The sequence below is a fragment of the Enterobacter sp. Taxon_8 genome, from assembly GCF_058354585.1.
Genome location: NZ_CM177989.1, coordinates 680,091 through 1,141,463 on the forward strand (window position 1 = coordinate 680,091; position 461,373 = coordinate 1,141,463).

Annotated in this window: 419 protein-coding genes, 11 tRNA genes, 3 rRNA genes, 2 other RNA genes, 1 pseudogene and 1 other annotated feature (1 of these 437 cut by a window edge); of the genes and pseudogenes, 264 read left to right on the plus strand and 172 right to left on the minus strand. The window is 56.7% G+C overall.

Annotated features, from left to right (window positions below):
- Positions 1-811: the 3' portion of an iron-siderophore ABC transporter substrate-binding protein gene (locus tag AC4IBF_RS03285; RefSeq protein ID WP_136195214.1), read on the plus strand. 140 nt of this gene lie to the left of the window's left edge; only the last 811 of its 951 coding nucleotides appear in the window; the start codon falls outside the window, past its left edge; its stop codon occupies positions 809-811.
- Positions 808-1,695 (plus strand): MurR/RpiR family transcriptional regulator, encoded by an 888-nt coding sequence (locus AC4IBF_RS03290; protein ID WP_039025548.1) that lies wholly within the window; start codon positions 808-810, stop codon positions 1,693-1,695. The genes AC4IBF_RS03285 and AC4IBF_RS03290 overlap by 4 nt, the downstream gene beginning before the upstream one ends.
- A gap of 88 nt (positions 1,696-1,783) precedes the next feature.
- Here the strand turns inward: AC4IBF_RS03290 and AC4IBF_RS03295 are convergent, their stop codons facing one another.
- From AC4IBF_RS03295 to qseB, 4 genes are all read right to left on the minus strand, one after another.
- Positions 1,784-2,098 (minus strand): putative quinol monooxygenase, encoded by a 315-nt coding sequence (locus tag AC4IBF_RS03295; protein WP_032664433.1) that lies wholly within the window; start codon positions 2,096-2,098, stop codon positions 1,784-1,786.
- A gap of 31 nt (positions 2,099-2,129) precedes the next feature.
- Positions 2,130-2,711 (minus strand): NAD(P)H-dependent oxidoreductase, encoded by a 582-nt coding sequence (locus tag AC4IBF_RS03300; protein ID WP_111963279.1) that lies wholly within the window; start codon positions 2,709-2,711, stop codon positions 2,130-2,132.
- 104 nt (positions 2,712-2,815) lie between these two features.
- On the minus strand, positions 2,816-4,165 hold the full coding sequence (gene qseC / locus AC4IBF_RS03305) for a quorum sensing histidine kinase QseC (protein ID WP_491463148.1): 1,350 nt from the start codon (positions 4,163-4,165) through the stop codon (positions 2,816-2,818).
- Positions 4,162-4,821, minus strand: coding sequence for a quorum sensing response regulator transcription factor QseB (qseB, locus tag AC4IBF_RS03310; RefSeq protein ID WP_491463149.1), 660 nt, complete (start codon positions 4,819-4,821; stop codon positions 4,162-4,164). Before qseB ends, qseC begins: the two co-directional genes overlap by 4 nt.
- 137 nt (positions 4,822-4,958) lie before the next feature.
- Here qseB and AC4IBF_RS03315 point away from each other — a divergent pair, with 137 nt between their 5' ends.
- The 4 genes from AC4IBF_RS03315 to ftsP all read left to right on the plus strand — a co-directional run bounded on the left by AC4IBF_RS03315 (position 4,959) and on the right by ftsP (position 10,104).
- Positions 4,959-5,354 carry a YgiW/YdeI family stress tolerance OB fold protein gene (locus tag AC4IBF_RS03315; protein ID WP_252093443.1) on the plus strand — a complete coding sequence of 132 codons (396 nt, stop codon included), beginning with the start codon at positions 4,959-4,961 and terminating at the stop codon, positions 5,352-5,354.
- 118 nt (positions 5,355-5,472) lie between these two features.
- Entirely contained in the window at positions 5,473-7,731 is a 2,259-nt protein-coding gene (gene parC / locus AC4IBF_RS03320; protein WP_045415164.1) for a DNA topoisomerase IV subunit A, read from the plus strand.
- A 164-nt stretch (positions 7,732-7,895) separates the two neighbouring features.
- A complete protein-coding gene (gene plsC, locus AC4IBF_RS03325; protein WP_045404006.1) occupies positions 7,896-8,633 on the plus strand; it encodes a 1-acylglycerol-3-phosphate O-acyltransferase in 738 nt (245 codons plus the stop codon).
- A gap of 58 nt (positions 8,634-8,691) precedes the next feature.
- A complete protein-coding gene (ftsP, locus tag AC4IBF_RS03330) occupies positions 8,692-10,104 on the plus strand; it encodes a cell division protein FtsP (protein WP_023309186.1) in 1,413 nt (470 codons plus the stop codon).
- A gap of 30 nt (positions 10,105-10,134) precedes the next feature.
- Here ftsP and AC4IBF_RS03335 read toward each other — a convergent pair whose 3' ends face one another.
- Positions 10,135-11,610, minus strand: a complete 1,476-nt coding sequence (locus AC4IBF_RS03335) for a TrkH family potassium uptake protein (RefSeq protein WP_111963275.1) — start codon at positions 11,608-11,610, stop codon at positions 10,135-10,137.
- Positions 11,611-11,809: 199 nt separating this feature from the next.
- On the opposite strand from AC4IBF_RS03335, the gene AC4IBF_RS03340 reads away from it, so the two are divergent.
- On the plus strand, positions 11,810-13,981 hold the full coding sequence (locus tag AC4IBF_RS03340) for a YgiQ family radical SAM protein (RefSeq protein ID WP_491463150.1): 2,172 nt from the start codon (positions 11,810-11,812) through the stop codon (positions 13,979-13,981).
- A gap of 83 nt (positions 13,982-14,064) precedes the next feature.
- Here AC4IBF_RS03340 and dkgA read toward each other — a convergent pair whose 3' ends face one another.
- Together dkgA and yqhD are read right to left on the minus strand one after the other, a co-directional pair.
- Positions 14,065-14,892 (minus strand): 2,5-didehydrogluconate reductase DkgA, encoded by an 828-nt coding sequence (gene dkgA / locus AC4IBF_RS03345; protein ID WP_149367626.1) that lies wholly within the window; start codon positions 14,890-14,892, stop codon positions 14,065-14,067.
- A 105-nt stretch (positions 14,893-14,997) separates the two neighbouring features.
- Positions 14,998-16,161, minus strand: coding sequence for an alcohol dehydrogenase (gene yqhD, locus AC4IBF_RS03350; RefSeq protein WP_115876280.1), 1,164 nt, complete (start codon positions 16,159-16,161; stop codon positions 14,998-15,000).
- 194 nt (positions 16,162-16,355) lie between these two features.
- On the opposite strand from yqhD, the gene AC4IBF_RS03355 reads away from it, so the two are divergent.
- Positions 16,356-17,255 carry an AraC family transcriptional regulator gene (locus tag AC4IBF_RS03355; RefSeq protein ID WP_248175044.1) on the plus strand — a complete coding sequence of 300 codons (900 nt, stop codon included), beginning with the start codon at positions 16,356-16,358 and terminating at the stop codon, positions 17,253-17,255.
- Between the two features lie 48 nt (positions 17,256-17,303).
- Here the strand turns inward: AC4IBF_RS03355 and yghB are convergent, their stop codons facing one another.
- Both yghB and metC read right to left on the minus strand, forming a co-directional pair.
- Entirely contained in the window at positions 17,304-17,963 is a 660-nt protein-coding gene (yghB, locus tag AC4IBF_RS03360; protein ID WP_143345549.1) for a DedA family general envelope maintenance protein YghB, read from the minus strand.
- A 143-nt stretch (positions 17,964-18,106) separates the two neighbouring features.
- On the minus strand, positions 18,107-19,294 hold the full coding sequence (gene metC, locus AC4IBF_RS03365; RefSeq protein WP_491463151.1) for a cystathionine beta-lyase: 1,188 nt from the start codon (positions 19,292-19,294) through the stop codon (positions 18,107-18,109).
- A gap of 251 nt (positions 19,295-19,545) precedes the next feature.
- Between metC and exbB the strand changes: the two genes are divergently transcribed.
- A complete protein-coding gene (gene exbB, locus AC4IBF_RS03370) occupies positions 19,546-20,277 on the plus strand; it encodes a tol-pal system-associated acyl-CoA thioesterase (protein ID WP_348943138.1) in 732 nt (243 codons plus the stop codon).
- A gap of 4 nt (positions 20,278-20,281) precedes the next feature.
- Entirely contained in the window at positions 20,282-20,707 is a 426-nt protein-coding gene (gene exbD, locus AC4IBF_RS03375) for a TonB system transport protein ExbD (RefSeq protein ID WP_023309173.1), read from the plus strand.
- 42 nt (positions 20,708-20,749) lie between these two features.
- On the opposite strand, the gene AC4IBF_RS03380 is transcribed toward exbD, so the two are convergent.
- Both AC4IBF_RS03380 and AC4IBF_RS03385 read right to left on the minus strand, forming a co-directional pair.
- Entirely contained in the window at positions 20,750-21,199 is a 450-nt protein-coding gene (locus AC4IBF_RS03380) for a cytoplasmic protein (RefSeq protein ID WP_115876276.1), read from the minus strand.
- A 1-nt stretch (position 21,200) separates the two neighbouring features.
- The gene (locus AC4IBF_RS03385) at positions 21,201-21,605 is read right to left on the minus strand and encodes a hypothetical protein (protein ID WP_032659974.1); all 405 of its coding nucleotides are present in this window, start codon (positions 21,603-21,605) and stop codon (positions 21,201-21,203) included.
- Positions 21,606-21,708: 103 nt separating this feature from the next.
- Here AC4IBF_RS03385 and AC4IBF_RS03390 point away from each other — a divergent pair, with 103 nt between their 5' ends.
- Both AC4IBF_RS03390 and AC4IBF_RS03395 read left to right on the plus strand, forming a co-directional pair.
- On the plus strand, positions 21,709-22,212 hold the full coding sequence (locus tag AC4IBF_RS03390) for an ESA_00282 family adhesion-associated protein (protein WP_111963268.1): 504 nt from the start codon (positions 21,709-21,711) through the stop codon (positions 22,210-22,212).
- Between the two features lie 81 nt (positions 22,213-22,293).
- A complete protein-coding gene (locus AC4IBF_RS03395) occupies positions 22,294-22,782 on the plus strand; it encodes a TIGR00645 family protein (RefSeq protein WP_008499805.1) in 489 nt (162 codons plus the stop codon).
- Positions 22,783-22,846: 64 nt separating this feature from the next.
- Here AC4IBF_RS03395 and AC4IBF_RS03400 read toward each other — a convergent pair whose 3' ends face one another.
- Positions 22,847-23,887 (minus strand): aldo/keto reductase, encoded by a 1,041-nt coding sequence (locus AC4IBF_RS03400; protein WP_133295141.1) that lies wholly within the window; start codon positions 23,885-23,887, stop codon positions 22,847-22,849.
- A 231-nt stretch (positions 23,888-24,118) separates the two neighbouring features.
- On the opposite strand from AC4IBF_RS03400, the gene AC4IBF_RS03405 reads away from it, so the two are divergent.
- Together AC4IBF_RS03405 and AC4IBF_RS03410 are read left to right on the plus strand one after the other, a co-directional pair.
- Positions 24,119-25,666, plus strand: coding sequence for a methyl-accepting chemotaxis protein (locus AC4IBF_RS03405; RefSeq protein WP_348943137.1), 1,548 nt, complete (start codon positions 24,119-24,121; stop codon positions 25,664-25,666).
- A 128-nt stretch (positions 25,667-25,794) separates the two neighbouring features.
- The gene (locus AC4IBF_RS03410; RefSeq protein ID WP_133295140.1) at positions 25,795-26,049 is read left to right on the plus strand and encodes a hypothetical protein; all 255 of its coding nucleotides are present in this window, start codon (positions 25,795-25,797) and stop codon (positions 26,047-26,049) included.
- A 105-nt stretch (positions 26,050-26,154) separates the two neighbouring features.
- Here AC4IBF_RS03410 and AC4IBF_RS03415 read toward each other — a convergent pair whose 3' ends face one another.
- Entirely contained in the window at positions 26,155-26,487 is a 333-nt protein-coding gene (locus tag AC4IBF_RS03415; protein ID WP_029740720.1) for a hypothetical protein, read from the minus strand.
- 160 nt (positions 26,488-26,647) lie between these two features.
- Positions 26,648-27,514 carry a glutathione-dependent disulfide-bond oxidoreductase gene (gene yghU, locus AC4IBF_RS03420; RefSeq protein ID WP_115876270.1) on the minus strand — a complete coding sequence of 289 codons (867 nt, stop codon included), beginning with the start codon at positions 27,512-27,514 and terminating at the stop codon, positions 26,648-26,650.
- A gap of 245 nt (positions 27,515-27,759) precedes the next feature.
- Between yghU and AC4IBF_RS03425 the strand changes: the two genes are divergently transcribed.
- The 6 genes from AC4IBF_RS03425 to gss all read left to right on the plus strand — a co-directional run bounded on the left by AC4IBF_RS03425 (position 27,760) and on the right by gss (position 35,116).
- Positions 27,760-29,349 (plus strand): ABC transporter substrate-binding protein, encoded by a 1,590-nt coding sequence (locus AC4IBF_RS03425; RefSeq protein ID WP_491463152.1) that lies wholly within the window; start codon positions 27,760-27,762, stop codon positions 29,347-29,349.
- Between the two features lie 45 nt (positions 29,350-29,394).
- The gene (locus tag AC4IBF_RS03430; protein WP_133295136.1) at positions 29,395-30,348 is read left to right on the plus strand and encodes an ABC transporter permease; all 954 of its coding nucleotides are present in this window, start codon (positions 29,395-29,397) and stop codon (positions 30,346-30,348) included.
- A 5-nt stretch (positions 30,349-30,353) separates the two neighbouring features.
- The gene (locus AC4IBF_RS03435; protein ID WP_115876267.1) at positions 30,354-31,199 is read left to right on the plus strand and encodes an ABC transporter permease; all 846 of its coding nucleotides are present in this window, start codon (positions 30,354-30,356) and stop codon (positions 31,197-31,199) included.
- The gene (locus AC4IBF_RS03440) at positions 31,192-32,169 is read left to right on the plus strand and encodes an ABC transporter ATP-binding protein (RefSeq protein ID WP_115876266.1); all 978 of its coding nucleotides are present in this window, start codon (positions 31,192-31,194) and stop codon (positions 32,167-32,169) included. The genes AC4IBF_RS03435 and AC4IBF_RS03440 overlap by 8 nt, the downstream gene beginning before the upstream one ends.
- Entirely contained in the window at positions 32,166-33,143 is a 978-nt protein-coding gene (locus AC4IBF_RS03445) for an ABC transporter ATP-binding protein (protein ID WP_115876265.1), read from the plus strand. The genes AC4IBF_RS03440 and AC4IBF_RS03445 overlap by 4 nt, the downstream gene beginning before the upstream one ends.
- Positions 33,144-33,253: 110 nt before the next feature.
- Complete coding sequence (gss, locus tag AC4IBF_RS03450; RefSeq protein WP_491463153.1) at positions 33,254-35,116, plus strand: bifunctional glutathionylspermidine amidase/synthase; 1,863 nt, start codon at positions 33,254-33,256, stop codon at positions 35,114-35,116.
- A gap of 52 nt (positions 35,117-35,168) precedes the next feature.
- On the opposite strand, the gene pgaD is transcribed toward gss, so the two are convergent.
- The 5 genes from pgaD to AC4IBF_RS03475 form a co-directional block, all read right to left on the minus strand.
- Positions 35,169-35,600, minus strand: a complete 432-nt coding sequence (gene pgaD / locus AC4IBF_RS03455; protein ID WP_133295134.1) for a poly-beta-1,6-N-acetyl-D-glucosamine biosynthesis protein PgaD — start codon at positions 35,598-35,600, stop codon at positions 35,169-35,171.
- Positions 35,597-36,928 carry a poly-beta-1,6-N-acetyl-D-glucosamine synthase gene (pgaC, locus tag AC4IBF_RS03460; RefSeq protein ID WP_133295133.1) on the minus strand — a complete coding sequence of 444 codons (1,332 nt, stop codon included), beginning with the start codon at positions 36,926-36,928 and terminating at the stop codon, positions 35,597-35,599. The genes pgaD and pgaC overlap by 4 nt, the downstream gene beginning before the upstream one ends.
- Complete coding sequence (pgaB, locus tag AC4IBF_RS03465; protein ID WP_133295132.1) at positions 36,921-38,858, minus strand: poly-beta-1,6-N-acetyl-D-glucosamine N-deacetylase PgaB; 1,938 nt, start codon at positions 38,856-38,858, stop codon at positions 36,921-36,923. Before pgaB ends, pgaC begins: the two co-directional genes overlap by 8 nt.
- Positions 38,859-38,866: 8 nt before the next feature.
- Positions 38,867-41,305 (minus strand): poly-beta-1,6 N-acetyl-D-glucosamine export porin PgaA, encoded by a 2,439-nt coding sequence (gene pgaA / locus AC4IBF_RS03470; RefSeq protein ID WP_491463154.1) that lies wholly within the window; start codon positions 41,303-41,305, stop codon positions 38,867-38,869.
- A 145-nt stretch (positions 41,306-41,450) separates the two neighbouring features.
- Positions 41,451-41,699, minus strand: a complete 249-nt coding sequence (locus tag AC4IBF_RS03475; protein WP_127732290.1) for a hypothetical protein — start codon at positions 41,697-41,699, stop codon at positions 41,451-41,453.
- Between the two features lie 278 nt (positions 41,700-41,977).
- Between AC4IBF_RS03475 and AC4IBF_RS03480 the strand changes: the two genes are divergently transcribed.
- Both AC4IBF_RS03480 and AC4IBF_RS03485 read left to right on the plus strand, forming a co-directional pair.
- The gene (locus tag AC4IBF_RS03480) at positions 41,978-42,505 is read left to right on the plus strand and encodes a helix-turn-helix domain-containing protein (protein WP_172621941.1); all 528 of its coding nucleotides are present in this window, start codon (positions 41,978-41,980) and stop codon (positions 42,503-42,505) included.
- Positions 42,506-42,767: 262 nt separating this feature from the next.
- A complete protein-coding gene (locus AC4IBF_RS03485) occupies positions 42,768-43,190 on the plus strand; it encodes a hypothetical protein (RefSeq protein WP_491463155.1) in 423 nt (140 codons plus the stop codon).
- Positions 43,191-43,330: 140 nt separating this feature from the next.
- On the opposite strand, the gene AC4IBF_RS03490 is transcribed toward AC4IBF_RS03485, so the two are convergent.
- Positions 43,331-43,406 (minus strand) — tRNA-Phe (locus AC4IBF_RS03490).
- A gap of 95 nt (positions 43,407-43,501) precedes the next feature.
- Entirely contained in the window at positions 43,502-44,215 is a 714-nt protein-coding gene (locus AC4IBF_RS03495) for a DUF554 domain-containing protein (RefSeq protein ID WP_047173584.1), read from the minus strand.
- Positions 44,216-44,396: 181 nt separating this feature from the next.
- Here AC4IBF_RS03495 and AC4IBF_RS03500 point away from each other — a divergent pair, with 181 nt between their 5' ends.
- Positions 44,397-46,532, plus strand: a complete 2,136-nt coding sequence (locus tag AC4IBF_RS03500) for an ornithine decarboxylase (RefSeq protein WP_367896918.1) — start codon at positions 44,397-44,399, stop codon at positions 46,530-46,532.
- Positions 46,533-46,586: 54 nt separating this feature from the next.
- Here AC4IBF_RS03500 and AC4IBF_RS03505 read toward each other — a convergent pair whose 3' ends face one another.
- The gene (locus tag AC4IBF_RS03505) at positions 46,587-47,279 is read right to left on the minus strand and encodes a response regulator (protein WP_115876257.1); all 693 of its coding nucleotides are present in this window, start codon (positions 47,277-47,279) and stop codon (positions 46,587-46,589) included.
- The gene (locus AC4IBF_RS03510; RefSeq protein ID WP_164850639.1) at positions 47,269-48,894 is read right to left on the minus strand and encodes an ATP-binding protein; all 1,626 of its coding nucleotides are present in this window, start codon (positions 48,892-48,894) and stop codon (positions 47,269-47,271) included. Before AC4IBF_RS03510 ends, AC4IBF_RS03505 begins: the two co-directional genes overlap by 11 nt.
- Before the next feature lie 345 nt (positions 48,895-49,239).
- Here AC4IBF_RS03510 and AC4IBF_RS03515 point away from each other — a divergent pair, with 345 nt between their 5' ends.
- The 8 genes from AC4IBF_RS03515 to citG are packed head-to-tail and all read left to right on the plus strand — an operon-like array spanning position 49,240 to position 56,551.
- Positions 49,240-50,601, plus strand: coding sequence for a 2-hydroxycarboxylate transporter family protein (locus AC4IBF_RS03515; RefSeq protein WP_047173580.1), 1,362 nt, complete (start codon positions 49,240-49,242; stop codon positions 50,599-50,601).
- Between the two features lie 17 nt (positions 50,602-50,618).
- The gene (locus tag AC4IBF_RS03520) at positions 50,619-51,482 is read left to right on the plus strand and encodes a fumarylacetoacetate hydrolase family protein (protein WP_047173579.1); all 864 of its coding nucleotides are present in this window, start codon (positions 50,619-50,621) and stop codon (positions 51,480-51,482) included.
- A gap of 13 nt (positions 51,483-51,495) precedes the next feature.
- Entirely contained in the window at positions 51,496-52,518 is a 1,023-nt protein-coding gene (citC, locus tag AC4IBF_RS03525; protein ID WP_136195087.1) for a [citrate (pro-3S)-lyase] ligase, read from the plus strand.
- A gap of 16 nt (positions 52,519-52,534) precedes the next feature.
- Positions 52,535-52,828, plus strand: a complete 294-nt coding sequence (gene citD / locus AC4IBF_RS03530; protein ID WP_003862439.1) for a citrate lyase acyl carrier protein — start codon at positions 52,535-52,537, stop codon at positions 52,826-52,828.
- Positions 52,825-53,700: a citrate (pro-3S)-lyase subunit beta gene (citE, locus tag AC4IBF_RS03535; protein ID WP_023344877.1), complete on the plus strand. Its 876-nt coding sequence runs from the start codon at positions 52,825-52,827 to the stop codon at positions 53,698-53,700. The genes citD and citE overlap by 4 nt, the downstream gene beginning before the upstream one ends.
- Before the next feature lie 10 nt (positions 53,701-53,710).
- On the plus strand, positions 53,711-55,228 hold the full coding sequence (gene citF / locus AC4IBF_RS03540; RefSeq protein WP_249576569.1) for a citrate lyase subunit alpha: 1,518 nt from the start codon (positions 53,711-53,713) through the stop codon (positions 55,226-55,228).
- Positions 55,229-55,230: 2 nt separating this feature from the next.
- Entirely contained in the window at positions 55,231-55,770 is a 540-nt protein-coding gene (citX, locus tag AC4IBF_RS03545) for a citrate lyase holo-[acyl-carrier protein] synthase (RefSeq protein ID WP_136195089.1), read from the plus strand.
- Positions 55,748-56,551 (plus strand): triphosphoribosyl-dephospho-CoA synthase CitG, encoded by an 804-nt coding sequence (gene citG / locus AC4IBF_RS03550; protein WP_133295124.1) that lies wholly within the window; start codon positions 55,748-55,750, stop codon positions 56,549-56,551. Before citX ends, citG begins: the two co-directional genes overlap by 23 nt.
- A gap of 79 nt (positions 56,552-56,630) precedes the next feature.
- Here citG and AC4IBF_RS03555 read toward each other — a convergent pair whose 3' ends face one another.
- From AC4IBF_RS03555 to mutY, 4 genes are all read right to left on the minus strand, one after another.
- Entirely contained in the window at positions 56,631-57,887 is a 1,257-nt protein-coding gene (locus AC4IBF_RS03555; RefSeq protein ID WP_115876247.1) for a nucleoside permease, read from the minus strand.
- A gap of 237 nt (positions 57,888-58,124) precedes the next feature.
- Complete coding sequence (gene mltC, locus AC4IBF_RS03560; RefSeq protein ID WP_111963230.1) at positions 58,125-59,201, minus strand: membrane-bound lytic murein transglycosylase MltC; 1,077 nt, start codon at positions 59,199-59,201, stop codon at positions 58,125-58,127.
- A gap of 56 nt (positions 59,202-59,257) precedes the next feature.
- Positions 59,258-59,530, minus strand: coding sequence for an oxidative damage protection protein (locus tag AC4IBF_RS03565; protein WP_023309138.1), 273 nt, complete (start codon positions 59,528-59,530; stop codon positions 59,258-59,260).
- Between the two features lie 26 nt (positions 59,531-59,556).
- Entirely contained in the window at positions 59,557-60,609 is a 1,053-nt protein-coding gene (gene mutY / locus AC4IBF_RS03570; RefSeq protein ID WP_168708010.1) for an A/G-specific adenine glycosylase, read from the minus strand.
- 144 nt (positions 60,610-60,753) lie between these two features.
- On the opposite strand from mutY, the gene trmB reads away from it, so the two are divergent.
- The 3 genes from trmB to AC4IBF_RS03585 are packed head-to-tail and all read left to right on the plus strand — an operon-like array spanning position 60,754 to position 62,572.
- On the plus strand, positions 60,754-61,473 hold the full coding sequence (gene trmB, locus AC4IBF_RS03575) for a tRNA (guanosine(46)-N7)-methyltransferase TrmB (RefSeq protein ID WP_491463156.1): 720 nt from the start codon (positions 60,754-60,756) through the stop codon (positions 61,471-61,473).
- Complete coding sequence (locus tag AC4IBF_RS03580) at positions 61,473-61,799, plus strand: YggL family protein (RefSeq protein ID WP_003862421.1); 327 nt, start codon at positions 61,473-61,475, stop codon at positions 61,797-61,799. Before trmB ends, AC4IBF_RS03580 begins: the two co-directional genes overlap by 1 nt.
- A gap of 56 nt (positions 61,800-61,855) precedes the next feature.
- A complete protein-coding gene (locus tag AC4IBF_RS03585) occupies positions 61,856-62,572 on the plus strand; it encodes a YggN family protein (protein WP_008499762.1) in 717 nt (238 codons plus the stop codon).
- A gap of 173 nt (positions 62,573-62,745) precedes the next feature.
- Here AC4IBF_RS03585 and hemW read toward each other — a convergent pair whose 3' ends face one another.
- The 5 genes from hemW to AC4IBF_RS03610 are packed head-to-tail and all read right to left on the minus strand — an operon-like array spanning position 62,746 to position 66,060.
- Positions 62,746-63,888 carry a radical SAM family heme chaperone HemW gene (hemW, locus tag AC4IBF_RS03590; protein WP_491463157.1) on the minus strand — a complete coding sequence of 381 codons (1,143 nt, stop codon included), beginning with the start codon at positions 63,886-63,888 and terminating at the stop codon, positions 62,746-62,748.
- Positions 63,881-64,474, minus strand: a complete 594-nt coding sequence (locus tag AC4IBF_RS03595; RefSeq protein WP_136195092.1) for an XTP/dITP diphosphatase — start codon at positions 64,472-64,474, stop codon at positions 63,881-63,883. The genes hemW and AC4IBF_RS03595 overlap by 8 nt, the downstream gene beginning before the upstream one ends.
- A 3-nt stretch (positions 64,475-64,477) precedes the next feature.
- The gene (gene yggU / locus AC4IBF_RS03600; protein WP_023309131.1) at positions 64,478-64,774 is read right to left on the minus strand and encodes a DUF167 family protein YggU; all 297 of its coding nucleotides are present in this window, start codon (positions 64,772-64,774) and stop codon (positions 64,478-64,480) included.
- Positions 64,771-65,337 (minus strand): YggT family protein, encoded by a 567-nt coding sequence (locus AC4IBF_RS03605; protein ID WP_111963226.1) that lies wholly within the window; start codon positions 65,335-65,337, stop codon positions 64,771-64,773. Before AC4IBF_RS03605 ends, yggU begins: the two co-directional genes overlap by 4 nt.
- Before the next feature lie 21 nt (positions 65,338-65,358).
- Entirely contained in the window at positions 65,359-66,060 is a 702-nt protein-coding gene (locus tag AC4IBF_RS03610) for a YggS family pyridoxal phosphate-dependent enzyme (protein ID WP_115876245.1), read from the minus strand.
- Between the two features lie 17 nt (positions 66,061-66,077).
- Here AC4IBF_RS03610 and AC4IBF_RS03615 point away from each other — a divergent pair, with 17 nt between their 5' ends.
- Positions 66,078-67,058: a type IV pilus twitching motility protein PilT gene (locus tag AC4IBF_RS03615; RefSeq protein WP_111963224.1), complete on the plus strand. Its 981-nt coding sequence runs from the start codon at positions 66,078-66,080 to the stop codon at positions 67,056-67,058.
- A gap of 9 nt (positions 67,059-67,067) precedes the next feature.
- Here AC4IBF_RS03615 and ruvX read toward each other — a convergent pair whose 3' ends face one another.
- The 8 genes from ruvX to metK all read right to left on the minus strand — a co-directional run bounded on the left by ruvX (position 67,068) and on the right by metK (position 74,138).
- Positions 67,068-67,484, minus strand: a complete 417-nt coding sequence (ruvX, locus tag AC4IBF_RS03620; RefSeq protein WP_021242076.1) for a Holliday junction resolvase RuvX — start codon at positions 67,482-67,484, stop codon at positions 67,068-67,070.
- Positions 67,484-68,044, minus strand: coding sequence for a YqgE/AlgH family protein (locus AC4IBF_RS03625; RefSeq protein WP_020883695.1), 561 nt, complete (start codon positions 68,042-68,044; stop codon positions 67,484-67,486). Before AC4IBF_RS03625 ends, ruvX begins: the two co-directional genes overlap by 1 nt.
- A gap of 87 nt (positions 68,045-68,131) precedes the next feature.
- Positions 68,132-69,079 carry a glutathione synthase gene (gshB, locus tag AC4IBF_RS03630; protein ID WP_047173570.1) on the minus strand — a complete coding sequence of 316 codons (948 nt, stop codon included), beginning with the start codon at positions 69,077-69,079 and terminating at the stop codon, positions 68,132-68,134.
- A gap of 19 nt (positions 69,080-69,098) precedes the next feature.
- Entirely contained in the window at positions 69,099-69,830 is a 732-nt protein-coding gene (gene rsmE / locus AC4IBF_RS03635) for a 16S rRNA (uracil(1498)-N(3))-methyltransferase (protein ID WP_136195093.1), read from the minus strand.
- 51 nt (positions 69,831-69,881) lie between these two features.
- Positions 69,882-70,589 (minus strand): deoxyribonuclease I, encoded by a 708-nt coding sequence (gene endA / locus AC4IBF_RS03640; RefSeq protein WP_111963221.1) that lies wholly within the window; start codon positions 70,587-70,589, stop codon positions 69,882-69,884.
- A gap of 94 nt (positions 70,590-70,683) precedes the next feature.
- On the minus strand, positions 70,684-71,181 hold the full coding sequence (locus AC4IBF_RS03645) for a SprT family zinc-dependent metalloprotease (protein ID WP_021242073.1): 498 nt from the start codon (positions 71,179-71,181) through the stop codon (positions 70,684-70,686).
- 58 nt (positions 71,182-71,239) lie between these two features.
- Positions 71,240-72,637: a galactose/proton symporter gene (galP, locus tag AC4IBF_RS03650; RefSeq protein ID WP_111963220.1), complete on the minus strand. Its 1,398-nt coding sequence runs from the start codon at positions 72,635-72,637 to the stop codon at positions 71,240-71,242.
- Between the two features lie 346 nt (positions 72,638-72,983).
- The gene (gene metK, locus AC4IBF_RS03655) at positions 72,984-74,138 is read right to left on the minus strand and encodes a methionine adenosyltransferase (RefSeq protein ID WP_014885184.1); all 1,155 of its coding nucleotides are present in this window, start codon (positions 74,136-74,138) and stop codon (positions 72,984-72,986) included.
- 425 nt (positions 74,139-74,563) lie between these two features.
- On the opposite strand from metK, the gene AC4IBF_RS03660 reads away from it, so the two are divergent.
- The 4 genes from AC4IBF_RS03660 to speB all read left to right on the plus strand — a co-directional run bounded on the left by AC4IBF_RS03660 (position 74,564) and on the right by speB (position 78,069).
- On the plus strand, positions 74,564-74,707 hold the full coding sequence (locus AC4IBF_RS03660) for a hypothetical protein (protein ID WP_420314984.1): 144 nt from the start codon (positions 74,564-74,566) through the stop codon (positions 74,705-74,707).
- 94 nt (positions 74,708-74,801) lie between these two features.
- Positions 74,802-74,933: an acid stress response protein YqgB gene (yqgB, locus tag AC4IBF_RS03665; RefSeq protein ID WP_127312443.1), complete on the plus strand. Its 132-nt coding sequence runs from the start codon at positions 74,802-74,804 to the stop codon at positions 74,931-74,933.
- Positions 74,934-74,941: 8 nt separating this feature from the next.
- The gene (speA, locus tag AC4IBF_RS03670) at positions 74,942-76,918 is read left to right on the plus strand and encodes a biosynthetic arginine decarboxylase (RefSeq protein WP_008499744.1); all 1,977 of its coding nucleotides are present in this window, start codon (positions 74,942-74,944) and stop codon (positions 76,916-76,918) included.
- A 230-nt stretch (positions 76,919-77,148) separates the two neighbouring features.
- Complete coding sequence (gene speB, locus AC4IBF_RS03675; RefSeq protein ID WP_008499737.1) at positions 77,149-78,069, plus strand: agmatinase; 921 nt, start codon at positions 77,149-77,151, stop codon at positions 78,067-78,069.
- Positions 78,070-78,121: 52 nt separating this feature from the next.
- On the opposite strand, the gene AC4IBF_RS03680 is transcribed toward speB, so the two are convergent.
- Together AC4IBF_RS03680 and loiP are read right to left on the minus strand one after the other, a co-directional pair.
- A complete protein-coding gene (locus AC4IBF_RS03680) occupies positions 78,122-79,390 on the minus strand; it encodes an OprD family outer membrane porin (RefSeq protein WP_143345515.1) in 1,269 nt (422 codons plus the stop codon).
- A gap of 210 nt (positions 79,391-79,600) precedes the next feature.
- Positions 79,601-80,359, minus strand: coding sequence for a metalloprotease LoiP (gene loiP, locus AC4IBF_RS03685; protein ID WP_021242066.1), 759 nt, complete (start codon positions 80,357-80,359; stop codon positions 79,601-79,603).
- Between the two features lie 272 nt (positions 80,360-80,631).
- On the opposite strand from loiP, the gene tkt reads away from it, so the two are divergent.
- From tkt to AC4IBF_RS03720, 7 genes are all read left to right on the plus strand, one after another.
- A complete protein-coding gene (gene tkt / locus AC4IBF_RS03690; protein WP_111963218.1) occupies positions 80,632-82,623 on the plus strand; it encodes a transketolase in 1,992 nt (663 codons plus the stop codon).
- A gap of 325 nt (positions 82,624-82,948) precedes the next feature.
- Entirely contained in the window at positions 82,949-83,968 is a 1,020-nt protein-coding gene (gene epd / locus AC4IBF_RS03695) for an erythrose-4-phosphate dehydrogenase (RefSeq protein WP_115876238.1), read from the plus strand.
- A gap of 49 nt (positions 83,969-84,017) precedes the next feature.
- Positions 84,018-85,181, plus strand: coding sequence for a phosphoglycerate kinase (gene pgk / locus AC4IBF_RS03700; RefSeq protein ID WP_023309116.1), 1,164 nt, complete (start codon positions 84,018-84,020; stop codon positions 85,179-85,181).
- Positions 85,182-85,273: 92 nt separating this feature from the next.
- Positions 85,274-86,353, plus strand: a complete 1,080-nt coding sequence (gene fbaA, locus AC4IBF_RS03705) for a class II fructose-bisphosphate aldolase (RefSeq protein ID WP_008499731.1) — start codon at positions 85,274-85,276, stop codon at positions 86,351-86,353.
- Between the two features lie 186 nt (positions 86,354-86,539).
- Positions 86,540-87,394 (plus strand): small-conductance mechanosensitive channel MscS, encoded by an 855-nt coding sequence (locus AC4IBF_RS03710; protein WP_111963216.1) that lies wholly within the window; start codon positions 86,540-86,542, stop codon positions 87,392-87,394.
- Positions 87,395-87,539: 145 nt separating this feature from the next.
- The gene (gene argO / locus AC4IBF_RS03715; protein ID WP_133295118.1) at positions 87,540-88,175 is read left to right on the plus strand and encodes an arginine exporter ArgO; all 636 of its coding nucleotides are present in this window, start codon (positions 87,540-87,542) and stop codon (positions 88,173-88,175) included.
- A 91-nt stretch (positions 88,176-88,266) separates the two neighbouring features.
- On the plus strand, positions 88,267-88,998 hold the full coding sequence (locus AC4IBF_RS03720) for an oxidative stress defense protein (RefSeq protein WP_008499728.1): 732 nt from the start codon (positions 88,267-88,269) through the stop codon (positions 88,996-88,998).
- Between the two features lie 43 nt (positions 88,999-89,041).
- Here the strand turns inward: AC4IBF_RS03720 and argP are convergent, their stop codons facing one another.
- Positions 89,042-89,935: a DNA-binding transcriptional regulator ArgP gene (gene argP, locus AC4IBF_RS03725; protein ID WP_008499727.1), complete on the minus strand. Its 894-nt coding sequence runs from the start codon at positions 89,933-89,935 to the stop codon at positions 89,042-89,044.
- A gap of 127 nt (positions 89,936-90,062) precedes the next feature.
- On the opposite strand from argP, the gene rpiA reads away from it, so the two are divergent.
- Both rpiA and serA read left to right on the plus strand, forming a co-directional pair.
- Entirely contained in the window at positions 90,063-90,722 is a 660-nt protein-coding gene (rpiA, locus tag AC4IBF_RS03730) for a ribose-5-phosphate isomerase RpiA (RefSeq protein ID WP_491463158.1), read from the plus strand.
- Between the two features lie 266 nt (positions 90,723-90,988).
- Entirely contained in the window at positions 90,989-92,221 is a 1,233-nt protein-coding gene (serA, locus tag AC4IBF_RS03735; RefSeq protein ID WP_127732258.1) for a phosphoglycerate dehydrogenase, read from the plus strand.
- 96 nt (positions 92,222-92,317) lie between these two features.
- Here the strand turns inward: serA and AC4IBF_RS03740 are convergent, their stop codons facing one another.
- The 3 genes from AC4IBF_RS03740 to zapA form a co-directional block, all read right to left on the minus strand.
- Positions 92,318-92,914, minus strand: a complete 597-nt coding sequence (locus tag AC4IBF_RS03740) for a 5-formyltetrahydrofolate cyclo-ligase (protein WP_111963212.1) — start codon at positions 92,912-92,914, stop codon at positions 92,318-92,320.
- Positions 92,915-92,938: 24 nt separating this feature from the next.
- A non-coding RNA gene (gene ssrS / locus AC4IBF_RS03745) (6S RNA) lies at positions 92,939-93,122 on the minus strand.
- 41 nt (positions 93,123-93,163) lie between these two features.
- Positions 93,164-93,493, minus strand: a complete 330-nt coding sequence (gene zapA / locus AC4IBF_RS03750) for a cell division protein ZapA (RefSeq protein WP_006811891.1) — start codon at positions 93,491-93,493, stop codon at positions 93,164-93,166.
- A 168-nt stretch (positions 93,494-93,661) separates the two neighbouring features.
- Here zapA and AC4IBF_RS03755 point away from each other — a divergent pair, with 168 nt between their 5' ends.
- From AC4IBF_RS03755 to AC4IBF_RS03790, 8 genes are all read left to right on the plus strand, one after another.
- The gene (locus tag AC4IBF_RS03755) at positions 93,662-94,240 is read left to right on the plus strand and encodes a YecA/YgfB family protein (protein WP_029739212.1); all 579 of its coding nucleotides are present in this window, start codon (positions 93,662-93,664) and stop codon (positions 94,238-94,240) included.
- Positions 94,241-94,271: 31 nt separating this feature from the next.
- Positions 94,272-95,585 carry a Xaa-Pro aminopeptidase gene (pepP, locus tag AC4IBF_RS03760; RefSeq protein ID WP_149367686.1) on the plus strand — a complete coding sequence of 438 codons (1,314 nt, stop codon included), beginning with the start codon at positions 94,272-94,274 and terminating at the stop codon, positions 95,583-95,585.
- A complete protein-coding gene (ubiH, locus tag AC4IBF_RS03765) occupies positions 95,582-96,760 on the plus strand; it encodes a 2-octaprenyl-6-methoxyphenyl hydroxylase (RefSeq protein ID WP_491463159.1) in 1,179 nt (392 codons plus the stop codon). The genes pepP and ubiH overlap by 4 nt, the downstream gene beginning before the upstream one ends.
- Before the next feature lie 12 nt (positions 96,761-96,772).
- Positions 96,773-97,975 carry an FAD-dependent 2-octaprenylphenol hydroxylase gene (gene ubiI, locus AC4IBF_RS03770; protein ID WP_136195101.1) on the plus strand — a complete coding sequence of 401 codons (1,203 nt, stop codon included), beginning with the start codon at positions 96,773-96,775 and terminating at the stop codon, positions 97,973-97,975.
- A 397-nt stretch (positions 97,976-98,372) separates the two neighbouring features.
- Positions 98,373-99,467: a glycine cleavage system aminomethyltransferase GcvT gene (gcvT, locus tag AC4IBF_RS03775; protein ID WP_133295114.1), complete on the plus strand. Its 1,095-nt coding sequence runs from the start codon at positions 98,373-98,375 to the stop codon at positions 99,465-99,467.
- A gap of 23 nt (positions 99,468-99,490) precedes the next feature.
- Entirely contained in the window at positions 99,491-99,880 is a 390-nt protein-coding gene (gcvH, locus tag AC4IBF_RS03780; RefSeq protein ID WP_008499718.1) for a glycine cleavage system protein GcvH, read from the plus strand.
- A gap of 126 nt (positions 99,881-100,006) precedes the next feature.
- Complete coding sequence (gene gcvP / locus AC4IBF_RS03785; protein ID WP_491463160.1) at positions 100,007-102,880, plus strand: aminomethyl-transferring glycine dehydrogenase; 2,874 nt, start codon at positions 100,007-100,009, stop codon at positions 102,878-102,880.
- A 70-nt stretch (positions 102,881-102,950) separates the two neighbouring features.
- Positions 102,951-103,694 (plus strand): SDR family oxidoreductase, encoded by a 744-nt coding sequence (locus AC4IBF_RS03790; protein WP_115876234.1) that lies wholly within the window; start codon positions 102,951-102,953, stop codon positions 103,692-103,694.
- A gap of 60 nt (positions 103,695-103,754) precedes the next feature.
- Here the strand turns inward: AC4IBF_RS03790 and bglA are convergent, their stop codons facing one another.
- Together bglA and AC4IBF_RS03800 are read right to left on the minus strand one after the other, a co-directional pair.
- Positions 103,755-105,188: a 6-phospho-beta-glucosidase BglA gene (gene bglA / locus AC4IBF_RS03795; protein ID WP_115876233.1), complete on the minus strand. Its 1,434-nt coding sequence runs from the start codon at positions 105,186-105,188 to the stop codon at positions 103,755-103,757.
- A 116-nt stretch (positions 105,189-105,304) separates the two neighbouring features.
- On the minus strand, positions 105,305-106,036 hold the full coding sequence (locus tag AC4IBF_RS03800) for a MurR/RpiR family transcriptional regulator (protein WP_032660101.1): 732 nt from the start codon (positions 106,034-106,036) through the stop codon (positions 105,305-105,307).
- Between the two features lie 51 nt (positions 106,037-106,087).
- On the opposite strand from AC4IBF_RS03800, the gene yqfB reads away from it, so the two are divergent.
- Together yqfB and trhA are read left to right on the plus strand one after the other, a co-directional pair.
- The gene (gene yqfB / locus AC4IBF_RS03805; RefSeq protein WP_133295111.1) at positions 106,088-106,399 is read left to right on the plus strand and encodes a N(4)-acetylcytidine aminohydrolase; all 312 of its coding nucleotides are present in this window, start codon (positions 106,088-106,090) and stop codon (positions 106,397-106,399) included.
- A gap of 165 nt (positions 106,400-106,564) precedes the next feature.
- A complete protein-coding gene (gene trhA / locus AC4IBF_RS03810) occupies positions 106,565-107,224 on the plus strand; it encodes a PAQR family membrane homeostasis protein TrhA (RefSeq protein WP_127732244.1) in 660 nt (219 codons plus the stop codon).
- A gap of 110 nt (positions 107,225-107,334) precedes the next feature.
- On the opposite strand, the gene ygfZ is transcribed toward trhA, so the two are convergent.
- Complete coding sequence (ygfZ, locus tag AC4IBF_RS03815) at positions 107,335-108,315, minus strand: tRNA-modifying protein YgfZ (RefSeq protein WP_133295110.1); 981 nt, start codon at positions 108,313-108,315, stop codon at positions 107,335-107,337.
- A 294-nt stretch (positions 108,316-108,609) separates the two neighbouring features.
- Between ygfZ and sdhE the strand changes: the two genes are divergently transcribed.
- Positions 108,610-108,876: an FAD assembly factor SdhE gene (gene sdhE / locus AC4IBF_RS03820; protein WP_006178375.1), complete on the plus strand. Its 267-nt coding sequence runs from the start codon at positions 108,610-108,612 to the stop codon at positions 108,874-108,876.
- Positions 108,857-109,267, plus strand: coding sequence for a protein YgfX (locus tag AC4IBF_RS03825; RefSeq protein WP_021242050.1), 411 nt, complete (start codon positions 108,857-108,859; stop codon positions 109,265-109,267). The genes sdhE and AC4IBF_RS03825 overlap by 20 nt, the downstream gene beginning before the upstream one ends.
- A 6-nt stretch (positions 109,268-109,273) precedes the next feature.
- Here the strand turns inward: AC4IBF_RS03825 and fldB are convergent, their stop codons facing one another.
- A complete protein-coding gene (fldB, locus tag AC4IBF_RS03830; protein ID WP_008499710.1) occupies positions 109,274-109,795 on the minus strand; it encodes a flavodoxin FldB in 522 nt (173 codons plus the stop codon).
- A 101-nt stretch (positions 109,796-109,896) separates the two neighbouring features.
- On the opposite strand from fldB, the gene xerD reads away from it, so the two are divergent.
- From xerD to lysS, 5 genes are all read left to right on the plus strand, one after another.
- Positions 109,897-110,793, plus strand: a complete 897-nt coding sequence (gene xerD, locus AC4IBF_RS03835; protein ID WP_133295109.1) for a site-specific tyrosine recombinase XerD — start codon at positions 109,897-109,899, stop codon at positions 110,791-110,793.
- Between the two features lie 28 nt (positions 110,794-110,821).
- Positions 110,822-111,535, plus strand: a complete 714-nt coding sequence (dsbC, locus tag AC4IBF_RS03840; RefSeq protein WP_029740340.1) for a bifunctional protein-disulfide isomerase/oxidoreductase DsbC — start codon at positions 110,822-110,824, stop codon at positions 111,533-111,535.
- A 5-nt stretch (positions 111,536-111,540) separates the two neighbouring features.
- A complete protein-coding gene (gene recJ, locus AC4IBF_RS03845; protein ID WP_491463161.1) occupies positions 111,541-113,274 on the plus strand; it encodes a single-stranded-DNA-specific exonuclease RecJ in 1,734 nt (577 codons plus the stop codon).
- A 90-nt stretch (positions 113,275-113,364) separates the two neighbouring features.
- Positions 113,365-114,463, plus strand: a protein-coding gene (prfB, locus tag AC4IBF_RS03850) for a peptide chain release factor 2 (protein ID WP_096151315.1) whose coding sequence is annotated in 2 segments (ribosomal slippage) — positions 113,365-113,439 and positions 113,441-114,463 — 1,098 coding nt in all. Because the reading frame shifts where the segments join, the coding sequence is not laid out codon by codon here.
- Between the two features lie 9 nt (positions 114,464-114,472).
- The gene (lysS, locus tag AC4IBF_RS03855) at positions 114,473-115,990 is read left to right on the plus strand and encodes a lysine--tRNA ligase (RefSeq protein ID WP_021242046.1); all 1,518 of its coding nucleotides are present in this window, start codon (positions 114,473-114,475) and stop codon (positions 115,988-115,990) included.
- A 38-nt stretch (positions 115,991-116,028) separates the two neighbouring features.
- Here lysS and idi read toward each other — a convergent pair whose 3' ends face one another.
- A complete protein-coding gene (idi, locus tag AC4IBF_RS03860; protein ID WP_133295107.1) occupies positions 116,029-116,571 on the minus strand; it encodes an isopentenyl-diphosphate Delta-isomerase in 543 nt (180 codons plus the stop codon).
- Between the two features lie 163 nt (positions 116,572-116,734).
- On the opposite strand from idi, the gene actS reads away from it, so the two are divergent.
- A complete protein-coding gene (gene actS, locus AC4IBF_RS03865) occupies positions 116,735-117,478 on the plus strand; it encodes an amidase activator ActS (RefSeq protein WP_252093428.1) in 744 nt (247 codons plus the stop codon).
- A gap of 80 nt (positions 117,479-117,558) precedes the next feature.
- Positions 117,559-117,632, plus strand: a tRNA-Gly gene (locus AC4IBF_RS03870).
- Between the two features lie 557 nt (positions 117,633-118,189).
- Here the strand turns inward: AC4IBF_RS03870 and AC4IBF_RS03875 are convergent.
- The gene (locus AC4IBF_RS03875; RefSeq protein WP_046092646.1) at positions 118,190-119,104 is read right to left on the minus strand and encodes a hypothetical protein; all 915 of its coding nucleotides are present in this window, start codon (positions 119,102-119,104) and stop codon (positions 118,190-118,192) included.
- 1,425 nt (positions 119,105-120,529) lie between these two features.
- Between AC4IBF_RS03875 and AC4IBF_RS03880 the strand changes: the two genes are divergently transcribed.
- From AC4IBF_RS03880 to AC4IBF_RS03895, 4 genes are all read left to right on the plus strand, one after another.
- Positions 120,530-122,614, plus strand: coding sequence for an EndoU domain-containing protein (locus tag AC4IBF_RS03880; protein WP_338128013.1), 2,085 nt, complete (start codon positions 120,530-120,532; stop codon positions 122,612-122,614).
- Between the two features lie 10 nt (positions 122,615-122,624).
- Entirely contained in the window at positions 122,625-122,876 is a 252-nt protein-coding gene (locus tag AC4IBF_RS03885; RefSeq protein ID WP_133295100.1) for a MafI family immunity protein, read from the plus strand.
- Positions 122,877-123,005: 129 nt separating this feature from the next.
- Entirely contained in the window at positions 123,006-125,504 is a 2,499-nt protein-coding gene (locus AC4IBF_RS03890) for a hemagglutinin repeat-containing protein (protein WP_491463312.1), read from the plus strand.
- Positions 125,504-125,956 carry a hypothetical protein gene (locus tag AC4IBF_RS03895; protein ID WP_136195108.1) on the plus strand — a complete coding sequence of 151 codons (453 nt, stop codon included), beginning with the start codon at positions 125,504-125,506 and terminating at the stop codon, positions 125,954-125,956. The genes AC4IBF_RS03890 and AC4IBF_RS03895 overlap by 1 nt, the downstream gene beginning before the upstream one ends.
- A gap of 210 nt (positions 125,957-126,166) precedes the next feature.
- On the opposite strand, the gene AC4IBF_RS03900 is transcribed toward AC4IBF_RS03895, so the two are convergent.
- From AC4IBF_RS03900 to AC4IBF_RS03920, 5 genes are all read right to left on the minus strand, one after another.
- The gene (locus tag AC4IBF_RS03900; protein ID WP_023326018.1) at positions 126,167-127,237 is read right to left on the minus strand and encodes an ABC transporter ATP-binding protein; all 1,071 of its coding nucleotides are present in this window, start codon (positions 127,235-127,237) and stop codon (positions 126,167-126,169) included.
- Positions 127,230-128,999 carry an ABC transporter permease gene (locus tag AC4IBF_RS03905; RefSeq protein ID WP_023333293.1) on the minus strand — a complete coding sequence of 590 codons (1,770 nt, stop codon included), beginning with the start codon at positions 128,997-128,999 and terminating at the stop codon, positions 127,230-127,232. The genes AC4IBF_RS03900 and AC4IBF_RS03905 overlap by 8 nt, the downstream gene beginning before the upstream one ends.
- Before the next feature lie 80 nt (positions 129,000-129,079).
- Complete coding sequence (locus tag AC4IBF_RS03910; protein ID WP_045909906.1) at positions 129,080-130,168, minus strand: ABC transporter substrate-binding protein; 1,089 nt, start codon at positions 130,166-130,168, stop codon at positions 129,080-129,082.
- A gap of 168 nt (positions 130,169-130,336) precedes the next feature.
- Positions 130,337-131,032 (minus strand): response regulator, encoded by a 696-nt coding sequence (locus AC4IBF_RS03915; protein WP_032638033.1) that lies wholly within the window; start codon positions 131,030-131,032, stop codon positions 130,337-130,339.
- A complete protein-coding gene (locus AC4IBF_RS03920; RefSeq protein WP_133295097.1) occupies positions 131,016-132,656 on the minus strand; it encodes an ATP-binding protein in 1,641 nt (546 codons plus the stop codon). Before AC4IBF_RS03920 ends, AC4IBF_RS03915 begins: the two co-directional genes overlap by 17 nt.
- A gap of 176 nt (positions 132,657-132,832) precedes the next feature.
- Between AC4IBF_RS03920 and yjdI the strand changes: the two genes are divergently transcribed.
- Together yjdI and AC4IBF_RS03930 are read left to right on the plus strand one after the other, a co-directional pair.
- A complete protein-coding gene (yjdI, locus tag AC4IBF_RS03925; RefSeq protein ID WP_008499689.1) occupies positions 132,833-133,063 on the plus strand; it encodes a 4Fe-4S mono-cluster protein YjdI in 231 nt (76 codons plus the stop codon).
- 10 nt (positions 133,064-133,073) lie between these two features.
- A complete protein-coding gene (locus AC4IBF_RS03930; protein ID WP_008499687.1) occupies positions 133,074-133,346 on the plus strand; it encodes a GNAT family N-acetyltransferase in 273 nt (90 codons plus the stop codon).
- A gap of 27 nt (positions 133,347-133,373) precedes the next feature.
- On the opposite strand, the gene AC4IBF_RS03935 is transcribed toward AC4IBF_RS03930, so the two are convergent.
- Entirely contained in the window at positions 133,374-133,985 is a 612-nt protein-coding gene (locus tag AC4IBF_RS03935) for a LysE family translocator (protein ID WP_133295096.1), read from the minus strand.
- A 115-nt stretch (positions 133,986-134,100) separates the two neighbouring features.
- Between AC4IBF_RS03935 and AC4IBF_RS03940 the strand changes: the two genes are divergently transcribed.
- Complete coding sequence (locus tag AC4IBF_RS03940; protein ID WP_491463162.1) at positions 134,101-134,571, plus strand: Lrp/AsnC family transcriptional regulator; 471 nt, start codon at positions 134,101-134,103, stop codon at positions 134,569-134,571.
- A 38-nt stretch (positions 134,572-134,609) separates the two neighbouring features.
- Here AC4IBF_RS03940 and AC4IBF_RS03945 read toward each other — a convergent pair whose 3' ends face one another.
- A complete protein-coding gene (locus AC4IBF_RS03945; RefSeq protein WP_133295094.1) occupies positions 134,610-135,839 on the minus strand; it encodes an amino acid permease in 1,230 nt (409 codons plus the stop codon).
- A 119-nt stretch (positions 135,840-135,958) separates the two neighbouring features.
- Positions 135,959-136,420 (minus strand): multidrug/biocide efflux PACE transporter, encoded by a 462-nt coding sequence (locus AC4IBF_RS03950; RefSeq protein WP_115876214.1) that lies wholly within the window; start codon positions 136,418-136,420, stop codon positions 135,959-135,961.
- 105 nt (positions 136,421-136,525) lie between these two features.
- Here AC4IBF_RS03950 and AC4IBF_RS03955 point away from each other — a divergent pair, with 105 nt between their 5' ends.
- From AC4IBF_RS03955 to AC4IBF_RS03980, 6 genes are all read left to right on the plus strand, one after another.
- On the plus strand, positions 136,526-137,392 hold the full coding sequence (locus AC4IBF_RS03955) for a LysR family transcriptional regulator (protein ID WP_111966097.1): 867 nt from the start codon (positions 136,526-136,528) through the stop codon (positions 137,390-137,392).
- A 93-nt stretch (positions 137,393-137,485) separates the two neighbouring features.
- Positions 137,486-138,664, plus strand: coding sequence for an acetyl-CoA C-acetyltransferase (locus tag AC4IBF_RS03960; RefSeq protein ID WP_111966096.1), 1,179 nt, complete (start codon positions 137,486-137,488; stop codon positions 138,662-138,664).
- A gap of 233 nt (positions 138,665-138,897) precedes the next feature.
- Entirely contained in the window at positions 138,898-139,734 is an 837-nt protein-coding gene (gene kduI, locus AC4IBF_RS03965) for a 5-dehydro-4-deoxy-D-glucuronate isomerase (RefSeq protein WP_115876212.1), read from the plus strand.
- A gap of 63 nt (positions 139,735-139,797) precedes the next feature.
- Positions 139,798-140,559, plus strand: coding sequence for a 2-dehydro-3-deoxy-D-gluconate 5-dehydrogenase KduD (gene kduD / locus AC4IBF_RS03970; protein WP_136195110.1), 762 nt, complete (start codon positions 139,798-139,800; stop codon positions 140,557-140,559).
- A 312-nt stretch (positions 140,560-140,871) separates the two neighbouring features.
- On the plus strand, positions 140,872-142,287 hold the full coding sequence (gene araE, locus AC4IBF_RS03975; RefSeq protein ID WP_136195111.1) for an arabinose-proton symporter AraE: 1,416 nt from the start codon (positions 140,872-140,874) through the stop codon (positions 142,285-142,287).
- 132 nt (positions 142,288-142,419) lie between these two features.
- Positions 142,420-143,112 (plus strand): aspartate/glutamate racemase, encoded by a 693-nt coding sequence (locus AC4IBF_RS03980; protein WP_115876209.1) that lies wholly within the window; start codon positions 142,420-142,422, stop codon positions 143,110-143,112.
- 14 nt (positions 143,113-143,126) lie between these two features.
- Here the strand turns inward: AC4IBF_RS03980 and AC4IBF_RS03985 are convergent, their stop codons facing one another.
- Positions 143,127-143,519, minus strand: a complete 393-nt coding sequence (locus tag AC4IBF_RS03985; protein WP_111966092.1) for a winged helix-turn-helix transcriptional regulator — start codon at positions 143,517-143,519, stop codon at positions 143,127-143,129.
- Between the two features lie 190 nt (positions 143,520-143,709).
- Between AC4IBF_RS03985 and AC4IBF_RS03990 the strand changes: the two genes are divergently transcribed.
- A complete protein-coding gene (locus tag AC4IBF_RS03990) occupies positions 143,710-144,258 on the plus strand; it encodes a flavodoxin family protein (RefSeq protein ID WP_045909897.1) in 549 nt (182 codons plus the stop codon).
- 19 nt (positions 144,259-144,277) lie between these two features.
- On the opposite strand, the gene AC4IBF_RS03995 is transcribed toward AC4IBF_RS03990, so the two are convergent.
- A complete protein-coding gene (locus tag AC4IBF_RS03995; protein WP_136195112.1) occupies positions 144,278-145,210 on the minus strand; it encodes a LysR family transcriptional regulator in 933 nt (310 codons plus the stop codon).
- Between the two features lie 121 nt (positions 145,211-145,331).
- Between AC4IBF_RS03995 and lysA the strand changes: the two genes are divergently transcribed.
- Positions 145,332-146,594, plus strand: coding sequence for a diaminopimelate decarboxylase (gene lysA, locus AC4IBF_RS04000; RefSeq protein ID WP_115876207.1), 1,263 nt, complete (start codon positions 145,332-145,334; stop codon positions 146,592-146,594).
- On the opposite strand, the gene AC4IBF_RS04005 is transcribed toward lysA, so the two are convergent.
- The gene (locus AC4IBF_RS04005) at positions 146,564-147,601 is read right to left on the minus strand and encodes a LacI family DNA-binding transcriptional regulator (RefSeq protein ID WP_111966089.1); all 1,038 of its coding nucleotides are present in this window, start codon (positions 147,599-147,601) and stop codon (positions 146,564-146,566) included. The two genes, lysA and AC4IBF_RS04005, sit on opposite strands and share 31 nt — an antisense overlap.
- Positions 147,602-147,830: 229 nt before the next feature.
- Here AC4IBF_RS04005 and AC4IBF_RS04010 point away from each other — a divergent pair, with 229 nt between their 5' ends.
- Complete coding sequence (locus tag AC4IBF_RS04010) at positions 147,831-148,307, plus strand: GNAT family N-acetyltransferase (protein WP_133295459.1); 477 nt, start codon at positions 147,831-147,833, stop codon at positions 148,305-148,307.
- On the opposite strand, the gene galR is transcribed toward AC4IBF_RS04010, so the two are convergent.
- Positions 148,268-149,284, minus strand: a complete 1,017-nt coding sequence (gene galR / locus AC4IBF_RS04015; protein ID WP_127732218.1) for an HTH-type transcriptional regulator GalR — start codon at positions 149,282-149,284, stop codon at positions 148,268-148,270. The two genes, AC4IBF_RS04010 and galR, sit on opposite strands and share 40 nt — an antisense overlap.
- A gap of 425 nt (positions 149,285-149,709) precedes the next feature.
- On the opposite strand from galR, the gene aas reads away from it, so the two are divergent.
- Both aas and lplT read left to right on the plus strand, forming a co-directional pair.
- Positions 149,710-151,869, plus strand: a complete 2,160-nt coding sequence (aas, locus tag AC4IBF_RS04020; RefSeq protein ID WP_133295087.1) for a bifunctional acyl-ACP--phospholipid O-acyltransferase/long-chain-fatty-acid--ACP ligase — start codon at positions 149,710-149,712, stop codon at positions 151,867-151,869.
- On the plus strand, positions 151,862-153,055 hold the full coding sequence (gene lplT / locus AC4IBF_RS04025; protein WP_111966085.1) for a lysophospholipid transporter LplT: 1,194 nt from the start codon (positions 151,862-151,864) through the stop codon (positions 153,053-153,055). Before aas ends, lplT begins: the two co-directional genes overlap by 8 nt.
- A 92-nt stretch (positions 153,056-153,147) precedes the next feature.
- Here lplT and AC4IBF_RS04030 read toward each other — a convergent pair whose 3' ends face one another.
- The 3 genes from AC4IBF_RS04030 to mutH form a co-directional block, all read right to left on the minus strand.
- On the minus strand, positions 153,148-154,188 hold the full coding sequence (locus AC4IBF_RS04030; protein ID WP_115876203.1) for an NADP(H)-dependent aldo-keto reductase: 1,041 nt from the start codon (positions 154,186-154,188) through the stop codon (positions 153,148-153,150).
- A gap of 131 nt (positions 154,189-154,319) precedes the next feature.
- The gene (locus AC4IBF_RS04035; RefSeq protein WP_008499668.1) at positions 154,320-154,538 is read right to left on the minus strand and encodes a YgdI/YgdR family lipoprotein; all 219 of its coding nucleotides are present in this window, start codon (positions 154,536-154,538) and stop codon (positions 154,320-154,322) included.
- A 128-nt stretch (positions 154,539-154,666) separates the two neighbouring features.
- Entirely contained in the window at positions 154,667-155,359 is a 693-nt protein-coding gene (mutH, locus tag AC4IBF_RS04040) for a DNA mismatch repair endonuclease MutH (RefSeq protein ID WP_133295084.1), read from the minus strand.
- 683 nt (positions 155,360-156,042) lie between these two features.
- Here mutH and rppH point away from each other — a divergent pair.
- The 12 genes from rppH to recD all read left to right on the plus strand — a co-directional run bounded on the left by rppH (position 156,043) and on the right by recD (position 174,374).
- Positions 156,043-156,573 carry an RNA pyrophosphohydrolase gene (gene rppH, locus AC4IBF_RS04045; RefSeq protein WP_013098553.1) on the plus strand — a complete coding sequence of 177 codons (531 nt, stop codon included), beginning with the start codon at positions 156,043-156,045 and terminating at the stop codon, positions 156,571-156,573.
- 12 nt (positions 156,574-156,585) lie between these two features.
- Entirely contained in the window at positions 156,586-158,832 is a 2,247-nt protein-coding gene (ptsP, locus tag AC4IBF_RS04050) for a phosphoenolpyruvate--protein phosphotransferase (protein WP_249576998.1), read from the plus strand.
- A 193-nt stretch (positions 158,833-159,025) separates the two neighbouring features.
- Entirely contained in the window at positions 159,026-159,901 is an 876-nt protein-coding gene (gene lgt / locus AC4IBF_RS04055; RefSeq protein WP_127732210.1) for a prolipoprotein diacylglyceryl transferase, read from the plus strand.
- Between the two features lie 6 nt (positions 159,902-159,907).
- Complete coding sequence (gene thyA, locus AC4IBF_RS04060) at positions 159,908-160,702, plus strand: thymidylate synthase (protein ID WP_111966081.1); 795 nt, start codon at positions 159,908-159,910, stop codon at positions 160,700-160,702.
- Positions 160,703-160,887: 185 nt separating this feature from the next.
- The gene (locus tag AC4IBF_RS04065; protein WP_111966104.1) at positions 160,888-161,352 is read left to right on the plus strand and encodes a prepilin peptidase-dependent protein; all 465 of its coding nucleotides are present in this window, start codon (positions 160,888-160,890) and stop codon (positions 161,350-161,352) included.
- The gene (locus AC4IBF_RS04070; RefSeq protein ID WP_143345478.1) at positions 161,343-161,903 is read left to right on the plus strand and encodes a prepilin peptidase-dependent protein; all 561 of its coding nucleotides are present in this window, start codon (positions 161,343-161,345) and stop codon (positions 161,901-161,903) included. The genes AC4IBF_RS04065 and AC4IBF_RS04070 overlap by 10 nt, the downstream gene beginning before the upstream one ends.
- Complete coding sequence (locus tag AC4IBF_RS04075) at positions 161,900-162,301, plus strand: DUF2509 family protein (protein WP_127732206.1); 402 nt, start codon at positions 161,900-161,902, stop codon at positions 162,299-162,301. Before AC4IBF_RS04070 ends, AC4IBF_RS04075 begins: the two co-directional genes overlap by 4 nt.
- Positions 162,286-162,609 (plus strand): prepilin-type N-terminal cleavage/methylation domain-containing protein, encoded by a 324-nt coding sequence (locus tag AC4IBF_RS04080; RefSeq protein ID WP_133295081.1) that lies wholly within the window; start codon positions 162,286-162,288, stop codon positions 162,607-162,609. Before AC4IBF_RS04075 ends, AC4IBF_RS04080 begins: the two co-directional genes overlap by 16 nt.
- 12 nt (positions 162,610-162,621) lie before the next feature.
- Complete coding sequence (gene recC / locus AC4IBF_RS04085) at positions 162,622-165,996, plus strand: exodeoxyribonuclease V subunit gamma (protein WP_143345477.1); 3,375 nt, start codon at positions 162,622-162,624, stop codon at positions 165,994-165,996.
- A 139-nt stretch (positions 165,997-166,135) separates the two neighbouring features.
- Positions 166,136-169,018, plus strand: coding sequence for a pitrilysin (gene ptrA, locus AC4IBF_RS04090; RefSeq protein WP_491463163.1), 2,883 nt, complete (start codon positions 166,136-166,138; stop codon positions 169,016-169,018).
- Positions 169,015-172,557, plus strand: a complete 3,543-nt coding sequence (recB, locus tag AC4IBF_RS04095) for an exodeoxyribonuclease V subunit beta (RefSeq protein ID WP_491463164.1) — start codon at positions 169,015-169,017, stop codon at positions 172,555-172,557. The genes ptrA and recB overlap by 4 nt, the downstream gene beginning before the upstream one ends.
- Complete coding sequence (gene recD / locus AC4IBF_RS04100) at positions 172,554-174,374, plus strand: exodeoxyribonuclease V subunit alpha (RefSeq protein WP_491463165.1); 1,821 nt, start codon at positions 172,554-172,556, stop codon at positions 174,372-174,374. The genes recB and recD overlap by 4 nt, the downstream gene beginning before the upstream one ends.
- A 34-nt stretch (positions 174,375-174,408) precedes the next feature.
- Here recD and argA read toward each other — a convergent pair whose 3' ends face one another.
- The gene (argA, locus tag AC4IBF_RS04105) at positions 174,409-175,740 is read right to left on the minus strand and encodes an amino-acid N-acetyltransferase (RefSeq protein WP_023294467.1); all 1,332 of its coding nucleotides are present in this window, start codon (positions 175,738-175,740) and stop codon (positions 174,409-174,411) included.
- 227 nt (positions 175,741-175,967) lie between these two features.
- On the opposite strand from argA, the gene amiC reads away from it, so the two are divergent.
- Positions 175,968-177,221: an N-acetylmuramoyl-L-alanine amidase AmiC gene (amiC, locus tag AC4IBF_RS04110; RefSeq protein ID WP_133295076.1), complete on the plus strand. Its 1,254-nt coding sequence runs from the start codon at positions 175,968-175,970 to the stop codon at positions 177,219-177,221.
- Positions 177,222-177,308: 87 nt separating this feature from the next.
- Here amiC and AC4IBF_RS04115 read toward each other — a convergent pair.
- From AC4IBF_RS04115 to AC4IBF_RS04125, 3 genes are all read right to left on the minus strand, one after another.
- A tRNA-Met gene (locus AC4IBF_RS04115) sits at positions 177,309-177,385 on the minus strand.
- 44 nt (positions 177,386-177,429) lie between these two features.
- Positions 177,430-177,506 (minus strand) — tRNA-Met (locus AC4IBF_RS04120).
- A 45-nt stretch (positions 177,507-177,551) separates the two neighbouring features.
- A tRNA-Met gene (locus AC4IBF_RS04125) sits at positions 177,552-177,628 on the minus strand.
- 208 nt (positions 177,629-177,836) lie between these two features.
- Between AC4IBF_RS04125 and mltA the strand changes: the two genes are divergently transcribed.
- On the plus strand, positions 177,837-178,934 hold the full coding sequence (mltA, locus tag AC4IBF_RS04130) for a murein transglycosylase A (protein ID WP_111965423.1): 1,098 nt from the start codon (positions 177,837-177,839) through the stop codon (positions 178,932-178,934).
- A gap of 75 nt (positions 178,935-179,009) precedes the next feature.
- Positions 179,010-179,816, plus strand: coding sequence for a tRNA cyclic N6-threonylcarbamoyladenosine(37) synthase TcdA (gene tcdA, locus AC4IBF_RS04135; RefSeq protein ID WP_003862764.1), 807 nt, complete (start codon positions 179,010-179,012; stop codon positions 179,814-179,816).
- On the opposite strand, the gene csdE is transcribed toward tcdA, so the two are convergent.
- Together csdE and csdA are read right to left on the minus strand one after the other, a co-directional pair.
- Entirely contained in the window at positions 179,807-180,253 is a 447-nt protein-coding gene (gene csdE, locus AC4IBF_RS04140) for a cysteine desulfurase sulfur acceptor subunit CsdE (RefSeq protein ID WP_133295075.1), read from the minus strand. The genes tcdA and csdE overlap by 10 nt on opposite strands.
- Complete coding sequence (gene csdA, locus AC4IBF_RS04145) at positions 180,253-181,458, minus strand: cysteine desulfurase CsdA (RefSeq protein ID WP_348943118.1); 1,206 nt, start codon at positions 181,456-181,458, stop codon at positions 180,253-180,255. The genes csdE and csdA overlap by 1 nt, the downstream gene beginning before the upstream one ends.
- Before the next feature lie 192 nt (positions 181,459-181,650).
- Between csdA and AC4IBF_RS04150 the strand changes: the two genes are divergently transcribed.
- The 4 genes from AC4IBF_RS04150 (at position 181,651) to rlmM (ending at position 184,673) form a co-directional block, all read left to right on the plus strand.
- Positions 181,651-181,878, plus strand: coding sequence for a YgdI/YgdR family lipoprotein (locus AC4IBF_RS04150; protein WP_008499648.1), 228 nt, complete (start codon positions 181,651-181,653; stop codon positions 181,876-181,878).
- A gap of 349 nt (positions 181,879-182,227) precedes the next feature.
- Positions 182,228-183,145: a glycine cleavage system transcriptional regulator GcvA gene (gcvA, locus tag AC4IBF_RS04155; protein ID WP_032643156.1), complete on the plus strand. Its 918-nt coding sequence runs from the start codon at positions 182,228-182,230 to the stop codon at positions 183,143-183,145.
- Positions 183,146-183,184: 39 nt separating this feature from the next.
- Entirely contained in the window at positions 183,185-183,580 is a 396-nt protein-coding gene (locus AC4IBF_RS04160) for a DUF423 domain-containing protein (protein WP_023309031.1), read from the plus strand.
- The gene (gene rlmM, locus AC4IBF_RS04165; RefSeq protein ID WP_143345470.1) at positions 183,573-184,673 is read left to right on the plus strand and encodes a 23S rRNA (cytidine(2498)-2'-O)-methyltransferase RlmM; all 1,101 of its coding nucleotides are present in this window, start codon (positions 183,573-183,575) and stop codon (positions 184,671-184,673) included. The genes AC4IBF_RS04160 and rlmM overlap by 8 nt, the downstream gene beginning before the upstream one ends.
- 60 nt (positions 184,674-184,733) lie before the next feature.
- On the opposite strand, the gene xni is transcribed toward rlmM, so the two are convergent.
- The 5 genes from xni to queF form a co-directional block, all read right to left on the minus strand.
- A complete protein-coding gene (gene xni, locus AC4IBF_RS04170; protein ID WP_115876191.1) occupies positions 184,734-185,489 on the minus strand; it encodes a flap endonuclease Xni in 756 nt (251 codons plus the stop codon).
- A 112-nt stretch (positions 185,490-185,601) separates the two neighbouring features.
- Positions 185,602-186,969, minus strand: a complete 1,368-nt coding sequence (locus tag AC4IBF_RS04175) for an L-serine ammonia-lyase (RefSeq protein WP_111965429.1) — start codon at positions 186,967-186,969, stop codon at positions 185,602-185,604.
- Positions 186,970-187,034: 65 nt separating this feature from the next.
- Entirely contained in the window at positions 187,035-188,330 is a 1,296-nt protein-coding gene (locus AC4IBF_RS04180; RefSeq protein ID WP_111965430.1) for an HAAAP family serine/threonine permease, read from the minus strand.
- A 515-nt stretch (positions 188,331-188,845) separates the two neighbouring features.
- Entirely contained in the window at positions 188,846-190,210 is a 1,365-nt protein-coding gene (gene ppnN, locus AC4IBF_RS04185; protein WP_023309027.1) for a nucleotide 5'-monophosphate nucleosidase PpnN, read from the minus strand.
- 116 nt (positions 190,211-190,326) lie between these two features.
- Positions 190,327-191,169 (minus strand): NADPH-dependent 7-cyano-7-deazaguanine reductase QueF, encoded by an 843-nt coding sequence (gene queF, locus AC4IBF_RS04190; protein WP_021241894.1) that lies wholly within the window; start codon positions 191,167-191,169, stop codon positions 190,327-190,329.
- 69 nt (positions 191,170-191,238) lie between these two features.
- Between queF and syd the strand changes: the two genes are divergently transcribed.
- From syd to AC4IBF_RS04230, 8 genes are all read left to right on the plus strand, one after another.
- Positions 191,239-191,784, plus strand: coding sequence for a SecY-interacting protein (gene syd, locus AC4IBF_RS04195; protein WP_149366626.1), 546 nt, complete (start codon positions 191,239-191,241; stop codon positions 191,782-191,784).
- 632 nt (positions 191,785-192,416) lie between these two features.
- Positions 192,417-192,746 (plus strand): YqcC family protein, encoded by a 330-nt coding sequence (locus AC4IBF_RS04200; RefSeq protein ID WP_047173524.1) that lies wholly within the window; start codon positions 192,417-192,419, stop codon positions 192,744-192,746.
- A complete protein-coding gene (gene truC / locus AC4IBF_RS04205; protein ID WP_252093608.1) occupies positions 192,743-193,519 on the plus strand; it encodes a tRNA pseudouridine(65) synthase TruC in 777 nt (258 codons plus the stop codon). The genes AC4IBF_RS04200 and truC overlap by 4 nt, the downstream gene beginning before the upstream one ends.
- 24 nt (positions 193,520-193,543) lie before the next feature.
- Positions 193,544-193,993, plus strand: a complete 450-nt coding sequence (locus AC4IBF_RS04210) for a flavodoxin (protein WP_029741558.1) — start codon at positions 193,544-193,546, stop codon at positions 193,991-193,993.
- A gap of 294 nt (positions 193,994-194,287) precedes the next feature.
- Positions 194,288-195,646, plus strand: a complete 1,359-nt coding sequence (gene gudP, locus AC4IBF_RS04215; protein ID WP_115876186.1) for a galactarate/glucarate/glycerate transporter GudP — start codon at positions 194,288-194,290, stop codon at positions 195,644-195,646.
- Positions 195,643-196,983 carry an enolase C-terminal domain-like protein gene (locus tag AC4IBF_RS04220; RefSeq protein WP_491463166.1) on the plus strand — a complete coding sequence of 447 codons (1,341 nt, stop codon included), beginning with the start codon at positions 195,643-195,645 and terminating at the stop codon, positions 196,981-196,983. Before gudP ends, AC4IBF_RS04220 begins: the two co-directional genes overlap by 4 nt.
- Before the next feature lie 15 nt (positions 196,984-196,998).
- Positions 196,999-198,336, plus strand: coding sequence for a glucarate dehydratase (gene gudD / locus AC4IBF_RS04225; protein WP_491463167.1), 1,338 nt, complete (start codon positions 196,999-197,001; stop codon positions 198,334-198,336).
- Positions 198,337-198,413: 77 nt separating this feature from the next.
- Positions 198,414-199,553, plus strand: coding sequence for a glycerate kinase (locus tag AC4IBF_RS04230; protein WP_133295067.1), 1,140 nt, complete (start codon positions 198,414-198,416; stop codon positions 199,551-199,553).
- Between the two features lie 89 nt (positions 199,554-199,642).
- On the opposite strand, the gene barA is transcribed toward AC4IBF_RS04230, so the two are convergent.
- On the minus strand, positions 199,643-202,402 hold the full coding sequence (barA, locus tag AC4IBF_RS04235) for a two-component sensor histidine kinase BarA (RefSeq protein WP_111965439.1): 2,760 nt from the start codon (positions 202,400-202,402) through the stop codon (positions 199,643-199,645).
- 57 nt (positions 202,403-202,459) lie between these two features.
- Here barA and rlmD point away from each other — a divergent pair, with 57 nt between their 5' ends.
- The 5 genes from rlmD (at position 202,460) to eno (ending at position 210,141) form a co-directional block, all read left to right on the plus strand.
- Positions 202,460-203,758, plus strand: a complete 1,299-nt coding sequence (rlmD, locus tag AC4IBF_RS04240; protein ID WP_288462645.1) for a 23S rRNA (uracil(1939)-C(5))-methyltransferase RlmD — start codon at positions 202,460-202,462, stop codon at positions 203,756-203,758.
- A gap of 51 nt (positions 203,759-203,809) precedes the next feature.
- Complete coding sequence (gene relA / locus AC4IBF_RS04245) at positions 203,810-206,041, plus strand: GTP diphosphokinase (RefSeq protein WP_008499628.1); 2,232 nt, start codon at positions 203,810-203,812, stop codon at positions 206,039-206,041.
- A gap of 66 nt (positions 206,042-206,107) precedes the next feature.
- Positions 206,108-206,899 carry a nucleoside triphosphate pyrophosphohydrolase gene (gene mazG / locus AC4IBF_RS04250; protein ID WP_143345462.1) on the plus strand — a complete coding sequence of 264 codons (792 nt, stop codon included), beginning with the start codon at positions 206,108-206,110 and terminating at the stop codon, positions 206,897-206,899.
- A 223-nt stretch (positions 206,900-207,122) separates the two neighbouring features.
- Positions 207,123-208,760 carry a glutamine hydrolyzing CTP synthase gene (gene pyrG, locus AC4IBF_RS04255; protein ID WP_032648095.1) on the plus strand — a complete coding sequence of 546 codons (1,638 nt, stop codon included), beginning with the start codon at positions 207,123-207,125 and terminating at the stop codon, positions 208,758-208,760.
- 82 nt (positions 208,761-208,842) lie between these two features.
- Positions 208,843-210,141, plus strand: a complete 1,299-nt coding sequence (gene eno, locus AC4IBF_RS04260; protein ID WP_024909267.1) for a phosphopyruvate hydratase — start codon at positions 208,843-208,845, stop codon at positions 210,139-210,141.
- 53 nt (positions 210,142-210,194) lie between these two features.
- On the opposite strand, the gene AC4IBF_RS04265 is transcribed toward eno, so the two are convergent.
- Entirely contained in the window at positions 210,195-211,304 is a 1,110-nt protein-coding gene (locus tag AC4IBF_RS04265) for an SDR family oxidoreductase (protein ID WP_115876180.1), read from the minus strand.
- A gap of 358 nt (positions 211,305-211,662) precedes the next feature.
- Positions 211,663-212,487: a MurR/RpiR family transcriptional regulator gene (locus AC4IBF_RS04270; protein ID WP_024909265.1), complete on the minus strand. Its 825-nt coding sequence runs from the start codon at positions 212,485-212,487 to the stop codon at positions 211,663-211,665.
- A 165-nt stretch (positions 212,488-212,652) separates the two neighbouring features.
- Here AC4IBF_RS04270 and AC4IBF_RS04275 point away from each other — a divergent pair, with 165 nt between their 5' ends.
- Genes AC4IBF_RS04275 through queE form a run of 3 tightly spaced genes read left to right on the plus strand, consistent with a single transcriptional unit; the run spans position 212,653 to position 215,645 of the window.
- Positions 212,653-214,212 (plus strand): PTS transporter subunit EIIC, encoded by a 1,560-nt coding sequence (locus AC4IBF_RS04275; RefSeq protein WP_143345461.1) that lies wholly within the window; start codon positions 212,653-212,655, stop codon positions 214,210-214,212.
- Positions 214,212-214,919 (plus strand): N-acetylmannosamine-6-phosphate 2-epimerase, encoded by a 708-nt coding sequence (locus AC4IBF_RS04280; RefSeq protein ID WP_115876178.1) that lies wholly within the window; start codon positions 214,212-214,214, stop codon positions 214,917-214,919. Before AC4IBF_RS04275 ends, AC4IBF_RS04280 begins: the two co-directional genes overlap by 1 nt.
- 54 nt (positions 214,920-214,973) lie before the next feature.
- Positions 214,974-215,645: a 7-carboxy-7-deazaguanine synthase QueE gene (queE, locus tag AC4IBF_RS04285; protein WP_023333236.1), complete on the plus strand. Its 672-nt coding sequence runs from the start codon at positions 214,974-214,976 to the stop codon at positions 215,643-215,645.
- 17 nt (positions 215,646-215,662) lie between these two features.
- On the opposite strand, the gene AC4IBF_RS04290 is transcribed toward queE, so the two are convergent.
- Together AC4IBF_RS04290 and AC4IBF_RS04295 are read right to left on the minus strand one after the other, a co-directional pair.
- A complete protein-coding gene (locus tag AC4IBF_RS04290) occupies positions 215,663-217,060 on the minus strand; it encodes an MFS transporter (protein WP_491463168.1) in 1,398 nt (465 codons plus the stop codon).
- Positions 217,061-217,087: 27 nt separating this feature from the next.
- A complete protein-coding gene (locus tag AC4IBF_RS04295; protein WP_133295062.1) occupies positions 217,088-218,257 on the minus strand; it encodes a M20 aminoacylase family protein in 1,170 nt (389 codons plus the stop codon).
- A gap of 171 nt (positions 218,258-218,428) precedes the next feature.
- On the opposite strand from AC4IBF_RS04295, the gene AC4IBF_RS04300 reads away from it, so the two are divergent.
- Positions 218,429-220,777, plus strand: a complete 2,349-nt coding sequence (locus AC4IBF_RS04300; RefSeq protein WP_367896907.1) for a helix-turn-helix domain-containing protein — start codon at positions 218,429-218,431, stop codon at positions 220,775-220,777.
- On the opposite strand, the gene queD is transcribed toward AC4IBF_RS04300, so the two are convergent.
- A complete protein-coding gene (gene queD, locus AC4IBF_RS04305) occupies positions 220,762-221,124 on the minus strand; it encodes a 6-carboxytetrahydropterin synthase QueD (RefSeq protein WP_111965448.1) in 363 nt (120 codons plus the stop codon). The two genes, AC4IBF_RS04300 and queD, sit on opposite strands and share 16 nt — an antisense overlap.
- A gap of 306 nt (positions 221,125-221,430) precedes the next feature.
- Between queD and cysJ the strand changes: the two genes are divergently transcribed.
- From cysJ to cysH, 3 genes are read left to right on the plus strand one after another with little or no spacing between them, the layout of a single operon-like run.
- Positions 221,431-223,236 (plus strand): NADPH-dependent assimilatory sulfite reductase flavoprotein subunit, encoded by a 1,806-nt coding sequence (gene cysJ / locus AC4IBF_RS04310; RefSeq protein WP_143345458.1) that lies wholly within the window; start codon positions 221,431-221,433, stop codon positions 223,234-223,236.
- Positions 223,236-224,948: an assimilatory sulfite reductase (NADPH) hemoprotein subunit gene (cysI, locus tag AC4IBF_RS04315; RefSeq protein WP_252093602.1), complete on the plus strand. Its 1,713-nt coding sequence runs from the start codon at positions 223,236-223,238 to the stop codon at positions 224,946-224,948. The genes cysJ and cysI overlap by 1 nt, the downstream gene beginning before the upstream one ends.
- 15 nt (positions 224,949-224,963) lie before the next feature.
- On the plus strand, positions 224,964-225,698 hold the full coding sequence (cysH, locus tag AC4IBF_RS04320; protein WP_111965450.1) for a phosphoadenosine phosphosulfate reductase: 735 nt from the start codon (positions 224,964-224,966) through the stop codon (positions 225,696-225,698).
- 47 nt (positions 225,699-225,745) lie between these two features.
- On the opposite strand, the gene AC4IBF_RS04325 is transcribed toward cysH, so the two are convergent.
- On the minus strand, positions 225,746-226,789 hold the full coding sequence (locus AC4IBF_RS04325; protein ID WP_133295059.1) for an aminopeptidase: 1,044 nt from the start codon (positions 226,787-226,789) through the stop codon (positions 225,746-225,748).
- A gap of 246 nt (positions 226,790-227,035) precedes the next feature.
- Between AC4IBF_RS04325 and cysG the strand changes: the two genes are divergently transcribed.
- The 13 genes from cysG to rpoS all read left to right on the plus strand — a co-directional run bounded on the left by cysG (position 227,036) and on the right by rpoS (position 238,115).
- Positions 227,036-228,385: a siroheme synthase CysG gene (cysG, locus tag AC4IBF_RS04330; RefSeq protein ID WP_172621938.1), complete on the plus strand. Its 1,350-nt coding sequence runs from the start codon at positions 227,036-227,038 to the stop codon at positions 228,383-228,385.
- A gap of 9 nt (positions 228,386-228,394) precedes the next feature.
- Complete coding sequence (gene cysD, locus AC4IBF_RS04335; protein ID WP_006811770.1) at positions 228,395-229,303, plus strand: sulfate adenylyltransferase subunit CysD; 909 nt, start codon at positions 228,395-228,397, stop codon at positions 229,301-229,303.
- Between the two features lie 9 nt (positions 229,304-229,312).
- Positions 229,313-230,737: a sulfate adenylyltransferase subunit CysN gene (gene cysN / locus AC4IBF_RS04340; RefSeq protein ID WP_136195130.1), complete on the plus strand. Its 1,425-nt coding sequence runs from the start codon at positions 229,313-229,315 to the stop codon at positions 230,735-230,737.
- Positions 230,737-231,342, plus strand: a complete 606-nt coding sequence (cysC, locus tag AC4IBF_RS04345) for an adenylyl-sulfate kinase (protein ID WP_021241908.1) — start codon at positions 230,737-230,739, stop codon at positions 231,340-231,342. Before cysN ends, cysC begins: the two co-directional genes overlap by 1 nt.
- A gap of 58 nt (positions 231,343-231,400) precedes the next feature.
- A complete protein-coding gene (locus AC4IBF_RS04350) occupies positions 231,401-231,727 on the plus strand; it encodes a DUF3561 family protein (RefSeq protein WP_008499610.1) in 327 nt (108 codons plus the stop codon).
- Between the two features lie 166 nt (positions 231,728-231,893).
- Positions 231,894-232,205, plus strand: coding sequence for a cell division protein FtsB (ftsB, locus tag AC4IBF_RS04355; protein WP_008499609.1), 312 nt, complete (start codon positions 231,894-231,896; stop codon positions 232,203-232,205).
- A 19-nt stretch (positions 232,206-232,224) separates the two neighbouring features.
- Entirely contained in the window at positions 232,225-232,935 is a 711-nt protein-coding gene (ispD, locus tag AC4IBF_RS04360; RefSeq protein WP_045404179.1) for a 2-C-methyl-D-erythritol 4-phosphate cytidylyltransferase, read from the plus strand.
- Entirely contained in the window at positions 232,935-233,414 is a 480-nt protein-coding gene (gene ispF, locus AC4IBF_RS04365) for a 2-C-methyl-D-erythritol 2,4-cyclodiphosphate synthase (protein ID WP_008499607.1), read from the plus strand. Before ispD ends, ispF begins: the two co-directional genes overlap by 1 nt.
- The gene (gene truD, locus AC4IBF_RS04370) at positions 233,411-234,460 is read left to right on the plus strand and encodes a tRNA pseudouridine(13) synthase TruD (RefSeq protein WP_133295057.1); all 1,050 of its coding nucleotides are present in this window, start codon (positions 233,411-233,413) and stop codon (positions 234,458-234,460) included. The genes ispF and truD overlap by 4 nt, the downstream gene beginning before the upstream one ends.
- Positions 234,441-235,202, plus strand: a complete 762-nt coding sequence (surE, locus tag AC4IBF_RS04375; RefSeq protein ID WP_115876168.1) for a 5'/3'-nucleotidase SurE — start codon at positions 234,441-234,443, stop codon at positions 235,200-235,202. The genes truD and surE overlap by 20 nt, the downstream gene beginning before the upstream one ends.
- Positions 235,196-235,822 carry a protein-L-isoaspartate(D-aspartate) O-methyltransferase gene (locus AC4IBF_RS04380; protein WP_008499604.1) on the plus strand — a complete coding sequence of 209 codons (627 nt, stop codon included), beginning with the start codon at positions 235,196-235,198 and terminating at the stop codon, positions 235,820-235,822. Before surE ends, AC4IBF_RS04380 begins: the two co-directional genes overlap by 7 nt.
- Before the next feature lie 116 nt (positions 235,823-235,938).
- Positions 235,939-237,063 carry a murein hydrolase activator NlpD gene (nlpD, locus tag AC4IBF_RS04385; protein WP_039024138.1) on the plus strand — a complete coding sequence of 375 codons (1,125 nt, stop codon included), beginning with the start codon at positions 235,939-235,941 and terminating at the stop codon, positions 237,061-237,063.
- 59 nt (positions 237,064-237,122) lie between these two features.
- Entirely contained in the window at positions 237,123-238,115 is a 993-nt protein-coding gene (rpoS, locus tag AC4IBF_RS04390) for an RNA polymerase sigma factor RpoS (RefSeq protein ID WP_008499600.1), read from the plus strand.
- A 52-nt stretch (positions 238,116-238,167) separates the two neighbouring features.
- Here rpoS and AC4IBF_RS04395 read toward each other — a convergent pair whose 3' ends face one another.
- Both AC4IBF_RS04395 and AC4IBF_RS04400 read right to left on the minus strand, forming a co-directional pair.
- Positions 238,168-238,545: a DUF4440 domain-containing protein gene (locus AC4IBF_RS04395; protein ID WP_133295056.1), complete on the minus strand. Its 378-nt coding sequence runs from the start codon at positions 238,543-238,545 to the stop codon at positions 238,168-238,170.
- Complete coding sequence (locus AC4IBF_RS04400) at positions 238,542-239,744, minus strand: MFS transporter (RefSeq protein ID WP_479974971.1); 1,203 nt, start codon at positions 239,742-239,744, stop codon at positions 238,542-238,544. The genes AC4IBF_RS04395 and AC4IBF_RS04400 overlap by 4 nt, the downstream gene beginning before the upstream one ends.
- Before the next feature lie 108 nt (positions 239,745-239,852).
- On the opposite strand from AC4IBF_RS04400, the gene AC4IBF_RS04405 reads away from it, so the two are divergent.
- Positions 239,853-240,740: a LysR family transcriptional regulator gene (locus AC4IBF_RS04405; RefSeq protein WP_133295054.1), complete on the plus strand. Its 888-nt coding sequence runs from the start codon at positions 239,853-239,855 to the stop codon at positions 240,738-240,740.
- Here AC4IBF_RS04405 and AC4IBF_RS04410 read toward each other — a convergent pair.
- The gene (locus AC4IBF_RS04410) at positions 240,737-241,144 is read right to left on the minus strand and encodes a MarR family winged helix-turn-helix transcriptional regulator (protein ID WP_133295053.1); all 408 of its coding nucleotides are present in this window, start codon (positions 241,142-241,144) and stop codon (positions 240,737-240,739) included. The genes AC4IBF_RS04405 and AC4IBF_RS04410 overlap by 4 nt on opposite strands.
- 172 nt (positions 241,145-241,316) lie before the next feature.
- On the opposite strand from AC4IBF_RS04410, the gene AC4IBF_RS04415 reads away from it, so the two are divergent.
- From AC4IBF_RS04415 to AC4IBF_RS04425, 3 genes are read left to right on the plus strand one after another with little or no spacing between them, the layout of a single operon-like run.
- Positions 241,317-241,919: a non-oxidative hydroxyarylic acid decarboxylases subunit B gene (locus AC4IBF_RS04415; RefSeq protein WP_008499595.1), complete on the plus strand. Its 603-nt coding sequence runs from the start codon at positions 241,317-241,319 to the stop codon at positions 241,917-241,919.
- Positions 241,909-243,336 carry a non-oxidative hydroxyarylic acid decarboxylases subunit C gene (locus AC4IBF_RS04420; protein WP_111965466.1) on the plus strand — a complete coding sequence of 476 codons (1,428 nt, stop codon included), beginning with the start codon at positions 241,909-241,911 and terminating at the stop codon, positions 243,334-243,336. The genes AC4IBF_RS04415 and AC4IBF_RS04420 overlap by 11 nt, the downstream gene beginning before the upstream one ends.
- Before the next feature lie 10 nt (positions 243,337-243,346).
- Positions 243,347-243,568: a non-oxidative hydroxyarylic acid decarboxylases subunit D gene (locus AC4IBF_RS04425; protein WP_003862116.1), complete on the plus strand. Its 222-nt coding sequence runs from the start codon at positions 243,347-243,349 to the stop codon at positions 243,566-243,568.
- Between the two features lie 45 nt (positions 243,569-243,613).
- On the opposite strand, the gene mutS is transcribed toward AC4IBF_RS04425, so the two are convergent.
- Together mutS and AC4IBF_RS04435 are read right to left on the minus strand one after the other, a co-directional pair.
- On the minus strand, positions 243,614-246,175 hold the full coding sequence (gene mutS / locus AC4IBF_RS04430) for a DNA mismatch repair protein MutS (RefSeq protein WP_143345453.1): 2,562 nt from the start codon (positions 246,173-246,175) through the stop codon (positions 243,614-243,616).
- A gap of 113 nt (positions 246,176-246,288) precedes the next feature.
- The gene (locus AC4IBF_RS04435; RefSeq protein ID WP_045908493.1) at positions 246,289-246,519 is read right to left on the minus strand and encodes a SymE family type I addiction module toxin; all 231 of its coding nucleotides are present in this window, start codon (positions 246,517-246,519) and stop codon (positions 246,289-246,291) included.
- Positions 246,520-246,694: 175 nt separating this feature from the next.
- On the opposite strand from AC4IBF_RS04435, the gene AC4IBF_RS04440 reads away from it, so the two are divergent.
- Positions 246,695-247,039, plus strand: a complete 345-nt coding sequence (locus tag AC4IBF_RS04440) for a nitrous oxide-stimulated promoter family protein (RefSeq protein ID WP_367896901.1) — start codon at positions 246,695-246,697, stop codon at positions 247,037-247,039.
- 5 nt (positions 247,040-247,044) lie between these two features.
- On the opposite strand, the gene AC4IBF_RS04445 is transcribed toward AC4IBF_RS04440, so the two are convergent.
- The 10 genes from AC4IBF_RS04445 to hypA all read right to left on the minus strand — a co-directional run bounded on the left by AC4IBF_RS04445 (position 247,045) and on the right by hypA (position 256,973).
- Positions 247,045-248,265: an MDR family MFS transporter gene (locus tag AC4IBF_RS04445; protein ID WP_288461427.1), complete on the minus strand. Its 1,221-nt coding sequence runs from the start codon at positions 248,263-248,265 to the stop codon at positions 247,045-247,047.
- Between the two features lie 16 nt (positions 248,266-248,281).
- Positions 248,282-249,043, minus strand: coding sequence for a siderophore ABC transporter ATP-binding protein EitC (eitC, locus tag AC4IBF_RS04450; RefSeq protein ID WP_111965469.1), 762 nt, complete (start codon positions 249,041-249,043; stop codon positions 248,282-248,284).
- Positions 249,043-250,080, minus strand: coding sequence for a FecCD family ABC transporter permease (locus AC4IBF_RS04455; RefSeq protein WP_111965470.1), 1,038 nt, complete (start codon positions 250,078-250,080; stop codon positions 249,043-249,045). The genes eitC and AC4IBF_RS04455 overlap by 1 nt, the downstream gene beginning before the upstream one ends.
- Positions 250,080-251,078 carry a siderophore ABC transporter substrate-binding protein EitA gene (gene eitA, locus AC4IBF_RS04460; protein ID WP_115876159.1) on the minus strand — a complete coding sequence of 333 codons (999 nt, stop codon included), beginning with the start codon at positions 251,076-251,078 and terminating at the stop codon, positions 250,080-250,082. The genes AC4IBF_RS04455 and eitA overlap by 1 nt, the downstream gene beginning before the upstream one ends.
- Positions 251,079-251,231: 153 nt before the next feature.
- Entirely contained in the window at positions 251,232-253,304 is a 2,073-nt protein-coding gene (gene flhA, locus AC4IBF_RS04465; RefSeq protein WP_115876158.1) for a formate hydrogenlyase transcriptional activator FlhA, read from the minus strand.
- Positions 253,305-253,361: 57 nt separating this feature from the next.
- Positions 253,362-254,372 carry a hydrogenase expression/formation protein HypE gene (gene hypE / locus AC4IBF_RS04470; protein ID WP_133295048.1) on the minus strand — a complete coding sequence of 337 codons (1,011 nt, stop codon included), beginning with the start codon at positions 254,370-254,372 and terminating at the stop codon, positions 253,362-253,364.
- A complete protein-coding gene (gene hypD / locus AC4IBF_RS04475; protein WP_133295047.1) occupies positions 254,369-255,490 on the minus strand; it encodes a hydrogenase formation protein HypD in 1,122 nt (373 codons plus the stop codon). Before hypD ends, hypE begins: the two co-directional genes overlap by 4 nt.
- A gap of 2 nt (positions 255,491-255,492) precedes the next feature.
- Positions 255,493-255,765, minus strand: coding sequence for a HypC/HybG/HupF family hydrogenase formation chaperone (locus AC4IBF_RS04480; protein WP_047650282.1), 273 nt, complete (start codon positions 255,763-255,765; stop codon positions 255,493-255,495).
- Positions 255,756-256,619 (minus strand): hydrogenase nickel incorporation protein HypB, encoded by an 864-nt coding sequence (hypB, locus tag AC4IBF_RS04485; protein WP_133295046.1) that lies wholly within the window; start codon positions 256,617-256,619, stop codon positions 255,756-255,758. The genes AC4IBF_RS04480 and hypB overlap by 10 nt, the downstream gene beginning before the upstream one ends.
- 3 nt (positions 256,620-256,622) lie before the next feature.
- Positions 256,623-256,973 carry a hydrogenase maturation nickel metallochaperone HypA gene (gene hypA, locus AC4IBF_RS04490; RefSeq protein WP_047173498.1) on the minus strand — a complete coding sequence of 117 codons (351 nt, stop codon included), beginning with the start codon at positions 256,971-256,973 and terminating at the stop codon, positions 256,623-256,625.
- 210 nt (positions 256,974-257,183) lie between these two features.
- On the opposite strand from hypA, the gene hycA reads away from it, so the two are divergent.
- The 9 genes from hycA (at position 257,184) to hycI (ending at position 264,962) form a co-directional block, all read left to right on the plus strand.
- Positions 257,184-257,648: a formate hydrogenlyase regulator HycA gene (hycA, locus tag AC4IBF_RS04495; RefSeq protein ID WP_491463169.1), complete on the plus strand. Its 465-nt coding sequence runs from the start codon at positions 257,184-257,186 to the stop codon at positions 257,646-257,648.
- Positions 257,649-257,718: 70 nt separating this feature from the next.
- The gene (locus AC4IBF_RS04500) at positions 257,719-258,327 is read left to right on the plus strand and encodes a 4Fe-4S dicluster domain-containing protein (RefSeq protein WP_115876154.1); all 609 of its coding nucleotides are present in this window, start codon (positions 257,719-257,721) and stop codon (positions 258,325-258,327) included.
- Complete coding sequence (hycC, locus tag AC4IBF_RS04505; protein ID WP_252093597.1) at positions 258,324-260,138, plus strand: formate hydrogenlyase subunit 3; 1,815 nt, start codon at positions 258,324-258,326, stop codon at positions 260,136-260,138. The genes AC4IBF_RS04500 and hycC overlap by 4 nt, the downstream gene beginning before the upstream one ends.
- A 1-nt stretch (position 260,139) precedes the next feature.
- Positions 260,140-261,063 (plus strand): respiratory chain complex I subunit 1 family protein, encoded by a 924-nt coding sequence (locus tag AC4IBF_RS04510; RefSeq protein WP_248175194.1) that lies wholly within the window; start codon positions 260,140-260,142, stop codon positions 261,061-261,063.
- 15 nt (positions 261,064-261,078) lie between these two features.
- The gene (hycE, locus tag AC4IBF_RS04515) at positions 261,079-262,788 is read left to right on the plus strand and encodes a formate hydrogenlyase subunit HycE (RefSeq protein WP_252093596.1); all 1,710 of its coding nucleotides are present in this window, start codon (positions 261,079-261,081) and stop codon (positions 262,786-262,788) included.
- Positions 262,789-262,797: 9 nt separating this feature from the next.
- Positions 262,798-263,340: a formate hydrogenlyase complex iron-sulfur subunit gene (locus tag AC4IBF_RS04520; RefSeq protein WP_133295042.1), complete on the plus strand. Its 543-nt coding sequence runs from the start codon at positions 262,798-262,800 to the stop codon at positions 263,338-263,340.
- On the plus strand, positions 263,340-264,107 hold the full coding sequence (locus tag AC4IBF_RS04525) for an NADH-quinone oxidoreductase subunit B family protein (protein ID WP_021241938.1): 768 nt from the start codon (positions 263,340-263,342) through the stop codon (positions 264,105-264,107). Before AC4IBF_RS04520 ends, AC4IBF_RS04525 begins: the two co-directional genes overlap by 1 nt.
- Complete coding sequence (locus tag AC4IBF_RS04530; protein WP_008499571.1) at positions 264,104-264,514, plus strand: formate hydrogenlyase maturation HycH family protein; 411 nt, start codon at positions 264,104-264,106, stop codon at positions 264,512-264,514. The genes AC4IBF_RS04525 and AC4IBF_RS04530 overlap by 4 nt, the downstream gene beginning before the upstream one ends.
- Positions 264,507-264,962 carry a hydrogenase maturation peptidase HycI gene (hycI, locus tag AC4IBF_RS04535; RefSeq protein ID WP_136195141.1) on the plus strand — a complete coding sequence of 152 codons (456 nt, stop codon included), beginning with the start codon at positions 264,507-264,509 and terminating at the stop codon, positions 264,960-264,962. The genes AC4IBF_RS04530 and hycI overlap by 8 nt, the downstream gene beginning before the upstream one ends.
- Positions 264,963-265,041: 79 nt before the next feature.
- On the opposite strand, the gene AC4IBF_RS04540 is transcribed toward hycI, so the two are convergent.
- Positions 265,042-266,466 (minus strand): 6-phospho-beta-glucosidase, encoded by a 1,425-nt coding sequence (locus AC4IBF_RS04540; RefSeq protein WP_252093595.1) that lies wholly within the window; start codon positions 266,464-266,466, stop codon positions 265,042-265,044.
- 18 nt (positions 266,467-266,484) lie between these two features.
- Positions 266,485-267,936 (minus strand): PTS cellobiose/arbutin/salicin transporter subunit IIBC, encoded by a 1,452-nt coding sequence (gene ascF / locus AC4IBF_RS04545; protein ID WP_252093594.1) that lies wholly within the window; start codon positions 267,934-267,936, stop codon positions 266,485-266,487.
- Between the two features lie 214 nt (positions 267,937-268,150).
- Between ascF and AC4IBF_RS04550 the strand changes: the two genes are divergently transcribed.
- From AC4IBF_RS04550 to AC4IBF_RS04565, 4 genes are all read left to right on the plus strand, one after another.
- Entirely contained in the window at positions 268,151-269,164 is a 1,014-nt protein-coding gene (locus AC4IBF_RS04550; RefSeq protein WP_248175188.1) for a LacI family DNA-binding transcriptional regulator, read from the plus strand.
- A gap of 134 nt (positions 269,165-269,298) precedes the next feature.
- Positions 269,299-269,844 carry an electron transport protein HydN gene (gene hydN, locus AC4IBF_RS04555; protein WP_023308960.1) on the plus strand — a complete coding sequence of 182 codons (546 nt, stop codon included), beginning with the start codon at positions 269,299-269,301 and terminating at the stop codon, positions 269,842-269,844.
- 5 nt (positions 269,845-269,849) lie between these two features.
- A complete protein-coding gene (gene hypF / locus AC4IBF_RS04560) occupies positions 269,850-272,090 on the plus strand; it encodes a carbamoyltransferase HypF (RefSeq protein WP_491463170.1) in 2,241 nt (746 codons plus the stop codon).
- Positions 272,068-273,090: a HoxN/HupN/NixA family nickel/cobalt transporter gene (locus tag AC4IBF_RS04565; protein ID WP_133295035.1), complete on the plus strand. Its 1,023-nt coding sequence runs from the start codon at positions 272,068-272,070 to the stop codon at positions 273,088-273,090. Before hypF ends, AC4IBF_RS04565 begins: the two co-directional genes overlap by 23 nt.
- A 449-nt stretch (positions 273,091-273,539) precedes the next feature.
- Here AC4IBF_RS04565 and norW read toward each other — a convergent pair whose 3' ends face one another.
- Both norW and norV read right to left on the minus strand, forming a co-directional pair.
- The gene (norW, locus tag AC4IBF_RS04570; protein ID WP_367896896.1) at positions 273,540-274,673 is read right to left on the minus strand and encodes an NADH:flavorubredoxin reductase NorW; all 1,134 of its coding nucleotides are present in this window, start codon (positions 274,671-274,673) and stop codon (positions 273,540-273,542) included.
- Positions 274,670-276,115 (minus strand): anaerobic nitric oxide reductase flavorubredoxin, encoded by a 1,446-nt coding sequence (gene norV / locus AC4IBF_RS04575; protein WP_133295033.1) that lies wholly within the window; start codon positions 276,113-276,115, stop codon positions 274,670-274,672. The genes norW and norV overlap by 4 nt, the downstream gene beginning before the upstream one ends.
- Positions 276,116-276,301: 186 nt before the next feature.
- On the opposite strand from norV, the gene norR reads away from it, so the two are divergent.
- Positions 276,302-277,816, plus strand: a complete 1,515-nt coding sequence (gene norR / locus AC4IBF_RS04580; protein ID WP_136195147.1) for a nitric oxide reductase transcriptional regulator NorR — start codon at positions 276,302-276,304, stop codon at positions 277,814-277,816.
- Here norR and gutQ read toward each other — a convergent pair.
- From gutQ to srlA, 7 genes are all read right to left on the minus strand, one after another.
- Positions 277,813-278,778, minus strand: coding sequence for an arabinose-5-phosphate isomerase GutQ (gene gutQ / locus AC4IBF_RS04585; protein WP_491463171.1), 966 nt, complete (start codon positions 278,776-278,778; stop codon positions 277,813-277,815). The two genes, norR and gutQ, sit on opposite strands and share 4 nt — an antisense overlap.
- Positions 278,771-279,544: a glucitol operon DNA-binding transcriptional repressor SrlR gene (gene srlR / locus AC4IBF_RS04590; RefSeq protein WP_032640855.1), complete on the minus strand. Its 774-nt coding sequence runs from the start codon at positions 279,542-279,544 to the stop codon at positions 278,771-278,773. Before srlR ends, gutQ begins: the two co-directional genes overlap by 8 nt.
- Positions 279,545-279,607: 63 nt before the next feature.
- Positions 279,608-279,967, minus strand: a complete 360-nt coding sequence (gutM, locus tag AC4IBF_RS04595) for a transcriptional regulator GutM (RefSeq protein WP_252093589.1) — start codon at positions 279,965-279,967, stop codon at positions 279,608-279,610.
- A gap of 93 nt (positions 279,968-280,060) precedes the next feature.
- Positions 280,061-280,840, minus strand: a complete 780-nt coding sequence (gene srlD / locus AC4IBF_RS04600; protein ID WP_133295031.1) for a sorbitol-6-phosphate dehydrogenase — start codon at positions 280,838-280,840, stop codon at positions 280,061-280,063.
- Between the two features lie 14 nt (positions 280,841-280,854).
- Complete coding sequence (gene srlB / locus AC4IBF_RS04605; RefSeq protein ID WP_133295030.1) at positions 280,855-281,217, minus strand: PTS glucitol/sorbitol transporter subunit IIA; 363 nt, start codon at positions 281,215-281,217, stop codon at positions 280,855-280,857.
- 12 nt (positions 281,218-281,229) lie between these two features.
- Positions 281,230-282,189, minus strand: coding sequence for a PTS glucitol/sorbitol transporter subunit IIB (srlE, locus tag AC4IBF_RS04610; RefSeq protein ID WP_023308950.1), 960 nt, complete (start codon positions 282,187-282,189; stop codon positions 281,230-281,232).
- Positions 282,186-282,749, minus strand: coding sequence for a PTS glucitol/sorbitol transporter subunit IIC (srlA, locus tag AC4IBF_RS04615; protein WP_367896893.1), 564 nt, complete (start codon positions 282,747-282,749; stop codon positions 282,186-282,188). The genes srlE and srlA overlap by 4 nt, the downstream gene beginning before the upstream one ends.
- A 252-nt stretch (positions 282,750-283,001) precedes the next feature.
- On the opposite strand from srlA, the gene mltB reads away from it, so the two are divergent.
- From mltB to AC4IBF_RS04710, 19 genes are all read left to right on the plus strand, one after another.
- Positions 283,002-284,102: a lytic murein transglycosylase B gene (gene mltB / locus AC4IBF_RS04620; protein ID WP_181899769.1), complete on the plus strand. Its 1,101-nt coding sequence runs from the start codon at positions 283,002-283,004 to the stop codon at positions 284,100-284,102.
- A gap of 269 nt (positions 284,103-284,371) precedes the next feature.
- Positions 284,372-285,025 (plus strand): metal ABC transporter ATP-binding protein, encoded by a 654-nt coding sequence (locus AC4IBF_RS04625; RefSeq protein WP_115876137.1) that lies wholly within the window; start codon positions 284,372-284,374, stop codon positions 285,023-285,025.
- Positions 285,022-285,882 (plus strand): metal ABC transporter permease, encoded by an 861-nt coding sequence (locus AC4IBF_RS04630; RefSeq protein ID WP_032660373.1) that lies wholly within the window; start codon positions 285,022-285,024, stop codon positions 285,880-285,882. Before AC4IBF_RS04625 ends, AC4IBF_RS04630 begins: the two co-directional genes overlap by 4 nt.
- 14 nt (positions 285,883-285,896) lie before the next feature.
- Positions 285,897-286,775 (plus strand): metal ABC transporter substrate-binding protein, encoded by an 879-nt coding sequence (locus AC4IBF_RS04635; protein ID WP_143345439.1) that lies wholly within the window; start codon positions 285,897-285,899, stop codon positions 286,773-286,775.
- 129 nt (positions 286,776-286,904) lie between these two features.
- Entirely contained in the window at positions 286,905-287,402 is a 498-nt protein-coding gene (gene pncC, locus AC4IBF_RS04640; protein ID WP_032643004.1) for a nicotinamide-nucleotide amidase, read from the plus strand.
- Positions 287,403-287,491: 89 nt separating this feature from the next.
- Entirely contained in the window at positions 287,492-288,550 is a 1,059-nt protein-coding gene (gene recA, locus AC4IBF_RS04645) for a recombinase RecA (protein WP_024907698.1), read from the plus strand.
- A gap of 69 nt (positions 288,551-288,619) precedes the next feature.
- Positions 288,620-289,120: a recombination regulator RecX gene (gene recX, locus AC4IBF_RS04650; RefSeq protein WP_143345438.1), complete on the plus strand. Its 501-nt coding sequence runs from the start codon at positions 288,620-288,622 to the stop codon at positions 289,118-289,120.
- 131 nt (positions 289,121-289,251) lie between these two features.
- The gene (alaS, locus tag AC4IBF_RS04655; RefSeq protein WP_127732104.1) at positions 289,252-291,879 is read left to right on the plus strand and encodes an alanine--tRNA ligase; all 2,628 of its coding nucleotides are present in this window, start codon (positions 289,252-289,254) and stop codon (positions 291,877-291,879) included.
- A 241-nt stretch (positions 291,880-292,120) separates the two neighbouring features.
- Positions 292,121-292,306: a carbon storage regulator CsrA gene (csrA, locus tag AC4IBF_RS04660; RefSeq protein WP_000906486.1), complete on the plus strand. Its 186-nt coding sequence runs from the start codon at positions 292,121-292,123 to the stop codon at positions 292,304-292,306.
- Positions 292,307-292,648: 342 nt separating this feature from the next.
- A tRNA-Ser gene (locus AC4IBF_RS04665) sits at positions 292,649-292,741 on the plus strand.
- Between the two features lie 4 nt (positions 292,742-292,745).
- Positions 292,746-292,822 (plus strand) — tRNA-Arg (locus AC4IBF_RS04670).
- A gap of 64 nt (positions 292,823-292,886) precedes the next feature.
- Positions 292,887-292,963 (plus strand) — tRNA-Arg (locus tag AC4IBF_RS04675).
- Positions 292,964-292,992: 29 nt separating this feature from the next.
- A tRNA-Arg gene (locus tag AC4IBF_RS04680) sits at positions 292,993-293,069 on the plus strand.
- 160 nt (positions 293,070-293,229) lie between these two features.
- Positions 293,230-293,306, plus strand: a tRNA-Arg gene (locus tag AC4IBF_RS04685).
- Positions 293,307-293,423: 117 nt separating this feature from the next.
- Positions 293,424-293,990 (plus strand): fructose-1-phosphate/6-phosphogluconate phosphatase, encoded by a 567-nt coding sequence (yqaB, locus tag AC4IBF_RS04690; RefSeq protein WP_367896892.1) that lies wholly within the window; start codon positions 293,424-293,426, stop codon positions 293,988-293,990.
- A complete protein-coding gene (locus AC4IBF_RS04695) occupies positions 293,987-294,415 on the plus strand; it encodes a YqaA family protein (protein WP_021241956.1) in 429 nt (142 codons plus the stop codon). The genes yqaB and AC4IBF_RS04695 overlap by 4 nt, the downstream gene beginning before the upstream one ends.
- Before the next feature lie 83 nt (positions 294,416-294,498).
- Positions 294,499-296,043, plus strand: a complete 1,545-nt coding sequence (gene gshA / locus AC4IBF_RS04700; RefSeq protein ID WP_325814239.1) for a glutamate--cysteine ligase — start codon at positions 294,499-294,501, stop codon at positions 296,041-296,043.
- Positions 296,044-296,196: 153 nt separating this feature from the next.
- Positions 296,197-296,712 (plus strand): S-ribosylhomocysteine lyase, encoded by a 516-nt coding sequence (gene luxS, locus AC4IBF_RS04705; protein WP_008499539.1) that lies wholly within the window; start codon positions 296,197-296,199, stop codon positions 296,710-296,712.
- A gap of 53 nt (positions 296,713-296,765) precedes the next feature.
- Entirely contained in the window at positions 296,766-297,530 is a 765-nt protein-coding gene (locus AC4IBF_RS04710) for an AraC family transcriptional regulator (protein WP_491463172.1), read from the plus strand.
- Here AC4IBF_RS04710 and leuA read toward each other — a convergent pair.
- The 13 genes from leuA to AC4IBF_RS04775 all read right to left on the minus strand — a co-directional run bounded on the left by leuA (position 297,517) and on the right by AC4IBF_RS04775 (position 312,275).
- On the minus strand, positions 297,517-299,172 hold the full coding sequence (leuA, locus tag AC4IBF_RS04715; protein ID WP_491463173.1) for a 2-isopropylmalate synthase: 1,656 nt from the start codon (positions 299,170-299,172) through the stop codon (positions 297,517-297,519). The two genes, AC4IBF_RS04710 and leuA, sit on opposite strands and share 14 nt — an antisense overlap.
- Positions 299,173-299,301: 129 nt before the next feature.
- Positions 299,302-300,849: a multidrug efflux MFS transporter permease subunit EmrB gene (gene emrB / locus AC4IBF_RS04720; protein WP_115876129.1), complete on the minus strand. Its 1,548-nt coding sequence runs from the start codon at positions 300,847-300,849 to the stop codon at positions 299,302-299,304.
- A gap of 16 nt (positions 300,850-300,865) precedes the next feature.
- A complete protein-coding gene (gene emrA / locus AC4IBF_RS04725) occupies positions 300,866-302,038 on the minus strand; it encodes a multidrug efflux MFS transporter periplasmic adaptor subunit EmrA (protein WP_248175168.1) in 1,173 nt (390 codons plus the stop codon).
- A 126-nt stretch (positions 302,039-302,164) separates the two neighbouring features.
- Positions 302,165-302,695 (minus strand): transcriptional repressor MprA, encoded by a 531-nt coding sequence (gene mprA / locus AC4IBF_RS04730; RefSeq protein WP_023333174.1) that lies wholly within the window; start codon positions 302,693-302,695, stop codon positions 302,165-302,167.
- Between the two features lie 313 nt (positions 302,696-303,008).
- Positions 303,009-304,193: an MFS transporter gene (locus AC4IBF_RS04735; protein ID WP_127732096.1), complete on the minus strand. Its 1,185-nt coding sequence runs from the start codon at positions 304,191-304,193 to the stop codon at positions 303,009-303,011.
- A gap of 174 nt (positions 304,194-304,367) precedes the next feature.
- Entirely contained in the window at positions 304,368-305,363 is a 996-nt protein-coding gene (gene proX, locus AC4IBF_RS04740) for a glycine betaine/L-proline ABC transporter substrate-binding protein ProX (RefSeq protein ID WP_133295019.1), read from the minus strand.
- Positions 305,364-305,372: 9 nt separating this feature from the next.
- Complete coding sequence (gene proW / locus AC4IBF_RS04745) at positions 305,373-306,437, minus strand: glycine betaine/L-proline ABC transporter permease ProW (protein ID WP_115876126.1); 1,065 nt, start codon at positions 306,435-306,437, stop codon at positions 305,373-305,375.
- A complete protein-coding gene (proV, locus tag AC4IBF_RS04750) occupies positions 306,430-307,632 on the minus strand; it encodes a glycine betaine/L-proline ABC transporter ATP-binding protein ProV (RefSeq protein WP_127732090.1) in 1,203 nt (400 codons plus the stop codon). The genes proW and proV overlap by 8 nt, the downstream gene beginning before the upstream one ends.
- Before the next feature lie 331 nt (positions 307,633-307,963).
- Complete coding sequence (nrdF, locus tag AC4IBF_RS04755) at positions 307,964-308,923, minus strand: class 1b ribonucleoside-diphosphate reductase subunit beta (protein WP_491463174.1); 960 nt, start codon at positions 308,921-308,923, stop codon at positions 307,964-307,966.
- 9 nt (positions 308,924-308,932) lie between these two features.
- Complete coding sequence (nrdE, locus tag AC4IBF_RS04760; RefSeq protein ID WP_133295017.1) at positions 308,933-311,077, minus strand: class 1b ribonucleoside-diphosphate reductase subunit alpha; 2,145 nt, start codon at positions 311,075-311,077, stop codon at positions 308,933-308,935.
- A complete protein-coding gene (gene nrdI / locus AC4IBF_RS04765) occupies positions 311,050-311,460 on the minus strand; it encodes a class Ib ribonucleoside-diphosphate reductase assembly flavoprotein NrdI (RefSeq protein ID WP_133295016.1) in 411 nt (136 codons plus the stop codon). Before nrdI ends, nrdE begins: the two co-directional genes overlap by 28 nt.
- Positions 311,457-311,696 carry a glutaredoxin-like protein NrdH gene (nrdH, locus tag AC4IBF_RS04770; protein ID WP_111965893.1) on the minus strand — a complete coding sequence of 80 codons (240 nt, stop codon included), beginning with the start codon at positions 311,694-311,696 and terminating at the stop codon, positions 311,457-311,459. Before nrdH ends, nrdI begins: the two co-directional genes overlap by 4 nt.
- A 252-nt stretch (positions 311,697-311,948) precedes the next feature.
- Complete coding sequence (locus AC4IBF_RS04775; protein WP_008502569.1) at positions 311,949-312,275, minus strand: ElaB/YgaM/YqjD family protein; 327 nt, start codon at positions 312,273-312,275, stop codon at positions 311,949-311,951.
- A 160-nt stretch (positions 312,276-312,435) separates the two neighbouring features.
- Between AC4IBF_RS04775 and AC4IBF_RS04780 the strand changes: the two genes are divergently transcribed.
- Positions 312,436-312,777, plus strand: coding sequence for a DUF2002 family protein (locus AC4IBF_RS04780; RefSeq protein WP_458728035.1), 342 nt, complete (start codon positions 312,436-312,438; stop codon positions 312,775-312,777).
- Between the two features lie 35 nt (positions 312,778-312,812).
- On the opposite strand, the gene alaE is transcribed toward AC4IBF_RS04780, so the two are convergent.
- A complete protein-coding gene (gene alaE, locus AC4IBF_RS04785) occupies positions 312,813-313,262 on the minus strand; it encodes an L-alanine exporter AlaE (protein WP_458728034.1) in 450 nt (149 codons plus the stop codon).
- Between the two features lie 495 nt (positions 313,263-313,757).
- Here alaE and stpA point away from each other — a divergent pair, with 495 nt between their 5' ends.
- On the plus strand, positions 313,758-314,162 hold the full coding sequence (gene stpA, locus AC4IBF_RS04790) for a DNA-binding protein StpA (RefSeq protein WP_127732086.1): 405 nt from the start codon (positions 313,758-313,760) through the stop codon (positions 314,160-314,162).
- Between the two features lie 38 nt (positions 314,163-314,200).
- Here stpA and AC4IBF_RS04795 read toward each other — a convergent pair whose 3' ends face one another.
- The 3 genes from AC4IBF_RS04795 to AC4IBF_RS04805 form a co-directional block, all read right to left on the minus strand.
- Positions 314,201-314,380, minus strand: a complete 180-nt coding sequence (locus AC4IBF_RS04795) for a YodC family protein (RefSeq protein ID WP_133295013.1) — start codon at positions 314,378-314,380, stop codon at positions 314,201-314,203.
- 79 nt (positions 314,381-314,459) lie between these two features.
- Positions 314,460-314,981, minus strand: coding sequence for a rhodanese family protein (locus tag AC4IBF_RS04800; protein WP_111965891.1), 522 nt, complete (start codon positions 314,979-314,981; stop codon positions 314,460-314,462).
- 9 nt (positions 314,982-314,990) lie between these two features.
- Positions 314,991-315,290 carry an ArsR/SmtB family transcription factor gene (locus tag AC4IBF_RS04805; RefSeq protein ID WP_115876118.1) on the minus strand — a complete coding sequence of 100 codons (300 nt, stop codon included), beginning with the start codon at positions 315,288-315,290 and terminating at the stop codon, positions 314,991-314,993.
- 181 nt (positions 315,291-315,471) lie between these two features.
- Between AC4IBF_RS04805 and AC4IBF_RS04810 the strand changes: the two genes are divergently transcribed.
- Positions 315,472-315,630 carry a YqaE/Pmp3 family membrane protein gene (locus AC4IBF_RS04810; protein WP_115876117.1) on the plus strand — a complete coding sequence of 53 codons (159 nt, stop codon included), beginning with the start codon at positions 315,472-315,474 and terminating at the stop codon, positions 315,628-315,630.
- Here the strand turns inward: AC4IBF_RS04810 and AC4IBF_RS04815 are convergent.
- Complete coding sequence (locus AC4IBF_RS04815; protein WP_115876116.1) at positions 315,627-316,556, minus strand: LysR substrate-binding domain-containing protein; 930 nt, start codon at positions 316,554-316,556, stop codon at positions 315,627-315,629. The genes AC4IBF_RS04810 and AC4IBF_RS04815 overlap by 4 nt on opposite strands.
- Before the next feature lie 320 nt (positions 316,557-316,876).
- Between AC4IBF_RS04815 and AC4IBF_RS04820 the strand changes: the two genes are divergently transcribed.
- The 6 genes from AC4IBF_RS04820 (at position 316,877) to AC4IBF_RS04845 (ending at position 324,446) form a co-directional block, all read left to right on the plus strand.
- On the plus strand, positions 316,877-317,482 hold the full coding sequence (locus AC4IBF_RS04820; protein WP_320739566.1) for an ankyrin repeat domain-containing protein: 606 nt from the start codon (positions 316,877-316,879) through the stop codon (positions 317,480-317,482).
- Between the two features lie 108 nt (positions 317,483-317,590).
- A complete protein-coding gene (fdrA, locus tag AC4IBF_RS04825; RefSeq protein ID WP_271369192.1) occupies positions 317,591-319,132 on the plus strand; it encodes an acyl-CoA synthetase FdrA in 1,542 nt (513 codons plus the stop codon).
- Complete coding sequence (locus AC4IBF_RS04830; RefSeq protein ID WP_491463175.1) at positions 319,132-320,547, plus strand: YlbE family protein; 1,416 nt, start codon at positions 319,132-319,134, stop codon at positions 320,545-320,547. Before fdrA ends, AC4IBF_RS04830 begins: the two co-directional genes overlap by 1 nt.
- An 11-nt stretch (positions 320,548-320,558) precedes the next feature.
- Positions 320,559-322,112 carry a xanthine permease gene (locus AC4IBF_RS04835; protein ID WP_115876113.1) on the plus strand — a complete coding sequence of 518 codons (1,554 nt, stop codon included), beginning with the start codon at positions 320,559-320,561 and terminating at the stop codon, positions 322,110-322,112.
- Entirely contained in the window at positions 322,109-323,065 is a 957-nt protein-coding gene (locus AC4IBF_RS04840; RefSeq protein WP_133295008.1) for a carbamate kinase family protein, read from the plus strand. The genes AC4IBF_RS04835 and AC4IBF_RS04840 overlap by 4 nt, the downstream gene beginning before the upstream one ends.
- A 1-nt stretch (position 323,066) precedes the next feature.
- Complete coding sequence (locus AC4IBF_RS04845) at positions 323,067-324,446, plus strand: amidohydrolase family protein (protein WP_252093581.1); 1,380 nt, start codon at positions 323,067-323,069, stop codon at positions 324,444-324,446.
- A 116-nt stretch (positions 324,447-324,562) separates the two neighbouring features.
- Here AC4IBF_RS04845 and AC4IBF_RS04850 read toward each other — a convergent pair whose 3' ends face one another.
- On the minus strand, positions 324,563-325,165 hold the full coding sequence (locus tag AC4IBF_RS04850) for a short chain dehydrogenase (protein ID WP_023308908.1): 603 nt from the start codon (positions 325,163-325,165) through the stop codon (positions 324,563-324,565).
- 97 nt (positions 325,166-325,262) lie between these two features.
- Between AC4IBF_RS04850 and AC4IBF_RS04855 the strand changes: the two genes are divergently transcribed.
- The 3 genes from AC4IBF_RS04855 to AC4IBF_RS04865 all read left to right on the plus strand — a co-directional run bounded on the left by AC4IBF_RS04855 (position 325,263) and on the right by AC4IBF_RS04865 (position 327,956).
- Positions 325,263-326,150 carry a LysR family transcriptional regulator gene (locus tag AC4IBF_RS04855; protein WP_136195158.1) on the plus strand — a complete coding sequence of 296 codons (888 nt, stop codon included), beginning with the start codon at positions 325,263-325,265 and terminating at the stop codon, positions 326,148-326,150.
- A gap of 20 nt (positions 326,151-326,170) precedes the next feature.
- Positions 326,171-327,352 (plus strand): aminotransferase-like domain-containing protein, encoded by a 1,182-nt coding sequence (locus AC4IBF_RS04860; RefSeq protein WP_252093580.1) that lies wholly within the window; start codon positions 326,171-326,173, stop codon positions 327,350-327,352.
- Between the two features lie 85 nt (positions 327,353-327,437).
- Positions 327,438-327,956 carry a DUF6622 family protein gene (locus tag AC4IBF_RS04865; protein ID WP_115876108.1) on the plus strand — a complete coding sequence of 173 codons (519 nt, stop codon included), beginning with the start codon at positions 327,438-327,440 and terminating at the stop codon, positions 327,954-327,956.
- Between the two features lie 20 nt (positions 327,957-327,976).
- On the opposite strand, the gene AC4IBF_RS04870 is transcribed toward AC4IBF_RS04865, so the two are convergent.
- The 6 genes from AC4IBF_RS04870 to AC4IBF_RS04895 form a co-directional block, all read right to left on the minus strand.
- A complete protein-coding gene (locus tag AC4IBF_RS04870) occupies positions 327,977-328,324 on the minus strand; it encodes a HigA family addiction module antitoxin (RefSeq protein WP_063408808.1) in 348 nt (115 codons plus the stop codon).
- Positions 328,325-328,334: 10 nt separating this feature from the next.
- The gene (locus AC4IBF_RS04875) at positions 328,335-328,634 is read right to left on the minus strand and encodes a type II toxin-antitoxin system RelE/ParE family toxin (RefSeq protein ID WP_136195161.1); all 300 of its coding nucleotides are present in this window, start codon (positions 328,632-328,634) and stop codon (positions 328,335-328,337) included.
- Between the two features lie 250 nt (positions 328,635-328,884).
- Positions 328,885-330,054: a beta-barrel domain-containing protein gene (locus AC4IBF_RS04880; RefSeq protein WP_491463313.1), complete on the minus strand. Its 1,170-nt coding sequence runs from the start codon at positions 330,052-330,054 to the stop codon at positions 328,885-328,887.
- A 10-nt stretch (positions 330,055-330,064) separates the two neighbouring features.
- Positions 330,065-332,263: a type I secretion system permease/ATPase gene (locus AC4IBF_RS04885; RefSeq protein ID WP_491463176.1), complete on the minus strand. Its 2,199-nt coding sequence runs from the start codon at positions 332,261-332,263 to the stop codon at positions 330,065-330,067.
- Positions 332,260-333,663, minus strand: a complete 1,404-nt coding sequence (locus AC4IBF_RS04890) for a TolC family outer membrane protein (RefSeq protein WP_111965879.1) — start codon at positions 333,661-333,663, stop codon at positions 332,260-332,262. Before AC4IBF_RS04890 ends, AC4IBF_RS04885 begins: the two co-directional genes overlap by 4 nt.
- A gap of 79 nt (positions 333,664-333,742) precedes the next feature.
- Positions 333,743-343,810, minus strand: a complete 10,068-nt coding sequence (locus AC4IBF_RS04895) for a BapA/Bap/LapF family large adhesin (RefSeq protein WP_491463177.1) — start codon at positions 343,808-343,810, stop codon at positions 333,743-333,745.
- 761 nt (positions 343,811-344,571) lie between these two features.
- On the opposite strand from AC4IBF_RS04895, the gene AC4IBF_RS04900 reads away from it, so the two are divergent.
- The 3 genes from AC4IBF_RS04900 to AC4IBF_RS04910 are packed head-to-tail and all read left to right on the plus strand — an operon-like array spanning position 344,572 to position 346,425.
- Positions 344,572-345,099 carry a tetratricopeptide repeat protein gene (locus AC4IBF_RS04900; protein ID WP_023294382.1) on the plus strand — a complete coding sequence of 176 codons (528 nt, stop codon included), beginning with the start codon at positions 344,572-344,574 and terminating at the stop codon, positions 345,097-345,099.
- Between the two features lie 7 nt (positions 345,100-345,106).
- Positions 345,107-345,637 (plus strand): sigma-70 family RNA polymerase sigma factor, encoded by a 531-nt coding sequence (locus AC4IBF_RS04905; RefSeq protein ID WP_133295001.1) that lies wholly within the window; start codon positions 345,107-345,109, stop codon positions 345,635-345,637.
- Positions 345,634-346,425, plus strand: coding sequence for an anti-sigma factor family protein (locus tag AC4IBF_RS04910; RefSeq protein ID WP_133295000.1), 792 nt, complete (start codon positions 345,634-345,636; stop codon positions 346,423-346,425). Before AC4IBF_RS04905 ends, AC4IBF_RS04910 begins: the two co-directional genes overlap by 4 nt.
- Here the strand turns inward: AC4IBF_RS04910 and AC4IBF_RS04915 are convergent.
- On the minus strand, positions 346,417-346,977 hold the full coding sequence (locus tag AC4IBF_RS04915) for a YceI family protein (RefSeq protein ID WP_133294999.1): 561 nt from the start codon (positions 346,975-346,977) through the stop codon (positions 346,417-346,419). The two genes, AC4IBF_RS04910 and AC4IBF_RS04915, sit on opposite strands and share 9 nt — an antisense overlap.
- Before the next feature lie 105 nt (positions 346,978-347,082).
- Complete coding sequence (locus AC4IBF_RS04920; protein WP_008502540.1) at positions 347,083-347,439, minus strand: hypothetical protein; 357 nt, start codon at positions 347,437-347,439, stop codon at positions 347,083-347,085.
- Between the two features lie 386 nt (positions 347,440-347,825).
- Here AC4IBF_RS04920 and AC4IBF_RS04925 point away from each other — a divergent pair.
- The 3 genes and pseudogenes from AC4IBF_RS04925 to AC4IBF_RS04935 form a co-directional block, all read left to right on the plus strand.
- Positions 347,826-348,023, plus strand: a pseudogene (locus tag AC4IBF_RS04925) (nucleotidyltransferase domain-containing protein); the annotation flags it as partial.
- Positions 348,024-348,181: 158 nt separating this feature from the next.
- The gene (locus tag AC4IBF_RS04930; protein ID WP_133294998.1) at positions 348,182-348,958 is read left to right on the plus strand and encodes an isocitrate lyase/PEP mutase family protein; all 777 of its coding nucleotides are present in this window, start codon (positions 348,182-348,184) and stop codon (positions 348,956-348,958) included.
- On the plus strand, positions 348,942-349,988 hold the full coding sequence (locus AC4IBF_RS04935) for a bifunctional transcriptional activator/DNA repair enzyme AdaA (protein WP_491463314.1): 1,047 nt from the start codon (positions 348,942-348,944) through the stop codon (positions 349,986-349,988). The genes AC4IBF_RS04930 and AC4IBF_RS04935 overlap by 17 nt, the downstream gene beginning before the upstream one ends.
- Before the next feature lie 141 nt (positions 349,989-350,129).
- Here the strand turns inward: AC4IBF_RS04935 and ssrA are convergent.
- Together ssrA and smpB are read right to left on the minus strand one after the other, a co-directional pair.
- Positions 350,130-350,493: a transfer-messenger RNA gene (gene ssrA / locus AC4IBF_RS04940) on the minus strand.
- An 89-nt stretch (positions 350,494-350,582) separates the two neighbouring features.
- Positions 350,583-351,065 carry an SsrA-binding protein SmpB gene (gene smpB, locus AC4IBF_RS04945; RefSeq protein ID WP_008502505.1) on the minus strand — a complete coding sequence of 161 codons (483 nt, stop codon included), beginning with the start codon at positions 351,063-351,065 and terminating at the stop codon, positions 350,583-350,585.
- Positions 351,066-351,222: 157 nt separating this feature from the next.
- Between smpB and AC4IBF_RS04950 the strand changes: the two genes are divergently transcribed.
- On the plus strand, positions 351,223-351,660 hold the full coding sequence (locus AC4IBF_RS04950; protein WP_014832955.1) for a type II toxin-antitoxin system RatA family toxin: 438 nt from the start codon (positions 351,223-351,225) through the stop codon (positions 351,658-351,660).
- Positions 351,650-351,937 carry an RnfH family protein gene (locus AC4IBF_RS04955; RefSeq protein WP_023325903.1) on the plus strand — a complete coding sequence of 96 codons (288 nt, stop codon included), beginning with the start codon at positions 351,650-351,652 and terminating at the stop codon, positions 351,935-351,937. The genes AC4IBF_RS04950 and AC4IBF_RS04955 overlap by 11 nt, the downstream gene beginning before the upstream one ends.
- A 98-nt stretch (positions 351,938-352,035) precedes the next feature.
- Here AC4IBF_RS04955 and bamE read toward each other — a convergent pair whose 3' ends face one another.
- The 3 genes from bamE to nadK form a co-directional block, all read right to left on the minus strand.
- Positions 352,036-352,374, minus strand: coding sequence for an outer membrane protein assembly factor BamE (gene bamE, locus AC4IBF_RS04960; protein ID WP_008502502.1), 339 nt, complete (start codon positions 352,372-352,374; stop codon positions 352,036-352,038).
- Positions 352,375-352,512: 138 nt separating this feature from the next.
- Positions 352,513-354,174 carry a DNA repair protein RecN gene (gene recN / locus AC4IBF_RS04965; RefSeq protein WP_252093569.1) on the minus strand — a complete coding sequence of 554 codons (1,662 nt, stop codon included), beginning with the start codon at positions 354,172-354,174 and terminating at the stop codon, positions 352,513-352,515.
- Between the two features lie 85 nt (positions 354,175-354,259).
- Positions 354,260-355,138 carry an NAD(+) kinase gene (gene nadK, locus AC4IBF_RS04970; RefSeq protein WP_008502500.1) on the minus strand — a complete coding sequence of 293 codons (879 nt, stop codon included), beginning with the start codon at positions 355,136-355,138 and terminating at the stop codon, positions 354,260-354,262.
- 122 nt (positions 355,139-355,260) lie between these two features.
- On the opposite strand from nadK, the gene grpE reads away from it, so the two are divergent.
- On the plus strand, positions 355,261-355,854 hold the full coding sequence (gene grpE, locus AC4IBF_RS04975; protein ID WP_136195203.1) for a nucleotide exchange factor GrpE: 594 nt from the start codon (positions 355,261-355,263) through the stop codon (positions 355,852-355,854).
- A gap of 52 nt (positions 355,855-355,906) precedes the next feature.
- Here the strand turns inward: grpE and AC4IBF_RS04980 are convergent, their stop codons facing one another.
- Both AC4IBF_RS04980 and AC4IBF_RS04985 read right to left on the minus strand, forming a co-directional pair.
- Positions 355,907-357,193, minus strand: a complete 1,287-nt coding sequence (locus AC4IBF_RS04980) for an HlyC/CorC family transporter (protein WP_048029284.1) — start codon at positions 357,191-357,193, stop codon at positions 355,907-355,909.
- Positions 357,194-357,211: 18 nt separating this feature from the next.
- Positions 357,212-358,003, minus strand: a complete 792-nt coding sequence (locus tag AC4IBF_RS04985) for a cytochrome C assembly family protein (RefSeq protein WP_491463178.1) — start codon at positions 358,001-358,003, stop codon at positions 357,212-357,214.
- 166 nt (positions 358,004-358,169) lie between these two features.
- Here AC4IBF_RS04985 and ffh point away from each other — a divergent pair, with 166 nt between their 5' ends.
- The 7 genes from ffh (at position 358,170) to AC4IBF_RS05020 (ending at position 363,588) form a co-directional block, all read left to right on the plus strand.
- On the plus strand, positions 358,170-359,531 hold the full coding sequence (gene ffh / locus AC4IBF_RS04990; protein WP_136195204.1) for a signal recognition particle protein: 1,362 nt from the start codon (positions 358,170-358,172) through the stop codon (positions 359,529-359,531).
- A gap of 116 nt (positions 359,532-359,647) precedes the next feature.
- Positions 359,648-359,896 carry a 30S ribosomal protein S16 gene (gene rpsP / locus AC4IBF_RS04995; RefSeq protein WP_491463179.1) on the plus strand — a complete coding sequence of 83 codons (249 nt, stop codon included), beginning with the start codon at positions 359,648-359,650 and terminating at the stop codon, positions 359,894-359,896.
- A 15-nt stretch (positions 359,897-359,911) separates the two neighbouring features.
- Entirely contained in the window at positions 359,912-360,451 is a 540-nt protein-coding gene (gene rimM, locus AC4IBF_RS05000) for a ribosome maturation factor RimM (protein WP_164850638.1), read from the plus strand.
- A gap of 31 nt (positions 360,452-360,482) precedes the next feature.
- On the plus strand, positions 360,483-361,250 hold the full coding sequence (gene trmD, locus AC4IBF_RS05005; protein ID WP_014832949.1) for a tRNA (guanosine(37)-N1)-methyltransferase TrmD: 768 nt from the start codon (positions 360,483-360,485) through the stop codon (positions 361,248-361,250).
- A gap of 43 nt (positions 361,251-361,293) precedes the next feature.
- Entirely contained in the window at positions 361,294-361,641 is a 348-nt protein-coding gene (rplS, locus tag AC4IBF_RS05010; RefSeq protein ID WP_002914145.1) for a 50S ribosomal protein L19, read from the plus strand.
- A gap of 132 nt (positions 361,642-361,773) precedes the next feature.
- Positions 361,774-362,178 carry a DUF2946 domain-containing protein gene (locus AC4IBF_RS05015; RefSeq protein WP_111964891.1) on the plus strand — a complete coding sequence of 135 codons (405 nt, stop codon included), beginning with the start codon at positions 361,774-361,776 and terminating at the stop codon, positions 362,176-362,178.
- A 39-nt stretch (positions 362,179-362,217) separates the two neighbouring features.
- The gene (locus AC4IBF_RS05020; RefSeq protein ID WP_491463180.1) at positions 362,218-363,588 is read left to right on the plus strand and encodes a PepSY-associated TM helix domain-containing protein; all 1,371 of its coding nucleotides are present in this window, start codon (positions 362,218-362,220) and stop codon (positions 363,586-363,588) included.
- 2 nt (positions 363,589-363,590) lie between these two features.
- Here the strand turns inward: AC4IBF_RS05020 and AC4IBF_RS05025 are convergent, their stop codons facing one another.
- From AC4IBF_RS05025 to AC4IBF_RS05040, 4 genes are all read right to left on the minus strand, one after another.
- Positions 363,591-364,076 carry an OmpA family protein gene (locus AC4IBF_RS05025; protein WP_115876096.1) on the minus strand — a complete coding sequence of 162 codons (486 nt, stop codon included), beginning with the start codon at positions 364,074-364,076 and terminating at the stop codon, positions 363,591-363,593.
- A gap of 12 nt (positions 364,077-364,088) precedes the next feature.
- On the minus strand, positions 364,089-365,309 hold the full coding sequence (gene dgcN / locus AC4IBF_RS05030) for a diguanylate cyclase DgcN/YfiN (protein ID WP_288460791.1): 1,221 nt from the start codon (positions 365,307-365,309) through the stop codon (positions 364,089-364,091).
- Entirely contained in the window at positions 365,302-365,853 is a 552-nt protein-coding gene (yfiR, locus tag AC4IBF_RS05035) for a regulatory sequestration protein YfiR (protein WP_223580273.1), read from the minus strand. Before yfiR ends, dgcN begins: the two co-directional genes overlap by 8 nt.
- Before the next feature lie 138 nt (positions 365,854-365,991).
- Positions 365,992-366,366, minus strand: coding sequence for a DUF2799 domain-containing protein (locus AC4IBF_RS05040; protein ID WP_115876094.1), 375 nt, complete (start codon positions 366,364-366,366; stop codon positions 365,992-365,994).
- A gap of 214 nt (positions 366,367-366,580) precedes the next feature.
- Here AC4IBF_RS05040 and aroF point away from each other — a divergent pair, with 214 nt between their 5' ends.
- From aroF to AC4IBF_RS05055, 3 genes are read left to right on the plus strand one after another with little or no spacing between them, the layout of a single operon-like run.
- Positions 366,581-367,651, plus strand: coding sequence for a 3-deoxy-7-phosphoheptulonate synthase AroF (aroF, locus tag AC4IBF_RS05045; RefSeq protein WP_143345409.1), 1,071 nt, complete (start codon positions 366,581-366,583; stop codon positions 367,649-367,651).
- 10 nt (positions 367,652-367,661) lie between these two features.
- Positions 367,662-368,783 (plus strand): bifunctional chorismate mutase/prephenate dehydrogenase, encoded by a 1,122-nt coding sequence (gene tyrA, locus AC4IBF_RS05050; RefSeq protein ID WP_143345408.1) that lies wholly within the window; start codon positions 367,662-367,664, stop codon positions 368,781-368,783.
- Between the two features lie 60 nt (positions 368,784-368,843).
- On the plus strand, positions 368,844-369,716 hold the full coding sequence (locus tag AC4IBF_RS05055; protein WP_115876091.1) for an SMP-30/gluconolactonase/LRE family protein: 873 nt from the start codon (positions 368,844-368,846) through the stop codon (positions 369,714-369,716).
- On the opposite strand, the gene pheA is transcribed toward AC4IBF_RS05055, so the two are convergent.
- The 4 genes from pheA to bamD all read right to left on the minus strand — a co-directional run bounded on the left by pheA (position 369,713) and on the right by bamD (position 372,487).
- Positions 369,713-370,873: a bifunctional chorismate mutase/prephenate dehydratase gene (gene pheA / locus AC4IBF_RS05060; RefSeq protein WP_136195209.1), complete on the minus strand. Its 1,161-nt coding sequence runs from the start codon at positions 370,871-370,873 to the stop codon at positions 369,713-369,715. The two genes, AC4IBF_RS05055 and pheA, sit on opposite strands and share 4 nt — an antisense overlap.
- A 30-nt stretch (positions 370,874-370,903) precedes the next feature.
- Positions 370,904-371,029, minus strand: a sequence feature (Phe leader region).
- A complete protein-coding gene (gene pheL / locus AC4IBF_RS05065; RefSeq protein WP_100249759.1) occupies positions 370,981-371,028 on the minus strand; it encodes a pheA operon leader peptide PheL in 48 nt (15 codons plus the stop codon). Its footprint overlaps the feature before it by 48 nt.
- A 110-nt stretch (positions 371,030-371,139) precedes the next feature.
- Complete coding sequence (gene raiA / locus AC4IBF_RS05070; protein WP_003863162.1) at positions 371,140-371,481, minus strand: ribosome-associated translation inhibitor RaiA; 342 nt, start codon at positions 371,479-371,481, stop codon at positions 371,140-371,142.
- 268 nt (positions 371,482-371,749) lie between these two features.
- Positions 371,750-372,487, minus strand: a complete 738-nt coding sequence (gene bamD / locus AC4IBF_RS05075; protein ID WP_023308867.1) for an outer membrane protein assembly factor BamD — start codon at positions 372,485-372,487, stop codon at positions 371,750-371,752.
- A gap of 131 nt (positions 372,488-372,618) precedes the next feature.
- On the opposite strand from bamD, the gene rluD reads away from it, so the two are divergent.
- From rluD to AC4IBF_RS05115, 8 genes are all read left to right on the plus strand, one after another.
- On the plus strand, positions 372,619-373,599 hold the full coding sequence (rluD, locus tag AC4IBF_RS05080; protein WP_111964900.1) for a 23S rRNA pseudouridine(1911/1915/1917) synthase RluD: 981 nt from the start codon (positions 372,619-372,621) through the stop codon (positions 373,597-373,599).
- Positions 373,596-374,327, plus strand: a complete 732-nt coding sequence (yfiH, locus tag AC4IBF_RS05085) for a purine nucleoside phosphorylase YfiH (RefSeq protein WP_133294950.1) — start codon at positions 373,596-373,598, stop codon at positions 374,325-374,327. Before rluD ends, yfiH begins: the two co-directional genes overlap by 4 nt.
- 129 nt (positions 374,328-374,456) lie before the next feature.
- Entirely contained in the window at positions 374,457-377,030 is a 2,574-nt protein-coding gene (gene clpB / locus AC4IBF_RS05090; protein WP_045909253.1) for an ATP-dependent chaperone ClpB, read from the plus strand.
- 430 nt (positions 377,031-377,460) lie between these two features.
- Positions 377,461-379,000: ribosomal RNA gene (locus tag AC4IBF_RS05095) — 16S ribosomal RNA — on the plus strand.
- Positions 379,001-379,084: 84 nt separating this feature from the next.
- A tRNA-Glu gene (locus AC4IBF_RS05100) sits at positions 379,085-379,160 on the plus strand.
- Positions 379,161-379,343: 183 nt separating this feature from the next.
- Positions 379,344-382,249: ribosomal RNA gene (locus AC4IBF_RS05105) — 23S ribosomal RNA — on the plus strand.
- 71 nt (positions 382,250-382,320) lie between these two features.
- Positions 382,321-382,436, plus strand: a 5S ribosomal RNA gene (gene rrf / locus AC4IBF_RS05110).
- The 16S, 23S and 5S rRNA genes sit together here with 1 tRNA gene alongside, the layout of an rRNA operon.
- A 209-nt stretch (positions 382,437-382,645) precedes the next feature.
- A complete protein-coding gene (locus AC4IBF_RS05115; protein ID WP_491463181.1) occupies positions 382,646-383,941 on the plus strand; it encodes an MFS transporter in 1,296 nt (431 codons plus the stop codon).
- On the opposite strand, the gene AC4IBF_RS05120 is transcribed toward AC4IBF_RS05115, so the two are convergent.
- From AC4IBF_RS05120 to trxC, 5 genes are all read right to left on the minus strand, one after another.
- Positions 383,938-384,261, minus strand: coding sequence for a YfiM family lipoprotein (locus AC4IBF_RS05120; protein WP_133294948.1), 324 nt, complete (start codon positions 384,259-384,261; stop codon positions 383,938-383,940). The genes AC4IBF_RS05115 and AC4IBF_RS05120 overlap by 4 nt on opposite strands.
- A gap of 45 nt (positions 384,262-384,306) precedes the next feature.
- Positions 384,307-385,662, minus strand: coding sequence for a CDP-diacylglycerol--serine O-phosphatidyltransferase (gene pssA, locus AC4IBF_RS05125; RefSeq protein ID WP_111965117.1), 1,356 nt, complete (start codon positions 385,660-385,662; stop codon positions 384,307-384,309).
- 110 nt (positions 385,663-385,772) lie between these two features.
- The gene (locus AC4IBF_RS05130; protein WP_136195580.1) at positions 385,773-388,436 is read right to left on the minus strand and encodes a bifunctional acetate--CoA ligase family protein/GNAT family N-acetyltransferase; all 2,664 of its coding nucleotides are present in this window, start codon (positions 388,434-388,436) and stop codon (positions 385,773-385,775) included.
- 35 nt (positions 388,437-388,471) lie between these two features.
- Positions 388,472-389,170, minus strand: a complete 699-nt coding sequence (gene tapT / locus AC4IBF_RS05135; protein ID WP_127731990.1) for a tRNA-uridine aminocarboxypropyltransferase — start codon at positions 389,168-389,170, stop codon at positions 388,472-388,474.
- Positions 389,171-389,239: 69 nt separating this feature from the next.
- Positions 389,240-389,659: a thioredoxin TrxC gene (trxC, locus tag AC4IBF_RS05140; protein ID WP_136195579.1), complete on the minus strand. Its 420-nt coding sequence runs from the start codon at positions 389,657-389,659 to the stop codon at positions 389,240-389,242.
- A 204-nt stretch (positions 389,660-389,863) separates the two neighbouring features.
- Here trxC and AC4IBF_RS05145 point away from each other — a divergent pair, with 204 nt between their 5' ends.
- Positions 389,864-390,997 carry a tRNA/rRNA methyltransferase gene (locus AC4IBF_RS05145; protein ID WP_133294946.1) on the plus strand — a complete coding sequence of 378 codons (1,134 nt, stop codon included), beginning with the start codon at positions 389,864-389,866 and terminating at the stop codon, positions 390,995-390,997.
- A gap of 40 nt (positions 390,998-391,037) precedes the next feature.
- Here the strand turns inward: AC4IBF_RS05145 and ung are convergent, their stop codons facing one another.
- Positions 391,038-391,727, minus strand: a complete 690-nt coding sequence (gene ung, locus AC4IBF_RS05150; protein WP_133294945.1) for a uracil-DNA glycosylase — start codon at positions 391,725-391,727, stop codon at positions 391,038-391,040.
- A 314-nt stretch (positions 391,728-392,041) separates the two neighbouring features.
- Between ung and grcA the strand changes: the two genes are divergently transcribed.
- Positions 392,042-392,425 carry an autonomous glycyl radical cofactor GrcA gene (grcA, locus tag AC4IBF_RS05155; protein ID WP_047652709.1) on the plus strand — a complete coding sequence of 128 codons (384 nt, stop codon included), beginning with the start codon at positions 392,042-392,044 and terminating at the stop codon, positions 392,423-392,425.
- Between the two features lie 51 nt (positions 392,426-392,476).
- On the opposite strand, the gene srmB is transcribed toward grcA, so the two are convergent.
- Positions 392,477-393,805, minus strand: a complete 1,329-nt coding sequence (gene srmB, locus AC4IBF_RS05160; protein ID WP_023344704.1) for an ATP-dependent RNA helicase SrmB — start codon at positions 393,803-393,805, stop codon at positions 392,477-392,479.
- Between the two features lie 132 nt (positions 393,806-393,937).
- On the opposite strand from srmB, the gene trmN reads away from it, so the two are divergent.
- Complete coding sequence (trmN, locus tag AC4IBF_RS05165; RefSeq protein WP_115876025.1) at positions 393,938-394,675, plus strand: tRNA(1)(Val) (adenine(37)-N(6))-methyltransferase TrmN; 738 nt, start codon at positions 393,938-393,940, stop codon at positions 394,673-394,675.
- On the opposite strand, the gene nadB is transcribed toward trmN, so the two are convergent.
- A complete protein-coding gene (gene nadB, locus AC4IBF_RS05170) occupies positions 394,660-396,279 on the minus strand; it encodes an L-aspartate oxidase (protein WP_143345407.1) in 1,620 nt (539 codons plus the stop codon). The two genes, trmN and nadB, sit on opposite strands and share 16 nt — an antisense overlap.
- A 343-nt stretch (positions 396,280-396,622) precedes the next feature.
- Between nadB and rseD the strand changes: the two genes are divergently transcribed.
- The 12 genes from rseD to acpS all read left to right on the plus strand — a co-directional run bounded on the left by rseD (position 396,623) and on the right by acpS (position 406,037).
- Positions 396,623-396,706, plus strand: coding sequence for a rpoE leader peptide RseD (gene rseD / locus AC4IBF_RS05175; protein WP_223605340.1), 84 nt, complete (start codon positions 396,623-396,625; stop codon positions 396,704-396,706).
- Complete coding sequence (gene rpoE / locus AC4IBF_RS05180) at positions 396,703-397,278, plus strand: RNA polymerase sigma factor RpoE (protein ID WP_006176728.1); 576 nt, start codon at positions 396,703-396,705, stop codon at positions 397,276-397,278. The genes rseD and rpoE overlap by 4 nt, the downstream gene beginning before the upstream one ends.
- A 31-nt stretch (positions 397,279-397,309) precedes the next feature.
- On the plus strand, positions 397,310-397,960 hold the full coding sequence (gene rseA / locus AC4IBF_RS05185) for an anti-sigma-E factor RseA (RefSeq protein ID WP_008502186.1): 651 nt from the start codon (positions 397,310-397,312) through the stop codon (positions 397,958-397,960).
- Positions 397,960-398,913 (plus strand): sigma-E factor regulatory protein RseB, encoded by a 954-nt coding sequence (gene rseB, locus AC4IBF_RS05190; protein ID WP_023308851.1) that lies wholly within the window; start codon positions 397,960-397,962, stop codon positions 398,911-398,913. The genes rseA and rseB overlap by 1 nt, the downstream gene beginning before the upstream one ends.
- Positions 398,910-399,386, plus strand: coding sequence for a SoxR-reducing system protein RseC (rseC, locus tag AC4IBF_RS05195; protein ID WP_023308850.1), 477 nt, complete (start codon positions 398,910-398,912; stop codon positions 399,384-399,386). Before rseB ends, rseC begins: the two co-directional genes overlap by 4 nt.
- Positions 399,387-399,571: 185 nt before the next feature.
- Positions 399,572-401,371 carry a translation elongation factor 4 gene (gene lepA / locus AC4IBF_RS05200; RefSeq protein WP_023308849.1) on the plus strand — a complete coding sequence of 600 codons (1,800 nt, stop codon included), beginning with the start codon at positions 399,572-399,574 and terminating at the stop codon, positions 401,369-401,371.
- A 15-nt stretch (positions 401,372-401,386) separates the two neighbouring features.
- On the plus strand, positions 401,387-402,361 hold the full coding sequence (gene lepB / locus AC4IBF_RS05205; protein ID WP_048978831.1) for a signal peptidase I: 975 nt from the start codon (positions 401,387-401,389) through the stop codon (positions 402,359-402,361).
- A 222-nt stretch (positions 402,362-402,583) separates the two neighbouring features.
- Positions 402,584-403,264: a ribonuclease III gene (gene rnc / locus AC4IBF_RS05210; RefSeq protein WP_003860711.1), complete on the plus strand. Its 681-nt coding sequence runs from the start codon at positions 402,584-402,586 to the stop codon at positions 403,262-403,264.
- The gene (gene era, locus AC4IBF_RS05215) at positions 403,261-404,166 is read left to right on the plus strand and encodes a GTPase Era (protein ID WP_087449597.1); all 906 of its coding nucleotides are present in this window, start codon (positions 403,261-403,263) and stop codon (positions 404,164-404,166) included. Before rnc ends, era begins: the two co-directional genes overlap by 4 nt.
- A gap of 18 nt (positions 404,167-404,184) precedes the next feature.
- Complete coding sequence (gene recO, locus AC4IBF_RS05220) at positions 404,185-404,892, plus strand: DNA repair protein RecO (RefSeq protein WP_133295452.1); 708 nt, start codon at positions 404,185-404,187, stop codon at positions 404,890-404,892.
- Between the two features lie 33 nt (positions 404,893-404,925).
- Positions 404,926-405,657: a pyridoxine 5'-phosphate synthase gene (gene pdxJ / locus AC4IBF_RS05225; protein WP_133294943.1), complete on the plus strand. Its 732-nt coding sequence runs from the start codon at positions 404,926-404,928 to the stop codon at positions 405,655-405,657.
- Positions 405,657-406,037, plus strand: coding sequence for a holo-ACP synthase (gene acpS / locus AC4IBF_RS05230; RefSeq protein ID WP_023294331.1), 381 nt, complete (start codon positions 405,657-405,659; stop codon positions 406,035-406,037). The genes pdxJ and acpS overlap by 1 nt, the downstream gene beginning before the upstream one ends.
- Here acpS and AC4IBF_RS05235 read toward each other — a convergent pair.
- Together AC4IBF_RS05235 and AC4IBF_RS05240 are read right to left on the minus strand one after the other, a co-directional pair.
- Complete coding sequence (locus AC4IBF_RS05235; protein WP_008502177.1) at positions 406,034-406,294, minus strand: YfhL family 4Fe-4S dicluster ferredoxin; 261 nt, start codon at positions 406,292-406,294, stop codon at positions 406,034-406,036. The genes acpS and AC4IBF_RS05235 overlap by 4 nt on opposite strands.
- A gap of 46 nt (positions 406,295-406,340) precedes the next feature.
- Positions 406,341-407,189 carry a MurR/RpiR family transcriptional regulator gene (locus tag AC4IBF_RS05240; RefSeq protein WP_133294942.1) on the minus strand — a complete coding sequence of 283 codons (849 nt, stop codon included), beginning with the start codon at positions 407,187-407,189 and terminating at the stop codon, positions 406,341-406,343.
- Positions 407,190-407,306: 117 nt separating this feature from the next.
- On the opposite strand from AC4IBF_RS05240, the gene murQ reads away from it, so the two are divergent.
- The 4 genes from murQ to tadA are packed head-to-tail and all read left to right on the plus strand — an operon-like array spanning position 407,307 to position 410,775.
- Positions 407,307-408,200, plus strand: coding sequence for an N-acetylmuramic acid 6-phosphate etherase (gene murQ / locus AC4IBF_RS05245; protein ID WP_367896869.1), 894 nt, complete (start codon positions 407,307-407,309; stop codon positions 408,198-408,200).
- A gap of 11 nt (positions 408,201-408,211) precedes the next feature.
- The gene (locus AC4IBF_RS05250; RefSeq protein ID WP_133294940.1) at positions 408,212-409,573 is read left to right on the plus strand and encodes a PTS transporter subunit EIIC; all 1,362 of its coding nucleotides are present in this window, start codon (positions 408,212-408,214) and stop codon (positions 409,571-409,573) included.
- Positions 409,574-409,576: 3 nt separating this feature from the next.
- Positions 409,577-410,212, plus strand: coding sequence for a phosphatidylglycerophosphatase C (yfhb, locus tag AC4IBF_RS05255; RefSeq protein ID WP_039263757.1), 636 nt, complete (start codon positions 409,577-409,579; stop codon positions 410,210-410,212).
- A 56-nt stretch (positions 410,213-410,268) separates the two neighbouring features.
- Positions 410,269-410,775, plus strand: a complete 507-nt coding sequence (gene tadA / locus AC4IBF_RS05260; RefSeq protein WP_325849382.1) for a tRNA adenosine(34) deaminase TadA — start codon at positions 410,269-410,271, stop codon at positions 410,773-410,775.
- Here the strand turns inward: tadA and mltF are convergent.
- A complete protein-coding gene (gene mltF / locus AC4IBF_RS05265) occupies positions 410,663-412,213 on the minus strand; it encodes a membrane-bound lytic murein transglycosylase MltF (protein ID WP_325849383.1) in 1,551 nt (516 codons plus the stop codon). The genes tadA and mltF overlap by 113 nt on opposite strands.
- Before the next feature lie 266 nt (positions 412,214-412,479).
- Between mltF and purL the strand changes: the two genes are divergently transcribed.
- From purL to glnB, 5 genes are all read left to right on the plus strand, one after another.
- Positions 412,480-416,367: a phosphoribosylformylglycinamidine synthase gene (gene purL, locus AC4IBF_RS05270; protein ID WP_115876016.1), complete on the plus strand. Its 3,888-nt coding sequence runs from the start codon at positions 412,480-412,482 to the stop codon at positions 416,365-416,367.
- Positions 416,368-416,901: 534 nt separating this feature from the next.
- Positions 416,902-418,329, plus strand: coding sequence for a two component system sensor histidine kinase QseE/GlrK (qseE, locus tag AC4IBF_RS05275; protein ID WP_136195571.1), 1,428 nt, complete (start codon positions 416,902-416,904; stop codon positions 418,327-418,329).
- A gap of 1 nt (position 418,330) precedes the next feature.
- The gene (gene qseG, locus AC4IBF_RS05280; RefSeq protein ID WP_136195570.1) at positions 418,331-419,068 is read left to right on the plus strand and encodes a two-component system QseEF-associated lipoprotein QseG; all 738 of its coding nucleotides are present in this window, start codon (positions 418,331-418,333) and stop codon (positions 419,066-419,068) included.
- Entirely contained in the window at positions 419,055-420,392 is a 1,338-nt protein-coding gene (gene glrR / locus AC4IBF_RS05285) for a two-component system response regulator GlrR (protein ID WP_021241871.1), read from the plus strand. Before qseG ends, glrR begins: the two co-directional genes overlap by 14 nt.
- Positions 420,393-420,472: 80 nt before the next feature.
- A complete protein-coding gene (gene glnB / locus AC4IBF_RS05290) occupies positions 420,473-420,811 on the plus strand; it encodes a nitrogen regulatory protein P-II (RefSeq protein WP_003860685.1) in 339 nt (112 codons plus the stop codon).
- A 72-nt stretch (positions 420,812-420,883) separates the two neighbouring features.
- Here glnB and hmpA read toward each other — a convergent pair whose 3' ends face one another.
- A complete protein-coding gene (gene hmpA, locus AC4IBF_RS05295) occupies positions 420,884-422,074 on the minus strand; it encodes an NO-inducible flavohemoprotein (RefSeq protein WP_133294934.1) in 1,191 nt (396 codons plus the stop codon).
- Between the two features lie 304 nt (positions 422,075-422,378).
- On the opposite strand from hmpA, the gene glyA reads away from it, so the two are divergent.
- Complete coding sequence (gene glyA / locus AC4IBF_RS05300) at positions 422,379-423,632, plus strand: serine hydroxymethyltransferase (protein ID WP_008502165.1); 1,254 nt, start codon at positions 422,379-422,381, stop codon at positions 423,630-423,632.
- Positions 423,633-423,686: 54 nt separating this feature from the next.
- Here the strand turns inward: glyA and AC4IBF_RS05305 are convergent, their stop codons facing one another.
- On the minus strand, positions 423,687-424,109 hold the full coding sequence (locus AC4IBF_RS05305) for a DoxX family protein (RefSeq protein WP_023615984.1): 423 nt from the start codon (positions 424,107-424,109) through the stop codon (positions 423,687-423,689).
- Positions 424,110-424,282: 173 nt separating this feature from the next.
- On the opposite strand from AC4IBF_RS05305, the gene AC4IBF_RS05310 reads away from it, so the two are divergent.
- Positions 424,283-425,422, plus strand: coding sequence for a 3-phenylpropionate MFS transporter (locus AC4IBF_RS05310; protein ID WP_133294931.1), 1,140 nt, complete (start codon positions 424,283-424,285; stop codon positions 425,420-425,422).
- On the opposite strand, the gene csiE is transcribed toward AC4IBF_RS05310, so the two are convergent.
- Positions 425,423-426,700 (minus strand): stationary phase inducible protein CsiE, encoded by a 1,278-nt coding sequence (gene csiE / locus AC4IBF_RS05315; RefSeq protein ID WP_133294930.1) that lies wholly within the window; start codon positions 426,698-426,700, stop codon positions 425,423-425,425. It abuts the gene before it with no gap.
- 125 nt (positions 426,701-426,825) lie between these two features.
- Between csiE and AC4IBF_RS05320 the strand changes: the two genes are divergently transcribed.
- Both AC4IBF_RS05320 and AC4IBF_RS05325 read left to right on the plus strand, forming a co-directional pair.
- Positions 426,826-427,464 (plus strand): DUF1007 family protein, encoded by a 639-nt coding sequence (locus tag AC4IBF_RS05320; RefSeq protein WP_136195567.1) that lies wholly within the window; start codon positions 426,826-426,828, stop codon positions 427,462-427,464.
- A complete protein-coding gene (locus tag AC4IBF_RS05325) occupies positions 427,455-428,435 on the plus strand; it encodes a nickel/cobalt transporter (RefSeq protein ID WP_136195566.1) in 981 nt (326 codons plus the stop codon). The genes AC4IBF_RS05320 and AC4IBF_RS05325 overlap by 10 nt, the downstream gene beginning before the upstream one ends.
- A 40-nt stretch (positions 428,436-428,475) precedes the next feature.
- Here the strand turns inward: AC4IBF_RS05325 and suhB are convergent, their stop codons facing one another.
- The gene (suhB, locus tag AC4IBF_RS05330) at positions 428,476-429,279 is read right to left on the minus strand and encodes an inositol-1-monophosphatase (protein WP_325849385.1); all 804 of its coding nucleotides are present in this window, start codon (positions 429,277-429,279) and stop codon (positions 428,476-428,478) included.
- Between the two features lie 131 nt (positions 429,280-429,410).
- Between suhB and trmJ the strand changes: the two genes are divergently transcribed.
- From trmJ to sseB, 11 genes are all read left to right on the plus strand, one after another.
- The gene (gene trmJ / locus AC4IBF_RS05335) at positions 429,411-430,136 is read left to right on the plus strand and encodes a tRNA (cytosine(32)/uridine(32)-2'-O)-methyltransferase TrmJ (protein ID WP_111965142.1); all 726 of its coding nucleotides are present in this window, start codon (positions 429,411-429,413) and stop codon (positions 430,134-430,136) included.
- Between the two features lie 216 nt (positions 430,137-430,352).
- Positions 430,353-430,844: a Fe-S cluster assembly transcriptional regulator IscR gene (gene iscR, locus AC4IBF_RS05340; RefSeq protein ID WP_045399615.1), complete on the plus strand. Its 492-nt coding sequence runs from the start codon at positions 430,353-430,355 to the stop codon at positions 430,842-430,844.
- 119 nt (positions 430,845-430,963) lie between these two features.
- Entirely contained in the window at positions 430,964-432,178 is a 1,215-nt protein-coding gene (gene iscS, locus AC4IBF_RS05345) for a cysteine desulfurase (protein WP_008502157.1), read from the plus strand.
- A gap of 24 nt (positions 432,179-432,202) precedes the next feature.
- The gene (iscU, locus tag AC4IBF_RS05350; protein WP_003860661.1) at positions 432,203-432,589 is read left to right on the plus strand and encodes a Fe-S cluster assembly scaffold IscU; all 387 of its coding nucleotides are present in this window, start codon (positions 432,203-432,205) and stop codon (positions 432,587-432,589) included.
- Positions 432,590-432,602: 13 nt separating this feature from the next.
- Entirely contained in the window at positions 432,603-432,926 is a 324-nt protein-coding gene (gene iscA / locus AC4IBF_RS05355; RefSeq protein ID WP_003860659.1) for an iron-sulfur cluster assembly protein IscA, read from the plus strand.
- Between the two features lie 79 nt (positions 432,927-433,005).
- On the plus strand, positions 433,006-433,521 hold the full coding sequence (hscB, locus tag AC4IBF_RS05360) for a co-chaperone HscB (RefSeq protein WP_491463182.1): 516 nt from the start codon (positions 433,006-433,008) through the stop codon (positions 433,519-433,521).
- Positions 433,522-433,535: 14 nt separating this feature from the next.
- Complete coding sequence (gene hscA, locus AC4IBF_RS05365; protein WP_136195564.1) at positions 433,536-435,386, plus strand: Fe-S protein assembly chaperone HscA; 1,851 nt, start codon at positions 433,536-433,538, stop codon at positions 435,384-435,386.
- Position 435,387: 1 nt separating this feature from the next.
- Entirely contained in the window at positions 435,388-435,723 is a 336-nt protein-coding gene (gene fdx, locus AC4IBF_RS05370; RefSeq protein WP_003860652.1) for an ISC system 2Fe-2S type ferredoxin, read from the plus strand.
- A gap of 1 nt (position 435,724) precedes the next feature.
- Entirely contained in the window at positions 435,725-435,925 is a 201-nt protein-coding gene (gene iscX, locus AC4IBF_RS05375) for a Fe-S cluster assembly protein IscX (RefSeq protein ID WP_003860650.1), read from the plus strand.
- Positions 435,926-435,985: 60 nt separating this feature from the next.
- Positions 435,986-437,272: an aminopeptidase PepB gene (pepB, locus tag AC4IBF_RS05380; RefSeq protein ID WP_133294924.1), complete on the plus strand. Its 1,287-nt coding sequence runs from the start codon at positions 435,986-435,988 to the stop codon at positions 437,270-437,272.
- Between the two features lie 78 nt (positions 437,273-437,350).
- A complete protein-coding gene (gene sseB, locus AC4IBF_RS05385) occupies positions 437,351-438,127 on the plus strand; it encodes an enhanced serine sensitivity protein SseB (RefSeq protein WP_491463183.1) in 777 nt (258 codons plus the stop codon).
- A 17-nt stretch (positions 438,128-438,144) separates the two neighbouring features.
- Here sseB and AC4IBF_RS05390 read toward each other — a convergent pair whose 3' ends face one another.
- The 4 genes from AC4IBF_RS05390 to AC4IBF_RS05405 all read right to left on the minus strand — a co-directional run bounded on the left by AC4IBF_RS05390 (position 438,145) and on the right by AC4IBF_RS05405 (position 442,775).
- Entirely contained in the window at positions 438,145-438,915 is a 771-nt protein-coding gene (locus tag AC4IBF_RS05390) for a MurR/RpiR family transcriptional regulator (RefSeq protein WP_325849387.1), read from the minus strand.
- The gene (sseA, locus tag AC4IBF_RS05395) at positions 438,915-439,760 is read right to left on the minus strand and encodes a 3-mercaptopyruvate sulfurtransferase (protein WP_325848843.1); all 846 of its coding nucleotides are present in this window, start codon (positions 439,758-439,760) and stop codon (positions 438,915-438,917) included. The genes AC4IBF_RS05390 and sseA overlap by 1 nt, the downstream gene beginning before the upstream one ends.
- 90 nt (positions 439,761-439,850) lie before the next feature.
- Positions 439,851-441,218: a 6-phospho-alpha-glucosidase gene (locus tag AC4IBF_RS05400; protein ID WP_133294920.1), complete on the minus strand. Its 1,368-nt coding sequence runs from the start codon at positions 441,216-441,218 to the stop codon at positions 439,851-439,853.
- A gap of 12 nt (positions 441,219-441,230) precedes the next feature.
- On the minus strand, positions 441,231-442,775 hold the full coding sequence (locus AC4IBF_RS05405; RefSeq protein ID WP_491463184.1) for a PTS transporter subunit EIIC: 1,545 nt from the start codon (positions 442,773-442,775) through the stop codon (positions 441,231-441,233).
- Positions 442,776-443,061: 286 nt separating this feature from the next.
- On the opposite strand from AC4IBF_RS05405, the gene AC4IBF_RS05410 reads away from it, so the two are divergent.
- From AC4IBF_RS05410 to AC4IBF_RS05460, 11 genes are all read left to right on the plus strand, one after another.
- The gene (locus AC4IBF_RS05410) at positions 443,062-448,014 is read left to right on the plus strand and encodes an alpha-2-macroglobulin family protein (protein WP_491463185.1); all 4,953 of its coding nucleotides are present in this window, start codon (positions 443,062-443,064) and stop codon (positions 448,012-448,014) included.
- A 1-nt stretch (position 448,015) separates the two neighbouring features.
- Positions 448,016-450,340 (plus strand): peptidoglycan glycosyltransferase PbpC, encoded by a 2,325-nt coding sequence (pbpC, locus tag AC4IBF_RS05415; RefSeq protein ID WP_491463186.1) that lies wholly within the window; start codon positions 448,016-448,018, stop codon positions 450,338-450,340.
- A 156-nt stretch (positions 450,341-450,496) separates the two neighbouring features.
- Positions 450,497-450,928 (plus strand): nucleoside-diphosphate kinase, encoded by a 432-nt coding sequence (ndk, locus tag AC4IBF_RS05420; RefSeq protein WP_003860625.1) that lies wholly within the window; start codon positions 450,497-450,499, stop codon positions 450,926-450,928.
- Positions 450,929-451,097: 169 nt separating this feature from the next.
- Positions 451,098-452,264, plus strand: a complete 1,167-nt coding sequence (gene rlmN, locus AC4IBF_RS05425) for a dual-specificity RNA methyltransferase RlmN (protein ID WP_014171168.1) — start codon at positions 451,098-451,100, stop codon at positions 452,262-452,264.
- Between the two features lie 292 nt (positions 452,265-452,556).
- Complete coding sequence (gene rodZ, locus AC4IBF_RS05430; protein ID WP_115875999.1) at positions 452,557-453,570, plus strand: cytoskeleton protein RodZ; 1,014 nt, start codon at positions 452,557-452,559, stop codon at positions 453,568-453,570.
- A gap of 26 nt (positions 453,571-453,596) precedes the next feature.
- Positions 453,597-454,715 carry a flavodoxin-dependent (E)-4-hydroxy-3-methylbut-2-enyl-diphosphate synthase gene (ispG, locus tag AC4IBF_RS05435; protein WP_133294915.1) on the plus strand — a complete coding sequence of 373 codons (1,119 nt, stop codon included), beginning with the start codon at positions 453,597-453,599 and terminating at the stop codon, positions 454,713-454,715.
- Between the two features lie 80 nt (positions 454,716-454,795).
- Positions 454,796-456,070, plus strand: coding sequence for a histidine--tRNA ligase (gene hisS / locus AC4IBF_RS05440; RefSeq protein WP_032622984.1), 1,275 nt, complete (start codon positions 454,796-454,798; stop codon positions 456,068-456,070).
- A gap of 13 nt (positions 456,071-456,083) precedes the next feature.
- Positions 456,084-456,704 (plus strand): YfgM family protein, encoded by a 621-nt coding sequence (locus AC4IBF_RS05445; protein WP_047173886.1) that lies wholly within the window; start codon positions 456,084-456,086, stop codon positions 456,702-456,704.
- Positions 456,705-456,714: 10 nt separating this feature from the next.
- Positions 456,715-457,893, plus strand: a complete 1,179-nt coding sequence (bamB, locus tag AC4IBF_RS05450) for an outer membrane protein assembly factor BamB (RefSeq protein ID WP_008502135.1) — start codon at positions 456,715-456,717, stop codon at positions 457,891-457,893.
- A gap of 112 nt (positions 457,894-458,005) precedes the next feature.
- Positions 458,006-459,481, plus strand: coding sequence for a ribosome biogenesis GTPase Der (gene der / locus AC4IBF_RS05455; RefSeq protein WP_127731952.1), 1,476 nt, complete (start codon positions 458,006-458,008; stop codon positions 459,479-459,481).
- Between the two features lie 300 nt (positions 459,482-459,781).
- A complete protein-coding gene (locus tag AC4IBF_RS05460; protein WP_133294913.1) occupies positions 459,782-461,323 on the plus strand; it encodes a peptide MFS transporter in 1,542 nt (513 codons plus the stop codon).
- Positions 461,324-461,373 lie beyond the last annotated feature (50 nt).

Consider the following 461,373-nt stretch of genomic DNA (forward strand, 5'->3'; position numbering starts at 1 on the left):
GGATATCACCATTCCGCTGATTGAGCTTGGCGTGCCGCCGGTGGCGAGCCATGGCCGCACGCGGCCGGACGACAGCCACTTTCTGCGCTCCAGCGGCATGTTAACCGGCGTCGACTTCGATAATTCCGATATCAAATTTATCGGCACGGCCGATATCGACATCGAAGCCATCGCCGCCGCAAAACCTGACCTGATCGTTACCGAGCCGACCCGCAACACCCCGGTGGAACAGCTGGCGAAAATTGCCCCGACGGTGAGCATCGATCATCTCGACGGCGGCGCGCCGGAAATCTACCGCAAGCTGGCGCAGCTCACGGGCACGCAGGCAAGGCTAAACATTCTGGAACGCCGCTATCAGGAACAAATCAAGGCGCTGAAGGCGACCATCGACACGCGCAAAATCACCGTGTCGGTGATTCAGGCTAATCAGGGGAAAATCAACGCTATGCACAGCTACCACTCGCTGGGCCGCGTGCTGCGCGACGCAGGATTCAAGTTCCCGCCGCTGATTGAGTCCATCCCGGAAGGGGGACGGATTGACGTCAGCGCCGAGCGCCTGCCGGAGCTGGATGGCGATTTCGTCTTCGCCACCTGGCGCGGGGATACGGGCGGTAAACCGCAGGACGAGCTGGCGGCGATGGATGCGGTCATGCCGGGCTGGTGTCAGTTCCTCAATGCCTGCCGAACCGGGCATTACGTGCTGATCTCGCGTGAAGAGGCGATCTCGAATTCGTTCGCGTCTTTAGGGCTGATGGTCGCGCAGGTGCAGTCTCAGATTGCCGGGCGACCGCTGCCGGAGGCGTCACGGTGATCCGCAAAGAGAAAGGGCGCGTGGATGTCTATGGCGACCGTTTTCGCGCGCGGGCGCATCAGCTGACGCCGCGTCTGCTGCAGGTTGCACGCTATATTCATGACAATCGCGAAGCGGTGATGGAACAGACCGCCATGGAGATTGCTGCCGTAGTGAAAACCTCCGATGCCACGGTGGTCCGCGCCATCCAGGCGCTGGGTTTCGCCGGGCTGCGCGATCTCAAGCAAACGCTTGAGCAGTGGTTTGGTCCGGTGGTCACCTCCAGCGAAAAGATGTCCACTACGGTGAACACGCTTGCCAGCGACGTCAACGCGAGCATTGATTTTGTGCTGGAGGGGCATCAACACACCTGCGAGGTGTTGTCCGAGCCCCACAACCGATACGCGATGGCCCAGGCGGTCTCTCTGCTGGCGCAGGCGAGGCAGGTTGCCATATTTGGCATTGGGGCATCCGGTATTCTGGCCGAGTATACCGCCAGGCTGTTCAGCCGCATGGGGTTACCCGCCACGCCGCTTAACCGTACCGGAATAGGGCTTGCCGAGCAGCTGATTGCGCTTCAGCGCGGCGACGTGCTGGTGATGATGGCGCAGAAGTCCGCGCACCGGGAGGGGCAAACCACCCTGCGTGAAGCAAAACGTCTGGGCATTCCAACGATCCTGCTGACCAACGCCCTTGATTCGCGTTTCAGCAAGGAGGCCAGCGTGGTGATCCACGTTCCGCGCGGCGGCGAAAAGGGCAAAATCCCGCTCCACGGCACGGTGCTGCTCTGTCTGGAGATGATTATTTTATCCGTAGCCTCCACCGAGCCGCAGCGCACTATCAAGTCGATGAAGCGCATCAACGAGCTACATCGCGGGTTAAAACCGGGGAAGAAAAGCAGCTAAAAACAACAAAGCCCGGTTGCGCTGACGCTCACCGGGCCTGGACCTGTTCTCCCTCTCCCGTCAGGAGAGGGCTGGGGTGAGGGAAAACTTAAACCCCTTGCTCCAGAATACGGATGTGGGTTTCCAGCACGTCACCCTTCACCGCGTCACTCCACGCTTTCATGTGCGTGGTCTGCAGGTGTGCTTCGAGGTGCGCGACGGTTTCCCACTGCTCAACCATGATGATCGAGTCCGGCGCGGTCGCCTGGAAGCTGGCATCAGTGGCGGCATCCACCATCGGCGCGTAGCCGTGGCAGCCTTCTTCTTTCAGTACGGTCGGGATAATTTTCGCGAACTGATCCAGCACCGCCTGACGGTGATGTTGACCTGGACGAGTACGGATTTCTGCGATAACGGTAAGCATGTTTACTACTCCTTTAATTCCAGGCTACCAGTTAAGCAAAAATTTCCGCGAGATGCTTGCGATATTCTGCGATATAGCTCGGGACATCAGGCATTTTAATCACGTCGTTGACGATAAACGTCGGCAGAGGATCCATGCCCAGGAACTGGTTAGCCTTGTGGAACGGCAGGTACGCGCCGTCAACGCCCACGCCTTCGAAGAACTGATCTTTCTCGGTGAAGGCTTCCAGCGGGGCGTTCCAGGTCAGAGAGAGCATATATTTTTTGCCCTGAATCATACCGCCTGACCCGTATTTTTTGGACGCGTCAGAGCGGGTGCGGCCATCGCTGGCATACAGTGAGCCATGACCTTCGGTGAACACGTCGTCCATGTATTTTTTTACGGTCCACGGCGCGCCCATCCACCAGCCTGGCATCTGCCAGATCACCACGTCAGCCCACAGGAAGTTCTGTACTTCGGCCTTCACGTCATAATTGCTGTCCGCGCGTACGACCTTAACATCATGCCCGGCGTCGCGCAGGAAACCGTCCGCGACCTCGGTCAGGGTGTCATTCAGCTGGCCTTTAGAGTGCGCAAATTCTTTTGCACCGTTGATAATCAGGATATTGCTCATTATTTGTCCTCGATGATGAGAGTATGGCCAGTATTCTACGCGCGAGGACGGTGCGGTAAAATGAGCAAAATGTGCAAAGTCTTTTGCATTAAACGCAATAATCTCTACCAGCTGACCTTCACTTCAAAACCGCCTTCAGGCGCATTGCTCAACGAGACGCGCATACCGTGCAGCGCGGCGATGCGTTTTACGATGGATAACCCCAGCCCGCTGCCCGTGGCATCCTGACCCGGCGGACGATAAAAGCGCTCGCCGATGCGCGCCAGCGCGTCAGGTGAAATGCCTGGGCCGTTGTCGCGCACGGTAAAACTACGCGCGTCCAGGGTGACGTCCACCACGCTGCCGCGCGGGCTGTAGCGGATGGCGTTGTCCAGCAGGTTGCGCACCATCAGGCTGAGCAGCAGGGGTTGTCCCTGACGTTTGGCCTGCGGGTCGCGGTTGTTGAGGCGAATATCAATCCCTGCCTGCTGCGCCGGATGCCAGATATCCAGCACCGCCGACTGAAGTAAATCGGCAACCGTTATCGGTTCAACATCGTCCAGGTTATCCAGCGAGTCCAGACGCGACAGGGTGAGGAGCTGGTCCACCAGCCGGGAAGCGCGGTCGATGCCCGCATGCAGCTGCGCCAGCGCTTTTTCCCGCGCCTGCGGATCGTCATGTGAGAGCTGCGCCACGTCAGTTTGCACCTTCAGGGCCGCCAGCGGGCTGCGCAGCTCGTGGGCGGCGTCGGACGTAAAGCGGCGCTCGCGGGTCATCATTTCCTGGGTACGCGCGAAGAGATGATTCAGCGAATCAAGCAGGGGGCGCACTTCCGTAGGGACGCCCTCCGTCGGCAGTTTATCGGTAGCATCCGGCGAGCGGGAGCGCAGGGTCTGCGCCAGCTTTTTCAGCGGCTTTAGCTCCCGGCTCAGGAGCAGAACCAGCAACAGCAACATCACGGGCAGCGCCACCAGCCAGGGCGTGAGCTGCGAGCTGACCACGTCCAGCGCCATCTCCTGGCGGTACTCCCACTCCTGGCCGACCACCACGCGGTACTTCCCGTCGGGTGAGGTCAGCCACAGGAAACGCCATTCGTCGTTGTCGTCCTGGAGCTGCCCGTTAGCAAACCCGTCGCGGCGATAGTGGTACGGAATATCGCGCCCGTTCTCGCCATCGTTCAGCAGCATTTTGCCGTCAACGGCGTAAATGGCGAAAGCCAGCGCGTCGTCATCGAGACGGCCATGCTTCACTTTTTTCGGGATCTCGCGCATCCGTTCGGGGGCGCGGATCTCGTCAAGATCCATCGTCAGCAGCCGTTTGGCAAACAGCATCTGCTGGGTGTCGAAGAGCTTATCCAGCTTGTGGGTGGTCTGCTGCCAGGCCACCAGGCTGGCGGCAAACCATGCCGTCAGGGAGAGCGCTAAAAAGAGGAGCGTCAGGCGCAGCTTCAGGCTCAGGCGTTGCGTCAGCTTCATGCGTCACCCAGGGTATAGCCGATGCCGTGCACGGTGCGGATAAACTCGCTGCCAAGCTTGCGGCGCAGGTGATGAACGTGGACTTCTACCGCGTTGCTGGAGACGTCGTCATCCCAGGTATACAGTTTTTCCTCAATCGTCTTGCGAGGGAGCACGCGGCCTGCATTGCGCATCAGCAGTTCCAGCAGCGCGAACTCTTTCGGCTTCAGCGTCAGCGGTTCACCGTCCAGCGTGGCGACGAGACGGGTCGGATCGAGCGTGACCTTGCCGTGGCGTAGCTCGCTATGCGTCTGGCCGTGACTGCGGCGGGCCAGCGCCTCGAGGCGGGCGTCGACTTCAATCAGCGCGAACGGCTTGCAGAGATAATCATCCGCGCCAAGACGCAGCCCTTCCACGCGCTGGTTGAGCGCATCCCGCGCGGTCAGGATCAATACCGGCTCGCTGCGCCCGCTTTCGCGCCACGCGCGCAGGATGTCCAGACCGTCGATTTCCGGCAGCGTCAGATCCAGCACCACGGCATCATAGGGCGCAGAAGCAAGCGCGGCCTGACCGGTTTTACCGTCGGTAAACCAGTCCACGCTAAAGCCCATTTTGCTTAAACCCGCCCTGATACCGTCGCCGATTAACGTGTCGTCTTCTACCAGTAAAATGCGCATGTTCCCTCCTTGATGCCGTCAGTAAACCCCCTGTAAGCGCCTGCTGTACAGCAATAATAAATAAATTTTTCGCTTAAGAAGTTGTTAAGGATTACCCTGTTTAATGGACTGCAAACCAGATTAAAGGGAGAGTTAATATGAAAAAATTCGCTGCCATTGCCGCCATCATGATGATGACCACTGCCCCCGTTTTTGCCGCGCAGGGCGGATTTAACGGCCCGTCGGCCACGCAAACCCAGACCCAGACGGGAGGTTTTGTTGATAACGACGCTAACCTCACCACCGCGGTGAAGGTGAAAGAGATGAAGGACGACAGCTGGGTGAAGCTGCGTGGGAACATTACCCAGCGCCTGTCCGATGACCGGTACACCTTCCGCGATGAGACCGGCACGGTCAACGTGGAGATTGACCACAAGCGCTGGAACGGCGTGACCGTCACCCCTCAGGATAAAGTGGAAATCCAGGGCAAGGTCGATAAAGAGTGGAACGATTTTGAAATCGACGTGAAGCAGGTCATCAAGCTGAACAAATAACCCGGAAAGAGCCGCATAAGCGGCCCTTTTTCTTTGTGACTCAACTCGTCAGATAGGGTAGTATCTGCGGCAATATTGCCTGAAACCCTTCGGTTTCTGAGTTGAGGAATCACACGTAATGAGCGATATGGCAGAGCGCCTCGCGCTACATGAATTCACGGAAAACGCCTACCTGAACTATTCCATGTACGTCATCATGGACAGGGCGTTGCCGTTTATCGGGGATGGCCTGAAGCCCGTTCAGCGCCGCATCGTGTATGCGATGTCCGAACTGGGGCTGAACGCCACCGCCAAGTTCAAGAAATCCGCCCGTACCGTCGGTGACGTGCTGGGTAAATACCATCCGCACGGCGACAGCGCCTGCTATGAAGCGATGGTGCTGATGGCTCAGCCGTTCTCTTACCGCTACCCGCTGGTGGATGGTCAGGGGAACTGGGGGGCGCCGGACGATCCAAAATCCTTCGCGGCAATGCGTTATACCGAATCCCGTCTCTCTAAATATGCCGAAGTGCTGCTGGGCGAGCTGGGTCAGGGAACCGTCGACTGGGTGCCAAACTTCGACGGTACGCTGCAGGAGCCGAAGATGCTGCCTGCGCGTCTGCCGAACATCCTGCTGAATGGCACCACCGGGATTGCGGTCGGTATGGCGACGGACATTCCGCCGCACAACCTGCGTGAAGTGGCGAAAGCCGCCATTACCCTGATCGAGCAGCCTAAAGCCTCGCTCGACGATCTGCTGGATATCGTGCAGGGGCCAGATTTCCCAACCGAAGCTGAGATCATCACCTCTCGCGCGGAAATTCGCAAAATCTACCAGAACGGGCGCGGCTCCGTGCGCATGCGCGCGGTGTGGAATAAAGAGGACGGCGCCGTGGTGATCACCGCGCTGCCGCATCAGGTTTCCGGCGCCAAAGTGCTGGAGCAGATCGCCTCCCAGATGCGCAATAAAAAGCTGCCGATGGTCGACGACCTGCGCGATGAATCGGACCACGAGAACCCGACCCGTCTGGTGATCGTGCCGCGCTCCAACCGCGTGGACATGGAGCAGGTGATGAACCACCTGTTTGCCACCACCGATCTGGAAAAAAGCTACCGCATCAACCTGAACATGATCGGCCTCGACGGACGCCCGGCGGTGAAAAACCTGCTGGAGATCCTCACCGAATGGCTGACGTTCCGCCGCGATACGGTACGCCGTCGTCTGAACCATCGTCTCGAGAAAGTGCTTAAGCGCCTGCATATCCTTGAAGGTTTGCTGGTGGCGTTCCTCAATATCGACGAGGTGATTGAGATCATCCGCACCGAGGACGAGCCGAAGCCCGCCCTGATGTCGCGCTTTGGCATCAGCGAAACCCAGGCCGAAGCGATCCTCGAGCTGAAGCTGCGCCATCTCGCCAAACTGGAAGAGATGAAGATCCGCGGCGAGCAGAACGAGCTTGAAAAAGAGCGCGATCAGCTGCAGGCGATCCTCGCGTCCGAACGCAAGATGAATAACCTGCTGAAAAAAGAGCTGCAGGCCGATGCCGATGCCTTCGGTGACGACCGTCGTTCTCCGCTGCACGAGCGCGAAGAAGCGAAGGCGATGAACGAGCACGACATGCAGCCGTCCGAGCCTGTGACTATTGTCCTGTCGCAGAGCGGCTGGGTACGCAGCGCCAAAGGCCACGATATCGACGCGCCGGGGCTCAGCTATAAAGCGGGCGACAGCTTCAAAGCGGCGGTGAAAGGCAAGAGCAACCAGCCGGTGGCGTTTATCGACTCCACCGGTCGCAGCTACGCCATTGACCCGATCACGCTGCCTTCCGCGCGCGGGCAGGGCGAGCCGCTAACCGGCAAGCTGACGCTGCCGCCTGGCGCGACGGTTGACCATATGCTGATGGAAGCCGATGACCAGAAGCTGCTGCTGGCGTCCGATGCGGGCTACGGCTTTATCTGTACCTTCAACGATCTGGTTTCCCGCAACCGTGCCGGTAAGGCGCTGATTAGCCTGCCGGACAACGCTCACGTGATGGCACCGCTGGTGATTGAGAACGAAAGCGACATGCTGCTGGCGATCACTACCGCCGGACGTATGCTGATGTTCCCGGTCAGCGATCTGCCGGAGCTGTCAAAAGGCAAGGGCAACAAGATCATCAACATCCCGTCGGCGGAGGCCGCGAAAGGCGAAGATGGCCTGGCGCACCTCTTCCTTCTGCCGCCGCAGAGCACGCTGACCATTCACGTCGGCAAGCGCAAAATCAAGCTTCGTCCGGAAGAGCTGCAGAAGGTGGTGGGTGAGCGCGGTCGCCGCGGCTCGCTGATGCGCGGTCTGCAGCGTATCGATCGCGTGGAGATTGACTCTCCTGCACGCAGCGCTGCGGGCGACAGCGAAGAGTAATGTCGTGATATCCCCCCTCTGTCCGGAGGGGGAATTTCAATAAAATTTCCCGTAAAATCGTTGTTAATTCGTGCGTTGCGATTAACAATACGCGCTCGTAATAAAGTCCTTACCTGGCCACAGGTGAAGTATAATTGTCAGCTGTTGGGGCTTCAGAGGTCGCTATGCTATATATTGTTCGTCTTATTCTTACCGTCATCTACTGTATTCTGGTCTGTATTTTCGGCTCTATTTATTGCCTGTTCAGCCCGCGTAATCCGAAGCATGTCGCCACCTTTGGCCATATGTTCGGGCGCCTTGCTCCGCTGTTTGGCCTGAAGGTTGAAAAACGTCTGCCGGAAGGGGCGGAGAATTTCGGTAACGCCATCTATATTGCCAACCATCAGAACAACTACGATATGGTGACGGCCTCTAATATCGTGCTTCCACCGACCGTGACGGTGGGCAAAAAAAGCCTGCTGTGGATCCCGTTTTTTGGTCAGCTGTACTGGCTTACCGGTAACCTGCTGATCGACCGTAATAACCGTGCAAAAGCGCACAGCACCATTGCCGAAGTGGTGAATCATTTTAAAAAGCGCAAAATCTCAATCTGGATGTTCCCGGAAGGAACGCGCAGCCGCGGTCGCGGCCTGCTGCCGTTTAAAACCGGTGCGTTTCATGCTGCAATTGCGGCAGGTGTTCCAATTATTCCCGTGTGCGTTTCCAATACTTCGAATAAGATTAATCTTAACCGCCTGAATAATGGGCTGGTGATTGTCGAAATGCTGCCACCTGTCGATACCAGCAAATACGGTAAAGATCAGGTGCGTGAATTGGCAGCACACTGCCGTGAGCTAATGGCTCAGCATATTGCGCAGCTCGACAAAGAAGTCGCAGAGAGAGAAGCCGCCGGTAAGATTTAACCCGGCGTTGAAGGGAAAACGAATTCCCGCGTTGTTAGTCGTTTCAGATGGAGCTTATATGTCACTCAGTCGGCGTCAGTTTATTCAGGCTTCGGGGATCGCCCTTTGTGCGGGTGCGATGCCGCTGACAGCCAGCGCCGCCGGGCAGCAACAGCCGCTGCCTATACCGCCACTCATTGAATCCCGTCGCGGTCAGCCGCTTTTCCTGACGCTGCAGCGTAGCCACTGGTCCTTTACCCAGGGGACGCGTGCGCCCGTCTGGGGCATTAACGGACGTTACCTCGGGCCGACCATACGCGTGTGGAATGGCGATGACGTAAAGCTCATCTACAGTAACCGCACCCCTGAAAATGTCGCTATGACCATCAGCGGCCTGCAGGTGCCTGGCCCGCTGATTGGCGGCGCGGCGCGAATGATGTCACCCAGCGCCGACTGGGCGCCCGTTCTGCCGATTCGCCAGAGCGCGGCAACCCTGTGGTATCACGCCAACACGCCTAACCGCACGGCGCAGCAGGTCTATAACGGCCTGGCCGGCATGTGGCTTGTGGAAGATGAAGTCAGCAAATCTCTGCCGATCCCGAATCACTACGGCGTGGATGACTTCCCGATTATCATCCAGGACAAACGTCTGGATAACTTCGGCACGCCTGAATACAGCGAGCCGGGCAGCGGTGGCTTCGTCGGCGATACGCTGCTGGTCAACGGCGCGCAAAGCCCGTATGTCGAAGTTTCTCGCGGCTGGGTGCGCCTGCGCCTGCTCAACGCGTCCAACTCGCGCCGCTATCAGCTGCAAATGAGCGATGGCCGTCCGCTGCACGTGATCTCCGGCGATCAGGGCTTTTTACCGGCGCCGGTGTCCGTCAAACAGCTTGCGCTCTCGCCGGGCGAACGTCGCGAAGTTCTCATTGATATGACCAACGGGGATGAAGTGTCTGTCACCTGCGGTGAAGCGGCCAGCATTGTCGACCGTATTCGCGGGTTCTTTGAACCGTCGAGCATTCTGGTCTCGACCCTGGTGCTGACCCTGCGTCCAACCGGTCTGCTGCCGCTGGTGACCGATAGCCTGCCCATGCGCCTGCTGCCGCAGGAGATCATGAGCGGCTCGCCGGTGCGCAGCCGTGATATCAGCCTCGGCGACGACCCGGGCATCAACGGCGCGCTGTGGGACGTCAACCGCATTGACATTACCGCGCAGCAGGGTACCTGGGAGCGCTGGACGGTGCGTTCAGATATGCCGCAGTCGTTCCATATTGAAGGGGTGGCATTCCTGATCCGCAACGTCAACGGTGCGATGCCGTTCCCGGAAGACCGCGGCTGGAAAGATACTGTCTGGGTGGACGGTCAGGTTGAACTGCTTGTCTACTATGGTCAGCCTTCGTGGCCGCACTTCCCGTTCCTGTTCCACAGCCAGACGCTGGAGATGATGGACAGGGGGTCCGTAGGGCAGATGCTGATCAACCCTGCCCCATAATCCTGACATTCCCGGTTCGCCGGGAATGTTTTATGCCCGCCAGAAAAAGCGCGAGAACAGTATCAGCACCGGATAAATTTCCAGACGCCCTAAGATCATCGCCGCGCACATCAGCAGTTTTGCCCCTTCTGTTAACGTGCCGAACGTCGACGCCGTCTCGCCAAACCCCAGCCCCATGTTGTTGATGCAGGCGGCAACCGTTGCGAATGACGTAAACAGGTCGTAGCCCATCAGATTGAGCGACCAGACAAAAAAGCCCGTAATCATCACGTAGAGAAAAAAGAAGCTCCAGACCGAGCGCAGGACGCGTTCATTCACCACGCTTTTGCCCACCTTAATGCTCAGCAGCGCTCTCGGATGCGCCAGCTGGTTCATCTCCTGAATACTCTGCTTGAACATAATGAGAAAACGCAGCGCTTTGATCCCGCCGCAGGTCGAGCCTACGCAGCCGCCAAAAAAGCTGGCGCTCAACAGCAGGAAGATGGTATGTGCTGGCCACTGGGCATAGTCGGCTGTCGAAAGGCCGTTATCGGTCATCATCGAACTGGCAAGGAAGAAGGCATGCACCAGGCTATCAGTGGCGTTGTACATCCCGGCATGCCAGACCTGCCAGGCGGTGATGACGATAATCACCGCGGCGGCGCTCAGAAAGAATTTAACCTCCGGGCTGCGGCGAATCGGTTTCAGGGTGCGTCTGACAATGGCGACGTACCAGAGGGTGAAGTTGAACGCGGAGAGCAGTGAAAACGCCCCGGCGACCAGCTCAATCGCGTGGCTGTCATAAAACCCAATGCTTTCGCTGCGGGTGGAGAACCCGCCCAGCGACACGGTCGACAGCCCGTGACAGAGGGCGTCAAAAAATGACATTCCCGCCAGCCAGTAGGCCAGGGTGCAGGCCACGCCCAGCGCGAAGTAGGTCACCCACAGCGTGCGCGCGGTATCGGCAAGGCGGGGAGTCAGACGCTCCTCCTTGAACGGCCCCGGCATCTCTGACTGATAGAGCTTCATGCCGCCAATGCCCAGCAGCGGCAGGACCGCGACGGCCAGCACGATGACGCCTAACCCGCCAATGAAATTCAGCTGAGCGCGGTAATAAAGGTACGATTTAGGCAGGGCGCTGACGTCCCCGATCACCGTTGCCCCGGTGGTGGTGATCCCGGAAACCCCTTCAAAGAGCGAGTCGGCAAAAGAGAGCTGTAGCCCGTCATCCATCCAGAGCGGCATGGCGCTAATCAATGAAAACAGCAGCCAGAACAGCACGATGATCACGAAACCGTCGCGGGTGCGCAGCTGTATGCCCGCGTGACGGGTTGCCCGCCAGGTTAGCCCTCCGAGAGTAAAAAAGGTTAAAAAGGTGGTCAGAAAGGCAAAGTAGGTCCGCTCTTTATTCAGCAGGGCGATAACCATCGGCGGCAGCATAGAAAGGCTGTACAGCAGAACCAGAAAACCGCAGAGGTGAAGGACAACCCGCAGTTGGGAGACATGTAACGAATCGTTGGGCTTCACAGCAGAGCTCCGCACAAGCACGCATTCCGGGGCAAATCACCGGAAAATATAGTGAATATTATGATCCAAAATTATCAGGGTGCTGTATTTTAACGAGTTCCGTGAATATCTGCCTGCTTCCTGCATCCTTTTCTTCAAATCCGGCGGATGAACAGCGTATAATCCCGCTCCTTTTGTTTATTTTTTCTTCGGAAGCATTATGAGCGCAATTTCCCTGATCCAGCCGGATCGTGACCTCTTCTCCTGGCCCCAGTACTGGGCGGCCTGCTTTGGACCGGCGCCATTCCTGCCGATGTCCCGGGAAGAGATGGACCAACTGGGCTGGGACAGCTGCGACATCATTCTGGTCACGGGTGATGCCTACGTTGACCATCCGAGCTTCGGCATGGCCATCTGTGGCCGTATGCTTGAGGCGCAGGGCTTCCGCGTGGGGATCATCTCCCAGCCTGACTGGAACAGCAAAGACGACTTTATGCGTCTGGGTAAACCGAACCTGTTCTTCGGCGTGACCGCAGGCAACATGGATTCGATGATCAACCGCTACACCGCCGACCGTAAGCTGCGCCGTGACGATGCCTACACGCCGGATAACGTGGCGGGCAAACGCCCCGACCGCGCAACCCTGGTCTATACCCAGCGCTGTAAAGAAGCCTGGAAAGACGTGCCGGTGATCCTGGGCGGCATCGAGGCGAGCCTGCGCCGCACCGCCCACTACGACTACTGGTCAGATACCGTACGCCGCTCGGTGCTGGTGGATTCCAAAGCCGATATGCTGATTTACGGTAACGGCGAGCGTCCGCTGGTGGAAGTGGCGCACCGTCTGTCGCAGGGTGAGCCGGTGAGCAGCATCCGCGACGTGCGCAATACCGCCATTATGGTGAAAGAGGCGCTGCCGGGCTGGAGCGGGGTGGATTCCCGCATCATTGATATGCCGGGCAAAATCGACCCGATCCCGCACCCGTACGGCGAAGATCTGCCGTGTGCCGATAACAAGCCGGTAGAGCCAAAGAAAGCGGAAGCGAAGGCTATCGTCGTGCAGCCTCCGCGCCCGAAGCCGTGGGAAAAGACCTACGTGCTGCTGCCCTCCTATGAGAAGGTGAAAGCCGACAAGGTGCTCTACGCGCACGCGTCCCGTATTTTGCACCATGAAACCAACCCTGGCTGCGCCCGCGCGTTGATGCAGAAGCACGGCGAGCGCTTTATCTGGATCAACCCGCCGGCGATCCCGCTTTCCACCGAAGAGATGGACAGCGTTTTTGCGCTGCCGTACAAGCGCGTGCCGCACCCGGCGTACGGCAACGCCCGTATCCCGGCGTATGAGATGATCCGCTTCTCGATCAACATCATGCGCGGCTGCTTCGGCGGCTGTTCCTTCTGCTCTATTACCGAGCACGAAGGGCGCATTATTCAGAGCCGCTCTGAAGATTCGATCATCAATGAGATCGAAGCGATTCGCGACTCGGTACCTGGATTTACCGGCGTGATTTCCGACCTCGGCGGTCCAACCGCGAACATGTACATGCTGCGCTGCAAGTCGCCGCGCGCAGAGCAAACCTGTCGTCGCCTCTCCTGCGTCTATCCAAGCATTTGCGAGCACATGGACACTAACCATGAGCCGACGATTAACCTCTACCGACGCGCGCGTGACCTGAAAGGCATCAAGAAGATCCTCATCGCGTCCGGGGTACGTTATGACATCGCTGTGGAAGATCCGCGCTACATCAAAGAGCTGGCGACGCACCACGTCGGCGGCTATCTGAAGATTGCGCCGGAGCATACCGAAGAAGGTCCGCTGTCGAAGATGATGAAGCCGGGCATGGGTAGCTACGATCGCTTTAAAGAGCTGTTCGACACCTACTCGAAGCAGGCGGGCAAAGAGCAGTATCTGATCCCGTACTTCATCTCTGCGCACCCGGGCACGCGTGATGAGGACATGGTGAACCTGGCGCTGTGGCTGAAGCAGCGCCGCTTCCGCCTGGATCAGGTGCAGAACTTCTATCCGTCACCGCTCGCCAACTCGACGACCATGTATTACACCGGCAAGAACCCGCTGAGTAAGATTGGCTACAAGAGTGAAGAGGTGGTGGTGCCGAAAGGGGATAAACAGCGTCGTCTGCACAAGGCGCTGCTGCGTTACCACGATCCGAAAAACTGGCCGCTGATCCGCCAGGCGCTGGAAGAGATGGGTAAAAAACACCTGATCGGCTCGCGCCGCGACTGTCTGGTACCGGCCCCGACGCTGGATGAGATGCGCGAAGCTCGTCGCCAGAACCGCAATACTCGCCCGGCGCTGACCAAGCACACGCCGATTGTGCATCAGCGTTCGAATGGTAATTCGAGTGTTAAGAAGCCCGTGAAGCGCAAAGCGTAAATAAAAAACCCCGGCAAGCCGGGGTTTTTATGTAGAAACGCAGGCCGGGTAAGGCGAAGCCGCCACCCGGCTTTTTTACGCAATTACCCGCCAAACTGATCCGGGTCCGGCCCAAGCCGCTTGCCCTTATCCAGCTTCGCAATTTCCCCCAGCTCATCTTTGTCCAGACGGAAATCCCAGACGTCGAAGTTCTCGGCGATGCGCGATGGCGTGACCGATTTCGGGATCACCACCAGGCCGTTGTCCAGATGCCAGCGAATGACGATCTGCGCCGGGGTTTTGCCGTATTTATCCGCCAGGTCGCGAATAATTTTCTGATCGAACACGCCTTCGCTACCCTGTGCCAGCGGGCTCCAGGACTCGGTCTGGATTTTATGCGTGGCGTTCCAGGCGTGAAGCTGACGCTGCTGCAGCAGCGGGTGCAGTTCGATCTGGTTAATGACAGGCGCGACGCCCGTCTCGTCAATCAGCCGCTGCAGGTGATGAACCTGGAAGTTGCAGACGCCGATACTTTTCACCAGCCCCTCTTTCTGCAGTTCAATCATTCCTTTCCAGGCATCAACGTAATGGTCGATAGCCGGGACCGGCCAGTGCATCAGATAAAGATCGACGAAGTCGAGCTGGAGCTTCTCCAGGCTCTCCTGCAGGGCCTCGCGGGGACGCTTTTGATCGTCATTCCACAGTTTCGTGGTGATGAATAACTCATCGCGGGGGACACCGGCGCTGGCCAGTGCGGTCCCCACGCCGTCCTCGTTTTTGTACGCGGCGGCGGTGTCAATCGACCGATAGCCGACTTCCAGGGCTTTATGAATGGCGGAGACGACCTCGTCGTTACCGGCTTTCCATACACCTAGCCCCAGCTGGGGCATCACGTTGCCGTCCTGCAGCTTGATTACGGTTTGGTTTGCCATTTTTCCTCCTTCAGGTGCGCATCGCCGGAGGGAGACTCCGGCGATGGGGTGTGCATTAAGTCTGGACGAAATGTCAAAAAACGAAAGTCGGGGGGACAAAAACGCTTAGCGTGCCGCCTCGTAAATACGACGGCTTACGTCCAGCGTGATGTCGCCGTGCTCGCCCAGATGGGTCATGCCGTGCTCTTCGAGTTTCGCCAGCAGGGCAGGGATGGAGCTGCCGTCCAGCCCGTAGCCGGACAGACGCGTCGGCACGCCCAGACCTTCAAAGAAGCTGCGGGTCGCTTCGATGGCGGCATCAATGCGCGCGTCGTCAGAACCCTCGGTGATGTTCCACACGCGCTCAGCGTACTGCAGCAGTTTGGCGCGTTTGGTATCACGTTTTTCATTCCACAGCGCAGGCAGCACAACGGCCAGCGTCTGAGCATGATCCAGACCGTGCATCGCCGTCAGCTCGTGGCCCAGCATGTGGGTCGCCCAGTCCTGCGGCACGCCAGCGCCGATCAGGCCATTCAGCGCCTGTGTGGCGGCCCACATCACGTTGGCACGAACGTCGTAGTTTTCAGGCTCTTTCAGCGCTTTCGGACCTTCTTCAATCAGCGTCAGAAGAATGCCTTCCGCGAAGCGATCCTGAATTTTGGCATTCACCGGGTACGTGACGTACTGCTCAACGGTATGAACAAAGGCATCGACCACGCCGTTCGCCACCTGACGCGCAGGCAGGGTGTAGGTGTAAACCGGGTCCAGGATAGCGAACACAGGCTGAACGTGTTCGTTCATGAAGGCCTGCTTGTCACCGGTGGTTTTACGGGAGATCACCGCGCCCTTGTTGGATTCAGAACCGGTGGCTGGCAGGGTCAGCACGGAGCCCATCGGGATGGCGCTTTTAATGTCGCTGCCGCGGGTTTCCAGAATGTGCCACGGATCGATGCCGTCAGCGTAGTGCGCTGCCGCAGCGATGAATTTGGTGCCGTCCAGTACGGAGCCGCCGCCGACGGCCAGCAGGAAGGTGACGTTTTCTTCGCGGGCGATTTTCACCGCGTTCATCAGCGTTTCGTAAGACGGGTTTGGTTCGATACCGCCGAACTCACGCACGTCCAGACCGTCCAGCGCGCTATAAACCTGATCCAGTACGCCGGTTTTTTTCACGCTGCCGCCACCGTAGGTGATCAGTACGCGGGCGTCAGCAGGGATCTGCGCGCGCAGGTCAGCGATAGCGTCTTTACCAAACAGAATGCGGGTTGGGGTGTGAAGATTAAAGTTGTTCATTGCTCGTTCCCTTTAGTGGGTGAAAAACCGTGGTGCGCAGAGGGCGACCTGATGCTGCACATTGTGGCCGTCCGGGGCTATCCCCTCAATGCACATTCCTGCCGATGTCTTGCCCATTTCTACAAAGCGCTGGAGAAAGCGCGGAAAACGACGCACACTGTTAGCGTCGAAAACCGTACCCGGAGTAAAGCAAGATGAACCGTGAGGCTATCTGCCAGCAGCTCACTGTCAAGATTAAGAGATTGATAGATAATGATAATCGTGCCAGCGATCTGCTGCCGGATATTCGCCTGCTCTATGGCACGCAGCCGGGGACGCGCACGCCGGTCATGTACCAGCCGGGCATCGTTTTTCTCTTTTCAGGCCATAAAATTGGCTATATCAACGAGCGCGTGTTCCGCTACGACACCAATGAATATCTTCTCCTGACGGTACCTTTACCCTTTGAATGTGAAACCTTCGCGACAGAGGCGGTTCCGCTGGCGGGGATCCGCGTCAATGTCGACATCCTCCAGCTGCAGGAGCTGCTGATGGAGATTGGCGAAGATGAACTCTTCCAGCCTTCGATGGCCTCGAGCGGGATTAACTCGGCGACGCTGTCTGAAGAGATCCTCTGCGCCATTGAGCGTCTGCTGGACGTGATGGAGAGGCCGCTGGACGCGCGTATTCTGGGCAAGCAGATCGTCCGCGAAATTCTGTACCACGTGCTGCTGGGCCCGGGCGGCGGCGCGTTACTCGCTCTGGTGAGCCGACAGACCCACTTCAGCCTGATAAGCCGCGTGCTCAAGCGTATCGAAAGCCAGTACACGGAAAACCTCAGCGTCGACCAGTTGGCGGCGGAAGCCAATATGAGCGTCTCGGCGTTTCACCATAACTTTAAGTCGGTGACCAGCACCTCTCCGCTGCAGTACCTCAAAACCTACCGGCTGCATAAGGCGCGGATGCTGATGATCCACGACGGCATGAAGGCCAGCGCGGCGGCGATGCGGGTGGGCTATGAAAGTGCGTCGCAGTTCAGTCGGGAGTTTAAGCGCTATTTCGGCGTCACGCCGGGAGAGGATGCGTCACGTATCAGAACGATGCAGGGAGCCTGAGGGGAAACACAGGCCGGGTAAGCGACAGCGCCATCCGGCTTTGTTGAATTATGCGCTGCAGTACTTCTTCTTAATCACCACCGCGATGGTTCCCACCAGACCCGCCACCAGCAGGAACATCGGCAGCACCATCAGGAAGGTCATCACCTGATCTTCGTGGTGTTTCACGAAGGGGATCATATTCAGCGCATAGCCAAGCGTGGTGACTACACCCACCCACAGCAGGGCGCTCAGCCAGTTGAAGAACTGGAAGCGGCGGTTCGACAGACCGGAAATGCCCGCCATCGTCGGCAGAAGGGTGCGAACAAACGCCAGGAAACGCCCCGCCAGCAATGCCAGCAGGCCGTGGCGATCGAACATGCAGGTCGCACGCTGATGATATTTATGCGGTAACTGCGCCAGCCAGCCTTTTACGACGCGGGTATTCCCGAGCCAGCGGCCCTGAAGATAGCTCAGCCAGCAGCCCAGGCTGGCTGCGGAGGTGAGAATAACCATCGTTGGCGTGAAGTCCATGACGCCTTTCCCGATTAACGCCCCGGCAAGTAAAAGCAGGCTATCACCGGGTAAAAACGAGGCTGGCAGTAATCCATTTTCCAGAAACAGAGTTGCGAACATCACGAAATAGACGATACCGACGACGTGAGGATCCGCCAGCGCGGCAAAATCGTGGTGCCAGAGCGCCGCGATAATATCTTGAATAACAGCCATGGACTTTCCTGTGGAACAGCAGATATAGCGCTATTGTACTCCCTTATTCGCCCGTCGGGTTTGATCCCGGGCGCAACTCATGCAGACTTTTCTCATTGCCGTGTCCACAAAAGCGTCCAGAGAGTACATTTTCAGCCAGCACTCTACACGATACGCTCGAACCCTGCTGCTAAATCGGCAATCAGATCGTCAACATTTTCTAAACCGATATGCAGTCGTATCAGGGTACCGCTGAAGTCTACTTCACCCCCGGGGCGAAGGGCCGCGATCTGTTCCGGCTGGTTAGCCAGGATCAGGGATTCAAAACCGCCCCAGGAGTAGGCCATGCTGAAAAGGGTAAAATTATCCAGATAGCTCGCCAGCTCGTCGTTATTCAGCCGCTTTTTCAGTACGAATGAGAACAACCCGCTGCTGCCCGTAAAGTCACGTTGCCAGAACTCATGGCCTTTACTACCCGGTAATGCGGGATGATTCACGCGCTCAACCAGCGTATGCTGCGCCAGCCATTCGGCGACCTTCAGGCTGCTTTCATGGTGCTGACGCAGACGAACGCCCAGCGTGCGGATACCGCGGCTGGTCATGTAGGCCGTGTCGGCATCCACCATCTGGCCCATCAGGTAGGCATTTTCACGCAGCTGATCCCAGCAGCGCGCGTTGGAGACCGCAGTACCAATCATACCGTCAGAGTGGCCTATCAGGTATTTCGTTGCCGCCTGAATCGAAATATCAATGTCGAATTCCAGCGCTTTGAACAGCACGCCTGCAGCCCAGGTGTTGTCGATCATAACGATCGCCTCTGGCGCTTTGTTGCGTACGGCCTTCACGATAGCCGGCACGTCGTGAACTTCCATGGTGAGCGACCCCGGAGATTCCAGGAACACAATGCGCGTGTTTGGCTGAATAAGTTCGGCAATGCCTTCACCAATCAGCGGGTCGAACCAGCCGGTCGTTACCCCGAGCTTGCTGAGGATTTTGGTGCAGAAGTCCTGGCTGGGTTCATAGGCGGTGTTGGTCATCAGGATATGGTCGCCCTGTTCCACAAACGCCAGAATGGTGTTGGCGACCGCCGCCGCCCCGCACGGGAATAGCGCACAGCCCGCGCCGCCTTCCAGCTCGCACATCGCTTCCTGCAGAGAAAAATGGGTTAGCGTGCCGCGACGGCCATAAAACAGCCCGCCTTTTGCGCGGTTACGCGTGGCGATTTTTTTCTCCTCAACGGTGTCAAACACCAGCGAGGAGGCTCGTTGAATCACACTGTTGACCGATCCCTGAGTATATTTTTTGCTGCGTCCTGCCTGTACCAGCGTGGTATCAAGATGCTTCTTTGTCATGTTCGCTAACCCTGTTTTTATACGTCTGGACGTCCAGACTACCACGATTGGAAAAAACTGCACCCCGAGGCTTATCGAATAAGCAGAAAATATTAGCAAAAAACCGCATAAGAAATTTTTACTGCGTAAGCGCAAGGAAAGTGAGCGAAAATTACGGCACCATGCAAATACTAATGAGAACTACTATCAATTCGACGACGTTTTGATATTATTACGCTCAGATTTTGTGATTTGCGTCCTGGAGATACAGAGTGGGTAATAATTTGATGCAGACGGATCTCTCCGTTTGGGGCATGTATCAGCATGCTGACATCGTGGTTAAGATTGTGATGATCGGCCTGATTCTGGCGTCCGTTATCACCTGGGCTATCTTCTTCAGCAAAAGTACCGAGTTGCTTTCGCAGAAGCGTCGCCTGAAGCGGGAACAGCAGCAGCTGGCTGAAGCCCGCTCTCTGGATCAGGCTTCAGATATGACATCATCTTTCCACGCGAAAAGCCTGACCACCCTGCTCGTGAATGAAGCGCAGAACGAGCTGGAACTCTCCGCTGGCAGTGAAGATAACGAAGGTATCAAAGAGCGTACCGGTTTCCGCCTGGAGCGTCGCGTTGCGGCCGTTGGCCGACACATGGGGCGCGGCAATGGTTATCTGGCTACCATCGGCGCGATCTCACCGTTCATCGGTCTTTTCGGCACGGTCTGGGGCATCATGAACAGCTTTATCGGTATCGCGCAGACCCAAACTACCAACCTGGCGGTCGTGGCGCCGGGTATCGCAGAAGCGCTGCTGGCGACTGCAATCGGTCTGGTTGCCGCTATCCCGGCGGTGGTCATCTACAATATCTTCGCGCGTATGATTGGCAGCTATAAAGCGACTCTCGGAGACGTTGCCGCGCAGGTTCTGCTGCTGCAAAGTCGCGATCTCGATCTGAATGCCAGCTCGGTTAAGCCGGTGCATGCGGCGTCTAAACTGCGCGCAGGTTAATAGTATGGCGATGCGTCTAAACGAAAATCTGGACGATAACGGCGAAATGCATGAAATCAACGTGACGCCGTTTATCGACGTCATGCTGGTTCTGCTGATTATCTTCATGGTAGCTGCACCGCTGGCGACGGTGGATGTGAAGGTGAATCTGCCGGCATCTTCCAGCCAGCCCCAGCCGCGCCCGGAGAAGCCTATTTACCTGTCGGTGAAAGCGGATAAATCCATGTTCCTCGGGAACGACCCGGTGACGGCCGACTCAGTCATCCCGGCGCTGGAGCAGCTTACGGGCGGAAAGAAAGACACTACGGTCTTCTTCCGTGCGGATAAAACCGTTGATTATGAAACCATGATGAAGGTAATGGACACGCTGCATCAGGCGGGTTACCTGAAGATTGGACTGGTCGGCGAAGAAAAGGCGGCCTCGAAGTGATAAAGAAGCTGGCGAAAGCCGGCTTTTTTTATGCCTGTCGGTTTATGCGCTTTTGTTATTCGTTGGTGCGGCAGAAGGGGTTGCCAACGCGTCCTCATCAAGCGCAACGCAGGTGACGTTTGAGGTACGGTACTCACCGTCTGACAGCTTGCGCGTCAGACGCAGGGTGGCGATTTCTCTGGCGAGCAGATACTGATAATTGGCCTCGAGGCGCCCCAGAAGCTTCTCTTTAAGCTCTGGCCGCTGTTCAATGATGGCATTCATCACGGCACCGTAAATTTCTTCTTTGACCTGCAGCGGATAAATTTCACGGCGATTCTGCCATTTAAGCCGAACCAGCGTCGCCGGGATCGATACCAGGTCTTGTGTAATGCGCGTCATCTCGTCATTTTTTGTGTTTCGTAGCGCGTCGAGATTTTGCTTTAAGATAAATTCATCACTTTTTTTATCATCTAAAGTCAAATAAACGTCGTTATTTTTAACTTCTTTCACGTTAATCTTCCCCCAGGCTATAAAAAATTGGGTTGTTTTTTTCGCGCGTAATTAAATTAAGCCAAATTTCATTGCCCGCTTCATTAATTTCTTCGGTTTTCTCGGCTATTATTTGACTTAGTTTCTGGGCATCTATTTCCCCCTCGGCCTGTAGGTCATTCAGCAGGTGGACAAAGGCTTCAATTTTTATAGCGCGAAATAAGCGGTCTTTTATATGACGATCGTGCTCTTCCAGCAACATATTTCGCGATTTGCCAGTTCGGGAAACACCAATTAATATATCGGGCTCGAAATCAGAGAGCTTTCTTTTCCCCTGAGTGAAACTGGCCTCTTTTTCTGCTTCCGTCGGTTGCTGTTCCACAGGCGTAATGTGGTACTTAGCCGGGACGAGATAGTCGGGCAGCATTTTTAATTTCCTTTAATTTCAACAGGGTGGGGTTGGTAAAGGCGTGAGATTCGTTGACAATATCATGAGGCAAATTTAAAATCAAAAAAAATGGAGCCTACCCATGAACAGCATCTTTTTTACGGTCATCACATTACTATTATTGACCGCTGGTGTGCTTTTATTGATGCAGGAGTTCAATAAAACGAAAGTGTCGAAAGACGCCAGTGAGCCCCCACAACCTGAACTGATGACAAAAGAGGAAGGTGAAGACCATTTCTCTGTATTGATGAACTCCGTTACGCCTGTCTGGTACTGGCGGGTGAACCACGAATATATCGACTTTTTACATGCGACAATTAAGCGCATGAAAATGTCGGAAATTAATGACACGCCCGGACTGTTTGAGGCGCAGCGTCGCTGTAGCGATCTGAATTCAGCAGTCTATAAATATTATGACAATATCAAAAAGCGCTGTCTTAACGGAGAAAAGGTATCTTATTCCGATCTGGACGTATTGAATTTGCGGCAGTGTTTTCGCGAGTTCAGTCTGGAAGCCTATCCTGAACTGGTGGCGCTTGTCTGGCCGGAGTACGCACGTCCGGAAGTTAATCCAGACAACGTCTGAGTGACGTACCGTTGAGTTATTGCAAACAGTCAGCGCCGTTGAGATATACTGGGCGCTGGTTTCTTTTGCAAACAGGACTCTATGGAACGCTTTTTTGAAAATGCCATGTACGCCTCTCGCTGGATACTGGCCCCCGTCTATTTTGGCCTTTCGCTGGCGCTTATCGCGCTGACGATTAAGTTCTTTCAGGAAATCCTGCACGTTCTGCCGAATATCTTTTCCATTGCCGAAGCGGATTTGATTCTGGTTCTGCTCTCGCTGGTGGATATGACCCTGGTGGGTGGGCTGCTGGTGATGGTGATGTTCTCCGGCTACGAGAATTTCGTCTCCCAGCTTGATATCGACGAGCGTAAAGAGAAGCTCAGCTGGCTGGGCAAAATGGATGCCTCGTCGCTGAAGAATAAAGTGGCCGCGTCGATTGTGGCGATCTCTTCTATCCACCTGCTACGCGTATTTATGGACGCGAAGAACGTGCCGGATAACAAACTGATGTGGTACGTCATTATCCATCTGACGTTTGTGCTGTCTGCGTTTGTGATGGGGTATCTGGATAAGATCAGTAAGAAGTAAAGTACGCCTTACCCCTCACCCTAACCCTCTCCCCAAAGGGGAGAGGGGACTGCTCGGTGCGGCATTATTTATCAGACGACGCCTGCCACAGATTCAACTCCCCATCCGCAACATGCTGGTCAATCCGCTTGAGTTCGTCCTCCGTAAAGCGCAGGTTTTCCAGCGCCTGTACATTCTCTTCCAGCTGTTCCGGGCGGCTTGCGCCAATCAGCACGGACGTCACGCGCGCATCTTTCAGCAGCCAGCTCAACGCCATCTGCGCCATGGTTTGTCCGCGCGCCTGCGCCATCTCATTCAGCAGGCGAAGGCTGCTCAGGTTGGCGTCGGTGAGCATCTTTTGCGTCAGGCCGCGCACTTTATTCCCTTCGCGCTGCATGCGTGATCCTTCAGGGATACCGTTCAGGTATTTCCCGGTCAGCAGCCCCTGCGCCAGCGGGGTGAAGGCAATACAGCCCGTACCGTTTGCTTCCAGCGCATCCAGCAAGCCGGTCTTATCGACCCAGCGGTTAAGCAGGTTATAGGACGGCTGATGGATCAGCAGGGGGATCTTCCACTCGCGCAGCAGCTCGGCCATTTTTTGTGTGCGATCTGTCGAGTAGGAGGAAATCCCCACATACAGCGCTTTTCCGCTCTGCACGGCATGGGCCAGCGCGGATGCCGTCTCTTCCATCGGGGTGTTTTCATCCACGCGGTGGGAGTAGAAAATATCGACGTACTCGACGCCCAGACGCTTCAGGCTCTGGTCGAGGCTGGCGAGCAGATATTTGCGTGAACCGCCGGAACCGTAAGGCCCAGGCCACATGTCATAACCCGCCTTGGTGGAGATAATCAGTTCGTCGCGGTATGCGGCAAAATCTTCCTGCAGCAGGCGGCCGAAATTTTCTTCCGCGCTACCCGGCGGTGGTCCGTAGTTATTGGCAAGATCGAAATGAGTGATGCCGAGGTCGAAGGCTTTTCGCAGCAGCGCGCGTTGGGCATCAAGAGGCTGGACGTGGCCGAAGCTATGCCACAGTCCCAGCGACAGCGCGGGCAGGCGCAGGCCACTTTTGCCGCAATAACGGTATTGCATATTCTCATAGCGGCCGGGGTAAGGGTGCCAGGACATGATGTCTCCTTTCTTATTGATGAAATTTTCGAAACAACGTTTTCATCCTGAACTTATCACATCACAAATTACATCACTAAGCTCGGGCCTGATGGTTAACAACTGCTGTGTGACCAGTGAAGCCATGCTAATTAAAAATGATCACAAAACGTTATAATTTCCCTCTTTCCTGCCGATAACGAGAGTAGTACTCGCCTCTGGGCGAACTCACCCTCACGGCAAGGAAGACTTATGAATATGCTCCGTAATTTCACGATCCGCTTCGTCATGCTGACGATTCTCGGGATCTTTTGTTTAATGTGGGCGGGTGTTGGCTTGTACAGCACCTGGTCCCTTTCTCGCGTTTCAGATGGCAACGAAGTCGATCGCCAGCTGGTTAAACAGATGACGGTACTCAGCCAGGGTAACGATCAATATTTTCGCTTTGTGACCCGTCTGAGCCGCGCAATGGAAGTCAAAGCCGCAGGCGGCACGCCGGATCTGTCCTCTGCCCAACAGGCGCTGGATAACATGGGCAAGAAACTGGCCGAGATGAAGGCGATCTCCCCAGGCCCGATGGATGAGCAGATCTCTTCCAGGGTGATTGGCACCTGGCAGGCGCTGCTTGAACAGGGCGTAACGCCGCAAATGCAGCAGGCGAAGCAGGGGGCTCTGGAGGGGTATCGCCAGCAGGCCAACAACGTCACGCCGCCGCTGAGCCGCGCGTTTGGTGCGGCCGCTGAGGAGTTCAACAATGCCGCCGCGAGGTCGCTCGACAGCACCCGCGTGGTGGTGGACGGCCTGACAAGCATGACCCGCACGGTGATTATCGTTGCCACGATTATCGGCCTGCTGATCCTGCTCTTCACCGACCGTTACCTGGTGGCGATGCTGGTCAAACCGCTGGATCGAATTCGCCAGCAGTTCCGCCAGATTGCCCAGGGCGATCTCAGCCAGCCTATTGAGCCGTTCGGCCGCAACTGCGTGGGCCAGCTGGTGCCGCTGCTGAGCGCTATGCAGGATAGCCTGCGCGAAGCGGTCAGCACGATCCGCTCCGGCAGTGAAAATATCTGGCGCGGCGCGACGGAAATCTCCAGCGGTAACAACGATCTCTCTTCCCGTACCGAAGAGCAGGCGGCTGCGCTGGAAGAGACGGCAGCCAGCATGGAACAGCTGACCGCCACGGTGAAACTAAATGCGGAAAGCGCGCGTCAGGCCAGCCAGCTGGCCGATGTGGCCTCAACTACCGCCAGCCGCGGCGGTTCGCTGGTGGAAGAGGTGGTGACCACCATGAGCGGTATTTCGGAAAGCTCGAAGAAAATCGCTGAAATCACTAACGTTATCAACAGCATTGCCTTCCAGACCAATATTCTGGCGCTCAATGCGGCGGTTGAAGCAGCGCGCGCGGGTGAACAGGGGCGTGGTTTCGCGGTAGTGGCAGGAGAAGTTCGCAATCTGGCAAGCCGCAGCGCCAACGCGGCAAAAGAGATTGAAGGGCTGATTACCGACTCCGTTTCCCGCGTAGAGCAGGGGGCGCAGCTGGTGAGCGACACCGGCACCACCATGGATGCGATTTTGCGGGACGTAACGGAAGTGACGACCATTATGAAGCAAATTGCCTCGGCCTCAGAGGAGCAGAGTAAGGGCATTTCGCAGGTCGGAATTGCCATTACCCAGATGGACGGCGTTACCCAGCAAAACGCCTCGCTGGTTGAAGAAGTTTCCGCGGCGGCGGCGGCGCTGGAGCGTCAGACCGAAGAGCTTCAGCGCTCGGTGCAAAAGTTCCGCCTGACGGCATAACGCAACGTTTCAAGGCCGCCGGATGCGGCCTTGTATTATTAACGCCTTCCCCATTCAGCTCGCGTTGAAACTGCTATTCTTTTGCTAACCCCCCTGACGTTCTGGGCTCTCTTCTGTGAGGTGTTGCTATGAACAGATCGTTATCTGTCATTCCTGTCCTTTCTTTCATTCTTCTGATGCTGTTCTCGGTTTCTGCCAGTGCGACCCAGCAGGCGCAGGAGCGGCGCGTGGCGCGTGATGTCAGGCAGGAAACCCGCGACGCGTCACGGCAGGTGAAGCAGACCTGCGTGGCGAACAATAACCAGAGTAATCACGACTGCCGCCAGGATAAACGTCAGATGAAACAGGCCGGACGGCAAAAAGCGCGGGATATTAAGTATTAATGTGGTAAGGAAAAATATTAGGAATGAGACACGGACAATAAGCGGAAAGCGTCATCGGGGATGTGATTAATACCGGGCAAACGCAGCGCTGCCCGGCTGTATGTATCAGTGCGTCGCCTCACCAATCAGCGCACCCGTGCCCGCACCAACGGCTGCACCTTTCAGCACGCTCTTGCCGGTCACCGCCGCGGCACCTGCGCCCACGGCAGCACCTACCGCACCGCCTTTACGCGCGGCTTTACCTTTGCCGCCGTTTTTGAACATAGCACCCGTGCCTGCGCCAACAACGGCGCCGCCAACGGTCGATTTCAGATCTTTGCCAGTGGCCGCGCCAATCGCCGCGCCTGCTACCGCGCCAGCTGCAGTTTTATCGATGGCCATTCCCGAGGTGGAGAAAATGAGGGCGCTGATAACCAGCGTTGTTTTAATAAGTTTCATAACAGATCCTTTGTGACTGCTGTCGGTTGATACGTCATTTCTCACTCTCTGACGCGAGAAAAACGTCCAGATAGTGCCAGCAATACCGGTTCAACCTTTAAGCTAATCATGCCCTGGTCAAGGATCTCAGCTGCCGGGCGGGGATCCGCCCGGCAGAACATTACGCCTGACGCTTATCTTCCGTATTGGTCTCGAAGTCGCTTGCCGCATGGCGCTCGTGGAGCTGTTCGTTCAGCTCGCCGCTGGTGCGGTTAACGATACGTCCGCGCTTAACGGCATGGCGATTCGCCACGTCTTTCGCCCAGCGCTGGACGTTGGTGTACTTCTCTGCATCCAGGAACTCGGCGGCGTTGTACACGCTGCCCAGCGCCACGCAGCCGAACCACGGCCAGATTGCCATATCCGCGATGGTGTACTCCTCACCCGCCACGTAGCGACCGCGCGCCAGCTGTTTATCCAGCACGTCGAACAGGCGTTTGGCTTCCATGGTAAAGCGGTCAATTGCGTACTCAATTTTTACCGGCGCGTAGTTGTAGAAGTGGCCAAAACCGCCGCCGAGGAACGGCGCCGCGCCCTGCAGCCAGAACAGCCAGTTCAGCGTCTCGGTGCGCCCCGCCGGATCTTTCGGCAGGAAGTGGCCGAATTTCTCTGCCAGGTAGAGCAGGATATTGCCGGATTCAAAGACACGGGTTGGCGGGTTCGTGGAGTGGTCACGCAGCGCCGGTATTTTCGAGTTCGGGTTCACCTCAACGAAGCCGCTGGAGAACTGATCGCCCTCGCCGATGCGGATCAACCACGCGTCGTACTCCGCGCCCGTCACGCCCAGCGCCAGCAGCTCTTCGAGCATGATCGTCACTTTCTGGCCGTTCGGTGTCCCGAGAGAGTAAAGCTGCAGCGGGTGGGAGCCCACGGGCAGATCTTTCTCATGCGTTGCGCCGGAAATCGGACGGTTAATGTTGGCGAACGCGCCGCCGTTGTTCTTTTTCCATTCCCACACTTTGGGTGGCTGATACGTGTTGTCTGACATGTTGGCCTGCCTTTTGAGTGATGTGTTGAGGCAGTGTAGCAGGAGATTTGTGAACCGTTTAACGTTGTGAGCGCAAGCAATTAACCGCTATTCCTTCTGCTGCTTATATATATCAAATCCGGCATAAGCTTAATCGAAAATCGCATTTTCATAATTAATGCGTAAAACGATAAAGCTGAATATGATGCTTCAACATAAATAAAAGATGCAGTCATAAACACTTTATTAGGCAAGGAGTTAGTGAGATGCGCAAGCTTCTGTTATCGGCAGTGGTCGTTTCGCTCGCGTTAGGCCTGGCGGGCTGTGATGATGCGAAAAATAAAGAGACAAATACGGCCGCGGCGTCAAAAAGCGACGCGCCAAAAGAGGGCGGTTCGCTGATTATCGGTATTACCTCCGGCGACCCGTTAGCCGTTAATCCACTCTATGCCAGCGACCGCACAACGTTAACCATCATGCAGGCGTTGTATGCCCCGCTGTACAGCTTTAATAACGGCAAGATCGAGTGGGGCCTGGCGGAAAGCCTCACGCCCTCCGCCGACAACCTGAGCTACACCCTGACGTTAAAACCGAACCTGAAATGGCAGGACGGTCAGCCGCTGACGGCGGACGACGTGGTCTTTACGTTCAACAAGCTGCTCGATGCCAAACAGCACAGCTTCTTCCGCAGCATGTTTACCTGGGGCGATAAGCCGGTACAGGTAAGCAAGGTTGACGACCGCACCGTTAAGTTCACCTTACCGCAGGTTAGCGCGGCCTTTACCGGCACCCTGGTACAGATCTACCCGATCCCGCAGCACGTGTTCGCCGGCGAAGGCGACCTGGAAAAGAGCAGCAAAAACGATGCGCCGGTCGGCTCCGGGCCGTTCAAATTTAAAGAGTACCGCGCCGGACAATATTACGCCCTGACCCGTTTTGACGATTACTGGAACGGCAAAACGAAGCTTGATTCAGTCACCTACCGTTTCGCCAAAGACAGTAACGCCGCCAACCTGGCGCTGCAAAACGGTGAAATCAACCTCAAGATGGTTGACCCGCAGGACGTAAACCGCCTGAAAAATACCGGTAAGTTTGACTTCGTGGTCTATCCGGAAGGCCGTCTGGCCTATATGACGTTCAACCAGAACGTGCCGGTAATGAAGAGCAAAGAATTGCGTCAGGCCATTGCTTACGCCATCAACAAAGACGAGCTGACCCAGACCGCCTTTACCTCGCTGGACTACGCCAAACCGGCGACGTCCTTCCTGACGCCCGATACGCTTTACAAGACGGATGACGTCGAGCAGTACAAATTCGACGTGCAAAAAGCCAAAGAGCTGCTTAAAGCGTCCGGCGCGCCGGACAACCTCAAGCTGCGCCTGGCGTATGTGAATACCAACAAAACCCAGGAGAGCATGGCGCTCTACATTCAGCAGGCGCTGAAGGGCATTGGGGTGAACGTGGAGCTGATGCCGCTGGACTCCAACGCCATGTCCCAGCGCAGCCTCGATATGAACAACACCGCGTGGGAGCTGAACCTGGGCGGCTACATCATGGGCTCAGAGCCGGACGGCTACAAATCGCTGTTCATGAGCAACGAAGCCTATAACTACGCGCACTACAAAAATCCGCAGTTTGATGCCCTGTGGGATAAAGGCGCTGTGGAAACCGACGCCGCAAAACGTGCTGATATCTACAAGCAAATTCAGCAGACCGTGGCGAACGACATGACGTACTACCCAATCGCCTATACCAATGCGACCGTCGCGGTAGACAAGCGTTTCGGCGGTACCCAGGAAGCGGAGCCGAAACCGGTCTATCTGTTCCAGGATCTGTCAAAAATCTATCAGAAATAAGTAATTGCCCCGGCCGTCGGGTCGGGGCCTTGGTAAGGGCACGTCGTGAACACACTTCTCACGCGTCGGCTGCTGCAGCTGCTGCCGATGCTGTTCTTTATTTCGCTGGTGGCGTTTTTGCTGGTCAAACTGGCGCCCGGCGATCCGGTGGCGGCGTACATTACGCCGCGTATGGCTCCGGAAGATATCGAACGTATCCGCCAGAGCCTGGGGCTGGATAAGCCGCTGGTCACGCAGTACGTCCTGTGGCTGAAAAATGTCCTGCAGGGCGATCTCGGCTATTCGCTGATTTACCACCGCCCGGTGCTGGAGATGATCGGCGAACGCATTCCGGCCACGCTGGGGCTGATGGGCGCGTCGCTGCTGCTGGCGATCGTGCTGGCGATCCCGCTGGGCCTGCTGGCGGGGGCATTCAAGCATCGCTGGTTGGATCACCTGCTTAACCTGTTCGCCTATATCGGCATCTCGGTGCCGATTTTCTGGTTCGGCATCTTGCTCATTACGGTCTTTGCCGTGCAGCTTAGCTGGTTCCCCAGCATGGGGATGCGCACCATCGGCATGCAAGATAACGCGCTGGACGTGCTGCGTCACGGCGTACTGCCGTGTATTGCCCTCACGTTCTACAACCTCTCCAGCTATGTGCGCTACATCCGCTCCAACACCATCTCGCAGCTCTCGGCCGACTACGTGCAAACCCAGCTTGCCTACGGCGCCACGCGTTCCAGCATTCTGTTTAGGCACGTGCTGAAAAACGTGCTGCTGCCGGTGATCACCCTGTTTGGGCTGTCGTTCGGTGAGCTGATTGTGGGGGCCTACGTGACGGAAAGCGTCTTCTCCTGGCCGGGGATGGGGCTGCTCGGGATCCAGTCGATCGCCTCGCTGGACTACCCGCTGATCATGGCGATCGTCATGCTCTCGTCGATGATGCTGATCGTCGGTAACCTGATCGCCGATCTGCTTTATCGCTTCGCCGATCCACGCATTCGTACGCTGAGGTAACCCGGATGAGCAGACGCTGGCAGCAGGTTCGTCACCAGCTGCGCCGCAACCGTCCGGCGCAGTTCTCCCTGTTTGTGCTTTTTATTTTCATTGTCGCCGCGCTCTGTGCGGGGTTAAGTCCGTACGATCCGGATCGGATGGCGCTCGGCGCACGCACGTTACCGCCGGATGCCGCACACTGGTTCGGCACCGACGAGTACGGACGCGACTACTTCACCCGCGCGCTTTATGGCGGCCAGATCTCCCTGATGGTCGGTTTTCTCGCCATGCTCTTTTCCACGCTTATCGGCACGGTGGTGGGCACGGTGAGCGGCTATTTTGGCGGCTGGCTGGATAACCTGATGATGCGCGCCGTGGATATCCTGATGGCCATTCCGGCCTTCTTCCTGCTGCTGGTGGTGAATGCTTACCTCAAGCCGGGCGTGGATAACATCATTCTGATCATCAGCCTGCTGACGTGGATGAACATGTCGCGGCTGGTGCGCGCAGAAACCCTGTCGGTGAAAGAGCGCGAGTACGTGCTTTATGCCCGCGCATCGGGGGAAAACCCGCTGCGTATTATCGTGCGCCACATTATTCCCGGCGTGCTGCCGACCATTATCGTGGCCGCCACGCTCAATATCGCCTCGGCCATTCTGATGGAGTCGACGCTCAGCTTCTTAGGGCTGGGTGTGCAGGCGCCGGCGGCGTCGTGGGGAAGCATGCTCAACAACGCCCAGTCTTATATTGGCGAAGCGTCGTGGCTGGCGATGTTCCCCGGCATCCTGATCCTGCTGACGGTGTTCAGCTTTAACGTGCTCGGCGATGTCTTCCGTACCGCCTTTGAGCCGGGAGCGAATCGCGATGAGTAGCTTATTAGCGCTTGATAACCTGCAAACTACTTTCCGCACCCGCGAGGGTGAAGTTCACGCGGTGCGCGGCGTAAGCTTTCAGGTGCAGCCGGGAGAACTTGTCGGCATTGTTGGCGAGTCGGGCTGCGGAAAAAGCGTCACCTGTAAGTCGATTATCCAGCTTCTGGGGAGCAACGGACGGATCACCGGCGGCAGCATTCGCTTCCAGAATGACGATCTGGCGCAGAAAACCCCTGCGCAGATGCGCGCTATTCGCGGCAACGAGATCGCGATGATTTTTCAGGATCCGATGACCGCCCTGAACCCGGTGCTCACTATCGGCAAGCAGATGTCTGAGATCCTGGTGCGAAATAAAAAGCTGTCGAAAAAAGCGGCCAAAGCGGTGGCGATCGCCATGCTGGAACAGGTGGGGATTGCCGAGGCGGAACGGCGATACGACCAGTATCCTCACGAGTTCAGCGGTGGGATGCGCCAGCGGGTGATGATCGCCATTGCGCTCTCCTGCAACCCGAAGCTGCTTATTGCCGATGAGCCGACCACGGCGCTGGACGTCACCATTCAGGCGCAGATCCTGCGTTTGCTGAAAAGCCTGCAGCAGCAGACCCAAACCGCGATTCTGCTGATCACCCACGATCTCGGCGTGGTGGCGCAGGTCTGCAGCCGCGTAGTGGTGATGTACGGCGGGCTGGTGATGGAGGAGGGCAGCGTAGAGGACATCTTTTATCGCCCCGCGCATCCTTACACCCAGGGGCTGCTGGCCTCGCTGCCGCGCCCGGATGAGGTCAATCAGCGTCTATCGCCGATCGAAGGTTCGCCGCCCGGCCTGCTTAACCCGCCGCCGGGCTGCCCGTTCGCCGAACGCTGCCCAAAACGCATGCCCCAGTGTGAACGGCAACCCGCATTTTACACCGCCGGAGAGGGCCATCGCACCGCCTGCTGGCTATGGGCCGATAAGGAGACTCATGCATGAGTGAACAACAGGCACCATTAGTGAGCGTCCGCGATCTGCGCAAGCACTATCAGCTTAATGGCGGTCTGCTGCGTAAAGGCGCGGCCGTGAAGGCGGTTGATGGCGTGAGCTTTGATATCCAGCCCGGCGAGACGTTTGGCCTGGTGGGGGAGTCCGGCTGCGGGAAATCGACGCTCGGACGCGCCATTCTGCGCCTTTTCGATATTACCGCGGGCGAGATCCACTTCGCCGGGCAGGCGATTGCCCACGCCCGCGAAAAAGAACTCAAGCCGCTGCGCAAGCGGATGCAGGCGATTTTTCAGGATCCTTACTCCTCGCTCAACCCAGGCATGACGGTGCGACAGCTGGTGGCCGAGCCGATGCAGATCCACGGCTACAGCCGTGAAGAACAGCGGGAACGGACGGAAACGCTGCTCTACAAAGTGGGGCTGAAGCAGGAACACCTTGATCGGTTCCCGCATGAGTTTAGCGGCGGGCAGCGTCAGCGCATCAGTATTGCCCGCGCGTTGTCCGTGCGTCCCGAATTTGTGCTGTGCGATGAGCCGCTCTCGGCGCTGGACGTTTCGGTGCAGGCGCAGGTGGTGAATATTCTGCAGGATCTACAGCAGGAGCTGGGGCTAACCTATCTGTTTATCGCCCACGATCTCTCCATGGTGCGCCATATCTCCAGCCGCATTGGGGTGATGTATCTCGGTAAGCTGGTGGAGGTGGCCCCGGCGAATGAGCTGTATCAGCGTCCGGCGCACCCTTATACCCGCGCGCTGCTGGCGGCGGTTCCCCAGCCCGACCCGCGGATTCGCAACCTTGAAGACGCGACCCTGCGCGGTGAAATGCCCGGCCCTACGTCCGCGCTGCCGGGCTGTAAGTTTTGCAGCCGATGCCCGCACGCCATGCCGGTTTGCCAGACGCAGGAGCCTGCGATGCAGGAGATCGCGCCAGGGCATTTCGCGGCGTGCTGGCTGTTTAACATGTAGTTAATGCGCCGCGCAGGTGTATGATAAATGTCCCTCTGTCAGGTTAATTACAACGTGCAGACGACGACAACCCATAAAAAATTGCCGCCTGCCTGTTTTAGGTTGGATACATGCGTAAAGGAAAGTTAAGCAGTGATGCGCCATTCGGGACATTGTTAGGCTATGCGCCCGGTGGCGTGGCGATTTACTCTTCAAATTACGGCAGTCTGGACCCGCGAAAATACCCGGAAGACGCGGATTTTCGCAGCTACATCGGCAACGAATACATGGGCCACAAGTGGCAGTGCGTTGAGTTTGCCCGCCGTTTCCTGTTCCTCAACTATGGCTTTGTGTTTACCGACGTCGGTATGGCGTGGGAGATCTTCTCTCTGCGCTTTTTGCGTCAGGTGGTGAACGATAACATTCTGCCCCTTCAGGCCTTTGCCAACGGTTCAAAACGCGCCCCGCGCGCCGGAGCGCTGCTGATCTGGCAAAAGGGCGGCGAGTTTCACGAGACCGGCCACGTGGCGGTGATCACCCAGCTTCTGGACGATAGGGTGCGTATTGCGGAGCAGAACGTGATTCACTCCCCGCTGCCGCTCGGGCAGCAGTGGACGCGCGAGCTGCGCCTGAGCGTGGAGAACGGGTGTTACACCCTCCACGACACCTTCAGCGACACGGAAATTCTCGGCTGGATGATCCAGACCGAGGATACGGAACACAGCATTCCCCAGCCGGAAATCGACGGTGAACTGCTGAAAATCAGCGGCGCGCGGCTGAAATACAAACGTCAGTTCGACGGCAAGTGGCTCAACGAAAATGACGCGCTGCAGCAGGCGTATATCCGCGCCAACGGCCACGTGATCAACAAAGATCCCTGCCAGTACTTCACCATTACCGAAAGCGCCGAACAGGAGCTGATCAAGGCCACCAACGAACTGCATCTGATGTACTTGCACGCCACGGACAAGGTGCTGAAAGACGACAGCCTGCTGGCGCTTTTCGACATCCCGAAAATCCTCTGGCCGCGCCTGCGCCTCTCCTGGCAGTGGCGTCGTCACCATATGATCACCGGTCGTATGGATTTCTGCATGGATGAGCGCGGCATCAAGGTCTACGAGTACAACGCCGACTCCGCCTCCTGCCATACCGAGGGCGGGCTGATTCTCGAAGAGTGGGTGAAAAACGGCTATCGCGGCAACGGGCATAACCCGGCGGAAGGCCTGCTGGAAGAGCTGACCGGCGCCTGGAAGCACAGCCACGCGCGGCCGTTCGTCCACATCATGCAGGACAACGATGTCGAAGAGGACTATCACGCGCTCTTTATTCAGCGTTCGCTGATGCAGGCCGGGTTTGAGACCAAAATCCTCCACGGGCTGGGGGCGCTCAGCTGGGATGCCGCCGGGCAGCTGATTGACGACGAGGGTCGCCACGTCAACTGCGTGTGGAAAACCTGGGCGTGGGAGACGGCGATAGAGCAGATCCGCGAGGTCAGCGAAACCGAATATGCCGCCGTGCCGATCCGCACCGGGCATCCTGAAGGCGAAGTGCGCCTGATTGACGTTCTGCTGCGCCCGGAGGTGCTGGTCTTTGAACCTTTGTGGACCGTTATTCCAGGCAACAAGGCGATTCTTCCGGTGCTGTGGCAACTGTTCCCCAATCACCGTTACCTGCTCGACACCGATTTTGAGGTCAACGATCTGCTGAAGCAGACCGGATACGCCGTTAAGCCGATTGCCGGACGCTGCGGCAGCAATATCGACCTGATCAGCGCCCAGGACGAGCTTCTGGATAAATCCAGCGGCAAGTTTGTCGACCGTAAAAACATCTACCAGCAGCTATGGTGCCTGCCGAAGGTCGACGGGAAGTACATTCAGGTCTGTACCTTTACCGTGGGCGGGAACTACGGTGGGACCTGTCTGCGCGGCGATGACTCGCTGGTGGTGAAGAAAGAGAGCGATATCGAGCCGCTGATCGTGGTTAAAGATAAGTAGTTCTTAGCCGCTTTAAAAAAGCCCCCGCAGGGCATCCTGCGGGGGCTTTTCGTTACTGTTCTTCCTCTTCCTGCCCGTTGATCTTCAGATCGATGATGCGGCCAATCTGGTCATGATAGACCGTCAGCAGGTTGTACTGGCTCATCTCGGAGATGATCTGCGGTGAGACATTAAAGCTGCGGGCCAGCTCCTCCTCCTGCAAATAACCCGGCTGACGCCGCCTGACGTGGGCGCGGCGGCGATTGTACTGATACCACAAAATCAGCAGCCAGCCGTTGAGCGCGGCGAACAGCAGGTAGAGCAACACCGTATTAAAGGACGCAATAATCACGCCCCAGCTTTGGTCGCTCTCCTCTGTTAGCTGCATCCAGAGCCGGGCATACAGGAAAAACAAAAAGCCTCCCCACGCCACCAGCGTTAACGCGGCATCGAAAAGACGTGGCAACAGCCGATGTTCGGTCAGAATTAAGGTATTTTCGTTCATTGAAGGCTTCCTTTTCCCCGGTCCGGACTGATCCAGCGCGCGCGGGCGCGCTGGCGTTTAAGCATGACTTTTGGAAAGGCGACGAGGGTGGTGAACAGGCCGATCATCCAGTACACCATCGGGAACCAGATCACCCAGAAAAGCGAGCTGGCCACCTTACGTTCATAGCGCCGCTCGATGAACAGGCTGACCAGGAACTGCAGGAGGCACATCACGCCCAGCAGTAGCCCGGTAAACTCCGGTGGAAAGAGGCTCTCCACTGTCAGCCTGGCAGGAACAGGGGCGATATGGCTGAGAATAAATAACAGCACCGTCATGGCGTACGCGAAGGCCCACAGCGTTGACAGGGCGTACTCGATAAAAAGGGGCCACATGCGGTGATGCTCCCAGCGCACAATCCTGCGAAGGTTGACCAGAAACACCTCCGCGCCGCCCTGAGCCCAGCGCAAACGCTGTTTCCACAGGCCCTTGAGCGTCTCCGGCATCAGGATCCAGCACAGCGCCCGCGGCTCGAAAAAGATATCCCAGTGGCGCAGCTGGAGCTTCCAGCTGATGTCGATGTCTTCGGTGATCATGTCCGGGCTCCAGTACCCGACGTCCGCCAGCGCCTGTCGGCGAAAGGCGGCGATGACGCCCGAGACGGTAAAGACCCGGCCATAGATCCGCTGCGTCCGCTTGATGAGCCCGATAATCGATGAGAACTCGCCCACCTGAATGCGGCCGATCAGCGTGGAGCGCGTGCGAATACGCGGGTTCCCGGTGACCGCCCCGACGTGGGGATACTGAATCAGCGGTGCCACCAGATACGCTGCCGTATCGCGATCGAGCAGGGCGTCACCGTCAATGCAGACCAGCAGATCGCCCCGGGCCGCCGCCGCGCCGGCTTTGAGCGCCAGCGCTTTCCCCTGATTTTCCGCGAGATTAATCACCCGCAGGCGCGGCTGTTCCAGCGCCAGCGCCTGCAGCACCTGCGCCGTGTTGTCAGACGAGCCGTCGTTGATGGCGATAACTTCTATATTTTCATACCGCTGATCCAGCGCGGCGCAGATGGTCTCCCGGGCATTTCGTCCCTCGTTAAAGCAGGGGATCAGAATGGAGATGAGCGGCTCACCGGCGAGCGTCGGGGCGGGCGTGTCTTTATCCCACGACCAGTGGCGTTCAAGCTGAAACCAGAAATAGAGCCCGCCGGTTATCCAGAGCACGGACATGAACAGCGGCCAGAAGAACACAAAATCCAGAATCAGCTCGCCGGTAAAGAGGGCGGCCACGCCTAACGGCAACCCGAATACCAGACATAAAATAGAAAAGGCGATAATGCGATCAGTCATTGTCAGGGTACCAGTACGAAGAAAATACAGGCCTGATGCGTGAGATATCAGGTTGGTTGTTGATGAAATCATCGGGGTAGTAACCGTAGTTTTTGACGCCGTTCAGCTGGAGCACGCGCATCCACTGCGCAAGCTGGCTATCAGAAACGGCGCGCTGCGGTTTCTTATCCCAGTCCCTGGCCTGCAGTTCAAAAATGGTTTTATCGATCGCGCCGGGACGTGTGGCGACCGCTTTAACCAGACGCGTCAGCCAGGCATCGCTCTCGTCAGCCGAAATGGACTCCATCAGCGGCATGGCCATCGGCACCGTCCAGTCATACTCCGCCAGAAAATCGTCAAGATTCTGCGCGAACCACGCTTCGCTTTCCGGCTGAAGAATGGGTAAGGCGAACATGTTGCGCGCGGTTTTTATCTGCGGGCCACGGATATGCTTCACCGCCAGGCTCAGGGCATGGGTAAACCCAATCAGCAGCTGGCTTTTCTGACGTGTTGTGCTCTGAGCGCCATCGTCCACGTCCGTCAGCACCGCATCGTCATGGAACAAAATCCCGTTGAAGCTGGCATAGCGGGCCAGATCTTCGTAGATGTCCGTTATCTGCTGGCGCACCTGCGGGTCCCACGGGGAGAGCCGGATATAGGGCTCGGTGGCTTCGCGCAGCTGGCCGGTTTGATGATCCCGGCGCTGCACGCGCGGCAGGGCAGGATCGAGATCGAACGAGAGCACCGGCATCCACGCGAAGACTTTCACCCCCGCGCGGGTTTGCAGCTGCCAGGAGACAAAATTAAAGAGATCGGCCCGGACCGGCAGACGACGGTTGGGGAAATAGAGCGCCTTGATCCTGCCGTCGCCCTGCGGGTCGGCAAACGCCTGCAGAAAAACATGGCTGATTTTCATGTCGTAGACCCGCTGGATCAGCTTGTTGATGTTTTGGGTCTGCTGGGCCGGATCGGGATCGTAAACGTAGTCGAGATCGACGTGCATGACGCGAACGGGATCGTGCTCCTGAACCTGGCTTACCGTACTGGCAAACGCCTTGAGCGAGGGGTTTCCTGAGATCAGCAGACGAGGGATGTTCCCCAGCTCCTGCACGTTCCCCAGCCCGTCCTCAAGGGTAAAGGCCAGCTGATAACCCTGCTGTCTGGCGATCGCGAGCGACGTGCCGTTGGCGGCGCCGTAGGGCCAGACCCAGGCGCGCGGTGCCTTGCCCGTTACCTGCGTGATTTTTTCAGTCACTTTACGAACGTCATCTCCGATCCGCTGGTTGAACTGCCGATCGGTTTCATAGCGGCCCGTGGCTTTATCATAAAAGCGGTTGGCGATGGCAGGTTCGCGGCTGCCCTGCGGGTTGGCCGGAATGCCGTAATGCGAGGCCCAGGTGTGCGATCCGATCTCAATCAGCGGGGACCGGCTGAGCTCGCGCACCATGTCCCACGTCGCGAAGCGATCGCGGGGCGTCATCAAACCGCCGAAGTTAACTTTTTGATTTTCCGGCGTATCCACCCAGCTGCCCACCGGCGCCCAGAGCGCAGGGACGTTCCACGCCTGAAGCAGCGGCCAGACGCGGGTGTAAAAGCTGCTGTAGCCGTCGTCAAAGCTGAGCAGAACGGCTTTCGGCGGCAGCGTTTTTTTCCCGTTATGGGCATCCAGAATGTCCTGCACGCTGATGATGTGATAACCGTTGTGCAGCAGCCAGCTTATCTGCTCGTTTAGTGCGCTGGTACGCACGGAGAGGTAGCGCTGATCGGCGGCATCGTCTTCTACATCGTGGTAGGCCAGCACCAGAAACTGGTTCTGCGGCCAGGGTTTGCTCGCCTCCAGCTGTGGCCGCGCTTTGGGCGCAATAAATGAAAATGCATGCGCGCAGACGCTCGCGCTGAGGCAGAGCCAGCCGAGAAGTATCAGGCTCGCGGAAAAACGTGTGTTAAGCATAATCATCCTTAAAAGCGTAAAGTCGCGTCTAACGTGACGGAGAGGTTGCTCTCGCGTTTGCCGTCGTAAGGGCGTTTATCCCAGTTCAGCATCACGCCGGTATCAATAACGTTGTTCCACTGAACGCGCTGTCCGTAACCCAGCAGGGCGATGGCGCCAGCGGACTGATTTTTCTGCCAGTAGCTGCCGCCTCCCGCCACGAACTGCTGGCTCCAGAGGGTGTCGTAATGGCGGTACATCTCATGGTCAACGGCCAGGGCCGCCGTCACGGAGAGATCCCGCGCCGGGTTGTAGTAGAGCGTGTCCCGCAGGCTATTTTTACTGGCGGCGATCCCCGGTTCGAGATCCAGCGTCAGTGACGGGGTCTGCCAGAGACGCTCCTTGCCCGTGAGGGTGTATTCCTGGCGGCGGTTATGATCCGAGAAGCGGCTGAGGGCGGCGCTGAACTGGTACTCACGACGCTCGTTTTGATACCAGCGCACGCCGCCTTCCCCCCGGTTGGCGTTGATCCCGTTGCGTAACGCCCGCAGGGGCGTGGTGCGCGACAGGCGTTCAAGGCTGCCGCTGACCTGCCAGTTATCTGTCAGAACGTACGTAGTTGAGAGTCGAGCGCCCGGCTTGTTTGCCCCGTGATAGCGGTTGCTGGAGAGTTCGGCTTCGAGCTGGAGGTTGCGTGGCCGCCATTCGACGCCGCCCAACAGGTGACGGCTGGAGCCTTTGCCTTCATCGAAATTACCTTCGGCATAGCGGGTGCCGGCAAACAGCCGCCAGCTATCCGCCACGGGTGGGCCATAGAGCGTGGCGTCCCAGTTGAGGTCGTGCGTCCCGCTGACGGGGTTATCGGAGTGCAAACCCTTGCTCGCGTTGAGGCGCAGCTCGGACATATGGTGGACGGTGCGGAGCCTGTCCAGACGCCTTGCGCTGCGATCGCGCGGCGCGCGGGCGATAACGTCGTCAGCCAGTAAATCCATCTGCCGCCATTCCTGCAGATCCATGGCGACGTAAGCCTGCTGCTGCTCAAGCTCCAGATTCGAGGGCTCCAGCGCCTCCGCCATTTTCAGCGTTTGCTCGGCCGCGCGCGGCAGGCCTCGCGTCTGAAGCAGCGTGGCGTAGTCAATCTGCAATCCCTGATTGCCCGGCGCGGTTGTCGCCAGACGTCGCGCCAGCTTTTCGGCTTCCGGCAGGGCATTCGTCGCCAGCAAATAGTTAAAACGGAGCGACTGGCCGGCAAGCCACCGATCGTTCGGCTGAGGGGTAGGGGAGCCGAAATCGTAACGGGTCCAGGGGACGTAGCGGGTCTGGCGCTCAACGTACTGGCGGGCGGCCTGATACTCTCCCGTATCCAGCCAGGCGTAGAAAAGCGCGTGTTCCTCGTCCTGCGGATCGGAAGCGTATTGCGGATAGCGCTGCAGAAGCGCGAAGGCGGCAGCGGTATTTTTCTCCTGGAGGTAGGACGAGATCACCCAGCCGATTGCCCAGCCCGGCACCGGATGCCGGGCTGCCGTCAGATCCTGATATGCACTGATGACCCGCCGGTAATCAGCATGGGCATACAGCGCGCCGAGTCGGTCGATACGCGCAAGGATAATGTCTTCCGCCGCCTGCGGCTCGCTTTGCCAGCGAGACAGCAGCGCGTCGTAACGATTCAGCGCAGATTGCGCAAGCTGCAGGCGCTCTTTTTCTGTTCTGCCAGGCACATCTGCAAGGCGAACGCTTTCGGCTGCGGCATTCAGCTCTAGACGACGACGCTCCGCTGGGGACAGCGCCACCTTTTTTGAAAGCTGGAGAGCGGGAGTATTGACCCGGTTATCCGTTAGCGCGTCGATCAGCTCGCGAAGAAGCGCGTGATTTTCTGGCGCGATATTCAGCGCGCGCGTGTCTGCTAAAAGCCGATCCCAGCTTTTTCCCTGGCGTAACCAGACATACCCCAGCGTCTGAAGATGCGCCTGAGAGGGATCCTCCGCCACCAGCTGTCGGGCTTCCTTGAGGGCAAGCGTATCTTTACGGGCATCGGCCAGGGTTTTGATATAGCCGATACGATAATCGTCGTTATCCGGCGCAAGGCTCAGCGCTTCTTTCCAGAGCGCCAGAGCTGGCTGCCACGCTTTCTGATTTCTCCTGGCCTGTGCGACAGCCGCAACGCCACGGGCGGGCAGCGGCATATAAATGCTGTAGCGCTGCCAGACCTGAATAACCTCGTCATCATGACCTGCCCAGGCCGCCACCTGTAACCAGTCCGCAACGTGTTCAGGCGTCAGGGCATGCTGCTGCTGATAACGCTGAAGATAATCGAGAAACGACGTGTAATTACCGTTACGCGCCTGTTGAATCTGTTGCTCATAAACGGATTCCGAACCCTGAACCAGAACAGGAAAGAGTAATAACAGAAACAATAATGTTGGGGTGCGATAAAAGAATAATGTACTTAAGCGAAGCGATCTTTCCATATCTATTTGCCATTTGTTTATCATGAATCCATTGCATAACACGGCCGCCTTTTAACTCTGCGTTAAAGGCCATAAATGGGAACATTAAATCTGAATGCAGTAACGTTATAGGGTACTTACTTAAAGGTAATTATGAAACCTCATCTCAGTGGTCTTGATGGGAGGTAATGTACACCTGATATGTTGCCGGATAAATATGCTGAAAAGCTGCTGTGTAGTTTTGAGATAATTCTGTAATGAGCAGTTTCTTGTGTTTATTTTGAATTGAGTCATTAATTGTAATGCATTGAAATATAGTGGTTTTATTTTTATTGTGACAGTTTTGTATATATTTTAAATGACGCATATTTGCCTCAATTAAAGTACTTTCTGGTGCATGTTTGGGAAGTTTCATGACAAAAATTCTTAATGTTTAGAGAAGTGACTTTTCTGGGGTTGTTTTTTATTTATAATTAAAGGCAGACATTGAATGATAGTCTACAGGAAGTCTTACTCATCAATGTGTGTATTGAGGGATGTCCAAAGCCAGAATACATTTATCGTTAATATAACAGCGCTATAAAACGAAGGCGGTCTTCTTTTCGCAGGATCGTTCTTGCTTTAATCTAAAAGGGATGGTTAGTGGCAACTTCAATAGTGTTAGTGACTCAGGATCGCTACCTTGTCAGGGGCATGCGGATATTTTTTCCGGATATTATCCTGCTCGATTCGATTGACAGAAACATATTTGATAACGGTGCAGATGAATATTCTGTATTGATTGATAGTCGTGCGCCGCTTCGTTTATATGATTACCTGATACGCCATCCGGCCAGAACGAGAAAAACGATTTGCTGCGTTATGCTTGATATGCGCCATCGCGAGGAGAATCTGCTCAGTATGAAGCTGTTTATGAATACGTCGCTGACGGAGCCGGACATGGCCTCGCTGTTTAATCTGGTGCTCAATATGAAGGGCAGGCGCCTGACCACGAAGTGGCTGCTGAATTTACGGCTGAGCACGCATGAAACGATCATGTTGCGGTTGCTGAGGGCAGGCATGTCAATGGAGGAGATTGCAGGCGAACTGAATACGTCAGTGAAAAGTCTCTACCGCAAACGTACGGCGCTCTCGGAACGCCTGGGGGCGGAGAACTTCAATGAGGCGTGTCTGTTTATCTTCAAAAATAAACTGCTGGGCACAGGTGGGAACGATCCCTAAAGTTGTCAGGAATTCAAAAGCAAAAAACCGCCACGAGGGCGGGTTCGTTAATAAGGTGCGTGGTAACGCACTTTTCTCGATGCCGGCGGATGTAAGGTGGCAGAAAATGAGCGGGTGGCGGTTGGATTTTGGGGGAGAGGAAACGCGTATTATAATGAAAAACGAAAAGTATCTTCTGCTCTTTAACCCCGTTTATGAAATGCCAGAGGCTAAGCCAAGTGTTTTATCCTGAGCGGGTGATACCAGAAGGAGACTCCTGGAAGTGATTGAAAAATTTAAAAGGACGTTAGAAATGAATAAATATCTGTCTGGTCTGTGTGTTGTTTCTTTTTTTTATTTTTCTTCAATATGTTACGCGCACTCTACGGGGCAAAATAAAGTTCAGGTTAGTATCGAACCCAGCAACTTTAATAGTGGATATATCCCGGTAATTTATGGTGCAGATGAAATCGAGCCTTCTAATTTCAGGGGGGAGGATCTAAAGGAGATGCAGGATAGCCTGAGGAAGATGAAGTCCGACAACCGCAAAGTCGATGAGCTAACTCAGAAGATTTTACAGCTTGAGAGAAAGAATTCTGAGCAGGAGAGTAAGATCGAGCGATTGCAAAGAAGCCTTGATGACATGAAGCGGAGCAACGACAACCTTTCAAATCAGGTCAGCAATTTATCCGGCAAAATTAAGTGATAAAAAAGAGCCACCGCCTGTATTAACTTACCGGACTATTATCGTAAGCGTGCCTGCATTAAAGCCACGCTTATCAGCGCCCAGAAATCGGCCGTAGCCATATAGCAAAAACCCGCCTTTTGGGCGGGTTCTTTAAATAGTGGTGCCCGGACTCGGAATCGAACCAAGGACACGGGGATTTTCAATCCCCTGCTCTACCGACTGAGCTATCCGGGCAACGGGGCGCATTAAACCCGATCTGCCCGGTGGCGTCAACGAAAAATGTTGTTTTCGTTACAGACTGCGCAATCTCTCACCATTTCGCCGCATCCTTAAGCGAAAAAGTGCGTCCAGAGCGCGGAGAGCGGCATGGCGAGCAGCAGTGCGGGCAGCATATTCACCACGGCAAACATCTTGATCCCACAGATGCGCAGCCCGGTAGCCAGCAGCAGCAGGCCGCCGACGGCGGTAAAGTCTGCCATCATTGCGGGCGTGGTTAGCGGGAGAATTAGCGTGGCGCAGGTAGCCAGTGCCAGCTGGATAAGCAGCATCGGGACGCAAATCGCCGCCACGGCAATGCCGAGCGTGGTGGCAAAAATAGTGGCGGTGAAGAAATCAAGAAACGCTTTTGCAATCAAAATGCTCGGGTCGCCCGTCATCCCTTCCTGCATCGAACCGAAAATCCCGGTGCCGCTGGCGCAAAACAGAATAATGATGGCGACATAGTTCTGAATAAACGTCTCGTGCGTGCCGTGTTTCGCCTTGCCCGGTCGGGCAATCAGGTTTTTGGCTTTACTCACCGCGCTGTTAATGCCTTTTTCCAGATAGCAAAATTCGCCAATCAGCGCGCCGAGCAGGGTGGCCAACACCATCACCGGCAGGTTGGCGCATTTGATCACCAGAAGAATACCAATCCCTAACGATGCCAGGCCGAATATTGAGGGCATGGAGGTGCGAATCCGCTCCGGCAGCCGCTGGCTCAGCACGGCGCCGAGTACGCCGCCCAGCAATACGGCTCCTGCGTTAATAAATGGCCCGATAACCAAAGTTAACTCCTGTTATTTAATCATTGATATTGCATTATTATGGCACGGCAGGGCTTCGCGGGCCTTAGCTTTGGCTGATTTCGTGCATACTGATTCCTTCTTGCACCTCAAAATAAAAGGTGACATTATTGCGCGAATTTTCTCCTCCCTGTCTCACCGTCCGGTGAGGGTAACTGCGCCTATGAAAACCATGAAAATTGCCGTCAGCCGCGAGCTGCTCTCCACTGTGTCTACGCACCGCGAAAAGGTGACGCTGGACAGCACTGATTTTACCGATGTGGCGGCCGTCGTCATCACAACGGCTGAAAGCCGCAGCGGTATCCTTGCACTGCTGAAACGCACGGGCTTTCAGCTGCCGGTGTTTATTTTTTCTCCAGAGCCAATGGAGGTGCCCGACGGCGCCACCGCGGTCATCTCGGGCAAAGCTCAGGAGTTTCTGGAACTGGAGAGCGCTGCCAGCCGTTATGAAGAGAATCTGCTGCCGCCTTTTTTCGACACCCTGAGCCAGTATGTGGAGATGGGCAACAGCACTTTCGCCTGTCCGGGCCACCAGCACGGGGCCTTTTTCAAAAAGCACCCGGCAGGGCGACAGTTCTATGATTTCTTCGGTGAGAACGTGTTTCGCGCCGACATGTGCAACGCCGACGTGAAGCTGGGCGATCTGCTGATCCACGAAGGCTCCGCTAAGCACGCGCAAAAGTTCGCGGCGAAAGTGTTTAACGCGGATAAAACCTACTTCGTGCTGAACGGCACGTCAGCGGCCAACAAGGTAGTGACCAACGCGCTGCTGACCCGCGGCGACCTGGTGCTGTTCGACCGCAATAACCATAAGTCTAACCACCACGGGGCGCTGATCCAGGCGGGTGCGACGCCGGTTTACCTTGAGGCCGCGCGTAATCCGTTTGGCTTTATTGGCGGAATTGACGACCACTGCTTTGACGATGCGTATCTGCGGGATCTTATCCGCGAGGCGGCACCGGAGAAGGCCGATGAGGCACGTCCGTTCCGCCTGGCGATCATTCAGCTTGGCACCTACGACGGGACGATCTACAACGCCCGTCAGGTGATCGATAAGATCGGCCATCTGTGCGACTACATTCTCTTTGACTCCGCCTGGGTGGGCTACGAGCAGTTTATTCCGATGATGGCGGAAACGTCCCCGCTGTTGCTGGAGCTGAACGAGAACGATCCGGGGATTTTCGTGACCCAGTCGGTGCACAAACAGCAGGCCGGGTTCTCGCAAACCTCGCAGATCCATAAAAAGGATAACCACATTCGCGGTCAGGCGCGTTTTTGCCCTCACAAGCGGCTGAACAACGCGTTTATGCTGCATGCCTCCACCAGCCCGTTTTATCCGCTGTTCGCAGCGCTGGATGTGAATGCCAAGATCCACGAAGGGGAAAGCGGACGCAGGCTGTGGGCGGAGTGCGTCGAGCTGGGGATTGAAGCGCGCAAGGCAATCATTGCCAACTGTCATATGATCAAACCGTTTATCCCACCGGTGGTAGCGGGGCGGCCGTGGCAGGATCATCCGACGCACGCCATTGCCAGCGAGCTGCGCTTCTTCAGCTTCGAGCCGGGGGCCAAATGGCACGGCTTTGAGGGCTATGCAAGCGAGCAGTACTTTGTCGACCCGTGCAAGCTCCTGCTGACCACGCCGGGCATCGATGCCGAAACCGGCGAGTACACGGATTTCGGGATCCCGGCGACGATTCTGGCGCACTACCTGCGCGAAAACGGCATCGTGCCGGAGAAATGCGACCTTAACTCGATCCTGTTCCTGCTGACCCCTGCCGAAAGCAGCGAGAAGCTGGCACAGCTTGTGGCGATGCTGGGCCAGTTTGAACAGCATATTGAAGACGACACGCCGCTGGCGGACGTGCTGCCGACGATTTTTCAGAAATACCCGGTGCGCTACCGGGATTACACCCTTCGCCAGCTGTGTCAGGAGATGCACGATCTCTACGTCAGCTTCGACGTGAAGGATTTGCAGAAGGCGATGTTCCGCAAGGAGAGCCTGCCTGAGGTGGTGATGAACCCGCAGGATGCGAACCGGGCCTATATTCGAGGCGACGTGGAGCTGGTTCGCATACGGGATGCCGAAGGGCGAATTGCTGCCGAAGGGGCGCTGCCCTATCCGCCAGGCGTGCTGTGCGTGGTGCCGGGTGAAGTCTGGGGCGGGGCGGTACAGCGTTACTTCCTGGCGCTGGAGGAGGGCATCAACCTACTGCCGGGCTTCTCGCCGGAACTGCAGGGCGTTTACAGCGAGAAGGATGCCGACGGGATTAAGCGGCTGTATGGGTATGTGCTGAGATAGTGCGGGCTGCTGCCCTCACCCTAACCCTCTCCCCCAGGGAGAGGGAACGTCTCATCAAACCGCACTACGCTTGTACATTCTCCTCGGATGCCCAATCTTACCGTACAGCATCTCCACCGTCAGAAAACCCGCCTCGACGCAGTGTTCCAGATAGCGACGGGTGGTGGTTTTACTCAACCCCGTCTCGCTCACCACCTCATCCACGGTAAAGCAGTGCGTTGCCTTGTCGTTAAACAGCGACTGCACCCGCGCCAGCGTATTTTCCTCAATGCCTTTGCTGCCGTTGTCCAGGCGGTAGTTTTTCGCCTGCAGCTGATACAGCGAATCGACGTTTTGCTGGTCGACAATCTTCCAGACCCGCTGCTGTTCGGCAAACTGTACAAACCGCTCCAGCGACTGGCTGAGCCGCTTCCAGGAGACGGGTTTGAGGATGTAGTCGAACGCGCCGTTGCGGATGGCCTGGCTGCAGGTGTCCATATCGCTGGCGGCAGTAATAAAAATCACCGAGCAGTTGGCGCGGGCCAGCATGGGGTTATTGATAAGCGAGATCCCTTTGCCGTCCGGCAGGTAGTTATCCAGCAGCACCAGCTGCGGCTGTTTATTTGCAAGCTCTGCCTGGGCCGCAGCCAGCGACGAGGCAATGCCCACCAGCCTCAGACGCGGATGTTTGCCTATCAGCTCCGCGTGCAGTTGCGCCAGTTCGTTCTCGTCTTCAACAATCAGTACGTCGATAAGTTCATGTTGCATAGTCGGTGTCTTCCAGTTGCCGGGCGGTTCCCGTGGCCGGGATAAACAGGGAGAAAATGGCGCCGCGCGGGGTATTATCGGCAACTTCTATTGCGCCGCCAGCCTGTGTGACATAGCTTTCGATCAGATACAGACCAATCCCATGATCGCCGCGCGTCTTGGTGGTGATGCCGCGTTCAAAGATCCGCTCACGGATCTCCGGTGTAATGCCAACGCCCTGGTCGGCGACTTCAATAATCAGCTCCTGTTCGCTGAGCTTTATCAGCACCTCCACCGGCGCGTGGGGAAGCGGCGACCGCTGCGTCGCTTCGATGGCGTTATCCAGCAGGTTGCCAATAATTGAAATCAGTTCCTGCTCCCCGAGGGGGAGGAATGATTTATCCAGCCGACAGGCCGGATCGAAGCACAATTCAACGCCTTTCTCCCGCGCGCGGGCGGCTTTCCCCAGCAGCAGACCGCACAGGGTCGGTGAGCTGAAGCGTGAAGATATAAAGTCCAGCAGCTCCTGGGCGTGTTCAGACTGCGCCTGAATGTAGCCAATCGCCTCCTCATAGCGGCCCATATGCAGCAGACCGGAGAGGGTGGTCATCCGGTTTAACTGCTCGTGGCGCATAATGCGGAGGTTATCGACATAGCGTTTGACCTGGCTGAGCTGGGCGCTCAGCGAGTCGATCTCGTTGCGATCGCGGAAGGTGATCACCCAGCCCTGCAGCGACCCCTCAAGCATGATGTGTACCCGGCTGGCAATCACCGTGAGATCGTTAAAACGGCAAATCTCGTCATGGGTATCTTTCGCCAGCATCGTCTGCGTGTCGAAAAACGGGACCGGATCGATCACCTGGCTTATCAGCTGTCCGCGCAGTTCACGGGCCGGCTGGCTCAGGCCCAGCAGCTTGCGCGCCGCCTGGTTGATGACTTCAATCCGCCTTTGATCGTCAATGGCAATCACCCCTTCATAAATAGACTCCATCATGGCCTTCTGCTGACGCACCAGCAGGCCGATCTCGCGCGGCTCAAGGGAGAAGATCTGCTTCTTAATACTGCGGGTAAAGAACCAGGAGAAGATAAAGAGAGCAATCAGCAGCAGCACGGCGGCAATCAGAATGTTGACCACCTTACTGACGGTAATAGTGTCCAGGTAGCTGGTGAGATAGCCGACCGAAACGATGCCGACCACCTGTCCTGCAGCGTTGAAGATGGGGGCTTTACTGCGCAGCGAAATGCCCAGCCCGCCTTTGCGGATGGTGGTGATGCTTTTACCCTGCAATACGGCTTCGTTGTCACCGCCTACCAGCGTGGTGCCCACTCTGTCGGCAAAGACGGAGTGAAAAAGATGCTGGCCTTTATTATCACCAATCACAATAAAGCTGGCGTCGCTATGCGCAGAAATCTTCTGCATAAAATCATGGATGGCGTTGATATTCTTTTGTTCAACTTCATTACGCAATGTCGGAATAAGCGCAATCTCTTCAGCCTGTATTTTGGCTCGCGTACTCATTTCCTGATAAAGCTGTTTCCCTACGTCGGCATAATAATATCCGCCCAGTAACGCAAAAAGCACTGAGAAAAAGGCAACCAGCGAAATAAACAGCTTGATCTGGAAAGAGACTTTCATAACTATCACGCAAGGTAGCGACAAAGATCGCCAATATATCATCTTTTTTTGCGCGTACGCCCGCTTTGCCGAAAACTTGTGATCCCTTGCACAGCGGGCGCTGTAAAAGCGTTATCCAAAAGGCTAACGTGCTTTGGGCTGCATCAACAAATGTTATTTGTTTGTTCAATTTAGAAAAGAAACCATAAAAACCACGGCAATAAATAAGGTATAAATCACATTAAATAAAAGAAACCATTAAAACCATAGCTGCCATTAAAACTTCGCTTTTAATATGCCATCCCTCACATAAAGTAAGCCTTTGTGACTCTAAGCTGAACGCACAAAATAACCAAGGGGCTTATTATGAGCACAACTGACGATTCTTTCTCTGTTACCCACGACCCGATTGAAATTCAGCGACCTTCGCTCAAAGAGCGCTGGTGGCATATTATGGATACCTGGAAAATCGGGATTATTCCTCTGCCGCTGTTCGTTCTGGCGGGCGTGCTGATTGCCATTGATTGCCTGGGCGGAAAACTGCCGAGCGATATCGTGGTCATGGTGGCCACGCTGGCCTTCTTCGGCTTTGCCTGCGGCGAGTTTGGCAAACGCCTGCCGATTGTCGGCAAGCTCGGCGCGGCGGCGATTTGCGCCACCTTTATCCCTTCCGCGCTGGTCTATTACGGCCTGCTGCCGGACGTGGTGGTCGAGTCCACCACCAAGTTCTACAAATCCACCAACATCCTCTATCTCTACATCTGCTGCATTATCGTCGGCAGCATCATGAGCATGAACCGCACGGTGCTGATCCAGGGCTTCTTGCGCATTTTCTTCCCGATGCTGTGCGGCGAAATCGTCGGCATGCTGGTAGGGATGGGCGTCGGCCTGGCGCTGGGTCTTGAGCCATTCCAGATCTTCTTCTTTATCATTCTGCCGATTATGGCGGGCGGCGTGGGCGAAGGGGCAATCCCGCTTTCCATCGGCTATGCCACCCTGCTGCATATGGACCAGGGCGTGGCGCTCGGTCGCGTGCTGCCGATGGTCATGCTCGGCGGTCTGACGGCGATCATCATCTCCGGCTGCCTGAACCAGCTGGGCAAGCGTTATCCACACCTGACCGGTGAAGGCCAGCTGATGCCTAACCGCGCCAATGCCGATGCCACCGTCTCTCAGCCTGCATTCTCCGGCAAGGCGGACGTGACCACTATCGCCTCCGGCGCGCTGCTGGCGGTGCTGCTCTACATGCTGGGCATGCTCGGCCACAAGCTGATTGGCCTGCCTGCTCCGGTCGGCATGCTGTTTATGGCGGTTCTGGTGAAGCTCTGTAACGGTGCCTCTCCGCGCCTGCTGGAAGGCTCTCAGGTGGTGTACAAATTCTTCCAGACCTCTGTGACCTATCCGATTCTCTTTGCCGTTGGCGTGGCTATCACCCCGTGGCATGAACTGGTGGCCGCCTTCACGCTGACCAACCTGCTGGTGATTATCAGCACCGTCTCCGCGCTCGTGGCGACCGGGTTCTTCGTCGGCAAAAAGATTGGTATGCACCCGATTGATGTCGCCATCGTCTCCTGCTGCCAGAGCGGTCAGGGCGGTACCGGCGACGTGGCGATCCTGACCGCAGGCAACCGCATGAGCCTGATGCCATTCGCCCAGATTGCTACCCGTATCGGCGGGGCGATTAACGTCTCTGTCTCACTGCTGATTCTGGGCAACTTCCTCGTTTAAGTTTTCAGGAAAGAACAATGAAACTCGCAAGCTTTTTATACCAGGGAAAACGCAGCTACGGCATCGTCCAGGCCGACGGCGTGATTGATTTAGGCCGCCGTCTTGGCGACCGCTACAGCGATCTTAAAGCGCTGCTGCAGGGTAACGGGCTGGCACAGGCCACCCGCTACCTGAACGATGCCGTGGACGTGCCGATGAGCGCCATCACCTTCTTACCGGTGATTGAGCAGCCGGAAAAAATCCTCTGCGTGGGCATGAACTACGCCGACAAGCGCAAGGAGTTTGACCAGCACAACCCGGCCCCAACGCTGTTTGTCCGCTTCCCGGATTCACAGACCGGCCACAACGAACCGGTGCTGAAGCCGCGCCACTCCAGCGAATTCGACTACGAAGGCGAGCTGGCGGTGATCATCGGTAAAGGTGGGGAAAACATCAGCCGTGACGACGCCCTGCGTCACGTGGCGGGCTACAGCTGCTACATGGACGGCTCCGCCCGCGACTGGCAGCACACCTGGTTTACCGCCGGTAAAAACTGGCGCAAAACCGGCGCGTTTGGCCCGTGGATGGCGACGGCAGATGAGATCCCCGATCCGCACAGGCTTGCAATCCGCACCTGGCTGAACGGCCGCATGGTGCAGGAAGACAACACCAGCAGCATGATCCACAAGGTTGCGGAGCTGATCGAGTACATCAGCACCTTCACCCGCTTAAGTCCCGGCGATGTGATCATCACCGGATCCCCGGGCGGGGTGGGTAAAAAGCGCAATCCGCCGCTGTTTATGAAAGAGGGCGATCGCATTGAGGTGGAGATCGAGCATATCGGTCATCTGAGCAACGTAATCGTGGAAGCGCCAGCCGTCGGGCTTGCGGCAGCACATTAAGTAAGGCGGCAGCATGCACTCGCAACCCATCGATTTTCGCCACACCCTCGTGGCGAAACACCCGGAACGCTTAAGCCAGATCCGCTACCTGCTGGCAGACAGCGGCCTTGGCCTGGACAACGACATCACGCTGTTCGTCGAAGCCTGGTCCGGCTCGCAGCTGGTGGGTTGCGCAGGGCTTGCTGCCAACGTCATCAAATGCGTGGCGGTTAACGAGCAGCTTCGCGGCGAGAACCTCAGCGCGCGGCTGCTGGCAGAGGTGGAAAATGCGGCGCTGGAGTGCGGCCATTTTCACCTCTTCCTCTGCACCCGTCCGTGCAACCGGGAGCGCTTTGCCCGCAGCGGCTTCTGGCCGATTGCCCAGAGCGGGAACAACGCGGTGCTGATGGAGAACACCCCGCAGGGGATCGAGCGCTACTGCCGTTCCCTGCGCGCGAAGCGCAAGTGCGGGGAGAACATTGGCGCGATAGTGATGAACGCCAATCCGTTCACCCTCGGCCACCGCCATCTGGTGGAGCAGGCGGCGCAGCGGTGCGACGCCCTGCACCTGTTCGTGGTGCGTGAAGACGCCTCGTTCTTTCCGTTCAGCGCCCGTCTGGAGATGGTGCGCGCGGGGGTGGCGCATCTGCCGAACGTTGTGGTGCATGAAGGCTCGCAGTACATCATCTCTCGCGCTACCTTCCCGGCCTACTTCCTGAAGGAGACCGGCAAAGTGCAGCAGGCGTGGAGCGAGATCGACGTGCTGATCTTCCGGGACTTTATCGCCCCGGCGCTGGGCATCACGCACCGCTTCATCGGCTCGGAGCCGTTCTGCGATATCACCCGCCAGTACAACCAGACGCTGCACGACCTGCTGGCCTCACATATTGAGGTGGTGGAAATGCCGCGCATCAAGGCCACCGGTAACGCCATATCGGCGTCCGAAGTGCGTCGATTACTGAAGACACAGCAGTTTTCCAGGATCCGGGAGATTGTCCCGGACTCCACCTTCGCGCATCTCGAAACGCATTACCGTGCGAGTGCGGAAGTCGCTTAACTACCAGGAATTTATCATGAAAATTGTAAGGGAGGCGCTGGCCGGAACGCAGGAGTCCAGCGACCTGATGGTGAAAATCGCTCCCGCTCACGGCGAGCTGGAGATAGTCATCCACAGTGAAGTGATTAAGCAGTTTGGCGAGCAAATTCGCCAGGTGGTCAACGACACGTTGCGCGCCATGAACGTGCACCAGGGATTAATCATTATTGAAGACAAAGGGGCGCTGGACTGTGTGATCCGCGCCCGCCTGCAAAGCGCGCTGATGCGTGCCGCCGATGAACAGGCCATCAACTGGGAGGCGCTGAAATGAGCAAACTCCGCCGCAGCATGCTGTTCCTGCCGGGCGCCAACGCCGCCATGCTCTCCACCGCCTTTATCTACCGTCCCGACTCCATCATGTTTGACCTGGAGGACGCCGTTGCCCTGCGCGAGAAGGATACCGCGCGCATGCTGGTGTTCCACGCGCTGCAGCATCCGATGTATCAGGATATCGAAACCGTGGTGCGCATTAACCCGCTGAGCACGCCGTTTGGCTTGCTGGATCTGGAAGCCGCCGTGCGGGCAGGCGTGGATGTGATTCGTCTGCCGAAAACCGATACCCCGGACGACATCTACGAGCTGGAGGGTCACCTCGAGCGCATCGAGCAGGCGTGCGGCCGCGAGATCGGTTCCACCCGCGTGATGGCGGCGATTGAGTCGGCCATTGGCGTCATCAACGCCGTGGCGATTGCCCGCAGCTCTCCGCGCCTCATCGGCATTGCGCTGGCCGCCTTTGACTACGTGATGGACATGCAGACCGAGCGCGGCGACGGCACCGAGCTGTTCTACGCCCGCTGCGCCGTGCTGCACGCCGCCCGCGCGGCGGGTATCGACGCCTTCGACGTGGTGTGGTCAGACGTTAACGACGAGGCCGGGTTCCTGCGCGAGGTCGATTTGATCCGCAAGATGGGCTTTAACGGCAAATCGCTGATCAACCCGCGCCAGATTGACCTGCTGCACAACGCCTACGCCCCGACGCAGGAAGAGGTGGATCACGCCAGAAGGGTGATTGAGGCGGCAGAAGAGGGCGAGCGTAACGGCCTGGGCGTGGTGTCGCTCAACGGCAAAATGGTGGATGCACCGATTATTAACCACGCGCAGGTGGTGCTGGAGCGCGCGGCGGCCTCCGGCGTGCGTCGGTAAGGATGAAATAATGAATCAGACAGAACTTCTTCACGTGAATTTTCCCCATCTGCGGGACCTAAAACCGTTTGATACCGCCCACAGCGCCACGCCGTGGCTGGCGGACAGCGACGCGAAACACAGCCGCAAGCTGTGCGCCTCTGTTGAAGAGGCGGTTAAGCGCTGCGGCCTGCAGGACGGCATGACCATCTCCTTCCACCACGCGTTTCGCGAAGGCGACCGGGTGATCAACACCGTTGTGGCGCTGCTGGCGCGCATGGGCTTTAAAAACCTGACGCTGGCCTCCAGCTCGCTGATGACCTGCAACGACGCGCTGATCGAGCATATCGAAAGCGGCGTCATCACCCGGATTTACACCTCCGGCATGCGCGGCAGGCTGGCGGATGCCATCTCCCACGGGCTGATGGACGAGCCGGTGCAAATCCACTCCCACGGCGGTCGCGTGAAGCTGCTCCAGGACGGCGAGCTGAATATCGACGTGGCGTTTCTCGGCGTGCCGTGCAGCGATGAGTTTGGCAACGCCAACGGGACGCACGGAAAATCGTGCTGCGGCTCGCTGGGGTACGCCATGGTGGACGCGCACTTTGCCCGTAAGGTGGTGCTGCTGACTGAAGAACTGGTGCCGTTCCCCAATATGCCCGCCAGCCTGGTGCAGGACCAGGTGGACTACATCGTGCAGGTTGAAAGCGTAGGCGACCCGGCGAAAATCAGCGTCGGCGCGGCGCGCGTCACCAGCAACCCGCGCGAGCTGATGATCGCCCGCTATGCGGCGGACGTGATCGAGCACTCCGGCTATTTCAAACCGGGCTTCTCGATGCAGACCGGCTCCGGCGCGGCGGCCACGGCCTGCACCCGCTTTATGGAAGAGAAGATGGAGCGCAGCGGCGTGAAGGCGCGCTTTGCGCTCGGCGGCATCACCGGCAGCCTGGTGGACCTGCACGAGAAGGGGCTGATCGAAAAGCTGCTCGATACCCAGTGCTTTGACGGTCAGGCGGCGGCTTCGCTGGCGCGCAACCCGAACCACGTGGAGATCTCCACCAACGTCTACGCCAACCCCGGCAGCAAGGCGGCAAGCTGCGACCAGCTCGACGTGGTGATCCTCAGCGCGCTTGAAATCGACGTTGATTTCAACGTCAACGTCATCACCGGCTCCGACGGGGTGATGCGAGGCGCGTCCGGCGGGCACTGCGACGTGGCCGCCGCGGCGAATCTGACCATCGTCGTTGCGCCGCTGCTGCGCAGCCGCATTCCCACGGTCGTGAAGCGGGTTACCACGCGCCTCACGCCGGGCGAAAGCATCGACGTGCTGGTCACCGACCACGGCATCGCGGTTAACCCGGCGCGTCCGGAAATCCGCGAGCGGCTGCTGGAAGCCGGGCTGAAGGTTGTGGATATCAACGCGCTGTACGAGCGGGCGATCTCCCTGACCGGCATCCCTAAACCGATAGAGTTTACCGACAAAATCGTCGGGGTGATCCGCTACCGCGACGGCAGCGTGATCGACACCGTGCGACAGGTGAAGGAGTAAGTATGATTTCAGCGACACCCGTGCGGACGGGTGTCAGCCTGGACGAACTGCTGGCGGCGAAAGAGCGCCGTGCAGAGCGCCAGGCTGACATGCTCGAGCACTATCAACAACCGGTGATTTCCCTCACGCTGGTCACGCCAGGGGAAATCAAGGACAGCCTGCGCTATCGCAATACCATGGGCGTGGCGCTGCAGATGTGCGACCAGCTGCTGTGGGAAAACCGCTGGCAGGTGCTGGACCGCCAGGTTCTATGGCTCCCGACCGGGCCAGAAGCCCTGTGGTGCGTGGCCCATCCGGCGGCGGAAATCAAAGCGCACTGTGCGGATCTGGAGCAGACGCACCCGCTCGGCAGACTGTGGGACCTGGACGTGATCTGCCCTCAGCACGGCCACGTCGGGCGTCAGTCGCTGGGCGCAAATCTAAGGCGTTGCCTGATCTGCGACGAGCCCGCTCATGCCTGTTCCCGTTCGCGCGCTCATCCTGTGGAGCAGGTGGTTTCCCGCGTGGAGAAAATGATCGATGACTGGTTTGCTCGCGACTAAACCGCGCCCGGTTGACGTGCCTGCGCTTGCCGAAGCGGCGCTGTGGCAGGAGCTGGAGCTGACGCCCAAGCCGGGGCTGGTGGACAAGCTCAATAACGGTTCCCATCGCGATATGGACCATGCGCTGTTCGTTCGCAGCATTATGGCGATTACGCCGTGGTTTACGCGCTTTGCCGAGTGGGGCAGCGCGCATGCGGATAAACCCGCTGACGAACAGCTAAGGCTTCTCCGCCCGATGGGGATGGCCTGCGAGCAGGCGATGTACGCCGCGACGAACGGAGTGAATACCCACAAGGGCGGGATTTTTGCCCTGGGTTTACTGTGCTTCGCCGCCGGTCGTGTGAAAAAGATCTCCGCAGATAGCCTCTGCTGTGAGGTGAGTAACATCTGCCGCGGGCTGGTGTCGCGGGAGCTGGCCGCACGCAGCGGGCAGGCGACGGCGGGCGAGCGGCAGTTTCAGCAGTACGGCTTAACCGGGGCGCGCGGCGAGGCTGAGAGCGGCTTTGCGACGGTCCGTAAGGCGCTGGCGCAGTGGAACGGACATTCACTTCACGGCCTGCTGTTACGCCTGATGGCGGTTAATCAGGACAGTAATCTGGTTTCACGCGGCGGCATGGAAGGGCTGCGCTACGTTCAGGGCTACGCGCGGGAACTGCTGGCTAACGGCTGGGACCGCGAGGCGTTGCTTAAGATGGATAACGCACTGATTGAACGGAACCTGAGCCCGGGCGGTAGCGCGGATTTGCTGTCGGTGGGTTGGGTGCTGTCTGGAATAAAATAGCCGGGTGGCGGCTTCGCCTTACCCGGCTTACGGTCTTGTTTTGTAGGCCCGGTAAGCGCAGCGCCACCGGGCACAACAATCAATGCGCGATCGGCTGCGCACCGTGCGGCTCGCGCACGTGCTTGTACTTGAACAGCGCGATGAACGCGAAGAACAGCACCAGCGAGTACGCCGCGAAGATCAGCCACACCGGCTGCCAGTTGGTGATGCCGTTAGTGGTGTACATCTCAACCACTTTACCGCTAACCACGCCGCCCAGAATACATCCGAAGCCGTTGGTCATCATCAGGAACATACCCTGCGCGCTGGCGCGGATTTCAGGCTTCACTTCTTTTTCCACAAACACCGAACCGGAGATGTTGAAGAAGTCGAAGGCGCATCCGTAAACAATCATCGACAGCACCAGCAGCACGGTGCCGAACGGACTTGGATCGCCGTAGGCGAACAGGCCGAAGCGCAACATCCACGCCGCGATACTGATCAGCATGACGTTCTTGATGCCGTAGCGGCTCAGGAAGAACGGGATGGTCAGGATGAACAGCGTCTCAGAGATCTGAGAGATGGACATCATGACCGACGCATGTTCAACGATAAAACTGCCGGAGAACAGCGGGTTGTTATCGAAGCTGTGCAGGAAGGTGTTGCCGAACATGTTGGTGATCTGCAGCTCCGCGCCCAGCAGCATGGAGAAGATAAAGAAGATCGCCATGCGTTTGTTTTTGAACAGCGCGAAGGCGTCCAGGCCGAGCATGGTGCTCCAGCTCTGGTTTTTCTGCTGGTTAGAAACCGGAATGGTCGGCAACGTCAGGGTGAAGATCGCCAACACCACGGAGAGCGCCGCACCGATATAGAGCTGCATATGGCTCAGTTCGAAGCCCGCGAAGCTCACGCCCCACATCGCCATGATAAAGCCGATGGTGCCCCAGATACGGATTGGCGGGAAATCGGTCACGATATCCATATCCGCAGACTTCAGGCGGTAGTAGGAGATGGTGTTGATCAGCCCAAGCGTTGGCATATAGGCCAGCGAGTTAAGCAGGATCACCATGAACATTGCCCCCGGCGTGGTCACCTGGGCTGCCATAAACAGCGTCCCCGCACCCACCAGATGGCAAAGCATGTACAGCCATTTGGCGCTTAGCCATTTATCCGCCACGATGCCCAGCAGCGTTGGCATGAAGACAGCCGCAATACCGAGCGAGCTGTAGACGGCACCGATTGACGCACCATCAAACTTGAGCGTCACAAACATATAGGAGCCGAGTGTAGTCAGCCAGCTACCCCACAGGCAGAACTGCAGAAACGACAATATTTTAAGCTGCAGCTTAAGGTTCATGTTACTTTCCTCACAAGTGAGCGGGAGATATGTTGTTTTGGGAACATTCAGGGTTGTTATTTGATGCAATTCTATCAGTTGGCAACGATATGTTTTGTTACCTCCCGCAAAAAAATGCAATCCACATTAATTTGCAGTTTGGATTGTGATGCAAATAACATTTTCGTATGGGTGGGAGATGGGGGCGGCCTGATGCCCTCACCTCAAAGGGGAGAGGGCAGGGTGAGTGGCCGTTTTTTAGCGACGACGGTAGTTCTTCTGCGCCGTATTCACCTTATACAGATAGCGACGGGATTCCGCAGACGGGTGGCGGGTGGTGAGGGTAGAGTAGACATCCCCCGGCGCCATGCTGTTGATGATGTTCGCGGCCTGCACTTTGTCATTTGAGAAGACGCGCAGCACGCTGCCCGCGCCGCCGTTATAGGCGGTGATCACCGCATAGCGGCGTGACGTCGGGTTGTCTATGCCGCCGAGGTAGACATTGTTCAGCATCGCCAGATAGGCCGTGCCGGTATCAATGTTGCTCTGCGGGTCGAACAGATAGCTGCGGCTCGGCGTGCCGGATTTACCCTGCGCGCGGAAGACGTCTTTACCGGCGCTGTGCTGCACAACCTGCATCAGCCCCAGGGCATCGGAACGGCTTACCGCATACGGGTTAAACGAGGATTCGGTCTGCATAATCGCCAGGATCAGCGACTCATCCACGCCGTATTTACGCGAGGCCTGACGAACCATGCCCAGATACTTATGCGCACGCTTGTCGAGGTGGTTCGGGACGAGGTTGATGGTGACGCTGTAGATAATCTTCAGACCGTTAGAGCGGCTCTTCAGGCGCGTCTGCAGCAGGTAGTCGGCAAATTTCGTGGCGCGACCTTCCCAGCGGATCGGCTGACCGGTCTGATCGACAACCTGACCGTACAGGAACGGCTCTTTCGAGATGGTGATATCGTCGGCATCGGAGTAGAGATCGATAGAGCCAGGATCGTCACCCATCAGCAGGGTTTTGATTATCGCCTGACGGAGCCGAGCCGCAGGGTCCGTGCCTGCGATGGTCTCAATCGTGATCGTCCCCTCATCAAAGTTGATGTGGCTACGGGTCAGATAGGCGTCGGTGTACTTAACGTAGTCCTTAGGTCCGGCAATAAGAACTTCGTTAAATCCCCATATGTTCTCGATGTTGTGGGCAAACTGCCCCATCAAAATGTCAAAACCGTTGGTGTCCTTGATCCAGGCTTCGTTGTAATCTTCGCCTTTTTTCGACGAACACGAGACCAGCAACGGCGCAACAAGGGCTAGCGCTAAAAGTTTTTTCATCATTCCGGGAGTGCGTGTTGTGTTTGCTTTAACGGCGGGGTTTCCCCCGCACGCTGTTATTTTTCCGGTGGCGTATAGCCTTCGATGTGCACGTCTTTACCTTCGAACAGGAAGCTCACCATCTCCTGCTCAAGCAGCTTGCGGTGTTCCGGGTTCATCATGCTGAGTTTCTTCTCATTGATCAGCATGGTCTGCTTTTTCTGCCACTGTCCCCAGGCTTCTTTGGAGATTTCATTGTAGATGCGTTTACCCAGATCGCCCGGATAAAGCTGGAAATCCTGGCCTTCAGCGTCACGCTGCAGGAAAGTACAAAAAATCGTTCTGGCCATACTCATTCCTCTTTTTCTTGTCGATGCTAAACCATTGCACCGGCACGTAATTGCTGTAACAGGCGCTCCACGGGAGCCGCCAGTCCGACTGATGGCGGTTGCGCTAAGTTATACCAGAGAGCGGTGCCTTCATCCATGCACGAGGCGAAGGAGGACACGGGAAGCCACATCGGCACAATATCCAGATGGAAATGGCTGAAGGTGTGGCGAAACGCGGTCAACTGCGTCAGGTTATCGGCAGCAATCCCGCGCTTTTTAAGCCATTCACGCAGCAAGTCTTCATCTTCAAACTGTGGGAAGCAGTATAGACCACCCCACAGACCGCTCGGCGGACGCTGGGCGAGGAAGACCTCGTCACCGTGCTGCATCAGCAGCATATAGCCGGTGCGCTCCGGCAGCGTCTGCTTGGGTTTCTTACCCGGATACTGCGCCCATGAATGGTTGGCATACGCCACGCAGAGATTATTCACCGGGCAGAGTTCGCATTTTGGTTTTGAGCGCGTGCAGACCATTGCGCCGAGATCCATCATCGCCTGGTTGAAACGCTCGACGCCGTTAGCCGGAGTAACCGCCTCACTTATTTCCCAAAGACGTTTTTCAACGTCCTTCTTCCCCGGCCAGCCGTCGACGGCATAGCAGCGCGCCAGCACGCGCTTCACGTTGCCGTCGAGGATCGGGAAATGCTTGCCTAAAGACAGGGAGAGAATAGCGCCTGCGGTTGAGCGTCCCACGCCGGGGAGATCGGCCACCTCATCGAAGGTTTCCGGGAATTTCCCGTTGTGGCGCGTCGCAACCTGCTGTGCGGCCTTGTGAAGGTTACGCGCGCGTGCGTAATAGCCAAGACCGGTCCACAGGTGCAGCACCTCGTCCAGCGGGGCGTTGGCCAGATCGGTCACCGTCGGGAAGCGCGCCATAAAACGCTCGAAGTAAGGGATCACCGTGGCGACCTGCGTTTGTTGCAACATCACCTCGGAGAGCCATACTTTGTAAGGCGTTTTTTCAATTTGCCAGGGCAGGGTTTTACGCCCGTATTTGTCGTACCAGTCCAGCACCTGGGCTGAAAATTGAGAGGCTTGCATGGTCATCGATTCGCATAATCAGGGACGCAGATTGCAGCACAGCGTCAATCTGCTGTAAACCGGATCTTTCCCATGCTTGCATAGAAGCCTTAACTTTGGATAATGCCCGTTTCCCGAACATTCTCACAAGCAGACAACTCTTTTATGAAAAACGACGTCATTTCACCGGAATTTGATGAAAACGGTCGCCCGCTGCGCCGTATTCGCAGCTTTGTCCGTCGTCAGGGCCGCCTGACAAAAGGTCAGCAACACGCGCTGGACAACTACTGGCCGGTGATGGGCGTTGAGTTCAGCGAGCAGCCTCTGGATTTTGCCGAGCTGTTTGGCCGCGACGCGTCGGTCACGCTGGAAATTGGCTTCGGTATGGGCGCCTCGCTGGTGACCATGGCGAAAGCTCGCCCGGAGCAGAACTTCCTCGGTATCGAAGTGCATTCGCCGGGCGTGGGCGCGTGTCTGGCAACGGCCCACGAAGAGGGCGTTGAGAACCTGCGCGTGATGTGTCACGACGCGGTGGAAGTGCTGCACAAAATGATTTCTGACAATTCTTTAACCATGGTTCAGCTCTTTTTCCCTGACCCGTGGCACAAAGCGCGTCATAATAAACGCCGTATCGTTCAGGCGCCGTTTGCCGAGCTGGTGAAAAGCAAGCTGAAGCTGGGCGGTGTCTTCCATATGGCGACCGACTGGGAACCGTATGCGGAACATATGCTGGAAGTGATGTCGTCGCTGGACGGCTATAAAAACCAGTCTGCGAGCAACGACTATGTACCGCGTCCGGAATCGCGTCCGGTAACGAAATTTGAACAGCGTGGCCATCGTCTTGGTCACGGTGTATGGGACTTAATGTTCGAGAGGGTGAAATAATGGCAAAGAATCGTAGCCGTCGTCTGCGTAAAAAGATGCACATCGAAGAATTCCAGGAAGTGGGCTTCTCCGTTGCGTGGCGTTTCCCGGAAGGCACCAGCGTTGAGCAGATCGATCAGGACGTGGATGCGTTCATCAACGAGGTGATCGAGCCAAACAAACTGGCCTTCGACGGTAGCGGCTATCTGGCCTGGGAAGGTCTGATCTGCACCCAGGAAGTGGGTAAATGCACTGAAGAACATCAGGCTCTGGTACGTAAGTGGCTTGAAGACCACAAGCTCGAAGATGTCCGCGTCAGCGAACTTTTCGACGTTTGGTGGGACTAATTAAGCAGTAAGGGGCCAGCATTAGCTGGCCCGTTTTGTCTGAGGGAGTGTTTAAGATGCGCAAAACGTTGCTGGCAGTTGCTTTGATGGCAACCGGATTCACCGCCCATGCGGATTATCAATGTAGCGTCACCCCGCGTGATGACGTGGTGTTAAGCCCGCAAACCGTGCAGGTCAAAGGCGAGAACGGCAATCTGGTGATTACGCCAGAAGGGAACGTCACCTATAACGGCAAGCAGTACAACCTGACTGCCGCACAGCGCGAGCAGGCGAAAGACTACCAGTCCGAATTGCGTACCGCGCTGCCGTGGATTAATGAAGGTGCCCTGACGCGCGTCGAAAAGAGCCGCGTGGCGCTGGATAAGATCATCACCAAAGAGGTGGGGGAGAGCAGCAACATGCGCACCCGCCTGACGAAGCTGGACAAGCAGCTTAAAGAGCAGATGAACCGTATTATCGAGACGCGCTCCGACGGCCTGACGTTCCACTATAAGGCGATCGATCAGGTCCGTGCCGACGGGCAGCAGCTGGTGAACCAGGCGATGGGCGGCATCCTGCAGGACAGCATCAACGAGATGGGCGCCAAAGCGGTGCTGAAAGGCGGCGGTAACCCGCTGCAGGGCGTGCTGGGCAGTCTGGGCGGCCTGCAGACCTCCATTCAGAACGAGTGGAAGAACCAGGAAGATGATTTCCAGCAGTTCGGCAAAGACGTGTGTAAACGCGTGGTGTCGCTGGAAGACAGCCGGAAGGCGCTGGTGGGGACGCTGAAGTAAGGTCCCCTAACCCTAACCTCTCCCTTTCAGGGTGTACGGCCCGGGGACATGGCGAACAATTTTTAACATCCTTTACCCATGGTGATCGCCTATCTCTTCAGGTCGATCATCCCCACACTCTGCCAACCTTTCCCTCAGCCGGCAGAACGGGATGCAAAATCCTGAATCCGCCTTCAGGATTCTTCGGCGAGGAACAGCTCAAGAAGGGAGTTTAAGAACAGCTTGCCGTGCTCGGTGATCTGCCAGTATTCCTCACTCTCGGTGAGATACCCCTGCGCCAGCGCTTCGTCAATCTGCGGGCGAATCACCGATTCCGCCAGCCCTGTGTACAGCGCAAACTCCGCGCGCGGCGCGGCTTCCAGCAGACGGAAGCGGTTCATAAAGAACTCAAACGGCTTATCCGCCGCTTCGACGTCGTGCTGGCGCTCCAGGTAGCGGCCTTCCATATACCCGCGCGGGTGGCGGGTTTTGGCAGTACGCAGAATCAGCCCGTCCGGGAAGGTCACCTTGCCGTGCGCGCCGCAGCCAATCCCGAGATAGTCACCAAAACGCCAGTAGTTCAGGTTGTGCTGACACTGGTAGCCCGGCTTTGCATACGCCGACGTTTCGTACTGCTGATAGCCCGCAGCGGTTAAAAGCCTGTGACCCTGCTCGAAGATATCCCACAGCGCGTCGTCATCCGGCAGCACCGGCGGACGCGAGCCAAACAGGGTGTTGGGCTCGATGGTGAGCTGGTACCACGACAGGTGCGGCGGGTTCAGTTCGATCGCCTGGCGCAGGTCGTCCAGCGCCTCTTCCAGCGATTGATCCGGCAGGCCGTGCATCAAATCCAGGTTAAAGCTGCGAAGATTAAGACCGGTCGCCAGGTTTGCCGCGCGCTTCGCCTCTTCCGGGCCGTGAATACGCCCCAGGCGCTTCAGTTTCGGCTCGCTAAAGCTCTGCACGCCGATGGAGATGCGGTTCACGCCCGCGCGCTGATAGTCGACAAAACGGTCGGCCTCAACGGTACCGGGGTTGGCTTCCATCGTGATTTCAGCATCCGCTGCCAGGTTCAGGCGCGCACGCACGCCGTCCAGCAGCGTTTGCATCGCCGGGCCTGACAGCAGGCTCGGCGTACCGCCACCTATGAAAATGGTCTTAACTTCACGTCCCTGTGCGTAAGGTACATCGGCGTCCAGGTCGGCCAGCAGATGCGCAACGTAGTCATCGTGCGGCACTTCGCCCTTCAGCGCGTGCGAGTTGAAATCGCAGTACGGGCATTTCTGCACGCACCACGGGATGTGAATATAAAGACTCAGAGGCGGCAAATTAGCCATTACGCAGTGCTTCCAGTAACAGTTTCAGCGCGCGTCCACGGTGGGATATCGCGCTTTTCTCTTCGCGGGTCAGTTCCGCAGCGGTTTTGCCCTCGGTCGGGACAAAGAAAATCGGATCGTAGCCAAAGCCGCCGTTGCCAGCCGCTTCACGAGTAATCACGCCCGGCCAGCTGCCGTGGCAGACGATCGGCGTAGGGTCTTCCGCGTGACGCATATAGACCAGTACGCAGTGGAACTGCGCGGAGCGCTGTTCGTCCGGTACGTCTTTCAGGGCGACAAGCAGCTTTTCCAGATTCTGCTGGTCGGTGGCGTCAACGCCGGAATAGCGCGCGGAGTAAATCCCCGGTGCGCCGCCGAGAAAATCCACGGCCAGGCCGGAGTCGTCAGCAATCGCGGGCAGGCCGGTAATCTGCGCGGCGTGACGCGCTTTCAGGATCGCGTTTTCGATAAACGTCAGCCCCGTCTCTTCGGCGGAATCCACGCCAAGATCGGTCTGGGCGACCACGTCCAGACCAAAATCATTTAATAGCGAGGCCAGCTCGCGCACTTTACCGGCGTTGCCGGTCGCGAGAACAACTTTCTGCATGGTTTAGTCCTGTTCTTTCAGAGCCGCGACTTCCGTCGGGATAGATTGCGGATTAAGGATTTTTACCTGTTTATGTCGCCCAAGTTCACCTTTTTCAATGATGACCTGGCTTTTGGCGACGCGAAACTGTTTTGCCAGATATTTGGTCAGATGCGCGTTCGCCTGGCCGTCAACCGGCGGGGCGGTGATGGCGACTTTTAACTCGTCGCCATGCAGCCCAACAATACCGTCACGGCTGGCTTTGGGCTGAATATACAGCCGCAAAACCAGCCCGTCAGCGCAGGTGCTTACTGCACTCATAGCGCCATCCACAGCCCCGGCAGCAGCATATTGCCCGTGGACTGCAGCAGCTCAGCGATCCCCATGTTGACCACATAGAGCAGCAGTACCAGGATCATCGGCGAGAAATCAATACCGCCCATCGAAGGCAGCAGGTTGCGAATCGGGCGCAGCAGCGGTTCGGCCAGTTGGATCAGCGCATATTCTACCGGACTACGGCCCTGGCTTACCCAGCTCATGATGGCCATGACCAGCAGCACCCAAAAAATCAGCAGACCGACGGTCTTGATTAAAATCAGGACCGCAGCAATCCAGATAATCGGCTGGAAGGTGATGACCATAAACAGCACGATCGCTTTGATAACGCTCAGAATAAACGCCACCAGCAGAGACGAACTGTCGATGGGGCCCATCGCCGGGATAATACGACGCAGCGGTCCGACAACAGGCTGCGTGATTTTCACGACAAACTGCGAGAACGGATTGTAAAAATCACAGCGGGCCCACTGCATCCAGACGCGCAGCAAAAGCGCCATCGTATACAGCTCAAGCACAGTTGAGAGCAGGAAAGTCAACGTCTTCATGGCGTTCCTCAGGATTCCTTATTATTTTGAGTAGTCGCGCGCACCGAAAATTGCCGTGCCGATGCGCACCATAGTGCTGCCTGCCGCGATGGCGGCTTCCATATCGTCCGACATGCCCAGAGAAAGCGTGTCTACCGTGTTATAGCGCGCTTTAAGCGCCTCAAATGCTACAGCCATTTGCTGTGCCACGGCAAACTGCCTTTCATAACTTGACTCAGGCGCCGGAATTGCCATCAGCCCGCGCAGGGTTAGGCGCGGCAGGGCGGCCACTTCGGCTGCCAGCGCATCCAGCTCGCTCAGCGCAATGCCGGACTTGCTGTTTTCATCGCTGATGTTGATTTGAATCAGCACGTTAAGCGCTTGCATCTCTGACGGACGCTGGTCGTTCAGGCGTGTCGCAATGCGCAGACGGTCAACGGTATGGCACCAGTCAAAGTGCTCCGCCACCAGACGGCTTTTGTTCGACTGCAGTGGACCAATAAAGTGCCACTGCAGATCCGTATTCCCCTGTTCCTGGAAGGAACGAATTTTATCCACGCCTTCCTGGACGTAGTTTTCACCAAACGCGCGTTGGCCTGCGTCAATAGCTTCTGCGATGGCGCTCGCAGGCTTGGTTTTGCTGACTGCAAGCAGCGTAATTTCTTCTGAAGCCCGGCCGCAACGCGTTGCGGCGGCTGAGATTTTGTCCCGGACCTGTGCCAGGTTATGCGCAATGTCGTTCATTTTCCGAGGAGTAGTCTATGGATGTGGAAGAAATTGTGGCCCTTAGTGTAAAGCATAACGTCTCCGATCTACACCTGTGCAGTGATTCGCCACCCCGCTGGCGCAGAACGGGCCGCCTTGAACCGGCACCGTTTCCTCCTCCTGACGTCGGGGCGTTGTTAAAAGCGTGGCTCAACGATGAGCAGCAGGGAACATGGTGGGCAAATGGACAGGTGGATTTTGCCGCGACGGTAACGGGAGGCCAGCGTCTGCGCGGGAGTGCCTTTAAGCAGATGCGCGGTGTCTCTGTGACGCTGCGGCTGTTGCCGCGTACCTGTCCGCAGCTCGCTACGCTGGGCGCGCCGCGGGCAATCCCGGAACTGTTATCCAATGACGCCGGGCTGATTCTGGTCACGGGGGCGACCGGCAGCGGCAAATCCACTACGCTGGCGGCGATGGTCGATTTTCTCAACCACCATACTGACGGCCATATCCTCACGCTTGAAGATCCGGTGGAGTTTATCTATCAGAGCGAGCGTTGCCTGATCCAGCAGCGGGAGATTGGCCAGCATAGTCCGTCATTTGCCGACGCGCTGCGCAGCGCCTTACGCCAGGATCCGGACGTTATTTTGCTGGGGGAGCTGCGCGACAGCGAAACGATCCGCCTGGCGCTAACGGCGGCGGAAACCGGACATCTGGTGCTGGCGACGCTGCATACGCGCGGGGCATCGCAGGCGATTGAACGGCTGGTCGATACGTTCCCGGCGCAGGAGAAAGATCCGGTGCGTAACCAGCTGGCCGGCAGCCTCCGGGCAGTGCTGGCGCAGAAGCTGCTTCCCGATCTGCAGGACGGCCGCGTCGCGCTGTATGAACTGCTGGTGAACACCGCTGCGGCGGCAAATCTTATTCGTGAAGGGAAAACGTGGCAACTGCCCGGCATCATCCAAACCGGTCTGCAGGCAGGAATGCAGAACTTTGACCAGAGCCTGGCGGAGAGACGGGCGCAGGGGCGGCTGTAGGCCCCGTGCTTAAAAGCCCTGTTCGAAATAGCTTTCGAGGATAATCACGGCAGAAGCGGAGTCCACGCTGCCTTTGTTGAGCGCCCGGAAGCCGCCGTGCTCAAACAGACCCGCACGCGCTTCGACGGTGCTAAGACGCTCGTCGTGAAGCTTAACGGAGACGCCAAAGCGGCCATGGATTTTATTGGCGAACTTTCGCGCCCGGGCGGTAAGCGGCTGTTCGGTACCGTCCATGTTCAGCGGCAGCCCAACAATAACGTCATCCGGCTGCCACTCCTTGAGCAGACGCTCAATAAGATTCCAGTCCGGCGTACCGTCGTTGGCCTTCAGGGCAGTAAGCGGACGCGCGGTACCGGTGATGCGCTGCCCCACGGCGACGCCAATGCTTTTGGTGCCAAAATCGAAGGCCAGAAGCGTTCCGCTCATCAGGCGTGCCCCGCTACGCCAGGCATGGTCAGGATATCAATACCAATCAGCTTCGCCGCGTCACGCCAGCGATCGGCGATGGGGGTTTTAAACAGGATATTCATGTCCGCAGGCGCGGTAAGCCATGCGTTATCGAGGATCTCCTGCTCAAGCTGGCCTTTCTCCCAGGACGAATAGCCCAACGCCACCAGCACTTCAGAAGGCTGCTCTGCGGTACCCAGCGTTTCGAGCACGTCACGCGAGGTGGTGATGACGGTGTTATCCGAAATTCGAATACTGGAAGAGAACACCGGCGGCGTATGCAGGATAAAACCGCGATCTTCTGCAAGAGGTCCGCCCAGCATCACAGGTTTATCAAGCCGTATTTCCGGCAGGCGCTCTTCAGCCGAGATTTTCAGCTTGTCCAGAATTCCTTCAACCTGAAGATTTTCCAGCGGTTTATTAATGATAATACCCATCGCGCCGTCTTCATTGTATTCACAAATATAAACCACGGCGCGGCGAAAAATCGGGTCCTGGAGAGCAGGCATGGCAATAAGAAAGTGATGCTGTAAATTCATTGTCAGAGGTACTGTTTCCTGGTTTAAAAAGCGACAGCGCCCAGTATGGGGACAAACACAGGCGCTGTCACTAATAGTATTGTTAGGTTATTTCTGTAAACGTTTTTCGATAGCGTCCATCAGCATTCCGGTGATCGAAATCGGGAATTCAGCCTCAATTTCACGAATGCAGGTCGGGCTGGTGACGTTCACTTCGGTCAGACGATCGCCGATGATATCCAGGCCAACGAAGATCAGGCCTTTGGCTTTCAGCGTCGGGCCAACGCGGCGGGCAATTTCCCAGTCGCTTTCGGTCAGCGGACGCGGTTCGCCGCGGCCACCGGCGGCCAGATTACCGCGGGTTTCACCACCCTGCGGGATACGCGCCAGGCAGTAAGGAACCGGTTCGCCATCCACGACCAGAACGCGTTTGTCGCCGTCTTTGATCGCCGGAATATAGTTCTGCGCCATGCAGTAACGCGTGCCCAGCTCGGTCAGGGTCTCGGCAATCACGCCAATGTTCGGGTCGCTCTCTTTCACGCGGAAAATCGACGCACCGCCCATGCCGTCCAGCGGCTTCATGATGATGTCGCCGTGCTTCTGCCAGAATTCCTTCAGCTGAGCTTTGCTGCGGGTCACCAGCGTTTCCGGCGTCAGGTCAGAGAACCAGGCGGTGTAGAGCTTCTCGTTGCAGTCGCGCAGGCTCTGCGGCTTGTTGACGATCAGCGTTCCTTTCTCTTCTGCGCGTTCGAGAATATAGGTGCAGTAGATGTATTCAGTGTCGAATGGCGGATCTTTACGCATCAGGATGACGTTGAGATCGGCAAGCGCAATGTCCTGCTCGGTGCCGAATTCGTACCATTTGTCGTAGTTCTGCTCGACGTTAACGATGCGGGTGCGGGCGCGGGCTTCACCGTTGATCAGGTAAAGATCGTTCATCTCCATATAGTGGAGTTCATAGCCGCGACGCTGCGCTTCCAGCAGCATGGCGAAGCTGGAATCTTTCTTGATGTTAATGTTTGCGATGGGGTCCATCACGATGCCGAGCTTGATCATGTTCTTCTCCGTTAATGCTTCAACCCAGATCGCCAAACCGTACCTGTAGCGCGGTAATGGCCGTGAGTGCCGTTGTCTCAGTGCGCAGAACGCGAGGTCCCAACAGAATATCAGTAAACTGGTAACGTGCCGTCATCGCAATTTCGTCCGCCGACAGGCCGCCTTCGGGGCCAATCAGCAGGCGAACGCGCTCAACGGGCAGCGGTAGCGTATTGATGCTGGCGCTGGCGCGCGGATGAAGATTGAGCTTCAGCCCACTGTCCTCTTCTGCACACCATTCCTCCAGATCCATCGCCGGGCGGATCTCCGGAATACGGTTCCGGCCACTCTGTTCGCAAGCCGCAATGGCAATTTTCTGCCACTGCTGGATCTTTTTGTTCAGACGTTCCGCGTCCAGTTTAACGCCACAGCGCTCAGAAAAAAGTGGCGTAATGAGGCTTACACCCAGTTCAATGGATTTCTGAATGGTGAACTCCATTTTCTCACCGCGCGACATGACCTGGCCCAGATGAATGTGCAGCGGTGATTCCCGGTCATCCACTTCACCGCGCAGGACGTTCACGTGTACGCTTTTTTTATCTGCCCGCGTAATTTCGGCGTCGAACACCTGGTTCGAGCCGTCGAACAGCTGGATTGCCTGACCGGCGGCCATGCGCAGCACGCGGCCAACGTGGTTGGCGGCGTCATCAGACAGGGCGATTTCGCGTCCTGCGGTAATCAGTTCAGGGTGGTAAATGCGGGGAATGCGCATAGTCAGAAATTCCATGTGTCATGCGATATAAGCGAATTGCCGTAGTGTAGGTTAGCTCTTTTGCGCCTGGCAAGCCCGCTGGACGTAAGGGTTGTGATTCCCCTGGACTCTGGCGATACGGTCGTCGCGCTGGCATTCCCACTCCGTCACCGGATACTGCTTGTCCCAGGCGTTGAACAGCTGCGTCTGCTGGCGGGAGAGAGTGAGATCGTAACGGTCACGCATATAGAAGTAGGTGCGGGCAATGCTGCCGCGCGCGCGGGCAGGGGGCTCGGCGACTTTCTCTTTAAAATCAATCTTCATACCGCACTGGCCGTACTGGCCTTCGCCACCGTTCCACTGGCTGTACATGAAGTTACCCCGGTCGCCGTTCACTTCGCCCACCGCGGGCTGCAGGTTATGCATGTCGCTTTCCATCTGGCGGTAAACCGGGTCTTTGGCACAGTTTTTACGTCCGCCATCCTGCCAGCACTGGCGCTGGTGGCCAAACTGCCATGCCGGAACGACATGTTCCCATTCAATACGGCTGGCGCGGTTTTCGTTTTTACGCACCTTGTAGCCGCAGGACTCAAGGTCAACGACCCCTTTTTTACCCTGCCAGTTAATTTTACAGCCGCAGTAGAAATCGCCCGGCACATCGGCGTTCACCTTCACGCCTGCGGCCTTGGCCTGGGAAAAACTGTTGATACCGTCGGCCAGAGCATGGCCTGAGAGCGCCGTCGTCAGAAAGGCGACCGCGAGAGAAAAATTACGGGACATCTTACACTCCGTGTCAAAACGAGCCCGCAACGTAACGAATGTTGTTCCTGTATGCAATCAGTCAGATCAGGAAAGTTCCTGAAAGTTCAAATGATTATTCCGCAACCAGCGGCTCGCCGCATTTGACGCAGCGGTAGGTCGCCTCGCCGCGCACCACGCGATTATGGCGACGGACGGTAAGCTGGTGCTGCTGGCACTGACAGCGGTAGGGGAAGGTATTGCGGCGCACCGACTCCAGCTCGAACTGGTGGGTACGGCGCGCCGGAACGCCGAGCACCGCCTCCATCATCCACTTCCACTCTTTTCCGTGGGGGGCGACGCGCCCGAAGTGCTTCCACACCAGCAGATGCGCCAGCTCGTGCGGCACCACTTCATCGATAAACGCCTGCTGGTTTTCCATCATCAGCACCGGGTTAAGGCGGATCTCATACGACTCGAGCCAGGCGGTACCGGCCGAGGTGCCACGCTGCTGGTAGACGAGTTTGGGTTCAGGGTAGTTGCGCCCGAGCTTCAGGTTCGCCTGGGCGAGCTTTTCCCGCAGGCTGCGCATAACGGCCTGCTGAATGGCGATGGGGAGACGGGGTGCTTTCATAGGGGCAGAGCATAAAGCGCGAAGCGGGGAGGTGCAAGAGGCACCTCCCGAGTGAGGATTAGTCGTGGGCGCCGATTTCGCGCAGAGGACGACCTTTCATCAAATTACGTTCAATATGCTCCAGGGACACATGTTTGGTTTCTGGAACCAGCCAGATGGTCAGCACAATAAAGAAGATGTTCAGACCGGCGTAAACCCAGAAGGTGTTGGCGTTGCCCAGGGTATTGAGCATGGTCAGGAACGTTGCGCCGACGATCATGTTGGCAATCCAGTTGGTTGCGGTAGAGCAGGTGATGCCAAAATCACGTCCTTTCAGCGGCTGGATCTCAGAGCACAGCACCCAGATCAGCGGACCGGCGCTCATCGCAAACCCGACGATAAACATCAGCAGCATGCCTACCGCAAAGTACTGGGCGGTTGGGGAGTGAATGCCCACATGCATCATAGTACCGAGGACCCCCATGCCTGCCGCCATCACAAGGAAGCCTAGCGTCAGGGTTGGCTTACGTCCCCAGCGGTCCACCAGACCGATGGCGATAAAGGTCGCCAGCACGTTGGTCAGACCCACGATGACGGTCCCCCACATCTGCTCGGTGGTGTTGGTATAACCCGCCAGCTCAAAGATTTTGGGCGCGTAGTACATGATGACGTTCATCCCCGTGAACTGCTGCATCACCTGCAGCAGTACGCCGAGGAAAACGGCGCGACGGAAGTTGCTGTTCTCTTTAAACAGCGCCCAGCCGGACTGTTTGACCTTCAGGCTTTCGCGGATCTCTTCCAGCTCGTTTTTCGCTTCCGCGCTGGTATCGCGCAGGCGCATCAGCACGCGTTCTGCATCGTGGAATCGACGTTTTGCAGCAAACCAGCGAGGGCTGTCCGGCAGGAAGAAGACGCCAATCAGCAGCAGAACCGCAGGGATGATGATCACGCCGAGCATCCAGCGCCATGCGCCGCTGTAGCTAAACGCCGTATCGGAAAGGTACGCGCCCAGGATACCAATGGTGATCATCAGCTGGTACATGGAAATCATACTGCCGCGGATTTTCTCCGGCGCAATTTCAGACAGGTAAAGCGGGGCGGTATAGGACGCCACGCCCACGGCCAGACCAAGCAGCACGCGGGAAACCAGCAGGACCTCAACGTTAGGCGCTGCGGCAGAGAAGAGTGAGCCGGCAACGAACAGGATCGCGCCGATCATCAGGCTCTTTTTACGTCCGAGCTTAAAGGAGAGCCAGCCGCTGCCGACGGCCCCGACGGCCGCGCCAAACATCATTGAGCTAACCACCCACTCCTGGGTGTGAGCGCTGATCTGGAACTCTTCTGTAATGAAAGGTAATGCACCGGCAATCACGCCGATATCCAGGCCAAAAAGTAATCCTGCCAGGGCGGCGAGGAAACAGACGAAGAATGTCATCGCCTTGTTGGACGTACGCCCCTGTTTTTTATTGTCAGGCATTATGCCCTCCAGTTGGGTTATCAGTTTTATTGATGTTAAGGGTAGGTGAGCGACCCGCAAAAATATGTGAGATTAATCACATAGGTGTAATCGGTTACACAGCTTTGCAACCGTAAATAAAATTAAAGCTTTGAAAATATAGAGGTAAATGAGGTGATATGCATCGCGAAAGGACACATTTCAGACTTAACTGAAAGGGAATGTAACAGCAGAAGAAAGTCGATCGTGCAAAGAGAATATTCTGAAAGCACGGGATGTCCGGTGCGGTGTAATCGGTTCCAAATATCGCCACCCGACAAAAAAAGGCCAGCCCGAAGGCTGGCCTTTTAAAAGCGATGTCAGTCGATTACTTCAGACCGGCAGCTTCACGCAGCAGAGCGGCTTTGTCGGTTTTTTCCCATGGGAAATGTTCACGACCAAAGTGACCGTATGCAGCGGTTTCTTTGTAGATTGGGTGCAGCAGATCCAGCATCTGAATCAGGCCGTATGGACGCAGGTCGAAGAACTCGCGCACCAGCAGGGTCAGCTGTTCTGAAGGCACTTTCTCGGTACCGAAGGTTTCCACCATGATGGAGGTGGGTTCAGCCACGCCGATTGCGTAGGAGACCTGAATCTCACAGCGGTCAGCCAGGCCGGCAGCAACGATGTTTTTCGCCACATAACGTGCCGCGTACGCCGCAGAACGGTCAACTTTAGACGGATCTTTACCGGAGAACGCACCGCCACCGTGACGCGCCATGCCGCCGTAGGTATCAACGATGATTTTACGACCTGTCAGACCGCAGTCACCCATTGGGCCGCCGATAACAAAGCGTCCGGTTGGGTTGATGAAGAATTTGGTCGCAGAGCTCAGCCATTCGGTAGGCAGAACCGGCTTGATGATCTCTTCCATCACTGCTTCCTGCAGGGATTTCTGATCGATTTCTTCGGAATGCTGGGTAGACAGAACCACCGCGTCAATACCGACGATTTTGCCGTCGTCATACTGGAAGGTGACCTGGCTTTTCGCATCCGGGCGCAGCCACGGCAGGGTGCCGTTTTTACGCACTTCTGCCTGACGCTGCACCAGACGGTGTGCGTAGGTGACCGGTGCTGGCATCAGCACGTCGGTTTCGTTGGTTGCATAGCCGAACATCAGACCCTGGTCGCCCGCGCCCTGTTCCAGCGGATCGGCACGGTCAACGCCCTGGTTGATATCCGGAGACTGTTTGCCAATTGCGCTCAGTACCGCGCAGGAGTTGGCATCAAAACCCATATCAGAATGCACATAGCCGATCTCACGCACCGTGTTACGGGTGATCTCTTCGATATCAACCCATGCGCTGGTGGTGATCTCACCGCCAACCAGAACCATGCCGGTTTTGACATAGGTTTCACACGCTACGCGCGCTTTAGGATCCTGCGCCAGGATCGCATCCAGCACCGCATCGGAGATTTGGTCAGCAATTTTATCAGGATGTCCTTCTGATACGGACTCGGACGTAAACAGGTGTTTTGCCATGTTTTATTTCACCTAAGAGGAATTTGGTTAGCTCAAGCTGCTGTGTGGAATAGCCAAAGGAGATAATTCTACCAAGGCCTGCAGGTTTTTGACACTGGCAGTATGAGTGTTAATCAGTATAGATGGATTAACATCTGGATGGCTATTTTAGGTCACTTCTTCGCCCGATTTCCAGTTTTTTTTGACTAACCTCTCACTCAGTTGAAATTGCTGCTGGCAATAATTCCTGACGGCCCCGGCAACACGCGCATTTTTGTTTTGCTTTTTAGCCCCCTTCTCGGTATAAAACGCGGCGCGCGGCTCATATAAAATAAGCGCTCGATGAACTCATCGTGTCGCCACTTCCAGCCGGGTTAAGCAGTGAACTTTTAGCTTTGGCTTGGGGTCCGTTTCAGCAGAAGCGGCCGTGGAGGTGATACGAGATAATGAACCATCGTTTTCCGCTAATTCAGCGCAGCCGTTCTGGCGCGCATTTGATTCCCGCAACCCGCATTTTTAGTCTGCAAACCTGCCGATGTTATACCCATCTCGGCGCTTCTCAGGATTCCAGGGCCGGTCGCGCTTTGTGAAAACTGAACAAGGGCGCTCTTGTTAATACAAGAGTTTTCTCGTGGTTTCGCCGAACCTTGTCATACAGAGTTCGGATACGTGTTTTACAATGATATGAATAAGAAACCGGTCGCACGGTCTGGATTTCAGCATACTCTGCTGGGAAACGGAGCCGTTTATGGGTTGTTATCGCCGTATAACGCTGCGATAGTAGTCAACTGTTTTACACTTAATACAAAGAGTTGAGGTTCGCTATGTCTGACGACATGTCTTCTTTTTCGCCTTCGTCAGCGGGCGAACAGGGTGTACTACGTTCTATGCAGGAGGTTGCGATGAGCTCCGAGGAAGCCAGCAAGATGCTGCGCACTTACAATATTGCCTGGTGGGGCAATAACTATTACGACGTCAACGAACTGGGCCACATCAGCGTCTGCCCGGATCCGGACGTCCCTGAAGCGCGCGTGGATCTCGCGAAGCTGGTTAAAGCCCGTGAAGCTCAGGGCCAGCGTTTGCCTGCACTGTTCTGCTTCCCGCAGATCCTGCAACATCGCCTGCGTTCGATTAACGCCGCGTTTAAGCGCGCGCGTGAGTCCTACGGTTATAAAGGTGACTACTTCCTGGTTTACCCGATCAAGGTGAACCAGCACCGCCGCGTAATTGAATCTCTGATCCACTCCGGCGAGCCGCTGGGTCTGGAAGCAGGTTCCAAAGCGGAACTGATGGCGGTTCTGGCGCATGCGGGCATGACCCGTTCAGTGATCGTCTGTAACGGCTATAAAGACCGTGAATACATTCGTCTGGCGCTGATTGGCGAGAAGATGGGCCACAAGGTCTATCTGGTTATCGAAAAGATGACCGAAATCGCCATCGTGCTGGAAGAGGCCGAGCGTCTGAACGTGGTGCCACGCCTTGGCGTGCGTGCGCGTCTGGCGTCACAGGGTTCCGGCAAATGGCAGTCCTCCGGCGGCGAAAAATCCAAGTTCGGCCTGGCGGCAAACCAGGTACTGCAGCTGGTGGAAATCCTGCGCGAGCGCGGTCGTCTGGACAGCATTCAGCTGCTGCACTTCCACCTCGGCTCGCAGATGGCCAACATTCGCGATATTGCGACCGGCGTGCGTGAGTCAGCGCGTTTCTACGTTGAGCTGCATAAGCTTGGCGTAAATATTCAGTGCTTCGACGTGGGCGGCGGCCTGGGCGTGGACTACGAAGGGACCCGCTCGCAGTCTGACTGCTCCGTGAACTACGGCCTGAACGAATATGCGAACAACATCATCTGGGCTATCGGCGATGCCTGTGAAGAGAACGGCCTGCCGCACCCGACGGTGATCACCGAATCCGGTCGCGCGGTCACCGCGCACCATACGGTGCTGGTCTCGAACATCATCGGCGTTGAGCGCAGCGAAACCACCGAAGCGACGCCGCCGGCAGACGATGCGCCGCGTTCCCTGCAGAGCATGTGGGAAACCTGGCAGGAGATGCACGAGCCGGGCACGCGTCGTTCCCTGCGCGAATGGCTGCACGACAGCCAGATGGACCTGCACGATATTCACGTGGGCTATTCTTCAGGCACCTTCAGCCTGCAGGAGCGCGCGTGGGCGGAGCAGCTCTATCTGAACATGTGCCATGAAGTGCAGAAACAGCTCGACCCGAGCAACCGCGCGCACCGTCCGATTATCGACGAGCTGCAGGAGCGTATGGCGGATAAGATTTACGTCAACTTCTCGCTGTTCCAGTCGATGCCGGATGCCTGGGGTATCGATCAGCTGTTCCCGGTTCTGCCGCTGGAAGGGCTGAACCACGCCCCGGAACGTCGCGCGGTGCTGCTGGACATTACCTGCGATTCCGACGGTGCTATCGACCACTACGTTGACGGCGACGGCATCGCAACGACAATGCCAATGCCGGAATACGACCCGGAGAACCCGCCGATGCTGGGCTTCTTTATGGTCGGCGCGTATCAGGAGATCCTCGGCAACATGCATAACCTGTTCGGTGATACCGAAGCGGTGGACGTGTTCGTGTTCCCTGACGGCAGCGTGGAAGTTGAGCTGTCCGATGAAGGGGACACCGTGGCGGACATGCTGGAATACGTTCAGCTCGATCCGAAAACCCTGCTGACACAGTTCCGCGATCAGGTGAAAAACACCGGTCTGGACGACGCGCTCCAGCAGCAGTTCCTGGAAGAGTTTGAAGCGGGTCTGTACGGATATACGTATCTGGAAGACGAATAGTCGTTGATGCCCGGTGGCGCTGCGCTTACCAGGCCTACGAATGTAGGCCGGATAAGGCGAAGCCGCCATCCGGCAGAATGCTATACTCACTTGAACCCGTATGCATTACCGGCGATAATTCGCCCTAATAAGCGATTTACGAATCAATCCCTTCCTCGTCGGGTTTAACGACGCGGAGGGGATTTTTTTTCATCTGTTTTTAATGTATCGACTTTAAAAGAGGTCAGGACATGAGCACTTTAGGTCATCAGTACGATAACTCTCTGGTATCTAACGCGTTTGGTTTTTTACGCCTTCCGATGAACTTCCAGCCGTACGACAGCGACGCTGACTGGGTGATCACCGGCGTGCCGTTCGATATGGCGACATCTGGCCGCGCGGGTGGTCGTCACGGCCCGGCGGCGATCCGTCAGGTTTCCACTAACCTGGCCTGGGAGCACAACCGCTTCCCGTGGAACTTCGACATGCGCGAGCGCCTGAACGTGGTGGACTGCGGTGACCTGGTGTATGCCTTCGGCGACGCGCGTGAGATGAGCGAAAAGCTGCAGGCGCACGCCGAGAAGCTGCTGGCTGCCGGTAAGCGCATGCTCTCCTTCGGCGGCGACCACTTCGTGACCCTGCCGCTGCTGCGCGCCCACGCGAAGCACTTCGGTAAAATGGCGCTGGTACACTTTGATGCGCATACCGACACCTACGCGAACGGCTGTGAGTTTGACCACGGCACCATGTTCTTTACCGCGCCGAACGAAGGTCTGATCGACCCGAACCACTCCGTGCAGATCGGTATTCGCACCGAGTTCGACAAAGATAACGGCTTCACCGTGCTGGATGCGGGTCAGGTTAACGACCGCGGCGTGGATGACATCCTCGCTCAGGTGAAGCAGATTGTGGGTGATATGCCTGTCTATCTGACCTTCGACATCGACTGCCTGGATCCGGCATTTGCTCCCGGTACCGGTACGCCGGTCATCGGCGGTTTGACCTCAGATCGTGCCATCAAGCTGGTGCGCGGCCTGAAGGATCTGAACATTGTCGGGATGGACGTGGTGGAAGTGGCGCCTGCCTATGACCAGTCCGAGATCACTGCGCTGGCCGCAGCGACCCTGGCACTGGAAATGCTCTACATTCAGGCAGCTAAAAAAGGCGAATAAGCCTCGCCTGGCGTGAAAAAAAACCTCTCTATTGAGAGGTTTTTTATTGCCTTTAGAACACGTTAAACGGGTATTCCACGTAAGCGCGGATCTCGTCCCCGCCCACGTTGTACTCGCTGGCATTGCTGGAGACGCGCAGGACGGAGTAGCGCAGTTTAAGCTTCAGATCCTTAGCCGGACCATCCTGCACCTGGTACTGGATCTGGTTAAACCACTCGTGCTCTTTGCCGTTGCTGGTTTCAGAGGTTTTGATGTTATCGCCACGCACGTAGGCGGTGGTCCAGCTCAGGCCCGGTAAGCCAAGGCCGCTAAAGTCCAGACCGTAGGAAGCCTGCCATGAACGTTCATCTTCGCCGTTAAAATCTGACCAGTAGGAGTTCGCCAGCCAGATGGTGTTACCACCGTCACCCACGCCGCCCTTGTCACGATAGCCGCCGTAGTTGTAGCCGGTGCTGCCGCTGCTCTGCTGGTACGCTACTTTGAACGTGTGAATATCCCAGATGTAGCTCGCCGCCAGGCTCCAGATAGCGTTGCTGCGGCCCGTATCGAGGCTGTCCGCGTAACCCTGGTCGAGACGGGAGTTATAGCCGTTGAAGTCGAGCACCAGCTGCTGTCCGGTGCTGAACGGCTGCTTGAAGTTCAGGCCCAGGTACTGCTTGTTCATCACCTCTTCATTATGAGAGGCGTAAAGCGCGCCGCTGAACTGGTCGTTAAACTGGTAGCTCGCGCCGCCGAAGGAGAGGCTCTTCAGTCCGCTGTCGTGGCGATCGTCACTTTTACGCTGCTCGTCGGTGAAATAACCGGCGTTGATTTCCAGACCGTCGATCTCTTTTGAGGTCAGCATAGCGCCGGTGTAGCTTTCAAACAGCAGGCGAGAGCTGTCGGCATTGACGATAGGCAATTCAGGACGCTGATTCCCGTAGCTCAGTACGGTATTCGAGATGCGCATTTTGGCGGTTGCGCCAAACTTTGCCAGATCGGATTTTGCCCGGCCGTCGTCTTCCTGCTTAAAGAAGTCGATGCCGCCTGCGCCGCTTTTGCCGCGACCGCCGTCCAGGCGCACGCCGTATTGAGCAATACCGTCCACACCAAAGCCCACCAGCCCTTCGGTATAGCCGGATGCAAACGTGGCGATGATCCCCTGACCCCATTCGGCTTTGTCCTGCTGGCCCTGATGGTAGTCGCGGCTGATATACGCATTGCGGAAAAACAGGTCCAGACGGCTGTCGTCAATAAAACCCTGGCTGTCGGATTGCTGGCTTGCAGCGGCAGGTAATGCGGCAAATAAGCTTAAAGCAACTAATGATAATTCTTTTTTCACGGAGGGAACGTCTCTGTCTGGATATATTAATTTGAATAACTGCGGAGGTGATAATTACCGGAAAAAGTGACCTTTGCAATAATTATGTGACCAGACATTTCAATGTCATAGGGCAGATTTGGCGGGGCTTTCAGGGGTGTTATCGATACGTGCTGTTAAGTTAACAATTCATGCGAAATAAAAAGGAGGCAAAACTGCCTCCTTCTGAAATTATTTAATTCCGTCTGCGGCCATACGGTCGCGAATATGCTGTGCGCGTTCTTCTGAGGCCGGGTGATCGTCAAACATGGAGCTTTGACGTCCGGCTTCCAGCTTGGCCAGTTTTTCGAAGCTGGTGGCTAAGCCTGATGGATTAATGCCGCGTTTGCGCAACAGATCGTAGGAGTAGTCATCCGCCTCGGACTCCTGACGCTGTGAGAACTGAGAGTTAACCAGCTTTTCACCCACGTCCCCAAGCTGTGACTGCGACAGGCTGCCAACGATACCGCCTGCAGAGGCCGCCGCTGCGCGGATGGCATTGGTGCCCAGGGCAACCTGCATCCCTTTCTTCACGTGGCCCAGGGCAACGTGGCCCATTTCATGGCCGATAACCGCTTCCACTTCATTGTCGGTCATCATGTCCATCAGTCCGCTGTAGACGCGGATACAGCCGTTCGCCATCGCGAAGGCGTTGACGTCTTTCGCCATGTACACCTTGTAGTTCACCGGCTGGCCGTTGATGTTATCGCCCAGCGCGGAAGCAATCTTATTCAGACGCTGCGTGTAGGTACTGTTGGCCGGCGCAAGCGTGGCTTTTCCGTCCATATCTTTACAGGCCTGGTCGCTCAGCGCTTTCACCTGCGCATCGCTCAGGGAATAGGCCTGAAAGGCCTCTGCCCCTGACGTCATCAGACCGTTAGAATCCATATTCTGACAGCCGCTCAGCAGGAGCGTTGTACCCAGGGCCAGCACTATTGCACGCATTTTCATGAGGTTGCTTCCGTACTCGTTAATCTGAATAAAATCCGAAAAGGTCACCGTCAGCGAAGCCGGTGTCGGGCTAAGTATAAGGAATATCTACAGGGCCGGGCGAGTAGATTGCGCAACATGCGAGCATGATCCAGAGATTTCTTAAGCTGCAAAAGAATGGTCCATGTACATGGCATGCCGCTTGGGTTACATTGTTGGCACTTTTTTCCGGCGTAGCCCAAAACGCGCTGTCGTCAAGGGCATGGCCTTTAACAGTCCGATCTGGAGTTAAAATGTCCTCACGTAAAGAGCTTGCTAATGCTATTCGTGCGCTGAGCATGGACGCAGTTCAGAAAGCCAAATCCGGCCACCCAGGGGCCCCTATGGGTATGGCTGATATCGCCGAAGTCCTGTGGCGTGATTTCCTGAACCACAACCCGCAGAACCCGTCATGGGCTGACCGCGACCGCTTCGTGCTGTCCAACGGCCACGGCTCTATGCTGATCTATAGCCTGCTGCACCTCACCGGCTACGATCTGCCTATCGAAGAGCTGAAAAACTTCCGTCAGCTGCACTCCAAAACTCCAGGTCACCCGGAAGTGGGCTACACCGCTGGCGTAGAAACCACCACCGGCCCGCTGGGTCAGGGTATTGCTAACGCCGTGGGTATGGCGATTGCAGAGAAGACCCTGGCGGCGCAGTTCAACCGGCCTGGTCACGACATCGTTGACCACTTCACCTACGCGTTCATGGGCGACGGCTGCATGATGGAAGGCATTTCTCACGAAGTGTGCTCCCTGGCAGGTACCCTGAAGCTGGGTAAACTGGTTGCGTTCTATGACGACAACGGTATCTCCATCGACGGTCACGTTGAAGGCTGGTTCACCGACGACACCGCAGCACGTTTCGAAGCCTACGGCTGGCACGTTGTGCGTGGCGTTGATGGTCACGATGCTGACTCGATTAAACGTGCAGTGGAAGAAGCGCGCGCGGTGACGGACAAGCCGTCCCTGCTGATGTGCAAAACCATCATCGGCTTCGGTTCACCGAACAAAGCGGGTACGCACGACTCCCACGGCGCGCCGCTGGGTGATGCAGAAATCGCACTGACCCGCGAAGCGCTGGGCTGGAAACACCCTGCATTCGAAATCCCATCAGAGATTTACGCTCAGTGGGATGCAAAAGAAGTAGGCCAGGCGAAAGAAGCGGCCTGGAACGAGAAGTTCGCTGCTTACGCGAAAGCCTTCCCACAGGAAGCGGCTGAATTCACCCGTCGTATGAAAGGTGACATGCCGTCTGACTTCGACGCGAAAGCGAACGAGTTTATCGCTAAGCTGCAGGCGAACCCGTCTAAAATCGCGAGCCGTAAAGCGTCTCAGAATGCGATTGAAGCGTTCGGCCCATGGCTGCCAGAATTCCTGGGCGGCTCCGCTGACCTGGCGCCATCTAACCTGACTCTGTGGTCTGGTTCTAAGCCAATCAACGAAGATACTGCCGGTAACTACATCCATTACGGTGTACGTGAATTCGGTATGACCGCGATTGCCAACGGTATCTCCCTGCACGGCGGTTTCCTGCCGTACACCTCTACCTTCCTGATGTTCGTTGAATATGCCCGTAACGCCGTGCGTATGGCGGCGCTGATGAAACAGCGTCAGGTGATGGTCTACACCCACGACTCCATCGGTCTGGGCGAAGACGGCCCAACTCACCAGCCGGTAGAGCAGGTGGCTTCCCTGCGCGTGACCCCGAACATGAGCACATGGCGTCCATGTGACCAGGTTGAATCCGCGGTGGCGTGGAAATACGGCGTTGAGCGTAAGGACGGTCCAACCGCGCTGATCCTCTCCCGTCAGAACCTGGCGCAGCAGGAGCGTACCCCTGAGCAGCTGGCAAACATCGCTCGCGGTGGTTACGTGCTGAAAGATTGCGCGGGCCAGCCTGAGCTGATCTTCATCGCTACCGGTTCTGAAGTTGAGCTGGCTGTTGCCGCATGGGAAAAACTGACTGCCGAAGGCGTGAAGGCGCGCGTGGTCTCCATGCCGTCTACCGATGCGTTTGACAAGCAGGATGCCGCTTACCGTGAATCCGTTCTGCCTAAAGCGGTTTCCGCGCGTGTGGCAGTGGAAGCGGGTATCGCTGATTACTGGTTCAAATACGTGGGCCTGAACGGTGCCATCGTCGGTATGACCACCTTCGGTGAGTCTGCTCCGGCAGAGCAGCTGTTCGAAGAGTTCGGCTTCACCGTTGAGAACGTTGTCGCGAAAGCGAAAGAACTGCTGTAATCGCCGTTTTGCCCGGTGGCGCTACGCTTACCGGGTCTACAAATGGCTCGAAAGTAGGCCGGGTAAGCGCTAGCGCGCCACCCGGCTTTTTTTGCGTCATTATTCCACCTAAAATGTGACGCAAGTCATATAGCTCGCTTATTCATCTGGACAGACATTCCTTTTATTCCCCGATTCGCTTATTCTTGCTGAAGCGTTTCAGTCGATTAAATGTTCGACAATTGACCAATCAATCGCAGTTTGTGACAGCAAGGATTCCCCTTCGGGCGTAGCTGGATTACTCTTTCAGCCACCTCAAACTCAGGGATTGCTTTGCAGGAGATCTATGACCGTACGCGTAGCGATTAATGGCTTCGGTCGCATCGGGCGTAACGTGGTTCGTGCTTTGTATGAATCCGGACGTCGGGCGGAAATAACCGTGGTGGCAATCAATGAACTGGCGGATGCTGCGGGCATGGCGCATTTATTGAAGTATGACACCAGCCACGGACGTTTCGCCTGGGATGTGCGCCAGGAAAGAGATCTGCTTTTTGTGGGTGATGACGCTATTCGTGTTCTGCATGAGAACAGCATTTCCGGGCTACCCTGGCGTGAACTGGGTGTGGATGTCGTGCTTGACTGTACCGGTGTTTATGGCAACCGCGAACACGGCGAAGCGCATCTGGCTGCAGGCGCGAAAAAAGTCCTGTTTTCTCATCCCGGCAGTAATGACCTCGACGCGACAGTCGTGTTTGGCGTCAACCAGCATGAGCTGCAGGCCGAACACCGCATTGTTTCCAACGCCTCCTGTACCACCAACTGCATTATTCCGGTCATCAAACTTTTAGACGATGCGTATGGCATTGAATCCGGCACCGTGACCACGATTCATTCCGCAATGCACGATCAGCAGGTTATCGACGCCTACCATCCGGATTTACGACGCACTCGCGCGGCGAGCCAGTCAATTATTCCGGTAGATACGAAACTGGCGGCAGGGATCACCCGAATTTTTCCGCAGTTTAATGACAGGTTTGAAGCGATTGCCGTGCGTGTTCCGACGATTAACGTTACCGCAATCGACCTTAGCGTGACGGTAAAAAAACCTGTAAAAGCCTGTGAAGTCAACCTGTTGCTGCAAAAAGCGGCACAGGGGGCATTTCATGGTATAGTTGACTATACGGAATTACCGTTGGTCTCAGTAGATTTTAACCACGACCCGCACAGCGCCATCGTCGATGGTACGCAAACGAGAGTCAGTGGGGCACACCTTATCAAGACGCTGGTCTGGTGTGATAACGAATGGGGCTTTGCTAACCGAATGCTCGACACCACGTTAGCAATGGCCGCTCAAGGTTTCAGGTAAGACGCATCGTGCGTCTGCAAAACTTTAAGAATCAACGAGAGGATTCACCATGTCTGTAATTAAGATGACCGATCTGGATCTGGCTGGTAAACGCGTTTTCATCCGTGCCGATCTGAACGTACCGGTTAAAGATGGCAAAGTGACCAGCGACGCGCGTATCCGTGCATCTCTGCCAACCATCGAACTGGCTCTGAAGCAGGGCGCGAAAGTGATGGTCACCTCCCACCTGGGTCGTCCAACTGAAGGCGAGTACAACGAAGAGTTCTCTCTGCTGCCAGTGGTTAATTACCTGAAAGACAAACTGTCCAACCCGGTTCGCCTGGTAAAAGATTACCTGGACGGCGTTGAAGTGGCTGCCGGTGAACTGGTTGTTCTGGAAAACGTTCGCTTCAACAAAGGCGAGAAGAAAGACGACGAAACCCTGTCCAAAAAATACGCTGCACTGTGCGACGTATTCGTGATGGATGCCTTCGGTACTGCTCACCGTGCACAGGCGTCAACCCACGGTATCGGTAAATTCGCAGACGTAGCGTGTGCCGGTCCTCTGCTGGCTGACGAACTGGAAGCGCTGGGTAAAGCACTGAAAGAACCAGCTCGTCCGATGGTGGCTATCGTTGGTGGTTCTAAAGTTTCTACCAAACTGACCGTTCTGGATTCCCTGTCTAAAATCGCTGACCAGCTGATCGTTGGCGGTGGTATCGCGAATACCTTCGTTGCCGCTCAGGGCCACAACGTCGGTAAATCCCTGTACGAAGCAGACCTGGTTGACGAAGCCAAACGCCTGCTGGGTACCTGTGATATCCCGGTTCCAACTGACGTTCGCGTCGCGACCGAGTTCTCCGAAACCGCAACCGCGACCCTGAAATCTGTAAACGACATCAAAGACGAAGAGCAGATTCTGGACCTGGGCGACGTTTCTGCACAGAAACTGGCTGAAATCCTCAAAAACGCAAAAACTATCCTGTGGAACGGTCCTGTTGGCGTGTTCGAATTCCCGAACTTCCGCAAAGGTACTGAAATCGTTGCTAACGCTATCGCAGACAGCGAAGCGTTCTCTATCGCAGGCGGTGGTGACACCCTGGCAGCAATCGACCTGTTCGGTATCGCTGACAAGATCTCCTACATCTCCACTGGCGGCGGTGCATTCCTCGAATTCGTGGAAGGCAAAGTACTGCCAGCAGTAGCAATGCTCGAAGAGCGCGCTAAGAAGTAAGCCATTCAAGGGCAGGGAAACCTGCCCAATTTTCAGCGCGCTTTTAAGAGCTCGCACCTTTTCTAACGGCCGAAGATACAGGACTAAGCAACATGTCTAAAATTTTTGATTTCGTAAAACCTGGCGTTATCACTGGTGATGACGTACAGAAAGTGTTCCAGGTAGCTAAAGAAAACAACTTTGCTCTGCCAGCAGTTAACTGCGTGGGTACCGACTCCATCAACGCCGTACTGGAAACTGCTGCTAAAGTTAAAGCTCCAGTTATCGTTCAGTTCTCTAACGGCGGCGCTGCGTTCATCGCAGGTAAAGGCGTGAAAACTGACATTCCTCAGGGTGCTGCAATCCTGGGCGCTATCTCTGGTGCGCACCACGTTCACCAGATGGCTGAACACTACGGTGTTCCAGTTATCCTGCACACTGACCACTGCGCGAAGAAACTGCTGCCGTGGATCGACGGTCTGCTGGACGCGGGTGAAAAACACTTCGCGGCAACCGGAAAGCCACTGTTCTCTTCTCACATGATCGACCTGTCTGAAGAGTCACTGCACGAAAACATCGAAATCTGCTCTAAGTACCTGGCGCGCATGGCCAAAATGGACATGACCCTGGAAATCGAACTGGGCTGCACCGGCGGTGAAGAAGACGGCGTGGACAACAGCCACATGGACGCTTCTGCCCTGTACACCCAGCCAGAAGACGTTGATTACGCTTACACCGAGCTGAGCAAAATCAGCCCACGCTTCACCATTGCAGCGTCCTTCGGTAACGTACACGGCGTTTACAAACCAGGTAACGTGGTTCTGACCCCAACCATCCTGCGTGATTCTCAGGAATACGTGTCTAAGAAACACAACCTGCCGCACAACAGCCTGAACTTCGTCTTCCACGGCGGTTCAGGTTCTTCTGCTCAGGAAATCAAAGACTCCGTAAGCTACGGCGTTGTGAAAATGAACATCGATACCGATACCCAGTGGGCAACCTGGGACGGTATCCTGCAGTACTACAAAGCGAACGAAGCTTACCTGCAGGGCCAGCTGGGCAACCCGAAAGGCGAAGACCAGCCGAACAAGAAATACTACGATCCACGCGTATGGCTGCGCGCTGCTCAGACGTCCATGGTGACCCGTCTGGAGCAGGCTTTCAAAGAACTGAACGCGATCGACGTTCTGTAATTTGAGCAGCTAACAGCATCAGAAGGCCCGCAAATGCGGGCCTTTTTTTATGCTTTTTCAATACCCTGCCAGACCTGTTTTTGTGATCTGTTTGGCAAACCCGGCGCTTTTTGTTTACCCTTTACGAACCTGCCTGTCTCCATGGGGGATGGATTTTGTGTTTTGGTTTAACAAAAGGAAGAATAAATGGAACAACTCGATGTTGTAGACAGCATCAATAACGCCGGTAACTGGCTGGTACGCAACCAGGCGCTATTGCTGAGCTATGCAGTGAACATCGTCGCGGCGATTGCCATCATCATCGTCGGGATGATCGTGGCGCGTATCGTATCGAACGCGGTTAACCGCGTGATGCTGGCCCGTCACATTGACGCCACGGTGGCTGACTTCCTCTCCGCACTGGTGCGCTACGGCGTCATCGCCTTTACGCTGATTGCGGCGCTGGGCCGTGTGGGCGTGCAGACCGCCTCCGTCATCGCCGTTCTCGGTGCCGCCGGTCTGGCCATTGGTCTGGCGCTGCAGGGCTCGCTTTCAAACCTGGCGGCAGGCGTGCTGCTGGTCACCTTCCGTCCGTTCCGCTCCGGCGAATACGTTGACCTGGGCGGCATTGCCGGAACCGTGCTGCAGGTGCAGATTTTCTCAACCACTATGCGTACCGTTGATGGCCGCATTGTGGTCGTGCCGAACGGGAAAATCATTGCAGGCAACATTATTAACTTCTCCCGTGAACCGGTGCGTCGTAACGAACTGATTATCAGCGTGGCGTATGACTCCGATATCGATCAGGTGAAGTCGCTGATTACTAATATCATTGCTTCAGACGATCGCATTCTGAAAGACAAAGAGCAGACGGTTCGCCTGAACGAACTCGGTGCTTCCTCCATTAACTTTGTGGTGCGCATCTGGAGCAAAAGCAGCGATCTGCAAAACGTGTACTGGGACGTGCTGGAACGCATTAAGCGCGACTTCGATGCCAACGGCATCAGCTTCCCGTACCCGCAGATGGACGTAAACGTCAAAAAAGTCAAAGAAGCAGAATAACTTCTCCCGCAGGCCCGGTAAGCGCAAGCGCCACCGGGCTTTACTTTCATAAGCTCCGCTAATACCCAATTAATATTATCCATTTCCTCTAATGTGATTCGCGCAGTATAGTCAGCCTCCAGAACAACACTGCGAGAAAATCGTCATGCTATCTTATTATTTTCAAGGGCTTGCCTTAGGTGCGGCCATGATCCTTCCGCTCGGCCCGCAAAATGCATTCGTGATGAATCAAGGCATCCGCCGTCATTACCATCTGATGATTGCCCTGCTGTGCGCGGTAAGTGATTTACTGCTGATCTGCGCCGGGATTTTTGGCGGTAGCGCGCTTCTGATGCAGTCTCCGTGGCTGCTGGCGCTGGTTACCTGGGGCGGCGTGGCGTTTCTGCTCTGGTACGGTTTTGGTGCCCTGAAAACGGCGATGAGCAGCAACCTCGAGCTGGCGAGCGCGGAGGTCATGAAGCAGGGCCGCTGGAAGATTATCGTCACCATGCTGGCGGTCACCTGGCTTAATCCGCATGTTTATCTCGACACCTTTGTGGTGCTGGGCAGCCTGGGCGGACAGCTGGACGTTGAGCCAAAGCGCTGGTTTGCGCTCGGTACGATCAGCGCCTCTTTCCTGTGGTTCTTCGGTCTCGCCATTCTGGCGGCATGGCTGGCGCCCCGCCTGCGTACGGCCAAAGCCCAGCGCATCATTAATACCCTGGTCGGCCTGGTGATGTGGTTTATCGCTTTCCAACTGGCGAAAGAGGGGATTCATCATGTCCAGGAATTGTTCAACTAATCCTTGTCTTATGGACAACTGAACAAGACCCGCTAAGCTTGCTGGCATGCGCCCTGTTAATGGGCACTCTTCGCAACATGGAGGAATAACAGTGAAGTTTAAGGTGATGGCCCTGGCGGCATTAGTAAGTTTCGGTGCGGTGTCGGTGCAGGCAAGCGAATTGCCGGATGGCCCGCACATCGTCACGTCAGGCACCGCAAGCGTGGACGCGGTACCCGATGTTGCAACCCTGGCAATTGAGGTGAATGTGGCGGCGAAAGATGCGGCGACGGCTAAGAAGCAGGCTGACGATCGCGTTGCGCAATATCTCTCTTTCCTCGAGCAGAACGGTGTCGGTAAAAAAGATATCAACTCTGCGAACCTGCGTACTCAACCCGATTATGACTATCAGAATGGCAAAAGCATCCTGAAGGGCTACCGCGCCGTGCGTACCGTCGAAGTGACCGTGCGTCAGCTGGATAAGCTTAACTCGCTGCTGGACGGTGCGTTAAAGGCAGGTCTGAACGAAATTCGTTCCGTGTCGCTGGGCGTTGCGCAACCGGAAAAATATAAAGACGAAGCGCGTAAAGCGGCTATTGATGATGCCATTCACCAGGCGGAACAGCTGGCTTCTGGCTTTAAGAGCAAGCTCGGCCCGGTTTATAGCGTGCGTTACCACGTCTCTAACTACCAGCCAAGCCCGATGGTTCGTATGATGAAGGCTGATGCAGCGCCGGTATCCGCTCAGGAAACTTACGAGCAGCCAACCATTCAGTTCGACGATCAGGTAGATGTGGTGTTCCAGCTGGAACCAGTTGCAGCACAGCCGAAACCTGCTCAGTAATCTGTAGGCCGGGTAAGGCGTAGCCTCCACCCGGCTTTTCTTTTTAATCCTGTCTCAACACCTTATGCCCGTATGCCAGCAGCGCGTCGGTGACGTTGCGCATCATACGGCTTTCCGGCGCAAAACGGTGCCAGTAGAGCATCCGGCGCTGATACAGCCCCGGCGTCAGGTCAATCAGCTCACCGCTTTTCAACTCTTTCTCAATCTGCAGGTGTGGGATCATGCAGCAGGTGGTGCCCTGGCGCGCAAGCTGCACGAAGGCTTCAGACGAGTTGACGATATGGCACGGCACGCTGCCAGGCGGCAGATCGAAGTTTTGCTGCAGGAACGCCTGATGCATATCGTCCAGATGGTCGAACGCCACGGCAGGGGCTTTCAGCAGCGCGGCGCGGGTGACGCCGTTGGGGAAGTAGCGCTCGGCAAAGGCTTTTGACCCCACAAACAGGTAGTCCAGTGCGCCCAGCTGATCGACAAGACAGCTTGGCAGCGCCTGAGGCTGAATACTGACGGCCCCAACCACTTCACCGCGACGCAGGCGCTCCTGGGTTCGGGTTTCATCTTCAACCTGTAAGTTCAGGCGGATAGGGGAATCTGCTAATACCGGCGCAAGAGCCGGCAGCAGCCAGGTTGCCAGACTGTCGGCGTTGACCGCCAGAGAGAGCAGCAGCGGCGTAGAGCCCGTTTGTTCGTCACCCAGCCACTCGTCTTCCAGCAGTTCAACCTGGCGCAGCAGGGCGAGGAGTTTTTGCCCTTGCTCGGTTGGACGTGGCGGCACGGTACGCACCAGCAGCGGCTGGCCGAACATGTTTTCAAGCTGTTTTATACGCTGTGATACGGCGGACTGGGTGATGCAAAGCTTTTGCGCCGCGCGCTCAAAACCTCGTTCACGAATAACTGCATCAAGTGCCTGTAGTGTTCTGTAGTCCGGACGTTTCATTGCTCTGGCTGACTCCTTAATTTTGCTTATTCTGCACTATGACACAATTTTCCCTTTGTGGCAGACGAATTCCATTCGACGTGTTCTATAATGCGCCCTGAGTTTTCACACCACAGGCAAAACGATCATGACGCAGGATGAACTGAAAAAAGCAGTAGGGTGGGCCGCTCTCCAGTACGTACAGCCGGGTACCATTGTCGGTGTCGGTACGGGATCAACCGCGGCACACTTTATCGATGCGCTGGGCACGATGAAGGGGCAAATCGAGGGCGCGGTTTCCAGCTCTGATGCTTCCACGGAAAAGCTGAAAAGCCTCGGCATTACCGTTTTCGATCTCAACGAAGTGGATTGTCTGGGGATTTACGTTGACGGCGCGGATGAAATCAACGGCCACATGCAGATGATCAAAGGCGGCGGCGCGGCGCTGACGCGCGAAAAAATCATCGCCTCCGTTGCGGACAAGTTTATCTGCATCGCGGACGCCTCCAAGCAGGTCGACATTCTGGGTAATTTCCCGCTGCCGGTCGAAGTGATCCCAATGGCCCGTAGCGCGGTTGCCCGTCAGCTGGTGAAGCTTGGCGGTCGTCCGGAATACCGTCAGGGTGTAGTCACCGATAACGGTAACGTGATCCTCGACGTTCACGGTCTGGAAATTCTTGACGCGATTGCGCTGGAAAATGCCATCAACGGCATTCCGGGCGTAGTGACCGTAGGGCTATTCGCCAACCGTGGCGCGGATGTGGCGCTGATCGGCACCGCTGACGGCGTGAAAACCATCGTAAAATGATCTGATGGGGGGAGTCCTCCCCCCGCTAAAAAATTTTTGAAAAGCTAAATTCGGTGACTTGTGTCACGTTTTTACGCCTCTTTTGCCGATCCTGCCGCGTTTGTAAATTTCCATAGCATTTTCCTCTGACATTTTGCTCTGTATGACTTTTCTTCAGAGTGCCGACGCAAACGTTCATATTGCTGCAATAGTTTTTTTTGATATGTTGGCTACGGCGGATTCATATCCAGCACAACATCAGTTCAGACAAAAACAGGGTCGGGTAAATGGCAAAGGTATCACTGGAGAAAGACAAGATTAAATTCCTGCTGGTCGAGGGCGTACATCAAAAAGCAATCGATAGCCTTCGTGCGGCAGGTTACACCAACATCGAATTTCACAAAGGCGCGCTCGATACCGAAGAGCTGAAAGCGTCCATCCGTGATGCCCACTTCATTGGCCTGCGATCCCGTACTCACCTGACTGAAGAGGTTATTGCCGCGGCGGAAAAGCTGGTGGCTATCGGCTGCTTCTGCATTGGTACCAACCAGGTTGACCTGAATGCTGCCGCGAAACGCGGTATTCCCGTCTTCAACGCCCCGTTCTCCAACACCCGTTCCGTGGCGGAGCTGGTGATTGGCGAACTGCTGCTTCTGCTGCGCGGCATTCCTGAAGCTAACGCCAAGGCGCACCGCGGCGTGTGGAACAAACTGGCGTCTGGCTCATATGAAGCGCGTGGTAAAAAGCTGGGGATTATCGGCTATGGCCACATCGGTACCCAACTGGGGATTCTGGCGGAATCTCTCGGTATGCATGTCTATTTTTACGATATCGAAAGCAAGCTGCCGCTGGGCAATGCCACCCAGGTTCAACACCTGTCTGACCTGCTGAACATGAGTGACGTGGTGAGCCTGCACGTGCCGGAAAATGCGTCCACCAAAAACATGATGGGCGCGGAAGAGCTGGCGCTGATGAAGCCGGGCTCACTGCTGATTAACGCCGCGCGCGGCACGGTTGTCGATATCCCTGCGCTGTGCGATGCGCTGAAGCGTAAGCACCTGGCGGGCGCCGCCATCGACGTGTTCCCGACGGAGCCTGCGACCAACAGCGATCCGTTTACCTCTCCGCTGTGCGAGTTCGACAACGTGATCCTGACGCCTCACATTGGCGGTTCCACCCAGGAAGCGCAGGAGAACATCGGTCTGGAAGTGGCGGGTAAACTGAGCAAATACTCCGACAACGGTTCTACGCTCTCTGCCGTGAACTTCCCGGAAGTGTCTCTGCCGCTGCACGGTGGTCGTCGTCTGCTGCACATCCACGAAAACCGTCCAGGCGTGCTGACCGCGATCAACCAGATCTTTGCCGAGCAGGGCGTCAACATTGCCGCGCAGTATCTGCAGACGAACTCGCAGATGGGCTACGTGGTTATTGATATCGAAGCGGATGATGATGTGGCCGAAAAAGCGCTGCTGAGCATGAAGGCCATCCCGGGGACGATTCGCGCGCGTCTGCTGTACTGATAGTGCGGTTTGTGGTGTCGGGTGGCGGCTGCGCCTTACCCGACCTACTCTGAGCATTTGTAGGCCGGGTAAGCGTAAGCGCCACCCGGCTTTATTCTACCAGACCCAGATTTTGCTGGGCGTCACCACCGCCGGCAACGGCACATCCCATTTCTCCACCGGCAATGCCTCCACGCCCTGGCAATCATGCGCATAGCCCACCGGCTGCAACCCGTACTGCTGCCAGTTTTGCAGCGTCCGGTCATAAAAACCGCCGCCCATCCCTAAACGCTGGCCCTGTTCATCAAACGCCACCAGCGGCGTGATCAGTACATCCAGCTGTGACAGCGGCAACACGTCGCGCACGTCGAGTTTCGGTTCGGTGATTTTCAGGCGATTCACCACCAGCTCGCTGTGCGGATGGTAGTGCAGAAACAGCAGATTCCCCTCGCTAAACGGGTGCAGCACCGGCAGATAGACCTTCTTCCCGGCGCGCCAGAGTTGCTCTATCAACGGTTGGGTGTCCAGCTCGCCGTCAAACGACAGAAACAGCGCAACGGTATGCGCCATCAAGACAGGGGGATACGCCATCATACGGGCGGCGGCCTGCTGGGCAAAATGCGCTTGCTGATCGGAGGTTAACGCACGGCGGCGCTGACGAATTAGCTGACGGATGTCCTGGCGTGAAGCAGAAACTTCAGGGAATTGAGTCATGGTAGTCGGTAGAAGAAAAGAGAGGGAATCTCCGAGATGCCGCCGCAGGCTGTAACCCTTGAACCCTTGGTTCAAGGTGAATGTGTCGTCATAGTTTTAAGGCTTCTCGGACGAACCGAGCATGCTCACCAACCATGGAGCGCCACATTCTTGTGGTATGAAATATCGGCTCAGGGGACTGGCCCGCTTGCGAACATCTCAGAGAAATTTTGTCTTCACAGTTACTCTACCATAGTCAACTGAGAAGTGTTATTCAAACTTGGGTCCCGGTCTTTCGGGATTGCGACCTTGATCAAGCAATGCCTGTTCTATGGTCTGCTGGAGCATTTTAATGCGCTGCTCCATGCTTGCCGCGTAGTCGCGGGTCTTCGCTTTTTCCTGAGTCAGTTCATAGCTGATGTTCAACGCGGCGATGAAAACCAGCTGCTCAGTATTTGTGACTCTAGTGCGTTCTTTTAGATCTTGCAACCGCTGATTCAAATCGTCCGCAGCCTGATTCAAAGCATCCCTTTGTTCAGGCGGACAATTCACTCGCAGTGAACGGCCAAAAATCTGGAGATCGACGGGTTGTGCAGACATGCCACCTTCCTGCTGATTGACTGCGCTGCCTTCGCTTACGGCCCCGGGGGCTGCGAAGGGGCGACACTATAGCTACCCTGATGTGAAGATACAAGCCCTTTTCTGGTATCACCAGGGTCCAAAGTGGTAGCATATCATGAAACTTCCCCCCTTTGACGACGAATGCTCATGTCTATACAGAACGAAATGCCTGGTTACAAGGATTTAAACCAGTTACTGAACCAGCAGGGAGTCGGTTTAACCCCTGCCGAAATGCACGGTCTGATCAGTGGCATGCTGTGCGGCGGAAACAGCGACAGCTCATGGCAGCCGCTGATCCACGACCTCACGAATGAAGGGCTGGCGTTTGGTCACGAGCTGGCGGAAGCGCTGCGTAAAATGCACGCCGCCACCAGCGATTCTCTGGAAGACGATGGCTTCCTTTTTCAGCTTTATCTGCCTGAAGGCGACGACGTTAGCGTGTTCGATCGCGCCGATGCGCTGGCCGGCTGGGTAAACCACTATCTGCTGGGGCTGGGCGTGACGCAGCCTAAACTGGATAAAGTGACCGGCGAAGCGGGTGAGGCGATCGACGATCTGCGTAATATCGCTCAGCTCGGCTACGATGAAGACGAAGACCAGGAAGAGCTGGAAATGTCTCTCGAAGAGATCATCGAGTACGTGCGCGTGGCGGCACTGCTGTGCCACGACAACTTTACGCGCTCACAGCCGACCGCGCCGGAAGTCCGCAAGCCAACCTTACATTAAGAAAAATAACGCACAGGAGGGTGTCATGGTTATCTCGAGTCAAGAGTATTCGCGCCGCCGTCAGGCGCTGCTGGCGAAAATGCAGCCGGGCAGCGCCGCGCTAATTTTTGCTGCGCCCGAAGTGACGCGCAGCGCCGACAGCGAATATCCCTATCGCCAGAGCAGCGATTTCTGGTACTTCACCGGCTTTAACGAGCCGGAAGCGGTGCTGGTGCTGATTAAGAGCAATGACACCCACAACCACAGCGTGATTTTCAACCGCGTACGTGACTTAACTGCTGAAATATGGTTTGGCCGCCGCCTGGGGCAAGAGGCCGCACCGGCGAAGCTGGGCGTTGACCGCGCGCTGGCGTTTAGCGAAATCAACCAGCAGCTCTATCAGCTGCTTAACGGCCTCGACGTGCTCTATCACGCGCAGGGTGAATATGCCTACGCCGATGAGATTGTTTTCACCGCGCTGGATAAGCTGCGCAAAGGCTCGCGGCAGAACCTGTCCGCGCCGGCCACGCTGACGGACTGGCGTCCGGTGGTGCATGAGATGCGCCTGTTCAAGTCTGAAGAGGAGCTTAACGTGATGCGCCGTGCGGGCGAAATCAGCGCCCTGGCGCACACCCGCGCAATGGAGAAATGCCGTCCCGGGATGTTCGAATACCAGCTGGAAGGCGAAATTCACCACGAATTTAACCGCCACGGCGCGCGCTATCCCTCTTACAACACCATTGTCGGCGGCGGGGAAAACGGCTGCATTTTGCACTACACCGAAAACGAAAGCGCGCTGCGCGACGGCGATCTGGTGCTGATTGATGCCGGCTGCGAATATCAGGGCTATGCGGGGGACATAACCCGTACCTTCCCGGTGAACGGTAAGTTCTCACCGGCACAGCGCGCCATTTACGACATCGTTCTCGAGTCTCTTGAGACGGCGCTCAGGCTGTATCGTCCCGGTACCTCCATGCAGGAAGTGACCGGCGAAGTGGTGCGCATCATGATTACCGGTCTGGTCAGGCTCGGGATCATGAAAGGGGATGTCGACACCCTGATTGCTGAAAATGCGCATCGACCGTATTTCATGCACGGCCTGAGCCACTGGCTGGGGCTGGACGTGCATGACGTTGGCGCGTACGGCACCGACCGTTCGCGCGTGCTGGAGCCGGGCATGGTGTTAACCGTGGAGCCGGGCCTGTATATCGCGCCGGATGCCGACGTGCCTGAAGAGTACCGCGGGATTGGCATTCGTATTGAAGATGACATCGTGATTACCGAAACCGGTAACGAAAACCTGACCGCCAGCGTCGTGAAAAACGCTGACGATATCGAGGCGCTGATGGCAGCGGCGCGCGCATGAGCGTGATTATCGTTGGCGGCGGCATGACCGGGGCCACGCTGGCGCTGGCCATTTCGCATTTGACGCAGGGCCAGCTTCCGGTGCACCTGGTGGAAGCCGTTGCGCCAGAGGCGTCAAACCACCCCGGTTTTGATGCGCGCGCCATTGCGCTGGCGCAGGGCACCTGCCAGCAGCTTTCGCGCATTGGTATCTGGCAGGCGATAGCCGACCGCGCCACGGCGATCGGTACCGTGCACGTCAGCGATCGCGGCCATGCTGGCTTTGTCACGCTGGACGCGCAGGACTACCGGATTGATGCCCTGGGTCAGGTCGTTGAGCTGCACGACGTCGGATTGCGACTGTTCCGCCTGCTCCAGGACGCGCCGGGCGTCACGCTGCATTGTCCGGCGCGCGTGGCCAGCGTGAGCCGTAGTGAGGCGTCGGTTAGCGTGACGCTGGAAAACGGCACCGTTCTTGAAGGCCAGCTTCTGGTCGCCGCGGACGGTTCGCGCTCGTCGCTCGGCAGCCAGTGTGGCGTGGAGTGGCGCCAGCAGCCTTACGGGCAGGTGGCGGTCATTGCGAACGTCTCTACCGCAGCTGAACACCACGGCAGGGCGTTTGAACGCTTTACGCAGCATGGTCCGCTGGCGATGCTGCCGATGTCGGACGGGCGCTGTTCCCTGGTGTGGTGTCATCCTCAGGATAAGGCGGAAGAGGTTAAGGGCTGGTCCGACGAACGTTTTTGTACCGAGCTGCAGAAAGCCTTTGGCTGGCGGCTGGGGCGTATTACCCACGCAGGCAAGCGGACGGTCTACCCGCTTTCGCTGACCACGGCGTCTCAGTCTGTCTCCCATCGTCTGGCGCTTGTCGGTAATGCCGCACAGACGCTGCACCCCATCGCGGGGCAAGGCTTTAACCTGGGCTTACGCGACGTCATGAGCCTGGCCGAATCACTGGCGCATGCGTGGGGCGAGCAAAAAGACTGCGGGGCGTATTCGGTGCTGATTCATTACCAGAAGCGCCGTCAGGCGGATAAAGAGGCCACCATCGGCGTTACCGACGGCTTAGTCCATCTCTTTGCCAATCGCTGGGCACCGCTGGTTGCGGGCCGCAACCTCGGGCTGATGGCGATGGAACTATTCATTCCGGCACGTGACGTGCTGGCGCAGCGGACCCTGGGTTGGGTCGCGCGTTAAGGAGTTATCATCGTGCAAAATGTTGATGTCGCCATCGTTGGCGGCGGAATGGTTGGACTGGCATTGGCCTGTGGATTGCAGGGCAGCGGCCTGCGCGTGGCGGTGCTGGAGCAAAAGCAGCCCCAGCCCGTTGCACCGGATGCGCCGCCGGAACTCCGCGTCTCGGCGATCAATGCGGCCAGCGAAAAGCTGCTGACGCACCTTGGCGTCTGGGCAGATATTGTGGCGCATCGCGCCAGCTGCTATCACGGCATGGAAGTGTGGGATAAGGACAGCTTTGGTCATATTGCTTTTGATGATGAAAGCATGGGCTATAGCCATCTGGGGCACATCGTTGAAAACGCGGTGATCCACCACGCGCTGTGGCAGAAAGCACAGCAGTGCAGCGACGTGACGCTGATTGCGCCTGCGCAGATCCAGCAGGTGGCATGGGGCGAAAACGAGGCGTTTATCACCCTGCAGAGCGGCGACATGCTGACCGCGCGTCTGGTAGTCGGTGCTGACGGTGCGAACTCCTGGCTGCGGAATAAAGCCGACATCCCGCTGACCTTCTGGGACTATCGTCATCACGCGCTGGTCGCGACGATCCGTACCGAAGAGCCGCACGGCGGCGTGGCGCGCCAGATTTTCCACAACGACGGCATTCTGGCGTTCCTGCCGCTTAGCGACCCGCACCTGTGCTCGATTGTCTGGTCCCTGGTGCCGGAAAAAGCCCAGCAGATGCATGAGGCGACGCCGGAGGCCTTTAGCCAGGCGCTGTGCGTGGCCTTTGATAACCGCCTTGGCCTGTGCACGCTTGAAAGCGAACGTCAGGTATTCCCGTTAACCGGCCGCTACGCGCGTCAGTTTGCGGCGCACCGTCTGGCGCTGGTGGGGGATGCGGCGCATACCATTCATCCCCTGGCAGGACAGGGCGTTAACCTCGGCTTTATGGACGCGGCGGAGCTGGTTGAGGAGCTGCGTCGCCTGCATCGCGAAGGGAAAGATATTGGTCAGCATCTGTACCTGCGCCGCTACGAGCGCAGCCGCAAGCACAGCGCGGCGATGATGCTGGCGGGCATGCAGGGCTTCCGCGAGCTGTTTGCCGGAGCGAATCCAGCGAAAAAACTGCTGCGCGATATTGGCCTCAAGCTTGCTGACACCCTTCCGGGCGTTAAGCCCCAACTCCTCCGTCAGGCGATGGGTCTTAACGACCTGCCGGACTGGCTGCGTTAATTTAGACCCCTGTCACACTTTCTTTTCCCGGCCTCTGCGCCGGGGAAATTCCCTCGTTTGAAATATTCTAATTTCACGTCATTTTTCGCATTAGATAATCTAATGTCGCATTTTTCTCGTTACGGAAATTCGGCCCGATTTTCCGCACGAAATATCACCATGTGCTAAATCCTGTTAGAGCATTGTTAATTTTGTGCGGGGTTAATCGCATTTTTCCAGTGAATAACTCTGTAGGCTTTTTAGCGTTTTTTGGTCATAAGCTAATGTGATGACCCATTTTGCCTTATGGTTAACCGCCGGTTTCGGTGGTAAGTTCAGGTAAAAGAGAACGTTTGCGTCGGTGCCCGAACGCGGGGCCGATACCGGGTTTCACGGTGAATTTTTCAACGAGGACAAGATGGCTCAACAGACTCCTTTGTACGAACAACACGTGTTATGCGGCGCCCGCATGGTGGACTTCCATGGCTGGATGATGCCGCTGCACTACGGCTCTCAGATTGATGAGCACCACGCGGTGCGCACCGATGCCGGTATGTTCGACGTGTCCCATATGACGATTGTCGATCTGCGCGGTAGCCGCACCCGGGAGTTTTTGCGTTATCTGCTGGCAAACGACGTCGCCAAACTGAAGACGCCGGGCAAAGCGCTCTATACCGGCATGCTGAATGCCTCGGGCGGCGTGATTGATGACCTTATCGTTTATTACTTCACTGAAGATTTCTTCCGCCTCGTTGTAAACTCCGCCACCCGCGAAAAAGACCTCTCCTGGATCACCCAACACGCCGAACCTTATGCCATCGACATCACCGTCCGTGACGATCTGTCGCTGATCGCCGTGCAGGGACCAAACGCGCAGGCGAAAGCCGCCTCTCTGTTTAACGACGAGCAGCGCAAAGCAACCGAAGGCATGAAGCCGTTCTTCGGCGTGCAGGCGGGCGATCTGTTTATCGCCACCACCGGCTACACCGGTGAAGCCGGCTACGAAATTGCGATGCCGAACGAGAAGGCCGCTGATTTCTGGCGTGCGCTGGTGGAAGCGGGCGTGAAGCCTGCGGGTCTGGGCGCGCGCGATACGCTGCGTCTGGAAGCGGGAATGAACCTTTACGGTCAGGAGATGGATGAAGGCGTCTCTCCGCTGGCCGCCAACATGGGCTGGACCATCGCGTGGGAACCGGCTGACCGTGAGTTTATTGGCCGTGAAGCGCTGGAGATGCAGCGCGAGAAGGGCACCGAACAGCTGGTGGGACTGGTGATGAAGGAAAAAGGCGTGCTGCGCGGCGAGCTGCCGGTGCGCTTTACCGATGCTGACGGCAATCATCGCGAAGGCGTGATCACCAGCGGAACCTTCTCACCGACGCTGGGCTACAGTATTGCACTGGCACGCGTGCCGGCGGGCATTGGCGAAACGGCGGTGGTGCAAATCCGCAACCGCGAAATGCCGGTCAACGTGACCAAACCGATTTTTGTTCGCGCCGGTAAGCCGGTCGCCTAATCATTTTTATCAGGAGAACTTCAATGAGCAATGTGCCAGCAGAACTGAAATACAGCAAAGAACACGAGTGGCTGCGCAAAGAGGCGGACGGCACTTACACCGTAGGGATCACCGAGCACGCGCAAGAGCTGCTGGGCGACATGGTGTTTGTTGACCTGCCTGACGTGGGCACGACCGTTAGCGCGGGCGACGACTGCGCCGTGGCGGAGTCCGTAAAAGCAGCATCTGACATCTATGCCCCTGTAAGCGGTGAGATTGTCGCCGTCAACGATGCGCTGAGCGATTCGCCGGAGCTGGTCAACAGCGAGCCTTATGAAGGCGGCTGGATCTTCAAGATCAAAGCCAGCGACGAATCCCAGGTTGCCGCGCTGCTGGATGCGACCGCGTACGAAGCACTGTTAGAAGACGAGTAAGCCATTATCCCTCTCCCCTTTGCGGAGAGGGTAGGGTGAGGGGAACAGACGACACCATCACCCCAGCCCTCTCCCTCAGGGAGAGGGAGAAAACACATTCACTGCACGTTTCAGGAACCATCGCTCATGACACAGACTTTAAGCCAGCTTGAAAACCGTGGCGCCTTCATCGAACGTCACATTGGGCCGGATGCTCAGCAACAGCAGGAGATGCTGAAGACGGTTGGCGCGGATTCATTAGACGCACTGATCGGCCAGATTGTGCCAAAAGACATCCAGCTTGCCACGCCGCCTCAGGTGGGGGAAGCCACCACGGAATTCGCCGCGCTGGCGGAGCTGAAGGCCATCGCCGGCCTGAACAAGCGCTATAAGTCTTACATTGGCATGGGCTACACCAACGTGCAGTTGCCGCCGGTGATCCTGCGCAACATGCTGGAAAACCCGGGCTGGTACACCGCTTACACCCCCTATCAGCCAGAAGTCTCCCAGGGCCGCCTGGAAGCACTGCTGAACTTCCAGCAGGTGACGCTGGACCTTACCGGCATGGATATCGCCTCTGCTTCTCTGCTGGACGAAGCGACCGCCGCCGCCGAAGCGATGGCGATGGCTAAGCGAGTGAGCAAGCTGAAAAATGCTAACCGCTTCTTCGTGGCGGCGGACGTGCATCCGCAGACGCTGGACGTGGTGCGCACTCGCGCAGAGACCTTCGGCTTTGACGTAATCGTCGACGACGCTGACAAAGTGCTGGATCATCAGGACGTTTTCGGCGTTCTGCTGCAGCAGGTGGGCACCACCGGCGAAGTTCACGACTACGGCGCGCTGATTGCCGAGCTGAAATCCCGCAAGGTGGTTGTTAGCGTTGCCGCCGATTTTATGGCGCTGGTGCTGCTGACGGCACCGGGCAAACAGGGCGCGGATATCGTCTTCGGCTCTGCGCAACGCTTCGGCGTACCGATGGGCTACGGCGGCCCGCACGCGGCGTTCTTCGGCGCGAAAGATGAATTCAAACGCTCCATGCCTGGCCGTATTATCGGCGTCTCCAAAGATGCTGCCGGTAATACCGCGCTGCGCATGGCGATGCAGACCCGCGAGCAGCACATCCGCCGCGAGAAAGCGAACTCCAACATCTGTACCTCACAGGTGCTGCTGGCAAACATCGCCAGCCTGTACGCCGTGTTCCACGGCCCGGCTGGTCTGAAGCGCATTGCCAGCCGCATTCACCGCCTGGCCGATATTCTGGCCTGCGGCCTGCAGCAGAAAGGCCTTAAGCTGCGCCACGCTCACTACTTCGACACCCTGTGCGTGGACGTGGCGGACAAAGCGGCCGTGCTGGCGCGCGCGAATGCGGCAGAGATCAACCTGCGCAGCGACATCCACAACGCCGTCGGCATTACGCTGGATGAAAGCACCACCCGCGACGATATCCTGAACCTGTTCAGCGTGTTGCTGGGTGACGCGCACGGTCTGGACATTGATGCGCTCGACAAAGAGGTCGCGCTCGACAGCCGCTCCATTCAGGAAAGCATGCTGCGTAACGATGCGATCCTGACGCATCCGGTCTTTAATCGCTATCACAGCGAAACCGAGATGATGCGCTATATGCACTCTCTGGAGCGCAAGGATCTGGCGCTGAACCAGGCGATGATTCCGCTGGGCTCGTGCACCATGAAACTGAACGCCGCGGCAGAGATGATCCCGATCACCTGGCCTGAATTCTCCGAGCTGCACCCGTTCTGCCCGCCGGAGCAGGCAGAAGGTTATCATATGATGATCAACCAGCTTTCCGACTGGCTGGTGAAGCTGACCGGTTATGACGCGCTCTGCATGCAGCCGAACTCCGGCGCGCAGGGTGAATATGCGGGCCTGCTGGCGATCCGTCACTATCACGAAAGCCGCAACGAAGGTCACCGCGATATCTGCCTGATCCCAAGCTCCGCCCACGGCACCAACCCGGCCTCAGCCCAGATGGCGGGCATGGAAGTCGTGGTGGTGGCGTGCGATAAGAACGGCAACATCGATCTGGCCGACCTGCGCGCGAAAGCCGAACAGGCGGGCGACAAGCTCTCCTGCATCATGGTGACCTATCCGTCCACCCACGGCGTGTACGAAGAGACCATCCGTGAAGTGTGCGAAGTGGTGCACCAGTTCGGCGGTCAGGTATACCTCGACGGCGCGAACATGAACGCACAGGTGGGCATTACTTCTCCGGGCTTTATCGGCGCGGACGTGTCGCACCTTAACCTGCACAAAACCTTCTGCATCCCGCACGGCGGTGGCGGCCCGGGCATGGGTCCTATCGGCGTGAAAGCGCACCTGGCGCCGTTTGTCCCAGGCCACAGCGTAGTTCAGATCGAAGGCATGCTGACCCGTCAGGGCGCGGTCTCTGCGGCACCGTTCGGTAGCGCCTCTATCCTGCCAATCAGCTGGATGTACATCCGCATGATGGGCGCGGAAGGGCTGAAGCAGGCGAGCCAGGTAGCAATTCTGAATGCCAACTATATTGCGACGCGCCTGAAGTCTGCCTTCCCGGTGCTCTATACCGGCCGCGACGGTCGCGTGGCGCACGAGTGCATCCTCGATATTCGTCCGCTGAAAGAGCAGACCGGCATTAGCGAGCTGGATATCGCCAAGCGTCTGATCGACTACGGCTTCCACGCGCCAACCATGTCGTTCCCGGTTGCGGGTACGCTGATGGTTGAGCCAACGGAGTCTGAAAGCAAAGCAGAGCTGGACCGCTTTATCGACGCGATGCTGGCCATCCGCATGGAGATCGACCGCGTGCAGGACGGCGAGTGGACGCTGGAAGATAACCCGCTGGTCAACGCTCCGCACACCCAGCACGAGATGGTGGCTGAGTGGAACCACGGTTACTCCCGCGAGCTGGCGGTCTTCCCGGCAGGTGTGGCGAACAAATACTGGCCGACCGTGAAGCGTCTCGATGACGTCTACGGCGACCGTAACCTGTTCTGCTCCTGCGTACCGATGAGCGAATACCAGTAATCGCGCTGGTGCAGTAATCCAGGCCGGGTAAGGCGAAGGCGCCACCCGGCTTTTTTATTGGGAGAAGAAAATGGGCATTGCACTTGTGACCGGCGCCAGTCGGGGCATTGGGAAAGCCACTGCGCTCCAGCTGGCACGCGAAGGCTACACCGTGGCGGTGAACTATCATCACAACATTAAAGCCGCGACGGACGTGATAAACCAGATCGTTGAAGCTGGCGGTAAAGCCTTTGCCGTCCGCGCAGATATCAGTGATGAAGCTCAGGTGCTGGCGATGTTTGACAGCATCGATCGCGAAGGCGAGCCGCTTACCGCGCTGGTCAATAATGCGGGAATTCTGTTTGAGCAATCCACCATCGAGAATCTCTCCGCTGAGCGCATTAACCGCGTCCTGGCGACCAACGTCACGGGCTACTTCCTCTGCTGCCGGGAAGCGGTAAAACGAATGTCCTTCAGGCATGGCGGCAAGGGTGGGGCGATAGTGAATGTCTCTTCTGCAGCGTCGCGTCTGGGCGCGCCGGGTGAATATGTGGATTATGCCGCGTCCAAGGGGGCGGTGGATTCGCTGACAACGGGTTTATCGCTGGAGGTAGCGGCGCAGGGCATTCGCGTCAACTGCGTCCGTCCGGGTCTGATCTATACCGATATCCATGCTTCCGGCGGAGAGCCGGGGCGAGTGGATCGCGTGAAATCGTTGCTGCCGATGCAGCGCGGCGGCCAGCCGGAAGAGGTCGCCCAGGCGATTGTCTGGCTGCTGAGCGAGAAGGCGTCTTACGTGACGGGGAGCTTTATTGAGCTGGCGGGTGGGAAGTAAACCCCTAACCTAACCCTCTCCCCAAAGGGGAGAGGGGATCAAGCGTAACGGCGCTCGGTGTTAAAGTTTCTCGCCGTTGCTGGCAATCACGCCCTTATACCACTCGAAGCTTTTCTTGCGTGAACGCGACATGTCGCCCGTACCGTCGTCGTGTTTATTCACGTAGATAAAGCCGTAGCGTTTGCTGTACTGGCCGGTGGTGAACGACACGCAGTCGATACAGCCCCATGGCGTATAGCCCATCAGATCCACGCCATCGTGGGTAACGGCTTTGATCATCTCCTCCACGTGGGCACGCAGATAGTCGATACGATAGTCATCGTTGATGCTGCCGTCTTCTTCAACCTTGTCGTAGGCGCCGAAGCCGTTTTCAACGATAAACAGCGGTTTCTGGTAACGCTCGTACAGTTCGCACAGGGAATAGCGTAACCCTACTGGGTCAATCTGCCAGCCCCAGTCGGAAGCCTTAACGTGCGGGTTCGGCACGCTGCCTTCGAAACCGGAAATCGCGTCCCCGGTGCCGCCTTCCGCTTTCACCGCGTTGGTCATGTAGTAGCTGAAGCCCAGGTAGTCGCAGGTACCTTCACGCAGGATCTGCTCGTCGCCTGCCTCCATTTTGATGGAGAACCCGCGGCGCTCCCACTCGTTCAGGACGTAAGACGGGTAGTAACCCCGCAGCTGGACGTCGGTAAAGACGTAGCGCTCGCGCATCGATTCCTGGGCGAACATCACGTCTTCCGGCTTGCAGGAGAATGGATAGAGCGCCACCATGGCCAGCATGCAGCCGACTTTCATCTCCGGATTGATGCGGCGCGCGGCTTTCACCGCCAGGGCGCTGGCCACAAACTGGTGGTGAAGCACCTGATACATGGTCTCTTCGGGATTTTCGTGTTCGGTGTAGACCACACCGGAGCAGCAGTAGCCGAACAGCGGTGCGCGCCAGTTGCGCTGGTTATTGATTTCGTTGAAGGTCATCCAGTATTTGACCTTGTTTTTGTAGCGCTCAAAAACCACTTCCGCGAAGCGCACAAAGAAATCGACCACTTTACGGTTGGTCCAGCTACCGTATTCCTGCACCAGGTGCAGCGGCATTTCGAAGTGGGAGAGGGTGATCACCGGTTCGATGTTGTACTTCAGCAGCTCATCGAACATGTCGTCGTAAAACTTCAGCCCCTCTTCGTTTGGCTGCGTTTCATCACCTTTCGGGAAGATGCGCGTCCAGGCGATGGAGGTACGGAAACACTTGAAGCCCATCTCGGCAAACAGCTTGATGTCTTCTTTGTAGTGGCCGTGGAAATCGATAGCTTCATGGTTGGGGTAGTATTTCCCCGGTACCACCTCCTGCGTGATTTCGCGCGGTACGCCGTGTGCGCCGCCGGTCAATACGTCGCAAATGCTTGGCCCTTTGCCGCCTTTGTTCCAGCCGCCTTCAACCTGATGAGCGGCAACCGCGCCACCCCATAAAAAATCTTTTGGTAAGGTCAATTTTTTCATCGCTGCTATTCTCAATAAATGACTTATTGGCATCGAGTCTAGCAAAGCGAAATTAAATGTCACGATATAACAATTTACGGTAAATGTGATTTGTCACATCAAAAAAACAGGGTGTTTTATTCTGTAAGTTTCTTCGCCAGCTTACGGCCGAGAGATTCCAGAATATAGATGACGGGAATTTGCGTGGTTATATCGTAGACGCCTGCAATTCGAGTCTGAGGAACGTGCCAGGAGAGATTAAAGTCCGCCAGTTTTGCCAGGCGCGAGTGCTCGTGGCTGGTAATGGAGAGCACCTTACAGTGATGCAGGCTGAACTGGCTGGCGAAGCGCAGGATCTCCTCGGTCTCGCCCGAGACGGAGAGCACAATAGCCAGCGCATTTTTTGCCATGTCATTCGTGACCGGGAAATAAGGGTCATCAATATGGTTACTGAATTTCCCAATATTAGAAAAGAAACGTGCGCCATATTTTGCCAGCGAGCCTGATGTCCCGGCACCGACAAATATAATTCGCTCGGAAGATAAAATAATATCGACCGCCTTATCCAATAACGCGTCGAACTCTTCATTATTCACGCTTTTAAAAAAGCTGATTATTTCGCTGGCGCCGAAGTTCGCCTGCTGGGGCTCGTTCTGCTCAAGGTACAGCTTAAAGCGCACGCGGAATTCAGAATACCCTTCGCAGTTAAGCTTGCGGCAAAAGCGCAGGATTGTGGTCGTCGAGACGTCTGCAGCATCCGCCAGCTCGCGAATGGTCATGTACATCACTTTGTCACGATTTTTTATGACATAGTTGTAGACCATCATCTCCAGGTTATTGAGACTGGCAATGGCGGAATGGGAGAACATGCTCACAATGGCTACACTCACTCATCAGACTTTTCTTCAGGGAATAATAACATGCAGCCAAACGACATCACTTTTTTTCAGCGCTTTCAGGACGACATTCTGGCCGGGCGTAAAACCATCACTATCCGGGATAAAAGTGAATCCCATTTCAAAACCGGCGATATCCTGCGGGTGGGACGTTATGAGGATGATGGTTATTTTTGCACCATCGAAGTAACGGGAACGTCAACCGTTACGTTCGACACATTGACGCAAAAACATGCTGAACAGGAGAATATGACCCTGGATACGCTGAAAAGCGTGATCGCAGAGATCTATCCCAGCCAGAACCAGTTTTATGTGATTGATTTTAAACGTCTATAATTTAAATCGAAACGCACGTTCGCTGAAATTAAACCGTAACTGTCTGATTGTAATTTAGAAACGTTATGTTTAACTTTATTTTAGCTAACATGTGTTCACTGGAATCATTCTCAGTTAGCATAGTGATGCGATGAATAATCATCTTTTGTTTTCCCGGAGTTTTGTATGGTGAGCAGACCATTAATCGCACAGGGATATTCGCTGGCTGAGGAAGTAGCCAACAGCATCAGCCACGGCATTGGCCTGGTGTTTGGGATTGTCGGTTTAGTCTTATTGCTGGTGCAGGCGGTGGACGCTAATGCCAGCGCGATGGCCATTACCAGCTACAGCCTGTATGGCGGGAGTATGATCCTGCTGTTTCTGGCGTCGACGCTTTATCACGCGATCCCGCATCAGCGGGCCAAAATATGGCTCAAGAAATTTGACCACTGCGCTATCTATCTTCTTATTGCAGGCACCTACACCCCGTTTTTGCTGGTGGGGCTCAACTCGCCGCTGTCGCGTGGCCTGATGATTGTTATCTGGAGCCTGGCACTGCTGGGGATCCTGTTTAAGCTGACCATCGCGCACCGCTTTAAGGTGCTGTCGCTGGTCACCTATCTGACCATGGGCTGGCTGTCGCTAATTGTGGTGTATCAACTGGCAATCAAACTGTCGATAGGGGGCGTGACGCTTCTGGCCTTAGGCGGCGTGGTATACTCGCTCGGCGTGATTTTCTACGTCTGCAAGCGCATTCCTTACAACCATGCCATCTGGCACGGCTTTGTGCTGGGCGGCAGCGTATGCCACTTTTTGGCGATCTATTTGTACGTAGGGCAGGCCTAGTTTTTTACGCCGTGCGGGCGGTTGCCCTCACCCCGGCCCCCTCCCACAGGGGGAGGGAGGACACCAAAACCCTAGGCCCGGTAGGTGCAGCGCCACCGGGCGATACAGCATCACTCTTCCAGAGAATACGGCAGCGGCTCAATACTCAGCGTATTTGCATCGTCACGCACGCGGAACACGCTGTCGGCTTCCATGTCGTTGTTCATGACGGCTTGAACCAAAAGACGTCCATCATCCAGCTGTACGGCGGCTAATACGGTGCCGGTACGGCGCCAGTTATCACCCATCTTCAGCTCTAAGTCTTCACCCGCTTCAGGGACGCGGCTGGCATGTCCCGCGAGTGTCCACAGCGCACGTTTGTTTGCCCCGCGGAATTTTGCACGCGCCACCATCTCCTGGCCGGTGTAACAGCCTTTTTTAAAGCTGATACCCCCCAGTGCCTGCAGGTTGGTTGCCTGAGGAATAAACTGTGCGCTGTTTGCTGCGTCAATTACCGGCAGACCCGCTTCGATGTTCAGCGCCAGCCACTGCTGACTGTTGTTAAGCTGCGCTTCGCCGCGCAGCGCCTCGGTGATGCGCTCGGCGGTTTCGGCATCCGTGACTAACAGAAAACGCTCTGCCGGGTGTTCAAACCACAGGATGGAGGTGTCGCCTTCGCTGACGAGCTGCTTTTCGGCATTCGGCAGTTCGCTGAAGAGATTTTTCAGCGCCGCACGTGCCTGGAAGCCGGCCACACCCAGCAGGACATGTTCGTCGTCCGGGGCGATAGTGACTTTGGAAAAGACCGCGTACTTCTTCAGCTCTTTGAGCTGGGCCTCCTGCAGGCTGCGGCGCTCAATAAAGGCAAAGCCATCCTGACGGCGGAAGAGACGCAGGTTGCTCCACATTTTGCCTTTTGGGTCGCAATGCGCGGCCAGCAGGTGCTGGTGTTCGGTCATCTGGCTGACGTCGGCGGTCACCTGGCCCTGCAGATATTTTTCGGCGTCGGCACCGGTGAGCGTCGCCAGCGCCCAGTCATCAAGAGAAATAAGCGTCAGCGGCAGACGCGCAGAGGCGGCGGGCTGGCGAGGAGAAAATGGTGTAAATGCCATAACGATATCCTGAATTGCTTAACGCTTTGATAATGCCTAATGGTAAAAGAGCCTGCAGGCAATGCAAGCGCTTTCAACAGGCCATTTGTGCCCTAAACCGGTTATGCGTAACGCTACGCAAAATAATGTAATCCGCTGTCTTTGTAGGGGGTATTCGGGAAGCCTGCTCGGCGATCGCAATATTCCAGTAATGAAACGTTCAAAAACACGTTACACTAGCTGGTGTCCCCGTAGAGAAACAAAGAACACTGAACGGGGCACCGACTGTGCCAAACGTAATGCAGGAAACTGAACATGGATATTAACAACAAGGCCCGTATTCACTGGGCGTGCCGTCGCGGAATGCGTGAACTTGATATTTCCATCATGCCTTTCTTCGAATATGAGTATGACACCTTAAGCGACGATGATAAGCGTCTGTTTGTTCGCCTGCTTGAGTCTGACGATCCAGATTTATTCAACTGGCTGATGAACCACGGCAAACCCGCCGATACCGAGTTGCAACGGATGGTGCAATTAATTCAAACACGGAATCGGGAACGTGGTCCTGTGGCAATCTGATCTTCGCGTCTCGTGGCGCTCGCAGTGGATGTCTTTATTGCTCCACGGACTGGTTGCGGCCTTTGTGTTACTGATGCCGTGGCCGCTAAGCTATACGCCGCTGTGGCTGCTGTTACTCTCGTTTGTCGTTTTTGACAGCGTACGCAGCCAGCGTCGAATTAATGCCCGTCAGGGAGAGATCAAATTACTGATGGATTCCCGCCTGCGCTGGCAGGGTAAAGAGTGGGATATCCTCGGTATGCCCTGGATGCTCAACTGCGGCATGATGTTACGGTTACGCAAGGTGGACGGCGGGCGTTGCCAGCATCTTTGGCTGGCGGCTGACAGTATGGATGCTGCCGAGTGGCGAGATCTGCGCCGGATGCTATTGCAACAGACGACGCAGGGATAATATGCGTTAGCTAAACTTTTCAGCCATTTCGCCCAGAATCTGTTCGCACCAGGTTTGCAGGCGCTCATCGCTGAGATCGTACTGGTTGGTTTCATCCAGCGCGAGCCCAACAAACAGCTCGCCGTCGGCAATAATCGGTTTTTTACTGGTGAACTCGTAACCTTCGGTTGGCCAGTAGCCGATAAACGACACCCCTTTCGGTGCCAGTTTGTCGTGCAGCATGCCGAGCGCGTCCAGGAACCATTCCCCGTAACCGAGCTGGTCCCCCATGCCGTACATGGCAATGATTTTGCCGTCGAGGTTGACTGAGTCGAGTTGATCCCAGATGGCTTCCCAGTCTTCCTGTATCTCACCAAAATCCCAGGTTGGGATGCCAAGGATCAGGACATCGTACTGTTCCATCAGCGCGACCGCGTCATCTTTCAGGTTATGCAACGTCACCAGTTCCGGGCCAATGATGTCGCGAATTTTCTCTGCCGCCATTTCGGTGTAGCAGGTGCTGGAACCATAGAACAGACCAATATTCATCGCGTAACTATCTCAATTCTTGCTTTGACTATGCGCGTAGTGTACCAGAAACCGGTCGCAATCAGGCATAATGGCCTGACTGCAGAATCAAAGGGGCTGATGTGGAAAAGGATCTCGCACTGATCGAACAGTTTCTCGACGCGCTGTGGCTGGAGAAAAATCTGGCCGAGAATACGCTCAGCGCCTACCGGCGCGATCTTACCATGCTGGTGGAGTGGCTGGCCCGTCGGCAGCTCTCGCTGGCGAGCGCGCAAAGCGACGACCTACAGGCGCTGCTCGGTGAACGTGTAGAAGGGGGGTACAAAGCCACCAGTTCCGCTCGTTTGCTCAGCGCCATGCGTCGGCTGTTCCAGCATCTCTACCGTGAGAAGATTCGCGAAGACGATCCAAGCGCGCTGCTGGCTTCCCCTAAGCTTCCGCAGCGGCTGCCGAAAGATCTCAGCGAAGCACAAGTTGAGAGATTATTACAGTCACCGGCTGTTGACCTGCCGCTGGAGTTACGCGATAAAGCCATGCTTGAGCTATTGTATGCTACCGGCTTGCGCGTTTCGGAACTGGTTGGCCTGACGATGAGCGACATCAGCCTGCGTCAGGGCGTGGTGCGCGTCATTGGTAAAGGAAATAAGGAAAGGCTGGTTCCGCTGGGGGAAGAGGCGGTTTACTGGCTGGAAACGTACCTGGAGCATGGCCGTCCGTGGCTGCTCAATGGTACGTCTATCGACGTCCTGTTTCCGAGCCAGCGCGCCCAGCAGATGACGCGGCAAACGTTCTGGCATCGCATTAAGCATTACGCCACACTGGCGGGTATCGACAGTGAAAAGCTTTCGCCGCACGTATTGCGTCACGCCTTCGCGACGCATCTGCTCAACCACGGCGCTGATTTACGCGTGGTGCAGATGCTGCTGGGACACAGCGATCTTTCCACGACGCAAATTTACACCCATGTCGCGACGGAACGCCTGCGGCAGCTACACCAACAGCACCACCCTCGAGCGTGAGTGCCGACGAATTGTAACAGGATCACATATGAAAAAGTCTTTCGCGCTGTTCACCCTGCTGGCAGCCTCATTTACCGGTTTCGCCCATGCGGACGATGCCGCCATCAAACAGTCGCTGGCTAAGCTTGGCGTCACCGGCAGCGATATTCAGCCTGCACCGGTTGCTGGGATGAAAACGGTACTGACCAACAGCGGCGTGCTGTACGTCACCGAAGACGGCAAACACATTATTCAGGGGCCAATGTACGACGTGAGCGGCGCGCAGCCGGTGAACGTCACCAACCAGCTGCTGATGAAAAACCTGAACGCGCTCGAAAAAGAGATGATCGTCTATAAAGCGGCGCAGGAAAAACACGTTATTACCGTTTTCACCGACATCACCTGCGGCTACTGCCACAAGCTGCATGAAGAGATGAAAGACTACAACGCGCTGGGTATTACCGTGCGTTACCTGGCCTTCCCGCGCGCGGGCGTGCAGAGCCAGCCCGAGCAGGACATGAAGGCTATCTGGTGTGCGAAAGACCGCAACAAAGCGTTTGACGACGCGATGAACGGCAAAGGCGTTAAGCCGGCCTCCTGCGACATTGATATCGCTAACCACTACGCGCTCGGCGTGCAGTTTGGCGTGAGCGGTACGCCAGCGATTGTCCTGAGCAATGGCTATGTCGTTCCGGGCTATCAGGGGCCAAAAGAGATGAAAGAGTTCCTCGACGCGCACCAGAAACAGTTTGGTGGTAAATAATCCGCGTGAAAGCCCCGATAAAATTGCGCCGCCGCGAGGCGGTTGAACCGGTTGATTTGCCAGACGATCTCCCGGCGCTGCTTAAGCGCCTCTACGCCAGCCGCGGCGTGCGTCGCGCTGAGGATCTTGAGCGCAGCGTGAAAGGGATGCTGCCCTGGCAGCAGCTGAGCGGTATCGAAAAAGCTACCGAAATGCTCTACAACGCGCTGCGTGAAGGAACGCGGATTGTGGTGGTAGGGGATTTCGACGCCGACGGCGCAACCAGCACCGCGCTGAGCGTGCTCAGCCTGCGCGCGCTGGGCTGCGATAACGTCACGTATCTGGTGCCTAACCGTTTTGAAGACGGCTACGGACTCAGCCCGGAAGTGGTCGATCAGGCCCATGCCCGCGGTGCGCAGATGATCATGACCGTCGATAACGGGATCTCTTCCCATGCGGGGGTCGATCATGCTCACGCTCTGGGGATCCCGGTGCTGGTTACCGATCACCACCTGCCGGGCGAAACGCTGCCGGATGCGAAAGCGATTATTAATCCCAACCTGCGCGACTGCGATTTCCCATCGAAATCCCTTGCGGGCGTAGGCGTGGCGTTTTATCTGATGCTGGCGTTACGGACTCTGCTGCGCGATAAGGGCTGGTTCGAATCCCGCGGTATTGCCGTACCGAACCTGGCGGAATATCTCGATCTGGTGGCGCTGGGCACCGTCGCGGACGTGGTACCGCTCGATACCAATAACCGCATTTTGACCTGGCAGGGCCTAAGCCGCATTCGCGCGGGCAAGTGCCGGCCGGGGATCAAGGCGCTGCTGGAAATAGCCAACCGCGATCCGCTCAAGCTGGCGGCAAGCGATTTGGGCTTTGCGCTCGGGCCGCGCCTGAACGCGGCCGGAAGACTGGACGATATGTCCGTCGGCGTGGCGCTGCTGCTGTGCGACAACATCGGTGAAGCGCGCGTGCTGGCCAACGAGCTGGACGCCCTGAACCAGACACGCAAAGAGATTGAGCAGGGGATGCAGGCCGAAGCGCTGACCCTGTGCGAAAAGCTTGAACGCAGCGGCGATACGCTGCCGGGCGGCCTGGCGATGTACCATCCCGAGTGGCATCAGGGCGTGGTGGGCATTCTGGCGTCGCGTATTAAAGAACGTTTCCACCGGCCGGTGATCGCGTTCGCCCCCACGGGTGATGGCACGCTGAAAGGCTCTGGCCGCTCAATCCAGGGGCTGCACATGCGCGATGCGCTGGAGCGTCTCGATACGCTGTATCCAGGTCTGATGATCAAGTTCGGCGGCCATGCGATGGCGGCTGGCCTGTCGCTGGAAGAGGCGAAATTCGACGAGTTCCAGCGCCTGTTCGGCGAGCTGGTCACCGACTGGATTGACCCGGCCCTGCTTCAGGGGGAAGTGGTGTCCGATGGCGAGCTTTCACCGCTTGAGATGACGATGGACGTGGCGCAAATGCTGCGCGATGCCGGCCCGTGGGGGCAGATGTTCCCGGAACCTCTGTTTGACGGGCGATTCCGCCTGCTGCAGCAGCGCATTGTCGGCGAACGTCATCTGAAAGTGATGGTCGAGCCCGTGGGCGGTGGACCGCTTCTGGACGGCATTGCTTTTAACGTCGATACCTCCATCTGGCCGGACAACGGCGTGCGCGAGGTCGAGCTGGCGTACAAACTGGACATCAACGAGTTTCGCGGTAACCGCACCCTTCAGATCATCATCGACAATATCTGGCCAATTTAGCGGCAGTAATCTCTATAAAAAAGGGCGTGGATTCGGTACAATCCCGCTCTTATCACCGCATTTTGACAAGTCCATAAAAGAAAACAGACCATGTTTGAAATTAATCCGGTAAAAAACCGTATTCAGGACCTCACGGAGCGCTCTGACGTTCTTAGGGGGTATCTTTGACTACGATGCCAAGAAAGAGCGTCTTGAAGAAGTAAACGCCGAGCTGGAACAGCCGGACGTCTGGAACGAACCTGAACGCGCCCAGGCGCTGGGTAAAGAGCGTTCCTCTCTCGAAGCTATCGTAGATACGCTGGATCAAATGGCCCAGGGGCTGGAAGATGTTTCCGGTTTGCTGGAGCTGGCCGTCGAAGCTGACGACGAAGAAACCTTTAACGAAGCCGTGGCAGAACTCGACGTGCTGGAAGAGAAGCTGGCGCAGCTTGAATTCCGTCGCATGTTCTCCGGCGAATACGACAGCGCTGACTGCTATCTCGATATTCAGGCAGGTTCCGGCGGTACCGAAGCGCAGGACTGGGCCAGCATGCTGACGCGTATGTACCTGCGTTGGGCAGAAGCGCGCGGCTTCAAAACCGAAATTATCGAAGAGTCTGAAGGTGAAGTAGCGGGTCTGAAATCCGTCACCATCAAGATCATTGGCGATTACGCCTACGGCTGGCTGCGTACCGAAACCGGCGTTCACCGCCTGGTACGTAAGAGCCCGTTCGACTCCGGCGGCCGCCGTCATACCTCCTTCAGCTCCGCGTTTGTTTACCCGGAAGTTGACGAAGATATTGATATCGAAATTAACCCGGCGGACCTGCGTATCGACGTTTACCGCGCATCCGGCGCGGGCGGTCAGCACGTTAACCGTACGGAATCGGCGGTGCGTATTACCCACATTCCAACCGGGCTGGTCACGCAATGCCAGAACGACCGTTCCCAGCATAAGAACAAAGACCAGGCCATGAAGCAGATGAAAGCGAAGCTTTATGAGCTGGAGATGCAGAAGAAAAATGCTGAGAAACAGGCGATGGAAGACAACAAGTCTGACATCGGCTGGGGCAGCCAGATCCGTTCTTACGTCCTTGATGACTCCCGCATCAAAGACCTGCGTACCGGGGTTGAAACCCGCAACACGCAGGCGGTGCTGGACGGCAGCCTGGACCAATTTATCGAAGCAAGTTTGAAAGCAGGGTTATGAGGAACCAACATGTCTGAACAACAAGCACAGGGCGCTGACGCGGTAGTCGATCTTAACAACGAACTTAAAACCCGCCGCGAGAAGCTGGCAGCGCTGCGCGAGCAGGGCGTGCCGTTCCCGAACGATTTTCGTCGTGACCATACCTCAGACCAACTGCACGCTGACTTCGACGCGAAAGAGAACGAAGAGCTGGAAGCGCTGAACGTTGAAGTGGCCGTTGCAGGCCGCATGATGACCCGTCGTATCATGGGTAAAGCCTCCTTCGTGACCCTGCAGGACGTTGGCGGCCGCATTCAGCTGTACGTTTCCCGTGACGATCTTCCGGAAGGCATCTACAACGAGCAGTTCAAGAAGTGGGATCTGGGCGATATCCTGGGCGCGAAAGGTAAACTGTTCAAAACCAAGACCGGTGAACTTTCTATCCATTGCACCGAGCTGCGTCTGTTGACCAAAGCCCTGCGCCCGCTGCCGGACAAATTCCACGGCCTGCAGGATCAGGAAGCGCGCTATCGTCAGCGCTACCTGGATCTCATCTCTAACGATGAATCCCGCAAGACCTTTAAAATTCGCTCCCAGATCATGGCCGGTATCCGCCAGTTCATGGTCAACCGCGACTTTATGGAAGTGGAAACCCCGATGATGCAGGTGATCCCTGGCGGCGCGTCTGCGCGTCCGTTCATCACCCATCACAACGCCCTGGACCTGGACATGTACCTGCGTATCGCGCCGGAACTGTACCTGAAGCGCCTGGTGGTCGGTGGTTTTGACCGCGTGTTCGAGATCAACCGTAACTTCCGTAACGAAGGTATCTCCGTTCGCCATAACCCAGAGTTCACCATGATGGAACTCTACATGGCGTATGCGGATTACAAAGATCTGATCGAGCTGACCGAATCCCTGTTCCGTACCCTGGCGCAGGATATTCTGGGCACCACGCAGGTCCCTTACGGTGAAGAAGTCTTCGACTTCGGCAAGCCGTTCGAAAAACTGACCATGCGCGAAGCGATCAAGAAGTACCGTCCGGAAACCAACATGGCGGATCTGGATAACTTCGATTCTGCGAAAGCGATCGCGGAAAGCATCGGTATCAAGGTTGAGAAGAGCTGGGGTCTGGGCCGTATCGTGACCGAGATCTTCGAAGAAGTGGCCGAAGCGCACCTGATTCAGCCGACCTTCATCACCGAATACCCGGCGGAAGTCTCTCCTCTGGCGCGTCGTAATGACCAGAACCCGGAAATCACTGACCGCTTCGAATTCTTCATCGGCGGCCGTGAAATCGGTAACGGCTTTAGCGAGTTGAACGATGCGGAAGACCAGGCTCAGCGTTTCCAGGACCAGGTTGACGCGAAAGCGGCAGGCGACGACGAAGCGATGTTCTTCGACGAAGACTACGTGACGGCGCTGGAACACGGTCTGCCACCAACGGCGGGTCTGGGCATTGGTATCGACCGTATGGTTATGCTGTTCACCAACAGCCACACCATCCGCGACGTGATCCTCTTCCCGGCGATGCGCCCGGTGAAGTAAGACGTTAAGATGTAAAAAAAGCCCCGAAAGGGGCTTTTTTATTGCGCCGCGAAGGCTTTAAGTTCTTCGCGGGCGGTCGTCGCTTCCATGACCATCCACGGGCTAAAGGCCCAGGGCGTCGCGTCCAGCGCGCGGAATAACGCCTCCAGCTCAACCCACTGATAGTCCATCACTTCATCTTCGTTTATCGTCACGTCATTGGTGATACGGGCGGCGAATACCGGGCAAATTTCATTTTCCACGATCCCGGACGGGTCGGTTTCCCGATAGCGAAATTCAGGGGCGACGGCGGTGATATCGGTCAGTTCAGCGCCCACTTCAAAGCGGCAGCGGCGGATTATCGCCTGGACTGTCTCTTCGCCCGACTGCGGGTGGCCGCAAACGGAGTTGGTCCAGACGCCGGGCCAGGCTTTTTTGCTTAAGGCGCGTCGGGTGATCAGACATTCCCCTTTTGCGTTAAAAAGCCAGGAAGAGAACGCCAGATGCAGCGGGGTATGTAACGTGTGAGCGGCATATTTTTCCTGAGTGCCAATCACCATTCCCTGGTCGTTTACCAAAATAACGTGTTCTTGAATACTCATTGATGCTCCAGTGCCAAAATGCCGAGTGGTTCAGCACCATCAGCCGAAGCATTATACTGCATTCTTATACGAACGGTTTGGCTCGTAGAGCGGAAAAGGGCATGACCCTTATTCGTTTTGGCTGTTATCATAGTGCGCCATTCACGCTGACCGAGGATCTGTTTTGTTTGCAGGAAGCCTGACGAGAAACCCCATTACCGCCATTTTTTGCCTGACGCTGACGCTATTGCTGGCGGGCTGTTCAGGGAGCAAATCTTCGGATACGGGAAGCTATTCCGGTTCGGTCTACACCGTTAAGCGCGGGGACACCCTGTACCGGATTTCGCGCGCAACGGGGACCAGCGTGAAGGATCTGGCGCGGCTGAATAATCTTTCGCCACCTTACACCATCGAGGTGGGGCAGCAGCTGAAGGTTAGCGGCGGATCGTCCTCGGGCAAAAAATCCTCTTCGAAAGGCAAAACCGCCAAAGTGACGCCGTCCTATCAGGTGCCACAATCGTCATGGCCGCCGGTTGGACAGCGCTGCTGGATTTGGCCTGCCAGCGGTAAAGTGGTCGCCCCTTACTCACTCTCTGAAGGTGGCAACAAGGGTATTGATATCGCCGCTGCGCGCGGTACGCCGGTTTATGCCTCCGGCGCCGGGAAGGTGGTTTACGTCGGTAACCAGCTGCGCGGCTACGGTAACCTGATCATGATTAAACATGGTGAAGACTACATCACGGCCTATGCTCACAACGACACGATGCTGGTCAACAACGGGCAGAACGTCAAAGCAGGGCAGAAGATTGCCACCATGGGCAGCACCGGTACGGATTCAGTGAAGCTGCATTTCCAGATCCGCTATAAGGCGACGGCCATCGATCCGCAGCGCTATCTGCCTGCGCCCGGCAGTAAGCTGAAGTGCTAAGTGATTATTTAATCGCCGGTTAGTTGTGAAGAGGCTTGTATGAAGGTGCGTAAAGTCTATAATGCTTTACGCACCTCAAAGCGGGCGTAGTTCAATGGTAGAACGAGAGCTTCCCAAGCTCTATACGAGGGTTCGATTCCCTTCGCCCGCTCCATTCTCCTGATAAATCAACAAGTTATGATTTATCAGTTAGTTACGTTGCCCCGCTTTAGCAGGTACAACTTAAACTACCCATTGTTCTACGCCCGCACCTGTCGCGTGATTGGTCTGTGGTACAAGGGAGCATATCATCACGCAGGCGGTGGTTCCAAGTTCTTACCGCGACAGCACAACAACGAACAAAAAGCCGCATACCTGGCATAACTCCCGAACAGATTGATCACACGCATTTAAGCCCGATGTGTGGCCCTATAAGCCACGTAAACAGGTGAATAGTGGTAATGCCCCGGTAGCTACAGATCCGGCTCTGCCAGCGCTTCGCTCACGCTCCGAAAGGTACACGAGCACCCTGATAAGGTGTGATCCCTCTGACAATCTGATTTGGTCACTGGTGACTTTCGCAAAGCGAAACCAACTAGGTTGGCCTGATGAAGTCGTTACGCTCCGCTTGTTGCTTGTACCACTAACGGGGCTTTATGGCTTCTATTGTCTGAAGTTAAATGTATATCATTAGGAAAAGTGCGGGAGACATAGCTCCCGCACTCATGGCTGTTAAGGTAAGTATCTGAGGATTTCAGCAGCCCAGTTTCTTCGATGAATTACTCTGGCGCGGTGCAAATTTCCATCTAATATCTCAGCTTTAGTTAGCTGGGATAATTGTTGCCAATCGTTGTTAAAAATATAGGTTGCGTTGTTACATTGCGAGCTTTCCAATACGTAGGTATTGTGATTGGGAAACCCAAAAATTACATATCCCTGGAAGCCAGCTCTTCCGACAGCAACAAAATCAGGTTCCTTACTGTTAATGAGTTCAAGTCTACCCTCTACAACAGCAGCATTTCCTTTTCCTCTCGGTTTGATAGCTGACATAATTTGCGAACCAATGGTGGTCCAAGGATATTGTCCTTGAGGGAGGAGACTCCAGTTTAGTTTTATAGATTGAGTAGTAACGATAGTGTTGAGATCTTCGTCAACAACTTCGCAAAGACCAAATAACTCTAAAAACAAGTTAACGCAATGTGTTACAAGGTCTTTGTTTTCTTCTGTCAAAGTCAACTTAGGTGAAATCACTAGCTTTTGACCATTCAAGTTCTCAACAATTTTCAACTCGATACTTGGTGGTGGAGTGAAAATCCTCTGGTAACGTTGATACTCCATTTCTCGAGTCTCAGTGACCTCTTCAGTCTCGCCTCTACCAACCCATTTTTTCCATGTCCATGATACCTGCCGATAAGCTGTTTCTTTAGGCAACGTTTTGTCTGGCACTGATTTCCCGTTGGCGTTGAAGCGAGTTATTGCACCAACGATGTGAGGAAGAACTTCCTCTCCAAGAGATTGGTTAGCAGTGAACCCAATTGATTGCCCCTTTTGTTGGCTTGGCAGTGCATGAGCGATAAATACATCTCTGCCATCAAAAACAGTGATGTAGTTGTTGATGTTTCTAATTCGCTTCTTCTGAATAAGCATGGTAATTCCTTTTGCGTAAAAACTTATGGTTTACACAACCAACCAAGCCTGGCACAATCAAGCCGTCAGAAATGATGGCGAGGCTAACTATCGTTATGAGTCTGCAAACTCACGGTGGTCATGCTTCAAGGACCGGGTTCATAAATTGAATCCGGTTTTTTTATGCCTACGTATTACATACGGGCACTACATATAGGGGTTTTGAATCAGTTATCCCCTATATGGTGAGTATTCTAGTATCGAAACTTTTCAGCACAAGGGTTGATTTTGACGTTAAATTGAGGTTGTGAAAGGGTAAAAATGCAAAACCCTACACAGCATAAGGCTTGGAAGACATGTCAATAATTAAGAAAAAAAATTCAAAATTTGATCGAGTGCTGATTTCTTCAACGGGAGGGCAGAATTGCGCAACATGATGTCGTGCAATCTCTATAAGAATTTCTGATTACGTTAGTCGTTTTGGTGGTTGGATATAACATATAGTTAACATCTAAGTGTGCGAAAGGATGTGACTAAGAATGACCTTTACAGCCCATGCTCATGTAAAGACCTATAGCGGCTTCAATCCTTTTTAAATCCTAATAACTTGCTAATGATGTGGCTGCTGAGAAAAAAAACCAGTATCCCCACAATGATGGAAACTAATGTCTGTGCAGTCCTGTCCCCGTCTATCGAACTAAAGCGACGATCCACGAAAATAATAGTGCTCCAAGTTGTAATCAAAGGGATCACAATCATTAAGACCATCCTTAATGCGAGTAAGGGTTTTTTGATCGCTTGGAAGATTAAGCCAACTGTAACGTACAAAATGACTATCGAAAGCATGCCGTACGCAAAATCGCTGATTGGATACATTTACTTACCTGTCTAGTCGGGTCCTGTTCTTCAGTTTACATCCCTCTATCGAAAATGTACCCATAACAGTTGGTGATCTGTTAGACCGTCAGCCCAGGCCCTCGGTGAAAAGCGCTTTTCTTCACCAAATATCGCTACGTGCTGCCTTCAGCGACACGCCTCTCTGCAATAAACAGTGCAGTTACACAATGCTGCTTTGGGCTGAGGCAAGGGAGATAACTTGATGTTTTGAAGTGCCTCTGTTCACTAATTGTACAGCCATTTAACATATTGTATCTTATAAGTACTTGACTGGAATTGTAAGGTATTGCTTTTCGGAGTGTTGATGCGAAGCGGGGTACACAACAGCTATTTCATCAACAGAAGGAAAGCATTCGGGGGGATTTGAAGTGAGTTATCTTGTTCAAGGATTTTGGATGAGTTTGGCTGCTCACCACATAATTTCAGGTTTCAGGCCTTTGAAGTTGCCACCTCATCAAATGTCATAAAAGCACATTTTTGTATTCGCCAGCAGACACAGGGCTACTACGGCGATGTTAACACAACGGGCTGAAAGTCTGCCATCACCTGGTGATATTCACCGAGCCAGGCCGCCACTGTTTCGTACCCATTGCCCACAACAATGTAAACAGCCAACCCACCAATCCATCCTGCGCTTCACCAGAAGCCCCTAGCGTCAGTGCATCGGGTGAGAATATCACCCAGAATGGTAAGAGCGTTGCTGAACAGAGCGGGATATTCGCAGGCAAGGGCGGCTTTGCCGTCACCACCGGAAATCATACCCAGCTTGACGGCGCGGTGATTGCATCCACGGCGTCTGCAGATAAAAATAGCCTCGACACGGGTACGCTGGGTTTCAGTAATCTCCACAACGAGAGCCAGACCAGCGGCAACGGCTACACGGTGGCGCTTTCCGGCAGCGCGGGCGGCAGCGGAAACGGTGAAAACCGCAACCTGGCACCGGCAATCGGTACGGGCCAGGCAGAAGAGAGCCACACCGGGACGACCTCATCAGCGGTGAGTGGCGGTAGCATTGTCATTCGCAACCCGGCGGGACAGAAACAGGATATTGCTGACCTGAGCCGTGATACGGCTGACGCCCACCACGGCGTGGACGTGAACGGTGATGTGCAGAAGGTCAGGGATAACCTGGCGGTCCAGAGCGAAGGCGCGGCGCTGGCCACCTCTGCGCTGGATGCTTACGGTAAGTATGCGGAGCAGAAAGCGCGGGAATCCAATGCGGCGCTGGGCGCGAAGCTGGCATCTGAAGGGAAACTGCAGGGCGATACGCCGCAGGAGCAGGAAGCGTTCCTGAAGACGCAGCCCGGATATCAGAATACCGAGTACGGTCCGGGGAGTGCCTTCTGGACGAAGGGCAGCGCAGCGGCGGGATTACTGGCAGGTGCGCTTGGCGGTAACCTGAAGGCAGGCGCGGCAGCAGGGGCGGCCCCTCTGCTGGCGACCCTGGTCAAGGAGCAGAAAGACCCGACAGCCCGTGCCGCGCTGCACGGTATTGTAGCTGCAGCGCTGACGCAGCTGAGTGGCGGGAGCACTGCGGATGGCCTGAAGGCTGGTGCCATTGGAGCCATTACGGCCTCGGCGATGACCGACCATCTGATCAGTGCGCTGTATGGAGATAAAAAATCCAGTGACCTGACGCCAGAGGAAAAACGGCTGGTCAGTAGCCTCGTGAGTATCGCGGGTGGTCTGGCGGGCGCTGCGGTGACGGATGGCAGTGTCTCCATGGCGGCGGCGGCGTCAGAAACGGCGAAGGTGGAGGTTGAGAATAACTCGCTGGGTGTCGATCAGAACCAGCACCGCATTAAAGAGCTATCTGAGTGTCAGGGTAATGCAGGCTGTGACAAAGGGATTACCGAAAAATATAAGCAACTCAATGCTGAGCAGCATAAGAGCGTTGTTGAGTGTAAAGGCGCAAAGGCCTGTGTTGATAAGGCTAATGAGGTCGGCGGCCTGCAGACGGCATACGCAAATCGTCTTGGCGAACTTGGTGATAAGCTTCACAGCACAGGTAGTCTGACAACAGAAGAGAAGCAGGAATGGGCCTACCTTCAGGGAGTGCTACCGCAGCTTGAAGCGGACAGAAATGCAGCTATTCATAATGCGCTGATGTCGGGTGATTCGTCGGAGGCGAAGCAGCTTGCGATAAACTCGTTAGCGCAGGTGGCCGGAACCAGCGCAGCGGGGATAGCGGCTGGGATTGGGAAAGGAGGAAAAGGTAGCTCGCTACCTACACCAACAAGCTCAGATCTTGGATTATCGCCTGCAAACCAGAAATATGTGGATATCCTTTCACCGGAAGCGAAACAGCATATTTTGTATGGGGATAGCCCTACGCAAGGTGGACATCTGTATCCCGGAAATCCAGGAAAAACAGTTTTCCCTCAAAGTTGGTCAGCAGACAAGGTTGTTCATGCTGTGGGTGATATAGCTACTTCACCCGATACCAAATGGTTTGCCCAGACCGGAACGGGCGGGGCGTATACAAATGCAGGAAGACCAGCAAGATGGGTTGCCTGGGAAGAGCGAGAGGGTGTTAGAGTTCGTGTGGTATACGAGCCTGCTAGTGGGAAAATAGTAACAGCGTTCCCGGATAATAATCCGACTCCTCCAGGTTTAAGGCCAATTAAGAAATAGTGTGGGCGCGATGGATATTAATGACAAAATTAGATTATTAGGTGAAGGATTAAAGGATCGGTTGGATCCTTCGCTAGTTGACTTTGCCCTTGATTATATTGGGTTCTCAGAGAACGTATTAGCATTTGAAACGCTATGTGATCACATCGCTGATTTTGATGTTGTGATTAGTAGAGATGAATACACGCAAGTACTTAAAATAGCTAATGATCTTGGTTTAGAAATAGATAGTAGATATACATATATCAATCCAGAGAAATAACATTCTAATAACTATGACTAATCCCGGCCTCAGCGCCGGGATCTTCTCTTTAACCGTCAGAGCTTAACCGGTTCGATCACCAGCCGTCCCTGCTCCACGCTGACCAACACCGGGGCACAGGGCACCACCATTAATGCCGGTGAGAATGTCTCTGTCCGTGCCGGAAATGACATTGCTGGCGTGGGGGTACAGATCGCGGGTAAACAGGTGGCGCTGGATGCGGGGCTGGATATTCTGCTGTCTGCCTCCCGGAACACAACCCACTCTGAGAGTAAAAACAGCGGCAGCCAGTTCAGCGTCGGTGTCGGTGTGAGCCTGATTGGTGCGCAAAACGGCATCTCGGTGGAGCTGGGAGCGTCACAGCATAAGGGGCAGGAAAACAGCCAGTCGCAGCGCAATACGAACAGTGTTATCCATGCTGATGAACAGCTTACGGTGAACAGCGGACGCGACACCACCCTGAAAGGTGCGGAGCTGGAAGGTAATCGTGTGGTGGTGAATACCGGGCGCGATCTCACCATCAGCAGCGTGCAGGATACGGCCAGTTATGACAGCAAGCAGTCTTCGTCAGGCGCGTCCCTCAGCCTGTGCATACCGCCACTGTGTTATGGTGCGTCTTCCGGTAGCGTCAGTGCATCGGGTGAGAATATCACCCAGAATGGTAAGAGCGTTGCTGAACAGAGCGGGATATTCGCAGGCAAGGGCGGCTTTGCCGTCACCACCGGAAATCATACCCAGCTTGACGGCGCGGTGATTGCATCCACGGCGTCTGCAGATAAAAATAGCCTCGACACGGGTACGCTGGGTTTCAGTAATCTCCACAACGAGAGCCAGACCAGCGGCAACGGCTACACGGTGGCGCTTTCCGGCAGCGCGGGCGGCAGCGGAAACGGTGAAAACCGCAACCTGGCACCGGCAATCGGTACGGGCCAGGCAGAAGAGAGCCACACCGGGACGACCTCATCAGCGGTGAGTGGCGGTAGCATTGTCATTCGCAACCCGGCGGGACAGAAACAGGATATTGCTGACCTGAGCCGTGATACGGCTGACGCCCACCACGGCGTGGACGTGAACGGTGATGTGCAGAAGGTCAGGGATAACCTGGCGGTCCAGAGCGAAGGCGCGGCGCTGGCCACCTCTGCGCTGGATGCTTACGGTAAGTATGCGGAGCAGAAAGCGCGGGAATCCAATGCGGCGCTGGGCGCGAAGCTGGCATCTGAAGGGAAACTGCAGGGCGATACGCCGCAGGAGCAGGAAGCGTTCCTGAAGACGCAGCCCGGATATCAGAATACCGAGTACGGTCCGGGGAGTGCCTTCTGGACGAAGGGCAGCGCAGCGGCGGGATTACTGGCAGGTGCGCTTGGCGGTAACCTGAAGGCAGGCGCGGCAGCAGGGGCGGCCCCTCTGCTGGCGACCCTGGTCAAGGAGCAGAAAGACCCGACAGCCCGTGCCGCGCTGCACGGTATTGTAGCTGCAGCGCTGACGCAGCTGAGTGGCGGGAGCACTGCGGATGGCCTGAAGGCTGGTGCCATTGGAGCCATTACGGCCTCGGCGATGACCGACCATCTGATCAGTGCGCTGTATGGAGATAAAAAATCCAGTGACCTGACGCCAGAGGAAAAACGGCTGGTCAGTAGCCTCGTGAGTATCGCGGGTGGTCTGGCGGGCGCTGCGGTGACGGATGGCAGTGTCTCCATGGCGGCGGCGGCGTCAGAAACGGCGAAGGTGGAGGTTGAGAATAACTCGCTGGGTGTCGTTATACAGGGCGGTAAACTGGCTGCACAGGGATGTCTGAAAATTTCTGCTTGCCGTGATCGCCTGGTTGCCAGTGGTCTGGGTGCTTTACTGGGGATTGGTGCATCCACATCAGCAATGGATACATTGTCACAAGATGAGCAGTTACATCTGATCTATGTGGCCTCGCTCAATGATCCTTCCCAGCTCAGTCAGTTAAATGATGCTCAGAAAGCGGCCTATGAGTCCCTGACAGGTAAGACAATCACCAGTACTGGTGGTACGCAGGTCATTAACCCGGGACCATCAAATACTGGTGGAGACCAGACTGTAACCGGAAATACGCCCTCCAACACAGGGAATAATAGTGTAGCAACCGGAGGGATAAATCATACTGGTAATACCAACGGTGATGGAGCGTCAAACAATAATGGCTGGACGACAACTACGCCTGTTCCGGATTCTCCTTCACTGGATGATCTTTTCTATCAGAACGAGAAGATCCCCGGCCTTGAAAAGGTTCGCCCTGAAAATCCCGGTTATCCAGCCAATCAGAGTGTTATTGAAAAAATGAACGAACCTAAGTTTATTGCCTGGATAGGCAATACAGATTGTACGGATTGCTCAGATATCGCACCTAAGCTTCTCGATGCAGCTGGCGGGCACGGGAAAATTATTGAAGCAAGGCCGACGACTCCGTACAACTTAAATGTGTATGAAAATGGAAAAATTGTACATGAACAAGCTTTCCATCAGGTTTATACCGATGGTCAGTATGTTTACGATCCAAGAGTGTCCTTAAAACCGATTCCTAAAGGAGATTGGGAAAAACATATCAAATCTATAAATCAGGGAAGTGTTACGATCTCTGATAAATTACAGGGGTTAAAATAATGTTTCCGATAGGTAAGAAAGAAACAATCTTGTTGGACTTCATTGGTTCTCTTGGAAAACTGGAGTGGTTACATTATCAGAGCCGTATTGAAGATGAATGGATAAATGACCATTTTGAAAAAATTGATCGCTCTAAGTACCCTCCTTATACCAGTTTTCGTTTTGAAAAAGAGGTTCCAGAAGTTATCACCTTACTGGAAGATGCGATTCAATCATATAAAGGTAAAGTTGAGTGGTGTATGACCCATCATCCGAAAGAGTATGGTACTGGTGTTAATCATCGTATTTTGCCTACATTTGTTAAAAATCTCAGAGCGAGTGAAGGTATGGAAGATGTTAACGAGTATATTGAAAACCATTATCCTGATTTTGGCCCAATCGCCTATGAAGATCTTGTTGGACTGACGGAGCATGTTCAATTAGTTTTCAAAAATGCTGGATATGGCGCATAAATTTTCTTTATATGCTCTGTAATAACATTTTGATATGGAGTCTTAAACCGTTATACGTACGGACGGAAAAAAGTGTCAGGTGGCTATTTTAGTCCGAATGCCTTAACAATAATGGCTAGCGCCATCTATCCTGGCATCTGCGCATTTCTTTGTTTTGTAGACCCGGTAAGCGAATCGCTACCGGGCCATGGCAGATTAATTATTGACTCATCACCCTTTCGGGAACACCCAAACATGCTTCTCCGGCAGCGAAAGATGGCAGTGCTGCGGATCCCGAACCTCATGCCCATACGCACGAATGACAAAATCATCTCCCACCGTGCGGAACAGGTATTCCCAGCGGTCGCCGAGATACATGCTGGTAAGCAGCGGCAGCTCAAGCTGATTTTCCCCTGGCCCCTCGACTACCGCCACGCGCTCGACGCGGATCACCGCCGTGGCTTCATCACCGCTCTGCACCCCTTCACCGGCCTGACCCCACAGCACCCAGCCTTTTCCTTCGATACGCGCTCTGCCGTCGCGCACTTCGGTGACCTTGCCGTGCAGGCGATTGTTGCTGCCCATAAACTCGGCGGTAAACAGCGTTTTCGGCGAGCCGTACATCTCCTGCGGCGTGCCCTGTTGCTCAATTTTGCCGTTGTTGAGCAGCAGGATGCGGTCGGATATGGACATCGCTTCGTTCTGGTCGTGCGTCACCATCAGTGCCGATAGCCCGAGCTTGATAATCAGCTCGCGCAGGAACACGCGGGCCTCTTCACGCAGCTTGGCGTCGAGGTTAGAGAGCGGCTCGTCCAGCAAAATTACCGGCGGGTTGTACACCAGCGCCCGGCCGATCGCCACGCGCTGCTGCTGTCCACCGGAGAGCTGGTGCGGGTGACGTTTGCCAAGATGGCCCAGACCCAGCTGGTCCAGCACGTCCTGAACGCGCTGCTGGATCTCTTTGGCCGGGACTTTGCGCAGCTTGAGCGGATAGGCCACGTTCTCAAACACGGTTTTGTGCGGCCACAGAGCATAGGACTGGAACACCAGCCCCAGGTTACGCTCTTCCGCCGGGACCTCGCTGCGCGGCGTGCCGTCGTAAACTTTATTGTTGCCAATCACAATCGACCCCTGGGTCGGTTTTTCCAGACCCGCGACGGCGCGGAGCAGGGTGGTTTTGCCGCTGCCGGAGGGGCCTAACAGGGAGACCACTTCGCCGCGCTTCAGGTTCATGGAGACACCTTTTAAAACAGGATTGTCGCCGTAGGTTAAGTGCAGATCGTCAACCGCTAATTCAATCATGTATTTTCACTCCGAAACGAAGGGCAATGCCCAGACCTACCACGACCAGCAGGATGTTAATGAAAGAGAGCGCCGCCACGATATCAATGGCACCCGCGGCCCAGAGGGAAACCAGCATCGATCCGATGGTTTCCGTGCCGGGTGAAAGCAGGTACACACCCGTTGAATATTCGCGCTCAAAGATCAGGAACATCAGCAGCCACGAACCGATAAGACCGTAGCGGGAGAGCGGAATGGTGACGTGGCGGGTGATCTGCCCGCGCGTCGCCCCGGTGCTGCGCGCCGCCTCTTCAAGCTCCGGTCCCACCTGCAGCAGCGTGGAAGAGATGAGCCTCAGCCCGTAAGCCATCCACACCACGGTATAGGCCAGCCAGACGCTGAAAATGGTGCTGCGCAGCGAGCGCAGCCAGACGATGACGTTTTCACGCATCCAGTCGGTCCAGGCAAACCCGGAAAGCCAGCCGGATTTCAGCGAGTTATCCAGCCACATCGGCAGGAACAGGAACACCCACAGGAACGCCAGACCCGCCAGCAGGCCAGGCACGGCGCGCGGCACCAGCACGCTGTAGTCCAGGAAACGCGTGGTGTTGTCCGGCTTACGGTGCATGGCAATGCCGACAAACAGGTAGCACACCACGGCCAGCGCGCCGCCAATCACGCCAATCGCCATGGAGTTGACGATGGCGCGCAGCAGGTTGGGCTGCGCCCAGATGGTGCGGAAGGTGTTCAGAGAAAGCTCGTCCCACAGCGAAACGCCAACGCCCCAGTTTGAGATAAACGCGCGCAATACCACGCCGAGCAGCGGAACGCCGATGGTGACGGTGAGCCAGAAGGCAATCACCGCGCCAGCCACCCAGCGCCATTTACCCAGCGGCAGCGCGCGGGCCTGCGAGGCCTTGCCCTTCATGGTGACGAAGCGGTTGGCGGTGCGCATCAGGCGACGCTGGAGCATCACCAGCGGGATGGTGATGCAGATCAGCACCACGGCAACCGCCGCCATCAGGTTATAGGATGGGGTGCCCATCTTGTTCGTCAGCTTATAGAGATAGGTCGCCAGCACCATATTGCCTTCCGGGTCGCCGAGTACCAGCATCAGGCCGAACACCTCCAGCCCGAGGAAGAACAGCAGCACGGTGGCGTACAGAATGGACGGGCGCACCATCGGCAGGCTGACGGAGGTCATCACCTGCCAGGGCGACGCGCCCGCTGTGCGCGCGGCTTCTTCCACATCGGAGCCCACGCTGCGCAGCGCTGACGAGATATACAGATAGGCGTGCGGGACGTGCGTCAGGCCGGCGATGACCACAATGCTCGACATGTCGTAGATGTTCCACGGCACAAAGCCAATCAGCGCCTGAGCCCACTGGGAGAGAAAGCCCACCGGACCGGCAGCCACCACGTAGCCAAAGCCCAGCACCATCGGTGAAACGAAAATCGGGACCAGGATCAGCGGCTCAATCAACCGGCGACCGGGCAGGTCGGTGCGTACCATCAGAAACGCCAGCACGCCGCCCAGCGGGATTGAGATAAAGACTAGCCCGAAAGCAAGAATAAAGCCGCTTTTCAGGGCCTTATAAAAATCAGGGTCGGTGAAAATAAATTCAAATGATTCAAAGCTCCACTCTTTTGACGGCGAAAAGAACGGGGCGGACAGGAAGCTCTGTATCACGATAAACGACAGCGGCGTGTAGATAACCAGGGCGGTTATCAGCACGACGATGCCTCGCGGCAGGCTTTGCCACTTTCTGCGTAATGTATTCATGGGGTATCCCTGGTGTTGCAGCCCAGAAAAACGAACTCAGTCGATAAGGGAGCGCGGCGGCCTGCGCCGCGCTCAGACTCTTATTTACCGGCGGCGGTACGCCACTCTTTGATGTACTCCAGGCGTTTTTTCGGCTGCAGGTATTCCAGCAGCGTTTCATCAACCGGAATTGGCTTCAGCGCGTTGCCGAGGATTTTGGTCAGGCCGTCGATATCATTCTTGCCTTCGATATCGTTACGAATGGAGGGGATGTCCGCCTGATTGGCCAGAATGTTTTGCCCTTGCTCAGACAGCACATAGTCAAGCCACAGCTTCGCGGCGTTGCTGTTTTGCGATTGCTGGCTGATGAACGACACGCGCGACAGCACCAGGGTGTAATCTTTTGGATAGGCAATGCCGAGCGACGGATCGTTCTTCGCGCGCGCTTCCGCGTAGGAACCGAGGATGTTGAAGCCGATCAGGTTTTCACCGGAGGAGACGCGCTCCATCATGGTGCCGGTAGACGACTGCACCGACAGGCCTCCTTTGGCGACGTCGGCCAGGGTCTTGAAGTAGTTAGGATCGGCGTTGTGATCCTGCACCGAAAGCATAAAGCCCAGACCCGATTTTTCGATGTCGTAGGTGGTGACTTTGTTCTTGAATTTGTCCGTCTGGCTGGCAATCAGCTTCGCCAGTGCGGCGTGAGAGTCCGGCACGTCGCCGGCCGGGATCAGACGCTTGTTGTAGATAAAGACCACCGGCTCATAGGTAGTGCCGTATGCCTTATCCTTCCAGACCGCCCATTTCGGCAGCTGGCTTTGCTCCGGCGATTTATACTCCATGGCGTAGTCGGTGGCGAGCTTCAGGCCGGTGTCCATCGAGGAGCTCCAGACCACGTCGCCGCTCACGCCGCCGGAGGCCTGTTCGCTGATGAAACGGTTGTACAGCTCGGTGCTGTTCATGTCGTTGTATTCGACTTTAATGCCTGGATAGGTTTTTTCGAAGCCCTGGATCAGCGGTCCGGCAGCTTTGATGTCGGTGGTGGAGTAAATAACAACCTTGCCCTCTTTCGTGGCGGCATCAACCACTTTTTGATACTCAGCAGGATAACCCTGCGGCAGGGCAGACAGTGCAGAAGCAGAGAACAGTACGGTAGCGGTAAGCAGAGAAATTCGGAACGTGTTCGACATTATAGTTAACCTTTTAGTTACATTTGAGGAACTAATTGTCAACATAGCGTAAAGCGCGCCTCCGACAATAGGGAGGCGATGGCAATGATTCCGAAGTGTGATTGTCGCCGTCGTTTCAGCAATTAACACCATAAAATCCGCGAACGTTAGCTTACGAACGGTTCTGGATTACGGTTTATCGGGGGCTTTGCGGTATAACCGGCGAGGATGACCAATATTGCCATACAGCATTTCGACGCTGATTAACCCGCTCTCCACGCAGTATTCAAGGTAGCGGCGCCCCGTGGTTTTGCTGATCCCTACGTTTTCCACCACCTCTTCAACCGACATCGCGCTGTCGGGATGCTCGGCGAACAGGCGTTTAATCCGCTCCAGCGTCTGGGGTTCAATGCCCTTTGTGGACGGCGTAACGGAGGCTTCCGCGGCAGGCAGATGAAACAGGCGATCCAGCGCATGCTGGTCGACCACCTTCACCTGCTGCACGGTGTGGATGAAGCGCATAAAACGCTCCAGCGAGGCGTGCAGGCGCTGGAAAAAGACGGGCTTGATGAGGTAGTCAAACGCGCCGCTGCGCATGGCGTGGCTGCAGGTCTGCATATCGCTGGCGGCAGTGATGAAGATCACCGAGCACTCATAGCTTTTCAGCAGCGGATTATCGATGAGCTCCACGCCTTTACCGTCCGGGAGATAGTTGTCCAGCAGGATAAGCCGCGGCTGATGCTGACGAATCAGGCGGCATGCCTGCTCAATCGACGCGGCGATGCCCACCACGCGCAAATGAAAATTTTGCTCGATATACTCGCGATGCAGCTCCGCCAGGTGCGGCTCATCTTCAACGATCACAACATCAAGTGCTCGGGTCATGCTTTTGCCCATTCGGAATAAACACAGAAAAAATAGTCCCTTGTGGCGTGTTGTCGGCAATCTCAATAGTGCCGCCAGCCTTGTCGATATATCCTGCCACCAGATACAGGCCAATACCGTGCTCGGTGCCCACAATGTCGTTTTCGCTGTCCGGCTTGCTGCTGAATCCCTGGCGGAAAATATGCGGCTTCATCGCATCCTCCACCCCGCAGCCCCTGTCGGCCACCTCGATCAGCAGCTCCTGGTTACGGTCTGAAATGTAAAGCTCTACCGGCGCGGGGACCGGTGCTTTAAGGGTTGCGTCCACCGCGTTGTCCAGCAGATTTCCAATAACCGACATCAGCTCCGTTTCGTTGAGCGTGGCGGGCATGCGGGTGAGCTGGCAGGCGGGATCAAACAGCAGCTCGATGCCTTTTTCGCGCGCGCTAACGTATTTTCCTAACAGCAGCCCACATAGCGCGGGAGAGGAAAAACGGGCGGAGACAAAGTCCAGCACCCGCTGCGCGCCTTCGGACTGCACCTGAATGTAACGAATCGCCTCGTCATAGTGTTTCATCTGCAGCAAGCCCACCAGCGTGGCGGTCCAGTTCAGCTGCTCGTGGCGCATAATGCGCAGGTTATCCGCATAGCGCTTGATCTGACTGAGCTGGCTGCTGAGGGTGTTGATGTCATTTTTGTCGCGAAAGCTGTAGACCCAGCCGCTTTCAACGCCCGGTTCGACCTCAATCGCCACGCGGTTGACGATCACCTCGCGCTGGTTCAGCACCGCAATCTGGTCGTGGCTGCCAGCGCTGACCGAGGCGTAGCGCTGGGATAAAAAGCCCGGCGACGTCTGCAGAACGTCTTCCAGCGGTTTACCGATAAGGTCTTTCTCACTTTGCCGAATATCCAGCATTTCTCGTGCGGCGCGGTTAATTAAGATCAGCTGCTTCTCTTCATTGACGGCAAATACCCCCTCATACATGGCTTCTAATAGCGCGCGCTGCTGCAAAACCAGTTGAGCGATATCTTTCGGCTCCAGTCGGAACATCTGTTTTTTGAGATTGCGGGTAAACAGCCAGGAGAACATAAACAGCAGCAGCAGAAGAGCCGCGCCGTACAGCCCGGACTGCCAGAGAATACGGGCGTTAATATTGGCAATATAGGAGGTCAGATAGCCGACCGAGACAATACCAATCACCTGGTGCTGCGCGTTAAAGATCGGCGCTTTGCTGCGCAGTGAAACCCCAATACCGCCCTGACGCACGGAAATAATGGTTTTGCCCTTTAATACCTCCGCGTTATCCCCGCCGATCATCGGTAAATTTATGCGCTCCGGGGATTCCGAATGATAAAGGTGCTGCTCCTGCGTATCGCCAATCACAATATAGCTGGCATCGCTTTGGGCGCGCAGCGGCTGAATTAACCGGGCGATGCCGGGGATATCCCGGGCCGCAACCATTGCAGCCAGACCCGGCATCAGCGCGATCTGGCTGGCCTGAACCCGGGCGCGCTGGCCGAGATCGTGATGGAGCTGCCGGTCAATAAAATGAAACAGGATCGTTCCCAGCAGAACTAACAGCAGGCAGGAGAAGCACACCAGCGCTAAAAATAGCTTTACCTGAAAAGAGAGTCTGCGTTTCATTCAACCTGCGGATGTTATGTAAAAGTGACATTTGCCGAGCCTGACATGGGCAAATAGCGGACGCAATCTGGCAAGAAAAGAGTTGTGACCTGGCTTTTCGTTTTCGGCGTTATAGCCAGCAGGATCCCGTCAGGCTATTCTTCATTCAGCACGATAATAATTACAGAGGCAATGTCATGGATAAAGAGCTACTGGATGCGGGTTACCGGGCCTATACCGGCGAGAAAATTGACGTTTACTTCAACACCGGGATCTGCAAACACTCCGGTAACTGCGTGCGTGGCAGCGCAAAGCTGTTTAATCTCAAACGTAAGCCGTGGATTATTCCCGATGAAGTGGACGTTGAAACGGTTGTCCGCGTGATTGATACCTGCCCGAGCGGTGCGCTGAAGTATCGCCAAAAATAAGCGAGGAACCATGGATATTCTGGAAGGCCATAACAAGTTTTACGTGAATGATGCGAACGGCAATCAGGTCGCGGAGATTGTCTTCGTACCGACCGGCGAGCACCTGAGCATTATCGAGCACACCGACGTGGATGAGAGCCTGAAAGGGCAGGGCGTCGGTAAACAGCTGGTAGCGAAAGTGGTGGAGAAGATGCGCGGTGAGAACCGTAAAATTATCCCGCTGTGCCCGTTCGCGAAACATGAGTTTGATAAAACGCGGGAATATGACGATATTCGGGCGTAAATAACACCGGCGATGGCCGGTGTTTTTTTATCTCACCTGCTCAAAAAGCAATACCATCGCGATCAGCACCATGATCCCTCCTGATGCCATGCTTACCAGACGCGCCGCCTGTGGTCGGGTCGCCAGTACCGCTTTCGAACCATACCCCACCAGCAGATAGACCAGCGTACAGGTGATAAGGTGCATCATACCAAGCGCGGACATCTGCATCGCTATCGACCAGCTTCCGGTCGGGTCCGTAAACTGCGGAAGCAGCGCCAGGAACAGCAAAAACACTTTTGGGTTTAGGCCGCTTATGCAGAGTCCTTTCACCGCCCACTGTCTCCAGCTTCCCGCGTGGTGGGTGGCCTTTTCCGGTGCGGCAGGGTGACGCAGCAACATTATGCCAAGCCACATGAGATACAGAGCGCCAGCCACGGTCAGCCCGGTCAACGCCAGCGGATGTTGAGCAATCACGACCCCCACGCCAGCCACCACAATCAGAGTGGCTAACAGATGTCCGGACATCAGCCCCATCACCGCCGGTACCACGCGTCGCCCGTTAATCCCGGCGCTAATGGCGTAGGCCCAGTCGGCGCCCGGCGTCATGATAAGCAGAAAAGAAACCACCCAAAAGCCGGCCACAATACTCATTTCCATCGTCCTGAAGACTCCCGCAGTGCGTCAAACGTTGAGAAAAAGAATATCGCTAACTCTGCGAAATAGGCTTTCAATGTTATGCTCGTAACACGGTTAAATTGAGAAAATCTTCCACATGGAAAGCATCGATCGAAAAATTCTTGCGGAGCTACAGTCTGATGGCCGCTTATCCCTTACCGAGCTCGCTGAGCGTGTGAATCTGAGCCTATCGCCGTGCCATCGTCGCGTGCGGGCGCTGGAGCAAAGCGGGGCGATAACGGGATACCGTGCCAGCCTCGACCCCGCCAAAATGGGATTCAACTTCCTGGCAATAGTGTTTGCGACGCTAAAGGAGGGGGACCGAAAGGCGGTTAGCGCGTTTGAAGCGGCGGTGGAGGAGATCCCGCAGATCGTGCTGGCGCAGCGTCTGTTTGGCGATCCCGATTACCTGATGCACGTCGTGACCCGCGACCTCTCCGCTTTCCAGAAGCTCTACGACGAGAAGCTCTCCGCCATGCCCGGCGTGCAGCATCTTCGCTCAACGCTTGTCATGAAAACGGTGGTGCAGGACAGGCCTTTTCCGCTGGAATTAGCTGGGCGAGACTGAGAGGCATGCCCGGCAGTACGCCGGGCATCAAAGGGGGGTTAGCCGACAAACATCACCGACACGCACAGCACTCCGACGATTAGCGTCAGCAGGTTGCCAATGGAACGGTACTGTTTCAGAGAGGGGATTAGATACGTCGACAGCGTCGGCATGATAAACAGGATCATGGCGATAAGCGGGCCGCTGATGGCGTAAATCATCGAAATGGCGTTCGGGTTAATGCAGCAGACGGCAAAGGTGATTAACGACACCCCCATAATGGAAATCGCGCGGTTAAAGGCGCGGCTCTTTTTCACCCCCACCTGACTGAGCGACGACTTCACGATCTCTGTCGCCCCTTCAATCACCCCAAAATAGGTGCCGAGGAACGATTTCGACATCGCAATTATCGCCACGACAATCCCGGAGATGCCCAGCCATGCCGGTGATGAAGGCATCATCGACAGCGCGGACAGGATCGTCACCCCTTCCTCTTTGGCGGCCACAATGTACGACGGCGGAATAGAGAGCAGGCAGCTGAAGACAAAGAACAGCACGCTCAGGCAGATAATCAGGTACGCCACCTTCATGATCTTCTTACATTTATCCATGGCGCCATCGGCAAACTTCTCGCGACGGTCAACGGCAAACGTGGAGATAATCGGGGTATGGCTGAACGCAAATACCATCACCGGAATCGAAATCCAGACCTGGTGCAGCGTGTGGCGATCGACGGCCATCTGGCTGGTCAGCAGCGAGGGCTGCCAGCTGCCGATCAGATAGAGCGAGACAAACAGGAAATAGGCAATCAGCGGAAACACCAGGAAGCCCATCACTTTTATCGTGATATGCCGTCCCATCAGGAAGATCAGATTCAGGACCAGCACCACGCCCAGGCTGACCAGCACGCGAACGGCGGTATCAACCGTCAGGTGTTTCGCCAGTTGCTCCGTGAGCGAGTTGGTGATGGCCACTGCATAAATCTGCACCACCACAAAGAAGGCGATGAAATAGAGCGTGGTAATCAGGTTGCCAATCTTCCTGCCGTAATAGTGCGAGACGGCGCCGGTGATCCCCTCGTTGCCTTTCGTTTTCGACGACAGAATAAATTGCGCCAGCGCTCTGTGCGGCCAGTAGGTTAAGGGGTAGGCCACGAGGGCGGTAATAAACAGGACAATTGCGCCTGCGGAGCCCAGCTGAATGGGCAGGAACAGCGTTCCTGCGCCCACGGCCGTGCCGTAGAGAGCGAAACTCCAGAGAGTCTCATCTTTTGACCAAATTTTCGACATTAGAGCAACGTTTCAACTATCAAACCATCGGAATGGAGTGCAATTTACCATAGTTATGCACCGAGAGCGCAGTTGCTTCGAAGGTGAATGGCCGGAGCGGGCGTCCGGCCAGAAGGTGTTTAGCCTGCCAGGGCGCGCCGTTGCTGGCGACGCTTAAGAAATTTCTCGCGAAGGCAATCGTACGCCCAGTTATAGAACATGGTGTACGGCAGGAAGAACAGGAAGAAACCTATTTCCAGTGTGAATGCCTGCAGCAGGGTAACGCCCAGCACGGCGGCGACAATCGACACGCCAATCACAATAAACCCGCATTCAAACCCAAGCGCATGCAGCGCACGCACTTTTGCCGTACGTTTGACCCGCTGAACGGGCCAGAAGCGGTCGAAGCCGAAGTTATAAATAATGTTCCACAGCATGGCGGTGGTCGCCAGAACAATGGTCAACCCGCCCATTTCCACCACGGAACGCTGCATAAGCCACGCCGCGGTAGGGGCGAGGATCGCCGTCGCAATCCCTTCAAAACAGACAGCATGAAAGATCCGCTCCGGCAGTTTACGTTGGAGTGCATCCTGATGTTGCATAGCGATAGACCTCGTTAATTCGCCGGTATGGGCGTTGATGTGGCCTATTTTCATCGCTAAAGCTGATATATTAAAGATAGTATCCATCGCTAAAGTAGATAGGTTATGCGCTATTCACCCGAAGCCCTTAACGCGTTTGTTGAGACCGTTGCGGCAGGCTCTTTCTCTGCGGCCGCACGCCGGCTGCGCAAAAGCCAGTCGACGATCAGCACGTCCATTGCCAATCTTGAAGCCGATCTGGGCTTCGAGCTGTTTGACCGCTCTGCGCGCCAGCCGGTGTTGACGGCCCAGGGGGAACAGGTGCTGGGCTATGTGCAGGCTATTCTCGCCGCCAGCACGAGGCTGGACGAGCTGGCGGTGTCGCTATCGGCGCAAACGGAGGCGCGTCTGACGTTTGTCCTTTCCGATACCCTTAACCCGGACGTGCTGGAAGAGATGATGAAACAGTTTGACGCGCGCTTTCCCCATACGGAATTCGAATGTCTGATTGGCGAGGAGGAGGACGTGATCGATCTCCTGCAAAAGGAGCGCGCGCAGGTTGGCCTCACCGAGGCGCGAGACGGTTATCCTACGGATATCGGCGCTATCCGGCTGCCGATGCAGACCCGCATGGCGATCTATGTCGCGACCACGCATCCGCTCGCCGGACAACATGACGTTCAGCGTGACGAGCTGCACGGCTGGCGAGAGCTGCGGCTGAGCACCTATCTTGAGCGCGAGGCGGAGATTGCGCGCGGGCCCGTCTGGTCAGCCCCGAATTACCTGTTACTCTTGAGTATGGCGGTACAGGGATTTGGCTGGTGCGTGTTGCCGTGCGCGCTGGTGGATGAATTTGCCGCCGCGAAATCCCTGGTACAGCTCAATGTTCCCGGCTGGCCGCGGGCGATCGGCATCGATCTGCTGTGGAATAAACGATCCCCTCCCGGCATTGCCGGAAGCTGGCTGCGGCAGTATCTGCAGGATGCGCGCTGATCCTTGTGATTAATCTCACTATTTTTAAACAATTAAGATAATTGCCAGTAACAATCCTCTACTATCGTCATGTCATTTAACACAGAGGTCGTGATGAAAGATGTCGTAATAGTGGGTGCGTTGCGTACAGCTATCGGCTGTTTTCAGGGATCGCTCGCGCGTCACTCGGCGGTTGACCTGGGCAGCGTGGTGGTGAAAGCGCTGGTGGAACGTAGCGGGATCGCAGCACATGAAGTTGATGAGGTGATCCTGGGACAGGTTCTCACGGCCGGTGCCGGGCAAAACCCTGCGCGTCAGGCGGCGCTGAAGGGCGGGCTGCCCAATACCGTCTCTGCCATCACCATCAACGACGTCTGTGGTTCAGGATTAAAAGCGCTGCATCTCGCGACGCAGGCCATTCAGTGTGGTGAGGCGGACGTGATCATTGCTGGCGGACAAGAGAATATGAGCCGCGCGCCGCACGTGTTGACCGACAGCCGGACCGGCGCACAGCTGGGCAACAGTCAGCTGCTCGACAGCCTGGTGCATGACGGGCTGTGGGACGCATTCAACGATTATCATATGGGCGTGACGGCGGAAAATCTGGCGCGCGAGTACGGTATCAGCCGTGAGGTGCAGGATGCCTATGCGCTGAGCTCGCAGCAAAAAGCGCGTGCGGCGATCGATTCCGGTCGTTTTCGCGACGAAATTGTCCCGGTCAGCACGCAGCGTCAGAGCGGCGAGCATGTCGTCGTAGATACCGATGAACAGCCGCGCACTGACGCCAGTGCTGAAGGCCTGGCCAGGCTGAACCCCGCGTTTGAAATGCAGGGCTCAGTGACGGCAGGAAATGCCTCTTCCATTAACGACGGCGCTGCCGCCGTTATGATGATGAGCGAAAGCAAAGCTCTTGAGCTCGATCTCCCCGTCCTGGCCCGCATTAAGGCGTTCGCGAGCGTGGGGGTTGATCCTGCGTTAATGGGGATCGCACCGGTCTACGCGACCCGCCGCTGCCTGGAGCGTGCGGGGTGGCAGCTTTCGGATGTGGATCTGATCGAAGTGAACGAAGCTTATGCCGCGCAGGCGATCTCCGTCGGAAAAATGCTTGAGTGGGATCCGCTGCGGGTCAACGTTAACGGTGGGGCGATCGCGCTGGGTCATCCTATCGGGGCGTCCGGCTGCCGGATCCTGGTTTCGCTGGTCCACGAAATGAAAAAGCGCAATGCCCGCAAAGGGATTGCCACGCTTTGTATAGGCGGCGGGCAAGGGGTGGCGCTGGCCATCGAACGCTAAACTCTTCTTATTAAAAAACCTCCTCCGGGAGGTTTTTTTTCGCGCCCTTTTTCTCCTGGCGGCTTAATTGTGATCCGAACACCATTTCCGTTATAAACAAAAATTAAAATGAAACGTTGTTTTAAATTTCATTGAAAAGCCCACTTTATGCCGATAGTATGTGCTCATTATGAAAAACGGAACGCTGTTTCGTTTATTTCCGCCTTCGGGCATGACCACATCTGGAGGTTACCGTGGACGTCAGAGAAAGCATCCACAGCGCGCACGCCAAAACGCTGGATACTCAGGGGCTGCGCAATGCGTTTTTAGTCGAGCAGGTATTCGAGGCCGACAGGTACACCATGGTTTACAGCCATATCGACCGCATTATTGTGGGCGGAATTATGCCCGTCACGAAAACCGTCTCCGTTGGCGGCGAGGTCGGTAAACAGCTGGGCGTAAATTATTTCCTCGAACGTCGCGAGCTGGGGGTGATTAACATCGGCGGGCCGGGCACCATCACCGTAGACGGACAGTGCTATGAGATTGGCCATCGCGAGGCGCTGTACGTGGGTAAAGGGGCGAAAGACGTGGTCTTTGCCAGCATCGACGCCAGCAGGCCTGCGAAGTTCTACTACAACTGCGCGCCGGCCCACGCCACCTGTCCAACCAAAAAGGTGACCCCGGCAGACGTCGCACCCGTGACGCTGGGCGACAACCTCACCAGCAACCGCCGCACCATTAATAAATACTTCGTGCCGGACGTGCTGGAGACCTGCCAGCTCAGCATGGGGTTGACCGAACTTGCGCCGGGCAACCTGTGGAATACCATGCCGTGCCATACCCACGAGCGCCGCATGGAAGTCTACTTCTACTTCAACATGGATGAGGACGCCTGCGTGTTCCACATGATGGGGCAGCCGCAGGAAACGCGCCATATCGTGATGCACAACGAGCAGGCGGTGATTTCACCGAGCTGGTCTATTCACTCCGGCGTTGGGACAAAAGCCTACACCTTTATCTGGGGAATGGTGGGCGAAAACCAGGTCTTTGATGATATGGACCATGTTGCGGTCAGCGATCTGCGCTAGTCGCGGGCAGTGAAGCATAAACCTGCCTGTGAGTGACAGGCTCTGAAAGAGTAAGGAATATACATGATTCTGGATGCATTCTCCCTGCAGGGGAAAGTGGCGGTGGTTTCCGGATGTGATACCGGGCTGGGTCAGGGGATGGCGTTAGGCCTGGCGGAAGCGGGCTGCGATATCGTCGGGATTAATATCGTTGAGCCTACAGAAACCATCGAGCGCGTGACGGCTCTGGGACGCCGTTTCCTGAGCCTGACCGCCGACCTGCGTAAAATCGATACCATTCCTGAACTGCTGGATCGCGCGGTAGCGGAATTCGGCCATATCGACATTCTGGTCAACAACGCCGGGCTGATTCGCCGTGAAGATGCGATCAACTTCAGCGAACGCGACTGGGACGACGTGATGGACCTGAACATCAAGAGCGTATTTTTCATGTCCCAGGCGGCGGCGAAGCATTTTATTGCGCAGGGGAACGGCGGCAAGATCGTGAATATTGCCTCTATGCTCTCGTTCCAGGGGGGAATCCGCGTGCCGTCTTACACCGCGTCCAAAAGCGCCGTGATGGGCGTGACCCGCCTGCTGGCAAACGAGTGGGCGAAACACAATATCAATGTGAATGCCATTGCGCCGGGTTACATGGCGACCAACAACACGCAGCAGCTGCGCGCAGACGAGCAGCGCAGCGCGGAAATACTTGAACGTATTCCGGCGGGGCGCTGGGGGCTGCCGGGCGATCTGATGGGGCCGGTAGTGTTTCTGGCCTCGTCGGCATCGGACTATATCAACGGCTACACCGTGGCGGTTGATGGCGGCTGGCTGGCGCGATAACCCGCATCGGGTCTGGACCTCTGCTTTCGGGCGGAGGTTTTTTTTGCTCAAAAATTGTCAAAGTCCATATGGGTAAACACGAAAAATCCATACTAAAAAATCATGAACGACATTCATCACACTTTTAATTCTGAAAAATTAATGCATTAGTAAAATAACGTGATTATTAAGCGTTAGTTGAAATTGTAATGTCCATCACAGATCGCTATGTCGAAGCTAAATAATCCATATCTTCACCTTTTCCCACCTGACACTTTTCCTCGCTTTCTCGTAATTTCATTTAACGAATTTTGCTGTTGAGGCAGGAAAAATATGACATCGATAAATGACTCTACCCTAATGCCCGCTGCGCTGCGTGATACTCGCCGCATGAACCAGTTTGTCTCCATTGCCGCCGCCGTGGCGGGCCTGTTATTTGGACTGGATATCGGCGTTATTGCCGGCGCATTGCCCTTTATTACCGATCACTTTACCCTCAGCAGTCGCCTGCAGGAGTGGGTGGTGAGCAGCATGATGCTCGGTGCGGCCATCGGCGCGCTGTTCAACGGCTGGCTGTCGTTTCGTCTGGGGCGCAAATACAGCCTGATGGTCGGGGCAATTCTGTTCGTTGCCGGCTCCATTGGCTCGGCGTTTGCCGCTAACGTTGAAATCCTGCTGCTTTCCCGCGTGCTGCTGGGCGTGGCGGTGGGGATTGCGTCCTACACCGCGCCGCTTTATCTCTCCGAAATGGCGAGCGAAAACGTGCGCGGCAAGATGATCAGCATGTATCAGCTGATGGTCACGCTGGGTATTGTGCTGGCGTTTCTGTCTGACACCTACTTCAGCTACAGCGGCAACTGGCGCGCGATGCTTGGCGTGCTGGCACTGCCAGCGGTGGTGCTGATTGTTTTAGTGATTTTCCTGCCGAACAGCCCGCGCTGGCTGGCGCAAAAAGGGCGCCACGTTGAGGCGGAAGAGGTGCTGCGCATGCTGCGCGATACCTCCGAAAAAGCCCGCGAAGAGCTGAACGAGATCCGCGAAAGCCTGAAGCTCAAGCAGGGGGGCTGGGCGCTGTTTAAAATCAACCGCAACGTGCGCCGGGCGGTCTTCCTCGGCATGCTGCTGCAGGCGATGCAGCAGTTCACCGGCATGAACATCATCATGTACTACGCTCCGCGGATTTTCAAAATGGCCGGGTTTACCACCACGGAACAGCAGATGATCGCGACCCTGGTGGTCGGGCTGACCTTCATGTTCGCCACCTTTATTGCCGTTTTCACCGTGGACAAGGCGGGCCGTAAACCTGCGCTGAAAATTGGCTTCAGCGTGATGGCGCTCGGCACGTTGATCCTGGGCTACTGCCTGATGCAGTTTGATAACGGTACGGCCTCAAGCGGACTTTCCTGGCTTTCTGTCGGGATGACCATGATGTGTATCGCAGGCTACGCGATGAGCGCCGCGCCGGTGGTCTGGATCCTGTGCTCCGAAATTCAGCCGCTCAAATGCCGTGACTTTGGCATCACCTGTTCCACGACCACCAACTGGGTATCGAACATGATCATCGGCGCGACGTTCCTGACGCTGCTGGACGCGATTGGCGCAGCGGGAACGTTCTGGCTCTATACGGTGCTGAACGTGGCGTTTATTGGCGTCACGTTCTGGCTGATCCCGGAAACCAAAGGCGTGACGCTGGAACACATCGAGCGCAAGCTGATGGCCGGAGAGAAACTGCGAAACATCGGCGTGTGATCGTATTGCCCGTTTACCTGGCCCAACGTATGCAGGGGATAACCAATGTTTGTTTAAAAGGCGCTGAATGCAGCGCCTTTTTTTATTGGCACCGGATGTGTTAAAAGAAGAAACCAACGAAAAGGAGGGATGATGAAAACGATCGGCCTGTTAGGTGGAATGAGCTGGGAATCGACAATCCCTTATTATCGCCTGATTAACGAAGGGGTGAAGCAGCGTTTGGGTGGTCTGCATTCCGCAAGCCTGCTCCTGCACAGCGTTGACTTTCATGAAATCGAAGCCTGCCAGTCGAGCGGCGAGTGGGATAAAGCCGGGGAGATCCTGGCCCAGGCGGCGCTTGGGCTGGAGCGTGCTGGCGCCGAGGGTATAGTGCTTTGTACCAATACCATGCACAAAGTGGCGTCGCATATTGAGGACCGCTGCTCGCTGCCGTTTTTGCATATTGCGGACGCGACCGGGCGTGTGATTGCGGCATCCGGGATGCGCCGCGTAGCGCTTTTGGGTACACGCTACACCATGGAGCAGGATTTTTATCGCGGACGTTTGCACAGTGAATTTGGGATCGAGAGCCTGATCCCGGATGAAGACGATCGGGCGCGCATCAATCAGATTATCTTTGACGAGCTCTGCCTCGGTACCTTCAGCGAATCTTCCCGCGCGTATTACGTCAGCGTTATCGATAAACTCGCGCAGCAGGGGGCCGAAGGGGTGATTTTCGGCTGCACGGAAATTGGTTTGCTGGTCCCCGTAGCGCAAAGCCCGATTCCGGTATTCGATACCACCGCCATCCACGCTGCGGATGCCGTGGCGTTTATGCTGTCCTGAGCACCCGTTCTGGTTTACGTGTTGGCGGCGTCATAGGCGGATTGCGCCGCCACAATGGCATCAATATTATTTTCCACCCAGTGCGCCAGCACCGTCACCGTTTCGGTTAATGTCTGGCCAAGCGGTGTCAGGCTGTACTCGACTGTTACAGGTACCGTGGCGAATATCTTTCGCGACACCAGCCCATCACGTTCCAGCTTGCGTAAAGACTGGGTCAGCACCTTTTTGGTGATTCGCTGAATATCGCGTTGAAGATGACTAAAGCGCATCGGTCCCTTCTCCAGACGCGCAAGGATTAACAGTGCCCACTTATCGGCGATACGCGTCAGCACGCCGCGGGTCGGGCAGCGCTCATCGAACACGTTGTAAGGAGGCATCTCCTTTTTCAGAACTGCTGTATGGGTCATGGTGGTTCCCTCGAGGTAACCAGGTGAGGTAAAGGTGCCTTCTTACGCCCGTGAATGTTTGCGTGTATAAAACGACGTAAGGTTTCTATTTGATACCAGGGAACCGAAAATGGCAACGGGCTCGCAGAGCAATTTTAAAGTCGTCTTAATCGTTTGACTCACAAGGCAATATTGCATCAGGAGATCTATCATGAGCGTTGTAGTTATCTATTATTCTGGCTACGGCCATACCAAACGCGTTGCTGAAACTGTCGCCGAGGGCGCGCAGGCTGAGCTTATCGCCATTGACAGTAATGGCGATATTCAGGAAAGCGACTGGCAAAAACTCAACGATGCCAAAGCGATTATTTTTGGCGCGCCAACCTACATGGGAAGCGTACCGTGGCAGTTTAAGAAATTCGCTGACGCGACCTCTAAAGCCTGGTTCGTGCGTAGCTGGCAGGACAAAGTGTTCGCGGGATTCAGCAACAGCGCCAGCCTGAACGGTGATAAGCAGGTATCGTTGCAATATCTGCAAACGCTAGCCTCTCAGCACGGTGGGATCTGGGTGAGCCTGGGGCTGCCGCCGTCAAATACTCTCGCGGCAACCCGTCAGGACATTAATAATCTGGGCGGTTCAGTAGGTTTGCTGGTGCAGTCTCCATCGGATGCTGATGCTGGCGCCATTGCCAGCGGCGATCTGCAAACCGCGGTTAAATTCGGCGAGCGTGTTGCGGCCATTGCGAAACGTTTCAACTGAGTTTTCAGACGCCCGCTGTTCAGCGGGGCGTCTGATTCAACATCTTTTTTAGCTGGCCCGCCAATATACTTAGCCCTCCCTGCAGATGTTCGCTAAACGCCTCCACCAGCGCCGACGCCGGACGATGCAATGGGCGGATTAGGCTAACGGTAAAAGGAACTGAGACGCTAAACCGACGCACAACAATTCCACTTTCCGCATAATCCAGCGCCGTAAGCGGATTCACCACCGCGACGCCGATGCCCGCTCGCACCATCGCGCAAATTGAAGCCGCGCTGTGCGTTTCCACCACCATTCGCCGTTTGACCTGATGCTCGGCAAACAGGGTATCCAGCAGCTGTCTGTAGCTGTCGGTCTGCGACAGGCTAATGTAGTTTTCCCCGTGGAAGTCCTCTGGCGTGAGCACCGCCTTACCGGCAAGCCGATGCCCGGCGGGCAGAACGCACACTTCATCTAACGAAAGTAACTCCGTGCGCGCCGTGCCTGCTGGCGTTGAGAGGTTTTCGGTTAGGCCTAAATCATGGCGCTGAGCCGAAAGCCACTCTTCAAGCAGGGGAGATTCCTGAGGCACGATGGTGAGGCTGACCTCCGGGTATCGCGCCAGAAAGGGCTGCAGCAGCATCGGTAAAAAAGATTGCGAGAAGACGGGCAGGCAGACGATCGACAGCTCGCCCTGGCGAAACTCGCGCAGGCTTTCGGCTGCACTCACTATTCTGTCCAGCCCGTACCAGGAGCGCTGAACTTCCTCGAACAGGCGTAGTCCCTGCACCGTAGGGTGAAGCCTGCCCCGGGTGCGTTCGAACAGCTTCAGCCCCAGCACTTTCTCGAAGCGGGCCAGCTCGCGGCTCACCGTCGGCTGCGAGGTATGCAGCATCTGTGCGGCTTCGGTGAGATTGCCGGTGGTCATCACGGCGTGAAAAATCTCGATGTGGCGTAAATTGACGGCGGGCATAGGGCACCTGAAAGCAGAGAACTGTCCATATCATTTTTGCATAGACTCGCGATAAAACGATATTTTTTATTCTCTTTGCGCTGTGGCGTAATCATCAAAACGCATTTATCCGGAGAAGACCATGCCACGCCCGCTGAACCAGACTGATACCGATTTGAACGCCGACAACCTGCTGCGCCTGCCTGCCGAATTTGGCTGTCCGGTGTGGGTCTACGACGCGCAGATTGTCCGCGAGAAGATCGCCGCCCTGCATCAGTTTGACGTGGTGCGTTTTGCCCAGAAGGCCTGCTCCAATATCCATATTCTGCGCCTGATGCGTGAGCAGGGCGTGAAGGTCGACTCCGTCTCGCTTGGCGAAATCGAACGCGCGCTGGCGGCCGGATACGATCCGAAAGCTGACGGCGACGCGATCGTCTTTACCGCCGATGTGATCGACGACGCGACGCTGGCGCGTGTTCACGAGCTGCAGATCCCGGTGAATGCCGGTTCTGTGGATATGCTGGAGCAGCTGGGTCAGGTATCTCCCGGCCATCGCGTCTGGCTGCGGGTGAATCCGGGCTTTGGTCACGGCCACAGCCAAAAAACCAATACCGGCGGCGAAAACAGCAAGCACGGGATCTGGTATGCCGATATGCCTGCCGCGCTGGAGGTATTACAGCGCTACGGCCTGAAGCTGGTGGGCATTCATATGCACATTGGCTCTGGGGTGGATTACGGCCACCTGGAGCAGGTGTGCGGCGCGATGGTGCGTCAGGTTGTCGACTTCGGTCAGGATCTGGAGGCGATCTCTGCGGGCGGTGGTCTCTCTATTCCTTATCGCGAAGGTGAAGAGGCGATCGATACCGATCATTATTACGGTCTGTGGAGCGCCGCGCGTGACCAAATTGCCGCGCATCTGGGTCATGCCGTGAAGCTGGAAATTGAGCCGGGTCGTTTCCTGGTGGCGGAAGCCGGCGTGCTGGTTTCGCAGGTGCGCAGCGTGAAAGAGATGGGCTCTCGCCACTTCGTCTTGATTGACGCAGGCTTTAACGATTTGATGCGTCCGTCCATGTACGGCAGCTATCACCACATTACCGCCCTGGCTGCTGACGGCCGTGATTTAACGCAGGCGCCGCGCGTTGAGACGGTCGTTGCGGGGCCGCTGTGCGAATCGGGCGACGTGTTTACCCAGCAGGAAGGCGGCAAAGTGGAAACCCGCGCGCTGCCAGAGGTCAAACCGGGCGATTATCTTGTGCTGCATGACACCGGTGCCTACGGGGCATCTATGTCATCTAACTACAACAGCCGTCCGCTGCTGCCGGAAGTGCTGTTTGATAACGGTAAAGCGCGGCTGATCCGCCGTCGCCAGACCATTCAGGAACTGCTGGCTTTAGAACTCATCTGATTAAAGTACGGTCCCGTTGTGACCGAATCGCGTAAGACCAGCGTGCCGGTAAACGGCGGGATGGCATCGACCGGCTGGTTTTTTGCCAGCCGGATCGCCTGATCGATGGCCGTGACAATCATATTGTCGATGGGCAGATAAACCGATGAGAGCGCAGGCTCCAGCCATTTCGCGCTTGGGGCATCGTCAAAGCCGAACAGTGAAATATCCTGCGGGATTTTAAGCCCCGCCTGGTGCAACGCTTTGGACGCACCCAGCGCCATATCGTCGTTACAGGCAAACAGGGCGCTAAACGGTACTCCGTCGGCAATCAATTCCTTGCAAAGCTCGTATCCCCGCGTCATTCCCGCATCGCCGTACTTTATCCGACGCTCGTCCAGACGGATACCATGCTTTTCCAGCGCCTTGCGATAGCCCATCAGCCGCGCTTTACCCGTGGGAGTGTGGATCGGGACGGTGATACAGGCGATCTCCCGATGGCCCTGGCCGATCAGATAATCCACGGCCTTGAATGCGGCATCCTGCTGTTCGAAGAACACGCAGCGATCCGGCGCCTGGCTCACTTCACGGTTAATGACCACCAGTGGCGTTTTCACGGTGTTCATCAGTTTGACGATCGCTTTTTCGCTCATGTAGCGCGTGTAAAGCACGATGGCATCGCACTGGCGATCGGCCAGCATCTGCACCGCCTGTTCTTCCTGTTCCGGCGCATCGTGACCGTCGGTGACGATCAGCTGTTTCCCGTGAGTTTCGGTCTGCCGCGACGCCTGCTGGAGAAGGCGGCCAAAATAAAAGCCGTCAAAGGTCGAGACGACCAGACCAATGCTGTTGCTGGTCTGGTTAGCCAGCGAGCGCGCGAGAAAGTTCGGGCGATAGCCCAGCTCTTCCATCGCAGCAAACACCTGCTGACGCGTACTCTCTTTTACCTGACCTGTGCCGTTCAGCACGCGCGATACCGTGGCCTTCGACACGCCCGCGCGCAGTGATACATCCAGCATTGTTGCCATTCTACATTCCTGCTTCCACGTAACGATCTGCAGTTTACCACAGAGCTTATGCCGTATAAGCGATGCGGGAAGCGCAAAAACTCTGCCACGATCACGCTTTTTGGTAACGATTCGTCCGGCCAGCCTGAAGTCAAACTCAATAGCCTGACTCTGGTAAGATAATCACCGAACCGGGCTGGAGCATCAGGCCAGTAAATACATGAGAAAATGCAGGTGAAACGTGAAAAAGATAGCCATCCTCCCGCTTTACCAGGCACCGCACTATGCGGAGCAGGTCACCGACTGGCTCTGGCAGGCCTTTGGCGAAGGGCTTTCTCGGGAATTTTTCCACAGTATTGTTGAGCACAGCCAGACACCGGGGGCATTACCGTTGACGTTTATTGCCCTTGAAGGCGAACAGCTTCTTGGCACGGTAGGGCTCTGGCGCTGCGATTTGATCACCCGACAGGATCTCTTTCCGTGGCTGGCGGCGCTGTACGTTGATGAGGCGGCGCGAGGTAAGGGGCTGGCGGGACAACTTCAGCAGCATGTTATCGCTTACGCAGCGCAGTCCGGGTATGAGGAGCTCCATCTCTGGTCTGCCTGCCGCGACTTCTACGAACGTTACGGCTGGCAGTACATCGGTGATGGTCTGGAATACCCCAACACGCGGGTTCACCTCTACCGTTATTCGCTCTGCGCTTCCGCAGGTGACGCAACGGAGTGACGGCGAACCAGCGTCGGGCTAAACAGATGCGTAATTTCCGGCGGCTGGCGCTGTTCAGCTAGCGCTAGCGCCAGCTCGGCGGCCTGCGTTGCCATGGTGATGATTGGGTAGCGCACGGTGGTCAGACGCGGGCGAACGTAGCGGGAGACCAGCACGTCGTCGAAGCCAATCAGCGAAATTTCTGCCGGTACCTCAATTCCGTTGTCATTCAACACCCCCATCGCCCCTGCGGCCATTGAGTCGTTATAGCTGGCAACCGCCGTGAAATTCCGTCCGCGACCCAGCAGCTCGGTCATGGCCTGTTCACCGCCGCTCTCATCCGGTTCACCGTAGGCCACCAGGCGGTCATTACACGGCAGCCCGTTTTCACGAAGGGCATCGTAGTAGCCCTGCAGGCGGTCCTCTGCATCAGAAATCGGATGATTTGAACAGAGATAGCCAATTCGGGTATGGCCCTGCTGAATAAGGTGCCGCGTTGCAAGCCAGGCACCGTAGCGGTCATCGAGGGCCACGCAGCGTTTTTCAAATCCGGGAATAATGCGGTTGATGATCACCATTCCGGGCATCTGCTTCATCAGGTGAATCAGCTCGGCGTCCGGGATCATTTTGGCGTGAACCACCAGCGCCGCGCAGCGGTGGCGGATCAGCTGTTCAATGGCCTGGCGTTCTTTTTGTTCATTATGATAGCCATTGCCGATCAGCAAAAAATTACCTGTCTGATAAGAAACCTGTTCAACCGCTTTAACCATGGCGCCGAAAAAGGGATCGGAAACATCACCCACCACCAGCCCAATGGTTTCGGTGGACTGCTGGGCGAGCGCGCGGGCATTGGCATTGGGATGATAGTTCAGGGATTCCATGGCATTTTGTACCGCCTGGCGCGATGCGTCACTGGCTTTTGGGGAGTCGTTAATCACGCGGGAGACGGTTGCCACCGACACGCCTGCCAGACGGGCCACATCCTTTATTGTCGCCATTCATTACCTTCTTATTGGGGGTAAGCGTTTACACACCAAATAGTGTTGCGGAAAAGCGGCGCGCATTCAAGGGGAGCGGATTTCCGCTCTCCACAAACGTGACGCAGGACAACCCTGGTGGTGTAATCGTTACACGCGCAGTCATGTCTGAAGAATGTCAATCTGAACCTTTGGTTACACTTTGCCTCAGGCTGTTGCGATTGTCCGATGGCGAGGATGTTAATGAGATTGATACAGTTGAGATCCCAGAGGTATTGATTGGTGAGAATTCTTAGTACGGTTTCGTACTCATCTCTTGCACCAACCTGCGCGGATGCGCAGGTTTTTTTTCGCCTCCACTTTTGCTGTCGCTCCCGTATCACTTCTCGTGTAATCTGCCACCATTTACTATCAACCCTCCACACTGGCTGGCAAAGGGAGTTGAGATGCTATTTGGGTTCTTCCGTACACTGTTCCGTATTCTTTTTCGCATCCACGTCACTGGCGATGCCCAGGCGCTTCGCGGCGAACGCGTTCTTATCACACCAAATCATGTTTCCTTTATAGATGGCATCCTGCTGGCGCTGTTTCTGCCCGTGCGCCCGGTGTTTGCGGTCTATACCTCTATCAGCCAGCAGTGGTACATGCGCTGGCTCACGCCGCTGATTGATTTTGTGCCGCTCGACCCGACCAAGCCGATGATGATTAAGCATCTGGTGCGTCTGGTTGAGCAGGGGCGTCCGGTGGTTATTTTCCCTGAAGGGCGTATTTCAGTGACCGGTTCGCTGATGAAAATCTACGACGGCGCGGGGTTTGTTGCAGCGAAATCAAAAGCGACCGTGGTACCGCTGCGCATTGAAGGCGCGGAGCTAACCCATTTCAGCCGCCTGAAGGGGCTGGTGAAGCAGCGTCTGTTCCCTAAAATAACCCTGCATATTCTGCCGCCAACGTCGTTACCGATGCCAGAAGCGCCGCGTGCCCGCGATCGCCGTAAAATCGCCGGGGAAATGCTGCACCAGATTATGATGGAAGCGCGCATGGCCGTGCGCCCGCGCGAAACGCTGTACGAATCTCTGCTATCCGCGCAGTACCGCTATGGCGCGAAGAAAAACTGCATCGAAGACATCAACTTTACCCCGGACACCTATCGCAAACTGCTGACCAAAACCCTGTTTGTGGGCCGTATTCTGGAGAAGTACAGCAAAAAAGGCGAAAAGATTGGCCTGATGCTGCCTAATGCGGGCATCAGCGCGGCGGTGATTTTCGGTGCGGTTTCCCGGGGCCGTATCCCGGCAATGATGAACTACACGGCGGGCGTGAAGGGGTTGACCAGCGCCATCACCGCAGCCCAGATTAATACCGTCTTTACCTCCCGACAGTTCCTGGACAAAGGCAAGCTCTGGCATCTTCCCGAGCAGCTCACCCAGGTGCGCTGGGTCTTCCTGGAGGATCTGAAAGCGGACGTGACCACCGGCGACAAGCTGTGGATTTTTGCGCATCTGCTGGTGCCGCGTCTGGCGCAGGTCAAACAGCAGCCGGAAGATGACGCGATTATCCTCTTCACGTCGGGATCGGAGGGCAACCCTAAAGGCGTCGTCCACAGCCACAAGAGCATTCTGGCGAACGTTGAGCAGATTAAAAGCATCGCCGACTTTACCGCAAACGACCGCTTTATGTCGGCGCTGCCGCTGTTCCACTCATTTGGCCTGACGGTGGGGCTGTTCACGCCGCTCCTGACCGGCGCAGAAGTGTTCCTCTACCCGAGCCCGCTGCATTACCGCATTGTGCCGGAGCTGGTCTATGACCGTAACTGCACCGTCCTGTTCGGAACCTCAACCTTCCTGGGCAACTATGCGCGTTTCGCCAATCCGTATGACTTCTATCGCGTGCGGTATGTGGTGGCCGGTGCGGAAAAACTGCAGGAGAGCACGCGCCAGATCTGGCAGGACAAGTTTGGCCTGCGCATTCTTGAAGGCTATGGCGTTACCGAGTGTGCGCCCGTGGTCTCGATTAACGTGCCGATGGCGGCAAAACCAGGTACGGTTGGCCGAATCCTGCCGGGAATGGATGCGCGTCTGCTGGCGGTGCCGGGCATTGAGGACGGTGGCCGTCTGCAGCTGAAAGGGCCAAACGTGATGAACGGTTATCTGCGCGTGGAAAACCCGGGCGTGCTGGAAGCGCCGACGGCGGAAAACGTCAGCGGCGAGGTTGAAACCGGCTGGTACGACACCGGCGATATCGTCCGTTTCGATGAGCAGGGCTTTGTACAGATTCAGGGACGCGCGAAACGCTTCGCTAAAATCGCCGGTGAAATGGTCTCTCTGGAAATGGTCGAACAGCTGGCAACGGCCGTGTCTGCGGATAAGATGCATGCTACGGTGGTGAAGAGTGATGCCAGCAAAGGCGAGGCGCTGGTGCTGTTTACGACCGACGCTGAACTTAAGCGCGACAGGTTACTGAGCTATGCGCGTGAACACGGTATCCCTGAACTGGCCGTGCCGCGCGACATTCGCTACCTGAAGCAGCTCCCGGTGCTGGGTAGCGGGAAGCCCGATTTCGTGACCCTGAAAGGCATGGTTGAAGAGGCGGAACAGCAAAATGCGTGAGTCAGTACACACTAACACCTCACTGCGTTCAAAAGGCATGATGGCGGTCATTGCCGCGCAGTTCCTCTCTGCGTTCGGTGATAATGCGCTGCTGTTCGCCACGCTGGCGCTGCTGAAAGCCGAGTTTTACCCCGACTGGAGTCAGCCGATCCTGCAGATGGTGTTTGTGGGCGCTTACATTATCTTTGCTCCGTTCGTCGGGCAGGTAGCGGACAGCTTCCCGAAAGGCCGGGTGATGATGTTTGCCAACGGTCTCAAGCTGCTGGGTGCCGCCAGCATTTGCTTTGGCTTCAATCCGTTTATTGGCTACACGCTGGTGGGCATTGGCGCTGCCGCCTACTCCCCGGCAAAGTATGGCATCCTCGGAGAGCTGACCACGGGCGATAAGCTGGTGAAAGCCAACGGCCTGATGGAGTCGTCAACCATTGCTGCTATTCTGCTCGGATCCGTCGCGGGCGGCGTACTGGCCGACTGGCATGTCCTGGCGGCACTGGGCATCTGCGCGGTGGTGTATGGCGGGGCGGTCGTGGCAAACCTCTTTATTCCGAAGCTGCCAGTGGCTCGCCCGGGGCAATCCTGGCGCTTCAAACCGATGACCGGCAGTTTCTTCAACGCGTGCCGCGTGCTGTGGCGTAACGGGGAAACGCGTTTCTCCCTGATGGGGACCAGTATGTTCTGGGGGGCGGGCGTCACGCTGCGCTTCCTGCTGGTCCTGTGGGTGCCGGTGGCGCTGGGCATTACGGACAATGCGACGCCGACCTATCTTAATGCGATGGTGGCCATCGGCATTGTGGTTGGGGCGGGTGCGGCGGCGAAGCTGGTGACGCTCGAGACGGTAGCGCGCTGCATGCCCGCAGGGATCCTGATTGGCGTCGTGGTGCTTATCTTCTCGCTGCAGCATGCGTTATTGCCCGCGTATGTCCTCCTCATCCTGATTGGTATTCTGGGGGGCTTCTTCGTGGTGCCGCTGAACGCGTTGCTGCAGGAACGGGGTAAGCAGACCGTCGGGGCGGGAAATGCTATCGCGGTACAAAACCTGGGTGAAAACCTGGCAATGCTGTTAATGCTGGGGCTCTACTCGCTGGCGGTAAAAGTGGGTGTGCCGGTGGTGGGGATCGGCGTCGGGTTTGGTGGGCTGTTTGCGATTGCGATCGCGGGCTTGTGGATTTGGCAGCGTCGCCGTTGATATCTAGCCGGGTGGTGGCTTCGCCTTACCGGGCCTGCGTTTGAGCACCTGTAGGCCCGGTAAGCGTAGCGCCACCGGGCAAAAGCGTCAGGCTATGGTGCAGGATAAGTATAAACCTGATGCACCGCTTCAATCTCTGCTAACACGTCTTCACTCAGGTTCAGGTGGAAACTCTCAATATTGGTTTTCAGCTGTTCCATCGTTGTCGCGCCCAGCAGGGTGCTGGCAACAAACGGCTGACGACGCACGAAGGCCAGCGCCATCTGTGCAGGGTCAAGACCGTGACGCTTTGCGATATCTACATAGGCAGCAACGGCTTTCTGCGTCTGCTCACCGCTGTAGCGGGTGAAGCGGCTAAAGAGGGTATTTCGCGCCCCCGCCGGCTTCGCGCCGTTCAGGTATTTCCCCGTCAGCGTGCCGAAGCCGAGACAGGAATAGGCGAGCAGCTCTACCTCTTCATACTGTGTCACTTCGGCCAGACCCACCTCATAGCTGCGGTTAAGCAAGCTGTACGGGTTCTGGATAGTCACAATACGCGGCAGATCGTGCTTATCCGCCAGGTGCAGATAGCGCATGACCCCAAAGGCCGTTTCGTTAGATACGCCAATGTAGCGGATTTTTCCCGCGCGCTGGCACTCGGTCAGCGCTTCCAGCGTTTCCAGCAGCGTCACGGCGGGGGCGCTCTCATTCCAGCTGTATCCGAGCTTGCCAAAGCAGTTGGTTGGTCGCTGCGGCCAGTGCACCTGGTAGAGGTCGAGATAGTCGGTTTGCAGGCGCTTCAGGCTGGCATCCAGAGCGGCGCGGATATTCTTGCGATCGAGGATCTGGTTCGGGCGGATCCCGGTATCGTTATTGCGCGCGGGGCCACTGACTTTTGAGGCAATCACCAGCTTTTCACGGTTGCCGCGCTTTGCCAACCAGTTACCGACGTAGGTTTCGGTAAGTCCCTGCGTTTCAGGGCGTGGCGGAACAGGGTACATCTCTGCAACATCAATCAGGTTAATGCCCTGGCTGACGGCGTAATCGAGTTGTGCATGGGCATCGGCTTCGCTGTTTTGTTCACCAAATGTCATCGTGCCCAACCCCAGTTGGCTTATTTCCAGAGCGCTGTGGGGGATACGGTGATAATGCATAGCCGGCTTCCTCAGTAGACTTATAGACCGCGTCAGGGCGTGCCCGACAAAGGAATATAAACATGGCAGAGGGGAAGCAAAAGGGGAAGAAAAAAATCAAAAAGGCCAGCAAGCGACTGACCTCTCTCTGATTATCGCTCGATAATTTGCGATACTTCGTCGCGATTGATCTGCATTTTATTGCCTTCCTGGTCGCGGTAGCTGACCAGACCGGTATCATCGTCGACTTCGGGTTTGCCATCGGTCAGGATCATTCGACCATCTTTTGTCGCCATGACGTAATCGCTGCTACAGCCCGATACGGCAAACGCTAAACCGACTGCTGACACTAATACTGCCCATTTTTTCATCGTTATCGTCCTCATCTGGCTTGTATCAAATCATAATCTAGTATTAACCCGATAAGGCGACTTGAGGAAGCGGTAAAATCTTAAAAAGCAGTCGATTATGTTTGAGAGCTCGCAAAATAAGTAAAAAACTATGTTTTTAACAGGAAATGACGTGCCAGGAGTGCGCCGGTGAAATTCTTTTTGAGATAAAAACCGCGCGGCAACGTCAGTATCGGTTCACCCTGCGCGCCGATTGCCTCGGTAAGTGCTTTACTGTTGGCCGCTTTCGGACGCAGCTGTAACACTTCTCCGTGTCGGGCGGTGATGCGCTCTACCTGCCCAAGCACAATCATGTCCATCAGCTCTTCCCAGTCCAGGCGCAGCTGATGCTCTTCATCCTCGTCCGGGCTCCAGAGCAGCGGTGCGCCAACGCGACGGTCAGCCAGGGGGATCTGACGCTCACCTTCAACCGGTACCCATAATACGCGCTTCAGCTTGTGGCGAACGTGACTGGTTTCCCACGTCACGCCGGTATTGCCGGTTAATGGCGCAACGCAGACAAAGGTGGTCTCAAGCGGCTTGCCCTGGCTGTCTACAGGGATAGTTTTTAACTCCACGCCAAGTGCAGCAAAATCCTGCTCAGGTTTGCTCCCTGCGCTGGCACCCAGCCATAGTTCAAGCAGCATGCCGATCCAGCCTTTATCCCGCTTAAGATCCTTCGGGATCTTAAGCCCTGCTATTGCCGCCAGCTCGCCAAGCGAAAAGCCTGCAAGACGCTGTGCCTGCTGTAGCAACTGGCCCTCGCTGGACGGCGGTGAGAGCAAGGGTGTAAGCGGATGCATGATGGTAACCTTTTGATTAAAAAATAAACGAAGAAATTGTCCCCTGTGGATAGAGTTTAACTATTTCTGTACGAATATTTCATGTGCATGATTTATATGTTTTTTTACTGGTTTGAAATCGTTTCACCAGAGTCGGAAAACGGGTTGTTCAAATCTGGTCACTGACAATGAACAGGATCTTACACCATGTTATCCACAGAAAAATGGGATAACTGGGCATAACCCTGACTACTGTTTCAATTTACAGCCTTGACGTGCGTGGAAAATCGAAATTTCAAACAAATTGTGACTAACTTATTGGCACAATCTGTGGATAAAACCGACGCTGTTCGATCTTTCATCAGCACGATGATCCCTGATGTGACGATCGTCACGCTATTCTGTTTTGTGTTCATGGAAATACATTTAACTATATGAAAATAATTGCATTATTGAATTAAGCTAAAAAAGGGGGGACGGCATTGTTTGAGGTTGTTCATTGGTAATTAGACACTTCTTCACAACTATATCCACAGAAAAGGTGAATAAAATTCCTTTTAATGGCTCTCATCTGTTTATAACTCAGCACTTATTTGTGAGTTATTCAAATGTTATTAGGCTGCAGCCCTGTAAGAGAGTGGTTTACCGCCTCCCTGTAGTGTGAAACAATCATTCATATATAAGGTTTAGTTTGGGGTAGTCCGGTGATTGATGACGATGGCTACCGCCCGAACGTAGGAATAGTAATTTGTAATCGTCAGGGCCAGGTAATGTGGGCCCGGCGATATGGTCAGCACTCCTGGCAGTTCCCGCAAGGCGGGATCAATCCGGGAGAGTCCCCAGAACAAGCGATGTACCGGGAGCTTTTTGAAGAGGTCGGTTTGAGCCGGAAAGATGTTCGCATCCTGGCTTCGACCCGCAACTGGTTGCGTTACAAGTTACCGAAACGTTTGGTGCGTTGGGACACAAAGCCGGTTTGTATCGGCCAGAAACAGAAGTGGTTTCTGTTGCAGTTGGTGGGCAACGATTCAGACATCAATATGCAAACCAGCAGTACGCCGGAGTTCGATGGCTGGCGCTGGGTGAGCTATTGGTATCCTGTTCGTCAGGTCGTGTCATTTAAACGCGATGTTTACCGTAGGGTGATGAAAGAGTTTGCAAGTGTGGTCATGCAGCTTCAGGAGATCCCGCCTAAGCCGCAGAGCGCACCTGCCTGGCGACGTAAAAGAGGTTAAGCTACGCAAATCATGCTCACCCGCTTGCGAGAAATAGTCGAGAAGGTGGCCAGCGCTCCGCGTCTGAACGAGGCGCTGAATATTCTGGTCACCGACATCTGTCTTGCGATGGAGACCGAGGTCTGTTCGGTATATCTGGCCGACCACGATCGGCGCTGCTATTACCTGATGGCGACCCGTGGTTTGAAGAAGCCACGTGGACGCACCGTAACGCTCGCATTTGATGAGGGTATCGTCGGTCTGGTTGGGCGGCTGGCTGAACCCATCAACCTTGCTGACGCGCAAAAACACCCCAGCTTTAAATACATCCCTTCCGTAAAAGAAGAGCGCTTCCGCGCTTTCCTTGGCGTACCGATTATCCAGCGTCGCCAGCTGCTCGGCGTACTGGTCGTCCAGCAGCGTGAGCTACGTCAGTATGACGAAAGCGAGGAGTCTTTCCTCGTCACGCTGGCCACGCAGATGGCGGCGATCCTCTCCCAGTCTCAGCTTGCCGCGCTCTTTGGCCAGTATCGCCATACGCGCATTCGTGCCCTTCCGGCATCGCCAGGCGTAGCGATTGCTGAAGGCTGGATGGACGCCACGCTGCCGTTAATGGAGCAGGTTTACGAAGCCTCAACGCTTGATGAAGCGCTTGAGCGCGAGCGTCTTACCGCCGCGCTGGAAGAGGCGGCGAATGAATTTCGTCGTTACAGCAAGCGTTTTGCCGCAGGTGCGCAAAAAGAGACGGCGGCCATTTTCGACCTCTATTCGCACCTGCTTTCCGATGCGCGTCTGCGTCGTGAGCTTTTTGCTGAAGTGGATAAAGGCTCGGTCGCGGAGTGGGCCGTTAAGAAGGTTATCGAGAAATTTGCCGACCAATTTGCGGCATTGACCGACGGTTACCTGAAAGAGCGGGCTGGAGATCTCCGAGCCCTGGGACAACGTCTGCTGTTCCATCTTGATGACACCATTCAGGGGCCGAATGCCTGGCCTCAACGGTTTGTTCTGGTCGCCGATGAACTGTCGGCAACCACGCTGGCTGAACTGCCGCAGGACAGGCTGGCCGGTGTCGTGGTGCGCGATGGTGCCGCCAACTCACACGCCGCCATTATGGTGCGCGCGCTGGGTATCCCTACCGTTATGGGGGCGGACATTCAGCCGTCGGTACTGCACCGCCGTACGCTGGTGGTCGACGGCTATCGCGGTGAGCTGCTGGTCGATCCTGAGCCGGTTCTGCTCCAGGAATACCAGCGTCTTATCAGCGAAGAGAATGAATTAAGCAAGCTGGCGGAAGATGACGTTAACCTGCCCGCACAGCTTAAGAGCGGTGAGCGGATCAAAGTCATGCTCAACGCCGGTTTAAGCCCTGAGCATGAAGAAAAGCTTGGCAGCCGCATCGACGGCATTGGCCTATACCGTACTGAAATCCCGTTCATGCTGCAGAGCGGTTTCCCCTCCGAAGAGGAGCAGGTGGCGCAGTATCAGGGGATGCTGCAGATGTTTAACGACAAACCTGTCACTCTGCGTACCCTGGATGTCGGGGCGGATAAACAGCTCCCCTACATGCCGATCAGCGAAGAAAACCCGTGCCTGGGCTGGCGTGGGATCCGCATAACGCTCGATCAGCCGGAGATCTTCCTGATCCAGGTGCGTGCGATGCTGCGCGCCAACGCGGCGACGGGCAATCTCAGCATCCTGCTGCCGATGGTAACCAGCATTGATGAGATAGACGAGTCGCGGCGGCTGATCGAACGTGCCGGGCGTGAAGTGGAAGAGATGATCGGCTATGCGATCCCGAAACCGCGGATCGGCGTGATGCTTGAAGTGCCGTCTATGGTCTTTATGCTGCCGCAGCTGGCAAACCGTGTTGATTTTATCTCTGTCGGCACGAACGACCTGACGCAATATATTCTGGCCGTCGACCGCAACAATACCCGCGTCGCCAGTATCTACGACAGCCTGCATCCGGCGATCATTCGCGCGTTAGCGATGATTGCCCGTGAAGCGGAGCAGTACGGCATTGATTTACGCCTGTGCGGTGAAATGGCCGGGGATTCCATGTGCGTTGCGATCCTGATTGGTCTGGGATACCGCCATCTGTCGATGAACGGTCGCGCTGTCGCCCGCGTGAAATACCTGCTGCGACATATCGACATCAATGATGCTCGCGAACTCGCAGAACGCAGCCTTGAGGCGCAGCTGGCTGCTGAGGTCCGTCACCAGGTCGCGGCGTTTATGGAACGACGCGGTATGGGCGGCCTAATCCGCGGCGGCCGCTAATCGTCTTTCTCCCTCTCCCGGTGGGAGAGGGCACCAGCGGGCATAACACCCTATACACATCTTTTACATCTCGGGCGCATCCTCCGCGCCCGCCTTATGCTATGATTCGCAACTTTGGAGCCTCTGCTTACGGCAGAATCGCATTTCTACCGCTGTCCACTTTCAGCGGAATAACAACATCTTGTGGTGACAGATGAACAGTGGTTATCTGCATTTTCCGGAATTTGATCCGGTCATTTTCTCAGTAGGACCTGTTTCGCTTCACTGGTACGGTCTGATGTACCTGGTGGGCTTCATTTTTGCCATGTGGCTCGCTGGCCGTCGCGCCAGTCGTCCCGGCAGCGGCTGGACGAAAAACGAAGTTGAAAACCTGCTCTATGCGGGCTTCCTCGGCGTGTTCCTCGGTGGCCGTATTGGGTACGTGCTGTTCTATAACTTCCCTGTATTCCTGAACGATCCCCTCTACCTGTTCCGCGTCTGGGACGGCGGCATGTCCTTCCACGGCGGCCTGATTGGGGTGATCCTGGTGATGGTGATTTTTGCCAAACGCACCAAACGCAACTTCTTCCAGGTTTCGGATTTTATCGCGCCGCTGATCCCGTTTGGTCTGGGTGCCGGTCGTCTGGGTAACTTTATCAACGGTGAGCTGTGGGGCCGCGTCGACCCGAGCGTGCCTTATACGATGCTGTTCCCGGGCTCCCGCGCGGAAGATATCGCGCTGCTGCCATCACATCCGGAGTGGCAGTCCATTTTCGATACCTACGGCGTTCTGCCGCGCCATATGTCTCAGCTGTACGAGCTGGCGCTGGAAGGCGTTGTGCTGTTTATCATTCTCAACCTGTTTATCCGCAAACCGCGTCCGATGGGCGCTGTCTCCGGCCTGTTCCTTATTGGCTACGGCGCATTCCGTATTATCGTCGAGTTCTTCCGTCAGCCAGACGCACAGTTTACCGGCGAATGGGTACAGTACATCAGCATGGGGCAGATCCTCTCCATACCGATGATTGTCGCGGGTACCATTATGATGATTTGGGCGTATCGTCGTCGTCCACAGCAACAAATTTCCTGAGGAACCATGAAACAGTATCTTGAATTGATGAAAAAAGTGCTCGACGAGGGCACGCCGAAAAACGACCGCACCGGCACCGGTACGCTCTCCATTTTTGGCCACCAGATGCGCTTCAACCTGCAAGAAGGCTTCCCTCTGGTGACGACAAAGCGCTGCCACCTGCGCTCGATCATTCATGAACTGCTCTGGTTCCTGCAAGGCGATACCAACATAGCGTATCTGCACGAAAATAACGTCTCAATCTGGGACGAATGGGCAGATGAAAATGGCAACCTGGGCCCGGTTTACGGCAAGCAGTGGCGCGCATGGCCAACGCCTGATGGCCGCCATATTGACCAGATCACCACCGTGATGAACCAGCTGAAAAACGATCCGGACTCGCGCCGCATCATCGTTTCCGCCTGGAACGTCGGCGAGCTGGATAAAATGGCGCTGGCACCGTGCCATGCGTTCTTCCAGTTCTATGTGGCGGATGGGAAGCTCTCCTGCCAGCTCTACCAGCGCTCCTGTGACGTGTTCCTCGGCCTGCCGTTTAACATTGCCAGCTATGCGCTGTTGGTCCACATGATGGCGCAGCAGTGCGATCTGGAAGTGGGGGATTTTGTCTGGACCGGAGGGGATACCCATCTTTACAGCAACCATATGGAACAGACGCATCTCCAGCTGACGCGCGAACCGCGTGCGCTGCCGAAGCTGGTTATCAAGCGCAAACCGGCATCAATCTTCGATTACCGCTTTGATGATTTCGAAATTGAGGGCTACGACCCACATCCGGGCATCAAAGCGCCCGTCGCTATCTGATGCGATAAAGCGTGACACAACCGGTGCTGTTTAGCGCCGGTTTTTTTTTCGCCTATATCCCGTTTCCCGAAGCGCTATCCAGAAAGCGTGCAACGCGCTGCAACTCTTCCAATTCTCCGGATAACGCCTCGTAAAACGATATTTCGATGCTCGTCATGTTCACGGCGCTTCGCCACACTCCCGGTATGAAAAAAGAGAACGGTTTTACGCTTATCGAAACGCTGGTCGCCATATCGCTTGTCGTTATTCTTAGCGCCTCAGGGCTGTACGGATGGGACAGCTGGCAGCGGCAGCAGCGGCTGTGGCAAACCGCCAGTCAGGTGCGAGATTACCTGCTTTTTCTACGCAATCATGCCAACCGCTACAACCGCGACCATCAAATTACCCATCAGCGGGTGGGAGGCCGGGACTGTCTGGTGAGCTCTGCCGCCCAAGGCTGTGAGAAGGGCAGTCCCTTTGTGCTGATACCACTCTGGCCTGAAGTCGCGATCGGCGAGGTAACGCCGTCGCTCGCTTTCTATGGATTAAGGGATACGGCGTGGGCAGGGCGGATACGCGTCCAAAGCCGTGCAGGAGAGTGGCTGATTATTGTCTCAAATGGAGGACGCATCAGGATGTGTAAGGTCATTGGGGGAGGTTCATGTCGATGAGGCAGCGTGGTTTCTCGCTGACTGAAGTTCTGATTGCTACGGCGATTAGCAGTCTTTTGCTGATAAGCGCATCGCGATTTTTACCCGGCTTGCAGCGAGCGGTCTTAGTGCAATCCGGCCAGAGAGAACTAGAGGAAGAGGTCTGGCATCATCTGTTTTCCGTGGGCAAACAGCTTCAGCGTGCGGGGTACTGCGCGGGAAACTGTCAGGGGCAGGCGCTGGTGACCGCGAGGCTTGGAAGTTGCGTCATTGTGCGGTCGGACGCCAACAGTAACGGCAACTGGGATAACAGCGCATCAGAAAATGACAGCACCGGTTTTCGTCTGGAGTCGGGGGCGCTGGAAACCCTGCGTGGAGCGACCTCATGTGAAGGAAAAGGATGGGAAAAGCTTACTGACCCGAGCAGGCTTACGATCGCGCATTTTGTAGTAAGAACAGTGGAGCATGCCGGTTTTGCGCCAGAGGTGAATATCGAAATGGCGGCGATTCGCAAAGGCGAGAAGGGGGAGCCCTGGCAGGCGGTGTATACGGTCACGGGATACAACCTGTGAATCGTCAACGCGGCATATCTTCGCTGGCGCTGGTTCTGCTTTTACTGGTGCTCGGGACACTGATCCTCACGGGTCTCAATCAGCAGCTCATAACGTTTAGCGCGCTCGTTGGCGGCGAGAGCCGCTCGCTTCAGCAGCAGGCGACGGTACAGTCAGCGCTTGAGTGGGGACGGGTTCAGAGCTGGTCGTCAGAGCCCCAGATTCAGTGCAAAAAGACACCTGCGTGGCGAGTGTGTTTGCGCCAGCTGAGTGAGGGGCGCGCGTTACTGATTGCCGGAGACAGCGGCCTGCTGCTCTGGCGCGCAGCAGAGATTGTCGACGGGGAAGTTCGCTTTTTGCCTCACGGCTGGAGTGATTTTTGTCCCCTTAAGGAGAGCGCGTTATGCCAGCTGCCGTGAGCAAAGAAAAAGGGTTTAGCATGGTGGAAGTCCTGCTGGCGATGATGCTGCTGGTGATCGTCGTGACGGCTTTGTCGGGTTATCACCGGGCGCTGGCGGCGCGGTTTACCCTGTTTAACCAGTATCGCCAGCTCTGGCACCATGCCTGGAATCAGTCTCAGCTCTCAACAAATGTTCTCCCTGCAGGCTGGCAGGCCAGTCGGGGGCAGACAACGCACGCAGGATGTGTCAGCATCACGGTTACACTTATTTCTCCTCTGGGGCGGCGCGGTGAGCTAACGCGTCTGCATTGCCCGGTTAGCCAGTAGTCGGGAGCGTCTATGTTAAGGGTCTACCACTCAAATCGTCTGGATGTGCTGGAAGCGCTGATGGAGTTTATCGTTGAGCGCGAGCGGCTTGACGATCCTTTTGAGCCTGAAATGGTGCTGGTGCAGAGCACCGGTATGGCACAGTGGCTGCAAATGTCGCTTTCCCGTAAATTTGGCATAGCCGCAAATATTGATTTCCCGCTGCCCGCGAGCTTTATCTGGGAGATGTTTGTGCGCGTGTTGCCGGACATCCCGGAGCAGAGCGCCTTCAACAAGCAGGCCATGAGCTGGAAGCTCATGGCGCTGCTGCCGGAAATGCTGCAGCATGATGAATTCGCCATGCTGCGCCACTACCTCAATGACGATACCGACAAGCGCAAGCTGTTCCAGCTGGCGTCGCGTACTGCCGATCTCTACGACCAATACCTTGTTTACCGTTCTGACTGGTTAATTCGTTGGGAAGCGGGCGAGCTGGTTGAAGGTCTGCCGGAGGCGCAAATATGGCAGGCACCGCTGTGGAAAGCACTGGTAGAACATACGGAGAAACTTGGGCAGCCTAAGTGGCACCGTGCCAACCTGTACGATCGGTTTATTTCAATACTCGAAAATGCGACAGAGCGTCCAGCAAGACTACCGTCACGCGTTTTTATCTGCGGGATATCCGCTTTACCGCCTGTTTATCTGAAGGCGTTGAATGCGCTGGGTAAACATATTGATATTCATATTTTGTTCACCAACCCTTGCCGACAGTATTGGGGGGATATCCTCGATGAACGCTGGCTTGCGCGTCTGGTAACTCGCCAACGAAAGCGCCTTTTTGAAGAACGGTCCGTCCCGCTGTTTAAGGACGGCTCGACTGCCGGGCAGCTTTTTGACGAAGATGGTATCCAGAACCTGCCCAATCCGCTGCTTGCCTCATGGGGGAAGCTGGGGCGTGACTACATTCACATGCTTTCAGACATCACTTCCTCAGGCGAAGGTGACGTGGATGCCTTTGTCGAGATCGCTCCGGACAGCCTGCTGCATAATATTCAGTTAGATATTCTGGATCTGGAAAACCGTGCCGTCATGGGCGTGACGGCGAACGAGTTCGAACGCAGCGACAGCAAGCGTAAGCTGGACGCTGACGATCGCAGCATCACGATCCATGTTTGCCATAGCCCTCAGCGTGAGGTCGAAGTGCTTCACGACCAGCTGCTGGCGATGCTGCAGGACGATCCCGAACTGACGCCACGTGATATCGTGGTAATGGTGGCGGATATCGACAGCTACAGTCCCTTTATTCAGGCCGTCTTTGGCAGCGCGACGGGCGAGCGATATCTTCCTTATGCTATTTCTGACCGTCGTGCCCGTCAGTCGCATCCGGCATTGCAGGCGTTTATCACTTTACTCTCACTGCCGGATAGCCGCTTTATCTCCGAAGATGTCCTGGCGTTACTGGATGTCCCCGTTCTGTCTGCACGCTTCAACATCAATGAAGAGGGGCTTCGCTACCTTCGCCAGTGGGTGAATGAGTCTGGTGTTCGCTGGGGTATCGATGACGATAACGTTCAGGAGTTCGAACTTCCTCCAACCGGGCAGCACACCTGGCGATTTGGCCTGACGCGTATGCTGCTGGGCTATGCCATGGAGAGCAGTCAGGGCGAGTGGAATGAGGTGCTGCCTTACGATGAGTCCAGCGGGTTAATTGCTGAACTGGTGGGGCATTTAGCATCGCTCCTGATGCAGCTTAACCGCTGGCGACACGAGCTGCTGCAGCCGCGTCCACTTGAAGAATGGCTCCCGGTTTGCAGAGCGTTGCTTAATGATTTCTTCCTGCCGGACAATGACACCGAAGCGGCGATGGCGCTCATTGAAACGCAGTGGCAGGCTATCATCGACGAAGGCGTCAATTCCCACTATCAGGAGGCCATTCCGCTGTCGCTGTTGAGGGATGAGTTGACGCAGCGGCTTGACCAGGAGCGAATCAGCCAGCGTTTCCTGGCAGGCCCCATCAATATTTGCACCCTGATGCCAATGCGTTCAATCCCGTTTAAAGTGGTCTGTTTACTTGGCATGAACGACGGCGTTTATCCTCGCGCGCTCGCGCCGTTGGGGTTCGATTTAATGAGCGCAAATCCAAAACGGGGCGACCGTAGCCGCCGTGATGATGACCGATATCTCTTCCTTGAGGCGCTTATTTCCGCCCAGAGTAAGCTTTATATCAGCTATATCGGCCGTTCGATTCAGGACAACAGCGAGCGTTTCCCCTCCGTTCTGGTGCAGGAACTGGTGGATTATATCGGTCAGAGCCACTACCTGCCGGGGGATGAAGAGCGCAACTGCGATGAAAGCGAGAAGAGGGTGAAAGACCATATCACCTGTTTCCACAGCCGCATGCCGTTTGACCCGGTGAACTATACGGCCAGCGAGCGCCAGAGCTATGCGCAGGAGTGGCTGCCAGCGGCGAAAAAAGAGGGGAATGCGCATACCGATTTTATTCAGGAACTCGACCCTCGCCCTGTCGACACCCTGACCTTCGAGCAGCTTCAGCGGTTTTGGGCGCATCCTGTGCGCGCTTTCTTCCAGCAGCGACTACAGGTCAATTTCCGTTCTGAAGAGAGTGAAATTCCTGATGCAGAGCCGTTTACGCTGGAAGGTCTGGAGCGCTACCAGTTAAACCTGCAGCTGTTGAATGCGCTGGTTGAAGAGGAAGATGCTGAAAAACTTTACCGCCGCTACCGCGCTGCGGGACAGTTGCCTTATGGGGCGTTCGGGGAGATCGTCTGGGAGGCGCAGTGTCAGGAGATGACCGCCCTGGCAGAGCGCGTAAGAGCGTGCCGACAGCCAGGGAATAGTATTGAAATCGATCTCAACTGCAACGGGGTACAGCTCACGGGCTGGTTAACCCAGGTTCAGCAGGATGGGCTGCTTCGCTGGCGGCCTTCAATGCTTAGCGTTTCACAGGGTTTGCAACTCTGGCTGGAACATCTTGTCTACAGTGCGGGTGGGCATAAAGGCGAAAGCCGCATTTTCGTGCGCAAAGAGGGCGAATGGCGCTTCCCGCCAATGGAGTCTGATCAGGCGTTACGGTATCTGTCTTTGTACATTGATGGCTACCGCCAGGGAATGAACAAACCCCTCCTGCTACTGCCGGAAAGTGGCGGCGCCTGGATAAAAGCCTGTTATGACGCGCAGAATGATGCGATGTTAACGGATGAGGCTTCGCTGCAGAAAGCCCGCAGTAAGTTTATGCAGGCCTACGAAGGTAACATGATGGTGCGTGGCGAAGGTGAAGATGTCTGGTATCAGCGCTTATGGCGAACGCTTGAGCCAGAGTACTTTGAGGCTATTACGGAAGAGGCGCAGCGCTACCTGCTGCCGTTGTTTAAATTTAATCAGTCCTGAGCGCTGTATAAAAATTGCGCAGCTAAGGGTGTTCATTTATGATGCACTTCTTATCACGGACTGATGTACCCAAAGAAAGAGATGTTGGCGTGTCCAGCACGCAGTTTGTTTATGATGTAGCCGTGATAAAGAGGTCGTAATGCCAGGCAGCACCTTGTTTAAAGCGTTTGTTTTGTTTATTGCCCTTTGGGCGCCCGTCACTCACGCAGACTCCGGTTGGCAACCCGTTCAGGAAACTATCCGTAAGAGCGAAAAAGATACCCGTCAATATCAGGCTATTCGTCTTGATAACGGCATGACCGTGCTGCTGGTTTCCGACCCGCAGGCGGTGAAATCCCTGTCGGCATTAGTGGTGCCGGTTGGGTCGCTGGAAGATCCTGACGCTCATCCTGGACTTGCACACTATCTGGAACATATGACGCTGATGGGGTCAAAAAAATACCCACAGCCAGATAGCCTGTCCGAATTTCTCAAGATGCATGGCGGTAGCCACAATGCCAGTACGGCACCGTACCGCACGGCCTTTTATCTCGAAGTCGAAAATGATGCGCTGGAAGGGGCAGTCGACCGTCTGGCTGATTCCATCGCCGCGCCGTTGCTGGATAAAAAATACGCCGATCGTGAACGCAATGCGGTGAATGCCGAGCTGACCATGGCCCGCACGCGAGACGGTATGCGCATGGCGCAGGTCAGCGCCGAGACCATCAACCCGGCGCACCCGGGTTCGCGCTTCTCCGGCGGTAACCTCGAAACCTTGAGCGACAAACCGAATAGCCCGGTGCTGGATGCCCTGCACGCGTTTCGCGATAAATACTACTCCGCCAACCTGATGAAAGCGGTCATCTACAGCAATAAACCTTTGCCTGAGCTGGCAGACATGGCGGCCAAAACGTTTGGCCGGGTGCCGAATAAAAATATCGACCTGCCGCAAATAACCGTTCCGGTGGTCACGGACGCGCAAAAAGGTATCGTGATCCACTACGTTCCTGCCATGCCGCGCAAAGTGCTGCGCGTCGAATTCCGCATTGATAACAACACGGCTCAGTTTCGCAGTAAAACCGATGAGCTGGTGACCTACCTGATAGGTAACCGTAGCCTGGGTACGCTGTCTGACTGGCTGCAAAAGCAGGGGCTGGCGGAAGGTATTCGCGCCGATTCCGATCCGGTAGTGAACGGTAATAGCGGCGTACTGGCGATCTCCGCCACCCTGACCGACAAAGGGCTGGCCAACCGCGATGAAGTCGTGGCGGCTATCTTTAGCTACCTCGCTTTGCTGCGCGAGAGAGGCGTCGATAAGCGCTATTTTGATGAACTCGCGCACGTGCTGGATCTCGACTTCCGCTACCCATCCATAACCCGCGACATGGACTATGTGGAGTGGCTGGCGGATACCATGATCCGCGTGCCGGTGGAACATACCCTCGACGCGGTAAATATTGCCGACCAGTATGATGCCGGGGCGGTAAAAGCCCGCCTGGCGATGATGACGCCGGAGAATGCCCGCATCTGGTACATCAGCCCGAACGAACCGCATAACAAGACGGCGTACTTTGTCGATGCCCCTTATCAGGTGGATAAAATCAGCGCCCAGACCTTCGCCGACTGGCAGAAGAAGGCCGGGGAGATTGCGTTGAAGCTGCCGGAGCTGAACCCCTATATTCCGGATGATTTTTCGCTTATCAAAACGACGAAAGATTACCCGCATCCAGAACTCATCATTGATGAGCCAACGCTGCGCGTTGTGTATACTCCAAGCCGCTATTTTGCCAGTGAGCCAAAAGCCGATGTCAGCGTGGTGCTGCGTAACCCGAAAGCAATGAACAGCGCCAAAAATCAGGTGATGTTCGCACTCAATGACTATCTCGCCGGTATCGCTCTCGATCAGCTCAGCAACCAGGCCGCCGTGGGCGGGATCAGCTTCTCCACCAATGCCAATAACGGTTTGATGCTTAATGCAAACGGCTATACCCAGCGCTTGCCTCAGCTGTTCCAGGCCTTGCTGGAGGGCTACTTCAGCTACACGCCGACGGAAGAGCAGCTTGAGCAGGCTAAATCCTGGTATGCCCAGATGATGGATTCTGCCGAGAAGGGCAAGGCCTACGATCTTGCGCTTATGCCGGCGCAAATGCTGTCGCAGGTTCCTTATTTCCAGCGAGAGGAGCGCCGCGCGCTGCTGCCTTCCATCTCCTTAAAAGACGTGCTGGCGTACCGCGACGCGCTGAAAACCAATACGCGTCCGGAGTTCCTGATTATCGGCAACATGAGTGAGGAGCAGGCTAAAACCCTGGCGCAGAATGTTCGCACTCAGCTCGGCTCTAAAGGCGACGAGTGGTGCCGCAACCAGGACGTGCTGGTTGAGAAAAAGCAAAATGTGATTTTTGAAAAGGCGGGTAACAGCACGGACTCCGCGCTGGCCGCGGTATTTGTGCCAACGGGCTATGATGAATTCGCCAGCTCGGCGCAGAGTGCCGTGCTGGGACAGATTATTCAGCCGTGGTTCTATAACCAGTTACGCACAGAGGAGCAGCTTGGCTACGCGGTATTTGCCTTCTCCATGAACGTCGGTCGTCAGTGGGGGCTGGGTTTCCTGCTGCAAAGCAGCGATAAACAACCGGCGTATCTCTGGCAGCGTTATCAGGCCTTCTTCCCGCAGGTGGAAGCAAAACTGCGTGCCATGAAGCCGGAAGAGTTTGCTCAGATCCAGCAGGCCGTCATCGCGCAGGTGATGCAGCCGCCGCAGACGCTGGGTGAAGAAGCCTCTCAGCTGAGCAAAGATTTCGATCGCGGTAATCTGGAATTTGATTCGCGTGATAAAGTAGTGGCCGAGATAAAACAGCTGACGCCGCAGAAGGTTGCCGACTTCTTCCATCAGGCGGTCATTAAGCCGCAGGGAATCACCATCCTGTCTCAGGTTTCCGGTAGCCAGAACGGGAAAACGGAGTACGTGAACCCTAAAGGCTGGAAAGTCTGGAAGAGCGTCAGCGCGCTGCAGCAATCTATGCCCTGGAGTAAGAAAGAATGACCGATACCGCTGAGTCCCTTGATCCCTTACGTTTACCTCTGCAGGGTGAACGATTGATTGAAGCCTCAGCGGGAACGGGAAAAACCTTCACCATTGCCGCCCTCTATCTGCGTCTGCTGCTGGGGCTTGGCGGCAACGCAGCTTTTCCACGCCCTTTGAGCGTGGAAGAGCTGCTGGTGGTCACCTTCACCGAGGCCGCTACCGCGGAGCTGCGGGGCCGTATTCGTACCAATATCCACGAGCTGCGCATCGCCTGTCTGCGTCAGAGCACGGATAACCCTCTCTACGCCAGCCTTCTGGAAGAGATTGCCGATAAGCAGCAGGCGGCCCAGTGGCTGCTGCTCGCTGAACGGCAGATGGACGAAGCGTCCGTCTTTACCATTCACGGTTTTTGCCAGCGTATGCTGAGCCTGAATGCGTTCGAGTCCGGAATGCTGTTCGAACAGCAGCTCATTGAAGATGAATCCGTGCTTCGCTATCAGGCCTGCGCGGATTTCTGGCGTCGCCACTGCTACCCCTTACAGCGTGATATTGCCGAAGCGGTACACGCGCTCTGGAAAGGCCCGGAGGCGCTGCTGCGCGCGATCGATCGTTATCTCCAGGGGGAAGCGCCGATAATCAAATCCCCGCCGCCGGCAGATGAAACCCTGGCCTCGCGGCATGAAAAAATCATCGCGAAAATTGCGGACATCAAGCAAAAATGGATGGAGTCAGTCGGTGAGATTGACGCCATCATCGAAAATTCCGGCATCGATCGTCGCAAGTTCAACCGCGGCAATCAGGGGAAATGGATCGACAAGATCAGCGCCTGGGCGCAGGAAGAGACGCGGGGCTATCAGCTCCCGGATGCGCTGGAGAAATTCTCCCAGCGTTTCCTGGCTGAGCGGACCAAAGCCGACGGCATTGTGCCTGAGCATCCCCTGTTTGTGGCAATAGAAACCCTGCTGGCGGATAACCTTACGCTCAACGATCTGATGATCGCTCGCGCCATGACCGAAATTCGCGAAGCCGTGGCGCGCGAGAAACGCCGCCGGGGTGAACTGGGTTTCGACGATATGCTGAGCCGCCTTGATGCGGCGCTGTGCAGTGAAAACGGCGAAGCGCTTGCCGCCGCGATTCGCACCCGCTTCCCGGTTGCGATGATAGACGAATTTCAGGACACCGACCCTCAGCAGTACCGCATTTTCCGCCGTATCTGGCGCCAGCAGCCCGGTACCGCGCTGTTGTTAATCGGCGATCCGAAACAGGCCATCTACGCCTTCCGCGGGGCGGATATTTTCACCTATATGAAAGCCCGCAGCGAGGTTGACGCGCACTACACGCTCGATACCAACTGGCGCTCCTCTCCCGGCATGGTGGAAAGCGTCAACGCGCTCTTTAGCCGCATGGATACGGCGTTTATGTTTCGGGAGATCCCGTTTCAGCCGGTAAAATTTGCCCCGAAAAATGCCTCGCTGCGCTTCGAGTTTAACGGCGTGACGCAGCCTGCCATGAACTTCTGGCTGCTGGATGGGGAAGGCTGCGGCGTTGCCGACTATCAAAATGCCATGGCCCAACACTGTGCTGCGCAAATCCGTGACTGGCTCAGTGCCGGGGCGCGGGGCGAGGCGCTGCTTTGGAAGGGGGATAACCCCACCCCGGTAAAGGCATCGGATATTACGGTGCTGGTGCGCAGCCGTCAGGAGGCCGCATTAATCCGAGACGCACTGACGTTACTGAATATCCCCTCCGTCTATCTATCGAACCGTGACAGCGTCTTTGAAACGCTGGAAGCGCAGGAGATGTTATGGCTGCTCCAGGCCGTGCTGGCCCCGGAGCGGGAAAGTACATTGCGTAGCGCATTAGCCAGCGCGATGCTCGGACTGAACGCGCGGGATATAGATGCGCTCAACAATGACGAAGCCGCGTGGGATGCTGTGGTAGAGGAGTTTGTGCGCTACCGCGAAAAATGGCAGAAGCGTGGAGTTATGGCGATGGTGCGCGAGCTCATGGCACAGCGCCACATTGCGGAGAATATGCTGGCTACCGCAGGCGGCGAGCGTCGTTTGACCGATATTTTGCACATCAGCGAAATCTTGCAGGAAGCCGGTACGCAGCTGGAGAGCGAGCACGCCCTGGTGCGATGGCTGGCGCAGCAGATTGCCGATCCGAACAGCAATTCATCCAGCCAGCAGATGCGCCTCGAGAGTGATAAACATCTGGTGCAGATCGTCACCATTCACAAGTCGAAAGGCCTGGAATATCCGCTGGTCTGGCTGCCGTTTATCGCCAATTACCGCGTGCAGGATCAGGCTTTTTACCACGATCGCGAATCTTTTGAGGCGGTGCTCGATCTCAGCAACGCGGAGTCCAGCGTTGAGCTGGCCGAAGCCGAGCGTCTGGCGGAAGACCTGCGCCTGCTTTACGTGGCGCTGACCCGTTCGGTATGGCACTGCAGCCTGGGCGTTGCGCCGCTGTTCCGTCGCCGTGGCGAAAAGATCGGGGAGAGCGATTTTCATCTGAGCGCGCTGGGGCGGCTTATTCAGCAGGGTGAGCCTAAAGACGCGGCGGGCCTGCGCCAGTGCATCGAATCGCTTTGCACTGAGCATGTTGCCCTGCATATTCCATCGCTGCCCGATAACAGCCGCTGGCACATGCCGGATCTGCACGAGTCAGATCTCCATGCCCGTCAGGTGGTACGTACCATTGCCGACGACTGGCGCGTTACTAGCTACTCCGGCTTACAGCAGCACGGGCAGAGTATTGCGCAGGATCTGATGCCAAAACTGGACGTGGATGCCGCAGGAGCCGGTAGCGTACCCGTTGAGCCTGTGCTGACGCCACACCAGTTCCCGCGCGGCGCTTCGCCGGGCACGTTTTTGCACAGCCTGTTTGAAGAGCTGGATTTCACCCAGCCGGTTTCCGAAGAGTGGGTGCTGAAGATGTTACAGAGCGGTGGTTACGACGCACAGTGGCAGCCGGTTCTCACCGACTGGATCCGCGCGGTTCTGCACGCGCCGCTCACGACGCAGGGGATTTCGCTGAATCAGTTGACCGCCAAAGATAAGCAGGTGGAGATGGAGTTTTATCTCCCCATCGCCAGCCCGCTCAGGGCCGAGGCGCTTGATGCGCTGATCCGCGAGTACGATCCGCTATCTGCCGGATGCCCGCCGCTGAATTTCCGCCAGGTGCAGGGGATGCTCAAAGGCTTTATCGACCTGGTTTTCCGCCACGAAGGACGCTACTACCTGCTGGATTACAAATCGAACTGGCTCGGTGACAGCAGTGAAGCCTATACCCAACAGGCGATGGCGTCGGCAATGCAACTGCATCGCTACGATCTGCAGTACCAGCTTTACACCCTGGCGCTACACCGTTACCTGCGCCATCGCATGGCCAATTATCGTTACGAAGCGCATTTTGGCGGCGTGATTTACCTGTTCCTGCGCGGCGTGGATGCTAACGACCCGCGTTCCGGCATCTTTAGCACGCGTCCGGCTGAGGAACTGATTGAAAAAATGGATAACCTGTTTGCCGCAGGCACGGAGGAGGTGGCATGACGATGCAGGCGCTACTGCTGGACGCGGTTGAACAACGATTACTGCGCCACCTGGACGTGCAGTTTGCCATGATGGTGGCAGGTGAGGAGCCTGCCGTCATGCTTGCCGCAGCCATTCTTAGCAAAGACGCGGGAGAGGGGCACGTGTGCCTGCCGCTGTCGCGTCTGGCGGTGGATGAGAAAATGCCTCCGGCTTTACAGGCGTGTTTCGCGCAGCTTGGTGACGCAGTGGACTGGCAGGAGATATTACTCGGCTCGCCTGCCGTAAGCGGAGCCGATACCGGGACGCCGATGATCCTTGTCGGCGAACGTTTGTATCTTAACCGGCTGTGGCGTAACGAACTGACGGTGGCACGCTTCTTCAGTGAGAGCAACGCCCCGCTTCCCTGCGATGAAACGCAGCTCCGGCAAACGCTGGATGCGCTGTTTATATCTGACGATGCGACAGACTGGCAGAAAGTGGCAGCTGCCGTGGCGTTAACGCGTCGGATCTCGGTCATTTCTGGCGGTCCGGGCACCGGGAAAACGACCACCGTGGCAAAACTGCTCGCCGCGCTGATTCAATTATCGGGGGAGCAAAAGTGCCGTATTCGCCTGGCGGCCCCCACCGGTAAAGCCGCTGCGCGTCTGACGGAGTCGTTAGGCGGCGCGCTGCAAAAGCTGCCGCTTACCGGGGAGCAGCTTGCACTTTTTCCCAATGAAGCCAGCACGCTGCACCGTTTGCTTGGCGCACAGCCTGGCAGTCAGCGTCTGCGCTACCATGCCGGTAACCCGCTGCACCTGGATGTGCTGGTGGTGGATGAAGCCTCAATGATTGATCTGACGATGATGTCGCGTTTGATTGATGCGCTACCGCCGCACGCGCGCGTCATTTTCCTCGGCGATCGTGACCAGCTTGCCTCCGTAGAGGCGGGGGCCGTGCTGGGCGATATTTGCACCTATGCCAGTCTGGGATATACCGCTGAACGCGCTCAGGAATTAGCCCGTCTCACCGGATGTACGCTCACCTCTGAAAGCCACTCGCTTGCAGGGGCGTTGCGCGACAGCCTGTGTCTGCTGCAGAAAAGCTACCGTTTCGGCAGCGATTCCGGCATCGGCCAGCTTGCGGCGGCCGTAAACCGGGGAGACAGACACGCCACCTCAGCGGTGTTTGCCGGAACCTTTACGGATATTGAGAAAAAATTGCTGCAAAACGGGGAAGAGTATCAGGCGATGCTGGACGACGCTCTGCAGGGGTATCAGCACTTTCTGACAAGCGTACAACAGCAAAGTGCGCCTGAGCAGATCATTGCCGCGTTTGGCGAATACCAGCTGCTCTGTGCGCTGAGGGAAGGCCCCTTTGGCGTCCGGGGTCTCAACGACAGGCTGGAACAGCTGCTGGCGCAAAAACGCAAAATTAACCGTACCCCGCATTCGCGCTGGTATGAAGGGCGACCGGTGATGATCTCCCGTAACGACAGCGCGCTGGGGTTGTTTAACGGTGATATCGGGATTGCGCTCGACTGCGGTCAGGGACTACGCGTCTGGTTCCAGATGCCGGACGGGAGCGTGAAGTCCTTCCAGCCCAGCCGTTTACCCGAGCATGAAACCGCCTGGGCGATGACGGTGCATAAATCTCAGGGCTCCGAATTTAACCATGCGGCGCTGATCCTGCCTACGCAGCTTTCACCCGTTATTACCCGCGAGCTGATCTATACCGCCATTACGCGCGCGCGTCAGCGCCTGTCGCTTTATGCCGATGAACGGGTGCTGGTGCAGGCGATCGCCACCCGTACGGAACGCCGAAGCGGGCTGGGCGCGATATTTGAGTCCCTCTGAACGAACGCCCTCGCCGGACGGTGAGGGCGTCGTATCATCCCAGATCTGCCATCAGCACTTTTGAACGGCGCTGATAGTTGTACATCTCTTTCTTCGTTTCCGGCAGGGAGTCGATATCCACCGGCGTGAACCCGCGCTCCTGGAACCAGTGAATGCTGCGCGTCGTCAGGACGAACAGCTTGCTCAGCCCCATCTGGCGCGCCTGTGCCGCCACGCGCTCAAGCAGCATTTCACCGCGTGAAGAGCTGCGGTAATCAGGGTGCACCGCCACGCAGGCCATTTCACCGATCTTCTCTTCCGGGAACGGATAAAGCGCGGCGCAGGCGATGGTCAGGTTATCGCGCTGAATAATGGTGAATTTGTCGATCTCCATCTCCAGCTGCTCGCGTGAACGACGCACCAGAATACCCTGCTGTTCCAGCGGGCGGATCAGTTCCAGAATACCGCCGATATCGTTGATGGTGGCGCGGCGTATCTGCTCCGCGCTCTCCATGACAATCTGCGTACCAATACCGTCGCGGGAGAACAGCTCCTGCAGCAGGGCGCCATCTTCCTGATAGCTGATCAGGTGGCTACGGCGCACGCCGCTGCGGCAGGCCTTCACGGCACCACGCAGGAAGCGGACGGTGCCGGAGTAGTAATCGCCTTCGGCTTCCAGCGCCTCCACGCGGGCCTGGGCTTCATTCGGGAAGAGTTCCGGCACGATCGTTCCTTCATCGTTCACGACGCCCTGGGAGGAGCAGAACCCAATCATTTTTTCCGCCTTCAGCTTGATCGCCAGCTGCGTGGCGATCTCTTCTGAGGTGAGGTTAAAGCTTTCGCCGGTCACTGAAACGGCGACCGGGCCCATCAGGACGATGGCTCCGCTGTCCAGCTGGCGGTGTATGGCTTCTTCATCAATACGACGAATGCGGCCGCTGTGGCAGTAATCCACGCCATCGTCCACGCCGAGCGGCTGGGCAATGATGAAGTTGCCGCTCACGACGTTGATATGCGCGCCCTGCAGCGGCGTGTTGTTCAGGCTCATGGACAGGCGAGCGGTAATATCCAGCTGCAGCAGACCCGCCGCCTGCTTCACCAGCTCAAGGGTTTTGGCATCGGTGACGCGGGTATGCTTGTGGTAAATCGGCTCGTGGTGGTGAGCGGCCAGGTTGGCGTCGATCTGCGGGCGCGCGCCATAGACCACCACCAGGCGGATCCCCAGGCTGTGCAGCAGGCCAATGTCATTGACGATGCTGGAAAAATTTTCATGCTCAATGGCTTCGCCGCCAAGCATGATGACAAACGTTTTTCCCCGATGGGCGTTGATATAGGGAACAGAATGGCGGAATCCCTGGACCAGTTCGGTTCTACGTTCCTTCACCATGGCACAACCCTTAATGAATGTTTATTCGTAATTTATGTATTTTTATTCGATTGTGACCGCGTGTGCAAGCGCAAATTTTCCGCGACCCACAGAATTTGGTAAGTAATCCGTGCGTTAGCGTATGATTGTTTACCCTTTTATAGATGACAGTTTATGCGTCATTCGTTAAAGTTTTCGGTCAATCTGGACATTTTGTATATCAGTCAGTGTTCTTGCTCGGGAGAAGCATGTCGGGATCCAATTCAGCAATAAGCCGCCGCCGTTTGTTAAAAGGGGCCGGGGCAATGTGGTTGCTTAGCGTCAGTCAGGTCGGTCTTGCCGCAACCAGTCAGGTGGTAGCGGTGCGCGTCTGGCCATCGTCGACCTATACGCGCGTGACGGTCGAATCCAATCGCGTGCTGAAATATAAGCAATTTGCCCTCAGCAACCCGGAACGCGTGGTGGTGGATCTCGAAGGCGTTAACCTCAACTCCGTGCTGAAAGGGATAGCGGCGCAGATCCGCGGCGACGATCCGTTTATTAAATCGGCGCGCGTCGGGCAGTTTGACCCGCAAACCGTGCGCATGGTGTTTGAGCTTAAGCAGAACGTGAAGCCGCAGCTGTTCGCCCTGGCGCCCGTCGCGACGTTTAAAGAGCGACTGGTCATGGATCTCTACCCGGCCAATGCGACGGATATTCAGGATCCGCTTCTCGCCCTGCTGGAGGATTACAACAAAGGCGATCTTCAGCGTCAGGTGCCGCCCGCGCAAAGTGGTCCGCAGCCGGGGAAAGCAGGGCGCGATCGTCCGATTGTGATCATGCTCGATCCTGGCCACGGCGGCGAAGACTCCGGCGCGGTGGGAAAATACCGTACGCGTGAAAAAGACGTGGTGCTGCAAATTGCCCGTCGCCTGAAGGCGTTGATTGATAAAGAAGGCAATATGCGCGCCTATATGACGCGCAATGAAGATATCTTTATTCCGCTGAAGGTCCGGGTGGCGAAAGCACAGAAGCAGCGCGCAGATTTGTTCGTGTCGATCCATGCGGATGCGTTTACCAGCCGCCAGCCAAGCGGTTCGTCCGTGTTCGCGCTCTCAACCAAAGGCGCGACCAGTACCGCCGCGAGATACCTTGCGGACACCCAGAACGCCTCGGACCTGATTGGTGGCGTGAGCAAAAGCGGCGATCGCTACGTCGACCACACCATGTTCGATATGGTGCAGTCGCTGACCATTAACGACAGCCTGAAGTTTGGTAAAGCGGTGCTGGGCAAGCTGGGGAACATCAATAAGCTGCATAAGAACAGCGTTGAACAGGCCGGATTTGCGGTACTCAAGGCGCCGGATATTCCGTCCATCCTGGTTGAAACCGCGTTTATCAGTAACGTGGAAGAGGAGCGTAAGCTCAAGACGGCAAAATTCCAGCAGGAGGTTGCGGAGTCGATTCTGGCAGGGATTCGTGCGTATTTCTCTGACGGGGCGACGCTGGCGCGGCGCGGATAACGCTTTCAGCCGGGTACACCCCCGGCAAATTCACAAACGACAGATACAAAAAAACACCCTTCAGGGTGTTTGTTGTTTTAGAAGTGTTGGTTGCGGGGGCCGGATTTGAACCGACGACCTTCGGGTTATGAGCCCGACGAGCTACCAGGCTGCTCCACCCCGCGTCCGTCATTCTACTCTTGTAGAAGCTTACTTCTTCAAATTTGATTGGTTGCGGGGGCCGGATTTGAACCGACGACCTTCGGGTTATGAGCCCGACGAGCTACCAGGCTGCTCCACCCCGCGTCCGTCTTTCTACTGGTCGTAGAAGATACTTCATCAAATTTTAATTGGTTGCGGGGGCCGGATTTGAACCGACGACCTTCGGGTTATGAGCCCGACGAGCTACCAGGCTGCTCCACCCCGCGTCCGTGGATGCGCACTATACTCGGATAGACTTATGATGCAACCCCTTTTTCACATTTATCATGATTTTGTATGCAAATTGAACGACATGGCGTTGTTTGGACTATTTTTTGCGCAAAATTTGCCAAAGGGCATGCGATCGCATTTCATTAGCCCTGGCGGTTTGTTATCTTCATCACGCGGAAATGGGCAACTTAAAGACGAGATATAATGAAAGGACGTTGGGCGAAGTATCTGATGACGGGCGCAATGGTAGCGATTCTTGCGGCCTGTTCTTCCAAACCGACCGATCGCGGTCAACAGTATAAAGACGGGAAGTTATCCCAGCCTTTCTCTTTAGTTAATCAGCCTGATGCTGTCGGCGCACCTATTAATGCCGGTGATTTCTCCGAGCAGGTCTACCAGATCCGCAACGCGTCGCCGCGTCTGTATGGCGCCCAGAGTAGCGTATATAACGCGGTCCAGGACTGGCTGAAAGCAGGCGGCGATACGCGCAATATGCGCCAGTTTGGTATCGACGCCTGGCAGATGGAAGGGGCCGATAACTACGGCAACGTCCAGTTTACCGGCTATTACACGCCAGTTATCCAGGCACGACACTCGCGTCAGGGCGAGTTCCAGTATCCTATCTACCGTATGCCGCCAAAACGCGGTCGCCTCCCGTCGCGCGCCGAGATCTACGCCGGTGCGCTGAGCGAAAACTACGTCCTGGCCTACAGCAACTCCCTGATGGATAACTTCATCATGGACGTTCAGGGCAGCGGCTACATTGATTTTGGCGACGGTTCGCCACTTAACTTCTTCAGCTATTCCGGTAAAAACGGCCACGCCTATCGCAGTATCGGCAAGGTGCTGATCGACCGCGGCGAAGTGAAGAAAGAAGATATGTCGATGCAGGCGATCCGCGAGTGGGGCGAGAAGCACAGCGAGGCCGAGGTGCGCGAGCTGCTTGAGCAGAACCCGTCGTTCGTCTTCTTTAAACCGCAAAACTTCGCGCCGGTGAAAGGGGCGAGCGCAGTTCCGCTGATTGGCCGCGCGTCGGTAGCATCCGATCGTTCGATTATTCCTGCAGGCACCACGCTGCTTGCTGAGGTCCCGCTGCTGGACAACAACGGCAAGTTCAACGGCCAGTATGAGCTGCGTCTGATGGTGGCTCTGGACGTCGGCGGGGCGATTAAAGGCCAGCACTTCGACATCTATCAGGGTATTGGCCCTGACGCAGGTCATCGCGCGGGCTGGTATAATCACTACGGACGCGTGTGGGTACTGAAGGCGGCACCAGGTGCCGGAAACGTATTCAGCGGCTGATTGTGGTATTCTGAGCGCAATACGGATTACTGTTCAGGGTGAGGATAACCTCACCCTTTTTACATCTGAGGTTTTATGTCTGTGGTAATCAGCGACGCCTGGCGCCAGCGTTTTGGCGGGACGGCACGTTTATATGGTGAAAAAGCCCTGCAGCTGTTTGCGGATGCGCATGTCTGCGTCGTGGGCATTGGTGGTGTGGGGTCGTGGGCGGCAGAAGCGCTGGCGAGAACCGGTATTGGCGCAATCACGCTGATTGACATGGATGACGTTTGCGTCACCAACACCAACCGTCAAATCCACGCCCTGCGTGATAACGTTGGTCTGGCGAAGTCTGAGGTCATGGCGGAGCGTATCCGCCTGATCAACCCGGAATGTCAGGTTACGGTGATCGACGACTTTGTGACGGCAGATAACGTCGCGGAGTATATGAGCAAAGGCTACAGCTATGTGATTGACGCCATCGACAGCGTGCGGCCAAAAGCGGCGCTGATCGCCTACTGTCGTCGTTACAAGGTTCCCCTGGTGACGACGGGCGGCGCGGGCGGGCAAATCGACCCTACGCAGATCCAGGTAGCCGATCTGGCGAAAACCATTCAGGATCCGCTGGCGGCTAAGCTGCGTGAGCGCCTGAAGAGCGACTTTAACGTGGTGAAGAACAGCAAAGGCAAGCTGGGCGTTGACTGCGTGTTCTCGACCGAAGCGCTGGTTTACCCGCAGGCGGACGGCTCCGTGTGCGCGATGAAAAGCACGGCGGAAGGACCAAAGAGGATGGATTGTGCCTCAGGCTTTGGCGCGGCCACGATGGTGACCGCTTCCTTTGGCTTTGTGGCGGTGTCACACGCCCTGAAGAAGATGATGGCGAAAGCGGAGCGTCAGGCCTGAGCCTGGCGTGCGGCGTCGTGCACGGCTTCGCTTAGCGCGATCAGCCCCTGACCGCGCGAGGCGCTGAGCTGCGCGCGCAGCCCAAGCTCATCAAATAACGTCAGCGGCGAATGCGCCAGCAGTTCCGCCGCGCTTCTCCCTTCCACAGCGGTCAACAATACGGCCAGCAGGCCCCGGACGATGCGGCCTTCGCTGTCGCCGAAGAAGTGCAGCTTTTCGCCGGAGACGCTCACGCCCAGCCAGACTCGATTCTCACAGCCCGCAATCTCTTTCGCCTGCGCTTTGAGATCGTCTGAAAGGGCAGGGAGCTGTTTACCCAGCAGGATCAGCTGTCGATATTTATCTTCCCACTGCTGGAGCGGGGCGAAGGTCTGTTTCAAGGTCTCTTCTGTGATGACGGTGCCAAACGGATGTCCGGCTAAAGCAGCGCTAGTCATTAATCCACCAGTATTTCAAGGGCACGGTCAACGGCGGCAACCAGCGCGTCGACATCGCTTTGGGTATTATACGGCGCAAACGAGGCGCGCAGCGTACCGTTAACGCCAAGCGCCGCCAGCAGCGGCTGGGCGCAGTGCTGTCCGGCACGCAGGGCAATGCCATACCCGGCCAGCAGCGTCACCATGTCGCTGTGATGTACGCCCGCAAAATCAAAGGCGAGCAGGCTTGAGTCCTGAACGCGGAACGAGCGGAAGCCCGGGCGCTTTTTGAGTTCTTCCTCTGCCAGCGTCGCCAGCCCCCGGCTCCAGCTTTCAGCCTGAACAATGTCGATTTCAGCCAGCCACTCCAGCGCCGCGCTTAAGCCAATCACCCCCGCCACGTTCGGCGTACCGGCTTCCAGACGATAGGGGATGTCCTGCGTTTTGAAGCCCTCGAACGACACTTCGGTAATCATTTTGCCGCCACCAAGCCACGGCGTCATTTTTGCCAGCAGTTCTGGCTTGCCGTACAACGCCCCAATACCGGTTGGCCCATAAAGTTTATGTCCTGAGAAGGCATAGAAATCGATATCCAGCGCCTGCACGTCGGCGGGGAAGTGCACCACGCCCTGAGCGCCGTCAACCATCACCACCATCCCGCAGGCATGGGCTATGCGAATGGCCTGAGCCAGATCCGGGCAACCTCCCGTGACGTTCGACATCTGTCCGAGCGCCAGAATGCGACTGCGGGAGGTAATCAGCTCGGGGAGGCGAGCCACATTGGGCAGAAGGTCTGCACCCAGCGGAAGCTTCACCACGCGTGCGCCCGTCTGCTCGGCCACCATCAGCCACGGCACCAGGTTGGCGTGATGTTCCGCCTCGCTGACGACGATCTCATCGCCCGGCTGAAGCAGCGGGCGCGCGAAGCACTGGGCCACCATGTTGATGGCCTCGGTCGTGCCGCGCGTCCAGACGATGTTTTTCCCGCTTTCGGCATTGATCAGGCGGGCGACCTGATCGCGTGCCGCTTCATAGCGCGCGGTTAACCGCTGCGCTTCGGCAAACTGGCTGCGATGCACGTTCCCGGCGCTCAGGCTGTAGAACTGCTGAGTGGCCTCAATCACCGCCTGGGGCTTAAGGGCGGTGGCGGCGCTATCCAGATAAATACCGGCATCGACCAGCGCCGGAAACTGTGCGCGGAACTGCGCAGGGCTGAAAGCGTTCATGGGATTCCTCATTTCAATATAGCGATCGTCGCGCAATTTCAGCTGCAGGGCAAGGAGGTTGATATCTATCAGAATTGTCTGCTTATCCTGATGACCTCAAAAAAGCAGGTTATGCTAAATAGTGTTAGGCGGATGTTTTAGCCTGTTATAAATCGAGGTTTGAATAGCATTAATTGCTAAAGGAGAATAATCATGAATAAGACAGCTGCAATCATTTCTGCCTGTGCGTTTACTTTTGCCCTGAGCGCCTGTTCTGGTAATAACTACGTGATGCACACCAACGATGGTCGTTCTATCGTTTCGGAAGGGAAACCGACTACCGATAATGATACCGGGATGATTTCGTACAAAGATGCTAACGGGAACAAGCAGCAGATCAACCGCACGGACGTGAAAGAGATGAAAGAGATCGAGCATTAACAGATCGCAAGCGAAAAAAAAGCACCGCAAATTGGCGGTGCTACATTAATCACTATGGACAGACAGGGTAAATGTACAGGAAGTGAAAAATTGGTAGCGTTGCTACCGTGGTCTGAATCGCAGACCAATTGCAAACACAACAACACAACATCACAACCGTAAGCCAAAAGCCCTTCAGAACACGCATTCCGAAAAAAGCTCTTCGTTCCGGCTCAGGAAGTGCCGCCACTATAGGTATTTGCTGGTAGTTACTCAACGGACAAATTATAATGGCTCAGATAAAAAAAACTAATAGGTTAAACGTTGTTTCCTGTTTGTTAAAATCCGTTAACATCTAAGCCAGATAACCATGTCAAAGCGATTGCCACCTCTTAATGCATTACGTGTTTTTGATGCAGCAGCACGTCACCTGAGCTTTACCCGCGCAGCAGATGAGCTTTTTGTGACACAGGCCGCAGTAAGTCACCAAATCAAGTCTCTGGAGGATTTTCTGGGCCTTAAGCTGTTTCGTCGACGCAACCGTTCGTTGCTGTTGACCGAAGAGGGGCAGAGCTATTTTCAGGATATTAAAGAGATTTTTTCCCAGCTTACGGAAGCCACGCGTAAGCTGCAGGCTCGCAGTGCAAAAGGTGCCCTGACTGTCAGTTTATTGCCCAGTTTTGCGATTCAATGGCTGGTGCCCAGACTCTCAAGCTTTAACTCAGCTTATCCGGGGATCGACGTTCGAATCCAGGCGGTAGATCGTCAGGAGGACAAGCTGGCCGATGACGTGGATGTCGCCATTTTTTATGGTCGCGGTAACTGGCCGGGCTTGCGTGTTGAGAAATTATACGCAGAATATCTCCTGCCGGTCTGTTCTCCCCTGCTGTTAACGGGCGACAAGGCGCTGAAGTCTCCCGCTGATCTGGCGCAGCATACGCTTTTGCATGATGCCTCTCGCCGCGACTGGCAAACTTATACCCGTCAATTAGGTCTTACTCATATAAACGTGCAGCAGGGACCCATCTTTAGCCACAGTGCGATGGTGTTACAGGCTGCCATTCACGGACAAGGCGTGGCGTTGGCGAACAACGTCATGGCGCAGTCTGAAATTGAGGCAGGCCGCCTGGTCTGCCCTTTTAATGATGTACTGGTCAGCAAGAATGCGTTTTATCTGGTTTGTCATGACAGTCAGGCAGAACTGGGTAAAATAGCCGCCTTCCGGCAGTGGATACTGGCGAAAGCGGCAACCGAGCAAGAAAAATTCCGCTTCAGGTATGAACAATAACGTTTGTGTGCCGGGCACGCATCAACTCAGGACTTAAACATGACCAGCCGATTCATGCTGATTTTTGCCGCGGTGAGTGGCTTTATTTTTGTTGCACTGGGCGCCTTTGGCGCACATGTATTAAGCAAGTCTTTGGGCGCTGTAGAGATGGGCTGGATCCAGACCGGCCTTGAATATCAGGCATTCCACACGCTGGCTATTTTTGGGCTGGCGGTGGCGATGCAGCGTCGTATCAGTATCTGGTTTTACTGGAGCAGCGTGTTTATGGCGCTGGGTACCGTGTTGTTTAGCGGTAGCCTGTACTGCCTTGCGCTCTCACATCTGCGCCTGTGGGCGTTCGTTACACCTGTCGGCGGCTTCAGCTTCCTGGCAGGTTGGGTATTAATGTTTATCGGAGCTATCCGTCTGAAACGCAAGGGCGTTGTTCATGAATAAGGTTGTTTTATATTGTCGCCCGGGGTTTGAGAAAGAGTGTGCCGCGGAAATTACCGATAAAGCGGCGAAGCGCGAAGTCTTCGGCTTTGCCCGCGTAAAAGAGAACGCGGGCTATGTGGTATTCGAGTGCTACCAGCCCGAAGACGCAGACAAGCTGGCACGCGAGCTGCCGTTCAGCTCGCTGATCTTTGCTCGCCAGATGATTGTTGCGGGTGAGCTGCTGAAGGATCTTCCGCCGGAAGACCGCATCACGCCAATTGTCGGCATGCTGCAGGGCGTGGTGGAAAAGGGCGGCGATCTGCGCGTTGAAGTGGCGGATACCAACGAAAGTAAAGAGCTGATGAAGTTCTGCCGTAAGTTCACCGTGCCGCTGCGTGCGGCGCTGCGTGATGCGGGCGTGCTGACGAACTACGAAACGCCGAAGCGTCCGGTAGTGCATATTTTCTTTATCGCACCGGGCTGCTGCTATGCAGGCTATTCGTACACCACCAACAACTCTCCTTTCTTTATGGGCATCCCGCGTTTGCGCTTCCCGGCCGATGCGCCAAGCCGTTCCACGCTCAAGCTGGAAGAGGCGTTCCACGTCTTTATCCCGGCGGATGAGTGGGATGAGCGTCTGGCAAACGGCATGTACGCCGTCGACCTTGGTGCGTGCCCGGGCGGCTGGACCTATCAGCTGGTGAAACGCAATATGTGGGTATCGTCCGTTGATAACGGCCCAATGGCGCAAAGCCTGATGGACACCGGGCAGGTTACCTGGCTGCGTGAAGACGGTTTCCGCTATCGCCCGAACCGTAACAACATCTCGTGGATGGTGTGTGATATGGTTGAGAAGCCGGCAAAAGTGGCTGCGCTGATGGCCTCCTGGCTGGTAAACGGCTGGTGTCGTGAGACCATTTTCAACCTCAAGCTGCCGATGAAAAAGCGCTATGAGGAAGTGTCGCAGAACCTGGCGTACATTCAGGAGCAGATGAACGAACACGGTATTAACGTGGAGATCCAGGCACGTCAGCTGTATCACGATCGTGAAGAGGTGACGGTGCATATTCGTCGCTGGTGGGCTGCGGTCGGCGGACGTCGCGACGAGCGATAGTGCGTGCTTTTTTTGCCCGGTGGCGCTGCGCTTACCGGGCGAAAAAACTGTGTAGTCGTTTTAACGTTCTAAACGCAGCTGCTGTAAATTCCCGTCGAGCTGTAAATCCGTCTGTAGCGTTGCGATTTCCCGGCAGATAAACGCCATCTCTTTATGCGCCTCCAGCTTCTTGCGCCACTTTTCCGGCACCTCATCCAGGCGGGCGTAAATCCCTTCCAGACTCTGAAAATCGGCCAGCAGCTGCGCGGCGCTCTTCGGCCCAATACCGGCGACACCCGGAACCTTAGAGCTGCTGATGCCTGCCAGCCCCCAGTAATCCGGCAGTTGTCCAGGCGAGACGCCGAACTCGCTGGCAATAAATGGCGCGTCCAGCCAGCGTTTTTGAAAATAGTCGCGAATGCGGATAGTGGGAGAGAGCAGCTGGCAGTAGCCTTTGTCAGTTGAAACGATAGTGGCCTGATGCCCGGCGCTGGCTACCTTTACGGCCAGAGTGGCTGCGAGATCGTCGGCTTCATTTCCCTGTGCGCCCCAGCAGGGGACGCCCCGCTGTTCAAATGCAGCGCGCAGCATGGGCAATTCAGCGTGAAGATCGTCCGGCATCGGTGCGCGTCCGGCTTTGTAGTCGGGCAAACGCTGGTGTCGCCAGCCCGTGTTGCGGTCTTCGTCATCAAAAACCGCGACCGCATGGGTGGGCTCGCTGTGGCGGATAAGCTGTTCCAGCGCGTGCAGGCAGGTGTCTTTACAAGGCGTCCCCTGTACCGCATGGATACGGCGAATCAGGTTTAGTGCATCGACGATAAGTAAATGAACGGCCACAGATAATCTCCCTTCTATCTCATATGTGAAGGGTAACACTGTCAGCAGCGTGAAACTATGAATGGTGGGGAAAACAGGAAGAAGCCTCGCAAAACGAGGCTTCCTGAGAGGCTTAATCGCAGGTTACGATCTTCATCGCCAGGCCGCCGCGAGAGGTTTCGCGGTATTTGGCGTTCATATCTTTACCGGTTTCGTACATGGTTTCGATAACCTTATCGAGACAGACGCGAGGCTCGCTGGTGCGGCGCAGCGCCATTCGCGCCGCGTTAACCGCCTTCACGGAGGCAATCGCGTTACGCTCGATGCACGGCACCTGTACCTGGCCGGCAACCGGGTCGCAGGTCAGCCCCAGGTTGTGTTCCATGCCGATTTCCGCTGCGATGCACACCTGCGCCGGGCTTGCGCCCAAGAGTTCCGCCAGACCCGCCGCCGCCATAGAGCACGCCACGCCGACTTCACCCTGACAGCCCACTTCCGCACCGGAAATAGACGCGTTCATCTTATACAGAGAACCAATCGCACTGGCCACCAGCAGGTAGCGCGCCAGCGAGTTCGCGTTCACTTCACGGATAAACTTGTCGTAGTACGCCAGCACCGCCGGAACGATACCGCAGGCGCCGTTAGTCGGCGCGGTGACCACGCGGCCTCCTGCGGCGTTCTCTTCGTTTACCGCCAGGGCGAACATGTTGATCCAGTCCACCACGGCCATCGGGTCCGTTGTCGTTTTGTCGGTGCTCACCAGCATACGGCGCAGCGCAGCAGCACGACGCGGCACGCGAAGCTTGCCCGGCAGAACGCCTTCGGTGGTGATCCCGCGCTCAATACCGCCGCGCATCACTTCCCAAACGTTTGTGAAGTGCTGTTCGAGCTCCTCTTTGCTGTGAAGTGCCAGCTCGTTTTTCATCATCAGGCCGGAGAGGGAAAGGCCCGTCTCCTGGCAGTGGCGCTGGAGGTCTGCCGCCGTTTTGTACGGATACGGCACCTCGACAGAAGAGGTACTGGTTTGACCAAAGTGGTCTTCGTCGACGATAAAACCGCCGCCGATAGAGTAATAAGTCTGGCTGTATACCGCTTTTTCGCCGGCCAGCGCGGTAATGCGCATGCCGTTTTCGTGCAGCGACAGGTTGTCCGCATGGAAATTCATGCAATGGTCAACCGGGAATTCAACCTCGTGCTCGCCGTTTGCCAGCAGCAGGCGACCGTGGGTATTAACGTCCTGGATGAAACCAGGGATCGCATCAATATCAACGGTATCCGGCAGGTTTCCCGCCAGGCCCATGATAATCGCGATATCGGTATGGTGGCCTTTCCCGGTCAGGGAAAGCGAGCCGTACACATCTACAACCACGCGCGTAATGTCGTGCAAGATGCCGCGTGCAATCAAGTCATCCGTGAACTGCTTACCGGCTTTCATCGGTCCGACGGTATGAGAGCTGGAAGGACCAATACCGATTTTGAAGATATCGAATACGCTAATCATGATGCGTCCATTGCTTTCAGTCAGAGAGGGAGGAGTGCGCCGTCCGAAAACGGCGCGGGTGGTAATCAGAACATGGTGTACAGGGAGTAGAAGATCGCAGAGATTGCGATAAGACCCATGATAACCACAAACACGTTGCTCACATGACCGCTGTACTTACGCATAGCAGGGACTTTCTGAATCGCGTACATCGGCATCAGGAACAGAATCATCGCGATGACCGGGCCGCCCAGGGTTTCAATCATGCCCAGGATGCTTGGGTTCAGGGTCGCTACTGCCCAGGTGGTGAGCAGCATGAACAGCGCGGTGATTTTGTTCAGCTTGTTGATTTCAATGCTCTTGCCTTTACCGCGCAGAGATTTAATCACCATACCGTTGAAGCCTTCACGTGCGCCGAGGTAGTGGCCCAGGAAGGATTTGGTGATGGCGATAATCGCGATGATCGGTGCCATCCACGCAATCAGCGGTGCGTTAAAGTGGTTCGCCAGGTAAGATAGGATAGAGATGTTCTGCTCTTTCGCTGCAGCCAGATCCGCCGGGGAAAGGCTCAGTACGCAGCTGAAGACGAAGAACATAACGGTCAGAACCATCATGATGTGAGCGCGTGCCAGGATGCTGGAGCACTTCTTCTCTGCGCCGTTACCGTACTCTTCACGTTTCGCAACGGCGAAGGAAGAGATGATTGGAGAGTGGTTGAAGGAGAAGACCATTACCGGAATCGCCAGCCAGAGGGTCATCAGCAGGCCGTTACCGGTCGCCGATGCGCTGCTCAGGGACAGGGTTTCCAGCGCTGCACCGTTCCACTGTGGGATCAGGTAGCAGGCCAGCAGCATCAGTGCAGCCACAAACGGGAACACCAGCACGCTCATCGCCTTCACAATCATCTGCTCACCGAAGCGCACGATGGTCATCATGCCGACAATCAGGATCAGAGACAGGATGGCACGCGGAGGCGGCGTCATGTGCAGCTGGTGCAGCATGAAGCTTTCAACGGTGTTGGTAATCGCCACGCTGTAAACCAGCAGGATAGGGTAAATCGCGAAGAAGTAGAGCAGGGTAATCAGCTTACCTGCGCCCACGCCGAAATGCTCTTCAACCACTTCAGTGATGTCTTCGCCCGGGTTTTTACCGGACAGCACGAAGCGGGTCAAACCGCGGTGTGCAAAGAAGGTCATCGGGAAAGCAATGATAGCCATAATGATCAGCGGAATCAGACCGCCGACGCCTGCGTTGATAGGAAGGAACAGTACACCAGCGCCGATTGCCGTGCCGTAAAGGCCAAGCATCCACATGGTATCCGTTTTGCGCCAACCACTTCGGGATTCAATCGAAGCAACGGTGCTGGTTTGAGTGGTTTCCATCTGTATCTCCTGGAGGAAGCGAATTGTCAGGTTTTTAGTCAAATCCGATGAAAAAGTGCCTGACGGTAATATGAAATTCGTTCAGTGACGGTTTTTTAATAATTTTTGCCCGTAACTATTGGCGGGCGGAAAGATACATTCTAGTTATGAATCTATCAGTGATCCTGATCCCAAATGCAATAATCCACTTATGATGTGGGCATCTTTAGACCATTTATCTGTTAAAAAAACACCAAAGAGAATTTACGGGCGCGAAGGCTACCACCAACGACACGTGAGCTGAAAGACTGGCCCGTGATATAGGTGTCTTTAGCTGTAAAGAAAGGGGTTTTTAGTATTTTCTGACGGGTAATTTAGATTAAGGCTGATAATTTACGGTTGAGAAAACAAGGTAATCGTTTGCGTTTGGGCATAGTTTGTTAAAGACATAAGTGATTCGTATGAATTACATCAGGAATAAAAAAAGCCGGGACGCGCAACAGGGCGACCCGGCTTTGATGAGATATCGCTAAGCGTTATGTGCAGATTTCGTAGCAAGGAATATAGGCTGAGCCTGGCAGCTTCATGCGGTGCTGGGCGACAAAGCCCTGCAGCATGTCGTCCATGCGGCGCATCATCTCCGGGTCGCCGTGGATCTTGTACGGACCGTATTGTTCAATGGCGCGGATGCCCATCTCTTTCACGTTGCCCGCGACAATACCGGAGAAGGCGCGACGCAGATCCGCAGCCAGCACTTCCACCGGCTGGTCCGGGTAGAGTTTCAGGTTCGCCATATTTTCGTGCGTTGGCTCGAACGGGATCTGCAGGTCTGGCGCAATACGGATTGACCAGTTAAAGCTGTACGCATCGCCGGTATCGCGACGGTTCTCCTTCACCAGCGGCATCGCTTTTTTCATCTGGCGCGCCACTTCCGCGGCATCGTCAATGATGATGCGATAGTGGCGACGGGCGGCTTCACCCAGCGTGTGCACGATAAACTCGTCCAGCACGCGGAAGTAGTCGGCGCTCTCTTTTGGCCCGGTCAGGATCAGCGGCAGAACCTGATCCTTGTTGGCCGGGTTCATCAGAATACCCAGCAGATAGAGCAGCTCTTCCGCTGTCCCCACGCCGCCCGGGAAGATGATAATGCCGTGGGCGATACGGACAAACGCTTCAAGACGCTTCTCAATATCCGGCATGATAATCAGCTCATTAACCAGCGGGTTAGGTGGCTCAGCGGCGATGATGGACGGTTCGGTCATGCCGATAAACCGTCCCTCTTTGTAGCGCTGTTGCGCATGCCCAACCGCCGCTCCTTTCATTGGTGCTTCCATCGCACCCGGACCGCAGCCGGTACAGATATTCAGCTCACGCAGGCCGAGTTGCGTTCCAACCCGACGGGCATAAAGGTATTCGGTTTCGTTAATGGAGTGGCCGCCCCAGCAGACAACCATGTTCGGCGCTTCGCCAACGTGCAGGGCACGGGCGTTACGCAATATGGAGAACACCAGGTTGGTGATATGGACCGAGCTTTCCAGATCGAGATGCTGGAAACGACCTGCGTTGTGGATCTGCCCGTTAACAAACAGGATGTCACGCAGCACGGCAAACAGGTTAGCCTGAAGTGAACGAATGATACGCCCGTCAACAAAGGCTTCTTCCGGCGGGTTGATGACTTCAAGCTTCACGCCACGCTCGCGGCGCAGCACGTTGATATCAAAGCTTTCGAAGCGGGACAGCAGTTCTTTACTGTTATCTGTCAGGCTTCCGGAGTTCAGTACGGCAAGTGAACAGTTACGAAACAGTTGATAAAGATCGCTGCTGGCCGTGCGCTTAAGCATGTCCACTTCCAGCTGCGACAACATATCCATTGAGCCAAGCGGGCTAATATGTGTAATCAAGTGAGCTCCTTACGGGACGATTATCGTCTTTCCCTGTTGATTACAATAGCCCTGGCGCGTGACGTTTCACAACCTAAAGCGCGGAAGATACCGCGCATATTGTGAAAATATTTATATTATTGACGCACCAGCCGTCCGGTCGCCGGCACAAAATCGGTGTTGGTGCGCCACGGGTTGATGTCCAGACCGCCGCGGCGGGTATAGCGCGCGTAAACGCTCAGTTTTTCTGGCTGGCAGAAGCGCTGAATATCGCTAAAGATGCGCTCCACGCACTGCTCGTGGAATTCGTTGTGATGTCGGAATGACACCAGGTAGCGCAGCAATTTTTCCCGGTCGATTTTCGGGCCGCGGTACTGGATCTGCACTGAGCCCCAGTCCGGCTGGTGGGTGATCAGGCAGTTGGATTTCAGCAGATGGCTGACCAGCGTCTCTTCGACCACCTTGCCACTCGCCGCGTTTTCGAGGTAATCGGCGCTGAATTCATAATTTTCCACCTCAATATCCTGATCGTCGATGCAGGTCCCGTTGAAGTGGGCGACTGGCTGCCCTTCCAGCTCGTGCAGGCGATACAGTGAAACGCTCACCTTTCCCTGCGCGCAGGCGCTTAAATCACGTTCCAGCGTGTGCTGAACGTCGTCCCAGCTGTTAAATTTTGTCTGGTTAAAGCTGTTGAGATAGAGCTTAAAGCTTTTAGACTCGACGAGATTCACGCTGGCATAGTCCAGCTCAACGTGGCCCACCGCCACCTGCGGCAGGCCGCGTGCGTTGAGCCACGAGAGTTCGTACAGCGTCCAGATATCGCCACCCACGAACGGCAGCGCGTCTGCGTGCAGACCCAGAGGATCGCGGTTCAGGCTGCGCGGCACGCCCTGCAGCAGGCTTGCATCGTAGGTATCGCGGTAATCGGTCGATTTACCCAGCGTTAAGCCGGTTAACGCCTGATGATTTTCGTAAGACATGTTTCATAGCCACTTTACAGGTACACTTATGGCCTGAGTTTATCCTGTCTGACAAGAAGAGAGAAATCGGTGGACATCGAAACTGTAAATGCCCTCACTACCTTTACGACCCGCTACTGCGACGCATGGCATGAAAAGCAGGGCACGTGGCCGCAAAGTTCTGATTTATATGGCGTACCTTCACCGTGTATTATCTCTTCGCTCGACGATTACGTTATCTGGCAACCAAAACCTTTTGACGGCGAGCAAAATGTAAATGCTGTTGAGCGGGCAATGGACATTGTGGTACAACCAGCGGTTCACGCATTTTATACCGCGCAGTTCGCAGGGGATATGCCCGCGCGCTTTGCCGATATGACGCTGACGCTGTTGCAGACCTGGAGCGAAGACGATCTGCAGCGTGTTCAGGAAAACCTGATTGGTCATCTTGTCACGCAAAAACGCCTTAAGCTTTCTCCGACGCTCTTTATTGCCACGCTGGACAGCGAGCTCGACGTTATCTCCGTCTGTAACCTGTCAGGTGAAGTGATTAAAGAGACTATCGGTACCCGCAATCGCGAGACTCTCGCCCCCTCTCTTGCGGATTTCCTCACCCGCCTTGAGCCACTTCTGTAATCCCTGATGCTATAACACGTGTGAGAGATCTCTTACAACGTTTGTGAGAGATCGCTGGAACATTCAGTATTACCTCATTAAATTCAGATTAATATCACTCTATTTTTCAATGAATTAGTTGTTCTGCCTATTATTTTTAGGGAGTCCTCGCGTCTTACAACGCTGGCTGAGTGGGTTGTAAGACGAAGCGGAATAGCGGATTCTATCTCCGTCGACAGGAAGCCGACACGAGAAACGAACATCAGGATGATGGCGTTTCTCAGTCAGGACTCGTCAGGATGGCGCTGCAGGAAGGCTTCAGGATGAAGCGAAGCGGATAACGCAGGATGCGTAAGGGACACCTCCAGGAAGGAGAATGAGAGCCGGTCAGGATGGTCGGTGGGTCAGGAAGGCCAGGACGTTTCAGGATGAAACAAACACGTCAGGAAGATGTGTGAAGGATGCAAAAGGTAGACGGATGACCAGGCCTTCGGGCTTCAGGAAAAGTTGTCACGGATGAGCAGGGAGCACGAATTGTAGCTGGAATGCTGCGAAACGAACCGGGAGCACTGTTTTTACAGTGCTCCCTTTTTTTATTTCTGCCTTCCGCAATGCTATGCTGCGCGCCGTTCACTTTTTCAGTTGAGGTTACTATGACGCAACACGATAGCGTTCGTGCTCAGTTGCACGCCATCGAAGCCCTTTTGCGCCAACATCAGCTGTGGCAGGAGACCGCGCCGCAGCCAGAAGCGTTCGCGAGCACCCAGCCTTTCTGCCTGGATACGCTGGCCCCGTTTGAGTGGCTGCAGTGGGTGTTAATTCCGCGCATGCACGCCCTGCTTGAGGGCGGTCATCCGCTGCCGCAGGCGTTTGCTGTCTCTCCCTATTATGAAATGGCGCTCGAAGCGACGCATCCTGCGCGCGACGTCATGCTGGTCGAACTGGAAAAACTGGATTCCCTGTTTGCCGGTGAAGATGCATGACGCTTGAGATCCTCTATCAGGACGAGTGGCTGGTGGCGGTGAATAAACCGTCCGGCTGGCTGGTACACCGCAGCTGGCTCGATCGTGATGAGAAAGTGGTGGTGATGCAGACCGTTCGCGATCAGATTGGTCAGCATGTTTTTACCGCCCATCGTCTCGACCGGCCGACCTCCGGCGTGCTGCTGATGGGGCTTTCCAGCGAGGCGGGGCGTCTGCTGGCGCAGCAGTTTGAACAACATCAGATCCAGAAGCGCTACCACGCGATCGTGCGGGGCTGGCTGACCGAGTCCGCCACGCTGGACTACCCGCTGGTGGAGGAGCTGGACAAAATCGCCGATAAATTTGCCCGCGATGACAAAGGCCCGCAGCCCGCCGTGACTGATTATCGCGGTATGGCGACGACGGAAATGCCGGTGGCAACCAGCAAATTTCCGACCACGCGCTACAGCCTGGTTGAGCTTCTGCCCAAAACCGGGCGTAAGCACCAGCTGCGACGCCACCTTGCGCATCTGCGCCACCCGATTATTGGCGACAGCAAACACGGTGATTTACGCCAGAACCGCAGCGCGGCCGAACACTTTGGCTGCCATCGTCTGATGCTGCACGCGAGCGAGCTCAGCCTGACGCACCCGTTTACCGACGAGCCGCTGACTATCCGTGCGCGGCTGGACGACGTCTGGATGCAGGCGCTGTCACAGTTTGGCTGGCTGGGACAACTCCCCGAAAATGAAAGGGTTGAGTTTGTATCGGGCAACGTTCAGGATGAAGAGTAAGCGCATTCAATATGGGAAAATAGCATGGCTGAAGTAGGCATTTTTGTCGGCACAATGTACGGCAACTCGCTGCTGGTTGCGGAAGAGGCTGAGGCAATACTCGCCAGCCAGGGCCATAAAGCCACGGTCTATGAAGATCCGGAGCTGGCGGACTGGGAAAAGTATAAAGATAAATACATTCTGGTGGTGACCTCCACCACCGGGCAGGGCGACCTGCCGGACAGCATCGTGCCGCTGTTCCAGGGCATTAAAGACCAGCTTGGCTATCAGCCAGATGTTCACTACGGCATCATCGCCCTCGGCGACAGCTCTTACGCTAACTTCTGCGGCGGCGGCAAGCAGTTCGATGCGCTCCTGCAGGAACAGAGCGCCCAGCGCGTCGGCGAGATGCTGCTGATTGACGCGGGCGAGCACCCGGAGCCAGAAAGCGAATCAAACCCGTGGGTCGAACACTGGGCAACGCTGCTTAAATAGTTCTCCAGGCCGGGTAAGGCTTAACCGCCACCCGGCAACGAAGCCACACCAAATCCTCGATTCCGTGAAGCATCTTCCACTGCTTTGGGCTTATGCCATAAACAACCTCTCATACATCCTTTAATACTGTGTTTCTGCACGGTGAGGTGATGAGGCACTCCTTCATATACTTTTCCGGTCACTATAAAACGGCGTCAGGCCGTACCAAAACGACAAAAACCAATCTCATTCTGATTACCCTACCGGTGCTGTACAGAATGAACCAGGCGAAAGCTATGTTTCAGGAGTGCAACAATGAGTACATTAAGCCACGCAGCGAGCAGCGCTGAAAAGCGCACCAATGCCCGCTACTGGATAGTGGTGATGCTGTTTATCGTCACGTCCTTTAACTATGGTGACCGCGCCACGCTGTCGATTGCCGGTTCGGAAATGGCAAAAGATATCGGCCTTGATCCGGTGGGGATGGGTTACGTTTTCTCTGCATTCTCATGGGCCTACGTCATCGGGCAAATTCCTGGCGGCTGGCTGCTGGACCGTTTTGGCTCGAAACGCGTCTATTTCTGGTCCATCTTCATCTGGTCTGCCTTTACCCTGCTGCAGGGCTTCGTCGATATCTTCAGCGGCTTCGGCATTATCGTGGCGCTCTTCACGCTGCGCTTCCTGGTGGGGCTAGCGGAAGCACCTTCCTTCCCGGGCAACAGCCGCATTGTGGCGGCCTGGTTCCCGGCGCAGGAGAGGGGAACGGCGGTGGCGATTTTCAACTCCGCACAGTACTTCGCGACGGTGATCTTTGCGCCCATTATGGGCTGGCTGACCCATGAGGTGGGCTGGTCACACGTTTTCTTCTTTATGGGCGGACTCGGGATCGTCATCAGCTTTATCTGGCTGAAAGTGATCCACGAACCCAACCAGCATCCTGGCGTAAACAAAAAAGAGCTGGAGTACATCGCGGAAGGCGGCGCGCTGATCAACATGGATCAGAAATCCTCGACGGCGAAAGTGCCGTTCAGCCAGAAATGGGCGCAGATCAGGCAGCTCGTCGGCTCGCGCATGATGATCGGCATCTATCTGGGCCAGTACTGTATTAACGCCTTAACCTACTTTTTCATTACGTGGTTCCCGGTTTACCTGGTGCAGGCACGCGGCATGTCGATTCTGAAAGCGGGGTTTGTCGCCTCGGTCCCGGCAATCTGCGGCTTCGTGGGGGGCGTGCTCGGCGGGGTGATTTCCGACTGGCTGATGCGCCGCACCGGTTCCCTGAACATCGCACGTAAAACGCCTATCGTGCTCGGCATGCTGCTCTCCATGACAATGGTGTTTTGTAACTACGTCAATGCCGAATGGATGATTATCGGCTTTATGGCGATGGCCTTCTTCGGCAAAGGCATTGGCGCGCTGGGCTGGGCGGTGATGGCGGATACGGCACCGAAAGAGATCAGCGGCCTGAGCGGCGGTCTGTTCAACATGTTCGGCAACATCTCCGGGATTGTTACGCCCATCGCTATCGGCTACATCGTCGGCACCACCGGCTCTTTCAACGGTGCGCTGATTTACGTGGGTGTGCATGCGCTGGTGGCGGTACTGAGTTACCTGGTGCTGGTGGGGGATATCAAACGCGTCGAACTTAAACCTGTTGCGGAGCGTAGATCATGACAACGCAATCGAGCCCAACCGTTACGGAGATGAAGGTTATTCCGGTGGCCGGGCAGGACAGCATGCTGCTCAATATTGGCGGCGCGCATAACGCCTGGTTTACCCGTAATATCGTCGTGCTAAAAGACAGCGCAGGGAATACCGGCGTGGGCGAGGCCCCTGGCGGAGAGGTGATTTACCAGACGCTGGTCGATGCCATTCCGCAGGTCGTGGGGCAGGAGATTGCCCGTCTGAACAAGGTGGTTCAGCGGGTGCATAAGGGCAACCAGTCGGCAGACTTTGAGACGTTCGGTAACGGTGCCTGGACGTTTGAACTGCGCGTCAATGCGGTCGCCGCGCTGGAAGCGGCTCTGCTTGATTTACTGGGTAAGGCGCTCAATGTCCCGGTCTGCGAACTGCTGGGGCCCGGCAAACAGCGCGATGCGGTCACCGTGCTGGGCTATCTGTTCTACATTGGCGATCGCAATAAAACCGATCTCCCCTATCTGGCCCTAACCGCGGGCGAACACGACTGGTATCAGTTGCGCCACCAGGAAGCGCTCTCCAGCGACGCGGTGGTGCGGCTGGCCGAGGCGGCGCAGGATCGCTACGGCTTTAAGGATTTCAAGCTGAAGGGCGGCGTGCTGCCCGGCGAGCAGGAGATTGAAACGGCCCGGGCGCTGAAAAAGCGCTTCCCGGATGCGCGGATCACCGTTGACCCAAACGGTGCATGGCTGCTGGATGAAGCCATTAGCCTGTGCAAAGGATTGGGAGATGTCCTGACCTATGCGGAAGACCCCTGCGGCGCGGAGCAGGGCTTTTCGAGCCGCGAAGTGATGGCCGAGTTCCGTCGGGCCACCGGACTGCCGGTGGCGACCAATATGATCGCCACCAACTGGCGCGAAATGGGCCATGCGGTGATGCTGAACGCCGTCGACATACCGCTGGCGGACCCGCACTTCTGGACGCTCTCAGGCGCGGTCCGCGTGGCGCAGCTGTGCGATGACTGGGGACTCACCTGGGGCTGTCATTCGAACAATCACTTTGATATTTCGCTGGCGATGTTTACCCACGTTGGCGCCGCTGCGCCGGGTAACCCGACCGCCATCGACACGCACTGGATTTGGCAGGAAGGCGAAGCCCGCCTGACGAAAAATCCGCTGGAAATCATCAATGGCAAAATTGCCGTACCGGATGCGCCGGGCCTGGGCGTGGAGCTGGACTGGGATCGGATCCATAAAGCCCATGAGGCGTATAAAAAATTGCCGGGCGGCGCGCGTAACGACGCGGGCCCGATGCAGTACCTTATCCCCGGCTGGACATTTGACCGTAAGCGCCCTGTTTTTGGACGTCACTGATAAAAGGATTACACGATGAGTACCTTTACGACCCCTGTCGTCACTTCCATGCAAATCATTCCGGTTGCGGGCCATGACAGCATGCTGATGAACCTGAGCGGCGCGCATGCGCCATTCTTTACCCGCAATATTGTCATTATCAAAGACAATTCCGGCCATACGGGCGTGGGCGAAATTCCGGGCGGGGAGAAGATCCGCCAGACGCTGGAAGATGCCATTCCGCTGGTCGTGGGCAAAACGCTGGGTGAGTACAAAAATGTCCTGAACACCGTGCGCAACACCTTTGCCGATCGCGATGCCGGGGGACGTGGCCTGCAGACCTTCGATCTGCGTACCACCATTCACGTGGTGACCGGGATTGAATCCGCGATGCTGGATCTGTTGGGTCAGCATCTGGGCGTCAACGTCGCGTCGCTGTTGGGTGAAGGACAGCAGCGCAGCGAAGTGGAAATGCTGGGCTATCTGTTCTTTGTCGGCGACCGCAGGCTGACACCGCTGCCGTATCAGAGCCAGCCGGATGAACAATGCGACTGGTACCGACTCCGTCACGACGAGGCGATGACCCCGGATGCGGTGGTGCGCCTGGCGGAAGCCGCGTACGAAAAATATGGCTTTAATGATTTCAAACTGAAGGGCGGCGTGCTGGCCGGGGAACAAGAGGCGGAAGCCGTCACCGCACTGGCAAAACGTTTTCCACAGGCGCGCGTGACGCTGGATCCTAACGGAGCATGGTCGCTTGATGAAGCGATCAAAATCGGAAAGCAGCTGAAAGGCGTGCTGGCGTATGCGGAAGATCCGTGCGGGGCAGAACAAGGCTTCTCGGGCCGTGAGGTGATGGCGGAATTCCGCCGCGCAACGGGGCTGCCAACCGCGACCAATATGATTGCTACCGACTGGCGTCAGATGGGACACACGCTGTCATTGCAATCTGTCGACATTCCGCTGGCGGACCCGCACTTCTGGACGATGCAGGGCTCGGTGCGCGTGGCGCAGATGTGTCATGAGTTTGGCCTGACCTGGGGCTCGCACTCTAACAACCACTTCGACGTGTCGCTGGCAATGTTCACGCACGTTGCCGCTGCCGCTCCGGGGACGATTACCGCTATCGACACGCACTGGATCTGGCAGGAGGGTAATCAGCGTCTGACTAAGCAGCCGTTTGAAATCAAAGGTGGCATGGTTCAGGTGCCTTCCACTCCGGGGCTGGGGGTTGAGCTGGATATGGACCAGGTGGTGAAGGCCCATGAGCTGTACCAGAAACACGGTTTGGGCGCGCGCGATGACGCGATGGCGATGCAGTATCTGATCCCCGACTGGACATTCGACAATAAACGCCCGTGCATGGTACGATAAACGCATTGGGACCGCTCCCATGGGCGGTCTTTTACGTGGTGTATGCTTAACGTAACGACTATGCGTAAGGATGGCTTATGAAAATTGTTATCGCACCGGACTCGTATAAGGAAAGTTTGAGTGCGCTTGAGGTTGCGACAGCGATAGAACGTGGTTTTCGCGAGATCTTTCCCGAGGCGGTTTACGTCAAACTGCCGGTTGCGGACGGCGGCGAAGGGACGGTTGAGGCGATGATCGCGGCAACGCAGGGACGCATTGTGCATGTTCCGGTGACCGGCCCGCTGGGTGAGCGCGTGGACGGGTTTTATGGCTTATCCGGTGACGAGCAGAGCGCCTTTATTGAAATGGCGGCGGCAAGCGGCCTGGAGCTGGTCGTCCCTTCACTGCGTAATCCTCTGAAAACCACCTCCTGGGGCACGGGCGAACTGATTCGGCATGCGCTGGATGCGGGCGTTAAGCATATCATCATTGGCATTGGCGGCAGCGCCACCAATGACGGCGGAGCAGGGATGGTGCAGGCGCTGGGCGCTAAATTGCTCGACGCGAGCGAACAACCTCTTGGGCAGGGCGGAGGCGAACTGGGAAAACTCGCGCGTATCGACCTGAGCGGGCTGGACAGACGTCTGGCGGAGTGTCGGATAGAAGTCGCCTGTGATGTCACGAATCCACTCACCGGAAAGGACGGTGCGTCAGCCGTATTTGGACCGCAAAAGGGTGCCACACCCGAGATGATCGTCACCCTGGACAACGCGCTGGCGCAGTATGCGAGAGTCATTGCCCGGGATCTGGATATCGACGTGCTAAACCTTGCTGGCGGCGGAGCGGCAGGAGGCATGGGGGCGGCGCTGTACGCCTTTTGCGGCGCGCAGCTGCGCCAGGGCATTGAGATCGTGACCGATGCGCTACACCTGGCCGACCAGGTGGCCGATGCGGATTTGGTGATCACCGGGGAAGGCCGCATTGACAGCCAGACGATCCACGGCAAAGTCCCGGTGGGGGTGGCGAAGGTGGCGAAACGCTTTAACAAACCCGTTATTGGCATTGCTGGCAGCCTGACGGCGGACGTTGGCGTAGTACACGATCACGGCATTGATGCAGTGTTTAGCGTGATCTACACCATCTGCTCCCTGGAAGACGCGCTGGAAAATGCCAGCGAGAACGTCAGGATGACCGCAAGGAATATCGCTGCGGTGCTGAAAGTGGGGCAGGCATTTTAGCTGTGGTTGCCGGGTGGCGGCTTCGCTTTACCCGGCCTACGTTAGTGCACCTGTAGGCCCGGTAAGCGTAGCGCCACCGGGCATTTACCTCAGCTTCCCAACACCTTCATCGCTTCCCGCGTCACATTATCCATTTCATCCAGCAGCTCCAGGAACTCCGGTTCAAGCTCCGATTCCGGCGTACCGGCACGCAGCTGCTGCTCCAGCAGCTGGCAGAGGTTTTTCAGCCGCGGCACGCCGCTGTACCCGCAGCTGCCGTGTAGCTTGTGGATCGCGTCCAGCAGATCTTCCGGATTTTCACCCACCAGCTGCTCTTCCACCTTATTGCGGATCTCCGGCAGAAATGCGACCAGCATTTGCAGCATGTCGCGGGCGAGATCGGGTTTACCTGCCGCCTGGCGCAGCGCAAGCTGCCAGTCAAAGGTGGCGTTCTGATTAACGCTTACCTCAGCCTGCTCGCTGGAAACCGTGTACGTCCCGCCGATATGACCCGGCTTATATCGCAGCAGCAGGCTATGAAGTTTCTCTTCATCGATGGGCTTTGCCAGGTAATCGTTCATCCCGGCGCTCAGCAGCTTCTCCTTCTGGCCAGCCATCGCATGTGCGGTGACCGCAATGACCGGCGTTTGCTGCTGATGCGGCAGCTGGTGGATCAGCTCGCAGGCCCGGATGCCGTCCATGCCCGGCATCTGAATATCCATCAGGATTAAATCGAACTGCATCTGCTTAGCCTGTTCAACCGCCTGCGCGCCGCTGGTGCACAGCTCAACATGCTGAACCTGGTCCTCAAGCAATGCACCAATCAGCTTCAGGTTGGCCGGATTATCATCCACCGCCATCACGCTCATCGGCAATTTTTGCTCATCGTTAATCAGCGGAAGGGCATGCTGGCTAAGACGGCAATACTCCGTGAGCGCAGGCAGGAGACGGGTCGCGGTGAGCGGTTTTAGCAGACACGCGGCGGCTCCGTCATTTTTTAACTCTTCTGCATTCAGCTGAGCGTGGCAAGGCAGCGCCAGCAGCAGATAGTCGGTCATCGACGCGGCTTTCGCCAGCCGCTCCTGCTGCATGGTCAGCTCGCCGGTAAAGGTGACCGGGATCCCCATCAGCAGGATGTCGTAATGCTCAACGGCCAGGGCGGAGAAGGTTGGGCTGTAGACCACCTCCAGCGGCGTGGTGCTTAATATGTCGAGCGTACACTGCGCCGCTGCGGCGTTAGGCTCAACATAGGCCAGTCGCTTGCCCTTCAGGCAGTCCGTCATCGGACCGTCGGTCAGCACGTTCGGATTAAGGTCCAGATTAATGTGGAACCAGAAGGTTGAACCGCGGTTCGGCTGGCTGTGGAAAGAGATATCGCCGCCCATCTCGTTCACCAGACGCTGGGTGATCACCAGCCCCAGACCGGTGCCGCCATGACGGCGGGAGATACTGGCGTCCGCCTGACGGAACGCCTGGAACAGACGCGACTGGTCGCGCTCCGGAATACCGATGCCGGTATCGCGGATCTGGACTTCAATCTGAACCTTATTGCTGCTGATCGAGCGTTTCTCTACCAGGACGTCGATATTACCGCTTTCGGTGAATTTAATGGCATTCCCGACAAGGTTGGTAATGACCTGCTGCAGGCGCAGCGGATCGCCAATAACGTTATCCGGCACGTCGTTTTTAATGTTAAGCGTCAGCTCCAGGCCTTTATCGTGCGACGAGTGCGCGAGCAGCGTCACCACTTCATCAAGCGTGCTGCGCAGCGGGAAGGGAATACTCTCCAGGATCAGCTTGCCCGCTTCCAGCTTGGAGAAGTCCAGCACGTCGTTGATGATCGCCAGCAGGTTGTTGGCCGAGCGTTCAATGGTGTGCAGGTGATCGCGCTGAGTGGGGTTGAGCTCGCTTTTGAGCGTCAGGCGGGTAAAGCCGATCACGCCATTGAGCGGCGTGCGCAGCTCGTGCGACATATTGGCAAGGAATTCCGACTTGATACGCGCCGCTTCCTGGGCGCGCTTTTTCGCCAGATCCAGCTCAACGTTCTGGATCTCCATCTGCTCCAGCGTTTCGCGCAGGTCGGACGTCGCCTGGTCAACGTTGTGCTGCATCTCTTCGTGATAGGCCGCCAGCGACATCGCCATCGAGTTGATGCCGTTTTTCAGCATGTCCAGCTCGCCCAGCATAAACCCTTCCACACGGCTGTCGAGCTGTCCCCGGCGGATGCGGTCAACCGTGTTAACCATGTTGCGGATGGGGCCCGTCACGTCGCGCATCAGGCGCCAGCCGAAGATCAGCGCAATGCCAATGCAGAACAGCATCATCACGCCAGAGATGAAGATTTCTTTGTACTGCTGTAGCCGTACCGACTTGAGATCCAGCTCCAGCGCCACATATCCCAGCATATTATTGCTGGATTTGGCGTCGGATTGCGCGGACTCATCGGGGGAATAGCTTTCCGACACGATCGGCGTGCGCAGGATCATGATATCGCCGCGCCGCAATACGGTGAGGTGGCGCGGGAACGGCGTACCGTCCGGGATCTTCAGGGCCGCCGGATCGAGATGAAAGTTCGAGGTGACAAACAGCCGGTTATGTTCGTCGTAAACGGAAATGGCGCGTACGATGTCCGAGTGGCGGCGGTGGAGTACGCTGATTAATTGCCCAATGGATTCGCGGTTTTGCAGGTTCATGCCGTACTCGCTGGATACGGCCAGCGGTTCGATGATGCTGGCGCCTGCATCCTCCAGCTGCCGCTGCAAATCGTTATAGCGGTGCACCACAAAGAAGATACTCAGCAGCAAACCGATGAGAACGGTGGGGGCGAGGATCAAAATCATCATGCGCGCGCGCAGGCTGTAGTTGGTCATGGCGTTCCGTTATGGGACAATTAAGATAATTATGTTTATGTGAGAAAAATCTCGGCGATGGCGCAATTCTACTCTGCAAAGCGACGCGTGACGACGCGTGAAATCATTACTGTTGAAGCCACGGACCTCGATCCGTTTGGTCAGGGAGTAGCACGTCACAATGGTAAGGCTCTGTTTATAACAGGTTTACTGCCAGCAGAACGAGCAGAAATTACGCTGACGGAAGATAAACGTCAGTTCGCGCGCGGACAGGTTAAGCGTCGTCTCAACGATAGCCCGGAGCGCGAGAAGCCCCGCTGCCCGCATTTTGGCGTTTGCGGCGGCTGCCAGCAACAGCATGCGAGCACAGAATTACAGCAAAAAAGTAAAAGCCGCGCGCTGGCGCGTCTGCTCAAACATGACGTTAACGAAATTGTTGCCGACGAGCCCTGGGGCTATCGTCGGCGCGCGCGCCTGAGCCTCAGCTATCAGCCAAAAACGGAACGTCTGGAGATGGGGTTTCGCAAAGCCGGCTCCAGCGACATCGTTGACGTGAAGCAGTGCCCCATTTTGGTGCCCCATCTTGAGGCATTGCTTCCGGAAGTGCGCATCTGCCTCTCCGGGCTGGACGGCGTACGCCATCTCGGGCACGTCGAACTGGTCATGGCAAACAATGGCCCGCTGATGGTGCTGCGCCACACCGCACCGCTGTCGAAAAAAGATCGCGAAAAACTGGAACGCTTTTCGCATTCCCACGACCTGGCGCTTTTCCTGGCACCACAAAGCGAGATACTTGAGCAGGTTACCGGTGAGGCACCCTGGTATGCGTCAAACGGGCTACGCTTAACGTTTAGCCCGCGGGATTTCATTCAGGTCAATGATGGCGTTAACCAGCAGATGGTGGCGAAAGCGCTGGCGTGGCTGGATGTCCAGAAAAGCGATCGGGTGCTCGATCTGTTCTGCGGAATGGGCAACTTCACGCTGCCGCTGGCGCGAGAAGCGGCCAGCGTCGTCGGCGTGGAAGGCGTTGAGGCGCTGGTGGCGAAAGGGCAGGAGAACGCGCGGCAGAACGGCTTGCAAAATGTGACATTCTTTCATCAAAATCTTGAGGAAGATGTCACTCAACAGCCGTGGGCAAAGCAGGGCTTTGATAAAATTTTGCTCGACCCGGCACGTGCCGGTGCCCCGGGCGTGATGGCACATATTATTAAACTCGCGCCAAAGCGTGTGGTCTATGTTTCCTGTAACCCGGCAACGCTTGCCCGGGACAGCGAGGCATTACTCAGCGCGGGTTACCAGATTCAGCGTCTGGCAATGCTGGACATGTTCCCGCACACTGGGCATCTGGAATCGATGGTGTTGTTCGAGCACATCTAATTTGTTTGGCTTGTCGACTTCGACAGGCCCTGGTCCCTAAAGGAGAGGACAATGGTTGCGGTAAGAAGTGCACATCTCAATAAAGCTGGGGAGTTTGACCCACAAAAATGGATCGCAAGTCTGGGAATTTCCAGCCAGCAGTCGTGTGAACGCTTAACCGAAACCTGGGCCTATTGTCTGCGCACCACGCAGGGGCATCCCGACGCCGATCTTCTCCTGTGGCGCGGCGTTGAGATGGTTGAAATCCTGTCCATGCTGAACATGGACATCGAAACGCTGCAGGCCGCGCTGCTCTTCCCCCTCGCGGATGCGGACGTGGTCAGCGAAGACGTGCTGCGCGACAGCGTCGGCAAATCCGTCGTCGCGCTGATCCACGGCGTGCGCGATATGGCGGCCATTCGTCAGCTTAAAGCCGCGCATACCGATTCCGTCTCCTCAGAGCAGGTCGATAACGTTCGCCGGATGCTGCTGGCCATGGTGGATGATTTCCGCTGCGTGGTCATCAAGCTGGCCGAGCGTATTGCCCACCTGCGAGAGGTAAAGGATGCGCCGGAAGACGAGCGCGTGCTGGCCGCCAAAGAGTGTACGAACATCTATGCGCCGCTGGCGAACCGCTTAGGGATTGGTCAGCTGAAGTGGGAGCTTGAAGATTACTGCTTCCGCTATCTGCACCCGGCGGAATATAAACGGATTGCCAAACTCCTGCACGAGCGCCGTATTGACCGCGAGCACTATATCGAGGAGTTTGTCGGCGGCCTGCGCCAGGCGATGAAAGAAGAGAACGTGCGCGCCGAAGTCTACGGTCGGCCTAAGCATATCTACAGCATCTGGCGCAAAATGCAGAAGAAACACCTCGCCTTTGACGAGCTGTTTGACGTGCGCGCCGTGCGCATCGTGGCGGAGCGTCTGCAGGACTGCTACGCCGCGCTGGGGATAGTACACACTCACTTCCGTCATCTGCCCGATGAGTTCGACGACTATGTCGCCAACCCAAAACCGAACGGCTACCAGTCTATCCATACCGTGGTGCTTGGCCCTGGCGGTAAAACGGTTGAGATTCAGATCCGCACCAAACAGATGCATGAAGACGCCGAGCTGGGCGTTGCCGCGCACTGGAAATACAAAGAAGGCACCTCCGGCGGTGCGCGTTCTGGCCACGAAGACCGCATTGCCTGGCTGCGCAAGCTGATTGCGTGGCAGGAAGAGATGGCTGATTCCGGCGAGATGCTCGACGAAGTGCGCAGCCAGGTCTTTGACGATCGGGTGTATGTCTTTACGCCGAAAGGGGACGTTGTCGACCTGCCGGCCGGCTCTACGCCGCTTGATTTTGCCTACCATATCCACAGCGATGTGGGACACCGATGCATCGGGGCGAAAATCGGCGGGCGTATTGTACCGTTCACCTATCAGCTGCAGATGGGTGACCAGATTGAAATCATTACCCAGAAGCAGCCCAACCCGAGCCGGGACTGGCTTAACCCGAACCTGGGGTATGTTACCACCAGCCGCGGGCGCTCGAAGATTCACGCCTGGTTCCGTAAGCAGGATCGTGACAAGAACATCCTTGCCGGTCGCCAAATCCTCGACGACGAGCTGGAGCATATCGGGATAAGCCTGAAAGAGGCGGAAAAATTCCTGCTGCCGCGCTACAACTTCAACGAGCTTGACGAGCTGTTAGCGGCCATTGGCGGTGGTGATATTCGTCTGAATCAGATGGTGAATTTCCTGCAGGCGCAGTTCAATAAGCCAAGCGCGGAAGAGCAGGATGCTGCGGCGCTGAAGCAGCTGCAGCAGAAAACCTACGCGCCGCAGCAGCGCAGTAAAGACAACGGCCGCGTGGTGGTCGAGGGTGTCGGTAACCTGATGCACCACATTGCCCGCTGCTGCCAGCCAATTCCAGGGGACGATATCGTCGGCTTTATCACCCAGGGGCGCGGAATTTCGATTCACCGTTCCGACTGCGACCAGCTTGCCGAGCTGCAGTCCCATGCGCCGGAGCGCATCGTGGAAGCGGTCTGGGGGGAAAGCTATTCCGCTGGCTACTCGCTGGTGGTGCGCGTTACCGCCAACGACCGCAGCGGCCTGCTGCGCGACATCACGACCATTCTTGCCAACGAGAAGGTCAACGTGCTGGGCGTCGCCAGCCGCAGCGATACCCGCGAGCAGCTTGCCACCATCGATATGACCATCGAAATCTACAACCTGCAGGTGCTGGGCCGCGTGCTTGGCAAGCTGAACCAGGTGCCGGATGTGATTGACGCGCGTCGTCTGCACGGCGGCTAAACATCGTCTTCCGTAGGCCGGGTTAGGCAACGCCGCCACCCGGCATTTTTTTATCAGGACATAACCATGACTCAAATCGACCGCCTGCTCGGCATCATGAAACGCCTGCGCGACCCGGAAAACGGCTGCCCGTGGGACAAAGAGCAGACTTTCGCTACCATTGCCCCGTACACCCTTGAAGAGACCTATGAGGTGCTGGACGCCATTTCCCGCGAAGACTTTGACGACCTGCGCGGCGAGCTGGGCGATCTGCTGTTCCAGGTGGTGTTCTATGCACAAATGGCGCAGGAAGAAGGGCGCTTTAACTTTGACGATATCTGCGCAGCAATCAGCGACAAGCTTGAGCGCCGTCATCCCCATATTTTCGGTGACGCTACCGCAGAAACCAGCACCGAAGTCCTGGCCCGCTGGGAGCAGATCAAAAGCGCCGAGCGGGCAGAAAAATCCCAGCACTCCGCGCTGGACGACATTCCGCTGAGCTTGCCCGCACTGATGCGTGCGCACAAAATCCAGAAACGCTGCTCCGCGGTGGGGTTTGACTGGACCTCTCTCGGCCCGGTGCTGGATAAAGTGCACGAAGAGATTGACGAGGTCATGCATGAAGCGCAGCAGGCGGTGGTGGATGAAGCAAAGCTTGAGGAAGAGATGGGCGACCTGCTGTTTGCGACCGTCAACCTTTCTCGCCACCTGGGTGTAAAAGCGGAAACGGCGCTGCAAAAAGCCAACCTGAAATTCGAACGCCGCTTCCGCGAAGTAGAGCGGATTGTCGCCTCGCGCGGCCTGGAAATGAGCGGTATTGACCTCGACGCGATGGAAGAAGTCTGGCAGGAAGTAAAGCGCCAGGAATCTGATCTCTAACGAAATTTTGCGATCAAGCGCAATTTGTGTGATTTTTTAAATGACAAGCGCTTGATTTGCGTCAAAAACATTTACCCAAAAGGGGCTATTTTCTCACTCCTTATGTTTGTCATGGCCTGGAATGGAGACGGAGAATGAAAGTTTGTGGCGCTGGCCGTGTTCGGGTATACTACTTTCCCGTCCTGGTTATTCCATCGTTTCACCCTAACTTCTCAGGTTCAGCATGACAACGAACTATATTTTTGTGACCGGCGGGGTCGTATCCTCTCTGGGTAAAGGCATTGCCGCAGCCTCCCTCGCAGCCATTCTTGAAGCCCGTGGCCTTAATGTGACCATGATGAAACTGGATCCGTACATCAACGTCGATCCGGGCACCATGAGCCCAATCCAACACGGGGAAGTGTTCGTTACTGAAGACGGCGCTGAAACCGATCTGGATCTTGGCCACTACGAGCGTTTCATCCGCACCAAAATGACCCGTCGTAACAACTTCACGACCGGCCGCATCTACTCCGACGTTCTGCGTAAAGAGCGCCGTGGTGACTACCTGGGTGCAACCGTTCAGGTTATCCCGCACATTACTAACGCCATCAAAGAACGCATTGTTGCGGGTGGCGAAGGCCACGACGTGGTGCTGGTTGAAATCGGCGGTACCGTGGGTGATATCGAATCCCTGCCATTCCTGGAAGCGATTCGTCAGCTGGCGGTAGACATTGGCCGTGAACACGCGCTGTTCATGCACCTGACGCTGGTGCCGTACATGGCCGCTGCAGGTGAAGTGAAAACCAAACCGACTCAGCACTCTGTTAAAGAGCTGCTTTCTATTGGTATTCAGCCAGACATCCTGGTTTGCCGCTCCGATCGCGCGGTTCCGGCGAACGAACGTGCGAAAATTGCATTGTTCTGTAACGTGCCTGAAAAAGCCGTTATTTCAATGAAAGATGTCGATTCCATTTATAAAATCCCGGGCCTGTTGAAATCTCAGGGCCTGGACGATTATATTTGTAAACGATTCAGCTTGAACTGTCCGGAAGCTAACCTGTCTGAATGGGAACAGGTTATTTACGAAGAAGCCAATCCGGCAGGCGAAGTGACTATCGGTATGGTCGGCAAGTACATCGAGCTGCCGGATGCCTATAAGTCAGTGATCGAAGCGCTGAAACACGGTGGTCTGAAGAACCGTGTCTCCGTGAACATCAAGCTGATTGATTCGCAGGATGTTGAAACGCGTGGCGTTGAAATCCTGAAAGATCTGGATGCTATCCTTATCCCTGGCGGCTTCGGCTACCGTGGTGTAGAAGGCAAGATCGCCACCGCGCGCTATGCGCGTGAAAACAATATTCCATACCTCGGCATCTGTCTGGGTATGCAGGTTGCGCTGATCGAATTTGCGCGCAACGTAGCGGGAATGGAAAACGCGAACTCTACGGAATTTGTGCCAGACTGTAAGTACCCTGTTGTGGCGCTTATCACCGAATGGCGTGACGAAGAAGGTAACGTCGAAGTCCGTACCGAGAAGAGCGATCTGGGTGGCACCATGCGTCTTGGCGCACAGGCCTGCCAGCTGACTGACGATAGCGTGGTTCGCAAGCTGTATGGCGAGCCGGTCATCACCGAGCGCCATCGTCACCGCTATGAAGTCAACAACATGTTGTTGAAACCTATTGAAGCCGCGGGCCTGCGTGTTGCGGGACGCTCCGGGGATGATCAGTTAGTCGAGATCATTGAAGTGCCAAACCATCCGTGGTTTGTCGCCTGCCAGTTCCACCCGGAATTTACTTCAACGCCACGTGACGGGCATCCGCTGTTTGCAGGCTTCGTTAAAGCCGCCAGCGACTACCAGAAGCGTCAGGCGAAGTAAAAAAAGTTAGAACGGCAACGCGTACCTTTGGTACGCGTTGTTTGTCTGGAGTTTTAGTTTAACTTGTACTGAGGAAAATCTAATGTCCAAAATCGTTAAAGTCATCGGTCGTGAAATCATCGACTCCCGTGGTAACCCGACCGTTGAAGCCGAAGTTCACCTGGAAGGTGGTTTCGTTGGTATGGCTGCTGCTCCATCAGGTGCTTCTACCGGTTCTCGCGAAGCGCTGGAACTGCGCGATGGCGACAAATCTCGCTTCCTGGGTAAAGGCGTACTGAAAGCGGTTGGCGCTGTAAACGGTCCTATTGCTCAGGCAATCATTGGCAAAGACGCTAAAGACCAGGCTGGCATCGACAAGATCATGATCGATCTGGACGGTACTGAAAACAAATCTAACTTCGGTGCGAACGCAATCCTGGCTGTTTCCCTGGCGAACGCCAAAGCGGCTGCGGCTGCTAAAGGTATGCCACTGTTCGAGCACATCGCTGAACTGAACGGCACCCCAGGCAAATACTCCATGCCTGTACCAATGATGAACATCATCAACGGTGGTGAGCACGCAGATAACAACGTTGATATTCAGGAATTCATGATTCAGCCAGTTGGCGCGAAATCCCTGAAAGAAGCGGTACGTATGGGTTCTGAAGTGTTCCACAACCTGGCTAAAGTTCTGAAAGCTAAAGGCATGAACACTGCTGTTGGTGACGAAGGTGGCTATGCGCCAAACCTGGGTTCTAACGCAGAAGCACTGGCTGTTATCGCAGAAGCAGTTAAAGCTGCTGGCTACGAGCTGGGCAAAGACATCACCCTGGCGATGGACTGTGCAGCATCTGAATTCTACAAAGACGGTAAATACGTTCTGGCTGGCGAAGGCAACAAAGCGTTCACCTCCGAAGAGTTCACTCACTTCCTGGAAGACCTGACCAAACAGTACCCAATCGTGTCTATCGAAGACGGTCTGGACGAGTCTGACTGGGCTGGCTTCGCATACCAGACTAAAGTACTGGGCGACAAAATCCAGCTGGTTGGTGACGACCTGTTCGTAACCAACACCAAGATCCTGAAAGAAGGCATCGAGAAAGGCATCGTTAACTCCATCCTGATCAAATTCAACCAGATCGGTTCTCTGACCGAAACTCTGGCTGCGATCAAAATGGCGAAAGACGCTGGCTACACCGCGGTTATCTCTCACCGTTCTGGCGAAACTGAAGACGCTACCATTGCCGACCTGGCTGTGGGTACCGCTGCAGGCCAGATCAAAACCGGTTCTATGAGCCGTTCTGACCGTGTTGCTAAATACAACCAGCTGATTCGTATCGAAGAAGCGCTGGGTGAAAAAGCACCATACAACGGTCGTAAAGAGATCAAAGGCCAGGCATAATTGCTTAAGCCTTAAAATGAAAATGCCAGTCGAATGACTGGCATTTTTTTTGGCTATTTAAAATCGACCGCCATTTGCTCCGGAATGGTCAGTCCCTGAGTGGTTTGCACGCAGCGGGCGATATAATCCGTAAACCGGGGTGGCTTTGGCATTCCCATGCTCAGCAGCTTATCGTTGCTGAAGCGCACGTTAAGCGTGGCAAACGCGCCGTATAACCGCATGGCTTTCAGCATCAGACGTTCGTTGCACGGGCCAAAAATATGTTTCAACTCGCGGCGCATTCGGACCAGCGTTTCGTAGCTGACCTGGGCATATTTATCCCCGACGGGGGCTTTCTCCAGCGCCTGCGCCATCGCCTGATCGATATCCGCAAAGCGAACGCTGTTCTCTTCACCCGCAGAAATGTGCACCACTTCCCCCGGACGCGCGTTGCTGTTAAGCAACATTAACAGCGCGTCGGCGCAGTAATCCACCGGCACAACGTCAATCCGGTCTTCCATGGAGCACATGAACTTCTGCAGCATCAGGCCCATGCTAAAGACCCAGAAAATGCTGCTCGACGGCGTGCAGCCGTGACGGGTATGGCCAACGACGATGGACGGACGGGCGATGAGCAGGGGAAGGTTAGGGCACTCCTGGCGCATCAGCTGTTCGATGGTTGACTTCGAAAACGTGTATTCCACCAGGTGTTCAGCATTCTCTCTGAATTCGGCGCTTTCGGCGACCAGGGAATCCTGCTCCGGCGTGCATGACATCGCAGTGCCGACGTGGAGGAAACGCTGCAGTCCTGTGACCTGCTCCATACGACGCGCCAGCGCGAGCGTACCTTCAACGTTGACCTTCCAGATCAGCGGGTTGTTACCAAATGAGGCGACGGCCGCACAGTTCACGACATGCGTGACCCGATCCAGACGGGGATCGTTCAGGAAGGCTTCTGGCTGGCTGAGGTCGCCAATCAGGATATTGTCCACATTCAGGGAGGCCAGTTTGTCCTCAGGAACGTTGAACTTGCGCATATTCTCCAGTACGCGCTCCAGCCCGCTCTGCGGATCGCTGGCGCGCGCAAGCAAAAGGAGTTCTATGGATTGATCGTTGGTCAGAATTTTTTCAAGAACTGCACCGCCCAGAAATCCGGTCACGCCTGTAATCAATAACATCTTCATTAATACCGTCTCATTATGATTGATGAGGCGGATTGTAGGCGGGCAAAAGTAAACGGCATTTAAATAATAAAACGCCGAAATCAGTGGCGTCTTAAGCTTATTTTAAGGAAAGGAAATCAGGTGAAGATATTGGACATTATCGCAATGGTAAAAATTCAATCTATTAAAATTTAAAATTTAACTCGTTGAATTTAATTGATTATATAAGGTCTGTGCCGAATGGTGGACTTAATTCAAAATGTAATAAATATAATACTTTGTTACACCAAACATTTGCCGGATAAATGATGAAAACCCCACTTAACGAAAATCAGACAATATAAGGCGCAGGCCGATTTATTTAGCCTGCGAATGATTTTCAGAGCAAAAGGGGAAGCGTGGCGCTGGCTGTTTGCTGGCTAACGTCGCCGTAATGACCATCCAGCGCAATCATGGACGTGGTCAGCAGCTCGACCAGCAGCATCACCCCAACCTTAGCATTGAGTGCGCCCGCGCTCAGGGGACCCTCTGGTTTGGCCGCAACCAGCAGCATGTCGCTCAGGGATGCCAGCGGGCTGCGTGGCGTATTGCTGAGTGCCAGAACCTTAACGCCGCGCTTGCGGGCAAGCTTCACCACGTGGAGTAAATCCCGCGTTGAACCCGAACTGGAGATAGCCACGACCAGGGTCTCTTTTGAAAGCGTTGTCGCATTCATGGCCGCGCGGTGCATATCGCTGAACAGCTGCGCGGGTTTGCCCAACCGCAACAGCTTGTAGTGGAGATACTCCCCAAGGATCGCGCTGGCCGCAACGCCATAAATCTGCACGGACTGCGCCTGGTGCAGCGCCAGTGCGGCCTTTTCAAGCAGCGTGCGGTCAAGGAGCCGGGCGGTATCCTGCAAAGCCTGCACCGACTCATCCACGACGTTATCAATCTCATCGCCCGCCTGACGCGCGGGCTGGCCCTGCTGAATATCCAGCGCAAGCGCCATTTTAAATTCGTTATAGCCCTTGCAGCCCAGCGTCCGGCAAAGACGCGTGACGCTGGCCTCGCTGGTGTGGCTCTCGCGCGCCAGCTCGGTGATCGTCAGGTAGAGCACCCGGGCTGGATCGCTGAGGACAAACTCACCGAGTTTTTGTTGTGTTGGGCTGTACCCGGAAGCCTCCTGGCGTAGCTTCAGCAGCAGGTTTTCATGGTCTGACATGCTCGATCCTTAATGCGTTTCTCTGCGACTAGTGTGGCGGAAAGCGGGGGAAAGATGCCAGTCATTTTGAAAAAGTATGATCGTCGTCCTGGTTTGTGATGGTAATTTTCACTATTAAATATTTATATGGTAAAAATTTTCATCGTTTAATAAGGGGATGAAAAAATGATGCAAATATTCAGTGGGGCTTCTTCAGGAGGATGGTTTGAAAAAGCGCAGCGCTTTGGCAAATCCTTTATGTTGCCGATTGCCGTGTTGCCTGCGGCGGGTCTGCTGCTGGGGATAGGCGGCGCGCTATCGAATCCCAACACGCTGGCAGCCTATCCGTTTTTAGACGTGAGCTGGCTGCAGGCCATTTTCACCATCATGAGCAGCGCTGGATCCATCGTGTTTGCGAACCTCTCGGTGCTGTTTGCCGTTGGGGTGGCCGTCGGGCTGGCAAAAAGCGATAAGGGCACGGCCGGGCTGGCGGCATTACTCGCGTTTCTGGTGATGAATGCCACCATCAACGCGCTGCTGATCCTCACCGGCAAACTGGCGCATGAGAACCCGGGGGCCGTGGGGCAGGGCATGACGCTGGGTATTCAGACGCTGGAAACCGGCGTGTTTGGCGGCGTGGTGATTGGACTGGTGACCTGCGCGCTCCATCATCGGTTTAATAAAATTGCGCTTCCGCAGTTCCTGGGCTTTTTTGGCGGCTCGCGCTTTGTCCCCATTATCAGCTCCCTGGCGGCGATACTCGTCGGTGCGCTCATGACCGTGGTCTGGCCGCATTTCCAGAAGCTGATTTTTGGTCTGGGCGGGCTGGTGGATGCTACGGGTTATCTGGGCACCCTGCTGTACGGCTTTATTCTCCGCATGCTGGGCCCGTTTGGTTTGCACCACATCTTCTATCTGCCTTTCTGGACTACCGCGCTTGGCGGGAGTGAAATCGTCAACGGCCATCTGGTTGAAGGCACACAGCGGATCTTCTTCGCCCAGCTGGCCGACCCGAACACGCAGCATTTCTATGAGGGCACGTCGCGTTTCATGTCCGGGCGCTTTATTACGATGATGTTTGGCCTGCTCGGCGCGTGTCTGGCGATGTACCACACGGCAAAACCCGAGAACAAAAAGCGCGTTGCCGGGCTGCTGCTCTCTGCGGCGTTAACCTCGTTCCTTACCGGGATTACCGAGCCTATTGAGTTCTCCTTCCTGTTTATTGCGCCGGTGCTTTACGTCATCCATGCGCTGTTTGACGGGCTGGCATTCATGCTCGCGCACATGCTGCATATCACCATCGGGCAAACCTTCTCCGGCGGCTTCATCGACTTCGTGCTGTTCGGCATTTTACAGGGAGAGACCAAAACCAACTGGATGTTCGTACCGCTGGTCGGCGTACCGTGGTTCTTCCTTTACTACTTTACCTTCCGCTATCTGATTAACCGTTTTGATTTTGCCACGCCGGGTCGGGAAAAGGAGGCGATGGCTGACGAGGTCAGCCTGCCGCAAAACGAACGCGCCGCTGCGGTGATCGCCGGATTAGGCGGAAAAGACAATCTGGAAGAGGTGGACTGCTGCGCCACGCGTCTTCGCGTTACGGTCAAGGACGGCAGCAAAGTGAATGACTCGGCGCTGAAAGCCACCGGGGCGCGCGGCGTTATCGTGCGCGGCAACGGTGTTCAGGTCATCTATGGCCCGCACGTCACGATTATCAAAAACGAAGTGGAAGAGATCTTATCGTAATGAAAACTGTACTGGATACCCTGAAGGGAAAACTGGTCGTCTCCTGTCAGGCGCTGGAAAATGAACCGCTGCATAGCCCGTTTATTATGTCGCGAATGGCGCTGGCAGCGGCACAGGGCGGGGCCGCCGCAATTCGTGCCAACAGCGTGGTGGATATCGAGGCCATTAAGCAGCAGGTCTCTTTGCCTGTTATCGGCATCATCAAACGGGATTACCCGGAAAGTGAGGTATTTATCACCGCGACAATGAAAGAGGTGGATGAGCTCATGGCCGTCTCTCCGGAAATCATTGCGCTTGATGCGACGGCGCGGGAGCGTCCTGGTGGGGAATTACTGGAAACGCTGGTCACGCGCATCCGCTCACGCTATCCCGCGGTGCTGCTGATGGCGGATATCTCCTCCGTGGACGAAGCCGTGACGGCGCAGGCGCTGGGCTTCGACTGCGTCGGCACCACGCTTTACGGCTACACGGCGGAAACGGTGGGCCATTCGCTTCCGGAGAACGACTGCGCGTTCCTGAAGGCCGTGCTGGCCGCCGTGACGGTTCCCGTGGTTGCCGAAGGCAACGTGGATACGCCTGAACGCGCGGCCAGATGCCTGGCGCTGGGCGCGCATACTGTCGTTGTCGGCGGTGCGATCACCCGTCCACAGCAAATTACCGAGCGTTTTATGGCGGCGATTGGCGCGCAAAGCACCGATGGAGCATGACCATCCGGCGGGGATCTGCGATACTTATCGTTTATCCCCTTTACTGAGATGACTATGCAGTACCCGATTAACGAGATGTTCCAGACCCTGCAAGGCGAGGGTTACTTTACCGGCGTTCCCGCTATTTTCATTCGTTTACAGGGATGCCCGGTTGGCTGTGCCTGGTGTGATACCAAACATACGTGGGATAAGCTCGCAGATCGGGAAGTGTCGCTGTTTAGCATTCTGGCGAAAACCAAAGAGAGCGATAAGTGGGGCGCGGGCAGTTCAGAAGATCTGCTGGCCATTATTGGTCGTCAGGGCTGGACGGCGCGTCACGTGGTGATCACCGGCGGTGAACCCTGCATCCACGATCTGACGCCGCTGACCGAGCTGCTCGAAAAGAACGGCTACAGCTGCCAGATTGAAACCAGCGGCACCCATGAAGTGCGCTGTTCACACACCACCTGGGTGACGGTATCGCCAAAAGTGAATATGCGCGGCGGGTATGACGTGCTGTCTCAGGCGCTGGAACGCGCGGATGAGATTAAGCACCCGGTTGGGCGCGTGCGTGATATCGAAGCGCTGGATGAACTGCTGGCAACGCTGACGGATGAAAAGCAGCGCGTCATTGCGCTACAGCCGATTAGCCAGAAAGACGACGCGACGCGCCTGTGCATTGAAACCTGTATTGCGCGCAACTGGCGCCTGTCGATGCAGACGCACAAGTACCTGAATATTGCCTGACCCTTTCGTGGCCCCGCCTATCGCGGGGCCCGACCTGAAAGGAGTAACGCCCAGGTCACTCCCACCGAAGCGAGACACATCGCGCTGTTGAAAAGGAGGGCATACTGTGCGGCGCTGGCCATGCCCAGCGGCAGCAGCAGCGCATAGAGCGACGCGGTAACCGCGATCCCCATCGCTCCCCCCAGCGAGCTGCCCATTTTGTACACCCCCGAGGCCACCCCGACTTTGTTTTCTGGCGCGTTCATCACCGCCGTATCTGTTGACGGCGTGGCGTAACATCCCAGCCCCAGACCAAATAAAATGTTACTGAGAAAGACGGTGACGATGTAGATCTCCTTGCTTAAAAACGTGCAGGAGATGAGCGTGATGCCCGTTGCGGTCAGCAGCGGCCCGGTCATCATCGGCAGGCGCGCGCCGTAGCGCTGAAGCAGCTTTTCCCCTACCCGGATCATCGCCAGCACGGTAATCAGATACCCCAGCGTCATCATGCCGGTTTGCAATGGCGACAGACGGTGGCCCTGCTGCAGCCAGATGCTGGCGATCATCATGGTGCCAATGCAGCCGTTGAGCAAAAAGTTAGAGAATACCGAGGCGCTGTAGGCCCGGTTTTTAAACAGGGCAAAATCAATCAGCGCCGCGTCACCCTTGCGTCGCCCTGTGAGCACAAAGCAGGCCGCTGCCAGCGTGGAGCCCCCCAGCACCAGCAGCGACAGGCTGCTGCTCCAGCCCCAGCCGTGGCCTTTGCTGATAAACAGGTTCAGCAGCACCAGCATAAGGACAAAACTCACCAGGCCGCCAATATCCAGCTTATGGCGACGTGCGCCGTCGCTTCGGCTTTCCGGCGTGCCGCGGATCAGCAGGAGTGCCATCGCCGCCACCAGCATGGAAAAAATAAAGATCCATCGCCAGCCGAGCGTGGTGGCGATGGCGCCGCCGACAAACGAGCTCAGCCCGCTGCCGCCCCATGAACCAATCACCCAAAAGCTGATTGCCCGCTGGCGAGCGTTGCCTTGATACCAGGTTTTAATCAGCGCCAGGGTGGCGGGCATGATGCAGGCCGCTGACAGCCCCTGTATCGCTCTCCCCAGCAGAAACAGAACCGGCTCCCACGAGAAAAAAAGCAGGGCGCTGCCGATGATGCTCAGCGCGAGGCCAATGTAGGTCATACGCACGCGGCCAAACTTATCGGCAAAGCCGCCGCAGGCAACGACAAAACAGCCGCTGAACAAGGCGCTAAGGCTGACCGCCAGCGTGAGGGTTTCAAGGGAGATAGCGAGGCTGTTTTTCATTGCCGGGACAACGTTTATCACCGACTGCGCAAATAACCAGAAGGTCAGAACGCTCATCACAATACCGGCCAGCAGCCGATCGTTACCGGCGTAGGACGGTGTGCCTGTCAGGGGTACGGTACTCATCGTGCGGCCCTCCGGGGTTGGTGCGAATCAGCGCAGATAGTGCTCGGTCAACGCACTCCAGAGTGCCGCGCCGGTAAGCAGAAGCTTGTCGTTAAAGTCGTAGCCTGGGTTATGCACCATGCAGCGGTCCGGCTCATCGCCAGCGCCGAGGGTGAAGTAACAGCCGTTGGGGTTTTTCTCGAGCATGAACGCAAAATCTTCGCTTCCCATAAAGGCATTCACCGACGCGACGGCATCCTGACCGAACAGGTCGGTCGCCACCGTGCGCACCATGTCATTGGCCTGCGGGCTATTGCGCAGCACCGGGCTGCCGTTGACGTGACGGATCGTGGCCGTGGCGTTGAAGCTTTCAGCCTGTGCCACGGCAATGTCGTGGATTCGCTGCAGGACGGTTTGACGCACCGCTTCGTCCAGCGTGCGCACGGTCAGCTTCATTAATACCTTATCGTTGATAATATTCGGGGCATGTCCCGCCTGGATGCTGCCCACGGTTACGACGACCGGCTGGAATGGGGTGATATTCCTCGACACAATCGACTGCAGGGCGAGGGTGATATGGCAGGCAACCAGCGTGGCATCAACGGTGTGTTCCGGAACGGCGCCGTGACCCCCTACGCCGTTCACCTCAATATGAACGGTGTCAGAGGAGGCCATCATGGCGCCATCGCGCAGGCCAATTTTCCCAAGCGGCTGGGAGGGCATGTTGTGCAGGCCAAAAATATGGTCGCAGGGGAATTGTTCAAACAGGCCATCTTCAACCATGACGCGCCCGCCATACAGCAGCTCTTCGGCTGGCTGAAAAATCAGATGCAGCGTGCCGCTAAAGTTGCGGGTTCGGGCCAGATACTCTGCGGCATAAAGCAGGGTAGTGGTGTGGCCATCGTGCCCGCAGCCGTGAAATTTACCTTCAACCGTGCTGCTCCACGCTTTGCCGCTATTTTCCTGCATCGGCAGCGCATCCATATCGGCGCGCAGACCCAGACGTTTGCTGCCGTTTCCTACCTTAAGGGTGCCGACCACCCCGGTTTTGGCCATTCCCCGGTGGACCTCATAGCCCCACTGCCCCAGGAGTGACGCGACGCGGTCGCTGGTTTTGTGCTCCTCGAAGCCTGTTTCGGGATGTCGGTGAAACTCTCGGCGTAATTCAGTGAACTGAGCCTCGGAGCCTCGCAGCGCGTCAACAATTGGATGTGTCATTTTTGTTATCCTTTTCCTGCCAAATGGTGTTAGTTTCGAGTTTATGTCGATCGCATTGCCGGAAAATGTCCTTTTTTGTTGTAAATCGACGCCTTTTTTCTGATTGTTTTTCATACGATTCGGTTATGACAAAAAAGAGTGCGTCATTTTTTGTCTTCGTGGAGGGGGCGAATGGAACATCGTGGAAATGAGTTTGCGATAGCCGTTGAGGACATTCGCCTGTTCGCGCAGGATGAAGGCGATTTGCTGACGATACTGTGGGTGCTGGAAGGGCAAGCTGAACTGCAAACCGAGGCGGGACTAGAAAGGGTTCCGACAAATGGCCTTGTAGTGATAAACCGCCATCAGCGATGGAGGCTTATCAGCCAGAACGCGAATGTGACTCTGCGTGTCGTTCTATCCGGACGCTGGGTAATCCAGCTGTACAATGATTTTTTTGCCCATGATTACGCGGTTCCGGAGGAGTCAGGCGGGCGCTGGCCGCAGTGTGACGAGCTTCGGCACCTGCTGCGCCAGCTGCTGGTGGTGACGCTCGTCAACGATCCGCATCGCTACCGGCTGGAGGCGAATCGCTGGCTGAGCGAGATCCTGCTGCTGCTGATTGGTCGCTTTCAGCAGCCCGTCCGCCAGAAACCCCGGAACCAGCACGCCAACGTAAGCAAGCGCATCGCCCGTGTACTGGAGCGGATCGACGCCAGCTACACCCGCCGCATTACGTTGGCCGAAATCGCAGAGAGTGAGTTCGTCTCAGAAGCGTGGCTCTCTCGTCTCTTTAGAAAAGAGACGGGAGCTAGTTTTATGCAGTACATCACTGCCCTGCGGCTGGAGAAAGCGGCTGACGCCCTGTGTCTCACCAGCCGCCCTCTGCATCAGATTGCGCTGGAGAATGGATTTGCCAGCACACGTATGATGACCGATAGTTTCCAGCGCTATCACAATATGTCTCCAGGTGAGTTTCGTAAGGCCGGGCGTCATCGTCCCCTTGCGTTCCGCCCGCGCACGACCGTGGATGAACAGCGTTTCCCTGTTGCGGTAGATACGTTATTTAGCCTGCTTAACGACGCTGAGACCCGCGGTTGGGAACCCTCGCCGCTAACCTACTCCCCGTGTCAGGAGCGGATACTGGATGTGCAGCAGCTTTATCCGCTCTCTTCCGCGCTGCGCCGCACGCGGCTGGTCATCACCCTGCGCGAGCTAGACGATTTGCTGCGAGAGGATGTTCGTCGGCATCTGGAGGCGCTACACGAGGCGATCCCGATTGAGGGCATTGATATCGCCGAACCTTTTCTCAGCAGCCGTCTGTTCGCTACGGGATGGGACGATCCCCAAATGGCGGGCTACGCCTGTTGGTATCATCTGCAGCAATTGTTTACCTGGGTGGCGAAAAAAGGCTGGACGGTCCTGCTGCACACGGGGGTCACTACCCGCTGCGATCTCCTGACGCGCTTTTTGCAGCTTTCGGTTAACCGATTTTTGCCCGACATTACCGCTGGCTGGCACGTCGTCATGCACTGGTCTCCCCAGGCAAACGCGGAAACCCAGGAGCACGCCTGGCGGGCGCAGCGGGCGGCGCTGAGGGCCTACCTTCCGCAGGCAAAATTTGGGGTGTGGCATCGCTTCTCCCCCGATGGTAGCGAGCTGAGCGGTGACGCGCTGTTCCGTTCTGACATTCTGGACGAGGCTGATTTCCTCGCATGTCCGGCAGATGCCAACGAGCTGCTCGATCTGGCGCAGCTGGATCCCGCGCATCTTTCCTCTTCTGAAAATTACCCGGTGCTAAAGGTCCGCCAGATCCTCGCCGCCCTTCGCCAGCGGCAGCGGACGCTGCCGGTATGGTTACTCTCATGGAACACTCTTACGGGGAATACGCGGGCGACCAACGGCTGGTTTTTTCGCGGTGCGCTGTTGATGCAGAATCTGCTCGGGCTTTCAGAACAGGTATGGCTGGCGGGATTCTGGCTTAATTCTGGTTTACAGGGGGAAGCGAGGGCGAACAACACCCTCGATACATCAAGCCTTGCGCTTCAATATAATCACGGCCTTCCACGGCCCATCTACTGGGTACTCTGGCTGTGGCAGCGTCTGCGGGGAGAGGTGCTCGTTAACGACAAGAGCGTGCTGCTGCTCCGCCATCAGGGGCGATATCAACTGCTGTTGCGTAACGTGGTGGTCTTCAATCCTCTGCTCTCCAGCGAGGAGGCCTTTATTCAGCGTTTTCGCCAGCAGTATCATCTTGAGCTACGAGGAATGCGCGGTCACTGGCGCATTAAGAGCCATTTGTTCGATCGGCACAACGGTGCGCTCTATCCGTTGCTGGAAGGAGTACACAGCGACAGCGGGCCTGATGAGGAGATGTGGCGCTGGATTGCGCACAAAGCGCGCCCAACGCTTTCCTTACGCGATGAACGGCTTTATGACGGCTGGCAAATTACAGAATCGCTGGAAAGTAACGCGCTTGTGCTCTATGAGTTCACGCCGCTAAACGTGCGTGGGGAAGAGGAGAATCACTCCCCGCGATAGATGCAGCCCGCGGTGCAGGTCTCTTTGATCATCACCGCGCTCAGCAGCGGTACCAGCGGCTTCATCTGATCCCAAATCCATTTTGCCAGCACTTCGCTGGTCGGGTTTTCAAGGCCCGGGATCTCATTCAGGTAATAGTGATCCAGACGATCGTAGGTCGGCTTAAACGCCGCCTTCAGCTCGGCAAAATCCATGATCCAACCGGTATGCGGATCAACTTCACCGGTGATCTCAAGACGCACCATGAACGAATGCCCGTGCAGACGGCCACATTTATGTCCTTCAGGGACATGCGGAAGGTGGTGGGCGGCTTCGAAGGTGAAATCTTTAAACAGTGTGGTGGACATGATCGCTCTCAGTAATGCGGAAAAAACCGCCGCATAGTACCGGAAAGCACAATTTTTAGCATTAACTAAAACGGCTCTGAGCGTCCACCGCCTCGTATTCGGGGTGTTTATCGCTATTTGTTCTTATATTTCAAATAATTATTTAATCGGTTTTATCGCTAAGCATGACAACCAAAACAGGTTAGTCCATTTGGTTATTTATTATTTCCATCCCTTCTTTAATTGTTATTATCCTCGCCGTTAACCTTATCTTCAGTTTGGATTTATTCGCTTAAAGTCCGCTTGGCTACTGGAACATAACGACGCATGACAACACAGGCCCCACCTTCAAATTTGCTTCCCCTGAACCCGGAGCAACTGGCGCGCCTTCAGGCTGCCACCTCTGATTTTTCTCCCACTCAGCTTGCCTGGGTCTCCGGTTATTTCTGGGGAATGCTCAATCAGCAGCCTGGCGCTGTGGCGGGTGCACCGGCTACGGCCGTTGAGATTCCGGCCATTACCCTGATTTCCGCCTCGCAGACGGGCAACGCCCGCCGCGTGGCCGAAGCGCTGCGCGACGACCTGCTGGCCGCTAAACTGAACGTGAACCTGGTCAACGCCGGGGATTATAAATTCAAGCAAATCGCGTCGGAAAAACTGCTGGTGGTGGTCGCCTCTACGCAAGGTGAAGGTGAACCTGCTGAAGAAGCGGTGGCGCTGCATAAGTTCCTGTTCTCGAAAAAAGCGCCGAAGCTGGATGGGACGGCGTTTGCCGTCTTTGGCCTGGGCGATACCTCCTATGAATTCTTCTGCCAGTCCGGCAAAGACTTCGACAGCAGGCTGGCGGAGCTGGGCGCGGAGCGTCTGCTGGACCGCGTTGATGCGGATGTCGAATACCAGACCGCCGCCGCTGAATGGCGCGCCCGCATCGTTGAAGTGCTAAAAGCGCGCGTGCCGAAAGAGACCTCGACGCAGGCCGCGTTCACCGCGACGGGTGCTGTCAACGACATCCACACCAGCCCGTACACCAAAGAGGCGCCGCTGACGGCGAGCCTGTCGGTGAACCAGAAAATTACCGGCCGCGACTCAGAAAAAGACGTGCGTCATATCGAAATCGATTTAGGCGACTCGGGGCTGCGCTATCAGCCTGGCGATGCGCTGGGCGTCTGGTATCAGAACGATCCGGCGCTGGTGAAAGAGCTGGTTGAGCTGCTGTGGCTGAAAGGCGACGAGCCTGTCACCGTTGACGGCAAATCGCTGCCGTTATCCGAGGCGTTGCAGTGGCATTTCGAACTGACGGTGAATACCCCGAATATCGTCGAAAATTATGCCACCTTAACGCGCAGCGAATCCCTGCTGCCGCTTGTGGGCGACAAGGCGAAGCTGCAGCATTACGCCGCGACGACGCCGATTGTCGATATGGTGCGTTTCTCTCCGGCTCAGCTGGATGCCGATGCGCTGATCGGCCTGCTGCGTCCGCTAACCCCGCGCCTGTACTCCATCGCCTCTTCGCAGGCCGAAGTGGAGAGTGAAGTGCATGTTACCGTCGGCGTGGTGCGCTACGACATCGAAGGCCGCGCGCGCGCGGGTGGGGCGTCGAGCTTCCTGGCCGATCGCGTGGAAGAAGAGGGCGAAGTGCGCGTTTTTATCGAGCACAACGACAACTTCCGCCTGCCGGCAAACCCGGAAACACCGGTCATCATGATTGGCCCGGGCACCGGCATTGCGCCGTTCCGCGCCTTCATGCAGCAGCGCGCGGCAGACGGCGCGTCGGGTAAGAACTGGCTGTTCTTCGGCAATCCGCACTTTACCGAAGATTTCCTCTACCAGGTTGAGTGGCAGCGCTATGTGAAAGAAGGCGTACTGACCCGCATCGATCTGGCCTGGTCTCGCGACCAGAAAGAAAAAGTATACGTACAAGACAAACTGCGCGAACAGGGCGCAGAGCTGTGGCGCTGGATCAATGACGGTGCCCACATTTATGTCTGCGGCGACGCCAATCGCATGGCGAAAGACGTTGAGCAGGCACTGCTGGAAGTGATTGCCGAATTCGGCGGTATGGATGCCGAAACGGCAGATGAATTTTTAAGTGAGCTGCGCGTTGAGCGCCGTTATCAGCGAGATGTCTACTAATGAGCGAAAAACATCCAGGGCCACTGGTGGTCGAAGGTAAACTGACAGACGCCGAGCGCATGAAGCTGGAAAGCAACTATCTGCGCGGCACCATTGCTGAAGATCTGAATGACGGTCTCACCGGCGGTTTCAAAGGCGACAACTTCCTGCTGATCCGCTTCCACGGCATGTACCAGCAGGACGACCGCGACATCCGTGCCGAGCGTGCCGAGCAGAAGCTGGAGCCGCGTCACGCGATGCTGCTGCGCTGCCGTCTGCCGGGTGGGGTGATTACCACCAAACAGTGGCAGGCGATCGACAAGTTTGCCGGTGAAAACACGATTTATGGCAGCATTCGTCTGACCAACCGTCAGACCTTCCAGTTCCACGGCATTCTGAAGAAGAACGTCAAGCCGGTGCACCAGATGCTGCACTCGGTCGGGCTGGACGCGCTGGCGACCGCCAACGACATGAACCGTAACGTGCTCTGCACCTCGAACCCGTATGAGTCCGAGCTGCACGCCGAAGCCTACGAGTGGGCGAAGAAGATCTCTGAGCACCTGCTGCCGCGTACGCGCGCCTATGCCGAGATTTGGCTCGATCAGGAAAAAGTCGCGACCACTGACGAAGAGCCGATCCTTGGCCAGACCTACCTGCCGCGCAAGTTTAAAACCACGGTAGTGATCCCGCCGCAGAACGATATCGACCTGCACGCCAACGACATGAACTTCGTGGCGATAGCCGAAAACGGCAAGCTGTTGGGCTTTAACCTGCTGGTGGGCGGCGGCCTGTCCATCGAACACGGTAACAAGAAAACCTACGCCCGCACCGCGAGCGAGTTCGGCTTCCTGCCGCTGGAGCATACGCTGGCCGTGGCGGAAGCGGTGGTGACGACCCAGCGCGACTGGGGTAACCGTACCGACCGTAAAAACGCGAAAACCAAATACACCCTGGAGCGCGTGGGCGTGGAGACGTTCAAAGCGGAAGTGGAGCGTCGCGCGGGCATCAAGTTTGAGCCGATCCGCCCTTACGAATTCACCGGTCGCGGCGATCGCATTGGCTGGGTGAAGGGTATCGACAATAAATGGCACCTGACGCTGTTTATCGAAAACGGCCGTATTCTGGATTATCCGGGGCGTCCGCTGAAAACCGGCCTGCTGGAAATTGCGAAGATCCATAAGGGCGAGTTCCGCATTACGGCTAACCAGAACCTGATCATTGCCGGCGTGCCGGAAAGCCAGAAGGCGAAGATCGAGAAGCTGGCGCGCGAACATGGATTGATGGATGCGGTGAAGCCGCAGCGTGAAAACTCAATGGCCTGCGTGTCGTTCCCGACCTGTCCGCTGGCGATGGCCGAAGCGGAACGTTTCCTGCCGTCGTTTACCGACAAAGTGGAAGCGATTCTGGAAAAACACGGCATTCCGGACGAGCATATTGTTATGCGCGTCACCGGTTGTCCGAACGGCTGCGGTCGCGCGATGCTGGCCGAGCTCGGTCTGGTGGGGAAAGCGCCGGGGCGCTATAACCTGCATCTGGGCGGTAACCGTATCGGCACGCGCATTCCGCGCATGTTCCGCGAGAACATCACCGAGCCGGAAATTCTTGATTCCATCGACGAGCTTGTCGGGCGCTGGGCGAAAGAGCGCGAAGCGGGTGAAGGCTTCGGCGACTTTACGGTGCGTGCGGGCATCATTCGCCCGGTGCTCGATCCCGCAAGGGATTTCTGGGAGTAACCACGAGAGGTAACTATGTCCGAACTCGATCTAAACGCCCTTAATGACCTGCCAAAAGTCGAACGTATTCTGGCGCTGGCAGAAACCAATGCCCACCTTGAAAAGCTGGACGCCGAAGGGCGCGTGGCGTGGGCGCTGGAAAACCTGCCGGGAGAATATGTGCTCTCGTCGAGCTTTGGTATTCAGGCGGCGGTCAGCCTGCATCTGGTGAATCAGATCCGTCCGGACATTCCGGTGATCCTCACCGATACCGGCTACCTGTTCCCGGAAACCTATCAGTTTATTGACGAGCTGACGGACAAGCTCAAGCTGAACCTCAAGGTCTACCGCGCGACGGAAAGCGCGGCCTGGCAGGAGGCGCGCTACGGTAAGCTGTGGGAACAGGGCGTTGAGGGCATTGAGAAATACAATGAGATTAACAAGGTCGAGCCGATGAACCGGGCGCTGAAAGAGCTTAATGCGCAGACGTGGTTTGCGGGCCTGCGCCGCGAGCAGTCCGGCAGCCGGGCAACCTTACCGGTGCTGGCGGTGCAGCGCGGGGTGTTTAAAGTGCTGCCGATTATCGACTGGGATAACCGGACGGTGTACCAGTATCTGCAAAAACACGGGCTGAAGTACCATCCGCTGTGGGATCAGGGCTATCTGTCAGTGGGGGATACCCACACCACGCGTAAGTGGGAACCGGGAATGGCGGAAGAAGAGACGCGATTCTTCGGGCTGAAGCGCGAGTGCGGGTTGCACGAAGGGTGATAACCTTTTTGCCCGGTAAGGCGTAGCCGCCACCGGGCTTAACGGCCTCAGGCTTTCCCCGCTTTCGCCAGCTCCTTCACCAGCGGCAACATCACCTTCACTACATCACGGCTGCGGTGTTCAATCCGCTGCGGCAGCGCGCGATCGATGTGCTGCTGATTATCCAGCATCACGTTGTGCCAGCTTGTCCCGTCCGGGAAGGCTTTCGATTTAGCCCGCTGCTGGTAGCCATCTTTTTTGCCCAGTGTCCAGTTTGTGGCTTCCACGTACAGCACCGGAATGCCCGCCTTATCGAACACTTCCCCGTCGTTGCAGCAGCCTGTGCCTCGCGGATAATCCGGGTTACCGCCGGGATTGCTGGTGGCATAAACGCCATGGCTGCGGGCAATGGCCAGCGCACGGTCGCGCGTCAGTTTTCGCACGGTACCCGGCGTACTCTGCCCGCTGTTGAAATAGAGCTTGTCGCCGACGATCAGGTTGTCGAGGTTGATCACCAGCAGCGTATTTTTCTTCTCCTCGGCGCTCATGCGTTTAAGGAGATTCTCAGCGCCGAGTTTGCCCTCTTCTTCACCGCTGGTGGCAACAAAACGAATGCCATACTGGGTTGGAATATCTTTCATCCGCTCGGCCAGTTCGAGCATCACGCCCAGGCCTGCAGCGTTGTCGTCCATGCCCTGCAGCGTCAGCCCGCCGAGGTTGTTATCCGTGTCGGCATCGCTCATCGGAGCGTAGGTATCAAGGTGCGCCATAATAATAATTTGCTCTTTTGCGCTTCCTTCGTGGGCCGCAATCACCGTACTGCCGGTCACGTTATGCCAGTTTTTCGTTTTATTTCGCGAGGTATAGACGTAGCGGCTGTGAAACGACCGGATGTCGCTCTGGTAACCCATCTCAGCAAACTGCTGGCGAAGATAGTCCGCGGAGAGCATTTCCGCAGGCGAGCCGGTCATGCGGCCAGGGAAAACGGTGGCAATATGCCGCGCCTGCATATTGGCGATTTCACCATAAGGTTGGTTTTTTGCCTGAGCAGGAAGAATAAAGCAAACGCCGAGCGCCAGGGCAGCAATACGGTGGCGCGTTGCGGAAAACATAGTGAGTCCTTAAAAACAGAGCAAAATAATAACCCGCCTAGTATGAAACTGTGATCGTCCATACACAATTTGAATTGCTCTTAAATGCCCGAAATTTCGCGCGTTAAGCACTTTTTGGTATTAGCATTTTCATGGCGTTATTCCATTGAGTAACTACTCATTCCAATTCGTAATTTCATTCGGTCTAAGCCGCCCCCTATAGTCCCTCTATTCCTCGTTGTTAGTGAGTTGTTGCCTGTGGACTATCTGCCCTTATTTGCTGCGATTAAAGAGAAACCGGTGCTGGTTGTTGGCACGGGTGAAATCGCCGATCGCAAAATCGCGTTTCTACAGCGCGCAGGGGCCCAGGTGCAGGTCGTTGCAGAGGCGGATTTCGACGAGTCACAAATCGACAGCGTGGTGCTGGTAATTGCGGCGACCGAAGATCGTGAACTGAACCAGCGGATCTCCGACGCCGCGCAGGCCCGTTACCGCCTGGTGAACGTGGTGGACGACCAGCCTTTATGCTCGTTTATTTTCCCGTCGATCGTTGACCGCTCGCCGCTGCTGGTGGCGATCTCCTCCGGCGGTACCGCACCGGTGCTGGCGCGTGTGCTGCGTGAAAAAATCGAAGCGCTGCTGCCGACCAGCCTCGGGCGCATGGCGGAGAAAGCCAGCTACTGGCGTAGCCACCTGAAAACCCGCCTGACCAGCGTGACGGAACGCCGTCGCTTCTGGGAACGCGTGTTTCGCGGCCGCTTCGCCAGCCTGATGCATGCCGGCAATGAAACGGCTGCGCAAAAAATCCTCGAGGATGAACTGGATAACCCCGGCAGCACGGGCGGGGAGATCATCCTGGTGGGCGCGGGGCCTGGCGATGCCGGGCTCCTGACGCTGCGCGGCCTGCAGGTGCTGCAGGACGCGGACGTCGTGTTCTACGACCATCTGGTCACCGACGGCGTGCGCGAACTGATCCGTCGCGACGCGGAGCAAATCTGCGTGGGCAAACGGGCTGGCGAGCACTCGGTGCCGCAGCACGACACCAACCAGATGCTGGTTGACGCCGCCAAAGCGGGCAAAACCGTGGTGCGCCTGAAGGGGGGCGATCCGTTTATCTTTGGCCGCGGCGGCGAAGAGCTGCAGGCGGCAGCCGAAGCGGGCATACCGTTCCAGGTGGTGCCCGGCATTACGGCGGCCTCTGCGGTGACGGCCTACGCCGGTATTCCTCTGACCCATCGCGATTACGCCCAGAGCGTCACCTTTGTGACCGGCCACTACAAGGCGGACAGCACGCCGTTCGACTGGTCGCATCTCGCCCAGAGCCGCCAGACGCTGGCGATATACATGGGCACGATGAAGGCGGCGGACATCAGCGAACAGCTTATTCAGCACGGTCGCGAGGCGACGACGCCCGTTGCCGTCATTTCTCGCGGCACGCGCGTCGATCAGCACGTTGCGACGGGCACGCTGGAACATCTTGCAACCCTGGCGAAAGACGCCCCTATGCCCGCCCTGATCGTGGTGGGTGAAGTGGTGCAGCTGCACAGCACGCTCGCCTGGTTCCAACACACAACCGATACAGAAGGCTTTGGTTCTTCTGTTGTAAATTTGGCTTAAGGAACGGTTATGGACCAAAAACGTCTTACACACCTGCGGCAGCTCGAAGCGGAAAGTATCCATATCATCCGCGAAGTGGCCGCCGAGTTTTCTAACCCGGTGATGATGTACTCCATCGGTAAAGATTCCAGCGTCATGCTGCATCTGGCGCGTAAAGCGTTTTATCCGGGCACGCTGCCGTTCCCGCTGCTGCACGTGGATACCGGCTGGAAATTCCGCGAAATGTACGAGTTCCGCGATCGTACCGCGAAAGCCTACGGCTGCGAGCTGCTGGTGCACAAAAACCCGGAAGGGGTGGCGATGGGCATTAACCCGTTCGTGCACGGCAGCGCCAAACATACCGATATTATGAAGACCGAAGGGCTGAAGCAGGCGCTGAACAAATATGGTTTTGACGCGGCCTTCGGCGGCGCGCGCCGTGACGAAGAGAAATCCCGCGCCAAAGAGCGTATCTACTCCTTCCGCGACCGCTTCCACCGCTGGGACCCAAAAAACCAGCGCCCGGAGCTGTGGCACAACTACAACGGTCAGATCAACAAGGGCGAAAGCATCCGCGTCTTCCCGCTCTCCAACTGGACCGAGCTGGATATCTGGCAGTACATCTATCTGGAAAACATCGAGATCGTTCCGCTGTATCTGGCCGCCGAGCGCCCGGTGCTGGAGCGCGACGGCATGCTGATGATGATCGACGACGATCGCATCGACCTGCAGCCGGGCGAAGTGATTAAAAAACAGATGGTGCGTTTCCGCACCCTTGGCTGCTGGCCGCTGACCGGCGCGGTGGAATCCAGCGCACAGACGCTGCCGGAGATCATCGAAGAGATGCTGGTGTCGACCACCAGCGAGCGACAGGGCCGCGTGATTGACCGCGACCAGGCAGGCTCCATGGAGCTGAAGAAACGTCAGGGTTATTTCTAAGGAGCCGCCATGAACACCACTATTGCTCAACAAATTGCCAAAGAAGGCGGCGTGGAAGCGTATCTGCACGCGCAACAACACAAAAGCCTGCTGCGTTTTCTGACCTGCGGCAGCGTGGATGACGGGAAAAGTACCCTGATTGGCCGCCTGCTGCACGATACGCGCCAGATTTACGAAGATCAGCTCTCTTCCCTGCATAACGACAGTAAACGTCACGGCACCCAGGGTGAAAAACTCGACCTGGCGCTGCTGGTGGATGGCCTGCAGGCGGAGCGCGAGCAGGGCATCACGATTGACGTGGCCTACCGCTACTTCTCTACCGAGAAGCGCAAATTTATTATTGCCGACACTCCGGGGCACGAACAGTACACCCGCAATATGGCGACCGGCGCGTCGACCTGCGACCTGGCGATCCTGCTGATGGACGCGCGTAAAGGCGTGCTGGATCAGACCCGTCGCCACAGCTTTATCTCGACGCTGCTGGGGATCAAACACCTGGTGGTGGCGGTCAACAAGATGGATCTGGTGAACTTCAGCGAAGAAAAATTCGAGGAGATCCGCCAGAGCTATCTGACCTTTGCTGAACAGCTGCCGGGCAACCTGGATATCCGCTTTGTGCCGCTCTCGGCGCTGGAAGGGGATAACGTCGCGTCCCAAAGCGCGAACATGCCGTGGTACAGCGGCCCGACGCTGCTGGAGGTGCTGGAAACGGTTGAAATTCAGCGCGTGGTCGACACCCAGCCGATGCGCTTCCCGGTGCAGTACGTGAACCGTCCAAATCTCGATTTCCGTGGTTTCTCCGGCACCCTAGCGTCAGGCTCTGTACAGGTTGGCCAGCGCGTCAAGGTGCTGCCATCCGGTGTGGAATCGACCATCGCCCGCATCGTCACCTTTGACGGTGACCTGCAGGACGCGGGGGCCGGTGAAGCCGTAACGCTGGTGCTGAAAGACGAAATTGATATCAGCCGGGGCGATCTCCTGGTAGACGCGCAGGAAACGCTGGCGGCGGTACAGGGCGCGTCCGTGGATGTGGTGTGGATGGCCGAACAGCCGCTGACCGCTGGCCAGAGCTATGACATCAAAATTGCCGGCAAGAAAACCCGCGCCCGCGTGGACGGCATTCAGTTCCAGGTGGATATCAACAACCTGACCCAGCGTGACGTCACCGAGCTGCCGCTGAACGGCATTGGTCTGGTCGATCTGACCTTTGACGAACCGCTGGTGCTGGATCCGTATCAGCAGAACCCGGTGACGGGAGGTCTTATCTTTATCGACAGGCTGACCAACGTTACCGTCGGGGCCGGTATGGTACGCGAACCGATTAAACAGGCTGCCGTGGCCTCTGAATTCAGCGCCTTTGAGCTGGAACTGAACGCGCTGGTGCGTAAACACTTCCCGCACTGGGGCGCGCGCGATCTGCTGGGAGGCAAGTAATGGCCGCCCATGATGAGAACGTCGTCTGGCATCCTCATCCGGTCACCGTTGCCCAGCGCGAACAGCTCCACGGTCACCGTGGGGTTGTGCTGTGGTTTACCGGGCTGTCCGGCTCGGGTAAATCGACGGTGGCGGGCGCGCTGGAAGAGGCATTGCATCAGCAGGGCGTAAGCACCTACCTGCTGGATGGCGACAACGTGCGCCATGGCCTGTGCAGCGATTTAGGGTTCAGCGACGACGACCGCAAAGAGAACATCCGCCGGGTCGGGGAAGTCGCCAGCCTGATGGCCGACGCCGGGCTGGTGGTGCTGACCGCGTTTATCTCTCCGCACCGCGCCGAGCGCCAGATGGTGCGCGAACGCGTCGGTCAGGATCGCTTTATCGAGGTGTTTGTGGATACACCGCTGGAGGTCTGCGAAGCGCGCGACCCGAAAGGGCTATACAAAAAAGCGCGTGCCGGAGAATTGCGCAACTTCACCGGAATTGACGCTGTATACGAAGCGCCTGAATCGCCTGAAATTCACCTGGAAGGTCAACAATTGGTAACAAATTTAGTAAGCCAATTATTAGACCTGCTCAGACGGGACGATATTATCAGATCCTGAGACGGTATCGTTCGGGAGCTGTCTTCCCGAACGATGAGTCACGGTCACAGGACTAGCTATGCGCAACAGTGAACATTACATCACCACCACCGGGTCGGAGCCGCTTGCGACCGACGACGAAACGACCTGGTCATTTCCTGGGGCCATCATTGGCTTCGTCTCATGGCTGCTGGCGCTGGGTATTCCGTTTCTCATCTACGGCGGCAACACGCTGTTCTTCTTTCTCTACACCTGGCCTTTCTTTCTGGCGTTGATGCCCGTGGCGGTTGTCGTCGGCATTGCGCTGCACTCGCTGCTCAACGGTAAGCTCCTCTACAGCACTGTGGTCACGATTGTGACGGTGGTTCTGATGTTTGGTCTGTTATTTTTGTGGCTCATGGGCTAACTTCAGCCATAATTCAAACCGTAACCAACTGTGTAACGATATTGTGCAGGACGATTCTGCGGAAAAAATGTGGTACATTTGCCCGCGATGTTGCGGCATCTCTGTTACCCCGGCGTAGTGCTCTGGGGAAGTCTTGGGATGATGATGCCGTTTTTCAGGGGGCAGGATGGGTAAACTAACGCTGCTGTTGCTGGCTTTGCTAATCTGGCTGCAATACTCGCTGTGGTTCGGTAAGAACGGACTGCACGACTATAGCCGGGTAAGCGATGACGTCGCGGCTCAGCAGGCAACAAACGCCAAACTTAAGGCGCGAAACGATCAACTCTTTGCTGAAATTGATGACCTCAATGGCGGGCAAGAGGCGATTGAGGAACGCGCACGCAATGAACTCAGTATGACTAAGCCGGGCGAAACCTTTTATCGTCTGGTTCCGGATGCGTCTAAACGCAATCAGGGCTCAGCACAAAATAATCGATAATCAGGCCCAGGATTACGACATGGCAGTAACTTTTTCGGACGTATGCGCCGTGGTGCCGGCCGCAGGTTTTGGCCGGCGCATGCAGACAGAATGTCCCAAGCAGTACCTCTCTATTGGCGATAAAACGATCCTCGAGCACGCCGTGGCGGCGCTGCTGGCGCACCCGCGGGTGACGCGGGTGATCATCGCTATCAGCCCGGGTGATGCGCGCTTCGCGCAGCTCCCGCTGGCAAATCATCCACAGATTACCGTTGTCGATGGCGGTGCCGAGCGCGCCGATTCCGTGCTGGCAGGCATTCAGGCGGCCGGTAACGCGCCGTGGGTGCTGGTCCATGACGCGGCCCGTCCGTGCCTGCACCAGGACGACCTTGCGCGCCTGCTGTCGCTGAGCGAAACCAGCAAAGTGGGTGGCATTCTGGCCGCCCCCGTGCGCGACACCATGAAGCGCGCCGAGCCGGGCAAACGGGCTATCGCCCACACCGTCGATCGCGTCGATCTATGGCACGCGCTGACGCCGCAATTTTTCCCCCGCGAATTACTCCACGACTGCTTAACGCGCGCGCTTAACGAAGGTGCGACCATTACGGACGAAGCCTCTGCGCTGGAGTACTGCGGTTTCCATCCTGAGCTTGTTGAAGGACGTGCTGATAATATTAAAGTGACGCGTCCGGAAGATTTACAGCTCGCGGAATTTTATCTTACCCGTTCGACCCATCAGGAGAAGGCATAATGCGAATTGGACACGGTTTTGATGTACACGCCTTTGGCGGCGAAGGCCCAATTATCATTGGCGGCGTGCGCATTCCTTATGAAAAAGGGCTGCTGGCGCATTCTGATGGCGACGTGGCGCTGCATGCGCTGACCGACGCGCTGCTGGGCGCGGCCGCACTGGGTGATATCGGCAAGCTGTTCCCGGACACCGACCCGGCGTTTAAAGGGGCGGACAGCCGTGAACTGCTGCGCGAAGCGTGGCGCCGCATCCAGGCGAAAGGCTACACCCTTGGCAACGTCGACGTGACGATTATCGCTCAGGCCCCGAAAATGCTGCCGCACATTCCGCAGATGCGCGTGTTTATTGCGGAAGATCTGGGTTGCCATATGGACGACGTGAACGTCAAAGCGACGACGACCGAGAAGCTGGGCTTCACCGGTCGTGGCGAAGGGATTGCCTGTGAAGCCGTGGCGCTGCTGGTGAAGGCGAGCAAATGACAGACTTCGACAACCTGACATACCTGCACGGTAAACCGCAGGGGAACGGGGTGCTGAAAGCCAGCCCGGAAGATTTCCTCGTGGTCGAGGATCTGGGCTTTGAGCCGGATGGCGAAGGCGAACATATCCTGGTGCGTATTCTGAAAAATGGCTGCAATACCCGCTTTGTGGCCGACGCGCTGGCAAAATTCCTCAAAATTCATGCCCGCGAAGTGAGCTTTGCCGGGCAGAAAGATAAACACGCCGTTACGGAACAGTGGCTCTGCGCGCGCGTTCCCGGCAATGCGATGCCTGATTTAAGCAAATTTGAGCTTGAGGGCTGTAAGGTACTGGAATATGCCCGCCACAAGCGCAAACTGCGTCTGGGGGCGTTGAAAGGCAACGCGTTTACGCTGGTGCTGCGCGAAGTGACTGACCGAGAAGACGTTGAAAAACGCCTGAACGCCATCAGCGACCGCGGCGTACCGAACTACTTTGGCGCGCAGCGCTTTGGCATCGGCGGCAGCAACCTGCAGGGCGCGCTGCGCTGGGCGCAAAGCGATGCACCGGTGCGTGACAGGAATAAACGCAGTTTTTGGTTGTCGGCGGCCCGCAGCGCGTTGTTTAATCAGATTGTGAGCGAAAGGCTGAAAAAACCGGACGCGAATCAAGTTGTTGTTGGCGATGCGCTACAATTAGCGGGACGCGGAAGCTGGTTTGTGGCAACGGCCGAAGAGATGGCTGATGTGCAGTCGCGCGTGGACGCAAAAGCGCTGATGATTACCGCCGCGTTGCCCGGTACGGGCGACTGGGGAACCCAGGGGGAGGCCCTGGCCGCCGAGCAGTCAGCCGTGGCGGATGCGCCAGAATTGCAGTCCTTGCTGGTGCGGGAAAAAGTCGACGCGGCACGCCGCGCGATGCTGCTCTATCCGCAGCAGTTAAGCTGGAACTGGTGGGATGACGTGACCGTCGAGTTACGCTTCTGGCTGCCGGCAGGCAGCTTTGCCACCAGTGTTGTCAGGGAACTTATCAACACCTCGGGTGATTATGCGAATATTGCTGAGTAACGATGACGGGATCCACGCGCCAGGCATTCAGACCCTGGCGAAACACCTCCGCGAATTTGCGGACGTGCAGGTCGTGGCGCCCGATCGTAACCGCAGTGGAGCGTCTAACTCTCTGACGCTGGAGTCGTCGCTTCGCACCTTTACCTTTGATAATGGCGATATTGCCGTGCAGATGGGCACGCCAACCGACTGCGTTTTTCTGGGCGTGAACGCGCTGATGCGGCCGCGTCCGGATATCGTCGTCTCCGGCATCAACGCCGGGCCTAACCTCGGCGATGACGTGATTTACTCCGGCACCGTGGCGGCCGCAATGGAAGGGCGCCATCTGGGGTTCCCGGCGCTGGCGGTCTCGTTAAATGGCCACACGCATTACGACACCGCCGCCGCGGTAACCTGTTCGATCCTGCGGGCGCTTGGTCGTGAGCCGCTGCGTACCGGGCGCATTCTTAATATCAACGTGCCGGATCTTCCTCTTGATGAAATTAAAGGCATCCGCGTCACCCGTTGCGGGAGCCGACATCCTGCCGATCAGGTGATCCCGCAGCAGGATCCTCGCGGCAACACGCTTTACTGGATTGGCCCTCCCGGCGACAAGTGCGATGCGGGTCCGGATACCGACTTTGCCGCCGTGGATGAAGGCTATGTTTCGGTTACTCCGCTGCACGTAGATTTAACCGCGTATAGCGCGCATGATGTGGTGTCGGGCTGGCTGGATCGCGCAGGAGTGAACGCGCAATGGTAAACAAACGTGTACAAACTCTTCTGGAACAACTCCGCGCGCAGGGGATCCGCGACGAGCACGTGCTCGAAGCGCTCGCCCTGGTTCCGCGTGAAAAATTTGTAGACGAGGCGTTTGAACACAAAGCGTGGGAAAACGTGGCGCTGCCCATCGGACAGGGCCAGACGATTTCGCAGCCTTACATGGTGGCTCGCATGACGGAGCTGCTGGAGCTGACGCCCGACTCCCGCGTGCTGGAGATTGGCACCGGGTCGGGGTATCAGACCGCGATCCTGGCGCATCTGGTTCATCATGTATGCTCCGTTGAGCGGATCAAAGGTTTACAGTGGCAGGCGCGTCGTCGCCTGAAACAACTTGATTTACATAATGTTTCGACACGACACGGTGATGGATGGCAGGGTTGGAAGGCGCGCGCCCCGTTTGACGCGATCATCGTGACGGCGGCCCCGCCTGAAATTCCTGCAGCCCTGTTGTCGCAGCTGGATGAGGGGGGCATTCTGGTTCTGCCTGTCGGGGACGAGCAGCAGTTGTTGAAGCGCGTTCGTCGGCGCGGCGGCGAGTTTATTATCGACACCGTGGAAGCCGTGCGCTTTGTGCCTCTGGTGAAGGGGGAGTTGGCCTGAGACTCGGAATTATCCAGGGTTATTAAGGCAAATTCAGCGTATGGTGTGGCGCGAAAGATTCGTGCCATCACGGTAAATTTTAAGTCACTGGTAGTTAACACATTCCTGGGGGATAAATGAGCGCGGGAAGCCCTAAATTCACCATCAGCCGTGTTGCGGCATTATCACTGGTTTCGCTCTGGCTGGCAGGCTGTACAAGTTCAAACAACGCGCCTGCGCCCGTGAGTTCCGTCGGCGGAAACAGCGGCTCCGGTAACACGTCCAGCGGAATGTTAATCACGCCGCCACCTAAAATGGGGACGGCTGCACCGCAGCAAACACCACAAATTCAGCCTGTGCAACATCCTGTTACACAGCCAGTACAGGTTCAGCCAGTTGAACAACCTGTTCAGACCCAAAATGGCCGCATAGTCTATAACCGCCAGTATGGGAACATTCCGAAAGGCAGCTACACCGGTGGCAGCACCTATACCGTGAAACGCGGCGATACGCTGTTCTACATTGCGTGGATCACCGGGAACGATTTCCGTGACCTCGCGCAGCGCAATAACGTCCAGGCCCCATATGGTCTGGAAGTCGGGCAAACGCTCCAGGTGGGCAACGCGACGGGCACGCCGCTTACGCCTGGCAACACCGTTTCAGCGGCCGATGTAACAGCTCAAAATAACAGCGTTAAGCCTGCACAAAAATCCACCACGGTGGTTGCTTCACAACCTGTAATTACGTATTCTGAGGATTCAGGTGATCAGACTGCTAACAAAATGTTGCCGAATAATAAAGGGACTGCGACTGCTGTCACAGCACCGGTTACGGCACCTGTGGTTAGCTCTACTGAACCGACTGCCAGCAGTATGACCTCCAGTTCGCCGATTTCTGCATGGCGCTGGCCGACTGACGGCAAGGTTATCGAGAACTTCTCTTCCTCCGAAGGGGGAAATAAAGGGATCGATATCGCAGGGAGTAAAGGACAGGCTATCATCGCGACCGCAGATGGACGCGTTGTGTATGCCGGTAACGCTCTGCGCGGTTACGGTAATCTTATTATCATCAAACATAACGATGATTACCTGAGTGCCTACGCCCATAACGACACAATGCTGGTCCGGGAACAACAAGAAGTTAAGGCGGGGCAAAAAATCGCTACCATGGGTAGCACCGGAACCAGTTCTACACGCTTGCATTTTGAAATTCGTTACAAGGGGAAATCCGTAAACCCGCTGCAGTACTTGCCGCAGCGATAATTTGACGGGGCATGCCAGCCAGGGTGTCTCGTTCAGGGATCACGGGTAGGAGCCACCTTATGAGTCAGAATACGCTGAAAGTTCATGATTTAAATGAAGACGCGGAATTTGATGAGAACGGAGTAGAGGCTTTTGACGAAAAAGCCTTAGTAGAAGAGGAACCCAGTGATAACGATTTGGCTGAAGAAGAGCTGTTATCGCAGGGTGCCACACAGCGTGTACTGGACGCGACTCAGCTTTACCTTGGGGAGATTGGTTATTCCCCACTGCTAACGGCCGAAGAAGAAGTCTATTTCGCACGTCGTGCTTTGCGTGGTGATGTTGCCTCGCGTCGTCGCATGATTGAAAGTAACCTGCGACTGGTCGTGAAAATTGCCCGCCGTTACGGCAATCGTGGTCTGGCTCTGCTGGATCTGATTGAAGAGGGCAACTTAGGTCTCATCCGCGCAGTTGAGAAGTTTGACCCGGAACGCGGGTTCCGTTTCTCAACCTACGCGACCTGGTGGATTCGTCAGACCATCGAACGGGCTATTATGAACCAGACCCGTACGATCCGCCTGCCGATTCACATCGTCAAAGAGTTGAACGTTTATCTGCGCACCGCGCGCGAGTTGTCCCATAAGCTGGACCACGAGCCAAGCGCAGAAGAGATTGCCGAACAACTCGATAAACCGGTTGATGACGTAAGCCGTATGCTGCGTCTCAACGAGCGCATTACCTCCGTTGACACCCCGCTGGGTGGCGACTCCGAAAAAGCGCTGCTGGACATCCTGGCCGATGAAAAAGATAACGGTCCGGAAGACACCACGCAGGACGATGACATGAAACAGAGCATCGTCAAATGGCTGTTCGAACTGAACGCCAAACAGCGTGAAGTGCTGGCACGTCGTTTCGGTTTACTGGGGTATGAAGCTGCGACACTGGAAGACGTCGGCCGCGAAATTGGCCTGACCCGTGAACGTGTTCGTCAGATTCAGGTTGAAGGTCTGCGCCGCCTGCGTGAAATCCTGCAGGGGCAAGGTCTGAACATCGAAGCGCTGTTCCGCGAATAAGCAACCTTTCGTCAAAAAAGGCCCGTCGTGAGACGGGCCTTTTTCTTTTGCGCTACGGCTTAGCCGTTTCGTGCAGCAGACGCCACACTATCCGATCGCCTTCCTGATTAAGCACCGCAGTTGACCAGCGCACGTTGACGGGCAGGTCCGGCCGGGTTTGCGTCTCCCGGTAGTGAAGCACTGCACCCCGTTCGCCGCTCTGGATCGTGGTTAATTCGTCAATGACGATCTTCAGTCCGGGACGACTTCCACGCTGGTTTTCCAGAAAACTGGCCAGGCCGATATAGTCGATCTGAACACCGCCCGGTGGGAGCATCAGAAAATCGCGACGGAAACGAGCGAGCAGGGCGTCGGGATCGCCTTCACCTTTGCCTAACCAGTCTTCAAGCGCAATGTGGAGGTCGATAATGTCGTGTTCGAAAGGCGTCATGAATTCTCCTGTCGCAGCTGATTTAGCACCTGCGTATTGTTAAGACGAAAAACGTACGGTACAGGCAGCAAGGTCATGCCTGCAGCAAAAATAAACATCCCGTGCCAGGCGGCGAGTGGTGTCAGCCACGCCTGCGCCAGGTTCAGCACCTGCGCAAGCAGAAGGGCACTGGCAAAAAAACTCAGCTGACGATTGAGATTCCACAGCGCGCTGGCATCCGGCATCTCGTCCCGGCGCGTTGTCAGAAACGCGCTGCTCTGAGCCGTACTGCTGCACAGGCTTCCCCCCGCGCCCATCAGGGTAAACGCGACGGCAGGCAACAGCGTTGACGAGCTAACGTCAATCAAAAGCAGAATACCCGCCGCCTGCAACAGGCAGCCGATGACGATCGGCGGTCGGGGGCCGATACGGTTAAAATAACGTCCCGTCGCCGTGATGGCGAGAAACGATGCCACAGACCACGGCAGCATGAGCATTCCCGTTGCGGCTGGGCTCATGTTCGCCTCGTGCTGAAGATAAAACATGGCCGTGACGTTCACCCCAATAAATATGCCGGGGACGCATAAATAGACAAGCATGGAAAAACGCAAAAGCGGGTTCGCAAGCAAGGGCAGGTTTAGCAGTCTGGCCGTGTTCATCGTGGGTTTTTCGTGTTTAAGCCACAGACAGGCCAGAACAAAGGTCACGATAGCCACCGGGAGCGTGGCGAAAAAGATCCATCGCCAGCCCAGCGTCTGCACCAGCACGCCGCCGATAGCCGGGGAGCAGGCCGGGGCAAGCAACGCAACCAGCATCACTACCGAGGAGAGTCGGGCCCGCTCGTGAGGCCTGAACTGTTGCCAGGTCAGCGCCTGTCCAACGGGGATCAGTAAGCCTCCTCCCACGCCCTGAAGCACTCGCCAGGCAATCAGAGTTTCCAGCGTTGCAGACAGGCCCGCTGTAGCTGAGGCTGCGCTGAACAGAAAAAGCGAAAGCAGGATGACGCGCTTTGGCCCGATGCGGCGCGTGAGCACGCTGCTGAACGGGATCGCCATCGTCAGACCGGCAATATACCCGTTACTGACCCAGGCAAGGGCAGAAGGCGTGGTGTTAAAGGCGTGAGCCATCGCCGGAAAGGCGACGCTGGCAATAAACATGTTGATCAAATCAAGAAAAAAGCCCAGCAGATAGACAACGGCAACTTTGCTGCGATACGTCATGGTGGATCCTCCGGTGAGGTGGCGTATCGTATCGGCTCGGGAATCACGGATAAACCTGACAAAGCGCGATATACTGTCAAAAATATTTTGACAGTATAAGGCGTAATAATGGTTAACCTACAGCGGACGCAGATGTTTATCGCAGTGGCCGACACCGGCAGTTTTACGGCGGCCGCCGAGGCGATGGGGCTGACAAAAGCGGTGGTTAGCTTCAATATCCGCCAGCTTGAAGATGAGCTGGGCGTTACGCTGCTGCTGCGCTCCACCCGCCGCCTGACGCTAACCGAGGCGGGCGCGCTTTTTCATCAGCGCAGCGTGGCGCTTCTGAAGGAGGCCGAACGGCTGCAGGATGATGTCCGCGCGAATCATGCGGGACTTACCGGTGAACTGCGGATCACGACCACGCCTGAATATGGCTCCCGGGTCGTGGTGCCGCTGCTGGCCAGGTTTAGCCAGCAGCACACGGATCTTCGCGTCCGACATGTTTCGTCGTCACTGCACGCAGACCTTATCTCGGAGCGCTTTGACGTGGCCATCCGGCTGGGGACGCTTGCCGATTCGCGCAACCACGCCGCACTGATTTCTCACTTTTCTATTCTCCCCGTCGCGACGCCCGAGTGGCTTGTGAGAAACCCGATCGAATCTCTTGCGCAGCTGGCGCAGGCCGGCTGGATTATCCACGAGCGCCTGGCCTCACCGCTCCGCTGGCAGGTGAAAAATGCCAGCGGCGCGCCTGAAACGCTCGAGATAAAAAAAGCGCCGCGCCTGTTTGCCGACAGCGCTCAGGCCCTTATGGCTTTTGCGCTCGCAGGCGGTGGGGTGGCGTTACTGCCGGAATGGCTGGTACGCTGTGCGCTTGATGCGGGAGAACTGGTCCAGGTGTTACCGGAATATACCTTTGCGCGGCAGGGCATCTATGCGGTCTATCCAGATGCCCGGCATGTCTCAGCGAAAGTGCGCACCTTTATCGATTTTATGCGCACCAGCGTGAATTAATCGTGCATCATCTTTTTGATGAGAGCCGAGAACTGTTCTCGCTCGGCCTTGTTAAGACGGCCTAAAAAGGCCTCATCAACCTCATTGCCTACCGGCTTACACTCTGCAAGCAGGGCCTCACCTTCTGGCGTGAGGAAGACAAAGCGACGGCGCTTATCCGCAGGGTCGTGCTCGCGTTTGACCAGCCCACGCGCCTCCATGCGGCTGAGCATTTCCGCCAGGGTCGCTTTGGTGCTGACCGCGACCTCGGTCAATGCCACCTGTTCAATGCCCGGATGCTCGGCAATGGAGCGCATCACCGCATACTGCGGCTTGGTCAGCTCCGGCAATGCATGTTGCCACCGTGCAGTATGCTGTTGAAAAAGCTGACGTAACAGGTGGAACGCCTCTTGTCTTAGTTCCATGAACACTCCGACAGAAAAAATCACCCCCTATGATAGCTGCTAAAGCCCGGGATGATAATGCGGCATTTTTTAGCATTTAGTGTGATCGTATGCGAACGATATTGTCAGAAAAAGAATTCGGGAGTAGTTTACTCATAATGTTCGTACACGAACAAAATGATTGAGGTGATGAATGAGATTGATCGTGGGAATGACGGGGGCGACGGGTGCTCCGCTGGGAGTGGCGCTGCTGCAGGCGCTGCGGGAAATGCCGGAAGTAGAGACGCATCTGGTGATGTCGAAGTGGGCAAAAACCACCATTGAACTGGAAACCCCTTACACCGCCCAGGACGTTGCTGCGCTGGCTGACGTTGTCCATAGCCCGGCTGACCAGGCCGCCACCATCTCCTCCGGTTCGTTTCGTACCGACGGCATGATCGTCATTCCCTGCAGCATGAAAACGCTGGCCGGGATCCGCGCGGGCTATGCCGAAGGGCTGGTGGGCCGTGCGGCGGATGTGGTGCTGAAAGAGGGGCGTAAGCTGGTGCTGGTGCCCCGTGAAACGCCGCTCAGCACCATTCATCTGGAGAATATGCTTGCGCTCTCCCGCATGGGCGTGGCGATGGTGCCGCCTATGCCTGCGTATTACAACCATCCGCAAACCGCCGATGACATCACCCAGCATATTGTGACCCGCGTGCTTGACCAGTTTGGCCTGGAGCATAAAAAGGCGCGCCGCTGGAACGGGTTGCGGGAGGCGAAACATTTTTCACAGGAGAATAAAGATGGCATTTGATGATTTGAGAAGCTTCCTGCAGGCGCTCGATGAGCAAGGGCAACTGCTGAAAATTGAGGAAGAGGTTAACGCCGAGCCCGATCTGGCGGCGGCAGCCAACGCGACCGGCCGCATCGGTGACGGCGCCCCCGCGCTGTGGTTCGACAATATTCGCGGGTTTACCGATGCCCGCGTGGTGATGAACACCATCGGCTCCTGGCAGAACCATGCCATTTCGATGGGGCTGCCGGCGAACACGCCGGTGAAAAAGCAGATCGACGAGTTTATCCGTCGCTGGGATAAATTTCCTATTGCGCCAGAGCGCCGCCCCAACCCGGCCTGGGCGCAGAATACGGTGGACGGTGAAGACATTAACCTGTTCGATATTCTACCTCTGTTCCGTCTGAACGACGGCGACGGGGGTTTTTATCTCGATAAAGCGTGCGTCGTCTCGCGCGATCCGCTTGACCCGGATAACTTCGGCAAGCAGAACGTTGGCATCTACCGCATGGAAGTGAAGGGCAAGCGCAAGCTCGGCCTGCAGCCGGTACCGATGCACGATATTGCTCTGCATCTGCACAAAGCCGAAGAGCGCGGCGAAGACCTGCCGATTGCCATTACCCTCGGTAACGATCCGATCATTACGCTGATGGGCGCGACGCCGCTGAAATACGATCAGTCAGAGTATGAAATGGCCGGCGCGCTGCGTGAAAGCCCATATCCGATTGCCACCGCGCCGCTGACCGGCTTCGACGTGCCGTGGGGTTCTGAAGTGATCCTGGAAGGGGTGATTGAAGGCCGTAAGCGCGAAATTGAAGGGCCGTTCGGCGAGTTTACTGGGCACTACTCCGGTGGTCGTAACATGACGGTTGTGCGTATCGACAAAGTTTCTTACCGCACCAAACCGATTTTCGAATCCCTTTATCTCGGTATGCCGTGGACCGAGATTGATTATCTGATGGGGCCAGCCACCTGCGTGCCGCTCTACCAGCAGCTGAAAGCGGAATTCCCGGAAGTGCAGGCGGTGAATGCGATGTATACCCACGGTCTGCTGGCGATTATCTCCACCAAAAAACGCTACGGCGGTTTTGCCCGCGCGGTCGGCTTGCGCGCCATGACCACGCCGCACGGCCTGGGCTACGTGAAGATGGTGATCATGGTGGATGAGGATGTCGACCCGTTCAACCTCCCGCAGGTGATGTGGGCGCTGTCATCGAAGGTCAACCCGGCAGGCGATCTGGTGCAGTTGCCGAACATGTCGGTGCTGGAACTCGATCCTGGATCCAGTCCGGCGGGCATTACCGACAAACTGATTATCGATGCGACCACGCCTGTCGCACCGGACACCCGTGGCCACTATAGCCAGCCGGTACAGGATCTGCCTGAAACCAAAGCCTGGGCTGAAAAACTGACCGCGATGCTGGCTTCACGTCAATAAGGAGGAAAAGATGATTTGTCCACGTTGTGCCGATGAGCATATTGAAGTGATGGCGACGTCGCCGGTGAAAGGGGTCTGGACCGTTTACCAGTGCCAGCATTGTCTGTATACCTGGCGAGATACCGAACCGTTGCGTCGTACCAGCCGCGAGCATTACCCTGAAGCGTTCCGCATGACGCAGAAGGATATTGACGAGGCGCCGCAGGTGCCAACGATCCCGCCGCTGCTGTAAAGACAGCCCGGTGGCGCTGCGCCACCGGGCAAAGACCGCAGAAAACTAAACCAGACTCTTCAGGCGATAAATCCACTCCAGCGCCTGACGCGGCGTCAGTGAATCCGGATCGAGGTTTTCCAGCGCTTCCACAGCAGGCGATGTCTCTTCCGCCGGTACCAGCAGCGACATCTGCGTACCATCAATCTGCGTCGCCGCCGCATTCGGTGACAGGCTTTCCAGCTCACGCAGTTTCTGACGCGCGCGCTTGATCACCTCTTTCGGTACACCGGCCAGCGCCGCAACGGCCAGACCATAGCTCTTGCTTGCCGCGCCATCCTGCACCGTGTGCATAAAGGCGATGGTGTCGCCGTGCTCCAGCGCATCAAGGTGGACGTTAGCCACGCCTTCCATTTTCTCCGGCAGCTGCGTCAGCTCGAAGTAGTGGGTGGCGAACAGCGTCATGGCCTTGATTTTATTCGCGAGGCTTTCCGCACAGGCCCAGGCCAGCGACAGACCATCGTAGGTTGACGTTCCGCGTCCGACTTCGTCCATCAGCACCAGGCTGTGCTCCGTCGCGTTATGCAGAATGTTTGCCGTTTCAGTCATTTCGACCATGAAGGTTGAGCGACCGCTCGCCAGATCGTCCGCAGCTCCAACACGGGTAAAGATACGGTCGATGGGGCCGATCTCCACGTTTTGCGCCGGAACGTAGCTGCCGATGTAGGCAAGCAGGGCAATCAGCGCCGTCTGACGCATATAAGTACTCTTACCGCCCATGTTCGGACCGGTAATGATCAGCATTCTTCGCTGCGGCGACAGGCTCAGCGGGTTGGCGATGAACGGTTCGTTCAGCACCCGCTCCACCACCGGGTGACGGCCTTCAGTGATGCGAATGCCGGGCTTGTCGGTAAAGGTCGGGCAGGTGTAGTTCAGCGTTTCCGCGCGCTCTGCCAGATTCACCAGCACGTCCAGTTCCGCCAGCGCGCTGGCGCTCAGCTGCAGGTCGGCCAGGTGCGGCATCAGCATATCAAACAGCTCTTCATACAGCTGTTTTTCCAGCGCCAGGGCTTTCCCTTTCGAGGTGAGGACTTTGTCCTCGTACTCTTTCAGCTCGGGAATGATGTAGCGTTCAGCGTTTTTCAACGTCTGGCGGCGCACGTAGTGAATCGGTGCCAGGTGGCTCTGCCCGCGGCTGATTTGAATGTAGTAACCGTGAACCGCGTTATAACCCACCTTCAGGGTGTCCAGCCCAAGACGCTCGCGCTCGCGGATCTCCAGCTTATCGAGGTAGTCCGTCGCGCCGTCGGCCAGCGCGCGCCATTCGTCCAGCTCCTCGTTGTAGCCCGGAGCAATCACGCCGCCATCACGCACCAGAACCGGAGGCGCATCGATAATGGCGCGCTCCAGCAGCTCGCGGAGTTCGGTAAATTCGCCTATGGTTTCGCGGAGTTTCTGTACCGGCGCGCTGTCAACGTCGCTCAGCTGCGCACGAAGTTCCGGCAGCTGCTGGAAAGCATGACGCATCCGCGCAAGATCGCGCGGTCGCGCCGTGCGCAGCGCCAGACGGGCCAGGATACGTTCCAGATCTCCCACCTGGCGCAGGACAGGCTGCAGCTCGGTATAGCGATCCTGCAGCGCGGCAATCGTCTGCTGACGACAAACCAGCGTAGCGGTATCGCGAATCGGCATATGCAGCCAGCGTTTCAGCATACGGCTGCCCATTGGCGTTACCGTATTGTCGAGGACCGACGCCAGCGTATTTTCTACGCCGCCCGCGAGGTTCTGCGTGATCTCCAGGTTACGGCGAGTGGCGGCATCCATGATGATGCTGTCCTGCTGGCGCTCCATGGTGATAGAGCGGATATGCGGCAGGGCGGTGCGCTGGGTATCTTTTACGTACTGCAGGAGGCAACCTGCCGCACACAGCCCGCGCGGGGCATTTTCAACGCCAAAGCCAATCAGATCGCGGGTGCCAAACTGCAGATTCAGCTGCTGGCGCGCGGTACCAATTTCGAATTCCCACAGCGGACGGCGGCGCAACCCGCGACGACCTTCAATCAGCGCCATTTCGGCGAAATCTTCGGCGTAGAGCAATTCTGCCGGGTTGGTGCGCTGCAGTTCGGCAGCCATCGTTTCACGATCGGCCGGTTCACTCAGACGAAAACGTCCGGAACTAATATCCAGCGTCGCGTAGCCAAAGCCTTTACCGTCCTGCCACAGCGCGGCCAGCAGGTTGTCCTGGCGTTCCTGAAGCAGGGCTTCATCACTGATGGTGCCGGGCGTGACGATGCGCACGACCTTGCGTTCCACCGGACCTTTTGAGGTCGCGGGGTCGCCGATCTGTTCGCAGATGGCGACAGACTCACCCTGATTCACCAGTTTCGCCAGGTAGTTTTCTACCGCGTGGTGCGGAATACCGGCCATTGGGATGGGTTCACCAGCCGATGCGCCCCGTTTGGTCAGCGAGATGTCGAGCAGCTGCGATGCGCGCTTAGCATCGTCATAAAACAGCTCGTAAAAATCGCCCATACGATAGAACAGCAGGATTTCCGGATGCTGTGCCTTCAGCTTCAGATACTGCTGCATCATCGGCGTATGTGCGTCGAAATTGTCGAGTGTGCTCATGGAGTTATGATGTCCATTTCTTTGAATATAAACCGTTTTGAGCGGCTCAGAGGCCGTTTGTTCCTTCTATTGTCGCATGAAAAAAAGGTACGGCGCAGAAAAATGTCGTCGCTTTACGAGGCATCTTCCGACATTAACTCAATGACTATTTTTCCATGCTCTACGCCCACTCGAACCCTGGAGTGGGTGGTAAACCCAGCCTGTTCAAGCCAGTCTCCTTTTAAGCTCAGCGCCGCATGCACGCTGTAACGCTTCGGTATCTTGGTATTGCGGTCTTCATGGCGCTTTCTGAAATATCCCACTGTTAAATGGCGATAGGGTTTGTTGATAGCGAGTTCTTGCATAGGGTCTCCTGACAACACGGATAAAAGTCATCACTAATTACTGTATAAAATACCAGTGATTGCCGGGCGGTGCAGGAATAAAACTGGAATCAGGCTTCAGAAAACCGCATGCAACAACTGAAATCCCGCATTGAAAGGTGTATTATTTTTGCACTTTATTGTTTGGTAAGTCGCTATGTCCGGTAAACGAATATCTCGCGAAAAAGAGACCATCGCGAAAATGATCGCGCTGTATCAGAAGCAGTGTCCTCAGGCCTCTGTGGAAGACGGGCACTACCAGGCGCTGAATGCCTATGCCGATAAGCGCCTGGATAAGTGCGCTTTTGGTGAGGAAAAGCCTGCCTGTAAGCAGTGTCCGGTCCACTGCTATCAGCCTGCAAAACGCGAAGAGATGAAGCAGATTATGCGCTGGGCAGGCCCGCGTATGTTATGGCGTCACCCCATTCTGACCGTCCGCCATCTGATTGATGACCGTCGTCCCGTGCCGGAGCTGCCGGAAAAGTATCGTCCGAAAAAGTGACCGGTTCAGCTTTTGAGCGGGCGGCAAATAACGTTCAGGGCCAGCGCGCTACAGAGTGGGAAAAGGGCCAGCAGCAGCCAGGGATACATCGCCTGCGTTGAGGGTACCAGCGCGCGATCCAGCAGGCTACCAAACAACAAGTTTCCTGCCAGTACCGCAATGCCGCCAGCGGTGGCGAGTGCGCCATAGTGCGCCCCCAGCGTGGACTCCTCGGCAAACCTCGGGATCAGATCCTTTGCCGAGGGTACCAGCAGCATCTGCCCCAGCGTCAGCAGCGTCACGAAACAGACTGACGGCAGCAGGCGCAGCCAGCCCTCTGGCGGTGCCGTCGACGCAAATATTGCCACGCTCGCAAAGGCGGCGGAGAGCAGCAAAAAGCCCACCGGCAGGATCCTCACCGCACCCACGCGTCGGGCGAAACGCGCCAGCGGCAGCTGTAAGGTGATGATCAGAACGGAGGCCAGCATAAAGAGTGGGCCGAGATCTTTCTCGTTACCGCCAGAGCGCTGGATCTCTACCGGCAGCGCCAGATAGAGCTGGTTATAGCTTAAAAGCCACGAGCTGTAGGCAATAATAAAGGCGACAAAGCGGGGCTGGCGGAACGTCGTCCACCAGGGAACGAGCTTTAGCGTCTGCGCGGCGTGGCGTGACGCGGGCAGGCAAAAGTAGAGAACCACCAGCGCAACGAGAAAGACCCCCGCCCCCGCTAGCGCCACCTGACGAAAACCCAGGCCGGTTAGCAGGGCGCCGGCGACCGGGCCCAGTACGGCACCGAGTTCCCCGCAAACCGCAAAGAGCGCGAACCACTCCGCCCGGCTTCGTTTACCTTTCGCCTCGCTGTGCGTGCCCGCTTTCGCCAGCAATGCTTCAATAGACGGAGAAAACAGCGCGCCGCCCACGCCTGTCAGACACGCGCCCAGAATAATCGGCCACAGCGATTCCCCGAAGGCCAGCAGCAGATAACCTGAAACACGGACAATACAGCCGCTCAGGATAACGATTTTCGCGCCAAACCGGTCCGAGAGGGCACCACCGACGATAAACATCCCCTGTTGCGAGAACGTGCGCAGGCCCAGGATCAGCCCGATCAGCCCGCCGGAGAGCAGCATGTCGTCGCGCAGGAATATCGCCAGGAAGGGAACAACGGCGTAAAAGCCAATGTTAAAAACAAACTGGCTACCCAGTAAAACGGGCGGCCAGAGCATGGTGGCAGGGCGAAGGGGCATCGTTGGTCACTCGCCCCTAAACGATAAAATGAATGTGCTTTTTGCCATGGAACGGTGAGATCTCGATTTTGGTTTTGACCCGGAAGACGTCCCAGAGCAATGACTCGGATAAGATATCCTGCGGTGTCCCCGTCGCCACAATTTGCCCTTTCTGCATGACTATCAGCGAGTCGCAGAACATCGAGGCGTGGTTGAGATCGTGTATAGCGACAATGCTGGTGACCGGTAATTCGCTGATCAACTGCATCAGCTGCATCTGATGATGAATGTCCAGGTGGTTGGTCGGTTCATCCAGCAGGATTTCCGTCGGGGTCTGGGCCAGCGCGCGGGCAATGTGGACGCGCTGGCGCTCGCCGCCGGAGAGGCTCAGCCAGCCCTGGTCGCTTTTATCCAGCATATCCACGCGCTGCAGAGCGGCGGTGACGGTCTCGTCATCGTGCGTGCTCCAGTTGGAAAAGGCGGAGTGGTGCGGAATCCGCCCGAGTTTCACCACGTCGCGCACGCGCATGTTGGCGTCCGTCATACCGTGCTGCTCGACGAAGGCCACCCGTCGCGCCAGCTGCTTTTTGGCGATGCTGCAGATGTCCTGACCGTCCAGGGTAACGCGGCCAGCATCCGGGCGACGCAGACCCGCGAGGATACGTAAAAGAGACGATTTACCGCAGCCGTTAGGGCCAAGCAGCCCTACCGTTTCGCCCCGTGACACCTTCAGCGAGACGTCATTAACGATGACTTTTTTGCCGACCTTCCAGGTAATATTTTCCGCGCAGATGCTCATCACTTATTCCTTGAACGGTAGATAATCACGGCAAAGAAGGGGACGCCAACCAGCGCGGTGACCACGCCGACGGGCAGGCTTTGCGGCGCAATCAGCATGCGTGAGGCAATGTCTGCCAGCACCATCAGGATCGCGCCTGCCAGCGCGCTGGCAATCAGCAGCGTGCGGTGCAGCGGCCCGAACAGGAAGCGCATGACGTGCGGCACCACCAGCCCGACAAAGCCGATTGACCCCGCCATGCTGACGATGGTCGCGGTGATAAGTGCGGTAGTGGTAAAGAGCGCCAGGCGCACCCAGGGAACAGCAATGCCAAGCGACGCCGCGGCGTCGTCACCGAACGTAAAGGCATCCAGCGCACGGGAATAATAGAGGCAAATGGCTAATCCAATCAGCACCACGACCAGTGCCAGCTGGAATTCGGGCCAGCGTACGCCGCTGAAGCTGCCCAGCAGCCAGAACATCACGTCGCGCGCCTGCTGGGCGCTGGCGGAGGTGCTGATGGTATAGGCGGTAATGGCATTGAAAAGCTGCGAGGCGGCAACGCCTGCCAGAATAGTACGTTCATTCCCGCCGCGCGCGCCGTTCGTCAGAAATGCGACAAACGCAAACGCGGCGAACGCCCCGGCAAAGGCCCCGGCAGAGAGCGACACCGCACCGGTGCCGATCCCCAATACGACAACAGAAACCGCCCCGGTCGACGCGCCCGCGGACACGCCGAGCACGTAGGGTTCCGCCAGCGCGTTCTTCAGCAGGCTCTGCAATACGGCACCACAGATGGCCAGCCCCGCGCCGCAGCAGGCCGCAACCAGCGCGCGGCTCAGGCGAAAGTCCCAGATCACGCTCTCATAGATACGAGTGAGCGGAATATCGGTGAGCCCCATTTTATTGCTGATAGCGTAAAACACGTTATCCAGCGGGATGGACAGTTCGCCGACGCTGACGCTCAGCGCGATAACCAGAAATAGCAGGACGAAGGCGAGCAAACACGAGGTCGTCAGAACCAGGCTCTGCCGGGCCTGAAGAACGGCGGTGGTCATCAGTTCAGCCCCAGCTTTCTGAGCTGTTCGCCGACCTGCTCAGCCCCGTAAATCGTGCGAATCGTCGGGTTCATGGCCTGACCGTCCATCACCACGATATGACCTTTTTTCACCGCGTCCAGCTGGCTGACGGCCGGATCGCTTTTCAGGAATTTGATTTTCTCTTCCGCGTTATCCAGCGCCCAGCGGTTGCGGTCGAGGCTGGACACCACAATGACATCCGGATTGGCGGCAATAATGCTTTCCCAACCCACGGTTGGCCATTCGGTCTCGGAGGTGATGGCGTTATGCCCGCCCATCAGGCTCGCAATAAACCCGGAGGGGCTATTTTTACCGCCGACGTAGGCGTCCGCAGAGGGGGAGGAGCTGGAGAACCAGAAGACAAACGAGAGGTCTTTTTTGCTCTTGCCGAATTCCTTACGCAGGTCGGCCTCTCGTTTTTTGAAATCGGCAATCACGGCCTGACCGCGGTCTTCAACGTTAAAGATTTTGGCGAAGTCCTCAATCTCCTGATAGAGATACGTCATATCCCACAGCTTCTGGCGGCTGCCGTACATATCGCCGGTGGCTTTTTTGGTCGCGCACATGCCCGGCGACACGTAGCTGTTCACGCCCAGGGTCATCAGATCGTCGCGTTTTGCGACCTTGCTTTCCGGCCCCAGCAGCAGTGGCGTCTGGGCGGGGACAAAGTCGGGATTTTGCGCAAGCACGGATTCAAGGGTAGGGATTTCGACCGTCAGGGTTTTGATTTTTGCGTTCTGTTCAGCGAGCTGCGGCAACACTTTCGTCGGCCAGAAGGCGCTGGCCTTTACCTTATCTTCCAGCCCCAGCAGGAGCAGAATTTCGACGGTATTCTGACCCAGAGCCACGACGCGTTCCGGCGCTTTGGTGAATGTCTCTTTATAGCCACAGTTTTCAATCGTCAGAGGATATGTGGTTGCCAGAGCAGAACTGACCGACGCAACCGCCAGGCCTAACGCGCAGATGACCTTCTTCATGAAACGATACCCTTCATTAAAATTATTTTTGATGCAAATGAAACTCATTATTAAGGCGGAATTTTATACAGAGGAAACGATTTTGTGTCAATGAGGGACAATCGCGCAGGGTAACAAAAGGCGGTGTCAGAAAAACACCGCCGGAATAAGGCCTTAAATGAGGCTCTCTTTATCAATACCGAGACGCTTCATGCGCGACAGCAGGGTGGTGCGTTTTAACCCCAGGCGCTGGGCGGCACCTTTCGGCCCGGCGACCACGCCGTTGGTCTCTTTGAGTACGCGCATAATGAGCTGATATTCATCTTCTCCCTCTTTCGCCGTCTCGGCGGCGGGCACGCTCACGTCAGGCAGCGTCACTTCAGGCAGGGAGAGCTGCAGGACATTTCCGCGCGTCAGCAGCACCGCGCGTTCAATGACGTTTTCCAACTCGCGCACGTTGCCGGGCCATTCCATGGATGAAAGGGTACGCAACGTCTCGGCAGGAATGCTGTCGATGTTTCGCCCCATCCGGCGCGCGATCTTCGCGGTAAAGGCTTTGACCAGCAGGGGGATATCTTCCGGGCGCTCGCGCAGCGGCGGCAGGAAGATCGGGAAGACGTTCAGGCGATAGTAGAGATCGCTGCGGAACTCTCGGTCGGCGACCATTTTTTTCAGGTCGCGGTTGGTGGCGGCAATCAGCCGCACGTCGGTCTGGATAAGCTTGTTGCTGCCCAAGCGCTCAAACTCCTGCTCCTGCAGGACGCGCAGCAGTTTCGGCTGTAGCTCCAGCGGCATATCGCCCACTTCGTCAAGGAACAGCGAGCTTTTGTCTGCCAGCTCAAAACGGCCCAGCCGCTGGCTGCTGGCCCCGGTGAAGGCACCCCGTTCGTGGCCGAACAGATCGCTTTCCAGCAGCCCTGCGGGCATCGCGGCGCAGTTCATCTTCACCATCCGACGGCTGTTGCGGTTGCTCAGGTTGTGGATGGCGCGGGCAATCAGCTCTTTACCCGTACCGGTTTCGCCCAGGATCAGCACCGTGCTGTCGCTCTGCGCCACCATCTCAACCTGCTTGAGCACGCTGTACATGGCGTCGCTGCGCCCGATGATTTCACCAAACTCGCTGTCCACGTTGTTGAGCTGTTCGGTCAGGGCCAGGTTTTCATCCACCAGCCGCTCCTTCAGACGGTGGATCTCCTGATAGGCAAGCGCGTTATCGAGCGCGATGGAGATACGCTCGGCGATCTGACGCAGCAGCTTCAGGTTGGCGGTGGTGAACACGCCTTCCTCGCACTGTGCCAGCTTCAGCACGCCCAGCATGGTGTTGCCGGACATCAGGGGCAGCAGGCACAGGGTCTGGATTTTGTTGCCCCAGGTGTTGAACAGCATCCGCTCGTACGGCGCGACCGGATCCTGCTCGTTGAGGTTGATCAGGAGGATCTCTTTGCTTTTGAAGACCCGTTCAGAAAGAGTGCCCGCTTCATCCACTTCGCTCTGCTCGTGCGCCGGGTTGGCTTCATCAAGATAATGCGTGGAGTAGATGTTCAGCTTGCCCTTGCGATGCCCGCGAAGCGCAATGCTGATGGCATCGATTTTGAAATAGTGGTGGATCTCTTTCGAGACTTCGCTGACCAGCTCATCCATGTCCAGGCGGGAGAGTACGGCGTTGGTGATGGCGACCAGAATGCGGAAGTTGTCGCGTTCGCGGCTGAGCAGGTCGTAATCCACGTTATTCGTCACTCGGCTTTGGATCTGCTCCGCGACGACGGCCACTATCTGGGTAAAGGTGTGCAGGCGCTCGTATTCCGCCTCGCTCCAGGGCTGGTCGGTCGTGCGGATAAACTCGCATCCGCCAAAAATCTGGCCCTCTGCAGCCAGCGGCAGCATGCAGTAATGCCCGAACGGCTGATAGAGGTTGCTCTCCGCGAGCCGCGGCCACGCCTGTTGAAATTCCGCAAAGTTGCAGTGCAGCACTTCAGGTCTGGAGAGAATGCGGCGCACCGGGCCATGCGCGAGATACGTTTCGTCTTCGTATTCAAACGTTTTGCCATTATCACGCGTTGAGAAGTAGCTCGCGCGCTGCGTTCCGCTATGCCAGAGCACAATCGCGGCGCTGTCCGCCAGCGCCGATTGCCTGACCAGCCGCGTCAGGGCATCGCTCAGCGCGCCGAGATCGGGTTGCTGTAAAAGTGTGCGCGTAATGTCAAACAGACCCTGCTGTCCAAGATCGCTCATCGGTGTATACGGCATAGTGCTTTCCAGTAGAAACGAGCAAAAAAAATCCATGCTGGCCGCTTGTGGCGCGGTCTAGCAAATACGGGGTAAGGGTTCAGCGTGCGGCAGATCCAGCGTGCGCTTCACGCCATAAAGTCCGGTCAGGCGCACCCCTTTGCGCTCAACCACTTCACCAATCATCGCCGCCTCTTTTCCTGACGGATGAGCCTGCAGCTGTTCAAGAACAGCTTGTGCCGCGGCTCGTTCAACGCCAATCACCAGCTTGCCTTCGTTTGCAAAGTTGAGCGGGTCCAGACCCAGCAGTTCGCAAAGCCCGCGAACGGCGGGCTTAACGGGCAGGCTGCGCTCGGTGAGTTCAATCCCGTACCCGCAGCTTGCCGCAAACTCGTGAACCACGGCGTTGACACCGCCTCGCGTGGCATCCCGCAGGGCCTTCACGCCGGGAATACCGCGCAGCGTCTGAATCAGCGGGGTGAGTACCGCGCAGTCGCTGCGCAGTTCGCCGTCCAGCCCCAGGCCTTCGCGCAGGTTCAGGATGGTCGCCCCGTGGCAGCCCAGCGTGCCGGTCACGATCAGCACGTCGCCCACGCTGAGGCGCTGCGCGCCCCAGTGAATATCGGGGGGGATCGCGCCCATTCCGGCGGTGTTGATAAACAGCTTGTCGGCCGCGCCGCGCTGCACCACTTTGGTGTCGCCGGTGACGATAGCTATCCCCGCCTCGCGCGCGGTCTGCGCCATGCTGTTGACCACGGCCGCGAGCGTCTCCATCGGTAATCCCTCTTCAAGGATAAACCCGCAGGAGAGGTAGCGCGGAATGGCGCCGCTGACGGCCACGTCGTTCGCCGTGCCGCAGACGGCGAGCTTGCCGATATCGCCGCCCGGGAAGAACAGCGGGTCAATCACGTAGCTGTCGGTCGAGAAGGCCAGCCGGTCGCCCTGCGCGGTGAGGGTGGCGAGGTCAATACGCGCCTGGTCTTCCTGTTCGGCGAGCCAGGGGTTGTTAAAGGCCTCCATAAACAGCCGGTTAATCAGCTGCTGCATCGCCTGTCCGCCGCTGCCGTGCGCCATTTCAACCGTATTCATGCTTCACTCTCCTGGTTGCGATACTGATACCACGCGGCACACGCCCCTTCGGAGGAGACCATCAGCGCGCCAAAGGCGGTTTGCGGGTTACAGGTATTGCCAAATAACGGACACTGATGCGGTTTGCATTTGCCGGTGAGCACCTCGCCGCAGCGGGCACGGGGATCGTCGCAAACCTGCTGCGGCTGCGGGCGGAAATGCGCTTCGGCGTCGAACGCGCGATAGGCTGGCGTCAGGCGCACGCCGGATTCAGCAATCAGCCCCAGGCCGCGCCATTCGCTGTCGCCCTCAACGCTAAACACGTCGGCTATCGCCTGCTGCGCTCGTTCATTTCCCGCATCCGGCACCACGCGGCGGTACTGATTTTCCACGGTACTCAGGGACGCTATTTTCTGCTCAACCAGCATGGTGACACCTTGCAGTAGATCAAGTGGTTCGAAACCAGCGACCACTAACGGACGATTGTACTGTTCAGCGATAAAACCGTAGGCGTCTGTGCCAATCACCATGCTGACGTGGCCCGGTGCCAGAAAGGCGTCAATGCCGTTGCCTGGCTCTTCCAGCAGGCTGCGCAGGGTGGGGATGAGCGTAATGTGTTGGCAGAAGAAGAAAAAGTTATCGACGCCGCGCGCTTTCGCCTGCTGCAGCGTGATGGCGGTGGCGGGCATGGTGGTTTCAAACCCCAGGCCAAAAAACACCACCTTGCGCGCGGGGTTATCCGCTGCCAGCGTCAGGGCATCCATCGGCGAATAGACGATCCGGATGTCTGCGCCGCGCGCTTTCGCCTGCAGGAGCGAACCATTTTTCCCCGGCACGCGCATCGCGTCGCCAAAGGTGCAGAAAATGACGTCGGGCTGGCTGGCAATTTCAATACAGCTGTCGATGCGCCCCATCGGCAGCACGCAGACCGGACAGCCGGGGCCGTGGATAAACTCAATGTTTTCCGGCAACAGCTGGCCGAGGCCAAATTTGAAGATGGCGTGCGTGTGCCCGCCGCACACCTCCATGATCCGCAGCGGCCTTTCTTTCGTGTAGTCCAGCCGCGCTGCGCGCGTTTTCAGGTGGCCGATAAGCTGCAGCACCTGCTCCGGCGCGCGGTATTCATCAACGTAACGCATGATTATCGCTCCTCGCCGTACAGCAGCGCGCCCACGTCAGGCTCCACGTCGAACATATTTTGCAGGGCGTCGAGCGTGTCGCGGGCTTCCGCTTCGTTAATCACGCTCATGGCAAACCCCACGTGGACCAGCACCCACTGGCCGAGACGCGAGGCGCCGCTCTCATCGGTGCTGCCCACCAGCGTCAGGTCGACGTCGCGCAGGATGCCGCAGACCTCGACTTTGGCCTGATTACCGTCGATGGCGTGAATTTGTCCCGGTACGCCTATGCACATCGTTCGCTCTCCAGCCAGTCTAGCCAGCCGTCCATGCCGTCGCCGCGCGTGGCGGAGACCAGCAGGATCTCAATCTCCGGGTTCACCTCGCGGGCATACGCCACGCACTTATCCACGTCGAAATTCAGGTACGGCAGCAGGTCGACTTTGTTCAGCAGCATGATGGACGCGGCGGCAAACATGTGCGGGTACTTCAGCGGCTTGTCTTCGCCTTCGGTCACTGAAAGCACCGCCACCTTGTGTCGTTCGCCGAGGTCGAAGCTCGCCGGGCAGACGAGGTTGCCGACGTTTTCAATAAACAGGATGCCGTTATCCACCAGCGGCAGGCGCGGGGCGGCGTCGGCAATCATCTGCGCATCGAGGTGGCAGCCTTTACCGGTGTTGACCTGAATCGCCGGGGTGCCGGTTTCGCGAATGCGCGCCGCGTCGTTAACGGTTTGCTGGTCGCCTTCGATCACCGCGCAGGAGACAAGCCCGTTCAGGCGCTTGAGCGTTTCGGTCAGTAGCGTGGTTTTGCCGGATCCGGGGCTGGAGACAAGGTTCAGCGCCAGCTGTTTGCGGGTGGCAAAGCGGGCGCGGTTGCGGGTGGCGATCTGGTTATTCTTGTCCAGCACGTTGATTTCCACCTCCAGCATCTGGCGCTGGCTCATGCCCGGCGCGTGGGTGCCCGCTTCGCCGTGGCCGTAATGCAGGTCGCCCGCATCGGAGCGTTGCGGCGCAAAGGTAATGCCGGTCAGGGCTGCCGCAGAGCGCGGGGCGGGGGAAAAGGGCGCGGAGCGAAACGCGGAGTGGGGGCGGTGTTCATCCCCTTCTATATACAGGTTGCCTTCGGCGCAACCGCAGGTACTACACATACTTTACTCCTTCTCGATTTCGAGGCGTTGGATCTGCATGCCGTCATCCGCCACGATGCGCAGACCGGTGCTCTGACACTGCGGGCAGCGCTGTACCTTTGATGACACCAGGGTGACGTACTGCTGGCACTGCTCGCACCAGCACTCCGCCTGCTGTTCTTCAATATGCAGTTCGCAGCCTTCCGCCAGCGTGCCGCGGCAGACCAGCTCAAAACAGAAGGTCAGGGCGCTGGTCTCGACGCAGGAAAACGCTCCGACCTTCAGCCAGACGCCGGTGACGCGCTTCGCGTGGTTTTGCACTGCCTGCTGTTCGATAAGTTCCAGAGCCCGCTGGCAGAGGGTGATTTCGTGCATGACGCCTCCTCAATGAATTGCCCTGGTAATGCAATAACAGTGCCAGCTTGATTTTTGTTAAGGCGTGACGATGTCAACGCTGTCGAAATGACACGTCGACACCGCGGTGTTGACAGCAATTTTTAAGGTAAATGTATTGAAAATCATAAAGATAAAAACTGGCATGGAATCTGCTTAACAGCCGCTATCTCCATTAAACGGATACCTTTTATGACTATTTGGGAAATCAGCGAAAAAGCGGATTACATCGCGCAGCGTCATCAACAGTTACAGGACCAGTGGCACCTTTACTGCAACTCTCTGATCCAGGGCATTACCTTGTCGAAAGCGCGTCTTCACCATGCGATGAGCTGCGCGGCGCAGGGCGACATGCGCTTCGTTCTGTTCGGCCATTTCACCATCAACGTTACCCTGGCGGACAACTTCAACAGCCACACCATTGAGTACTACCTCGAGACAAAAGACGGCGAAAAACAGTGTATTGCGAAGGCGCAGCTGATGGCCGACGGCATGGTGGACGGCCACGTAAGCAACCGCGATCGCCAGCAGGTGCTGGAACACTATCTGGAAAAAATCGCGCCGGTCTATAACGGCCTGTACGCCGCCGTTGAGCACGATCTTCCGGTCAACCTGAAGCAACTGATGGACGGAAATACCTCAGCGAACGTGGCCTGACCCATGCGTGTCGAGAAGTGTCGACAAGACAGCTTTTCGACAAAAATGACTATCACCAGAGGATAACCCGGTGAACCGTTTTGTAATTGCTGACTCGACGGTCTGCATTGGCTGTCGAACCTGTGAGGCGGCGTGTTCGGAAACGCATCGCCTGCATGGGCTGCAGTCCATGCCGCGCCTGCACGTCATGCGTAATGAAAAAGAGTCTGCCCCGCAGCTCTGCCATCACTGTGAGGATGCCCCGTGCGCGGGTGTCTGCCCTGTGAATGCCATCACCCGCGTGGATGGCGCTGTCCAGCTGAACGAAAGCCTGTGCGTAAGCTGCAAGCTGTGCGGCATTGCCTGCCCGTTCGGCGCGATTGAATTTTCCGGCAGCCGACCGCTGCATATCCCGGCGAATGCCAACTCGCCAAAAGCCCCGCCCGCGCCGCCGGCGCCTGCGCGCGTAAGCTCGCTTTTGGACTGGGTGCCCGGCATCCGTGCCGTTGCGGTGAAATGCGACCTGTGCAGCTTCGATGATCAGGGCCCGGCCTGCGTGCGGACCTGCCCGACGAAAGCGTTGATTCTGGTTAACATTCGCGACATCGCCCGTACCAGCAAGCGCAAACGCGAGCTGACCATCAACAGTGATTTTGGCGACCTTTCTCTGCTACAGGCGCTTAACGAGGGGGCGAAATGAATGCGGTGATGATGATTACCAGCGCGGTAGCCTGTTTTGCGGCCGCCGCCGTTCTGGCGCCGATCTTCTCATTCCATAAAACCCTGAGCGGCGCGATCGCCGGGCTCGGCGGGGCGGTCGCTAGCCTGATGACGCTGGCGGCAGGCGGCGTTGTTCTGTTCGGCGGCCAGTCGGCAGAGACCGTGATGCCGCTGATTCGCCACACCGTTGAGATCACGCCGCTGAACGCCATCTGGCTGGTGACGTTTGGCCTGTGCGGGGTGTTTATCAGCCTGTTCAATATCGACTGGCACCGCCACCCGCACGCTAAAGCCAACGGCCTGCTGGTTAACCTCCTGATGGCGACGGCGGTCTGCACCGTGACCGCCAGCAACCTCGGCGCGCTGGTGGTGATGGCGGAGATCATGGCGCTGTGCGGCGTGTTCCTGACGGGCTGTAGCGCCTCCGGCAAGCTGTGGTTTGCGCTGGGACGCCTCGGAACGCTGCTGCTGGCGCTGGCCTGCTGGCTGGTGTGGCAGCGCTTCGGCACGCTGGATTTCGCTGTGCTCAACGGGCATCCGCTGGGCAATGACGTCTGGCTGCTGGGCGTGCTCGGCTTTGGCCTGCTCGCCGGCATCATTCCGCTGCACGGCTGGGTGCCGCAGGCGCATGCGAATGCCTCCGCGCCCGCCGCCGCGCTGTTTTCTGTGGTGGTGATGAAGGTCGGTCTGTTCGGGATCCTGGCGATTACGCTGACCGGCGGCCAGCCGCCGCTGTGGTGGGGCGTTGTGCTGCTGGTCGCCGGCATGATTACGGCGTTCGTCGGTGGCCTGTACGCGCTGATGGAGCACAATATCCAGCGTCTTCTGGCGTACCACACGCTGGAGAATATCGGCATCATCCTGCTTGGCATGGGCGCGGGCGTGACCGGGCTGGCGCTCAACCAGCCGGCGCTGATTGCGGCCGGTTTTATCGGCGGTCTTTATCACCTCGTCAACCACAGCCTGTTTAAAAGCACCCTGTTCCTTGGAGCGGGAAGCGTCTGGTTCCGCACCGGCCATCGGGATATCGAAAAGCTCGGTGGGATTGGCAAAAAGATGCCGGTGATTTCACTGGCGATGCTGGTCGGGCTGATGGCGATGGCCGCACTGCCGCCGCTGAACGGCTTTGCCGGGGAGTGGGTGATCTATCAGTCCTTCTTCGCCCTCGGTCAGAGCAATGCGTTTATCGCTCGTCTGCTGGGGCCGCTGCTGGCGGTCGGGCTGGCGATTACCGGGGCGCTGGCGGTGATGTGCATGGCGAAAGTCTACGGCGTGACCTTCCTCGGTGCGCCGCGCACCCGCGAAGCGGAAAACGCCTGCTGCGCACCGTTGTTGATGGGCGTGAGCGTGGTCGCGCTGGCGCTGTGCTGCATTGCGGGCGGCGTCGCTGCACCTTGGCTGCTACCGCTGCTGGGCAACGCCATTCCGTTGCCGCTGACCGTGGCGAATACCACCGTCTCTCAGCCAATGATTGCGCTGCTGCTGATTGGCGCACCGCTGCTACCGCTCATCCTGATGATGTTCTTCAAACGCGACCGGCTCGCCTCCCGCTCGCGCGGTGCGGCGTGGGCCTGTGGCTACGAACACGAACAGTCGATGGTCATTACCGCCCACGGCTTCGCCATGCCGGTAAAAGAAAACTTTGCCGCCGTGCTGAAGCTGCGCCACTGGCTGAACCCGGTCGGCTGGGTACCCGGCTGGCAGAGCGCTGCCGCACCCGCGCTGTTCCGCCGTCTGGCGGTCATCGAACTGGCGGTGCTGGTGGTCATTGTGATTTCACGAGGAGCCTGACATGAATCTGTTACTGGCAATTCTTCAGGCGCTGGTGTTGTTCGCCGTGGCGCCGCTGCTGTCGGGCATCACGCGCGTGGCGCGCGCCCGGATGCACAACCGTCGCGGCCCTGGTGTGCTCCAGGAGTATCGCGATCTCTTCAAGCTGTTTTCTCGCCAGAGCGTGGTGCCGAATGCCGCAGGCTGGGTCTTCCGTCTGACGCCGTTTGTGATGGTGGGCGTGATGCTGACCATCGCCACCGCGCTGCCGGTGGTGACGGTGGCGTCGCCGCTGCCGGCGCTCGGCGATCTGATCACGCTTATCTACCTCTTCGCTATCGCCCGCTTCTTCTTTGCCATTGCGGGCCTGGACACCGGGAGCCCGTTTACCGGCATCGGTGCCAGCCGCGAGGCGATGCTCGGCGTGCTGGTTGAGCCGATCCTGCTGCTGGGGCTGTGGGTTGCCGCGCAGGTTGCGGGCTCCACCCACATCAGCTTTATCACCCACGCCGTCTACCACTGGCCGGTTGCCCGCTCCATTCCGCTGGTGCTGGCGCTGTGCGCCTGCGCGTTCGCCACCTTTATCGAGATGGGCAAACTGCCGTTCGATCTGGCTGAAGCCGAGCAGGAACTTCAGGAAGGGCCGCTCACCGAGTACAGCGGCTACGGTTTTGCGGTGCTGAAGTGGGGTATTAGCCTCAAACAGCTGGTGGTGCTGCAGATGTTTGTCGGCGTCTTCTTCCCGTGGGGGCAGATGACGCACTTCTCCGCGGGCGGTCTGCTGCTGGCCGTCGTGGTTGCCGCCCTCAAGCTGCTGGTCGGCGTGCTGGTGATTGCCCTGTTCGAAAACAGCATGGCGCGCCTGCGTTTTGTGGAAACGTCCCGCATCACCTGGGCCGGGTTTGGTTTTGCATTTTTAGCGTTCGTCTCCTTGCTGGTGGCGTGATTAAAGAGAGTATTTATGTCTGAAGAAAAGAAAGGTCAGCAGTATCTCGCCGCATTGCATCAGGCTTTCCCCGGCGTGGTGCTGGAGGAGTCCTGGCAAACCAAAGACCAGATAACCGTCACCATTAAGGTGAACTATCTGCCGGAAGTGGTGGAGTTTCTCTACTACCAGCAGGGCGGCTGGCTGTCGGTGCTGTTCGGTAACGACGAGCGCCAGCTGTGCGGCAACTACGCGGTGTACTACGTGATGTCTATGGAGCAGGGCGAGAAGTGCTGGATCACCGTGCGCGTCGAGGTCGACCCGAATAAGCCAGAATACCCGTCCGTCACGCCGCGCGTGCCCGCGGCCGTCTGGGGCGAGCGCGAAGTGCGCGACATGTACGGTCTGGTGCCGGTCGGCCTGCCGGACGAGCGCCGCCTGGTGCTGCCTGACGACTGGCCGGACGAACTCTATCCGCTGCGTAAAGACAGCATGGACTACCGCCAGCGTCCGGCCCCAACCACCGACAGCGAAACTTACGAGTTCATCAACGAGCTGGGCAGCAAGAAGAACAACGTGGTGCCGATCGGCCCGCTGCACGTCACCTCCGACGAACCGGGCCACTTCCGCCTGTTCGTCGACGGCGAAAACATTATCGACGCCGACTACCGTCTGTTCTACGTCCACCGCGGGATGGAAAAGCTGGCGGAAACCCGCATGGGCTACAATGAAGTCACGTTTCTTTCCGACCGCGTTTGCGGCATCTGCGGCTTCGCCCACAGCACCGCCTACACCACCTCGGTGGAGAACGGCATGGGGATCGTGGTGCCGGAGCGCGCGCAGATGATCCGCGCCATTCTGCTGGAGGTGGAGCGTCTGCACTCGCACCTGCTGAACCTCGGACTGGCCTGCCACTTCGTTGGCTTTGACTCCGGGTTTATGCAGTTCTTCCGCGTGCGCGAAGCGTCGATGAAGATGGCGGAGATCCTCACCGGGGCGCGCAAAACTTACGGTCTGAACCTGATCGGCGGGATCCGCCGCGACCTGCTGAAAAACGATATGATCCAGACCCGCCAGCTGGCGCAGCAGATGCGCCGCGACGTGCAGGAGCTGGTGGATATGCTGCTCAGCACGCCAAACATCGAGCAGCGCACCGTCGGCATCGGCCGTCTTGACCCGGAAATTGCCCGCGACTTCAGCAACGTCGGCCCGATGGTGCGCGCCAGCGGCCACGCCCGCGACACCCGTACCGATCACCCGTTCGTTGGCTACGGCCTGCTGCCGATGACCGTGCACAGCGAGCAGGGCTGCGACGTCATCTCTCGCCTCAAGGTGCGCATCAACGAGGTGTTCACGGCGCTGAACATGATCGACTACGGCCTTGATAACCTGCCTGGCGGCCCGCTGATGGTGGAGGGCTTCACCTACGTTCCGAACCGCTTTGCCCTCGGCTTTGCCGAAGCGCCGCGCGGGGACGACATTCACTGGAGCATGACCGGCGACAACCAGAAGCTTTACCGCTGGCGCTGCCGCGCGGCCACCTACGCCAACTGGCCAACCCTGCGCTACATGCTGCGCGGCAACACGGTTTCCGATGCGCCGCTGATCATCGGCAGCCTCGACCCATGCTACTCCTGCACCGACCGCATGACCGTCGTCGACGTGCGCAAGAAGAAAAGCCAGGTGGTGCCGTACAAAGAGCTTGAGCGCTACAGCATCGAGCGTAAGAACTCGCCGCTGAAATAAGGATTAGTCATGTTTACCTTTATCAAAAAAGCGATCAAAACCGGCACGCAAACCAGCAGCTATCCGCTGGAGCCGATGCCGGTGGATAAAAACTTTCGCGGCAAGCCGGAGCACAATCCGCAGCAGTGCATCGGCTGCGCGGCCTGCGTCAACTCCTGTCCGTCGAATGCCCTGACGGTGGAAACGGATCTCAAAACCGGCGAGCTGGCCTGGCAGTTTAACCTCGGGCGCTGTATCTTCTGCGGCCGCTGCGAGGAGGTCTGCCCGACGGTCGCCATTCGCCTGTCGCAGGAGTACGAGCTGGCGGTGTGGAAGAAAGAGGATTTTCTGCAGCAGTCGCGCTTTGAGCTGTGCAACTGCCGCGTCTGCAGGCGTCCGTTCGCCGTGCAGAAAGAGATCGACTACGCCATCGCGCTGCTGCAGCACAATGGCGACGCCCGCGCGGAGCATCACCGCGAAAGCTTTGAAACCTGCCCGGCGTGCAAGCGTCAGAAGTGCCTGCTGCCGTCCGACCGCATTGATATCACCCGCCACATGAGAGAGGCCAGCTGATGGAAAACCTACTGGGCCCGCGCGACGCTAACGGCATTCCGGTGCCGATGACGGTGGACGAATCCATCGCCAGCATGAAGGCGTCGCTGCTGAAAAAAATCAAACGCTCGGCCTACGTCTACCGCGTGGACTGCGGCGGCTGCAACGGCTGCGAGATCGAGATCTTCGCTACGCTGTCGCCGCTGTTTGACGCCGAGCGCTTCGGCATCAAGGTGGTACCGTCCCCGCGTCATGCGGACATCCTGCTGTTCACCGGGGCCGTCACCCGCGCCATGCGCTCGCCCGCGCTGCGCGCCTGGCAGTCCGCGCCGGACCCGAAAATCTGCATCTCGTACGGCGCCTGCGGCAACAGCGGCGGCATCTTCCACGACCTCTACTGTGTCTGGGGCGGCACCGACAAAATCGTGCCGGTGGACGTCTACATTCCGGGCTGTCCACCGACGCCCGCCGCTACGCTTTACGGCTTTGCCATGGCGCTCGGCCTGCTGGAGCAGAAAATCCACGCCCGCGAGCCGGGCGAGCTGGACAACCAGCCTGCCGCCATTCTGCACCCGGACATGGTGCAACCGCTGCGGGTGAAGGTCGACCGCACGGCGCGCAGGCTGGCGGGCTATCGCTACGGGCGTCAGATTGCCGATGACTATCTGCGCCTGCTGAGCCAGGGCGACCATCAGGTGGCGCGCTGGCTGGAGGCGGAAAACGATCCGCGCCTCAATGAGATCGTGGCGAACCTGAACAGCATCGTCGATGAGGCGCGAATCCGATGAGTGAAACGGTGGTGTTCAGTCAGCTGAGCCGTAAGTTTATTGATGAGAACGATGCCACGCCGGATGCGGCGCAGCAGGTGGTCTATTACAGCCTGGCGATTGGGCATCACCTCGGGGTGATTGACTGCCTGGAGGCCGCGCTGAGCTGCCCGTGGCCGGAATATCTGGCGTGGATCGCCACGCTGGAGGAGGGCAGCACGGCGCGGCGCAAGATGGAAGGCGTGCCGAAGTACGGCGAGATCGTGATCGATGTGAACCACATTGCCATGCTCGCCAACGCCTTTGACGCGGCGCTCGGCAGGCAAACCCCCGAGCAGCAGGCGTGGAGCAAAACGCTGCTCGGCATGCTGCATGATATTCATCAGGAGAGCGCCATCTACCTGATGGTGAGGAGATTACGTGACTGACGTTTTACTGTGTGTCGGCAACAGCATGATGGGCGACGACGGCGCGGGTCCGCTGCTGGCGGAGATGTGCGCCGCCAACCCGCAGGGCAGTTGGGTGGTCATTGACGGCGGCAGCGCGCCGGAAAACGACGTGGTCGCCATTCGCGAACTGCGTCCGGACAGGCTGTTAATCGTCGATGCCACCGATATGGGGCTCAACCCCGGCGAGATCCGCCTGATTGACCCGGACGACATCGCCGAGATGTTTATGATGACCACCCACAATATGCCGCTGAACTACCTTGTGGATCAGATCAAAGGTGACGTGGGCGAGGTGCTGTTTTTAGGGATCCAGCCGGACATTGTCGGGTTTTATTACCCGATGACGCCGCCAGTGAAGGCGGCGGTGGAGGAGGTGTATTCGCGGCTGGCGGGGTGGGTTGGGGATGGAGGGTTTTCTCCGCTCTGAGCAGTGCCGGGTGGCGGCTACGCCTTACCCGGCCTACAAAACCGTAGGCCCGGTAAGCGCAGCGCTACCGGGCAACTGGCTACGCCAGATCCGCCCCGTTACTCGCAATCACCTTCTTATACCATCCGAACGATTTCTTACGTTTCCGCTCCAGCGTGCCGTTCCCTGCGTCGTCGCGGTCAACGTACACAAACCCGTAGCGCTTGCTCATCTCGCCTGTTGAGGCCGAAACCAGGTCAATGCAGCCCCAGGTGGTGTAGCCCATCAGCGGCACGCCGTCCTCAATCGCATCGCCCATCGCGCGGATATGCTCGCGCAGATAGCTGATGCGGTAGTCGTCGTTAATCTCGCCGTTTTCATCAACGACATCTTTCGCCCCGAGGCCGTTTTCTACCAGGAACAGCGGCTTCTGGTAGCGGTCGTACATCATGTTCATGGTGATGCGCAGGCCGAGCGGGTCGATGCCCCAGCCCCATTCGCTCACCTGAATGTGCGGGTTGCGCAGGGATTTGACGATGTTCGCCGCATTGGTATTGTTCGCATTCATATCCGCCGAGGCGCAGCGCGAGGCGTAATAGCTGAACGAGACAAAGTCGACGGTATTTTTCAGCAGTTCGTCGTCGCCGGGATCTTTCACAATCACCACGCCTTTCTCGCGGAACACGCGGGCGGAGTAGGCCGGATAGCTGCCGCGCGCCTGCACGTCGATAAAGAACAGATTCTCGCGGTCTTTCTCCAGCGCCATCCACACGTCTTCCGGCTTGCAGGAGTACGGATAGAAATTCCCGCCCGCCAGCATGCAGCCGACCTGGTTTTCCGGGTTCACCTCGTGGGCAATTTTGGTCGCCAGCGCGCTCGCCACCAGCTCGTGGTGCGCGGCCTGGTATTTCACCTGGTCTTCGTTTTCGCCTTCCTCAAACACCAGTCCCGCCCCGGAGAACGGGCTGTGCAGCATGATGTTGATTTCGTTGAAGGTCAGCCAGTATTTCACCAGCCCGTTAAATTCCTCAAAGCAGGTGCGGGCGTAGCGGGCGAAGAAATCCACCATCTTGCGGTTGCGCCAGGATCCGTATTCCGTCACCAGGTGCATCGGCACGTCGAAGTGGCAGAGCGTCACCAGCGGCTCGATGTTGTATTTTTTGCACTCCTCGAACACCGCGCGGTAAAAGGCAATACCCTCTTTATTCGGCTGCGGTTCGTCGCCGTTCGGATAGAGGCGGCTCCAGGCGATCGAGGTGCGGAACACCGTAAAGCCCATCTCCGCCATCAGGGCGATGTCCTCTTTATAGCGATGGTAAAAATCAATCGCCTCGTGGCTCGGGTAGAATTCGTCGTCACGCAGCGAAAAACGCTTTTCCTTACCGAGCTTCACCGCCAGGCGGTTCGCGCCGTGGGGGATCATATCGACCGTCGTCAGCCCTTTGCCGCCCTCACGGTAAGCGCCTTCACTCTGGTTGGCGGCAAGCGCGCCGCCCCATAAAAATCCTTGTGGAAAAACAGACATTCTTACCTCGCTTTCAATTTATGCTTTTGCTGCGTTGTTCTGTACCGGTGCGGTCTGCAGGGCGCGCGCTTTTTCGGCGTCGCCTTCGACAGGAATATCCTCAAAGCCCAGTATCAGGGTCAGAACAAACGACAGCACCACTGCCAGACCCATCACGCCAAACACCCAGACGATGGTCATCGGGTTGGCCGGATCGAAGAACTGCACGCTGGTAAACAGCCCCGGTGCCGCCATCGAGTGGCTGGCAAGACCCGCGATACCGGCCACCGCGCCGCAGATAAAGCCGCTGATCAGGCTCGCAATCAGCGGGCGTTTCAGACGTATTGCGACGCCGTACAGGGCCGGTTCAGAGATCCCCGCCATGATGGCGGAGGCCGCCGCAGCCAGCGCCGTCTGGCGCAGCTCCGGGTTTTTGGTTTTCCACGCCACCGCCAGCGAAGAGCCGCCGAGCGACAGGTTGGCGCCAATTTCCGACGGCATCACCATCCCTTCTTTGCCCGTCTCGGCAATGGTCTGAATGATGGTCGGCGTAAACACGCGGTGCATGCCGGTCATGACCAGCAGCGGCCACAGCGCGCCCATGATGGCGACGGAGAGCCAGCCCAGGTAGCCGTGAATGGTGTAGACCAGCGCGGAGATGGCGCTACCGATCCAGATCCCCAGCGGGCCAATCAGCACGATGGCGAGCGGGGCGGCAATCAGCACGATCAGCATCGGCTTGAGGAAGTTTTTCGTCACCGCCGGGGTAATACGATCCACCCAGCGTTCGATGTATGACAGGCACCAGGTCATCACCAGCGCCGGGATGACGGTGTAGGTGTATTTCACCGCCGTCACCGGGATAAAGGCGAACTCAACGTGCTCACCCTGCGCGGCTTTTGCCATCAGCTCGATAAAGCTCGGGTGCACCAGCACGCCCGCAATGGCGATGGCCAGCGACATGTTGGTTTTGAATTTCACCGCCGCCGAGGCTGCCACCATCAGCGGCAGGAAGAAGAAGGCGCCGTCGCCGATGACGGTCAGAATAGTCAGCGTCGGCGCGCCTTTTGGCAGCACGCCGGTCATCTCAAGGATCATCGCCAGCAGCTTGACCATCGAGCCGCCGATGATCGCCGGGATCAGCGGGGACATGGTGCCGATCAGCGCGTCGAGGATCCCGGCGCCAATGCGGCGCAGCGTCAGTTTCTGCGGTCCTTCCGGCACTGCGGGCTGCAGTTCCGTGGGCAGCAGGCTTACCACTTCGCGGTACGCCTGTGACACCGTGTTGCCAATAATCACCTGGCACTGGTTGTCGTTGCGCACTACGCCAAGGACGCCGCTGATGCTTTTCAGGCGTGCGGCATCGGTGAGGGTTTCATCTTTCAGAACGAAACGTAGTCGCGTCATGCAGTGGGTGACGGCGATGATGTTCTCTTTGCCGCCCAGCGCGCTGATGACGTCGTTCGCCAGCGCAGCGTAATTTTTGGCCATCGGATGTGATCCTGTTATTGTTGTGAGAAATGTAGGAAACCGGTTCCACATAATCATCATTAGTTTCTATGAATGAAACAAGATCGCTTTTTGACCATTTTTTCGTTTCGTGATGCAGATCGCAATTGGGTATCGAAAGCGTGATTTCATCGCTGCGACAATTTTTTTGCAGTGCAGTACACTGCGCTCCATCAGATTCAGACGGAATAACAACATGACCACGATGCTGGAAGTGGCGAAGCGGGCAGGCGTTTCGAAAGCCACGGTATCCCGGGTGCTGTCGGGAAATGGCTACGTTAGCCAGGAAACCAAAGATCGGGTGTTTCAGGCCATTGAAGAGAGCGGCTATCGCCCGAATTTGCTGGCGCGAAACCTGGCTACCAAACGTACCCAGACGCTGGGCCTGGTGGTGACGAACACCCTTTATCACGGCGTCTACTTTAGCGAACTGCTGTTTCACGCCGCGCGCATGACGGAAGAAAAGGGGCGGCAGCTGATCCTCGCGGACGGCAAGCATAGCGCGGATGAAGAGCGCGAGGCGATCCAGTACCTGCTCGATATGCGCTGCGACGCGGTGATCATCTATCCGCGTTTTCTGAGCGTGGATGAAATGGATGAGATCGTCGAGAAGTGCGAGCAGCCCATAATGGTGCTCAACCGTCGCCTGCGGAAAAACAGCAGCCACAGCGTCTGGTCAGATCATAAAGCCTCCAGCCAGGACGCGGTGTCGCAGCTGATCGCGAAAGGGCACCGGGAAATCGCGTTTATCACCGGCTCGCTGGATTCTCCCACCGGGGTTGAGCGTCTCTCCGGCTACAAGGACGCGCTGGCGCAGCACGGTATTCCGCTGCGCGAGGGTCTGATTGCGCAGGGGAAGTGGAACCCCGCCAGCGGCGCGGCGGCGGTTGCCGAACTGCTTGCTCGCGGTGAACGCTTTACGGCGCTGGTGGCGAGTAATGACGACATGGCGATCGGCGCCATAAAGCAGCTGCACGACAGCGGCGTGACCGCACCGGACGCGGTGTCGGTGATCGGTTTCGACGACGTGGCCATCGCGCCCTACATCGTGCCGTCGCTTTCCAGCGTGCGTATTCCGGTGACGGAGATGATTAAAGAAACCATCAGCCGCCTGATCTTCATGCTCGACGGCGGCGAGTTTAAGTATCAACAAACCTTCTCCGGCGAGCTTGTCCTGCGTGACTCTGTAATTGACGGCCCACACCGCTGATGTCGACAGCCGTCATCGTCATAAGTGACGATGACGGCACCGCTTTAATTTTTAAAATCAAATAAAATCAATAAGTTAATTATTGGCACGGTTTATGAATATCTCCGCGCATAACTGTAATGCTGGAGAAGCAGATGAACCGTTTTATTATGGCCGATGCCAGTAAGTGTATTGGTTGCCGTACCTGTGAAGTGGCGTGCGTGGTTTCCCATCAGGCGGAGCAGGACTGCGCGTCGCTTACCCCTGACACCTTCCTGCCGCGCATCCACGTCATCAAAGGCGTGAATATTTCCACCGCCGCCATCTGTCGCCAGTGCGAAGACGCACCGTGCGCGAACGTCTGCCCGAACGGGGCGATTAAACGCGAGAAAGGCTTTGTGCACGTGATGCAGGAGCGCTGCATTGGCTGCAAAACCTGCGTGGTCGCCTGCCCGTATGGCGCGATGGAGGTGGTGGTCCGTCCGGTGGTGCGCAACAGCGGTATGGGGCTGAGCGTGCGGGCGGAGAAAGCCGAAGCCAACAAGTGCGACCTGTGCTACCACCGCGACGCCGGTCCGGCCTGCATGGAAGCCTGCCCGACGCACGCGCTGGTCTGCGTGGATCGCGACAAGCTTGAGCAGATGAGCGCCGAAAAGCGCCGTCGCGCGGCGTTCGACACCTCGTCATCACTGCTGTTCTGAACCGTATGAGCAGCAACGGCGTTCAGCTGCGCGTGCGCGGCAAAGTGCAGGGCGTAGGGTTTCGTCCCTTCGTCTGGCAGCTGGCGCAGGCGCTTCAGTTGACCGGTGACGTCTGCAATGACGGAGAGGGCGTGCTGGTGCGCCTCGCGGGTAATGGGGGGGCCTTTACCGCGAGGCTGCATCAGGACTGCCCGCCGCTGGCACGCATTGACCACGTGGAAATGCAGCCGTTTACCTGGGCGCACGTGCCGGAGGACTTTACCATCCGCCACAGCGCGGGCGGGGCGATGGACACCCAGATAGTGCCGGATGCCGCGACCTGTCCGGCATGTCTTGCTGAAATGCGCAACCCCGGCGAGCGCCGCTATCGCTACCCGTTTATCAACTGCACCCACTGCGGGCCGCGGTTCACCATTATTCGCGCCATGCCCTACGACCGCCCGGCCACGGCAATGGCGCCATTCCCGCTCTGTGTGCCGTGTGAAGCAGAGTACCGCAATCCTGCCGACCGCCGTTTTCACGCTCAGCCGGTAGCCTGCCCGGACTGCGGGCCCGCGCTGGAATGGCGCGCGGGCAACATCACGGCTGCCCGTGAGGCTGCGCTGCGCGCGGCGGTGGCGATGCTGAAAAGCGGCGGTATTGTCGCGGTTAAAGGGCTGGGTGGTTTTCATCTCGTCTGCGATGCGCGTAATCCGCAGGCGGTCGCGACGCTTCGGGCACGCAAACAGCGACCGTCTAAGCCGCTGGCGGTGATGATCCCGCATGCGGATGACCTGCCGGAGACGGTTCAGGCGCTGCTACGATCACCCGCTGCACCCATTGTGCTCACGCCAAAAGCCTGGCTGCCCGCGTTACCGGAAGGTATCGCGCCCGGTCTGGATTCCGTGGGCATCATGCTTCCTGCGAACCCGCTGCAGCATCTTTTGATGATGGACTGCCAGCGCCCGCTGGTGATGACTTCAGGTAACCTCAGCGGCAGACCGCCAGCCATCACCAACCGGCAGGCGCTGGATGAGCTCGGCGACGTCGCGGACGGCTTCCTGCTGCACAACCGCGATATCCTGCAGCGGATGGATGATTCGGTGATGGATCGCGACGGCACGATGCTTCGCCGCGCGCGCGGTTTTGTGCCCGATGCCGTTACGCTGCCTGCGGGTTTCGAGAATATCCCCGCCATGCTATGCACCGGCGCGGAGATGAAAAACACCTTCTGCCTGGCGCGTGGGAACCAGGCGGTGCTGAGCCAGCATTTTGGCGATCTCAGTGACGAGGGTGTCGAAGCGCAGTGGCGCAGCGCGCTCTCGACGATGCAGGAAATTTACGGCTTTCAGCCGGAGCGCATTGTATGCGATGCCCATCCGGGGTACCGCGTGCGTCAGTGGGCGCAGGTGCAGGGGCTGCCCGTTGAAACTGTCCTGCATCATCACGCCCACGCGGCTGCGTGCCTGGCGGAGAACGGCTGGCCACTCGACGGCGAAGACGCAATTGCCCTGACGCTGGACGGGATCGGCATGGGCGAGAACGGTGCGCTGTGGGGCGGGGAGTGCCTGCGGGTGAACTATCTCGCGTGCGAGCGTCTGGGCGGGCTGCCTGCCGTTGCGCTTCCGGGGGGCGATCTGGCGGCGCGGCAGCCGTGGCGCAATTTACTCGCCCACTGCCTGGCGTTTGTGCCTGACTGGCAGCAGTACCCTGAAACGCGTGCGGTACAGCGCCAGAACTGGCCGCTGCTGGCGACGGCGATCCGGCGTGGCATCAACGCGCCGCGAGCTTCTTCCTGTGGTCGCCTGTTTGACGCGGTTGCCTGTGCGCTCGGCATCGACACGCAGCGTTACGAAGGGGAAGCGGCCTGCCGGCTGGAAGCCCTGGCATCGCAGTGCACGGGTGTTGACCATCCGGTGACGCTGGAAGTGGATAACCTCGCGCAATTCTGGCTGCAGTGGCTGAGCTGGCAGGCGGAGCCCTGCGAGCGCGCGTGGGCATTTCACGACGCGCTGGCAAAAGGGCTGGCGCATCTTGCCGCGTTCCATGCCCGACGCCTGTCGCTGTCGACAATCTGTCTCAGCGGCGGCGTGCTGCACAACCGTCTGCTGCGCGCGCGCCTGCGTCATTATCTTTCTGACTTTACGCTTCTTTTTCCTTCGCACCTGCCCGCAGGTGACGGAGCGATCTCCTTCGGGCAGGCGGTGGTCGCCGCTGCCCGGTCATGTTTACAAAGGACTAAAAATGTTACGACTGTTACGCAATGAACCTCGCGCCGCGCTTCTGCTGCTGGCTCTGGTAATGGCAAACCTGCTGGCCTGGGGATGGGCATGGCAGACCTTTAGCGGCAGCACGGCGCTGATGGCCGCCAGCCTGCTGGCGTGGTGCTACGGGCTGCGTCACGCGGTGGACGCCGACCACATTGCCGCCATTGATACCGTGACGCGTAAGATGATGCAGCAGGGCAAACGCCCGTCCGGCGTAGGGGCGTGGTTCTCGCTGGGACACTCCACCATCGTGGTGCTGGCCTCCATTGCTATTGCCGCCACCGCCACGGCGTTTCAGAAAAACATGGAATGGTTCCACGAAACCGGCAGCCTGATTGGCACCGCCGTTTCCGCCTCCTTCCTGCTGGCGATGGCGCTGGTGAACATGGTGATCCTGCGCGGAGTCTGGCGCAGTTTTCAGGCGCTGAAAAAAGGCCAGCCGGTGCAGGGCGACATCACGCTGCCTGCCCAGGGCGGCGTCATGAACTGGCTGTTTGGCAAAACCTTCCGCCTCGTCAATAAAAGCTGGCAGATGTATCTGGTGGGTTTCCTGTTCGGTCTCGGCTTTGACACGGCCACCGAGATTGGCGTGCTGGGGATCTCTGCCGCTAGCGCCTCCAGCGGGATGTCGGTGTGGTCAATCATGATCTTTCCTGCACTCTTCGCCAGCGGCATGGCGCTGGTGGATACCCTCGATAACCTGCTGATGGTCGGCGCCTACGGCTGGGCGTTTAACAAGCCGCAGCGCAAGCTCTACTACAACATGACCATCACCGGCACCTCCGTGGTGGTGGCGCTGTTTATCGGCGGGCTGGAAGCGCTGGGTCTGCTGATGGACAAATTTGCCCTCAGCGGCGGCGTGTGGGATCTGATTGGCACGGTAAACGACAACCTGGGCAACGCCGGGTTTGTGGTTGTCGGGCTGTTCGTTGCCTGCTGGCTGATCTCCATGGTCAACTACCGCTGGCGCGGCTACGACGCGCTGGTGGTGCGTTCCTGATCCGGCTCCTGCACAGCGTAACCTCCGCGACTTCCTCAATGGCTGGCGCATAGCAGCATACCGATAAAAAATGCTGAAAATATAGGACTTTTGCGGAATAAAATATATTCCGCATTCTTCGCTTGTGTGAAATAGCGAGAAAGATAATTGAGTTATTTATAAAAATTCGCCATGATTTACCTCCGGCTGCTCATATCTTTTCAGGCTGGGGCGGGCGTTAATAATAAATCGAGATGATGTTTTTAAGCTTTTCCACATTAAAGTATTTACGAAAATAATAAATAAGGGATTGATAGCGATGATATATCTGCTTTGCATTTATTTTATGAATAGGATTCGTAAAAAAAAGCTCCGGGATATCGGGGCGGTGAATAATAATATCCAAAGGTTAAGTAAGCATGACCCTTTTGCAGGCCGGGTAGGCGAAGCGCCACCCGGCAAAAACAGGGTTAAGCAGGTAGCAATTTCAGCAGAGCGAAAGCCTCCTTCATCCGATCTTCACTGACCACAAAAGCGCGTAGTTGACCCTCGTTGTCTACGCCATGCGCGACCATTCCCTGCTGTTCGAGGGTTATTTTCCAGCTCAGATCCTGACGCTGCGTTTCACCTGCGAGATGCAGCGGTAATTCCGGCGTTTTTACTTTAATTAGCATGGCGGGTAATTTCAGCGGCGCGCTGCCGCCGAGCAGGTTTTTAGCAAGATACATCGCGCTTAATTGGATTGGCTGTAAAAAGGGAAGTACCTGACCATTAATTTCAGCGCAGTCTCCTAACGCGTAAATATCAGGTTGCGTGGTTTGCAGATAGCTATTTACCTTCACGCCACGCTGTATTTCGGCGCCTGCGCGATGCGCCAGCGCGGTTTCCGGGCGCAGGCCCGTCGCCGCGATAACCGCATCGACCTCAACGCTGCGGTTGCGGTCGAGCATGGCACGAATGCCGCCTTCGGTTTTACTCAGGCTTTGCAGCTGCGATTTCAACAGCAGATGTACCCCCATGGCGGTCAGATGATGCTGTAAGCGACTGCTTACTTCTGCGGGCATCAGCGACGACAGAATGCTCGCCGCATGGTCGACCAGAGTCACGGATTTTCCCGCCCGGCAGAAATCCATCGCCAGCTCGGTGCCTATCAGCCCGCCGCCGACAATCATCACGCGCTGCGCGTCGCGAAGCCCCGTTTCGCTGGCCTGATACTCCTGCTGGCTGTTGAGGGTGATTATCAGCTCGCGGCCCTCAATCGGCGGCACAAACGCAGAGGCACCCGTGGCAAGCACCAGCCTGTCGTACTGCCAGGTTTTCTCTGTCGCTTTCACAACGTGAGCGGCGGCGTCGATGTCGGTGACCCAGGTGTACGGGAACAGGCGCAGGTTAAACAGCTCGGCGAACTCCCCCGCCGTCTGGCGGGTGAGATCTTCGGCGCGCTGATTCTGACTAATCACGTGGCTTAAGTCAGGCTTGTTGTACTCGTCCATGCTGTCGGCGGCAATCACCGTCAGCGGCACGCTGGCGTCCTGTTTGCGGATGTTTTTCACCAGCTGACGGGCGGCAAAGCCCGAGCCGATGATGACGATGCCGTGGCTCATTTTGCCTCCGTTGCCAGTTCATCAAAAACGTCTTTCCCGAGGGAACATTCCGGGCAGAGGAAGTTGTCCGGCACGTCACTCCACGGCGTACCCGGCGCAACGTCCTGCAGCGGCTCGCCCAGCTCAGGGTCGTAGATCCACTGGCAGACGCTGCACTGCATGCGCGGGCCGAGGTCGGCGGCAGCCGCAGCGGCGCAGGCACAGGTGCCCTGCTGTTCGACCGGTTTCGCTGCTTGCGGAAGCGGTGCAAGCGCCCACTGCCGCGCAATGTCGCGGCCGTGCTGGCGGCAGATCTCCAGGGCGTCGATATCCGGTCGCCATTTGGCTTTAAGGCTGAGGGACATCTCAAAACCGGCATCCTGTAAACGGGTGGAAAGGCGGTCTACCGCGCCGCCGCTCCAACCGTGGGAGCCAAAGGCGCTGGCGCGCTTGTTACGGAAGCGCAGGCCGGTCATCTCTTCCACCAGACCGGCAACTTTCGGCATCATTACGTTGTTCATGGTGGAGGTGCCCACCAGCACGCCCTTAGAGCGGAACACGTTGGTCAATACCTCGTTCTTATCGCTGCGCGCCACGTTGAAGATTTTCACCGCCACGTTCGGGTCCACTTCGTTGATGCCCTGGGCAATGGCGTCCGCCATCATGCGGGTGTTGTTGGACATGGTGTCGTAGAAAATCGTAATGCGGTCTTCCTGATAGTCCGCCGCCCATTTCAGGTACAGCTCCACAATCTGGGTGGGATTTTCACGCCACACCACGCCGTGAGAGGTAGCAATCATCTCCACCGGCAGATTAAAGCCGAGGATCTCGGTGATTTTAGGCGTCACCAGGCGGCTGAACGGGGTAAGGATGTTGGCGTAGTACCGCTGGCACTGTTCGAACAGTTCGGTCTGATCCACTTCGTCATTAAACAGGCGTTCGTCGCAGTAGTGCTGGCCGAAGGCATCGTTGCTGAACAGCACCGCGTCGCCGGTCATGTAGGTCATCATGCTGTCCGGCCAGTGCAGCATCGGCGTTTCCACGAAGATCAGCTGCTTGCCGTTGCCGATATCCAGCGCGTCGCCGGTTTTCACGGTGTGGAAATTCCACTCCGGATGGTGGTGGTGGCCGTTGATCGAGTCGATGGCGTTGGTGGTGCAGTAGATCGGCGTGTTCGGGATGTAAGACATCAGCTCGGTCAGCGCGCCGGCGTGATCTTCTTCCGCGTGGTTGATGATGATGTAGTCGATGGCGTCCAGGTCGATTTCGCTGCGCAGGTTCTGCACGAACTCGCGGCTGAACTTGTGATCGACGGTATCGATCAGCACGTTTTTTTCTTCGCGGATGAGATAGCTATTGTAGCTGCTGCCGCGCAGCGTTTTGTATTCCGTCCCGTGGAAATCGCGCACTTCCCAGTCACGTTGACCCACCCAATGAATGTTATTTTTAACCAGAATAGACATAGCAACCTCTACGTAATACAGCATTTTCAAATAAGATGATTTGCTTATATCAAGTTGCGTGCCAGTTTTTAATTATTTGATTTTAATGAATTAATGTTGCCGTGCCTCGTAGTGGGTAGTCATTATGACTATCAAAAGAAGTGTCAATATGACAACATGCTTTGTCAAAATGACAGCGAGGTCACTATGAGCTTTTCCGTAGACGTGCTGGCGAAGATCGCCATTGAGCTGCAGACCGGTATCGGCCATCAGGACCGCTTTCAGCGGCTGATCTCCACGCTGCGCCACGTGCTTGAGTGCGATGCGTCCGCACTGCTGCGCTACGAGGGGCGGCAGTTTATTCCGCTGGCTATCGACGGGCTGGCGAAGGACGTGCTCGGACGGCGTTTTACCCTTGAGGGCCATCCGCGTCTGGAAACTATCGCCCGCGCGGGTGACGTGGTGCGCTTTCCGGCGGACAGCGATCTGCCCGACCCGTACGATGGGCTTATTCCCGGCCAGGAGAGCCTGAAGGTGCACGCCTGTATCGGCCTGCCTTTATTTGCCGGACAAAATCTGATTGGCGCGTTGACCCTCGACGGCCTTTCGCCGGACCAGTTCGATGCCTTTAGCGACGAAGAGCTGCGCCTGATTGCCGCCCTGGCCGCCGGGGCGCTTAACAACGCGCTGCTGATTGAACAGCTTGAGATCCAGAATATCCTTCCCGGCAGCCCGGCGGCGTTTGAGCAGGTCACGCATACGGAGATGATTGGCCTCTCTCCGGGCATGGCGCAGCTCAAAAAAGAGATTGAGATCGTTGCCGCTTCCGATTTGAACGTGCTGATCTTCGGGGAGACCGGCACTGGCAAGGAGCTGGTGGCGAAGTCCATTCACGAAGCGTCGCCGCGCGCGGTGAACCCGCTGGTGTACCTCAACTGCGCCGCGCTGCCGGAAAGCGTGGCGGAAAGCGAGCTGTTTGGTCACGTTAAAGGGGCGTTTACCGGGGCCATCAGCAACCGCAGCGGCAAGTTCGAAATGGCCGATAACGGCACGCTGTTTCTGGACGAAATCGGCGAGCTCTCCCTGTCGCTGCAGGCCAAGCTGCTGCGCGTACTGCAGTACGGCGACATCCAGCGCGTGGGGGATGACCGCAGCCACAGAGTGGACGTTCGCGTGCTGGCGGCCACCAACCGTGACCTGCGTGAAGCGGTGCTGGCAGGGCAGTTCCGCGCCGACCTGTTCCATCGCCTGAGCGTGTTCCCGCTTACCGTGCCGCCGCTGCGCGAGCGCGGGGACGACGTGGTGCTGCTGGCGGGCTTTTTCTGCGAGCAGTGCCGTCTCAGGATGGGGCTTTCCCGCGTGGTGCTGAGCCCGGGTGCGAGGTCGCATCTGCTAAGCTACGGCTGGCCGGGCAACGTGCGCGAGCTGGAGCATGCGATCCACCGCGCGGTGGTGCTGGCGCGGGCGACGCGTTCGGGAGATGAGGTGGTAATTCATGCGCGGCATTTTGCACTGCATGAGGAAACTGCCCCGACCGTGAAGGCTGCTGCGCCTGAGAGCGCAAACGAGAATCTGCGCGAGGCGACGGAAGAATTCCAGCGTCGGATGATTACCCGCGCGCTGGAGCAGAATAACCGCAGCTGGGCGGCGTGCGCGCGGGCGCTGGAGATGGACGTCGCCAACCTGCACCGGCTGGCGAAGCGTCTGGGACTGAAGGGTTAGATAATGCCGGCCTGATAGAAATCCTGCAGGTTGATGGCGCCGCACAGCCTGCCGGTGTCATCCACCACCGGTGCGGCGGTGATTTTGCGCTTCATCAGCACCTCTTTGGCTTCAATGGCGCGGCTCTCGGCGTTCAGCGTCAGCCCCCCTTTGGTCATGGCGTCCGACACTTGGGTTTCCAGCCTGCCGCCGCCCACCAGCCAGCGGCGCAGGTCGCCGTCGGTGAACACGCCTTTGACGTACCCGTCGTCATCGCTCACCGCCACCAGCCCCAGACCGGTGCGGCTGAGCTCCAGCATCGCGTCCATGACGCTGGTATTGAGTTTGACCTGCGGAATAGCATCGTCGGTGCGCATCAGGTGGTGAACCTTGTTGAGCAGGCGTGCCCCGAGCGCCCCCGCCGGATGCGAGCGGGCGAAATCTTCTTCGTTAAACCCGCGCGCCTGCATCACCGCCATCGCCAGCGCGTCGCCCATCATCAGGGTATTCACGGTGCTGGAGGTCGGGGCGAGGTGCATCGGACAGGCTTCACGCTCAACGGAAATATCCAGCGTCGCTTTGGCGGCCAGCGCCAGCGGCGAGCGGGATTTCCCGGTCACCGCCAGCAGGGCAACCGATTTTTCCTGCAGGCGCGGAATAATGAGATCCAGCTCTTTGGCCGAACCGGAGTAGGAGATAAACAGCATCACGTCGCGGCTTTCTATCATCCCCAGATCGCCGTGCAGCGCCTCTGCCGGATGCACGAAGAAGGCCGGGGTGCCGGTGCTGGCGAGCGTCGCAGCAATCTTTTTGCCGATATGGCCGGATTTACCGATGCCCGCCACGATCACTTTGCCTTCGCAGTGGATAATGGTGTTGGCAGCGCGGACAAAATCCTCGCCCAGACGTTCCGGCAGGCGGCTGGCTTCCTGCAGCTCCAGCATCAGCGTCTGGCGGCCCGTTTCTAACAGAAAATCACTCATCTCTCTCTCCGGTTACGATCACGTCGATTCCTTTCTCTTCCAGCGCTTTTTTGAACGCCGGGTCGATACCCGCGTCGGTAATCAGCTTATCGACGCTTTCAAGGCTACAGACAATGTTGGGGCTTTTGCGGCCAAACTTCGACGAGTCGGCCATCAAAATCACTTCCCGTGCAGCGTTACACATGGCTTTACTGACGCTGAACACCTCGTTGAACGTCGTAACGCCGGCGTTCAGGTCGATGCCGTCGGTGCCCATAAACAGCTTATCAAAGCTGAAGTGGTCGAAGGCATTTTCCGCCAGCTGACCGTGAAACGACGCCGATTTTTTGCGGAAGGTGCCGCCGGGCATCAGGATGGTCTGCTCGCTGTCGAACTCCGACAGGGCGTTGACGATGTGCAGGCTGTTGGTCATCACCGTGATGTTATTAAAGCGGCTGAGCAGCGGGATCATCTGCAGAACGGTACTGCCTGCATCCAGAATGATGGAGTCGCCATCGTGGATAAATTTTACGGCGGCTTCGGCTATCAGCGCTTTCTGGTGGGTGTTGATCAGCGTTTTGTGATCGATAGGCGGGTCCGCTTCATCCTTATTGAGCACCACGCCGCCGTAGGTTCGAATGACGGCGCCAGAGTTTTCGAGCAATACCAGATCCTTGCGTATCGTCGTGCCGGTGGTGTCAAAGTAGTGGGCCAGATCCTCTACCGAACATTTTCCCTGCTTTTGCAGATGTTCAAGAATGGCCGCCTGCCGCTGACGAGGTTTCATAGGCGCTTCGTTCCTTAGGTTGCGAAATGATAATTTCGCAAGTCTATAGCTTTCACAACGAAATTATCCATGTTTCAGATTAAGCGCTAATGATAGTGCATTCTGACAGAGTGGATCATGGGGAAAGATCACATCAGGCTGCAATTCCTGCAACGAAATGCCGTTAATTGCCTGGATTTTCACCGGACGGGCAAAGACGGTCATGCCGCGCATGAGCAGTGAATCGCAGACGTTATTGTTTTCATCCAGCGCAATAGCCACGACGACCCGCGGTTTGAAGCGTCCGCCGGAACGTCCGACCCCGACGCGACCTTTCTGACACAGGGCATCAAACGCGCGGTTAAACCGATGGATTTGCCAGCCGCCGAACGCCATCTGGCAGAGCCAGGCGAGGGCGGCAACGGTGATGAGTGCGGTGACCATATCGGCTCCTTTAATTGCCGGGTGGCGGCTGCGCCTTACCCGGCCTACGTGGTGTTGTAGCCCCGGTAAGCGCAGCGCCACCGGGGAATGAACTCAGAACATGACCTGCCCACCGGTGACGTTAATCGACTGCCCGGTGCAGTACGAGGCTTTCGGGCTGGCGTAAAACAGCAGCATGTTCAACACGTCCTGATAATCGCACCCGCGCTTCAGCGGCACTTTATCGATGTAGTACTGCTCCACTTCTTCCGCCTTGATGCCGAGCTTGGTAGCGTACTGCGGCAGCAGGGACTGGAACATCGGCGATTTCAGCAGGTTGCCCAGCATCAGCGAATGCACGGTAATGCCGTACTCGGCCAGATCCAGCGCCAGAGACTGCGTCAGCCCCACGCCGCCAAACTTCGCCGCGCTGTAGCCGGAGTTGTGCTTGCTGCCCACTTTTCCTGATTTGGAGTTGATCTGAATGATGCGTCCCTGAATGCCGTCGCGGATCATCAGACGGGAAAACTCGCGGGCGCAGAGGAAATAGCCCACCAGATTGATCTGCAGCGAGCGGTCAAAATCCCCCAGTTCGAAATCGCTGATAAAGGCCGCTTTCGCAATTCCCGCGCTGTAGACCAGCAGATCGGTACGCCCAAAAATCTCGTCCACGCCGCAGGCCAGCGCCATCACGCTCTGTTCGCTAGTGGCGTCGGCGCCAAACCCGTACGCCATCCCTTCACCAAACTCGGTGTTAATGGTGTCCGCCACGCGGGCGGCTTTTTCACTCTGAATGTCCACTACCGCCACGCGGTAGCCCTCTGCGGCAAGCCCACGGCAGAGGAACTCACCTAAGGTTTGTCCTCCACCAATGACAACGGCAACCTGACTCATGTGTTTCTCCTTAATTACGCAACAAATTTTAACGTGCAGCCTGGGGTGACAGCCTGCGGAACCGGGCCCGCTACGTGAACCGTGCCGGGATATTCGGCCTGCGGCTGGCCGTCGAAACGCAGGGTGATGTGGCCCAGTTCGCGCAGGTTTTGCTCGGCCACGTCGCCGACGGCGGTCACGGCATAGCGCGCCTCGCCCAGCTCAAGCTGGCTACCGGCCTTCAGCTCACCGCTCAGCTCGCCGTGGCAGTGGATAAAACAAAACTCTTCGATATCCGCAGGCGCCCCTTCGCGGAAGGTGATCAGCATCTGGTCGCTCAGCGCGTCGGCGGCGCTCTGGCCAATGCGGGTAATGGTGGTCTGGTAAATCACGGTCATTGCAGGAACCTCTTATTGATAAATAAAGCCGGAGACAAACCAGGCAATCAGCACCGTGGGCGCGCCCGTCAGGAAGCGGCTGACCAGCACGGACGGCACGCCCACGCGCACGGTGTCCTGGCGCGCTTCGGCCAGCGACAGCCCAACGGGGATGAAATCGCACGCCGCCTGGGCGTTAATGGCAAACAGGGCGGGCAGGGCGAGGTGCGGGGGAATGTTCCCCAGACCAATCTGCACGCCAATCAGCACGCCGATGACCTGAGCGATCACCGCGCCCGGGCCGAGGAACGGCGACAGCAGCGGGAAGGAACAGATCAGCGCCAGCGTCACCAGCCCGAGCGGGTGGCTGGCGAGCGGGGCGAGGCCGTGGGCAATCCAGTCGCCCAGGCCGGAGGCCATGATGATGCCGATCAGCGCCGAGACGAACGCCATAAACGGCAGAATGGTTTTCAGCACCGTGTCGATGGTGTCGCGCCCGGACTGGAAAAGCACCGCCACGGCGGAACCCATGCCCATCCCGACCTTCGCCAGCAGGCCGTCGCTCTGCTCGGTGATCTTCTTGCTGGTGTCGTACTCGCGCGGGGCCGCTTTTTGTGGCGCGGCAGTGCCATTCACCAGAGTAATGTTGTCCTCCTTTACGCCCGAGACATAAATGTCTTCAAGGATGTACTGCGCCAGCGGGCCGGATTTACCGGTGGAGTGAATATTTACCGTCGGAATACGGCGCTTCGGATAGATACCGCAGCGCAGCGTGCCGCCGCAGTCGATCACCGCCACGCCGATTTCCGCTTCCGGCGGCTCGCCTTCCTTGAAGCCGTCGACCGCTTCCCAGCCCGTCAGCTCGCGCAGCCTGTCGACGATTGCCGGGCGCGTGCCCGCGGTGATGTACACAATCTTTTTGCCTTCGGTGGCGTCGAACTCCAGCGGGCCGCCCCAGCCGCCCGTGCCTTTCTCAATGCGGATCCGGTTCATGCTGTGGCTCCTGAAAGATGGACCTTCTGTTCAAGCTGGATGCCCATTTTTTTCTCGAAAATAGCGGTGGTGAGGTCGGTCACCCAGCCGCGGAAGAAGTTGGTCACCAGACCGACCAGCAGGTAGCTCACCGCCAGCGGGCCGAGCGGCAGGCCAATGGTGGTCAGGCCGCTGGCGATCCCGAGATAGACAAACAGTTCGCCGGGGTTGATGTGCGGGAACAGGCCGTTCATCGAATGGCAGCTGTAGGAGGCGGCGGCGTAGTAGCTCGGCTTGTACTTTTCCGGCATAAAGCGGCCGAGGCTTAAGGTCATCGGGTTGCAGAACACGAAGGTGCCGATAAAGGGCAGTATCAGGTAGCGGGACAGCGGGTTTCCGGCGCAGCGCTGGGCGAAGCGCTCAATGCGCTGCTGGCCGATAAAGTTAATCAGCGCGTTCATGATCACCAGCAGGCTGATCAGCAGGGGCAGGATCCCGGTCACCATGCCGGTGAACACTTCTCCGCCTTTCTGAAACAGCCCGATGAACCACTCGGCGCCGTGGGTGATGGTTTCTATCATTCTTCTCTCCTGTGGGGCTTTTTTGTTTTTGTCTGACTGGGCTAATAATAATCACTTTGAAAGGTTTTAAAGTGTTAGTTAGATCTCACAATGAAAGAAAAACGGATTATTTTGAAAGTTTATTGGTGGGGTTAATGATTTTCGATGGAAAAAAGCGCGGATTTGCGTAGGGAAGGTGCGTACCGCTTCCTTGAGGTGTTGCGCATGCTTTACCATACTGGGTTCTTATCGAACCCGTTAAATGGATGTCTCATGTTCAAGCGTCGTTATGCAGCGCTGTTGCCTGCGCTTATTCTGCTGTCTGCCTGTAGTAGCAAACCTAAGACCGAAGCCGTTCAGCAAACGGCAGGCGCGCCTTCCGGAGGCTTCCTGCTGGAGCCGCAGCACAATATGATGCAGATGGGGGGCGACTTCGCGAATAACCCGGCTGCCGAGCAGTTCATCGATAAAATGGTGAGCAAACACGGCTTTGACAGACAGCAGCTGCACGAAATTTTGTCTCAGGCGAAGCGTCTGGACTACGTGCTGCGTCTGATGGACAGACAGGCGCCGACGGCCCAGGTGCCGAGCGGGCCGAACGGCGCGTGGCTGCGCTATCGCAAGCAGTTTATTACTCCGGACAACGTGCAAAACGGCGTGGCGTTCTGGAATCAGTATGAAGAGGCGCTCAACCGCGCGTGGCAGGTGTACGGCGTACCGCCTGAAATCATCGTCGGGATTATCGGCGTGGAAACCCGCTGGGGCCGCGTGATGGGGAAAACCCGCATCCTGGATGCGCTGGCGACGCTCTCCTTTAACTATCCGCGCCGAGCGGAGTATTTCTCTTCCGAGCTGGAAACCTTCCTGCTGATGGCGCGCAACGAGCAGGACGATCCGCTCGATCTGAAAGGGTCGTTTGCCGGCGCGATGGGCTACGGCCAGTTTATGCCGTCGTCCTATAAACAGTATGCCGTCGACTTTAACGGAGATGGCCATATCAACCTGTGGGATCCGGTGGATGCCATCGGCAGCGTGGCGAACTACTTCAAGGCGCACGGCTGGGTGCCGGGCGGCCAGGTGGCGGTGCAGGCGAACGGCGAGGCGTTTGGGCTGGAAAACGGCTTTAAAACCAAATACAGCGTTGCACAGCTGACGGCGGCAGGCTTAACGCCAACCCAGCCGCTGGGCAATGTCGATCAGGTGAGTCTGCTGCGTCTGGATGTCGGGACGGGCTATCAGTACTGGTACGGTCTGCCGAATTTCTACACCATTACCCGCTATAACCACAGCACCCACTATGCGATGGCCGTATGGCAGCTGGGGCTGGCGGTATCGCAGGCCCGCGTGCCGGCGGCGTCACCGTTTAGTCAGTAAGTCACCTTATTCCCCCTCTCCCTGTGGGAGAGGGCTGGGGTGAGGGCATCCGCGCGCATCTATTTCCCGCAGAAACATTTCGCCACACTCCCTCTGCAAACCCGCCATTTACATCTTAACTACCTTTTATTATTGTTATGTTATAACGTTTAATTTGGTGTCGAGATGTCAACGTCCCTTTTCTCTCTGTCTGCTCCGGTTCGGCTTTTGCTGGCGCTGGTGCTGGTTGTCTTTATTGGGCTGGCCGTGTGCTGGGCGGTGGCATTGCCATGATTGTGATGAATGAACTGGTCGCGGGTTATGAACGCCAGCCCATTACGCGGCCCCTTTCGGGCACGATTGAGCGCGGAAGCATGACCGCCATTATCGGCGCTAACGGCTGCGGGAAATCCACGCTGCTGAAAACGCTGGCGGGGTTTATTCCTCCCGTCAGCGGCGGCTTTCGCTGGCAGGGGAAGCGCCCGGTAATCGGATGGCTGGCACAGCGCCACGCGCTGGAGGCGCAGTTTCCGCTGACCGTACAGGACGTGGTAAGCATGGGATGCTGGCCGGGCATTTCGCTGTTTTCCGGGTTTCGTCGCGAAGCGCGGCTGCGCCTTGCCAGCGCTCTTGAGCGCGTCGGACTGGAAACCATGGCGTTATCCACCATCGATGAGCTCTCCGGCGGGCAGTTCCAGCGCATGCTGTTTGCCCGCGTTCTGGTACAGCAGGCGCCGCTGGTGATGCTGGATGAGCCCTTTACCGGCGTCGATGAAGCCACCTGCAACGTGCTGATGGACGTGATGCTGGAGATGTATATGCAGGGGCAAACTCTGCTCGCGGTACTGCACGACAGCGAGCGCGTGTCGCGCCATTTCCCGCAAACGCTGCGGCTGGATGCTGACGTGCCCCAGTGGAAAACCGAGCGGGTGAGGGTGGCATGATCTGGCATCTCTTTTTTCAGCCGTTTATTGAGTACGGCTTTATGCGTCGCGCGCTGGTGGTTTGCCTTGCGCTCTCGGTCAGCACTACCGCGCTCGGCGTGTTTCTTCAGCTGCGTCGGATGAGCCTGATGGGCGACGCTCTTTCTCACGCCATTTTGCCGGGCGTTGCCGTGGGGTATTTACTCAGCGGCATGTCGCTGCTGGCGATGAGTATTGGCGGTTTTATCGCGGGCATTACCGTGGCGCTGCTGGCCGGTCTGGTCAGCCGACGCACGCCGCTTAAGGAAGATGCCAGCTTCGCGGGGTTTTACCTTGGCTCACTGGCGCTGGGCGTCACGCTGGTGTCGCTGCGCGGGTCGAATGTCGATCTGCTGCATCTGCTGTTTGGCTCCATCCTCGCCGTGGACAACGACGCCGCGCTGTTTGTTACGGGCGTGTGTATGTTCACCCTTATCACGCTGGCGCTGTTCTATCGCGGGCTGGTCACAGAAGCGTTTGATACCGCCTGGCTACAGGTGAACGCCCGCTGGCTGCCCGGCCTGCTGCACGGACTGTTTCTGGCGCTGCTGGTTCTTAACCTGGTGGCTGGTTTTCAGGTGCTCGGCACGCTGATGGCCGTCGGGCTGATGATGCTGCCAGCCGTGGCGGCCCGCTGCTGGGTGCGCACGCTGCCTGCGTTACTCCTGATGGCGGGCATCAGCGGTATTTTCTGCGCATGGCTGGGGCTGAGCCTCTCCTGGGCAATGAGTTTGCCTGCCGGGCCATCCATCGTGCTCACCGCCAGCGCGCTGTTCTTTATTTCCATTTTACTGGGCACGCGAAGCAGGCTCGCTGGCAGCCTGCGCGCGCTTTTTTAACGCAAGGGGAAACGATGAAACGAACAGGATTAGTAGTGGCGCTCGCGCTGGGGATGATGTCGCACGGCGTGATGGCGAAAACGCTGAATGTGGTCACCAGCTTTTCGATACTGGGGGATATCACGCAGGAGGTGGGCGGTGACCATGTGAACGTGACGACGCTGGTGGGGCCGGACGGCGATCCGCATACGTTTGAACCGTCGCCGAAAGACAGCGCGGCGCTGAGCAAGGCCGATGTGGTGGTGGTGAACGGCCTGGGGCTGGAGGGCTGGCTCGATCGGCTGGTGAAGGCCTCCGGGTTCAAAGGACAGCTGGTCGTCGCCTCAGTCGGGGTGAAAACTCACACGCTTGAGGAAGATGGAAAGACCGTGACCGATCCGCACGCGTGGAACAGCGCGGCGAACGGGGCGCTGTATGCACAAAATATTCTGAACGGGCTGGTGAAAGCCGATCCGCAGGACAAAGCCGCGCTGGAAGCCTCCGGTAAACCGTATATCGCGCAGCTTAACCAGCTGGATAGCTGGGCCAAAACGCGCTTTAGCCAGATCCCGCAGGCGAAGCGTAACGTGTTGACCAGCCATGACGCGTTTGGCTATTTCAGCCGCGCCTACGGCGTGACGTTTATGGCGCCGCAGGGACTGTCGTCCGAGAGCGAGGCCAGCGCGTCGCAGGTTGCTGAGATTATCAATCAGATCAAAGCCGACGGCGTCAAAACCTGGTTTATGGAAAATCAGCTCGATCCGCGTCTGGTGAAGCAGATAGCGTCGGCGACGGGCGCACAGCCGGGGGGCGAACTGTATCCGGAAGCTCTGTCGGCAAAAGGCGGGGTGGCAGACACCTACGTTAAGGCATTTCGCCACAATGTGAACACCCTCGCCGACAGCATGAAATAACATTTCCACGGCCGGTGCGCCCGCATCGGCTTTTTTCTGAAGCTCCCTCGTAAAACCTGAAGTGCATCCCCACATCTGACGAGAAAGTGCTATCTTGTGCAGCACGTTTTTCTGATGCCTGGAGCGAGAATGACTGACCATGAATTGATGCAGCTTAGCGAGATTGTTGGCCTTGCGCTGAAGCAGCGTGGCGCGACAATCACCACCGCGGAATCCTGCACCGGCGGCTGGGTGGCGAAAGCGATTACCGATATTGCCGGCAGTTCCGCCTGGTTTGAACGCGGATTTGTGACCTACAGTAACGAAGCTAAAGCACAGATGATTGGCGTGCGCGAATCCACGCTTGAACAGCATGGCGCGGTCAGCGAACCGGTGGTGATCGAGATGGCCATTGGTGCGCTCAAAGAGGCGCGCGCAGATTACGCAATTTCCATTAGCGGCATTGCGGGCCCGGACGGCGGCAGCGACGTGAAGCCTGTCGGCACAGTCTGGTTTGGGTTTGCTACTTCTAAAGGCGAAGGCATCACCCGCCGGGAGTGCTTCAGCGGCGATCGCGAAAGCGTGCGTCGTCAGGCAACGGAATATGCGTTAAAAACGCTCTGGCAACAATTTCTACAAAACACTTGATACTGTATGACCATACAGTATAATTGCACCAACAGAACAGAAATCCACGGTGAAGCACAGTCGCTTCTCCCGGCATGACAGGAGTAATAATGGCTATCGACGAAAACAAACAGAAAGCGTTGGCGGCAGCACTGGGCCAGATCGAAAAGCAATTCGGTAAAGGCTCCATCATGCGCCTGGGTGAAGACCGTTCCATGGATGTGGAAACCATCTCCACCGGTTCGCTTTCTCTGGATATCGCGCTGGGCGCTGGCGGCCTGCCTATGGGCCGTATCGTAGAAATCTACGGGCCAGAGTCCTCCGGTAAAACCACCCTGACGCTGCAGGTCATTGCCGCGGCACAGCGCGAAGGTAAAACCTGTGCGTTTATCGATGCCGAGCACGCGCTGGACCCTGTGTATGCCCGTAAGCTGGGTGTCGATATCGACAACCTGCTGTGTTCTCAGCCGGACACCGGTGAGCAGGCACTGGAAATTTGTGACGCGCTGGCGCGTTCTGGTGCTGTTGACGTTATCGTGGTCGACTCCGTTGCCGCACTGACGCCAAAAGCCGAAATCGAAGGCGAAATCGGCGACTCTCATATGGGCCTTGCGGCTCGTATGATGAGCCAGGCGATGCGTAAGCTGGCGGGTAACCTGAAGCAGTCCAACACGCTGCTGATCTTCATCAACCAGATCCGTATGAAAATCGGCGTGATGTTCGGTAACCCGGAAACCACGACCGGGGGGAACGCCCTGAAATTCTACGCCTCTGTCCGTCTGGATATCCGCCGTATCGGCGCGGTGAAAGAGGGTGAGAACGTCGTCGGTAGCGAAACCCGCGTCAAGGTTGTGAAGAACAAAATCGCTGCGCCGTTCAAGCAGGCTGAGTTCCAGATCCTCTACGGCGAAGGTATTAACTTCTTCGGTGAGCTGGTTGACCTGGGCGTGAAAGAGAAGCTGATTGAAAAAGCGGGCGCCTGGTACAGCTACAACGGTGACAAGATTGGTCAGGGTAAAGCGAATGCCATCTCCTGGCTGAAAGAGAACCCGGCTGCGGCGAAAGAGATCGAGAAGAAAGTGCGTGAGCTTCTGCTGAACAACCAGGACTCCACGCCTGATTTCGCGGTTGATAGCGCGGATGCTGAAGAAACTAACGAAGACTTTTAATTCTCTCGTTTAACAATGAAGGGCTGCTGATGCGGCCCTTTTTGCATTTCTGAATCAGCAGGTTTTTTTATGAGTGAACCGACAACACGTCGACCCGCGTATGCACGCTTACTTGATCGCGCGGTGCGCATCCTGGCCGTCCGTGACCACAGTGAACAGGAGCTGCGGCGAAAACTGTCGGCGCCGGTGATGAGTAAAAACGGCCCGGAAGAGATTGATGCCGCCGCGGAAGATTATGACCGCGTCATCGCCTGGTGCTATGAGCATCGCTATCTTGATGACGAGCGTTTTGCCTCGCGGTTTCTCGCCAGCCGTGGCCGTAAAGGATACGGGCCCGCGCGCATCCGGCAGGAGCTAAACCAGAAAGGGGTAGCCAGGGAGTCCATCGAAAAATCGATGCGCGAATGCGATATTGACTGGTGCGAACTGGCAAGAGAACAAGCGATTCGCAAGTACGGCGAGCCGCTGCCGCGTGAATTTTCAGAAAAAGTCAAAATCCAGCGCTTTTTGCTCTACCGCGGCTTTCTGATGGAAGATATTCAGGATATCTGGCGTAATTTTGCCGATTGAACGCATGCGGGATTTTACTTCCCACTAAAGAAAACTTATCTTATTCCCACTTTTTCCAGTAGCTGGTCTGTCCAACGGTTTACCGATACAGGCTGGCTACGACATTTCGTTAGCTTGATTTCAGGATAATTATGAGCAAGAGCACCGCTGAGATCCGTCAGGCGTTTCTCGATTTTTTCCATAGTAAGGGACACCAGGTTGTTGCCAGCAGCTCCCTGGTACCGAACAACGATCCGACTCTGCTGTTTACCAACGCCGGGATGAACCAGTTCAAGGATGTGTTCCTTGGTCTCGACAAGCGTAATTATTCCCGCGCCACAACCTCACAGCGTTGCGTGCGTGCGGGCGGTAAACACAACGACCTGGAAAACGTCGGTTACACCGCGCGTCACCACACCTTCTTCGAAATGCTGGGTAACTTCAGCTTCGGCGACTACTTCAAACACGATGCCATTCAATATGCGTGGGAACTGCTGACCGGTGAAAACTGGTTCAACCTGCCGAAAGAGCGTCTGTGGGTTACCGTCTATGAAACCGATGACGAAGCCTACGAAATCTGGGAAAAAGAAGTCGGGATCCCGCGCGAGCGTATTATTCGCATCGGCGATAACAAAGGCGCGCCTTACGCGTCCGACAACTTCTGGCAGATGGGTGACACCGGTCCTTGCGGTCCGTGCACCGAGATCTTCTACGATCACGGCGACCACATCTGGGGCGGCCCTCCGGGAAGCCCGGAAGAAGACGGCGATCGCTACATTGAGATCTGGAACATCGTCTTCATGCAGTTCAACCGTCAGGCCGACGGTACGATGGAGCCGCTGCCGAAGCCTTCCGTTGATACCGGTATGGGCCTGGAGCGTATTGCCGCGGTTCTGCAGCACGTTAACTCCAACTATGAGATTGACCTGTTCAGCACCCTGATCAAAGCCGTTGCCGAAGTCACCGGCGCGACCGATCTGAACAACAAATCGCTGCGCGTTATCGCGGACCACATTCGTTCCTGCGCGTTCCTGATTGCAGACGGCGTTATCCCGTCGAATGAAAACCGTGGCTACGTGCTGCGTCGTATCATTCGTCGTGCTATTCGTCACGGCAACATGCTGGGCGCGAAGGACACCTTCTTCTACAAACTCGTTGGGCCACTGATCGGCGTGATGGGTTCAGCCGGTGACGAGCTGAAACGCCAGCAGGCGCAGGTTGAGCAGGTTCTGAAAACCGAAGAAGAGCAGTTTGCCCGTACTCTGGAGCGCGGTCTGGCGCTGCTGGACGAAGAGCTGGCGAAGCTCAAGGGCGACACGCTGGATGGCGAAACCGCTTTCCGCCTGTACGACACCTACGGCTTCCCGGTTGACCTGACGGCGGACGTTTGCCGTGAGCGCAACATCAAAGTTGACGAAGCGGGCTTCGAAGCCGCGATGGAAGAGCAGCGCCGTCGTGCGCGTGAGTCCAGCGGTTTCGGTGCAGACTACAACGCGATGATCCGCGTTGATAGCGCGTCTGAATTCAAAGGTTATGAGGCGCTGGAACTGACCGGCAAAGTGACCGCCCTGTTTGTTGACGGCAAAGCCGTGGACAGCATCAGTGCGGGTCAGGATGCGGTTGTCATTCTGGACAAAACGCCGTTCTACGCCGAATCCGGCGGCCAGGTTGGTGATAAAGGCGAACTGAAGGGCAATGGCTTTAGCTTCAGCGTCAGCGACACCCAGAAATACGGTCAGGCGATTGGTCACCAGGGCAAACTGGTTTCCGGTTCTCTGAAAGTGGGCGAGGGCGTCCAGGCTAACGTTGATGAAGCTCGCCGCGCGCGCATTCGTCTGAACCACTCGGCAACCCACCTGATGCACGCTGCCCTGCGTGACGTACTCGGTACCCATGTTGCACAGAAAGGTTCTCTGGTTAACGACAAAGTACTGCGCTTCGACTTCTCGCATTTTGAAGCGATGAAGCCGTCTGAAATCCGTGCGGTGGAAGATCTGGTGAACGCGCAGATCCGTCGTAACCTGCCAATCGAGACTCATATCATGGATCTTGAGGACGCGAAGAAAAAAGGTGCGATGGCGCTGTTTGGTGAGAAATATGACGATCGTGTTCGCGTGTTGAGCATGGGCGACTTCTCTACCGAGCTGTGCGGTGGTACACACGCCTCGCGCACCGGTGACATCGGCCTGTTCCGTATTGTTTCCGAGTCGGGTACGGCGGCAGGCGTGCGTCGTATTGAAGCGGTGACCGGTGAAGGTGCGATTGCCAGCCTGCATGCGCAGAGCGATCAGCTGCACGATATCGCGCAACTGCTGAAAGGCGATAGCCAGAACCTGGGCGAGAAAGTGCGCGTTGCGCTGGATCGCACGCGTCAGCTGGAAAAAGAGCTGCAGCAGCTGAAAGAGCAGGCTGCGGCGCAGGAGAGTGCAAACCTCTCCAGCAAGGCTGTAGACATTAAGGGCGTCAAACTGCTGGTCAGCGATCTGGCGGGCGTTGAGCCTAAGATGCTGCGTACTATGGTCGACGATCTCAAGAACCAGCTTGGTTCTACCGTCATCGTGCTGGCGACAGTGGCAGAAGGTAAGGTTTCTCTGATTGCGGGCGTATCTAAGGATGTGACCGACCGCGTAAAAGCAGGGGAACTGATTGGTATGGTCGCTCAGCAGGTGGGCGGCAAGGGTGGCGGTCGTCCGGACATGGCGCAAGCCGGTGGTACGGATGCGGCGGCACTCCCTGCAGCATTGGCCAGCGTTGAAAGCTGGGTAAGCGCGAAACTGTAATAACTACAAAGCACAAGCAGACGCCATAGCGGTAACGTTATGGCGTCTTGTTCACTGTGCTATCGATAACGATAAAGTCAGGTTGAGTTTGTGTATATCGGCTAAACTTACGTTTAACAGAATGTGATGCCGTGACTGCTTACACTTTACGTGTTTGTCATCGCTTACTTTTTGGCGTTATATGATGGATAATGCCGGGATACAAGAGACCCGACTCTTTTAATCTTTCAAGGAGCAAAGAATGCTGATTCTGACTCGTCGAGTTGGTGAGACCCTCATGATTGGGGATGAGGTCACCGTGACAGTTTTAGGGGTAAAGGGTAACCAGGTACGTATTGGTGTTAACGCTCCTAAAGAAGTATCTGTCCACCGTGAAGAGATCTACCAGCGTATCCAGGCTGAAAAATCCCAGCAGTCCAGTTACTGATATTGTCGCGTCTCGCTGTCGGGCGAGACGCAACCCTCCTGTCATTTTTCCTGCTCAAAGTTACCGTTTAATTTCAATCGCTCTCTTTTTAACCGCTCCATAACCCTTAACTCGTCCTATCTCCGCCTTTTCTGCATAGGTTTTCTGTGAAGAAGCCTGCAAAATCCGCTTATAAAACACCCTCTTTGCGGCTTTTACATGCGAATTGCGTGTGATTTGTGCAAACGATAAAAGCTTTTGGAAAATTGTTTGACTTATAAGTCCCAGAAAGTAATATATGCGCCACGCAGCGACGAGAAGCTCTTAACGAGTTGCTCGAAGCACTCGAAAGAGGCGTTGTGTGGTGAGGTGGCCGAGAGGCTGAAGGCGCTCCCCTGCTAAGGGAGTATGCGGTCAAAAGCTGCATCCGGGGTTCGAATCCCCGCCTCACCGCCATTTTGCATCCGTAGCTCAGCTGGATAGAGTACTCGGCTACGAACCGAGCGGTCGGAGGTTCGAATCCTCCCGGATGCACCATCTATTACTTCATATTGCTTTAGAAGTGATATGAATATCGAGCAGTACAGTAGTAAATCCCGATGCATCCGTAGCTCAGCTGGATAGAGTACTCGGCTACGAACCGAGCGGTCGGAGGTTCGAATCCTCCCGGATGCACCATTTACTATTTCTGAAAGCAGTACCCTGATGCATCCGTAGCTCAGCTGGATAGAGTACTCGGCTACGAACCGAGCGGTCGGAGGTTCGAATCCTCCCGGATGCACCATATTCTCCGAGATAATAGCCACGCTGTTGTTTCAAGGTCTGCGGGTTAATCGCAAGCACCAGGGAGGATAACGTTGCTTTAGCAACGGCCCAAAGGGCGAGGCGCAGCCGAGTAATCCTCCCGGATGCACCATTTACTGTTTCTGAAAGCATTTCCCGATGCATCCGTAGCTCAGCTGGATAGAGTACTCGGCTACGAACCGAGCGGTCGGAGGTTCGAATCCTCCCGGATGCACCATCTTCTCCTTCTTTGTTTATTCCTTCGACGTTCCGTCAGCAATCACACTCTCAGTCAGCGACAAAAACCACCATTTACGATAAAGTAATGCTTTGTTAATCGTTTAGCGAGAGCACGATGTACGCACAGTATGACGGTTTGATCTTCGATATGGATGGCACTCTCCTGGATACCGAACCCACGCATCGTCAAGCCTGGACAGACGTCCTGGGCCGCTACGGTATGCGTTTCGATCTTCAGGCGATGATTGCCCTCAACGGATCTCCCACCTGGCGTATTGCACAGGCCGTGATTGAACTGAATCAGGCCGATCTCGACCCGCACCTGCTCGCGCGCGAAAAAACCGATGTAGTAAAAGCCATGCTTTTAGATACCGTACGCCCTCTGCCGCTGATTGATGTGGTAAAAGAGTGGCACGGGCGTCGCCCGATGTCGGTAGGAACAGGCAGCGAAAGTGCGATTGCAGAAGCTTTGCTCAATCATCTTGGCCTGCGCCACTATTTTTCTGCCGTGGTCGCCGCCGATCATGTTAAACATCACAAGCCCGCACCGGACACCTTCCTGCTTTGCGCAGAATTAATGGGCGTCCCGGCGGCAAAATGCGTCGTGTTTGAAGATGCCGATTTCGGCATCCAGGCCGCGCGTGATGCCGGAATGGATGCGGTGGATGTACGCTTACTGTGAGTGACGCGCTGTCACTTGCCTCATTATTCGCCAGCAGTTTTTTAAGCGCCACGCTGTTACCGGGAAATTCGGAAGTGGTGCTGGTGGCGATGCTATTGTCCGGCGTGAGTCAGCCCTGGCTGCTTGTAGTAATAGCAACAATGGGTAATAGCCTTGGAGGGCTGACTAACGTTATTCTTGGGCGTTTCTTTCCGCTGCGTGAAAAATCGCGCTGGCAGGAAAAGGCAGTCGGCTGGCTAAAACGCTATGGCGCTGCCACGCTGTTATTAAGCTGGATGCCTGTAATAGGCGATTTACTGTGTCTGCTGGCGGGATGGATGCGTATCTCCTGGGGACCGGTGCTCTTTTTTTTGTGCCTTGGCAAGGCGTTGCGCTATGTTCTCGTGGCGTGGGCAACACTACAGGGTATGACGTGGTGGCACTAATTGGTGGAATGAATACGCGACCTTCAATCGTCAACCATTACAATTATGCTGAGTAACATTACTTTGACAGGCGGGAGGTCAATTTGATCCCGGACGTATCTCAGGCGCTGGCCTGGCTGGAAAACCACCCTCAGGCATTGAAGGGTATTCAGCGTGGTCTTGAGCGTGAAACGCTGCGCGTTAACGCAGACGGCAGTTTAGCGACAACGGGTCACCCGAAGGCGTTAGGCTCGGCGCTGACACATAAATGGATCACAACCGATTTCGCTGAAGCGCTGCTGGAGTTCATCACCCCAGTAGAGGGTGATATTGATCATATGCTGACGATCATGCGCGATATCCATCGCTACACCGCGCGCAACCTGGGCGACGAACGTATGTGGCCCCTCAGCATGCCGTGCTATATCGAGCAGGGCCAGGAGATTGAGCTGGCGCAGTACGGCACGTCAAATATCGGCCGGCTGAAAACGCTCTATCGTGAAGGGCTGAAAAACCGCTACGGCGCGTTGATGCAGACGATCTCGGGTGTGCATTACAATTTCTCGCTGCCAATGGCATTCTGGCAGGCGAAATGCGGTGAAACGGATAAAGACGCGATCTCGGAGGGCTATTTCCGCCTCATCCGCAACTATTACCGTTTCGGCTGGGTGATCCCGTATCTGTTTGGTGCCTCCCCGGCGATCTGTTCTTCGTTCCTGCAGGGGAAACCGACCACGCTGCCATTCGAGAAGACCGAGTGCGGAATGTACTATCTCCCGTATGCCACCTCTCTGCGCCTGAGCGATCTCGGTTATACCAATAAATCGCAAAGCAATCTCGGTATTACGTTTAACGAATTGCACGAATATGTGGCAGGATTGAAGCGGGCGATCAAAACCCCGTCGGAAGAGTACGAGAAAATCGGCCTCGAAAAAGACGGCAAGCGCCTGCAAATCAACAGCAATGTGCTGCAGATTGAGAACGAACTGTATGCGCCTATTCGTCCTAAGCGCGTGACGCGCAGCGGCGAAACCCCGTCGGATGCGCTGCAGCGCGGCGGGATCGAATACATTGAAGTGCGCTCGCTGGATATCAACCCGTTCTCACCGATTGGCGTTGATGAGCAGCAGGTTCGCTTCCTGGATCTGTTTATGGTCTGGTGCGTGCTGGCGGATGCGCCGGAAATGAGTTCAGACGAACTGCTCTGTACCCGAACAAACTGGAACCGCGTTATTCTGGAAGGACGTAAACCGGGTCTGACGCTGGGTATCGGCTGCGAAACGGCACAGTTCCCGCTGACGAAAGTCGGTAAAGATCTGTTCCGCGATCTGAAGCGAGTTGCCCGGACGATGGACAGCATCGACGGTGGCGACGCATATCAACAGATTTGCGACCAGCTGGTAGCGTGCTTTGATAACCCGGAACTGACATTCTCAGCGCGTATTCTGCGTTCTATGATCGATCAGGGCATTGGTGGTACGGGTCGCTCACTTTCGGCGGAGTACCGTGAAATGCTGATGCAGGAGCCGTTAGAAGTGCTGAGCGAAGCGGATTTTGTCGCGGAACGCGATGCGTCCGTGGTGCGTCAGAAAGAGGTTGAAGCGGCGGATACCGAGTCGTTTGAGGCGTTTCTGGCGAAGCAGGCTTAAGCAGAAAAGAAAAAGGCCACATCGCTGTGGCCAAAATATACATCTCTGAATTCAGGGATGATGATAACAAATGCGCGTCTTTCATATACTCAGACGCGCATTCTGTAGAAGAGTTCAGTTTATTTTAAAAAAAATCACTGTCGGAGGTGACGTATGCCGTTATTAGATAGCTTTACTGTCGACCATACCCGTATGGAAGCACCTGCAGTCCGCGTGGCGAAGACCATGCACACCCCGCACGGCGACACGATCACCGTTTTCGATCTGCGTTTCTGCGTGCCAAATAAAGAAGTGATGCCGGAGAAAGGTATTCACACTCTGGAGCACTTATTCGCCGGTTTTATGCGTGACCACCTGAACGGCAACGGCGTTGAGATCATCGATATCTCTCCGATGGGCTGCCGTACCGGTTTCTACATGAGCCTGATTGGTCAGCCTGAAGAGAAACGTGTGGCAGATGCCTGGAAAGCGGCGATGGAAGACGTGCTGAAGGTGAAAGAGCAAAACCAGATCCCTGAGCTGAACGTTTACCAGTGCGGTACTTACCAGATGCACTCTCTGGAAGAAGCGCAGGAAATCGCGCGCCACATCATCGAGCGTGATGTTCGCGTGAACAGTAACGAAGAGCTGGCCCTGCCAAAAGAAAAGCTGCAGGAACTGCACATCTAGTGCACCTTTTCCCTCTCCCTCAGGGAGAGGGTAGGGTGAGGGTTGTTTAACCCATGACCACAACTTCGACTTTTTCCTTTATCCATCGTCCCCTCGTTCCGTTTGCACATGATTACATTCATGGTGACAGCGAACCCTGGCACAAGCACGACTGCGCGCAGCTGCTGCACACCCTGAGCGGCGTGGTACGGGTGGATACCGCATCAGGCTGTTGGGTTGTGCCTCCCGGTCGCGGCGTCTGGCTGCCTGCGGGGACTCGCCACTCGCTTCGCATCACCGGCAACGTGGCGGCGCGAACGCTGTTTGTCGATCCGCTGGCGCGGGCCGATCTTCCGGCCACCTGCCAGATCGTGCAGATCACATCGCTGCTGCGCGAACTGATCCTCGTCTGCCTTGCTTTACCTGAATCGTACTCACCCGGAAGCCGGGATGAGCGCGTCTATGAGCTGATTCTTGATGAAATCCGCACTATGCCGGTGCTGCCGTTTCACCTGCCGGAGCCGGAAAGTGAGGCGCTACGTCGCCTGTGTCTGCAAATCCGGCAAAACCCGGGGGAAAGCTGGAGCAGCGCGCAGGCCGCGAGCATGATGAACGTGAGTGAGCGCACCCTGAACCGCCATTTTCAGCAGCAGACGGGATTGAGCTACGGCGAGTGGCTGAGAAGGGCGCGCCTGCTGGAAGCCTTAGTGCGGCTGGCGCAGGGCCAGCCGGTATTGCGCGTGGCGCTGGATCTGGGTTACGGCAGCCACAGCGCCTTTACGGCGATGTTTCGCCGGGTGATGGGCGTCTCCCCCAGCGATTACTTTAAGAACGACTGACGGCGTTAAACAGCGCCTGAAGCGACGCGCGCGCCACGTCGCTGTCAATGCCTACGCCCCAGCGGCTGCTGCCGTCCTGGAACAGGCAGCGGATGTAGGCCACCGAGCGGCTGTCGCTGCGTTCGCCTAACGTATGCTCGTGGTAATCCTTTATCACGAACGGGGCGTTGACCCAGCGGCTTAAGCCGTGAGCGGCGGCGGAGAGCAGACCGTTACCCTGACCCTCCAGCTGGCGCGTTCCTCCCTGTGTGGCGACGCTGGCCGTCAGACGCAGCTGGCCGTCCTGCTGGCTGTCGCTGCGGTAGGATTGCAGCGCATAGTGCGGCGTTGCTACCAGGCCGTAGCGGGCGCTGAACAGCTGCCACAGCGCATTATGCGTCATCTCTTTTCCGTGGCGATCGGTTTCCTGCTGCACGTGCAGGCTGAAATCCTGCTGAAGGGCGCGAGGTAATTTCAGGCCATGATTCTGTTCGATGAGCCATGCGCTGCCGCTTTTTCCTGACTGGCTGTTTACGCGGATCACCGCTTCGTAGGTGCAGCCGATGTCCTGGGGATCGACGGGAAGGTAAGGCATCTCCCAGCGATCGCCTGGCCTGCGGGCATCAAAGCCTTTTTTGATCGCGTCCTGATGCGAGCCGGAGAAGGCGGTATAGGCCAGCCGTCCTGCCCACGGATGGCGCGGGTGCACCGGCAGCTGGTTGCAGGTTTCCACCACTTCCACCACCCGATTCATATCGCTAAAGTCCAGATTCGGGCTAACCCCCTGGCTGTAGAGGTTCATCGCCAGCGTTACCAGGCAGACGTTGCCCGTACGTTCCCCGTTACCAAACAGACAGCCCTCCACGCGGTCAGCCCCCGCCATTACGGCCAGCTCCGCGCAGGCGACGCCGGTACCGCGGTCGTTATGCGGATGCACGCTGATGCAGACGTCGCGGCGGCGGCTAAAGTGGCGACAGAAGTACTCGATCTGGTCGGCATAGACGTTCGGCGTGCTCACTTCGACGGTGGCGGGTAAGTTGATCACCATAGGCCGTTCGTCGCACGGCTGCCAGATCTCCGCCACCGCTTCACAAATCTCCAGCGCAAACTCCGGCTCGGTAAAGCAGAAGGTTTCCGGAGAGTATTCATACTGCCAGCGGGTGTCGGGATTTTCCTCACACAGCTGGCGAATAAGCCGCGTCGCGCGCGTCGCCAGCTCAACGATTTGCGCTTTCTCCATGCCGAAGACCAGGCGGCGGAACAGCGGGGCGGTGGCGTTATACAGATGCACGGTGGCCTGCTTTGCGCCGCGCAGGGATTCAAAAGTGCGATGGATGAGATCTTCCCGCGTCTGGGTTAATACCTGAATCGTCACGTCATCCGGGATGCGGTTCTCTTCAATCAGCTGGCGAACGAAGTTGAAATCCGTCTGCGAGGCTGAAGGAAAAGCCACCTCAATTTCTTTGAATCCGCAGCCCAGCAGCAAATCCCAGAACTGCAGCTTGCGGGTGCTGTCCATCGGCTCGGCAAGGGCCTGGTTGCCGTCGCGCAGGTCGGTTGAGAGCCAGCGCGGCGCGCGGGTGATGCGTTGCTCCGGCCAGCGGCGGTCGGGCAGGGAAAGGGTCGGATAGGGTTGGTACTTGTCGGCGGGTGTGTTCAGCATGATGCGCTCCTGTTGTCTTTTCACTATCGTGAATTGATTACAGGAGCGCTGCTTTATCGAAACTGACAATCGCTGTCGCGTTCTGGACAACCGGGGCGGTTGCCCTGTGGCGGCTACCAGCGCAGAGGATTAATGCGCACCACCGCCGCCGCCGCCGGCACCAAACGGCGGTCTGGCAAACCACACCAGCCCCAGCAGGATGATAAAGATCCCTGCCGATATCCAGAAAATCTCGTTGGCCGAGATAATTAGCCCCTGGTTGGTGATCTGCTGGGCAATCCAGCCGGACGCCTGCTGCTCCGTCATTCCCATCCCCTGAAGCTGGCTATACATCTGCTGAGCATTCGGGTTGTACGGGTTCACCGCTTCGGTCAGCTGGGCGTGGTGCATCGATTCACGGTTCGTCCACAGGGTGGTGGTGATCGACGTACCGATGGAGCCCGCCAGCGTACGGGTGAAGTTCGACAGGCTAGACGCGGCCGCCAGACGCTCGGGCGGTAAGCCAGAGAGCGTGATGGTAGTCAGCGGCATAAAGAAGCACGCGACCGCGAAGCCCTGAATGAACTGCGGCCACGCAGAGGCGCCAAAGTCCATTCCTGGCTCAAAGGTATACGCACGCCAGTAGAAGCACACCGCATACATGATGAAGCTGAACGTCACAAGACGGCGCATGTCGAGCTTATGGGCGAAGCGGCCAATTATCGGCGACAGCAGGACCGGGATCACCCCGACCGGCGCTGAGGCCAGACCCGCCCAGGTTGCGGTATAGCCATACACCTCCTGCAATAGCTGCGGCAGCAGAACAATCGCGCCGAAGTAGAGCATATAGGCGAGGCTGATACACAGACATCCAATGGTAAAGTTTCGCGACTTAAACAGCGAGAGATCGACTATCGGGTTGTCGTCCGTCAGCTCCCAGACGATCAGGAAGCTTATCGACACCACCGCGACAATGGTCAGGATGATAATTTCCTGCGAGTTGAACCAGTCGAGCTCTTTACCGCGGTCGAGCATGATCTGCAGACTGCCGATACCCAGGATCAGCAGCGCCAGCCCGATGCTGTCGATTCGCCGCTGTTCGGTGCGGGTCTCACGTCCCCGCAGCGACTGCAGCGTCATTAATACCACGACGGCGCCAATCGGTACGTTGATGAAGAAGATCCAGCCCCAGTGGTAGTTATCGCTGATGTACCCGCCCAGAATCGGTCCGCAGATGGGCGCGACGATAACGGTCATCGACCAGAGCGCCAGCGCGACGGAACGTTTTGCGGGAGGGTAGTTGCTCAGCAGCAAACTCTGAGAAAGCGGGATCAGCGGCCCGGCGACAATCCCCTGAATGACGCGGAAGAAAATCAGCATCGTCAGGCTGCTGGACATGCCGCACGCCCACGAGGCCAGTACAAACGCCACCGTGGACCAGAGGAACAGCTTCACCTCACCGACGCGCTTTGCCAGCCAGCCGGTAATCGGAATGGAGATGGCGTTTGCCACCCCAAACGAGGTAATGACCCAGGTCCCCTGGCTCAGCGACGAGCCAAGGTTACCGGCAATGGTCGGGATCGCCACGTTTGCGATGGTGGAGTCCAGCACCTGCATGAATGTCGCCAGCGACAGCGCTATGGTCATAATGACCAGCTGCGCCCCTTCCAGCGGTTTTTGCGGCTTTTGCTGTTGCATAACGCTCACCTTCGGATTAACCGGCGTTTGCCTTCACGATGTCATCGATCAGCTTGTTGACCGGATCGAGGCTAATTTCACGGGCGTTACTTTCATAAGCCGGGCTGCTGCGCACCTGGCTTGCCAGGATCTGACCGTCGCGGTTGGCGGTGTCAACGGTCACCAGCGTAGAGAGGCCGATACGCAGCGGGTGATCCGCCAGCTGTTTGGCATCCAGTTCGATACGCACGGGCAGACGCTGAACCACTTTGATCCAGTTACCGGTGGCGTTCTGCGCAGGCAGCAGGGAGAAGGCGCTGCCGGTCCCCATATCCAGGCCGACCACTTTACCGGTGTACTTCACGTCATCGCCGTAAATGTCGCTGACAACCGTCGCGGTCTGGCCGATACGCATATGGGCAAGCTGCGTCTCTTTAAAGTTGGCGTCGACCCAAAGATTGTCTGCCGGCACGACCGCCATCAGCGGCGTGGTTGGGCTAATCTGCGCTCCTGGCTGGACGGAACGACGGGAGACATAGCCGGTCATCGGGCTGACGATTTTGGTACGCTGCAGGGCAAGCCACGCGTTGCGCACTTCAGTCGCCGCCTGCTGTACGGCGGGCTGGTTTTCCAGACTGGTGCCCAGCACCATCGCCTGGTTGGCGTTGTACTGTTGAATGGCCACATCCAGCTGTGCCTGAGCGCTGGCAACGGCATCGCGGGCGTGCTGCAGCTCTTCACGGCCAATCAGGTTGGCGGTGCCGAGCGGCACGCGGCGGTTCAGGTCGCTCTGCGCCTGCGCCAGCGCCGTTTTCTGCACGTCGATGTTGGCCTGCAGCTGTTTGCTGTTGATCATCAGCTGGCGGGTCTGACGGACGCTGGAGGCCAGCGCGGTCTGTGCTTTTTCAAAAGCCTGCTGGGCGTCGGTTGGATCGAGGGTGACCAACACATCGCCTTTTTTCACAAAGTCGGTATTGTCAGCCCAGACTTTCGTCACGCTGCCCGACACCTGCGCCATAATTTGTACCTGGTTCCCTGCCACGTAGGCGTCGTCAGTCTCTTCAGCATGACGCAGTACTAAAAACCAATAGATCCCATATGCCACGGCAATAATGATAAAGAGCAAGGTCAACAGAAGAAGGGCGCTCTTACGTTTGCCTTTCTTGTTGGCCGGTTGCTGCGGGGTAGTGCTCTCCGCATTTGCGCTCATTGTTGTTCTCCACGATCTTCTTATTTTCACATCGGCTGAGCCGACCTGTTGTCAGAAAGGCCAGCAGTGTGACGTGCTGGCCTGTCGGTTTTCTTATGAATCAGGAATGGTGAGCGTGTCGTCGCGTTAGCGCAGCGCCTCAAGAACGGCGCCGTCTTCATCCATCTGGTCCAGACGGGTGAGCAGCTTGCGAGTGATGTGCTCAAGCTGGTCGCGCTCGGCAGTGCTGAGGACAGACCAGAGTTTGTGCAGGCAATTGTGCTGAGGTGGCAGCACCTCGCGCAGGAACTGGTGACCTTTATCTGTCAGTTGCAGATGCAGGCAGCGGCGATCGTTGTCGCTTTCGCGGCGCTCAATCCAGCCACGCTTTTCGAGTTCATCGGCAATACGGGTCGCATTGGTACGGGAGGAGCCCAGCGCGCAGCTCAGTTCGGAAGGCTGAATGCTGTGATTTTCCTGAGACTCCAGCGTGATCAACGCCATAAACAATGTCTCGTTAATCCCTTGAGCTTTCAGCATTTTATTACGGTTTTCCAGCAGCTTACCCTGCATGTGCATGCACAGGCGAGTCAGCAGGATTTCCTGGTACGGAAAGTCCTCATGGCGACTGGCGCGGAATTTAAGCATTTGTTCAATGGGCGTAAACGAACTATCCATTTGGGCATAACCTCATTAATTACAGCCGATATAGTAACGACGGTGACAAATAATGTAAATGAATTATTTGTGCGGTTATATCCGCCAAACTTATGTCACCATCAGAAAGCGCCGGGTAAGTCCGTGACCCGGTGAGCACAGAAAGCGTAGGGTATGAACCCGCTGAGGAGAGGATGTGAGGACGGGGGTCTGAACTATTCATGCCAATTGTAAATATGTCACCCACATTAAAATTTCTGGGATAAATGATTACGTTTACATTAACAGAGTGAAGGGCCTCTTAACACCCTAAGAGGCCAACTCAATGTAAATGTTAGTTAATTGCATCCTGACGGTGGTAACCGCGCCACCATACTAGCAGGTTGAGGGTAGCAACAATGGCCCCAATCGCACACACCCCCGACCAGCCCGCATGCTGCCACGCCGACGCTGAAATTAGCGAACCCGCAGCGCCGCCGATGAAGTAGCTGGTCATGTAACCAGCCGTCAGGCGGTTACGCGCCTCAGGCTTCACGCGATAGATGACGGTCTGATTGGTAATGTGAACGCCCTGTACGGTGAGATCGAGTACCAGGATACCGACGATCAGCGCCAGCACCGAAATGTGTCCGTACCAGATCGCCGCCCAGGAGAGCAGAAGTAAAATCAGTCCTGCGGAGGTGGTCAGGTGGGATTTGCCCTTGTCGGCCAGCCCGCCTGCGGGACGCGCGCCCAGTGCGCCTGCGGCGCCGGCCAGGCCGAACAGGCCAATCACCCCTTCGGAATAATTGAACGGCGGTGCGGCCAGCAGAAACGCCATCGACGTCCACAGAATGCTGAAGTTAGCGAAGGTGAAGCAGCCCAGCAGGGCGCGAGTGCGCAGAAGCTTATCCTGGGTGAACAGGCTGAAAACGGAGGCCAGCAGCTGCGGGTAGTTCAGGTGGTTTTCCTGCTTCACTTTTGGCAGCCCGCGCCACAGCGCCAGCGCCATAACAACCATCAGCACGCTCGCCACCCAGTATACGGTGCGCCAGCCGCCGAGGCTTGCCAGTAGCCCAGCAACGGTACGCGCCAGCAAAATCCCCAGCAGCAGGCCGCTCATGATGGTACCCACCACCTTGCCGCGTTTTTCCGGCGAGGCGAGGGTAGCGGCGAGCGGGACCAGAATTTGCGCCACCACGGAGAACAGTCCCGTTAGCGCGGTTCCGACGATCATCATCGTCAGCGACTGGCTGCTGGCGGTGATCAGCATCCCACCGGCGGCCAGCAGGGTCATGGAGACGATCAGCATTCGGCGTTCAAACATATCGCCCAGCGGCACCAGAAACAGCAGCCCGGCGGCATAGCCTAGCTGTGCTGCGGTGACGATAAAGCCTGCGGAGCTGGCGGAGAGATTGAACGCGCGGGCGATGGTGTCGAGAAGAGGCTGCGCGTAATAGTTGCTGGCGACGGCCAGACCCGTTGCCACGGACATTAAAAGGATGAGTGCGGGGCTAAGCCCTTGAGTTGTTTTTGTCATTAGTTTCAGGAATCGTTAGTTGAGTGATTATTTTTCCGGAAACCATAATAGCTAATGATTGTGAAAGTTGGGGGATTGTTGGGTGATGGATTGTGCGGTTTAGGTTGGGTGCGGTTTGATCCCCTCACCCCGGCCCTCTCCCTTTGGGAGAGGGTTAGGGTGAGGGAAAATGTTTTACTTCTGCGCCTCAAGCGCCTCTTTCACCCAGCCATCAAACTGCTGCTGGTGGGCTTTGATCCAGCCGTCGACGTGGCCTTTGACATCCGCTTCAGATGATTTGCCCGCGTGCATCATCGCGTTCTGGGCGTTGATGTCAGCCAGCGGCAGCTTCATTACCGAAAACAGCTTCGCCGCCGCCGGGTTTTTCTCCGCCCAGGCTTTGTTCGCCACGATATGCATGGTGTTCACCGGGAAGCCGTAGTTCATGCCGTTCGGCAGCCTGGTGTCGATATCTTTCTGCTCGCCCGGCAGGGAAGAGAACGGCACCTGCAGCCACACCACGTCTTTACCCGGCTTCAGCACGTCGCTCACCCAGTACGGCGTCCAGGTGTAGTAGATCACCGGTTTACCCTCTTTGAAGCGGGCAATGGTGTCGGCCATCATCGCTGAATAGTTGCCGTGGCTCACGTCGACCGTTTTCGCCAGATCGAAAGCTTTGTTCTGGTGGTTAATCACCGCTTCACAGCCCCAGCCAGGCGAGCAGCCCATCATGTCGGCCTTGCCGTCACCGTTGGTGTCAAACAGTTTGGCGATCTTCGGATCTTTCAGCTGTTCAATATTGGTGATGTGGTACTTATCGGCGGTTTTCTTGTCGATCAGATAACCCTGCGCCGCGCCCGTCACGAAGGTACCCTCGCGATAGAATTTCTTGTCGCCACCGGCGGCGGCATACATGTCGTCGTGCAGCGGCTGCCAGTTGACGGCGGTAAATGTGGCGTCACCGGAGGCAATCGAGGTGTAGCCCACGTTGTAATCCACTTCGCTCGGCGTGTTAACCGTATAGCCCAGTTTTTCCAGCGCGCGGCTGACGATCAGGGTCTGGAAGCTCTCTTCCGAAATGGTGCTCTGCACCGGCTGCACGGTAATGCCTTTGCCCGGCAGGTCTGCCGCAAACGTGCTGGTGGAGACAAGGGTGGCAAACGCTGTGGCAAAAAGTACGTTATGTCGCATCGTTGTTCCTTATTTTATAAATGGGCGGGTGAGTAACCCGACAGGGCCGGTGGAATACCAGCGACGGTTGCCGCGACTGCGTGAATCACGACCGACGGCCTGGGTCAGGCGGTCAAGGATAATGGCGAGGATCACAATGCCGACGCCGCCGACGGTGGCCAGCCCCATGTCGAGACGGCCAATGCCGCGCAGCACCATCTGGCCCAGTCCGCCAACGGCGATCATCGAGGCAATGACGACCATCGAAAGGGCCAGCATCAGCGTCTGGTTAACGCCCGCCATGATGGTTGGCATGGCCAGCGGGAGCTGAACCTTAAACAGCATCTGGCGCGGGCTGGCGCCGAACGAGCGTGACGCTTCGATCAGGTCCGCAGGCACCTGGTTGATCCCGAGAATGGTCAGACGAATAATCGGCGGCAGCGCGAAGATAATGGTGACCACCACGCCCGGCACGTTGCCGATGCCGAACAGCATCACAATCGGCACCAGATAGACGAATGCCGGGGTAGTCTGCATTGCATCCAGCAGCGGACGGATAATCTTCGCCGCCCGCGGGCTGCGCGCCAGCCAGATCCCCATCGGCAGGCCGATGACGATGCAGAAGAGCAGGGCAGTCAGCACCAGCGCCAGGGTGATCATCGCCTGCGACCAGGCCCCAATCGCGCCGATGGCAATCAGCGAAATCAGCGTGGCGATCCCCATCCCGGCGCTGCCAAACTGCCAGGCGATCAGGGAGAACAGAATAATCGCCACCGGCGCCGGCATGCCCAGCATCAGCTGCTGGAAGCCGTTCAGGATGTAATCCACCGGAATGCGGATCCCCTGGAAAACCGGGCGGAAGTGCGTCACCACCCAGTCGATCCCCTCCGTGACCCAGCTGTCCAGCGGGATCAGCGTTTTATGGAACGGATCCATGATGTTGAAATGCTCTGGCGCAGGCGCGGGTGCGCTATTGAGCCAGTCTGCCGCGCCGCCACCGTCGGCGGGTGCTGGCGTGGAACCCCACGCGTCGGCGGATTGTGCAGCGCTGTCCGCTGCTTCAGCGGTGCCCCACGGGTTAGTTTGATCAGCCATTATTTGCCCCCTCGCGATCTAAAGCCTGCAGCAGCATCCGTTTGGAGATGATACCGACGTACTGTTGTTCCTCACCCACGACCGGTACGGCGCAAGGCGCCTGCCCCACGTGAGAGAGCAGCTCGCTGAGCGGCGTTTCGGCGTCCACGGCAAGCGGAGCGTCAATTAACGCCGCATCGATGCCCTGGTTTTCGCTGAGCGCGGTTTTCAGAGAATCGATGGAAACAACGCCGACAAATTTATTGCCGCGTTCAACCAGATAACCGTATTCACGGTCTTCGTCCTGCAGCAGCTTAAGCGCCGAGCGTGGGCCGAAACCTGGGGTTTTACGAATAATGCCGTTTGGCGTTCGACGGGCAATATCTTTGGCGCTAAAGACCTGGCTAATATCCACGCCGCGGAAGAAGGTGCGTACATAATCATTCGCGGGATTATTGAGAATTTCATCCGGCGTGCCGACCTGCACCACTTCACCGTTTTGCATAATGGCAATACGGTCGCCAATACGCATGGCTTCATCCAGGTCGTGGGAAATAAACACAATGGTTCGCTGATGTTTAGCCTGTAATTTTACCAGCTCGTCCTGCATCTCGGTACGAATTAACGGATCGAGGGCGGAGAAGGCTTCATCCATTAATAATATGTCTGGATTAATGGCTAATGCACGGGCTAATCCCACGCGCTGGCGCATACCGCCGGAAAGTTCATCCGGGTACGCATGCGCATAATTTTCCAGCCCAACCTGACGCAGTGCATCCAGAGCTTTTTCCTGACGTTCCTGAGCCGGCGTGCCGGCTAATTCCATGCCGAAGGCGGTATTATCCAGTACCGTCATGTGCGGCATTAGCGCGAATGACTGAAACACCATTGCGATCTTCTTTCTGCGCACCTCGCGAAGCTCGGCGTCTGATATTCTGGCGATATCTACGCCGTCAATCAGCACCTGTCCGCGGGTGGGTTCAATCAGGCGATTGAGAAGGCGAACCATAGTGGATTTACCCGAACCGGATAATCCCATGATGACAAAAATCTCGCCTTCTTCAATGGCCAGACTGGCGTCTTTAACGCCAAGCGATAGCCCGGTTTTTTCCAGAATTTGCTCTTTTGTGAGGCCTTTCTCAATATATTTGAATGCGCGCTGCGGGTGCTCGCCAAATACTTTATAAAGATTTTTCACTTCTAATTTAATTGCCATGCAATAGAGAGTGTCCTGTTATTTGTTTATGCCGATATGATTACCATGGTAAATTGTTAACGGGCATAACCCTAACATACTGAGAATCTGAGACAACCCTGGGTTTACTTTTGGCATGAATTTTCAGGGAAGCGAAACGGCTGAATTTCCCATGAGTAAAGGGCTGAGCGTGATCTGAATTTTTCTCAATTTTTTGCTGCTGCATCGGGAAATTTCGCCTGAATTGGAATGATTCAGGCGAATATGACGTGGAAATTACAGTGTAGTTGTTTTGTAAATATTAGAGAGGGAATTGTTGGGTTTATATTAAATTAACGAACGTTAGCGTTCATTAAAAATCCCAGTCTTCATCCTCGGTTTCCACCGCTTTGCCCATCACGTACGATGAGCCCGATCCCGAGAAGAAATCGTGGTTTTCGTCGGCATTGGGCGACAGCGCGGCCAGAATCGCCGGGTTCACCTCCGCCATCTCCGGTGGGAAAAGCGCCTCGTAGCCCAGGTTCATCAGCGCCTTGTTGGCGTTGTAGCAGAGGAAGGCCTTCACGTCTTCCTCCCAGCCGGTGCCGGCGTAGAGTTCTTCGGTATAGCTCAGCTCGTTGTCGTACAGATCCATCAGCAAATCGAGCGCAAAGCCTTTAAGCTCATCGCGCTTTGCCTCGCTGACTTTCTCCAGCCCTTTCTGATACTTATAGCCGATATAATACCCATGAACCGCTTCATCCCGAATGATAAGCCGAATCAAATCGGCGGTGTTGGTGAGCTTGCCCCGGCTCGACCAGTACATGGGCAGCCAGAAGCCGGAATAGAAGAGGAACGATTCCAGGAATACGCTGGCGATTTTCTTTTTCAGCGGCTCGTCGGCCCGATAATACGTCAGTACCAGCTCCGCCTTTCTCTGTAATGACTCACTCTCTTCACTCCAGGTATAGGCTGCGTCCACGTCTTTGGTCTGGCACAGCGTGGAGAAAATCGAGCTGTAAGAGCGGGCGTGCACCGCCTCCATAAAGCTGATGTTCGACATCACCGCCTCTTCGTGCGGCGTCAGCGCGTCGCTCATCAGAGCCGGTGCGCCGACGGTATTCTGAATGGTGTCCAGCAGCGTCAGGCCGGTAAAGACGCGGATCGTCAGCTGCTGTTCGGCGTAGCTCAGGGTTTGCCAGGCCGGAATATCGTTGGAGAGCGGGACCTTTTCCGGCAGCCAGAAGTTGCTGGTCAGACGGTTCCAGACCTCCAGATCTTTATCGTCCTGGATTTTGTTCCAGTTAACGGCACTCACGCGTGACAGTTTCATCCTTTCTCCTTACAGCGCGCAGGACACGCAGCCTTCAATTTCGGTGCCTTCCAGCGCAAGCTGGCGCAGGCGAATGTAGTAAAGCGTCTTGATACCTTTCTTCCAGGCGTAGATCTGCGCCCTGTTGATATCCCGCGTGGTGGCGGTATCCGGGAAGAACAGCGTCAGCGAGAGCCCCTGATCCACGTGTTTTGTCGCCTCCGCGTAGGTATCGATGATTTTTTCCGGGCCGATCTCATACGCGTCCTGATAGAGCGCCAGGTTCTCATTGGTCATAAACGGGGCAGGGTAGTAAACGCGCCCGGTTTTGCCTTCTTTGCGAATCTCGATTTTCGACACGATCGGGTGAATGCTCGACGTGGCGTGATTGATATAGGAGATCGAACCGGTTGGCGGCACCGCCTGCAGGTTCTGGTTGTAGATGCCGTAGCGCATCACGTCATTCCGCAATTGCTGCCACATTTCGCGCGTCGGCAACTCGATTCCGGAGAGAGCAAACAGTTCGCGCACTTTTTCGGTTTTCGGCTGCCAGTCGCCTTCCAGATACTGGCTGAAATATTCCCCGCTGGCGTAGCGGGACTGCTCAAAGCCCGCGAACCGCTGGTTGCGCTCGCGCGCCAGCATCATCGAGGTGTGGAGCGCGTGCCAGGTGATGGTGTAAAAATAGAGGTTGGTGAAGTCCAGCCCTTCCGGACTGCCATAGGCGATGCCCTCCCGCGCCAGGTAGCCGTGCAGGTTCATCTGCCCCAGCCCGATGGCGTGCGACGCGGCGTTGCCCGCCTCGATGGACGGCACGCTGCGGATGTGGCTCATGTCCGACACCGCCGTCAGCCCGCGAATGGCGGTCTCCACCGTGCGGCCAAAGTCGGGAGAATCCATGGTGTGGGCGATATTCAGCGATCCGAGGTTGCAGGAGATATCTTTGCCGATGTCAGCATAGTCGAGGTTTTCGTCGTAGGCCGATGCGCTGTTGACCTGCAAGATCTCCGAGCACAGGTTGCTCATGTTGATGCGCCCGGCAATCGGGTTCGCGCGGTTCACCGTATCTTCATACATGATGTACGGATAGCCGGACTCAAACTGGATCTCCGCAAGCGTCTGGAAGAAATCGCGGGCGTTGATATATTTTTTGCGAATGCGCTCGTCGGCTACCAGCTCGTCATACAGCTCGCTTATCGCCACGTCACCAAACGCTTTGCCGTAAATACGCTCAACGTCATACGGCGAGAAGAGCGCCATCCCGGCATTCTCTTTGGCCAGTTTAAAGGTGATATCCGGGATCACCACGCCCAGCGACAGGGTTTTGATGCGGATTTTTTCGTCGGCGTTTTCGCGTTTGGTATCGAGAAAACGCAGAATGTCCGGATGATGCGCGTGCAGGTAAACCGCTCCCGCACCCTGGCGCGCGCCAAGCTGGTTAGCATAAGAGAACGCATCCTCCAGCATCTTCATCACCGGGATCACGCCGGAAGACTGGTTTTCGATGCGCTTGATCGGCGCGCCCGCTTCACGCAGGTTAGAAAGCAGAAACGCCACGCCACCGCCGCGTTTGGAAAGCTGCAGCGCCGAGTTCACCGCGCGGCCAATCGACTCCATGTTATCTTCGATACGTAGCAGGAAGCAGGAAACCAGCTCGCCGCGCTGGGCTTTACCGCAGTTGAGGAAGGTCGGCGTGGCTGGCTGGAAGCGGCCGGAGAGGATCTCGTCGGTGAGCTGTTGCGCCAGCGCTTCATCGCCCTGCGCCAGGGTCAGTGCGACCATCACCACGCGATCTTCAAAGCTCTCTAAGTAGCGTTTGCCGTCGAAAGTCTTCAGCGTATAGCTGGTGTAGTACTTCCACGCGCCGAGGAAAGTCTGGAAACGAAAACCGCTGGCGTGGGCGCGTTCAAACAGCTTCACCACAAAGGCACGGTCGTAGCGGGTGAGTACGCGCGCGTCGTAGTAACCCTCGTTAACCAGGTGGTCGAGACGTTCATTCTGGCTTGCAAAAGTCACGCTGTTGGGCCGCACGTGGGCGGCAAAAAAGGCGTCCACCGCCTCACGGTCTTTATCAAACTGAATGCGTCCCTCCCGGTCATAGAGGTTAAGCATCGCGTTTAATGAGTGGTAATCCGGCGTCGCCTGGATCACCCGTTCTGCGGTTGTCGTTGCCAAAATTCGTTCACTCCTTTACGCACGTTTTCGACGTCCTGCTGCGTCCCCATCAGCTCAAAGCGATAGAGATACGGCACGCCGCATTTTTGAGAGATGACATCCCCGGCACGGCAAAAGGCATCGCCGAAATTACGATTCCCCGCCGCGATCACGCCGCGGATTAGCCCGCGATTATGAGGATCGTTCAGAAAGCGGATCACCTGGCGAGGTACCGCGCCCGCCGTACCGCCTCCGCCATAGCTGGGCACCACCAGAATGTACGGTTCCTCTACTCGGATCCGCTCCCGCTCGTTGAGCGGAATGCGCACCGCAGGCAGCCCGACGCGCTCAATAAAACGGAGCGTGTTTTCCGAGCTGCTGGAGAAGAACACCAGTCTGCTCATGCCCGTGCGGCCTGCGAGGCGAGGCGGTTGATCATGTCCGGGCGAAAGCCAGACCAGCTGGTCTCCCCGGCTACCACCACCGGAAGCTGACGGAAACCCTGCGCGCGAAGGGTGTCTGCGGCCTCGGGCTGCTGGTCAATATTCACCATCTCAAACGCCACGCCGCGGCTTTCCATCGCCCGTTTGGTCGCGTGGCACTGAACACAATCGTTACGAGTGTAAATAATAATGCTCATGATTCGTATTTCCATTTAAAATGAGAGAACGGCGCGAATCATCGCGTCAGGTTGTGTGTGTCTTCCTAAAAGGAATACTAGATGTAGTTGTCTTAAGTTTCAACCATACAAGATATGGGAAATTTAGATTGATGATGTCCCGATGATGAGCCCAGCGGGGCAGGGCAGGCTATACGGGTTTTACAGGCGAGAAGGCAAAGAAAAGCCCCGGCAGCCACTGACCACCGGGGCAGATAACGATGCGCGATCGGGTTATTTACGCAGGCTAAGCAGAGCGCCCACGAAGATACCGACTGCCGCTACCGTGCCGAGCGTACAGAGCGGTTTCTCGCGTACGAAGGTCGTTGCGCAGCTGACCGCATCGCAGGCAGCCTGTGTCGTACGCGTGCGGCCGTTTAAACGTGCGCGGGTTTCACGGAGCAGAGACTGAGCCTTACGCTTTGCGGCATCCGCTTCGTCCTTCGCGTCACTTCCCCAGGACTTCAGCACCTCTTCCAGCGTGTCCGCTAATTGGCTGACATCATTACGAATATCCTGAGCGTCGTCGTTAATATCGTTTCGGTTCGGTCTGTTAAACATACGATCCTCCGTAATTTTGTGTTCCCGTTCAGTTTAGTTCAGAAATTTAATATCTGAAGCGCATCACGCGTTATCCGGCAGTTTATGGACTATTCTGAAAGCCCTGCTATTGCTGAATACTGTAAGGTTGCCGGGCAGGAAAAGATAACGAGGAAAAGATATGTATTTACGACCTGACGAGGTGGCACGCGTTCTTGAAAAAGAGGGATTCACCATGGATGAGGTGACGCCAAAAGCGTATGGATATCGCCGCGGCGAGAATTATGTTTATGTTAATCGCGAAGCAAGAATGGGACGTACCGCTCTCATTATTCACCCGACGCTGAAAGACAGAAGCCTGTCATTTGCTGAGCCTGCCTCGGATATTAAAACCTGCGATCATTATCAGCAATTTCCGCTCTATTTAGGCGGTGAACGGCATGAGCATTATGGTATTCCGCACGGTTTCAGTTCACGTATGGCGCTGGAGCGATTTTTGAAGGGATTGTTTGGCGACGTATAGTAAATCCGCGACTGGCGTGCGCCAGTCGCTTCACATCACGCTTTAGCCTGGCTGTACTGGCTGACCTTAAACAGGCGGCGGCAGTAGTCGAGGAAATAGCCGTAAACGGCTCCCATCAGCATCGAAATGACAATATTCGAACTCACTGCCGCAGCGATCTGGTGCCAGTCTGCACCGACTGTCAGAAGAATGGCCACGTAAACCGGCGACTGGAACGTTACATACGCCAGGACGTCTGCCAGGTTTTTCACCCAGCCTGCAGGACTAATTCGACGCGCGAAACGCATTACCGCATCGCGGTATAAACCGTAAGGCCATGCAATCATAATATTGACCGGGATCGCCACCAGACGAGAAGAAAGTGACTGCTCGAAGGACATTCCGGAGAGGAATATTTCGATCAGCATGTTCACGACGGAACAGTAAACAACCATCGCGAAGGTATCCGCCACCGCGTGGCGCAGGCGAGATTGCGGCGAGAACATGTCTGAACTCCTTGAGAAGAACACAAAAGAAACGATTTCCCTTCGGCGCATAGTGCTTTAGGTTGGTTTGTTTGACTTGTATAGCGTATATCTCTGAGTTTGAACAGACAACTAGTGATTAATTTTTATTTAAGCGCCTTTTGTCCACAATATTCTCTAAAGTTGTTCGTTTTTTGCTCCGATCGTTATAATCTCTCTCGTTTGGCTTTTTTTATATGAAAATCAATAGCTTGGTTTTATTGATGGCGCAGGCGACGAATCCGCCTCATGACAGCGGCGCAGTATGCTGTGATTTGGAGTAAAGTTGACCATTTATATTAATGCGGTGATTAGATACCCCTGTTTCCTGGCAGCCCCGTGCGCTATTATTCGCAATGAGATTTTAATATATTTACACTGATGCCCATACGGACCCTTGGGTAGATATTTCAACTCAAATGAATTATTCTGTCGGCGATTTATCTATTTACCCCAAAGAAAAGGTTTTCAAATAATATGTCTTTGACGTTACAGAATCTTAATAATATCCGAACCCTGCGCGCCATGGCGCGTGAATTATCCCTGGACGTTCTTGAGGAAATGCTGGAAAAGGTCAGGGTCGTTACTGAAGAGAAACGGAGTGAACTGACGGAATTAGAGCAGCAGCGCGCCGAGCAGCAGGAAAAAATTAATGCCCTGCTGGAACTGATGAAAGCCGATGGTATTTCACCGACCGATCTGCTGGGCTCTGAACTGGCGCTGGCGGGTAAGCAAGCGAAAAAGCGTAAGCCGCGTGAAGCAAAATATCGCTTTATTGACCAGAACGGTGAAGAGAAAACGTGGACCGGTCAGGGCCGCACGCCGAAGCCTATCGCCAGCGCGCTGGAAAACGGTAAATCACTGGATGATTTTCTAATCTAATGCGTTGACCGGGCGGAACATGCCGCCCGGTTATCTGTTCAGCAGACGCCGAAATCACCTTCTTCGCTATACGGCGCAACATCGGCGGCTTTCAGCGTATATTTCTCGCCTTGCTCATTGCTGGCCTGGACCGCCACAATGCTGTCACCGTTCACTTCGAGCACTTTCAGTTTCGGGCCGCCTTTACGCGGTTGCACATAATCACCGACAGAAAACATATTACCTCCTCATCGTTTTAGCGATCTTCACATTAGCCCACGCATGACGCCGGGTACAGCGTATTTCACCGATTACTGCTTATGAGGTACGTCGGTTCCATGGCATCACCTTAAGCAGCCGCGCCATGCCGCAAAAGCCCGTCACACCCGCAAACAGCAGCCCGGCACCGACAAAGCCGCTGAGCAGGAAAAAGCCGCTGGAGACGCTATAGCCCAGAACCACGCCACAGAGTATCAACAGCCCGGCGGCAATTTGCACCTGACGCATCAGCGGCAGCGGCTGAGATTTGTCTTCGACAGTCGGCAGCCCAGCCTGCTTCCAGCCCTGAATGCCCCCTTCGACAACAAATGCCTGAGCGGCAACGGCAGCCTGCGCCAGGCGATCGGCATTGCCTGAGGTACGGGCGCCGGACTGGCAGTGAAAAATCACCGTTTCACCCGCCTGCGTTTTAAGTCCACCGGGTAAAGTACCCAGCGGCACGGACCGCGCGGCGGGAATATGCTCGCGGGCGTACTCATCGGCATCACGAATATCAATCAGTTTTGCGCCTTCAGCGATGCGGGCACTGGCCTCGCGCGGCGAAATAAGGGGAAGTGACATAGCGGCTCCTTACGGGCAATAAAGCTTTTTCAGGGTGCTGATGAGCTGATGCACCGCATCGTTTTTAATGAAATAGAGAATGCGCTGCGCGTCGCGGGTACTGTCGATCAGACCTTCCTCACGCATGCGCGCCAGATGCTGCGACGTGGCGGAAGGACTAAGCCCCGTGGCTCGCGCCAGTTCTCCCGCGCTGGTGCCGGGCGCTCCGCACAGGGTGCAGAGGATCAGCAGCCTACGCGGGTTGCTCATCGCTTTTAAAAGTGTGGCGGCCTGCTCGGCGCTGGCCTGAAGCTGTTCGAGTTCAGTCATATTAGTTTAGTGTTTTCTTAATTAAGGTAATGCTAAACTAATCCGGTATATTAAACCAGCGTCACAAGCGTAAAAGAGGGTAAACGCGGGGCAGAAAACTGGCGCAGACAGGTAAGCTGGCTATGCTTACAAAGGGTTCTCTTTATTATTTTCAATGGATTAGCTTGCACGGAGTTTTGATATGGGTTTTTGGCGTATTGTTTTTACCATCCTGTTGCCGCCGCTGGGCGTGCTGTTAGGCAAAGGGTTTGGCTGGGCGTTTATTATCAACATTATTCTGACGCTGCTGGGCTACATCCCGGGTCTTATCCATGCCTTCTGGATTCAGAGTAAGAACTAAGCACGCCAGAGTAAGTCGCTGTAGATCCCGGTCAGCACGCCCTGGGGGCCAAACTGCTGTTTGATCCAGCGCGTGACCTGACCGGTTGCGGCATGCTGCGTGGCGAGCAGCATGCGCGAATCCTGACGCGGGTTATTGATACGCCGCGTCACCAGCAGCCCGTCTTCCACCGCTTCCCGCGCCATATACTCCGGCAAAAAACCTATCCCTTCTCCCAGGATCTGACACTGACACTTGGTGTTAAAGTCCGGCACCAGAATCGCCTCCTGCCCGTGCAGCAGCCAGCCGACCTTTTTGTTAATGGTGTGCGCGGTATCTTCCACCATGATGTTGGGATACAGGCGCAGCTGGCTTTCCGCGATCGGTTCCGGAACGAACGCCAGCGGGTGCTCCGGCGCGATGGCAAACACCCAGCGAATGGCGCCGATTTCGGTGTAGTCAATTCCGCCGCCGTCGAGCAGCGTGTCCGGCGCGCCAATGGCGATATTGGCCTGGTTGTTGATGATAGAGTCCCACACGCCGTTATAGACTTCGGTGGTGACGGTAATCTGACAGGTGGGGAACTGCTTTTTTAGCACCTGTAGCAGCCGCGCGGTATGGCGCGGCGTATACAACAGCTGGTTGATACAGATGCGTACACGCGCCTCGATGCCCTGTGAAATGGTATCAATCCCGCGCTTGATGGCGTGAAAATCGTTAAGCAGGTCGGTGGCTTTGCGGTAAAAGTAAAAGCCGGATTCGGTCAGCTCAATGCTGCGCGTGCTGCGGACGAACAGCACCACGTCCAGCCCGGTCTCCATGCGCTTAATGGTGTAACTGATGGCGGAGGTCGTTACACCCAGTTCGGCGGCGGCTTTGCTGAAGCTGCCGAAGCGTGCGGCGGTGGTAAAGGCCAGCAGGTTCTCCTCGGTAAAGATGGAATTCATATCTCACTCCCTTCAGCCATCAGTTTTGAACATATTTTAACAGCGTCGTTACAACGCATTTGAAGCCGATCACAGTTCTGGCTATTTCATCAATGCCGCGCCATACAAGGCTTTTCCAGACATAAGCATAATGCGTTTTGACGCGCTAAAAAGCGGTTAAACATAAGAAAAAGGTTGCACAGACGCACGTTTTGACCGGTTTATTGAATTTAACTCAACAATGAATTGTCTGTCGATGAATCATTTTTAAGCGGATTCTTTTATGACCAGGCTGTTGCTATTCTCAGGTCAACAGAAATAAAAACATCGGGAGTCTGAATATGTCTGCAACTGAACTGGTTACGGAATTTTTGCTGGCGGCAGAAGAGGGCAATAGCGATGCGCTAAAAGCCTGTCTGGAGAAGGGCGTGGATATTAACGCCACGAACCGCCAGAAAAGAACCGCCGTTATTATTGCCAGCCTGAAAAAACATTATGCCTGCGTGGAGTTCTTAATTGCCGCCGGGGCGGATATTGATAAACAGGATCAGACCTGCTTTAACCCTTTCCTGATTAGCTGCCTGACGAACGATTTAACTCTCCTGCGGCTGGTATTACCCGCGAACCCGGATCTCGACCGTCTGACGCGTTTTGGCGGCGTGGGCATTACGCCTGCCAGTGAAAAAGGGCACGTGGAGATCGTCCGCGAGCTGCTGGAAAAAACCGATATCAACGTTAACCACACCAATTTTGTCGGCTGGACGCCGCTGCTGGAAGCCATCGTACTCAACGACGGCGGCGCAAAGCAGCAGGCGATCGTGAAGCTGCTGCTCGAGCACGGCGCGAACCCGCATATGACCGACAAATACGGCAAAACCCCGCTCGAACTGGCGCGGGAGAAAGGCTTCACTGAGATTGCAGACCTGCTGGCGGCGGCGGGCGCGTAAGACGGTCGGTCAGCCCGTTCCGGCTGGCCGCTAATTAAATAAAACATTTTTACCGACGTGCATTTTGCACGACGGCGGCCCCCTTTTATCCGCGAACAGGTGCAAATAATGCCAACGAAAATCGTGATTAAAAAGAACACCTATTTTGACTCCGTATCATTAATGTCCGTTTCCACTAAAGCCAATAAATTGCCGGGCGTCGAACAGGCCTTTGTCGCCATGGCAACGGAAATGAATAAGGGCGTTTTAAAAAACCTCGGGCTTTTAACGCCGGAATTAAATGAGGCGAAAAACGGTGACCTGATGATCGTCATTAAAGGCGACGCGGCGAATGAAGAAACGCTGGCCGCTATTGAAGCGCTGTTCACGCGTAAAGAGAGCGCGGGCTCCCATGAAGCGCGCTACGCGACGATTGCCAGCGCCAAAACCCATCGCCCGGACAGTAACCTCGCGGTCATTTCCGTCAACGGTACCTTCGCCGCCCGCGAAGCGCGTCAGGCGCTGGAAAACGATCTCAACGTGATGCTGTTTTCCGATAACGTGTCGCTTGACGACGAGCTGGCGCTGAAGAAGCTCGCTCACCGGAAAGGGCTGCTGATGATGGGGCCGGACTGCGGCACCGCCATCATCAACGGCGCGGGACTGTGCTTCGCCAACGCGGTGCGTCGCGGACCGATTGGTATCGTCGGCGCATCCGGCACCGGCAGCCAGGAGCTGAGCGTGCGTATTCACGAATTCGGCGGCGGCGTGTCGCAGCTGATCGGCACCGGCGGACGCGATCTCAGCGAGAAGATCGGCGGCCTGATGATGCTTGACGCCATTGAAATGCTGGAAGCCGACGAGGGTACAGAAGTGATTGCGCTGATCTCCAAGCCGCCCGCGCCAGCGGTGGCGGAGAAAGTGCTGGCCCGCGCGCGCGCCTGTCGTAAGCCCGTGATCGCGTGCTTCCTCGGTCGCAATGAACCGCCCGCCGATGAGGACGGACTTCAGTTTGCGCGCGGCACCAAAGAGGCGGCGCTGAAGGCCGTCCTGCTCACCGGCATCAAAAAAGAGTCCCTCGATCTGCACCCGCTCAACTGGCCATTAATTGAAGAGGTGCGCGCTCGCCTGACCCCGCAGCAGAAGTACATTCGCGGCCTGTTCTGCGGCGGCACCCTGTGCGACGAGGCGATGTTTGCCGCGCTTGCGAAATTCGACGACGTTTACAGCAACATCCAGCCGGATCCGGCTAAGCGCCTGAGCGACATCAGCGTCAGTAAAGCCCACACTTTCCTCGATTTTGGCGATGACGATTTCACCAACGGCAAGCCGCACCCGATGATTGACCCGACCAACCGCATCAGCCGCCTGCTGCAGGAGGCTCGCGACCCGGAAGTCGGGGTGATTGTGATGGACTTTGTGCTCGGCTTCGGCGCCCACGAGGATCCGGTCGGCGTGATGATCGACGCCATTAAAGAAGCACAGGCCATCGCGAAGGCCGATAACCGTCCGCTGGAGATCCTCGGCTACGTGCTCGGCACCGACCAGGATCCGCAGTCGCTGGCGCAGCAGTGTCAGCTGCTGACCGACGCCGGCGTCATCTGGGCCAGCAGCAGCACCAATACCGGATTACTGGCACGCGAATTTGTCTGCAAAGGGGAGAACGCATAATGACCACCTTATTTAACCAGCCGCTGAGCGTCATTAACGTGGGTCTCGCGATGTTCAGCGACGATCTTAAAAAGCAGCACGTTCCCGTGACCCAGCTCGACTGGACGCCGCCGGGGCAGGGCAATATGCAGGTCGTTGAAGCGCTCGACCAGCTGGCGGAAAAACCGCTGGCGGAGAAAATCGCCGCCGCCAACCAAATCGCCCTTGAGCGCATTATTCAGTCTCATCCGGTACTGGTGGGCTATGACCAGGCGATTAACGTTGTGCCGGGGATGACCCGCACCACCATTCTGCACGCCGGTCCGCCTGTCTCCTGGGAAAACATGTGCGGCGCGATGAAGGGCGCGGTCACCGGGGCGCTGGTGTTTGAAGGGCTGGCGAAGGATCTGGACGACGCGGCGCGACTTGCCGCCTCCGGGGAGATCGCCTTCTCGCCGTGCCACGAGCACGACTGCGTGGGCTCCATGGCGGGCGTCACCTCCGCGTCGATGTTTATGCACATCGTTGAGAACAAAACCTACGGCAACCGCGCGTTCACCAACCTTAGCGAGCAGATGGCGAAGATCCTGCGCATGGGGGCCAACGACCAGAGCGTCATTGACCGACTGAACTGGATGCGCGACGTGCTCGGCCCGATGCTGCGCGACGCGATGAAGATTATCGGCGAAATCGACCTGCGCCTGATGCTGGCCCAGGCGCTGCACATGGGCGACGAGTGCCACAACCGCAATAACGCGGGCACCACGCTGCTGATCCAGGCGCTGACGCCGGGGCTAATTCAGGCGGGCTATCCGGTGGAGCAGCAGCGCGAGGTGTTCGAGTTTGTTGCCAGCAGCGACTACTTCTCCGGCCCGACGTGGATGGCGATGTGTAAAGCCGCGCTGGACGCCGCCCACGGCATTGAATACAGCACCGTGGTTACCACCATGGCGCGCAACGGCTACGAATTCGGCCTGCGCGTTTCGGGGCTTCCGGGGCAGTGGTTCACCGGCCCGGCGCAGCAGGTGATCGGCCCGATGTTCGCGGGCTATAAGCCGGAAGATTCCGGGCTGGATATCGGCGACAGCGCGATCACCGAAACCTACGGCATCGGCGGCTTTGCGATGGCGACGGCCCCGGCGATTGTCGCCCTGGTGGGCGGGACGGTGGAGGAAGCCATCGACTTCTCCCGCCAGATGCGCGAAATCACCCTCGGCGAAAATCCGAACGTCACCATTCCGCTGCTCTCGTTTATGGGCATTCCAACCGCCATCGACATCACGAAGGTCGCTGGCAGCGGCATTCTGCCGGTCATCAATACCGCCATTGCACACAAAGACGCGGGCATCGGCATGATTGGGGCGGGCATCGTTCACCCGCCGTTTAGCTGTTTTGAAAAGGCGCTGTTGACCTTCCGCGATCGCTACTTTTTATAAGGCATGCATCCATGAAAAACATGAAACTGGAGTGGAAAAGAGGTGACTGGGCGGCTTATTTCGGGTTGATGACCAACAACCTGACCAATTTGCTGACCATGATGGGGTTGCTCATTTTTGTCGTCGGCATCCCGAAGGAGATTGTTTATGGACGCATCGCGCCGGCCTTCGGGCTGGCGGTGCTGGCCGCGAGTATCTGCTACGCGTGGTTCGGCATGCAGATGGCGCGCCAGACCGGGCGCACGGACGTCACCGCGCTGCCGTCCGGCCCCAGCGCGCCGTCAATTTTTACCGTGACCTTCCTGGTGCTGATGCCGGTGTATCAGCAAACGGGCGATGCGGAGTTTGCTATTCAGATTGGCCTGGTCTGGTGCTTCGTTGAGGCGATGATTCTTGCGGGCGGTTCATTCCTGGGCGAAACCATCCGCAAGATGATCCCGCGCACCGTGCTGCTGTCATGCCTGTCCGGTTTAGGACTGCTGCTGCTGGCGATGAACCCGATGCTGCAGGCGTTTGAAGCGCCGACAGTATCGTTCATCGTCCTGCTGCTGATCTTCATCAACTGGTTCGGCAAAAAGCCGATTTTCGCCAGAATCCCTACCGGCCTGCTGTTGCTGATAGCCGGTACCGCACTGGCGTGGATCTCCGGCCTGCAGAGCCCGGAAGCGATTAAAGCGTCCATGTCATCCTTCGGCTTTAACCCGCCGCAGGTGCACGTAGAAGGCTTCCTGCAGGGCCTGCCGCACGCGCTGCCGTATCTTGCCTCTGCCGTACCGCTGGGGCTGGCGAACTACATCTTTGACCTTGAGAACATCGAAAGCGCCCACGCGGCGGGGGATGAATACCCGACGCGTAAAGTCATGCTGGCGAACGGTCTGGCCTCCATGCTCGGCTGCCTGATGGGGAACCCGTTCCCGGTGACGGTTTACGTCGGCCATCCCGGCTGGAAAGCGATGGGGGCCAGCATCGGCTACACGCTGGCCTCCGGCGTGACCATGTTCATTGTGCCGCTTTTCGGGCTGGGGGCGTTTATGCTCGCCATCATTCCGATGACCGCCATCGTGCCGATTCTGGTGTTTATCGGCGTGGTCACCGCCAACCAGGTGGTGAGGGAAACGCCGAAGGTGGAAGTGCCCGTGATCTTCATCTGCCTGTTCCCGTGGATCGCCAACTGGGCGCTGACCATGATGAACAGCGTGATGGGAGCGGCGGGCACGAATGCCGCCAAAATCGGTACCGACGTGCTGCACAGCAAAGGGATCTACTACGAAGGATTAGTCCATCTGGGGAACGGGGCACCGCTTGCCAGCATGCTGTGGGGCTGTATCGCCATCTTTGCCATTATCAACAAACCGCTGCGCGGAGCCGTGGCCGCGGCGGGCGGGGCACTGCTGGCGCTGTTCGGGGTGATCCACGCCCCGGTGGTGGGTTTTGCCGAAGGCAGTTCGCTGATGTTCGTCACCGCGTATCTGATGATGGGCGGCATGTTTGTGGTGAAGCATTTTCTCGACAGCCGGGAAGTTGCGAGCGCTGCGTCGGGTAATGTTGCGAAGGAACACGTATGAAAGAGCTTATGGTCGTTGCCATCGGCGGCAACAGCATTATCAAAGACAACGCCAGCCAGTCGGTTGAACATCAGGCGCAGGCGGTCAAAGCGGTGGCAGAGTCGGTGCTCGAAATGCTGGCCTCCGACTATGACATCGTGCTTACCCACGGCAACGGTCCGCAGGTGGGGCTGGATCTGCGCCGCGCTGAAATCGCCCACGAGCGGGAAGGGCTCCCTCTGACGCCGCTGGCAAACTGCGTGGCGGACACCCAGGGCGGCATTGGCTACCTGATCCAGCAGGCGCTGAACAACCGCCTTGCCGCGCGCGGCGAGCAAAAGGCGGTCACGGTCGTCACGCAGGTGGAAGTGGATAAAAACGATCCCGGCTTTGCGCACCCCACGAAGCCGATCGGCGCGTTCTTCAGCGAGGCGCAGCGCGACGAACTGCAGCTCGCGCACCCGGACTGGCACTTTGTTGAAGATTCGGGCCGGGGATATCGTCGCGTGGTGGCCTCCCCGCAGCCGCTGCGCATTGTCGAGGCCGACGCGATCAAGACACTGACGCAAAAAGGCTTCGTGGTGATCGGCGCGGGCGGCGGCGGTATTCCCGTGGTGCGCTCGGCGCAGGGCGATTACCAGAGCGTCGACGCGGTGATTGATAAAGATCTCTCCACTGCGCTGCTGGCGCGCGAGATCGGCGCCGACGTGCTGGTGATTACCACCGGCGTGGAAAAGGTGTGTGTCAACTTCGGTAAGCCAAATCAACAGGCGCTGGAGACCGTCGACGTAGCGGAGATGACGCACTACATGGAAGAAGGTCATTTCCCGGCGGGCAGCATGCTGCCCAAAATCGTCGCCTCGCTGGAATTTTTACACCACGGTGGCAAGCGGGTGATCATCACCTCGCCAGACTGCCTGCCCGCCGCGCTGCGCGGGGAAACCGGTACCCATATTGTAAATGAAGGAAGATAAGATGAGTGAAAACAAAAGCCGCCGTGAATTTATCAGCCAGAGCGGTAAAATGGTGACCGCCTGCGCGCTGTTTGGTGCGACCGGATCCGTCGCGTATGCTGCTGACTCCGCAAAGCCACTCTGCGAGACGGGTAAACCGATGACCATCACCGCGAAACATTACTATCTGGACAACGTGCTGCTCGAAGCCGGGTTTAACTTCCACGGCGGCGTGGCGACGAGCACCCGTACCGAGCTGAAAACGCTGGAGATCAAGGACGGGAAGATCGTCGCCCTGCACGACAACAAGCGCCACGCCGACGTCACGCTGCCGCACTACGATGCGGGCAACAAGCTGATGCTCCCGGCAATGCGCGACATGCACATCCACCTGGATAAAACCTTCTACGGCGGCCCGTGGCGATCGCTCAACCGCCCGGCGGGCACCACGATTCAGGATATGATCCGCCTGGAACAAAAGCTGTTGCCGGAGCTTCAGCCCTACACCCAGGAGCGTGCGGAAAAGCTGATCGACCTGATCCAGTCGAAAGGCTCCACCATCGCCCGCAGCCACTGCAATATTGAGCCGGTTTCCGGTCTGAAAAACCTGGAAAATTTGCAGGCGGTCCTGGCGCGCCGCAAACCTGGTTTTGACTGCGAAATCGTCGCCTTCCCGCAGCACGGGCTGCTGCTGTCGAATTCTGAAAAGCTGATGCGCGAGGCGATGCAGGCCGGGGCGCACTACGTGGGCGGGCTGGATCCAACCAACGTCGACAGCGCGATGGAGAAATCTCTCGATCTGATGTTTCAGATTGCGCTGGACTACGACAAAGGGGTGGACATTCACCTGCACGAAACCAGCCCTGCGGGCGTGGCGGCGGTGAACTACATGGTCGAAACCGTGGAGAAAACGCCGGCGCTGAAGGGGAAACTCACCATCAGCCACGCCTTCGCGCTGGCGACGCTCAACGAACAGCAGGTGGATGAGATCGCCACCCGCATGGCGGCGCAGCAGGTGACCATCGCTTCGACCGTGCCGATTGGCACCCTGCATATGCCGCTGAAGCAGCTGCGGGACAAGGGCGTGTTTGTGATGACCGGCACCGACAGCGTGATCGACCACTGGTCGCCGTACGGTCTGGGGGACATGCTGGAGAAAGCCAATCTTTACGCCCAGCTCTACATCCGCCCGAACGAGCAGACGCTCTCCCGCGCGCTGGGGATTGCGACCGGCGACGTGCTGCCGCTGAACGACAAAGGGGAGCGCGTGTGGCCGAAAGTGCAGGATGACGCCAGCTTTGTGCTGGTGGACGCCTCCTGTTCCGCCGAAGCCGTGGCGCGCATTTCCCCGCGTACCGCAACGTTCCACAAGGGCAACCTCGTCTGGGGCGTTGTGGGTTGATGTGCATTTCTCCCTCTCCCTGTGGGAGAGGGGGGATGGCATCAGGCCGCACTTCTGTAGGCCGGGTAAGCGCAGCTTCCACGCCCGATGCTGGTGCCGATCGCCGCGCGCACGGCTTAGTAGCCGACCTTGTATACCCGCCCGCTCTGCACGCCTTCCACGCTGCGGCGATAGGCTTGCGCCACCGTCGCGGCAGGCACGCTTTCGAAGCCCGGGAAGAAGCCATCGTACGTTTCGACGGATTCGGTGAGAACCGTCGGGCTAATCAGGTTGATGCGGATCCCGCGCGGCAATTCGCAGGCTGCGGCGCGAACAAACCCTTCCAGCGCCGCATTCACCGTGGTGGCATTTACGCCCTGCGCAATCGGCTCGTGCGCCACAATTCCGCTTATCAGCGTAATCGAGCCGCCTTCGTTCAGGTAGTGCTGGCCGGTCAGCGCCAGGCGCACCTGTCCCAGCAGCTTATCCTGTAGCCCCTGGTTAAAGTCGCTATCTTTCATGGTCGCGAGCGGGCCAAAGTAGAGGCCACCGCTGGCGGACACAATGGCATCCACCGGACCGATTTTCTCGAACAGCGCCTGAACGCTCGCCTGAGAGGTGATATCTACCTGCTCGTCGCCCTGCGTGCGGCCGACGCGGATGACCTCGTGGCGACGACTCAGCTCTTCCGTTACCGCACGACCAACCGTACCGCTGGCACCAATAATGACGATTTTCATAGCCGACTCCTTCTGTTGTGAGCCTTCATTCTTTAATAAATTAAAATACGGATAAACTGGGCTAAAGTTAGAAGATTGCTAACCAGAGGTTTGGAATATGGATAAGCTTCGCAGCATGGAGACCTTTATTGCGGTGGTTGAAAGCGGCAGCTTCACCGGCGCGGCAGCACGGCTCGAGATGTCGGCGGTGATGGTGGGGAAGTACGTTGCGCTGCTGGAATCCCAGCTTGGCACCCGCCTGCTGGAGCGTAACACGCGGCGCCAGAGCCTGACCGACGCCGGACGGGTCTATTTCGACGAGGCGAAGCGGGTGCTGGAGCAGGTCGCGATCGCCGAAAGCGCCGTGGAACGCCTGCGCGCCGCACCGTCAGGCACCCTGCGCGTGACGGCGCCCACCTCGTTTGGCGGCAGCGCGATCGCGCCGCTTACGGCCTCTTTTTTACAATGCTACCCGGAAGTGCGCATCGAGCTTGATCTCACCAACCGGATGGTGGATCTGGTGGAGGAGGGTATCGATCTGGCCATTCGTATTGGCGACATTCACAACGACGATCTGGTGGCGAAATACCTCTGCCCTTACCGGATGGTTATCTGCGCCGCGCCGGACTACCTGGCACGCTACGGTACGCCGCAAACCCCTGCCGATCTGGTGGATCATCTCTGCCTGTCCCACAGCGTGTGGACCGCGCGCAACGAGTGGCGGCTGCCTGGCGTCGAGGGCGAGGTGCGCTGGAAGCGGGATGCGGTCTTAAAATGTAATGACGGCTACGGGCTCCGGATGGCCGCGAGAGCCGGAGCGGGACTGCTGCTGCAGCCGGAGGTGCTGGTGGCGGAAGATCTGGAAAGCGGCAGGCTGGTTCGGGTGCTGGAAGAGTATATTCCGGCGCCGAGACCCGTGCATTTATTGTGGCGTCAGGATTTACGTCAACTGCCTAAGCTTACGGAATTTATCGCCCATATTCTGCTAAGATTGGGCACACTATAAAAAAAGAAGGTAAGCAAAGAATGTCTGTGAGTAAACTCGCCAGCAGCGCGCAGGGCCTGCAATCATCTGCCATCCGTGAATTATTAAAACATAGCAAAATGGCCGGCGTCATTTCGCTCGGTGGGGGGATTCCGAATCCGGCCTTGTTCGATCACGAAGGCCTGAAAATTGCCGCTGATGCCGTGTTATCTCAGCATTTTGGCGAGGCATTTCAGTACGGCCTGACCGAAGGCGTGCCGGGACTGCGGGAAGAGATTCAGCGTATTTGCGAGGGGCGAGGCATTCGCTGTAAGGCGGATGATGTGGTCGTGACCTCTGGTTCACAGCAGTCCCTCGACGTGCTGGCGCGTGCTTTGATTAATCCGGGCGATATTGTCGTCGTCGAGCGTCCAACCTATCTTGCTGCGCTGCAGGTATTCGGCCTGGCGCAGGCGAATTTTGAATCCGTCGGCACCGACGGTGACGGCATGAAGGTCGACGAGCTCGAAGTGCTGGTGGCAAATAAAACTATCAAAGCGGTCTATATTGTCCCGACGTTTGGCAACCCGGGCGGCGTGACGCTTTCTGAGGCGCGTCGTAAACAGCTGGTGGAACTCTCGAAGCGCTATGACTTCGTGATCATCGAAGACGATCCGTATAGCGAAATTAACTATACCGATGAAGTCTTCCGCCCGTTAATTGCTCATGCCAAAGATATCGGCAACGAAGAGAACGTGGTGTATACCTCTACCTTCTCTAAAATCCTCGCGCCGGGCACTCGCGTGGGCTGGGTGGTGGTACCGGAATGGCTGAAGCGCGCGGTGGTGAACCTTAAGCAAACCACCGATCTGCACACCAGCACGCTGTCGCAGCTGATGACGTATGAGTACCTGAAAACCGGTCGTCTGCCCGCTCAGATTAAAACGATCCGCGAAGCCTATCGCCAGAAATACCAGACGTTCGCAACCGAGCTGGAGGCCGAGCTTGGCGACGTGATGTCTTTCCACAAGCCGAAGGGCGGCATGTTCCTGTGGGCGAATATGAAAAATGGTAGTAATACCACCCGCTGGCTGGAAAAAACGTTAAGTAACGGCGTAGTATTTGTGCCGGGCGAATTTTTCTACTGCAATGATCCAGACCATTCAACGCTGCGCATGTCATTCGTCACCCCAACGGATGAAGAGCTGAAGGAAGCGGTTCAACGCCTGAAAAAATCGCTGTAAAAGACCTGCGCATAACGGTGGTTTTGCCGTTATGCGCAATACGCGTTCAGGGCGGCACGGGCCGCAATCGTCCATGGAGAACTCCATGTTTGAATTTCTGATCGGTGTTGTGACGCACACGCCCGTCTGGGTGTGGGTGCTGTTTATCTTCCTCATCTCTCGCGGCATTAAAGCCCGCAGGCCTGCCACCGTTTCGCTGGAGAGGCTTGCCATCATTCCGGCAATATTTCTAATCTGGGATATCTACGATCTGGTGGTTTACCGCACGTTAACCCCCGGGACAGTCGCATTGTGGACGGCGGGGATCCTCGCCGGGGCCGCGCTGGGGTATGTTCTGATTAAGCAGGCGGTTATCACCCGCGCAGAGGCGCCGAGAAGTATTTACCGCCAGGCGGACTACACCGCGCTGCCGTTTATGATGCTGGCGTTCGGGGTAAAGTATGTGCTGGGCGTGATGAGCGCAGTCTCTCCCCAGACGATGCAGCAGCCTGCCATGAGCGCGCTGGCGATCGTCTCCGGCGGCGTGTTTGCCGGTGTGTTTATTGGGAAATTTGCGCGTTATATTGGCGTGTATAACAGCGCCGCACCTCGCCCGGCGGAGTAAGATCTCCGCGCCTGTTCGGGTCAGGCTACATCCGGTTGGCCAGATTTTCGCTTAGCCATGACGTCCGCAACGGTCTTTATACGGCTTAGTTCCTCCTGCGTCCTGGCGTTAGATTGCGCTTCCCAGATATCAACGTTCAGCTGTAAGTTCAGCCAGAATTCAATCGTGGTATCAAAGGCTTTTGCCAGCTTGATCGCCATATCGGCAGTAAGCTTGCGATTGTTATTGACCAGCGCGCTGATGGTGTTGCGGTGAACATTGAGCATCTCCGCCAGATCGCTGATTTTCAGATTGAGCGGTTCAAGATACTCATACTGCAACACGTCGCCCGGCGTGGTGGGTTTGCGGAGTGCCTGTTGAAGTGTCATAGATGATGCCTCACTTGTGTTGCGTGTACTTGTGTGGAGAGAGGTACAGATCTTCTGCTTTACCCTCTGTCCAGCGAAATACGAGCCTGTATTGCCTGTTTACCCGGATGGAGGAATAGCCCTTCAGCGGAGGATTCAATGCTTCATACATATTACCCGGTGGCGATCGCAAATCCCTGTGCGAGGTTGCTGCCCTGATGATATCGAGCTTTCTCGCAAGCGCTGTTTCGAGATTTGAAGGGATAACATTGCTCGATCTGCCGTAAAGAAAAAAATCCTCAAGCCAATGATCCCGAAAATAACTAATCATAATGCTGGCGAGCTCCAGTCCGTGAAGCTGACTGAATAGTAATGCACTCCTGCACTGTGCGCAAGTGCGTTTCGTCTGCGGTTAATATTACCTGGGCGATGGCTGAAGGGAAGTGGGATGCATGACTAAAGATTAATCCTCCGAGGCAGGTTCCAGTTCTGGCGTGCGGTTTAATGCCCGGCGGCGCTGCGCTTGCAAGGGCCTGGGGGGATGTAGGCCGGGTAATGCGCAGCCGCCACCCGGCGATTGGCTATCGCTCCCTTAGCGCCTCTTTCGCCCGGTTGAACGGTTTAATCAGATAATCCAGCACCGTTTTCTCTCCGGTCTTAATGTCCACCGTCGCAATCATCCCCGGTACAATCGAGAAGTGCCTGCCCGCCTTATTGGCCAGGTAATCCTGACTGGTGCGGATAAACACCCTGTAATAGAACACCTCCGGCTTGGCCTCATCCTGAATGGTATCCGGGGAAATCGTCTCAACGACCCCGTGCAGGCCGCCGTAAATGGCGTAATCGTAGGCGGTGATTTTGACCAGCGCCTCCTGGTTCGGGTGGATAAAGGCGATATCGCGCGGCGACAGGCGAGTTTCGATCAGCAGGTGATCGTCCACCGGCACAATCTCCATCAGCTCGCCGTTGGGCGGGATCACCCCGCCGATGGTGGTCACCTTGATATTTTTCACGATCCCGCGCACCGGGGATTTTACCGTCAGACGGGTGACGGAATCCTGGCGGCCCTTGAGGATGGCTGAAACCATATCCACCTCAGCGTTGGCTTTGGATAACGCCTCGCGCGCCTGGACGTAATACTGCGAGCGCACGTCGGTGAGCTTCAGCTCCAGATCGCTTTTCTGCCGCTGCAGGCGCAGCACCTCCACGTGGCTGGCGGCCCCGGTTTTCACCAGCCGCTGGGTAATGGCCAGCTCTTTATTGGCGAGATCTAACGCGGCGCGAAGCTCCCGCTGGGTATCCTCCAGCTGCGCGCGGCGCGAGTTGTAAAGCCGGGTTTCGTCGGCAATCAGATCCGGCCATTTCGCCAGCGAAGGCGGGAATTTCAGCGGCAGATCGTTTACCTCGGCGTACAGGCGGGCGCTGGAGGCCAGTGAGGCCCGGTAGCGCGCCGCGCTTTCGCCGACGTTCGACTCAGAACGCGTCGGGTCAAGCCGCGCCAGCACCTGTCCGGCCTGCACCTGATCGCCTTCGTGGACGTTCAGCTCGGTGAGGATCCCGCCGTCGAGAGACTGTAAGACCTGCTCGCGCGAGCTGGGGATCACTTTACCCGAACCGGTTGACACCTCATCCAGCACGCCAAACCATGCCCAGACGCCCAGCACTACAAACATTAGCAGCGAGAAGATCACGATCCGGCGCGCGCCGGTGTAGCCGCTTTCGGAGTCGAGGGCGTTATCCAGATCGTCCATTGCCGCCACGTCACGCTGACTGATTTTCATTTTTCCACTCCCGTCCGGTTGCTGCCTGCTGCTGTTGCTGCTGCATACGGCTGTTGCTCAGCGCCTGGGCTTTTGGCGCGTCCATCACCAGCATGCCTTCTTTTAACACCACGACGCGCTCCACCAGTTCCAGAACCGGTACGCGGTGCGTGGCGACGATCAGGGTGCGATGCCCGAGCCAGTCGCCCAGGCGCTGGATGAATTCCCGCTCGGTGTGCTCATCCAGCGACGCGGTGGGTTCATCCATCAGCACAATATTCGGATCGCGCAGGAGCATTCGCGCCAGCAGAATCGACTGGCGTTGCCCGCCGGAGAGCCCCACGCCGTTTTCCATGATCGGATAGTCCAGCCCCTTGGGCAGTTTCTGCACGAAGCCCGCCGCGCCGGTCAGCTCCAGCGCCTCGAAAATTTCTTCGTCGGTGGCGCGCGGCATGCCGAGGGTGATGTTTTCGCGCAGGGTGCCGTAAAACAGCCGCGCGTTCTGGGTCATAAAGCCGACGTTGCGCCGCACGTCCGCCACGTCGAGATGCGGCAGGCTGAAGCCGTCGAGCCGCAGTTCGCCCGCCGCCAGGTCCATCCCGCCCGCCATCGCCTGCAGCAGGGTTGATTTGCCCGCGCCGTTGCGCCCGAGGATCGCCACTTTTTCTCCCGGCCTTATCTCCAGGCGATTAATGCGCAGCGCCATGCGCGGATCGTCCGGCTGATAGCGGAACTGCGCCTGCTCGAAAAGATAGTGTCCGCGCAGGACGTCCTGGCGGATCGGCGTCTCCTCGCGCTGGTTTTCGGTGGGAAGCTGCATGATGCTGTCCAGCCCCTCTTTTGCGGCTTTGACCTGCTGCCAGCGCGCCAGCACGCCGCACAGCGTCGCCATTGGGGCGATCATGCGGGAAGCCAGCATCGACGCGGCGACCACCGAGCCGGTGGTCAGGGTACCGTCGATCACCATCGGCGCGCCGACAACAATCACCCCGGCGTAGACCAGGCTCTGAATGGTCATCCCCCAGCTGATCAGGTTCTGCGTCAGCTCACGAGTGCGCAGGCCGGATTCCGCGGTGATCTGGATATAGCTGTTCCACTGCTGCAAAAAGCGGTTTTCCGCCTGCATCAGCTTGATGTCCTCCAGGCCCTGCACGCTCTCCACCAGCACCGCGTTGCGCAGGGTTGATTCATGGGCCGACTGCTTTGCCAGCTCCGCCAGCTTCTTCTGCAGCAGCAGGCCGGGCAGGACCATGATCACCGCCGCGACCGGGGCGATCCACGCCAGCTGCGGGGCGATGATCGCCAGCACCACCACGAACAGTAAAAAGAAGGGCAAATCGACAATTGTCGAGATGGTGGATGAGGTCACCATCTCACGGATCTGCTCCAGCTCGCGCAGCTGTGAGATAAAGCTGCCGGTGGAGCGGGGGATCGCGCTGTTGCGCAGCCGCAGAGCGTGGCCGAATACGCGATCCGAAACGCGCATATCCGAGCGCTTGCCCAGCAGATCCATAATGTGCCCGCGCGCCACGCGCAGCACAAAACCAAACAGGGTGGCAATCAGCACCCCGATGGTCAGGACGTACAGCGTCGGGTAGGACTGGGCGGGGATCACCCGGTCATAGACCTGCATGGAAAAGACGATCCCGGAGAGCGACAGCACGTTGATAAACAGCGCGGCGAGCATCACCCAGCTGTAGGGGCGGAGATCGCGCATCACCAGCCGGTAGAGCCAGTCCGGACGATATTTGGAGATATAGGCATCCACGCGGCTGTCCTTCAGCGCGGCGAGTGGACGCAGGGCAATAACGTGGCGTATAGCGGGCAGCATCGCCGTCATCGACAGCCGGTTGGTGTAGGTCTCGTCGTCGAAAAAGCTGACTTCCAGCGTATCGTCCCCGTCGAAATGCTCGATCACGCCGATCCTGCCGTCATTCATCGCTACGGCAACCGGCAGACGCCAGCTGTTGATCGCCTGTCGATCGTCGGTAAGGAGCTGAAACGACAGCCCTGCTTCGCGGGCCAGCTGGGTGAGGGCGGGCACCATCGGTTTGCCTTTCAGCCAGGGTGCGCCTGCAATCAGCGCGCCGGGCGAGCAGGCGACGCGATAGCGCGTGGCAACAAAACCAAAGGCCTGTGCCCACTGCGCCAGCGCCTCATCCGTCATGTTTTCACCTTGCGGGATATCACGCTGCTTCATGGCTGGATCTCCACGGTCTGGATGGTGCGGTTATCAAGATCGAACGCGTGACGCAGCTGTCCGGTGTTATACAGGCAGTTGAGCTGCAGCTGGTGCAGCTGACCGAGGGTCTGCTGCTGGGTGAAGCGCGCCTGATAAACCTCCTGTTCGGCGTTGAGCACGTCGAGCAGCGGGCGCGAGCCGAGGTCAAGATACTGCTGCTGGTACAGTTCGCGGGTGCGGGCGCTGAGCGCCTCCTGGCGGCCCTGAATTTGCAGCGTGCTTTGCAGGCTCATCACCTGGCTGCGGGCTTCCAGCAATTTCTGGCGGACATCAAGACGCGTGCGCTGAATGGTGGACTGCGCCGCCTCCACCGCGTGTCCGGCAGCGTTACGCCGTGCGGTGAGGCCGCCGCCCTGATAAAGCGGCATCTGAACTTTCACCCATGCGGAATACTGGGTGCGATCCCGCGTGTCGCTGCCCGCGTAGCGATCGTTCATGTAGTGGCGCACCTCCGGCTCCAGCGAGACGGTTGGCGTCATCTGCGCGTCGGCATAGTCCAGGTTAGCCTGGGCGACGTTAGCCTGCGCCCAGGCGGCGAGAACGGCGGGAACCAGACGGTCGTCCGGCTCGGCGATGTCGCAGCTCCGGCCCAGCTTTTGCGGAAAGTCATTGCTTATCGCGTTCAGGCTGTTCCAGCCGAGAAAGCTCATCAGCGTGGCGCGGGCGCTGTCCAGGCTGGCCTGGTACTGCATCAGCTGGGCTCGCGCGCCTTCGATTCGGGCATCGGTCTGCACCACGTCAGAGAGCGATGTGGCCCCTTCGTCGTTACGCTGGCGGGTCAGCGTGCCGATAGAGGAGAGGGCGTCGAGCTGCTCTTTAGCGGTCTCAACCATCTGCTGCCAGGTTTGCACCTGCACCATGGCGACGGCGGTATCGTGGGCGATAGTGTCGATACTCACCAGCACGTTGGCCTGCTGCTGGGCAACGCCGGCGCTCTCGGCGCGTACCTGGCTTGCCACTTTGCCAAAGTCGTAGAGCATCTGTGAGAGAGAAAGCACCAGCGACGGCGTAAAGCCGTTCTGGTCGCCGTCGTGAGAATAACCGTTGTCCACGCCGGCATTAATCTGCGGATAGTATTTTGACTTAGCGACGTCTACCTCTTCGCTCTGCTGGTAGAGTTTTCCCACGGCTTCGCTGATGGCCGGGTGCCAGGTGACGGCGCGGTTAACGGCATCGCCAAGCTGCAATGAACCGGGGGCGGCTTTGCCAGCCGCAGGTGCGACGCGGCCGTTGAGCGAGGGGAGTTCCTGCGTTTCGCGAAGCTGTCCGGTATTGATGGTGGCCGCCGGATTTGCGCAGAAAGCGGGCACAGATATCAGGCAGCACGAGAGCCACCAGTAAGGCATCTTCATTCCCATGTCATGTCCCTATAAAAAAATACGGCTTTATTATTTATGCCCGGGCGCTGCGCGCCCGGGTCATCTCTTGCAGGTTGTATCAGGTAATGATGTGTTGCTGGTTAACAAGCTCGTCGTAGGTGGTCTGAACGCCATCAAGCGTAACGAGCGTGGTATTAGTGTAGGTGCCCCCTGCACCATCACGGTCGATGGAGATCACGGTATTGCCATTACTATTAGTGACATGGAGATAATTCCCGAGCGTCGCGGCGCTACCGTTCCAGCCCACCAGCAGATCGCCGATGTCGATTTTGTCGCCTTGCGCCAGCGAGAAGCCGGTCCAGTGATCGCCCGCGGCACTGCTGGTGTTACCCCCCGTACCGTTGCCCACCGTGCTGTTCAGCACCTGGTAAATCAGCGTATCGCCGTAGGCCGTACCGGTGATGGCGTCGTTATGCTCAGAGCTGATGAACTGCGGCGCCATATTGATGGTCAGCGTGGCGCTGTCCGTTCTTCCGGCAGAGTCGGTCAGGGTGTAGTTGAAGGTCTCCTTCGAGGTCATGGTTGAGAGCGATACCCCGCTGTTGAGGGTATAGGTGTAATGGCCGTCAGCGCCGATCGCCAGCGTGCCGTAGTGGCCGACAATGTTCACCGTTGCGCTGCCGGTATACGGATCCAGCGTGGTGGTCACGCCGTTGTAGCCGGTCACGCTCAGACGGGTATCCACCGAGTGGAGCTGATCCAGCACGCCGCCGGAGTCGGTGCCGTCAAAGATATTGCCGTTGACGGTGTGGCTGCCGGTGACGTCGAAATTACTCAGCGAGTAGGTGGTGCCGTTCACGCTTGGGGTAATGGTGATGTTTCCGACGCTCAGCCCCGGGACGCTACCGGTAAAGTTCAGCGTATAGGTCCCGGCGTTGAGATCCAGCCCGGTCAGCGCGACGTCGATACTGCCGCCCAGCAGCGAGGCCCCGCTGAAGGAGCCGCTGCGGATCACGCCCGAGCCGTCGCTGATAAACCAGTTCACCGTCAACCCGGTCAGCGACAGCAGCGATGCCACGTTAAAATGCAGCGACGCGTTGTGCAGCGCGGTGTTCGCGTCGACCACGAAGGTTCCGCTGCCGCTGCCCTGGGTTGACGAGAGCAGGGCCGTCGTCCAGCTGGCGGTGCCCACGGTCGTATCCGAGTAGACCGACGTGTGATGTACCGAGGTAAGGTCCATCGTGGCGCTGACATCGTTCACCGCATTCATCGCCTGCGCGGTTGGGGTGATGTTGAGCGATGCCGTATCCTTCGAGCCGTCAGGCGCGGTAACGGTGTAGACGAAGGTATCCGGCGTGCTGATATGGTCCGCCCCCACGCCGCTTCTCAGGGTATAGGTGTACTGACCGGACGAATTGATGGTCAGCGTGCCGTATTCTCCCTGAATGGTGGTGGTTCCACTGCTGTTGACCGCCACGCCGTTCACTTCGGTAACCAGCGTGCCCGCTGGAACCGGATCATTCGCCAGCACGTCGCCCGTGGTGGTTTCGCTGATGCTCGCCACGCTGTAGACATGGTCCTGCAGGACGTTAAGCGTGTAGGCCGTCAGTACGGCGATCCCGGATGCGGTATTCAGCAGGAACAGATACTCCCCGGCAGGCAGGTTCAGCGTCAGCTGCGGTGACGTACCCCCCAGCAGCGGGGCGCGCAGCCAGCCCGACTCGACGCGAACCTGCTCGAAGGTCTGGGTCGCATTGTTGAACTTATAGACGTACAGGTCGAACACCGACGCCAGCGCCACGCCGCCCACGGAGGCCTGGATGGTCATGGTGCGGGTCGTCCCTTCCTCCACGTTGTAGATGATCGGGTTGGTCATGTCGTCCAGCAGGTTAAGCCCCAGCGTGCTGCCGAGATTAATGCCCACCAGGGTAATACCGTTCTGAGACGAGGCGCCGTTATTCACCTCACTCACGGTGGTGTCAAAGGTCAGCGAGGCCGTGTCGTCCACTGCCACAATGCCGTTGATTACCGTACCGGCACCCAGAGACAGCACCAGGTTCGCCGACGCGCTGACGCCGTTATGGGTGATGGTGTAGGTGAAGCTCTCCGTCCGGCCAACGACCGCAGCGCTGGTGTCGGTCAGGTTATAGGTATAGCTGCCGTCTCGGTTGATGGTCAGCGTACCGTATTTGCCCTGGATCACCGTGCCGTCGGCGTTCACGCTGGTGGTAACGCCCTGCGCGTTAGTCACCGTGGAGATAGTGGTTCCGGCCGGCGCGTTGTCGCTGCCGGCGGTCGGATCCGTATCGAGGATCACGTTGCCGTTGAGACTGGTATCGCCGGTAACCGTACCCGGGCCGGTCTCTTTCACCGCCACGTCGAGGCTGGTGTAGGAGCCGGTTGCCAGCAGGTTGGTGTTATAGCTAAGCACGCGGTAGTTACCGTCGGCCAGCCCGGTCAGGTTCAGTGAGACGCCGGTAGCGCCGAGGGTCAGGAGATCGGCAAACTGCGGTTGGCCGGTATCCACCACGGTAGTCCAGACGCCGTTGACGTAGTGCTGAACTACCAGCTCAAGAGTGTTGAGCAGAGAGAGCACCGCCCCCGTAGCGTTAGCATTCACCACGATATCCGCGCTGCCGCCGTTGCCCACCGTGAAGTTCACCTGAGCCGTGTCATTGCCCAGCAGCGTCAGGACGTTGCCCACGGCGCCGACCAGCAGGAAGCCGTAGTCGCTGTACTGGCTGTTGGTCACGGTCGCCGTGGTGCTGAGGTTTAGCTCTTCAACGTTATTGCTGGCGGAGAGCGGCAACACCGGCGCAAGGACGGAGCCCGGCAGGGAGGTGTTGCCCGCGGCGTCGGTAGCGGTGATCTGCAGCGTCTGGCCTTCGATCTGTTTGTTAATGAAGGTGTAGCTGTAGGTGCCGTTGTTGCCCGCAATGGCGGTCACCGTCGAGCCGTCCGCAAGGCGGATTGTGACGGTACTTCCCGCCTCCGCGCTCCCGGTCAGGACGCTACCGTCGGCGTTGAGGGTCCCGGTCGGCGCCGTTGGGGCGGTCGTATCGACGATAATCGTCGTCACGCCTGACGCCGCGCTGGTGTTGCCTGCCGCATCGGTGGCCGTGGCGGTGAAGTTATGCGTGCCCTGCGTCAGCGTGGTGGTTTGCGGCAGGGTCCAGTTGCCGTTGCCATCGGCGGTCACCGTGCCGACCAGCGTAATACCATCGTAGATCCTGACCGTGGCATTCGCTTCGGCTGTCCCGCTTAGCGTTGGGCGCGTATCGTTGGTCGGATTCGTACCGGTAACCGGACCGATAACGCTGCCGACATCATCAATCACCGAACTGATGACCGGCGCGCCCGGCGCGAGGGTATCGACGTTAATCACATACCCGGCGGTAGGTGCGCTGGCGTTGCCCACCGCATCGGTGGCGGTAAAGGTCAACGTGTGCGCGCCGTTGCTCAGCGCCGGAGATGGCGTAAAGCTCCACGCGCCGCCGGTCGCCGTCACGCTGCCGATCTGTACGCCGTTATCAAAGATTTTCACCGTCGACCCGGCTTCCGCCGTGCCGCTGAGGGTTGGCTGCGCGTCGTTGGTGAACCCGCCGTTTGCAACCGGCGTCGCCGCATTGCCCACGTCATCCAGAATGCTGGTCAGCACCGGCAGCGCAGGCGGCGTGGTGTCAACGGTGAGGCTGAAGCTGGTGGACGACAGGCTGGTATTGCCCGCCGCATCCGTCGCCTGCGCGGTGAAGCTGTGCGCGCCCGCGGTCAGCGTGGTGTTGAGCAAGATACTCCAGCTCCCGTTGCTATCCGCAGTGCCTGTTCCGACAAGCGTAGTTCCCTCATAGATTTTCACGGTGGCAAACGGTTCGCTGGTCCCGACAAGGCGCGGAACGGTATCGTCGGTTGTTTGCCCGGACGTTAGCGGGCCGGTGATGCTGCCCACGTCGTCTACCGCCTGGCTGATAACCGGCGCGTTTGGTGCCGCGGTATCAACAATCAGGGTAAAGCCCGGCGAGGTCGGGCTGACGTTGCCCGCTGCATCGGTGACCGTGGCGGTCCAGGTATGGCTGCCGTTGCCAAGCGGTGCTGATGGCGTAAAGCTCCATGCTCCTGTACCGTCCGCCTGAACGGTGCCGACCGGCTGCCCGTTCTCATAAACGGTGACCGTGGCGTTGGCGGTCGCGGTGCCGTTCAGCGTCGGCGTGGTGTCGTCGGTGCTCTGCCCCGAAGAGAGCGGGGTTTGAATGCTGCCCACGTTGTCACCCGCGGTCGAAATGATCGGCGCCGACGGCACGCCCGTATCCACCGTCAGGGTAAACGGCGTCGTCGTGCCGCCGGTATTGCCTGCCGCATCGGTGGCGTTGAAGGTGATGGCGTGTGGCCCTTCGCCCAGATCGGTACCCGGGGTAAAGGTCCAGCTGCCCTGGGCATTGACCACCGCAGTGCCAATTTCGTTGCCATCAACGATCACGTGCACGGTAGAACCCACTTCGCCCGTGCCGTTGAAGGTTGGACGCGCGTCGTTGGTGCTGTTACCCGACGTGAGCGTCCCGGTGACCGGACCGACATCGTCAATCACGCTGGTCACCACCGGTACGCCGGGGGCTGCGGTATCAATGGTAAAAGCGAAGACCGATGAGTTCGCCGAGGCGTTGCCTGCGGTATCCGTTGCATACGCGCGCAGGGAGTAGCTGCCGTCGCTCAGCGGCGCGGTCGGCGTAAAGGACCAGTTCCCGCTTCCGTCAACGGTCGTTGTACCAATCTGCGTGCCGTTATTCATGATGTGGATAGTGCTGCCCGCCAGCCCGGTGCCGCTGATGGTTGGGGTGCTGTCGTTGGTTACCTGGCCGCTGGTGAGGTTACCCTGGACGCCGCCAGGGACGTCGTCGTTTACATTATCCAGCGTCGGAACCGTCGGAGCGGTCAGATCAACCACCACGCTCCAGGGAGCAGAGACCGCGCTGACGTTGCCCAGCGGGTCGGTCGCCCGGACGGTGAAGCTGTGCGAGCCTTCGCCGAGCGCGGTGTCAGGGGTAAACGTCCATGCGCCGGTGCCGTCAGCCGTTACCACGGCAATCTGGGTGCCGCCGTCGAAAATGGTCACCACGCTGTTTGCGTCCGCTGTCCCCGAAAGGGTTGGCGTGGCGTCGTTCGTTTCGCTGCCGCTGACCACCGTGGTGGCGGCGTTGCCGACATTATCCGTGACGTTGGTGATGACCGGCGTGGCGGAAACGGAGTCCACCACGACGGTGAAGCCCGCCGAAGGGCCGCTCTGATTCCCCGCAGGATCGGTCGCGCGGATGGTCAGGACATGGTTGCCCTCTGCCAGGGTGGGCGTGGTGTAGCTCCAGGTGCCGGTGCTGCCTACCAGCACGCTGCCCAGCAGCGTCCCGTTGTTGTAGATGGAGATGGTATCGCCCACCGCGCCGGTGCCGGTGAGGGTCGGCTGGTTGTCGTTGGTGGTCTGGCCGCTGGTCAGCGGGCCGGTGCCCGGACCGACGTCGTCAATCACCGCGCCGATAGTTGGCGTGCCCGGGGCGGTGAGGTCGACGGTGACGCTGGCCGCCGGAGAGCGGCCGCTGGTCTGGCCGTTGAGGGTCGCAGTCACTTCAAAGGTGTGCAGCCCCTCGCCAAGCGCCGCCGGCGTATAGCTCCAGTTGCCGCTGCCGTCGGCGGTCACCGTCGTCAATGGCGTCGCGCTACCGTCCAGATAGATGGTAATCAGGCTGCCCGCTTCGGCCGTGCCGGTAAGCGTTGGCGTGGTGTCGTTGGTCGTTTTGCCTTTCACATCGCCAGTTACCGGATCCGCGTCATCGACGATCGCCGTGATGACGGGCACCTGCGGCAGCTCAAGCGACGAGTCGTTGACGACAAAAGGCACGCCCGCGCTGGCATTCCCTGCGGCGTCCGTAGCGTTCACGGTCAGCGTGGTCGGATCCAGCTGCGCCGGACTCAGCGCAATCGAGAAGCTGCCGTCGCTACCGACAACGCCGGTACCAATGACCGTGCCACCGCTATCTTTCACGGTAATAGTACTTCCTATTTCACCTGTACCGGTCAGCGGCGTTCCTTCCTGAGCCAGAGCCATGTTGACCGGGTCGGCAGGTGCGGCAGTATCCACCGTCACGCTCAGCGGTACTGAATCACCGGAGGAATTACCTGCTGGATCGCTGGAAGAGACGGTGAACGTATGAGGACCATCCGGCAACGTCGTGTCGGCGGTCCAGCTCCAGGTGCCGCCCGGCTGGACCGTCACAAGCACTGTAGACGGTGTGCCGTCTACGGAAACGATAACGGTGGTGCCGGGTTCACCGGTCCCGGTAAGAGTTGGCGTGCCGTCCTTCGTGTAGAGCACGTTACTGGACAGCTGGCTGTCGGCTACCGCACTAATGACGGGGATCTCAGGCGCAACGGTATCGAGCGTGACGGTAAAGACTGAACTCGGCGCGCTGAGGTTACCCGCTGCGTCCACTCCCGCTACGGTAATGTTGAGCGGGCCGTCCGTTTGCGTGGGGAGCGTCAGGCTCCATTCTCCATTAGCCACCACGACACGACCCAGCTCGACGCCGTTGTTGTAGACGATCACCGTCTCACCGTTAACGCCGGTTCCTCCCACTGTCGGTGTGGTATCTGTGATAAAGCCACCATCAGGCGCGCCGCCCACTGCACTAATCACCGGTATATCCGGCGCCAGGGTATCCACGATGATCGTAATCGCTGACGACGGGTCAGAGATATTGCCCGCTTCATCGGTGGCGGTGGCGGTAAAGGCGTGGCTGCCCTCGGCAATGTCGCTGCCAGGACGCCAGCTCCAGTTGCCGCTGCTGTCTACCGTGACGGTGCCCACGACGGTCGATATGCCGTTGACGGTGTCAGTGATGTTGATGACATCGTTCGGCGTCCCGGTGCCGCTCAGCACCGGGCGCGGATCGTTGGTGGTTCCGCCATCGGGTACGGGGCCGGTGATCTGGGTGACGCTGTCGGTGACGGTCGGTGCCGCAGGCGTAGCCGGCGCCTCGGTATCAATGGTGATGGTAACCGGCTGCGACGGGGCGCTTTCGTTGCCCGTGCCGTCGACGTTGGTGACGGTCAGGGTGATGTCATAGGTGCCGCCAGCCAGGGGGGATGGCGGTGTCCAGGTCCAGCTGCCGGTATTGTCCACGACAGCATCGCCGATTTTGAGGCCGTTGTTGTAGATCGTCACGGTATCGCCCGCCGTGCCGGTACCGCTCAGGGTTGGCGTGGTGTCGCGGGTGGTTTCGCCCGGGTTCAGCGTTGTTTCTGTTCCGTCAGGATTGACGGTGATGGCCGGCACGTCCGGCGTGACAGGCGCGACGGTATTTACCGTCAACACAAACGGGCTGGAGATGGTGGTATTGCCCGCGGCATCGGTGGCGTGAACCGTCAGCGAATGCGGGCCGTCGGTGAGCGGGGTAACGGGCGTAAAGCTCCAGCCGCCGTTGCCGTCGAGGGTGGCGGTGCCGAGCAGGGTGGTGCCGTCATAAATGGTGATCGTCGCATCGGCCGGAGCGGTGCCCTGCAGTTGCGGTTTGGTGTCATCCGTAGTATCGCCGCTGCTGAGCGGACCCTGAACGCCGCCGACGTCATCGGTCACGGTGCCGATGGTTGCCGCCACTGGTGGCGTGGTATCGACGGTCAGGCTGAAGCCGCCTGACGGCTGGCTGGTGTTACCCGCCGTATCGGTGGCGACAACGGTAAAGTTATGAGGCCCGCTGACAAGAGGCGTCGTGAGGGTATAGGTCCACGCGCCATTGTTGTCAACCGGAACCGTGACAAGATCGGTGCCATCGAGGCGGATGGTGACGGTTGAGCCGGGTTCAGCCGTGCCGTTGAGCGTCGGCGTGGTGTCGTTAGTGCTGTCGTTAGGGTTGAGCGCGCCGAGGCGTTCCGGCACATCATCCACCACCTGGGTGATGATCGGGGCAGCAGGCGCCACGCTGTCAACCGTCAGGGTCCAGGTGTTGGAGACGCCGCTGGTGTTGCCTGCCGCATCGGTCGAGACGGCGGTAAGCTCATGGGGGCCTTCACCGATCGGGGTGGAAGGGGTAAAGATCCATACGCCAAGGCCATTGGCGACGGTCGTACCAACAGCAACACCGTCCACGCGCACGGTGACAGTCGCGTTTGCTTCGGCGGTACCGCTGAGCGTCGGGGTGGTGTCGTTGGTGGTCCCATTCAGGTCGATCGTGCCTGTGCGCCCGGGGACATCGTCCACGACTTGTGAAATCACCGGGGCGCCAGGTGCCGTCCCGTCGACGTTAATTATCCAGGAGTCTGATAACCCGCTCGGGTTACCGGCGGGGTCCGTCGCCTTCGCCGTCAGCACGTACGTGCCATCGGTTAGCGGTGCGGGCGGCGTAAAGCTCCACAGGCCGGAAGAGGGAACAACCACCGTACCGAGGACATCGCTGCCGTTATAAATCGTGATGGTCGAGCCCGCTTCGCCCGTCCCGTTCACGGTCGGCGCCCGGTCGTTGGTGATCCCGTTCGGGCCCACGGGGCCGGTGGAGGCCTGTACGTCATCAACCACCGACACGATAACTGGCGTCTGCGGTGGAGTAATATCCGGTGCCGCCGCGGAGGTGGTAGGACTCGTGTTGCCTGCCGTATCGGTGGCGTCAGCGGTCAGGATTTCGCCGTTGAGCTTCGGCGGGGTCAGCGTCAGGCTGAAGTTACCCTGACTATCGGCAACAACTGGAGTGCCAACGAGTGCGCCGCCTTCACGGATGGTCACCGTGCTGCCCGGCTCTGCGGTACCGCTGATGGTGCCGCCATCATTTGAAATCACGAGGTTTCCAGGGGCTAACGGCGGCGTGGTGTCCACGGTGAAGATGACAGGCTCTGAGGTCGCGCTCAGGTTTCCGGCGGCATCGGTTTCAGTGACGGTTATGGAGTGTGTCCCGTCCGGAAGCGGACCGTTCGGCGTTACGCTCCAGGTGCCGTTGGGCAGCACCGTCGTTGTGCCAACCACCACGCCGTTATCGTAAATAGTGATGGTTCCGCCGGGCTCGCCGGTTCCCGCCAGGATCGGCAGTGAAGCATCGGTAGGCGCGCCCGACGTGATGGTTCCCTTGATAGCGCCCGTATCGTCGGTCAGCACAATCGCGGTCGGGGCGTCCGGCGGAGTAAGATCCACCGTCAGGGTAAACACCGGCGAGGCAGGCCCGGTGTTGCCCGCGGCGTCGGTTGCCCGCACGGTAATCTGGTGAGTGCTTTCGCTCAGATCAACTGAAGGAGTAAAGGTCCAGGTGCCGTTGCTGGCGACGACCGCCGTACCAATGGCGATCCCGCCGTCATAAATCGTCACGGTCGAGCCCGCTTCACCGGTGCCGGTAAGCTGCGGACGCTGATCGTTGGTGCTGCCACCGTTGCTGACTGCCCCCGTCTGTGGAGCCGTATCGTCAGTTACGCTGGTGATGGCTGGCGCATCGGGCGCAGTGGTGTCCGGGGCGGTAAGATTCGTGCCCGGGCTGGTATTCCCGGCGTTATCCGTCGCGGTGGCGGTCACCTGCTCGCCGTTGGTCAACGGCGTGTCGAGAGAGACGGTAAAATTGCCATCGCTGCCCGTTTTTCCTGTGCCAATGACGTTACCGTTCGCGTCTTTCAGCGTGATGGTACTGCCGGGTTCTGCGGTACCGGTGACCGTTTTGCCATCTGAAGAAAACTTAAGGCCCGAAGGCGCGTTCGGCGCAGTCGTATCCGGATCGGCCGAATTGTTACTTCTGCCATTATCACCACCGCCGCCTCCGGTGCTTGCCGCCGCCGCGATGCCGCCCGCTGCGACAATGCCGCCCAGGGCCCATGGCCAGATGGCGGCACCACCGGCATCGCTCCCGGAGGCCGCAAGCAGCATGTCCGTGGACGCGATAGATTCGTACGTGGCGGCTCCGGTTGGATCTTCAATCCACCATAATGCGCCCTGGCTGTCCTGCAGCACCAGCTGGCTCACGCCCTGCGCGTCCGCGACGTAGAAATTTTTAAGGGTGATCACCTCGCCGGAGTGGAGCGTAACCAGCAGATCGTTACCATTTCGCGCGAAGTGGGAGACGCTCGCTCGCTCGACATGGAGCTCAACGACAGAGGAATGGCTCAGCGTAACCTGTGTGCCTTCCGTGGTCGTTTCCACGCCAGTAAGTTTTGAAATAACAGAGATTTGGCTCATTTAGGTATTACTCCAGCAGATGTGTCATGAACGGCGAGCAAGACGAGCCATCTCTGCAGAAGGTAAAGGGCGCCCCCGGCGCAGTCGCTGTTATAACGCAGCACTCACCGTCGTTTTTAGCGCGCACGATGCCCGCCAGAATTCAGAGTGGCAACATCAGAGCGAATCTAATGACTTATAAAAGAGAACAGTTTTTATGGGTGTTTTGTGTCTTATAAAACCCTGTGTTTAATAAAGGAATTATTTTTCGGAATATAAAAATGATATAGACAGAAAAAGATAGTTGTGCAACTTAAGCTTTCGTAAACAAGTGCCAAAACAATGAGGAGGGCATTAATACATGGGGGGTATTAATAATTTAAATTTCATAAGTTATTGTTTTGTATGCTTTTGTTTTTTCATTTTGATGCTGCTTATAAATATGATTAACGCAGTATGATAATTGGTAGGGGACATTTTCAATATAATGATTAACGTTGTTGTTTAAGTGTGCTTAATATGCATTTAAGTTAGGGTAACATTTTTGATATAAAATATATTATATCACTCGCACAATGAAATATATTCTTATGCGGGGTTAAAGTTCTGCTATCACGCGAAATGAATAGCGTTAAGGAAAGGGTAAAATAACCTGATATATTTCCATTGCGGCTACGATGTCGGCATGAATTTGCGACAACAAAAAAAATACGGGGAGAATGAATAAAAATCGTCAGTCGGGCGTTAACTGACGTCACTTCCTTCTTACCCTGGAGCTTTGTATGAACACGACCTCGTTTCGTTTGATCCCGGTGCTGATTTTTTCCCTGCTGTCCCCACTGGCGCTGGCCATGGGCAATAATAGTACCGAGAGCAAAACGCCCGATTGTCCTTCCGGACAGGTGTATGACAGCGCCACACAGAAATGCGTGCCGGACAAGAGCAGCAGCCTCAGCGATCAGGACAAAACCAACTATGCGTACCATCTTGCGAAGAAAGGAGAATACCAGGCGGCGCTGAACCTGCTTGATTCGCTGAAAAATGGCAATACGGCTGAAGCGTGGAACTACCGCGGGTTCGCCACGCGCAAACTGGGCCGCACGGACGAAGGGATTGGTTACTACCAGCGCGCGCTGGCTATCGCCCCGGATTATGCCAAAGCCCGGGAATATCTCGGTGAAGCGTGGATGGTAAAAGGACGCCCGGACCTCGCGAAAGAACAGCTGAAGGTGATTGCCGGTATTTGTGGTCAGTCCTGTGAGGAGTATCGCGACCTGCAGGCCGCTATCAACGGACATCCGGAATCCTGATTTTCTCGTGGAGGGAAAACACATCGCTACCCGTGAGGTTCGTCAACAGTTAGCCGCACACCTGCCGCGTCTCTGGCGGTATGGGCTGGTGCTGTCGCGAAACAGGGATATCGCCGAAGAGCTGGTTCAGTCCACCTGCGTGCGTGCGCTTGAAAGAAGCAGCCAGTATACGCCGGGCACACGCATAGACAGGTGGCTGTTCGCGATCCTTCACTCCATCTGGATCTCTGAACTTCGGGCACGACACGTGCGTCAGGGGCAGGGATTTGTGGCCAGCGACGAGCTTATGGCACCGGACACCCGTGAACAGGATGAGACACGCCTGCATTACCTTAAGGTGATGCAACGCGTCAACGCGCTGCCTGAAGCCCAGCGCAACGCGGTATTTTTGGTTTATGTCGAAGGCTTTACCTACCAGGAGGCGGCAGACACTCTGGCGGTGCCGATCGGAACCGTGATGAGCCGGCTGGCGACGGCACGGGCTCGTCTTGCCAGATCCGCTGACGCACTGCCTCCGGTAAAGGAGAAACGCTCTTGAACGCGCACCGTTTTGTACCGCCCTATAACGACGACGCTATCGTGGCCTGGATAGATGGCGAGATGTGCCGCGCCGACGCGCAGCAGTTTGAAGAACAGTTAAAGCGTGATGAACGCCTCGCCGGACGAACCGACGAACTGATGAAAAGCAGCCAGGATTACGCCGGGGCGTTTGCTTCCCTGCTGGATGACGCGCCTCTTGAGACAATGCAAGCGCGTCTGGCAGCTCTTCCCGATCCACAATCCTCCTCGCCGGTCGGCGTCAGCAGGCGGGCGCTGATTGCCGCGTCGGTCAGCTTTTTGATGGTTGGCTCCGGTCTGGGCTACCTGCTGCGTCCCGCAGCTGCGCCTGCGGATGAGAATGCCCATATCCGCGACCTCGAAGCGCAATATATGTCCCTGTACAGCGTCGAGACGCTGCTGGATATGGACAGCGCGACGCCGGTCCTGCAGCGCGGGCTGGAACGGGCCGCGCAGGACATCGGCCTGAAGCTGAACATGTCGCAGCTTGTCCTTCAGGGGGCAGAGCTGAAAATGGTGCGAATGCTGCGCTATGAAACCACCTCGATCGCGCAGATTGCCTGGATCAATGCCGACTACGGCCCGATGGCGCTTTGTATCTCTCCTGTTGATGAAAAGGCGACGGCCTCGCTCCGCCAGGAGAAGCGGCACAGCATGAACCTGGCGTGGTGGCAGGATGCGGGCTACCAGTTTGTTCTGATTGGCCGCAACCCGCCGTCACATCTGCGGGGAAACGCGGAGCAGCTACAGCGCCTGATCTCAGGATGACGGCACTTTATTCGTCTGAATCGCAATGGCAATGGCAATTCGATCGTCCACTACCAGGGCAAACTTATCCATTCCGTAGGACGCGCGCGAGATCGCGGTGGTGGCATCCAGCGTGAGGGCCTGCGCATGCGGGTTTTTCACGATGGCCTCAAGGATCACCGGACGGGCAATGTTTCGCACGGTCAGCGTGCCGAACACCCTGAACCGCCCGTCGCCCTGGGCGACCACGCGAGAGCTGATGAACTCGATTGTCGGGTAACGCTCGGATTCAAAAAACATGTCGCTTTTGAGCTGCCAGGTGAGCAGCTTGTTTGAGGCTACGAGAGTCGCTACGGGAATGGTGACGTGAATATGATCGTCGACGTCGTTTTCCGGGTTGAGCGTTACGGCTCCCGTCACGCCGCTGAATGTCGCCCAGGAGAGGATACCGCCGAAGGCATGCCACGACAGCCGAATGGCGGTGTTATCGGTGTCGATAAGGTAGCTCTTCGGGGCGGCATGCAGGGAAGGGCATAACAGCAGAACGGCCAGAAAGGCCAAAAGGCGATACATAGTGGTTTCTCCGATAAATGCGCACTGCGTAAACGCCCGAGGTGCTAATTATATTCGAAGAAATAAAAAAGGCCGCAAGCGCGACCTTTTTGCGAGCATAAATATTTACTCAGTGACTTTCTTTTCCAGCTCGCTGGCACCTTCTTTGGTTTTGTTCCAGCCTTTCTCAGCGCCTTCTTTGGTGGCATCCCACCCTTTCTCGGTGCCTTCTTTGGTTTTATGCCAGGCTTTCTGGGAATCTTCGCTGACCTTGCTGCCAAAGCTTTCGCTTTTACCTTCCGCAGCATGCTTCTGTTTCAGTTTCAGCTCTTCACCTTTGTTCTGCTCTTCGTGCAGTTTTTGCTTCGCCTCGTTGGCGTTTGCGTTCGCCGCCGCGACGGTATCGTCAGTTGCATGTGTGGTCGCAGCAAATACTGGGGAAGCCAGCAGAACGGCAGATAATGCGATAATTGTTTTTTTCATAATATCCTCATTTAACGTTATCGGTTATGAGCGTGATTCAGCATGGCACAGGCGAAACGGGATGGCTTTAGGAAAAAACTGTAATGAGATCAACATGCCCCGATGAGGGGTATTTCGCCTGAGGATTATCCAAGGGATAAAACGCCTATTTCCGCGAGGGCGGCGAGGGTCAGGAGAATGAATATTATGACGGTTATGGGTCTGTACATGGTGGGGCTCCTTCCGGGGTGAGCGGCTATTCCGTAGCGCTGGGTGGGGGTGTTTTTTTATTCTCCATAGGGGGAGGGGCGGTGTCGTTGATGTTGGTCAAAGGGAGAGGGTAGCTTCTCAAGCGAGAAGATGAATGAGCTCTGTCAGGGCTGGACGTAGTGATTGTGGTGGAATGATCGCAGATTCACTCCCTTCTCGCTGGCGGCTCGCTTGTTCATGGCGGGTTTGATAAATACTCCGATCTCGATTTTGTCGTTGTGGTAGCCCCTCTCTACTATGACGAAATCATGGCTCAGCGTATTGTGCTCGCCGGAACACTGGGTCACCTGCTCCATGCTTTCACCGGGGAACATGTGGGAGAGCCTCGTCTGCTTAGCCATGCTGAAAGCCGGAGCCCGGGCCTGAAAGGTTTTGGTTTGTTCCGCCCCCCATGTTCAGACGACGTTTGCTAAAAAATGGTCGTCTGAATTTCGGTTGTGAGGTTCTTCCTGAGTGCTTAGATTCATTTTCAATCTATCGAGAGGATATGAATATGAACTTTGCAGAACGCCACTATCAGCATGAGCCTCTTCTTATCGCCAACGTCTGGGATGCCGCCAGTGCTGTCGCAGCGCAAAAAGCAGGCTACCAGGTTCTGGGAACGTCCAGTGCAGCTATAGCGTCCACACTGGGATATGACGACGGGCAGCGAGTGCCGTTTGATGAGTTATTTTATATGGTCACCCGGATCCGGGCTGCCAGCAGCCTGCCATTGAGCGTTGACATGGAAGCAGGGTATGGTGATTCAGCCGAAGAGATAGCAGACAATCTGCGGCGCCTTGCTCAGACAGGCGTCTCAGGCGTTAACCTCGAAGACAGCCGAGTCATAAACGGGGTTCGTCAGCTTGACGATGCCTCTGATTTTTCCCGTAACCTGAGAACAGTATGCGATACGCTGAGAAGCGAAAATTACAGCCTGTTTCTGAACATCCGGACTGACACTTACCTGCTCGGGCATGAAGACGCGTTGCAGGAGACGATATTACGGGGTCAACGCTACAAAGCTGCAGGTGCTGACGGCCTTTTTGTTCCCTGCCTGACTTCAGAGAAAGACATCAGCCTCATTGCAGAGGCAACGGGATTGCCTTTGAATGTCATGTGTATGCCCGATCTTCCGTCATTCGACAGGCTGAAACGGGCAGGGGTAAGCCGCATTTCAATGGGCAATTTTGTTCATTCAGCGATGCAGTCAACGCTGATTGATGTCATGCATGCGATCCGATCTCGTCAGACGTTTGAAGGACTTTTTGGTGATGAAAATAACCGATAAAAATCTGTGTGATATCTGGTATCAGGCATTACTTGAACGTGCTTCAGACTACACTGGCGTGTTTTTTGTTGGCGTCAAAACCACTGGCGTATTCTGCATTTCGGTATGCCGGGCGCGAAAGCCCAAGCGCGAAAATGTCGAATTTTATAAAGATGCCAAATCTGCCCTGGCGGACGGCTTTCGTCCCTGTAAGGTCTGCAGACCTGCGGAAAATGCGCACAGCGCGCCATTATTCGTTGAGCAGGCGCTTGCGCTTGTCAGGCGCGATATCAAATCCCGTGTAGCAGACGCGGAGCTTCGTCAGCATGGCATCAGCCCGGAGCGGGTAAGGCGCTGGTTCCTGCAACATCACGGCATCACTTTTCAGGCTTTCCAGCGAATGCAGCGGGTGAACGTTGCCCTGCAGGAGCTAAAAAGTGGACGAGCGGCGACTGATGTTGCGCTGGACAATGGCTATGAATCGCTTAGCGGCTTTGGTTATACCTACAAGCGGCTGACTGGCGCAGCGCCGACTCAGGCAACCCAGGTGATAGTCATTCACCGGTTTACCACGACGCTTGGACCGATGTTTGTCTGCGCGACAGAGCGGGGAGTCTGTCTGCTGGAGTTTACCGATCGCCGGATGTTGGAAACAGAATTCCGCGATATTCAGCGTTTATTTAACGCCAGAATCGTCACCGGCGAAAACAGCCATACCCGGCAGACAGTAAAAGAGATCGGCGAGTATTTTGCCGGAACGCCCCGACAGTTTGATCTGGCTTTAGATGCTCCGGGCAGTGATTTTCAACAATCCGTCTGGCATGCGTTGCGTGCTGTTCCCTATGGACAGACCTCACACTATCAGGCCATTTCACTACGGCTTAATAAGCCCAATGCTGTGCGCGCCGTCGCTGCAGCTAATGGTGCCAACCGGATTGCGATTGTGATCCCCTGTCACAGAATAATAGGAAAAGATGGCGCGATGACAGGCTATGGAGGGGGGATTTCACGCAAAGAATGGCTCATTGAGCATGAGAGATATAATGTTTAATGGCGTGATGTTTCTGTGTCGCCGGGAAATTTTACGGACTTCGCGGGACATGTTGAGGGTACAAAAAAGCCCGCAGGGCTTGCGCCGTGCGGGCTTTCAGGACTTCATCGGATGACTCTGGTAATCACCGATGGAGAATTTTGGTGGAGCTGGCGGGAGTTGAACCCGCGTCCGAAATTTCTACATCCTCGGTACTACATGCTTAGTTTGTCTTTACATTCGCACGCCAGCTGCGGACAGACACGCCACTAACGAACTAGCCTGATTAGTTTTAACGCTTCAACCCCAGGCAGGGCTTCCACGCGATCTCTTTTGGGTTTGACCTCTCTTTGATCCCCGTCTTAAGAGCGGAAGCTAGGGAGAGAGGGCTCAGAGCAGGTTATTAAGCTGCTAAAGCGTAGTTTTCGTCGTTTGCGACTATTTTTTTGCGGCTTTTAACGAGGCAAACCGCCCCTCGGCATGCACCTTGGGTTTCGCAAATCCCGTCGAATCCAGAATCAGCCCCAATAGTGTTGAGCTAAGTATACCAGATTTCACTTCCTGGATACCAGCCCGGAACGCTAACTTATTGAATAGTACAATAAGTGTGCAGAATCAACGCCCTGCGTTTTTCATAATGCGCGCTTTGTCCAACTGCCATTCGCGCTCTTTCAGGTCAGTGCGTTTATCGTGCTGTTTTTTACCCTTCGCGACGCCAACTTTCACTTTGCACCAGGCGTTTTTCCAGTACAGAGACAGGGCGACCACGGTGAAACCTTCACGGTTGATGCGTCCGTAGAGGGATTCCAGTTCACGCTTGTTCAGCAGCAATTTACGCGTGCGCGTTGGGTCACACACGTAGTGTGAGGAGGCGACGGTCAGCGGCGTAAAGTTTGCGCCGAACAGGAAGGCTTCGCCATCTTTCAGGATCACGTAGCTATCGCCGATGTTGGCTTTCCCGGCGCGCAGCGATTTTACTTCCCAGCCCTGCAACGCAAGGCCAGCTTCGAATTCTTCTTCAATGAAATACTCGTGGCGAGCACGCTTGTTGAGCGCAATGGTCGCCGAGCCTGGTTTATGTGCTTTTTTCTTCGTCATAAGTGTCGTAAAGCCGTCGGTAATCTGATTTCAAAAAGTCACCTCATTGCGTCCTGTGAGGTCTAACGCGCTATCTTAGCACGAGATGGAGGCTTAGCGTTTTTTTAACAGGTGATAAATGTTATTATTTGTCCGTTGTGTGACCATGGGAAATGCTATGCCTCAGATTAGCCGTACTGCGCTTGTGCCTTACAGCGCGGAACAAATGTACCAGTTAGTGAACGATGTTCAGTCTTATCCAGAGTTCATTCCGGGATGCACCGGGAGCCGCGTTCTGGAGTCCGGCCCGACGCAGATGACCGCGGCGGTGGATGTCTCCAAAGCGGGGATCAGCAAGACGTTCACCACCCGTAATACGCTGACCAGTAATCAGAGTATTTTGATGCATCTGGTGGATGGTCCGTTTAAGACCCTGATGGGGGGCTGGAAGTTTACGCCGCTGAGCGCTGACGCCTGCCGCATTGAGTTCCATCTTGACTTCGAATTCACCAATAAGCTGATTGAGCTGGCGTTTGGCCGCATCTTTAAAGAGCTGGCATCGAATATGGTTCAGGCGTTCACCACCCGCGCCAAAGAGGTTTACAGTGTCGCATAAGATTGCTGTAGAAGTGGTGTACGCGCTGCCGGAGAAGCAGTATCTGCAGCGCGTGACGCTGGAAGAGGGTGCAACCGTAGAAGAGGCCATCCGCGCTTCCGGCATCCTAGAGCTTCGCAGCGATATCGACCTGGCGAAGAACAAGGTCGGGATTTACAGCCGTCCGGTGAAGCTGGGCGATGTGCTGAAAGAGGGCGACCGGGTGGAGATTTATCGTCCGCTGATTGCCGACCCGAAAGAGTTGCGTCGTCAGCGTGCGGAGAAGGCCAGCAAGTAGCGCTTTCTTCCCCTTACCCTCTCCCCAAAGCGGCGAGGGGATCAACACAAAACAAAAAAGGTGCTCAATGAGCACCTTTTTGCATTTCTGACACCGGATTATTTGGTCAGGGCAGGCTTGTTGTCGATGTTGGTCAACACACCGGCGCTGCTGAAGGTCAGCGTCAGGGTCTGCTGGGTCGCATCTTCATGGCCCGGCTTCTGGCGGAATACATAGAACCAGGTGTTAGTGCCGAACGGATCGGACATCATCGGGGTTCCCAGTGCATAAGCGACCTGCTGTTGTGTCATCCCCACGCGGATTTTGGACACATCGTTAGGGGTAAGGTAGTTCCCCTGGTTGATGTCAGGACGGTAAACCACTTTCTCCAGAGTGGAACAGCCTGCGGTCAACATCAGAAGAACCGCTGCGGCAGCGGTCAGCATTTTACAACGCATAGTGATTTGATTCCTTTTCGGGCCCGAGCAGAACGCGGCTCATATGTAATATGCCGATGATAATAGACCTTGCCCCACTTTGAAACCGGTCTGGCGGCGTTTTTGTTGTTCTGTATGACCCTGAGATCCCAAAAAAGTTTATGCCGCCAGCAGTTCTTTCGCGTTCGCAAGCGTATTGCGCGTGACTTCGCTGCCGCCGAGCAGGCGTGCCAGCTCCTGCAGGCGAGCACGTTTATCCAGCGGCTTCATGTGCGTTTCGGTCATTTCACCGTCGGTTTCTTTGCTGACGATAAAGTGATGATGACCGCAGCCCGCAACCTGCGGCAGGTGGGTGACACACATCACCTGCGTTGATTCGCCGAGCTGGCGCAGCAGTTTACCCACCACCGCCGCCGTCGGGCCGCTGATGCCGACATCCACTTCATCGAAAATCAGCGCCGGGGTGTCCATTTTACGCGCGGTGATCACCTGAATCGCCAGCGCAATACGCGACAGTTCACCGCCGGAGGCCACTTTGGAAATCGCCTGCAGCGGCTGCCCCGGGTTGGTGGTGACGCGGAATTCGATGCGATCCGCACCTTCCGCCGTCAGGTGATTCTCTTCAAAGCGAACGTCAATGGTGAAGACGCCGTGCGGCATCGCCAGCGTGTGCATGCTATCGGTAATATGCTGGCTTAACTCCTGAGCATAGTGCTGACGGATTTCATGCAGCTTTTGCGCTGTGGCCAGCGCCTGTTCATGGTGCAGGCTCACCGCCAGGGAGAGGGTTTCCAGCGAGTCAGCCTGATCGTCGAGCTGCTGCTGTTCTTCCAGCAGAGACTGATAGTAGCCCGGCAGCTCTTCCGGCGTAACGTGGTGCTTGCGCGCCAGCGAGATCTGACGGGAGATACGCTGTTCCAGCTCAAACAGACGGTTCGGGTCGAGATCCAGACGCTCACAGTAGTGGCGCAGTTCATCACCGGCTTCAGAGATCTGAATGGCTGCCTCTTCCAGCATATCCAGGACGCCAGAAAGTTTGCTGTCCATGCCGACCAGTTCGGTAAGCAGCTGGCGGACGTTATACAGCTGGCTCTGCAGGTTCACGTCTTCGCCATCCGCCAGCAGGTTGAGCGCATTCTGACTGGTTGAGAGCAGATGCCCGCTGTTCGCCAGGCGCTTGTACTCTTCGTCGATTTGCTCAAACTCACCCGCCTGCGGGTTAAATTCGTTCAGCTCTTTGAGCTGGTATTCCAGCAGCTCCGCACGGGCGGTGCGCTCCTGGCTTTGCTGCTGGTGCTGAGCGAGCTCGCGGCAGCTCTGATGCCACTGGCGATAGTGCTCGGCCATAAGCTGAGTAAGCTCGTACTCACCCGCATAGCCATCCAGCAGCGCTTTCTGCTGTTCGGGTTTGACGAGTTGCTGATGCGCGTGCTGACCGTGGATCTGAATAAGCAGCTGGCCGAGTTCACGAAGCTGGGAGAGTGGGACCGCCGTGCCGTTGATAAAGCCGCGGGAGCGACCGTCGCTGCTGATCACGCGGCGAAGTAAACACTCACGTCCATCTTCAAGCTGGTTCTGTTCCAGCCAGCGCTGGGCTGCAGGGGTGTCTTTCAGGGAGAAGCGGGCGCACAGGTCGGCACGGTTTGCGCCCATGCGCACCATGTCGCCCTCGGCGCGGCCGCCAAGGCACAAGCCGAGGGCATCAATGGCAATGGATTTACCTGCACCGGTTTCCCCGGTGATCGCCGTCATGCCGCTGTGGAAATCGATCTCAAGCTCACGAACAATCGCAAAGTTGCTGATGGTCAGTTGTGCCAGCATAATTGTTTTCCTGTATGAAAAACCATAACTGTGTTTTCATACAGTATAAACTGGTTTTATATACAGTAAAGTCCTGGATGCAAAATCAGAACAATTTTTTTGACCAGCCAAGCTTCGAGCTTAAAGTGTTGAAATAGCTGTAATCTTTTGGATGTATCAAATTCAGGTGGTAATCACACCGGCGAATAAGCACATCTTCACCTTCCTGGATAGGCAGCGCTATCTGGCTGTCGCAGCTGATCTCCAGGTCGTTACGGCGGTGCGAGAAGCGCAGACGGATCGTGCTGTCGCCGTTGATCACCAGCGGGCGGGCGGAGAGCGTGTGCGGGAACATCGGTACCAGGGTAATGGCATCCAGCGAGGGCGTCAGGATCGGGCCGCCGGCAGAAAGCGAGTAGGCGGTTGAGCCGGTCGGGGTGGAGATAATCAGCCCGTCAGAACGCTGGGAGAAGGCAAAGATTTCGTCGATATAGACTTCGAACTCGATCATGTGCGCCACTTTTCCGGGATGAAGCACGACCTCGTTAATCGCGGTGCTGATGCGCTTCTGACAGTCCTGCTGGCACACCTGCGCCTCCAGTAAAAAGCGTTTTTCACTGATATAGTGGCCTTCCAGCACGTCGGCCAGCTGCTGCTGGGCATTGTCCGGGTCGAGATCGGTTAAAAAACCGAGATTGCCACGGTTGATGCCGATGACCTTGATGTCATAGCGCGCCAGCGTGCGCGCCGCGCCTAGCATGTTGCCGTCGCCGCCCACCACCACGGCGAGATCGGCCTGTTGGCCAATTTCCGCCAGCGTGCCGGTTTTGACGCTCTTCAGCTGCAGCTCCTGAGCAATCTGCTGCTCGACCATCACTTCATAGCCTTTGCTACACAACCAGCGATACAACATTTCATGTGTCGTTAGTGCGGTAGGGTGACGCGGATGCCCGACGATCCCAATACACCTGAAATGATTATTCATTTTCTGGAGGTCCTTGTGCCTGATGAATGATGACAATCTGTCTTGTTCCCTTGAATCCCGGAAACTGATCCCCATAATAAGCGAAGTTAGCGAGATGAATGCAGAAAAACGCGGAGAAATTCATGAGTAGTAAAGAACAGAAAACGCCTGAGGGGCAAGCCCCTGAAGAAATTATCACGGAACAGCACGATGAAGTTGAGGCTGTAGAGCCAGACGCATCTGCTGAGCAGGTGGACCCGCGCGATGAAAAAATTGCGAATCTGGAAGCCCAGCTGGTAGAAGCACAGAATCGCGAACGCGAGAGTGTTCTGCGCATCAAGGCGGAAATGGAAAACCTGCGTCGTCGTACCGAGCAGGACGTTGAGAAGGCGCACAAGTTCGCGCTGGAGAAATTCGTCAACGAACTGCTGCCGGTGATCGATAGCCTCGATCGCGCGCTGGAAGTGGCTGACAAAGCGAATCCGGACAACGCGGCAATGATCGAAGGCATCGAACTGACGCTGAAATCCATGCTCGACGTGGTGCGTAAGTTTGGCGTGGAAGTGATTGCCGATACCGACGTTCCGCTGGATCCAAACGTTCACCAGGCGATTGCGATGGTTGAATCTGAAGAGATTGAAGCCGGTAAAGTACTGGGCGTAATGCAGAAAGGTTACACCCTGAACGGCCGTACCATTCGCGCGGCGATGGTGACCGTGGCGAAAGCGAAAGCGTAATTCGCAATCCGTAGTGCCGGGTAGCGGCGTTCGCCTTACCCGGCCTACAACCTTACTCCGCGATACTTTCGCGCAGGGGTTTTACGGGCAGGACTTTCACCTGCTTAATCATATTGTCCTGCACGTCCAGGATATCAATATCGTACTGTTCAATGCGCACCCGCGTGCCCGCTGCCGGTATCTCTTCCAGCGCTTCCAGAATCATCCCGTTAATGGTGCGAGCCTCATCTTCCGGTAAATGCCAGTTAAAGGCTTTGTTGAGTTCACGAATGTTCGCGCTGCCGTCAATCAGCACCGAGCCATCGTTTTGCGGGGTGACCTCTTCCGCGAGGGAAGGCGACATTGAGGTGGTAAAGTCCCCGACAATCTCTTCCAGAATATCTTCGACCGTCACCAGCCCCTGGATATCGCCGTACTCGTTGACCACCAGGCCGACCTTCTTCTTGTTTCGCTGGAATTTTACCAGCTGCGTGCTGAGCGGCGTTCCTTCCGGCACGTAGTAAATTTCGTCGGCGGCGCGCAGCATCACCTCTTTGGTGAACTCTTTTTTCTCGGTCATCAGACGGTACGCTTCGCGCACGCGGAGCATGCTGATAGCGTCATCCAGTGAATCACGATAGAGCACAATGCGCCCGTGCGGGGAGTGCGTCAGCTGGCGAACGATGGCTTTCCAGTCGTCATTGATGTCGATACCGACAATTTCGTTACGCGGCACCATGATGTCGTTCACGCTCACCTTTTCCAGATCCAGCACCGACAGGAGCATGTCCTGATTGCGCCGGGAAATCTGTGAGCGGGATTCATTCACGATAGTGCGCAATTCCTCTTTGCTGAGTGCGCTGCTGATAGTGACGTCGGCTTTGATTCCCACCATCCGCATCAGGACGCGCGTCACCATGTTCAGCAGCCAGACCAGCGGCATCATCAGGATCTGCAGCGGTGCCAGCAGGAAGCTGCTTGGGTAGGCGACCTTCTCCGGATAAAGTGCGGCGATGGTTTTCGGCAGCACTTCGGCAAAAACCAGCACCACGAACGTCAGCACGCCGGTGGCAATCGCCACCCCGGCGTTACCGTACAGGCGCATCCCGACGATGGTGCCGAGGGCGGAGGCCAGAATGTTGACGAGGTTGTTGCCGATGAGCACCAGGCTTATCAGGCGATCCGGCTTGCGGAGCAGCTTTTCAACGCGACGTGCGGCGCGGTTACCCTGTTTGGCACGATGACGTAACCGGTAGCGGTTCAGGGTCATCATGCCGGTTTCCGAGCCGGAGAAATAGGCGGAGATGACCACCATGACGATCAGCGTAATGATCAGCGTGGTGGTAGAGATGTGTTCCAGGGGGAACTCCTTTGTTTCTTAGCCAGCAAATTGCTGTATGAAGCGGCTGCCAAAATAGGCAAGGGTGAGAATGCCCGCACCCGCGACGTTGAACCAGACCACGCGACGACCGCGCCAGCCTTCATGATAATGGCCCCATAACAGGACAATATAGACAAACCACGCGATGATGGAGAGCACCGCTTTATCGATATTCTCCACGCTGAACAGGTTCTTCATGTAAAACAGGCCCGTGCAGAGCGTGAGCGTCAGCAGCACCACACCCACCTGGGTGATGTGGAACATCTTACGCTCAATGACCATCAGCGGCGGCATTTCATGGTTAAACGCCAGCTTTTTGTTTTTCAGCTGGTAGTCAATCCAGGCGAGCTGCATGGCGTAAAGCGCGGCGATAATCAGCGTCGCGTAGGCAAAGAGCGACAGGCCGATATGCACAAGCATCCCCGGCGTCGCCTCCAGATGCGTAATGAACTCATTAGGCATAAAGATGGCGAGGGCCAGATTGATCAGCGCGAAGGTGTAGACAATCGGCAGCAGCAGCCAGCCGCGATTTTTAGACGCGACGATGGTCATTACCGTACAGATCATCAGGCTGACCAGCGAGCCGACGTTGAGGACGCTCAGGTTTTGCACGCTGCCGTCGCCGGGGATGATGCGTGATTCCAGCGCAAAGGCGTGGCTAATCAGTGCGATGACCGCAGAAAGAATAGCCATGCGCCGCCAGCCGCTGTTTTTTTGCAGCAGTCCGGGAATAATCAGCGCGAGGCTGACAGAGTAGGCAACAAGGGCGATCAGTGCGAAAACAGGCATATAGGCATCGACAGTTGTCTTAATAAGAAAGAGAAGCAGTATAACGTTACGTGACGCCTGCTCCAACCGTTGCATAACAACAAAGGCGCCTTCATGTTATACTCCGGCAAAATTCTGTGTATGTGTCGCTCAATGCGACCCAACGTTTCTACTCAGGCGAGAGACAATGTTTGATAATTTAACCGATCGTTTGTCGCGCACGCTGCGCAACATCAGCGGCCGCGGACGCCTTACTGAAGAGAACATCAAGGAAACGCTGCGCGAAGTGCGCATGGCGCTGCTGGAAGCAGACGTCGCGTTGCCGGTTGTTCGTGATTTTATCAACCGCGTGAAAGATAAGGCGGTTGGTCATGAAGTTAACAAGAGCCTGACTCCGGGTCAGGAGTTCGTCAAAATCGTTCGTAATGAACTGGTTTCGGCGATGGGCGAAGAGAACCAGGTGCTTAACCTGGCCGCTCAGCCACCGGCCGTGGTGCTGATGGCGGGCCTGCAGGGTGCGGGTAAAACCACCAGCGTCGGTAAGCTGGGTAAATTCCTGCGCGAAAAGCACAAGAAGAAAGTGCTGGTGGTCTCTGCGGACGTCTATCGCCCGGCGGCGATCAAGCAGCTGGAAACTCTGGCTGAGCAGGTTGGCGTGGATTTCTTCCCGTCCGACGTGGCGCAGAAGCCTGTCGACATCGTTAACGCCGCGCTGAAAGAGGCGAAGCTGAAATTCTACGACGTGCTGCTGGTGGATACCGCCGGTCGTCTGCACGTTGACGAAGCGATGATGGACGAGATCAAGCAGGTGCATGCCTCTATCAACCCGGTAGAGACCCTGTTTGTTGTCGACGCCATGACCGGTCAGGATGCGGCGAATACCGCGAAAGCGTTTAACGAAGCGCTGCCGTTAACCGGCGTGGTGCTGACCAAAGTGGACGGTGACGCCCGCGGCGGTGCGGCCCTCTCGATTCGCCACATCACCGGCAAGCCGATCAAATTCCTCGGCGTGGGCGAGAAAACCGAAGCGCTGGAGCCGTTCCACCCGGACCGTATTGCCTCCCGTATCCTCGGCATGGGCGACGTGCTGTCGCTGATCGAAGATATTGAGAGCAAGGTTGACCGCGCGCAGGCTGAGAAACTCGCCAGCAAGCTGAAAAAAGGCGACGGGTTCGATCTCACCGACTTCCTTGAGCAGCTGCGTCAGATGAAAAACATGGGCGGCATGGCCAGCCTGATGGGCAAACTGCCGGGCATGGGCCAGATCCCTGACAACGTGAAAGCGCAGATGGATGACAAGGTGCTGGTGCGTATGGAGGCGATCATCAATTCGATGACGCTGAAAGAGCGCGCTAACCCGGACATCATCAAAGGTTCCCGTAAACGCCGTATCGCAGCCGGTTGCGGCATGCAGGTGCAGGACGTTAACCGCCTTCTGAAACAGTTCGACGACATGCAGCGCATGATGAAGAAAATGAAGAAAGGCGGCATGGCGAAGATGATGCGTGGGATGAAAGGGATGATGCCTCCCGGTTTTCCAGGGCGTTAATCGCTTTTGAGATTGCTTTTTGCCCGAAAATGAGTAAAATTTTCGGGCTTTTAATATGACACCCGGGCTCCGTTCCTCGATGGGGCCCGGTTGTTTTATTCACACAAGAGGATGTTATGGTAACTATTCGTTTAGCACGTCACGGCGCTAAAAAGCGTCCGTTCTACCAGGTTGTTGTGACTGACAGCCGTAATGCACGCAACGGTCGCTTCATCGAGCGCGTTGGTTTCTTCAACCCACTGGCCGCTGGCGCAGAAGAAGAAACTCGTCTGGATCTGGATCGTATCGCTCACTGGGTTGGCCAGGGCGCTATTGTTTCCGATCGCGTTGCTACGCTGATCAAAGCAGCAAACAAAGCAGCTTAATCTGTCACGGTGGTCATGATGAGCAGTAAAGCACCTGTTGAACCGATCGTATTGGGAAAAATGGGTTCTTGCTACGGTATCCGTGGTTGGCTCAGAGTGTTTTCCTCCACTGAAGACGCTGATAGCATTTTTGATTACCAGCCCTGGTTTATCCAGAAAGGCGGTAAGTGGGAAGAGGTCGAGCTGGAAAGCTGGCGTCACCACAATCAGGACATCATCATCAAGCTGAAAGGCGTTGACGATCGTGATGCCGCGAATGCGCTGACTAATTGTGAAATTGTCGTGGATTCGTCGCAGTTGCCAAAGCTGGAAGAGGGCGACTACTACTGGAAAGACCTTATGGGTTGCCAGGTGGTCACTACCGAAGGCTACAGCCTGGGGAAAGTCATCGATATGATGGAAACCGGGTCAAATGACGTTCTCGTCATTAAGGCAAACCTGAAAGATGCATTTGGCATCAAGGAGCGGTTGGTCCCGTTCCTCGATGGACAGGTTATCAAGAAAGTCGATCTCACTACTCAAACCATTGAAGTAGATTGGGATCCTGGTTTTTAAATTCTCCGGATAAACGGTAAAAGACGGCGCTATGTGGATTGGCATAATTAGCCTGTTTCCTGAAATGTTCCGCGCGATTACCGATTACGGGGTAACTGGCCGGGCAGTAAAGAATGGCCTGCTGAGCATCCAGAGCTGGAGTCCTCGTGACTTTACTCATGACCGGCACCGTACCGTGGACGATCGTCCTTACGGCGGCGGACCGGGGATGCTAATGATGGTGCAACCCTTACGGGACGCCATTCACACAGCAAAAGCCGCGGCAGGTGAAGGCGCAAAGGTGATTTATCTGTCACCTCAGGGACGCAAGCTTGATCAAGCGGGCGTGAGCGAACTGGCGACGAATCAAAAGCTGATTCTGGTCTGTGGGCGCTACGAAGGGATAGATGAGCGCGTAATTCAAACCGAGATTGACGAAGAATGGTCTATCGGCGATTACGTTCTCAGCGGTGGTGAGTTACCGGCAATGACGCTGATTGACTCCGTCGCCCGGTTTATTCCGGGTGTTCTGGGCCATGAAGCTTCGGCAACGGAAGATTCCTTTGCCGATGGATTGCTGGACTGTCCACACTATACTCGTCCTGAAGTGTTAGAAGGGATGGAAGTTCCGGCAGTGTTACTGTCTGGAAACCATGCCGAGATACGTCGCTGGCGTTTGAAGCAGTCGCTGGGCCGAACCTGGCTTAGAAGACCTGAACTTCTGGAAAACCTGGCTCTGACTGAAGAGCAAGCAAAGTTGCTGGCCGAGTTCAAAACTGAACACGCGCACCAGCAGCATGAACATGATGGGAATGCGTAATACGCTCCCGAATATCAGTTTACCCAGGATAAGAGATTAAATTATGAGCAACATTATTAAGCAACTTGAACAAGAGCAGATGAAGCAGGACGTACCTTCCTTCCGTCCAGGTGACACCGTGGAAGTGAAAGTATGGGTTGTTGAAGGTTCCAAAAAACGTCTGCAGGCATTCGAGGGCGTGGTTATCGCTATTCGTAACCGCGGTCTGCACTCTGCATTCACTGTTCGTAAAATTTCCAACGGCGAAGGCGTTGAGCGTGTCTTCCAGACTCACTCTCCGGTAGTTGACAGCATTGCTGTTAAACGTCGTGGTGCTGTACGTAAAGCTAAACTGTACTACCTGCGTGAGCGTACTGGTAAGTCTGCTCGTATTAAAGAGCGTCTGAACTAAGATTCGCTTAAGCGACATCCTGTTAGAAAGGGCTGGCCGAAAGGCTGGCCCTTTTTTTATCCCATCGCACCTCTCGAGTTAACCCTTTCGTCATAAATCATTTACAATGCTTGCCTCTTGAGTGGAGGGGAAGTGGATAACGTACTGCATCAGCCTGACCGGAAACGCGCAGCGGCATTGATCGCGCTGTTTGCGATCCTGCTGATCGTGGTGGCGCCGCTGATCTCCGTCTCGTTGCAGAAAGATCCCATGAGCGCCATGCCGGGCATGCATCATGACATGAGCATGATGTCGATGGACGAGCATCACGGCGATATGCCGCACTCGATGCCTGTCGACCATGCGGAAGCGTGCGGCTACTGCGTGCTGTTAGCGCATGTCCCTGGCGTGATGCTGGCGCTGATCGTCCTGCTCAGCGTGGTGCTGCAGAGGCTTCGCGTTAAGCCGCCGCGTCAGGCGGTCAACCACTGGCACTTCTTCCCCTGGCTTTACCCGGATACCCGCGCGCCGCCGCGGCAGTCTGCTTTTTCCCTTTAAAAACAAAATCGATAACTTTTTGCCTTAAAAAGGAAAAGTATGACTACCTGCACCTCGCGCGCGGCATGGGGAAACCTGCTGCGTCGCCTTCATTTCTACGTTGGGCTGTTTGTCGGCCCGTTTATCTTCTTCGCCGCGCTGACCGGGACGCTGTATGTGGCGACCCCGCAGCTGGAGAATGCGCTCTACCGACACGCGCTCCACGCGGATTCCGTTGGCGAGCCGCAGCCTCTGGCCGAACAAATCGCCGTGGCGGAAAAAACCGTTGGATCAGATTTACGTTTGCACGCCGTTCGTCCGGGGCTGGCTGAAGGCGAAACCACCCGCGTGATGTTCGCTGACCCGAAACTTGGGTCATCGGAGAACCGCGCTATCTTCGTGGATCCGGTAAGCCTGACGGTACTGGGAGATATGACGGTATACGGCACCAGCGGGATTTTACCGCTGCGTCAGACTATTGATTACCTGCATACGTCCCTGATGCTGGGCGACATTGGGCGCCTCTACAGCGAGCTTGCGGCCTCGTGGATGTGGGTTGCAGCGCTGGGCGGTGTTGCCCTGTGGTTTTATACCCGACCCAAACGGCGGATCAACAATCACTTCCAGAACCGGCGTCGGGTGCACGTGACGCTGGGCTGGGTTCTGCTGGGTGGAATGCTGCTGTTCTCCGCAACCGGCCTGACCTGGTCCCAGTGGGCTGGCGGGAACGTGGATAAGCTGCGTGCAGAGATGAACTGGCTCACCCCGCAGGTGAACACGACGCTATCCGGCCAACATGAGGTTATGGATGAACATGCCGAACATCGCGGTCATCACGGTGGGATGATGATGCCGGAAATGGCGATGGATTTGACGCAGTTTGACGGGGTATTAAGCGCGGCGCGTAACGCGGGGATTAATGCCAGCAAGCTGGAGATCCGCCCGGCGAAAACAATGGATCGTGCCTGGACCGTAACGGAAATCGATCGCAGCTGGCCGACTCAGGTGGACGCCGTTGCGGTTGATCCCCATACAATGCAGGTCCTGGACAGAACCCGATTCGAGGATTTCCCGTTAATGGCAAAACTGACCCGCTGGGGCGTGGATTTCCATATGGGGATCTTATTCGGCCTGGCAAATCAGCTGCTGCTCGTGGCGTTCGGCCTCGCCCTGTGCGTGCTCATTATCTGGGGATACCGGATGTGGTGGATGCGTCGTCCTGCGCAATCGGCAGTGAGTCCGGTACAGACGCTTTGTCAGAGCTGGCTGGCGCTGTCAGGATGGGGAAGAGGGGTTACGCTGATAACCAGCGTACTGCTGGGGCTGGCCCTGCCGGTCATGGGCGTGAGTCTGGCGCTGTTTATTCTGGTGGACTGGCTGCGCTGGCGAGCGGCAACCAGGGTGACGCTCGCCGAATCATCCGCTAAATAACCCTATGGCGTGCTGATCACCACTGCGACGCGGCGGTTTTCAGCGCGCCCTTGCGGGGTACTGTTGCTCGCAACCGGGTATTTTTGACCTAATCCCCGCGTGGTGAGATTGCTGCGCGGGATATTTGCCCCCTTTGCCCAGGCATCGGCCACGGCGTTGGCGCGTTTTAACGACAGCGCTTCGTTGTAGCTTTCTTCCCCGTAGTTATCCGTGTGACCGTCCATTCGCGCATGGGTCAGGCCGGTTTCCGCCAGGCGAGAGGCCATGGACTGGATCTGCGTTTCACTCTCAGAACGCAGTCTGGCGTCATTTTTATCAAACAGGATGGTGTCCGACATGCCAAGCGACCAGTCACCGTTCAGTTCGTTAAAACCGTAAGACTTCATCGCCGCAATTTGCTCAGGAGTGAATTTTCCTTCCGGCGGCGACTGACAGCCTGCCAGAACCAGTGAGGCCAGTACTAACGGCGCGAAGTAACGTTTTAACATAGTGTATCCTTTCTAACTTATTGTTTTCGTACGCTGGTTTTTAACCTGGTACATATTGCGGTCAGCCCTCTCCAGTAATGCTTCCACGGAAGCATTTTCCCACGCCAGAGCAAAGCCAATGCTGAATGACATCGATGCTTTTTGCCCGTTATGAAGATCAAACGGACGAATAAACTGCTGCGAAAGCGCAGCACAAATGTGTTGAACCTCAAGCTCAGAGTGAACGCCGTACAGCACCATGGCAAATTCGTCACCGCCAAGACGGTAAGACTGATGACGTTTGTCGCCAAACTCCATCATCCTGCTGGCGACTTCGATCAGCACGCAGTCTCCTGCCGCGTGGCCCCAGGTGTCGTTAATAAACTTAAAGTTATCACCGTCGAGGAAGAGCAGGGCCGAGTTTGTTCTGGCTGAAGGGTCGTTCATTAAGGCCGCAATGCTGTTACGAAACGCTGCGCGGTTGGCAAGACCGGTGAGCGGGTCGTGCATGGCGGTCCGCAACAGCTGGGCGTTTTTCGCCTGGAGCTTCAGCTGCCACTCTTCCATTTCATCCAGAAGACTGTTGAAGTCTTCGCCAAACTGGTGAAACTCTTCGATACGCCCGTCTTTCACCCGGCGGGAGAAGTTGCGGTTTGTGCGTACGTCATGCACGACGTCGGTAATGTTCTGCAGGGCCATAACCATCCCACGATGCAAAGACTGGGTAATGATAAGCGCGACGACGGCGGCAAAGAGAATGCAGCCGGTAAGTACGGCAAACGACGTCCAGATGAAGTGGCTGATCAAACTGTCACGCGCGGTAAGGCGGATTTCGCCGATCCTTAAGCCGTTATGCATGATGGGCTGCGCAACCGGTACGGGGAAAAGCCAGCGGCTGACCAGTGCGCCCAGCGTGTCGTTGTTATCTTCCGGGTTCCATGACCAGTAGGCAAACCGCTTTTTATGCGCGTTAATCACCTCCGCCGCGGCAAACTGCCCCTGTTTGCCCAGGGCTGCAAGCGTTTCGTTGGCCGCCAGCGAGTCGTTGAAAACCAGCGAGGCTTCCAGGCTGTGGCTCATTGTGGCGCCAGTTAATTCGAGGTTCTTTTGCGCATATTGTTTTAACGTCACGACGGAAGCAAAACAGAGCAACAGCCATATTAACGTCATTGTGATAATGACGCTTATCATGCTGTTTCGCCTCAACGTTCTTTTAAACGTCGGACGTGGCGTTGAAGTGAAATCTTTATCCATGCTGCTTATTCCGTGCCAGCATTAATACATCCGGATTGACTCTTACGCCACTGCGCGTCAACGCATCCAGGTTGACGGAAAACCGTACCTGGCCGCGATCGATCATCAGGCAAAAGGCACTGCCAATTACACATTCCGGATTTTGCTCTGAGATTAATAGCAACGCTCTGCCCTGATATTGACTTATTAATTCAAGTTGTTTTGCCGGTGATTCAGACCCGAAATAAATCGCATCACACGTCGCGGCCAGGGCTTCCTGATCGTTACGTACAATAACGGGAGTATAGGGTAACTCGTTGTGCCCTTCGTCGCCGCTGAGCGCGTGCGTATAGTGAGAAGTGGCATAGACGCAAAGTTTAGGCTGCCCGGAAAGTGACGGCCATCGCGTATAGCTCACAATGCCTGAGACAATCGAGCGTACCGATTTATCCGTTTCCGTAAGCGTGCCTGCCGCCGCAGGGCCCACCATAAGGAACAGCATTAACACCAGAGTGAGTCGGAAAAAAGAGATCAAGAATAAATTTCTCACCAGAATCCGCCACATCGCTCCGGAAATAGATGTCCTTGAGAGTTGCGGGCAGAATACCATTGTTTATCAGAGCCGTCATTATGTCAGAAATAGCATCAGGCCAACCTAAGCTAAATCCTACAGTTGTTTATTTTTCGGTGGATAAAAATAGACTTAATTAAGTCTGCTGGAACGCATACTTTCATCCATCCCTTCCTGCCATGACGCACGCAGTTTTGTCGCGTTTTCGGCAGTATCGCAACTGGCAGGGAAAGATTTGCCCGCTAATCCCCAGGCATGAATAAACCCTTCTTCGCAGACTTTCTTTTGGCCGTCAGCGTAGCCGCGAAGATATTCACTACGATCAACGTGGGTGTCGTTAAAACTATCGGCCAGGGTCTGGTTATCTTTAACCGGCAGGCCATTCATGGCGTCTTCTTTACCTGCATCAAACCAGGAGGGACTGGTCCAGTCGGGCTGGAAGGTATAAGGATTGATCTGACAGCCCGTTAAAAACAGCGACAACAGCATGAGAGCAATTGAACGCATAGCCATTCTCCTTTTTTCTTCAGCATAGCCTGGCTTAAGAATATATGTCTGTAATTTAAACTTTACGTTTTTGACGGCTGATTTTTGCAATAAATTGGCTTGTGTAAAGTAATGTGTACGTATTTTGGATTGAAATGTTTACTTTTTATGGTATCGTGGTTTCACCTCATTGAGGAAAACAACTATCGCAAACGAGCTTTACAGGATCGCCATCATGCAAAAAGACGCGCTGAACAACGTACATATCACTGACGAACAGGTTTTAATTACCCCGGATCAACTGAAAGCAGAATTTCCGCTGAGCGTCGCGCAGGAGGCTCAGATTGAGCACTCGCGTCAGACCATTTCAAATATCATCGCCGGCCGCGATCCGCGCCTGCTGGTGGTGTGTGGTCCTTGCTCCATTCACGATCCTGAAGCCGCCATTGAGTACGCTCGTCGATTTAAAGCATTAGCGGAGGAGGTCAGCGATAGCCTCTACCTGGTGATGCGCGTCTATTTTGAGAAGCCACGTACTACCGTCGGCTGGAAAGGGTTGATTAACGATCCGCACATGGATGGCTCGTTTGATGTAGAAGCAGGCCTGAAGATTGCGCGTCGCCTGCTGGTTGAGCTGGTCAGCATGGGGCTGCCGCTGGCAACCGAAGCGCTGGATCCGAACAGCCCGCAGTACCTGGGCGATCTGTTCAGCTGGTCCGCGATTGGCGCGCGTACCACGGAATCGCAAACCCATCGCGAGATGGCGTCTGGCCTGTCGATGCCGGTTGGTTTTAAAAACGGTACCGATGGCAGCCTGGCGACGGCGATTAATGCCATGCGCGCTGCCGCCATGCCGCACCGTTTCGTCGGTATCAACCAGGCAGGCCAGGTATGCCTCCTGCAAACGCAGGGTAACCCGGACGGCCACGTGATCCTGCGCGGCGGTAAAGCCCCTAACTACAGCCCGGCGGACGTGGCCCAGTGTGAAAAAGAGATGGAGCAGGCGGGACTGCGCCCGGCACTGATGGTAGATTGCAGTCATGGTAACTCGAATAAAGATTACCGTCGCCAGCCTGCGGTTGCGGAATCCGTGGTCGCACAGATCAAAGATGGCAATCGTTCGATTATCGGTCTGATGATTGAGAGCAACATTCATGAAGGCAATCAGTCATCTGAACAACCGCGCAGTGCCATGAAGCACGGCGTCTCCGTGACGGATGCCTGCATCAGCTGGGAGACGACCGATGCACTGCTGCGTGAGATCCATAAAGATTTAAACGGCCAGCTGGCGACGCGTCTGGCTTAAGAGGGTAGTTATGGTTGCTGAATTGACCGCACTGCGCGATCAAATTGATGAAGTGGATAAGGCGCTGCTGGATCTGCTGGCGCGACGCATGTCGCTGGTTGCCGAAGTCGGTGAGGTGAAAAGCAAATACGGCCTGCCGATTTACGTCCCGGAGCGCGAAGCCTCTATGCTCGCCTCCCGCCGTAAAGAGGCGCAGGCGCTGGGGGTTTCGCCGGACTTGATTGAAGATGTTCTGCGTCGCGTGATGCGGGAGTCCTATTCCAGTGAAAACGACAAGGGCTTCAAAACTCTCTGTCCTTCCCTGCGTCCGGTCGTGATTGTCGGCGGTGCTGGGCAGATGGGGCGCCTGTTTGAAAAGATGCTTACGCTTTCTGGCTATCAGGTGCGCATTCTGGAAAAAGAGGACTGGGCGCATGCTCCGGAACTCATGAAAGATGCCGGGATGGTTATCGTCAGCGTGCCGATCCACGTGACGGAGCAAATCATCGGGAAGCTGCCTCCTTTACCGAAAGATTGCATCCTGGTGGATCTGGCCTCCGTCAAAAATGGTCCGCTGCAGGCAATGCTGGCTGCTCATACGGGTCCGGTGCTGGGTCTGCACCCGATGTTTGGCCCGGACAGCGGCAGCCTTGCTAAGCAGGTGGTGGTTTACTGCGACGGTCGTCAGCCGGAAGCCTATCAGTGGTTCCTGGAACAGATTCAGGTATGGGGGGCACGACTGCACCGCATCAGCGCGGTTGAGCACGACCAGAACATGGCGTTCATTCAGGCGCTGCGCCACTTTGCCACGTTTGCCTACGGTCTGCATCTGGCGGAAGAGAACGTACAGCTTGAACAGCTTCTGGCGCTCTCTTCACCTATCTATCGTCTGGAACTGGCGATGGTCGGGCGTCTCTTTGCGCAGGATCCGCAACTTTACGCGGACATTATTATGTCCTCTGAAAACAACCTGGCGCTGATCAAGCGCTACTATCAGCGCTTTGGTGAAGCCATTACGCTGCTGGAGCACGGAGATAAGCAGGCGTTTATCGATAGCTTCCGCAAGGTCGAACACTGGTTTGGCGATTACGCGCAGCGTTTCCAGAATGAGAGTCGGACTTTATTGCGCCAGGCAAATGACAGTCGCCAGTAATGCGATGATGTATATACTGAAAGCCAGCAATGCTGGCTTTTTTCATTTTGGGGAACTGTCATGGCCGAACCGCAGCTGCTGTTGAATTACACCGGGCATTTGCCTGAATGCCCGACTTGGAGCGCCGAAGAGCAGGCGCTCTACTGGGCCGATATTCTGGAAGGAGAGATCCACCGCTACCATCTGCCGACGGCGGAACACACCGTACTCTCTTTCCACGAGGAGGTGGGCTGTTTCGCGTTGCGCGAGCAGGGTGGTTTTATCGTTGCGATGAGAACGGGTATCTGGCTGACCGATAAACACGGCCTGCTGCGCCGCAAGGTGTGTGATAACCCCTCTAACCCGCAGCTGGCGCGTTTTAACGATGGAGGTACCGATCACCAGGGCCGCTTCTATGCGGGCACGTTCTGGGGGCCGGGAGATTACAACGGCGCCCTGCTGATGCGCATCGACAACGACCTGACGCCGAAGGTGATCCAGTGCGATATCCACGGGCATAACGGCTTAGCGTTTAGCCCGGATAAGCAGTGGATGTTTACCTCAGATACGCCAAACGGTGTGATCTATCGTACGCCGCTTGATGAGCAGGGCGAACCCGGCAGGCGCGAGGTGTTTCGTCAGTTTAAAGAGGGCGAGGGGATACCGGACGGCGCGGCGATGGATGTGGAAGGCTGTTACTGGAGCGCGCTGTTTGACGGCTGGCGCATCGCGCGTTTTTCACCGCAAGGGGAGCAGCTGGAAGAATATCGCATGCCGGTGCGTTGCCCGACGATGGTCTGCTTTGGCGGCGATGATATGAAAACGCTGTTTATTACCACCACGCGGGAGAATATGGATGCGGAGGAGGTGGCGAAATATCCGCTATCCGGGGCCATCTTCACCCTGCCGGTGGGCGTGGCAGGGATGAAGAAAAGCCGCTTTATCGAACGTTAGATTGGATCGACCGGCACGACGTTTTCGCTCGGGTAGCAGCCCAGCACCTTCATGGAACGCGTGATCTCGCCCAGCTCGCGGAGAGCTTTCTGCATGGAAGCGGACTCCAGGTTGGCCTGGATGTCGAGGTAAAACATCTCTTCCCACGGGTTACCGTGGATTGGGCGTGATTCCAGCCTGGTCATGATCAGGTTGTGATTACGCAGCACCAGCAGGGCTTCAACCAGCGCACCGGCCTGTTGGCCGGTTGCCATCAGCAGCGTGGTTTTGGCCGGTACCTGGTCAGACACATTGATTGCCTTGCGGGCCAGCACCACGAAGCGGGTAATGTTTTGCGTCTGGTTTGCCAGGTTGCGTTCCAGCACCTGCAGGCCATACAGCGCGCCGCCCGCTTCGCTGCCGAGCGCCGCGACGGTGGGGGAATTAGCCTGCGCCACTTTTTCCATCGCCGCCGAGGTGCTTTCGGTGTACTCAATTTTCCAGTTCGGATAGCGGTTCAGGAACTGGCTGCACTGCTGGAACGGCTGCGGGTGGCTGTAGACGGTTTCGATCGTGCTCAGGTCCGTTGAACCGGATACCAGCACGCAGTGATCGATAGGGATCGTCAGCTCGCCGACCAGCGACAGGCTGGTGTGCTGCAGCAAATCGTAGACGTCGTTGATAGCGCCGGAGCTGGTGTTTTCAATCGGCACCACGGCGTAATCCGCCTGGCCGGTCTCGACCTGGTTAAAAATGTCGGCAAACTTCGCGCAGCCGCTCTCGATAAACTCTTCGAAATGGCGTGCAGCGTACTGACGTGCGGCCAGGTGAGAATAGGAGCCCTTTGGCCCGAGGAAAGCGATACGCGCAGAGTGCGGATTGGTTTTATTGAGATGCTGCTGCAGTAGCGCTTGCTGGGTCAGAACGGAATCTTCGATGATGAGCTGGAACAACCGGGTGATGTAGTGGGCATCGAGGTGATGCGCTTTGCCGAGCTGAATGAGACGTTCCAGAAGATCCCGCTCGCGGTCGATATCACGGACCGGACGATGGGAGTCCAGCTTGGCTTTGCCTACTTCAACGGCAAGGGCGCGGCGTTCGGCCAGCAGCGCCAGCAGTTTCTCATCCAGCGCGCTGATTTTTACTCGCAGATCCAGTAACGGGTTTTCCGGTGTCATAGTGTTGCCTGTCTCATCTTATCGTTATCAATAAAAAAGGCCCCCCGGTGTGGGAGGCCTTGTTGTTCGTCTTCGCATTCTTTATCACACGACGAAACGCCTCCCGTTCAGGGGAAGGTAAAAAAGAATGCGAAGAAGAACGGCGTAAGTTTCATAAAGTCATCCTGCGATTGATACCGTTAAAGTACCCGTACTGTTTTCACCCTGTCAATAAAAAACAAAAAACGCGCCCGAAGGCGCGTTGGCGGTACACTCAATTTAAAGGATTACTCTTCTTCAACTTCTTCCGCGAAGCTGGCGTCTTTCACCGACGTTGCGGCGCGACGGGCTTCACCTTTGTGTTGCACTTTATTGAGCTGCCGTTCCAGCTTGTTGATCAAATCGTTAATAGCTGTGTACATATCCTCGTGTTTTGCGCTGGCGACCAGATGGCCGTTTGGAGTATTGATAGTTGCGTCAGCGATGAAACCCTGCGGCTCCTTGGACAGGATGATATGTGGATTAATCAAATGAGTTTGCCATTTATCCAGTTTGGCGAGACGGTCTGCGACGTGCTGGCGAATTGCCGGAGTAATTTCCATTTGTTTACTGGTAATGTTCATTGTCATAAATTTTACCTCTTGTCTTTCCGTCTTGGTGATTCCAGCATACCCGACCCAATGTCAAAATGTGTGATTTAGATCACGTTATTTTGTCGGTTTTTGTCAGGGAATCTTTTTTGTGAGGCAGGGCAGGAAGAGGTGAGATTTACCTTGTAGAAGGCATAAATTGGGGCCATAGTTGACAGGATGTGTTGAGGCTAAGGCGCTTCAGCAATGCTCAGAAACGAATAAAAAAACGGCAGCCTGCGGGCTGCCGTTTTGCATTGAGGCAAAATCAGGTGTTGCTGCTGTTCGCGGCGATGATTTTCGCCACTTTTTCAGCCTGAGCGGTCATCTGCATCTGACGGTAAGCATTTTCCATCAGCTTCAGGCCGTCGCGCGTTGCCTGAGTATCCGGGTAATCGCGCAGCATACCTTCTACGCGGTTAACCACGGCAACCCATGCGCCACGGCGGGTATAATATTCCGCCACGGAGTATTCATATTTCGCCAGACGATCTTTCAGGAACACCAGACGTTTGGTGGCGTCAGTCACGTACTGGCTGTTTGGATAGCCGCGCACCAGCTTGGAGAAGTCATTGAAGGCATCACGCGCATGCTGCGGGTCACGGTCGGAACGATCCACGCCGAAGAAGCCCTGCAGCGCACTGTCGTCCAGCGCCATGTTGGTGAGGCCGCGCATGTACATCACGTAGTCGATGTTAGGATGAGTCGGGTTCAGACGCATGAAACGATCGATGGTTGCCTGAGCCAGCGGCAGATCGGCATTTTTATAGTATGCGTAGATGAGATCTAACTGTACCTGCTGCGAATACGGACCAAATGGATAGCGATTATCCAACGCTTCCAGTTGCGTTATCGCCTGTTTCCAGTTACCGTCCTGCAACTTTTGTTGTGCAGTCGCATAGATTTCATTCGGCGGATTGTCAGGGACCTGTTCATTTGAACCGGAGCAGCCCACCAAAGCCAAGCTCAACGTGGCCGCTGCCACCAGATATTTCATGCGCGTCATGACGTTTTGACTTTCCTCAAATGTTTGTCCGGGAGAAACTCTGTTCCTGCTCCCGATTAAGACCAGCTACAATAGCACACTATATTAAACGGCAAAGCCGTAAAACCCAACGTTAAACGAAGAAGCAGTTTATGGCACAACGAGTAGAACTCACCGCAACAGTCTCCGAAAATCAGCTCGGTCAACGCTTAGATCAGGCTTTGGCCGAATTGTTCCCTGATTATTCGCGTTCACGCATAAAAGAATGGATCCTTGACCAGCGCGTGATGGTAAACGGCAAAATCTGGGACAAACCAAAAGAGAAAGTGTTAGGTGGGGAAGCTGTCGCCATCAATGCTGAAATCGAAGAGGAAATCCGCTTCGAGCCGCAGGATATCCCACTGGACATCGTCTATGAAGATGATGACATTCTGGTAATCAACAAGCCGCGCGACCTGGTTGTTCATCCGGGCGCGGGGAATCCTGACGGTACGGTACTTAACGCGCTTCTCCATTACTATCCGCCGATCGCGGATGTTCCGCGCGCGGGCATCGTGCACCGTCTGGATAAAGACACTACCGGTCTGATGGTGGTGGCGAAGACCGTTCCTGCTCAGACACGTCTGGTGGAGTCGCTGCAGCTGCGCGAAATCACCCGTGAGTATGAGGCGGTAGCCATTGGGCATATGACCTCTGGCGGGACGGTAGAAGAGCCCATCAGCCGTCACCCGACCAAGCGAACCCATATGTCGGTGCATCCGATGGGTAAACCGGCGGTGACGCACTATCGCATTATGGAGCATTTCCGTATTCATACGCGCCTGCGTCTGCGTCTGGAGACCGGGCGTACTCACCAGATTCGTGTGCATATGGCCCACATCACCCATCCGCTGGTGGGGGATCAGGTCTACGGTGGTCGTCCACGTCCGCCTAAGGGCGCGTCGGATGAGTTCATCAGCGTATTGCGTAAATTCGATCGTCAGGCGCTGCACGCGACCATGCTGCGCCTTTACCATCCGATCACCGGTATTCAGATGGAGTGGCATGCGCCTATCCCGCAGGATATGGTGGACCTTATTGACGCGATGCGTGTTGATTTCGAAGAACATAAGGATCAAGTGGACTGGTTATGACCAAACTGATTGTCCCGGAGTGGCCATTGCCTGCCGGCGTGGCCGCCTGCAGTTCAACCCGCACTGGCGGTGTTAGCCAGGGCGCGTGGGAGTCTTTGAACCTCGGCGCACACTGTGGCGATAACCTGGAGCATGTGGAAGAGAACCGCAGGCGTCTGTTTGCTGCGGGGAACCTGCCTTCAAAACCGGTCTGGCTGGAACAGGTTCATGGCAAGGCGGTGCTGAAGTTGACGGGGGAACCCTATGCTTCTAAACGTGCTGATGCCTCTTACAGCAATACTCCGGGAACCGTTTGTGCTGTAATGACCGCGGATTGTCTGCCGGTACTTTTTTGTAACCGTTCAGGCACCGAGGTGGCTGCAGCACACGCGGGCTGGCGTGGACTGTGTGAAGGCGTGCTGGAAGAAACTGTCGCCTGCTTTAAGGATGAGCCCGCCAATATTATGGCCTGGCTTGGCCCGGCCATTGGTCCTCGCGCTTTTGAAGTGGGGCCGGAGGTTCGCGAAGCCTTTATGGTTAAAGATCCGCAAGCGGCGGACGCCTTCCTGCCTTCCGGAGATAAATATCTGGCCGATATTTACCAGCTTGCTCGTCAGCGGCTGAACAGCGTCGGCATAACGCAGATCTTCGGCGGCGATCGCTGTACATTCACCGAAAAGGATGATTTTTTCTCTTATCGCCGCGACAAGACGACGGGCCGTATGGCAAGTTTCATTTGGCTGATATAACCTAAAGAATCAAGACGATCCGGCACGTGCCGTTTTCTTTTCACATAATTCAGGTCATTAACCTTGAATAATTGAGGGATGACCTCATTTAATCTCCAGTAGCAAATTTGACCTGTTATGGGAGGAGTTATGCGTCTGGATCGTCTTACTAATAAATTCCAGCTTGCTCTCGCCGATGCCCAGTCCCTCGCACTGGGGCACGACAACCAATTTATCGAACCTCTTCATTTAATGAGCGCCTTGCTGAATCAGGAAGGGGGATCGGTACGTCCTTTATTAACGTCCGCTGGCATTAATGCTGGCCAGTTACGCACCGCTATCGATCAGGCGCTGAGCCGTTTACCGCAGGTCGAAGGGACCGGCGGCGACGTTCAGCCGTCGCAGGATCTGGTGCGCGTCCTGAACCTTTGCGACAAGCTGGCGCAAAAACGTGGGGACAACTTTATTTCGTCAGAGCTGTTTGTTCTGGCGGCGCTTGAATCACGCGGTACCTTGACCGACCTGCTGAAATCTGCCGGTGCGACCACCGCCAACGTGACTCAGGCGATTGAGAACATGCGCGGAGGTGAAAGCGTGAACGATCAGGGAGCCGAAGACCAACGTCAGGCTTTGAAGAAATTTACGGTCGATCTGACCGAGCGTGCTGAACAGGGCAAACTTGACCCGGTGATCGGCCGTGATGAAGAAATTCGTCGTACCATTCAGGTACTGCAACGTCGTACCAAGAACAACCCGGTGCTGATAGGTGAACCGGGTGTCGGTAAAACTGCGATTGTTGAAGGGCTGGCGCAGCGTATTGTCAACGGTGAAGTGCCGGAAGGCCTGAAAGGCCGTCGCGTACTGGCGCTGGATATGGGCGCGCTGGTGGCCGGTGCGAAATACCGCGGCGAGTTCGAAGAGCGCCTTAAAGGCGTGCTTAACGACCTGGCGAAGCAGGAAGGCAACGTCATTCTGTTTATCGATGAACTGCACACCATGGTCGGCGCGGGTAAAGCGGATGGCGCGATGGATGCCGGGAACATGCTGAAACCTGCGCTGGCGCGAGGTGAACTTCACTGCGTCGGTGCCACTACGCTGGATGAGTACCGTCAGTATATTGAGAAAGATGCTGCGCTGGAACGTCGTTTCCAGAAAGTGTTTGTTGCCGAGCCAAGCGTTGAAGATACCATCGCGATCCTGCGTGGTCTGAAAGAGCGCTATGAACTGCACCACCATGTACAGATCACTGACCCGGCCATCGTTGCGGCGGCGACGCTTTCGCATCGTTATATTGCTGACCGTCAGCTGCCGGATAAAGCGATCGACCTGATTGATGAAGCGGCGTCGAGCATTCGTATGCAGATTGACTCGAAGCCGGAAGAGCTGGACCGACTCGACCGACGCATCATTCAGCTCAAGCTGGAACAGCAGGCGCTGAAGAAAGAGTCTGATGAAGCCAGTAAGAAACGCCTCGATATGCTCAATGAAGAGCTGGACGATAAAGAGCGCCAGTATTCTGAGCTGGAAGAAGAGTGGAAAGCCGAGAAAGCCTCCCTTTCCGGTACGCAGACCATTAAAGCTGAACTCGAACAGGCAAAAATTGCCATTGAGCAGGCGCGACGCGTGGGCGATCTGGCTCGGATGTCTGAACTGCAGTACGGCAAAATTCCTGAGCTGGAAAAACAGCTTGAGATAGCGACGCAGTCAGAAGGTAAAACGATGCGTCTGTTGCGTAATAAAGTGACGGATGCCGAGATCGCGGAAGTCCTGGCGCGCTGGACCGGTATTCCCGTGGCGCGCATGCTGGAAGGCGAGCGTGAAAAACTGCTGCGCATGGAGAACGATCTCCACAATCGTGTGATTGGTCAAAACGAAGCGGTTGAGGCGGTATCGAACGCTATTCGTCGTAGCCGTGCAGGGCTGTCCGATCCAAACCGCCCGATTGGTTCGTTCCTGTTCCTGGGGCCGACGGGTGTCGGTAAAACCGAGCTGTGCAAAGCGCTGGCTAACTTTATGTTCGACAGCGACGATGCGATGGTGCGTATCGACATGTCCGAGTTTATGGAGAAACACTCCGTCTCGCGTCTGGTCGGGGCGCCTCCGGGATATGTGGGTTATGAAGAAGGTGGGTACCTGACGGAAGCGGTGCGCCGTCGTCCTTACTCCGTCATCCTGCTGGATGAGGTGGAAAAAGCGCATCCGGATGTGTTCAATATCCTGCTTCAGGTGCTGGATGATGGTCGTCTGACCGACGGGCAGGGGAGAACGGTCGACTTCCGTAATACGGTTGTCATTATGACCTCGAACCTGGGTTCCGATTTGATTCAGGAACGTTTCGGTGAACTGGACTACAGCCACATGAAGGATCTGGTGCTGGGTGTGGTAAGCCATAACTTCCGTCCGGAGTTCATCAACCGTATTGATGAAGTGGTGGTATTCCATCCTCTGGGTGAGAAACACATTGCGTCGATTGCGCAGATCCAGCTGCAGCGTCTGTACAAACGTCTGGAAGAACGTGGATATGAAATTCACATCTCCGACGATGCGCTGAAGCTGCTGAGTAAGAACGGTTACGATCCGGTGTACGGTGCGCGTCCATTGAAACGCGCTATCCAGCAGCAGATCGAAAACCCGCTGGCGCAACAGATCCTCTCCGGGGAGCTGGTTCCTGGCAAAGTTATCCGTCTGGAAGCCAACGACGATCGCATTGTGGCAGTGCAGTAAGTCACAAAACGCAAAAACGAGCCGCTTGCGGCTCGTTTTTGTTTAAAAACCAGGCGAAAATTGAGGTCTGGAGTTGGTTTTGCCTGGAAAGTGAGCAGTCAGTAAATAAATTTCACTTTATCCTTGCAGGTTCAGAATTACTCCCTATAATGCGCCTCCACTGACACGGAACAACGGCACACACGCCGCCTGGTCAGCAGAGAACAGCGTAAATAAACGCTTGACTCTGAAGCGGGAAAGCGTAATATACGCCACCTCGCAACGGTGAGCGAAAGCCGCGTTGCACTGCTCTTTAACAATTTATCAGACAATCTGTGTGGGCACTCAAAGTGACATGGATTCTTAACGTCGCAAGACGAAAAATGAATACCAAGTCTCTGAGTGAACATACGTAATTCATTACGAAGTTTAATTCACGAGCATCAAACTTAAATTGAAGAGTTTGATCATGGCTCAGATTGAACGCTGGCGGCAGGCCTAACACATGCAAGTCGAGCGGTAACACAGGGAGCTTGCTCCTGGGTGACGAGCGGCGGACGGGTGAGTAATGTCTGGGAAACTGCCTGATGGAGGGGGATAACTACTGGAAACGGTAGCTAATACCGCATAACGTCGCAAGACCAAAGAGGGGGACCTTCGGGCCTCTTGCCATCAGATGTGCCCAGATGGGATTAGCTAGTAGGTGGGGTAATGGCTCACCTAGGCGACGATCCCTAGCTGGTCTGAGAGGATGACCAGCCACACTGGAACTGAGACACGGTCCAGACTCCTACGGGAGGCAGCAGTGGGGAATATTGCACAATGGGCGCAAGCCTGATGCAGCCATGCCGCGTGTATGAAGAAGGCCTTCGGGTTGTAAAGTACTTTCAGCGGGGAGGAAGGCGTTGTGGTTAATAACCACAGCGATTGACGTTACCCGCAGAAGAAGCACCGGCTAACTCCGTGCCAGCAGCCGCGGTAATACGGAGGGTGCAAGCGTTAATCGGAATTACTGGGCGTAAAGCGCACGCAGGCGGTCTGTCAAGTCGGATGTGAAATCCCCGGGCTCAACCTGGGAACTGCATTCGAAACTGGCAGGCTAGAGTCTTGTAGAGGGGGGTAGAATTCCAGGTGTAGCGGTGAAATGCGTAGAGATCTGGAGGAATACCGGTGGCGAAGGCGGCCCCCTGGACAAAGACTGACGCTCAGGTGCGAAAGCGTGGGGAGCAAACAGGATTAGATACCCTGGTAGTCCACGCCGTAAACGATGTCGACTTGGAGGTTGTGCCCTTGAGGCGTGGCTTCCGGAGCTAACGCGTTAAGTCGACCGCCTGGGGAGTACGGCCGCAAGGTTAAAACTCAAATGAATTGACGGGGGCCCGCACAAGCGGTGGAGCATGTGGTTTAATTCGATGCAACGCGAAGAACCTTACCTACTCTTGACATCCAGAGAACTTAGCAGAGATGCTTTGGTGCCTTCGGGAACTCTGAGACAGGTGCTGCATGGCTGTCGTCAGCTCGTGTTGTGAAATGTTGGGTTAAGTCCCGCAACGAGCGCAACCCTTATCCTTTGTTGCCAGCGGTTAGGCCGGGAACTCAAAGGAGACTGCCAGTGATAAACTGGAGGAAGGTGGGGATGACGTCAAGTCATCATGGCCCTTACGAGTAGGGCTACACACGTGCTACAATGGCGCATACAAAGAGAAGCGACCTCGCGAGAGCAAGCGGACCTCATAAAGTGCGTCGTAGTCCGGATTGGAGTCTGCAACTCGACTCCATGAAGTCGGAATCGCTAGTAATCGTAGATCAGAATGCTACGGTGAATACGTTCCCGGGCCTTGTACACACCGCCCGTCACACCATGGGAGTGGGTTGCAAAAGAAGTAGGTAGCTTAACCTTCGGGAGGGCGCTTACCACTTTGTGATTCATGACTGGGGTGAAGTCGTAACAAGGTAACCGTAGGGGAACCTGCGGTTGGATCACCTCCTTACCTTAAAGAACCTGCCTTTGCAGTGCTCACACAGATTGTCTGATGAAAAGTAAATAGCAAGGCGTCTTGCGATTGAGACTACACGTCCCCTTCGTCTAGAGGCCCAGGACACCGCCCTTTCACGGCGGTAACAGGGGTTCGAATCCCCTAGGGGACGCCACTTGCTGGTTCGTGAGTGAAAGTCACCTGCCGTCATATCTCAAAACTGACTTACGAGTCACGTTTGAGATATTTGCTCTTTAAAAATCTGGATCAAGCTGAAAATTGAAACGACACATCTTTAATGGTGTGTTCGAGTCTCTCAAATTTTCGCAATCAGAAGTGAAACATCTTCGGGTTGTGAGGTTAAGCGACTAAGCGTACACGGTGGATGCCCTGGCAGTCAGAGGCGATGAAGGACGTGCTAATCTGCGAAAAGCGCCGGCGAGGTGATATGAACCTTTGACCCGGCGATGTCCGAATGGGGAAACCCAGTGTGATTCGTCACACTATCGTTAACTGAATACATAGGTTAACGAGGCGAACCGGGGGAACTGAAACATCTAAGTACCCCGAGGAAAAGAAATCAACCGAGATTCCCCCAGTAGCGGCGAGCGAACGGGGAGCAGCCCAGAGTCTGAATCAGCTTGTGTGTTAGTGGAAGCGTCTGGAAAGTCGCACGGTACAGGGTGACAGTCCCGTACACGAAAGCACACAGGCTGTGAACTCGAAGAGTAGGGCGGGACACGTGGTATCCTGTCTGAATATGGGGGGACCATCCTCCAAGGCTAAATACTCCTGACTGACCGATAGTGAACCAGTACCGTGAGGGAAAGGCGAAAAGAACCCCGGCGAGGGGAGTGAAAAAGAACCTGAAACCGTGTACGTACAAGCAGTGGGAGCACCTTCGTGGTGTGACTGCGTACCTTTTGTATAATGGGTCAGCGACTTATATTCTGTAGCAAGGTTAACCGTATAGGGGAGCCGAAGGGAAACCGAGTCTTAACTGGGCGTTAAGTTGCAGGGTATAGACCCGAAACCCGGTGATCTAGCCATGGGCAGGTTGAAGGTTGGGTAACACTAACTGGAGGACCGAACCGACTAATGTTGAAAAATTAGCGGATGACTTGTGGCTGGGGGTGAAAGGCCAATCAAACCGGGAGATAGCTGGTTCTCCCCGAAAGCTATTTAGGTAGCGCCTCGTGAACTCATCTTCGGGGGTAGAGCACTGTTTCGGCTAGGGGGCCATCCCGGCTTACCAACCCGATGCAAACTACGAATACCGAAGAATGTTATCACGGGAGACACACGGCGGGTGCTAACGTCCGTCGTGAAGAGGGAAACAACCCAGACCGCCAGCTAAGGTCCCAAAGTCATGGTTAAGTGGGAAACGATGTGGGAAGGCACAGACAGCCAGGATGTTGGCTTAGAAGCAGCCATCATTTAAAGAAAGCGTAATAGCTCACTGGTCGAGTCGGCCTGCGCGGAAGATGTAACGGGGCTAAACCATGCACCGAAGCTGCGGCAGCGACGCTTATGCGTTGTTGGGTAGGGGAGCGTTCTGTAAGCCGTTGAAGGTGTGCTGTGAGGCATGCTGGAGGTATCAGAAGTGCGAATGCTGACATAAGTAACGATAAAGCGGGTGAAAAGCCCGCTCGCCGGAAGACCAAGGGTTCCTGTCCAACGTTAATCGGGGCAGGGTGAGTCGACCCCTAAGGCGAGGCCGAAAGGCGTAGTCGATGGGAAACAGGTTAATATTCCTGTACTTGGTGTTACTGCGAAGGGGGGACGGAGAAGGCTATGTTAGCCGGGCGACGGTTGTCCCGGTTTAAGCATGTAGGCGGAACGACCAGGTAAATCCGGTCGTTTATTAACGCTGAGGTGTGATGACGAGGCACTACGGTGCTGAAGTAACAAATGCCCTGCTTCCAGGAAAAGCCTCTAAGCATCAGGTAACATCAAATCGTACCCCAAACCGACACAGGTGGTCAGGTAGAGAATACCAAGGCGCTTGAGAGAACTCGGGTGAAGGAACTAGGCAAAATGGTGCCGTAACTTCGGGAGAAGGCACGCTGATATGTAGGTGAAGCCCCTGCGGGTGGAGCTGAAATCAGTCGAAGATACCAGCTGGCTGCAACTGTTTATTAAAAACACAGCACTGTGCAAACACGAAAGTGGACGTATACGGTGTGACGCCTGCCCGGTGCCGGAAGGTTAATTGATGGGGTTAGCGGCAACGCGAAGCTCTTGATCGAAGCCCCGGTAAACGGCGGCCGTAACTATAACGGTCCTAAGGTAGCGAAATTCCTTGTCGGGTAAGTTCCGACCTGCACGAATGGCGTAATGATGGCCAGGCTGTCTCCACCCGAGACTCAGTGAAATTGAACTCGCTGTGAAGATGCAGTGTACCCGCGGCAAGACGGAAAGACCCCGTGAACCTTTACTATAGCTTGACACTGAACACTGGTCCTTGATGTGTAGGATAGGTGGGAGGCTTTGAAGCGTGGACGCCAGTCTGCGTGGAGCCGTCCTTGAAATACCACCCTTTAATGGCTGGTGTTCTAACGTAGACCCGTGATCCGGGTTGCGGACAGTGTCTGGTGGGTAGTTTGACTGGGGCGGTCTCCTCCCAAAGAGTAACGGAGGAGCACGAAGGTTAGCTAATCCTGGTCGGACATCAGGAGGTTAGTGCAATGGCATAAGCTAGCTTGACTGCGAGAGTGACGGCTCGAGCAGGTGCGAAAGCAGGTCATAGTGATCCGGTGGTTCTGAATGGAAGGGCCATCGCTCAACGGATAAAAGGTACTCCGGGGATAACAGGCTGATACCGCCCAAGAGTTCATATCGACGGCGGTGTTTGGCACCTCGATGTCGGCTCATCACATCCTGGGGCTGAAGTAGGTCCCAAGGGTATGGCTGTTCGCCATTTAAAGTGGTACGCGAGCTGGGTTTAGAACGTCGTGAGACAGTTCGGTCCCTATCTGCCGTGGGCGCTGGAGAATTGAGGGGGGCTGCTCCTAGTACGAGAGGACCGGAGTGGACGCATCACTGGTGTTCGGGTTGTCATGCCAATGGCACTGCCCGGTAGCTAAATGCGGAAAAGATAAGTGCTGAAAGCATCTAAGCACGAAACTTGCCCCGAGATGAGTTCTCCCTGAGACTTTAAGTCTCCTGAAGGAACGTTGAAGACGACGACGTTGATAGGTCGGGTGTGTAAGCGCAGCGATGCGTTGAGCTAACCGATACTAATGAACCGTGAGGCTTAACCTTACAACGCCGAAGGTGTTTTGGCGAAGAGACAGAACAATCAATTTCAGCCTGATACAGATTAACAGAATTTGCCTGGCGGCTTTAGCGCGGTGGTCCCACCTGACCCCATGCCGAACTCAGAAGTGAAACGCCGTAGCGCCGATGGTAGTGTGGGGTCTCCCCATGTGAGAGTAGGGAACTGCCAGGCATCAAAATAGAAGAACCCCGTACCGAAAGGTGCGGGGTTTTTTGCTTTTGTTTTCCCACTCTGGCCTTTCTCTTAATCCCTTATCCTGCTAATGGAATGTGTGATCTCTGTCTCAATGTGATTTATAACAAAATTATAACATTTCATTTACGAGGTTATTGAGTCTCCTGGCTCAATACGCCGCAGTTTATGGCAGGAGCATAATCACAATGACAGAAAGCATGACATCAAACGGGACGCTGGGTCACAGTGATACCCGAAGAAGGGTATGGGCAATCGTCAGCGCCTCTTCAGGGAATCTGGTTGAATGGTTCGACTTTTACGTCTACTCATTCTGTTCACTCTACTTCGCACATATCTTCTTCCCCTCCGGCAACACCACAACGCAGCTGCTTCAAACGGCAGGGGTATTTGCCGCAGGATTCTTGATGCGACCCATCGGGGGCTGGCTGTTTGGCCGCATTGCGGATCGTCGCGGGCGTAAGGCCTCTATGCTGATCTCGGTGTGCATGATGTGCTTTGGCTCGCTGGTGATCGCCTGCTTACCGGGATATGCATCGATTGGTACCTGGGCACCGGCGCTACTTTTGCTGGCCCGCTTATTCCAGGGATTATCGGTGGGCGGTGAATACGGTACCAGTGCAACCTACATGAGTGAAATTGCACTGGAAGGTCGTAAAGGTTTTTACGCGTCATTCCAGTACGTCACGCTGATTGGCGGTCAGCTGCTGGCCATTCTTGTGGTGGTGATCCTGCAGCAAATTCTGACGGACGAACAGCTTCATGCCTGGGGATGGCGGATCCCTTTCGCAATGGGCGCAGTACTGGCGGTCGTTGCACTTTGGCTACGCCGTCAGCTAGATGAAACCTCTCAGAAAGAGGTCCGGATGCTGAAGGAGGCGGGAACATTCAAAGGGTTGTGGCGTAACCGCAAAGCTTTCCTGATGGTGCTGGGCTTCACCGCGGGCGGTTCTCTTAGTTTCTACACGTTCACCACCTATATGCAAAAGTACCTGGTGAACACCACCAGTATGCACGCCAACGTCGCCAGCGTGGTCATGACCGTGGCGCTGTTTGTCTTTATGCTCATACAGCCGATCGTCGGTGCGCTCTCGGATAAAATTGGTCGACGTACGTCGATGCTGATTTTTGGCGGGCTGTCGGCGTTATGTACCGTTCCTATTCTGACTGCGCTTCAGCATGTCTCTTCACCGTATGCCGCCTTTGCGCTGGTGATGGTGGCGATGGTGATTGTCAGTTTCTATACCTCAATCAGCGGGATACTGAAAGCCGAGATGTTCCCGGCGCAGGTTCGTGCGTTAGGAGTAGGGCTGTCTTATGCGGTAGCCAACGCGGTGTTTGGCGGATCGGCGGAGTACGTTGCGTTGTCGCTTAAGTCATGGGGAAGCGAAACGACATTCTTCTGGTACGTAACGGGTATGGGGGCTCTGGCTTTTATTGTTTCCCTGATGCTGCATCGCAAAGGGAAAGGTATCCGACTTTAATAGCGCGCCATTTGCCACACGGCGTAGCCGGTCGTTGCGCCGGCAACATCCCAGGCGAAATCTTTCCAGCTCCAGCCGCTCCCTGCGGGGCGGCTATCCCACAGTTCTTTTGATGCCCCAAGACCTACTGAGAACATCAGCCCGATCGCCGCGCTACGGTCCCGGCTGTATCCCTGATGCTGGGCATATTCATTACCGGCTGCGGACAACATCGCGGAAGCGAGGAAATGCTGTGCTTTATCCTGTCCGGACCAGCTATCGTTGGCCATATGGCTACAGCCACTCAGGAAAAGGATGCTCAGTAACAGAGGAATACGCATCAACGGGCTCCATAAAAAAGCCCTGCGGGTGACAGGGCCTGGATATTACAGAATACGGCTGATAAGTCGGTCGATACGGATACGACGTAAGCGGCGAATAAGCTTGCGAACTTTTACCGGATAATCGGCAATGCTCTGCAGTTCGCGGTAATGATTAACCACAGTGGTATGTGTGCGAATCAGCTCCAGCTCGCGTTCACGTTTTGCGGCTAACTCATGCTGCGGGTCATGAATCAGGATAGCGTTTTCCAGATCCAGTCGCCATGCGCGCGGGTTCAGGTTGTTACCGGTCAGCAACATCCACTCATCGTCGACCCACATGCCTTTCAGATGGTAACTATTGTCTTCATCTTTCCAGAGACGCACAACCAGCTGGTCAGTGTTGACGTAATACTGTAAGCGGCTCAGGAAACGACGCAGGTTAATCTCATAGAGATAAGGCAGCGCACCGATGATTTTGAACGGCTGATCTTCAGGAATGAAGAAGTCGTTTGCCGTTTTATCACCAACGATAATTTCCACTTTTTTACCATCGCGCAGCAGCTGAATGATATTACGCACCAGCACGGCAGGAAGGTTAAAGTACGGCGTACAGATGGTGAGTTTCTGCTCCGCACACGGCATCAGATGGAAGATCGTTTTGTTCAGCTGGCTTGATTTGCCGAGTCCTACCAGCGGGGTAACGGATAGCTCTTCGTTGTTCGCATCGCCCTGGAAATGATAGACCGCATCACGTAGCTCCTGGCGGAAGGCGCGAACATCGTTTTTGATTTCCGGGCTTTTAGGACGCTCGGGATCGTCAAGGCGGTTAACGCCACGGCCGTGGACCAGATTTTTATCAACCCAGTTAAACATGATATCGGCCATCTGCGGATTACGGATCAGATGGTAGCGGTCGTAGCGATATTTATCGAGTTGATGAAGGTAGACATCATTGAGGCTGGCGCCGCTGTACAGCACGCTGTCATCAATGATGAATCCCTTGAAATGAAGGACGCCGAGCGCTTCACGGGTATTAACCGGGACGCCATAAACAGGCACATCGACGCCAGGATTTTCCTGCGCCGTACGGCAATACCAGTCAGCATTGGTGTTTGACGCGGCAGCGCCAATACGGCCACGCTGAGCTCGATGCCAGTCTACCAGCACGCGAACATCAAGTTCCGGGCGCTGACGTTTGGCATCATAGAGCGCGTTCAGGATCGCGCGCCCGCCTTCATCCTGTTCAAGATACAGTGCCACAATGCAAATGCGTCGTGTGGCGCTGGCAATCTTTTCCAGAAGCGTCTCCCGAAAATGAGCGGGAGCGTAAAAGAACTCTACATCATCAACTGACTGAGAAATCTTCGGTAGTTGAGCAAGGTGTTGTTGATGTTTATTACGCTTAAATTTTGACAACATCACAGTGCGTATCTTCTCTGTTCATTGAAGGGTTGTCTGTACTATGCAAACAACATAAGCGGACAATGATACCACCAGTCCCGTCCAAAGTGGGTAACATTTCCAGTAGCTTACTCGCGTTTGCTGGCTGATGTCAGACTAAGGGACAAGGCAACAATACCTTCGTCAAGCTGAATATCAACGTCAAACCCAAGTTTTCGCGCCAGGGTCACCATACCGCGATTGTTAGGCATAGTAATGCCATTAAGGCGTAACAATCCGTGATCTCGCGTATAACTGATGAGTTTTTCCAGCAACCGTCTTCCCAGACCCAGGCCTTTAAGATCGGAGCGCACCAGCACCGCAAACTCCGCATCGACGTTATCCGGGTCAGAAATCGCACGCGTAACGCCGAGGATCTCATCACCCTTATCGGCGCGACGAACTGCAACAAACGCCATTTCTCGATCGTAGTCGATCTGGGTCATATTGGCTAAATCATCGTGGGTAAATTCGTTGATTTCGCTAAAATAGCGATAATAAAGATCCTCTTTCGTGACCTGAGAGATAAAGGCTCGCAGCTGGGGCTCATCTTCCGGCAGAATAGGGCGGAACAAGGCGCGTTCACCATTTTTCATCTCAACCCACTCCTCCAACTGCAGGGGATACGGGCGGATTGCCAGGCGACTCTCTCTGTCTCCTTCAAATGATGCGATATCCAGAGTCACGTCCAGCGCCGTAAACTCATTGCCGGAGGCGAGCAGCGGATGAATGTCCAGCCGCTGGATCTCGGCACAATCCACAATCAGGTTAGAGACCTGCACCAGGAACTGACTTAGCCCGGCAATATCGAGCGGACGCAGCGCGCTCCGGCCGCGGATCTTTTTACTTTTAATCGCCTGAATGATCAGATAACGCGCCAGATTCATGTTAAGAGGCGGCAACGCCACCACGGTCTGCTCTTCCGGGCGCCACTCAACGCCGCCTTCTCCCAGCATGATGAGCGGACCGAAGACGGGATCGTGTTCAACCACCACCCGTAATTCCTGAGCACCAGCGCGGTTGGCCATACTTTGCACCAGCAATCCATGGATCCTCGCCTGCGGCCAGGCCATTTTCACACGATCGAAGATGGCATCAGCTGCCTGCTGCACCTCCGTTGCCGTGCGCAGGTACAACATGACCCCCTGCACATCCGACTTATGCGGGATATCCGGGGAGCGCAGCTTCAGGGCAACCGGATAGCCAATCTGCTCGGCAATATGCACGGCCTCAGCGCTGTCGCTGGCGATCCAGGTCGGCAGGGTTTGCATCCCGTAGCTGCCCAGAATCGGCTGGACCTCATGTGTATCCAGCGAGGTCGCGCCTTCTTCAATGGCCTGCTGCAACAGCCTGTGAACGTCAACGGTATTGGCCGTCAAATTCCCGGGCAACGCCGGCGTCTCGCGGAGCTGTTTCTGGTTACGGCGATATTCCACCATATGCATAAACGCGGTGATGGTGCCTTCCGGCGTGCGGTAGGTTGGCAGCCCGGCCTCGCTGAACAAGCGCCGCGCCTCCTGAGAAGAAAACTCCCCGCACCAGTTGGTGAGCAGGGTGACATATTTGCCTCGCGGATGGTTGCGTACGGCCTCAATGAGCGCGCGCGCGCTTTCACTGCCCGGCGCGACCGCGCTGGGTGAGTGGATAATCATCAGCGCATCGAAATCCTGGCTATCCAGCAAAATTGAAATTGCCTTGATGTAGCGATCGCTGCTGGCGTCATCGCGCAAATCAAGCGGATTGCCGGGCGTCACGCTGGTCGGAAGCGCTTCTTTCAGGCGCTGCAGCGTCTCTTCACTTAGCGTTGCCAGCTTGCCGAAGCGCCGCCATAGCTCATCCAGAGCGAGCGCGGCAGGGGCGGCACCGTTACTGACGATCATTAGCTTCTCGCCGCGCAACGGGCGCATATGGCTTAACGTCTCAACGGCGGAAAAAAGCTCGTGCGTATCCTGTACCCGCAGCAACCCCGCGCGCTGAATGGCGGCGTCCCAGGCGGGATCCATGCCGGAATGAGAATGTAGCAGACGCTGTGCCGCAGGGCTGCGTCCGCTTTTGATCACCAGGATCGGCTTATTGCGCGAAGCGCTTCGCGAAGCCGAGACAAAACGACGCGCGTCGCTGAGGTGCTCAAGATAAAGCAGGATTGCACTGGTTTTGCCGTCACGTGCCAGAAAATCCAGTAGCTCATCAACGTCGATATCCAGGCTGTCGCCCAGGGCAATGAAGTAGGAAAATCCCATTTCTCGCTGCTGCGCCCAGTCGAGGATAGTGTTCGATACCGCTGCCGACTGCGAGATAAACGCGAGCTTGCCTTTGCGGATTGGTACCGGAGAGAAGCTGGCATTTAAGCCCTGCCAGGGGGCGAGCAGGCCGAGACTGTTTGGCCCAAGAATGCGCATTTGATAGCGGCTGGCACAGGCCAGAAGCTCGGCTTTCTGTTCAGGCGGAGACGAGAGAATAATGCAGGTTTTACAGCCTTTCTTGCCGAGCGATTCCAGCAGCTCCGGATTCCGTTTCGCGTTTGTACACAGTACGGCCAGATCCGGTACGAAAGGCAGGCTCTGTACATCAGGCCATGCAAGCACTCCCTGAACCGCCTTATACGCCGGCGTGACGGGCATGACGGGACCATTAAATCCCCCGGCCAGCAGGTTGCGCATCATCAGATAGCCAGCACGATCCGGTTTCATTGATGCGCCGATGACGGCAATGGATTTAGGACGAAGTAGCGCTTCTAACCCTCGCTGGCTCATGCAGGCCTCCTGTGAATGCAAGCGACCTGATGATTTTAAACGCTTTCCGTCTCGGCTGCTGTGACGCTGCCCTTATGAACGGTTTTTCCCGCCAGATAGCGTTCCCGGAAACAGGAGAAATGGTTGCCCAGGGCGCCAGCCGCAGCGGTATCACCCGCCAGATCCAGAAGCGCAATCGCCACTTCGGCGGTGCAGTATTGCCCGTCAGCATGCGCCTCTCGAAGGCGGTAGGCGGAGACGCGGGAAAGATCGACAGAAATCACCGGAAGTGCGTCGAGATACGGGCTTTTGCGAAACATTTTTCGCGCTTCGGTCCAGGTGCCGTCCAGCATAATAAATAGCGGCGGTTTACCGGATGGCGGCGTCGAAAGCACCTGGCGATCGATACCTGCATATGACGCAGGGAAAACGACCATCGGCTGATAGTCCGGGCTAGCCACTAAGTCGAGCAGGGCCTGAGGGGGCTCCGTGCGGGACCACTGAAACGCCGCGGTATCCGGGAGAATATCGGCGATAAGGCGTCCCGTATTGCTGGGTTTCATCGGCTCGGTATCGAACATGACCAGACAAAAACGGCTCTGTGCCGAACTCGGGGCCAGCGTCTCGCACAGGCAAACCTTCAGCGGCAGCAGGCAGCGCTGGCAGCGGCGAATACGGTTGCCTCGGGCAAGGAACGGTCGAGTGGCGCGCGCAAGGCGTTCGGCGCGTAGTTGAAGAACAGCGTTATCAGTCATGGGCGAAATGCAGGAAAAACCCTATTTTCGCAGAGGCGGCAGCGGGGCACAAGATGTGCCCCGTGAATGTTACAGCGACTCGTTTAACCAGCTTTCAAAAGGTGCTTTTGGAACTGCACCGTTGAGCATATCGATCACCTGACCATTTTTAAAAATCATAATGGTCGGGATGCTGCGGATGCGAAAACGGGCGCTTAGTTCGGGCTCAGCTTCAGTGTTGACCTTAACGAACCGCATTTTTCCGTTTCGCTCTTCGGCCACATCTTCGAAGATTGGCGCGAAGCTACGGCAAGGGCCGCACCATGGCGCCCAGAAATCGACCACGACAGGAAGATCGTCCTTGAGGAGTTTGTCCAGCGTAGCACCCGTTGCGTTAATGACGTCGCCATCAAACAATTCATGGCCGCAACGTCCGCATTTCGCACCATCTTCCATCCGATCGTCCGGAATGCGGTTAAGAGCCTGACAGTTGGCACATACGGTATTCATAACTAACCTCTGATAGAGCCGTGGGACAGCGGCGGAACGCCGATAATGTTTCTAATATGTTACATATTATCAATGAGCCTGTTTGAAACAACAATGCGTTTTATTCAATGAGAACAATAGTCACAGGCTTTTGTACGAAATTATGGCTATGCGCTGGCACATCGGGTAATCTGCGCGCTTCGCGCAGCGCTGGTGGAGAAAAGCATGAACGACGAAATGAAAAACAAAAGCGGCAAGGTCAAAGTGATGTATGTCCGCAGTGATGATGACTCTGATAAACGCACCCAAAATCCGCGTACCGGAAAAGGTGGCGGGCGTCCGGCGTCTTCTTCTCGTGCTGACGGTGGCCGTCGCCCCGCCCGCGATGACAGAAATAACCGCGGTGATGACCGCAAACGTGACGATCGTAAACGCGATGAACGTCCGCGTTCCGACCGCCCGCGTAGTGACCGTCCACGCGATGACCGTCCGCGGGAAGACTTCTCACGTGATAACGCCTCCCCGTGGCGTACCGTTTCTCGCGCCCCTGGCGATGAGACGCCGGAAAAAGCCGATCACGGCGGTATCAGCGGTAAAAGCTTTATCGACCCGGAAGTGCTGCGCCGCCAGCGTGCGGAAGAGACCCGCGTGTATGGTGAGAACGCCTGCCAGGCGCTATTCCAGAGCCGTCCTGAGTGTATCGTCCGCGCCTGGTTTATCCAGAGCGTAACCCCGCGCTTCAAAGAAGCCCTGCGCTGGATGGCCGCGAACCGTAAAGCTTACCACGTGGTTGATGATGCTGAGCTGACCAAAGCCTCCGGTACTGAACACCACGGCGGCGTTTGCTTCCTGATCAAAAAACGTAACGGCACGACCGTGCAGCAGTGGGTCAGCCAGGCGGATGCCGATGACTGCGTGCTGGCGCTGGAAGATGTGGGCAACCCGCATAACCTGGGCGCAATGATGCGCAGTTGCGCGCACTTTGGCGTGAAAGGCGTGCTGTTGCAGGATGCTGCACTGCTGGAATCCGGTGCCGCGATCCGTACTGCGGAAGGCGGAGCCGAGCACGTGCAGCCGATCACCGGCGACAGCGTGCTGGATGCTCTTGAGCAGTTCCGTAAAGCGGGCTATTCCATCGTGACCACCTCGAGCCATGCCGGTACGCCGCTGTTTAAAGCAACGCTGCCGCGTAAAATGGTGCTGGTATTAGGTCAGGAACGTGATGGTCTGTCTGACGCGGCGCTCTCCAGTGCGGATCTGAGCGTCTCTATTGATGGGACAGGCAATGTAGAAAGTCTGAACGTATCCGTTGCTACCGGCGTACTGCTGGCCGAGTGGTGGCGTCAGAATAAGGCATAAGCCTCTTCATGTGCCGGGGCATACCCGGCACATTCAATTACTACTCGCTCTCAGCCGGTAGCACTGGCATCCAGTCAATGGGCGTTTCGCCACGTTTTTCCAGCCATTCGTTCGCCAGAACAAAATGATTACTGCCAAAGAAACCGCGATGTGCAGACAGCGGTGACGGGTGCGGCGCTTTCAACACGTGATGGCGCTGACGGTCAATAATCTCCCCTTTCTTCTGCGCATGCGATCCCCAGAGTAAAAACACGACCCCTTCACGATGCTCGTTGATCAGGCTGATGACTTTATCGGTGAACGTCTCCCAGCCCAGGCTGGCGTGCGAGTGCGCCTGGCCAGCCCGTACGGTGAGTACCGTATTCAGTAACAGCACTCCCTGACGCGCCCAGCTTTCCAGGTAGCCGTGGTTTGGCCGGGTAAACCCGGGCACGGTTCCTTCAAGCTCTTTATACATGTTGAGCAGAGAAGGGGGGATCGCCACGCCCGGACGTACGGAAAATGCCAGCCCATGCGCCTGGCCCGGGCCGTGATAAGGATCCTGGCCCAGAATGACCACTTTCACATCGCTCAGTTCGGTGTAGCGAAAGGCGTTGAACACGTCTTTCTGCGGCGGGTAAATCGTCTGTCCTGACTGACGCTCAGCGGCAACGGTGCTGAGCGTATTGATAAAATAAGGCTGCTGCTTTTCTTCTGCCAGCACGTCATGCCAGGTTAAAGGTGTTGTCATCTCGCTCTCCTGCGAATCTCAATCTGTCACTAGCTTACCTGTTTAAACCCGGTGAGCAAAATTACACGCTGAAATGTGCGCTAAGTGGCTAAATTTATGTTGAAAATGTGCAGGTAAAATTGAATTGGTAAGGTCGTGAAATTGATCTAAAACAATAAATTCAAACCACACTCTTTATGTGGTTGGTGTTTTTGTTGATTTAAATCAATAAATCACCGGGGTGTGAATGATATATATACACACAAGAAACAATGGTTTTACCAATTGGCCGCGAGAGGCCGACATCAGTTAATGTAGCCTAAGGGAGGCAACACATGATTACAGGTATCCAGATTACTAAAGCTGCAAATGACGATCTGCTCAACTCTTTCTGGCTGCTGGACAGCGAGAAAAACGAAGCGCGCTGTGTCGTTGCGAAAGCGGGTTTTGCTGAAGATGAAATCGTGCCGGTGAACAAACTGGGCGAAATCGAGTACCGTGAAATTCCAATGGAAGTGAAACCGGAAGTGCGCGTGGAAGGTGGCCAGCACCTGAACGTAAACGTACTGCGTCGCGAAACGCTGATGGACGCGGTTGAGCACCCAGAAAAATATCCACAGCTGACCATTCGCGTGTCTGGTTATGCGGTACGCTTTAACTCACTGACTCCAGAACAGCAGCGCGACGTCATCGCCCGTACCTTTACTGAAAGCCTGTAACGGCTTCTGCAGGGGGGGAATAAAAAAGCCGGGGATTTCCCCGGCTTTTTTTTACTCTTCAGTTTTCGTCTCTGGTGCGGCAGAGCTTGGCTTACGTCGCTTACCAATATTCTTGGTGTCGCGGTGGCGCTGCTTCACGCGCGGTTTCTCTTTTTCTTTCTCTTTTCTCTCAGCACGTTTCGCGAGCGCTTTCTTGGACGGTTTACCCGTCATTTTTTCACTCGGCGCACGCGTGGTTGGGCGCAGGCCGTCAATAACGCGCGCTTTCAGCGGCTCGTCAACATAGCGGCCAATTTTCTGCAGCAGCAGGTAGTCATGCGCTTCAACCAGTGAGATAGCAATACCTTTGCGGCCCGCGCGACCGGTACGGCCAATACGGTGCAGATAGGTATCGCCGCTGCGCGGCATATCGAAGTTGATCACGTGGCTGACGTCCGGAATGTCGATCCCGCGAGCGGCCACGTCTGTGGCAACCAGCACGTTAACGCGGCCATCGGTCAGGCGCTTAATGCCTTCGGTACGCTTGATCTGCGCCATCTCGCCTTCAAGATAGCAGTTATTGATCCCGGCGTTACGCAGCATTTCTGCCAGCTCGTGCACGCGCTCGCGCTTACGCACAAACACGATTGTGCGCAGCGCATCTTCCTGCTTCAGCAGGTGTTTCAGCAATTCAACCTTGTGCTCAAGGTTGTCCGCGCGGTAGTACCACTGGTGGATCTTCTTACGCTCACGGGTGGACGGCGTCGCCGACACTTCTACCGGATCTTCCAGCAGACGCTCTGCGAAGTCTTTAATCGCTTCACCTTCGAGGGTGGCAGAGAACAGCATCGTCTGGTTACGCCAGCGCGTTTCACCCGCAATATGCTCGATATCCTGTGCGAAGCCCATGTCCAGCATGCGGTCGGCTTCGTCGAGGATCAGCGTTTCAACCGCGCGGCAGTCGAAGTTCTCTTCTTTAATGTACTGCAGCAGGCGGCCCGTCGTCGCAACGACGATGTCCTGGTTTTCGCTGAACACTTCTGCGTGGTTCATATACGCAACGCCGCCGGTGATGGTCGCGATATCCAGATGGGTATTTGCCGCGAGTTCACGCGCGTGATCGGCCACCTGCATGGCCAGTTCGCGCGTCGGCGTCAGGATTAAAATACGCGGCGGGCCAGATTTTTTACGTGGAAAATCGAGCAGATGCTGCAACACAGGCAGCAAATAGGCTGCTGTCTTCCCCGTGCCGGTTGGCGCAGAACCGAGCACATCGCGGCCCTCAAGCGCAGGCGGAATGGCCGCTGCCTGAATGGCGGTCGGGCGTGTAAAGCCTTTGCTCTCAAGTGCATTGAGCAGGCTTTCATCGAGTTCAAGTTCGGAAAAAGTCGTTACAGTCATGTTCTACCTCTGTGTGGGGCGCTGATTATAGACGTTACGGCTGTAATCTTCATCTGTTTGTATGGATATCGCTTTTCGGCCACTTCGCTTTCCCCTATGCTACTCCAGTTTCACTTAGAAGGTTGCTCCGACATGTCTCAACTCAAAGCGCAGCTGCGCCGCGATGGTTTTACGTTTAAACAATTTTTTGTCGCTCACGATCGCTGTGCCATGAAGGTCGGTACGGACGGTATTTTACTGGGTGCATGGGCGCCTGTCGCAGGTGTTAAGCGTATTCTTGATATCGGTACCGGCAGCGGGCTGGTGGCGTTAATGCTGGCGCAGCGCACGGAAGAGCATGTCACCATCGATGCCGTCGAGCTTGATGCGGGGGCGGCAGAGCAGGCGAATGAAAATGTAGCCGAATCCCCCTGGGCTGCCCGCATGAAAGTGGAATGCGCAGATGTGCTCGCCTGGGCGCCTGAACAAACCGCGCGTTACGATCTGATTGTCAGCAACCCTCCTTACTACGAGCCCGGCGTTGAGTGCGGTACCCCCGAGCGTGAGCAGGCGCGTTATACCGGTTCCCTCGATCACAAGGCCCTGCTCACCAGTGCGGCCGAGCTTATCTCCGAAGAAGGTTTTTTCTGCGTGGTCCTGCCTGAGAGTACCGGCAACACGTTCATTGGTATCGCGCAGGAGATTGGCTGGACGTTACGCCTGCGTACCGATATTTCGGATACGGAAGGCCGACTGCCACACCGCGTGCTGCTGGCGCTCTCGCCGAAAGAGGGGGAATGCTTTAACGATCGAATGGTGATCCGTGGGCCAGACCAGCGTTATTCCGAAGATTACACTGCCCTGACCCAGGCGTTTTATCTGTTTATGTAAACCTGCGGGGCGAGTATCGACGGGCCGGACTCAGCAAGCTGATTCGGGTAGTCCAGGGTGTAGTGCAGCCCGCGGCTCTCTTTACGCATCATCGCGCAGCGAACAATCAGCTCGGCAACCTGCACCAGATTGCGCAGCTCCAGCAGATTATTCGATACGCGGAAATTGGCATAATACTCATCAATTTCCTGCTGCAGCATGGTGATGCGGCGCAATGCGCGTTCAAGACGTTTCGTGGTGCGCACAATTCCGACGTAGTCCCACATAAACAGCCGCAGCTCATGCCAGTTATGCTGGATCACGACCAGCTCGTCCGGGTTATCCACGCGGCTTTCATCCCAGGCTGGCAGGTGCTCAGTCTCACGGGCGTAGGGCATGCGCTTCGTGATGTCTTCTGCGGCAGACCAGCCGTACACCAGACATTCAAGCAGCGAGTTAGAAGCCATACGGTTCGCGCCGTGAAGCCCGGTATAGCTGACCTCACCGATAGCATAAAGTCCGTCCACATCGGTACGCCCATGATCGTCAACCATTACGCCACCGCAGGTATAGTGGGCGGCTGGCACAATCGGCACCGGATCGCGCGTTAAATCAATGCCAAGATTGAGCAGCTTTTCATAAATCATCGGAAAATGCTGGCGAATAAACGCTGCTGGCTTATGGCTGATATCAAGATACATGCAGTCCACGCCAAGACGCTTCATTTCATGATCGATGGCGCGAGCAACGATATCGCGGGGAGCCAGTTCGCCACGGGCGTCAAAGTCCGGCATAAAGCGGGTGCCGTCAGGGCGTTTCAGATAGGCGCCTTCGCCGCGCAGGGCTTCCGTCAACAGGAAGTTGCGCGCCTGAGGGTGGAACAGGGCGGTTGGGTGAAACTGATTGAACTCAAGATTCGCCACCCGGCAGCCGGCGCGCCAGGCCATAGCGATACCGTCTCCGGAGGCAATGTCCGGGTTCGTGGTGTACTGATACACTTTGGAGGCCCCGCCCGTAGCCAGTACTACAGCCTTTGCCTGACAGGTTTCCACCTTCTCTTTATTACGGTTCCAGACCCAGGCGCCCACCACGCGACGCGTGCCGGGCAGGCCAATCTTGTCAGAGATAATCAGGTCAACGGCATTACTCCGCTCAAGAACCCGAATATTAGGATGGTTCAGCGCTTTACCAACCAGCGTGGTTTCCACTTCTTTTCCGGTGGCATCTGCTGCGTGCAGGATGCGGCGGTGGCTATGGCCGCCTTCGCGCGTCAGGTGGTAGCTCTCTTCACCATTGGGTTGAACCTGCGTATCGAATAAGACGCCCTGGTCGATGAGCCACTGCACGCAATGACGGGCATTGCTGGCGACAAACTCTGCGGCGTGTGCATCCACGATCCCGGCCCCGGCAATCAGCGTATCTTCAACGTGGGATGCAATGCTGTCTGTCTCATCAAACACCGCGGCAATGCCACCCTGGGCATAAAACGTGGAACCCTCGCTTATCGGCCCTTTACTCAGAACGATAACGTTTTGATGCTCAGCCAGGCGCAGCGCCAGAGAGAGACCGGCAGCGCCGCTGCCGATGATCAGTACATCACAATGGAGTTCAGGTGTTGTGTTCATGATTGTTGTTTAATTTACTAAACAGTGTTGAGTCAGAATAGCACTCGAATGCGATATATCGCACGTATTTTTTTAGCGACTGTTGCAATGGCTAAACGCTTAAGTTGAGGTAAACGGAGGGTAAATGAGTGAAATTATTTTGCGAAGCAGATCGTTAGCGTCAGATTTTGTGGTGAAATAAAGCCTGTGTTGCGTTACTCTTCTGGCGGGAAAAAGATGTTTCTTGTCAGAAACTGGTGCGTATCGTGAACAGACTTATAATGAGAGAAAATGAACAGTCTGCGGCGCGATGAACAAAAACAAAGGCGTTACGGAACTTATTGAAGATCAGACACTCTAACTTGTGCTTGCTCAAAGTGCGGTATTTTTAGAGTGGCGTTTCGATAACGCGTGGAATTTAGGTTTGGGGAGACATTACCTCGGATGAGCGAGCAGTTAACGGACCAGGTCCTGGTTGAACGGGTCCAGAAGGGAGATCAGAAAGCCTTTAACCTACTGGTGGTGCGCTACCAGCATAAGGTGGCGAGCCTGGTTTCCCGTTATGTACCGTCAGGCGATGTGCCTGATGTGGTGCAAGAGTCTTTTATTAAGGCCTATCGCGCGCTGGATTCTTTCCGGGGAGATAGTGCTTTTTATACCTGGCTGTACCGTATTGCGGTCAATACGGCTAAGAATTATCTGGTCGCTCAGGGCCGTCGTCCGCCTTCTAGTGATGTGGACGCAATCGACGCCGAAAACTTCGAAAGTGGCGGCGCATTGAAAGAAATTTCGAACCCTGAGAACTTAATGTTGTCAGAAGAACTGAGACAAATCGTTTTTCGCACGATCGAGTCGCTCCCGGAAGATTTACGCATGGCAATTACGTTACGGGAGCTTGATGGTCTGAGCTATGAAGAGATAGCCGCTATCATGGATTGTCCGGTCGGCACGGTACGTTCACGAATTTTCCGTGCGCGAGAAGCTATTGATAATAAAGTTCAACCGCTTATCAGGCGTTGACGATAGCGGGATACTGGAAAAGGTATTAGGCATGCAGAAAGAAAAACTTTCCGCTTTAATGGATGGTGAAACGGTAGATAGTGAGCTGCTCAACGAGCTGTCTCATTCTCCCGAAATGCAAGAGACCTGGGAGAGTTACCATCTCATCCGTGACACCCTTCGCGGTGACACCGGCGAGGTTCTCCATTTCGATATCTCAGCCCGCGTAATGGCGGCGATTGAGAATGAGCCTGTTCATCAGACCACTCCGCTGATTCCTGAAGCTCAACCCGCACCTCACCAGTGGCAGAAAATGCCATTCTGGCAAAAGGTGCGCCCGTGGGCCAGCCAGCTTACCCAAATGGGTGTGGCTGCATGCGTATCGCTTGCAGTTATTGTTGGCGTCCAGCACTATAATACTCAGTCTGAAACTAATCAGCAGCCAGAAGCGCCAGTGTTTAACACACTGCCGATGATGGGCAAAGCCAGCCCGGTAAGCCTGGGCGTACCGGCTGATGCTTCCGCCAGCGGCGGCCAGCAACAGCAGGTTCAGGAGCAGCGCCGTCGCATTAATGCGATGTTGCAGGATTACGAGTTGCAGCGTCGTCTGCACTCTGAACAGCTTCAGTTTGAGCAGGCGCAGACACAGCAAGCTGCTGTGCAGGTGCCCGGAAACCAAACTTTAGGAACGCAATCGCAGTAATGAAGCAACTTTGGTTCGCCATGTCTCTGATGGCGGGTAGCCTGTTCTTCTCTGCCAACGCCTCGGCTGATGTATCATCCGGGGCGTTGTTGCAGCAAATGAATCTGGCCAGCCAGTCACTCAATTACGAGTTGGCATTTATCAGCATCAACAAGCAGGGCGTCGAGTCGTTACGCTATCGCCATGCCCGTCTTGATAACCAGCCGCTCGCCCAGCTTTTACAGATGGATGGTCCGCGTCGGGAAGTTGTCCAGCGTGGTAACGAAATCAGCTATTTCGAGCCCGGCCTGGAGCCTTTCACGCTGAATGGCGACTATATCGTTGATTCCCTGCCGTCACTCATTTACACCGACTTCAAACGGCTTGCCCCTTACTACGATTTTATTTCGGTAGGGCGTACGCGTATTGCGGACAGACTTTGCGAGGTGATCCGCGTTGTCGCCCGGGATGGAACGCGTTACAGCTATATTGTCTGGATCGACGCTGAAACTAAACTCCCGATGCGTGTAGACCTGCTTGACCGTGACGGTGAAACGCTGGAACAGTTCCGCGTTATCTCCTTCAGCGTGAACAATCAGGTTGGCAACAGCATGCAGAATCTGGCTAAGGCCAGCCTGCCGCCGCTACTTTCTGTTCCTGCCGGGGATTCCGTTAATTTCAACTGGGTACCTGCCTGGATCCCACAAGGGTTTAGCGAAGTGTCCAGCAGCCGTCGTCAGCTGCCAACGATTGAAACGCCGGTGGAATCGCGCCTCTATTCAGATGGTTTGTTTAGCTTCTCGGTGAATATCAATCGCGCAACGGCAAACAGCGCTGAACAAATGCTGCGTACCGGGCGCCGTACGGTGAGTACAACGGTACGCGATAATGCAGAGATCACCATTGTGGGAGAACTCCCTCCGCAAACGGCGAAGCGCATCTCCGACAGCATTAAATTCAGGGCCGCACAATGATCAAAGAGTGGGCGACGGTAGTCTCGTGGCAAAACGGCATTGCGCTGGTGAGCTGCGATGTTAAAGCCTCATGTAATAGCTGCGCATCCCGCGCTGGCTGTGGCAGCCGCGTGCTGAACAAGCTCGGGCCACAAACATCGCACACGATTTCAGTGCCAAGCGAACAGCCGCTGATGGCCGGGCAGAAGGTGGAACTGGGCATCGCGGAAGGCAGCCTGCTCAGCTCCGCTATGCTGGTGTATCTCTCTCCGCTGGTCGGCCTGTTTATCATGGGTGGTCTGTTTCAGATGCTGTTTGGTACCGATGTGGCCGCTATGTGCGGTGCCGCATTGGGTGGCGTAGGGGGATTCTGGCTTGCCAAAGGTCTCTCCCCAACACTCGCCGCGCGCGAGGAGTGGCAGCCTGTCATTCTCAGCGTTGGGCTGGCGCCAGACCAGCTTCGTGTTGAAACGCTCTCTTCTGAGGCCCGGTGATCCATCGGGCTTTATCTTTTTTTACACCCTAAAACAGAAAACGTCCTTTCTTCACGCTATACCAGTCTCTAAGTGCATTTCCAGGTAGCGAGGATGTAGTGTAGAATGCTGCGTTTTCGCACTGAAAAACGTCAGGCTAAGAACAGCGGCCTCCAGGAATTCGTAAGGCATAATTATTTAACTATATGAAGAACATACGTAACTTTTCGATCATTGCTCACATTGACCACGGTAAGTCGACGCTGTCTGACCGTATTATCCAGATTTGCGGTGGCCTGTCTGATCGTGAAATGGAAGCCCAGGTTCTGGACTCCATGGACCTGGAACGCGAACGCGGTATTACCATTAAAGCGCAGAGCGTTACGCTTGATTACAAAGCGGCTGATGGTGAAACCTATCAACTAAACTTTATCGACACCCCAGGCCACGTTGACTTCTCCTATGAAGTTTCACGCTCGCTCGCGGCCTGTGAAGGCGCGCTGCTGGTGGTGGATGCCGGGCAGGGCGTTGAAGCCCAGACCCTGGCAAACTGCTACACCGCGATGGAAATGGATCTCGAAGTTGTGCCGGTTCTGAACAAGATCGACCTGCCAGCCGCCGATCCTGAGCGCGTAGCGGAAGAGATTGAAGATATTGTCGGTATTGACGCGACCGATGCCGTGCGCTGCTCCGCGAAAACTGGTGTCGGCGTCACCGACGTGCTGGAGCGCCTGGTGCGTGATATTCCGGCCCCGGAAGGCGATCCGGATGCCCCGCTGCAGGCGCTGATTATCGACTCCTGGTTCGATAACTATCTGGGCGTTGTCTCCCTAGTGCGTATTAAAAACGGCACCATGCGCAAAGGCGACAAAATCAAGGTAATGAGTACCGGACAGGTCTACAACGCCGACCGTCTGGGTATCTTCACGCCAAAACAGGTTGACCGCACCGAGCTGACATGCGGCGAAGTAGGCTGGCTGGTCTGCGCCATCAAAGACATCCTCGGCGCGCCGGTGGGTGATACCCTGACGGGTGCGCGCAACCCGGCAGATAAAGCGCTACCAGGCTTTAAAAAGGTGAAACCGCAGGTTTACGCGGGCCTGTTCCCGGTCAGCTCTGACGACTACGAAAACTTCCGTGATGCCCTTGGCAAGCTGAGCCTGAACGATGCCTCCCTGTTCTATGAGCCAGAAAGCTCAACGGCGCTGGGCTTCGGCTTCCGCTGCGGCTTCCTCGGTCTGCTGCACATGGAGATCATTCAGGAACGTCTGGAGCGAGAATACGATCTGGACCTGATCACCACCGCGCCGACGGTAGTGTATGAAGTTGAAACCACCTCGAAAGAAGTGATCTACGTCGACAGCCCGTCCAAGCTGCCGCCGCTGAACAATATTCACGAGCTGCGTGAGCCGATTGCCGAATGTCACATGCTGCTGCCGCAGGAGTTCCTGGGTAACGTCATTACGCTGTGTATTGAGAAGCGCGGCGTGCAGACCAACATGGTTTACCACGGTAACCAGGTCGCGCTGACCTACGAAATCCCGATGGCGGAAGTGGTGCTCGACTTCTTCGACCGTCTGAAGTCGACCTCCCGTGGCTATGCATCACTGGATTACAACTTCAAACGCTTCCAGGCCTCCAACATGGTGCGTGTGGACGTGCTGATCAACGGCGAGCGTGTGGATGCGCTGGCGCTGATCACCCACAACGACAATGCGCCTTACCGTGGCCGCGAGCTGGTTGAGAAGATGAAAGATCTGATCCCGCGTCAGCAGTTCGATATCGCGATTCAGGCGGCCATTGGCAACCATATTATCGCGCGTTCCACCGTGAAACAGCTGCGTAAAAACGTTCTGGCGAAGTGCTATGGCGGTGACGTCAGCCGTAAGAAAAAGCTGCTGCAGAAGCAGAAAGAAGGTAAGAAGCGTATGAAGCAGGTCGGTAACGTCGAGCTGCCGCAGGAAGCATTCCTTGCCATCCTTCATGTTGGTAAAGACGGCAAATAACCCTAAGGAGTTGGCATGGCGAACATGTTTGCCCTGATCCTGGTCATTGCTACCCTGGTGACAGGTCTGCTGTGGTGTCTGGATAAGTTTATCTTCGCCCCAAAACGTCGCGAACGTCAGGCTGCCGCACAGGCAGCCACTGGCGATGAGATTGACGCGAAAACCCTGAAGAAAGTCGGCCCGAAACCGGGCTGGCTGGAAACGGGCGCCTCGGTATTTCCGGTGCTGGCGATTGTGCTGGTGGTACGTTCGTTTATTTACGAGCCGTTCCAGATCCCATCAGGTTCAATGATGCCAACGCTGCTGATCGGTGATTTTATTCTGGTAGAGAAGTTTGCCTACGGCATTAAAGATCCGATCTACCAGAAAACGCTGATCGAAACCGGTCATCCGAAACGCGGCGACATCGTGGTGTTCAAATATCCGGAAGATCCGCGCCTCGACTACATCAAGCGCGCGGTAGGTCTTCCGGGTGATAAAGTGACTTACGATCCGGTTGCGAAAGAAGTCACCGTTCAGCCGGGCTGCAGCTCCGGTACCGCATGCGAAAACGCGCTGCCAATCACCTACTCAAACGTTGAGCCAAGTGATTTTGTGCAGACCTTCGCCCGTCGTAACGGCGGCGAAGCGACCAGCGGATTCTTCCAGGTACCGAAAGGTGAAACCAAAGAGGACGGCATCCGTCTGGTTGAGCGCAAAGAGACGCTGGGCGATGTGACGCACCGAATCCTCACCGTGCCAATCGCGCAGGATCAGCTGGGTATGTACTATCGTCAGCCGGGCCAGCAGCTGGCGAGCTGGATTGTACCGCCAGGACATTACTTCATGATGGGTGACAACCGCGATAACTCTGCGGACAGCCGTTACTGGGGCTTTGTGCCGGAAGCGAATCTGGTCGGTAAAGCTACCGCCATCTGGATGAGTTTTGAGAAACAGGAAGGCGAGTGGCCGACCGGTGTACGCCTGAATCGTATCGGCGGAATCCATTAATTCTCAATAAATGAACGCGTAGCCGCTTTAATTAGCGGCTACGTGAATTATTTCCACGATAAATCTCTTCGAACTAACGACATCCCCTGTCGTTGTGTATAGAATATTCCCCCGAAGTTTAAGGTTGGCCCTGCAAGGGTGCCACGGCACACGAAACCGCGTTGGTTTTCTCAGGTCGGTTTCGTGTGCTGCATTTTTGACGCATTCATTTATTGGTATCGCATGAACCCCATCGTAATTAATCGGCTTCAACGGAAGCTGGGCTACACTTTTCATCATCAGGAGTTGTTGCAACAGGCATTAACCCACCGCAGTGCCAGCAGCAAACATAATGAGCGTCTCGAGTTTTTAGGCGACTCTATTTTAAGTTTCGTGATTGCGAATGCGCTTTATCATCGTTTCCCGCGTGTGGATGAAGGGGATATGAGCCGCATGCGCGCCACGCTGGTTCGGGGTAATACCCTTGCGGAAATCGCGCGCGAATTTGAACTGGGCGAATGTCTGCGTCTTGGGCCGGGTGAACTGAAAAGCGGCGGCTTCCGTCGTGAATCTATTCTTGCCGATACGGTCGAAGCATTAATTGGTGGTGTGTTCCTGGACAGCGATATCCAGACCGTAGAAAAGCTGATCCTTAACTGGTATCAGACCCGTCTGGACGAAATCAGCCCGGGCGATAAACAAAAAGATCCGAAAACGCGTCTGCAGGAATATTTGCAGGGTCGTCATCTGCCGCTGCCGTCTTATCTGGTGGTGCAGGTTCGTGGCGAAGCGCACGATCAGGAATTTACCATCCATTGCCAGGTCAGTGGCCTGAGTGAACCGGTGGTGGGCACAGGTTCAAGCCGTCGTAAGGCTGAACAGGCTGCCGCCGAACAGGCGTTAAAAATGCTGGAGCTGGAATGAGCGAAGAAAAGACCTATTGCGGATTTATTGCCATCGTCGGACGTCCGAACGTTGGCAAATCCACTCTGCTGAATAATCTGCTTGGGCAGAAGATTTCTATCACCTCGCGTAAGGCGCAGACCACGCGTCACCGCATCGTCGGTATCCATACTGAAGGCGCGTATCAGGCGATCTACGTCGATACCCCGGGCCTGCACATGGAAGAGAAGCGTGCCATCAACCGTCTGATGAACAAGGCGGCGAGCAGCTCAATTGGCGACGTGGAGCTGGTGATCTTCGTTGTGGAAGGCACCCGCTGGACGCCGGACGACGAGATGGTGCTGAACAAGCTGCGTGACGGCAAAACGCCGGTCATCCTCGCGGTCAACAAAGTGGACAACGTGCAGGAAAAAGCCGATCTGCTGCCGCATCTGCAGTGGCTGGGTAGCCAGATGAACTTCCTCGACATCGTTCCGCTGTCTGCGGAGACGGGTCTGAACGTGGACACCATCGCGGGCATCGTGCGTAAGCATCTGCCGGAAGCGATTCATCACTTCCCGGAAGAGTACATCACCGATCGCTCTCAGCGCTTTATGGCGTCTGAAATCATTCGTGAAAAGCTGATGCGTTTCCTGGGCGCTGAACTGCCGTATTCTGTGACGGTGGAGATCGAGCGTTTCCAGAGCAACGAGCGTGGCGGCTACGACATCAACGGCCTGATCCTCGTTGAGCGTGAAGGGCAGAAGAAGATGGTGATCGGCAATAAAGGCGCCAAGATCAAAACCATCGGCATTGAAGCCCGTAAGGACATGATGGAGATGTTCGAAGCGCCGGTTCACCTCGAACTGTGGGTGAAAGTGAAATCTGGCTGGGCCGATGATGAGCGTGCTCTGCGCAGCCTCGGTTACGGCGAAGACCAGTAACTCAAGACGACGAGTATGATGGAAGGATGGCAGCGCGCCTTCGTTCTGCATAGTCGTCCCTGGAGCGAAACCAGCCTGATGCTGGACGTCTTCACGGAAGAGTCGGGCCGCGTGCGCCTTGTTGCCAAAGGCGCACGTTCCAAACGTTCTAACCTGAAAGGCGCCCTACAGCCTTTCACGCCGCTGCTGGTTCGCTTTGGTGGGCGAGGGGAAGTTAAAACCCTGCGCAGCGCCGAAGCCGTCTCCCTGGCGCTTCCTCTCTCCGGCATCACGCTCTACAGCGGTCTGTATGTCAATGAACTCATCTCTCGCGTTCTTGAACATGAGACTCGCTTCTCTGAACTTTTCTTTGATTATCTGCACTGTATCCAGGCGCTGGCTGGCGCAACCGGCACGCCCGAGCCTGCGCTGCGGCGTTTTGAGCTGGCGCTGCTGGGTCATCTTGGGTACGGGGTCGATTTTCTGCACTGTGCGGGCAGCGGTGACGAAGTGGAAGACTCCATGACCTACCGCTACCGCGAAGAAAAAGGCTTTATTGCCAGCGTCGTGATCGACAACAGCACCTTTACCGGGCGCCAGCTCCGGGCGCTGTATGAGCGCGAATTTCCCGATCAGGATACCCTGCGCGCAGCAAAACGCTTTACCCGGATTGCCCTCAAGCCGTATCTTGGCGGCAAGCCCTTAAAGAGCCGCGAATTATTCAGGCAGTTTGTGCCGAAACGTTAGACCACAGAATCGAAAAGAAAACCGAGGATTGTCATGGCTGAATTACTGTTAGGCGTCAACATCGATCATATCGCCACGCTGCGTAATGCGCGCGGCACGGCGTATCCCGATCCGGTTCAGGCGGCATTTATCGCTGAACAGGCTGGCGCCGACGGCATTACCGTTCATCTGCGCGAAGACCGCCGCCACATCACTGACCGCGACGTGTGCATTCTGCGCCAGACGCTGGACACCCGTATGAATCTGGAGATGGCGGTCACCGAAGAGATGCTGACCATTGCCTGTGAGACTCAGCCGCACTTCTGCTGCCTGGTGCCGGAAAAACGCCAGGAAGTGACCACCGAAGGCGGTCTGGATGTGGCCGGCCAGCTCGACAAAATGCGCGATGCCTGCAAGCGCCTGGCGGATGCCGGTATCCTGGTTTCTCTGTTTATTGACGCTGATTTCGCCCAGATTAAAGCGGCAGCCGACGTGGGCGCGCCGTATATCGAAATCCACACGGGCTGCTATGCTGATGCCAAAAACGATGCCGAGCAGGCGAAAGAGCTGGAGCGTATTGCTAAAGCGGCCACGTACGCCTCAAGCCTGGGCCTGAAGGTCAATGCCGGTCACGGCCTGACCTACCATAACGTGAAGGCCATTGCCGCCATTCCGGAAATGCACGAGCTGAACATCGGTCACGCGATCATTGGCCGCGCGGTGATGAGCGGCCTGAAAGAGGCGGTTTCAGAAATGAAACGCCTGATGCAGGAAGCGCGTCAGTAATGGCCATTCTGGGCTTGGGTACCGATATCGTTGAAATAGCCCGCATTGAAGCGGTGATCGCCCGCAGCGGCGATCGCCTCGCAAGGCGCGTGCTGAGCGATAACGAATGGGCCATCTGGGAAGCGCATCAGCAGCCGGTGCGTTTTCTGGCAAAGCGCTTTGCGGTAAAAGAGGCGGCGGCCAAAGCCTTCGGGACCGGCATTCGTAACGGTCTGGCGTTCAACCAGTTTGAAGTGTTTAACGATGAGCTGGGTAAGCCAAGCCTGCGTTTATGGGGCGAGGCGCAAAAGCTTGCAGAGAAGCTGGGCGTGAATCACATGCACGTGACGATCGCGGATGAACGCCACTATGCCAGCGCGACGGTGATCATCGAAAGTTAAAGTTTGTCCGCGTGGTGCATCAGGACAAACTTATCCCACAGCTGCTCTTCGCTCTCGACGTGCGCCGGATCCTTCAAAATGGTATTCGGGATCGGGCACACTTTCTGACAGGTCGGCGTTTCATAGTGGCCGATGCATTCGGTGCAGCGGTCGCTGTTAATCTCATAAATGCTGTCGCCCATCGAAATGGCCTGGTTCGGGCATTCGGGCTCGCACATATCGCAATTAATGCATTTTTTGGTAATTAACAGCGCCATCAGGAAATTCTCAGAAACAACACAAACTGGGCGGGCATTATACGCGTCAAACCAGTTTCTTTACCAGTTCTTCGCTGTGGCGAATGCGCTCTGGCGCTCGCTCCAGATCCTGCTGCACCAGCGCCATAAACAGCAGGTCCGTCAGCATCATTTGTGCGCTGGTGGACGAGATAGCCGCGCTGCGCGTGGCCTGCTCCTCGGCAATGGTATATAAACAGCGCGTGGCCCGCTGCTGCAGGGCATTCGGCGTAAAACCGGTGATTGCCAGAATTTTACCGCCGACGCGCAGCGCTTCATCAGTTGCCATGTTGATTTCACGACGCTCGCCGGAGTAAGAGATGGCCAGCAGCAGATCGTCAGGATCCATCGCCTGTACGGTCGCCAGCAGGGCGTGCATATCCTGTTCGACGATGGCGTTAAGGCCAATTTTCGTCAGCTTCCAGCCAAAGTTACGCGCCACAAGTCCGGACGCGCCGATGCCGGTCAGAACGATCCGCCGCGCGCTACGCAGCATCGCCACGCTCTCCATCAGCTTCTCTTCCGTATTCACATCGAGCGTCGCATGCATGGCGGCCACGTTCTCTTTGATCAGCTTTTCGCCGACCAGCCGCATCGGGTCATCGCCGCGGATCTGATTATGCACCGGCATGGACTGCGGATTGGGGTTGCTGACCAGCGCTTCGCTGATGGCCAGCTTGAGGGCAGGGAATCCCTTAAAGCCAATCTTCTGGGCAAATTTCACCACGCTGGACTGGCTCACGCCGGCTTCACTCGCCAGCTGCTGCGAGCTGAGATGGCGCGCGCGATCGGGTTGAGAAAGCAAAAAATCCGCCAGCTTCTTGTCGCTTTGGGCAAAGCCTGCGTAGCGCTGGCGAATGCGAATTAAACAGTTCATACGGTCTCCTGGCGAAAATGTGATTATCTGCGCAAATACGAATTTTGCTCGCCTGAATGAATTTTATATTCCATTATAGTGTGATTATTATGAATTAAAAATTCTTGAGGTACAAAAATGAATCTTGGCTCACTTGTTTCTGAAACGCGTAACCCGCAAACCATGGATCTGGATGCGCTCTCCACCCTGGAGCTGGTTAACCGCTTTAATCAACAGGATACGCTGGTCGCGCAGGCAGTGAAAGGGACATTACCCGATGTGGCGAAAGCGGTCGATGCGGCGGCGGAAGCCCTCAAGGCCGGTGGACGCATTATTTACATGGGCGCGGGGACCAGCGGGCGTCTTGGAGTTCTGGACGCGTCAGAATGTCCGCCCACCTTTGGGGTGCCGCATGGTCTGGTCGTTGGGTTAATTGCCGGTGGACCCGGTGCGCTGCTGAAAGCCGTTGAAGGGGCGGAAGATAACAAACAGCTGGGCGAGGATGACCTGAAGGCGCTGAATCTGACGGAGAAGGATCTGGTGGTCGGTCTGGCGGCATCCGGGCGCACGCCGTACGTCATTGGCGGCCTGGAATACGCCAACCAGACCGGCTGCACGACGGTGGCCATCTCCTGTAATCCAGGCTCCCCGATTGCGCAGGTGGCCGCTATCGCTATCTCTCCGGTGGTCGGGCCGGAAGCGCTCACCGGCTCCACGCGCCTCAAGTCGGGGACCGCGCAAAAGCTGGTGCTCAATATGATCTCCACCGGCGCGATGGTTAAGTTCGGTAAGGTGTATCAGAACCTGATGGTGGATATGCAGGCCACCAACGTCAAGCTGGTGGACAGAGCCTGCCGCATGGTGATGGAGGCGACGGGCGCAGGCCGTGAAGAGGCCGAAGCGGTACTCAAACAAACCGATCATGATGTTAAACCTGCCATTCTGATGATCTTAAGCGGGCTGGATGCGGCGACCGCGAGAGCAAAACTCGATGCGCATAACGGCTTCTTACGGGCGGCATTAGAAAACTAACAGAGGCGTCTATGGACAAAACAGCAGCGCTCGCCAGCGATATCCTTCAGGGGATAGGCGGGGAAAAAAATATTCAGCGTCTCGAAAACTGCATGACGCGCGTGCGCGTCGAGGTGCATGACGACGACCAGCTTGACGTGTCGCGTCTGAAGCAATTGTCTGGGGTCAGCGGCTACGTGAAACAGGGCCAGCAGCATCAGCTGATCGTCGGGCCGGGGAAAGCGGCGCAGGTTGTTGACGCCATGCGCGCGCTGATGGGCGTTAGCGCGAGCGTGTCGATTGACGATACTGAGCGCACTAAAGCGCAGGCGAAAGCCAAATACAAAGCCCCGATGAGCGATGCGCTGCGACAGCTGGCCAACGTCTTTATTCCGCTGATCCCGGCGTTTATTGCCTCGGGCCTGATCACCGGGATCATCAATATCCTCAAGCGACCGGATATCGTGGGGGATTTCGCCACGCAGTATCCGAACCTGCTGGGGATTCTCGGGATCTTCGGCAGCGCTGTTTTCGCCATCATGAACATTCTGGTTGGGGTGAATACCGCGAAGGTGTTTGGCGGATCGCTGGCGATGGGCGGCGTGATGGCGGGCATCTTGTCCAGCCCGCAGCTGGCGCAGATCACGCTGTTTGGTGAGGCGCTTCAGCCTGGCCGCGGCGGGGTGATTGCGGTGCTGCTGGTGGTCATCCTGATGTGCTGGATCGAGAAAAGGCTGCGAGCGATTTTGCCCGGCTCGATTGAGCTTATCCTCAACCCGCTGCTGACCACCCTGATTACCGGTAGCGTAGCGATTGTGGCCCTCCAGCCGTTAGGCGGGTGGATCTCTGAAGCCATCGCTCACGGTGCGTCTCTGGCGATTGACCGCGGCGGGCTGCTGGTTGGCGCGGTGCTGTCGGGTACCTTCCTGCCGCTGGTACTGACCGGCCTGCACCAGGGGCTGGTGCCGATCCACGTCGAGCTGGTGCAGGCGCACGGCTATAACGCGCTGCTGCCTATCCTGTCGATGGCGGGCGTGGGGCAGGTCGGCGCGGCGATTGCCGTCCTGATGAAAACCCGCAACGCGCGTCTGAAGAAAATGATTAAAGGCGCGCTCCCGGTCGGCCTGCTCGGCATCGGCGAGCCGCTGATTTTCGGCGTTACGCTGCCGCTGGGTAAACCGTTCCTCGCGGCCTGTCTGGGGGGCGCGGTAGGCGGGGCGCTGATCAGCTACTGGAAAGTCGCCACCGTGATCACCTTTGGGCTTTCCGGTTTACCGCTGGCATTAACCATCGTGACCGGAAAAGTGATGCTCTATCTGTTAGGCTATTTAGTAGCGGTGATCGCCGGGTTCCTTTTTACCTGGCTATTAGGATTCAACGACCCAGAGGAGTAAGGTTTGGCAAATCACGCGCGTCGCGTTGTCTTTTTCGATCTGGATGGAACGCTGCATCAGCAGGATATGTTTGGTACGTTTATGCGTTACCTGCTGCGGCGTCAGCCTCTGAATGCGCTGCTCGTGCTACCGCTCTTACCGGTTATCGGTATCGCGCTGCTGGTGAAAGGCCGTGCGGCGCGATGGCCGATGAGTCTGCTGCTGTGGGGATGTACCTTTGGGCACAGCGAAGCGCGGCTCAAACAGCTCGAAAAGGATTTTGCGCACTGGTTTCGCGGTCACGTTGCGGCCTTTCCTGTTGTACAGGCGCGCCTGACCAGCTACCTCGACGCGAACGATGCCGACATCTGGCTGATTACAGGTTCCCCGCAGACGCTTGTGGAGCAGGTCTACTTTGATACCCCCTGGCTTCCGCGCGTGAATCTTATCGCCACGCAAATTGCCCGCGGTTACGGCGGCTGGGTGCTAACCCTGCGCTGTCTGGGGCATGAAAAAGTGGTCCAGCTGGAGAAACGCATCGGTACGCCGCTGCGCCTGTACAGCGGCTACAGCGACAGCAAACAGGACAACCCGCTGCTCTATTTTTGCCAGCATCGCTGGCGCGTCACGCCGTCAGGTGAACTCCAGCAACTCGAATAGTCTTATCCATAAGGGGTGTGTATAATGCCGCCGCTTTTCGACTGGAGTATCAACCGTTGTCCAACCCTGAATACAATCATGAATACTGGATGCGCCACGCGCTAACGCTCGCTCAGCGTGCCTGGGACGAGGGCGAAGTGCCCGTAGGCGCCGTGCTGGTCCACAATAACCTGGTGATTGGTGAAGGGTGGAACCGTCCCATTGGCCGCCACGATCCTACCGCGCACGCCGAAATTATGGCGCTTCGTCAGGGCGGTCTGGTGCTGCAAAACTATCGCCTGCTTGATACCACGCTGTATGTGACGCTGGAGCCGTGCGTGATGTGTTCCGGGGCGATGGTGCACAGCCGGATCGGGACTCTGGTTTTCGGGGCGCGGGATGAAAAAACCGGCGCGGCCGGTTCACTGATGGACGTGCTGGGTCACCCGGGGATGAACCACCAGGTGAAGACTATCGGCGGGGTGCTTGCACCAGAGTGTTCGGGGCTATTAAGTGATTTCTTTCGAATGCGCCGTCAGCAGAAAAAGCAGCAAAAGGCAGAATTGAAGCTGTCGGGCGATTAAGTTCGTCCGGCGCCACGACAGGGTAGCTTTGAGCCAGCCGTTTGGCCTCCGTCGCCTCTTTCTCTTTCTCCAGCAGATACCCGACCAGGCTAATCTGATATTTACGGATATTTTCCACGTAGGCGTAGGCTTCATGCCCGCGCGCGTAGCCGTATGTCAGTTTGTTATACCATGGCTTCTGGCTCAGCAGCGGCAGGCGCTGCTTTACGTCTGACCAGCTGTCCGGGTTGCCTTTCGTTTTGGCCGTTAATGCTCGCGCATCCAGCATATGCGCATAGCCCATATTGTAGGCCGCCAGCGCGAACCAGATCCGCTCCTCTTCCGGCACCGTTTCCGGTACTTTGGCCATCATATCCTGCAGATAACGCGCGCCGCCGCTGATGCTTTGTTCGGCATCGGTACGGTCATTCACGCCCAGGCTCAGCGCGGTATTTTTGGTTAACATCATCAAACCACGCACGCCAGTCGGGGACGTGGCCTGGGTATCCCAGTGGGATTCCTGATACGAAATAGCCGCCAGCAGTTTCCAGTCAATTTCCTGGGCGTATTTTTCGAACAGCGGCTGCAGGTCCGGCAGGACGCTGTCTACCGCGCGCAGGAAGCTGCGGGTGTCAACGTAGTCAAAGTCATCGCCGTGCCCGAGGTACTTCTCCTCCAGACGCGCCAGGGTACCGTCTTCATTGATGGTGTTGAAAAAATCAAGCATCGCGGCAGAGAAGGTCTGATCGTCATCAAGCTGGCTAAACCAGGTCACGGGCTGCTCGTCGGTAACGTCCAGCGCCACGGCGATTTCAGGGTGCACGCGCTGGAACAGGCTGATTGCGACCGAATCGGCAATGGTGTAGGGCACTTTCTGGTCTTTTACCTGCTCAAGCAGCTCCGTCGTGCCGAGTTTCGGATCCACCGTCCAGCTCAGGTCGGGATATTTTTTCTCCTTGAGCTCACGCAGGTCGTCAATCACCACGTGGCCGGGCGCAATCGTCAGCTGCCGATCGTTAATCGAAGCCAGCGAGCGCGGGCGCAGGCTCCCGACGCGGTAAACTAGCTGCTGCGAAACGGAATAGTAGGTCGGGCCCGGCTGGTAGTTCTTGCTGCGCTCGCTGTTATACACCAGCCCGGCGGCAAGCATGTCGGCATCGTCGTTATCGAGGTCGTCAAAAAGCTGATTTATATTCTGGCGGACGGTGATTTTAAGCTTCACGCCAAGATAATCGGCGAACTGTTGTGCCAGCTCATAATCCAGACCAATGATTTTGCCGTTGATGTCGCTGTAAATGAGCGGGGAGTTGAGGGTACTGACGCGCAATTCCCCCCGCTCCTGAATGGCGGCGATACGGTTTTCGGCTTTGCCGAACCAGGGGATAGAAGGCCAGAGGGCCACTGCCAACAGCAACGTTACAATGCCGATGAGCAGATAATTAATCTTTAATTTTTTCAATTAGTTAATTCTCTGCGACGCCGGTTGCCTCAGTTTGCTGTAGCCATGTTAATAATAAGGTTTGCCATTGAATGAGCGGCATTTTGCGTAAACTTGCGCCACTTGGCAACCAATTAGAGAGACAGGTCACATCTATTGTTAAACCTCTGGGCAAATTTTATTTCGACGCAAACGGTTTCGTCGGCGCTCAGGATTCTCTATAATGACGCCCGTTTTCCCCCTTGCGCACACTGTAAGCGCCCCGGCGCTTCGAAGACGAGAGACTTATGATGGAAATTCTGCGTGGTTCGCCTGCACTGTCTGCCTTCCGTATCACTAAACTGCTGGCACGTTTTCAGGCGGCCGACCTTCCGGTAAGCAATATTTACGCTGAGTATGTCCATTTTGCTGACCTGAATGCCCCCCTGAATGCAGAGGAGCGCGTACAGCTGGAACGCCTGCTCAAGTATGGCCCAAGCCTCAGCAGCCATACGCCAACCGGCAAACTGATCCTTGCGACGCCGCGTCCGGGCACCATCTCCCCCTGGTCTTCCAAAGCCACCGACATCGCCCACAACTGTGGCCTGAGCCAGATTAACCGCCTGGAGCGCGGCGTGGCGTACTACGTGGAAGCCTCAACCCTGAGCGACGCGCAGTGGCAGGCGGTTGCGGCTGAGCTGCACGACCGCATGATGGAGAGCGTATTTGCCTCTCTCGATGACGCACAGAAGCTTTTCTCCCACCATCAGCCTGCGCCAGTACAGAGCGTGGACCTGCTGGGGCAGGGCCGTCAGGCACTGATCGACGCCAACCTGCGTCTCGGCCTGGCGCTGGCAGAAGACGAAATCGACTACCTGCAGGATGCGTTCGTTAAGCTCAACCGTAACCCGAACGACATCGAACTTTACATGTTCGCGCAGGCTAACTCTGAGCACTGCCGCCATAAGATTTTCAACGCCGACTGGATTATTGACGGCGAACAGCAGCCGAAGTCGCTGTTCAAAATGATCAAAAACACCATGGAGCAAACCCCTGACCACGTGCTGTCTGCCTATAAAGACAATGCCGCGGTGATGGAAGGCTCCGAGGTGGGCCGCTTCTTCGCCGATCGCGAAGCAGGGCGCTATGACTTCCATCAGGAGCCCGCGCATATCCTGATGAAGGTTGAAACCCACAACCACCCGACGGCAATCTCCCCGTGGCCGGGTGCGGCTACCGGCTCCGGCGGTGAAATCCGTGACGAAGGGGCGACTGGTCGTGGTGCAAAACCAAAAGCGGGTCTGGTCGGTTTCTCCGTCTCCAACCTGCGTATCCCGGGCTTTGAACAGCCGTGGGAAGAAGATTTCGGCAAGCCAGAGCGCATTGTAACCGCCCTGGATATCATGACCGAAGGTCCGCTGGGCGGCGCGGCGTTTAACAACGAGTTTGGCCGTCCGGCGCTGAACGGTTACTTCCGTACCTATGAAGAGAAAGTGGACAGCCACAACGGCGAAGAGCTGCGCGGCTACCACAAACCGATCATGCTGGCAGGCGGGATTGGCAACATCCGTGCCGATCACGTGCAGAAAGGCGAGATCGTCGTCGGCGCGAAGCTGATCGTACTCGGCGGCCCGGCGATGAACATCGGTCTGGGCGGCGGTGCGGCCTCTTCGATGGCCTCCGGCCAGTCTGATGCGGATCTCGACTTCGCGTCCGTGCAGCGTGACAACCCTGAGATGGAGCGCCGCTGCCAGGAAGTGATCGACCGCTGCTGGCAGCTGGGTGATGCCAACCCAATCCTCTTCATCCACGACGTGGGCGCGGGCGGCTTGTCCAACGCCATGCCGGAGCTGGTGAGCGACGGCGGCCGCGGCGGTCGCTTCAACCTGCGCGACATCCTGAGCGATGAACCGGGCATGAGCCCGCTGGAAATTTGGTGTAACGAATCCCAGGAGCGCTACGTGCTGGCCGTTGCGGCGGACCAGCTGCCGCTGTTTGACGAGCTGTGCCGCCGCGAGCGCGCGCCGTATGCCGTCATCGGTGAAGCGACCGAAGAGCAGCATCTCTCCTTGAGCGATACACATTTCGACAACCAGCCGATCGATCTGCCGCTCGACGTCCTGCTCGGTAAAACGCCGAAGATGACCCGCGACGTGCAGACCCGCAAGGCTGCGGGAAAAGCGCTGGATCGCCAGGGCATCACCGTGGCAGAAGCGGTTAACCGCGTGCTGCACCTGCCTGCTGTGGCAGAGAAAACCTTCCTGGTGACCATCGGCGACCGTACCGTGACCGGTATGGTATCCCGCGACCAGATGGTCGGCCCTTGGCAGATCCCGGTGGCGAACTGCGCCGTGACCACTGCGAGCCTCGACAGCTACTACGGCGAAGCGATGGCGCTGGGCGAACGCACCCCGGTGGCGCTGCTGGACTTCGCCGCCTCTGCCCGTCTGGCGGTCGGTGAAGCGCTGACCAACATCGCCGCGACGCAGATTGGCGATATCAAACGTATCAAGCTCTCCGCAAACTGGATGGCCGCAGCCGGCCACCCGGGCGAAGATGCTGGCCTGTATGAAGCCGTGAAGGCGGTGGGTGAGGAGCTGTGTCCAGCCCTCGGCCTGACCATTCCGGTGGGTAAAGACTCCATGTCGATGAAAACCCGCTGGCAGGAAGGTAACGAGCAGCGCGAGATGACCTCTCCACTGTCGCTGGTGATCACCGCGTTTGCCCGCGTGGAAGACGTGCGTCACACCGTTACGCCGCAGCTGGCGACTGAAGATAACGCCCTGCTGCTGATTGACCTGGGTAAAGGCCACAACGCGCTGGGCGCCACCGCGCTGGCGCAGGTTTACCGTCAGCTTGGCGATAAGCCAGCCGACGTGCGCGACGTGGCGCAGCTGAAAGGCTTCTACGACGCGATTCAGGCGCTGGTGGCGCAGCGTAAGCTGCTGGCCTACCATGACCGTTCCGACGGCGGCCTGCTGGTGACCCTGGCAGAGATGGCCTTCACCGGCCACTGTGGCGTGGAAGCCAACATCGCTACGCTTGGCGAAGACCGTCTGGCTGCGCTGTTCAACGAAGAGCTGGGCGCCGTGATTCAGGTGCGTGCAGCGGATCGCGATGCGGTTGAAGCGATTCTGGCGAAGCACGGTCTGGCAGACTGCGTCCACTATCTGGGTAAAGCCGTTCAGGGCGACCGCTTCGTCATTGAAGCAGACGGCCATGCGGTGTTCAGCGAAAGCCGAACCACGCTGCGCATGTGGTGGGCGGAAACCACCTGGCAGATGCAGCGCCTGCGTGATAACCCTGAATGTGCCGATCAGGAGCACAACGCGAAGGCCAATGACCAGGATCCAGGCCTGAACGTGAAGCTCTCCTTCGACATTAACGAAGACATCGCTGCGCCGTACATTGCGACCGGCGCGCGTCCAAAAGTGGCGGTGCTGCGCGAGCAGGGCGTTAACTCCCACGTTGAGATGGCTGCGGCCTTCCACCGCGCGGGCTTTGATGCTATCGACGTCCACATGAGCGATCTGCTGGCCGGACGTACCGGTCTGGAAGATTTCCAGGCGCTGGTGGCGTGCGGCGGCTTCTCCTACGGCGACGTGCTGGGCGCAGGCGAAGGCTGGGCGAAGTCCATCCTGTTTAACAGCCGCGTGCGCGACGAGTTCGAAACCTTCTTCCACCGTCCGCAGACCCTGGCGCTGGGCGTGTGTAACGGCTGCCAGATGATGTCTAACCTGCGTGAGCTGATCCCGGGCAGCGAAGCCTGGCCGCGCTTTGTGCGTAACCAGTCTGACCGCTTCGAAGCGCGCTTTAGCCTGGTGGAAGTGACCCAGAGCCCGTCTCTGCTGCTGCAGGGAATGGTCGGTTCACAGATGCCAATCGCCGTTTCCCATGGCGAAGGTCAGGTAGAAGTGCGTGATGCTGCGCATCTGGCTCAGCTGGAGAGCAAAGGCCTGGTGGCACTGCGCTTTGTCGATAACTTCGGCAAAGTCACAGAAACCTACCCGGCTAACCCGAACGGCTCCGCCAACGGTATTACGGCGGTAACCAGCGAAAGCGGTCGCGCGACCATCATGATGCCGCACCCGGAACGCGTGTTCCGCACCGTGAGCAACTCCTGGCACCCGGAAAACTGGGGCGAGGACAGCCCATGGATGCGTATCTTCCGCAATGCGCGTAAGCAATTGGGTTAAGTTTTAGTCCCACATCCTTCCAGGCCCGGTAAGCGAAAGCTCAACCGGGCTTTTTTATTTGTGTCGCATAATTGCGACAGACCGGCAACTTAAGTGTCTCCAAAAAGAGACATTTAAGTTATTGATATATATATGGCAGGAAAGGTTTCCGTTAAGGTGTTGCTTAATAGCGACACTTAGCCTGAAAATCATTCAACCGATAATTAACAAGCTTAACGAGTAAAAACATTATATTTCAATATGTTAACATTTTGTTTTGCATTCTGGCACGGGCGTTGCATAATATTAACCAGTGGCTCATTCACCTTCTTATGTCAGCCCCTTCGGGAAGCGCTACATAAACTTCGAATGACGCACAAAAAGGTGCCTGCCGTCCAACTACTGATCATAGCGATGCTTTATCAGGCCAGGGCGAAACGTCGAGTTAGGCACCGCCTCATTCCATGACAAAGCCGGGTTTTTACCCGGCTTTGTTGTATCTGAAGGGCAGACTCAGTTACGCTCTGCGTAAACCCCCATTAAGAGAGTAATGCGTTGAAACGCTGGCCCGTTTTCCCCCGCTCCCTGCGGCAGCTCGTCATGATGGCCTTCCTGCTGATTCTGCTGCCGCTGCTGATCCTTGCCTGGCAGGCGTGGCAAAGTCTGAACGCGCTGAGCGCGCAGGCGGCATTGACCAACCGCACGACGCTCATCGACGCCAGACGCAGTGAAGCGATGACCAACGCAGCCCTGGAGATGGAGCGTAGCTATCGTCAGTATTGCGTGCTTGACGATCGAACGCTGGAAAAGGTTTATCAGAGTCAGCGCAAACGCTACAGCGAAATGCTGGACGCTCATGCGGGGGTTTTGCCTGACGACAGGCTGTATCAGGCGTTACGTCAGGATCTGAACGATCTCGCGCAACTGCAATGCAGTAACAGCGGCCCGGATGCGGCCGCCGCCGCACGCCTCGAAGCTTTTGCCAGTGCCAACACCGAGATGGTGCAGTCAACGCGTACGGTGATTTTCTCCCGCGGTCAGCAGCTTCAGCAGGAGATTGCCGAGCGCGGCCAGTTCTTCGGCTGGCAGGCGCTGGTGCTGTTCCTGGTGAGCCTCGGGCTGGTTCTGCTCTTTACCCGCATGATCATCGGCCCGGTGAAGGGTATCCAGCGGATGATCAACCGCCTGGGGGAGGGGAAATCGCTCGGGGATACGGTCGCCTTTAAAGGTCCCCGCGAGCTGCGATCCGTAGGCCAGCGCATTATCTGGCTGTCCGAGCGCCTGGCATGGCTCGAATCACAGCGCCATCAGTTCCTGCGCCATATCTCCCATGAGCTTAAAACGCCCCTGGCCAGCATGCGCGAAGGAACGGAGCTGCTGGCGGATGAAGTGGCAGGGCCACTTACGCCCGAACAGAAAGAAATTGTCGAGATCCTGGATAACAGCAGCCGGAATCTACAGAAGCTGATTGAGCAACTGCTGGATTACAACCGCAAGCTGGCTGACGGGGCGGTCGTACTGGAAAACGTCGAAATTGAACCGCTGGTGGATATGGTGTTATCCGCCCATAGCTTGCCAGCAAGAGCTAAAATGATGCATACCGGTGTAGAGCTGAATGCGCCGACCTGTCTGGCTGAACCCATGCTGCTAATGAGCGTGCTGGATAATCTTTATTCCAATGCGGTGCACTATGGTACTGAATCCGGTAACATTTATATCCGAAGCTATACGAAGGGTTCCCGGGTGTTTATCGACGTCGCTAACACCGGCACCCCGATCCCCGATGACGAAAAAACCATGATCTTCGAGCCCTTTTTCCAGGGGAGTCATCAGCGGAAAGGTGCGGTGAAAGGAAGCGGTCTGGGCTTGAGCATTGCCCGGGACTGCATACGACGCATGCAGGGTGAGCTAAACATTGCCACGGACGAACGTTCGGATGTTTGCTTCCGTATTGAACTGCCCCTGAGCCGGAAAAATCAATAAAATGAATCTATATCTGGTGAGTATGTCACACGTCTTTTCCCGCGCCGTACGCGCGGTGTTTTCCCGCAGCACGCTTCGCCTGAGCCTGCCCTGTTTATTTCTGGCTGGGTGTGTTTCCCATGTGCCGCAAAGTGCCATTAGCGATAAACAAGAAGATAAATGGCCCGATAACCAGCTGGCCGATTTCCTCTCGACCCGCTGCGAAGACATCTGGAACCTGTCAGGGCATGACGTCGAAAGTAACCCGCTTTTCTGGCTGCGTGGAATAGATTGCGCCCAGCGTCTGGCGCCGGTAGACGCCCGCTCGAAGGCGGCGATGCTGGACGACGACACCTGGCAGGACGCTTTCAAGCGCGGCATTTTGCTGGCTGATGCCAAAATCACCCCCATCGAACGCCGCGTCAATGTAACCCGACTGGACACGTTTGTGGTCAATCTACCCGTACAGGTACGCCCGGTATACCAGCTCTGGCGCGATGGCCAGACGCTACAGCTTCAGCTTTCTGAAGAGCGCTCCCGCTACAGCAAGCTGCAACAGTCAACCGACAGCGAGCTTGATACGCTGCGTCAGCAGCAGCAACATTTACGTACCCAGCTGGATACCACGACGCGTAAGCTGGAGAACCTGACCGATATCGAAAGACAGCTCTCGTCGCGTAAATATCAGCCGGGGAGTTCATCCGCTGCGCCGGACAGCGATACGCCGAAACAAGAGGACGTGAAGCATGACGAGCCGTAAACCAGCCCATCTCTTACTGGTGGATGACGATCCCGGGCTATTAAAGCTGCTGGGGATGCGTCTGGTGAGTGAGGGCTACAGCGTCGTGACTGCGGAAAGCGGGCTGGAGGGGCTGAAAATTCTCAGCCGCGAGAAAATCGATCTGGTGATAAGCGACCTGCGGATGGATGAAATGGACGGCCTGCAGCTGTTCGCGGAGATCCAGAAGCAGCAGCCGGGTATGCCCGTGATTATCCTGACCGCGCACGGGTCTATCCCGGATGCGGTTGCCGCGACGCAGCAGGGGGTATTCAGCTTTCTGACCAAGCCGGTGGACAAAGACGCGCTGTATAAGGCTATCGACAGCGCGCTGGAACATGCTGCTCCGGCGGGGGATGAGGCGTGGCGGGAGTCTATCGTCACCCGCAGCCCCGTGATGCTGCGCCTGCTAGAGCAGGCGAGGATGGTGGCGCAGTCTGACGTCAGCGTGCTCATCAACGGCCAGAGCGGAACCGGGAAAGAGATCCTGGCACAGGCGATTCATAACGCCAGCCCGCGCAGCAAGAACGCTTTTATTGCGATTAACTGTGGCGCGCTCCCGGAGCAGCTGCTTGAATCCGAACTGTTTGGTCACGCCCGCGGCGCATTCACCGGGGCGGTAAGCAGCCGGGAAGGGCTATTCCAGGCCGCGGAAGGCGGCACGCTGTTCCTGGACGAGATTGGTGACATGCCCGCGCCGCTGCAGGTCAAGCTGCTGCGCGTGCTGCAGGAGCGCAAAGTGCGCCCGCTGGGCAGCAACCGCGATATCGATATTAACGTGCGAATTATTTCGGCGACCCACCGCGATCTGCCAAAAGTGATGGCCCGCAACGAGTTTCGCGAAGATCTCTACTACCGTCTGAACGTGGTTAACCTGAAGATCCCTGCGCTTGCGGAACGTGCGGAAGACATTCCGCTGCTGGCGAACCATCTTTTGCGCCAGGCGGCCGACCGCCATAAACCGTTCGTGCGCGCGTTTTCCACCGATGCGATGAAGCGGCTGATGGCCGCAAGCTGGCCGGGTAACGTGCGTCAGCTGGTGAACGTGATTGAGCAGTGCGTGGCGCTGACCTCGTCACCGGTGATCAGCGACGCGCTGGTGGAGCAGGCGCTGGAAGGGGAAAACACGGCTCTGCCGACGTTTGCAGAAGCGCGCAATCAGTTCGAACTGAACTATCTGCGCAAGCTATTGCAGATCACTAAAGGCAACGTGACCCACGCGGCGCGCATGGCCGGACGCAACCGCACCGAATTCTACAAGCTGCTGTCACGTCATGAGCTTGAAGCGAACGATTTTAAAGAGTAGTACCGCAAAATTCGCTTGAATATGATACTGTGAGCAATCGATTACGAGGCAGCTTACAGGCAAGAGTTTAAGGACCCACCATGAAAAAGATTGATGCGATTATTAAACCTTTCAAACTGGATGATGTGCGTGAAGCGCTGGCGGAAGTCGGCATCACCGGGATGACCGTGACGGAAGTGAAAGGTTTTGGTCGTCAGAAGGGCCACACCGAGCTTTACCGTGGCGCAGAGTACATGGTCGACTTTCTGCCGAAAGTGAAAATTGAAATCGTGGTCAGCGACGATATCGTCGATACCTGTGTGGACACCATTATCCGCACGGCGCAGACCGGCAAGATTGGCGATGGTAAAATCTTCGTCTTCGACGTGGCGCGCGTGATCCGTATCCGTACCGGCGAAGAAGACGACGCGGCGATTTAAATATTTTCCAGGCCGGGTAAGGCGCAGCCGCCATCCGACGAAAAAAGCCCCTCGTTTGAGGGGCTTTTTGCATTACAGCACCTTATGCGGGCCGAAGCATTCGTAATGAATGTTGTCCTTGTTCACGCCCAGCTCAACCAGCTGCTTCGCGGCATACTGCATAAACGCCACCGGTCCACAGACGTAGAACTGCATGTCCGGTGCGCTGAATAGGCCTTCGTGCTGGCTAAGATTCATCAGACCTTCGCTGTCAAAGCGGGCAGCTGCGCGGTCAGCTTCCGTCGGCAGGCGATACCAGGTGTGCGCGGTGAAGCGCGGCAGGGAGGCCCCGAGCGTTTTCACCTCATCCGCAAAAGCGTGCACGTCGCCGTTTTCGGCCGCATGGAACCAGTTAACCTGCGCCCCGTGGTGTGATCTTGCCAGCGTATCGAGCATCGCCAGCATCGGCGTTTGGCCGACGCCCGCAGAGATCAGCGTGACCGGCGTATTGGTGTCAACGGCCATAAAGAAATCGCCCGCCGGCGCGGCCAGATGCACCACGTCGCCCACGTTAGCTTCGTTGTGCAGCCAGCTGGAAACCTGACCGCCGTCCTCACGCTTCACCGCAATGCGGTAGCCTTTGCCGTTTGGCTTGCGGGTAAGGGAATACTGGCGGATCTCCTGATGCGGGAATCCTTCAGGCTTCAGCCACACGCCCAGATACTGCCCTGGCTGGTAATCGGCCACCGGTTGACCGTCCACCGGCTCAAATTCGAAGCTGGTGATTAATGCGCTGCGCGGCGTTTTCTCAACGATGCGGAACGCGCGCGTGCCTTTCCAGCCGCCGTTCTTGCTGGCGTTTTCGCTGTAGATCTGCGCTTCACGGTTGATAAACACGTTTGCCAGTACCCCGTAGGCTTTACCCCAGGCGTCCAGCACCTCCTGACCGGGGCTGAACATCTCGTCCAGGGTTGCCAGCAGGTGTCCGCCCACAATGTTGTACTGTTCAGGTTGGATCTGGAAGCTGGTATGTTTCTGCGCGATTTTTTCCACCGCAGGCAGCAATGCTGGCAGGTTTTCAATATTGCTGGCGTAGGCCGCGATGGCGTTGAACAGCGCTTCACGCTGATCGCCGTTACGCTGGTTGCTCATGTTGAAAATTTCTTTGAGCTCCGGGTTGTGCGTGAACATGCGATCGTAGAAATGGGCGGTGAGTTTAGGGCCGGTTTCCACCAGCAGGGGGATGGTGGCCTTTACGGTAGCGATGGTTTGAGCGTCGAGCATAGCTGCTTCCTTCCGATGTGACTTTAATGATGTATTTTAAATGCATCTTATAAAAAATACCCCTGCGTTGTAAATGGTTCTTTGCAAGATGAAAAATATGCATCACAAACCTGAAAAGAAATCCGCTGGAAAGGGCGAGAGCTTTATTCCTCAAACCCTTGCGTGGCGGGTAGGAAAACGTTTGCGTAAAATCGTTTGTCAAGACCTGTTATCACAGAACTAATCAGTTATACTGTTGCCCGTCGTCCAACAGGACTGCCTTTTCAGGCCAAAATTTACTTGTTAGCTGAGTCAGGAGATGCGGATGTTAAAGCGTGAAATGAACATTGCCGATTATGATGCCGAACTGTGGCAGGCTATGGAGCAGGAAAAAGTACGTCAGGAAGAGCACATCGAACTGATCGCCTCCGAAAACTACACCAGCCCGCGCGTTATGCAGGCGCAGGGTTCTCAGCTGACCAACAAATACGCTGAAGGTTACCCGGGCAAACGCTATTACGGCGGTTGCGAGTATGTTGATATCGTTGAGCAGTTGGCTATCGACCGTGCGAAAGAACTTTTTGGCGCTGACTACGCAAACGTGCAGCCGCACTCTGGCTCTCAGGCTAACTTCGCGGTCTACACCGCGCTGCTGCAGCCGGGCGATACCGTTCTGGGTATGAACCTGGCGCAGGGCGGCCACCTGACTCACGGCTCCCCGGTTAACTTCTCCGGCAAACTTTACAACATCATCCCTTACGGTATTGATGAGTCCGGTAAAATTGACTACGAAGACATGGCGAAGCAGGCTAAAGAGCACAAGCCGAAGATGATCATCGGTGGCTTCTCTGCTTACTCCGGTATCGTTGACTGGGCAAAAATGCGCGAAATCGCAGACAGCATCGGTGCTTACCTGTTCGTTGACATGGCGCACGTTGCGGGTCTGATCGCCGCAGGCGTTTACCCGAACCCGGTTCCACACGCTCACGTTGTGACCACCACCACCCACAAAACCCTGGCGGGTCCACGCGGTGGCCTGATCCTGGCGAAAGGCGGTGACGAAGAGCTGTACAAAAAACTGAACTCCGCGGTGTTCCCAAGCGCGCAGGGTGGCCCGCTGATGCACGTTATCGCGGCAAAAGCGGTAGCGCTGAAAGAAGCGATGGAGCCAGAGTTTAAGGTTTACCAGCAGCAGGTTGCTAAGAACGCCAAAGCGATGGTGGAAGTGTTCCTGAACCGTGGCTACAAAGTGGTATCCGGCGGTACTGAAAACCACCTGTTCCTGTTGGATCTGGTTGATAAGAACCTGACCGGTAAAGAAGCTGACGCTGCCCTGGGCCGCGCCAACATCACCGTGAACAAAAACAGCGTGCCAAACGATCCGAAGAGCCCGTTCGTGACCTCCGGTATTCGTATCGGTTCTCCGGCCGTAACTCGCCGCGGCTTTAAAGAAGCGGAAGTGAAAGAGCTGGCTGGCTGGATGTGTGACGTTCTGGACAACATCAATGACGAAGCGGTTATCGAGCGCGTCAAAGGTAAAGTTCTGGATATCTGCGCACGCTTCCCGGTCTACGCATAATTCCTCTGCCCTGCAGAAATAAAAAAGGCCGCGCTTGCGGCCTTTTTTTATGGCTTAACGCCGGTCTAGGGAAATAGCTCCCGGCCCAACAATGGCGAGCAAAATAAAGGCGCCAGCAATACTGACGTTCTTATAGAAGTTAATCATATTCGGCACGACCGCATCACCGGTCATATCCCAGTAATGGTGACCGATAATCGCCGTGCCCAGGGTATAGAACACAAACAGTACCGCGAGAGGACGGGTGAAAAAGCCCAGTACGATCAGAATGGCGGCAGGCACTTCCATCACTACCGCAATAATGGCCGCCAGCATGGGCATCGGCGTGCCCAGCGAGGTCATGTATTGTACGGTGCCGCTAAACCCCGTCAGTTTTGGATAACCAAAGATAATAAACAGCACGACAAGTGCGATGCGGCCAATGAGCAGCAGCAGGTGACGTGACTGGCCGAAATCGAGATAACGTAGTGAGTTCATGGCAGAAAAACCTCTGCAAGTGGAGTAATTTAAACGTAATACATATTTTCATTCCCTGCCATAAGCCAGACGATTGCACAAGATGTTAAATTTTCGTTAATTTATAGCAGGCTATCTACTTGCTTAATTTTTATATTCTCGCCAGACTATGGCCTCGATTTCGGGAGGGATTCATGGTCTTGCATTCCACGCGCTGGCTGGCGCTCAGTTATTTCACCTATTTCTTTAGCTACGGCATTTTTCTGCCTTTCTGGAGCGTCTGGCTTAAGGGTATCGGCCTGACGCCCGAGACCATCGGTGTCCTGCTCGGGGCCGGGCTGGTGGCGCGTTTCCTCGGCAGCCTGCTGATTGCCCCGCGCGTCAGCGATCCCTCCTTACTGATCAAGGCCGTGCGCATTCTTGCTCTGCTGACCCTGGTCTTTGTTGCCTGCTTCTGGGTCAGCCACCAGTTTGCCTGGCTGATGGTGGTGATGGTCGGCTTTAACCTGTTCTTCTCGCCGCTGGTACCGCTGACGGATGCCCTGGCGAACACCTGGCAAAAGCAGATCACCATGGACTATGGACGCGTGCGCCTGTGGGGCTCTATCGCCTTTGTGATTGGCTCTGCGCTGGTGGGGAAACTGGTCAGCCTTTACGATTACCGCGCCATTCTTGCCCTGCTGAGTATCGGTATTGCCTCGATGCTGCTGGGCATGCTGCTGCGACCGTCAGTGATGCCGCAAGGGGAAAGTCGCCATCAGGAGAGCGCGGGCTGGCCCGCGTGGCAGAGCCTGGTTGCACAGAGCTGGCGTTTTCTGGCGTGTGTCTGTCTGCTTCAGGGGGCACATGCGGCGTACTATGGCTTCAGCGCCATCTACTGGCAGGGAGCGGGATATTCTGCTTCTGCAGTGGGCTATCTTTGGTCGCTGGGCGTGGTGGCCGAAGTCATTATTTTCGCCCTGAGCAAGAAGCTGTTTCGACGCTTTGGCGCACGTGACCTGCTGCTGCTTTCCGCCGTGTGCGGCGTGGCGCGCTGGGGGATTATGGGCTGGACGACCGATCTGCCGTGGCTGATTGTGGCGCAAATCCTTCACTGCGGCACCTTTACCGTGTGCCATCTGGCGGCCATGCGCTATATCGCAGCGCGCGAGGGCGGAGACGTTATTCGTCTGCAGGCCGTCTATTCGGCGGTAGCCATGGGGGGCAGTATCGCGATCATGACGGTCTTTGCGGGGTTCCTTTACCAGCACCTGGGTAATGGCGTGTTCTGGGTAATGGCGCTGGTGGCGCTACCGGCAATGTTTGTTCGACCGAAAGTGGCCGCACGCGCGTAACTACGATTCCAGCATGGCGCGAATATGTTCTTGCTGCTGCGCGTTCAATGTCTCAACGGCATGAATCAACGGCGGCGAGAACAGCGGCAGGGCCGTAGGGTAGGGGGTGATAACCAGCGCGGCTTCGCGCGGTGCCCCCTCTTTCTGAAAAGCCTGTAGCGTCAGATAGCGAATGTTGAGCGGCAACAGCGTCAGCTCCCGAAGCTGCTGTTCAATCAGGTCCTCACTGGCTTTATCCTCTCCCGTCAGCAGGATCACCTGTTTTTCGTGCAGATCGGTCTCCTGCATCAGCCAGGCGCCGAAAATCACCGCCACGAGGCTCATCTCTTCATCGGAAAAACGCAGCCCAAACTCCGCTTCCAGCTCAAACAGCGCTTCCTTCGTGGTGCGTAACAGCCGGGGATAGAGACGGTGGATCTCCTCCGGCAGGCTATTGTCGATGCCGATCTCAAACAGCGAGCGGTCCAGCGCCTGAGCAAGGTGGATATACAGCTGATCGGTGAGCCCTTGCTCATCGCTGAAGTTCATCCCGGTCTGCGAGCGAAAGCGGGCGACCATGCGTACGATGGCCCGGCGCAAACGCTGATCCTGCTGGTGTTTATCGAGCACCGGGTCGGGCGTGCGGAGCATCATAAACAGCAGCGCCAGAAACAGCTGTTCATCCCCGTGGGCACCCTGCGGGACGCGCCGTCTCCAGTGGCGCACGATCTCCTGCGCTGTAAAATACTCCCCTCTTGACTGGGTCCAGCTGCGCTGAACGTGAGAAAACTGCGGCGTATTCCCGAGCTGGTGCTGAATAAGGCAGTATTGCAGATAGAGCTGTAAAAACTGGACGTCGCGGCATTCAAACTGGCGCTGCAGCTTGCGAGAGCAGAAGCCGATCAGCGCCCGCAGGTTCGCATCGTCGTAAAGCGGACGCGCGATGCCGTGTTGTTTAAGCGCGGTTTTTAATGCGGGGGTAAACTGGTGCGAGACAAACTGCGGGCAAAGCCGCAGCGCCCGTCGCAGCCAGTGCAGCAGGCATAAACGCTGATTCAGGGCTGTACCTTCAATCCGGTAGCTGCCGTCGTGGTGCGTGACGATATCCAGCCGGTGATAGCGCTGGATTTCATCGCGCGTCTCGGCTATATCTTGCCGTGCCATCGCGTCGTCCACGCCGTTGGCAGCAATTATGCTCTGTGCGGTGACGGCAGCATCGGGCAGGTAAAGCATCAAAAGCACCTGGCAGCGGCGCTGCGAACTGGAAAGCACAGATGGAATTTCAAGCGTCGTCATCATCTGTCGGGTATCCAGTGTGAATGTTTGATAAGAATAGCTAAAGGATGAACGCTGAAAAGCGCGCCGGCAGGCCTTTCATTCAGGATTGCTGGGGAACATCACAGAATTTTTGACGTGAGGAATTGATGCAAACAGTTAAACAAAGTGCGATGGCGTTATTTTTGGCGGTTATCAGCTTCACCGCCAGCGCACACCCTCACAGTTTTATTGACCTCCAGACCGAGCTGGTCACCGACGGCACGCAGCTCAGCGGCCTGAAAATGCGCTGGACGATGGATGAAATCACCTCGGCCGATCTGCTCTATGATGCGGGAAACGCGAAGCCCGGTGACGAAATATGGAAAAAGCTGGCGGCAGAAGTGATGGCTAACGTGCTCGGCCAGCACTATTTCACCGAGTTCTGGCATAACGGGCAAAAGGTCAAATTTCTGAACCGACCCACGGAATACGGGATGACGCGCGACGGGCACCAGGCGGTGCTGACGTTCGTGCTCCCGCTGGCGCACCCTCAGCCGCTGGCGGGGCAAACGTACCGCTTTTCCACCTTTGACCCTACCTACTATGTCGACATGCGCTATGGCAAAGACAGCGACGTGCGGCTGCCGGACGCGCTGCAAAAAAGCTGCAAAATCGGCGTTCATACCCCGAAGCCCAGCGAAGAGACGCTGAACTTTGCGGTCTCTCTCGACAAGGAAGATGCCCCGCCAGAGGACATGGAATTGGGTAAACAGTTCGCGCAGGAGGTGACGTTACAATGTCAGTGATCTCCTCTCCGGTTCGAAAACAGCGCCGCTGGCTTCACCTCTGGCCGCTGGCGATCTTTTTGCTGTTCGCCGTTTGCGGCGCGATGTGGCTTTGGCAGGCCTGGCCGCAGGTCATGATGAAAAGCATTATCTGGCAGCGTGAGGTCAACCAGCAGATGAGCGGTCTGCTGAAGGCGGTGGCGGAGAATCCGACAAAGGCGGGCGGTTCCCTGCTGGCGTTCAGCTTTATCTATGGCGTGCTGCACGCGCTGGGGCCGGGGCACGGCAAAATCGTCATTACGACCTGGCTCGCCACCCATCCGTCAAAGCTGAAATCAAGTATCGGCCTGACGCTGGCCTCCTCGCTGCTTCAGGGCGGCGTGGCGATTGCGCTGGTCGTGGTCGTCCTTTCGCTGTTACAGCTTCCCGCGCGCCAGCTGCACATGAGCAGCTTCTGGCTTGAGAAGGGCAGCTACGCGCTGGTGGGCGTGCTGGGGCTGATCCTGTGCTGGCGGGCGCTGAAAAAGCTGCGCGCGCTGCTGCGAAAGCCAACGTTCAAATCCTTTACGCCGCACCACGTTCATGATGAACACTGCGGCTGCGGGCATCAGCATTTGCCCACGCAGGAACAGTTGCAGAACGGCGACGACTGGCGCGCGCGGTTGATGATTGTTCTCTCGATGGGTATGCGCCCGTGCTCGGGTGCCATCATGGTGCTGCTTTTCAGTAAGGTGATTGGCGTGTTCGGCTGGGGCATGCTGTCCGCGCTGGCGATGGCGGCAGGAACCTCTCTCACTATTTCGTCGTTAGCGCTGCTGGTACACAGCTTCCGTCAGCTGGCGGTCAAACTCAGCGGCAATAAAACGCCGGTGCTGTGGCGACAGGTAGGGTGGACCACGCTTGCGCTGGCGGGCGGGGTCATTCTGCTGGTGGCGGCGGTAACAATGTGGATGAGTGCGGTGCCGGTGGGAAGGGGATTACGGCCGTTTTAGTTGGGATCCCCTCTCCCACAGGGAGAGGGAATTACCGGGATTAACGCTTCAGCGCATCGCTCAGTTCATCACGCATGTTTGCCAGCATGGCTTTAACAACGCGTGGGTTACCCGCAACGATGTTTCCGGTAGACATATAGTTATGGCCGCCGGTGAAGTCACAAACAATGGCGCCTGCTTCACGTGCGATCAGCTCGCCCGCTGCAAAATCCCATGGCTTCAGTGAGAGTTCGAAGTAACCGTCAACGCGGCCGGTTGCCACGTAGGCCAGATCCAGCGCAGCAGAACCGGTGCGACGGAAGTCCGCGCATTCGGTGAACAGTTTGCCCAGGATATTCATGTAGGTGGTCGCGTGCTGTTTCGCCTTGAATGGGAAACCGGTCGCCAGAATGGTGCCGTCAAGATCGCGTGCGTTGCTGCAGCGCAGACGGTAGCCGTTCAGCTGTGCGCCCTGACCGCGGGTCGCGGTGAACAGTTCGTTACGCATTGGATCGTACACAACGGCGACTTCAGTACGGCCTTTAATGCGTACTGCGATAGACACAGAGAAGTGTGGCAGGCGTTTAACGAAGTTGGTGGTGCCATCCAGTGGATCGATAACCCATTGAACATCCTGCTCGGTACCTTCATGTTCACCGCTTTCTTCGGTGATGATGGTGTGCTGCGGGTAAGATTTGCGGATCGTTTCGATAATAATCGCTTCTGCGGCTTTATCGACGTTAGTCACGAAATCATTGCTGCCTTTCTGGCTGGTTTCTACGGAGTCTGGCGTTTCGTAGTGTTTGGCAATTACATTACCCGCCTTGCGCGCTGCGCGCACGGCGATGGTCAGCATCGGATGCATCGGTCTCTCTCACTGGATGTTAAAGAACAGGAAAATCGGCGCAGAGTATAGCAGCGGGATCGGATTATGTCTCCCGTTTATGATAATATGCCCGAATATTCTTCAGACACTGAATTCAGACATTAAAAATTATGCTGCAAAACATTCGAATTGTGCTGGTTGAAACATCGCATACCGGCAACATGGGCTCCGTTGCCCGCGCTATGAAAACCATGGGCTTAACGAACCTGTGGCTGGTTAACCCGCTGGTGAAGCCTGACTCTCAGGCGATTGCTCTGGCGGCCGGTGCCAGCGACGTAATCGGCAATGCCCAGATCGTCGATACCCTTGACGAAGCGCTGGCCGGCTGCAGCCTCGTTGTCGGTACCAGCGCGCGTTCACGCACGCTGCCGTGGCCAATGCTCGATCCGCGTGAATGCGGCCTGAAAAGTGTCTCGGAAGCAGCACAGGCACCGGTTGCGCTGGTGTTTGGCCGCGAGCGCGTAGGCCTGACTAACGACGAGCTGCAGAAGTGTCATTATCACGTCGCGATTGCGGCAAACCCGGAGTACAGCTCGCTAAACCTGGCGATGGCGGTGCAGGTTATCGCTTACGAAGTACGAATGGCGTGGCTGGCGACGCAGGAGAAAGAGGTCGAGCCAAAAGAAGAGACGGCTTACCCGCTGGTGGATGACCTTGAGCGCTTCTACGGTCATCTGGAGCAGACGCTGCTCTCAACCGGCTTTATTCGCGAAGGCCACCCGGGGCAGGTGATGAACAAGCTGCGCCGTCTGTTTACCCGCGCGCGTCCGGAAAGCCAGGAGCTGAACATCCTGCGCGGGATTCTGGCGTCGATTGAGCAGAAGAATAAAGAGTAGTGTCGATTTCCCCCTCTCCCTGTGGGAGAGGGCCGGGATGAGGGCATCAGCCCGCACCTGGGTTATGAAGGCACAGAAGGTTAAATACCTGACTAAAACAGTCAAGTAAATAGTTGACCATTTTAGTCAGGAATGTCAGACTTGGCCCTGCTATGCAATACCCCCATTTTACAATAAAAAACCCCGGGCAGGGGCGAGTTTGAGGTTAAGTAAGACATGAGACTGACATCTAAAGGGCGTTATGCCGTGACCGCGATGCTGGACGTTGCGCTCAACTCCGAAGCGGGCCCGGTTCCGTTGGCTGATATTTCTGAACGACAAGGGATCTCCCTCTCTTACCTGGAACAGCTGTTCTCCAGACTGCGTAAAAATGGACTGGTTTCCAGCGTTCGTGGCCCAGGCGGCGGTTATCTGCTGGGTAAAGACGCGGGCAGTATTGCAGTTGGCGAAGTGATCAGCGCAGTTGACGAATCCGTTGACGCGACCCGTTGCCAGGGTAAAGGCGGCTGTCAGGGCGGCGACAAATGCCTGACCCACGCGCTGTGGCGCGATCTGAGCGACCGTTTGACCGGCTTCCTCAACAACATCACCCTCGGTGAGCTGGTGAATAACCAGGAAGTTCTGGACGTATCGGGCCGTCAGCACGGCCATGATTCCCAACGCAGCACCCGCGCGCAGGACGCTATCGACGTCAAACTGCGCGCGTAATAAAACGATAAGTATTTCAGAATCAGGCCGGGGCGAAGACTCGCCCCGTGTACTCGGTCGTACATCCAGCCGGTTGCCTGATTCCTTGCATTGAAGCGATGTACGGAGTTTATAGAGCAATGAAATTACCGATTTATCTCGACTACTCCGCAACCACGCCGGTGGACCCGCGTGTTGCCGAGAAAATGATGCAGTGTCTGACCCTGGACGGAAACTTTGGTAACCCAGCTTCCCGTTCACACCGTTTTGGCTGGCATGCTGAAGAGGCGGTTGATATCGCCCGTAATCAGATTGCTGACCTGGTCGGTGCCGACCCGCGTGAAATTGTTTTCACCTCCGGCGCGACCGAATCCGACAACCTGGCGATCAAAGGTGCAGCCAACTTTTATCAGAAAAAAGGCAAGCACATCATCACCAGCAAAACCGAACACAAAGCCGTGCTGGACACCTGCCGTCAACTGGAGCGTGAAGGGTACGAAGTCACCTATCTGGCGCCACAGAGCAACGGCATTATCGATCTGAAAGAGCTCGAAGCGGCCATGCGTGATGACACCATTCTGGTCTCCATCATGCACGTTAACAACGAAATCGGCGTCGTTCAGGACATCGCGACCATCGGCGAAATGTGCCGCGCGCGCGGTATCATCTATCATGTGGACGCGACTCAGAGCGTGGGCAAACTGCCTATCGACCTGAGCCAGCTGAAAGTGGACCTGATGTCCTTCTCCGGCCACAAAATCTATGGCCCGAAAGGGATCGGCGCGCTGTACGTTCGTCGTAAACCACGTATCCGTATCGAAGCACAGATGCACGGCGGCGGTCACGAGCGCGGCATGCGTTCCGGTACGCTGCCTGTTCACCAGATCGTGGGCATGGGCGAAGCCTACCGCATTGCAAAAGAAGAGATGGAAACCGAGATGGCACGCCTGCGCACGCTGCGTAACCGTCTGTGGGACGGCGTGAAAGATATGGAAGAAGTGTATCTGAACGGCGATCTCGAGCAGGGTGCTCCGAACATCCTCAACGTCAGCTTCAACTATGTTGAAGGCGAATCGCTGATCATGGCGCTGAAAGACCTGGCGGTTTCTTCCGGTTCTGCCTGTACGTCTGCAAGCCTTGAGCCATCCTACGTGCTGCGTGCGCTGGGTATGACTGACGAGCTGGCACACAGTTCTATCCGTTTCTCTTTAGGTCGTTTCACTACCGAAGAAGAGATTGACTACACCATCAAGCTGGTTCGCAACTCCATTGGCCGTCTGCGCGACCTTTCTCCACTGTGGGAAATGTTCAAGCAGGGCGTGGATCTGAACAGCATTGAATGGTCACATCACTAATCGGTACATAAGGAGAATTCAATCATGGCATACAGCGAAAAAGTCATCGATCATTACGAAAACCCACGCAACGTTGGCTCTTTTGACAACAGCGACGAATCTGTTGGAAGCGGCATGGTCGGTGCGCCAGCGTGTGGTGACGTGATGAAGTTGCAGATTAAAGTCAACAATGAAGGTATCATTGAAGACGCGCGCTTCAAGACCTACGGCTGCGGTTCTGCAATTGCGTCCAGCTCCCTGGTTACCGAATGGGTTAAGGGCAAGTCTCTGGACGAAGCACAGGCAATTAAGAACACGGATATTGCTGAAGAACTCGAACTGCCACCGGTGAAAATTCACTGTTCAATTCTGGCAGAAGACGCGATCAAAGCCGCCATTGCGGATTACAAAAGCAAACGTGAAGCAAAATAATTGAGGTTTGAGTATGTCGATTACCCTTAGCGACAGCGCTGCCGCGCGAGTAAGCTCTTTTCTGGCGAACCGTGGTAAAGGCTTTGGCCTGCGACTGGGCGTACGTACCTCCGGCTGTTCTGGTATGGCTTACGTACTGGAGTTTGTTGACGAACCGGCGTCTGACGACACCGTGTTTGAAGACAAGGGCGTGAAGGTGGTGGTCGATGGCAAAAGCCTGCAATTCCTCAACGGCACTCAGCTGGACTTCGTTAAAGAAGGCCTGAACGAAGGGTTTAAATTCACGAACCCGAACGTCAAAGACGAGTGTGGTTGCGGCGAAAGCTTCCACGTTTAACCGCGCGTCATCCGAAACCCCACCGTGGCGTACCCGCTGCGCGTGGGGTTTGTTCTAACAGGCTACCCCTGAGATTGTTATGGATTACTTCACTCTCTTCGGACTACCCGCTCAATACCCGATCGATCTCCAGGCGTTGACGATCCGTTTTCAGGATCTGCAGCGTCAGTACCATCCGGACAAATTCGCGAGCGGTACTCAGGCAGAGCAGCTGGCTGCGGTTTCCCACTCTGCCACCATCAACCAGGCCTGGCAGACGCTGCGCCACCCGCTGGCGCGCGCTGAATATCTGCTCTCGCTCCACGGTTTTGATCTGGCGAGCGAACAGCACACCGTGCGCGACACGGCGTTTCTGATGGAGCAGCTGGAGCTTCGCGAAGAGCTCGATGAGATTGAACAGGCCAAAGACGAAGCGCGTCTGGAAAGCTTTATCACGCGCGTGAAGGGCATGTTCGATACCCGCCATCAGCAGATGGTGAAGCAACTGAACAACGAGACCTGGGACGTGGCGGCAGACACTGTGCGCAAACTCCGTTTTCTCGATAAACTGCGAAGCAGTGCTGAACAACTCGAAGAAAAGCTGCTCGATTTTTAATTTCGGAAGCAATTATGGCCTTATTACAAATTAGTGAGCCTGGCTTAAGTGCCGCACCGCACCAGCGTCGTCTGGCGGTGGGTATCGATCTGGGCACCACCAATTCCCTCGTGGCGACCGTGCGCAGCGGCCAGGCGGAAACGCTGGCTGACGAGCAGGGCCGCCATCTGCTGCCTTCCGTGGTCCACTACCAGCAGCAGGGTCACGCGGTAGGCTATGACGCCCGCGCTAACGCCGCGCGCGATCCGGCGAATACCATCAGCTCCGTCAAGCGCATGATGGGCCGCTCGCTGGCCGATATTCAGACCCGCTACCCGCATCTGCCGTATCAGCTGCAGGCCAGTGAAAACGGCCTGCCGATGATCGCGACCGCGGCCGGTCTGCTGAACCCGATTCGCGTTTCCTCCGACATCCTCAAAGCGCTGGCGGCGCGCGCGACGGCGACGCTCGGCGGCGATCTGGACGGCGTAGTCATTACCGTTCCGGCCTATTTTGACGACGCACAGCGCCAGGGCACCAAAGACGCCGCGCGTCTGGCGGGCCTGCACGTGCTGCGTCTGCTGAACGAACCGACGGCGGCGGCGATTGCCTACGGCCTCGATTCCGGTCAGGAAGGGGTGATCGCGGTTTACGATCTCGGCGGCGGGACGTTTGATATCTCTATCCTGCGCCTGAGCCGCGGGGTGTTTGAAGTGCTGGCGACCGGCGGGGATTCCGCGCTGGGCGGTGATGACTTCGACCACCTGCTGGCGGACTACATCCGCGAGCAGGCGGGCATCAGCGATCGCAGCGATGCGCGCGTACAGCGTGAACTGCTGGATGCGGCCATCGACGCCAAAATCGCCCTGAGCGATGCGCAGACGGTTACCGTCAATGTTGCGGGCTGGCAGGGTGAGATCTCTCGCGACCAGTTTAGCGATCTGATTGCCCCGCTGGTGAAACGCACCCTGCTGGCCTGCCGTCGCGCATTGAAAGATGCCGGCGTTGAGGCGAACGAGGTGCTGGAAGTGGTCATGGTGGGCGGTTCGACCCGCGTGCCGCTGGTGCGCGAGCGCGTGGGCGAATTCTTTGGCCGCACGCCGCTGACCTCCATCGACCCGGACAAAGTGGTTGCCGTAGGTGCCGCGATCCAGGCCGATATTCTGGTCGGCAACAAGCCGGACAGCGAAATGCTGCTGCTGGACGTCATCCCGCTGTCGCTGGGCTTAGAAACCATGGGCGGCCTGGTGGAGAAAGTGATCCCGCGTAACACCACCATTCCGGTGGCGCGCGCGCAGGAGTTCACCACCTTTAAAGACGGCCAGACCGCGATGTCCATCCACGTGATGCAGGGCGAACGCGAGCTGGTGCAGGACTGCCGTTCTCTGGCGCGCTTTGCGCTGCGCGGAATTCCAGCGCTGCCTGCGGGCGGGGCGCACATTCGCGTCACCTTCCAGGTGGACGCCGACGGCCTGCTGAGCGTCACGGCGATGGAAAAATCCACCGGCGTGGAATCGTCCATTCAGGTCAAGCCATCCTACGGCCTGACCGATGGCGAAATCGCCTCCATGATTCAGGACTCAATGAGCTACGCCGAGCAGGATGTGAAGGCGCGTATGCTGGCGGAACAAAAAGTGGAAGCCGCACGCGTGCTGGAGAGCCTGAACGGCGCGCTCGCTGCCGACGCCGCGCTGTTAAGCGCCGCTGAGCGCCAGGTGATTGACGACGCTGCCGCGCGCTTAAGGGCCGTGGCCGAAGGCAATGACGCTGACGCAATAGAAGAAGCCATTAAAAACGTTGATAAACAAACCCAGGACTTCGCTGCTCGCCGCATGGACAAATCTGTCCGCGTCGCGCTGAAAGGCCAGTCCGTGGACGAGGTTTAATATGCCAAAGATTGTTATTTTGCCTCATGCGGACCTCTGTCCGGATGGCGCTGTTCTGGAAGCGAAGACCGGTGAAACCATTCTCGATGTAGCCCTGCGTGCAGGTATCGAAGTGGAACACGCCTGTGAAAAATCCTGTGCCTGCACCACCTGCCACTGCATCGTGCGTGAAGGTTTCGACTCTCTCGCCGAGAGCACCGAAGATGAAGACGACATGCTGGATAAAGCATGGGGTCTGGAGCCAGACAGCCGCTTAAGCTGCCAGGCCGCGGTGACCGATGAAGATCTGGTCGTGGAATTCCCACGCTACACCATCAACCACGCACGCGAGCATTAATATGGGACTGAAGTGGACAGACAGCCGTGAAATCGGCGAAGCGCTCTACGACGCGAACCCGGATCTCGATCCGAAGACCGTACGATTCACCGATATGCATCAGTGGATCTGCGATTTAGAGGATTTCGACGACGATCCAAACGCATCCAATGAAAAAATTCTGGAGGCGATTCTGTTAGTCTGGTTAGATGAAGCAGAATAAATAACAAAACGGGCTGCCTTCAGGCGGCCCGTTTGCTAGTTGCTAATAAGGAAAAATAAAATGACCGAAGCGATGAAGATTACGCTCTCTACGCAGCCCGCCGACGCGCGCTGGGGCGAGAAAGCCAGCTACAGCATCAACAACGACGGTATTACCCTGCACCTGACGGGCAACGATGATTTGGGCCTGATCCAGCGCGCCGCGCGTAAAATTGACGGTCTGGGCATTAAGCATGTCTCGCTGGAAGGCGAAGGGTGGGACACCGACCGCAGCTGGGCATTCTGGGCGGGTTACAAAGGGCCGAAAGGCAGCCGCAAAATTGAGTGGGCGAACCTCGACGAAGCCGGTCAGAAAGAGCTGGAAAGCCGCCTGCAAATCATCGACTGGGTACGCGACACCATTAACGCTCCGGCGGAAGAGTTAGGCCCTGAGCAGCTGGCGCAGCGCGCGGTTGACCTGCTGTGCGGCGTGGCGGGCGACAAAATGTCCTACCGCATCACCAAGGGTGAAGACCTGCGCGAGCAGAACTACATGGGTATCCACACCGTGGGCCGCGGCTCCGAGCGTCCTCCGGTCCTGCTGGCGCTGGACTACAACCCAACCGGCGATAAAGCAGCGCCGGTCTTTGCCTGCCTGGTAGGTAAAGGCATCACCTTCGACACCGGCGGCTACAGCCTGAAGCAGAGCGCGTTCATGGACTCCATGAAGTCCGACATGGGCGGTGCGGCAACCATCACCGGCGCGCTGGCGTTTGCGATTACCCGCGGTCTGAAAAAGCGCGTGAAGCTGTATCTGTGCTGCGCGGACAACATGGTGAGCGGTAACGCCTTCAAGCTGGGCGACATTATTCGCTACCGCAACGGTAAAAACGTTGAGGTGATGAACACCGACGCCGAAGGCCGTCTGGTGCTGGCCGATGGCCTGATCGACGCGTCTGCCCAGAAGCCTGAGCTGATCATCGACATGGCGACCCTGACCGGCGCGGCGAAAACCGCCCTGGGCAACGATTACCACGCGCTGTTCAGCTTCGACGACGAGCTGGCCGCTCGCCTGCTGGCAAGCGCCGCTGCGGAAAACGAGCCGTTCTGGCGTCTGCCGCTGGCCGAGTTCCACCGCAGCCAGCTGCCGTCCAACTTTGCCGAGCTGAACAACACCGCGAGCGCAGCGTACCCGGCGGGTGCAAGCACGGCGGCAGGCTTCCTGTCCCACTTCGTTGAGAACTACCACGAAGGCTGGCTGCACATCGACTGCTCCGCGACGTACCGTAAAGCGGCGGTGGAGCAGTGGTCCGCGGGCGCGACCGGTCTGGGCGTGCGTACCGTGGCGAACCTGCTGACGGCTGAGTAATGCTCTTTGCCCTCACCCTAACCCTCTCCCCATGGGAGAGGGCAGGGGTGAGGGGGAAATTCGACATCTGGAATTGTTATGTCCGAAACCAAAAACGAATTAGAAACCCTGCTGGAGCAGGCGGCGACCGAGCCCGCCCACCGTCCGGCATTTTTCCGCACCCTGCTGGAATCCACCGTCTGGGTTCCTGGCACCGCCGCGGAAGGTGAGCAGGTCGTAGAAGACAGCGCGCTGGATCTGCTGCACTGGGAGAAAGACGACTGCACGTCGGTGATCCCGTTCTTCACCTCGCTGGAAGCGCTTCAGAAAGCGGTAGAAGATGAACAGGCGTTCGTGGTGATGCCGGTGCGTACTCTGTTTGAAATGACGCTCGGCCAGACGCTGTTCCTCAATGCGAAGCTGCCGACCGGGAAAGAGTTTACGCCGCGTGAAATCAGCCACCTGATTGGCGAAGAGGGCAACCCGCTCAGCACGCAGGAAGTGCTGGAAGGGGGCGAAACGCTGCTGCTCTCTGAGGTGGCCGAGCCACCCGCGCAGATGATTGATTCCCTGACGACGCTGTTCAAAACGCTCAAGCCCGTCCGGCGCGCGTTTCTCTGCTCCATTAAAGAACGTGCGGACGAACAGCCGGTGCTGTTGATCGGTATTGAAGCCGATGGCGATATCGACGAAATCATTCAGGCGGCGGGCAGCGTGGCAACCGACACGCTACCGGGCGACGAGCCGATTGATATCTGTCAGGTGAAAAACGGTGAGAAGGGCATCAGCCACTTTATTACCGAGCACATCACCCCGTTCTACGAGCGTCGCTGGGGCGGCTTCCTGCGCGATCTTAAAACTAACCGCATCATCTGATTACGGCGGGGTGAATATCACCCCGTTGCTTCCAGCAGCAGTAAATCCATCAGCAGCACCAGATTCGACTCAAACGACGTCACCCCCGCGGCTTCGGCGGCGAAGTGCACCGCTTCGTCATAGAGAGCAAAATGCACGTCCGCCATTCCCGCCAGCGTATTGGCTGAGGCGCGGGTAAACGCGACGATCGTCATACCGACGTTTTTGGCTATCCTCGCTTTATCCAGCACCTGTTCCGTTTCGCCGCTGCGCGAGACGGCAATAAACACCTGATAGCGGGCGGCGTTGCTGAGGAAAATATTCCGGCTGTCTCCCGGCCCGGAGATAAACGCCGTTTTGCCCAGTACCTGCAGCTTCTTGGTCAGGTACTCCGCAAACAGATAAGAAAACCCGGCCCCGTAGAGAAAGAAACTCTCTTTCTGGCGCAGCAGGTTAGCAAACTGCTGGCGTTTCTCCTGGGTAACCCACTGAAAGGTATGCTGATAGTTGGCTATAAACTGATTAAACAGCACCGGGAGTTCAAGACGCGACTGCGCCTGAGCGGCAATATGCGGCGTGTCGGAGAGCAGCTGCTTGCAGTGCCAGATAAACTCGCTAAAGCCGCTGAACCCCAGCTTCTGGCACAGCCGCATAATAGTGGCGGTAGAAACGAACGTCGCCTGCGCCAGCTCGCGAACCGTGATGTTGCCCACCAGCAGCGGATGCTCCGTGAGGTGGGCGAGGACGCGATACTCCGCGCGGGTCAGCGACGCCCCGCGCGTTAACAGCGTGGCCAGGCGGTTATCCATTATTTCGCGGGTTCGACAGGCAGATCGTCTCGCGCACCCCATTCGCTCCAGGCGCCGTCGTAGAGCGTGACGTCGCTTACGCCGAGCGTGGCGAGCGCCAGAATCACTACGCAGGCCGTCACGCCGGAACCGCAGCTGGCAATAATCGGACGATGTAAATCAACCCCTGCCAGGTCAAAAATAGCGCGCAGCTCGTCGGTGGTTTTCAGCTCGCCCTCAAACACCAGATCGCCCCACGGCACGTTCAGCGCGCCCGGAATATGTCCGCGCTTCAGCCCCGGACGTGGTTCATCCGCTTGGGCATTGAAGCGCGGAGCAGGGCGGGCATCGACGATTTGCGCCGTTTTTTCATGGCTCACGACCAGCACGTCGGTCAGGCGTTTTACCACGTGGGCGTCAAAGGTCGCGTCGAATTCGCCTTCCGGCAGCGTTACGTCACCCTGCTGAAGGGGCAGCTCGTCGCGCTTCCAGCCCGCCAGCCCGCCCGCCAGAATCGAGACTTTTTCCACGCCGAAGTTTTTCAGCATCCACCACGCGCGCGGTGCGGAGAAGAGGTTACCTTCATCATACACAACGAGGTGCTTATCTTTGCTGATGCCCAGCTCGCGCATCGCCACGGAAAACGCTTCCGGGCGCGGCAGCATGTGCGGCAGGGGAGAGTTGCGATCGGAGAGGGCTTCAATATCAAAAAATACCGCACCCGGCAGATGCCCAGCACGGTATTCACCGGGCACGTCACGATGCTCTTGCCCCGGAGGGGCCATACGCGCGTCGATAATCTGAACTTCCGGATCGTCGCCGTGCTCAATCAGCCAGTCGGCAGCGACAAAATATGAGGTGGACATGGGTTGCCTCCATTCTTTTCCGTAAAAAAGGATTGTCGGTGTTTTTTCTGACACCGACAAGCAAACCACGTTCAACTCGCGAGCAAGCCCCTATTTTTTCACCGGTTCGCCGTCCTGCCAGGCTTTTTGCAGCGCAGGCCAGTAGTCGCGGTTGGCCTCGATCATCTCGTCAAGAATCGCTTTCGCATGTTCCATGGTCGGCACGGTGCGGTTGAGGGTGAACGCCTGCAGGGCTTTCTCATAGCTGCCCTCGATGGTCGCCTCCACCAGAAGCTGTTCCGAGGCGAGCTGCTGTTGCAGCAGGGTCTGATGGAACAGCGGCACCTGACCGAAGCGAATCGGTTCCGGGCCTTCGGCGGTGATATAAGCGGGCACTTCCACCACGGCATCGTACGGCAGGTTGGCGATCGCCCCGCGGTTTTCCACCATTACCAGATGTCGGCTGCGCAGGTTAAAGGCCAGCGAGCAGGCGACATCAACAATAAACTCGCCGTGGACGCCCACGTGGAAGGCATCCGGTAGGATCCCGGTTCGCTTATATTCTTCGGCAGCGGCGAACAGCTTTTTCTCACGCCCGTCCATCACTTCATTGGCGCGGGTATAGTCCGGGTTCTGATGCTCCACAATCTGGTTCGGCATCAGGTAGTACTGCAGATACGGGTTCGGCAGATACTCCGGGAAGTTGTCCATGATCGGCTTGATATTGCGCCAGGTCTTCACCCATGAAGGATCGGAATGCTGCGGATCGGTTTTAGCCGCGTCTTCCGTCAGCAGGCCAAACTTTGCGATATGCTTACGCAGCTCGGGCAGCTTATCTTCGCCGTCCACCAGCACGCGGGTAAACCAGCCGAAGTGGTTCAGGCCGAAGTAGTCGACCTCCAGCTTGTGGCGATCGACACCCAGAATTGCCCCCATATTGCGCATCGCGGCCACCGGCATATCGCAGATATTCAGCACCCTCGCGTTCGGGCGCAGACGCCGCACGCCCTCCGCGACGATCGCCGCCGGGTTGGAATAGTTCACGATCCAGGCTTTTTCATGCGCGTAGCGATCGACCAGATCGATAAGCTCCACCATCGGCAGGATCGTGCGCAGGCCGTAGGCAAGCCCGCCGGGTCCGCACGTTTCCTGGCCCACCACGCCGTGACGCAGCGGGATCTTCTCATCCTGCTCGCGCATTTTATACTGGCCGACGCGCATCTGGGCGAAGACGAAATGCGCGCCGCTGAAGGCCACTTCCGGATCGCTGGTGACGGTAAATTTGATGCTCTGACTGTGGTCGCGAATCACCTTCTCGACGACGGGCGCAATGGTGTTTTGACGCGCCTCGTCGATGTCATAAAGGCGGATTTCGGCCAGAGGGAAATCCTGCAGGCGCACCATCAGGCTTTTCACAATACCCGGCGTGTAGGTGCTGCCGCCGCCGGCAATCGACAGAATGAATGGGGGTGTAAACATCTTTAGCTCCTTTCAGAGAAACGTCTCAACGGCTTCTCGCATTTTTTTGACGTGCAGCCCGTAGACCACCTGAACGTTGTTACCTTGTTTGATAATCCCTTTCGCGCCGGTCGCCTTCAGCCGCGGCTCGTCGATAATGGCGACGTCCTTCACCGTGACGCGTAAGCGGGTGTAGCAGTTATCCACGACCTGAATATTTTCCCGGCCTCCGAGACCTACCACGATGGATTCGCCCAGCCCGTCGTTATTCCCCTTCGCCTGGTATTCCTGCTTGCTGTAAAGGCGCGTTTCCTTGTCGTCATCCTCACGGCCCGGCGTTTTCATGTTGAAGTGCAGGATCAGGAAGCGGAACACCACGAAGTAGAGGACAAACACGATCAGCCCCACCACGATGTACATCGGCCAGTTGGACTTCTCCGTGCCGAGCGGCAGGTTGTAAAGGATGAAGTCGATAATCCCGTTGGCGCCGATGGCGTGAACGCCCAGCAGCGAGAACAGCATCATGCTGATGCCGGTCAGCACCGCGTGCACCACGAACAGCAGCGGGGCGACGAAGAGGAATGAAAACTCAATCGGCTCGGTCACGCCGACCAGCAGCGAGGTCAGCGCCGCGGGGATAAGAATGGCTTTCGCAATGACTTTACGCTCCGGCTTTGCGGTCATATACATCGCCAGCGCGGCGGCAGGCAGGCCGAACATTTTGCTGATGCCGCGCGCGTCCCACACCACCGTGCTGCTGAGCTGCTTCACGTTCGGGCAAGCCATCTCGGCGAAGTAGATATTGCGCGCGCCCTGATAGGTTGCGCCGCACACCTCCTGCGTACCGCCCAGCTCGGTATAGAGAAACGGCGTATAAACCAGATGGTGCAGGCCAGTGGGAACCAGAATACGTTCCAGGAAGCCGTAGATGGCCACGCCAAACGGTCCGGAACCTTTGATGGCCAGCGCCAGGGCGCTAATGCCGTGCTGGGCAAAGGGCCACAGTTCACTCATCACCACGCCGAGCAGCATGGAGACCGGAAGCATTACAATGGCGACAAAACAGTGGCCGGAGTAAATCGCCATCGCGCCGTTAAACTGTACGCCGGAGTATTTATTGTACAGATATCCGGAGAGCGCTCCGGTCAGGATCCCGGCAAAGACCCCCATCTCCAGCACCTGCACGCCCAGCACCATGGTCTGTCCGGCCGCTTTCATCTGGGCAACTGGCGCCAGCGCGCCCTGCAGCTGCAGCGTGACGTTCATGGCGTTGATGAACACGATAAAGGTGACCAGGCCAATCAGTGCGGCATAGCCTTTATCACGCGTCGCCAGACCAATCGGAATACCGACGGCAAACACCAGCGCCAGGTTAACCAGCACCGACACGGCAGATTTCGCGATAAGCTGACCAGTATGCTGAATCAGAGGATGTCCGAGAAACGGCAGGTACTCCGCGAGATTACCGTTACCCAGCACGTTACCAAAGGCGATAAACAGACCGACGATCGGTAAGATAAGTACCGGTCCGTACAATGATTTTCCGAAATTTTGTAGGGCGTTCACGGCTCGTTTCATGGCTTTCTCTCTTATTGAACCGCGCACTCGGGGTGCGTCATGGTCATAAAACTAGCAGTCTTCAGGCACGTCTATCCAGCTATCTTATTGTTTTAAAAACAAATGACCTGGAAAGTAACATGTGACGTTATGTCTTGTGATCGTGGTTCCATCACGGCGTAGCGGCGTGATGCCATTCTGCGAGGCGCTTTCCAGACTCTAAAATTGGACTTTTTGAATTAATGAAACTTGCGGATAATACTTATCCGGACGACGACCAACAGGCCCCCTGGGCCAGGGACAAAGGATGAAACCGTTTCGCTTAGCCGCGCTCTCTCTTGCGCTGCTTACCACGTTTACGCTTGTCGGCTGTGATAACAGCGACGATAAATCTCAGGCTGCGGCTCCCGCGGCATCCACCGCATCCACACCAAAAGCCGCGGAAAAGCCCAATGCTGAAACGCTGGCTAAACTGGCCGCCCAGAGTCAGGGAAAAGCGCTGACCTTGCTGGATGCCTCTGAAGTCCAGCTAGACGGTGCTGCCACGCTGGTGCTGACCTTTTCTGTTCCGCTGAATCCTGAACAGGATTTCGCGAAAACAGTGCATGTCGTGGATAAGAAAAGCGGCAAGGTTGACGGGGCGTGGGAACTTGCGCCTAACCTGAAAGAGCTTCGCCTGCGCCATCTGGAGCCTAACCGCAACCTGGTCGTCACCGTTGAACCTGGCCTGCAGGCGCTGAACAAAGCGACGTTTGGTACTGATTATGAGAAAGCCCTGACCACCCGGGACGTTGAACCCACCGTCGGTTTTGCCAGCCGCGGCTCGCTGCTGCCGGGTAAAGTGGTGGAAGGTCTGCCGGTTATGGCGCTCAACGTCAACAATGTCGATGTCAACTTTTACCGCGTGAAGCCTGAATCGTTGGCCTCCCTTGTTAGTCAGTGGGAGTACCGTAACTCGCTGACCAACTGGGAATCCGACAACCTGCTGAAGATGGCGGAACTGGTTTACACCGGTCGATTCGATCTTAATCCGGCGCGCAACACGCGCGAAAAATTGCTATTGCCTCTGAAGGATATTAAACCGCTCCAGCAGTCTGGCGTTTATATCGCGGTCATGAACCAGGCCGGGCACTACAACTACAGCAACGCCGCGACGCTCTTTACCTTAAGCGATATTGGACTGTCCGCTCACCGTTATCATAACCGCCTGGACATCTTCACCCAGAGCCTGGAAAACGGGGCGGCGCAGTCCGGGGTTACCGTTACCCTGCTTAATGACAAAGGGCAGACCCTTGCCGAAGCAAACAGCGATGCCGACGGCCATGCGAAGCTTGAAACCGACAAAGAGGCCGCGCTGATCCTGGCCAGCAAAGACGGCCAGACCACGCTGCTTGACCTCAAGCTACCGGCGCTCGATCTGGCGGAGTTCGATATTGCCGGTAGCCCCGGCTACAGCAAGCAGTTCTTTATGTTTGGCCCGCGCGATCTCTACCGCCCGGGTGAAACGGTGATCCTCAACGGCCTGCTGCGCGATAGTGACGGTAAGCCACTTCCGGATCAGCCCGTGAAGCTTGACGTGCTGCGTCCGGATGGACAGGTCGCGCGTACCATTGTCGTCAAGCCAGAGAACGGGCTCTATCGCTTTAACTATACGCTGGACAGCGGAGCGCAGACCGGCATGTGGCATATACGCGCCAACACGGGCGATAACCTGCAGCGTCTGTGGGACTTCCATGTCGAAGACTTCATGCCAGAGCGCATGGCGCTCAACCTGAGCGGACAAAAAACGCCTCTATCACCGCAGGATAACGTCGACTTTAACGTGGTGGGCTATTACCTGTATGGCGCACCGGCCAACGGTAATTCTCTGCAGGGCCAGCTTTTCCTGCGTCCGCTGCGTGACGCGGTGTCTGCGCTGCCGGGCTTCCAGTTTGGCGATATCGCCGAAGAGAACCTGAGCCGCAGCCTGGATGAAGTGCAGCTTACGCTCGATGAGCAGGGGCGTGGGCAGGTTTCTACCGAAAGCCAGTGGAAAGAGGTGCATTCTCCGCTGCAGCTGATATTGCAGGCCAGCCTGCTGGAGTCCGGCGGCCGTCCGGTAACGCGTCGTGCTGAGCAGGCTATCTGGCCGGCGGCTGAGTTGCCGGGGATTCGTCCTCAGTTCGCCAGTAAAGCCGTTTATGACTACCGCACCGATACCACCGTCAACCAACCGATTGTTGACGAGAACGGCAACGCCAGCTTCGACATCGTGTATGCCGATGCCAGCGGAGCGAAAAAAGCGGTTTCCGGGTTACAGGTTCGTCTGATTCGCGAGCGTCGGGACTACTTCTGGAACTGGTCTGAGAGCGAAGGCTGGCAGTCTCAGTTCGATCAGAAAGACCTGGTCGAGGGCGAGCAGGAGCTAACTCTCAAGGCCGATGAGACGGGTAAAGTCACCTTCCCGGTGGAGTGGGGCTCTTATCGTCTGGAGGTGAAAGCGCCTGATGAGATGGTCAGCAGCGTGCGCTTCTGGGCGGGGTACAGCTGGCAGGATAACAGTGACGGCACCGGAGCTGCACGCCCTGATCGCGTGACGCTGAAGCTGGATAAGCCAGCCTATCAGCCAGGCGATACCATCAACCTGCACATTGCAGCGCCGGCCGCAGGCAAGGGCTATGCGATGATCGAATCCAGCGAAGGGCCGCTGTGGTGGAAGGAGATCGACGTACCGGCAAACGGGCTTGATCTCGCTATCCCGGTCGACAAAGCCTGGAAACGTCACGATCTTTATCTGAGTACGCTGGTGGTGCGTCCTGGGGATAAATCAAAATCCGCTACGCCGAAACGCGCGGTCGGCCTGCTGCATCTGCCGATGGGCGACGAAAACCGTCGCCTGAATATTGCGCTCGATAACCCACAGAAAATGCGTCCAAACCAGACGCTCTCGGTGAAGGTGAAAGCCAGCGTGAAAGAGGGGGCCGTGCCGCAGAAGGTGAACGTCCTGGTATCGGCGGTGGACAGCGGCGTGCTGAACATTACCGATTACGTGACGCCTGATCCCTGGCAGGCTTTCTTTGGTCAGAAGCGCTACGGCGCGGATATCTACGACATTTATGGCCAGGTCATTGAAGGGCAGGGCCGCCTGGCCGCGCTGCGCTTCGGTGGCGATGGGGATGAACTGAAGCGCGGCGGCAAACCGCCGGTGAACCACGTCACCATCATTGCCCAGCAGGCACAGCCGGTCACGCTGGATGCCAACGGGGAAGGCACGATTACGCTGCCGATTGGAGACTTCAACGGTGAGCTGCGTCTGATGGCGCAGGCCTGGACGGAGGACGATTTCGGTAGCAGTGAAAGCAAGATTATTGTGGCCGCGCCGGTTATTACCGAGCTTAATACCCCACGCTTCCTGGCAAGTGGGGACACCTCACGCCTGACGCTGGATCTAACCAACCTGACCGACCAGCCGCAAACGCTGAACGTTGCCCTGACCGCAACAGGCAAATTATCGCTGGAAGGCGGGCAGCCGCAGCCGGTGCAACTGCCTCCGGGGGCACGAACCACCCTCTTTATTCCGGTGCGTGCGCTGGAAGGCTATGGTGACGGTGAGGTGACAGCACAGGTTACCGGCCTGCAGCTTCCGGGCGAGACCTTTGCGCCACAGCAGAAGAGCTGGAAAATCGGCGTGCGTCCGGCGTTCCCGGCGCAGACGGTCAATACCGGTGCCATGCTGAACCCTGGCGAATCCTGGACCGCACCGGCGCAGCACAGTAACGGTTTCTCTCCTGCCACCCTGCAGGGGCAACTGCTGCTGAGCGGAAAACCACCGCTCAACCTGGCGCGCTACATTCGTGAGCTGCAGGCCTATCCGTATGGCTGCCTGGAGCAGACCGCCAGCGGCCTGTTCCCGTCGCTCTACACCAACGCGGCGCAGCTTACTGCACTTGGCATCAAGGGCGACACCGATGACAAGCGCCGTGCCGCCATTGATATCGGTATTTCCCGTCTGCTGCAGATGCAGCGTGAAGACGGCGGGTTCGCGCTGTGGGATAAAAACGGTCCGGAAGAGTACTGGCTGACGGCCTACGTGACCGACTTCCTGGTGCGCGCGGGCGAGCAGGGTTACAGCGTACCTGCCGATGCGGTGAATAACGCCAATAGCCGCCTGCTGCGCTACCTGCAGGATCCGGGCATGATGTCCATTCGCTACAGCGACGATACTCAGGCCAGTAAATTTGCCGTGCAGGCCTATGCCGCTCTGGTGCTGGCACGTCAGCAAAAAGCACCGCTGGGCGCGCTGCGTGAAATCTGGGAACGTCACGCTCAGGCGGCGTCCGGGCTACCGCTGATGCAGCTGGGCATGGCGCTCAAGCTGATGGGCGATGCGCCGCGCAGCCAGCAGGCGCTGGATCTGGCGCTCAAAACACCGCGTAACGACAGCAAAACCTGGATGGCCGATTACGGCAGCCAGCTTCGCGATAACGCGCTGATGCTCTCCCTGCTGGAGGAGTACAAGCTGCTGCCGGATGCGCAGAATACGCTGCTGAATGCTCTGTCTGAACAGGCCTTCAGCCAGCGCTGGCTGTCAACGCAGGAGAGCAACGCGCTGTTCCTGGCCGGACGTTCGCTGCAAACCTTGTCCGGTACATGGCAGGCGAAAACCTCTCTGTCTGAGACCGCATCAGGCGGCGATAAGTCACTGGTACAAAACGTGAGCGGCGACCAGCTTGGCGCGCTGCAGGTGACCAATACCGGCACGACTCCGCTGTGGGTGCGTCTGGACAGCACCGGATATCCGGAATACGCCCCTCAGCCGAGCGCGAACGTGCTGCAGGTTGAACGTCATGTCCTGGCAACCGACGGCAGTACTAAATCACTCTCTTCCCTGAAGAGCGGTGAGCTTGTGCTGGTGTGGCTGGAAGTTAAAGCCAGCCAGAACGTGCCGGATGCGCTGGTGGTGGATCTCCTCCCTGCGGGTCTGGAGCTGGAAAACCAGAACCTGGCAAGCAGCAGCGCCAGCCTGCAGGACAGCGGTAGCGAAGTACAGAACCTGCTCAGCCAGATGCAGCAGGCGGACATTCAGCATATGGAATTCCGCGACGACCGCTTTGTGGCCGCCGTGCCGGTAAATGAAGGTCAGCCAGTCACGCTGGTCTATCTGGCGCGCGCCGTGACGCCGGGAACCTACCAGGTGCCGGTTCCGATGGTCGAGTCCATGTATGTGCCGCAGTGGCGGGCAACGGGGGCGGCCAGTGGCCCGCTGATTGTTGTTCCGTAATATGCGAATGGCACGTTTGACACGCTCCCGCTGGCTCTGGCTGGCGGGAGCGCTTCTCGTTTTATGGGGGCTAATTGTCGCCGCCGACCGCCTGTGGCCGTTGCCTCTGAAAGAGGTTAACCCTGCCCGGGTGGTGGTGGATGAGAAGGGCACGCCGCTCTGGCGTTTTGCCGATAGCGATGGGATCTGGCGCTATCCGGTGACGATCGAAGAGGTATCTCCCCGTTATCTTGAGGCGCTGATCCAGTATGAAGATCGCTGGTTCTGGGATCACCCCGGCGTAAACCCGCTTTCTGTTCTACGCGCTGCCTGGCAGGATCTCACTTCCGGAAGAGTGGTTTCTGGCGGCAGCACGCTCACCATGCAGGTCGCGCGACTGCTGGACCCGCATCCGCGCACCGTTGGCGGCAAAATTCGCCAGCTCTGGCGGGCGATGCAGCTGGAGTGGCATCTTTCCAAGCGTGAGATCCTCACGCTCTATCTCAACCGCGCCCCGTTTGGCGGTACGCTGCAGGGTGTGGGGGCTGCAAGCTGGACGTATCTGGGCAAGCCGCCGTCGCAGCTCAGCTATTCCGACGCGGCGCTGCTGGCGGTGCTGCCGCAGGCACCGAGTCGTTTACGCCCGGACCGCTGGCCTGAACGGGCCGAAGCGGCGCGCAACAAAGTGCTCGACCGCATGGCGACGCAGGGCGTCTGGTCCGCAAAGCAGGTTAAAGAATCCCGTGAAGAATCAGTATGGCTGGCGCCCCGGCAGATGCCGCAGCTGGCACCGCTCTTTGCGCGCATGATGCTCGGCAAAAGTCGCGACACGAAAATAGTCACCACGCTGGATGCCGGACTGCAGCGGCAGCTGGAAGAGCTGGCGATGAACTGGAAATCCCGCCTGCCGGCGCGCAGCTCGCTGGCGATGATCGTGGTCGATCATACCGATATGAAAGTGCGCGGTTGGGTGGGGTCGGTGGATATCAACGATGACACGCGTTTCAGCCACGTAGATATGGTCAATGCGATCCGATCGCCGGGATCGGTGTTAAAACCCTTTATCTACGGCATGGCGCTTGATGATGGCCTGATCCATCCCGCCTCGCTGCTTCAGGACGTTCCCAGAAAAACCGGTGATTATCGTCCCGGGAATTTTGACAGCGGCTTTCATGGACCGGTCAGCATGAGTGAAGCGCTGGTGCGCTCCCTCAACCTGCCTGCCGTTCAGGTGCTGGAAGCCTACGGACCAAAACGATTTGCCGGGATGCTGAGCAATGCAGGCTTGCCGCTGATCCTGCCCGCGGGGGCGCAGCCAAATCTGTCTCTGATCCTCGGCGGGGCAGGCGCGCGGCTGGCAGATATCGCCGCTGCCTACAGCGCCTTTGCCCGACACGGTAGAGCGGGAAGGCTGCGCCTGCAGCCGGGCGATCCGCTGACTGAACGTCCGCTGTTATCACCGGGCTCGGCGTGGATTATTCGCCGTATTCTGGCCAGTGAAGCGCAGCCGCTGCCGGATAATGCGCTACCGCAGGTTGCGCCGCTGGCGTGGAAAACCGGCACCAGCTACGGCTACCGTGATGCCTGGGCCATCGGTCTGAATGCCCGTTACGTGATAGGCATCTGGACCGGGCGACCGGACGGCACGCCCGTGGCGGGACAGTTTGGGTTTGCCAGTGCGGTGCCGCTATTAAACCAGGTCAATAACCTGCTTCAGTCGCGCTCAACGGTAGACGAAGCCCGCCTGCCGCGCGATCCGCGTCCGGCAAGCGTCGGGCGGGGCGTGATCTGCTGGCCGGGCGGCCAGTCGCTGCCTGAAGGCAGTGAAAACTGTCGACGTCGCCTGTCGACCTGGCTGCTGGATGGGAGTGAACCGCCCACGCTGCTCTTGCCCGAACAGGAAGGCATACGCGGGATCCGTTTCCCGGTCTGGCTGGATAAATCAGGTAAACGCGTGGCGGCAGATTGCCCGGATGCTACAGAGAAGATCCTGGATGTCTGGCCGCTGCCGCTGGAGCCGTGGCTGCCCGCAACCGAGCGTCGTGCGGTACGGGTCCCTCCTTCATCAACAACCTGTCCTCCGCTGTCGCAGGACGCACCTGCGCCACTCATTCTGACCGGCGTGCGTGAAGGGGCCGTCATCAAACGTCTGCCAGGGGAACCCCGCGTTTCGCTGCCGCTTCAGGCGACCGGCAATAGCGGTGAGCGCTGGTGGTTTTTGAACGGTGAACCGCTGAATGTGAAGGGGAGAGTTTACACATTACAGCTTGATAAACCGGGTGATTATCAGTTACTCGTTATGGATGAGACCGGGCAGGTCGCGACGGTGAATTTTACGCTGCAGTGACCTGAAAAAAGCTTTCTGATGTGAGCTGTTGCTAAAACTCGTCTTATTTTAAAAAAATGTTACCTGAATCCATAGGCAATGGCGCCATTGCTCATTATAATCCGCGCCACACCATACTCAGGTATGCAAAACAACAGAACATTGACAGAGGTTATCATGGCTATTGAACGTACTTTTTCCATCATCAAACCAAACGCGGTGGCAAAAAACGTTATTGGCAGCATCTTCGCTCGCTTTGAATCTGCAGGGTTCAAAATTGTTGGCACCAAAATGCTGCACCTGACCGTTGAGCAGGCTCGCGGCTTCTACGCTGAGCACGAAGGTCGCCCATTCTTTGACGGCCTGGTTGAGTTCATGACCTCCGGTCCAATCGTGGTCTCCGTGCTGGAAGGCGAAAACGCAGTGCAGCGTCACCGCGATCTGCTGGGCGCAACCAACCCGGACAACGCGCTGGCTGGTACTCTGCGCGCTGATTATGCAGACAGCTTCACCGAGAACGGCACCCACGGTTCTGACTCTGTTGAATCTGCTGCACGCGAAATCGCTTTCTTCTTCGCTGAAGGCGAAGTGTGTCCACGTACCCGTTAATTTAACGGTTTCGTTTACACATTATTTTCGTAAATGCCGCGTCCAGACGTGGCATCCCTGCGCCAGACTTTGTACAATGCAACGCCCCGGACGAGCAGACCGCTTTCCGGGGCGTTTCTATTCAACCCTCCATGGGCCATAACGTGTAACAACGAGGCCGGTAAATATTATGTCTGAATTAGTGAATACCTCCGAAGTCGCCATTCCTGCGGTTCCCAATAAAAATGGAAAAATCAACCTGCTGGATCTGAACCGTCAGCAGATGCGCGAGTTCTTTAAAGAGATGGGCGAAAAGCCGTTTCGTGCCGATCAGGTCATGAAGTGGATGTACCATTACTGCAGCGACAATTTTGATGACATGACTGACATCAACAAGGTCCTGCGCAACAAGCTCAAAGAAGTGGCTGAAATCCGCGCACCAGAAGTGGTGGAAGAGCAGCGCTCCGCTGATGGCACCATCAAATGGGCGATTGCGGTCGGCGATCAGCGCGTTGAAACCGTCTACATTCCGGAAGAAGACCGCGCTACGCTGTGCGTCTCCTCCCAGGTTGGCTGCGCGCTGGAGTGCAAATTCTGCTCAACCGCGCAGCAAGGCTTTAACCGTAACCTGCGCGTTTCAGAAATTATCGGCCAGGTCTGGCGTGCCGCGAAAATCGTGGGCGCGGCAAAAGTAACCGGCACGCGCCCTATCACCAACGTGGTGATGATGGGGATGGGTGAGCCGCTGCTGAACCTGACCAACGTCGTTCCGGCGATGGAAATCATGCTGGATGACTTCGGTTTTGGTCTGTCCAAGCGTCGCGTCACGCTGTCTACTTCTGGCGTTGTGCCGGCGCTGGACAAGCTTGGCGACATGATTGACGTCGCGCTGGCGATCTCCCTGCACGCGCCAAACGATGAAATTCGTGACGAAATTGTGCCGATCAACAAAAAGTACAATATCGAAACATTCCTCGCTGCGGTGCGTCGCTACCTGGAGAAATCCAACGCCAACCAGGGCCGCGTCACTATCGAGTACGTGATGCTTGACCACGTCAACGACGGTACTGAACATGCGCATCAGCTGGCTGAATTGCTGAAAGATACGCCATGCAAAATCAACCTGATTCCATGGAACCCGTTCCCGGGCGCGCCGTATGGCCGTAGCTCGAACAGCCGTATCGACCGTTTCTCCAAGGTGCTGATGGAATATGGTTTCACCACCATCGTGCGTAAAACCCGTGGTGATGACATTGATGCCGCATGCGGACAGCTGGCGGGCGATGTTATTGACCGTACCAAACGTACCCTGCGTAAACGCATGCAGGGCGAGACGATCGCGGTTAAAGCTGTTTGATTATTATGCACTCACGGCGCATTATCTGCGCCGTGAAGCATAGTCTTATGAATAATCAGTCAGATTCGTGATGACTGATCAATAATTACGGTGCGTTTCATCCGACTTTCGGGCAGTATGTAACGACGTAACAACAGTTTAGCCGTACGGGCAGGGCTGTACTGTCATCTCCGGGCTGACAGTCTTATACTCTCTGTTCAAGGTTAACTGACCAGAAGTTTCGCGGTGCGGGTGGCATTGTGACTCACCGGCGCCTGAACCCTTATTTTTCACGTACCAGTAGTTGTAGCGAATGAATACTGAAGCCACTCACGACCAACATGAAGCACTCTCCACTGGCGTTCGTCTTCGCAACGCCCGTGAACAACTCGGACTCAGCCAGCAAGCCGTTGCGGAACGCTTGTGCCTGAAGGTTTCCACGGTTCGCGATATTGAAGAAGATAAGGCGCCTGCCGATCTGGCTTCAACGTTCTTGCGCGGTTATATCCGCTCTTACGCAAAACTGGTGCATATCCCCGAAAACGAATTACTGCCAATGATGGAGAAGCAGGCGCCGGTCCGTGCAGCAAAAGTTGCGCCGATGCAGACTTTCTCTCTGGGGAAACGTCGTAAAAAACGTGACGGCTGGCTGATGAGCTTTACATGGCTTGTGCTGTTTGTGGTGATCGGTCTGACCGGTGCATGGTGGTGGCAAAACCACAAGGCGCAGCAGGAAGAGATCACCACCATGGCCGATCAATCATCCGCCGAACTCAACCAGGCCGGAAATGATAACGCCCAGAGCGTGCCGCTGAATACCGACGGTGCGGCGTCTTCCAGCGAACCACAGACCGCAGCGCCAGACGCGTCTGCAACCGGTGCGGCACAGGCTCCTGCAGCAACGGCTGACACCGCTGCGCCGCAGGCTCAGGATCAAAACGCGGTTGTTGCCCCTTCTCAGGCAAATGTTGATACGGCGGCGAACGCGCCTGCGGCTACTCAGCCTGCAGACAATACCGCAGCGTCTTTGCCAACCAGCCCGGCGGGTACGGCGACAGCAGCCGATCCTAACGCACTGGTGATGAACTTCAGCGCCGACTGCTGGCTGGAAGTTACTGACGCGACAGGTAAAAAACTGTTCAGCGGCCTGCAGCGTAAAGATGGCACGTTAAATCTAATCGGCCAGGCTCCTTATAAACTTAAAATCGGCGCTCCGGCAGCGGTACAGATCCAGTATCAAGGAAAACCTGTCGACCTGAGCCGCTTTATCAGAACTAACCAGGTTGCACGTCTTACCGTTAATGCCGAACAATCAGCAGCACAGTAACAGACGGGCAACGCGGGAGATTTTTCATGCATAACCAGGCTCCGATTCAACGTAGAAAATCGAAACGGATTTACGTTGGGAATGTGCCAATCGGCGATGGGGCACCTATCGCCGTTCAGTCAATGACCAACACGCGCACCACCGATGTGGAAGCGACGGTCAACCAAATCAAAGCATTAGAACGTGTAGGCGCGGACATTGTTCGCGTCTCCGTCCCGACCATGGATGCCGCTGAGGCGTTCAAACTGATCAAACAGCAGGTCAGCGTTCCGCTGGTGGCGGATATTCACTTCGACTACCGCATCGCACTGAAAGTGGCCGAATACGGCGTCGATTGCCTGCGTATTAACCCGGGCAACATCGGTAACGAAGAGCGTATCCGCATGGTCGTGGACTGCGCCCGCGATAAAAATATCCCTATCCGTATTGGCGTTAACGCCGGTTCCCTGGAAAAAGACCTGCAGGAAAAATACGGCGAGCCTACGCCACAGGCGCTGCTCGAATCCGCTATGCGTCACGTCGATCATCTCGATCGTCTCAACTTCGATCGGTTCAAAGTCAGCGTAAAAGCGTCCGACGTGTTCCTGGCGGTGGAGTCTTATCGCCTGCTGGCAAAGCAGATCGACCAGCCTCTGCACCTCGGGATCACCGAAGCGGGCGGTCTGCGCAGCGGCTCGGTAAAATCCGCGATCGGTCTTGGGCTACTGCTCTCAGAAGGGATTGGTGACACCCTGCGAGTCTCGCTGGCGGCCGATCCGGTCGAAGAGATCAAGGTCGGTTTCGATATCCTGAAGTCGCTGCGTATTCGCGCGCGTGGGATCAACTTCATTGCCTGCCCAACCTGTTCACGTCAGGAGTTTGATGTGATCGGGACGGTGAATGCCCTGGAGCAACGTCTGGAAGACATTATCACCCCGATGGACGTCTCCATCATCGGCTGTGTGGTAAACGGCCCGGGTGAAGCGCTGGTGTCAACCCTGGGCGTGACCGGCGGTAACAAGAAAAGTGGTCTCTATGAAGATGGCGTTCGTAAAGATCGTCTGGATAATAGCGACATGATCGACCAGCTTGAAGCCCGCATCCGCGCCAAAGCCGCCATGATGGACGAGACACAGCGTATCAGCATCCAGCAGGTTGAAAAATAACGTGATGGGAAGCGTGCCGCTTCCCATGTATGATTGAACCCATTCTTTGGGTTTTTTTTGTATATAGAAAGAGAATAAACGTGGCAAAAAACATTCAAGCCATCCGCGGCATGAACGATTATCTGCCTGGCGAAACCGCCATCTGGCAGCGCATTGAAGGCACGCTGAAGCAGGTGCTCGGCAGCTACGGTTACAGCGAAATCCGTTTGCCGATTGTAGAGCAGACCCCGTTATTCAAACGCGCGATCGGTGAAGTCACCGACGTGGTTGAAAAAGAGATGTACACCTTTGAGGACCGCAACGGCGACAGCCTGACCCTGCGTCCGGAAGGTACGGCGGGCTGCGTACGCGCCGGCATCGAACATGGTCTTCTGTACAATCAGGAGCAGCGCCTGTGGTATATCGGCCCGATGTTCCGCCACGAACGTCCTCAGAAAGGTCGTTATCGCCAGTTCAATCAGCTGGGTGTGGAAGTCTTTGGTCTGCAGGGCCCGGACATCGACGCCGAACTGATTATGCTGACCGCCCGCTGGTGGCGCGCCCTCGGTATCGCCGATCACGTTTCCCTTGAGCTGAACTCTATCGGTTCTCTGGAAGCCCGCGCTAACTACCGCGATGCGCTGGTGGCGTTCCTGGAACAGCATAAAGAGAAGCTGGACGAAGACTGCAAACGTCGCATGTACAGCAACCCGCTGCGCGTTCTGGATTCCAAAAACGCCGATGTTCAGGCTCTGCTGAACGATGCGCCTGCGCTGGGTGACTATCTGGATGAAGAATCTCGCGAACACTTCGCGGGCCTGTGCAAGCTCCTTGAAGCGGCTGGCATCGCCTACACCGTAAACCAGCGTTTGGTACGCGGTCTGGACTACTACAACCGTACCGTGTTTGAGTGGGTGACCACGAGCCTCGGCTCTCAGGGCACCGTGTGCGCGGGCGGTCGTTATGACGGTCTGGTAGAGCAACTTGGCGGTCGCGCAGCACCTGCTGTTGGCTTCGCGATGGGTCTTGAGCGACTTGTTTTGCTGGTTCAGGCAGTTAATCCGGAATTTAAAGCAGATTCCGTTGTCGATATATACCTGGTGGCCTCAGGCGCGGAAACGCAGTCTGCGGCGATGCAGCTTGCCGAACGCGTGCGCGATGCGCTGCCGGGCGTTAAGCTGATGACCAACCATGGCGGCGGCAACTTTAAAAAACAGTTTGCTCGTGCCGATAAGTGGGGCGCAAGTATTGCACTGGTGCTGGGTGAGTCCGAAGTGGCCAACGGCGAAGTGGTGGTGAAAGACCTGCGCTCTGGTGAGCAGACAACGGTAACGCAGGACGGCGTTGCGGCGCACTTGCGCACTCTATTGGGCTAAGGAGAAGGACTGCGTGGAAATTTACGAGAACGAACACGATCAGGTCGACGCGATTAAACGCTTCTTTGCTGAAAACGGCAAAGCGCTGGTTGTTGGGGTTATTTTAGGTGTCGGTGCGCTGGTGGGCTGGCGTTACTGGAACAATCATCAGGCGGATTCCGCGCGCGGCGCGTCCCTGTCCTATGAAAATACCGTGAGCGCAATTCGTGCCGATCAGCCGCAAACGCTGACTGCGGCAGAAAAGTTTGCGGCTGACAACAAAAACACCTACGGTGCACTGGCTGCGCTGGAAGTGGCTCAGCAGTACGTTGATAAGAACGAACTGGATAAAGCCGCTGCACAGCTGTCTCAGGGCCTTGCTGCCGCCAGTGATGAAAACCTGAAAGCGGTGATCAATCTGCGCCTGGCACGTATTCAGGTTCAGCAGAAGAAAGCTGACGATGCGCTGAAAACGCTCGATACCATCAAAGGCGAAGGCTTTGCTGCCATCGTTGCCGATCTGCGCGGTGAAGCACTGCTGAGCAAAGGTGACAAAGCGGGCGCGCGTAAAGCGTGGCAAGCTGGCGTAGAGAGCAATGCTTCACCTGCGCTGAGCGAAATGATGCAGATGAAAATAAATAATTTGTCCGTCTGAGAGGGACCCGATGCAATTGCGTAAATTACTTCTGCCAGGACTGCTTTCTGTTACGTTATTGAGTGGTTGTTCACTGTTCAGTGGCGAAGAAGACGTTGTGAAAATGTCCCCACTGCCGACGGTTGAAAACCAGTTTACCCCATCCACCGCGTGGGATGTCTCCGTGGGCAATGGGATTGGTGATTTCTATTCCAACCTTCATCCAGCGTATGCAGACAGCGTTGTCTATGCCGCTGACCGCAAAGGTACCGTGAAAGCGGTGAACGCCGATGACGGGAAAGAAGTGTGGTCCGTTAACCTGGCGGAAAAAGACGGCTGGTTCTCCCGTAAGCCTGCACTGCTGTCTGGCGGTCTGACCGTTGCCGGTGGCCATGTTTACGTGGGCAGCGAAAAGGCGCAGGTGTATGCGCTGAACAGCAGCGACGGCTCCATTGCCTGGCAAACAACCGTGGCGGGTGAATCCCTCTCTCGTCCGGTGGTGAGCGACGGCCTGGTGCTGATTCATACCAGCAACGGCCAGCTGCAGGCGCTGAACGAAGCGGACGGCCTGGTGAAATGGACCGTTAACCTGGATATGCCTGCGCTCTCTCTGCGCGGCGAATCTGCCCCGGCTACCGCATTTGGTGCTGCCATTGTGGGCGGTGATAACGGTCGCGTGAGTGCCGTGCTGATGCAGCAGGGCCAGATGATCTGGCAGCAGCGTATCTCTCAGGCCACAGGCTCAACGGAAATTGACCGTCTGAGCGACGTGGATACAACGCCTGTTATCGTTAACGGTGTGGTTTACGCCCTGGCCTATAACGGCAACCTGACCGCGCTGGATCTGCGCAGCGGCCAGATCATGTGGAAACGTGAGCTGGGCTCGGTGAACGATTTCATCGTTGAGGGTAACCGTATTTATATGGTTGACCAGAACGACCGTCTGCTGGCCCTGAGCACCGAAGGCGGCGTAACGCTGTGGACGCAAAGCGACCTGCTGCACCGTCTGCTGACCGCACCGGCGCTGTACAACGGTAGCCTGGTTGTCGGCGACAGCGAAGGGTATATGCACTGGATCGATCCGGATAACGGCCGCTTTGTTGCGCAGCAAAAAGTCGACAGCTCCGGTTTCCTGACCGACCCGGTTGTGGCCGACGGCAAACTGCTGATTCAGGCAAAAGACGGCACGCTGTACGCGATCACGCGTTAATTACCCGGCGGTTGTAGTATACTAAACGGCTCCTGTTCACTCAGGAGCCGTTTTGACATTTTTAAAAACGCCGCGAAAGCGACGTTATTTTGAATTTTATGAGGCTTCAAACATGGTACCTGTGGTCGCGCTTGTCGGGCGCCCTAACGTTGGAAAATCCACTCTTTTTAACCGTTTAACACGCACCCGTGATGCGCTGGTTGCGGATTTCCCGGGGCTGACGCGTGACCGTAAGTACGGTCGTGCAGAGGTGGAAGGACGCGAGTTCATCTGTATTGATACCGGTGGTATTGACGGCACAGAAGACGGCGTGGAAACCCGCATGGCGGAACAGTCGCTGCTGGCGATTGAAGAAGCGGACGTGGTGCTGTTCATGGTGGATGCACGCGCTGGCCTGATGCCGGCGGACTCCGCAATCGCTAAACACCTGCGTTCACGCGAAAAACCAACCTTTCTGGTGGCGAACAAAACCGACGGCATCGATGCCGATCAGGCCATCGCGGATTTCTGGTCTCTGGGCCTGGGTGAAATCTATCCTATCGCGGCGTCGCATGGCCGTGGCGTTACCAGCCTGCTGGAAACCGTTCTGCTGCCGTGGGTTGACGAAGTGAACCCGCCGGAAGAGGTGGACGAAGACGCTGAATACTGGGCGCAGTTTGAAGACGCAGAAGAGGGCGAAGAAGAAGAGCCTGAAGACGACTTCAACCCGCAGGATCTGCCGATCAAGCTGGCTATCGTCGGTCGTCCAAACGTAGGTAAGTCTACGCTTACTAACCGTATTCTGGGCGAAGAGCGCGTGGTCGTTTATGACATGCCGGGGACCACCCGCGACAGCATCTACATCCCGATGCAGCGCGATGAGCGTGAATATGTTCTCATCGACACCGCCGGGGTGCGTAAGCGCGGGAAAATCACCGATGTGGTGGAGAAATTCTCCGTTATCAAAACCCTGCAGGCGATCGAAGATGCCAACGTCGTGCTGCTCGTCATCGACGCACGCGAAGGGATCTCCGATCAGGACCTCTCTCTGCTCGGCTTTATCCTTAATAGTGGGCGCTCACTGGTTATCGTGGTCAACAAATGGGATGGCCTGAGCAACGAGGTTCGTGAGCAGGTGAAAGAGACCCTCGACTTCCGTCTGGGCTTTATCGACTTTGCTCGCGTGCACTTCATCTCTGCGCTACACGGCAGCGGCGTGGGTAACCTGTTCGAATCCGTGCGCGAAGCTTACGACAGCTCCACCCGTCGTCAGAGCACCGCCATGCTGACCCGTATCATGAATATGGCTGCGGAAGACCATCAGCCGCCGCTGGTGCGCGGTCGTCGCGTGAAGCTGAAATACGCCCACGCCGGTGGTTATAACCCACCAATCGTGGTGATTCACGGCAACCAGGTGAAAGACCTGCCGGATTCCTACAAGCGCTACCTGATGAACTACTTCCGTAAATCGCTGGACGTGATGGGCACGCCTATCCGTATCCAGTTCAAGGAAGGGGAAAACCCGTTCGCCAATAAGCGCAACACCCTGACGCCAAACCAGATGCGTAAGCGTAAGCGCCTGATTAAGCACATTAAGAAAAGCAAATAAGCTTTGCTGCTCTCACGAAAGCCCGCGATGATCGCGGGCTTTTTTTTGCCCAATCATACCGCCGGTTATCTCTGTGTGAAGTCAATCACTATTCACTTTTAACCAAGTTTAAATCTAAGAAAGTAGACAATCGTCGAATTTTCATCTTAAAGTCCAGGGTCCGGTACTAGACAAAACTAGCGCCTGGTTATCAAATGGTTAACTAACTTTTCGCCGCATGTAAAAAATCGGCCAGATACGTAACTGGCCGGCGTACCTGCTGGTGTTTACAAGCACGACGACATACCTTTCGGGAGAATTATGCAATCCACTGTTAATCAAAAAGAGAGCCGAACGTTCTTCGGCCACCCGTATCCGCTCGGTTCGTTGTTCTTCACCGAGATGTGGGAGCGTTTCTCGTTTTACGGCATTCGTCCGTTACTGATCCTGTTTATGGCCGCCACAGTCTATGACGGCGGGATGGGCCTGGCGCGAGAAAACGCCTCGGCGATTGTCGGTATCTTTGCCGGTACCATGTACCTGGCCGCGCTGCCGGGCGGCTGGCTGGCGGATAACTGGCTCGGCCAGCAGAGAGCCGTCTGGTACGGTTCGATTCTGATTGCGCTTGGTCACCTGTCGATTGCGCTCTCGGCGGTGATGGGGAACAACCTGTTCTTTATCGGCCTGATGTTCATCGTGCTCGGCTCCGGGCTGTTTAAGACCTGTATCTCGGTAATGGTCGGTACCCTGTATAAAAAAGGCGACGCGCGTCGTGACGGCGGTTTCTCGCTGTTCTATATGGGTATCAACATGGGCTCGTTCATCGCGCCGCTGATTTCCGGCTGGCTGATTAAAACACACGGCTGGCACTGGGGCTTTGGTATTGGCGGTATCGGGATGCTGGTAGCGCTGATTATCTTCCGCGTGTTTGCCGTTCCGGCCATGAAACGCTATGACGGCGAAGTTGGCCTCGACTCCACCTGGAACAGCCCGGTGGTGAAGCGTAACGGCGTGGGCGTTTGGCTGCTGGCGCTGGCGGCAGGCGTGGCAACGCTCGTGACGCTGATTGCGCAGGGCGTGATTGTGATTAACCCGGTCGCGGTAGCCAGCGTGCTGGTCTACGTGATTGCTGCATCCGTTGCCCTCTACTTTATTTATCTGTTTGTTTTTGCAGGCCTGAACCGTAAAGAGCGCGCCAGGCTGCTGGTCTGCTTTATTCTGCTGATCTCCGCGGCGTTCTTCTGGTCCGCGTTTGAACAGAAGCCAACCTCGTTCAACCTGTTTGCCAACGACTACACTAACCGCATGATCGGCGATTTCGAAATTCCGGCGGTGTGGTTCCAGTCAATCAACGCCCTGTTCATCATCCTGCTGGCACCGGTGTTCAGCTGGGCGTGGCCAAAGCTGGCGAGCATGAACATTCGTCCGAGCAGTATCACCAAGTTTGTTATCGGTATTCTGTGTGCCGCAGCGGGCTTTGGCCTGATGATGCTGGCGGCGCAGAACGTGCTGAGCAGCGGTGGGGCGGGCGTATCGCCGTTCTGGCTGGTGGGCAGCATCCTGATGCTGACGCTCGGCGAACTGTGTCTCAGCCCGATTGGCCTGGCGACCATGACGCTGCTTGCGCCCGAAAGAATGCGCGGCCAGATGATGGGGCTGTGGTTCTGTGCGAGCGCGCTGGGTAACCTGGCGGCGGGTCTGATTGGCGGCCACGTGAAGGCCGACCAGCTTGATATGCTGCCGGATCTCTTTGCGCGTTGCTCCATCGCGCTGCTGATTTGTGCAGCGGTACTGATCGTCCTCATTGTTCCGGTACGCCGCATGCTGGAAAATGCGCAGACTAAACCGGCGGCTGAAGCCTGATAAAATTCACCCTGGCGGGGCAGTTATCTTGCCCCGATAAAACCCAACAG

Coding starts and splice junctions, on each gene's coding strand:
- AC4IBF_RS03295 (WP_032664433.1), bottom strand. CDS start 2,098: ATGCTTACCGTTATCGCAGAAATCCGTACTCGTCCAGGTCAACATCAC.
- AC4IBF_RS03300 (WP_111963279.1), bottom strand. CDS start 2,711: ATGAGCAATATCCTGATTATCAACGGTGCAAAAGAATTTGCGCACTCT.
- qseC (WP_491463148.1), bottom strand. CDS start 4,165: ATGAAGCTGACGCAACGCCTGAGCCTGAAGCTGCGCCTGACGCTCCTC.
- qseB (WP_491463149.1), bottom strand. CDS start 4,821: ATGCGCATTTTACTGGTAGAAGACGACACGTTAATCGGCGACGGTATC.
- AC4IBF_RS03315 (WP_252093443.1), top strand. CDS start 4,959: ATGAAAAAATTCGCTGCCATTGCCGCCATCATGATGATGACCACTGCC.
- parC (WP_045415164.1), top strand. CDS start 5,473: ATGAGCGATATGGCAGAGCGCCTCGCGCTACATGAATTCACGGAAAAC.
- plsC (WP_045404006.1), top strand. CDS start 7,896: ATGCTATATATTGTTCGTCTTATTCTTACCGTCATCTACTGTATTCTG.
- ftsP (WP_023309186.1), top strand. CDS start 8,692: ATGTCACTCAGTCGGCGTCAGTTTATTCAGGCTTCGGGGATCGCCCTT.
- AC4IBF_RS03340 (WP_491463150.1), top strand. CDS start 11,810: ATGAGCGCAATTTCCCTGATCCAGCCGGATCGTGACCTCTTCTCCTGG.
- dkgA (WP_149367626.1), bottom strand. CDS start 14,892: ATGGCAAACCAAACCGTAATCAAGCTGCAGGACGGCAACGTGATGCCC.
- yqhD (WP_115876280.1), bottom strand. CDS start 16,161: ATGAACAACTTTAATCTTCACACCCCAACCCGCATTCTGTTTGGTAAA.
- AC4IBF_RS03355 (WP_248175044.1), top strand. CDS start 16,356: ATGAACCGTGAGGCTATCTGCCAGCAGCTCACTGTCAAGATTAAGAGA.
- yghB (WP_143345549.1), bottom strand. CDS start 17,963: ATGGCTGTTATTCAAGATATTATCGCGGCGCTCTGGCACCACGATTTT.
- metC (WP_491463151.1), bottom strand. CDS start 19,294: ATGACAAAGAAGCATCTTGATACCACGCTGGTACAGGCAGGACGCAGC.
- exbD (WP_023309173.1), top strand. CDS start 20,282: ATGGCGATGCGTCTAAACGAAAATCTGGACGATAACGGCGAAATGCAT.
- AC4IBF_RS03385 (WP_032659974.1), bottom strand. CDS start 21,605: ATGCTGCCCGACTATCTCGTCCCGGCTAAGTACCACATTACGCCTGTG.
- AC4IBF_RS03390 (WP_111963268.1), top strand. CDS start 21,709: ATGAACAGCATCTTTTTTACGGTCATCACATTACTATTATTGACCGCT.
- AC4IBF_RS03395 (WP_008499805.1), top strand. CDS start 22,294: ATGGAACGCTTTTTTGAAAATGCCATGTACGCCTCTCGCTGGATACTG.
- AC4IBF_RS03400 (WP_133295141.1), bottom strand. CDS start 23,887: ATGTCCTGGCACCCTTACCCCGGCCGCTATGAGAATATGCAATACCGT.
- AC4IBF_RS03405 (WP_348943137.1), top strand. CDS start 24,119: ATGAATATGCTCCGTAATTTCACGATCCGCTTCGTCATGCTGACGATT.
- AC4IBF_RS03410 (WP_133295140.1), top strand. CDS start 25,795: ATGAACAGATCGTTATCTGTCATTCCTGTCCTTTCTTTCATTCTTCTG.
- AC4IBF_RS03415 (WP_029740720.1), bottom strand. CDS start 26,487: ATGAAACTTATTAAAACAACGCTGGTTATCAGCGCCCTCATTTTCTCC.
- yghU (WP_115876270.1), bottom strand. CDS start 27,514: ATGTCAGACAACACGTATCAGCCACCCAAAGTGTGGGAATGGAAAAAG.
- AC4IBF_RS03425 (WP_491463152.1), top strand. CDS start 27,760: ATGCGCAAGCTTCTGTTATCGGCAGTGGTCGTTTCGCTCGCGTTAGGC.
- AC4IBF_RS03435 (WP_115876267.1), top strand. CDS start 30,354: ATGAGCAGACGCTGGCAGCAGGTTCGTCACCAGCTGCGCCGCAACCGT.
- AC4IBF_RS03440 (WP_115876266.1), top strand. CDS start 31,192: ATGAGTAGCTTATTAGCGCTTGATAACCTGCAAACTACTTTCCGCACC.
- AC4IBF_RS03445 (WP_115876265.1), top strand. CDS start 32,166: ATGAGTGAACAACAGGCACCATTAGTGAGCGTCCGCGATCTGCGCAAG.
- gss (WP_491463153.1), top strand. CDS start 33,254: ATGCGTAAAGGAAAGTTAAGCAGTGATGCGCCATTCGGGACATTGTTA.
- pgaD (WP_133295134.1), bottom strand. CDS start 35,600: ATGAACGAAAATACCTTAATTCTGACCGAACATCGGCTGTTGCCACGT.
- pgaC (WP_133295133.1), bottom strand. CDS start 36,928: ATGACTGATCGCATTATCGCCTTTTCTATTTTATGTCTGGTATTCGGG.
- pgaB (WP_133295132.1), bottom strand. CDS start 38,858: ATGCTTAACACACGTTTTTCCGCGAGCCTGATACTTCTCGGCTGGCTC.
- pgaA (WP_491463154.1), bottom strand. CDS start 41,305: ATGGAAAGATCGCTTCGCTTAAGTACATTATTCTTTTATCGCACCCCA.
- AC4IBF_RS03475 (WP_127732290.1), bottom strand. CDS start 41,699: ATGAAACTTCCCAAACATGCACCAGAAAGTACTTTAATTGAGGCAAAT.
- AC4IBF_RS03480 (WP_172621941.1), top strand. CDS start 41,978: ATGCGGATATTTTTTCCGGATATTATCCTGCTCGATTCGATTGACAGA.
- AC4IBF_RS03500 (WP_367896918.1), top strand. CDS start 44,397: ATGAAAACCATGAAAATTGCCGTCAGCCGCGAGCTGCTCTCCACTGTG.
- AC4IBF_RS03505 (WP_115876257.1), bottom strand. CDS start 47,279: ATGCAACATGAACTTATCGACGTACTGATTGTTGAAGACGAGAACGAA.
- AC4IBF_RS03510 (WP_164850639.1), bottom strand. CDS start 48,894: ATGAAAGTCTCTTTCCAGATCAAGCTGTTTATTTCGCTGGTTGCCTTT.
- AC4IBF_RS03515 (WP_047173580.1), top strand. CDS start 49,240: ATGAGCACAACTGACGATTCTTTCTCTGTTACCCACGACCCGATTGAA.
- AC4IBF_RS03520 (WP_047173579.1), top strand. CDS start 50,619: ATGAAACTCGCAAGCTTTTTATACCAGGGAAAACGCAGCTACGGCATC.
- citC (WP_136195087.1), top strand. CDS start 51,496: ATGCACTCGCAACCCATCGATTTTCGCCACACCCTCGTGGCGAAACAC.
- citD (WP_003862439.1), top strand. CDS start 52,535: ATGAAAATTGTAAGGGAGGCGCTGGCCGGAACGCAGGAGTCCAGCGAC.
- citE (WP_023344877.1), top strand. CDS start 52,825: ATGAGCAAACTCCGCCGCAGCATGCTGTTCCTGCCGGGCGCCAACGCC.
- citF (WP_249576569.1), top strand. CDS start 53,711: ATGAATCAGACAGAACTTCTTCACGTGAATTTTCCCCATCTGCGGGAC.
- citX (WP_136195089.1), top strand. CDS start 55,231: ATGATTTCAGCGACACCCGTGCGGACGGGTGTCAGCCTGGACGAACTG.
- citG (WP_133295124.1), top strand. CDS start 55,748: ATGACTGGTTTGCTCGCGACTAAACCGCGCCCGGTTGACGTGCCTGCG.
- AC4IBF_RS03555 (WP_115876247.1), bottom strand. CDS start 57,887: ATGAACCTTAAGCTGCAGCTTAAAATATTGTCGTTTCTGCAGTTCTGC.
- mltC (WP_111963230.1), bottom strand. CDS start 59,201: ATGAAAAAACTTTTAGCGCTAGCCCTTGTTGCGCCGTTGCTGGTCTCG.
- AC4IBF_RS03565 (WP_023309138.1), bottom strand. CDS start 59,530: ATGGCCAGAACGATTTTTTGTACTTTCCTGCAGCGTGACGCTGAAGGC.
- mutY (WP_168708010.1), bottom strand. CDS start 60,609: ATGCAAGCCTCTCAATTTTCAGCCCAGGTGCTGGACTGGTACGACAAA.
- trmB (WP_491463156.1), top strand. CDS start 60,754: ATGAAAAACGACGTCATTTCACCGGAATTTGATGAAAACGGTCGCCCG.
- AC4IBF_RS03580 (WP_003862421.1), top strand. CDS start 61,473: ATGGCAAAGAATCGTAGCCGTCGTCTGCGTAAAAAGATGCACATCGAA.
- AC4IBF_RS03585 (WP_008499762.1), top strand. CDS start 61,856: ATGCGCAAAACGTTGCTGGCAGTTGCTTTGATGGCAACCGGATTCACC.
- hemW (WP_491463157.1), bottom strand. CDS start 63,888: ATGGCTAATTTGCCGCCTCTGAGTCTTTATATTCACATCCCGTGGTGC.
- AC4IBF_RS03595 (WP_136195092.1), bottom strand. CDS start 64,474: ATGCAGAAAGTTGTTCTCGCGACCGGCAACGCCGGTAAAGTGCGCGAG.
- yggU (WP_023309131.1), bottom strand. CDS start 64,774: ATGAGTGCAGTAAGCACCTGCGCTGACGGGCTGGTTTTGCGGCTGTAT.
- AC4IBF_RS03605 (WP_111963226.1), bottom strand. CDS start 65,337: ATGAAGACGTTGACTTTCCTGCTCTCAACTGTGCTTGAGCTGTATACG.
- AC4IBF_RS03610 (WP_115876245.1), bottom strand. CDS start 66,060: ATGAACGACATTGCGCATAACCTGGCACAGGTCCGGGACAAAATCTCA.
- AC4IBF_RS03615 (WP_111963224.1), top strand. CDS start 66,078: ATGGATGTGGAAGAAATTGTGGCCCTTAGTGTAAAGCATAACGTCTCC.
- ruvX (WP_021242076.1), bottom strand. CDS start 67,484: ATGAGCGGAACGCTTCTGGCCTTCGATTTTGGCACCAAAAGCATTGGC.
- AC4IBF_RS03625 (WP_020883695.1), bottom strand. CDS start 68,044: ATGAATTTACAGCATCACTTTCTTATTGCCATGCCTGCTCTCCAGGAC.
- gshB (WP_047173570.1), bottom strand. CDS start 69,079: ATGATCAAGCTCGGCATCGTGATGGACCCCATCGCAAACATTAACATC.
- rsmE (WP_136195093.1), bottom strand. CDS start 69,830: ATGCGCATTCCCCGCATTTACCACCCTGAACTGATTACCGCAGGACGC.
- endA (WP_111963221.1), bottom strand. CDS start 70,589: ATGTCCCGTAATTTTTCTCTCGCGGTCGCCTTTCTGACGACGGCGCTC.
- AC4IBF_RS03645 (WP_021242073.1), bottom strand. CDS start 71,181: ATGAAAGCACCCCGTCTCCCCATCGCCATTCAGCAGGCCGTTATGCGC.
- galP (WP_111963220.1), bottom strand. CDS start 72,637: ATGCCTGACAATAAAAAACAGGGGCGTACGTCCAACAAGGCGATGACA.
- metK (WP_014885184.1), bottom strand. CDS start 74,138: ATGGCAAAACACCTGTTTACGTCCGAGTCCGTATCAGAAGGACATCCT.
- AC4IBF_RS03660 (WP_420314984.1), top strand. CDS start 74,564: ATGAACCATCGTTTTCCGCTAATTCAGCGCAGCCGTTCTGGCGCGCAT.
- yqgB (WP_127312443.1), top strand. CDS start 74,802: ATGAATAAGAAACCGGTCGCACGGTCTGGATTTCAGCATACTCTGCTG.
- speA (WP_008499744.1), top strand. CDS start 74,942: ATGTCTGACGACATGTCTTCTTTTTCGCCTTCGTCAGCGGGCGAACAG.
- speB (WP_008499737.1), top strand. CDS start 77,149: ATGAGCACTTTAGGTCATCAGTACGATAACTCTCTGGTATCTAACGCG.
- loiP (WP_021242066.1), bottom strand. CDS start 80,359: ATGAAAATGCGTGCAATAGTGCTGGCCCTGGGTACAACGCTCCTGCTG.
- tkt (WP_111963218.1), top strand. CDS start 80,632: ATGTCCTCACGTAAAGAGCTTGCTAATGCTATTCGTGCGCTGAGCATG.
- epd (WP_115876238.1), top strand. CDS start 82,949: ATGACCGTACGCGTAGCGATTAATGGCTTCGGTCGCATCGGGCGTAAC.
- pgk (WP_023309116.1), top strand. CDS start 84,018: ATGTCTGTAATTAAGATGACCGATCTGGATCTGGCTGGTAAACGCGTT.
- fbaA (WP_008499731.1), top strand. CDS start 85,274: ATGTCTAAAATTTTTGATTTCGTAAAACCTGGCGTTATCACTGGTGAT.
- AC4IBF_RS03710 (WP_111963216.1), top strand. CDS start 86,540: ATGGAACAACTCGATGTTGTAGACAGCATCAATAACGCCGGTAACTGG.
- argO (WP_133295118.1), top strand. CDS start 87,540: ATGCTATCTTATTATTTTCAAGGGCTTGCCTTAGGTGCGGCCATGATC.
- argP (WP_008499727.1), bottom strand. CDS start 89,935: ATGAAACGTCCGGACTACAGAACACTACAGGCACTTGATGCAGTTATT.
- rpiA (WP_491463158.1), top strand. CDS start 90,063: ATGACGCAGGATGAACTGAAAAAAGCAGTAGGGTGGGCCGCTCTCCAG.
- serA (WP_127732258.1), top strand. CDS start 90,989: ATGGCAAAGGTATCACTGGAGAAAGACAAGATTAAATTCCTGCTGGTC.
- AC4IBF_RS03740 (WP_111963212.1), bottom strand. CDS start 92,914: ATGACTCAATTCCCTGAAGTTTCTGCTTCACGCCAGGACATCCGTCAG.
- zapA (WP_006811891.1), bottom strand. CDS start 93,493: ATGTCTGCACAACCCGTCGATCTCCAGATTTTTGGCCGTTCACTGCGA.
- AC4IBF_RS03755 (WP_029739212.1), top strand. CDS start 93,662: ATGTCTATACAGAACGAAATGCCTGGTTACAAGGATTTAAACCAGTTA.
- ubiH (WP_491463159.1), top strand. CDS start 95,582: ATGAGCGTGATTATCGTTGGCGGCGGCATGACCGGGGCCACGCTGGCG.
- gcvT (WP_133295114.1), top strand. CDS start 98,373: ATGGCTCAACAGACTCCTTTGTACGAACAACACGTGTTATGCGGCGCC.
- gcvH (WP_008499718.1), top strand. CDS start 99,491: ATGAGCAATGTGCCAGCAGAACTGAAATACAGCAAAGAACACGAGTGG.
- gcvP (WP_491463160.1), top strand. CDS start 100,007: ATGACACAGACTTTAAGCCAGCTTGAAAACCGTGGCGCCTTCATCGAA.
- AC4IBF_RS03790 (WP_115876234.1), top strand. CDS start 102,951: ATGGGCATTGCACTTGTGACCGGCGCCAGTCGGGGCATTGGGAAAGCC.
- bglA (WP_115876233.1), bottom strand. CDS start 105,188: ATGAAAAAATTGACCTTACCAAAAGATTTTTTATGGGGTGGCGCGGTT.
- AC4IBF_RS03800 (WP_032660101.1), bottom strand. CDS start 106,036: ATGTTCTCCCATTCCGCCATTGCCAGTCTCAATAACCTGGAGATGATG.
- yqfB (WP_133295111.1), top strand. CDS start 106,088: ATGCAGCCAAACGACATCACTTTTTTTCAGCGCTTTCAGGACGACATT.
- trhA (WP_127732244.1), top strand. CDS start 106,565: ATGGTGAGCAGACCATTAATCGCACAGGGATATTCGCTGGCTGAGGAA.
- ygfZ (WP_133295110.1), bottom strand. CDS start 108,315: ATGGCATTTACACCATTTTCTCCTCGCCAGCCCGCCGCCTCTGCGCGT.
- sdhE (WP_006178375.1), top strand. CDS start 108,610: ATGGATATTAACAACAAGGCCCGTATTCACTGGGCGTGCCGTCGCGGA.
- fldB (WP_008499710.1), bottom strand. CDS start 109,795: ATGAATATTGGTCTGTTCTATGGTTCCAGCACCTGCTACACCGAAATG.
- dsbC (WP_029740340.1), top strand. CDS start 110,822: ATGAAAAAGTCTTTCGCGCTGTTCACCCTGCTGGCAGCCTCATTTACC.
- lysS (WP_021242046.1), top strand. CDS start 114,473: ATGTCTGAACAACAAGCACAGGGCGCTGACGCGGTAGTCGATCTTAAC.
- idi (WP_133295107.1), bottom strand. CDS start 116,571: ATGAGTATTCAAGAACACGTTATTTTGGTAAACGACCAGGGAATGGTG.
- AC4IBF_RS03875 (WP_046092646.1), bottom strand. CDS start 119,104: ATGCTTATTCAGAAGAAGCGAATTAGAAACATCAACAACTACATCACT.
- AC4IBF_RS03885 (WP_133295100.1), top strand. CDS start 122,625: ATGGATATTAATGACAAAATTAGATTATTAGGTGAAGGATTAAAGGAT.
- AC4IBF_RS03895 (WP_136195108.1), top strand. CDS start 125,504: ATGTTTCCGATAGGTAAGAAAGAAACAATCTTGTTGGACTTCATTGGT.
- AC4IBF_RS03900 (WP_023326018.1), bottom strand. CDS start 127,237: ATGATTGAATTAGCGGTTGACGATCTGCACTTAACCTACGGCGACAAT.
- AC4IBF_RS03905 (WP_023333293.1), bottom strand. CDS start 128,999: ATGAATACATTACGCAGAAAGTGGCAAAGCCTGCCGCGAGGCATCGTC.
- AC4IBF_RS03910 (WP_045909906.1), bottom strand. CDS start 130,168: ATGTCGAACACGTTCCGAATTTCTCTGCTTACCGCTACCGTACTGTTC.
- AC4IBF_RS03915 (WP_032638033.1), bottom strand. CDS start 131,032: ATGACCCGAGCACTTGATGTTGTGATCGTTGAAGATGAGCCGCACCTG.
- AC4IBF_RS03920 (WP_133295097.1), bottom strand. CDS start 132,656: ATGAAACGCAGACTCTCTTTTCAGGTAAAGCTATTTTTAGCGCTGGTG.
- yjdI (WP_008499689.1), top strand. CDS start 132,833: ATGGATAAAGAGCTACTGGATGCGGGTTACCGGGCCTATACCGGCGAG.
- AC4IBF_RS03930 (WP_008499687.1), top strand. CDS start 133,074: ATGGATATTCTGGAAGGCCATAACAAGTTTTACGTGAATGATGCGAAC.
- AC4IBF_RS03935 (WP_133295096.1), bottom strand. CDS start 133,985: ATGGAAATGAGTATTGTGGCCGGCTTTTGGGTGGTTTCTTTTCTGCTT.
- AC4IBF_RS03940 (WP_491463162.1), top strand. CDS start 134,101: ATGGAAAGCATCGATCGAAAAATTCTTGCGGAGCTACAGTCTGATGGC.
- AC4IBF_RS03945 (WP_133295094.1), bottom strand. CDS start 135,839: ATGTCGAAAATTTGGTCAAAAGATGAGACTCTCTGGAGTTTCGCTCTC.
- AC4IBF_RS03950 (WP_115876214.1), bottom strand. CDS start 136,420: ATGCAACATCAGGATGCACTCCAACGTAAACTGCCGGAGCGGATCTTT.
- AC4IBF_RS03955 (WP_111966097.1), top strand. CDS start 136,526: ATGCGCTATTCACCCGAAGCCCTTAACGCGTTTGTTGAGACCGTTGCG.
- AC4IBF_RS03960 (WP_111966096.1), top strand. CDS start 137,486: ATGAAAGATGTCGTAATAGTGGGTGCGTTGCGTACAGCTATCGGCTGT.
- kduD (WP_136195110.1), top strand. CDS start 139,798: ATGATTCTGGATGCATTCTCCCTGCAGGGGAAAGTGGCGGTGGTTTCC.
- araE (WP_136195111.1), top strand. CDS start 140,872: ATGACATCGATAAATGACTCTACCCTAATGCCCGCTGCGCTGCGTGAT.
- AC4IBF_RS03980 (WP_115876209.1), top strand. CDS start 142,420: ATGAAAACGATCGGCCTGTTAGGTGGAATGAGCTGGGAATCGACAATC.
- AC4IBF_RS03985 (WP_111966092.1), bottom strand. CDS start 143,519: ATGACCCATACAGCAGTTCTGAAAAAGGAGATGCCTCCTTACAACGTG.
- AC4IBF_RS03990 (WP_045909897.1), top strand. CDS start 143,710: ATGAGCGTTGTAGTTATCTATTATTCTGGCTACGGCCATACCAAACGC.
- AC4IBF_RS03995 (WP_136195112.1), bottom strand. CDS start 145,210: ATGCCCGCCGTCAATTTACGCCACATCGAGATTTTTCACGCCGTGATG.
- lysA (WP_115876207.1), top strand. CDS start 145,332: ATGCCACGCCCGCTGAACCAGACTGATACCGATTTGAACGCCGACAAC.
- AC4IBF_RS04005 (WP_111966089.1), bottom strand. CDS start 147,601: ATGGCAACAATGCTGGATGTATCACTGCGCGCGGGCGTGTCGAAGGCC.
- galR (WP_127732218.1), bottom strand. CDS start 149,284: ATGGCGACAATAAAGGATGTGGCCCGTCTGGCAGGCGTGTCGGTGGCA.
- aas (WP_133295087.1), top strand. CDS start 149,710: ATGCTATTTGGGTTCTTCCGTACACTGTTCCGTATTCTTTTTCGCATC.
- lplT (WP_111966085.1), top strand. CDS start 151,862: ATGCGTGAGTCAGTACACACTAACACCTCACTGCGTTCAAAAGGCATG.
- AC4IBF_RS04030 (WP_115876203.1), bottom strand. CDS start 154,188: ATGCATTATCACCGTATCCCCCACAGCGCTCTGGAAATAAGCCAACTG.
- AC4IBF_RS04035 (WP_008499668.1), bottom strand. CDS start 154,538: ATGAAAAAATGGGCAGTATTAGTGTCAGCAGTCGGTTTAGCGTTTGCC.
- mutH (WP_133295084.1), bottom strand. CDS start 155,359: ATGCATCCGCTTACACCCTTGCTCTCACCGCCGTCCAGCGAGGGCCAG.
- ptsP (WP_249576998.1), top strand. CDS start 156,586: ATGCTCACCCGCTTGCGAGAAATAGTCGAGAAGGTGGCCAGCGCTCCG.
- lgt (WP_127732210.1), top strand. CDS start 159,026: ATGAACAGTGGTTATCTGCATTTTCCGGAATTTGATCCGGTCATTTTC.
- thyA (WP_111966081.1), top strand. CDS start 159,908: ATGAAACAGTATCTTGAATTGATGAAAAAAGTGCTCGACGAGGGCACG.
- AC4IBF_RS04065 (WP_111966104.1), top strand. CDS start 160,888: ATGAAAAAAGAGAACGGTTTTACGCTTATCGAAACGCTGGTCGCCATA.
- AC4IBF_RS04070 (WP_143345478.1), top strand. CDS start 161,343: ATGTCGATGAGGCAGCGTGGTTTCTCGCTGACTGAAGTTCTGATTGCT.
- AC4IBF_RS04080 (WP_133295081.1), top strand. CDS start 162,286: ATGCCAGCTGCCGTGAGCAAAGAAAAAGGGTTTAGCATGGTGGAAGTC.
- recC (WP_143345477.1), top strand. CDS start 162,622: ATGTTAAGGGTCTACCACTCAAATCGTCTGGATGTGCTGGAAGCGCTG.
- ptrA (WP_491463163.1), top strand. CDS start 166,136: ATGCCAGGCAGCACCTTGTTTAAAGCGTTTGTTTTGTTTATTGCCCTT.
- recB (WP_491463164.1), top strand. CDS start 169,015: ATGACCGATACCGCTGAGTCCCTTGATCCCTTACGTTTACCTCTGCAG.
- recD (WP_491463165.1), top strand. CDS start 172,554: ATGACGATGCAGGCGCTACTGCTGGACGCGGTTGAACAACGATTACTG.
- argA (WP_023294467.1), bottom strand. CDS start 175,740: ATGGTGAAGGAACGTAGAACCGAACTGGTCCAGGGATTCCGCCATTCT.
- amiC (WP_133295076.1), top strand. CDS start 175,968: ATGTCGGGATCCAATTCAGCAATAAGCCGCCGCCGTTTGTTAAAAGGG.
- mltA (WP_111965423.1), top strand. CDS start 177,837: ATGAAAGGACGTTGGGCGAAGTATCTGATGACGGGCGCAATGGTAGCG.
- tcdA (WP_003862764.1), top strand. CDS start 179,010: ATGTCTGTGGTAATCAGCGACGCCTGGCGCCAGCGTTTTGGCGGGACG.
- csdE (WP_133295075.1), bottom strand. CDS start 180,253: ATGACTAGCGCTGCTTTAGCCGGACATCCGTTTGGCACCGTCATCACA.
- csdA (WP_348943118.1), bottom strand. CDS start 181,458: ATGAACGCTTTCAGCCCTGCGCAGTTCCGCGCACAGTTTCCGGCGCTG.
- AC4IBF_RS04150 (WP_008499648.1), top strand. CDS start 181,651: ATGAATAAGACAGCTGCAATCATTTCTGCCTGTGCGTTTACTTTTGCC.
- gcvA (WP_032643156.1), top strand. CDS start 182,228: ATGTCAAAGCGATTGCCACCTCTTAATGCATTACGTGTTTTTGATGCA.
- AC4IBF_RS04160 (WP_023309031.1), top strand. CDS start 183,185: ATGACCAGCCGATTCATGCTGATTTTTGCCGCGGTGAGTGGCTTTATT.
- rlmM (WP_143345470.1), top strand. CDS start 183,573: ATGAATAAGGTTGTTTTATATTGTCGCCCGGGGTTTGAGAAAGAGTGT.
- AC4IBF_RS04175 (WP_111965429.1), bottom strand. CDS start 186,969: ATGATTAGCGTATTCGATATCTTCAAAATCGGTATTGGTCCTTCCAGC.
- AC4IBF_RS04180 (WP_111965430.1), bottom strand. CDS start 188,330: ATGGAAACCACTCAAACCAGCACCGTTGCTTCGATTGAATCCCGAAGT.
- queF (WP_021241894.1), bottom strand. CDS start 191,169: ATGTCTTACGAAAATCATCAGGCGTTAACCGGCTTAACGCTGGGTAAA.
- AC4IBF_RS04200 (WP_047173524.1), top strand. CDS start 192,417: ATGACGCAACACGATAGCGTTCGTGCTCAGTTGCACGCCATCGAAGCC.
- truC (WP_252093608.1), top strand. CDS start 192,743: ATGACGCTTGAGATCCTCTATCAGGACGAGTGGCTGGTGGCGGTGAAT.
- AC4IBF_RS04210 (WP_029741558.1), top strand. CDS start 193,544: ATGGCTGAAGTAGGCATTTTTGTCGGCACAATGTACGGCAACTCGCTG.
- gudP (WP_115876186.1), top strand. CDS start 194,288: ATGAGTACATTAAGCCACGCAGCGAGCAGCGCTGAAAAGCGCACCAAT.
- AC4IBF_RS04220 (WP_491463166.1), top strand. CDS start 195,643: ATGACAACGCAATCGAGCCCAACCGTTACGGAGATGAAGGTTATTCCG.
- gudD (WP_491463167.1), top strand. CDS start 196,999: ATGAGTACCTTTACGACCCCTGTCGTCACTTCCATGCAAATCATTCCG.
- AC4IBF_RS04230 (WP_133295067.1), top strand. CDS start 198,414: ATGAAAATTGTTATCGCACCGGACTCGTATAAGGAAAGTTTGAGTGCG.
- barA (WP_111965439.1), bottom strand. CDS start 202,402: ATGACCAACTACAGCCTGCGCGCGCGCATGATGATTTTGATCCTCGCC.
- rlmD (WP_288462645.1), top strand. CDS start 202,460: ATGGCGCAATTCTACTCTGCAAAGCGACGCGTGACGACGCGTGAAATC.
- relA (WP_008499628.1), top strand. CDS start 203,810: ATGGTTGCGGTAAGAAGTGCACATCTCAATAAAGCTGGGGAGTTTGAC.
- mazG (WP_143345462.1), top strand. CDS start 206,108: ATGACTCAAATCGACCGCCTGCTCGGCATCATGAAACGCCTGCGCGAC.
- pyrG (WP_032648095.1), top strand. CDS start 207,123: ATGACAACGAACTATATTTTTGTGACCGGCGGGGTCGTATCCTCTCTG.
- eno (WP_024909267.1), top strand. CDS start 208,843: ATGTCCAAAATCGTTAAAGTCATCGGTCGTGAAATCATCGACTCCCGT.
- AC4IBF_RS04265 (WP_115876180.1), bottom strand. CDS start 211,304: ATGAAGATGTTATTGATTACAGGCGTGACCGGATTTCTGGGCGGTGCA.
- AC4IBF_RS04270 (WP_024909265.1), bottom strand. CDS start 212,487: ATGTCAGACCATGAAAACCTGCTGCTGAAGCTACGCCAGGAGGCTTCC.
- AC4IBF_RS04275 (WP_143345461.1), top strand. CDS start 212,653: ATGATGCAAATATTCAGTGGGGCTTCTTCAGGAGGATGGTTTGAAAAA.
- AC4IBF_RS04280 (WP_115876178.1), top strand. CDS start 214,212: ATGAAAACTGTACTGGATACCCTGAAGGGAAAACTGGTCGTCTCCTGT.
- queE (WP_023333236.1), top strand. CDS start 214,974: ATGCAGTACCCGATTAACGAGATGTTCCAGACCCTGCAAGGCGAGGGT.
- AC4IBF_RS04290 (WP_491463168.1), bottom strand. CDS start 217,060: ATGAGTACCGTACCCCTGACAGGCACACCGTCCTACGCCGGTAACGAT.
- AC4IBF_RS04295 (WP_133295062.1), bottom strand. CDS start 218,257: ATGACACATCCAATTGTTGACGCGCTGCGAGGCTCCGAGGCTCAGTTC.
- AC4IBF_RS04300 (WP_367896907.1), top strand. CDS start 218,429: ATGGAACATCGTGGAAATGAGTTTGCGATAGCCGTTGAGGACATTCGC.
- queD (WP_111965448.1), bottom strand. CDS start 221,124: ATGTCCACCACACTGTTTAAAGATTTCACCTTCGAAGCCGCCCACCAC.
- cysJ (WP_143345458.1), top strand. CDS start 221,431: ATGACAACACAGGCCCCACCTTCAAATTTGCTTCCCCTGAACCCGGAG.
- cysI (WP_252093602.1), top strand. CDS start 223,236: ATGAGCGAAAAACATCCAGGGCCACTGGTGGTCGAAGGTAAACTGACA.
- cysH (WP_111965450.1), top strand. CDS start 224,964: ATGTCCGAACTCGATCTAAACGCCCTTAATGACCTGCCAAAAGTCGAA.
- AC4IBF_RS04325 (WP_133295059.1), bottom strand. CDS start 226,789: ATGTTTTCCGCAACGCGCCACCGTATTGCTGCCCTGGCGCTCGGCGTT.
- cysD (WP_006811770.1), top strand. CDS start 228,395: ATGGACCAAAAACGTCTTACACACCTGCGGCAGCTCGAAGCGGAAAGT.
- cysN (WP_136195130.1), top strand. CDS start 229,313: ATGAACACCACTATTGCTCAACAAATTGCCAAAGAAGGCGGCGTGGAA.
- cysC (WP_021241908.1), top strand. CDS start 230,737: ATGGCCGCCCATGATGAGAACGTCGTCTGGCATCCTCATCCGGTCACC.
- AC4IBF_RS04350 (WP_008499610.1), top strand. CDS start 231,401: ATGCGCAACAGTGAACATTACATCACCACCACCGGGTCGGAGCCGCTT.
- ftsB (WP_008499609.1), top strand. CDS start 231,894: ATGGGTAAACTAACGCTGCTGTTGCTGGCTTTGCTAATCTGGCTGCAA.
- ispD (WP_045404179.1), top strand. CDS start 232,225: ATGGCAGTAACTTTTTCGGACGTATGCGCCGTGGTGCCGGCCGCAGGT.
- ispF (WP_008499607.1), top strand. CDS start 232,935: ATGCGAATTGGACACGGTTTTGATGTACACGCCTTTGGCGGCGAAGGC.
- truD (WP_133295057.1), top strand. CDS start 233,411: ATGACAGACTTCGACAACCTGACATACCTGCACGGTAAACCGCAGGGG.
- surE (WP_115876168.1), top strand. CDS start 234,441: ATGCGAATATTGCTGAGTAACGATGACGGGATCCACGCGCCAGGCATT.
- AC4IBF_RS04380 (WP_008499604.1), top strand. CDS start 235,196: ATGGTAAACAAACGTGTACAAACTCTTCTGGAACAACTCCGCGCGCAG.
- nlpD (WP_039024138.1), top strand. CDS start 235,939: ATGAGCGCGGGAAGCCCTAAATTCACCATCAGCCGTGTTGCGGCATTA.
- rpoS (WP_008499600.1), top strand. CDS start 237,123: ATGAGTCAGAATACGCTGAAAGTTCATGATTTAAATGAAGACGCGGAA.
- AC4IBF_RS04395 (WP_133295056.1), bottom strand. CDS start 238,545: ATGACGCCTTTCGAACACGACATTATCGACCTCCACATTGCGCTTGAA.
- AC4IBF_RS04400 (WP_479974971.1), bottom strand. CDS start 239,744: ATGACGTATCGCAGCAAAGTTGCCGTTGTCTATCTGCTGGGCTTTTTT.
- AC4IBF_RS04405 (WP_133295054.1), top strand. CDS start 239,853: ATGGTTAACCTACAGCGGACGCAGATGTTTATCGCAGTGGCCGACACC.
- AC4IBF_RS04410 (WP_133295053.1), bottom strand. CDS start 241,144: ATGGAACTAAGACAAGAGGCGTTCCACCTGTTACGTCAGCTTTTTCAA.
- AC4IBF_RS04415 (WP_008499595.1), top strand. CDS start 241,317: ATGAGATTGATCGTGGGAATGACGGGGGCGACGGGTGCTCCGCTGGGA.
- AC4IBF_RS04420 (WP_111965466.1), top strand. CDS start 241,909: ATGGCATTTGATGATTTGAGAAGCTTCCTGCAGGCGCTCGATGAGCAA.
- AC4IBF_RS04425 (WP_003862116.1), top strand. CDS start 243,347: ATGATTTGTCCACGTTGTGCCGATGAGCATATTGAAGTGATGGCGACG.
- mutS (WP_143345453.1), bottom strand. CDS start 246,175: ATGAGCACACTCGACAATTTCGACGCACATACGCCGATGATGCAGCAG.
- AC4IBF_RS04435 (WP_045908493.1), bottom strand. CDS start 246,519: ATGCAAGAACTCGCTATCAACAAACCCTATCGCCATTTAACAGTGGGA.
- AC4IBF_RS04440 (WP_367896901.1), top strand. CDS start 246,695: ATGTCCGGTAAACGAATATCTCGCGAAAAAGAGACCATCGCGAAAATG.
- AC4IBF_RS04445 (WP_288461427.1), bottom strand. CDS start 248,265: ATGCCCCTTCGCCCTGCCACCATGCTCTGGCCGCCCGTTTTACTGGGT.
- eitC (WP_111965469.1), bottom strand. CDS start 249,043: ATGAGCATCTGCGCGGAAAATATTACCTGGAAGGTCGGCAAAAAAGTC.
- AC4IBF_RS04455 (WP_111965470.1), bottom strand. CDS start 250,080: ATGACCACCGCCGTTCTTCAGGCCCGGCAGAGCCTGGTTCTGACGACC.
- eitA (WP_115876159.1), bottom strand. CDS start 251,078: ATGAAGAAGGTCATCTGCGCGTTAGGCCTGGCGGTTGCGTCGGTCAGT.
- flhA (WP_115876158.1), bottom strand. CDS start 253,304: ATGCCGTATACACCGATGAGCGATCTTGGACAGCAGGGTCTGTTTGAC.
- hypE (WP_133295048.1), bottom strand. CDS start 254,372: ATGAATACGGTTGAAATGGCGCACGGCAGCGGCGGACAGGCGATGCAG.
- hypD (WP_133295047.1), bottom strand. CDS start 255,490: ATGCGTTACGTTGATGAATACCGCGCGCCGGAGCAGGTGCTGCAGCTT.
- AC4IBF_RS04480 (WP_047650282.1), bottom strand. CDS start 255,765: ATGTGCATAGGCGTACCGGGACAAATTCACGCCATCGACGGTAATCAG.
- hypB (WP_133295046.1), bottom strand. CDS start 256,619: ATGTGTAGTACCTGCGGTTGCGCCGAAGGCAACCTGTATATAGAAGGG.
- hypA (WP_047173498.1), bottom strand. CDS start 256,973: ATGCACGAAATCACCCTCTGCCAGCGGGCTCTGGAACTTATCGAACAG.
- hycA (WP_491463169.1), top strand. CDS start 257,184: ATGACTATTTGGGAAATCAGCGAAAAAGCGGATTACATCGCGCAGCGT.
- hycC (WP_252093597.1), top strand. CDS start 258,324: ATGAATGCGGTGATGATGATTACCAGCGCGGTAGCCTGTTTTGCGGCC.
- AC4IBF_RS04510 (WP_248175194.1), top strand. CDS start 260,140: ATGAATCTGTTACTGGCAATTCTTCAGGCGCTGGTGTTGTTCGCCGTG.
- hycE (WP_252093596.1), top strand. CDS start 261,079: ATGTCTGAAGAAAAGAAAGGTCAGCAGTATCTCGCCGCATTGCATCAG.
- AC4IBF_RS04520 (WP_133295042.1), top strand. CDS start 262,798: ATGTTTACCTTTATCAAAAAAGCGATCAAAACCGGCACGCAAACCAGC.
- AC4IBF_RS04525 (WP_021241938.1), top strand. CDS start 263,340: ATGGAAAACCTACTGGGCCCGCGCGACGCTAACGGCATTCCGGTGCCG.
- AC4IBF_RS04530 (WP_008499571.1), top strand. CDS start 264,104: ATGAGTGAAACGGTGGTGTTCAGTCAGCTGAGCCGTAAGTTTATTGAT.
- AC4IBF_RS04540 (WP_252093595.1), bottom strand. CDS start 266,466: ATGTCTGTTTTTCCACAAGGATTTTTATGGGGCGGCGCGCTTGCCGCC.
- ascF (WP_252093594.1), bottom strand. CDS start 267,936: ATGGCCAAAAATTACGCTGCGCTGGCGAACGACGTCATCAGCGCGCTG.
- AC4IBF_RS04550 (WP_248175188.1), top strand. CDS start 268,151: ATGACCACGATGCTGGAAGTGGCGAAGCGGGCAGGCGTTTCGAAAGCC.
- hydN (WP_023308960.1), top strand. CDS start 269,299: ATGAACCGTTTTATTATGGCCGATGCCAGTAAGTGTATTGGTTGCCGT.
- hypF (WP_491463170.1), top strand. CDS start 269,850: ATGAGCAGCAACGGCGTTCAGCTGCGCGTGCGCGGCAAAGTGCAGGGC.
- AC4IBF_RS04565 (WP_133295035.1), top strand. CDS start 272,068: ATGTTACGACTGTTACGCAATGAACCTCGCGCCGCGCTTCTGCTGCTG.
- norW (WP_367896896.1), bottom strand. CDS start 274,673: ATGAGCCACGGCATCGTCATCATCGGCTCGGGCTTTGCCGCCCGTCAG.
- norV (WP_133295033.1), bottom strand. CDS start 276,115: ATGTCTATTCTGGTTAAAAATAACATTCATTGGGTGGGTCAACGTGAC.
- norR (WP_136195147.1), top strand. CDS start 276,302: ATGAGCTTTTCCGTAGACGTGCTGGCGAAGATCGCCATTGAGCTGCAG.
- gutQ (WP_491463171.1), bottom strand. CDS start 278,778: ATGAGTGATTTTCTGTTAGAAACGGGCCGCCAGACGCTGATGCTGGAG.
- srlR (WP_032640855.1), bottom strand. CDS start 279,544: ATGAAACCTCGTCAGCGGCAGGCGGCCATTCTTGAACATCTGCAAAAG.
- gutM (WP_252093589.1), bottom strand. CDS start 279,967: ATGGTCACCGCACTCATCACCGTTGCCGCCCTCGCCTGGCTCTGCCAG.
- srlD (WP_133295031.1), bottom strand. CDS start 280,840: ATGAGTCAGGTTGCCGTTGTCATTGGTGGAGGACAAACCTTAGGTGAG.
- srlB (WP_133295030.1), bottom strand. CDS start 281,217: ATGACCGTGATTTACCAGACCACCATTACCCGCATTGGCCAGAGCGCC.
- srlE (WP_023308950.1), bottom strand. CDS start 282,189: ATGAACCGGATCCGCATTGAGAAAGGCACGGGCGGCTGGGGCGGCCCG.
- srlA (WP_367896893.1), bottom strand. CDS start 282,749: ATGATAGAAACCATCACCCACGGCGCCGAGTGGTTCATCGGGCTGTTT.
- mltB (WP_181899769.1), top strand. CDS start 283,002: ATGTTCAAGCGTCGTTATGCAGCGCTGTTGCCTGCGCTTATTCTGCTG.
- AC4IBF_RS04625 (WP_115876137.1), top strand. CDS start 284,372: ATGATTGTGATGAATGAACTGGTCGCGGGTTATGAACGCCAGCCCATT.
- AC4IBF_RS04630 (WP_032660373.1), top strand. CDS start 285,022: ATGATCTGGCATCTCTTTTTTCAGCCGTTTATTGAGTACGGCTTTATG.
- AC4IBF_RS04635 (WP_143345439.1), top strand. CDS start 285,897: ATGAAACGAACAGGATTAGTAGTGGCGCTCGCGCTGGGGATGATGTCG.
- pncC (WP_032643004.1), top strand. CDS start 286,905: ATGACTGACCATGAATTGATGCAGCTTAGCGAGATTGTTGGCCTTGCG.
- recA (WP_024907698.1), top strand. CDS start 287,492: ATGGCTATCGACGAAAACAAACAGAAAGCGTTGGCGGCAGCACTGGGC.
- recX (WP_143345438.1), top strand. CDS start 288,620: ATGAGTGAACCGACAACACGTCGACCCGCGTATGCACGCTTACTTGAT.
- alaS (WP_127732104.1), top strand. CDS start 289,252: ATGAGCAAGAGCACCGCTGAGATCCGTCAGGCGTTTCTCGATTTTTTC.
- csrA (WP_000906486.1), top strand. CDS start 292,121: ATGCTGATTCTGACTCGTCGAGTTGGTGAGACCCTCATGATTGGGGAT.
- yqaB (WP_367896892.1), top strand. CDS start 293,424: ATGTACGCACAGTATGACGGTTTGATCTTCGATATGGATGGCACTCTC.
- luxS (WP_008499539.1), top strand. CDS start 296,197: ATGCCGTTATTAGATAGCTTTACTGTCGACCATACCCGTATGGAAGCA.
- AC4IBF_RS04710 (WP_491463172.1), top strand. CDS start 296,766: ATGACCACAACTTCGACTTTTTCCTTTATCCATCGTCCCCTCGTTCCG.
- leuA (WP_491463173.1), bottom strand. CDS start 299,172: ATGCTGAACACACCCGCCGACAAGTACCAACCCTATCCGACCCTTTCC.
- emrB (WP_115876129.1), bottom strand. CDS start 300,849: ATGCAACAGCAAAAGCCGCAAAAACCGCTGGAAGGGGCGCAGCTGGTC.
- emrA (WP_248175168.1), bottom strand. CDS start 302,038: ATGAGCGCAAATGCGGAGAGCACTACCCCGCAGCAACCGGCCAACAAG.
- mprA (WP_023333174.1), bottom strand. CDS start 302,695: ATGGATAGTTCGTTTACGCCCATTGAACAAATGCTTAAATTCCGCGCC.
- AC4IBF_RS04735 (WP_127732096.1), bottom strand. CDS start 304,193: ATGACAAAAACAACTCAAGGGCTTAGCCCCGCACTCATCCTTTTAATG.
- proX (WP_133295019.1), bottom strand. CDS start 305,363: ATGCGACATAACGTACTTTTTGCCACAGCGTTTGCCACCCTTGTCTCC.
- proW (WP_115876126.1), bottom strand. CDS start 306,437: ATGGCTGATCAAACTAACCCGTGGGGCACCGCTGAAGCAGCGGACAGC.
- proV (WP_127732090.1), bottom strand. CDS start 307,632: ATGGCAATTAAATTAGAAGTGAAAAATCTTTATAAAGTATTTGGCGAG.
- nrdF (WP_491463174.1), bottom strand. CDS start 308,923: ATGAAACTGTCACGCGTGAGTGCCGTTAACTGGAACAAAATCCAGGAC.
- nrdI (WP_133295016.1), bottom strand. CDS start 311,460: ATGAGCAGACTGGTGTTCTTCTCCAGCAGCTCGGAAAACACGCTCCGT.
- nrdH (WP_111965893.1), bottom strand. CDS start 311,696: ATGAGCATTATTATTTACACTCGTAACGATTGTGTTCAGTGCCACGCG.
- AC4IBF_RS04775 (WP_008502569.1), bottom strand. CDS start 312,275: ATGTTTAACAGACCGAACCGAAACGATATTAACGACGACGCTCAGGAT.
- AC4IBF_RS04780 (WP_458728035.1), top strand. CDS start 312,436: ATGTATTTACGACCTGACGAGGTGGCACGCGTTCTTGAAAAAGAGGGA.
- alaE (WP_458728034.1), bottom strand. CDS start 313,262: ATGTTCTCGCCGCAATCTCGCCTGCGCCACGCGGTGGCGGATACCTTC.
- stpA (WP_127732086.1), top strand. CDS start 313,758: ATGTCTTTGACGTTACAGAATCTTAATAATATCCGAACCCTGCGCGCC.
- AC4IBF_RS04795 (WP_133295013.1), bottom strand. CDS start 314,380: ATGTTTTCTGTCGGTGATTATGTGCAACCGCGTAAAGGCGGCCCGAAA.
- AC4IBF_RS04800 (WP_111965891.1), bottom strand. CDS start 314,981: ATGTCACTTCCCCTTATTTCGCCGCGCGAGGCCAGTGCCCGCATCGCT.
- AC4IBF_RS04805 (WP_115876118.1), bottom strand. CDS start 315,290: ATGACTGAACTCGAACAGCTTCAGGCCAGCGCCGAGCAGGCCGCCACA.
- AC4IBF_RS04810 (WP_115876117.1), top strand. CDS start 315,472: ATGGGTTTTTGGCGTATTGTTTTTACCATCCTGTTGCCGCCGCTGGGC.
- AC4IBF_RS04815 (WP_115876116.1), bottom strand. CDS start 316,556: ATGAATTCCATCTTTACCGAGGAGAACCTGCTGGCCTTTACCACCGCC.
- AC4IBF_RS04820 (WP_320739566.1), top strand. CDS start 316,877: ATGTCTGCAACTGAACTGGTTACGGAATTTTTGCTGGCGGCAGAAGAG.
- fdrA (WP_271369192.1), top strand. CDS start 317,591: ATGCCAACGAAAATCGTGATTAAAAAGAACACCTATTTTGACTCCGTA.
- AC4IBF_RS04830 (WP_491463175.1), top strand. CDS start 319,132: ATGACCACCTTATTTAACCAGCCGCTGAGCGTCATTAACGTGGGTCTC.
- AC4IBF_RS04835 (WP_115876113.1), top strand. CDS start 320,559: ATGAAAAACATGAAACTGGAGTGGAAAAGAGGTGACTGGGCGGCTTAT.
- AC4IBF_RS04840 (WP_133295008.1), top strand. CDS start 322,109: ATGAAAGAGCTTATGGTCGTTGCCATCGGCGGCAACAGCATTATCAAA.
- AC4IBF_RS04845 (WP_252093581.1), top strand. CDS start 323,067: ATGAGTGAAAACAAAAGCCGCCGTGAATTTATCAGCCAGAGCGGTAAA.
- AC4IBF_RS04850 (WP_023308908.1), bottom strand. CDS start 325,165: ATGAAAATCGTCATTATTGGTGCCAGCGGTACGGTTGGTCGTGCGGTA.
- AC4IBF_RS04855 (WP_136195158.1), top strand. CDS start 325,263: ATGGATAAGCTTCGCAGCATGGAGACCTTTATTGCGGTGGTTGAAAGC.
- AC4IBF_RS04860 (WP_252093580.1), top strand. CDS start 326,171: ATGTCTGTGAGTAAACTCGCCAGCAGCGCGCAGGGCCTGCAATCATCT.
- AC4IBF_RS04865 (WP_115876108.1), top strand. CDS start 327,438: ATGTTTGAATTTCTGATCGGTGTTGTGACGCACACGCCCGTCTGGGTG.
- AC4IBF_RS04870 (WP_063408808.1), bottom strand. CDS start 328,324: ATGACACTTCAACAGGCACTCCGCAAACCCACCACGCCGGGCGACGTG.
- AC4IBF_RS04875 (WP_136195161.1), bottom strand. CDS start 328,634: ATGATTAGTTATTTTCGGGATCATTGGCTTGAGGATTTTTTTCTTTAC.
- AC4IBF_RS04880 (WP_491463313.1), bottom strand. CDS start 330,054: ATGGACGATCTGGATAACGCCCTCGACTCCGAAAGCGGCTACACCGGC.
- AC4IBF_RS04885 (WP_491463176.1), bottom strand. CDS start 332,263: ATGAAGCAGCGTGATATCCCGCAAGGTGAAAACATGACGGATGAGGCG.
- AC4IBF_RS04890 (WP_111965879.1), bottom strand. CDS start 333,663: ATGGGAATGAAGATGCCTTACTGGTGGCTCTCGTGCTGCCTGATATCT.
- AC4IBF_RS04895 (WP_491463177.1), bottom strand. CDS start 343,810: ATGAGCCAAATCTCTGTTATTTCAAAACTTACTGGCGTGGAAACGACC.
- AC4IBF_RS04900 (WP_023294382.1), top strand. CDS start 344,572: ATGAACACGACCTCGTTTCGTTTGATCCCGGTGCTGATTTTTTCCCTG.
- AC4IBF_RS04915 (WP_133294999.1), bottom strand. CDS start 346,977: ATGTATCGCCTTTTGGCCTTTCTGGCCGTTCTGCTGTTATGCCCTTCC.
- AC4IBF_RS04920 (WP_008502540.1), bottom strand. CDS start 347,439: ATGAAAAAAACAATTATCGCATTATCTGCCGTTCTGCTGGCTTCCCCA.
- AC4IBF_RS04930 (WP_133294998.1), top strand. CDS start 348,182: ATGAACTTTGCAGAACGCCACTATCAGCATGAGCCTCTTCTTATCGCC.
- AC4IBF_RS04935 (WP_491463314.1), top strand. CDS start 348,942: ATGAAAATAACCGATAAAAATCTGTGTGATATCTGGTATCAGGCATTA.
- smpB (WP_008502505.1), bottom strand. CDS start 351,065: ATGACGAAGAAAAAAGCACATAAACCAGGCTCGGCGACCATTGCGCTC.
- AC4IBF_RS04950 (WP_014832955.1), top strand. CDS start 351,223: ATGCCTCAGATTAGCCGTACTGCGCTTGTGCCTTACAGCGCGGAACAA.
- bamE (WP_008502502.1), bottom strand. CDS start 352,374: ATGCGTTGTAAAATGCTGACCGCTGCCGCAGCGGTTCTTCTGATGTTG.
- recN (WP_252093569.1), bottom strand. CDS start 354,174: ATGCTGGCACAACTGACCATCAGCAACTTTGCGATTGTTCGTGAGCTT.
- nadK (WP_008502500.1), bottom strand. CDS start 355,138: ATGAATAATCATTTCAGGTGTATTGGGATCGTCGGGCATCCGCGTCAC.
- grpE (WP_136195203.1), top strand. CDS start 355,261: ATGAGTAGTAAAGAACAGAAAACGCCTGAGGGGCAAGCCCCTGAAGAA.
- AC4IBF_RS04985 (WP_491463178.1), bottom strand. CDS start 358,003: ATGCCTGTTTTCGCACTGATCGCCCTTGTTGCCTACTCTGTCAGCCTC.
- ffh (WP_136195204.1), top strand. CDS start 358,170: ATGTTTGATAATTTAACCGATCGTTTGTCGCGCACGCTGCGCAACATC.
- rpsP (WP_491463179.1), top strand. CDS start 359,648: ATGGTAACTATTCGTTTAGCACGTCACGGCGCTAAAAAGCGTCCGTTC.
- rimM (WP_164850638.1), top strand. CDS start 359,912: ATGATGAGCAGTAAAGCACCTGTTGAACCGATCGTATTGGGAAAAATG.
- trmD (WP_014832949.1), top strand. CDS start 360,483: ATGTGGATTGGCATAATTAGCCTGTTTCCTGAAATGTTCCGCGCGATT.
- rplS (WP_002914145.1), top strand. CDS start 361,294: ATGAGCAACATTATTAAGCAACTTGAACAAGAGCAGATGAAGCAGGAC.
- AC4IBF_RS05020 (WP_491463180.1), top strand. CDS start 362,218: ATGACTACCTGCACCTCGCGCGCGGCATGGGGAAACCTGCTGCGTCGC.
- AC4IBF_RS05025 (WP_115876096.1), bottom strand. CDS start 364,076: ATGTTAAAACGTTACTTCGCGCCGTTAGTACTGGCCTCACTGGTTCTG.
- dgcN (WP_288460791.1), bottom strand. CDS start 365,309: ATGGATAAAGATTTCACTTCAACGCCACGTCCGACGTTTAAAAGAACG.
- yfiR (WP_223580273.1), bottom strand. CDS start 365,853: ATGTGGCGGATTCTGGTGAGAAATTTATTCTTGATCTCTTTTTTCCGA.
- AC4IBF_RS05040 (WP_115876094.1), bottom strand. CDS start 366,366: ATGCGTTCAATTGCTCTCATGCTGTTGTCGCTGTTTTTAACGGGCTGT.
- aroF (WP_143345409.1), top strand. CDS start 366,581: ATGCAAAAAGACGCGCTGAACAACGTACATATCACTGACGAACAGGTT.
- tyrA (WP_143345408.1), top strand. CDS start 367,662: ATGGTTGCTGAATTGACCGCACTGCGCGATCAAATTGATGAAGTGGAT.
- AC4IBF_RS05055 (WP_115876091.1), top strand. CDS start 368,844: ATGGCCGAACCGCAGCTGCTGTTGAATTACACCGGGCATTTGCCTGAA.
- pheA (WP_136195209.1), bottom strand. CDS start 370,873: ATGACACCGGAAAACCCGTTACTGGATCTGCGAGTAAAAATCAGCGCG.
- raiA (WP_003863162.1), bottom strand. CDS start 371,481: ATGACAATGAACATTACCAGTAAACAAATGGAAATTACTCCGGCAATT.
- bamD (WP_023308867.1), bottom strand. CDS start 372,487: ATGACGCGCATGAAATATCTGGTGGCAGCGGCCACGTTGAGCTTGGCT.
- rluD (WP_111964900.1), top strand. CDS start 372,619: ATGGCACAACGAGTAGAACTCACCGCAACAGTCTCCGAAAATCAGCTC.
- yfiH (WP_133294950.1), top strand. CDS start 373,596: ATGACCAAACTGATTGTCCCGGAGTGGCCATTGCCTGCCGGCGTGGCC.
- clpB (WP_045909253.1), top strand. CDS start 374,457: ATGCGTCTGGATCGTCTTACTAATAAATTCCAGCTTGCTCTCGCCGAT.
- AC4IBF_RS05115 (WP_491463181.1), top strand. CDS start 382,646: ATGACAGAAAGCATGACATCAAACGGGACGCTGGGTCACAGTGATACC.
- AC4IBF_RS05120 (WP_133294948.1), bottom strand. CDS start 384,261: ATGCGTATTCCTCTGTTACTGAGCATCCTTTTCCTGAGTGGCTGTAGC.
- pssA (WP_111965117.1), bottom strand. CDS start 385,662: ATGTTGTCAAAATTTAAGCGTAATAAACATCAACAACACCTTGCTCAA.
- AC4IBF_RS05130 (WP_136195580.1), bottom strand. CDS start 388,436: ATGAGCCAGCGAGGGTTAGAAGCGCTACTTCGTCCTAAATCCATTGCC.
- tapT (WP_127731990.1), bottom strand. CDS start 389,170: ATGACTGATAACGCTGTTCTTCAACTACGCGCCGAACGCCTTGCGCGC.
- trxC (WP_136195579.1), bottom strand. CDS start 389,659: ATGAATACCGTATGTGCCAACTGTCAGGCTCTTAACCGCATTCCGGAC.
- AC4IBF_RS05145 (WP_133294946.1), top strand. CDS start 389,864: ATGAACGACGAAATGAAAAACAAAAGCGGCAAGGTCAAAGTGATGTAT.
- ung (WP_133294945.1), bottom strand. CDS start 391,727: ATGACAACACCTTTAACCTGGCATGACGTGCTGGCAGAAGAAAAGCAG.
- grcA (WP_047652709.1), top strand. CDS start 392,042: ATGATTACAGGTATCCAGATTACTAAAGCTGCAAATGACGATCTGCTC.
- srmB (WP_023344704.1), bottom strand. CDS start 393,805: ATGACTGTAACGACTTTTTCCGAACTTGAACTCGATGAAAGCCTGCTC.
- trmN (WP_115876025.1), top strand. CDS start 393,938: ATGTCTCAACTCAAAGCGCAGCTGCGCCGCGATGGTTTTACGTTTAAA.
- nadB (WP_143345407.1), bottom strand. CDS start 396,279: ATGAACACAACACCTGAACTCCATTGTGATGTACTGATCATCGGCAGC.
- rpoE (WP_006176728.1), top strand. CDS start 396,703: ATGAGCGAGCAGTTAACGGACCAGGTCCTGGTTGAACGGGTCCAGAAG.
- rseA (WP_008502186.1), top strand. CDS start 397,310: ATGCAGAAAGAAAAACTTTCCGCTTTAATGGATGGTGAAACGGTAGAT.
- rseB (WP_023308851.1), top strand. CDS start 397,960: ATGAAGCAACTTTGGTTCGCCATGTCTCTGATGGCGGGTAGCCTGTTC.
- rseC (WP_023308850.1), top strand. CDS start 398,910: ATGATCAAAGAGTGGGCGACGGTAGTCTCGTGGCAAAACGGCATTGCG.
- lepA (WP_023308849.1), top strand. CDS start 399,572: ATGAAGAACATACGTAACTTTTCGATCATTGCTCACATTGACCACGGT.
- lepB (WP_048978831.1), top strand. CDS start 401,387: ATGGCGAACATGTTTGCCCTGATCCTGGTCATTGCTACCCTGGTGACA.
- rnc (WP_003860711.1), top strand. CDS start 402,584: ATGAACCCCATCGTAATTAATCGGCTTCAACGGAAGCTGGGCTACACT.
- era (WP_087449597.1), top strand. CDS start 403,261: ATGAGCGAAGAAAAGACCTATTGCGGATTTATTGCCATCGTCGGACGT.
- recO (WP_133295452.1), top strand. CDS start 404,185: ATGGAAGGATGGCAGCGCGCCTTCGTTCTGCATAGTCGTCCCTGGAGC.
- pdxJ (WP_133294943.1), top strand. CDS start 404,926: ATGGCTGAATTACTGTTAGGCGTCAACATCGATCATATCGCCACGCTG.
- acpS (WP_023294331.1), top strand. CDS start 405,657: ATGGCCATTCTGGGCTTGGGTACCGATATCGTTGAAATAGCCCGCATT.
- AC4IBF_RS05235 (WP_008502177.1), bottom strand. CDS start 406,294: ATGGCGCTGTTAATTACCAAAAAATGCATTAATTGCGATATGTGCGAG.
- AC4IBF_RS05240 (WP_133294942.1), bottom strand. CDS start 407,189: ATGAACTGTTTAATTCGCATTCGCCAGCGCTACGCAGGCTTTGCCCAA.
- murQ (WP_367896869.1), top strand. CDS start 407,307: ATGAATCTTGGCTCACTTGTTTCTGAAACGCGTAACCCGCAAACCATG.
- AC4IBF_RS05250 (WP_133294940.1), top strand. CDS start 408,212: ATGGACAAAACAGCAGCGCTCGCCAGCGATATCCTTCAGGGGATAGGC.
- purL (WP_115876016.1), top strand. CDS start 412,480: ATGATGGAAATTCTGCGTGGTTCGCCTGCACTGTCTGCCTTCCGTATC.
- qseG (WP_136195570.1), top strand. CDS start 418,331: ATGAATCTATATCTGGTGAGTATGTCACACGTCTTTTCCCGCGCCGTA.
- glrR (WP_021241871.1), top strand. CDS start 419,055: ATGACGAGCCGTAAACCAGCCCATCTCTTACTGGTGGATGACGATCCC.
- glnB (WP_003860685.1), top strand. CDS start 420,473: ATGAAAAAGATTGATGCGATTATTAAACCTTTCAAACTGGATGATGTG.
- hmpA (WP_133294934.1), bottom strand. CDS start 422,074: ATGCTCGACGCTCAAACCATCGCTACCGTAAAGGCCACCATCCCCCTG.
- glyA (WP_008502165.1), top strand. CDS start 422,379: ATGTTAAAGCGTGAAATGAACATTGCCGATTATGATGCCGAACTGTGG.
- AC4IBF_RS05305 (WP_023615984.1), bottom strand. CDS start 424,109: ATGAACTCACTACGTTATCTCGATTTCGGCCAGTCACGTCACCTGCTG.
- AC4IBF_RS05310 (WP_133294931.1), top strand. CDS start 424,283: ATGGTCTTGCATTCCACGCGCTGGCTGGCGCTCAGTTATTTCACCTAT.
- csiE (WP_133294930.1), bottom strand. CDS start 426,700: ATGATGACGACGCTTGAAATTCCATCTGTGCTTTCCAGTTCGCAGCGC.
- AC4IBF_RS05320 (WP_136195567.1), top strand. CDS start 426,826: ATGCAAACAGTTAAACAAAGTGCGATGGCGTTATTTTTGGCGGTTATC.
- AC4IBF_RS05325 (WP_136195566.1), top strand. CDS start 427,455: ATGTCAGTGATCTCCTCTCCGGTTCGAAAACAGCGCCGCTGGCTTCAC.
- suhB (WP_325849385.1), bottom strand. CDS start 429,279: ATGCATCCGATGCTGACCATCGCCGTGCGCGCAGCGCGCAAGGCGGGT.
- trmJ (WP_111965142.1), top strand. CDS start 429,411: ATGCTGCAAAACATTCGAATTGTGCTGGTTGAAACATCGCATACCGGC.
- iscR (WP_045399615.1), top strand. CDS start 430,353: ATGAGACTGACATCTAAAGGGCGTTATGCCGTGACCGCGATGCTGGAC.
- iscS (WP_008502157.1), top strand. CDS start 430,964: ATGAAATTACCGATTTATCTCGACTACTCCGCAACCACGCCGGTGGAC.
- iscU (WP_003860661.1), top strand. CDS start 432,203: ATGGCATACAGCGAAAAAGTCATCGATCATTACGAAAACCCACGCAAC.
- iscA (WP_003860659.1), top strand. CDS start 432,603: ATGTCGATTACCCTTAGCGACAGCGCTGCCGCGCGAGTAAGCTCTTTT.
- hscB (WP_491463182.1), top strand. CDS start 433,006: ATGGATTACTTCACTCTCTTCGGACTACCCGCTCAATACCCGATCGAT.
- hscA (WP_136195564.1), top strand. CDS start 433,536: ATGGCCTTATTACAAATTAGTGAGCCTGGCTTAAGTGCCGCACCGCAC.
- fdx (WP_003860652.1), top strand. CDS start 435,388: ATGCCAAAGATTGTTATTTTGCCTCATGCGGACCTCTGTCCGGATGGC.
- iscX (WP_003860650.1), top strand. CDS start 435,725: ATGGGACTGAAGTGGACAGACAGCCGTGAAATCGGCGAAGCGCTCTAC.
- pepB (WP_133294924.1), top strand. CDS start 435,986: ATGACCGAAGCGATGAAGATTACGCTCTCTACGCAGCCCGCCGACGCG.
- sseB (WP_491463183.1), top strand. CDS start 437,351: ATGTCCGAAACCAAAAACGAATTAGAAACCCTGCTGGAGCAGGCGGCG.
- AC4IBF_RS05390 (WP_325849387.1), bottom strand. CDS start 438,915: ATGGATAACCGCCTGGCCACGCTGTTAACGCGCGGGGCGTCGCTGACC.
- sseA (WP_325848843.1), bottom strand. CDS start 439,760: ATGTCCACCTCATATTTTGTCGCTGCCGACTGGCTGATTGAGCACGGC.
- AC4IBF_RS05400 (WP_133294920.1), bottom strand. CDS start 441,218: ATGTTTACACCCCCATTCATTCTGTCGATTGCCGGCGGCGGCAGCACC.
- AC4IBF_RS05405 (WP_491463184.1), bottom strand. CDS start 442,775: ATGAAACGAGCCGTGAACGCCCTACAAAATTTCGGAAAATCATTGTAC.
- AC4IBF_RS05410 (WP_491463185.1), top strand. CDS start 443,062: ATGAAACCGTTTCGCTTAGCCGCGCTCTCTCTTGCGCTGCTTACCACG.
- pbpC (WP_491463186.1), top strand. CDS start 448,016: ATGCGAATGGCACGTTTGACACGCTCCCGCTGGCTCTGGCTGGCGGGA.
- ndk (WP_003860625.1), top strand. CDS start 450,497: ATGGCTATTGAACGTACTTTTTCCATCATCAAACCAAACGCGGTGGCA.
- rlmN (WP_014171168.1), top strand. CDS start 451,098: ATGTCTGAATTAGTGAATACCTCCGAAGTCGCCATTCCTGCGGTTCCC.
- rodZ (WP_115875999.1), top strand. CDS start 452,557: ATGAATACTGAAGCCACTCACGACCAACATGAAGCACTCTCCACTGGC.
- ispG (WP_133294915.1), top strand. CDS start 453,597: ATGCATAACCAGGCTCCGATTCAACGTAGAAAATCGAAACGGATTTAC.
- bamB (WP_008502135.1), top strand. CDS start 456,715: ATGCAATTGCGTAAATTACTTCTGCCAGGACTGCTTTCTGTTACGTTA.
- der (WP_127731952.1), top strand. CDS start 458,006: ATGGTACCTGTGGTCGCGCTTGTCGGGCGCCCTAACGTTGGAAAATCC.
- AC4IBF_RS05460 (WP_133294913.1), top strand. CDS start 459,782: ATGCAATCCACTGTTAATCAAAAAGAGAGCCGAACGTTCTTCGGCCAC.